This is a genomic window from Cellulomonas wangleii (genome assembly GCF_018388445.1).
Classification (GTDB): domain Bacteria; phylum Actinomycetota; class Actinomycetes; order Actinomycetales; family Cellulomonadaceae; genus Cellulomonas; species Cellulomonas wangleii.
Genome location: NZ_CP074405.1, coordinates 2,520,538 through 2,977,534, shown reverse-complemented (window position 1 = coordinate 2,977,534; position 456,997 = coordinate 2,520,538). Strand labels below are relative to the sequence as shown.

General features: G+C 74.4%; 414 protein-coding genes, 7 tRNA genes, 3 rRNA genes, 2 pseudogenes and 2 riboswitches (2 of these 428 running past the window's edge). Of the genes and pseudogenes, 277 read left to right on the top strand and 149 right to left on the bottom strand.

What is annotated here, in order from left to right; translation table 11 throughout:
• The 13 genes from nuoE to KG103_RS13630 all read left to right on the top strand — a co-directional run.
• Positions 1-237, top strand: partial view of an NADH-quinone oxidoreductase subunit NuoE gene (gene nuoE, locus KG103_RS13690; RefSeq protein WP_207339095.1) — the 3' end only. It extends 645 nt beyond the left edge of the window; only the last 237 of its 882 coding nucleotides appear in the window; its start codon lies beyond the left edge, outside the window; its stop codon occupies positions 235-237.
• On the top strand, positions 237-1,571 hold the full coding sequence (nuoF, locus tag KG103_RS13685; protein ID WP_207339094.1) for an NADH-quinone oxidoreductase subunit NuoF: 1,335 nt from the start codon (positions 237-239) through the stop codon (positions 1,569-1,571). The genes nuoE and nuoF overlap by 1 nt, the downstream gene beginning before the upstream one ends.
• On the top strand, positions 1,568-4,240 hold the full coding sequence (locus KG103_RS13680) for an NADH-quinone oxidoreductase subunit G (RefSeq protein ID WP_207339093.1): 2,673 nt from the start codon (positions 1,568-1,570) through the stop codon (positions 4,238-4,240). The genes nuoF and KG103_RS13680 overlap by 4 nt, the downstream gene beginning before the upstream one ends.
• The gene (gene nuoH / locus KG103_RS13675; RefSeq protein WP_207339092.1) at positions 4,237-5,604 is read left to right on the top strand and encodes an NADH-quinone oxidoreductase subunit NuoH; all 1,368 of its coding nucleotides are present in this window, start codon (positions 4,237-4,239) and stop codon (positions 5,602-5,604) included. Before KG103_RS13680 ends, nuoH begins: the two co-directional genes overlap by 4 nt.
• Entirely contained in the window at positions 5,597-6,409 is an 813-nt protein-coding gene (gene nuoI / locus KG103_RS13670; protein WP_372434839.1) for an NADH-quinone oxidoreductase subunit NuoI, read from the top strand. Before nuoH ends, nuoI begins: the two co-directional genes overlap by 8 nt.
• Positions 6,406-7,347 (top strand): NADH-quinone oxidoreductase subunit J, encoded by a 942-nt coding sequence (locus tag KG103_RS13665; RefSeq protein WP_249670586.1) that lies wholly within the window; start codon positions 6,406-6,408, stop codon positions 7,345-7,347. Before nuoI ends, KG103_RS13665 begins: the two co-directional genes overlap by 4 nt.
• Positions 7,344-7,643 carry an NADH-quinone oxidoreductase subunit NuoK gene (gene nuoK / locus KG103_RS13660; protein WP_089798384.1) on the top strand — a complete coding sequence of 100 codons (300 nt, stop codon included), beginning with the start codon at positions 7,344-7,346 and terminating at the stop codon, positions 7,641-7,643. Before KG103_RS13665 ends, nuoK begins: the two co-directional genes overlap by 4 nt.
• An 11-nt stretch (positions 7,644-7,654) precedes the next feature.
• Complete coding sequence (gene nuoL / locus KG103_RS13655) at positions 7,655-9,634, top strand: NADH-quinone oxidoreductase subunit L (protein ID WP_207339091.1); 1,980 nt, start codon at positions 7,655-7,657, stop codon at positions 9,632-9,634.
• 29 nt (positions 9,635-9,663) lie between these two features.
• The gene (locus KG103_RS13650) at positions 9,664-11,220 is read left to right on the top strand and encodes an NADH-quinone oxidoreductase subunit M (RefSeq protein ID WP_207339090.1); all 1,557 of its coding nucleotides are present in this window, start codon (positions 9,664-9,666) and stop codon (positions 11,218-11,220) included.
• Positions 11,217-12,935, top strand: coding sequence for an NADH-quinone oxidoreductase subunit NuoN (gene nuoN / locus KG103_RS13645; RefSeq protein WP_207339089.1), 1,719 nt, complete (start codon positions 11,217-11,219; stop codon positions 12,933-12,935). The genes KG103_RS13650 and nuoN overlap by 4 nt, the downstream gene beginning before the upstream one ends.
• 97 nt (positions 12,936-13,032) lie before the next feature.
• Positions 13,033-14,040 (top strand): polyprenyl synthetase family protein, encoded by a 1,008-nt coding sequence (locus KG103_RS13640; protein ID WP_207339088.1) that lies wholly within the window; start codon positions 13,033-13,035, stop codon positions 14,038-14,040.
• Positions 14,041-14,053: 13 nt separating this feature from the next.
• The gene (locus KG103_RS13635; RefSeq protein ID WP_207339087.1) at positions 14,054-14,821 is read left to right on the top strand and encodes a PP2C family protein-serine/threonine phosphatase; all 768 of its coding nucleotides are present in this window, start codon (positions 14,054-14,056) and stop codon (positions 14,819-14,821) included.
• Positions 14,822-14,849: 28 nt separating this feature from the next.
• Positions 14,850-16,478, top strand: coding sequence for an RDD family protein (locus tag KG103_RS13630; RefSeq protein ID WP_207339086.1), 1,629 nt, complete (start codon positions 14,850-14,852; stop codon positions 16,476-16,478).
• Positions 16,479-16,505: 27 nt separating this feature from the next.
• Here KG103_RS13630 and rarD read toward each other — a convergent pair whose 3' ends face one another.
• A complete protein-coding gene (gene rarD / locus KG103_RS13625; protein ID WP_249670585.1) occupies positions 16,506-17,444 on the bottom strand; it encodes an EamA family transporter RarD in 939 nt (312 codons plus the stop codon).
• 218 nt (positions 17,445-17,662) lie between these two features.
• Here rarD and KG103_RS13620 point away from each other — a divergent pair, with 218 nt between their 5' ends.
• On the top strand, positions 17,663-19,048 hold the full coding sequence (locus tag KG103_RS13620) for an FAD-dependent oxidoreductase (RefSeq protein WP_207339084.1): 1,386 nt from the start codon (positions 17,663-17,665) through the stop codon (positions 19,046-19,048).
• Positions 19,049-19,223: 175 nt separating this feature from the next.
• Positions 19,224-20,096: a zinc metalloprotease HtpX gene (gene htpX / locus KG103_RS13615; protein WP_207339083.1), complete on the top strand. Its 873-nt coding sequence runs from the start codon at positions 19,224-19,226 to the stop codon at positions 20,094-20,096.
• Between the two features lie 60 nt (positions 20,097-20,156).
• Here the strand turns inward: htpX and KG103_RS13610 are convergent, their stop codons facing one another.
• Positions 20,157-20,654, bottom strand: coding sequence for a YajQ family cyclic di-GMP-binding protein (locus KG103_RS13610; protein WP_207339082.1), 498 nt, complete (start codon positions 20,652-20,654; stop codon positions 20,157-20,159).
• Positions 20,655-20,879: 225 nt separating this feature from the next.
• Between KG103_RS13610 and KG103_RS13605 the strand changes: the two genes are divergently transcribed.
• A tRNA-Tyr gene (locus tag KG103_RS13605) sits at positions 20,880-20,961 on the top strand.
• A 101-nt stretch (positions 20,962-21,062) separates the two neighbouring features.
• Here the strand turns inward: KG103_RS13605 and KG103_RS13600 are convergent.
• Positions 21,063-21,479, bottom strand: a complete 417-nt coding sequence (locus KG103_RS13600; protein ID WP_207339081.1) for a hypothetical protein — start codon at positions 21,477-21,479, stop codon at positions 21,063-21,065.
• A 147-nt stretch (positions 21,480-21,626) separates the two neighbouring features.
• Here KG103_RS13600 and KG103_RS13595 point away from each other — a divergent pair.
• From KG103_RS13595 to KG103_RS13575, 5 genes are all read left to right on the top strand, one after another.
• Positions 21,627-21,699 (top strand) — tRNA-Thr (locus KG103_RS13595).
• 58 nt (positions 21,700-21,757) lie between these two features.
• Positions 21,758-21,834, top strand: a tRNA-Met gene (locus KG103_RS13590).
• 93 nt (positions 21,835-21,927) lie between these two features.
• Complete coding sequence (gene rpmG, locus KG103_RS13585; protein WP_089798398.1) at positions 21,928-22,098, top strand: 50S ribosomal protein L33; 171 nt, start codon at positions 21,928-21,930, stop codon at positions 22,096-22,098.
• A 30-nt stretch (positions 22,099-22,128) separates the two neighbouring features.
• A complete protein-coding gene (locus tag KG103_RS13580; protein ID WP_207339080.1) occupies positions 22,129-22,581 on the top strand; it encodes a MaoC family dehydratase N-terminal domain-containing protein in 453 nt (150 codons plus the stop codon).
• Positions 22,578-23,012, top strand: a complete 435-nt coding sequence (locus tag KG103_RS13575) for a MaoC/PaaZ C-terminal domain-containing protein (protein ID WP_207339079.1) — start codon at positions 22,578-22,580, stop codon at positions 23,010-23,012. The genes KG103_RS13580 and KG103_RS13575 overlap by 4 nt, the downstream gene beginning before the upstream one ends.
• Positions 23,013-23,049: 37 nt before the next feature.
• On the opposite strand, the gene KG103_RS13570 is transcribed toward KG103_RS13575, so the two are convergent.
• Positions 23,050-24,117, bottom strand: coding sequence for a LacI family DNA-binding transcriptional regulator (locus KG103_RS13570; RefSeq protein WP_243656195.1), 1,068 nt, complete (start codon positions 24,115-24,117; stop codon positions 23,050-23,052).
• Positions 24,118-24,296: 179 nt separating this feature from the next.
• Here KG103_RS13570 and KG103_RS13565 point away from each other — a divergent pair, with 179 nt between their 5' ends.
• The 3 genes from KG103_RS13565 to KG103_RS13555 are packed head-to-tail and all read left to right on the top strand — an operon-like array spanning position 24,297 to position 28,150.
• On the top strand, positions 24,297-25,748 hold the full coding sequence (locus KG103_RS13565; RefSeq protein ID WP_249670584.1) for an MFS transporter: 1,452 nt from the start codon (positions 24,297-24,299) through the stop codon (positions 25,746-25,748).
• Positions 25,745-27,001 carry an MFS transporter gene (locus KG103_RS13560; protein ID WP_207339077.1) on the top strand — a complete coding sequence of 419 codons (1,257 nt, stop codon included), beginning with the start codon at positions 25,745-25,747 and terminating at the stop codon, positions 26,999-27,001. Before KG103_RS13565 ends, KG103_RS13560 begins: the two co-directional genes overlap by 4 nt.
• Before the next feature lie 9 nt (positions 27,002-27,010).
• Positions 27,011-28,150, top strand: coding sequence for a UDP-N-acetylmuramate dehydrogenase (locus KG103_RS13555; protein ID WP_207339076.1), 1,140 nt, complete (start codon positions 27,011-27,013; stop codon positions 28,148-28,150).
• A 59-nt stretch (positions 28,151-28,209) separates the two neighbouring features.
• Here KG103_RS13555 and KG103_RS13550 read toward each other — a convergent pair whose 3' ends face one another.
• The 8 genes from KG103_RS13550 to KG103_RS13515 form a co-directional block, all read right to left on the bottom strand.
• Positions 28,210-29,241 (bottom strand): adenosine deaminase, encoded by a 1,032-nt coding sequence (locus KG103_RS13550; protein WP_207339075.1) that lies wholly within the window; start codon positions 29,239-29,241, stop codon positions 28,210-28,212.
• A gap of 62 nt (positions 29,242-29,303) precedes the next feature.
• On the bottom strand, positions 29,304-29,978 hold the full coding sequence (locus KG103_RS13545; RefSeq protein WP_207339074.1) for a response regulator transcription factor: 675 nt from the start codon (positions 29,976-29,978) through the stop codon (positions 29,304-29,306).
• Positions 29,975-31,516 (bottom strand): sensor histidine kinase, encoded by a 1,542-nt coding sequence (locus tag KG103_RS13540; RefSeq protein WP_207339073.1) that lies wholly within the window; start codon positions 31,514-31,516, stop codon positions 29,975-29,977. Before KG103_RS13540 ends, KG103_RS13545 begins: the two co-directional genes overlap by 4 nt.
• 96 nt (positions 31,517-31,612) lie before the next feature.
• Complete coding sequence (locus tag KG103_RS13535) at positions 31,613-32,242, bottom strand: response regulator (RefSeq protein ID WP_207339072.1); 630 nt, start codon at positions 32,240-32,242, stop codon at positions 31,613-31,615.
• A complete protein-coding gene (locus KG103_RS13530; protein WP_207339071.1) occupies positions 32,239-33,108 on the bottom strand; it encodes a sensor histidine kinase in 870 nt (289 codons plus the stop codon). The genes KG103_RS13535 and KG103_RS13530 overlap by 4 nt, the downstream gene beginning before the upstream one ends.
• Positions 33,109-33,563: 455 nt before the next feature.
• Positions 33,564-34,433 (bottom strand): ABC transporter permease, encoded by an 870-nt coding sequence (locus KG103_RS13525; RefSeq protein ID WP_207339070.1) that lies wholly within the window; start codon positions 34,431-34,433, stop codon positions 33,564-33,566.
• Complete coding sequence (locus KG103_RS13520; protein WP_207339069.1) at positions 34,430-35,326, bottom strand: ABC transporter ATP-binding protein; 897 nt, start codon at positions 35,324-35,326, stop codon at positions 34,430-34,432. Before KG103_RS13520 ends, KG103_RS13525 begins: the two co-directional genes overlap by 4 nt.
• An 83-nt stretch (positions 35,327-35,409) precedes the next feature.
• A complete protein-coding gene (locus KG103_RS13515) occupies positions 35,410-36,654 on the bottom strand; it encodes a pyridoxal phosphate-dependent aminotransferase (RefSeq protein WP_207339068.1) in 1,245 nt (414 codons plus the stop codon).
• Between the two features lie 280 nt (positions 36,655-36,934).
• On the opposite strand from KG103_RS13515, the gene KG103_RS13510 reads away from it, so the two are divergent.
• The 5 genes from KG103_RS13510 to rplA all read left to right on the top strand — a co-directional run bounded on the left by KG103_RS13510 (position 36,935) and on the right by rplA (position 39,719).
• Positions 36,935-37,007 (top strand) — tRNA-Trp (locus KG103_RS13510).
• A 158-nt stretch (positions 37,008-37,165) separates the two neighbouring features.
• Positions 37,166-37,447: a preprotein translocase subunit SecE gene (gene secE / locus KG103_RS13505; RefSeq protein ID WP_207339067.1), complete on the top strand. Its 282-nt coding sequence runs from the start codon at positions 37,166-37,168 to the stop codon at positions 37,445-37,447.
• 100 nt (positions 37,448-37,547) lie between these two features.
• On the top strand, positions 37,548-38,378 hold the full coding sequence (gene nusG, locus KG103_RS13500) for a transcription termination/antitermination protein NusG (RefSeq protein ID WP_207339066.1): 831 nt from the start codon (positions 37,548-37,550) through the stop codon (positions 38,376-38,378).
• Between the two features lie 83 nt (positions 38,379-38,461).
• The gene (rplK, locus tag KG103_RS13495; protein WP_089798414.1) at positions 38,462-38,893 is read left to right on the top strand and encodes a 50S ribosomal protein L11; all 432 of its coding nucleotides are present in this window, start codon (positions 38,462-38,464) and stop codon (positions 38,891-38,893) included.
• Positions 38,894-39,002: 109 nt separating this feature from the next.
• Complete coding sequence (gene rplA / locus KG103_RS13490; protein ID WP_207339065.1) at positions 39,003-39,719, top strand: 50S ribosomal protein L1; 717 nt, start codon at positions 39,003-39,005, stop codon at positions 39,717-39,719.
• Between the two features lie 161 nt (positions 39,720-39,880).
• Here rplA and KG103_RS13485 read toward each other — a convergent pair whose 3' ends face one another.
• The 3 genes from KG103_RS13485 to KG103_RS13475 form a co-directional block, all read right to left on the bottom strand.
• Positions 39,881-40,405 (bottom strand): hypothetical protein, encoded by a 525-nt coding sequence (locus tag KG103_RS13485; protein ID WP_207339064.1) that lies wholly within the window; start codon positions 40,403-40,405, stop codon positions 39,881-39,883.
• Positions 40,386-41,027 (bottom strand): RNA polymerase sigma factor, encoded by a 642-nt coding sequence (locus KG103_RS13480; RefSeq protein WP_207339063.1) that lies wholly within the window; start codon positions 41,025-41,027, stop codon positions 40,386-40,388. The genes KG103_RS13485 and KG103_RS13480 overlap by 20 nt, the downstream gene beginning before the upstream one ends.
• Before the next feature lie 73 nt (positions 41,028-41,100).
• Positions 41,101-42,546 (bottom strand): S8 family peptidase, encoded by a 1,446-nt coding sequence (locus KG103_RS13475; protein WP_207339062.1) that lies wholly within the window; start codon positions 42,544-42,546, stop codon positions 41,101-41,103.
• Positions 42,547-42,631: 85 nt separating this feature from the next.
• Here KG103_RS13475 and KG103_RS13470 point away from each other — a divergent pair, with 85 nt between their 5' ends.
• The 52 genes and pseudogenes from KG103_RS13470 to KG103_RS18895 form a co-directional block, all read left to right on the top strand.
• Positions 42,632-45,304, top strand: a complete 2,673-nt coding sequence (locus KG103_RS13470) for a CHAT domain-containing protein (RefSeq protein WP_207339061.1) — start codon at positions 42,632-42,634, stop codon at positions 45,302-45,304.
• Positions 45,305-45,594: 290 nt separating this feature from the next.
• Positions 45,595-46,122: a 50S ribosomal protein L10 gene (rplJ, locus tag KG103_RS13465; protein ID WP_089798420.1), complete on the top strand. Its 528-nt coding sequence runs from the start codon at positions 45,595-45,597 to the stop codon at positions 46,120-46,122.
• A 94-nt stretch (positions 46,123-46,216) separates the two neighbouring features.
• On the top strand, positions 46,217-46,606 hold the full coding sequence (gene rplL / locus KG103_RS13460; RefSeq protein ID WP_089798421.1) for a 50S ribosomal protein L7/L12: 390 nt from the start codon (positions 46,217-46,219) through the stop codon (positions 46,604-46,606).
• A 402-nt stretch (positions 46,607-47,008) separates the two neighbouring features.
• Positions 47,009-50,515 carry a DNA-directed RNA polymerase subunit beta gene (gene rpoB / locus KG103_RS13455; RefSeq protein ID WP_207339060.1) on the top strand — a complete coding sequence of 1,169 codons (3,507 nt, stop codon included), beginning with the start codon at positions 47,009-47,011 and terminating at the stop codon, positions 50,513-50,515.
• Between the two features lie 117 nt (positions 50,516-50,632).
• Positions 50,633-54,502 carry a DNA-directed RNA polymerase subunit beta' gene (locus KG103_RS13450; protein WP_207339059.1) on the top strand — a complete coding sequence of 1,290 codons (3,870 nt, stop codon included), beginning with the start codon at positions 50,633-50,635 and terminating at the stop codon, positions 54,500-54,502.
• A 443-nt stretch (positions 54,503-54,945) separates the two neighbouring features.
• Positions 54,946-55,314: a 30S ribosomal protein S12 gene (gene rpsL, locus KG103_RS13445; protein ID WP_013117883.1), complete on the top strand. Its 369-nt coding sequence runs from the start codon at positions 54,946-54,948 to the stop codon at positions 55,312-55,314.
• A 5-nt stretch (positions 55,315-55,319) separates the two neighbouring features.
• Complete coding sequence (gene rpsG / locus KG103_RS13440; protein WP_089798424.1) at positions 55,320-55,790, top strand: 30S ribosomal protein S7; 471 nt, start codon at positions 55,320-55,322, stop codon at positions 55,788-55,790.
• Positions 55,791-55,886: 96 nt separating this feature from the next.
• The gene (fusA, locus tag KG103_RS13435; protein ID WP_207339058.1) at positions 55,887-57,989 is read left to right on the top strand and encodes an elongation factor G; all 2,103 of its coding nucleotides are present in this window, start codon (positions 55,887-55,889) and stop codon (positions 57,987-57,989) included.
• A gap of 121 nt (positions 57,990-58,110) precedes the next feature.
• A complete protein-coding gene (gene tuf / locus KG103_RS13430; protein WP_207339057.1) occupies positions 58,111-59,304 on the top strand; it encodes an elongation factor Tu in 1,194 nt (397 codons plus the stop codon).
• A 345-nt stretch (positions 59,305-59,649) separates the two neighbouring features.
• Positions 59,650-59,958, top strand: a complete 309-nt coding sequence (gene rpsJ / locus KG103_RS13425; protein ID WP_013117879.1) for a 30S ribosomal protein S10 — start codon at positions 59,650-59,652, stop codon at positions 59,956-59,958.
• Positions 59,959-59,981: 23 nt separating this feature from the next.
• Complete coding sequence (gene rplC / locus KG103_RS13420) at positions 59,982-60,641, top strand: 50S ribosomal protein L3 (protein WP_089798427.1); 660 nt, start codon at positions 59,982-59,984, stop codon at positions 60,639-60,641.
• A gap of 5 nt (positions 60,642-60,646) precedes the next feature.
• Complete coding sequence (rplD, locus tag KG103_RS13415) at positions 60,647-61,333, top strand: 50S ribosomal protein L4 (RefSeq protein ID WP_207339056.1); 687 nt, start codon at positions 60,647-60,649, stop codon at positions 61,331-61,333.
• A complete protein-coding gene (gene rplW, locus KG103_RS13410) occupies positions 61,330-61,632 on the top strand; it encodes a 50S ribosomal protein L23 (RefSeq protein ID WP_089798428.1) in 303 nt (100 codons plus the stop codon). Before rplD ends, rplW begins: the two co-directional genes overlap by 4 nt.
• Positions 61,633-61,657: 25 nt before the next feature.
• Positions 61,658-62,494, top strand: a complete 837-nt coding sequence (rplB, locus tag KG103_RS13405) for a 50S ribosomal protein L2 (protein WP_207339055.1) — start codon at positions 61,658-61,660, stop codon at positions 62,492-62,494.
• 15 nt (positions 62,495-62,509) lie between these two features.
• Positions 62,510-62,791 carry a 30S ribosomal protein S19 gene (gene rpsS, locus KG103_RS13400; protein ID WP_207339054.1) on the top strand — a complete coding sequence of 94 codons (282 nt, stop codon included), beginning with the start codon at positions 62,510-62,512 and terminating at the stop codon, positions 62,789-62,791.
• 55 nt (positions 62,792-62,846) lie between these two features.
• The gene (gene rplV, locus KG103_RS13395) at positions 62,847-63,227 is read left to right on the top strand and encodes a 50S ribosomal protein L22 (protein ID WP_089798430.1); all 381 of its coding nucleotides are present in this window, start codon (positions 62,847-62,849) and stop codon (positions 63,225-63,227) included.
• Positions 63,227-64,066: a 30S ribosomal protein S3 gene (rpsC, locus tag KG103_RS13390; protein ID WP_207339053.1), complete on the top strand. Its 840-nt coding sequence runs from the start codon at positions 63,227-63,229 to the stop codon at positions 64,064-64,066. The genes rplV and rpsC overlap by 1 nt, the downstream gene beginning before the upstream one ends.
• Before the next feature lie 3 nt (positions 64,067-64,069).
• Positions 64,070-64,486, top strand: a complete 417-nt coding sequence (gene rplP, locus KG103_RS13385) for a 50S ribosomal protein L16 (protein WP_207339052.1) — start codon at positions 64,070-64,072, stop codon at positions 64,484-64,486.
• The gene (rpmC, locus tag KG103_RS13380; RefSeq protein ID WP_089798433.1) at positions 64,486-64,722 is read left to right on the top strand and encodes a 50S ribosomal protein L29; all 237 of its coding nucleotides are present in this window, start codon (positions 64,486-64,488) and stop codon (positions 64,720-64,722) included. The genes rplP and rpmC overlap by 1 nt, the downstream gene beginning before the upstream one ends.
• Positions 64,723-64,729: 7 nt before the next feature.
• Positions 64,730-65,020 (top strand): 30S ribosomal protein S17, encoded by a 291-nt coding sequence (rpsQ, locus tag KG103_RS13375; RefSeq protein ID WP_089798434.1) that lies wholly within the window; start codon positions 64,730-64,732, stop codon positions 65,018-65,020.
• Between the two features lie 163 nt (positions 65,021-65,183).
• Positions 65,184-65,552: a 50S ribosomal protein L14 gene (gene rplN / locus KG103_RS13370; RefSeq protein WP_013117868.1), complete on the top strand. Its 369-nt coding sequence runs from the start codon at positions 65,184-65,186 to the stop codon at positions 65,550-65,552.
• A gap of 2 nt (positions 65,553-65,554) precedes the next feature.
• Positions 65,555-65,896 (top strand): 50S ribosomal protein L24, encoded by a 342-nt coding sequence (gene rplX / locus KG103_RS13365; RefSeq protein WP_013117867.1) that lies wholly within the window; start codon positions 65,555-65,557, stop codon positions 65,894-65,896.
• The gene (gene rplE / locus KG103_RS13360) at positions 65,896-66,468 is read left to right on the top strand and encodes a 50S ribosomal protein L5 (RefSeq protein WP_089798435.1); all 573 of its coding nucleotides are present in this window, start codon (positions 65,896-65,898) and stop codon (positions 66,466-66,468) included. Before rplX ends, rplE begins: the two co-directional genes overlap by 1 nt.
• A gap of 1 nt (position 66,469) precedes the next feature.
• Entirely contained in the window at positions 66,470-66,655 is a 186-nt protein-coding gene (locus KG103_RS13355; RefSeq protein ID WP_046528982.1) for a type Z 30S ribosomal protein S14, read from the top strand.
• A 76-nt stretch (positions 66,656-66,731) separates the two neighbouring features.
• Positions 66,732-67,130: a 30S ribosomal protein S8 gene (rpsH, locus tag KG103_RS13350; protein ID WP_046528981.1), complete on the top strand. Its 399-nt coding sequence runs from the start codon at positions 66,732-66,734 to the stop codon at positions 67,128-67,130.
• Between the two features lie 25 nt (positions 67,131-67,155).
• Positions 67,156-67,695: a 50S ribosomal protein L6 gene (gene rplF, locus KG103_RS13345; RefSeq protein ID WP_207339051.1), complete on the top strand. Its 540-nt coding sequence runs from the start codon at positions 67,156-67,158 to the stop codon at positions 67,693-67,695.
• Positions 67,696-67,698: 3 nt separating this feature from the next.
• Positions 67,699-68,070, top strand: a complete 372-nt coding sequence (gene rplR / locus KG103_RS13340; RefSeq protein WP_089798437.1) for a 50S ribosomal protein L18 — start codon at positions 67,699-67,701, stop codon at positions 68,068-68,070.
• A 34-nt stretch (positions 68,071-68,104) separates the two neighbouring features.
• Complete coding sequence (gene rpsE / locus KG103_RS13335) at positions 68,105-68,749, top strand: 30S ribosomal protein S5 (RefSeq protein WP_089798438.1); 645 nt, start codon at positions 68,105-68,107, stop codon at positions 68,747-68,749.
• Positions 68,749-68,931: a 50S ribosomal protein L30 gene (gene rpmD, locus KG103_RS13330; protein ID WP_013117860.1), complete on the top strand. Its 183-nt coding sequence runs from the start codon at positions 68,749-68,751 to the stop codon at positions 68,929-68,931. The genes rpsE and rpmD overlap by 1 nt, the downstream gene beginning before the upstream one ends.
• Before the next feature lie 2 nt (positions 68,932-68,933).
• Complete coding sequence (gene rplO, locus KG103_RS13325; RefSeq protein ID WP_207339850.1) at positions 68,934-69,644, top strand: 50S ribosomal protein L15; 711 nt, start codon at positions 68,934-68,936, stop codon at positions 69,642-69,644.
• 418 nt (positions 69,645-70,062) lie between these two features.
• Entirely contained in the window at positions 70,063-71,898 is a 1,836-nt protein-coding gene (locus KG103_RS13320) for a prealbumin-like fold domain-containing protein (protein WP_207339050.1), read from the top strand.
• 118 nt (positions 71,899-72,016) lie between these two features.
• Positions 72,017-72,646 (top strand): alternate-type signal peptide domain-containing protein, encoded by a 630-nt coding sequence (locus KG103_RS13315; protein WP_207339049.1) that lies wholly within the window; start codon positions 72,017-72,019, stop codon positions 72,644-72,646.
• Positions 72,647-72,734: 88 nt separating this feature from the next.
• Entirely contained in the window at positions 72,735-73,346 is a 612-nt protein-coding gene (locus KG103_RS13310; protein WP_207339048.1) for a signal peptidase I, read from the top strand.
• Positions 73,343-73,954: a hypothetical protein gene (locus KG103_RS13305; RefSeq protein WP_207339047.1), complete on the top strand. Its 612-nt coding sequence runs from the start codon at positions 73,343-73,345 to the stop codon at positions 73,952-73,954. Before KG103_RS13310 ends, KG103_RS13305 begins: the two co-directional genes overlap by 4 nt.
• Positions 73,951-74,670, top strand: a complete 720-nt coding sequence (locus KG103_RS13300) for a SipW-dependent-type signal peptide-containing protein (RefSeq protein ID WP_207339046.1) — start codon at positions 73,951-73,953, stop codon at positions 74,668-74,670. The genes KG103_RS13305 and KG103_RS13300 overlap by 4 nt, the downstream gene beginning before the upstream one ends.
• A 29-nt stretch (positions 74,671-74,699) precedes the next feature.
• Positions 74,700-75,527, top strand: coding sequence for a hypothetical protein (locus tag KG103_RS13295; RefSeq protein WP_213319916.1), 828 nt, complete (start codon positions 74,700-74,702; stop codon positions 75,525-75,527).
• 342 nt (positions 75,528-75,869) lie between these two features.
• On the top strand, positions 75,870-78,146 hold the full coding sequence (locus KG103_RS13290) for a CshA/CshB family fibrillar adhesin-related protein (RefSeq protein ID WP_207339044.1): 2,277 nt from the start codon (positions 75,870-75,872) through the stop codon (positions 78,144-78,146).
• 104 nt (positions 78,147-78,250) lie between these two features.
• The gene (locus KG103_RS13285; RefSeq protein WP_207339043.1) at positions 78,251-78,907 is read left to right on the top strand and encodes an alternate-type signal peptide domain-containing protein; all 657 of its coding nucleotides are present in this window, start codon (positions 78,251-78,253) and stop codon (positions 78,905-78,907) included.
• Positions 78,908-78,977: 70 nt separating this feature from the next.
• Positions 78,978-79,622: a signal peptidase I gene (locus tag KG103_RS13280; protein WP_207339042.1), complete on the top strand. Its 645-nt coding sequence runs from the start codon at positions 78,978-78,980 to the stop codon at positions 79,620-79,622.
• Complete coding sequence (locus KG103_RS13275) at positions 79,619-80,272, top strand: hypothetical protein (RefSeq protein ID WP_207339041.1); 654 nt, start codon at positions 79,619-79,621, stop codon at positions 80,270-80,272. Before KG103_RS13280 ends, KG103_RS13275 begins: the two co-directional genes overlap by 4 nt.
• Positions 80,269-80,973, top strand: a complete 705-nt coding sequence (locus KG103_RS13270) for a hypothetical protein (protein ID WP_207339040.1) — start codon at positions 80,269-80,271, stop codon at positions 80,971-80,973. The genes KG103_RS13275 and KG103_RS13270 overlap by 4 nt, the downstream gene beginning before the upstream one ends.
• On the top strand, positions 80,970-81,758 hold the full coding sequence (locus KG103_RS13265) for a hypothetical protein (RefSeq protein ID WP_207339039.1): 789 nt from the start codon (positions 80,970-80,972) through the stop codon (positions 81,756-81,758). The genes KG103_RS13270 and KG103_RS13265 overlap by 4 nt, the downstream gene beginning before the upstream one ends.
• A 125-nt stretch (positions 81,759-81,883) precedes the next feature.
• A complete protein-coding gene (gene secY, locus KG103_RS13260) occupies positions 81,884-83,179 on the top strand; it encodes a preprotein translocase subunit SecY (RefSeq protein WP_207339038.1) in 1,296 nt (431 codons plus the stop codon).
• Complete coding sequence (locus KG103_RS13255; protein WP_207339037.1) at positions 83,176-83,754, top strand: adenylate kinase; 579 nt, start codon at positions 83,176-83,178, stop codon at positions 83,752-83,754. The genes secY and KG103_RS13255 overlap by 4 nt, the downstream gene beginning before the upstream one ends.
• A 10-nt stretch (positions 83,755-83,764) precedes the next feature.
• Positions 83,765-84,598, top strand: a complete 834-nt coding sequence (map, locus tag KG103_RS13250; RefSeq protein WP_207339036.1) for a type I methionyl aminopeptidase — start codon at positions 83,765-83,767, stop codon at positions 84,596-84,598.
• Between the two features lie 367 nt (positions 84,599-84,965).
• A complete protein-coding gene (infA, locus tag KG103_RS13245; RefSeq protein WP_012877432.1) occupies positions 84,966-85,187 on the top strand; it encodes a translation initiation factor IF-1 in 222 nt (73 codons plus the stop codon).
• Between the two features lie 69 nt (positions 85,188-85,256).
• Positions 85,257-85,370: a 50S ribosomal protein L36 gene (rpmJ, locus tag KG103_RS13240; RefSeq protein ID WP_013117849.1), complete on the top strand. Its 114-nt coding sequence runs from the start codon at positions 85,257-85,259 to the stop codon at positions 85,368-85,370.
• A gap of 169 nt (positions 85,371-85,539) precedes the next feature.
• Complete coding sequence (rpsM, locus tag KG103_RS13235) at positions 85,540-85,920, top strand: 30S ribosomal protein S13 (protein ID WP_089798455.1); 381 nt, start codon at positions 85,540-85,542, stop codon at positions 85,918-85,920.
• Positions 85,921-85,997: 77 nt separating this feature from the next.
• The gene (gene rpsK, locus KG103_RS13230) at positions 85,998-86,399 is read left to right on the top strand and encodes a 30S ribosomal protein S11 (protein ID WP_046528973.1); all 402 of its coding nucleotides are present in this window, start codon (positions 85,998-86,000) and stop codon (positions 86,397-86,399) included.
• Positions 86,400-86,612: 213 nt separating this feature from the next.
• Entirely contained in the window at positions 86,613-87,626 is a 1,014-nt protein-coding gene (locus tag KG103_RS13225) for a DNA-directed RNA polymerase subunit alpha (RefSeq protein WP_089798456.1), read from the top strand.
• An 80-nt stretch (positions 87,627-87,706) separates the two neighbouring features.
• A complete protein-coding gene (rplQ, locus tag KG103_RS13220; RefSeq protein WP_207339035.1) occupies positions 87,707-88,231 on the top strand; it encodes a 50S ribosomal protein L17 in 525 nt (174 codons plus the stop codon).
• A gap of 118 nt (positions 88,232-88,349) precedes the next feature.
• A pseudogene (locus KG103_RS18895) lies at positions 88,350-88,967 on the top strand (alpha/beta fold hydrolase); the annotation flags it as partial.
• A 105-nt stretch (positions 88,968-89,072) separates the two neighbouring features.
• On the opposite strand, the gene KG103_RS18890 reads toward KG103_RS18895, so the two are convergent.
• A complete protein-coding gene (locus KG103_RS18890; protein WP_207800116.1) occupies positions 89,073-89,846 on the bottom strand; it encodes an ROK family protein in 774 nt (257 codons plus the stop codon).
• Between the two features lie 34 nt (positions 89,847-89,880).
• Between KG103_RS18890 and truA the strand changes: the two genes are divergently transcribed.
• Complete coding sequence (gene truA, locus KG103_RS13210; protein ID WP_207339033.1) at positions 89,881-90,801, top strand: tRNA pseudouridine(38-40) synthase TruA; 921 nt, start codon at positions 89,881-89,883, stop codon at positions 90,799-90,801.
• A gap of 9 nt (positions 90,802-90,810) precedes the next feature.
• Here the strand turns inward: truA and KG103_RS13205 are convergent, their stop codons facing one another.
• On the bottom strand, positions 90,811-91,269 hold the full coding sequence (locus KG103_RS13205) for a DUF5709 domain-containing protein (protein ID WP_207339032.1): 459 nt from the start codon (positions 91,267-91,269) through the stop codon (positions 90,811-90,813).
• 104 nt (positions 91,270-91,373) lie between these two features.
• Between KG103_RS13205 and KG103_RS13200 the strand changes: the two genes are divergently transcribed.
• The 8 genes from KG103_RS13200 (at position 91,374) to KG103_RS13165 (ending at position 98,904) form a co-directional block, all read left to right on the top strand.
• Positions 91,374-93,050, top strand: coding sequence for an ATP-binding cassette domain-containing protein (locus KG103_RS13200; protein WP_207339031.1), 1,677 nt, complete (start codon positions 91,374-91,376; stop codon positions 93,048-93,050).
• A gap of 270 nt (positions 93,051-93,320) precedes the next feature.
• Entirely contained in the window at positions 93,321-93,764 is a 444-nt protein-coding gene (gene rplM / locus KG103_RS13195; protein ID WP_207339030.1) for a 50S ribosomal protein L13, read from the top strand.
• 43 nt (positions 93,765-93,807) lie between these two features.
• A complete protein-coding gene (rpsI, locus tag KG103_RS13190; protein ID WP_207339029.1) occupies positions 93,808-94,296 on the top strand; it encodes a 30S ribosomal protein S9 in 489 nt (162 codons plus the stop codon).
• A 175-nt stretch (positions 94,297-94,471) separates the two neighbouring features.
• Positions 94,472-95,818 (top strand): phosphoglucosamine mutase, encoded by a 1,347-nt coding sequence (gene glmM, locus KG103_RS13185; protein ID WP_207339028.1) that lies wholly within the window; start codon positions 94,472-94,474, stop codon positions 95,816-95,818.
• 31 nt (positions 95,819-95,849) lie between these two features.
• Positions 95,850-96,545, top strand: a complete 696-nt coding sequence (locus KG103_RS13180) for a peptide deformylase (protein ID WP_207339849.1) — start codon at positions 95,850-95,852, stop codon at positions 96,543-96,545.
• Positions 96,542-97,336, top strand: coding sequence for a glutamine amidotransferase (locus KG103_RS13175; protein WP_207339027.1), 795 nt, complete (start codon positions 96,542-96,544; stop codon positions 97,334-97,336). Before KG103_RS13180 ends, KG103_RS13175 begins: the two co-directional genes overlap by 4 nt.
• A gap of 93 nt (positions 97,337-97,429) precedes the next feature.
• Complete coding sequence (locus tag KG103_RS13170) at positions 97,430-98,143, top strand: DedA family protein (protein ID WP_207339026.1); 714 nt, start codon at positions 97,430-97,432, stop codon at positions 98,141-98,143.
• 215 nt (positions 98,144-98,358) lie between these two features.
• Positions 98,359-98,904, top strand: coding sequence for a hypothetical protein (locus tag KG103_RS13165; protein WP_207339025.1), 546 nt, complete (start codon positions 98,359-98,361; stop codon positions 98,902-98,904).
• 19 nt (positions 98,905-98,923) lie between these two features.
• Here KG103_RS13165 and coaA read toward each other — a convergent pair whose 3' ends face one another.
• Positions 98,924-99,889, bottom strand: a complete 966-nt coding sequence (gene coaA / locus KG103_RS13160; RefSeq protein WP_207339024.1) for a type I pantothenate kinase — start codon at positions 99,887-99,889, stop codon at positions 98,924-98,926.
• 67 nt (positions 99,890-99,956) lie between these two features.
• Between coaA and glmS the strand changes: the two genes are divergently transcribed.
• Both glmS and KG103_RS13150 read left to right on the top strand, forming a co-directional pair.
• Positions 99,957-101,813, top strand: a complete 1,857-nt coding sequence (glmS, locus tag KG103_RS13155) for a glutamine--fructose-6-phosphate transaminase (isomerizing) (RefSeq protein WP_207339023.1) — start codon at positions 99,957-99,959, stop codon at positions 101,811-101,813.
• 28 nt (positions 101,814-101,841) lie between these two features.
• Positions 101,842-102,198, top strand: coding sequence for a holo-ACP synthase (locus tag KG103_RS13150; protein ID WP_207339022.1), 357 nt, complete (start codon positions 101,842-101,844; stop codon positions 102,196-102,198).
• A 146-nt stretch (positions 102,199-102,344) separates the two neighbouring features.
• On the opposite strand, the gene KG103_RS13145 is transcribed toward KG103_RS13150, so the two are convergent.
• The 3 genes from KG103_RS13145 to KG103_RS13135 form a co-directional block, all read right to left on the bottom strand.
• Positions 102,345-103,331 (bottom strand): LLM class F420-dependent oxidoreductase, encoded by a 987-nt coding sequence (locus KG103_RS13145; RefSeq protein WP_207339021.1) that lies wholly within the window; start codon positions 103,329-103,331, stop codon positions 102,345-102,347.
• Positions 103,332-103,395: 64 nt separating this feature from the next.
• Complete coding sequence (locus tag KG103_RS13140; protein WP_207339020.1) at positions 103,396-103,839, bottom strand: SitI3 family protein; 444 nt, start codon at positions 103,837-103,839, stop codon at positions 103,396-103,398.
• Between the two features lie 49 nt (positions 103,840-103,888).
• Positions 103,889-105,370, bottom strand: a complete 1,482-nt coding sequence (locus KG103_RS13135; protein WP_207339019.1) for a CdiA C-terminal domain-containing protein — start codon at positions 105,368-105,370, stop codon at positions 103,889-103,891.
• Positions 105,371-105,507: 137 nt separating this feature from the next.
• On the opposite strand from KG103_RS13135, the gene KG103_RS13130 reads away from it, so the two are divergent.
• From KG103_RS13130 to KG103_RS13100, 7 genes are all read left to right on the top strand, one after another.
• Positions 105,508-107,004 carry an NAD(P)H-hydrate epimerase gene (locus tag KG103_RS13130; protein WP_207339018.1) on the top strand — a complete coding sequence of 499 codons (1,497 nt, stop codon included), beginning with the start codon at positions 105,508-105,510 and terminating at the stop codon, positions 107,002-107,004.
• The gene (locus KG103_RS13125) at positions 107,001-107,678 is read left to right on the top strand and encodes a nucleoside/nucleotide kinase family protein (protein ID WP_207339017.1); all 678 of its coding nucleotides are present in this window, start codon (positions 107,001-107,003) and stop codon (positions 107,676-107,678) included. Before KG103_RS13130 ends, KG103_RS13125 begins: the two co-directional genes overlap by 4 nt.
• A gap of 77 nt (positions 107,679-107,755) precedes the next feature.
• Positions 107,756-108,961 carry an alanine racemase gene (gene alr, locus KG103_RS13120; RefSeq protein ID WP_249670583.1) on the top strand — a complete coding sequence of 402 codons (1,206 nt, stop codon included), beginning with the start codon at positions 107,756-107,758 and terminating at the stop codon, positions 108,959-108,961.
• Positions 108,958-109,506 carry a tRNA (adenosine(37)-N6)-threonylcarbamoyltransferase complex ATPase subunit type 1 TsaE gene (tsaE, locus tag KG103_RS13115; RefSeq protein WP_207339016.1) on the top strand — a complete coding sequence of 183 codons (549 nt, stop codon included), beginning with the start codon at positions 108,958-108,960 and terminating at the stop codon, positions 109,504-109,506. Before alr ends, tsaE begins: the two co-directional genes overlap by 4 nt.
• Entirely contained in the window at positions 109,506-110,195 is a 690-nt protein-coding gene (gene tsaB, locus KG103_RS13110) for a tRNA (adenosine(37)-N6)-threonylcarbamoyltransferase complex dimerization subunit type 1 TsaB (RefSeq protein WP_242635220.1), read from the top strand. The genes tsaE and tsaB overlap by 1 nt, the downstream gene beginning before the upstream one ends.
• On the top strand, positions 110,192-110,683 hold the full coding sequence (gene rimI, locus KG103_RS13105; RefSeq protein ID WP_207339015.1) for a ribosomal protein S18-alanine N-acetyltransferase: 492 nt from the start codon (positions 110,192-110,194) through the stop codon (positions 110,681-110,683). Before tsaB ends, rimI begins: the two co-directional genes overlap by 4 nt.
• A complete protein-coding gene (locus KG103_RS13100; protein WP_207339014.1) occupies positions 110,680-111,561 on the top strand; it encodes a sulfurtransferase in 882 nt (293 codons plus the stop codon). The genes rimI and KG103_RS13100 overlap by 4 nt, the downstream gene beginning before the upstream one ends.
• 21 nt (positions 111,562-111,582) lie before the next feature.
• On the opposite strand, the gene KG103_RS13095 is transcribed toward KG103_RS13100, so the two are convergent.
• Positions 111,583-112,248, bottom strand: a complete 666-nt coding sequence (locus tag KG103_RS13095) for a malonic semialdehyde reductase (protein ID WP_207339013.1) — start codon at positions 112,246-112,248, stop codon at positions 111,583-111,585.
• Positions 112,249-112,295: 47 nt separating this feature from the next.
• Between KG103_RS13095 and tsaD the strand changes: the two genes are divergently transcribed.
• Positions 112,296-113,378, top strand: a complete 1,083-nt coding sequence (gene tsaD / locus KG103_RS13090) for a tRNA (adenosine(37)-N6)-threonylcarbamoyltransferase complex transferase subunit TsaD (RefSeq protein ID WP_207339012.1) — start codon at positions 112,296-112,298, stop codon at positions 113,376-113,378.
• 34 nt (positions 113,379-113,412) lie between these two features.
• Here the strand turns inward: tsaD and KG103_RS13085 are convergent, their stop codons facing one another.
• Both KG103_RS13085 and KG103_RS13080 read right to left on the bottom strand, forming a co-directional pair.
• The gene (locus KG103_RS13085; protein WP_207339011.1) at positions 113,413-113,976 is read right to left on the bottom strand and encodes a hypothetical protein; all 564 of its coding nucleotides are present in this window, start codon (positions 113,974-113,976) and stop codon (positions 113,413-113,415) included.
• Positions 113,973-114,362, bottom strand: a complete 390-nt coding sequence (locus tag KG103_RS13080) for a PadR family transcriptional regulator (RefSeq protein ID WP_207339010.1) — start codon at positions 114,360-114,362, stop codon at positions 113,973-113,975. Before KG103_RS13080 ends, KG103_RS13085 begins: the two co-directional genes overlap by 4 nt.
• A 104-nt stretch (positions 114,363-114,466) precedes the next feature.
• Between KG103_RS13080 and KG103_RS13075 the strand changes: the two genes are divergently transcribed.
• A complete protein-coding gene (locus KG103_RS13075; RefSeq protein ID WP_207339009.1) occupies positions 114,467-115,675 on the top strand; it encodes a hypothetical protein in 1,209 nt (402 codons plus the stop codon).
• 30 nt (positions 115,676-115,705) lie between these two features.
• Here the strand turns inward: KG103_RS13075 and KG103_RS13070 are convergent, their stop codons facing one another.
• Entirely contained in the window at positions 115,706-116,854 is a 1,149-nt protein-coding gene (locus tag KG103_RS13070) for a glutamate--cysteine ligase (RefSeq protein WP_207339008.1), read from the bottom strand.
• Entirely contained in the window at positions 116,854-118,056 is a 1,203-nt protein-coding gene (locus tag KG103_RS13065; RefSeq protein ID WP_207339007.1) for a class I SAM-dependent methyltransferase, read from the bottom strand. Before KG103_RS13065 ends, KG103_RS13070 begins: the two co-directional genes overlap by 1 nt.
• 263 nt (positions 118,057-118,319) lie before the next feature.
• Between KG103_RS13065 and groES the strand changes: the two genes are divergently transcribed.
• Positions 118,320-118,613, top strand: a complete 294-nt coding sequence (groES, locus tag KG103_RS13060; protein WP_207339006.1) for a co-chaperone GroES — start codon at positions 118,320-118,322, stop codon at positions 118,611-118,613.
• Positions 118,614-118,824: 211 nt separating this feature from the next.
• Here groES and KG103_RS13055 read toward each other — a convergent pair whose 3' ends face one another.
• Positions 118,825-119,121, bottom strand: a complete 297-nt coding sequence (locus tag KG103_RS13055) for a WhiB family transcriptional regulator (protein ID WP_203671336.1) — start codon at positions 119,119-119,121, stop codon at positions 118,825-118,827.
• A 258-nt stretch (positions 119,122-119,379) separates the two neighbouring features.
• On the opposite strand from KG103_RS13055, the gene KG103_RS13050 reads away from it, so the two are divergent.
• The 4 genes from KG103_RS13050 (at position 119,380) to KG103_RS13035 (ending at position 123,966) form a co-directional block, all read left to right on the top strand.
• Positions 119,380-120,357 (top strand): MerR family transcriptional regulator, encoded by a 978-nt coding sequence (locus KG103_RS13050; RefSeq protein ID WP_207339005.1) that lies wholly within the window; start codon positions 119,380-119,382, stop codon positions 120,355-120,357.
• Between the two features lie 197 nt (positions 120,358-120,554).
• Positions 120,555-121,229: a response regulator transcription factor gene (locus KG103_RS13045; RefSeq protein ID WP_207339004.1), complete on the top strand. Its 675-nt coding sequence runs from the start codon at positions 120,555-120,557 to the stop codon at positions 121,227-121,229.
• 42 nt (positions 121,230-121,271) lie between these two features.
• Positions 121,272-122,795 (top strand): IMP dehydrogenase, encoded by a 1,524-nt coding sequence (gene guaB / locus KG103_RS13040; protein ID WP_207339003.1) that lies wholly within the window; start codon positions 121,272-121,274, stop codon positions 122,793-122,795.
• Between the two features lie 46 nt (positions 122,796-122,841).
• Complete coding sequence (locus KG103_RS13035) at positions 122,842-123,966, top strand: GuaB3 family IMP dehydrogenase-related protein (RefSeq protein WP_207339002.1); 1,125 nt, start codon at positions 122,842-122,844, stop codon at positions 123,964-123,966.
• A 118-nt stretch (positions 123,967-124,084) separates the two neighbouring features.
• Here KG103_RS13035 and KG103_RS13030 read toward each other — a convergent pair whose 3' ends face one another.
• From KG103_RS13030 to KG103_RS13010, 5 genes are read right to left on the bottom strand one after another with little or no spacing between them, the layout of a single operon-like run.
• Positions 124,085-125,185, bottom strand: a complete 1,101-nt coding sequence (locus KG103_RS13030) for an alpha/beta hydrolase (RefSeq protein WP_207339001.1) — start codon at positions 125,183-125,185, stop codon at positions 124,085-124,087.
• A gap of 4 nt (positions 125,186-125,189) precedes the next feature.
• Positions 125,190-126,065 carry an ABC transporter ATP-binding protein gene (locus KG103_RS13025; protein WP_207339000.1) on the bottom strand — a complete coding sequence of 292 codons (876 nt, stop codon included), beginning with the start codon at positions 126,063-126,065 and terminating at the stop codon, positions 125,190-125,192.
• On the bottom strand, positions 126,062-127,120 hold the full coding sequence (locus tag KG103_RS13020) for a FecCD family ABC transporter permease (protein ID WP_207338999.1): 1,059 nt from the start codon (positions 127,118-127,120) through the stop codon (positions 126,062-126,064). Before KG103_RS13020 ends, KG103_RS13025 begins: the two co-directional genes overlap by 4 nt.
• Entirely contained in the window at positions 127,117-128,172 is a 1,056-nt protein-coding gene (locus tag KG103_RS13015) for a FecCD family ABC transporter permease (protein WP_207338998.1), read from the bottom strand. The genes KG103_RS13020 and KG103_RS13015 overlap by 4 nt, the downstream gene beginning before the upstream one ends.
• Positions 128,169-129,227 carry an iron-siderophore ABC transporter substrate-binding protein gene (locus tag KG103_RS13010; protein ID WP_207338997.1) on the bottom strand — a complete coding sequence of 353 codons (1,059 nt, stop codon included), beginning with the start codon at positions 129,225-129,227 and terminating at the stop codon, positions 128,169-128,171. Before KG103_RS13010 ends, KG103_RS13015 begins: the two co-directional genes overlap by 4 nt.
• Before the next feature lie 287 nt (positions 129,228-129,514).
• On the opposite strand from KG103_RS13010, the gene KG103_RS13005 reads away from it, so the two are divergent.
• The 7 genes from KG103_RS13005 to KG103_RS12975 all read left to right on the top strand — a co-directional run bounded on the left by KG103_RS13005 (position 129,515) and on the right by KG103_RS12975 (position 137,145).
• The gene (locus KG103_RS13005; protein WP_207339846.1) at positions 129,515-130,276 is read left to right on the top strand and encodes a DeoR/GlpR family DNA-binding transcription regulator; all 762 of its coding nucleotides are present in this window, start codon (positions 129,515-129,517) and stop codon (positions 130,274-130,276) included.
• The gene (gene pfkB, locus KG103_RS13000) at positions 130,273-131,220 is read left to right on the top strand and encodes a 1-phosphofructokinase (protein WP_207338996.1); all 948 of its coding nucleotides are present in this window, start codon (positions 130,273-130,275) and stop codon (positions 131,218-131,220) included. Before KG103_RS13005 ends, pfkB begins: the two co-directional genes overlap by 4 nt.
• A 1-nt stretch (position 131,221) precedes the next feature.
• Positions 131,222-131,683 (top strand): PTS sugar transporter subunit IIA, encoded by a 462-nt coding sequence (locus tag KG103_RS12995; protein ID WP_207338995.1) that lies wholly within the window; start codon positions 131,222-131,224, stop codon positions 131,681-131,683.
• Positions 131,680-133,341, top strand: coding sequence for a PTS fructose transporter subunit IIC (locus tag KG103_RS12990; RefSeq protein WP_207338994.1), 1,662 nt, complete (start codon positions 131,680-131,682; stop codon positions 133,339-133,341). The genes KG103_RS12995 and KG103_RS12990 overlap by 4 nt, the downstream gene beginning before the upstream one ends.
• A gap of 64 nt (positions 133,342-133,405) precedes the next feature.
• The gene (locus KG103_RS12985; RefSeq protein WP_207338993.1) at positions 133,406-133,705 is read left to right on the top strand and encodes an HPr family phosphocarrier protein; all 300 of its coding nucleotides are present in this window, start codon (positions 133,406-133,408) and stop codon (positions 133,703-133,705) included.
• Entirely contained in the window at positions 133,702-135,417 is a 1,716-nt protein-coding gene (gene ptsP, locus KG103_RS12980) for a phosphoenolpyruvate--protein phosphotransferase (RefSeq protein WP_207338992.1), read from the top strand. The genes KG103_RS12985 and ptsP overlap by 4 nt, the downstream gene beginning before the upstream one ends.
• 114 nt (positions 135,418-135,531) lie before the next feature.
• Positions 135,532-137,145 carry a succinic semialdehyde dehydrogenase gene (locus KG103_RS12975; RefSeq protein ID WP_207338991.1) on the top strand — a complete coding sequence of 538 codons (1,614 nt, stop codon included), beginning with the start codon at positions 135,532-135,534 and terminating at the stop codon, positions 137,143-137,145.
• A gap of 94 nt (positions 137,146-137,239) precedes the next feature.
• On the opposite strand, the gene KG103_RS12970 is transcribed toward KG103_RS12975, so the two are convergent.
• The 3 genes from KG103_RS12970 to KG103_RS12960 form a co-directional block, all read right to left on the bottom strand.
• Complete coding sequence (locus KG103_RS12970) at positions 137,240-138,460, bottom strand: acetate kinase (RefSeq protein ID WP_207338990.1); 1,221 nt, start codon at positions 138,458-138,460, stop codon at positions 137,240-137,242.
• Positions 138,457-140,577, bottom strand: coding sequence for a phosphate acetyltransferase (gene pta, locus KG103_RS12965; RefSeq protein ID WP_207339845.1), 2,121 nt, complete (start codon positions 140,575-140,577; stop codon positions 138,457-138,459). Before pta ends, KG103_RS12970 begins: the two co-directional genes overlap by 4 nt.
• Positions 140,578-140,670: 93 nt before the next feature.
• Positions 140,671-143,226, bottom strand: a complete 2,556-nt coding sequence (locus KG103_RS12960; protein WP_207801125.1) for a phosphoketolase family protein — start codon at positions 143,224-143,226, stop codon at positions 140,671-140,673.
• 224 nt (positions 143,227-143,450) lie between these two features.
• Between KG103_RS12960 and KG103_RS12955 the strand changes: the two genes are divergently transcribed.
• The gene (locus tag KG103_RS12955; RefSeq protein WP_207338989.1) at positions 143,451-144,314 is read left to right on the top strand and encodes an SURF1 family protein; all 864 of its coding nucleotides are present in this window, start codon (positions 143,451-143,453) and stop codon (positions 144,312-144,314) included.
• 71 nt (positions 144,315-144,385) lie between these two features.
• Here the strand turns inward: KG103_RS12955 and KG103_RS12950 are convergent, their stop codons facing one another.
• The 3 genes from KG103_RS12950 to KG103_RS12940 all read right to left on the bottom strand — a co-directional run bounded on the left by KG103_RS12950 (position 144,386) and on the right by KG103_RS12940 (position 148,589).
• A complete protein-coding gene (locus KG103_RS12950) occupies positions 144,386-146,122 on the bottom strand; it encodes an ABC transporter ATP-binding protein (protein ID WP_207338988.1) in 1,737 nt (578 codons plus the stop codon).
• On the bottom strand, positions 146,119-147,957 hold the full coding sequence (locus tag KG103_RS12945) for an ABC transporter ATP-binding protein (protein ID WP_207338987.1): 1,839 nt from the start codon (positions 147,955-147,957) through the stop codon (positions 146,119-146,121). Before KG103_RS12945 ends, KG103_RS12950 begins: the two co-directional genes overlap by 4 nt.
• 263 nt (positions 147,958-148,220) lie before the next feature.
• A complete protein-coding gene (locus tag KG103_RS12940) occupies positions 148,221-148,589 on the bottom strand; it encodes a DUF192 domain-containing protein (protein WP_207338986.1) in 369 nt (122 codons plus the stop codon).
• Positions 148,590-148,746: 157 nt separating this feature from the next.
• Between KG103_RS12940 and KG103_RS12935 the strand changes: the two genes are divergently transcribed.
• The 24 genes from KG103_RS12935 (at position 148,747) to KG103_RS12820 (ending at position 170,113) form a co-directional block, all read left to right on the top strand.
• Positions 148,747-149,556: a hypothetical protein gene (locus KG103_RS12935; protein WP_207338985.1), complete on the top strand. Its 810-nt coding sequence runs from the start codon at positions 148,747-148,749 to the stop codon at positions 149,554-149,556.
• Positions 149,553-150,281: a Flp pilus assembly protein CpaB gene (cpaB, locus tag KG103_RS12930; RefSeq protein WP_207338984.1), complete on the top strand. Its 729-nt coding sequence runs from the start codon at positions 149,553-149,555 to the stop codon at positions 150,279-150,281. Before KG103_RS12935 ends, cpaB begins: the two co-directional genes overlap by 4 nt.
• On the top strand, positions 150,281-151,849 hold the full coding sequence (locus KG103_RS12925; protein WP_207338983.1) for an AAA family ATPase: 1,569 nt from the start codon (positions 150,281-150,283) through the stop codon (positions 151,847-151,849). The genes cpaB and KG103_RS12925 overlap by 1 nt, the downstream gene beginning before the upstream one ends.
• The gene (locus tag KG103_RS12920) at positions 151,846-152,196 is read left to right on the top strand and encodes a hypothetical protein (RefSeq protein ID WP_207338982.1); all 351 of its coding nucleotides are present in this window, start codon (positions 151,846-151,848) and stop codon (positions 152,194-152,196) included. The genes KG103_RS12925 and KG103_RS12920 overlap by 4 nt, the downstream gene beginning before the upstream one ends.
• A complete protein-coding gene (locus KG103_RS12915) occupies positions 152,193-153,611 on the top strand; it encodes a CpaF family protein (RefSeq protein ID WP_207338981.1) in 1,419 nt (472 codons plus the stop codon). Before KG103_RS12920 ends, KG103_RS12915 begins: the two co-directional genes overlap by 4 nt.
• Positions 153,608-154,531 (top strand): type II secretion system F family protein, encoded by a 924-nt coding sequence (locus tag KG103_RS12910; RefSeq protein ID WP_207338980.1) that lies wholly within the window; start codon positions 153,608-153,610, stop codon positions 154,529-154,531. Before KG103_RS12915 ends, KG103_RS12910 begins: the two co-directional genes overlap by 4 nt.
• On the top strand, positions 154,528-155,442 hold the full coding sequence (locus KG103_RS12905; protein WP_207338979.1) for a type II secretion system F family protein: 915 nt from the start codon (positions 154,528-154,530) through the stop codon (positions 155,440-155,442). The genes KG103_RS12910 and KG103_RS12905 overlap by 4 nt, the downstream gene beginning before the upstream one ends.
• Complete coding sequence (locus KG103_RS12900) at positions 155,439-156,626, top strand: sensor histidine kinase (protein WP_207338978.1); 1,188 nt, start codon at positions 155,439-155,441, stop codon at positions 156,624-156,626. Before KG103_RS12905 ends, KG103_RS12900 begins: the two co-directional genes overlap by 4 nt.
• Positions 156,619-157,329 carry a response regulator gene (locus tag KG103_RS12895; RefSeq protein ID WP_207338977.1) on the top strand — a complete coding sequence of 237 codons (711 nt, stop codon included), beginning with the start codon at positions 156,619-156,621 and terminating at the stop codon, positions 157,327-157,329. Before KG103_RS12900 ends, KG103_RS12895 begins: the two co-directional genes overlap by 8 nt.
• 153 nt (positions 157,330-157,482) lie before the next feature.
• Positions 157,483-157,698 (top strand): hypothetical protein, encoded by a 216-nt coding sequence (locus tag KG103_RS12890; RefSeq protein ID WP_207338976.1) that lies wholly within the window; start codon positions 157,483-157,485, stop codon positions 157,696-157,698.
• A 102-nt stretch (positions 157,699-157,800) separates the two neighbouring features.
• Positions 157,801-158,550, top strand: coding sequence for a hypothetical protein (locus KG103_RS12885; protein ID WP_207338975.1), 750 nt, complete (start codon positions 157,801-157,803; stop codon positions 158,548-158,550).
• A gap of 53 nt (positions 158,551-158,603) precedes the next feature.
• The gene (locus KG103_RS12880) at positions 158,604-159,689 is read left to right on the top strand and encodes an OmpA family protein (RefSeq protein WP_207338974.1); all 1,086 of its coding nucleotides are present in this window, start codon (positions 158,604-158,606) and stop codon (positions 159,687-159,689) included.
• Positions 159,686-160,309, top strand: a complete 624-nt coding sequence (locus KG103_RS12875; RefSeq protein WP_207338973.1) for a hypothetical protein — start codon at positions 159,686-159,688, stop codon at positions 160,307-160,309. The genes KG103_RS12880 and KG103_RS12875 overlap by 4 nt, the downstream gene beginning before the upstream one ends.
• A 165-nt stretch (positions 160,310-160,474) precedes the next feature.
• Positions 160,475-161,908 carry a hypothetical protein gene (locus tag KG103_RS12870; protein ID WP_207338972.1) on the top strand — a complete coding sequence of 478 codons (1,434 nt, stop codon included), beginning with the start codon at positions 160,475-160,477 and terminating at the stop codon, positions 161,906-161,908.
• 29 nt (positions 161,909-161,937) lie between these two features.
• Positions 161,938-162,366, top strand: a complete 429-nt coding sequence (locus tag KG103_RS12865; protein ID WP_207338971.1) for a hypothetical protein — start codon at positions 161,938-161,940, stop codon at positions 162,364-162,366.
• A gap of 1 nt (position 162,367) precedes the next feature.
• Positions 162,368-162,907, top strand: coding sequence for a hypothetical protein (locus KG103_RS12860; protein WP_207338970.1), 540 nt, complete (start codon positions 162,368-162,370; stop codon positions 162,905-162,907).
• A 204-nt stretch (positions 162,908-163,111) separates the two neighbouring features.
• Positions 163,112-163,516 carry a hypothetical protein gene (locus KG103_RS12855; protein ID WP_207338969.1) on the top strand — a complete coding sequence of 135 codons (405 nt, stop codon included), beginning with the start codon at positions 163,112-163,114 and terminating at the stop codon, positions 163,514-163,516.
• On the top strand, positions 163,513-164,919 hold the full coding sequence (locus tag KG103_RS12850; RefSeq protein WP_207338968.1) for a hypothetical protein: 1,407 nt from the start codon (positions 163,513-163,515) through the stop codon (positions 164,917-164,919). The genes KG103_RS12855 and KG103_RS12850 overlap by 4 nt, the downstream gene beginning before the upstream one ends.
• Positions 164,920-164,975: 56 nt before the next feature.
• Positions 164,976-165,539, top strand: coding sequence for a hypothetical protein (locus KG103_RS12845; RefSeq protein ID WP_207338967.1), 564 nt, complete (start codon positions 164,976-164,978; stop codon positions 165,537-165,539).
• A 2-nt stretch (positions 165,540-165,541) separates the two neighbouring features.
• Complete coding sequence (locus KG103_RS12840) at positions 165,542-166,096, top strand: hypothetical protein (RefSeq protein WP_207338966.1); 555 nt, start codon at positions 165,542-165,544, stop codon at positions 166,094-166,096.
• 74 nt (positions 166,097-166,170) lie between these two features.
• The gene (gene guaA / locus KG103_RS12835) at positions 166,171-167,787 is read left to right on the top strand and encodes a glutamine-hydrolyzing GMP synthase (RefSeq protein ID WP_256439580.1); all 1,617 of its coding nucleotides are present in this window, start codon (positions 166,171-166,173) and stop codon (positions 167,785-167,787) included.
• 56 nt (positions 167,788-167,843) lie between these two features.
• Positions 167,844-168,263, top strand: a complete 420-nt coding sequence (locus KG103_RS12830) for a DUF3817 domain-containing protein (protein WP_207338965.1) — start codon at positions 167,844-167,846, stop codon at positions 168,261-168,263.
• Between the two features lie 9 nt (positions 168,264-168,272).
• Positions 168,273-169,397, top strand: coding sequence for a glycosyltransferase family 4 protein (locus tag KG103_RS12825; protein WP_207338964.1), 1,125 nt, complete (start codon positions 168,273-168,275; stop codon positions 169,395-169,397).
• A 170-nt stretch (positions 169,398-169,567) separates the two neighbouring features.
• Entirely contained in the window at positions 169,568-170,113 is a 546-nt protein-coding gene (locus KG103_RS12820) for an aromatic ring-opening dioxygenase LigA (protein ID WP_374191787.1), read from the top strand.
• A 146-nt stretch (positions 170,114-170,259) separates the two neighbouring features.
• Here KG103_RS12820 and KG103_RS12815 read toward each other — a convergent pair whose 3' ends face one another.
• Complete coding sequence (locus KG103_RS12815) at positions 170,260-170,580, bottom strand: hypothetical protein (RefSeq protein ID WP_207338963.1); 321 nt, start codon at positions 170,578-170,580, stop codon at positions 170,260-170,262.
• Complete coding sequence (locus KG103_RS12810) at positions 170,580-172,040, bottom strand: PspC domain-containing protein (RefSeq protein ID WP_207338962.1); 1,461 nt, start codon at positions 172,038-172,040, stop codon at positions 170,580-170,582. Before KG103_RS12810 ends, KG103_RS12815 begins: the two co-directional genes overlap by 1 nt.
• 148 nt (positions 172,041-172,188) lie before the next feature.
• Between KG103_RS12810 and KG103_RS12805 the strand changes: the two genes are divergently transcribed.
• Positions 172,189-173,511, top strand: coding sequence for an ATP-binding protein (locus KG103_RS12805; protein ID WP_207338961.1), 1,323 nt, complete (start codon positions 172,189-172,191; stop codon positions 173,509-173,511).
• The gene (locus KG103_RS12800; protein ID WP_207338960.1) at positions 173,508-174,161 is read left to right on the top strand and encodes a LuxR C-terminal-related transcriptional regulator; all 654 of its coding nucleotides are present in this window, start codon (positions 173,508-173,510) and stop codon (positions 174,159-174,161) included. Before KG103_RS12805 ends, KG103_RS12800 begins: the two co-directional genes overlap by 4 nt.
• A 31-nt stretch (positions 174,162-174,192) precedes the next feature.
• Here KG103_RS12800 and KG103_RS12795 read toward each other — a convergent pair whose 3' ends face one another.
• Entirely contained in the window at positions 174,193-174,810 is a 618-nt protein-coding gene (locus tag KG103_RS12795) for a hypothetical protein (protein WP_207338959.1), read from the bottom strand.
• A 123-nt stretch (positions 174,811-174,933) separates the two neighbouring features.
• On the opposite strand from KG103_RS12795, the gene KG103_RS12790 reads away from it, so the two are divergent.
• The 4 genes from KG103_RS12790 to KG103_RS12775 all read left to right on the top strand — a co-directional run bounded on the left by KG103_RS12790 (position 174,934) and on the right by KG103_RS12775 (position 180,259).
• Positions 174,934-175,281 carry a hypothetical protein gene (locus KG103_RS12790; RefSeq protein ID WP_207338958.1) on the top strand — a complete coding sequence of 116 codons (348 nt, stop codon included), beginning with the start codon at positions 174,934-174,936 and terminating at the stop codon, positions 175,279-175,281.
• Positions 175,282-175,338: 57 nt separating this feature from the next.
• On the top strand, positions 175,339-177,912 hold the full coding sequence (gene pcrA, locus KG103_RS12785) for a DNA helicase PcrA (protein WP_207338957.1): 2,574 nt from the start codon (positions 175,339-175,341) through the stop codon (positions 177,910-177,912).
• Between the two features lie 86 nt (positions 177,913-177,998).
• Positions 177,999-179,573 (top strand): OmpA family protein, encoded by a 1,575-nt coding sequence (locus tag KG103_RS12780; protein WP_207338956.1) that lies wholly within the window; start codon positions 177,999-178,001, stop codon positions 179,571-179,573.
• 185 nt (positions 179,574-179,758) lie between these two features.
• Complete coding sequence (locus tag KG103_RS12775; protein ID WP_207338955.1) at positions 179,759-180,259, top strand: YqeB family protein; 501 nt, start codon at positions 179,759-179,761, stop codon at positions 180,257-180,259.
• A 47-nt stretch (positions 180,260-180,306) separates the two neighbouring features.
• Here KG103_RS12775 and KG103_RS12770 read toward each other — a convergent pair whose 3' ends face one another.
• On the bottom strand, positions 180,307-180,975 hold the full coding sequence (locus tag KG103_RS12770) for a nucleoside/nucleotide kinase family protein (protein WP_207338954.1): 669 nt from the start codon (positions 180,973-180,975) through the stop codon (positions 180,307-180,309).
• Between the two features lie 208 nt (positions 180,976-181,183).
• On the opposite strand from KG103_RS12770, the gene sucC reads away from it, so the two are divergent.
• The 3 genes from sucC to KG103_RS12755 all read left to right on the top strand — a co-directional run bounded on the left by sucC (position 181,184) and on the right by KG103_RS12755 (position 184,829).
• Complete coding sequence (gene sucC, locus KG103_RS12765) at positions 181,184-182,365, top strand: ADP-forming succinate--CoA ligase subunit beta (protein WP_207339841.1); 1,182 nt, start codon at positions 181,184-181,186, stop codon at positions 182,363-182,365.
• A gap of 31 nt (positions 182,366-182,396) precedes the next feature.
• Positions 182,397-183,275: a succinate--CoA ligase subunit alpha gene (sucD, locus tag KG103_RS12760; RefSeq protein WP_207338953.1), complete on the top strand. Its 879-nt coding sequence runs from the start codon at positions 182,397-182,399 to the stop codon at positions 183,273-183,275.
• A gap of 279 nt (positions 183,276-183,554) precedes the next feature.
• Positions 183,555-184,829 (top strand): cell division protein PerM, encoded by a 1,275-nt coding sequence (locus KG103_RS12755; protein WP_249670582.1) that lies wholly within the window; start codon positions 183,555-183,557, stop codon positions 184,827-184,829.
• An 18-nt stretch (positions 184,830-184,847) separates the two neighbouring features.
• Here KG103_RS12755 and KG103_RS12750 read toward each other — a convergent pair whose 3' ends face one another.
• Positions 184,848-185,540 (bottom strand): hypothetical protein, encoded by a 693-nt coding sequence (locus KG103_RS12750; RefSeq protein WP_207338952.1) that lies wholly within the window; start codon positions 185,538-185,540, stop codon positions 184,848-184,850.
• 72 nt (positions 185,541-185,612) lie between these two features.
• Between KG103_RS12750 and purN the strand changes: the two genes are divergently transcribed.
• Positions 185,613-186,272, top strand: coding sequence for a phosphoribosylglycinamide formyltransferase (gene purN / locus KG103_RS12745; protein ID WP_207338951.1), 660 nt, complete (start codon positions 185,613-185,615; stop codon positions 186,270-186,272).
• A gap of 55 nt (positions 186,273-186,327) precedes the next feature.
• Positions 186,328-186,417: riboswitch (ZMP/ZTP riboswitch) on the top strand.
• Between the two features lie 52 nt (positions 186,418-186,469).
• Positions 186,470-188,104 (top strand): bifunctional phosphoribosylaminoimidazolecarboxamide formyltransferase/IMP cyclohydrolase, encoded by a 1,635-nt coding sequence (gene purH / locus KG103_RS12740; RefSeq protein WP_207338950.1) that lies wholly within the window; start codon positions 186,470-186,472, stop codon positions 188,102-188,104.
• 75 nt (positions 188,105-188,179) lie between these two features.
• On the opposite strand, the gene KG103_RS12735 is transcribed toward purH, so the two are convergent.
• Complete coding sequence (locus KG103_RS12735; RefSeq protein ID WP_207338949.1) at positions 188,180-189,454, bottom strand: NAD(P)/FAD-dependent oxidoreductase; 1,275 nt, start codon at positions 189,452-189,454, stop codon at positions 188,180-188,182.
• Between the two features lie 129 nt (positions 189,455-189,583).
• Between KG103_RS12735 and KG103_RS18885 the strand changes: the two genes are divergently transcribed.
• Entirely contained in the window at positions 189,584-190,264 is a 681-nt protein-coding gene (locus KG103_RS18885; RefSeq protein ID WP_242635223.1) for a hypothetical protein, read from the top strand.
• A gap of 138 nt (positions 190,265-190,402) precedes the next feature.
• Here KG103_RS18885 and KG103_RS12725 read toward each other — a convergent pair whose 3' ends face one another.
• Positions 190,403-191,566 carry an aquaporin gene (locus tag KG103_RS12725; protein WP_242635224.1) on the bottom strand — a complete coding sequence of 388 codons (1,164 nt, stop codon included), beginning with the start codon at positions 191,564-191,566 and terminating at the stop codon, positions 190,403-190,405.
• 245 nt (positions 191,567-191,811) lie between these two features.
• On the opposite strand from KG103_RS12725, the gene KG103_RS12720 reads away from it, so the two are divergent.
• Together KG103_RS12720 and KG103_RS12715 are read left to right on the top strand one after the other, a co-directional pair.
• On the top strand, positions 191,812-193,029 hold the full coding sequence (locus KG103_RS12720; protein WP_207338948.1) for an NADP-dependent isocitrate dehydrogenase: 1,218 nt from the start codon (positions 191,812-191,814) through the stop codon (positions 193,027-193,029).
• Positions 193,030-193,164: 135 nt separating this feature from the next.
• A complete protein-coding gene (locus KG103_RS12715; RefSeq protein ID WP_207338947.1) occupies positions 193,165-194,157 on the top strand; it encodes a malate dehydrogenase in 993 nt (330 codons plus the stop codon).
• Positions 194,158-194,244: 87 nt separating this feature from the next.
• On the opposite strand, the gene KG103_RS12710 is transcribed toward KG103_RS12715, so the two are convergent.
• The gene (locus KG103_RS12710) at positions 194,245-195,552 is read right to left on the bottom strand and encodes an alkaline phosphatase (protein ID WP_207338946.1); all 1,308 of its coding nucleotides are present in this window, start codon (positions 195,550-195,552) and stop codon (positions 194,245-194,247) included.
• A gap of 263 nt (positions 195,553-195,815) precedes the next feature.
• Between KG103_RS12710 and pulA the strand changes: the two genes are divergently transcribed.
• The 11 genes from pulA (at position 195,816) to KG103_RS12655 (ending at position 214,590) form a co-directional block, all read left to right on the top strand.
• Complete coding sequence (gene pulA / locus KG103_RS12705; RefSeq protein WP_207338945.1) at positions 195,816-201,701, top strand: pullulanase-type alpha-1,6-glucosidase; 5,886 nt, start codon at positions 195,816-195,818, stop codon at positions 201,699-201,701.
• 273 nt (positions 201,702-201,974) lie between these two features.
• Positions 201,975-203,102, top strand: a complete 1,128-nt coding sequence (gene chvE, locus KG103_RS12700) for a multiple monosaccharide ABC transporter substrate-binding protein (RefSeq protein WP_207338944.1) — start codon at positions 201,975-201,977, stop codon at positions 203,100-203,102.
• Between the two features lie 74 nt (positions 203,103-203,176).
• On the top strand, positions 203,177-204,724 hold the full coding sequence (gene mmsA, locus KG103_RS12695; RefSeq protein ID WP_207338943.1) for a multiple monosaccharide ABC transporter ATP-binding protein: 1,548 nt from the start codon (positions 203,177-203,179) through the stop codon (positions 204,722-204,724).
• Complete coding sequence (gene mmsB / locus KG103_RS12690; protein WP_207338942.1) at positions 204,721-205,959, top strand: multiple monosaccharide ABC transporter permease; 1,239 nt, start codon at positions 204,721-204,723, stop codon at positions 205,957-205,959. Before mmsA (KG103_RS12695) ends, mmsB (KG103_RS12690) begins: the two co-directional genes overlap by 4 nt.
• Before the next feature lie 47 nt (positions 205,960-206,006).
• The gene (locus KG103_RS12685; protein ID WP_207338941.1) at positions 206,007-207,233 is read left to right on the top strand and encodes an ROK family transcriptional regulator; all 1,227 of its coding nucleotides are present in this window, start codon (positions 206,007-206,009) and stop codon (positions 207,231-207,233) included.
• A gap of 65 nt (positions 207,234-207,298) precedes the next feature.
• Positions 207,299-208,081: an ATP-binding cassette domain-containing protein gene (locus KG103_RS12680; RefSeq protein WP_207338940.1), complete on the top strand. Its 783-nt coding sequence runs from the start codon at positions 207,299-207,301 to the stop codon at positions 208,079-208,081.
• Positions 208,082-208,440: 359 nt separating this feature from the next.
• A complete protein-coding gene (chvE, locus tag KG103_RS12675) occupies positions 208,441-209,598 on the top strand; it encodes a multiple monosaccharide ABC transporter substrate-binding protein (RefSeq protein WP_207338939.1) in 1,158 nt (385 codons plus the stop codon).
• Positions 209,599-209,676: 78 nt separating this feature from the next.
• Positions 209,677-211,233, top strand: a complete 1,557-nt coding sequence (gene mmsA / locus KG103_RS12670; RefSeq protein WP_207338938.1) for a multiple monosaccharide ABC transporter ATP-binding protein — start codon at positions 209,677-209,679, stop codon at positions 211,231-211,233.
• Positions 211,230-212,408, top strand: a complete 1,179-nt coding sequence (mmsB, locus tag KG103_RS12665; protein ID WP_207338937.1) for a multiple monosaccharide ABC transporter permease — start codon at positions 211,230-211,232, stop codon at positions 212,406-212,408. The genes mmsA (KG103_RS12670) and mmsB (KG103_RS12665) overlap by 4 nt, the downstream gene beginning before the upstream one ends.
• A gap of 125 nt (positions 212,409-212,533) precedes the next feature.
• Entirely contained in the window at positions 212,534-213,739 is a 1,206-nt protein-coding gene (locus tag KG103_RS12660) for an ROK family transcriptional regulator (RefSeq protein WP_207339838.1), read from the top strand.
• Between the two features lie 62 nt (positions 213,740-213,801).
• Positions 213,802-214,590 carry an ATP-binding cassette domain-containing protein gene (locus KG103_RS12655; RefSeq protein WP_249670581.1) on the top strand — a complete coding sequence of 263 codons (789 nt, stop codon included), beginning with the start codon at positions 213,802-213,804 and terminating at the stop codon, positions 214,588-214,590.
• Between the two features lie 126 nt (positions 214,591-214,716).
• Here KG103_RS12655 and KG103_RS12650 read toward each other — a convergent pair whose 3' ends face one another.
• The 3 genes from KG103_RS12650 to purU all read right to left on the bottom strand — a co-directional run bounded on the left by KG103_RS12650 (position 214,717) and on the right by purU (position 217,882).
• Complete coding sequence (locus tag KG103_RS12650; protein WP_207338935.1) at positions 214,717-215,187, bottom strand: aromatic ring-opening dioxygenase LigA; 471 nt, start codon at positions 215,185-215,187, stop codon at positions 214,717-214,719.
• A 164-nt stretch (positions 215,188-215,351) separates the two neighbouring features.
• Positions 215,352-216,803, bottom strand: coding sequence for an extracellular catalytic domain type 1 short-chain-length polyhydroxyalkanoate depolymerase (locus KG103_RS12645; protein WP_207338934.1), 1,452 nt, complete (start codon positions 216,801-216,803; stop codon positions 215,352-215,354).
• A gap of 212 nt (positions 216,804-217,015) precedes the next feature.
• On the bottom strand, positions 217,016-217,882 hold the full coding sequence (gene purU / locus KG103_RS12640; protein ID WP_249670580.1) for a formyltetrahydrofolate deformylase: 867 nt from the start codon (positions 217,880-217,882) through the stop codon (positions 217,016-217,018).
• A gap of 48 nt (positions 217,883-217,930) precedes the next feature.
• On the opposite strand from purU, the gene KG103_RS12635 reads away from it, so the two are divergent.
• From KG103_RS12635 to KG103_RS12625, 3 genes are all read left to right on the top strand, one after another.
• Positions 217,931-218,422, top strand: a complete 492-nt coding sequence (locus tag KG103_RS12635) for a GNAT family N-acetyltransferase (RefSeq protein ID WP_207338932.1) — start codon at positions 217,931-217,933, stop codon at positions 218,420-218,422.
• A 122-nt stretch (positions 218,423-218,544) separates the two neighbouring features.
• Positions 218,545-219,117: a SigE family RNA polymerase sigma factor gene (locus tag KG103_RS12630; protein ID WP_256439614.1), complete on the top strand. Its 573-nt coding sequence runs from the start codon at positions 218,545-218,547 to the stop codon at positions 219,115-219,117.
• Positions 219,114-220,124 carry a hypothetical protein gene (locus tag KG103_RS12625; protein WP_207338930.1) on the top strand — a complete coding sequence of 337 codons (1,011 nt, stop codon included), beginning with the start codon at positions 219,114-219,116 and terminating at the stop codon, positions 220,122-220,124. Before KG103_RS12630 ends, KG103_RS12625 begins: the two co-directional genes overlap by 4 nt.
• 72 nt (positions 220,125-220,196) lie before the next feature.
• Here the strand turns inward: KG103_RS12625 and KG103_RS12620 are convergent, their stop codons facing one another.
• On the bottom strand, positions 220,197-221,129 hold the full coding sequence (locus KG103_RS12620; RefSeq protein WP_207338929.1) for a DMT family transporter: 933 nt from the start codon (positions 221,127-221,129) through the stop codon (positions 220,197-220,199).
• Between the two features lie 39 nt (positions 221,130-221,168).
• On the opposite strand from KG103_RS12620, the gene KG103_RS12615 reads away from it, so the two are divergent.
• The 6 genes from KG103_RS12615 to KG103_RS12590 all read left to right on the top strand — a co-directional run bounded on the left by KG103_RS12615 (position 221,169) and on the right by KG103_RS12590 (position 227,654).
• Positions 221,169-221,705 (top strand): MarR family winged helix-turn-helix transcriptional regulator, encoded by a 537-nt coding sequence (locus KG103_RS12615; RefSeq protein ID WP_207338928.1) that lies wholly within the window; start codon positions 221,169-221,171, stop codon positions 221,703-221,705.
• A gap of 157 nt (positions 221,706-221,862) precedes the next feature.
• Entirely contained in the window at positions 221,863-223,362 is a 1,500-nt protein-coding gene (locus KG103_RS12610) for a hypothetical protein (protein WP_207338927.1), read from the top strand.
• A 439-nt stretch (positions 223,363-223,801) separates the two neighbouring features.
• Positions 223,802-223,891: riboswitch (ZMP/ZTP riboswitch) on the top strand.
• Between the two features lie 67 nt (positions 223,892-223,958).
• Positions 223,959-225,239: a serine hydroxymethyltransferase gene (glyA, locus tag KG103_RS12605; RefSeq protein ID WP_207338926.1), complete on the top strand. Its 1,281-nt coding sequence runs from the start codon at positions 223,959-223,961 to the stop codon at positions 225,237-225,239.
• 14 nt (positions 225,240-225,253) lie between these two features.
• Positions 225,254-226,135: a bifunctional methylenetetrahydrofolate dehydrogenase/methenyltetrahydrofolate cyclohydrolase gene (locus KG103_RS12600; RefSeq protein WP_207338925.1), complete on the top strand. Its 882-nt coding sequence runs from the start codon at positions 225,254-225,256 to the stop codon at positions 226,133-226,135.
• A 169-nt stretch (positions 226,136-226,304) separates the two neighbouring features.
• Positions 226,305-226,784, top strand: coding sequence for a VOC family protein (locus KG103_RS12595; RefSeq protein WP_207338924.1), 480 nt, complete (start codon positions 226,305-226,307; stop codon positions 226,782-226,784).
• Positions 226,785-226,841: 57 nt separating this feature from the next.
• Positions 226,842-227,654, top strand: a complete 813-nt coding sequence (locus tag KG103_RS12590) for an exodeoxyribonuclease III (RefSeq protein WP_207338923.1) — start codon at positions 226,842-226,844, stop codon at positions 227,652-227,654.
• 49 nt (positions 227,655-227,703) lie between these two features.
• On the opposite strand, the gene KG103_RS12585 is transcribed toward KG103_RS12590, so the two are convergent.
• From KG103_RS12585 to KG103_RS12520, 14 genes are all read right to left on the bottom strand, one after another.
• On the bottom strand, positions 227,704-228,951 hold the full coding sequence (locus KG103_RS12585) for an ABC transporter permease (protein WP_207338922.1): 1,248 nt from the start codon (positions 228,949-228,951) through the stop codon (positions 227,704-227,706).
• Complete coding sequence (locus tag KG103_RS12580) at positions 228,948-229,667, bottom strand: ABC transporter ATP-binding protein (RefSeq protein WP_207338921.1); 720 nt, start codon at positions 229,665-229,667, stop codon at positions 228,948-228,950. Before KG103_RS12580 ends, KG103_RS12585 begins: the two co-directional genes overlap by 4 nt.
• Entirely contained in the window at positions 229,664-231,283 is a 1,620-nt protein-coding gene (locus KG103_RS12575) for a hypothetical protein (protein ID WP_207338920.1), read from the bottom strand. Before KG103_RS12575 ends, KG103_RS12580 begins: the two co-directional genes overlap by 4 nt.
• Before the next feature lie 28 nt (positions 231,284-231,311).
• On the bottom strand, positions 231,312-232,298 hold the full coding sequence (locus KG103_RS12570; protein ID WP_207338919.1) for a hypothetical protein: 987 nt from the start codon (positions 232,296-232,298) through the stop codon (positions 231,312-231,314).
• 206 nt (positions 232,299-232,504) lie between these two features.
• Complete coding sequence (locus KG103_RS12565) at positions 232,505-233,713, bottom strand: ABC transporter permease (protein ID WP_207338918.1); 1,209 nt, start codon at positions 233,711-233,713, stop codon at positions 232,505-232,507.
• Positions 233,710-234,516: an ABC transporter ATP-binding protein gene (locus KG103_RS12560; RefSeq protein WP_207338917.1), complete on the bottom strand. Its 807-nt coding sequence runs from the start codon at positions 234,514-234,516 to the stop codon at positions 233,710-233,712. Before KG103_RS12560 ends, KG103_RS12565 begins: the two co-directional genes overlap by 4 nt.
• Complete coding sequence (locus KG103_RS12555; protein ID WP_207338916.1) at positions 234,513-235,535, bottom strand: efflux RND transporter periplasmic adaptor subunit; 1,023 nt, start codon at positions 235,533-235,535, stop codon at positions 234,513-234,515. The genes KG103_RS12560 and KG103_RS12555 overlap by 4 nt, the downstream gene beginning before the upstream one ends.
• Positions 235,536-235,674: 139 nt before the next feature.
• On the bottom strand, positions 235,675-236,922 hold the full coding sequence (gene galK / locus KG103_RS12550; protein WP_207338915.1) for a galactokinase: 1,248 nt from the start codon (positions 236,920-236,922) through the stop codon (positions 235,675-235,677).
• An 89-nt stretch (positions 236,923-237,011) separates the two neighbouring features.
• Positions 237,012-238,217: a galactose-1-phosphate uridylyltransferase gene (galT, locus tag KG103_RS12545; RefSeq protein WP_249670579.1), complete on the bottom strand. Its 1,206-nt coding sequence runs from the start codon at positions 238,215-238,217 to the stop codon at positions 237,012-237,014.
• Positions 238,214-239,026, bottom strand: coding sequence for a DeoR/GlpR family DNA-binding transcription regulator (locus KG103_RS12540; protein WP_207338914.1), 813 nt, complete (start codon positions 239,024-239,026; stop codon positions 238,214-238,216). Before KG103_RS12540 ends, galT begins: the two co-directional genes overlap by 4 nt.
• 102 nt (positions 239,027-239,128) lie before the next feature.
• Positions 239,129-240,562 carry an endo-1,4-beta-xylanase gene (locus KG103_RS12535; RefSeq protein WP_207338913.1) on the bottom strand — a complete coding sequence of 478 codons (1,434 nt, stop codon included), beginning with the start codon at positions 240,560-240,562 and terminating at the stop codon, positions 239,129-239,131.
• A gap of 388 nt (positions 240,563-240,950) precedes the next feature.
• Positions 240,951-242,117 carry an Mrp/NBP35 family ATP-binding protein gene (locus KG103_RS12530; RefSeq protein WP_207338912.1) on the bottom strand — a complete coding sequence of 389 codons (1,167 nt, stop codon included), beginning with the start codon at positions 242,115-242,117 and terminating at the stop codon, positions 240,951-240,953.
• Between the two features lie 53 nt (positions 242,118-242,170).
• Positions 242,171-242,713, bottom strand: coding sequence for a DUF1003 domain-containing protein (locus tag KG103_RS12525; RefSeq protein WP_207338911.1), 543 nt, complete (start codon positions 242,711-242,713; stop codon positions 242,171-242,173).
• Positions 242,706-244,016 (bottom strand): magnesium transporter MgtE N-terminal domain-containing protein, encoded by a 1,311-nt coding sequence (locus tag KG103_RS12520; RefSeq protein WP_207338910.1) that lies wholly within the window; start codon positions 244,014-244,016, stop codon positions 242,706-242,708. The genes KG103_RS12525 and KG103_RS12520 overlap by 8 nt, the downstream gene beginning before the upstream one ends.
• A gap of 100 nt (positions 244,017-244,116) precedes the next feature.
• Between KG103_RS12520 and KG103_RS12515 the strand changes: the two genes are divergently transcribed.
• Positions 244,117-244,761 (top strand): general stress protein, encoded by a 645-nt coding sequence (locus KG103_RS12515; RefSeq protein ID WP_207338909.1) that lies wholly within the window; start codon positions 244,117-244,119, stop codon positions 244,759-244,761.
• A gap of 36 nt (positions 244,762-244,797) precedes the next feature.
• Here KG103_RS12515 and KG103_RS12510 read toward each other — a convergent pair whose 3' ends face one another.
• Positions 244,798-246,351 (bottom strand): aminopeptidase P family protein, encoded by a 1,554-nt coding sequence (locus KG103_RS12510; protein ID WP_207338908.1) that lies wholly within the window; start codon positions 246,349-246,351, stop codon positions 244,798-244,800.
• A gap of 65 nt (positions 246,352-246,416) precedes the next feature.
• Between KG103_RS12510 and KG103_RS12505 the strand changes: the two genes are divergently transcribed.
• Both KG103_RS12505 and KG103_RS12500 read left to right on the top strand, forming a co-directional pair.
• Complete coding sequence (locus KG103_RS12505) at positions 246,417-247,259, top strand: PHP domain-containing protein (protein ID WP_207338907.1); 843 nt, start codon at positions 246,417-246,419, stop codon at positions 247,257-247,259.
• Entirely contained in the window at positions 247,256-247,876 is a 621-nt protein-coding gene (locus tag KG103_RS12500; RefSeq protein ID WP_207338906.1) for a MarC family protein, read from the top strand. The genes KG103_RS12505 and KG103_RS12500 overlap by 4 nt, the downstream gene beginning before the upstream one ends.
• A gap of 79 nt (positions 247,877-247,955) precedes the next feature.
• On the opposite strand, the gene KG103_RS12495 is transcribed toward KG103_RS12500, so the two are convergent.
• The gene (locus tag KG103_RS12495) at positions 247,956-249,827 is read right to left on the bottom strand and encodes a DEAD/DEAH box helicase (RefSeq protein ID WP_207338905.1); all 1,872 of its coding nucleotides are present in this window, start codon (positions 249,825-249,827) and stop codon (positions 247,956-247,958) included.
• Between the two features lie 358 nt (positions 249,828-250,185).
• On the opposite strand from KG103_RS12495, the gene KG103_RS12490 reads away from it, so the two are divergent.
• Positions 250,186-250,962, top strand: a complete 777-nt coding sequence (locus tag KG103_RS12490; protein WP_207338904.1) for a ferritin-like fold-containing protein — start codon at positions 250,186-250,188, stop codon at positions 250,960-250,962.
• 73 nt (positions 250,963-251,035) lie between these two features.
• Here the strand turns inward: KG103_RS12490 and KG103_RS12485 are convergent, their stop codons facing one another.
• The gene (locus KG103_RS12485) at positions 251,036-251,263 is read right to left on the bottom strand and encodes a DUF3107 domain-containing protein (protein WP_207338903.1); all 228 of its coding nucleotides are present in this window, start codon (positions 251,261-251,263) and stop codon (positions 251,036-251,038) included.
• Between the two features lie 51 nt (positions 251,264-251,314).
• Positions 251,315-251,983, bottom strand: a complete 669-nt coding sequence (locus KG103_RS12480; RefSeq protein ID WP_207338902.1) for a TetR/AcrR family transcriptional regulator — start codon at positions 251,981-251,983, stop codon at positions 251,315-251,317.
• Between the two features lie 119 nt (positions 251,984-252,102).
• Between KG103_RS12480 and KG103_RS12475 the strand changes: the two genes are divergently transcribed.
• Both KG103_RS12475 and KG103_RS12470 read left to right on the top strand, forming a co-directional pair.
• The gene (locus KG103_RS12475) at positions 252,103-255,330 is read left to right on the top strand and encodes an ATP-dependent helicase (RefSeq protein ID WP_207338901.1); all 3,228 of its coding nucleotides are present in this window, start codon (positions 252,103-252,105) and stop codon (positions 255,328-255,330) included.
• On the top strand, positions 255,327-258,857 hold the full coding sequence (locus KG103_RS12470; RefSeq protein ID WP_243656156.1) for an ATP-dependent helicase: 3,531 nt from the start codon (positions 255,327-255,329) through the stop codon (positions 258,855-258,857). Before KG103_RS12475 ends, KG103_RS12470 begins: the two co-directional genes overlap by 4 nt.
• Positions 258,858-258,915: 58 nt before the next feature.
• Here the strand turns inward: KG103_RS12470 and KG103_RS12465 are convergent, their stop codons facing one another.
• Positions 258,916-259,851 carry a phosphotransferase gene (locus KG103_RS12465; protein WP_207338900.1) on the bottom strand — a complete coding sequence of 312 codons (936 nt, stop codon included), beginning with the start codon at positions 259,849-259,851 and terminating at the stop codon, positions 258,916-258,918.
• A gap of 235 nt (positions 259,852-260,086) precedes the next feature.
• Here KG103_RS12465 and nudC point away from each other — a divergent pair, with 235 nt between their 5' ends.
• Positions 260,087-261,085, top strand: a complete 999-nt coding sequence (gene nudC, locus KG103_RS12460; RefSeq protein WP_207338899.1) for an NAD(+) diphosphatase — start codon at positions 260,087-260,089, stop codon at positions 261,083-261,085.
• Between the two features lie 11 nt (positions 261,086-261,096).
• Here nudC and KG103_RS12455 read toward each other — a convergent pair whose 3' ends face one another.
• Positions 261,097-261,357, bottom strand: coding sequence for a mycoredoxin (locus KG103_RS12455; protein ID WP_207338898.1), 261 nt, complete (start codon positions 261,355-261,357; stop codon positions 261,097-261,099).
• Positions 261,358-261,437: 80 nt separating this feature from the next.
• Here KG103_RS12455 and KG103_RS12450 point away from each other — a divergent pair, with 80 nt between their 5' ends.
• Positions 261,438-263,450 carry an ATP-dependent helicase gene (locus KG103_RS12450; protein ID WP_207338897.1) on the top strand — a complete coding sequence of 671 codons (2,013 nt, stop codon included), beginning with the start codon at positions 261,438-261,440 and terminating at the stop codon, positions 263,448-263,450.
• Between the two features lie 402 nt (positions 263,451-263,852).
• The gene (locus tag KG103_RS12445; RefSeq protein ID WP_307859505.1) at positions 263,853-264,194 is read left to right on the top strand and encodes a WhiB family transcriptional regulator; all 342 of its coding nucleotides are present in this window, start codon (positions 263,853-263,855) and stop codon (positions 264,192-264,194) included.
• 85 nt (positions 264,195-264,279) lie between these two features.
• Here the strand turns inward: KG103_RS12445 and KG103_RS12440 are convergent, their stop codons facing one another.
• Together KG103_RS12440 and KG103_RS12435 are read right to left on the bottom strand one after the other, a co-directional pair.
• Positions 264,280-265,344 carry a ThiF family adenylyltransferase gene (locus KG103_RS12440; RefSeq protein ID WP_207338895.1) on the bottom strand — a complete coding sequence of 355 codons (1,065 nt, stop codon included), beginning with the start codon at positions 265,342-265,344 and terminating at the stop codon, positions 264,280-264,282.
• Between the two features lie 269 nt (positions 265,345-265,613).
• The gene (locus KG103_RS12435) at positions 265,614-265,772 is read right to left on the bottom strand and encodes a DUF5679 domain-containing protein (protein WP_089798585.1); all 159 of its coding nucleotides are present in this window, start codon (positions 265,770-265,772) and stop codon (positions 265,614-265,616) included.
• A gap of 277 nt (positions 265,773-266,049) precedes the next feature.
• Here KG103_RS12435 and KG103_RS12430 point away from each other — a divergent pair, with 277 nt between their 5' ends.
• Entirely contained in the window at positions 266,050-266,613 is a 564-nt protein-coding gene (locus KG103_RS12430; protein ID WP_207800284.1) for a M48 metallopeptidase family protein, read from the top strand.
• 22 nt (positions 266,614-266,635) lie between these two features.
• Here KG103_RS12430 and KG103_RS12425 read toward each other — a convergent pair whose 3' ends face one another.
• The gene (locus tag KG103_RS12425) at positions 266,636-268,096 is read right to left on the bottom strand and encodes a zinc-dependent metalloprotease (RefSeq protein WP_207338893.1); all 1,461 of its coding nucleotides are present in this window, start codon (positions 268,094-268,096) and stop codon (positions 266,636-266,638) included.
• Positions 268,097-268,221: 125 nt separating this feature from the next.
• Between KG103_RS12425 and KG103_RS12420 the strand changes: the two genes are divergently transcribed.
• Positions 268,222-269,454: a YlbL family protein gene (locus KG103_RS12420; protein ID WP_207338892.1), complete on the top strand. Its 1,233-nt coding sequence runs from the start codon at positions 268,222-268,224 to the stop codon at positions 269,452-269,454.
• 46 nt (positions 269,455-269,500) lie between these two features.
• Here the strand turns inward: KG103_RS12420 and KG103_RS12415 are convergent, their stop codons facing one another.
• Positions 269,501-270,091, bottom strand: a complete 591-nt coding sequence (locus tag KG103_RS12415; protein WP_372434807.1) for a PPA1309 family protein — start codon at positions 270,089-270,091, stop codon at positions 269,501-269,503.
• Between the two features lie 98 nt (positions 270,092-270,189).
• Here KG103_RS12415 and KG103_RS12410 point away from each other — a divergent pair, with 98 nt between their 5' ends.
• From KG103_RS12410 to KG103_RS12395, 4 genes are all read left to right on the top strand, one after another.
• On the top strand, positions 270,190-273,192 hold the full coding sequence (locus tag KG103_RS12410) for a UPF0182 family membrane protein (RefSeq protein ID WP_207338890.1): 3,003 nt from the start codon (positions 270,190-270,192) through the stop codon (positions 273,190-273,192).
• A 130-nt stretch (positions 273,193-273,322) separates the two neighbouring features.
• Positions 273,323-274,306 carry a DMT family transporter gene (locus KG103_RS12405; protein ID WP_207338889.1) on the top strand — a complete coding sequence of 328 codons (984 nt, stop codon included), beginning with the start codon at positions 273,323-273,325 and terminating at the stop codon, positions 274,304-274,306.
• A gap of 19 nt (positions 274,307-274,325) precedes the next feature.
• A tRNA-Met gene (locus KG103_RS12400) sits at positions 274,326-274,399 on the top strand.
• 258 nt (positions 274,400-274,657) lie between these two features.
• Positions 274,658-275,188 (top strand): hypothetical protein, encoded by a 531-nt coding sequence (locus KG103_RS12395; protein WP_207338888.1) that lies wholly within the window; start codon positions 274,658-274,660, stop codon positions 275,186-275,188.
• A 70-nt stretch (positions 275,189-275,258) separates the two neighbouring features.
• Here the strand turns inward: KG103_RS12395 and KG103_RS12390 are convergent, their stop codons facing one another.
• Both KG103_RS12390 and KG103_RS12385 read right to left on the bottom strand, forming a co-directional pair.
• Positions 275,259-275,600 carry a DUF2200 domain-containing protein gene (locus tag KG103_RS12390; RefSeq protein ID WP_207338887.1) on the bottom strand — a complete coding sequence of 114 codons (342 nt, stop codon included), beginning with the start codon at positions 275,598-275,600 and terminating at the stop codon, positions 275,259-275,261.
• Positions 275,601-275,632: 32 nt separating this feature from the next.
• Positions 275,633-276,202 (bottom strand): MOSC domain-containing protein, encoded by a 570-nt coding sequence (locus KG103_RS12385; protein ID WP_207338886.1) that lies wholly within the window; start codon positions 276,200-276,202, stop codon positions 275,633-275,635.
• 114 nt (positions 276,203-276,316) lie between these two features.
• Between KG103_RS12385 and KG103_RS12380 the strand changes: the two genes are divergently transcribed.
• The gene (locus tag KG103_RS12380) at positions 276,317-277,285 is read left to right on the top strand and encodes a DUF808 domain-containing protein (protein ID WP_207338885.1); all 969 of its coding nucleotides are present in this window, start codon (positions 276,317-276,319) and stop codon (positions 277,283-277,285) included.
• A 20-nt stretch (positions 277,286-277,305) separates the two neighbouring features.
• Here KG103_RS12380 and KG103_RS12375 read toward each other — a convergent pair whose 3' ends face one another.
• Together KG103_RS12375 and KG103_RS12370 are read right to left on the bottom strand one after the other, a co-directional pair.
• Complete coding sequence (locus tag KG103_RS12375; protein ID WP_249670578.1) at positions 277,306-278,109, bottom strand: FAD-binding oxidoreductase; 804 nt, start codon at positions 278,107-278,109, stop codon at positions 277,306-277,308.
• Complete coding sequence (locus KG103_RS12370; RefSeq protein WP_249670577.1) at positions 278,106-278,738, bottom strand: sulfite oxidase-like oxidoreductase; 633 nt, start codon at positions 278,736-278,738, stop codon at positions 278,106-278,108. Before KG103_RS12370 ends, KG103_RS12375 begins: the two co-directional genes overlap by 4 nt.
• Positions 278,739-278,862: 124 nt before the next feature.
• Between KG103_RS12370 and KG103_RS12365 the strand changes: the two genes are divergently transcribed.
• A complete protein-coding gene (locus KG103_RS12365) occupies positions 278,863-279,078 on the top strand; it encodes a hypothetical protein (protein WP_207338883.1) in 216 nt (71 codons plus the stop codon).
• A gap of 11 nt (positions 279,079-279,089) precedes the next feature.
• On the opposite strand, the gene KG103_RS12360 is transcribed toward KG103_RS12365, so the two are convergent.
• Together KG103_RS12360 and KG103_RS12355 are read right to left on the bottom strand one after the other, a co-directional pair.
• Positions 279,090-279,983: an NAD(+)/NADH kinase gene (locus KG103_RS12360; protein WP_207338882.1), complete on the bottom strand. Its 894-nt coding sequence runs from the start codon at positions 279,981-279,983 to the stop codon at positions 279,090-279,092.
• A 1-nt stretch (position 279,984) separates the two neighbouring features.
• A complete protein-coding gene (locus tag KG103_RS12355) occupies positions 279,985-280,989 on the bottom strand; it encodes an SPFH domain-containing protein (protein WP_207338881.1) in 1,005 nt (334 codons plus the stop codon).
• 79 nt (positions 280,990-281,068) lie between these two features.
• Here KG103_RS12355 and KG103_RS12350 point away from each other — a divergent pair, with 79 nt between their 5' ends.
• Positions 281,069-281,770: an NUDIX hydrolase gene (locus tag KG103_RS12350; RefSeq protein WP_207338880.1), complete on the top strand. Its 702-nt coding sequence runs from the start codon at positions 281,069-281,071 to the stop codon at positions 281,768-281,770.
• A gap of 2 nt (positions 281,771-281,772) precedes the next feature.
• Here KG103_RS12350 and KG103_RS12345 read toward each other — a convergent pair whose 3' ends face one another.
• From KG103_RS12345 to KG103_RS12335, 3 genes are all read right to left on the bottom strand, one after another.
• Positions 281,773-285,228: a bifunctional proline dehydrogenase/L-glutamate gamma-semialdehyde dehydrogenase gene (locus KG103_RS12345; RefSeq protein WP_207338879.1), complete on the bottom strand. Its 3,456-nt coding sequence runs from the start codon at positions 285,226-285,228 to the stop codon at positions 281,773-281,775.
• A 113-nt stretch (positions 285,229-285,341) separates the two neighbouring features.
• A complete protein-coding gene (locus KG103_RS12340; RefSeq protein WP_207338878.1) occupies positions 285,342-285,758 on the bottom strand; it encodes a Fur family transcriptional regulator in 417 nt (138 codons plus the stop codon).
• A gap of 57 nt (positions 285,759-285,815) precedes the next feature.
• Entirely contained in the window at positions 285,816-286,538 is a 723-nt protein-coding gene (locus KG103_RS12335) for an NAD(P)-dependent oxidoreductase (RefSeq protein WP_207338877.1), read from the bottom strand.
• Positions 286,539-286,664: 126 nt separating this feature from the next.
• On the opposite strand from KG103_RS12335, the gene KG103_RS12330 reads away from it, so the two are divergent.
• Positions 286,665-287,624 (top strand): AraC family transcriptional regulator, encoded by a 960-nt coding sequence (locus tag KG103_RS12330; RefSeq protein ID WP_207338876.1) that lies wholly within the window; start codon positions 286,665-286,667, stop codon positions 287,622-287,624.
• Between the two features lie 36 nt (positions 287,625-287,660).
• On the opposite strand, the gene KG103_RS12325 is transcribed toward KG103_RS12330, so the two are convergent.
• Positions 287,661-289,226, bottom strand: coding sequence for a UxaA family hydrolase (locus KG103_RS12325; RefSeq protein WP_207338875.1), 1,566 nt, complete (start codon positions 289,224-289,226; stop codon positions 287,661-287,663).
• 354 nt (positions 289,227-289,580) lie between these two features.
• Here KG103_RS12325 and KG103_RS12320 point away from each other — a divergent pair, with 354 nt between their 5' ends.
• The 9 genes from KG103_RS12320 (at position 289,581) to rrf (ending at position 300,228) form a co-directional block, all read left to right on the top strand.
• Complete coding sequence (locus KG103_RS12320) at positions 289,581-289,967, top strand: hypothetical protein (RefSeq protein ID WP_207338874.1); 387 nt, start codon at positions 289,581-289,583, stop codon at positions 289,965-289,967.
• Positions 289,964-290,473, top strand: a complete 510-nt coding sequence (locus tag KG103_RS12315; RefSeq protein ID WP_207338873.1) for a hypothetical protein — start codon at positions 289,964-289,966, stop codon at positions 290,471-290,473. Before KG103_RS12320 ends, KG103_RS12315 begins: the two co-directional genes overlap by 4 nt.
• Before the next feature lie 39 nt (positions 290,474-290,512).
• Entirely contained in the window at positions 290,513-290,689 is a 177-nt protein-coding gene (locus KG103_RS12310) for a hypothetical protein (RefSeq protein ID WP_207338872.1), read from the top strand.
• 312 nt (positions 290,690-291,001) lie between these two features.
• Positions 291,002-293,371 carry a carbon starvation CstA family protein gene (locus KG103_RS12305; protein WP_207338871.1) on the top strand — a complete coding sequence of 790 codons (2,370 nt, stop codon included), beginning with the start codon at positions 291,002-291,004 and terminating at the stop codon, positions 293,369-293,371.
• A 1-nt stretch (position 293,372) separates the two neighbouring features.
• Positions 293,373-293,555, top strand: a complete 183-nt coding sequence (locus KG103_RS12300) for a YbdD/YjiX family protein (RefSeq protein WP_207338870.1) — start codon at positions 293,373-293,375, stop codon at positions 293,553-293,555.
• A gap of 181 nt (positions 293,556-293,736) precedes the next feature.
• Positions 293,737-294,198 carry a hypothetical protein gene (locus tag KG103_RS12295; RefSeq protein WP_207338869.1) on the top strand — a complete coding sequence of 154 codons (462 nt, stop codon included), beginning with the start codon at positions 293,737-293,739 and terminating at the stop codon, positions 294,196-294,198.
• A gap of 791 nt (positions 294,199-294,989) precedes the next feature.
• A 16S ribosomal RNA gene (locus KG103_RS12290) occupies positions 294,990-296,509 on the top strand.
• Positions 296,510-296,924: 415 nt separating this feature from the next.
• Positions 296,925-300,034, top strand: a 23S ribosomal RNA gene (locus KG103_RS12285).
• Positions 300,035-300,111: 77 nt separating this feature from the next.
• Positions 300,112-300,228, top strand: a 5S ribosomal RNA gene (gene rrf / locus KG103_RS12280).
• The 16S, 23S and 5S rRNA genes sit together here, the layout of an rRNA operon.
• Before the next feature lie 211 nt (positions 300,229-300,439).
• On the opposite strand, the gene KG103_RS12275 is transcribed toward rrf, so the two are convergent.
• From KG103_RS12275 to KG103_RS12245, 7 genes are all read right to left on the bottom strand, one after another.
• Positions 300,440-302,584: an AAA family ATPase gene (locus KG103_RS12275; RefSeq protein ID WP_207340888.1), complete on the bottom strand. Its 2,145-nt coding sequence runs from the start codon at positions 302,582-302,584 to the stop codon at positions 300,440-300,442.
• Positions 302,581-306,042: a UvrD-helicase domain-containing protein gene (locus tag KG103_RS12270; RefSeq protein ID WP_207340889.1), complete on the bottom strand. Its 3,462-nt coding sequence runs from the start codon at positions 306,040-306,042 to the stop codon at positions 302,581-302,583. Before KG103_RS12270 ends, KG103_RS12275 begins: the two co-directional genes overlap by 4 nt.
• Positions 306,039-309,488 (bottom strand): exodeoxyribonuclease V subunit gamma, encoded by a 3,450-nt coding sequence (gene recC, locus KG103_RS12265; protein ID WP_249670576.1) that lies wholly within the window; start codon positions 309,486-309,488, stop codon positions 306,039-306,041. Before recC ends, KG103_RS12270 begins: the two co-directional genes overlap by 4 nt.
• Positions 309,489-309,576: 88 nt before the next feature.
• Positions 309,577-310,383 (bottom strand): glycerophosphodiester phosphodiesterase family protein, encoded by an 807-nt coding sequence (locus KG103_RS12260; RefSeq protein WP_372434895.1) that lies wholly within the window; start codon positions 310,381-310,383, stop codon positions 309,577-309,579.
• A 128-nt stretch (positions 310,384-310,511) separates the two neighbouring features.
• A complete protein-coding gene (locus KG103_RS12255) occupies positions 310,512-311,528 on the bottom strand; it encodes a CNNM domain-containing protein (protein ID WP_207340890.1) in 1,017 nt (338 codons plus the stop codon).
• On the bottom strand, positions 311,525-312,895 hold the full coding sequence (locus KG103_RS12250; protein ID WP_207340891.1) for a hemolysin family protein: 1,371 nt from the start codon (positions 312,893-312,895) through the stop codon (positions 311,525-311,527). Before KG103_RS12250 ends, KG103_RS12255 begins: the two co-directional genes overlap by 4 nt.
• 168 nt (positions 312,896-313,063) lie before the next feature.
• Entirely contained in the window at positions 313,064-313,261 is a 198-nt protein-coding gene (locus tag KG103_RS12245) for a hypothetical protein (protein WP_207340892.1), read from the bottom strand.
• 105 nt (positions 313,262-313,366) lie between these two features.
• On the opposite strand from KG103_RS12245, the gene KG103_RS12240 reads away from it, so the two are divergent.
• The 3 genes from KG103_RS12240 (at position 313,367) to KG103_RS12230 (ending at position 314,661) form a co-directional block, all read left to right on the top strand.
• Positions 313,367-313,864: a helix-turn-helix transcriptional regulator gene (locus KG103_RS12240; protein WP_207340893.1), complete on the top strand. Its 498-nt coding sequence runs from the start codon at positions 313,367-313,369 to the stop codon at positions 313,862-313,864.
• A gap of 10 nt (positions 313,865-313,874) precedes the next feature.
• Positions 313,875-314,282, top strand: a complete 408-nt coding sequence (locus KG103_RS12235) for a VOC family protein (RefSeq protein ID WP_207340894.1) — start codon at positions 313,875-313,877, stop codon at positions 314,280-314,282.
• Between the two features lie 79 nt (positions 314,283-314,361).
• Positions 314,362-314,661, top strand: coding sequence for a hypothetical protein (locus KG103_RS12230; RefSeq protein ID WP_207340895.1), 300 nt, complete (start codon positions 314,362-314,364; stop codon positions 314,659-314,661).
• 23 nt (positions 314,662-314,684) lie between these two features.
• Here KG103_RS12230 and KG103_RS12225 read toward each other — a convergent pair whose 3' ends face one another.
• Positions 314,685-315,083 carry a MerR family transcriptional regulator gene (locus KG103_RS12225; protein ID WP_207340896.1) on the bottom strand — a complete coding sequence of 133 codons (399 nt, stop codon included), beginning with the start codon at positions 315,081-315,083 and terminating at the stop codon, positions 314,685-314,687.
• A gap of 55 nt (positions 315,084-315,138) precedes the next feature.
• On the opposite strand from KG103_RS12225, the pseudogene KG103_RS18880 reads away from it, so the two are divergent.
• A pseudogene (locus KG103_RS18880) lies at positions 315,139-316,101 on the top strand (MFS transporter); the annotation flags it as partial.
• 161 nt (positions 316,102-316,262) lie between these two features.
• Here KG103_RS18880 and KG103_RS12220 read toward each other — a convergent pair.
• The 3 genes from KG103_RS12220 to KG103_RS12210 all read right to left on the bottom strand — a co-directional run bounded on the left by KG103_RS12220 (position 316,263) and on the right by KG103_RS12210 (position 321,557).
• Positions 316,263-319,001 (bottom strand): cation-translocating P-type ATPase, encoded by a 2,739-nt coding sequence (locus tag KG103_RS12220; protein WP_207340897.1) that lies wholly within the window; start codon positions 318,999-319,001, stop codon positions 316,263-316,265.
• A 127-nt stretch (positions 319,002-319,128) separates the two neighbouring features.
• Positions 319,129-321,039 (bottom strand): DUF4914 family protein, encoded by a 1,911-nt coding sequence (locus KG103_RS12215; RefSeq protein ID WP_207340898.1) that lies wholly within the window; start codon positions 321,037-321,039, stop codon positions 319,129-319,131.
• 104 nt (positions 321,040-321,143) lie between these two features.
• Entirely contained in the window at positions 321,144-321,557 is a 414-nt protein-coding gene (locus tag KG103_RS12210; protein WP_207340899.1) for a DUF4349 domain-containing protein, read from the bottom strand.
• A 97-nt stretch (positions 321,558-321,654) separates the two neighbouring features.
• Here KG103_RS12210 and KG103_RS12205 point away from each other — a divergent pair, with 97 nt between their 5' ends.
• The 8 genes from KG103_RS12205 (at position 321,655) to KG103_RS12170 (ending at position 328,057) form a co-directional block, all read left to right on the top strand.
• A complete protein-coding gene (locus KG103_RS12205; RefSeq protein WP_207340900.1) occupies positions 321,655-321,951 on the top strand; it encodes a hypothetical protein in 297 nt (98 codons plus the stop codon).
• Between the two features lie 432 nt (positions 321,952-322,383).
• Positions 322,384-323,079 (top strand): DUF6518 family protein, encoded by a 696-nt coding sequence (locus KG103_RS12200; protein ID WP_207340901.1) that lies wholly within the window; start codon positions 322,384-322,386, stop codon positions 323,077-323,079.
• Between the two features lie 44 nt (positions 323,080-323,123).
• Positions 323,124-323,642: a methylated-DNA--[protein]-cysteine S-methyltransferase gene (locus tag KG103_RS12195; protein ID WP_207340902.1), complete on the top strand. Its 519-nt coding sequence runs from the start codon at positions 323,124-323,126 to the stop codon at positions 323,640-323,642.
• An 18-nt stretch (positions 323,643-323,660) separates the two neighbouring features.
• On the top strand, positions 323,661-324,194 hold the full coding sequence (locus KG103_RS12190) for a DUF1697 domain-containing protein (protein ID WP_207340903.1): 534 nt from the start codon (positions 323,661-323,663) through the stop codon (positions 324,192-324,194).
• 136 nt (positions 324,195-324,330) lie between these two features.
• Positions 324,331-325,527: an alcohol dehydrogenase catalytic domain-containing protein gene (locus KG103_RS12185; RefSeq protein WP_207341237.1), complete on the top strand. Its 1,197-nt coding sequence runs from the start codon at positions 324,331-324,333 to the stop codon at positions 325,525-325,527.
• Between the two features lie 28 nt (positions 325,528-325,555).
• A complete protein-coding gene (locus KG103_RS12180) occupies positions 325,556-326,590 on the top strand; it encodes an NAD-dependent epimerase/dehydratase family protein (RefSeq protein WP_207340904.1) in 1,035 nt (344 codons plus the stop codon).
• 39 nt (positions 326,591-326,629) lie between these two features.
• The gene (locus KG103_RS12175) at positions 326,630-327,154 is read left to right on the top strand and encodes a DsbA family protein (protein WP_207340905.1); all 525 of its coding nucleotides are present in this window, start codon (positions 326,630-326,632) and stop codon (positions 327,152-327,154) included.
• Between the two features lie 57 nt (positions 327,155-327,211).
• Entirely contained in the window at positions 327,212-328,057 is an 846-nt protein-coding gene (locus KG103_RS12170) for an SDR family NAD(P)-dependent oxidoreductase (RefSeq protein WP_207340906.1), read from the top strand.
• 134 nt (positions 328,058-328,191) lie between these two features.
• Here the strand turns inward: KG103_RS12170 and KG103_RS12165 are convergent, their stop codons facing one another.
• On the bottom strand, positions 328,192-328,389 hold the full coding sequence (locus KG103_RS12165; protein ID WP_242636030.1) for a Na+/H+ antiporter NhaA: 198 nt from the start codon (positions 328,387-328,389) through the stop codon (positions 328,192-328,194).
• Positions 328,390-328,489: 100 nt separating this feature from the next.
• Positions 328,490-328,936 (bottom strand): HIT family protein, encoded by a 447-nt coding sequence (locus KG103_RS12160; RefSeq protein WP_207340907.1) that lies wholly within the window; start codon positions 328,934-328,936, stop codon positions 328,490-328,492.
• Positions 328,937-329,035: 99 nt separating this feature from the next.
• On the opposite strand from KG103_RS12160, the gene KG103_RS12155 reads away from it, so the two are divergent.
• Positions 329,036-329,848: an alpha/beta hydrolase gene (locus KG103_RS12155; protein ID WP_207340908.1), complete on the top strand. Its 813-nt coding sequence runs from the start codon at positions 329,036-329,038 to the stop codon at positions 329,846-329,848.
• A 96-nt stretch (positions 329,849-329,944) separates the two neighbouring features.
• Here the strand turns inward: KG103_RS12155 and KG103_RS12150 are convergent, their stop codons facing one another.
• Positions 329,945-330,508, bottom strand: coding sequence for an NYN domain-containing protein (locus KG103_RS12150; protein WP_207340909.1), 564 nt, complete (start codon positions 330,506-330,508; stop codon positions 329,945-329,947).
• A gap of 138 nt (positions 330,509-330,646) precedes the next feature.
• On the opposite strand from KG103_RS12150, the gene KG103_RS12145 reads away from it, so the two are divergent.
• Positions 330,647-331,177, top strand: a complete 531-nt coding sequence (locus tag KG103_RS12145; RefSeq protein ID WP_207340910.1) for a MarR family winged helix-turn-helix transcriptional regulator — start codon at positions 330,647-330,649, stop codon at positions 331,175-331,177.
• Between the two features lie 99 nt (positions 331,178-331,276).
• The gene (locus KG103_RS12140; protein ID WP_207340911.1) at positions 331,277-331,807 is read left to right on the top strand and encodes a flavodoxin domain-containing protein; all 531 of its coding nucleotides are present in this window, start codon (positions 331,277-331,279) and stop codon (positions 331,805-331,807) included.
• A gap of 58 nt (positions 331,808-331,865) precedes the next feature.
• Here the strand turns inward: KG103_RS12140 and KG103_RS12135 are convergent, their stop codons facing one another.
• Entirely contained in the window at positions 331,866-332,738 is an 873-nt protein-coding gene (locus KG103_RS12135) for a serine/threonine-protein kinase (protein WP_207340912.1), read from the bottom strand.
• A 250-nt stretch (positions 332,739-332,988) separates the two neighbouring features.
• Between KG103_RS12135 and KG103_RS12130 the strand changes: the two genes are divergently transcribed.
• The 3 genes from KG103_RS12130 to KG103_RS12120 all read left to right on the top strand — a co-directional run bounded on the left by KG103_RS12130 (position 332,989) and on the right by KG103_RS12120 (position 335,413).
• A complete protein-coding gene (locus KG103_RS12130) occupies positions 332,989-334,173 on the top strand; it encodes a ferrochelatase (RefSeq protein ID WP_249670575.1) in 1,185 nt (394 codons plus the stop codon).
• A gap of 51 nt (positions 334,174-334,224) precedes the next feature.
• Positions 334,225-334,926 (top strand): hydrogen peroxide-dependent heme synthase, encoded by a 702-nt coding sequence (gene hemQ / locus KG103_RS12125; RefSeq protein WP_207379066.1) that lies wholly within the window; start codon positions 334,225-334,227, stop codon positions 334,924-334,926.
• Between the two features lie 79 nt (positions 334,927-335,005).
• A complete protein-coding gene (locus tag KG103_RS12120) occupies positions 335,006-335,413 on the top strand; it encodes an META domain-containing protein (protein WP_207340913.1) in 408 nt (135 codons plus the stop codon).
• Positions 335,414-335,474: 61 nt separating this feature from the next.
• Here the strand turns inward: KG103_RS12120 and KG103_RS12115 are convergent, their stop codons facing one another.
• The 7 genes from KG103_RS12115 to KG103_RS12085 form a co-directional block, all read right to left on the bottom strand.
• Positions 335,475-336,773: a Glu/Leu/Phe/Val family dehydrogenase gene (locus KG103_RS12115; RefSeq protein WP_372434896.1), complete on the bottom strand. Its 1,299-nt coding sequence runs from the start codon at positions 336,771-336,773 to the stop codon at positions 335,475-335,477.
• 37 nt (positions 336,774-336,810) lie between these two features.
• Complete coding sequence (locus KG103_RS12110; protein ID WP_207340914.1) at positions 336,811-337,326, bottom strand: hypothetical protein; 516 nt, start codon at positions 337,324-337,326, stop codon at positions 336,811-336,813.
• Positions 337,327-337,470: 144 nt separating this feature from the next.
• The gene (locus tag KG103_RS12105) at positions 337,471-338,514 is read right to left on the bottom strand and encodes a LacI family DNA-binding transcriptional regulator (RefSeq protein WP_207340915.1); all 1,044 of its coding nucleotides are present in this window, start codon (positions 338,512-338,514) and stop codon (positions 337,471-337,473) included.
• A gap of 145 nt (positions 338,515-338,659) precedes the next feature.
• Entirely contained in the window at positions 338,660-339,568 is a 909-nt protein-coding gene (locus KG103_RS12100) for a carbohydrate ABC transporter permease (protein ID WP_207340916.1), read from the bottom strand.
• A complete protein-coding gene (locus tag KG103_RS12095; protein WP_207340917.1) occupies positions 339,565-340,572 on the bottom strand; it encodes a carbohydrate ABC transporter permease in 1,008 nt (335 codons plus the stop codon). Before KG103_RS12095 ends, KG103_RS12100 begins: the two co-directional genes overlap by 4 nt.
• A gap of 88 nt (positions 340,573-340,660) precedes the next feature.
• A complete protein-coding gene (locus tag KG103_RS12090; RefSeq protein WP_207340918.1) occupies positions 340,661-341,962 on the bottom strand; it encodes an ABC transporter substrate-binding protein in 1,302 nt (433 codons plus the stop codon).
• A 330-nt stretch (positions 341,963-342,292) separates the two neighbouring features.
• Entirely contained in the window at positions 342,293-342,817 is a 525-nt protein-coding gene (locus tag KG103_RS12085) for a DUF2505 domain-containing protein (RefSeq protein ID WP_249670574.1), read from the bottom strand.
• A gap of 128 nt (positions 342,818-342,945) precedes the next feature.
• Here KG103_RS12085 and KG103_RS12080 point away from each other — a divergent pair, with 128 nt between their 5' ends.
• Positions 342,946-344,427 (top strand): sensor histidine kinase, encoded by a 1,482-nt coding sequence (locus KG103_RS12080; RefSeq protein WP_207340920.1) that lies wholly within the window; start codon positions 342,946-342,948, stop codon positions 344,425-344,427.
• Positions 344,428-344,656: 229 nt separating this feature from the next.
• Here KG103_RS12080 and KG103_RS12075 read toward each other — a convergent pair whose 3' ends face one another.
• The gene (locus tag KG103_RS12075) at positions 344,657-344,905 is read right to left on the bottom strand and encodes a WhiB family transcriptional regulator (protein WP_013117620.1); all 249 of its coding nucleotides are present in this window, start codon (positions 344,903-344,905) and stop codon (positions 344,657-344,659) included.
• 501 nt (positions 344,906-345,406) lie between these two features.
• On the opposite strand from KG103_RS12075, the gene KG103_RS12070 reads away from it, so the two are divergent.
• On the top strand, positions 345,407-345,859 hold the full coding sequence (locus KG103_RS12070) for a hypothetical protein (RefSeq protein ID WP_207340921.1): 453 nt from the start codon (positions 345,407-345,409) through the stop codon (positions 345,857-345,859).
• 75 nt (positions 345,860-345,934) lie between these two features.
• Here KG103_RS12070 and KG103_RS12065 read toward each other — a convergent pair whose 3' ends face one another.
• From KG103_RS12065 to KG103_RS12040, 6 genes are all read right to left on the bottom strand, one after another.
• The gene (locus KG103_RS12065; RefSeq protein WP_207340922.1) at positions 345,935-349,906 is read right to left on the bottom strand and encodes an FtsK/SpoIIIE domain-containing protein; all 3,972 of its coding nucleotides are present in this window, start codon (positions 349,904-349,906) and stop codon (positions 345,935-345,937) included.
• A 145-nt stretch (positions 349,907-350,051) separates the two neighbouring features.
• Positions 350,052-350,429: a hypothetical protein gene (locus KG103_RS12060; RefSeq protein WP_207340923.1), complete on the bottom strand. Its 378-nt coding sequence runs from the start codon at positions 350,427-350,429 to the stop codon at positions 350,052-350,054.
• 169 nt (positions 350,430-350,598) lie between these two features.
• Positions 350,599-353,154 (bottom strand): FtsX-like permease family protein, encoded by a 2,556-nt coding sequence (locus tag KG103_RS12055; RefSeq protein ID WP_207340924.1) that lies wholly within the window; start codon positions 353,152-353,154, stop codon positions 350,599-350,601.
• Positions 353,154-353,993, bottom strand: a complete 840-nt coding sequence (locus tag KG103_RS12050) for an ABC transporter ATP-binding protein (RefSeq protein WP_249670573.1) — start codon at positions 353,991-353,993, stop codon at positions 353,154-353,156. The genes KG103_RS12055 and KG103_RS12050 overlap by 1 nt, the downstream gene beginning before the upstream one ends.
• Positions 353,994-354,158: 165 nt before the next feature.
• Positions 354,159-354,893: a response regulator gene (locus KG103_RS12045; RefSeq protein ID WP_207340926.1), complete on the bottom strand. Its 735-nt coding sequence runs from the start codon at positions 354,891-354,893 to the stop codon at positions 354,159-354,161.
• Positions 354,890-356,245 carry a sensor histidine kinase gene (locus tag KG103_RS12040; protein ID WP_207340927.1) on the bottom strand — a complete coding sequence of 452 codons (1,356 nt, stop codon included), beginning with the start codon at positions 356,243-356,245 and terminating at the stop codon, positions 354,890-354,892. The genes KG103_RS12045 and KG103_RS12040 overlap by 4 nt, the downstream gene beginning before the upstream one ends.
• 188 nt (positions 356,246-356,433) lie before the next feature.
• Between KG103_RS12040 and KG103_RS12035 the strand changes: the two genes are divergently transcribed.
• Genes KG103_RS12035 through purE form a run of 5 tightly spaced genes read left to right on the top strand, consistent with a single transcriptional unit; the run spans position 356,434 to position 361,516 of the window.
• Entirely contained in the window at positions 356,434-357,168 is a 735-nt protein-coding gene (locus tag KG103_RS12035; RefSeq protein WP_207340928.1) for a response regulator transcription factor, read from the top strand.
• A 3-nt stretch (positions 357,169-357,171) separates the two neighbouring features.
• Positions 357,172-358,491 carry a sensor histidine kinase gene (locus tag KG103_RS12030; RefSeq protein WP_207340929.1) on the top strand — a complete coding sequence of 440 codons (1,320 nt, stop codon included), beginning with the start codon at positions 357,172-357,174 and terminating at the stop codon, positions 358,489-358,491.
• A 58-nt stretch (positions 358,492-358,549) separates the two neighbouring features.
• Positions 358,550-359,743, top strand: coding sequence for a mannose-6-phosphate isomerase, class I (gene manA / locus KG103_RS12025; RefSeq protein WP_207340930.1), 1,194 nt, complete (start codon positions 358,550-358,552; stop codon positions 359,741-359,743).
• 49 nt (positions 359,744-359,792) lie between these two features.
• Positions 359,793-360,983: a 5-(carboxyamino)imidazole ribonucleotide synthase gene (locus tag KG103_RS12020; RefSeq protein ID WP_207340931.1), complete on the top strand. Its 1,191-nt coding sequence runs from the start codon at positions 359,793-359,795 to the stop codon at positions 360,981-360,983.
• A complete protein-coding gene (gene purE, locus KG103_RS12015; protein WP_207340932.1) occupies positions 360,980-361,516 on the top strand; it encodes a 5-(carboxyamino)imidazole ribonucleotide mutase in 537 nt (178 codons plus the stop codon). The genes KG103_RS12020 and purE overlap by 4 nt, the downstream gene beginning before the upstream one ends.
• 117 nt (positions 361,517-361,633) lie before the next feature.
• Here purE and KG103_RS12010 read toward each other — a convergent pair whose 3' ends face one another.
• The 3 genes from KG103_RS12010 to rfbB all read right to left on the bottom strand — a co-directional run bounded on the left by KG103_RS12010 (position 361,634) and on the right by rfbB (position 365,483).
• Entirely contained in the window at positions 361,634-362,554 is a 921-nt protein-coding gene (locus tag KG103_RS12010; RefSeq protein WP_207340933.1) for an LCP family protein, read from the bottom strand.
• A gap of 594 nt (positions 362,555-363,148) precedes the next feature.
• Entirely contained in the window at positions 363,149-364,384 is a 1,236-nt protein-coding gene (locus KG103_RS12005) for an LCP family protein (protein ID WP_249670572.1), read from the bottom strand.
• A gap of 103 nt (positions 364,385-364,487) precedes the next feature.
• Entirely contained in the window at positions 364,488-365,483 is a 996-nt protein-coding gene (rfbB, locus tag KG103_RS12000) for a dTDP-glucose 4,6-dehydratase (protein WP_207340934.1), read from the bottom strand.
• A 274-nt stretch (positions 365,484-365,757) separates the two neighbouring features.
• Between rfbB and KG103_RS11995 the strand changes: the two genes are divergently transcribed.
• The 5 genes from KG103_RS11995 (at position 365,758) to KG103_RS11975 (ending at position 373,820) form a co-directional block, all read left to right on the top strand.
• Positions 365,758-367,059, top strand: a complete 1,302-nt coding sequence (locus tag KG103_RS11995; protein ID WP_207340935.1) for a class I SAM-dependent methyltransferase — start codon at positions 365,758-365,760, stop codon at positions 367,057-367,059.
• Positions 367,060-367,215: 156 nt separating this feature from the next.
• On the top strand, positions 367,216-368,445 hold the full coding sequence (locus KG103_RS11990) for an ABC transporter ATP-binding protein (RefSeq protein WP_249670571.1): 1,230 nt from the start codon (positions 367,216-367,218) through the stop codon (positions 368,443-368,445).
• Positions 368,446-368,612: 167 nt separating this feature from the next.
• Positions 368,613-371,426 (top strand): peptidoglycan recognition protein family protein, encoded by a 2,814-nt coding sequence (locus KG103_RS11985; protein ID WP_213319911.1) that lies wholly within the window; start codon positions 368,613-368,615, stop codon positions 371,424-371,426.
• Positions 371,427-371,616: 190 nt separating this feature from the next.
• Positions 371,617-372,450, top strand: coding sequence for an ABC transporter permease (locus tag KG103_RS11980; protein ID WP_207340937.1), 834 nt, complete (start codon positions 371,617-371,619; stop codon positions 372,448-372,450).
• Entirely contained in the window at positions 372,450-373,820 is a 1,371-nt protein-coding gene (locus KG103_RS11975; protein WP_207340938.1) for a glycosyltransferase family 4 protein, read from the top strand. The genes KG103_RS11980 and KG103_RS11975 overlap by 1 nt, the downstream gene beginning before the upstream one ends.
• Before the next feature lie 60 nt (positions 373,821-373,880).
• Here KG103_RS11975 and KG103_RS11970 read toward each other — a convergent pair whose 3' ends face one another.
• Together KG103_RS11970 and KG103_RS11965 are read right to left on the bottom strand one after the other, a co-directional pair.
• Positions 373,881-375,356: a glycosyltransferase gene (locus KG103_RS11970; RefSeq protein WP_207340939.1), complete on the bottom strand. Its 1,476-nt coding sequence runs from the start codon at positions 375,354-375,356 to the stop codon at positions 373,881-373,883.
• A complete protein-coding gene (locus KG103_RS11965; protein ID WP_207340940.1) occupies positions 375,353-375,697 on the bottom strand; it encodes a hypothetical protein in 345 nt (114 codons plus the stop codon). Before KG103_RS11965 ends, KG103_RS11970 begins: the two co-directional genes overlap by 4 nt.
• Positions 375,698-375,763: 66 nt before the next feature.
• Here KG103_RS11965 and KG103_RS11960 point away from each other — a divergent pair, with 66 nt between their 5' ends.
• Positions 375,764-378,301 carry a glycosyltransferase gene (locus KG103_RS11960; protein ID WP_243656427.1) on the top strand — a complete coding sequence of 846 codons (2,538 nt, stop codon included), beginning with the start codon at positions 375,764-375,766 and terminating at the stop codon, positions 378,299-378,301.
• A 22-nt stretch (positions 378,302-378,323) separates the two neighbouring features.
• Here the strand turns inward: KG103_RS11960 and KG103_RS11955 are convergent, their stop codons facing one another.
• Genes KG103_RS11955 through KG103_RS11940 form a run of 4 tightly spaced genes read right to left on the bottom strand, consistent with a single transcriptional unit; the run spans position 378,324 to position 382,882 of the window.
• Entirely contained in the window at positions 378,324-379,241 is a 918-nt protein-coding gene (locus tag KG103_RS11955; protein ID WP_207340941.1) for a glycosyltransferase family 2 protein, read from the bottom strand.
• Entirely contained in the window at positions 379,234-379,851 is a 618-nt protein-coding gene (gene rfbC / locus KG103_RS11950) for a dTDP-4-dehydrorhamnose 3,5-epimerase (RefSeq protein ID WP_207340942.1), read from the bottom strand. The genes KG103_RS11955 and rfbC overlap by 8 nt, the downstream gene beginning before the upstream one ends.
• A 59-nt stretch (positions 379,852-379,910) precedes the next feature.
• Positions 379,911-382,268, bottom strand: a complete 2,358-nt coding sequence (locus tag KG103_RS11945) for a hypothetical protein (RefSeq protein WP_207340943.1) — start codon at positions 382,266-382,268, stop codon at positions 379,911-379,913.
• Entirely contained in the window at positions 382,265-382,882 is a 618-nt protein-coding gene (locus KG103_RS11940; protein ID WP_207340944.1) for a hypothetical protein, read from the bottom strand. The genes KG103_RS11945 and KG103_RS11940 overlap by 4 nt, the downstream gene beginning before the upstream one ends.
• Positions 382,883-383,074: 192 nt before the next feature.
• Here KG103_RS11940 and rfbD point away from each other — a divergent pair, with 192 nt between their 5' ends.
• From rfbD to KG103_RS11920, 4 genes are all read left to right on the top strand, one after another.
• A complete protein-coding gene (gene rfbD / locus KG103_RS11935; protein WP_207340945.1) occupies positions 383,075-383,923 on the top strand; it encodes a dTDP-4-dehydrorhamnose reductase in 849 nt (282 codons plus the stop codon).
• A gap of 162 nt (positions 383,924-384,085) precedes the next feature.
• Complete coding sequence (locus KG103_RS11930) at positions 384,086-384,970, top strand: glycosyltransferase family 2 protein (RefSeq protein WP_207340946.1); 885 nt, start codon at positions 384,086-384,088, stop codon at positions 384,968-384,970.
• A 51-nt stretch (positions 384,971-385,021) separates the two neighbouring features.
• The gene (locus KG103_RS11925; protein ID WP_249670569.1) at positions 385,022-386,095 is read left to right on the top strand and encodes an NAD-dependent epimerase/dehydratase family protein; all 1,074 of its coding nucleotides are present in this window, start codon (positions 385,022-385,024) and stop codon (positions 386,093-386,095) included.
• Complete coding sequence (locus tag KG103_RS11920) at positions 386,088-386,972, top strand: glycosyltransferase family 2 protein (protein ID WP_207340948.1); 885 nt, start codon at positions 386,088-386,090, stop codon at positions 386,970-386,972. Before KG103_RS11925 ends, KG103_RS11920 begins: the two co-directional genes overlap by 8 nt.
• A 141-nt stretch (positions 386,973-387,113) precedes the next feature.
• Here KG103_RS11920 and KG103_RS11915 read toward each other — a convergent pair whose 3' ends face one another.
• Positions 387,114-387,521: a DUF2304 domain-containing protein gene (locus tag KG103_RS11915; protein ID WP_207340949.1), complete on the bottom strand. Its 408-nt coding sequence runs from the start codon at positions 387,519-387,521 to the stop codon at positions 387,114-387,116.
• Positions 387,518-388,252: a glycosyltransferase family 2 protein gene (locus KG103_RS11910; protein ID WP_207340950.1), complete on the bottom strand. Its 735-nt coding sequence runs from the start codon at positions 388,250-388,252 to the stop codon at positions 387,518-387,520. The genes KG103_RS11915 and KG103_RS11910 overlap by 4 nt, the downstream gene beginning before the upstream one ends.
• 107 nt (positions 388,253-388,359) lie before the next feature.
• Between KG103_RS11910 and KG103_RS11905 the strand changes: the two genes are divergently transcribed.
• Positions 388,360-390,468, top strand: a complete 2,109-nt coding sequence (locus tag KG103_RS11905) for a DUF2142 domain-containing protein (protein WP_207340951.1) — start codon at positions 388,360-388,362, stop codon at positions 390,466-390,468.
• 10 nt (positions 390,469-390,478) lie between these two features.
• Positions 390,479-392,014 (top strand): lipopolysaccharide biosynthesis protein, encoded by a 1,536-nt coding sequence (locus KG103_RS11900; RefSeq protein WP_207340952.1) that lies wholly within the window; start codon positions 390,479-390,481, stop codon positions 392,012-392,014.
• A gap of 80 nt (positions 392,015-392,094) precedes the next feature.
• Here KG103_RS11900 and rfbA read toward each other — a convergent pair whose 3' ends face one another.
• From rfbA to KG103_RS11885, 3 genes are all read right to left on the bottom strand, one after another.
• Positions 392,095-392,967, bottom strand: coding sequence for a glucose-1-phosphate thymidylyltransferase RfbA (rfbA, locus tag KG103_RS11895; RefSeq protein ID WP_207340953.1), 873 nt, complete (start codon positions 392,965-392,967; stop codon positions 392,095-392,097).
• A 48-nt stretch (positions 392,968-393,015) separates the two neighbouring features.
• Positions 393,016-394,374 (bottom strand): hypothetical protein, encoded by a 1,359-nt coding sequence (locus tag KG103_RS11890; RefSeq protein WP_207340954.1) that lies wholly within the window; start codon positions 394,372-394,374, stop codon positions 393,016-393,018.
• A gap of 220 nt (positions 394,375-394,594) precedes the next feature.
• The gene (locus KG103_RS11885; protein WP_249670568.1) at positions 394,595-395,347 is read right to left on the bottom strand and encodes a TIGR03089 family protein; all 753 of its coding nucleotides are present in this window, start codon (positions 395,345-395,347) and stop codon (positions 394,595-394,597) included.
• A 241-nt stretch (positions 395,348-395,588) separates the two neighbouring features.
• Between KG103_RS11885 and KG103_RS11880 the strand changes: the two genes are divergently transcribed.
• The 3 genes from KG103_RS11880 (at position 395,589) to KG103_RS11870 (ending at position 401,311) form a co-directional block, all read left to right on the top strand.
• A complete protein-coding gene (locus tag KG103_RS11880) occupies positions 395,589-395,918 on the top strand; it encodes a WhiB family transcriptional regulator (protein WP_307860937.1) in 330 nt (109 codons plus the stop codon).
• 84 nt (positions 395,919-396,002) lie between these two features.
• The gene (locus KG103_RS11875) at positions 396,003-399,725 is read left to right on the top strand and encodes a glycosyltransferase (protein ID WP_207340956.1); all 3,723 of its coding nucleotides are present in this window, start codon (positions 396,003-396,005) and stop codon (positions 399,723-399,725) included.
• The gene (locus tag KG103_RS11870; RefSeq protein WP_207340957.1) at positions 399,722-401,311 is read left to right on the top strand and encodes a DUF5719 family protein; all 1,590 of its coding nucleotides are present in this window, start codon (positions 399,722-399,724) and stop codon (positions 401,309-401,311) included. The genes KG103_RS11875 and KG103_RS11870 overlap by 4 nt, the downstream gene beginning before the upstream one ends.
• Before the next feature lie 96 nt (positions 401,312-401,407).
• Here the strand turns inward: KG103_RS11870 and KG103_RS11865 are convergent, their stop codons facing one another.
• Together KG103_RS11865 and KG103_RS11860 are read right to left on the bottom strand one after the other, a co-directional pair.
• On the bottom strand, positions 401,408-402,316 hold the full coding sequence (locus KG103_RS11865; protein WP_207340958.1) for a glycosyltransferase: 909 nt from the start codon (positions 402,314-402,316) through the stop codon (positions 401,408-401,410).
• A gap of 25 nt (positions 402,317-402,341) precedes the next feature.
• Positions 402,342-402,827, bottom strand: coding sequence for a metallopeptidase family protein (locus tag KG103_RS11860; protein ID WP_372434897.1), 486 nt, complete (start codon positions 402,825-402,827; stop codon positions 402,342-402,344).
• Positions 402,828-402,928: 101 nt separating this feature from the next.
• Here KG103_RS11860 and KG103_RS11855 point away from each other — a divergent pair, with 101 nt between their 5' ends.
• From KG103_RS11855 to KG103_RS11845, 3 genes are read left to right on the top strand one after another with little or no spacing between them, the layout of a single operon-like run.
• Positions 402,929-403,318: a DUF3499 domain-containing protein gene (locus KG103_RS11855; RefSeq protein ID WP_207340959.1), complete on the top strand. Its 390-nt coding sequence runs from the start codon at positions 402,929-402,931 to the stop codon at positions 403,316-403,318.
• Positions 403,315-403,569, top strand: coding sequence for a hypothetical protein (locus tag KG103_RS11850; RefSeq protein WP_207340960.1), 255 nt, complete (start codon positions 403,315-403,317; stop codon positions 403,567-403,569). The genes KG103_RS11855 and KG103_RS11850 overlap by 4 nt, the downstream gene beginning before the upstream one ends.
• 43 nt (positions 403,570-403,612) lie before the next feature.
• Entirely contained in the window at positions 403,613-403,822 is a 210-nt protein-coding gene (locus KG103_RS11845) for a Trm112 family protein (protein ID WP_207340961.1), read from the top strand.
• A 28-nt stretch (positions 403,823-403,850) separates the two neighbouring features.
• Here the strand turns inward: KG103_RS11845 and KG103_RS11840 are convergent, their stop codons facing one another.
• Positions 403,851-404,699: an RDD family protein gene (locus KG103_RS11840; protein WP_249670567.1), complete on the bottom strand. Its 849-nt coding sequence runs from the start codon at positions 404,697-404,699 to the stop codon at positions 403,851-403,853.
• A 74-nt stretch (positions 404,700-404,773) separates the two neighbouring features.
• Here KG103_RS11840 and KG103_RS11835 point away from each other — a divergent pair, with 74 nt between their 5' ends.
• Positions 404,774-405,763: a stage II sporulation protein M gene (locus KG103_RS11835; RefSeq protein ID WP_207340962.1), complete on the top strand. Its 990-nt coding sequence runs from the start codon at positions 404,774-404,776 to the stop codon at positions 405,761-405,763.
• A 4-nt stretch (positions 405,764-405,767) separates the two neighbouring features.
• On the opposite strand, the gene KG103_RS11830 is transcribed toward KG103_RS11835, so the two are convergent.
• From KG103_RS11830 to KG103_RS11805, 6 genes are read right to left on the bottom strand one after another with little or no spacing between them, the layout of a single operon-like run.
• Positions 405,768-406,937 (bottom strand): winged helix DNA-binding domain-containing protein, encoded by a 1,170-nt coding sequence (locus KG103_RS11830; protein WP_207340963.1) that lies wholly within the window; start codon positions 406,935-406,937, stop codon positions 405,768-405,770.
• A gap of 57 nt (positions 406,938-406,994) precedes the next feature.
• Positions 406,995-408,311, bottom strand: coding sequence for a DUF58 domain-containing protein (locus KG103_RS11825; protein WP_207340964.1), 1,317 nt, complete (start codon positions 408,309-408,311; stop codon positions 406,995-406,997).
• 3 nt (positions 408,312-408,314) lie between these two features.
• Positions 408,315-409,301 (bottom strand): AAA family ATPase, encoded by a 987-nt coding sequence (locus tag KG103_RS11820; RefSeq protein WP_207341245.1) that lies wholly within the window; start codon positions 409,299-409,301, stop codon positions 408,315-408,317.
• Positions 409,302-409,342: 41 nt separating this feature from the next.
• Positions 409,343-410,533: a DUF4350 domain-containing protein gene (locus KG103_RS11815; RefSeq protein WP_207340965.1), complete on the bottom strand. Its 1,191-nt coding sequence runs from the start codon at positions 410,531-410,533 to the stop codon at positions 409,343-409,345.
• On the bottom strand, positions 410,530-411,153 hold the full coding sequence (locus KG103_RS11810) for a DUF4129 domain-containing protein (RefSeq protein ID WP_207340966.1): 624 nt from the start codon (positions 411,151-411,153) through the stop codon (positions 410,530-410,532). The genes KG103_RS11815 and KG103_RS11810 overlap by 4 nt, the downstream gene beginning before the upstream one ends.
• A 22-nt stretch (positions 411,154-411,175) precedes the next feature.
• Positions 411,176-412,114, bottom strand: coding sequence for a hypothetical protein (locus KG103_RS11805; RefSeq protein ID WP_243656428.1), 939 nt, complete (start codon positions 412,112-412,114; stop codon positions 411,176-411,178).
• Between the two features lie 435 nt (positions 412,115-412,549).
• On the opposite strand from KG103_RS11805, the gene mtrA reads away from it, so the two are divergent.
• From mtrA to secA, 7 genes are all read left to right on the top strand, one after another.
• A complete protein-coding gene (mtrA, locus tag KG103_RS11800; protein WP_207340968.1) occupies positions 412,550-413,233 on the top strand; it encodes an MtrAB system response regulator MtrA in 684 nt (227 codons plus the stop codon).
• A gap of 40 nt (positions 413,234-413,273) precedes the next feature.
• Positions 413,274-415,037, top strand: coding sequence for an MtrAB system histidine kinase MtrB (mtrB, locus tag KG103_RS11795; protein ID WP_207340969.1), 1,764 nt, complete (start codon positions 413,274-413,276; stop codon positions 415,035-415,037).
• On the top strand, positions 415,034-416,731 hold the full coding sequence (locus KG103_RS11790) for an LpqB family beta-propeller domain-containing protein (protein WP_207340970.1): 1,698 nt from the start codon (positions 415,034-415,036) through the stop codon (positions 416,729-416,731). Before mtrB ends, KG103_RS11790 begins: the two co-directional genes overlap by 4 nt.
• 119 nt (positions 416,732-416,850) lie before the next feature.
• On the top strand, positions 416,851-417,684 hold the full coding sequence (locus tag KG103_RS11785; RefSeq protein ID WP_207340971.1) for a ComF family protein: 834 nt from the start codon (positions 416,851-416,853) through the stop codon (positions 417,682-417,684).
• 157 nt (positions 417,685-417,841) lie between these two features.
• The gene (hpf, locus tag KG103_RS11780; RefSeq protein ID WP_207340972.1) at positions 417,842-418,477 is read left to right on the top strand and encodes a ribosome hibernation-promoting factor, HPF/YfiA family; all 636 of its coding nucleotides are present in this window, start codon (positions 417,842-417,844) and stop codon (positions 418,475-418,477) included.
• 443 nt (positions 418,478-418,920) lie between these two features.
• Positions 418,921-420,204 carry a winged helix-turn-helix domain-containing protein gene (locus KG103_RS11775; protein WP_207340973.1) on the top strand — a complete coding sequence of 428 codons (1,284 nt, stop codon included), beginning with the start codon at positions 418,921-418,923 and terminating at the stop codon, positions 420,202-420,204.
• Positions 420,205-420,325: 121 nt separating this feature from the next.
• Positions 420,326-423,148, top strand: a complete 2,823-nt coding sequence (gene secA / locus KG103_RS11770; protein ID WP_207340974.1) for a preprotein translocase subunit SecA — start codon at positions 420,326-420,328, stop codon at positions 423,146-423,148.
• 3 nt (positions 423,149-423,151) lie between these two features.
• Here secA and KG103_RS11765 read toward each other — a convergent pair whose 3' ends face one another.
• Positions 423,152-423,808 carry an Rv3235 family protein gene (locus tag KG103_RS11765; RefSeq protein WP_207340975.1) on the bottom strand — a complete coding sequence of 219 codons (657 nt, stop codon included), beginning with the start codon at positions 423,806-423,808 and terminating at the stop codon, positions 423,152-423,154.
• On the bottom strand, positions 423,805-424,623 hold the full coding sequence (locus tag KG103_RS11760) for a LysM peptidoglycan-binding domain-containing protein (RefSeq protein ID WP_207340976.1): 819 nt from the start codon (positions 424,621-424,623) through the stop codon (positions 423,805-423,807). Before KG103_RS11760 ends, KG103_RS11765 begins: the two co-directional genes overlap by 4 nt.
• Before the next feature lie 97 nt (positions 424,624-424,720).
• Between KG103_RS11760 and KG103_RS11755 the strand changes: the two genes are divergently transcribed.
• Positions 424,721-425,272: a hypothetical protein gene (locus KG103_RS11755; protein ID WP_207340977.1), complete on the top strand. Its 552-nt coding sequence runs from the start codon at positions 424,721-424,723 to the stop codon at positions 425,270-425,272.
• Between the two features lie 88 nt (positions 425,273-425,360).
• On the opposite strand, the gene KG103_RS11750 is transcribed toward KG103_RS11755, so the two are convergent.
• The gene (locus KG103_RS11750) at positions 425,361-425,582 is read right to left on the bottom strand and encodes a helix-turn-helix domain-containing protein (protein ID WP_207340978.1); all 222 of its coding nucleotides are present in this window, start codon (positions 425,580-425,582) and stop codon (positions 425,361-425,363) included.
• Between the two features lie 133 nt (positions 425,583-425,715).
• On the opposite strand from KG103_RS11750, the gene KG103_RS11745 reads away from it, so the two are divergent.
• The 5 genes from KG103_RS11745 to KG103_RS11725 all read left to right on the top strand — a co-directional run bounded on the left by KG103_RS11745 (position 425,716) and on the right by KG103_RS11725 (position 428,545).
• The gene (locus tag KG103_RS11745; RefSeq protein ID WP_207340979.1) at positions 425,716-426,378 is read left to right on the top strand and encodes a hypothetical protein; all 663 of its coding nucleotides are present in this window, start codon (positions 425,716-425,718) and stop codon (positions 426,376-426,378) included.
• 13 nt (positions 426,379-426,391) lie between these two features.
• Positions 426,392-427,621, top strand: a complete 1,230-nt coding sequence (locus KG103_RS11740; RefSeq protein ID WP_207340980.1) for an AAA family ATPase — start codon at positions 426,392-426,394, stop codon at positions 427,619-427,621.
• A 22-nt stretch (positions 427,622-427,643) separates the two neighbouring features.
• Positions 427,644-428,102 (top strand): DUF6912 family protein, encoded by a 459-nt coding sequence (locus KG103_RS11735; protein ID WP_207340981.1) that lies wholly within the window; start codon positions 427,644-427,646, stop codon positions 428,100-428,102.
• A gap of 156 nt (positions 428,103-428,258) precedes the next feature.
• A tRNA-Gln gene (locus KG103_RS11730) sits at positions 428,259-428,330 on the top strand.
• Between the two features lie 142 nt (positions 428,331-428,472).
• Positions 428,473-428,545: transfer RNA gene (locus tag KG103_RS11725), tRNA-Glu, on the top strand.
• Positions 428,546-428,724: 179 nt separating this feature from the next.
• On the opposite strand, the gene KG103_RS11720 is transcribed toward KG103_RS11725, so the two are convergent.
• Positions 428,725-429,444, bottom strand: coding sequence for an IclR family transcriptional regulator (locus KG103_RS11720; protein WP_089799806.1), 720 nt, complete (start codon positions 429,442-429,444; stop codon positions 428,725-428,727).
• A 118-nt stretch (positions 429,445-429,562) separates the two neighbouring features.
• Between KG103_RS11720 and leuC the strand changes: the two genes are divergently transcribed.
• The 5 genes from leuC (at position 429,563) to KG103_RS11695 (ending at position 435,027) form a co-directional block, all read left to right on the top strand.
• On the top strand, positions 429,563-431,026 hold the full coding sequence (leuC, locus tag KG103_RS11715; protein WP_207340982.1) for a 3-isopropylmalate dehydratase large subunit: 1,464 nt from the start codon (positions 429,563-429,565) through the stop codon (positions 431,024-431,026).
• A 31-nt stretch (positions 431,027-431,057) separates the two neighbouring features.
• The gene (gene leuD / locus KG103_RS11710; RefSeq protein ID WP_207340983.1) at positions 431,058-431,726 is read left to right on the top strand and encodes a 3-isopropylmalate dehydratase small subunit; all 669 of its coding nucleotides are present in this window, start codon (positions 431,058-431,060) and stop codon (positions 431,724-431,726) included.
• 147 nt (positions 431,727-431,873) lie between these two features.
• Complete coding sequence (gene murA, locus KG103_RS11705) at positions 431,874-433,205, top strand: UDP-N-acetylglucosamine 1-carboxyvinyltransferase (protein ID WP_207340984.1); 1,332 nt, start codon at positions 431,874-431,876, stop codon at positions 433,203-433,205.
• A 47-nt stretch (positions 433,206-433,252) separates the two neighbouring features.
• Complete coding sequence (locus KG103_RS11700; RefSeq protein ID WP_207340985.1) at positions 433,253-433,987, top strand: lysophospholipid acyltransferase family protein; 735 nt, start codon at positions 433,253-433,255, stop codon at positions 433,985-433,987.
• Positions 433,984-435,027, top strand: a complete 1,044-nt coding sequence (locus tag KG103_RS11695; RefSeq protein WP_256439579.1) for an NAD(P)H-dependent glycerol-3-phosphate dehydrogenase — start codon at positions 433,984-433,986, stop codon at positions 435,025-435,027. Before KG103_RS11700 ends, KG103_RS11695 begins: the two co-directional genes overlap by 4 nt.
• A 7-nt stretch (positions 435,028-435,034) precedes the next feature.
• On the opposite strand, the gene KG103_RS11690 is transcribed toward KG103_RS11695, so the two are convergent.
• Positions 435,035-436,318, bottom strand: coding sequence for a trans-sulfuration enzyme family protein (locus tag KG103_RS11690; RefSeq protein ID WP_249670566.1), 1,284 nt, complete (start codon positions 436,316-436,318; stop codon positions 435,035-435,037).
• 74 nt (positions 436,319-436,392) lie between these two features.
• Here KG103_RS11690 and KG103_RS11685 point away from each other — a divergent pair, with 74 nt between their 5' ends.
• Positions 436,393-437,565, top strand: a complete 1,173-nt coding sequence (locus KG103_RS11685) for a D-alanine--D-alanine ligase family protein (protein WP_207340986.1) — start codon at positions 436,393-436,395, stop codon at positions 437,563-437,565.
• 12 nt (positions 437,566-437,577) lie between these two features.
• Here KG103_RS11685 and KG103_RS11680 read toward each other — a convergent pair whose 3' ends face one another.
• Complete coding sequence (locus tag KG103_RS11680) at positions 437,578-438,051, bottom strand: DUF3515 family protein (protein WP_207340987.1); 474 nt, start codon at positions 438,049-438,051, stop codon at positions 437,578-437,580.
• Positions 438,052-438,129: 78 nt separating this feature from the next.
• Between KG103_RS11680 and KG103_RS11675 the strand changes: the two genes are divergently transcribed.
• The gene (locus tag KG103_RS11675; protein ID WP_207340988.1) at positions 438,130-439,104 is read left to right on the top strand and encodes a thiamine-phosphate kinase; all 975 of its coding nucleotides are present in this window, start codon (positions 438,130-438,132) and stop codon (positions 439,102-439,104) included.
• A 30-nt stretch (positions 439,105-439,134) separates the two neighbouring features.
• On the opposite strand, the gene KG103_RS11670 is transcribed toward KG103_RS11675, so the two are convergent.
• Positions 439,135-439,659, bottom strand: coding sequence for a GNAT family N-acetyltransferase (locus KG103_RS11670; RefSeq protein WP_207340989.1), 525 nt, complete (start codon positions 439,657-439,659; stop codon positions 439,135-439,137).
• Between the two features lie 124 nt (positions 439,660-439,783).
• Positions 439,784-439,975 (bottom strand): 50S ribosomal protein L28, encoded by a 192-nt coding sequence (gene rpmB / locus KG103_RS11665; RefSeq protein ID WP_046528726.1) that lies wholly within the window; start codon positions 439,973-439,975, stop codon positions 439,784-439,786.
• Positions 439,976-440,379: 404 nt separating this feature from the next.
• Between rpmB and KG103_RS11660 the strand changes: the two genes are divergently transcribed.
• The 5 genes from KG103_RS11660 (at position 440,380) to rsmD (ending at position 447,075) form a co-directional block, all read left to right on the top strand.
• Entirely contained in the window at positions 440,380-441,870 is a 1,491-nt protein-coding gene (locus KG103_RS11660) for a DAK2 domain-containing protein (RefSeq protein ID WP_207340990.1), read from the top strand.
• A 1-nt stretch (position 441,871) separates the two neighbouring features.
• Entirely contained in the window at positions 441,872-444,115 is a 2,244-nt protein-coding gene (locus tag KG103_RS11655) for an ATP-dependent DNA helicase RecG (protein WP_207340991.1), read from the top strand.
• A gap of 73 nt (positions 444,116-444,188) precedes the next feature.
• Positions 444,189-444,875: an ABC transporter ATP-binding protein gene (locus KG103_RS11650; RefSeq protein WP_207340992.1), complete on the top strand. Its 687-nt coding sequence runs from the start codon at positions 444,189-444,191 to the stop codon at positions 444,873-444,875.
• Entirely contained in the window at positions 444,872-446,506 is a 1,635-nt protein-coding gene (locus tag KG103_RS11645; RefSeq protein ID WP_249670565.1) for a DUF6297 family protein, read from the top strand. Before KG103_RS11650 ends, KG103_RS11645 begins: the two co-directional genes overlap by 4 nt.
• Positions 446,503-447,075, top strand: a complete 573-nt coding sequence (gene rsmD / locus KG103_RS11640) for a 16S rRNA (guanine(966)-N(2))-methyltransferase RsmD (RefSeq protein ID WP_207340993.1) — start codon at positions 446,503-446,505, stop codon at positions 447,073-447,075. Before KG103_RS11645 ends, rsmD begins: the two co-directional genes overlap by 4 nt.
• A 186-nt stretch (positions 447,076-447,261) precedes the next feature.
• Here the strand turns inward: rsmD and KG103_RS11635 are convergent, their stop codons facing one another.
• Positions 447,262-448,236, bottom strand: coding sequence for a GlxA family transcriptional regulator (locus tag KG103_RS11635; RefSeq protein WP_207340994.1), 975 nt, complete (start codon positions 448,234-448,236; stop codon positions 447,262-447,264).
• A gap of 70 nt (positions 448,237-448,306) precedes the next feature.
• Here KG103_RS11635 and KG103_RS11630 point away from each other — a divergent pair, with 70 nt between their 5' ends.
• Positions 448,307-448,987 (top strand): HD domain-containing protein, encoded by a 681-nt coding sequence (locus KG103_RS11630; protein ID WP_207340995.1) that lies wholly within the window; start codon positions 448,307-448,309, stop codon positions 448,985-448,987.
• Between the two features lie 94 nt (positions 448,988-449,081).
• Positions 449,082-450,029: a class A beta-lactamase gene (gene bla, locus KG103_RS11625; RefSeq protein WP_243656429.1), complete on the top strand. Its 948-nt coding sequence runs from the start codon at positions 449,082-449,084 to the stop codon at positions 450,027-450,029.
• A gap of 31 nt (positions 450,030-450,060) precedes the next feature.
• Here the strand turns inward: bla and KG103_RS11620 are convergent, their stop codons facing one another.
• From KG103_RS11620 to KG103_RS11610, 3 genes are read right to left on the bottom strand one after another with little or no spacing between them, the layout of a single operon-like run.
• Complete coding sequence (locus KG103_RS11620; RefSeq protein WP_207340996.1) at positions 450,061-451,290, bottom strand: saccharopine dehydrogenase family protein; 1,230 nt, start codon at positions 451,288-451,290, stop codon at positions 450,061-450,063.
• A 4-nt stretch (positions 451,291-451,294) separates the two neighbouring features.
• Positions 451,295-451,912, bottom strand: a complete 618-nt coding sequence (locus tag KG103_RS11615; protein WP_207340997.1) for a hypothetical protein — start codon at positions 451,910-451,912, stop codon at positions 451,295-451,297.
• Between the two features lie 45 nt (positions 451,913-451,957).
• Positions 451,958-452,272: a GNAT family N-acetyltransferase gene (locus tag KG103_RS11610; protein WP_207340998.1), complete on the bottom strand. Its 315-nt coding sequence runs from the start codon at positions 452,270-452,272 to the stop codon at positions 451,958-451,960.
• Between the two features lie 272 nt (positions 452,273-452,544).
• Here KG103_RS11610 and coaD point away from each other — a divergent pair, with 272 nt between their 5' ends.
• From coaD to mutM, 6 genes are all read left to right on the top strand, one after another.
• Positions 452,545-453,051: a pantetheine-phosphate adenylyltransferase gene (gene coaD / locus KG103_RS11605; RefSeq protein WP_207340999.1), complete on the top strand. Its 507-nt coding sequence runs from the start codon at positions 452,545-452,547 to the stop codon at positions 453,049-453,051.
• Positions 453,048-453,548, top strand: coding sequence for a hypothetical protein (locus KG103_RS11600; protein ID WP_207341000.1), 501 nt, complete (start codon positions 453,048-453,050; stop codon positions 453,546-453,548). The genes coaD and KG103_RS11600 overlap by 4 nt, the downstream gene beginning before the upstream one ends.
• Positions 453,549-453,785: 237 nt before the next feature.
• The gene (locus KG103_RS11595) at positions 453,786-454,286 is read left to right on the top strand and encodes a YceD family protein (protein ID WP_207800394.1); all 501 of its coding nucleotides are present in this window, start codon (positions 453,786-453,788) and stop codon (positions 454,284-454,286) included.
• 2 nt (positions 454,287-454,288) lie between these two features.
• Positions 454,289-454,486 carry a 50S ribosomal protein L32 gene (rpmF, locus tag KG103_RS11590; protein ID WP_089799764.1) on the top strand — a complete coding sequence of 66 codons (198 nt, stop codon included), beginning with the start codon at positions 454,289-454,291 and terminating at the stop codon, positions 454,484-454,486.
• 46 nt (positions 454,487-454,532) lie between these two features.
• Positions 454,533-455,318 (top strand): ribonuclease III, encoded by a 786-nt coding sequence (gene rnc, locus KG103_RS11585; protein WP_207341002.1) that lies wholly within the window; start codon positions 454,533-454,535, stop codon positions 455,316-455,318.
• Between the two features lie 3 nt (positions 455,319-455,321).
• The gene (gene mutM / locus KG103_RS11580) at positions 455,322-456,257 is read left to right on the top strand and encodes a bifunctional DNA-formamidopyrimidine glycosylase/DNA-(apurinic or apyrimidinic site) lyase (protein WP_207341003.1); all 936 of its coding nucleotides are present in this window, start codon (positions 455,322-455,324) and stop codon (positions 456,255-456,257) included.
• Between the two features lie 6 nt (positions 456,258-456,263).
• Here mutM and KG103_RS11575 read toward each other — a convergent pair whose 3' ends face one another.
• Positions 456,264-456,997, bottom strand: partial view of an NAD(P)-dependent oxidoreductase gene (locus KG103_RS11575; RefSeq protein ID WP_249670564.1) — the 3' portion only. 211 nt of this gene lie beyond the right edge of the window; only the last 734 of its 945 coding nucleotides appear in the window; its start codon lies beyond the right edge, outside the window — the gene reads right to left on this strand; its stop codon occupies positions 456,264-456,266.

Sequence of the window (456,997 nt, the reverse complement as noted above, 5' to 3'; positions counted from 1 at the left end):
GAGGGCGTGGGCGCCGGTGAGCCGACGCTGCGCGGCACGCTGCTGGCGAAGGAGCGCGGCTGGACGGCCCCGCCGTTCGACGCGGACGAGCGCAGCGCCGCCACCGGCGCCACGCACGGCGAGCCGGACGCGGGCGAGGCGCAGTCGAGCGCCGACCGCCCGGAGACGACGCCCGCCGACGTCTCGCCGGCCGGCGAGCAGCGCAAGCAGAAGTCCGACGACGCGAAGGAGTCGTGATGACGACCCTGACCCCCGTGCTGTCCGCGCACTGGGACGCGGACCGGTCGTGGAAGCTCGAGCGCTACGAGGCCGACGGCGGCTACCGCGGTCTGCGTCGGGCGCTGGGCATGGCCCCGGCCGACGTCGTGACGACGGTGAAGGACTCGGGCCTGCGCGGCCGCGGCGGCGCCGGCTTCCCCACCGGCATGAAGTGGGGCTTCCTGCCCGCACCCGACGGCGGGCCGCGCTACCTCGTGGTCAACGCCGACGAGTCCGAGCCGGGCACCTGCAAGGACATCCCGCTGATGATGGCGAGCCCGCAGGAGCTCATCGAGGGCGTGATCATCACGTCCTACGCCATCGGGTGCCACCACGCGTTCATCTACGTGCGCGGCGAGGTCGTGCACGTGTACCGCCGCCTGCTCGAGGCCGTGCGCGAGGCGCGCGCGGCCGGCTACCTGGGCACCGACATCCTCGGGTCGGGCTTCGACCTGGAGATCACGGTCCACGCGGGTGCCGGTGCGTACATCTGCGGCGAGGAGACGGCGCTGCTCGACTCGCTCGAGGGCCTGCGCGGCCAGCCGCGCCTGAAGCCGCCGTTCCCCGCGGTCGCGGGCCTGTACGCGCGCCCCACGGTCGTCAACAACGTCGAGTCCGTGGCGTCGGTGCCGGGGATCCTCGTCGGCGGTGCCGACTGGTTCACGTCCATGGGCACCGAGCGCTCCGCGGGCCACGGCCTGTTCTCGCTGTCCGGCCACGTCACGCGGCCCGGCCAGTACGAGGCGCCGCTGGGCATCACGCTGCGCGAGCTGCTGGAGATGGCGGGCGGCGTCCGTGAGGGCCACGAGCTGAAGTTCTGGACCCCGGGCGGCTCGTCGACGCCGATCTTCACCGCGGAGCACCTCGACGTGCCGCTGGACTACGAGTCGGTCGGCAAGGCCGGCTCCATGCTCGGCACCCGCGCGCTGCAGATCTTCGACGAGACGGTCTCGGTCGTGAAGGCCGTGTCGCGCTGGATCCAGTTCTACAAGCACGAGTCCTGCGGCAAGTGCACGCCCTGCCGCGAGGGCACGTTCTGGCTCGCGCAGATCATGGGCCGCCTCGAGGCGGGCCAGGGCACGTCGGCGGACATCGACCTGCTGCTCGACCTGTGCGACAACATCCTGGGCCGCGCGTTCTGCGCGCTCGGCGACGGTGCCACCAGCCCGGTGACCAGCGCCATCCAGTACTTCCGGGAGGAGTTCGAGGCGGGCACGCACACGCCCGCCGACGTCCTCTTCCCGCCGGAGCGCGCCGCGCTCTTTGACTACACGCCGCGTCGCAGCACGCAGCTGGCGGGGGTGCACGCATGACGATCACGACCCCTCGGGGCACGCAGACGACGCCGCTGGTGCCGGCGGCACCGCCGCCCGCGCCCGCGGAGCCGTCGGACACCGTCACGTTCAGCGTCGACGGGATCGAGACGACCGTGCCGAAGGGCACGCTGGTGATCCGGGCCGCCGAGGAGCTGGGGATCCAGATCCCGCGGTTCTGCGACCACCCGCTGCTGGCGCCCGCCGGCGCCTGCCGCCAGTGCCTCGTCGAGGTGTGGGCGCCCGGGCGTGACGGCAACCTGGCGAAGATGCCCAAGCCGCAGGCGTCCTGCACGTTGCAGGCCACGCCGGGCATGCAGGTCAAGACGCAGCACACGTCGCCCGAGGCCGACAAGGCCCAGCACGGCGTCATGGAGCTGCTGCTCATCAACCACCCGCTCGACTGCCCCGTCTGCGACAAGGGCGGCGAGTGCCCCCTGCAGAACCAGGCGATGAGCAACGGCCGGGCCGCGACGCGGTTCGTCGACGTCAAGCGGACGTTCCCCAAGCCGATCGCCGTGTCGACGCAGGTGCTGCTCGACCGCGAGCGGTGCGTGCTCTGCCAGCGCTGCACCCGGTTCTCCGAGGAGATCGCCGGCGACGTCTGGATCGACCTGCAGAAGCGCGGCGCGCAGCAGCAGATCGGCACGTTCGACACCGAGGTGCTCGGGTTCGCCGGGGACACCCCGGTCGGGGCCTCCACGCTCGACACGAGCGGACGCCCGTTCGCGTCCTACTTCTCCGGCAACACCGTGCAGATCTGCCCGGTCGGCGCCCTGACGTCGGCGGCCTACCGCTTCCGCTCGCGGCCGTTCGACCTCGTGTCGGTGCCGTCGATCGCGGAGCACGACGCCAACGGCTCCGCGATCCGGGTGGACCACCGCCGCGGCGTGGTGCTGCGCCGCCTCGCCGGCGACGACCCGGCCGTGAACCAGGAGTGGATCAGCGACAAGGACCGCTTCGCGTTCCACTGGCAGTCGGCACCGGACCGCGTCACCACGCCGCTGGTGCGCCGCCGGCTCCCGGACGGGACGCGCGGCGAGCTCGAGCCGTGCTCGTGGATCGAGGCGCTGGACACCGCGGCGGCGGGCCTGCAGGCCGCGCTCGACGCGGACGGGTCCGGCGTGGCGGTGCTGCCCGGCGGTCGCCTCACGCTCGAGGACGCCTACGCGTACGCCAAGCTGGCCCGCGTGGTGCTCGGCACCAACGACATCGACCACCGTGCCCGTCCGCACTCCGCGGAGGAGGCCGAGTTCCTCGGTCACCACGTCGCCGGCCGCACGCTGCAGGTGACGTTCGGCGACCTGGTCGCGGCGCCCGCCGTGCTGTGCGTCGCGTACGAGCCCGAGGAGGAGGGCGGCATCCTCTTCCTGCGGCTGCGGTCCTCCGTGGTCGCCGGCCGCACGCGGGTGTTCTCGGTGGCCGCGCTGGCCAGCCGGGGCCTCGAGCGGCTCGACGGCACGCTGCTGGCCGCCGCTCCCGGCACCGAGCCCGAGGTGCTCGACGCGATCGCCGCGGGCGCGCACGACGCCCTGGGCGAGACCGCCGAGGCGCTCGCCGCCGACGGCGCCGTGATCCTCGTCGGGGAGCGCGCGGCCACCGTGCCGGGCGCCCTGACGGCCGTGCTGCGGCTCGCCGAGCGCACGGGGGCCCGCGTCGCGTGGATCCCGCGCCGCGCGGGGGAGCGCGCGGCGATCGAGGCGGGCACGCTGCCCACGCTGCTGCCCGGCGGTCGTCCTGTCGCCGACGCCTCCGCGCGGGTCGACCTCGCCGCGGTCTGGGGCGTCGACGACCTGCCCGCCGCCCCCGGCCGCAGCGCGGACGAGATCCTCGCCGCAGCGGCCGACGGCCACCTGGGTGCGCTCGTCGTCGGCGGGGTGGAGCCCGCCGACCACGCCGACCCGGCGCTCGCCCGCGCGGCGCTCGACGCGGTGCCCTTCCTCGTCTCGCTCGAGGTCCGGCACAGCGAGGTCACCGACCGCGCCGACGTGGTGCTGCCCGTGGCGCCGCCGGTCGAGAAGCCCGGCACGTTCGTCACCTGGGAGGGACGCCCCAGGCCGTTCGCGCAGGCGCTGACGACCACGCAGCTGTCCGACTTCCGGGTGCTGGACCGCCTCGCGGACGCGCTCGGCGCGGACCTCGGGCTGCGGTCCCTCGCGGACGTGCACGGCGAGCTCGACCAGCTCGGCGGCTGGGACGGTGCGCGTGTCGACGCCCCGTCGACCGCACCCGCCGAGCCGCCCGCGGTGCCCCCGGGCCACGCGGTGCTCGCGACGTGGCACCAGCTGCTCGACGCGGGCCGGCTGCAGGACGGCGAGCCGTACCTCGCGGGGACGGCCAAGCGGTCGGTCGCGCGCGTGTCGGCCGCCACGGCGGCGGCAGCGGGCCTGGCGGACGGTGACGAGGTCGCCGTCCGCACCGACCGCGGGACGGTCGTCGCGCCCGTGCAGGTCACGGACATGGCCGACCACGTGGTCTGGCTGCCGACCAACCCCCGGGGCGGCGCCGTGCGCGACCGGCTCGGTGCGGTCGGCGGGACCGTGGTCCGGCTCGAGCGCGTCGGACGGTCGGACCACCCCGGGATGACGGCGCACGCCGCGTCCGGGCTCACGGGCGACGCCGCGGAGGCCGTCGCCGGCGTCCGCGTGGACGAGGAGGAGCGGGCATGAGCGTGCTGCCCATGGTGCTGGCGTCGGCCGTCGGTGACGGGGCGGTCGCCCCGGTGACCGCGGACTTCAGCCAGGACGTGTTCTGGGTGTGGCTGGTCAAGGCCGTCGGGATCATCGTCTTCCTGCTGACGAGCGTCCTCATCGCCATCTGGTTCGAGCGCCGCGTCGTGGGACGCATGCAGCTGCGGCCGGGTCCGAACGTGCACGGGCCGTTCGGTCTGCTGCAGTCGCTCGCCGACGCGATGAAGCTCCTCGTCAAGGAGGACGTCACCGTCAAGGCGGCGGACAAGTTCGTCTACATCCTCGCGCCGATGATCGCGGTGCTGTGCTCGCTGCTGGTCTACGCGGTCATCCCGTTCGGGCCCGAGGTCAGCATCTTCGGCGTCGTCACCCCGCTGCAGCTGACCGACTTCTCGGTCGCCGTGCTCTACATCCTCGCCTGCGCGGCGGTCGGCGTGTACGGGATCGTGCTCGGTGGCTGGTCCTCGAACTCGACCTACCCGCTGCTCGGCGGCGTCCGCTCCACGGCCCAGGTCATCTCCTACGAGCTGGCGATGGGTCTGTCCCTGGTCAGCGTGTTCATCATGGCCGGCTCCATGTCGACGTCGCAGATCGTCGACTCCCAGACGCAGATCTGGTGGTTCCTGCCGCTCCTGCCGGCCTTCGTGATCTACGTGATCTCGATGGTGGGCGAGACCAACCGCCTGCCGTTCGACCTGCCCGAGGCCGAGGGCGAGCTGGTCGGTGGCTACACCACCGAGTACTCGTCGATGAAGTTCGCGTGGTTCTTCCTCGCCGAGTACATCAACATGCTCAACGTGTCGGCCGTGGCCACCACGCTGTTCTTCGGCGGCTGGCGCGCCCCGTGGCCGCTGTCGGCGATCAACGACGGCATGTTCAACACCGGCTGGTGGCCGTTCCTGTGGTTCGTCGCCAAGGTCTGGCTGTTCATGTTCCTGTTCGTCTGGATCCGAGGCTCCGTGCTCCGGTTCCGGTACGACCAGTTCATGAAGATCGGGTGGAAGGTGCTCATCCCGGCCGCGCTGGGCTGGGTGGTCTGCGTGACGTTCGTGCAGGCCGCCCGCCGGCTGTGGGACGTCGACCTGCGCACCCTGCTGTTCGTCCTCGCGGGCCTCGTGCTGGTGGGGCTGGTCATCTCGTTCCTGGTGCCGGAGAAGCGGCAGGAGCCGACGCCCCGGCCGACCGGCCCGCAGGAGATCGACCCCTTCGCCGACGGCTACCCGGTGCCGCCGCTGCCGGGGCAGGTGCTGCCGCCGTCCCCGCGCGCGCAGCGACGCCTGGCGGCGACCGACACCGGTGACACGTCCGGACCCGAGACCCCGTTGGAGGTGCGCGGTGGCTGAGCAGCGCAAGAAGAAGGCGGCGCCGGGCGCGGGCCGACCGGCCCGCGGTGACGCGCAGGTGCAGCCCGCCGCGCGCGGCGGCGGCGAGGTCGACCGGCCGGCCGAGGGCTACGAGTCGCTCATCGAGAAGCGCTCTGGCCTGAGTGAGGTGCTCGCACCGGTCGCCGGCTTCGGCGTCACGTTCGCGAACATGTTCAAGCCCACCGTGACCGAGCAGTACCCGCGCGAGCGGGTGCTCACCAAGCCCCGCTACCACGGGCGGCACCAGCTCAACCGGTACCCCGACGGGCTCGAGAAGTGCATCGGGTGCGAGCTGTGCGCGTGGGCGTGCCCCGCGGACGCGATCTACGTCGAGGGCGGGGACAACACCCCCGAGGCGCAGTTCTCGCCGGGGGAGCGGTACGGCCGCGTCTACCAGATCAACTACCTGCGCTGCATCTTCTGCGGCCTGTGCATCGAGGCGTGCCCGACCCGTGCGCTGACCATGACCAACGAGTACGAGCTCGCGGGCCCGACCCGCCCCGGCCTGATCTGGGAGAAGCAGGACCTGCTGGCCCCGCTGCGCTCGGGCCAGCTCGCGACGCCGCACCCGATGGTCGAGGGCACGTCGGACACCGACTACTACCGCGGCGAGGTCACCGGCGTGACCGACGAGCAGGTGGCCTGGGTCGCCGAGCACCGCCCGGACGACCCGACGTTGCCCGAGAACGCCGCGAAGGGCGCCACCGTGCCGGACCTCGGGACGACGCGCCTCGCGCAGCGTGCGATCACGGCGGCCGCGCACCGCCAGGGAGGTGCCCGGTGAGCCCGCTGTTCACCGCGCTGCCGGCAGCCGCCGGCGCGCTCACCGAGTCCGGCCAGACCAGCACCGCGGAGGCCGTGCTGTTCTGGACGCTCGGGCCCCTCATGGTGCTCGCCGCCCTGGGCCTGCTGTTCGCCCGCAAGGCCGTGCACGCGGCCCTCGCGGTCATCTTCATCATGATCTCGCTGGCGTTCATGTACGTCGCGCAGGGAGCCGAGTTCCTCGGCGTCGTCCAGGTGGTCGTCTACACGGGCGCCGTGATGATGCTCTTCCTGTTCGTGCTCATGCTGGTCGGTGTCGACCGCTCGGACTCGCTGGTCGAGACGATCCGGGGCCAGCGGTGGATCGGTGGCCTGGCAGGCCTCGGCCTGGCCGTGGTGCTCGCCGGTGTCGTCGGGCGGGCGACCTACGGTCCGCCCACCGGCCTGGCCGAGGCGAACCTGCCGTCCAACCCGCAGGCCGTCGCCCACGTGATCTTCGGGCAGCACGTGCTGGCGATGGAGGTGGTCGGGGCGCTCCTGGTGACCGCCGCGCTGGGCGCGCTGGTGCTGACGCACCGCGGGCGGCTCACGCCGAAGGTCGGGCAGCGCGAGCTGGCCGAGCGCCGGCTGCGCGCGGGGGCGCACCCCGTGTCGCTCCCGGCCCCGGGCGTCTACGCCCGGCACAACGCCATGGACGTCCCCGCGCTCGGCCCCGACGGCACGCCGCTGGAGAGCTCCGTGCCGCGCGTGCTGCGGGTCCGCGGCCAGGAGGCGGACGCCCGTGCGTACGCCGCGCGGATCGACCGGGTGCTCGCCGGCGGCTGGGCCGTCGGTGCGGGCACGTTCACGTCCGACGAGTCGTACCGCGGCGGGCCCGACGGCCCCGTCGAGGGTGCGGTGACCATCCGCGAGCCGCAGGCCCCGGCCGAGGACGCGACCCCCGAGGAGGACGGCCGGTGAGCCTGACCCACTACCTGGTCCTGGCCGCGATCCTGTTCGCGATCGGTGCGACCACGGTGCTGCTGCGCCGTAACGCGATCATCGTGTTCATGGGTGTCGAGCTCATGCTCAACTCCACGAACCTGCTGCTCGTCACGTTCTCGCGCATGCACGGCAACCTGTCCGGCCAGGTCCTCGCGTTCTTCGTGATGGTCGTCGCCGCCGCCGAGGTCGTGGTCGGCCTGGCGATCATCGTGTCCATCTTCCGGACCAGACGCTCGGCGTCCGTCGACGACGTCAACCTGCTGAAGAGCTGAGGGGCTCCGACGTGCACACCCTGATCACCCTGACCGCCCCTGCCGTCGTGCCGACGGCCGCCGGTGGCGTCTCCTCCGTCGCCTGGTCCGGCGCCCAGGCGGCCGTGTGGCTCGTGGCGCTGCCGCTGCTGTCGTCCGCGGTGCTGCTGCTGCTCGGCCGCCGCGCCGACCGGTGGGGCCACTGGCTCGGCGTGCTGGCCTCGGCCGCGTCGTTCGTCGTCGGCCTGGTCCTGCTCGTCGGCCTGCTGGGGCTGCCCGCGGACCAGCGCGTCCAGGACGTCGACCTCGGCACCTGGCTGGACGCCGGCGCGCTGAGCATCGGCGCCGGCCTGCGGGTGGACCCGCTGTCGCTGACGTTCGTGCTGCTGGTGACGTTCGTCGGCACCCTGATCCACGTGTACTCCGTGGCGTACATGGAGCACGACGCGGCCCGCCGCCGGTTCTTCGCCTACCTCAACCTCTTCGTCGCGGCCATGCTGCTGCTGGTCCTGGCGGACTCGTACGCGCTGCTGTTCGTCGGCTGGGAGGGCGTCGGTCTCGCGTCGTACCTGCTCATCGGCTTCTGGAACCACCACACGCCGTACGCGGTGGCGGCGAAGAAGGCGTTCGTGGCCAACCGCGTCGGCGACGTCGGCCTCCTGGTCGCGATGGGGCTGCTGTTCGCCACCTTCGGGAGCCTGGACTTCGCGACCGTCGACGCCGGCGTGGCCGGGGCGTCCGAGGGCACCCTGACCCTCGTGGGCCTGGCGCTGCTGCTCGCCGCGTGCGGCAAGTCGGCGCAGTTCCCGCTGCAGTCTTGGCTCGGCGACGCGATGGCCGGCCCCACCCCGGTCTCGGCGCTCATCCACGCCGCGACCATGGTGACGGCGGGTGTCTACCTCATCATCCGCTCGGGCGCGGTGTTCACCGCGGCGCCGACCGCCCAGCTCGTGGTCGCCGTCGTCGGTGCGATCACGCTGCTGTTCGGTGCGGTCGTCGGCTGCGCCAAGGACGACATCAAGAAGGCGCTCGCCGCCTCGACGATGTCCCAGATCGGCTACATGGTGCTCGCCGCAGGCCTCGGGCCCATCGGCTACGCCTTCGCGATCTTCCACCTCGTGACCCACGGCTTCTTCAAGGCCGGCATGTTCCTGGGCGCCGGGTCCGTCATGCACGGCATGGACGACCAGGTCGACATGCGGCGCTTTGGCGGCCTGGGCCGGTACATGAAGATCACGTACTTCACGTTCATGGCCGGCTGGCTGGCGATCCTCGGCATCCCGCCGTTCGCCGGGTTCTTCAGCAAGGACAAGATCATCGAGGCCGCGTTCGTCCCCGTGGACGGCGAGCCGTGGCGCGCCTGGGTGTTCGGCACCGTGGCGCTCGTGGGTGCAGGCATCACCGCGTTCTACATGTCGCGCCTGTTCTTCATGACGTTCGAGGGCCAGAGGCGCTGGAGCACCCGGCGTGACGGTTCCGAGCAGCACCCGCACGAGTCGCCCGCCCTCATGACGTGGCCGATGATCGTCCTCGCGGTCGGCTCGGTGGGTCTGGGCTGGGTGCTCAGCACGGTCGGGTTCGTCGAGTGGCTCGAGCCGTCCGTGGGGCACACCGAGCACGAGGAGCCGGTGCTCGCCGTCCCCGTGCTCATCGCCCTCACGCTGATCGCCGTCGCCCTGGGCCTCGTGCTGGCGTGGCGCCGCTACGCGGTCTCGGCCGTGCCGGTGACGCCGCCCCTGGGCACCGCGCTGACGCGCGCCGCCCGCGTGGACCTCTACCAGGACGCCGTCAACGACGCGCTGCTCGTGGAGCCCGGCCAGTACCTGACGCGGTCGCTGGTGTACGGCGACAAGGCCGTGGTCGACGGTGCGGTCACCGGCCTCGGCCGTGCCACCGTCGCCCTGGGCGACCTGGTGCGGCGCGTGCAGAACGGGTTCGCCCGCTCCTACGCGGCCGCCATGGTCGTCGGTGTGGTCGTGCTCGCGTTCGTCGTCCTCGCCGTGCGCGGCTGACCGAAGAGTCGACAGGAGAACCGGAACAGATGTCGAACCTCCCCTGGCTCACCGCGCTGGTGGTGCTGCCGCTGCTCGGAGCCGTGGCCCTGTGGCTGCTGCCCGCCGGCGCGCGACCGCGCACGCGTGCCGTCGCGCTCGGGTTCGCGCTCGCCGAGGTCCTGCTCGTCGTCGGGGCCTTCGCGGCCTTCGACACGGGCACCGCGGCGACGCACCAGCTCGTCGAGACCGCCCCGTGGATCCCGGCGCTCGGCGTGTCGTGGGCCCTCGGCGTCGACGGCGTCGGCCTGGCGCTGATCGCGATGTCCGCGGTGCTCGTGCCGCTCGTCGTGCTGGCCGCCTGGCGCGAGCAGGGCTCCGCCGACGGCCCCACCGACCGGCTGCGCCACTACCTGGCGCTCGTGCTGCTGCTCGAGGCGTTCATCGTCCTCGTGTTCGCGGCGCGCGACGTGTTCCTGTTCTACGTCGTCTTCGAGGCGATGCTCATCCCCGTCTACTTCATGATCGGGGCGTTCGGCGGCGCGCAGCGGCGCTACGCCGCGGTGAAGTTCCTGCTGTACTCGCTGGCGGGCGGGCTGATCATGCTCGTGGGCGTGATCGCGCTGTACCTGCAGGGCCCCGGCGGCCCCGAGGGCTTCCTCACCGAGAACCTGGTCGGGCTCGACCTGGACCCGACGGTCGAGAAGTGGCTCTTCCTGTCGTTCTTCCTCGCGTTCGCGATCAAGGCCCCGATGTTCCCGGTGCACACGTGGCTGCCGGACGCGGCGCAGCAGGCGCCCGCCGGCACCTCGACGCTCCTGGTCGGCGTGCTCGACAAGGTCGGCACCTTCGGGATGCTCACGCTGTGCCTGCCGCTGTTCCCGGGGGCGTCCCGCTGGGCGGCCCCCGTGATCATCGTGCTCGCGGTCGTCTCGGTGCTCTACGGCGCACTGCTGGCGATCGGGCAGAAGGACATGATGCGCCTGGTCGCGTACACCTCGGTGTCGCACTTCGGCTTCATCGTCCTGGGCATCTTCGCCTTCACCTCGACGTCGATCGCCGGCTCGTCGTTCTACATGGTCAACCACGGCCTGTCGACGGGTGCGCTGTTCCTGCTCGTGGGCTTCCTCGCGGCGCGGCGCGGCTCGCAGCAGATCGTGGACTTCGGTGGGCTGCAGAAGGTCGTCCCGGTCATGGCGGGTCTCTTCCTGGTCGTCGGCCTGTCGGCGCTGTCGCTGCCCGGGCTGTCGACCTTCGTCAGCGAGTTCCTCGTCATCGTCGGCACCTTCGCCCGGCACCCCGCTGCCGCGGTCGTCGCGACGCTCGGCGTGGTGCTCGCCGCGATCTACGTGCTCTGGCTCTACCAGCGGGTGTTCACCGGTCCGGTGCGCCCCGAGCTGGCGGACCTGCCCGACGCGTCCGGCCGCGAGCGGTGGGTCGTGGGCCCGCTGATCGCGCTCATGCTGGTCCTCGGGTTCCTGCCCGGCCCGGCGCTCGACCTGGTCCGGCCACCCGCGGTCGAGAGCGTCGCCCAGCTGGGCCTCGACGACGTCCAGCCCGCGGTGAGCACCGCGACCCCCGCCGGTACGGAAGGGAGTGACCAGTGAGCGGCTTCACCGCCCCGGAGATCGCATGGGGGCCGATGACGCCCCTGCTGGTCGTGCTGCTGGCGGCCGTCGTGGGTGTGCTCGTCGAGGCGTTCGTGCCCGCCGCGCGCCGGCGGACCGTCCAGCTCGTCCTCACGCTGGGTGCCCTGGCCGGCGCGCTGCTGGCCGTCGCCGCGCTGTGGTCCGACGTCGAGCGCACGGGCGGCACCGACGTGCTGTCCGGTTCGCTGGTGGTCGACGGCCCCACGCTCGTGCTGCAGGCGACCATCGCGCTGCTCGCCCTGCTGTCCACTCTCCTGTTCGCGGACCGGGTCGCCGGCGGCGAGGACGCGTTCGCGCCGTCCGCGGCGGCCGTGCCCGGCTCGGACTACGAGGAGCTGGCCCGGCGCAAGGGGCTGCGCCAGACCGAGGTCTACCCGCTGCTGCTGTTCGCCACCGGCGGCATGATGCTGTTCCCCGCGACCACCGACCTGCTGACGCTGTTCGTCGCGCTCGAGGTCCTGTCCCTCCCGCTGTACCTGCTGTCCGGCATGGGACGCCGCCGCCGCCTGCTGTCGCAGGAGGCGTCGATGAAGTACTTCCTGCTGGGTGCCTTCGTCTCCGCCCTCATGCTGTTCGGCATCGGCCTGCTCTACGGGTACGCCGGGTCCCTGCGGTACGCGGACATCGCGGCGGCGACGACCACGCCCAACGGGATGGAGGGGCTGCTCGTCGTGGGCGCCCTGCTGCTCCTGGCCGGGCTGTTCTTCAAGGTCGGCGCCGTGCCGTTCCACATGTGGACGCCGGACGTCTACCAGGGCGCGCCGACCCCGGTCACCGCGTTCATGGCGGCGTGCACCAAGGTCGCCGCCTTCGGGGCGCTGCTGCGGGTCGTCTACGGGATGCTCCCGACCATGGCCTGGGACCTCGAGGTGGTCCTGTGGATCGTGGCCATCGTCACCATGGTCGTGGGCACGGTCGCCGCGCTGGTCCAGACCGACGTCAAGCGGCTGCTGGCGTACTCCTCGATCGCGCACGCCGGGTTCGTCCTGACGGGCATCGTGGCGCTCGACGAGGCGGGCATCACCGCCGTGCTGTTCTACCTGCTGGCGTACGGCGCGACCACGGTCGGTGCGTTCGGCCTGGTCAGCCTGGTGCGCGAGCAGGGCACGGGGGACGACGACGGCCCGGTCGTGCTCGGGGAGGCCACGCGCCTGTCGCAGTGGGCCGGCCTGGGCCGCAGCCACCCGGTCGCGGCGGTCACCTTCACGCTGTTCCTGCTGTCGTTCGCGGGGATCCCGCTGACCGCGGGCTTCGTCGGCAAGTTCGCGGTCTTCTCCGCGGCGGTCGAGGGCGGCGCCTGGCAGCTCGCCCTGGTGGGCGTGCTGGCGTCGGCGGCGGCGGCGTTCTTCTACGTCCGGATCATCGTCCTGATGTTCTTCACGGACCCGCAGGAGGCGCCGGGCGTCGCCGGTGAGACCGCGCCCGGTCTCACGTCGGACGCGACCCCCGATGTGGCACCGGAGCCCGCGACCGCGGTCGAGCCCGTCGAGACCGTCGGCGTCCCGTCCGTGGCCGTCGCGGAGCCCGTGCGGGCCGCCCGGACGACCGTCGCCGCCGGCGAGGGTCTGACGGTCGTCGCGGTGGGGATCTGTGCCGTCCTCACGGTCGTGCTCGGGGTCGCCCCGTCGCCCGTGCTCGACGCCATCGCGTCCGTGGCGCTCCTGCTGCCGTGAGCACCCGGACGTGCGGGGTGCGGTGCGAACCGGGAGTCACCGGACATCGCGGTCGCCCGGTTCCGCCGTTGCGCCGTGGGGCGGATAGGTTCGTGCCGTGACAACCGCACTCGCCCTCCCGCTCCACGACGCCGCACTCGCCGAGCGCCTCACCGGGCGTCTCGGGCTCGTCGAGGAGCTCCTGCGCGACGCCGTCACGTACGCCGACCCGATCGCGCACGACGCCTCGAGCCACCTGGTCAACGCGGGCGGCAAGCGGCTGCGCCCGCTGCTCACCCTCCTCACGGCCGAGCTGGGCGACGGCGGTCGGCGCGAAGTGGTGGACGCGGCCGCGGTCGTCGAGCTCACGCACCTGGCGACGCTGTACCACGACGACGTCATGGACTCCGCGCCGCTGCGGCGCGGTGCGCCGTCCGCGCACGAGGTCTGGGGCAACTCCGTCGCGATCCTCACCGGCGACCTGCTGTTCGCGCGGGCGTCGTCGATCGTCTCGGGGCTCGGCCCCGAGGCCGTGCGGATCCAGGCGCAGACGTTCGAGCGGCTCTGCCTCGGCCAGCTGCACGAGACGGTCGGCCCGCGGCCCGACGAGGACCCGGTCTCCCACTACCTGCAGGTGCTGGCCGACAAGACGGCCTCGCTCATCGCGACGTCCGCCCGCTTCGGCGCGATGTTCGCCGGCTGCCGCCCGGACGCGGTGCGCACGGTCACGCAGTTCGGCGAGACCATCGGTGTCGCGTTCCAGCTGGCCGACGACGTCATCGACCTCACCTCCGACGGCACCGTGACGGGCAAGACCCCCGGCACGGACCTGCGTGAGGGCGTGCCGACCATGCCGGCCCTGCTGCTGCGCTCGCGCGCCGCCTCGGCGCCGGTCGGGTCCGCGGACCGCGACGTGCTGGCGCTGCTCGACGCGGACCTGTCGGACGACGCCGACCTCTCGGCGGCCGTCGAGGCGCTGCGGGAGCACGAGGTCGTCTCGCTGACGCGCCGCCGCGCCGTCGACCTCGCCCGCCAGGCCGTCACCGAGCTGGCCCCGCTGCCCGCCGGGCCGGTGAAGGACGCCCTGGTCGCGTTCGCCGACGCGCTCGTCGACCGGGCGTCGTGACGCGGGAGCGGTGATGGTCGGGGGCGTGCGGCTGCGGTCCGGCGTCGCCACGGACCAGGCGGCCCGGGAGACCAACGAGGACACGGCCTGGGCGGCCGACGGGCTGTTCGTCGTCGCCGACGGCATGGGCGGCCACGAGGCCGGTGAGGTCGCGTCCCGCCTCGCCGTCGAGGTGGTCGCCACCCTGGCCGGGACCGGACCCACGCTGGACGACGTCACCCACGTCGTGCGCGAGGCGCACCGCCGCGTCCGGGAGCTGCCCGCCGAGGGCGAGCGCCGGCCCGGCACGACCCTGACCGGGGTGGTCGTCACCGAGCACGCGGGGGTGCCCTGCTGGGTGGTGCTCAACGTCGGTGACTCGCGCACCTACCGCATGGTCGGGGGCATGCTCGAGCAGCTCACCCGGGACCACTCGGAGGTCGCCGAGCTGGTCGAGCAGGGCCTCGTCGCGGTGGAGGACGCACCGCGCCACCCCCGGCGCCACGTCGTGACGCGGGTGCTCGGCGGGGCGTCGTCGAACGTCGACCCCGAGCTGAGGATGTTCCCCGTGAGCGCGGGGGACCGGATGGTGGTGTGCTCCGACGGCCTGACCGACGCGCTGCCCGACGCCCGGGTGCAGGCGGTGCTGCGGGCGGAGCGTCACCCGGGAGCGGCGGCCGACCGGCTGGTGCGCGAGGCGCTCGCGGCGGGCGCGCAGGACAACGTCACCGTGGTGGTCGTGGACGCGCTCGGAGTCACCCCCTCGCCTGCCGGTGGTCGCGACCCCGGCATGGCACGATGACGGCTCACCCGACCCCCGAGGAGCGTCTGTGAGCACCCGTGCCTCGGCACCCCGCTGCGCCTCGTGCGGCATGCCGCTCGCCCCGGACGCGGAGTCCTGCGCGGTCTGCGGGGCGCGTGTCCCGCTGATCGCCCGGCCCGCCGTCGACGAGGACGGCGCCGGCGACGACGAGGTCCGCCCCGCGTCCGGTGCCGTGCCGGTCGGCGCGCTGCCGGTGCCACCGGTCGTGGACGACCGCGTGCTCACGCCGTCCGTGCCGACGGCCCCGACCGACGTCCTGACGGTCGTGGGCGTGGCGACACCCCCGGCGCAGGTGGCCGACCCCGCCGGACCCGCGACGCCTCCCCGGTACGACGCGGCAGCGGCCGCGCGCGACGTGCGCGCCGCGGGCCGCCCGCCCCGGCCCGAGGGTGACGGCGCGGTGCCGGGCGTCGGGCCGCGCGTGCTCGCGTACGCGATCGACCTGCTCCTGCTGGTCGTCGTGGCGGTCCTCATGGTGTTCGTCGTCCGCGTGACCGACGGTGCGGCCGCTCCTGCGGCGCTCCTGGTCGTGCCGCTCGTCGGTCTCGGCCAGCTTCTCGCCGAAGGCCTGCGGGGGGCCACCCTGGGCGCGTACCTCACGGGTCTGCGCACGGTCGACGCGCGCACGGGTGGCACGCCGGGTGTGCCGCGCGCGTTCGTCCGGCAGCTGGTGGTGGCACTCGGCTCGTTGGTCGCGGGCGTGGGCAACTGGGTCGTGGCCGCGTCGGCCGCGTGGGACTCCTCGCCGCAGCGCCGCGGGTGGCACGACAGGGCGTCCGGCACCGCGGTCGTCGCGGCCGGTGCACCGTCGCAGCCCTCCGCCGGTCCCGCGGCCACGCGCAGCGCGGCCACGCGCGGCGCGGCGCCGCGGGTGGCCGACGCCCGCCCCTGGACGCCGACCCCGCCGCCGGGGCGCGAGCCGGTGCCGTCGGCCGGCCCGCCCACGTCGACGTCCCCGGCGACCGAGCCGTCGACGGACGGGTTCCCCGCCGTGGGCGCCCCGCTGGAGGTGTCGTTCCGGCTGCCGCCCGTGGCACCGGCCGAGGTGCCCGTACCCCCGGCTCCCGACCTGGTGCGCCCGGCGCCCACGGCCCTGGACCCCGCCCCGGCACCGGCCGCTGCACGGCCCGACCTGCTTCCCCCGCCGCCCGAGGTCGGCCGGCGTGAGCGGGGCGGGGCGCGCGCGCCCGTGACCCCGGCTCCCGCCGCGCCGGGGCTGCCGACCGAGGACGACCTGGCCGAGCTGGAGCACACCCGCGTGCGCGACCCCGGCACGCTGCGACGTCGCACCGGCACGCTGGCCCTGCACTTCGACACCGGCGAGCGCGTGCGCGTCGTCGGCCGAGGGCTGGTGGGCCGGGGGCCGCGCGCCGAGGACGGCCAGGACATCCTGCACGTCGTCGTGCTGAGCGACGCCGCGCGCTCCCTGTCGCGGGTGCATGCCGAGTTCGGGCCGGAGCCCGGCGAGGACGAGGGTGCGGCGATCTGGGTGAGCGACCGCGGGTCCACCAACGGGACCGTCGTCGTCGATCCCGCCGGCGCGGCCCGGGTGCTGCCCGCCGGCGCCCGTGCGGTGGTCCGCGCGGGGTGGACGGTCCGGCTGGGCGACCGTGAGGCGCGGGTCGAGGACGACTGACGCCTGCTGCGCAGGACGGGCCGTCGGTCAGACGGTCGGCGGCGCGGGCGAGGGCGAGGGCGGGGTCGGCACCCCGGGTCGGCGCCGGGCGTGCCGCACACCGTCCACGGTGAGCACGATCAGCGCCACCCACACGAGCGCGAAGCCCCACCAGCGGGCAGGCGGCATCTGCTCGCCCGCCACCAGGACCCCGATCGCCAGCTGCAGCACGGGCGTCAGGTACTGCAGCAGCCCGACGGTCGACAGGGGCAGGCGCCGCGTGGCGGAGTTGAACAGCAGCAGGGGGACGGCGGTGAGGACGCCGGTGCCCATCAGCGCCAGGCCGTGCAGGCTCGGCGCGAACGTGCCCTGGCCGGCCGCGTGCAGCCACAGCAGGTAGCCGAGCGCCACGGGCACCAGGACGACGGTCTCGGCCGCCAGCCCCGGCAGCGCGCCGACGCGGGGCCCGAGGCGGCTCTTGATGAGCCCGTAGGTCCCGAAGCTCGCCGCGAGCACGAGGGCGATCCAGGGCAGTCGCCCGTACCCCACGGTGATCACCACGACGGCGGCCGCGCCGAAGGTGACGGCGGCCCACTGCACGGGGCGCAGGCGCTCACCCAGCACGACCACCGCCAGCGCGATGGTCACGAGCGGGTTGATGAAGTACCCGAGCGCCGCGTCGACGACGTGGCCCGTGGTGACGCCGTGGACGAAGACCAGCCAGTTGACGGCCAGCAGCACGGCCGCCAGCGTCAGGCGCAGGACGAGCCCGCGGTCGCGCAGGAGGGCGACGAACGCGCCCCAGGTGCGGGTGACCAGCAGCAGGACGAGGCAGAACAGCAGGGACCACACCACACGGTGGGCGATGACCTCGACGGGCCCGGCGGGGGACAGCAGCGGGAAGTACAGGGGGAGCGCGCCCCACAGGGCGTACGCCGCGACCCCCGCGGCGAGCCCGGCGCGCTGGGTGGTGGCTGGTGCGGGCACGGGGTGACTGTAGGCCTTCGGCGCGCCACGGCCTGGTGTCCGCATGGCGGGATGTCCGTATCGTGGAGTGGACGTCGAGCATCATCGGCGTCGCGTCCTAGACTTGTCGGCGCACTGCTCTCGCACCGACGGCGAGGCGTACGGCCGCAGGGGCAGCCCGCAGCGGGTCCGGACGTCCGACGTGCGAGCGCCCCCACAGCGGAAGGCAACCTGGTCACGTGAGCACCCCGACCCTACGCGTCGCGATCGTCGGCGCCGGCCCGGCCGGCATCTACGCGGCCGACATCCTGTCGAAGACCGGTCTCGACGTCAGCATCGACCTGTTCGAGCGGCTGCCCGCGCCGTTCGGCCTGGTCCGCTACGGCGTGGCGCCCGACCACCCGCGCATCAAGCAGATCATCGTCGCGCTGCACAAGGTCCTGGAGCGGGGGGACATCCGGCTGCTGGCGAACGTGGACTACGGCACGGACCTCAAGCTCGACGACCTGCGCACCTTCTACGACGCGGTCATCTTCTCCACCGGCTCGATCCGGGACGCGGCGCTGCCGATCCCCGGCATCGACCTGGACGGCTCCTACGGCGCCGCGGACTTCGTGTCCTGGTACGACGGGCACCCCGACGTCCCGCGCACGTGGCCGCTGGAGGCGCAGCACGTCGCCGTCCTCGGCGCCGGCAACGTCGCGCTCGACGTCGCACGCATCCTGGCGAAGCACGCCGACGACCTGCTGCCCACCGAGGTCCCGGCCAACGTCTACGACATCCTCAAGCAGAACCCCGTCACCGACGTGCACGTGTTCGCGCGCCGCGGGCCGGCGCAGGCCAAGTTCTCGCCGCTGGAGCTGCGCGAGCTCGGCCACGTGCCGGACGTCGACACCATCGTCTACCCCGAGGACTTCGAGTTCGACGACGGCTCGATGGCCGCCATCCACTCGAGCAACCAGACCAAGCAGGTCGTCAAGACCCTCACGGACTGGACGCTCAAGGAGCCCGAGGACCTCACCGCCTCGCGCCGCATCCACCTGCACTTCCTGCACAAGCCGGTCGAGGTGCTGGGCGAGGACGGCAAGGTGGTCGGTCTGCGGACCGAGCGCACCGCCCTGAACGGGGACGGCAACGTCACCGGCACCGGGCAGTTCCACGACTGGCCGGTCCAGGCGGTCTACCGCGCCGTCGGCTACTTCGGCTCGCCGCTGGTCGACATCCCGTTCGACGAGGTCGCGGGGGTCATCCCCAACCGCGAGGGTCGCGTCATCGACGTCGACGGTGACCAGCTGCCCGGGGTGTACGCCACGGGCTGGATCAAGCGCGGCCCCGTGGGCCTCATCGGTCACACCAAGTCGGACGCGTCCGAGACGATCCGGCACCTCGGCGAGGACGTGGCCGAGGCGGGGGAGGCCTTCTTCACGGCCACCGAGCGCGACCCGCAGGCCGTGGTGGACTTCCTCGAGCAGCGGGGCGTCGAGGCCATCCAGTGGCAGGGCTGGGAGCTGCTGGACGCGTACGAGCGGTCGCTGGGCGAGCCGCAGGGGCGCGAGCGCGTCAAGCTCGTGCCGCGCGAGCACATGGTCGCGGTGGCCCTGGGACGCGAGCTCCCGCAGGACTGAGCACGACCGCTGCCCCGGACGCCGACGCGTCCGGGGCAGCGCTGTGCCGGGGTCCTGCGCGCCGGACGGCGTCACGACGCCACGCGCCCACGCCGGGGAACGTCGGCCCGCCGCGTGGCGTTGTGACTGGTGCGGACGGACGTGGGTGCCGGACGCGGGGAGGACGAGGACGCAGATGGGTCACCGGCACTACAACGGGCTGAAGACGGCGGCGCTGTTCGGCGCTCTGTGGGCCGTGCTGCTGGGCATCGGATGGCTGCTGGGCGGCGGTCCGCAGTACCTCTGGCTGTTCACGGCGCTGGGCCTGGTGATGACCGCGTACAGCTACTGGAACTCCGACAAGATCGCGATCCGCGCCATGCGGGCGCGGCCGGTCAGCGAGATCGAGCAGCCCACGATGTACCGCATCGTCCGCGAGCTCTCGACGGCCGCCCGGCAGCCCATGCCGCGGCTGTACGTGTCGCCGACGATGGCGCCCAACGCGTTCGCGACGGGTCGCAACCCCCAGAACGCGGCGGTGTGCTGCACCGAGGGGATCCTCGCGATCCTCGACGAGCGCGAGCTGCGCGGGGTGCTCGGCCACGAGCTCATGCACGTCTACAACCGCGACATCCTCACGTCGTCGGTGGCCGCGGCGGTCGCCGGCGTCATCACGTCGCTGGCCCAGTTCGCCATGTTCTTCGGTGGCGGGGACCGGCGCGAGGGCGCCAACCCCGTCGCGGGCCTGCTGATGGTGTTCCTGGCGCCCCTGGCCGCGACCATGGTGCAGCTCGCGATCTCCCGCACCCGCGAGTACGACGCGGACGAGGACGGCGCGCGGCTCACCGGCGACCCGCTGGCCCTGGCGTCCGCGCTGCGCAAGCTCGAGGCCGGGGCCGCCGCCCGGCCGCTGCCCCAGGACCGTGAGCTGGTGGACGTCTCCCACCTCATGATCGCCAACCCGTTCCGCGGCGCCGGCGTCGGTCGCCTGTTCGCGACCCACCCGCCGATGCCGGACCGGATCGCGCGCCTGGAGGCCATGGCGGGCGGGCCCGTCACCCGCTACTGAGCACGACGCGCTGCCGCAGGCCGACCGGGCTCCCGGTCGGCCTGCGCGCTGTGCGGACCGTCAGCGGTAGTTGACGAACTGGAGCGCCGCGTCCACGTCGGCGCCCTTCAGCAGCGCGATGACGGCCTGCAGGTCGTCACGGCTCTTGGCGGAGACCCGCAGCTCGTCGCCCTGGATCTGCGTCTTGACGCCCTTGGGGCCCTCGTCGCGGACGATCTTCGCGAGCTTCTTGGCGACCTCGGTGCTCAGCCCTTCCTTGATGGACGCGGCCAGGCGGTACTCCTTGCCCGAGGGCTTGGGCTCGCCGTCGCCCGTGTCGAGCGACTTCAGCGAGATGTTGCGCTTGATCAGCTTGGTCTGGAAGACGTCCAGCACCGCCAGCACGCGCTCGGGGGAGTTGGCGACCATGAGGATGCTCTCGCCGCTCCACGCGATGGACGCCCCCACGCCCTTGAAGTCGTAGCGCTGCGCGATCTCCTTCGCGGCCTGGTTCAGCGCGTTGTCGACCTCCTGGCGGTCGACCTTGCTGACGACGTCGAACGACGACTCGCTCGCCATGCTGCTCCCTCCCGGCCCCCCGGTGGGGGTGCCTGCTGGTCCGTCCGACGAGGGCGTGGGCGGGGCACGTCCGGTGCCGTCGGACCCCTGTCGCGGGTCCGGCCACGGGCCGGTGTGCGCGAGCCCCCCTCGGACTTGCTATCCTTCCATCCGCACGCCGCTCGCGCGGACGCGCCGGCCCCGCCGTCCGTGGGGGTCGACGTGGTCGACGGGTCGGTGCTCCTTGGCGGGTTACCCGAGTGGCCAAAGGGGGCTGACTGTAAATCAGCTGGCAACGCCTACGGGGGTTCGAATCCCTCACCCGCCACGCACCGGAGGGGCCGTCCTGACCAGGACGGCCCCTCCGCCGTCCCCGGGGTCACGCCGCCCGGGCCGGTGCGCGCCGCCCCGTGAGGCGGCGCGCGGGCCTCAGCAGGTCCAGGTGCCCTGCGTGATGCTCACGGTGCTGCCCTCGTCGCGGGTGTCGAAGACGCCGGCGTCCTCCTCGGACCCGAACGCCACCCCCACGCCCACCGGCTCGCCGTAGCCCGTGACGCCGCTGAGCGCGTCCTGCGCGCCGGACTGGCAGCTCGGGGCCCAGGGCTCCACCTCGTAGCCCTCCTCGGCCAGCCGCTCGACCTCCGTCGCGAGCGCCGGGTCGTCGCCGCTCTCGGCGATCGCGGTCCAGACGACCCAGAACTCGCCGTCGGCGTCGGCGGGGGTGACGGCTGCCGGCCAGTCGGCGGTCGAGGGGTCCACGCCCTGGTCGCCGCTGCAGGCGGCCAGGAGGAGGGTGGCGGACAGGGCGGCGGCCGCGGCGAGGCGGCCGCGCGGGTGGGTGCGCATGCGCCGGATCGTGGCACGCACCCTCGGTGCGCGCGACGAACTGAAACGCTTCGGATCGCGCTCGGGCGACCGACGGAGACGTCCGGACGGGGGTGTGGCGGAGCCGATTTCCGACCACGGCGGAGCCCGTGTACTCTGGTCCGCGCTGCCCCGATAGCTCAGTCGGCAGAGCGTCTCCATGGTAAGGAGAAGGTCAAGGGTTCGATTCCCTTTCGGGGCTCTGTGGTATGTCACGGGCCGATCGTCCTCGGACGGTCGGCCCGGGACACGACCGCTGTGGCGGGATAGCTCAGGTGGTTAGAGCACACGGCTCATAATCGTGGTGTCGCGGGTTCGAATCCCGCTCCCGCTACCACGTACGGCGATCATCCGTCGCAGCAGCGCGCGTCGGCCGGCGCGCGCCAGGAGAAGAGCGCAGCCCCAGCGGGGCGCGAGAGGTGACACGAACATGGCCAGCAAGAGCGCGGACGTCCGCCCGAAGATCACGCTCGCCTGCACGGAGTGCAAGGAGCGGAACTACATCACCAAGAAGAACCGTCGGAACACGCCCGACCGGCTCGAGATGAAGAAGTACTGCCCGCGTGACAACAAGCACACGGTGCACCGCGAGACCCGCTGACGCGGTCCTCGTCACCCACTGACCGCCGACGTGCCGGTCGACACCTCCTTCGCCGGGCGGGGCTACCCGCCCGGCGACGTGTATGTGGTCTCGCGCGAGAAGCTGCGGGAGTTCGCCGAGGCGACGGGTGCCACGCACCCGGCCCACACCGACCCGGAGGCCGCACGCGCCCTGGGGTACCCGGACGTCGTGGCGCCCCCGACGTTCGCGGTCGTGGTGGCGCAGCGCGCCGAGGCGCAGTACGTGGACGACCCGGCCGCGGGCATCGACTTCAGCCGCGTGGTCCACGCCGACGAGCGCTTCACGCACCACCGCCCGATCCACGCCGGTGACCGGCTGGCGACCACGCTGCACGTCGACGCCGTCACCCAGCGTGCAGGGCTCTCGATGATCACGACGCGCTGCGAGATCGCCGACGCCGACGGGGCCCCCGTCGCCACCGTGGTGTCCACCCTCGCGGTGCGCCCCGAGGACGCCGCGTGAGCGCCCCCGCCCGCCCCGTGCTCGCCGACCTGGCGGTCGGGCAGGAGGTCGCGCGCCGCACGGTCACGGTCGACCGTGCGCGCCTCGTGCGCTACGCCGGGGCGTCCGGCGACTTCAACCCGATCCACTGGAACGAGCGCGTCGCGACGGCGGTCGGTCTGCCGGGCGTCATCGCGCACGGCATGTGGACGATGGGTGCGGCGGCGGCCGTCCTGGCCGACTGGGCGGGCGACCCGGGTGCGGTCCTGGACTACCAGGTGCGCTTCACGCGCCCCGTGGTGGTCCCGGACCCGGGCGAGGTCGCCGTCGAGGTCGTCGCGACCGTCGGCGCCCTGGACGCCGAGGCCGGGACCGTGCGCCTCGACCTCACGGTGAGCGTCGACGGTGCGCGCGTGCTCGGCCGCGCGCAGGCGGTCGTCCGGCTCGTCTGACCGGGCCGGCGGGCGGCCGGTCGGACGTCCGCGGACGTCAGGCGTCCGGCGGGACCGGTCCGGTCGTGGTGCCGACGCGCAGCTGCACGGGCAGCACGCGGGGCTCGGGCATGCGGCCCGCGAGCAGGTCCTCGACCGCCTGCCCGATCGCGGCGCCCTTCTCGGCCAGTGGCTGGGCGACGCTGGTCAGCACGTCGGGTGCCAGCCACGGCAGGTCGAGCCCGTCGAACCCGGCGACCGACACGTCCTGCGGCACCCGCAGGCCGAGCTCGCGGGCGGCGAGCACGACGCCGGAGGCCAGCAGGTCCGACTGGCAGACGACCGCCGTGGGGCGGTCCGGGCCGGACAGCAGCGCGCGCCCGGCGGCGGCACCGTTCTCGACCAGGGACGCGGGCGTCTCGTAGACGACCGTGGGGGACACCCCGGCGTCGGTGAGCCCGGAGAGCCGACGTCGGGTGATCTCCCAGGAGAGCTGGGCCAGGCGACCGGCGTCCGCGGGGCCCTCGGCGCGCTCGCGGTCGAACGGCAGCGTCACCGTGGCGATGCGGGTGTGCCCCAGGTCGAGCACGTGCCGCGCGAGCTCGGCCATGCCACCGTGGTCGTCGATGCCGACGGCGGCCACGTCGGGCTGGGGCGTGCCCTCGACCAGGACCGCGGGCGTGCCGCGCCGGCGCAGCATCTCCAGCACGGGGTCGTCGCTGGTGCCGCCCCACATCTGCACGGCGACGTCCATCGCCGCGGAGCTCAGCAGCGGGTCGACCGCGGGCTGCGACGCGTCGTCGGGGCCGGGGATGAGCAGGACGCCGAGCCCGAGGGGGCCGAGGGTGGCGGTCAGGCCGTCGAGGACCTGGACGGCGACGGGGTCGCGGAAGGCGCGGCGCAGGGCGTCGCCCATGATGACGCCGACGATGCCCGAGCGGCCGCGGCGCAGCTGGCGGCCCAGCGGGTTGGGGCCCGCGTACCCGAGCTCCTGCGCGGCCTGCAGGACCCGCGCACGAGTGGCCTCCGCGATCGGCCCGGAGCCGGAGAACGCCAGCGAGGCGGTGGAGACGGACACCCCGGCGCTCGCGGCGACGTCGGCCAGGGTGGTGCGCTGCACGGACAGGGCTGACCTCCGGGGCCGGCGAGGGGCGTGGGTGACGTTTGACGTCGCGGTCAGCGTACCCGCAGGATGGTCGCGTCCCCTCATATCGATTCGATCGCGCACCCCATCGATCGAATCGATTCGAGGCCGCAGCGGCCCGCGTCGCGCGGCCCGCAGCACCCGTACCCCGGAGCCCTCCCGTGACCCGCCCCCACCCGCCGGCCGTCGCCCGTGCCCGCCTCCTGCTCGTCGGGCTGTTCGCCGTCGCCGGCACCGCGTTCGCGAGCTGGCTGGCGCGCATCCCCACCGTGCGCGACCTGCTCGACCTCGGCACCGCGGACCTGGGGCTCCTGCTCCTGGTCGGGTCGATCGGCTCGCTGGTCACCGTCACCGTCTCCGGCATGGTGCTGCAGCGCCTCGGCACCCGCCGGGTGCTGGTCGCCTCCACGGTGCTGCTGGGCACCGCGCTGGTGCTGCTCGGCGTCGGGCCGACGGTCGGCTCGCGTGCCCTGCTCGCCGTGGGCATCTTCCTCAACGGCGTGGCCGTGGCCCTGGGCAACGTGGCCATGAACGTGGAGTCCGCCCGCGTCGAGCGCGCGCTCGGGCGCACCGTGATCCCGCAGTTCCACGCCGCGTTCTCCGTCGGTGCCGTCGTCGGGTCCGGCGCCGGTGCGCTCGCCTCCGCCGTCGGGGTCCCGGTGGGCGTCCAGCTGCCCGTCACCGCCGCCGTCGTGGTGGTGTGGCGGCTCGCGTCCCTGCGCGGCGTCGTGCTGCCGCCCTCCGAGGTCGAGGCGGGGGAGCGGGCCGGGGTCCGTCCGCTCGTACGCGCCGCCGGCTCCTCCCGCCTGCAGCACGGCGCCCGGCGGCTGGGGACGGCGCTCGACGCCTGGCGGGAGCCGCGCACGCTGCTCGTGGGCGTCGTCGTGCTGGCCGCGGCGTTCTCCGAGGGCGCTGCCAACAACTGGCTGTCCCTCGCGGTCGTCGACGGGTTCGGCCGCAGCGAGTCCGTGGGCGGTGCCGTGCTGGGCCTGTTCGTCGCGGCGATGACCGTGGTGCGGCTGGTCGGCACGCGGCTGCTCGACCGGTTCGGTCGCGTGGCCGTGCTCCGTGCGTCGGGTGCCGCGTCGGTCACCGGTCTCCTGGCGTTCGGGTTCGCCCCCACGCTCGGCCTGGCCGGGGCGGGTGTCGTGCTGTGGGGTGCGGGGGCCGCGCTGGCGGTCCCCATCGGGATCGCGGCCGCCTCCGACGAGCCCGTCCGCGCCGCCGGACGTGTCGCCGTGGTGTCCGCCTTCGCCTCCATGGCCTCCCTGGTCGCGCCGCCCGTGCTCGGCCTGGCGGCCGAGTCGGTGGGGGCACGTCGCGCGCTCGTGCTCATCGTCGTGGCCATGATCGCCAGCGTCGTGGTGGCACCGGCCGTCGCACGTCGCCCCGTCGCCGCGGTGACGCCGGGGATCCCCACCCCCCGGGCGCCCGCCGACGACGCGGTCGTCACCGGGTCGGGCACGCCGGACGTCCCCGCCCCGGCACCCGCGTCGGGCGACGACGCACCGCACCGCGCCGCGCGCGTCCGCCGGCACCGTCCGCCGCCCCGACCGCGCACGCGACGCCGTCGGACGCCGGATCGACCCCCGACACCGGGAGGAGCACGATGAGCCGCGTGGAGGACGTCCGCAGCACCCCGACCCGCGAGGTCCGGGTGGCGTCGGCGGCGGTGTTCGCCGTGTTCCTGCTCTCCGGTGTCAACTTCGCCTCGTGGGCGGCGCGGCTGCCGGCGGTGCGTGACGCGCTCGGCCTGACCCCCGAGCGCATGGGTGTGCTGCTGCTGGTCGGTGCCGCGGGGTCGCTGGTCGCGCTTCCCCTGTCGGGCCTGGTCGTGGAGCGGCTGGGTGCCCGGCGCACGGTCCTGGCCTTCGCCGTCGTCAACGGGGCCGGCTACGGCGTCGCGTCGTTCGGGGTCGCGCTCGACCTGGTGGTGCTCGTGGGTGCCGGCCTCGTGCTGGTCGGCATCGGGGCGGGGGTCTGGGACGCCGCGATGAACCTCGAGGGCGCGGTCGTCGAGCAGCGCCTGGGCCGCACCGTCATGCCGCGGTACCACGCGGGGTTCTCCTTCGGGACCATGGGCGCCGCAGGCCTGGCCGCCGTGCTGGCGGCCCTGCACGTGCCGGTGCAGGTCCACCTCCCCGTCGTCGTCGCGCTGGCCTGCGTGGCCACGGCCGTCGCGGTCCGCTCGTTCCTCGCCGAACCGGCCCACCAGCACGACCCGGCGTCGACGGAGGCCGCCGCGCCGCGCGGTGCGCGCGCCGCCGTGGGGGCGTGGCTCGAGCCGCGCACGCTGCTCATCGGCCTGGTGGTGCTGGCCGCCGCGCTCACCGAGGGGGCTGCCAACGACTGGGTCAGCCTGGCGGTGGTCGACGGGTTCGGGACCACCCACGCCACGGGCGCCGTCGGGTTCGCGCTCTTCGTCACCGCCATGACCGCCATGCGGATGTTCGGCACGGTGCTGCTCGACCGGTACGGGCGCGTCGTCGTGCTGCGCCTGTGCGCGCTCCTGGCGGGGGTCGGTCTGCTCGTCTTCGGCCTGGCCGACCAGCTCTGGCTGGCGCTCGCGGGCGTGGTGGTCTGGGGCATGGGTGCCGCCCTGGGGTTCCCCGTGGGCATGAGCGCCGCGGCGGACGACCCGGTGCGCGCCGCCCAGCGCGTCGCCGTCGTGTCGACCATCGGGTACTCCGCGTTCCTCGCCGGCCCGCCGCTGCTGGGTCTGCTCGCCGAGCACGTCGGCTACCGGCAGGCGCTGCTCGCCATCCTCGTGCCCGTCGTGCTCGGACTCGTGGTGACCGGCGCCGCACGCCCCCTGCCCGTGCGTGACGCGGCCCCCGCGGACGTGGCGGACGGTCCCGCGGACTAGCCTGGTCGCGTGGAGCTCGACACCTGCGCCCTGCCCGGCCCGCCCCCCGAGCCGGCCCACCCGGCCGTCCCGACGCACCCCGGCACCCCTGCGCTCGCGGACCTCACGACGCTGCACGTCGGCGGGCCTGCCACGCGCTACGTCGAGACCACCACCGAGGCCGAGCTCGTCGAGACGGTCCGCGCGGCCGACGCCGCCGGTGAGCCGCTGCTGGTCCTGGGCGGTGGGTCCAACGTGCTGGTGGGCGACGCGGGGTTCCCCGGGGTGGTCGTGCGCGACGTCCGCGGTGGCATCGAGGTCCCCGACGCGTCCGCGTGCGGCGGGGTGACGGTGACGGTCCCTGCGGGCACGGTGTGGGACGACGTCGTGGCCTACGCCGTCCAGCACGGGCTCGTCGGCGTCGAGGCGCTCTCCGGGATCCCGGGCTCGACGGGCGCGACCCCCGTGCAGAACGTCGGCGCGTACGGTCAGGAGGTCGCCCAGACCGTCGCCCAGGTCCGGGTGTGGGACCGCGGCCGCGGGCGCGTGCGGACCCTGCCGTTCGTCACCCTCGGGTTCGGCTACCGCACGTCGGTGCTCAAGCGCTCGATGCGCCCGGACCCGGCAGACCCGGCCGCGCCCTGGGGTCCGACGCCCCGGTACGTGGTGCTCGACGTGACCTTCCAGATGAAGGAGGGCTCGTTGTCGGCGCCCGTGGGGTACCCGGAGCTGGCGCGTGCTCTCGACATCACCGTGGGGGAGCGGGCACCGCTGGCCGACGTGCGCGCCGCCGTCCTGGCCCTGCGGGCACGCAAGGGCATGGTGCTCGACGCCTCCGACCGCGACACGTGGAGCGCGGGGTCGTTCTTCACCAACCCGGTCGTCGCGGACGCCGGCTCGCTGCCTGCCGACGCCCCGCGCTGGCCGATGCCCGACGGAGCCGTGAAGACCAGCGCCGCGTGGCTCATCGAGCACGCCGGGTTCTCGCGCGGGTACGGCGCACCCGGCCCGGCGACCCTGTCGACCAAGCACACCCTGGCGCTCACGAACCGCGGCGAGGCGCGCGCGGACGACCTCCTCGCCCTCGCGCGGACCGTGCGCGACGGCGTGCGCGACCGCTTCGGCGTGGTCCTGGAGCCCGAGCCGGTCCTGGTGGGCGTCACGCTCTGAACGCGGCGGACGGCACCGGACCGCGTCGGACCGCCGACCGCGTCGGTCCTGCGTCGGCGTCAGTCCTGCGTCGGCTCCGTCGCGAGCCAGGCGTCGACCCCGGCCAGCAGCCGGGCGCGGGTCGCCGGTGAGGCCGCGCTCGCCGTGATCGACGAGCGCGCCAGGTCCGCCAGCGCGTGGTCGTCGAACCCGTGCTCCTCGCGCGCGATGCGGTACTGGTCGCCCAGGCGCGAGCGGAAGAGCAGCGGGTCGTCGGCCCCGAGCGCGACCCGCGCGCCCGCGTCCACCAGGGTCCGCAGCGGGACGTCGGCCGCCGTGGGGTACACGCCCAGGGACACGTTCGACGCGGGGCACACCTCGAGCGCGACCTCCTCCTCGACCACCCGGGCCAGCACCCGCGGGTCCTCCGCGCTGCGCACACCGTGCCCCAGGCGGTCCGGGCGCAGGTGGTCGAGCACCTCCTCGACGTGAGCCGGGCCCAGCAGCTCCCCACCGTGCGGGACGGACCGCAGCCCCGCACGGTGCGCGATCGTGAAGGCGGGGGCGAACTGCTCGGTCTCCCCGCGGCGCTCGTCGTTCGACAGGCCGAACCCGATCACGCCACCCGCGCCGTCACCGGCGTGCCGCGCCGCCAGCCGCGCCAGCGTCCGTGCCTCCAGCGGGTGCCGCATGCGGGACGCGGCGACCACGACGCCCACCTCGACGCCGGTCGCGGCCTGCGCCGCCCGCGCCTCGTCCAGCACGATCTCCAGCGCGGGGGTGATGCCGCCGACGTACGGTGCGTACGACGTGGGGTCCACCTGGATCTCGAGCCGGCCCGAGCCCTCCGCGGCGTCGTCCGCCGCGGCCTCCGCGACGATCCGGCGCATGTCCGCCTCGGAGCGCACGCACGCACGGGCCGCGTCGTACATGCGCTGGAACCGGAACCAGCCGCGCTCGTCCGCCGGCACCACCAGCGGGTCGGCGTCGAGCAGCACGTGGGGCAGGCGGATGCCGTGCAGCTCCGCGAGCTCGGCCAGCGTCTCCACGCGCATCGACCCCGTGAAGTGCAGGTGCAGGTGTGCCTTGGGCAGCAGGCTGAGGTCGCGCATCGGGTCCAGTCTGCCAGCCGGCACGGGACCGGTCGCGCGGGCCGGTACCGGGTCGGCCGACCTCAGCCCGGTGCGTCGACCAGCCGGTAGCCCACGCCGCGGATGGTGTCGAAGTGCTCGGCACCGAGCTTGCGCCGCAGGTACCGCACGTAGACGTCGACGACGTTCGACCCGGGGTCGAAGTCGTACCCCCAGACCTCCGAGAGCAGGCGCTCGCGGGTGAGCACGTCACCCGGGTTGCGCATGAACGTCTCGGCGAGCGCGAACTCGCGGGCCGACAGGTCGACCTCGGTGTCCCCGACCCGCATCCGCCGGGTGCGCAGGTCGAGCTGCAGGCGGCCGTGGGCCAGCACGTTGCCCCGCGCCGGGGCCGCGGGCTGGCTGCGGAGCCGCAGGCGCACCCTCGCCAGGAGCTCCTCGAACCGGAACGGCTTGGCCATGTAGTCGTCCGCCCCGGACTCCAGGCCGGTGACCGTGTCGGTCACCGACGAGCGCGCGGTCAGGACGATCACGGGCACGGCGTACCCCTCGGCCCGCAGGAACCGCAGGACGTCGAAGCCGTCCATGTCACCCAGTCCCAGGTCGAGCACCAGCAGGTCCACCCCACCGGCCTCGACGTGCTCCAGCGCCGCCTCGCCCGTGAGGACGGCCGTGGCCTCGTACCCGTGGGCGCGCAGGCCCTTGGCGACGAAGGCGGCGATGCGCTCCTCGTCCTCGGCGATCAGGATGTGCGTCATCGGTGCGGCTCCACGAGCTCGAGGGACTCGGACCCGCCGTCGACGAGACCGACGGCGGGAAGGTCGAGGACGAACCCGACGCCGGGACCGGCGCCGGGGGGCGGGTGCTCCACGTAGACGCGCCCGCCGTGGGCGGCGGCGATCGCCGCGACGATGGGCAGCCCGAGCCCGGCGCCGTGCTGCACCCGGTCGGCCTGACCGCGGTGGAAGCGCTCGAAGATGCGGGCCTCCTCCTCGGGCGGCACGCCGGGACCCTCGTCGCGCACCCACACCAGCAGCCGGCCGTCCGCGACCTCGCTGCCCAGCCGGACCGTCGAGCCGGGTGCCGAGAACCGCACGGCGTTGGCCAGCAGCTGCAGCCACGCCTGCGTGACGCGCTGCGCGTCGACGTCCGCCACGACGTCCGCGCGGGCCACGACGACGAACCGCCGCTCACCCAGCCCTCGTGCCTTCTCGAGCACGTCGTCGGTGAGGCGGCCGACGTCCACCGGTGCGCGGCGCACGAAGTCGGGCCGGTCGACGGTCGCCAGCGTCACCAGGTCGTCGACCAGGCGCTGCATGCGGTCGAGCTCGTCGAGCGCGAGGGACTGCGTGGCGCGCACGTCGGACTCGTCGGCGGGGTCGAGCAGCTCGAGGTGTCCCCGGACGATCGTCAGGGGCGTCCGCAGCTCGTGCCCCACGTCGTCGAGCAGCTCGCGCTGCGACCCGAACGCGCGCTCGAGGCGCTGCAGCATCGAGTTCACGGAGGCCGCGAGGTCGGCGAGGTCGTCCTTGCCGGTGACCGTGATGCGCTCGGACAGGTCCGAGCCGGTGACCCGCCGCACCGTGTCGCGCAGCACCCGCACCGGGCGCAGCATGCGACCCACCACGAACCAGGCCACCAGCGACGTCACCGCCAGCGCCACGAGGCCGACGACGGAGTAGGTGAGGAAGATCCGCCAGACGCCCGCGGTCTGCGCCGTGCGGTCGGTGGCCACGACGAACGCACCCGTCGCCGCGGGGTCCGCGGCGAGCAGGACCGGGACGACCACGAGCCGGTACTCGGTGACCGACGTGCGCACGGTCCGGGGCGTGTCCGCGAGCGGGTCGTCGGGCGTGAGCGCCGCGAGCCACGCGAGCAGCTCCTCGTCCGTGTCGAGCCGGATCGCGCGCGTCTCGTCGGCCGGGCGCAGGTGGAACGTGCCGTCGACCACGGACAGCATGCCCTCGTGCTCGGCGGGCACCCGGGCCTCGACCGCGTCGCGCAGCAGCGACCGGACGGACGTCCACGGCACCCGGGTGCCGTCCGGCTGGGTCTCGCCCTCGGCCTGGCTCGTCCGCAGCGCGCTGACGGCCCGCGTCAGCGACTCGTCGATGCGGGCGTCGGTCGCGCGCAGCTGCAGCGCGAGCCCCGTGATCCCGGCGACCGTCATCGCGGCCGCGGTGAGCGCGACGACGGCGGTCATCAGCCGGCCGCGGACGGTGACGCGCGCACCGGTCGCCCGCAGGGCCTCCGAGGGCACGGCGAGGGTCCGCCCCGACGCCGGCCCGTTCCGCATGCGCTCAGTATGGTCGTGCGACAACCGGGGCAGAAGGGTCGTCCGGAGTCGTCCCGGCACGGCGCGTGACGACGGCTCACGGTGCGCCGGGAGGCGTCAGGGAGCGGGCAGGATGCCCCGTTCGAGGGCCACCGTGACCGCGCGCGTCCGGTCGTCGACGCCCAGCTTGGCGAACGCGCGCAGCAGGTGCGTCTTGACCGTGGCCTCGGCGATGAACAGCTCGCGGCCGACCGCGGCGTTGGACAGCCCCCGGGCGACGCCCGCCAGCACCTGCTGCTCACGCGCCGTCAGCCGCTCGGTGCGCTCGCCGCGCACCTGCCGGACGAGGCGCCCCGCGACGGACGGGGAGAGCGCGGACTCGCCCCGTGCGGCGGCACGCACGCCGGCGACGAGCTCGTCGCGCGGCGTGTCCTTGAGCAGGTACCCGGTCGCGCCCGCCTCGACGGCCCGCAGGATGTCGGTGTCCGTCTCGTACGTCGTGAGCACCAGCACGTGGACGCCGGGCAGCTCGGCGACGATCCGCGCCGTGGCCGCCACACCGTCGGTGCCGGGCATCCGCAGGTCCATGAGCACCAGGTCGGGCCGCAGCCGGTGCGCCAGCGCGAGCGCGGCGTCGCCGTCGCCCGCCTCGCCGACCACCGTGAGGTCGGGCTCGAGGTCGAGCAGGGCGGCGATGCCCGAGCGGACGACCGGGTGGTCGTCCGCGACGACGACACGGACGGTCACGGAACCACCTCAGCGTCCGTACGGAGCACCTCACGCACCTCGGGCGTCGTGGCCGCCGCGGGCGTGACGGGGACCAGCACGCGCACCCGCGTCCCGCCGTCGGGCGCGGCAGCGACGTCGAGCCGGCCGCCGGCAGCCTCGGCGCGTGCCCGCATGCCGCGCAGCCCGGTGCCCTCCGGCACGTCCGGGGGCACGCCACGTCCGTCGTCGACGACCTCGAGGACGGCCGCGCCGTCCGTCCGCGCCAGCCGCAGCTCCACCCGTGAGGCGCCCGCGTGCCGACGGACGTTCGCGAGCGACTCCTGCGCGGCGCGGAGCAGCACGACCTGGGCCTCCGGTCCGATCGCACCCCCTGCAACGTGGTGGTGCGTGTCGTCGACGACCTCGACCGCCGTCCCCGTCTCGGCGCCGAACCGCACCGCGATCCGGCGCAGCGCGCCGGTCAGGTCGCCGTCCTGCAGGTCCGGCGGTGTCCACGCGGCGACCAGGGCGCGGGCCTCGGCGAGGTTGTCGCGGGCGACGTCCTCGATGCGGGCCAGGCCGACGGCGGCCCGCCCGGCCTGCCCCCGCTCGAGCTCGACGCCCGCCGTCTGCGCGAGCATGACGACCGACGTGAACCCCTGCGCGAGCGTGTCGTGGATCTCCGCGGCGAGCCGCTCGCGCTCCGCGACGACGCCCGCCGCGTGGTGCGACGCCGCCAGGGCGTCCTGCGTCGCGCGCAGCTCGTCGAGCAGGAACGCGCGCACCTCGCTCTGCTCCGAGACCTGCGTGATCCACAGCCCCAGGACGACGGCGAACAGCAGTGCCACGGCGAACTGCGCGGCGATCTCCGCGATCCGGGGTCCCGTGGCCTCCACGCGCAGCACGGCGGCGACCGTGATCCCGGCCGTGAGTCCCCACGGACCACAGGACGCCGGCCACCCGGCGGCGGGAGAAGTACCAGATCTGGTGGAACGCCAGGAAGAGCAGTACGGAGCCGATGTCGCCGGTGGCGACCTGGACGACGATGACCACCACGAGCACGGCGAGGTACGTGTCCGCGAGCCGCGGGTCGCCGCGCTGGGCGGCCCGGCGCCCCAGGAGGACGTAGGCCAGGGCGAGCACCGCCATCGACGCCAGCGGCACGCGCGCGGCCGACGGGTCCGGTGCGCCGACCAGGACCGCGACGACGTACACCACGGTCATCCCCGCGAACACGAGGTCCCACATGCGCAGGGTGCGCTGCCAGAACCCGTGCCGCTCGACGGTGCCCGGCGTCGGCCCGGCGTCCGTGCTCATGTGCGCGACTCTGCCACGGCGTCCCCGTGCCGGTCGACGCCCCTCACCCGTCGTCCCGCCGGCGCCAGCGGAACGTCCGCACGCCCACGACCAGGCCGACGACCAGCCACGCGAGGAGCACCGCGGCCGTGGCACCGTGCTGCCACGTGCCGGACGGCTCGAGCACCGCCGCCTCGTCCGGCAGGAAGACCGACCGCATGCCCTGCGCGACCCACTTCAGCGGGAAGACCGACGCGACCTGCTGCATCCACGTCGGCAGCTCGTCGAACCGGAAGAACACCCCGCTGACGAACTGCAGCACCAGCACCACCGGGATCACCACCGGGCTCGCCGACCGCCCCGAGCGCGGCACCGAGGAGAACGCGACGCCGCAGACCGCGCCGGTGGCGGTGCCCAGCACCAGCACCCAGGCGAACGTCCACCACCGCCCGGCGTCGGTGGGCAGGGGGACGTCGAACACCACGGCGGCGACGGCGAGCAGGAGCGCTGTCTGCACGGCCGTGGAGAAGAGCACCTGCCCGGTCTTGCCGAGGAAGTACGCGGTGGCGGGCAGCGGCGTCGCGCGCAGCCGCTTGAGGGTCCCGTCGTCGCGCTCGGCGGCGATCGAGATGGCGAGGTTCTGGAAGCTCGAGAGCATGACGCCCGTGGCCACCATCCCGGGCAGGAAGTACTGCGGGAAGCGCACGCCGGAACCCGGGATCAGCTCCTCGTCGGACCCGAAGACGGTCGCGAAGATCGCGAGCATGAGGATCGGGTACGCGAACACGAACACGACGGCGTCGCGCTCGCGGAAGAAGCCGCGGACCTCGAAGACCGTGCGCGACCAGGCCAGGCGCGCGAGTCCGGGCAGCCCGGGTGCGGCGTGGGGGCGGGGCGCGACGGCGCCGTCCGGCGCGCCGGTGGTCGTCGTCATCGTGCCGCCTCCTCGTGGGGCGCGTCCGCGGTCCCGTGCTCACCGATGAGCCCGAGGTACACGTCCTCGAGCGTGGGCCGCAGCACCTGCAGGCCCGGGACCTCGCCGTCGGGACGGCCCAGACGCGACGCGAGCTGCGCGACGAGCGCGGTCGGGGTGTCCGTCGCCTCCTCGCGCGGGGCCCCGTCGACGGTCCACCGCACGCGTGCGCGTCGGGCCTGCCGTCCGCCCAGCTCCGCCGGGGCGCCCTGCGCCACGACGTGTCCCCGCGCCACGACGACGACGCGGTCGGCGAGCCGCTCGGCCTCCTCGAGGTAGTGCGTCGTCAGCAGGATCGTCGTGCCCTCGTCGCGCAGCGACTCGACCAGGTCCCAGAACTCGTGACGCGCCTGCGGGTCGAACCCCGTCGTCGGCTCGTCGAGGAACAGCAGCTCGGGGTCGCCGACGACGCCGAGCGCGACGTCCAGCCGGCGCCGCTGCCCGCCGGACAGCGCGCGGGTGCGCGTCGTGGCCTTCTCACGCAGGCCCACGGCGTCGATGACCTGCTCGGGGTCGCGCGGCGCGGGGTAGAAACCGGCCATGTGGTGCACGATCTCGCGGACCGTCGCCTCGGCGAGGTCGTGGTTGTCCTGCAGCACCACGCCGATCCGGGAGCGCCAGGCCCGCCCCGCGCGCGCGGGGTCGGCTCCCAGCACGCGCACGTGCCCTGCGTCGGCCCGCCGGAACCCCTCGAGGGTCTCGACCGTCGTCGTCTTGCCCGCGCCGTTGGGGCCCAGGACCGCCACGATCTCGCCGTGCTCCACGCGCAGGTCGAGCCCGTCGACCGCGCGCTTCTCGCCGTACCGCTTGTGCAGGCCCTCGACCAGCACGGCCGGGGCGTCCGTCGTCGCCATGGCACCAGTGTCCTGCGGGGGCCGGGCCGGTGGGGACGACCGCCCGGCCGTGCCCCGGGTCCACCGGTCGGTGGACCCGGCGCTCAGACCGCCTCGGCCAGCAGGCCCTGGACCCGCGTGACGCCCTCGACGAGGTCGTCGTCCCCCAGGGCGTACGACAGCCGCAGGTACCCGCTGGGGCCGAACGCCTCGCCCGGCACCACGGCGACCTCGACCTCGTCGAGGATCAGCGACGCGAGCTCGGCCGACGTGGTGGGCGTGACGCCGCGGATCGTGCGGCCCAGGAGGCCCTCGACCGACGGGTAGGCGTAGAACGCGCCCTGCGGCGCGGGGCACCGCACACCGTCGATCGTCGAGAGCATCTCGACCATCGTCCGGCGCCGGCGGTCGAAGGCCGCGCGCATCTGCTCGACGGCGGACAGGTCGCCGGTGAGCGCCGCGAGCGCCGCGCGCTGGGACACGTTGGCGACGTTGGACGTCAGGTGCGACTGCAGGTTGGTCGCGGCCTTGATGACGTCGGTGGGGCCGATCATCCAGCCGACGCGCCAGCCCGTCATGGCGTAGGTCTTGGCGACGCCGTTGAGGACGATCGTGGTGTCGGCGAGCTCGGGGACCGCCCGGACGATCGGCGTGAACACGGCGTCGTCGTAGGTGAGGTGCTCGTAGATCTCGTCGGTGATGACCCAGATGCCGTGCTCGAGCGCCCAGCGGCCGATCTCCGCGGTCTGCTCGGGGGAGTACACGGCGCCCGTGGGGTTGGACGGCGAGTTGAACAGCAGGGCCTTGGTGCGGGGCGTGCGCGCCGCCTCGAGCTGCTCGACGGTGACGAGGTAGCCCTGGTCGACGCCGGCCACCACCTCGACGGGCACGGCGCCCGTCAGTGCGATCGCCTCGGGGTACGTGGTCCAGTACGGGGCAGGCAGCAGCACCTCGTCGCCGGGGTCGAGGACCGCCGCGAACGCCTGGAAGACCGCCTGCTTCCCGCCGTTGGTGACCAGCACGTCCGAGGGCTTCACCTCGTAGCCCGAGTCGCGCAGCGTCTTGGCGGCGATGGCCTCGCGCAGCACGGGCAGGCCGGCTGCGGGGGAGTAGCGGTGGTTGACCGGGTCCTGCGCCGCGCGGACCGCCGCCTCGACGATGTAGTCGGGCGTCGGGAAGTCGGGCTCGCCGGCGCCGAAGCCGATCACGGGCCGGCCGGCGGCCTTGAGTGCCTTGGCCTTGGCGTCGACCGCCAGCGTCGCGGACTCCGCGATCGCGGCGATGCGCTCGGAGACCCGGGCGCGGGTGGACGTCGTCGTCGGTGCGCTGTGCTGGCTCACGGGCCCCATCCTCGCAGAGCCCGGCGGGTGCACGGCCAACGGATATCACGGGGTGGTACGCCGGTGCCCGGTGTCGTCCGTGCGGGTGACGTGCACCGGCCCGTGGGGCGTCGCCGAGCGGGGCCGGCGCGCGCGGCGCCGTCGGCGTCCCGGGACGGGTTCGACCCCGCGCCCGGCGTCGCGTACAGTGGTCCACCGGCGGTTGACGTCCGCCATGATCAAGCACGCCCGGAGCCGAGCCCCCAGCTCGGTGCACTGGTGCGCGGGGTCATGGTGACCAGGCCGTCGTAGGGCAGTGGCGCAATTGGTAGCGCAGCGGTCTCCAAAACCGCAGGTTGCAGGTTCGAGTCCTGTCTGCCCTGCGCACGCGGACCGGCCCGACCTCGGGATCCCCCGAGGTCCGGGTCGGCGTCGTGAGCAGGACCGCCGGTCGGTCCGGCGCGTCGCGTCGGTGAGCCCGTGCGTCCGCGAACCGCGGCGCCCGTCCGGGTGCCGCACGACGACGAGACAGGGGCCTGACGTGAGCGATACCGCTGCCGCCGCGGCGTCCGACGCCGAGGGCTCGGCCGCCAGCAGGAGCGAGCACGCGCCGCGTCGCGGTGAGGAGAAGCGCGGGTTCTTCGCGCGCATCGCCCTCTTCGTGCGCCAGGTCGTGGCCGAGCTCAAGAAGGTCGTCCGGCCCACGCGGCACGAGCTCGTCACCTACACGGGCGTCGTGCTCGTGTTCGTCACGGTCGTCATGCTCTTCGTCACGCTGATCGACCTGGGCATCGGGAAGCTGACGTTCTTGATCTTCGGGTGACGCCCGCCGGCCCCTGAGCCGGCGACCACCCCACCCGCGCGGGGCGAGCCGCGCACCGCCGGCGCGCACGCCGGCCCACCACGGAGAAAGCAGGTTGCACGTGTCGCAGGAGTCGCAGGAGCCCACGCCGGGCGCCGAGGCCGAGCTGGCGGACGCCCTGGCGTCGGTCGAGGCCGTCGAGGCGACCGCGGGTGACGAGGTCGACGACACGGAGGCCGGCGACGTCGCCGAGGAGACCACCGAGGACGACGCCGCCGACGCCGCCGACGACGACGCCGACGACGCCGACGACGCCGCGCCCGTCGCGGCGGACGACGAGATCGACCCCGACGAGGACCCGGTCGCCGCGTTCAAGGCCAAGCTGCGCCGGCTGCCCGGTGACTGGTACGTCATCCACTCCTACGCGGGCTACGAGAACCGGGTGAAGGCGAACCTCGAGTCGCGCACCCAGAGCCTCAACATGGAGGACTACATCCACCAGGTGGAGGTCCCCATGGAGGAGGTCGTCGAGATCAAGAACGCGCAGCGCAAGGTCGTCAAGCGCGTCCGGATCCCCGGCTACGTCCTCGTCCGCATGGACCTCACCGACGAGTCGTGGGGCGCCGTGCGCCACACGCCCGGCGTCACCGGGTTCGTCGGCCACACGCACCAGCCCGTGCCGCTGACGCTCGACGAGGTCTTCTCGATGCTCGCGCCGACCATCGAGTCCAAGATGCCCGCGCAGCAGTCGTCGAAGGCCGCCAGCACGCCGGTCGAGGTCGACTTCACGGTCGGCGAGTCCGTCACCGTCACCGACGGCGGCCCGTTCGACACGCTGCCCGCGACGATCTCCGAGATCAACCCCGAGAACCAGAAGCTCAAGGTCCTCGTCTCCCTCTTCGGCCGGGAGACCCCGGTCGAGCTGTCCTTCAGCCAGGTCTCGAAGATCTGACCTGCTGACCGCCCCGCGCCGCGGGGCTCTGCAACCGGGTCATCGCCCATGGCGTCGGCCCACGAGAAGGAACGGAAGGCATCATGCCCCCGAAGAAGAAGGTCACCGGCCTCATCAAGCTCCAGATCAACGCCGGCGCGGCGACCCCCGCGCCGCCGATCGGGCCCGCGCTCGGTCAGCACGGCGTGAACATCATGGAGTTCTGCAAGGCGTACAACGCGGCGACGGAGTCGCAGCGCGGCAACGTCATCCCCGTCGAGATCACGGTGTACGAGGACCGCTCGTTCACCTTCATCACGAAGACGCCGCCGGCCGCCGAGCTGATCAAGAAGGCCGCGGGCGTGGCCAAGGGCTCGCCGACGCCGCACACCGTCAAGGTGGCGACGCTGACGGCCGACCAGGTGCGCGAGATCGCCACCACCAAGCTCGAGGACCTCAACGCGAACGACCTGGCCGCGGCGGAGAAGATCATCGCCGGGACCGCGCGTTCCATGGGGATCAAGGTCGAGGGCTGACCCAGCCCCCGCACGACACGTCCGCCGGTGCGACCCGCACCGGCGGTCAGGTGGCAGGGCCCGTGTGCGGCCCGCATGACCACGACTGCTGACGAAGGAGAACAGGCAGATGCCCAAGCACAGCAAGGCGTACCGCGCCGCCGTCGAGAAGATCGAGGACGGCCGGATCTACGCCCCCCTGGAGGCCGTGCGCCTCGCCAAGGAGACGTCGACCACCAAGTACGACGCGACCGTCGAGGTCGCCTTCCGTCTCGGTGTCGACCCCCGCAAGGCCGACCAGATGGTCCGTGGCACGGTCAACCTGCCCCACGGCACCGGCAAGACGGCCCGCGTCATCGTGTTCGCCACCGGTGAGCGCGCCGAGCAGGCCCGCGCGGCCGGCGCCGACGAGGTCGGTGGCGACGAGCTCATCGCCAAGGTCGCGGACGGCTGGACGGACTTCGACTCCGCCGTCGCCACGCCGGACCTCATGGGCAAGGTCGGTCGCCTCGGCAAGGTCCTCGGACCCCGCGGCCTCATGCCGAACCCGAAGACCGGCACGGTGACGATGGACGTGGCCAAGGCCGTGTCCGACATCAAGGGCGGCAAGATCGAGTTCCGTGTCGACCGGCACGCGAACCTGCACTTCATCATCGGCAAGACCTCCTTCTCGGAGACCGCGCTGGTGGAGAACTACGCCGCCGCGCTCGACGAGATCCTGCGTCTGAAGCCGTCCGCGTCGAAGGGTCGCTACATCACCAAGGCGACGCTCTCGACCACGAACGGCCCCGGCATCCCGCTGGACCAGAGCAAGACGCGCAACCTCACGGAGGAGGACGCGGCCTGACGGTCGCGCCCACCGCGCGACGACGGCCCGGCACCCGCGAGGGTGCCGGGCCGTCGTGCGTCCGGGCCGGCGTCCCGTGCCCTGGCGGCAGCGCGACAGGGCCCGGTCCCCCCTGCGGACCGGGCCCTGCGCACGCACCGGCGAACCGGTGCGTCAGCCCCTCACCAGGGCAGCCATTCGGTCACGCACGTGCCGTCCGTGGTCTCGCAGACGAGGCGGACCGGCCCCTCGGTCCGGGCCTCGAGGCGGAAGTAGCCCACCTCGTCGGTCTCGACACCCCCGACGCCGCCGTCGGGTCGGCGCAGCTCGACGCGGCCGGGCCGCGCCGGGATCAGCTGACCCTCGATCAGCCCGTCGGTGAGCTCCACCTCGACCCCGACGCCGTCCCCCTCGAAGACGAGGGTCCGCGAGGGTCGGCCGGTGCGGTCGCGGACGCCCGACAGCCGGTCCTCGGCGCACGAGTCGTGGACGAGGGAGAGGAGCAGCAGGTCGGTCGCCAGCTCCTCGCGCAGCGCGAGCATGCCGCGGTGGGCGACGAACGCCGTCGACGCGGCGGAGGTGACGCGACGGAGCGTCTCCTCGGTCGCGACCGCGCGGGCGAGGTCGGCGGCGAGCACCTCGTCGTTCTCCCAGGCGTCCGCCGGTCGGGGCTGGGGGAGGCCCAGGTCATCCGAGTGCCAGGACATCGTGGCCTCCTTCACGTGCCACGACGCCGGCGGGCGTCGCGAGGTAGGTGCGGATGGCGTCCGTCCGGCGGAGCCGGGCGAGGCCGCGCTGCCGGGTCGGTCCGATCGACCCGACCGGGATGCCCAGGCGCGCGGACACGTCCTGGTAGCTGGGGGGCGGATCGGTCGACAGCATGAGCAGCAGGTCGCGCTGGTGCGCGGGCAGCTCGGCCAGGCCGGCGCGCAGGGCCGCGTGACGCTCGTCGCGCAGGAGGTCGCTGTCCGGTTCGGTGTCGTCCTGCGCGTCGAGACGCCCGGTCGTCGGGTCGACCGGGACGGACCGGCGGGAGAGGTTCGCGGTGCGGATGCACTCGTGCCGCGTCGCGGTCGCGATCCAGCCCGGCAGCGCCTCCGGCTCGCGCAGGTCACCGAGGTGCTCGAGGAGGTTGAGCCACACGGTCTGCGCGACGTCCTCGGCCTGCTGCGGGCTGAGACGGAACTGCCGGACCCGTGCCATCACGAGGTTCGCGTGCCGCCGGACGATCTCGGACCACGATCCCTCGTCGCCCACGAGGGCGCCCGCGACGAGCTGGGTCGCGGTCCGTTCGTCGTACGGTCCGCCCAGCTGTTGTCGGCTGCTCACGGCACGGCCCCCTCGCCTGTCGGATTTGTCCCGAAGGCCATCATGGCGCTCCGCGAGGCAGGTGCCCAGCACGTCAGGCTCCCGGCAGGATCTGCAGTGCCTTGCCGAAGCCGGCGACGGGCTTGCCGGCGGCGAGGAGCGCGTGGACCGCCCGGGGCCCGTCCACCCCCAGCTCGGTCATCGTCCGGGCGACCGCGCCCGACACCTGGGGTGCGGCGAACGACGTGCCGACCCAGCGCGCGAAGGAGCTGGGGCCGAAGTCCTTCGGGTCCGCGCCGAACGCCGGGTTCTGCCGTCCCTGGACGAACGTGGACAGCACGCCCTCGCCGACAGCGGAGAGGTCCACCCATGAGCCACGGCTCGACCAGGTCGTGGGGCGCAGGTCCGCGGTCAGACCGCCGACGGCGACGACCCGCCCGAACGCGGCGGGCCACGTGGGCGTGTCGTCGCCGTAGTTGCCCGCCGACGAGACGATGACGCTCTGCCAGCCCCGGTCGTCCTCGATCTCACGCACCACGTCGAGGGCCGCACCGAGCGGCAGCGACGGCTCGTCGAACAGCGTCTGCGTCCCCAGCGACAGGTTGACGACGTGCGCACCGTCGCGGACGGCCCGGATGAGCGCGCACGCGACGTCGAGCTCGCTGCCCGCGCCACCGGGCCCGACGGCCTTGTACACCCGGATCTCCGCCCCCGGTGCCACCTGGGCGACGATGCCCGCGACGAAGGTGCCGTGGCCGGCGTAGACGTCGAGGTAGCCATCGTGGGGCTCGGCGTCGAGCGGGTCGACGTTCGTCTCCGCGTCGTGGGTGGCGTCGTCGTCGGCGGCGACCCGACCCACGGCGGCGAGCCAGCCGTCCGCGCGGTCCTCCGCCGTGATCCCGGTGTCGATCACGGAGACGACGACACCGTCGCCGTGGCGGGGGCCGTCCTGCGCGTACTCCCCGAACGTCGCCACCTGCGGTGCGAAGGCCCCCGACGTGGGCTTCATGATCGGGCCCCCGCCCAGCGGGGTCACGTAGGACGGCGACACGGCGTGGCCGCGTGCCCGCAGCGAGCTCACCAGACCGCTCAGGCGGCGTGCGCGCCGTGGGTCGCGGGCGCGCAGCCGGACCACGCGTCCGGCGAGCTCGGGGTGGCCCAGGTCGACCTCCTCGACCCCGGCGGCCGTGGCCTCCGCGCGGATGTCCTGCCACGTCGAGGGCGCGACGAGGAGCTCCCCGACGACGGGGAAGACGTCCGACCCGTGGCGGTTGCGCACGACCTCCAGCTCCTCACCCCGCTGCGACCACCCGTCCTGGAGCCGCGCGACGACCGCGTCACGTCGTGCCCGCACGTCCGCGGTGCCCCCGCCCGGATCCAGGTCCGGCCTCAGCCCGGCCACGTAGTCGGGTGCCGGTCGAGCCGCCGCGCGGGAGGCGGGCGCGGCGACCCGCGCCGCCGGGCCGGTGCGGCCGGTGAGGCGGCCGTCGTACTCGTCACGGAACGGTCGACCGGCAGGTCGGTCGGGGAATCGCGTCACGTCGGGCTCCTCGTCCTCGGGGTGGGTCCAGCCCGAGGAGTGGGCGACGTGCCCCCGTGATACACCGTCGCCCTACCATCCGAGGGTGTCGCAGCAGACGCCGTCCGAGCCCGTCGGTGATGACGCGCGCGCCCGGCTGCTGCGCGACGCGCGGGCGCTGCGCTCCACGCTCGACACCGATCCGGACGCGGCTCGGGTGCAGGCGGCACGGGTCGTGGCCGGTGCACGCGCCCTCGGCGAGCCGGAGGCGCTGGCGTGGGGCCTGCGCGCGGTCGGGGTGGTCCACCGTCACGACGGCGACCCGGCGTCGGCCGAGCGCCTCCTGGGCGAGGCCGCGAGGGTCGCCCGACGTGCCCGGCTCGCGCCGGTCGAGGCGTGGGTGCTGGCCAGCCGGTCGGTCGCGCGGCTCGAGCTCGGCAGGACGGCGCAGGCGCGGGCCGACGCGCTCGCGGCGCTGTCCGTCGTCCAGCTGGTGGCCGGCGACCCGGTCCTGGAGGGGCTCGACGCACGGCTCCAGCTCCAGCTGGGCGTCATGGACCACAACGCGGGACGGCTCGTGCAGGCCGAGGAGCGCTACCGCGCCGTGGCCCGGCACGCGGTGGCCGGTGGGCCCGACGCGGTGCGGGCGGCCAACAACCTCGCGGTCGTCCTGGTCAGCAAGGCGCAGTACGCCGAGGCGGCGCGCTGGGTCCAGCTCGCCGTCGAGGGGGCCGCCCGGCTGGGCCCGGCGCTGCGGGCGTGGCCGTACCTGACGCGGGCGCTGATCGCGGTCCACACCGGCCGGCCCGCGGACGGGTTGCGCGACCTGGAGGCGGCGGCGCGCGCGTCGAGGGACGCCGGGCAGTCCCCGGTGGAGTACTACCTCGGGTACGCCGAGGCGATGCGGGAGCTGCGGCTGCTCCCCGAGGCGGCAGCGGCCGGGCGTCGCGCGATCGACGAGCTGACGGCGGCGGGCGCCGACCTGGTGGAGGTCGACGCACGGATCTCGCTGGCCGAGACGCTGCTCCTCGCCGGTGACCCGCACGGCGCGGCCGAGCACGCGCTCGCGGCAGGGGGCCGTGCGCGGCGTCAGCGGCGCCCCGGTGCCTACGACGTCGCCGTGCTCGTCGCGGTCCGGTCGCTCGCGCGGCTCGGTCGCGTCGGCGTCGCCGAGCTGGACTCGGTGCAGCGGGCCGCGACACGGCTGGCCAGGTCGGGCGAGCTGTCGGCGGCGGCGGAGGGCCACCTCGTGGGAGGACGGGTGGCTCTGGTGGTCGGCGCCCGGCGCCGTGCGGCGGCCCGGTTCGCCGCGGCGGCGCAGCTGGCGCGGGGCGGCCCGCTGTCGGTGCGTCTGCGTGGCCGGGTCGCGGCCGCGCTGGCGGCCCGCCTGCAGGGACAGGACGGCGAGCTGCTGGCGCAGTGCCGGGCGGGGCTGCGGGACCTCGCCCGTCACCGTGCGGCGCTGCCGACGATGGAGCTGCGGGCGCTCGCCTCCGGCCACGGGGCGGAGCTGGGCGAGATCGGGCTCGAGGTCGTGGTGCGCAGCGGCTCGCCGGCGGCGGTGCTGCGCTGGATGGAGCAGACCCGCGCGGCGGCACTGTGGCTGGAGGCGTCGACCGGTGAGGTCGAGTTGCCCCGGGGCGAGGTTCCCGTCCGCAGCGCGGAGGGGAACGGCCAGGCGTCCGCTCCGCAGGGGGCGCGGCGGCAGCGCACGGTCATCGTCGCGGACGACGAGGGCGCGGCCGACGTGCGGCGGTCCGCCTGGCTCGCGGACCCGGTGCGCGGTCCCGCGCGGCCCGTGCCCCGGGCCGGTGCCCTTCGCGGGGCGCTCGACGGCAGGCACCTCGTGGAGTACGGCCGCTACGCGGGCCGGCTCGTGGCCGTCGTGGTCGGCGAGGGCAGGACGCGGGTGGTCGACCTGGGCGCGGTCGAGTCGGACGTGACCGACGCCCTGCGGGCGCTGGTGTTCGCGCTGCGGAGGCTCGTCGACCCGAGCAGCGCGGCCGCGGCCGAGGCGGCGCGGACGAGCGCCGACCTGCGCCTGGTCGCGCTGCGCGCGATGCTCCTCGCCCCGTTGGCGCTGCCGCCGGACGCCGAGCTGGTGGTCGTCCCGGTGGGCCCGCTGCACGGCGTGCCCTGGTCCGCGCTGGTCGACGTGCCGGTCGCCGTCGCGCCGTCCGCGGCGGCGTGGCTGCGGACGACCGAGCGCGGCCGCGTCGCGGGGGCACCGACCGTGCTGGTCGCGGGCCCCGACCTGCGCGGGGCGCAGGACGAGGTGGAGGCGCTGCGCCGGCTGCACCGGGACGTGCGCGTGCTCGGGGCGCGGGACAGCCGCGCGGAGGACGTGGTCGCGGCGATCGCCGCGGCGGACCTGGCCCACCTCGCCTGCCACGGGTCCCTGCGCTCGGACAACCCCATGTTCTCGTCGGTCGTGCTGGCCGACGGTCCGGTCACGGTGCAGGAGCTGCACCGCGCGGGCGTGGCGCCGCGGCGGCTGGTGCTCGCGTCCTGCCACTCCGGCGCGGACGTGGCCTACGAGGGTGACGAGGTGCTCGGGCTGGTGTCGGCGATGCTCTCCCGCGGCTCCGCCGGCGTCGTCGCCTCGATCGCCGCGGTCCCGGACGTCGAGGTCGTCGACCTCATGCTGGCCCTGCACCGCCGGCTGGCGGCGGGGGAGACGATGGCGCGTGCCCTGCACGGGGCGCGGGGCGAGATCGACCGCCGGTCCCCGTCGGGCTTCGTCAACTGGTGCACCTTCACGGCGCACGGCGCCGCCTGACCCCCGGGTGCCGTCTGCCGGCGCCGCGATTTGGTCGCACCCCACCCGGTGCCGTAGTCTCGTGTGGCCCAAGACCGCCGGTCGTCGGTCCGCTCGTCGGACCGGCCGAAGCTCCGCGTGACGCGGGGGCCTGCGCAGGTGAGAGTTCAGATGCATGTGAGTGCCCGGCCGTGGCCTGAGAAGGTCCGTGCCGGCCCGCCGTGCCTTCGAGCCCCGCGCCTGCGCGGGGCTCTTGTCGTCTCACGGCAGCGAGGAAGACGACCGGTGGCACCACCATCGGAAGGAATGCCATGGCGAGGCCGGACAAGGCTGCCGCTGTCGCGGAGCTGACGGAGCGCTTCCGCGGCTCGAACGCGGCCGTGCTGACCGAGTACCGCGGGCTCACCGTCGCGCAGCTCAAGACCCTGCGCAAGGCGCTCAGCGGCAACGCGAACTACGCCGTGGTGAAGAACACGCTGACCGCGATCGCGGCCAAGGAAGCCGGCCTCGAGGGCCTCGACGACGCGCTCGAGGGCCCGTCGGCGATCGCCTTCGTCACCGGTGACCCGGTCGAGGCGGCCAAGGGACTGCGTGACTTCGCCAAGGCGAACCCTGCACTGGTCATCAAGGCGGGCGTCGTCGACGGCCGCCCCGTGACCGCTGCGGACATCACCAAGCTCGCGGACCTCGAGTCCCGCGAGGTCCTGCTGGCCAAGGCGGCCGGCGCGATGAAGGCCAAGCTCTACCAGGCCGCGTACCTGTTCACGGCTCCTGCCTCGCAGGCCGTGCGCACCGTCGAGGCCCTGCGCGCGAAGCAGGAGTCCGACGCCGCAGCCTGAGCCCGACGCTCCGGCCGCACGCTCTCGTAGCAAGCCCCAGCACCTCCCGCCGTCCGAGACCGGACGGCGGGTCCGAACGGAAGGAACCGCCACCATGGCGAAGCTCACCACCGACGAGCTCATCGACGCGTTCAAGGAGCTCACGCTCATCGAGCTGTCGGACTTCGTGAAGGCCTTCGAGGAGACCTTCGAGGTCACCGCCGCTGCCCCCGCCGCCGTGGCCGTCGCCGCGCCGGCCGGCGGTGGCGCCGACGCCCCGGCCGAGGAGGAGAAGGACTCGTTCGACGTCGTCCTCGAGGCCGCCGGTGACAAGAAGATCCAGGTCATCAAGGAGGTGCGCACGCTCACGAGCCTCGGCCTGAAGGAGGCCAAGGACCTCGTCGACGGCGCGCCGAAGCCGGTCCTGGAGGGTGTCAACAAGGAGACGGCCGAGAAGGCCAAGGCTGCCCTCGAGGGCGCCGGCGCCACGATCACCCTCAAGTGATCTGAGCCGGCCCTCGTGCCGGCGGTGCACTCCCGAGGCCCGGTCCCCGTCAGGGGGCCGGGCCTCGTGCCGTCCGTGCGGAGGGTGGCCCGGGGCCGGGCGCCCGGTCGCGGGGCGCGGGCCCTCCGTTTCCCCCGCGGGGGAGGTTGTGCCACCATGGCACGCGGCGACGACGGGGTCGCCGGTGCGGGCGGTGCGGCCCGCAGCGGGCCTGCCCGTGGGTGTGCTTGACGGCGCCCATGAAGGCGCGTACGCTAGCGCTTTGCGCTGGCCTGTGCCCGCGATCTCAGATAGCCCGACTCCGGCCCCGACGTACGTGCGCGTCGTGACCTCGTGTTGTGGCCGGTGATCGCGCCTCGCCAGGCGGCGCAGCGTGCCACGATCCGCAGGGAAGGACCCCTCTTGGCTGCCTCGCGCATCCCTTCTGCACCGTCCGCCGACGCCGTCGCGAACCGCACCGCATCCCGCCGCATCTCCTTCGCCAAGATCCACGAGCCGCTCGAGGTCCCCGACCTGCTCGGTCTGCAGACCGAGAGCTTCGACTGGCTGCTCGGCAACGAGCGCTGGCAGGCCCGCGTGGCCGCCGCCCTCGAGGCCGGCCGCACCGACGTGCCGGAGACGGCCGGGCTCGAGGAGATCTTCGAGGAGATCTCCCCGATCGAGGACTTCGGCGGGACCATGTCCCTCTCCTTCCGTGAGCACCGCTTCGAGCCGCCGAAGTACACGGCCGAGGAGTGCAAGGAGAAGGACTTCACCTTCGCCGCGCCGCTGTTCGTCACCGCCGAGTTCGTCAACTACACGACCGGCGAGATCAAGTCGCAGACCGTGTTCATGGGTGACTTCCCCCTCATGACCGAGCGCGGCACCTTCATCATCAACGGCACCGAGCGCGTCGTCGTCTCGCAGCTCGTCCGCTCCCCGGGCGTGTACTTCGAGCGCACGGCCGACAAGACGTCCGACAAGGACGTCCTCACCGCCAAGGTCATCCCGAGCCGTGGTGCGTGGCTCGAGTTCGAGATCGACAAGCGCGACAACGTCGGCGTGCGCGTGGACCGCAAGCGCAAGCAGAACGCGACGGTGCTCCTCAAGGCGCTCGGCATGACCGAGAGCGAGATCCGCGAGGAGTTCGCCGAGTACCCGGCGGTCATCGACACGCTCGAGAAGGACCACGTCCAGACCCAGGACGAGGCCCTGCTCGACCTGTACCGCAAGATCCGCCCGGGCGAGCCGCCGACGGTCGAGGCCGGCCGCGCGCTGCTCGAGAACTTCTACTTCAACCCCAAGCGCTACGACCTGGCGAAGGTCGGCCGCTACAAGGTGAACAAGAAGCTCGGCCAGGACGCCCCGCTGTCCGACTCCGTGCTGACGCTGTCCGACGTCGTGGCGACCATCAAGTACCTCGCCGCACTCCACATCGACAAGCCCACGCTGCCCGGCACGCGCAACGGGGAGTCGATCGAGATCCGCGTCGAGCCCGACGACATCGACCACTTCGGCAACCGTCGCATCCGCGCGGTCGGCGAGCTCATCCAGAACCAGGTCCGCACGGGCCTGTCCCGGATGGAGCGCGTCGTGCGCGAGCGCATGACGACGCAGGACGTCGAGGCCATCACGCCGCAGACGCTGATCAACATCCGTCCCGTCGTCGCCTCCATCAAGGAGTTCTTCGGGACCAGCCAGCTGTCGCAGTTCATGGACCAGAACAACCCGCTCGCGGGCCTGACCCACAAGCGGCGTCTGTCGGCCCTGGGCCCGGGTGGTCTGTCCCGCGACCGCGCCGGCATGGAGGTCCGTGACGTCCACACGTCGCACTACGGCCGCATGTGCCCCATCGAGACCCCCGAGGGCCCGAACATCGGCCTGATCGGCTCGCTGGCGACCTACGGGCGGATCAACCCGTTCGGCTTCGTCGAGACGCCGTACCGCCGCGTCAAGGACGGCAAGGTCTCGGACGAGGTCGACTACCTGACCGCGGACGACGAGGACCGGCACATCATCGCGCAGGCCAACGCGCCGCTGACGGCCGACGGCCAGTTCGTCGAGGACGCGGTCCTCGTGCGCACCAAGGGCGGCGAGCCCGACCTGGTGCCGCCGGCGAACGTGGACTACATGGACGTCTCGCCGCGCCAGATGGTGTCGGTCGCGACCGCGCTCATCCCGTTCCTCGAGCACGACGACGCCAACCGTGCGCTCATGGGCGCCAACATGCAGCGTCAGGCCGTGCCGCTGGTCCGCTCCGAGGCGCCGCTGGTCGGCACCGGCATGGAGCGGCGTGCGGCGGTCGACGCCGGCGACGTCGTCGTGGCGACCAAGCCCGGTGTCGTCACCGAGGTCTCCGCCGACCTGGTCACCGTCGCCAACGACGACGCGACCACGTCGACGTACCGGATCGCCAAGTTCCGTCGCTCCAACCAGGGCACCTGCTACAACCAGCGCGTGCTGGTCGAGCACGGCGCCCGCGTCGAGCCCGGCTCCGTGCTGGCCGACGGCCCGGCGACGGACGAGGGCGAGCTCGCGCTCGGACGCAACCTGCTGGTCGCGTTCATGTCGTGGGAGGGCCACAACTACGAGGACGCGATCATCCTGTCGCAGCGCCTCGTGCAGGACGACGTGCTGTCCTCGATCCACATCGAGGAGCACGAGGTCGACGCGCGCGACACCAAGCTCGGCCCCGAGGAGATCACGCGGGACATCCCGAACGTCTCCGAGGAGGTCCTGGGCGACCTCGACGAGCGCGGCATCATCCGCATCGGCGCCGAGGTCGCGGCGGGCGACATCCTCGTCGGCAAGGTCACGCCCAAGGGCGAGACCGAGCTGACCCCGGAGGAGCGCCTGCTGCGCGCGATCTTCGGCGAGAAGGCCCGCGAGGTCCGCGACACGTCGCTCAAGGTGCCCCACGGCGAGTCCGGCACGGTCATCGAGGTCCGCACGTTCAGCCGCGACGACGGCGACGAGCTGCCCGCCGGTGTCAACGAGCTGGTCCGCGTGTACATCGCCCAGCGCCGCAAGATCACGGACGGCGACAAGCTCGCCGGCCGTCATGGCAACAAGGGCGTCATCTCGAAGATCCTGCCCGTCGAGGACATGCCGTTCCTCGAGGACGGCACGGCGGTCGACGTCGTGCTCAACCCGCTCGGCGTCCCCGGACGCATGAACGTGGGTCAGGTGCTCGAGACCCACCTGGGCTGGATCGCCAAGCAGGGCTGGGACATCGAGCTGGCCGAGGGCGACCTGACGTGGAAGGAGGGCGTCCCGGCGGTCGCGCACCGCTCGGAGCCCGGCACCCCCGTCGCGACCCCCGTCTTCGACGGCGTGCCCGAGCAGACCCTCACCGGTCTGCTGAGCTCCACGACGCTGAACCGTGACGGCGAGCGCATGGTCAAGGGCGACGGCAAGGCGCGGCTGTTCGACGGCCGCTCCGGTGAGCCGTTCCCCGAGCCGGTGTCCGTCGGCTACATGTACATCCTCAAGCTGCACCACCTGGTGGACGACAAGATCCACGCCCGGTCGACCGGCCCGTACTCGATGATCACGCAGCAGCCGCTGGGTGGTAAGGCGCAGTTCGGTGGCCAGCGGTTCGGCGAGATGGAGGTGTGGGCCCTGGAGGCGTACGGCGCCGCCTACACGCTGCAGGAGCTGCTCACCATCAAGTCGGACGACGTCCCCGGCCGCGTGAAGGTCTACGAGGCGATCGTCAAGGGCGAGAACATCCCGGACTCCGGCATCCCGGAGTCGTTCAAGGTCCTGCTCAAGGAGATGCAGTCGCTCTGCCTGAACGTGGAGGTGCTGTCCTCGGACGGCGTCTCCATCGACATGAAGGAGAACGACGACGAGGTCTACCGCGCCGCGGAAGAGCTCGGCATCGACCTGTCGCGTCGCCCGAACGCGAGCAGCGTCGAAGAGATCTGACGTCGAGCCCCGGTCCGGCGCGCACATCCGTGACGCCGGACCGGGTGCCCGCACCCCTCAGCACGATTTCCGTTCCGCTGGTTCCCGAAACCGGCAAGCGAAGGAAGTAGGACCCCCTTGCTCGACGTCAACGTCTTCGACGAGCTGCGCATCGGCCTGGCCTCGGCCGACGACATCCGTGCCTGGTCGCACGGCGAGGTCAAGAAGCCCGAGACCATCAACTACCGCACCCTCAAGCCGGAGAAGGACGGGCTCTTCTGCGAGAAGATCTTCGGTCCCACCCGGGACTGGGAGTGCTACTGCGGCAAGTACAAGCGCGTGCGGTTCAAGGGCATCATCTGCGAGCGCTGCGGCGTCGAGGTGACGCGCTCGAAGGTGCGCCGTGAGCGCATGGGCCACATCGAGCTGGCAGCCCCGGTCACGCACATCTGGTTCTTCAAGGGTGTGCCCAGCCGGCTCGGCTACCTGCTCGACCTGGCGCCGAAGGACCTGGAGAAGGTCATCTACTTCGCGGCCTACATGATCACGTGGGTCGACGTGGACGGCCGCCAGGAGGACCTCCCCAACCTCCAGAACGAGATCGACCTGGAGAAGAAGGAGATCTCGGACCGGCGCGACAACGACATCAACGCCCGCGCCCAGAAGCTCGAGGCCGACCTGGCCGAGCTCGAGGCCGAGGGTGCCAAGGCCGACGCGCGCCGCAAGGTGCGCGACTCCGCCGAGCGCGAGATGGCGCAGATCCGCAAGCGTGCGGACGCCGAGCTCGACCGGCTCGAGCAGGTCTGGGACCGCTTCAAGAACCTCAAGGTCGCCGACCTCGAGGGCGACGAGATGCTGTACCGCGCCCTGCAGGACCGCTACGGCAACTACTTCGAGGGCTCGATGGGCGCCTCGGCGATCCAGAAGCGTCTCGAGGCGTTCGACCTGGTCGCGGAGGCCGAGTCGCTGCGCGAGACCATCCGCTCCGGCAAGGGCCAGCGCAAGACCCGTGCCCTCAAGCGGCTCAAGGTCGTCAACGCGTTCCTCACGACGAACAACTCGCCGACGGGCATGGTCCTCGACGCGGTCCCGGTCATCCCGCCGGACCTGCGCCCGATGGTCCAGCTCGACGGTGGCCGCTTCGCCACGTCGGACCTCAACGACCTGTACCGCCGCGTCATCAACCGGAACAACCGCCTCAAGCGGCTCCTGGACCTGGGCGCGCCGGAGATCATCGTCAACAACGAGAAGCGGATGCTCCAGGAGGCCGTGGACTCGCTGTTCGACAACGGCCGCCGCGGCCGCCCCGTCACGGGTCCCGGCAACCGTCCGCTGAAGTCGATCTCCGACATGCTCAAGGGCAAGCAGGGCCGGTTCCGCCAGAACCTGCTCGGCAAGCGCGTCGACTACTCGGGCCGTTCGGTCATCGTCGTCGGCCCGCAGCTCAAGCTGCACCAGTGCGGTCTGCCCAAGCAGATGGCGCTCGAGCTGTTCAAGCCGTTCGTGATGAAGCGCCTGGTGGACCTCAACCACGCGCAGAACATCAAGTCGGCCAAGCGCATGGTCGAGCGCGCGCGCCCGGTCGTGTGGGACGTGCTCGAGGAGGTCATCACCGAGCACCCGGTGCTGCTGAACCGTGCACCCACGCTGCACCGTCTGGGCATCCAGGCGTTCGAGCCGCAGCTGGTCGAGGGCAAGGCGATCCACCTGCACCCGCTCGTGTGCGCCGCGTTCAACGCGGACTTCGACGGTGACCAGATGGCCGTCCACCTGCCCCTGAGCGCGGAGGCGCAGGCCGAGGCCCGCATCCTCATGCTCTCGAGCAACAACATCCTCAAGCCGTCCGACGGCCGCCCGGTGACCATGCCCTCGCAGGACATGATCATCGGCCTGTTCCACCTCACCTCCGACAAGGAGGACCCGGTGGGTCAGGGCCGGTCGTTCAGCTCGGTCGCCGAGGCGATCATGGCGTTCGACCAGGGGAGCCTCGACCTCAACGCGGTCGTGAAGATCCGGTTCGACGACCTGGTCCTCGACGAGGAGCACGCGCCGGAGGGCTGGCAGGCCGGTCAGCCGCTGCTGTTCGAGACGACGCTGGGCCGTGCGCTGTTCAACGAGCTGCTGCCCGTGGACTACCCGTACGAGAACGGCGTGGTCGACAAGAAGCGCCTCTCGGCGATCGTCAACGACCTGGCCGAGCGGTACCCGAAGGTCGAGGTCGCGGCCTCGCTCGACGCGCTGAAGGAGGCCGGCTTCCGCTGGGCCACCCGCTCGGGCGTCACGATCGCGATCTCCGACGTCGCCACCCCGGCGGTCAAGCAGGAGATCCTCGACGAGCACGAGGCGCGTGCGGCGAAGGTGCAGGGCCAGTACGACAAGGGCCTGATCACCGACGACGAGCGTCGCCAGGAGCTCATCGAGATCTGGACGAACGCCACCGACAAGGTCGCCAAGGCGATGCAGGCCAACTTCCCGGCCCGCAACACCGTGTTCCGCATGGTCGGCTCGGGTGCACGAGGCAACTGGATGCAGGTCCGCCAGATCGCCGGCATGCGTGGTCTGGTGGCCAACCCGAAGGGCGAGATCATCCCGCGCCCGATCAAGGCGAACTACCGCGAGGGCCTGTCCGTCCTCGAGTACTTCATCGCGACGCACGGTGCCCGCAAGGGTCTGGCGGACACCGCTCTGCGGACCGCCGACTCGGGCTACCTCACGCGTCGTCTGGTGGACGTCTCGCAGGACGTCATCGTCCGCGAGGAGGACTGCGGCACCGAGCGCGGCCTGACCATGCCGATCGGCGTGGCGGCGGCGGACGGCACGCTGCGGCGCCACGACAAGGTCGAGACCTCCGTGTACTCGCGGACGCTCGCGACCGACATCGAGGTGGAGGGCGAGGTCATCGGCCACGCCGGTGACGACGTCGGCGACGTCCTGCTGGACCGTCTGCTCGAGACGGGTGTCACCGAGCTCAAGATCCGCTCGGTGCTCACCTGCGAGTCCCGCGTCGGCACGTGCGCCAAGTGCTACGGCCGCTCGCTGGCCACCGGCAAGCTCGTCGACATCGGTGAGGCCGTCGGCATCATCGCGGCGCAGTCGATCGGTGAGCCCGGCACCCAGCTGACGATGCGGACGTTCCACACCGGTGGTGTGGCCTCGGCCGACGACATCACGCAGGGTCTGCCGCGTGTCCAGGAGCTCTTCGAGGCCCGCACCCCCAAGGGTGAGGCGCACATCGCGGAGTTCTCGGGCCGGATCACCATCGAGGAGACCGACCGGGCGCGCGCACTCGTGCTCACCCCGGACGACGGCTCGGAGGAGATCCGCTACGCGATCACCAAGCGCTCGCGCCTGCTGGTGCAGGACGGCGACCACGTCTCGGTGGGCACGCAGCTGGTCCAGGGTGCGGTCGACCCGAAGAAGGTCCTGCGCATCCTCGGCCCGCGCGCCACGCAGAAGCACCTGGTGGACGAGGTCCAGGAGGTCTACCGCTCCCAGGGCGTGGACATCCACGACAAGCACATCGAGGTCATCGTGCGGCAGATGCTGCGGCGCGTGACGGTGCTCGACTCCGGCGAGACGGGTCTGCTGCCCGGCGAGCTGGCCGAGCGCGGTCGCTTCGAGGACTTCAACCGCAAGGCCGTCGCCGAGGGTGGTCAGCCGGCCTCGGGTCGTCCGGAGCTCATGGGCATCACGAAGGCGTCGCTCGCGACCGACTCGTGGCTGTCCGCGGCGTCCTTCCAGGAGACGACGAAGGTCCTCACCGAGGCCGCGATGTCGAGCCGGTCCGACCCGCTGCTGGGTCTGAAGGAGAACGTCATCCTCGGCAAGCTCATCCCCGCCGGCACCGGGCTTCCCCGGTACCGGAACGTGGCGGTGGAGGCGACCGAGGAGGCGAAGGCCGAGCTGTACCCGGCCTTCGGCTACGACGAGATCGACTTCCCGGCGCTGGGCCTCGGCTCCGGCGACGCGATCCCGCTCGAGGACATCGACTTCGGCGACTACCGCTGACGTCCGTCCTCGTCGTCCGTCCCCGAGGGGCCCGTCGGTTCGCCCGACGGGCCCCTCGGGCGTCCGGGCGCGACGCGGCGCGGGATCCGGCGGGTCCGACGGCCCGTCGGCGGGGCTGTGATCGGCTCCTTTGACGGCCCGTTCCGCGCCGGGTAACGTAGGAGACCGTGCCCGCGCCGTCGGGCCCTTGCGCGTGCACTCGGTCGACCGCCCCCTGCCGGGGTGGGGACGAGAGGCACCGGGTGGCTCCCCACCTCCTACCGGAACGGTCCTCAGGGACGGTCGCCGGGTAGAGGACCGGGGCGACACGCCCGGGCGCGGGGGTCGGTGCGGGAGGAAAGGCCTCCGGGGTAGTCGCGCGACGGGCGACGATCCGGGACGAGCCGGCCGTCCTGGGTGACGGGTGCCGGTCAGACCAGAGAACACCGACAGACGGAGACGTAGTGCCTACGATCCAGCAGCTGGTCCGCAAGGGCCGGCAGGCGAAGACGAACAAGTCGAAGACGCCTGCCCTCAAGGGCTCCCCCCAGCGACGCGGTGTCTGCACCCGCGTCTACACGACCACCCCGAAGAAGCCGAACTCCGCGCTCCGCAAGGTCGCGCGTGTGCGCCTCTCCTCGGGCATCGAGGTCACCGCGTACATCCCCGGCGTCGGCCACAACCTGCAGGAGCACTCGATCGTGCTCGTCCGCGGCGGTCGTGTGAAGGACCTGCCCGGTGTCCGCTACAAGATCGTGCGCGGTGCGCTCGACACCCAGGGTGTCAAGAACCGCAAGCAGGCACGCAGCCGCTACGGCGCGAAGAAGGGCTGAGACAGATGCCTCGCAAGGGTCCCGCTCCGAAGCGGCCGCTGATCGTCGACCCCGTCTACGGTTCGCCGGTGGTCACGCAGCTCATCAACAAGGTTCTCCTGGACGGCAAGAAGACCGTCGCGGAGTCCATCGTCTACGGCGCCCTCGAGGGTGTCCGTGAGAAGACGCAGTCCGACCCGGTCGTCGTGCTCAAGCGCGCGCTGGACAACGTGCGTCCCTCCATCGAGGTCAAGTCCCGCCGTGTCGGTGGCGCGACCTACCAGGTCCCGATCGAGGTCCGGCCGGTGCGGGCGACCACGCTCGCGCTGCGCTGGCTGACGGACTTCTCGCGTGCTCGTCGCGAGAAGACCATGACCGAGCGCCTCATGAACGAGATCCTCGACGCGTCCAACGGCCTGGGTGCCGCGGTCAAGCGTCGCGAGGACATGCACAAGATGGCCGAGTCCAACCGGGCGTTCGCGCACTACCGCTGGTGATCCCGGCCGCCGCTGCGGGCCGGCCCTGCTCGACAGGACCGGCCCGCGGCGGCGCGGACGGCACCGACCTCAAGCCAACCGACAAGGGGCTATCACGTGGCACTGGACGTGCTCACGGACCTGACGAAGGTCCGCAACATCGGCATCATGGCCCACATCGATGCCGGCAAGACGACGACCACCGAGCGGATCCTGTTCTACACGGGGGTCAACTACAAGATCGGTGAGACGCACGACGGCGCCTCGACGATGGACTGGATGGAGCAGGAGCAGGAGCGCGGCATCACGATCACGTCGGCCGCGACGACCTGCTACTGGAAGAACAACCAGATCAACATCATCGACACGCCCGGCCACGTCGACTTCACGGTCGAGGTCGAGCGCTCGCTGCGCGTCCTCGACGGCGCCGTCGCGGTGTTCGACGGCAAGGAGGGCGTGGAGCCCCAGTCGGAGACGGTCTGGCGCCAGGCCGACAAGTACGACGTCCCGCGCATCTGCTTCGTCAACAAGATGGACAAGCTCGGTGCGGACTTCTACTTCACGGTGAAGACCATCGTCGAGCGTCTCAAGGCCAAGCCGCTGGTCATCCAGCTGCCGATCGGCTCCGAGAACGACTTCATCGGCGTCGTCGACCTGGTCGAGATGCGCGCGCTCGTGTGGCGCGGCGAGACCGCCCTCGGTGAGAAGTACGAGATCGAGGACATCCCCGCCGACCTGCAGGAGAAGGCCGAGCAGTACCGGGCCGAGCTCATCGAGGCCGTCGCGGAGACGAACGAGGAGATGCTCGAGAAGTACCTGGGCGGCGAGGAGCTCACGCTCGAGGAGATCAAGGCCGGCATCCGCCAGCTCACGATCACCTCGGAGGCCTACCCGGTCCTGTGCGGCTCGGCGTTCAAGAACAAGGGCGTGCAGCCCATGCTCGACGCCGTCATCGACTACCTGCCCACGCCCCTGGACGTCCCGGCCGTCGCCGGTCACGACGTCAAGGACGAGGAGAAGGTCGTCGAGCGCCACCCGGACGCCACGGAGCCGTTCGCGGCCCTCGCGTTCAAGGTCGCCGCGCACCCGTTCTTCGGCAAGCTGACCTACGTCCGGGTGTACTCGGGCCGGGTCGAGCAGGGCGCCCAGGTGCTCAACTCGACCAAGGGGAAGAAGGAGCGCATCGGGAAGCTCTTCCAGATGCACTCCAACAAGGAGAACCCCGTCCCCGAGGCGCAGGCCGGGCACATCTACGCGTTCATCGGTCTGAAGGACGTCACCACCGGTGACACCCTCTGCGACCCGAGCGCGCCGGTGATCCTCGAGTCCATGACCTTCCCGGAGCCCGTCATCGACGTGGCGATCGAGCCGAAGACGAAGGGTGACCAGGAGAAGCTCTCCACGGCCATCCAGAAGCTCGCCGAGGAGGACCCGACCTTCCGCGTCCGCCTGGACGAGGAGACCGGCCAGACCGTCATCGGCGGCATGGGCGAGCTCCACCTCGACATCCTCGTCGACCGCATGCGGCGCGAGTTCAAGGTCGAGGCCAACGTCGGCAAGCCGCAGGTCGCGTACCGCGAGACCATCCGCCGTGCGGTCGAGAAGATCGACTACACGCACAAGAAGCAGACCGGTGGCTCGGGCCAGTACGCGAAGGTCCAGATGACCTTCCAGCCGCTGGACCCGGCCGAGGGCGAGCTGTACGAGTTCGAGAACAAGGTCACCGGTGGTCGCATCCCGCGGGAGTACATCCCGTCGGTCGACGCCGGTATCCAGAGCGCGATGCAGCTGGGCGTCCTCGCGGGCTACCCGCTCGTGGGCGTCAAGGCGATCCTGCTCGACGGTGCGGCGCACGACGTCGACTCCTCGGAGATGGCGTTCAAGATCGCCGGCTCGATGATCCTCAAGGAGGCGGTGCGCAAGGCGGACCCGGCCCTCCTCGAGCCGATCATGGCCGTCGAGGTGCGTACGCCCGAGGAGTACATGGGCGACGTGATCGGCGACATCAACTCCCGTCGCGGCATGATCCAGTCGATGGAGGACGCGACCGGCGTCAAGGTCGTCCGCGCCCAGGTGCCGCTCTCGGAGATGTTCGGGTACGTCGGGGACCTGCGGTCGAAGACCCAGGGTCGCGCCGTGTACTCGATGCAGTTCGACAGCTACGCCGAGGTTCCTCGGAACGTTGCCGAAGAGATCATCAAGAAGACCCGGGGCGAGTAGTCCCACAGGTCGAACCCTGCAGTTCCAGCTACACATCCGACCCGTAGGACCGCACGTCGAGCAGGTACCGTCAGGTGGCTGCCGTCGGGCAATCTCTACCAAGTCCTGAGGAGGACACCCAGTGGGCAAGGCGAAGTTCGAGCGGACGAAGCCGCACGTCAACATCGGGACCATCGGTCACGTCGACCACGGCAAGACGACGCTGACCGCCGCGATCTCGAAGGTGCTGCACGACAAGTACCCGGACCTGAACCCCTTCACGCCGTTCGACGAGATCGACAAGGCGCCGGAGGAGAAGCAGCGCGGTATCACCATCAACATCGCGCACGTCGAGTACCAGACCGAGAAGCGTCACTACGCGCACGTCGACGCCCCCGGTCACGCCGACTACATCAAGAACATGATCACGGGTGCGGCGCAGATGGACGGCGCCATCCTCGTGGTCGCGGCGACCGACGGCCCGATGGCCCAGACGCGTGAGCACGTGCTGCTCGCCCGCCAGGTCGGCGTGCCCTACCTGCTCGTGGCGCTGAACAAGGCCGACATGGTCGACGACGAGGAGATCCTCGAGCTCGTCGAGATGGAGGTCCGCGAGCTGCTGTCGTCGCAGGAGTTCGACGGCGACAACGCGCCCGTCGTGCGCGTCTCCGGCCTCAAGGCCCTCGAGGGCGACCCGCAGTGGGTCAAGTCCGTCGAGGACCTGCTGGACGCCGTGGACGAGAACGTGCCGGACCCGGTCCGCGAGATCGACAAGCCGTTCCTCATGCCCATCGAGGACGTCTTCACGATCACCGGCCGTGGCACGGTCGTCACCGGTCGCGTCGAGCGCGGTCAGCTCAAGGTGAACGAGGAGGTGGAGATCGTCGGCATCAAGGAGAAGGCGATCAAGACCACGGTCACCGGCGTCGAGATGTTCCGCAAGCTGCTCGACTACGCCGAGGCCGGCGAGAACGTCGGTCTGCTCCTGCGCGGCACGAAGCGCGAGGAGGTCGAGCGCGGCCAGGTCGTCGTCAAGCCCGGCTCGATCACGCCGCACACCGAGTTCGAGGGCCAGGTCTACATCCTGTCCAAGGACGAGGGTGGGCGTCACAACCCGTTCTACGGGAACTACCGTCCCCAGTTCTACTTCCGGACGACGGACGTCACCGGTGTCATCACGCTGCCCGAGGGCACCGAGATGGTCATGCCCGGCGACAACACGGAGATCTCCGTCACGCTGATCCAGCCCATCGCCATGGAGGAGGGCCTCGGCTTCGCCATCCGCGAGGGTGGCCGCACCGTCGGCTCGGGCCGGGTCACGAAGATCATCAAGTGATCATCGCCCCCCGGGGCTGATCCACCACGCAGGGCCCGGGAGCACCGCTCCCGGGCCCTGCGTCGTCCCCCCGGGCTCCTGACCTCACGAGTTGGCCATTCGGGCTCGGGTCTGGCAGACTTGCGGGGTTGCCCGCCGGGGTGTGCGTTCTCGCGCGCCTGCCGGCTGGGCGAACAGACGTGGCGAACGCTCGGACCTCGGGGTGACCCGGTGGGGAGCGGTCGACAACCACGGCCCCTGTCCCGGAGACGGTACGCAGCGCAGAGGCGTGTCGCGCAAGGCGACACGCCCGAGTGCGGGGGTCGGACAGGACCGGTTTTTCGAGAGAGAGAAGTAGACGACGCCATGGCGGGACAGAAGATCCGCATCCGGCTCAAGTCCTACGACCACGAGGTCATCGACAGCTCGGCGCGCAAGATCGTCGACACGGTGACTCGCGCTGGTGCGTCGGTCGTGGGTCCGGTGCCGCTGCCGACGGAGAAGAACGTCTTCTGCGTCATCCGGTCGCCCCACAAGTACAAGGACAGCCGCGAGCACTTCGAGATGCGAACGCACAAGCGGCTCATCGACATCATCGACCCCACGCCGAAGGCCGTCGACTCGCTCATGCGACTCGACCTGCCTGCGGACGTGAACATCGAGATCAAGCTCTGATCGCTGGGAAGGGACTGATCTTCATGGCTACCCAGCAGAACGCGCGCCCCGTCACGGCGCTGCTCGGCACCAAGCTCGGCATGACCCAGGTGTGGGACGAGGCAGGCCGCCTCGTGCCCGTCACGGTCCTCGCCGTGGGTACGAACGTCGTGACGCAGGTCCGCTCCGCTGAGAGCGACGGCTACACCGCGGTCCAGCTGGCCTACGGCCAGATCGACCCGCGCAAGGTCACCAAGCCGCTCAAGGGCCACTTCGAGAAGGCGGGGGTCACCCCCCGTCGGCACGTGGCCGAGATCCGCACGTCGAACGCGGCCGAGTACACCCTCGGCCAGGAGATCACCGCGGCGGCCTTCGAGGCCGGCCAGGTGGTCGACGTGACCGGTACGACCAAGGGCAAGGGCACCGCCGGTGTGATGAAGCGTCACGGCTTCTCCGGCGTCGGCGCCTCCCACGGTGCGCACCGCAACCACCGCAAGCCCGGCTCGATCGGTGGGGCATCGACCCCGTCGCGCGTCTTCAAGGGCCTGCGCATGGCCGGTCGTATGGGCGTGGACCGCCAGACGACCCAGAACCTGACCGTGCACGCGATCGACGTCGAGAGGGGTCTGCTGCTCGTCAAGGGCGCGGTTCCCGGCCCCAAGGGCGGCGTCGTGGTCGTGCGTTCCGCTGCGAAGGGTGCGTGACCTCGATGAGCGACACGCTGACCGTCGACGTCCTCGACGAGAAGGGCAAGAAGGCCGGTACGGCCGACCTGCCCGGTGACGTCTTCGACGTCACGACGAACGTCCCGCTGATCCACCAGGTCGTCGTCGCCCAGCTCGCTGCCGCGCGCCAGGGCACCCACGACACCAAGAGCCGCGGCGAGGTCCGCGGTGGTGGCAAGAAGCCGTACAAGCAGAAGGGCACCGGCCGCGCCCGTCAGGGCTCGACCCGTGCGCCGCAGTTCGCGGGTGGTGGCGTCGTCCACGGCCCGACCCCTCGCGACTACTCGCAGCGGACCCCGAAGAAGATGAAGGCCGCGGCGCTCCGCGGTGCTCTCTCGGACCGCGCGCGTGCCGGCCGCGTCCACGTCGTCACGGGCTTCGCCCCGGGCGAGGTCCCGTCGACCAAGTCCGCTCTCGCGGTCCTCGACAACCTCTCCGGTCGCAAGAACGTGCTCGTGGTCGTCGAGCGCCAGGACGAGATCACCTGGAAGTCGCTGCGGAACGTCGAGCGGGTCCACCTGCTCGTCGCCGACCAGCTCAACACCTACGACGTCCTCATCTCGGACGACGTGGTCTTCACGCAGGGTGCGCTCGACGCGTTCCTCGCAGGCCCGGTCAAGGGCGCGAAGGCTGTCGCTTCCGAGTCCGAGGCCAACGAGGAGACGAAGTGACCGCCGCCGGCAAGGACCCGCGCGACATCCTGATCGCGCCGGTCGTCTCGGAGAAGAGCTACGGCCTGCTGGACGAGGGGAAGTACACCTTCCTCGTCGACCCGCGTGCCAACAAGACCGAGATCAAGATCGCCGTCGAGCAGGTCTTCGGCGTCAAGGTCGAGTCGGTCAACACCGCGAACCGTCAGGGCAAGGCCCGCCGGACCCGCTTCGGCATCGGCCGCCGCAAGAACACGAAGCGTGCGATCGTCACCCTCCGCGAGGGCTCGATCGACATCTTCGGCGGACCGGTCGGCTGACCGAGAGCGAAGAGGACTTACTTTCATGGGAATCCGCAAGTACAAGCCGACGACGCCCGGCCGCCGCGGCTCGAGCGTCGCCGACTTCGTCGAGATCACGCGCTCGCAGCCGGAGAAGTCGCTCGTCCGTCCGCTGCACAAGACGGGTGGGCGCAACTCCACCGGTCGCATCACGACGCGTCACCAGGGCGGTGGGCACAAGCGCGCCTACCGCGTGATCGACTTCCGTCGTCACGACAAGGACGGCGTGCCGGCCAAGGTCGCGCACATCGAGTACGACCCGAACCGCACCGCGCGCATCGCGCTGCTGCACTACGCGGACGGCGAGAAGCGGTACATCCTCGCCCCCAACAAGGTGTCGCAGGGTGACATGCTCGAGGCCGGCGCGGGTGCCGACATCAAGCCCGGCAACAACCTGCCGCTGCGCAACATCCCGACCGGTACGGTCATCCACGCCATCGAGCTCAAGCCCGGTGGCGGCGCGAAGATCGCCCGTTCGGCCGGTGCGTCGGTGCAGCTCGTTGCCAAGGACGGGCCGTACGCGCAGCTGCGCATGCCGTCCGGCGAGATCCGCAACGTCGACCTGCGCTGCCGCGCCACGGTCGGCGAGGTGGGCAACGCCGAGCAGTCCAACATCAACTGGGGCAAGGCCGGCCGCATGCGGTGGAAGGGCAAGCGCCCGACCGTCCGCGGTGTCGCCATGAACCCGATCGACCACCCGCACGGTGGTGGTGAGGGCAAGACCTCCGGTGGTCGCCACCCGGTGAGCCCCTGGGGTCAGGCCGAGGGCCGCACCCGTCGTCCGAACAAGCCGAGCGACAAGCTCATCGTGCGCCGTCGGCGCACCGGCAAGAAGCGCTGATAGGAGCCCGAGAGAATGCCTCGCAGCCTCAAGAAGGGCCCGTTCGTCGACGGCCACCTGCAGAAGAAGGTCGACGCGCAGAACGAGTCCGGCACGAAGAACGTCATCAAGACGTGGTCGCGTCGTTCGATGATCACGCCCGACTTCCTCGGCCACACCTTCGCGGTCCACGACGGCCGCAAGCACACCCCGGTGTTCGTGACGGAGTCGATGGTCGGGCACAAGCTCGGCGAGTTCGCCCCCACGCGGACGTTCCGCGGCCACGAGAAGGACGACCGGAAGGGCCGTCGCCGCTGACCCCCGGGTCAGCCTGGTGACGCCCTGACGGCAGAGACAAGAGAGCAGGACAGCGATGGAAGCCAAGGCGAAGGCGCGGTTCGTCCGCGTCACGCCCCAGAAGGCCCGCCGCGTCGTGGACCTCATCCGTGGCAAGCAGGCGGCCGAGGCCGTGGCGGTGCTGAAGTTCGCGCCGCAGGCCGCGGCAGAGCCCGTCCTCAAGACGGTGCAGTCCGCGGTCGCGAATGCGGTCGAGGGGGCCAAGCGGAACAGCGAGCGGCTCGACGAGGCAGACCTCTTCATCTCGGAGGTCTTCGTCGACGAGGGCCCGACGCTCAAGCGTTTCCGTCCGCGCGCGCAGGGTCGCGCCGGCCGGATCAACAAGCGCACGAGCCACATCACGGTCGTCGTCTCGCAGCGCGAGAAGGCGACGTCCACCAAGGGAGGGACCCGCTAGTGGGACAGAAGGTCAACCCGCTCGGGTACCGCCTCGGCATCACGACCGACCACCGGTCGCGGTGGTTCGCGGACTCGACGAAGCCGGGCCAGCGGTACCGCGACTACGTGCGCGAGGACGTGCAGATCCGCAAGCTCATGAGCACGGGTCTCGAGCGCGCCGGTATCGCCAAGGTCGAGATCGAGCGCACCCGTGACCGTGTGCGCGTCGACATCCACACCGCCCGCCCGGGCATCGTCATCGGGCGTCGTGGCGCGGAGGCCGACCGCATCCGTGGCGAGCTCGAGAAGCTCACGGGCAAGCAGGTCCAGCTGAACATCCTCGAGGTCAAGAACGCCGAGATCGAGGCTCAGCTGGTCGCCCAGGGCATCGCCGAGCAGCTGGCGAGCCGCGTCTCGTTCCGCCGCGCCATGCGCAAGGGCATCCAGTCGGCCCAGCGCGCGGGTGCCAAGGGCATCCGGGTGCAGGTCTCCGGCCGCCTCGGCGGCGCGGAGATGAGCCGTACGGAGTTCTACCGCGAGGGTCGTGTGCCGCTGCACACGCTGCGCGCGAACATCGACTACGGCTTCTTCGAGGCCCGCACGACCTTCGGGCGCATCGGCGTCAAGGTCTGGGTCTACAAGGGCGACGTCACCGAGAAGGAGTGGGCCCGCGAGCAGGCTTCGCAGGCTCCGCGCCCCTCGCGTGGCGGCCCGCGCGGCGACCGTGGCGACCGTGGTGACCGTGGTCCCCGCGGTGGCGGTCGTCGTCCCGAGCGTCAGGACGCTCCTGCCGCCCCGGCCGCCGAGCAGGCGCCCGCGGAGCAGGCTGCGCCCACCGAGTCCGGAACGGAGGCCTGAGCCGTGCTGATCCCGCGCAGGCTGAAGCACCGCAAGCAGCACCACCCCGGGCGCTCCGGCGCCGCGACGGGTGGCACGACGATCTCGTTCGGTGAGTACGGCATCCAGGCTCTCGAGCCGGCGTACGTCACGAACCGGCAGATCGAGGCTGCACGTATCGCGATGACCCGCCACATCAAGCGTGGTGGGAAGGTCTGGATCAACATCTACCCGGACCGTCCCCTCACCAAGAAGCCCGCCGAGACCCGCATGGGTTCCGGCAAGGGCTCGCCGGAGTGGTGGATCTCCAACGTCAAGCCGGGTCGAGTGATGTTCGAGCTCGCCGGCGTCCCGGAGCCGCTCGCGCGTGAGGCCATGCGCCGCGCGCAGCACAAGCTCCCGATGAAGACACGTTTCATCGTGCGCGAGGGTGGTAACTGATGGCTATCGGAACCAAGGAGCTGGCTCCCAGCGAGCTGGACACCTTCGACGACGAGAAGCTGGTCGCCGAGCTGAAGAAGGCCAAGGAGGAGCTGTTCAACCTCCGCTTCCAGTCCGCGACCGGTCAGCTCGAGAGCCACGGGCGTCTCAAGGCGGTCCGTCGCGACATCGCGCGCATCTACACGATCCTGCGCGAGCGCGAGCTCGGCATCCGTACCGCCCCGAGCGCGGAGTGAGGCAGCAATGACCACGAAGCACGAGCACACCACGGCCACGGCGGACCACCGCGCGTACCGCAAGACCCGTCGCGGCTACGTCGTGTCCGACAAGATGGACAAGACCGTCGTCGTCGAGGTCGAGGACCGCGTCAAGCACCCGCTGTACGGCAAGGTCATCCGCCGCACCAGCAAGGTGAAGGTCCACGACGAGCTGAACGCCGCCGGCGTCGGCGACCTGGTCGAGATCATGGAGACCCGGCCGCTGTCCGCCACCAAGCGGTGGCGGCTGCTCGACGTCGTCGAGAAGGCCAAGTAACCCTGCCGCGGCCGCAAGGCCTCGAGCAGCACAGCACCACGACAGTTGCCCACGACGCGGGCGGGTCTCCCGCCCGCGGCGTGTGCACCACGGCAACCATCCGGATGGCCAGGCTCGCCGCCATCGCGTGAGCGAGAACCCGCCAGACGACAGGAGTAAGTAGATGATCCAGCAGGAGTCGCGACTGCGTGTCGCCGACAACACGGGTGCCAAGGAGATCCTCTGCATCCGTGTGCTCGGCGGCTCCGGCCGTCGCTACGCCGGTATCGGCGACGTCATCGTCGCCACCGTGAAGGATGCGATCCCCGGTGGCAACGTCAAGAAGGGCGACGTCGTCAAGGCCGTCATCGTCCGTACCCGCAAGGAGCGTCGGCGTCCCGACGGCTCTTACATCAAGTTCGACGAGAACGCGGCCGTGATCCTCAAGAACGACGGTGAGCCTCGTGGCACGCGCATCTTCGGCCCCGTGGGCCGTGAGCTGCGTGACAAGAAGTTCATGAAGATCATCTCGCTCGCTCCGGAGGTGATCTGACCATGGCCAAGATCAAGAAGGGCGACCTCGTCGTCGTCATCTCGGGCCGCGACAAGGGCCAGCAGGGGCGCGTCCTCGAGGTCCTCCCCGAGACGCAGCGCGTCGTCGTCGAGGGCGTCCAGCGTGTGCAGAAGCACACGAAGGCCGGCCAGACCTCGCGCGGCACCCGCACCGGTGGCATCGAGACCATCGAGGCCCCCATCCACATCAGCAACGTGATGCTGGTGGACCCGGAGACCAAGAAGGGCACCCGGGTCGGCTACCGCACCGAGCAGGTCGAGCGCGACGGACGCACGCGCACCGTGCGTGTCCGCGTCGCCAAGCGCTCCGGTAAGGACATCTGATGACCGAGACCACCATCGAGGCCCCGGCCCTGCCGCGCCTCAAGACGCGCTACAACGACGAGATCCGTTCGGCGCTCTTCGAGCAGTTCGGCCACGAGAACATCAACCAGGTCGCGCGGCTGGTCAAGGTCGTCGTCAACATGGGCGTCGGTGAGGCCGCGAAGGACTCCAAGCTCATCGAGGGCGCGATCCGCGACCTGACCCAGATCACGGGCCAGAAGCCGCAGGTCACCAAGGCACGCAAGTCCATCGCGCAGTTCAAGCTGCGCGAGGGCATGCCGATCGGCGCGCACGTCACGCTGCGCGGCGACCGTGCCTGGGAGTTCCTCGACCGCCTGCTGTCGACCGCGCTGCCGCGCATCCGCGACTTCCGCGGCCTGTCGCCGCAGCAGTTCGACGGGCACGGGAACTACACGTTCGGCCTCGTGGAGCAGTCCGTGTTCCACGAGATCGACCAGGACAAGATCGACCGTGTGCGCGGCATGGACATCACGATCGTGACCACCGCGACCACGGACGACGAGGGCCGCGCGCTCCTCAAGCTCCTCGGCTTCCCGTTCAAGGAGAACTGACATGGCGAAGACCGCCCTCATCAACAAGGCGGCCGCGAAGCCCAAGTTCGCGGTCCGCGGGTACACGCGTTGCCAGAAGTGCGGTCGCCCGCACTCGGTGTACCGCAAGTTCGGCCTGTGCCGGATCTGCGTGCGGGAGATGGCCCACCGTGGCGAGCTCCCCGGCGTGACGAAGAGCAGCTGGTAACACCCTCCTGACGTCGGTAGGTCCGCGGCCCTGTCCCAGGGCCGCGGATACCCCGGCGAGAAAGGGCTGACGCCCGATGACCATGACCGACCCGATCGCAGACTTCCTGACGCGTCTGCGCAACGCGAACTCGGCGCACCACGACACGGTGACGATCCCGTTCTCGAAGCTCAAGAGCCACATCGCCGAGATCCTGCAGGCCGAGGGTTACATCTCCGGCTGGACCGTCGAGGACGCGCCCGTGGGCAAGAACCTCACGATCACCCTGAAGTACGGCCCCAACCGCGAGCGTGCGCTCGCCGGCGTCAAGCGCGTGTCCAAGCCGGGCCTGCGCGTGTACGCCAAGTCGACCAACCTGCCGAAGGTGCTCGGCGGCCTGGGCGTGGCGATCCTGTCCACGTCCTCCGGGCTGCTGACCGACAAGCAGGCCGCCAAGAAGGGCGTGGGTGGGGAAGTCCTCGCCTACGTCTGGTAAGTCCGAGACGGAGAGGAGAACAGCCATGTCTCGAATCGGCAGGATCCCCGTCCCGGTGCCGGCAGGCGTCGATGTCGCCATCGACGACCGCCTTGTGACGGTCACGGGCCCCAAGGGCACGCTCAGCCACACGGTCGCCGCCCCCCTGGTGGTGGACCGCGACGACGCGGGCGCCCTCGTGGTGACGCGTCCCGACGACGAGCGCCTTTCGCGCTCGCTGCACGGCCTGACCCGCACGCTGCTGGCCAACCTGGTCACCGGCGTCACGGAGGGCTACATCAAGAAGCTCGAGATCGTCGGCACCGGTTACCGCGTGACGGCGAAGGGTGACAACCTCGAGTTCGCGCTCGGCTTCAGCCACCCGGTCGTCGTCGAGCCGCCGGCGGGCATCACGTTCGTCGTCGAGGCGCCGACCAAGTTCTCGGTGCAGGGCATCGACAAGCAGCAGGTGGGCGAGGTCGCCGCGAACATCCGCAAGATCCGCAAGCCCGAGCCGTACAAGGGCAAGGGTGTGCGGTACGCGGGCGAGAACGTGCGCCGCAAGGTCGGAAAGGCTGGGAAGTAACCCATGGCTATCGGCATCAAGGGCAAGGGCACGTCCATCGCCCGTCGTCGCCGCCACCTGCGCCTTCGCAAGAAGGTCGTCGGTACGGCCGCTCGTCCCCGCCTCGTCGTGACGCGCTCGGCGCGGCACATCACCGCCCAGGTCGTCGACGACGCCATCGGCAAGACCGTCGCGTCCGCGTCGACCCTCGAGGCCGACCTGCGCGCGAACGACGGCGACAAGACCGCCAAGGCGAAGAAGGTCGGCGAGCTCATCGCCGCCCGCGCCAAGGCCGTCGGCGTCGAGGCGGTCGTGTTCGACCGCGGTGGCAACAAGTACCACGGTCGCGTGGCTGCAGTTGCTGACGGCGCCCGCGAGGGTGGTCTGAACCTGTGACGACGAACTCCGCATCGAAGAAGAGGACTTTCTGATGGCTGCTCCTCAGCGCAGCAACACCGGTGCCGGTGGCACCGGCGGCGACCGCCGGGACGGCGGCCGTCGTGACGGCGGGCGGCGCGGTGACGCCGCCGAGAAGAGCGCGTTCGTCGAGCGCGTCGTGACGATCAACCGTGTCGCCAAGGTCGTCAAGGGCGGCCGCCGGTTCAGCTTCACCGCGCTCGTCGTGGTGGGCGACGGTGACGGCACGGTCGGCGTCGGCTACGGCAAGGCCAAGGAGGTGCCCGCGGCGATCGCCAAGGGTGTCGAGGAGGCGAAGAAGAACTTCTTCCGCGTCCCGCGCATCCAGGGCACCATCCCTCACCCCGTCCAGGGTGAGAAGGCCGCCGGGGTCGTCTTCCTGCGTCCCGCGTCGCCGGGTACCGGTGTGATCGCCGGTGGTCCGGTGCGTGCGGTGCTCGAGTGCGCCGGCATCCACGACGTGCTCAGCAAGTCGCTCGGCTCGTCCAACGCGATCAACATCGTGCACGCCACGGTCGAGGCCCTGCGCTCCCTCGAGGAGCCCGAGGCCGTGGCCGCCCGTCGTGGGCTGCCGCTCGACCACGTCGCGCCGCACTCGCTGCTGCGGGCGCAGGCCGAGGGCCGTGCCGCCGCGGTGGCCGCGAAGGCAGGTGCGTGATGGCGCGTCTGAAGGTGACCCAGACCCGTTCCGCCATCGGCGGGAAGCAGAACCAGCGCGACACGCTGCGCACCCTGGGCCTGAAGCGGATCGGCGACGTCGTCGTCAAGGAGGACCGTCCTGAGATCCGCGGCATGGTCAAGACGGTGACGCACCTCGTCGCGGTCGAGGAGGTCGAGTGACCATGGCCGACGACAAGAAGGCCGACGAGAAGACGACGGAGACCACCGAGGCGCCCAAGGCCGCCAAGAAGGCTCCGGCGAAGAAGGCCGCCGCGAAGACGGAGTCCGCTCCGGCTGCGGAGAAGAAGTCGACCAAGACGGCTGCTGCCGCCAAGGACGCTTCCGCAACGGCCGAGTCCTCCGCGAAGGCCGACAAGGCACCCGCGAAGAAGAAGGCCCCGACGGCTGCCGCCAAGGCCGCCGCCGAGGCCGCTGCCCAGCCCGGCGCCGGTGGCACCCTCAAGGTGCACCACCTGCGTCCGGCACCGGGCGCCAAGACCGCCAAGACCCGCGTGGGTCGTGGTGAGGCGTCCAAGGGCAAGACGGCCGGCCGCGGTACCAAGGGCACCAAGGCCCGGTACCAGGTGCCGGACCGCTTCGAGGGTGGGCAGATGCCGCTGCACATGCGGCTGCCCAAGCTCCGCGGATTCAAGAACCCGTTCCGCGTCGAGTACCAGGTCGTCAACCTGGACAAGATCTCGGCGCTGTACCCCGACGGCGGCGACGTGACGGTCGAGTCCCTCGTCGCCAAGGGCGCGGTCCGCAAGGGCCAGCCCGTCAAGGTGCTGGGTGACGGCGAGCTGACCGTCAAGGTCGCGGTGGACGTGGACAAGTGCTCCGCCTCCGCCAAGGACAAGATCGAGGCCGCCGGCGGGAGCGTCGCGCAGGGCTGACGCCCCGCCTGACGTCCGCACGGTCGGACCACACGCAGCGGGCGGTCCCGGGAGAGATCCCGGGGCCGCCCGCTTCGTCGTACCCGCCCGCTTCGTCGTACCCGCCCGCACGCCACGACGGCCGCCGCCGGCGCGCGGGCCCACGACGGAGCGTTTCGACTTTCGGTCGTCGGGGTGAAAGTTGCGGCGCCGCCTGGGTGCTGGCACCCGCCGTTGTGGGGCGATGACCCCGTCTCGTCCGGTTCGGGCGGTTCGCAGCCGTGGCACGCGTGCTGGACAAGTGTCCTACTAGGCACTCGCGGGATGTGGACGTCCGCGCGTCGGCGCTCGAGGTGAGCGCCCCGGACGTCCGCCGCGGGCCGAGGGAACGATGCGAGGGAACATGCCAGCAGGGCGCCGTGCGCGCCTGCGTCGGCGCATGGCGAGGACGGCCGCGTCGGTCGCGCTGGCCATGGTCCTCGCGCCGGCCGTCGGCGTCGTCGCGGCGTCCTCCGCTGCCGCTGCTGCCGTCACCATCGGCCCGGTCGAGGCCGATCTGAGGAGTCACCGCGGGACCGACGGCCGCGGCGCCCTCGTCCCGGCAGCGGACAACGCTGCCGCCGGCTGCATCAGGTACGCGCCGGCGCCCGGGACCCCGTCAAGGACCGAGGTGCGCGTCGGGCACGGGCGGGAGCAGGTGGACTCCCGCACGCGCGTGTTCGTGTGGGGCGCGTGGAACCACCACTCCTACCAGTGCCCCGACGCGTTGGGCACCGAGCGGAGCTGGGACGACGGCCGGGTCCTGCTGCCGACCGAGTACCGCACCAAGGGCCAGGGCACCCTGGGGTTCGCGCCCGCCACGGTCGCGTCGGTCACGACCGGCACCTCGTTCCTCGTCGGCACGCTCCGCTACGCCAACAACCCCACCCAGTCCGTCTCGTCGCACTACGAGGGCGTCCTGGGGCTGCGCCTGGGGACGCGCGGGACCCTGGAGCCGACGTACGTGCTGCGCGACACGGCGGCCGGGGACGACACCCTGACGTTCGGTGACCTGACGCGCACGTTCCCGGTGGTCCACGACGGCGTCGACCACCGCCTGACCGTGGAGGGATTCACCGTCGCAGCGGCGGGCGCCGGCTGTGGCACGGCGCCGACCGGCGCGCCCACGACCGGCGTGACCGCGCCGCACGGTGCGGTCACCACCGCGTGCCTGTGGGCGCGGCTGGACCAGGTGCGCGCCGTGACGGTCGTCCAGCAGGCCGCGGCTGTCGGCGACGCACCGGCGTCGGTGCCGCCGGGCTTCGTCGTCACCGCGGCGCGTGACGCCGACCCGGCGGTCAGGTACACGCTGTCGCCGACGGCTGTCACCGGCCCGGGGAGCAGCGCGTCGACCGCCGCGGGCACGGTCCTCGCGCGCCGCGACCGCGTCGTGCTCACCGCGGACGCGCCGCCGGCCTCGTGGGAGCTCTCCTCGATCACGTGCCGGGACGGGCGCGGCGTCGTGCTGGCGCCGGGCGCCACGGTGGGTCTGGCTGCGCGCAGCGTCGTGCTGGAGAACGTCCCCGAGGCCGCGACCGCCGCTGCCGCCCCGATCGTCTGCACCTTCGTCAGCAGCTACGTGGCACCCACGACCCTCACGCTCGTCAGTGTGACGGTGCCCGCGGGTGCGGCGCCGGGCGCGGGGGTCCCGACCGCGGGCTGGGAGTTCACGGTCGACGCACTGGGTGCGGCGCCGCTCGTCACGGGACCCGGCGGCTCCGCCGCGGCGACGGTCCCCGTGCCCGGCGCGACCCGTGTGGTCCGCGTGACGGAGGCGGTGCCCGCCGGCTACGTCGTCGACACCGTGACCTGCCGCCGCGACGACGGCGGCGCAGCGCCCGTGACCGCCACCGGGAACCCGTACGACGTCCGGATGGAGCGCGGACGCAGCCACACGTGCACCGTGGTGAACCTGCGGCCCGGTGTCGAGGTCGTCGCGCAGACGTTCCTGGCCGACGACACGGCGTTCGCGTCACCGCTCCCCACCGGCGAGCGGCGGACCGCCGGGACGCACATCGTGCGGCGGTACACGGTGCGCAACACCGGCCAGACCACGCTCGTCGACATCCGGCTGCGCGACGCCTACGCCGCCGTCACCGTCGGCGGGGCCACGACCAGGGGCGACGCCACCATCGCGTGCCCGGGCCGCACCGACATCCCCGCCGGGGCGTCCGTCACCATCCCGTCCCTGGCCCCCGGCCAGGAGATCAGCTGCCGGTCCACGGGGGTGCTGTGACGACGCGCACCGCTGACCGGCGACCAGACCGACCGACCTGATCCATCTCTCGAGGCGCCCCTCCGGACGTCTCGGACACCGCCTCCGGGCACATCTCTCCTCTCAGAAGGGCACGACCATGAACAAGAAGACCAAGGGCGTCCTCGCCGGTGTCGCCGGCATCGCGCTGCTCGCGGGCGGCACCACGTTCGCGACGTGGAGCGAGACGCTGACGCAGGACGGCGCCACCATCACCTCCGGCAAGCTCGACATCACCGGCGTCAGCACGCCGGTCTGGTACGACGTGACGGCCGGCCGGTCGGACGCCGCCGCGACCACCCCGGTGACGGGGCGTGCCGGGCACACGATCGACCTGGCGACGTGGCGCACCGTCCCGGGCGACAGCGCCGAGGCGACGTACTCCTTCGATGTGGCGCTCGAGGGCGACAACCTCGCCGCGCAGCTCGACGTCTCGAACCTCCGGGTCGTCGCCGCGAACGGCGGGACCGCGGCGTTCAAGGTCTACGACGGGAAGATGAACGAGATCACGAGCAAGGCCGTCGGCGGCAAGCTGACGTTCGTGGGCCCCGACGCCGGCGCCGACCTGCGCGGTGCGGCCGGCAACGTGGCGGTCGACAAGACGACGGCCGCCGACGTGCACGTGGTCGTGACCGTCGACTTCGCCTCGGACAAGGCGGCGGACATGTCCGCGACCGTCTACCAGCTGGGCGAGGTGGGCGTGAGTCTCACGCAGGTCGCCGGCGCCTGACGGACCACCCGGGCGGCGGCGCCTCCGCGGCGCGCCGCCCGGGTCCCCACCCGACCGACCCACCACCCCGCACCGACAGGAGGACGCCATGAACCGGCCCCGCCCCGTGCGCCGCCGCGTGCTCCCGACCGTCCTGTCGGTGCTCAGCACGGCCGTGGTCGTCGTGGTCCTCGCGTTGGCCGTGGCCCTGGCGCTGGTCCCGCGCATGCTCGACGGCGTCGCGCTCACCGTCCTCACGGGGTCGATGGCGCCGACCTACGAGCCCGGCGACGTGGTCGTCGTCCGTGGCGTGAAGGACGTGCCGGCCGAGATCGAGGTGGGCGACGTCGTGTCGTTCCAGCCCTTCCCGGAGGACCCGACACTCGTCACGCACCGCGTGGTCGCCATCCGCTCGACGTCCGACGGCCCGCGCTGGGTGACGCGCGGTGACGCCAACGCCACCGACGACGAGCCCCTGCGCCCGGAGCAGATCAAGGCCGAGGTCGTCTACCACGTGCCCGACGTCGGGCACGTCATGGTGGCCGTCGGCGCCCACCGCTCCACGGTCGTCATGGCGGGCGCCGCCGTCCTGCTGGTGTACGGGGCGTGGATGGTGCTCAGCCCCGACCGAGGGCGTCGTCCGGCGCGCGCGGACGGTGCCGCAGCCACGGACGGGACCGCGTCCGACGAGGACCGGCCCGCCGCGGAGGTCGAGGCATGAGCCGGCGCCGACTGGCCGCCGCGGCGGTGGCCGCCGTGCTCACGGCGTCCGTCATGAGCAGCGCCACCTACGCGCTGTGGTCGACCGACGCCGAGGCCTCGATCGGTGTCCTGCGCTCCGGGGACCTCGATCTCGAGCTGGTCGGCGACCTCCGGTGGGCGGAGACGTCCCCGGGTCTCGGCGGTCACGCCGTCGCGTCGGGTGCGGACGGCACCGCCGGCCACCTCGCGGTCCCCGGTGACTCCTTCACGGTCACGCAGCGCTTCCGGACGACCCTGGAGGGCGACAACCTGCACGCGCGTCTCACGGTCTCCTGGCTGCCGACGGGGCACGTCCCGGCGGGCGTCGAGGGCACGTACGTCGTGACGCCGCCGTCGGGGGCCCCCAGCGCCCCCACCCCGCTCGGCACGCCGCTGACGCTGCCGGCGGGCGCCGGCGAGAGCCTGCCCCTCGGCACGGGGGAGTGGACGCTCGTCGCGACCCTCGTGTGGAACGGCGTCGACCGGGTGGTGGCACCGTCCACCCTGACCGGCCAGCCCGCCACCTCGGTCGGCGGGACGATCCAGGTCGACCTGCGGCAGGTGCGTGGCGACGGGCTCGCGCCGTGAGCGGCCTGCGCGGCCGGCTCGTCAGCCTGCCCACCGCCGGGGTGCTGGCACTCACCGTCGTGCTCGCCGCGCTGGTGGGGGTCGTCGGCGGCGGGACCCTCGCGCTGTGGCGCGACGTCGAGACCGTCACGGCCGGCATGCCCGCCGGTGTCGTCGTGTTCGGCGTCGGGACCCCCGGTGAGCCCGGGGCGCTCGCGGACTACGCGACGGGCCCCGGCGACACGGTGGAGCTGACGTTCGGTCCCGCGCAGGCCGCGACGCTCCTGGCGACCGGGTCGGTCGCCGTCCCCGTCCAGGTCGACGCGCTCTCGCAGGGGCACCGCGGCCTGCGGTACACCGTGACGCCGCACATCACGGGCGGCATCCTCGGTGAGTCGGACGTGCGGCTCGTCAAGGTGGCCGGGCCGGCTGCCTGCACGCCCACGGTGGCCGGCCCCGAGGCCGGCGCGTCGACGCCGGTGCCGGCCGACTACAGCGACACCCGCCGGCTGACCAGCGAGTACTGGTGCCTCGTGGCGGCCTTCGACCCCGTGCAGGGCACGTACGACAGCACGGCGTCCGTCGACGCCGGCGTCGCCACCTCCGGCGGGAGCACGTCGCAGCGCGTGACCGTCGAGGACCGGTGGAGCGCGTCGGTCGGCAAGGCCCGCGTGCCGGCGGACGAGCCGACGCACCGCCTGACGTTCGCGTTCACCACGTTCCGGCCCGGCCGGTGACGCGGGCGACCCCAGCCCGCCGGGCCCTGGTGGCGGGTGTCGTCCTGGCGCTCGTCGTGCCGCCCGGCGTCGCGGTCGCGGCGTCCGGCGACGGGCTCGTGACCACGTGGGACGGGCCGACCGTCGACCTCGCCTGGGACGGCCTGCCGGCCACCGCCAGCTCCGCGACGTTCTCGGGTGCGCCGGTCGTGGTGCCCGGCGGCGTCCAGGGCAGGACGATCACCGTGACCAACGCCGGCCCGACCGACGCGGTGCTGCGTGGCTGGGTGCAGGACGTGCAGCTCCTCGACCCCGACGCCGACGCCGACGACGCGGACCTCGCCGACGGTGCGCCCGGGGCGGACTTCTACACCGACCTGACGCTCACGTGGCGCACCGCGTCGGGGGACGGGCGCTCGTCGTTCCGCCGGCTCGCGACGGCGGGTGCCACGCCCGTCGTCGACGTGCTGCTCGCGCGCGGGGCGAGCACCCAGGTCACCGTGGTGACCGCGCTCGCCACGGACGCGACGTCGGGCAACCGCGCGAACGTCCCGCCGCGGGAGGCCACGTACGAGGTCCTGCTCCGGCTCGACGGCAGCACGTGGGCCAGGGCCGGGGCCGCGTCGCGCTCCGGGTCCGCGGGGACCGACGTCGACGCCGTGACGCCGCGGGTCGACACCATCGTGACGATCGCGGAGGTCCAGGCGGCAGGAGGGGCCGGCGCGGGGCCGCTCGCCCACACGGTCCTGCACGGGCTGCGTGCCGCCCTGCTCGCGGTGGTCGGCATCGGGGTCGGGTCGCTGCTGCTGGGTGCCGCGCGGCGACGTCGTGACGCCCGGGACGCGGGCGCGTCCCGCCCCGCGCCGCCCGCGCGGTAGCCACCTCCCGTCGGGCCCCTCGACGGACGGGCCAGGGCCGCTCCACCCCGCCCGACGCAGCCGCCGGGGCACGACGCACCGTCGGTGAGGACGGCAGGAGCGCGCCCGCGGGCCGCGTCCACGCGGGGGACCAACGTCCTCGCCCACGGCCTGCTGGTCCGAACGGGCGAGGGACGGGTCCGCCGGATCGTCCCGCCACGCCGGATCTTCCGGCGAATGTCGGACTGGACGCTGGTCCATACGGGTTGCTTACCGTGATCCCGTTCCCTCTGAGGAGGGAAGGTCGCCCCCCTACCTGCCACGGGGGTGTGCGACAGGAAGGGACGCGGCAGGAGGCTCGGTATGCACAGCACCGGACGTCGGTCGACGAAGGGCGTCACGCGCGGCACCGCCGCGCGGATCCTCGCGGGGACGGTCGCGGCCGGGCTCGGACTCGCCCTCGTGCCCGTTCTGGGTGTGACGACCGCGGCCTCCGCGGACGTGCCGGCCACGGGCAGCACGACGGGCGCCGCGATCTACTCGAGCGACGCGCACAGCTCCGCGCAGTTCCCCGAGATCGCGTGGGTCTCCTGGGCGCCGGAAGGCCAGGCGATCGCGAACGGGACCAGCGTGACCAACTGGCACGCGATGGGTGACGACACGTGGCTGGAGGTCACGTGCACGCTCACGAACCTGTCGGGCGTCCCCGTGACGGCCTACAAGCCGTTCGGGAACACGTGGGTCGAGCCGGACGGGACCGTCGGGTCGTCGAAGGACGGTCTCGGCCAGCTGTACCCCGGCATGCCGCCCGCAGGCATCCGGCAGGACAAGAGCTACGAGAACTCCGAGTACCCCAACTCCACGTCCCTCACCGTCGCGTGCGACGCCGCGGTCGTCGGGTACGCCGCGAGCAACCGTGAGGGGAGTCCGATCAGGCGCACCCCCGTCGACCTGGGTGGGCTGGTGCTCGCCGACGCGGAGTCGCTCAACGTCGGGGAGAAGAACGGTGTGGTCACGGAGCACGTCGCCGCCACCGCCGCCCCGACGGGCTGGAACACCCCCTGGCGCGTCATCGACACCTACCACGGCGGGTGCTCGTACCGCACCCACACGGCGACCGCCACGGTGAGCCCGCAGGACGTGGGCAGCACGCGGCACTGGACCGCGAACCTGCACAACACCGCGGCCGCCGACCAGGGTCAGTGCCTCGAGGGCTCGTCCACCGCGGTGCTGCTGGCAGAGGGCGTCCAGACGCTCGACATCGACCTGCTCGGTCAGGGCCTCAGCGCTGTCGCGGTCGGCTACGTGCTCGGTGTGGACCACGGCGACGCGCCGGCCGACTACGGCATGGCCGGTGCCCTCGTCCGGCCTCGGTGGGAGGGTCCGCTGCTGTGGGAGGGGACGCACGACCTGGCGGGCTACACGTCGCCCGGCCAGCAGGTCATGACGCCGATCAGCACCCGCGTCGTCCCCACCGTCACGCTCGGCGCGGACGCGCGCGCCAACACGACCGTGCCGTTCAGCGCGGACGCCACGGAGGACACCCCCGACGAGGAGGCGTTCGGCGAGGGCGCCTCGCCGGCCGCGATCGCGGTGGAGCCCGTCGTGGTCACCTCGTACACGCTGGGCACGGCCCGCTGCCGGGAAGGTCAGGCCTACGTCGCGGCCTGGTTGGACTGGGACGGCAACGGCCGGTTCGATGAGGACGAGCGGTCCGACGTGGTGCCCTGCCCCGGCGGCTCGAGCGCCGGCACCGTGAACCTCACCTGGTCGTCGGTGCCCGCGGACGTCGTCGGCGGCACCTCGTACCTGCGGCTGCGGGCCGCGGCGGACACCGCCGAGCTGGGGTCCGCCACCGGGCCGTCGCTGGCCGGGGAGACCGAGGACTGGCAGGTCCAGCTGCTCGTGACGCGACTGGCGCTCGCGAAGTCCGCGGACGTGTCGCACGTGACACCCGAGACCACTGCCGTCCGCTACACGGTCACGCTGACCAACACCGGCAACGTCGCGGTCCCGGACGCGCACGTGGTCGACGACGTGAGCGACGTGCGGACGTACGGGACGGTCGCGTCGGCCACCGCCACGTCCGGTACGGCCGCGGTCGTGGGTGACCGCGTCACCTGGTCCGGGTCGCTCGCCGCGGGCGAGACGGTGACGCTCACCTACGAGCTGACCGGCCTCGACCGCATCCCCAGCACGCAGGACGAGACGATCCACAACGTCGCCCGCGCGACGACCGCGGCACCCGGCCCCGACGACCCCGTCGGCTGCGAGCCCGGGTCCGTGGACGAACGCGCCGGCCGCTGCGCGACCGTCGACCTGCCCGGCGTCGGGCTGAGCGTGGAGAAGTCCGCGGCCGCAGGCGGCACAGCCCTGGCGGACGGCGCCCGGCTGGCACCCGGGACCACCGTGACGTGGACGTACGTCGTGAGGAACACCGGCTCGCTGCCGCTGCACGACGTGAAGGTCGCCGACCTGGTGACCGAGACCCGCAACGGCTCGCCCCTCGTCACCGACCTCCGCATCCCCCTCGACTGCGGCCGGCACGGCAGCGGCACCGACGTGACGCTCACCGAGCTCGCCGTGGGCGGGAGCGTGACCTGCACCGCCGAACGGCCGGTCGTCCCGCCCCGCACCTGATCGGGCACGCACCCCGCGAGACCCGACACCCCCGACCCCGCAGCCTCCCGCCCGGGAGGTGCGGCCCCGCCCACCCCGGGCGTCTACCAGAGAGGCAGGCAACCATGAAGAACAGGACCAAGGGCGTTGTCGCCGGCGTGGCAGGCGTCGCCCTCCTGGCCGGTGGCACGACGTTCGCGCTGTGGAGCGACAGCGCAGACGTCGCCGGCGGCACGATCACGAACGGGAAGCTCGACGTGGAGGCGAGCGCCCTGGCGTGGGTCGACGCGTCGCCGGACCGCGCCGACAAGGGGCACGCGATCTCCAACCTCACGACGTGGCGGATGGTGCCCGGTGACGTCGTCGAGGGCACCTCGGAGATCGACGTCACCCTGGTCGGCGACAACCTCGTGGCCGAGCTCGGCGTCGACACCACGGCGGCGGCCAACCTGCCCACGGGCATGACGGTGACGTACGCCGTCTACGACGGCGCGACGACGACCGACCCGGTCGCCACCGGTGCCCTCGGCAAGGACTCGTCGCTGCGGTTCGCCGCCAACCGGGAGGGCCAGGCGGCCGGGAACCCGACCAACCCGGCGCCCACCATCGTCGTCGGCACCGACGGCACGGCGGAGCTGAAGGTGGTCGTCACCGCGACGTTCAGCGGCACAGTCACCGGCACGACCTCAGCCGGGGCGGCGACCGACCTGAGCAAGATCGGCGTCACGCTGACGCAGGTCCGCGAGGGCACGGACTTCACCGCGCCCACGACCGCGCCCTGACCCCCCGTGGTGGGGCGGGCCCCGCCCGCCCCACCACCTTCCGCACCCACGACCCGGAGGGAGGCCCACCGTGACCACCAGTGCCACCGCGACCCGCGTCGGCTGGGTCCGCCGCGTCCTGTCCGCGGTGGCGACGTGCGTGCTGCTCGTCGCGCTCGGGCTCGCGGTCGCGCTCGCGGTCGTGCCGCGCGCGCTCGGCGGTGCCGCCCTCACGGTGCTCACCGGCTCGATGGTCCCGACGTACCAGCCCGGCGACGTGGTCGTCGTGCGCGGCGTGAAGGACGCCGCGTCCGAGGTCCAGGTCGGCGACGTCGTGACGTTCCAGCCGGTGTCCGACGACCCGGCGCTGGTCACGCACCGGGTGGTGGGCAAGAGCTTCACCTCGGACGGCACCACGTTCGTCACCCGGGGTGACGCGAACACCGCCGACGACGACCCGCTGGTGCCCGAGCAGATCAAGGGCGTCGCGGTCTACCACGTGCCGTTCGTGGGGCACGTGTCGCTGTGGCTCGGCGGCCACCGAGGAACTCTCGTGGTCGCCGTCGCGGGAGCACTGATCACCTACTCGGTGCTCATGCTCCTGCGTCCTGAGAGGGCCCGGGCCCCGATCCCGGGGCCCGGCCCGATCGGGCGTCCCGGCGACGACCTCTCCGGCGTCGCCCGGGGCGACCGGGCCGACGCGGCCCCCGTCCCCACCCCAGGAGGTGCACCATGAGCCGACGCCGCGACGCGACGAGGCTCGCGATCACGGGGGTCGTGGTCGCGGCCCTGGCCGCCGGGTCGACCTACGCACTGTGGGGGCGTGACGGCACCGGTGCCGGCGAGCTCGTCCACAACGGTGACATCGGCGTCGAGCTCGTCGGTGACGCGGCCTGGCAGGAGACGAGCGCGGACGTGCCCGCCGCCGACCGGCGTGCCGGCACGGTCCGGAACGGCGCGATCGGTCACCTGGCGACGCCGGGGGACACCCTCGTCCTCACGCAGGGCTTCCGGCCGCGGCTCGAGGGTGACAACCTCGCCGCCCGGATGACCGTCACGTGGGCCGAGGGGTTCACCGCGCCGGCCGGTGTGACGGCGACGTACGTGGTGGTGGACCCCGAGGGGACTGCCACCACGCCGACCGCCCTGGGGACCGCCGTCGTCGTGCCGTCCGCGCCCGACAACCTGACCCCCGCGCAGGTCGACGCGTGGGACGACGCGTCGTGGCAGGTCGTGGTGACGGCGCACGTGGCGGGTGACGTCCCGCTGCTGGTGCCTGGTGCGTCCGGCACGGTCCCGGCGATCAGCCAGGCACCCACGGCCGCGCTCGGCGGCATCCGGATCGAGCTCGCGCAGGTGCGCGACGGGGAGGGGTTCACGTCATGACGGCCCACGTCCGACGCCCCGCACGCCGCCGCGCGACGGCGCTGGTCGTCCTGGCCGCGGCGCTGCTCGGCCTCGGCGTCGGCGGGACCGCCGCGCTGTGGCGCGACGCCGTCGGCGTGGACGCGCGGCTCCCGCTCGGTGGCGCCGTCTTCGGCGTCGGCGCGCCGGGCGAGGTGCGCTACGCGACGTCCGGGACCACGAGCCTGGCCCACACGTTCGGGCCCGAGGAGGCGCGGACCCTGCGCAGCGCGGGCGCCGTCGCGGTCCCCGTGCAGGTCGACTCGCTGGCGCAGGGCAACCACGGCCTGACCTACACGGTCGAGCCGTCCGTCGACGGTGGTCTGTTCGGCCTGTCCACCTGGTCGCTCACGCAGGTGGGCTCGGCGCAGGCGTGCACGACGTCGGTCACCGGGGAGTCGCCCCGCACGTCGACCCCGTGGGACGCGACCTACACCGACGCGGTCGCGCCGACGACCGAGTACTGGTGCCTCGTCGCGCGGTGGACCCCCGTCTCCGGCACGCACGAGGACACCGTGACGGCCACGGGCAGCGCCACCGTGCCCGGTGTCGGCGACCCGGTCACCGTCACCGGGAGCGACAGGTGGTCGGCGACCGTCACCGAGGACGTCGACCCCGCCGACGAGCCCGAGCACACGCTGACATTCACCTTCCGCACGTTCCGACCCGGGGAGCAGCCGTGAGACGCGCACGCACCGTCGCCGGGGCGGTCCTGGTCCCGGCCCTGGCGCTGGCCACCGTCCTCGCGGCGGGCGTCCCCGCGGCGGCGGCGCCGACCGCCGCCGCACCTGCCGCCGCGGTGCCCGCCGCGGTGGACACGCAGTGGCAGACGCCGACCGTCTCCCTGGCCTGGGACGGGTCGGCCGTCATGACCGCCGACGAGTCGTTCGTCGGCGTCCCCGTGACCGTCCCGGGCGACCGGGCGGTGCGCACCCTGCGCGTGCGCAACGACGGTCCCGCGGCGGGGACCCTGCGTGCCTGGGTCCAGCAGGTCGAGACCGCCCCGGCCGCGGTCGAGGACGCCTTTTACGACGACCTGCGACTCGACTGGTCCACGGCGTCGGGCACCGGCGCGGCCTCGTTCCGCGACCTGGCGACCGCGCAGCGCACGCAGGTCGCGCAGGTTCCCCTCGCCGTGGGGGAGAGCACCGTGATCACGGTCGGGTACACGTTCCCCGTCGAGGCGACCACCGGCAACCGGGCCGAGGTCGGTGCGCGCGAGGCGTCGTTCGTCGTCCACCTGGAGATCGGCGGCGACCTGCCCGGTCCGACGCCCGGCACGCCCCCGAGCGCGACGCCCGGTGCGCCGTCCGGCAGCGCCGTGCGCCCGCTGGCGATGACCGGGGCGGACCTGGCGCGCACCGCGCTGGTCGCGCTCGGTGCCGTCGCCACCGGCGGGCTGCTGGTCGCGGCGGTGCGTCGCCGGCGCCGGTCGGACGGGGCGTCGGGGGGCCGGGGACCCGCCTGAGGGGGCCACCCGTCCGCAGGGGGTGCGGTCCGGCGCCGTCTGCGGGGTAGTCTCTACCGGCGGTCCGTCCCGCTCTTCGACGGCGACGGGGTCTGAGGACGGCCCACACAGCAGGAGGACGACAGGTGCTAGGTGCATTCGTTCGGGCGTTCAGGACGCCCGACCTGCGGCGCAAGCTGCTCTTCACCATCGGCATGATGGTGCTCTTCCGCATCGGGTCGTTCCTGCCGACCCCTGGGGTGAGCTACCCGAACGTGCAGGCCTGCATCGAGCAGACCGCCGAGAGCGACCTGCTGGGGCTGGTGAACCTCTTCAGCGGTGGTGCGCTGCTGCAGCTCTCGGTCTTCTCGCTCGGGATCATGCCGTACATCACCGCGAGCATCATCATCCAGCTCCTGCGCGTGGTGATCCCCAAGTTCGAGGAGCTCCACAAGGAGGGCCAGTCCGGCACCGCGAAGCTCACGCAGTACACGCGGTACCTGACCATCGGGCTCGCCGTCCTGCAGTCGACGACGATCATCACGTTCGCGCGCAGCGGCAACCTGTTCCAGGGCTGCTCGCTCGAGGTCATCCCGGACGACAGCCCCATCACCCTGCTGATCATGGTCATCACCATGACGGCGGGCACCGGCCTCATCATGTGGCTCGGCGAGCTCATCACCGAGCGCGGTGTCGGCAACGGCATGTCGCTGCTCATCTTCACGTCGATCGCCGCGTCGTTCCCCGGCGCCATGTGGTCGATCGCCGGCGGCGCCGGCGGTGCGGGCAAGTTCATCGCCGTACTGGCGATCGTCGTGCTCGTCATCGGCCTGGTCGTGTTCGTCGAGCAGTCGCAGCGCCGGGTGCCCGTGCAGTACGCCAAGCGCATGGTCGGCCGCCGCATGTACGGCGGGTCGAGCACCTACATTCCGATCAAGATCAACATGGCCGGCGTCATCCCCGTGATCTTCGCGTCGTCGCTGCTCGCGGTGCCCACGCTGATCGCGCAGTTCGGTGACCCGACCGCGGGCTGGGTGCAGTGGATCAGCGTGAACCTGGCCGACCCGGGCGCGCCCCTGCACATGGGTCTCTACGTCGTCCTCATCATCTTCTTCTGCTACTTCTACACGGCGATCACGTTCAACCCGGACGAGGTCGCGGACAACATGAAGAAGTACGGCGGCTTCATCCCGGGCATCCGGGCCGGCCGCCCCACCGCCGAGTACCTCGACTACGTCATCACGCGGATCACGGCACCGGGCTCGCTCTACCTCGCCATGGTCGCCCTGATCCCCATGATCGCGTTCATCGTGCTCGGGGTCGGCTCCAACATCCCGTTCGGCGGCGCGTCCATCCTCATCGTGGTCGGCGTCGGCCTGGAGACCGTCAAGCAGATCGAGTCCCAGCTGCAGCAGCGGCACTACGAAGGGTTCTTGCGTTGAGTGCACGTCTGGTCCTGCTCGGCCCCCCCGGAGCGGGGAAGGGTACGCAGGCCGTCCGTCTGGCGGAGCGGCTGGGTGTCCCGGCCATCTCGACGGGCGACATCTTCCGGTCGAACATCAAGAACGGCACCGAGCTCGGGCGCCGGGTGCAGGACATCACGGCGTCCGGCGCGCTCGTCCCGGACGAGCTGACGAACGAGCTGGTGCGCGACCGTCTGGCCCAGGCCGACGCGGTCGACGGGTTCCTGCTGGACGGGTACCCGCGCAACGTGGCCCAGGTCGCGGCGCTGGACGAGATCCTCGCCGTGACCGGCCGCAGCATCGACCTCGCCGTCGAGCTGACCGTGGACCCCCAGGTGGTCATCGAGCGGCTGACGAACCGCGCGCAGATCGAGGGGCGTGCGGACGACACCGAGGACGTCATCCGCCACCGGCTCGGCGTCTACGCCGAGCAGACGGCCCCGATCTCGCAGGTGTACGCCGCGCGCGGCCTGCTGGTGCAGGTCGACGGTCTCGGTGAGGTCGACGACGTCACGGCCCGGCTCCTCGCGGCGCTGAGCCCCGTCCTGCCCTGAGGGCCCGGTCGTGTTCGGTCGCGAGCGCATCGAGTACAAGACGCCGGAGCAGGTCGCGGTCATGCGGCGTGCCGGCCTGGTGGTCGCGGACGCGTTGGACGCGGTGCGGGCGGCACTGGCCCCGGGTGTGACGACGGCCGAGCTGGACGCTGTCGCGGAGGACGTGATCCGGTCCGCCGGCGCCACCCCGTCCTTCCTCGGGTACCACGGGTACCCGGCGTCGCTGTGCGTCTCCGTCAACGAGGAGATCGTCCACGGCATCCCGGGCTCCCGCGTGCTGCAGCCCGGTGACGTCGTCTCCGTGGACTGCGGCGCGATCGTCGACGGCTGGCACGGCGACTCGGCGTTCTCGGCCGTGCTGGACCCCGCGGACCCCGCGGACCTCGCCCTGGTGGGCACCACCGAGGACGCGCTGTGGGCCGGCATCGCCGCCCTGGCGACGGGGGATCGGCTGGGCGCGGTCGGCGAGGCCGTCGAGGACGTCGTCGAGGCGGCCGCCGCCCGCACGGGCGCCGCGCCGTTCGGCATCGTCGAGGACTACGTCGGCCACGGCATCGGCACCGCGATGCACCAGCCGCCCGACGTCCCGAACTACCGCACCCGCGACCGCGGCGCCCGGCTGAAGCCGGGGCTGTGCGTCGCCGTCGAGCCCATGCTGGTGCGCGGCGCGGAGGCGAACCACGTGCTCGCTGACGACTGGACCGTGGTGACCGACGACGGCTCGCGCGCCGCCCACTGGGAGCACACGGTCGCGCTGCTCGAGGACGGCATCGTCGTGCTCACGGCTCGTGACGGCGGTGCGGAGCGGCTGCGGGCGCTCGGCGTGGAGGTCGCGGCGCTCTGACGCCGTCGGCGCGGGCCCGACCCGTGCGCGCGCCCGTCCGCCCACCGGCGTCGCCGCGTCGCGCCCTGCGCGACAGCCCTCCCCGGACCCGCTGCGCCGGGGCACCGTAGGGGTACGGACGACGAGCAGCTCGGCGACGTCGGCCGGCCCCGTGCCCGTGCCGGGCGCCCGCCGGTACCGACCGCCGCCGGGATGCCGTATGATCGTTCGTTGGTTGTGTGCGCCGTTCATCGGCGACCAGTCACCCCTCGCTCGTCCGCGGGACCGGTCACGGTCTGGCGGCGTCCGGCACGTCTGCCGGCCGGTGGTGCGGGGTGGGACGACCAACCTGCAGGACACGTCGAGAGCACGACAGTTAGCGGAGGACATGGCCAAGAAGGACGGCGTCATCGAGATCGAGGGCAGCGTGATCGAGGCGCTCCCCAACGCGATGTTCCGCGTGGAGCTCGCGAACGGCCACAAGGTGCTGGCCCACATCTCGGGAAAGATGCGGCAGCACTACATCCGCATCCTCCCCGAGGACCGGGTGGTCGTCGAGCTCAGCCCGTACGACCTGTCCCGCGGGCGCATCGTCTACCGCTACAAGTAACCACCCCCATCGAGACGCCGTCGGTCGGGCCCACGTGGCTCGGGACGCGGCGGCGGAGGAACGAACGCGATGAAGGTCAAGCCGAGCGTCAAGAAGATCTGCGACAAGTGCAAGGTGATCCGCCGGCACGGTCGCGTCCAGGTGATCTGCGAGAACCTGCGCCACAAGCAGCGCCAGGGCTGAGCAGCACGCACCACCGGCCCGCACGGGCCAGCAAGCGCACCGCCGCTCCGTGACGACGGCCTCCGGGCCCGGCACCACGGTGAACCCCCAGCTCGGAGGCTGGGGCCCGCAGACTCGCGGGAGGACGGTGCGGCAGACCTCCGAACGCCGTACAGGAGCCACCAGGCACATGGCACGTCTCATCGGTGTCGACCTTCCCCGCGACAAGCGGGTCGAGGTCGCTCTCACCTACATCTTCGGGGTCGGGCGCACCCGCGCGCAGCAGACCCTGGCCGCCACGGGCATCAGCCCCGACGTCCGGGTCAAGGACCTGGGCGACAGCGAGCTGGTCGCGCTCCGCGACTACCTCGAGGGAAGCTTCAAGCTCGAGGGTGACCTCCGTCGCGAGATCGCCGCCGACATCCGCCGCAAGGTCGAGATCGGCAGCTACGAGGGTCTGCGTCACCGCCGCGGCCTCCCGGTGCGTGGTCAGCGCACCAAGACCAACGCGCGTACCCGCAAGGGCCCCAAGCGCACCGTCGCCGGCAAGAAGAAGGCCGGGCGCAAGTGACGACGCGGGCCGGTCGCGCCAGTCGCTGACCGCCCGCCCGTCGGCCCACCGACCCGTAGACCTCGAGAGAAGAAGAGATGCCTCCCAAGTCCCGCACCGCCGTGCGCAAGCCGCGCCGCAAGGAGAAGAAGAACGTCTCCCACGGCCAGGCGCACATCAAGAGCACGTTCAACAACACCATCGTCTCCATCACGGACCCCTCGGGTGCCGTGATCGCCTGGGCCTCGTCCGGCCAGGTGGGCTTCAAGGGCTCGCGCAAGTCGACCCCGTTCGCCGCGCAGCTCGCCGCCGAGGCAGCCGCGCGTCGCGCCCAGGAGCACGGCATGCGCAAGGTCGACGTCTTCGTCAAGGGCCCCGGCTCGGGCCGCGAGACGGCGATCCGCTCGCTGACGGCGGCCGGCCTTGAGGTCGGCTCGATCCAGGACGTGACGCCGCAGGCCCACAACGGCTGCCGTCCGCCCAAGCGTCGCCGCGTCTGACCCGCGTACGGCCGGGACGGTGCCTCACGGTGCCGGTCCCGGCCCTCGCGTGTCCGCCGCGCTCGTCGGCCGTCACCCCGCCGGGGTGCCGGCCCGCGTGAGGCGGCGGATCGCACCCGCACTCTCGCCCGGACCTGCAGACCGAGGCACGTCCAGGCATGCAGTACCTGCGACAGCGTCATATGGCGGACGCTCGCGGAGAGGAATCACACCGTGCTGATCGCACAGCGCCCCACCCTGACCGAAGAGGTCATCTCGGAGCACCGCTCGCGGTTCTCCATCGAGCCTCTCGAGCCCGGCTTCGGCTACACCCTCGGCAACTCCCTGCGCCGGACCCTCCTGTCGTCCATCCCGGGCGCCGCCGTCACGTCCATCCGGATCGACGGCGTGCTGCACGAGTTCTCGACGATCCCGGGTGTCAAGGAGGACGTCACCGAGATCATCCTCAACATCAAGAACCTCGTCGTCTCCTCGGAGAACGACGAGCCGGTCGTGATGTACCTGCGCAAGCAGGGTGCGGGCGAGGTCTCCGCGGCGGACATCGTGCCGCCGGCCGGTGTCGAGGTCCACAACCCCGACCTGCACCTGGCCACGCTGAACGAGAAGGGCAAGCTCGAGATCGAGCTGACCGTCGAGCGCGGCCGCGGCTACGTGTCGGCGAACCAGAACAAGTCGTTCGACGCCGAGATCGGCCGCATCCCGGTCGACTCGATCTACTCGCCGGTGCTCAAGGTGACCTACAAGGTCGAGGCGACCCGTGTCGAGCAGCGCACCGACTTCGACAAGCTCATCGTCGACGTCGAGACCAAGCCGGCGATCAGCCCGCGCGACGCGCTCGCGTCGGCCGGCCGCACGCTGGTCGAGCTGTTCGGCCTGGCGCGTGAGCTCAACGTCGAGGCGGAGGGCATCGAGATCGGCCCGTCGCCGACCGACGCCGCCCTCGCCGCCGACCTGGCGCTGCCGATCGAGGACCTCCAGCTGACCATCCGGTCGTACAACTGCCTCAAGCGCGAGGGCATCCACTCCGTGGGTGAGCTCGTGGCTCGGTCCGAGGCGGACCTGCTGGACATCCGCAACTTCGGTGCGAAGTCGATCACCGAGGTCAAGGAGAAGCTCGCCGAGCTGGGCCTGACGCTCAAGGACAGCCCGCTGGACTTCGACCCCTCGGCCGCCGGTGGCTACTACGGGGACGACGAGACCGACTTCGTCGAGGACGAGCAGTACTGACGTGAGTGGTCCCGGGCCCGCGCGCTGACGCGCCGGACCCGGGGACGTCGCCCTCACCTGGAACTCAAGGAGTAGAGACCATGCCCACGCCCACCAAGGGTCCCCGGCTCGGTGGTAGCCCGGCGCACGAGCGGCTGATCCTCGCGAACCTCGCGACGGCCCTGTTCGAGCACAAGCGGATCACCACGACCGAGACGAAGGCCAAGCGGCTGCGCCCGCTCGCCGAGCGGCTCATCACGTTCGCCAAGCGCGGCGACCTGCACTCGCGTCGTCGCGTGCTGACCGTCGTGCGGGACAAGAGCGTCGTGCACACGCTGTTCACGGAGATCGCGCCCGCCGTGGCCGACCGCCAGGGCGGCTACACGCGCATCACCAAGATCGGCCCGCGCAAGGGCGACAACGCCCCCATGGCCGTCATCGAGCTCGTCCTCGAGCCGCTGTCGCCCAAGCAGGCCGTCGTCAAGGAGGCCACCAAGGCCACCGAGAAGGCCGCGCCCAAGAAGGCCGAGAAGCCGGTCGAGGACGCGCCCGTCGAGGACGCCCCGGTCGAGGACGCCCCGGTCGAGGACGCTCCCGTCGAGGACGCCCCCGCCGACAAGGCCTGACGCACCCGCACCGCCGGCAGGGCCCGGGCACCTCACGGTGCCCGGGCCCTGCTGCGTCCCGCGGAGCACCCGCACCGGCCGGCGGGAGCGGCCCCGGCCCGCGCAGTAACCTCGCAGCATGGCGGCATCCGCGCCCCCGGTGGTCCTCGTGCACGGCATGCGGGCGTCCCGCACCATGTGGCGCGCGCAGCATGACGCGCTGTCTCGCGCCGGGCACGTCGTCGTCGCGGTGGACCTGCCGGGCCACGGGGACCGGCTCGACGAGCGGTTCACGCTCGACGGGGCGGTGGCGGTCGTCCGGGACGCCGTGAGCGCCGTGGGTGGTCGTGCCCTGGTCGTCGGGCTCTCGCTCGGCGGGTACACCGCCATCGCCTACGCGGCACGGCACCCCGAGCAGGTCGCGGGGCTGGTCGCGGCAGCCTGCTGCTCGGTGCCGCGCCCGGCCGCGGTACGGGCGTGGGGGCTGGCCGCGGACGCCTTCTTCGCGCGGCTGCCCGACCACGGTGCAGCCATCAACCAGGCGCTGGTCAACCGCACCATGCCGCCGACGAGCGCGGCCGACGTCGGGGCGGGTGGGTTCGCGCTCGGCGTCGTCGGGGACGTCATGCGGGCCATGCGTGACGCCTCACCCGTCGCCGACCTGGCCGCCGTGCAGGCGCCCGTCTGGCTGGTCAACGGCCGGTACGACCACTTCCGCGGTGACGAGCGCCGGTTCCTCGCGGCGTGCCGGGACGGTCACCTGGTGATCGTGCCGGGGGCGACCCACCTCGTGAGCCTCGTGCGCCCGGTCCGGTTCACGCGCGTGCTGCTGGATGTCCTCGACGACCTCGCGGCCCGTCGTTCAGCCGTCCCGCCCGGCGAGCTCCCAGGCACGCACCCCGCCGACGATGCCCGCCTGGTTCGGCACGACGACGAGGTCGTCGCCGAGCCTGTCGAGCGTCGCGGCCGTCACGCGGCGGGCGTTGCCGCCGCCGAGGTAGACCCGGTCCCAGCGGAAGACCGGCCGGAAGCCCTCGACGACCTTGCGGACCCGGCGTGACCACAGCGCGTCGCCCAGGCGCGCGCGCTCGTGCTCGCCGATGTATGCGTCGTACGTGGTGCCCCACCGGACGGGCGCGTGCGACAGCTCCAGGTGTGGTGCCAGGCGCCCGCCGTCGAACAGCGCGGACCCCAGGCCCGTGCCGAGCGTGAGCACCAGCTCCAGCCCGGTCCCGGACACGACGCCGGCACCGTGCACCTCGGCGTCGTTCAGCACGAGCGTGGGGATGCCGAGCCGCTGCGTGAGCAGCGCCTGGACGTCGCAGCCCGACCACGCCGCGAGCAGCTCGGGCAGCACCGCGGACCGGGGGCCCGAGCGCGTCACGTAGTGCGGTGTGGCCACGACGACGCCGTGCCGGATCATCCCGGGCACCCCGACGGTCGCCCGCTGGGCCGTCGGCAGCCCGGCGGCGATGTCGCGGATCGTGTCGGCCAGCCGGTCCGGGGGCAGCGGGTAGGGCGTCGGGACCCGGACCGCGGGCACGTGCAGGGTGCCGGCGGCGTCGAGCACCGACGCCTTGATGCCGCTGCCGCCGCAGTCGACGGCGAGCGTGTACGGCTCGGGGCCCCGGGTCACCGTGCCACGGTAGCCCGCCGGTTACGGTGGGCCCGTGACCGGCGTCGACGAACCCCCCGTGCGGCTGCGTCTGGACCTGGCGTACGACGGCGCCGGGTTCGCGGGCTGGGCGCGCCAGCCCGGGCTCCGCACGGTGCAGGGGGTGCTCGAGGACGCCCTGGCGACCGTCCTGCGCAGCGGACCGCGCGGGGAGGCGCCGCCGCGCGTGACCGTCGCCGGGCGGACCGACGCCGGGGTGCACGCCCGCGGCCAGGTCGCGCACGTCGACGTCGTGGCCGGCGCCCTGGCCGCGGCGCGCGGGCGCTCGGACCGGGCGGACGTCGACGCCCTGACGACGCGCCTGGCGGGCGTGCTGCCGGCGGACCTCGTCGTGCACGCGGTGACGCGGGCGCCCGCGGGCTTCGACGCGCGCTTCTCGGCGCTGCGCCGCCGCTACGCGTACCGCGTGTGCGACGCGGACGCCCTGCGGGACCCGCTGCGTCGCGGCTGGGTGCTCTGGCACCGCCGCCCGCTGGACGTCGCGGCGATGGACGCGGCGGCGCGGACGCTGGTCGGGCGGCACGACTTCGCCGCGTACTGCAAGCCGCGGCCCGACGCCACGACCATCCGCACGCTCGAGCGCTTCGCGTGGTCGCGCCCCGCGGACGGCCCGGACGCCGGCCTGGTCGTGGCCGACGTGCAGGCCGACGCCTTCTGCCACTCCATGGTCCGGGCGCTGGTCGGCGCGAGCCTCGCCGTGGGGGAGGGGCGGCGCCCGGTGACCTGGCCCCGCGAGCTGCTGGACGGCCGCCGCCGGGAGGGCGGTGCGACCGTGGTCGCGCCGCACGGCCTGACGCTGGAGCACGTCGCCTACCCGTCGGACGACGAGCTCGCGCTGCGCGCCGCGCAGACGCGTGCGCGGCGCGCAGCGGACGACGTGGACGGCGTGCGTCCCGTGTCGGGGTGCTGCGGCTGAGACGTCGTGTCAGCGCACGTCGTCCCGGAGGTCGTCGTCGACCGTCTCGATGACGTACTCCTCCTCGATCACGTGCACCGCTGCCTCCTCGGCCGAGGCGGCGCCGCCGGAGACGCCCACGTCGACGGCGAACCCGTCCGTGCCGCCGGCGTCCACCGCGTCGTCGTCCTCGACCAGGCGACCGGCGCGCAGCTCCTCGCGGTTGGCCGGCGCGACCGGGTCCACCTCCCACACCTCGGGCTCCTCCTGCGCGACGCGCTGGTCGAGGGTCTCGCCGCGCGCCTCCTCCCAGGCGGTCTCGCCGAAGTGGGCGGACGCGGGGCGGGGGCGCTCGGGCGGGGCGACGCCCTCGTCCAGGGGGTCCTCGACGCCGCGCTCGACCAACGTGTCCTCGCCGGGCAGCTGGTTGCTGTCGCCCTCGGAGCCGAGAGCCGGGTCGGTGCTGGTGGCTGGGGTGTCCTCGCTCATGCCCCCGACCCAAGCACCGGTCAGCACCGCCCGCCACAGGACGGCGCCCGTGCGCTGCACATTGCGCTTCCTGCCGTGGCGGTCCTCCCGGGAGACTGACGCGCATGGGTCATCTCGACGTCGGTGGTGTCGGCTGGACGCTCCCCGACGGGCGGCGCCTGCTGCACGACGTGACCTTCCGGGTCGGTGAGGGCTCCCGCACGGCCCTGGTCGGACCCAACGGCGTCGGCAAGTCCACGCTGCTGCGCGTCGTCACGGGGCAGGCCACGGCGCACACGGGCTCGGTGCAGCGCAGCGGCGGCCTGGGCGTCATGCGGCAGGAGGTGGGCCGGATCGACGACGACCGCAGCGTCCGCGACCTGCTGGCGGGGCTGGCGCCGGCGGCGGTGGCGGCTGCCGCGGCCGAGCTGACGGCCGCGGAGCTGGCGATGATGGAGCGCGACGACGAGCCGACGCAGATGCGCTACGCCCAGGCGCTGGCGGACTGGGCCGACGTCGGCGGGTACGAGGCCGAGGTGGGCTGGGACCGCGTGACCGACGCGGTGCTGTCGCTGCCGTTCGAGCGCGCCCAGCACCGGGACGTGCGGACGCTGTCGGGCGGGGAGCAGAAGCGGCTCGTGCTCGAGGCGCTGCTGCGAGGGCCGGACGAGGTGCTGGTGCTCGACGAGCCGGACAACGCGCTCGACGTGCCGACCAAGCGCTGGCTGGAGGACCGGCTCGTGACGAGCGGGCGCACCGTGCTGTTCGTCAGCCACGACCGTGAGCTGCTCGCGCGGGTCGCCACGCACGTGGCCACGCTCGAGCCGACGCCGGGCGGTGCGCGGGTGTGGGTGCACGGGGGAGGGTTCGCGTCGTACGCGCAGGCCCGCGCCGACCGCCGGGCCCGGCACGAGGAGCTGCTGCGGCGCTGGGAGGAGGAGCGCGTCCAGCTCCGCGAGCTCGTGGCCTCGCTCAAGCTGAGGTCGACGTTCAACGACGGCATGGCGTCCCGCTACCACGCGGCGCAGACGCGGCTGCGCAAGTTCGAGGAGGCCGGTCCGCCGGCCGTCGTCGCGCGCGAGCAGCACGTCGCGGTCCGGCTGCGCGGCGGACGGACCGCCAAGCGGGCAGTGGTCGCGCGGGGTCTCGAGCTCAGCGGGCTCATGAAGCCGTTCGACCTGGAGGTCTGGTACGGCGAGCGGGTCGCGGTGCTGGGCTCCAACGGGTCGGGCAAGTCCCACTTCCTGCGGCTGCTCGCGGCCGGTGGCAGCGACCCCGAGCACGCCCCTGCCGGCGACGTGCCGGTCGCACCCGTCGCGCACACCGGGAGCGTCGTGCTCGGTTCACGGGTGCGGCCGGGCTGGTTCGCGCAGAACCACGCGCACCCCGAGCTCGTCGGCCGGACGCTGCTGGAGGTCCTGCACCGCGGCGACGGGCACCGCGTCGGGCTGGGCCGTGAGGCGGCGAGCCGTGCGCTGGACCGCTACGAGCTCGTCGACGCGGCCGAGCAGCGCTACGAGACGCTGTCGGGCGGGCAGCAGGCGCGGCTGCAGATCCTGCTCCTGGAGCTCGGTGGTGCGACCCTGCTGCTGCTCGACGAGCCGACGGACAACCTGGACCTGCACTCGGCCGAGGCGCTCGAGGCGGGGCTGGCGGCGTTCGAGGGCACGGTCCTGGCGGTGACGCACGACCGGTGGTTCACGCGCACGTTCGACCGCTTCCTCGTGTTCGGGGCCGACGGCTCGGTCGTCGAGACGCCGGAGCCCGTGTGGGACGCGGGACGCGTGCAGCGGGTGCGCTGAGGGCGTGGGCGTCGTCCCGGGCGTGCTCCGGGGCGGTTCCGGGGCGCCTCCAGGGAGCCCAGCGGACGCCGGTTTGGCCCTGGGTGGACCGTGCCGTAGTCTGTTGTGTCGTTGTGCGTCCCCTGTCGCGCACCGGTGGCTTCTCACCACCGGGTGCCGATGGCCGTCCTGGTGCGATCCCACTCGCCGGGCGGGATGCTCCGGCAGCCATCCTCGGCCGGTCGCCCTGCGCGCCCGGCCACGACACGTATCACGAGACAGAGGCACCCCGTGCGCACGTACACCCCGAAGCCCGGCGACGTCGAGCGGAACTGGTACGTCATCGACGCGACCGACGTCGTGCTCGGCCGCCTGGCCAGCCACGTGGCCACGCTGCTGCGCGGCAAGCACAAGGCGACCTTCGCCCCCCACGTCGACGGCGGTGACTTCGTCATCGTCATCAACGCGGAGAAGGTCGCGCTGACCGGCAACAAGCGTGAGACCAAGCTCGCGTACCGCCACTCCGGCTACCCGGGTGGCCTGCGGGCGACCCGTTACGCCGAGCTCCTCGAGAAGCACCCCGAGCGGGCGATCGAGAAGGCCGTCCGCGGCATGCTGCCCCACACGACCCTCGGTCGTGGACAGCTCAGCAAGCTCAAGGTCTACCGCGGTGCGGAGCACCCGCACGCGGCCCAGCAGCCGAAGCCGTTCGAGCTGACCCAGGTGGCGCAGTAAGCCCCCGGCTGCTGCGGCAGAGAAACTAGAACGCGAGGATCCCGTGGCTCAGACCACCGTCGAGACCGAGTACGAGGGCGACGACACGCCCACCAGCTACACCTCCGAGACCGCTGCGCCCACCGGCCGCGGACAGTCCCTCACGGCACCGGGCCAGGCGCTCGGCCGCCGCAAGGAGGCTGTCGCCCGCGTCCGTCTGGTGCCCGGCACCGGCCAGTGGAAGATCAACGGCCGTGCGCTCGAGGAGTACTTCCCCAACAAGGTGCACCAGCAGCTCGTCAACTCCCCGCTGAAGCTCGTGGACGTCGAGGGTCGTTTCGACGTCGTCGCGCGCATCACCGGTGGTGGCGTCTCCGGCCAGGCCGGCGCCCTGCGTCTGGGCATCGCCCGGGCGCTGAACGCCATCGACGAGGAGAACAACCGCCCGGCCCTGAAGAAGGCCGGCTTCCTCACGCGTGACGCGCGTGTGGTCGAGCGCAAGAAGGCGGGTCTGAAGAAGGCCCGCAAGGCGCCGCAGTACTCGAAGCGCTGACCCCAGCGCCTCGGCCCGATGGCCTCGGCGGTCGACAGACCGCCGAGGCCATCGGCATGTCGGGAAGCAGGGCAGCACCGGCGCGCAGCGTGCGGCGCCGCGGACGGATCAGTCAGGACGTCGGGCGCGGGACCCCTCGGGGGGGCCGCCGACCGGCACGCGAAGGAGTCAGGTGATGGGTCGTCTGTTCGGTACCGACGGGGTGCGTGGTCTGGCGAACCGCGATGTCACGGCGGAGGTCGCGCTCGACGCGTCCGTGGCCGCCGCGCACGTGCTCGCCACCCGGGGAGCGTTCGCCGGGCACCGGCCACGTGCCGTGGTGGGACGCGACCCGCGGGCGTCGGGGGAGTTCCTCTCGGCGGCCGTCTCCGCCGGCCTCGCGTCGGCCGGGGTCGACGTGGACGACGTGGGCGTGCTGCCCACCCCCGCCGTGGCCTACCTGACCGCGGCCCGGGGCGTCGACCTGGGCGTCGTGCTCTCGGCGTCGCACAACCCGATGCCGGACAACGGCATCAAGTTCCTCGCCCGGGGCGGCCAGAAGCTCGACGACGACGTCGAGGCGGCCATCGAGGCACGCATGGGCGAGGCGTGGGACCGGCCCACGGGGGCCGACGTCGGACGGATCCGCATCGACAACGGCCAGGCGGGTCGCGAGTACGTCGACCACCTCGTCACGACCGTCGGCACGCGGCTGGAGGGTCTGCGGATCGTCGTCGACTGCGCCAACGGCGCGGCCAGCGAGGTCGGGCCTGCCGCGCTGCGGGACGCGGGTGCGGACGTCGTCGTCATCAACGCCTCGCCGGACGGTCGCAACATCAACGAGGCGTGCGGGTCGACGCACCCCGAGCAGCTGCAGGCCGCCGTCGTCGCCGCGCACGCCGACCTGGGTGTCGCGCTCGACGGCGACGCCGACCGCTGCCTCGCGGTCGACGCACAGGGTGTGCTCGTCGACGGGGACCAGATCATGGGCGTCCTCGCCGTCGCGCTGCACGAGCGCGGCGCGCTGCCGCACGGCACCCTCGTGACGACCGTGATGAGCAACCTGGGGCTGCGGATCGCCATGCGGGCGGCGGGCATCGCGACCGTCGAGACCGGCGTGGGCGACCGGTACGTCCTCGAGGCCATGCGTGCCGGCGGCTACGGCCTGGGCGGGGAGCAGTCCGGTCACATCATCCTGGCCGCGCACGCCACGACCGGTGACGGCCTGCTCACGGCGCTGCAGCTCGCCGCGCGCGTCGTCGAGACCGGCCGTCCCCTGGCGGACCTCGCGGCGATCGTGCGGCGCCTGCCACAGATCCTCGTCAACGTGCCCGGTGTGGACCGCGCGCGCACCGACGACCCCGTGCTCGTCGACGCCGTCGCCCACGCGGAGAAGTCGCTCGGCGACTCGGGGCGGGTGCTGCTGCGCCCGTCGGGCACCGAGCCGCTGGTGCGGGTCATGGTGGAGGCGGGGACGCAGGACGAGGCGGAGCGCATCGCGCACGAGCTGGCCGACGTGGTCCGCACACGTCTGGCGCTCTGACGCAGCGGCACGACGGAAGGGGCCGACCGTGGTGGACGGACGGGACGGGGTCGTGCGGGACCTGGTGCTGCGCACGCTCGACGCGGCGCACGCCGCGGGACCGGACGCCGTCGCCCCGATCGTGCAGGCGGGTCACCCCGTGCTGCGGGCGTCGACGGTCCCCTACGACGGGCAGGTCGACGCGGCCGAGCTGACGGACCTGCTGGCGCTCATGCGCCGCACGATGCGGGCGGCGCCGGGCGTCGGGCTGGCCGCGCCGCAGATCGGCCTGCCGCTCGCGCTCGCGGTCGTCGAGGACCCCGGGGCGGGCGACGACGACGTGGCGCGCGTGCGGGAGCGCCCGCAGCTGCCGTACCGGGTGCTCGTCAACCCGTCGTACGTGCCCGCGGGCGACGACGTCGCGGCCTTCTACGAGGGCTGCCTGAGCGTCGTCGGCTACCAGGCGGTGGTCCCGCGGCCCCGCGCCGTGCACCTCACGGGGCTCGACGAGACCGGCGCGCACCTCGACGAGGTGCTCACGGGCTGGCCCGCGCGGATCGTCCAGCACGAGACCGACCACCTGCGGGGGACGCTCTACGTCGACCGGGCCCTGACCCGCTCGCTGTCCGCGACGGACGCCTGGGGCGCACACTGGGGTGCGGAGCCCGTCCCGCGCGCGGCCGCGCGGGCGCTGGGCTTCGAGCTGCCGGGCACGGCACGAGGCGGTGCCGGGGAGGAGTCGCCATGAAGCCGTTCCTGTTCCTGGGCGTGCGTCCCGAGGACGGGCCCGCGGACGACGAGTACGCGGCCGTGCTGCGGTGCACCGGCCTCGACGAGTCGACCATGCGGCGGGTCCGTCTGGAGGCGGCGCCGCTGCGCGACGTCGACCTGGACGACTGGTCCGGCATCGTGCTGGGTGGCGGGCCGTTCTGCGTCAGCGACCCGGAGCCCACCAAGTCCGCCGTGCAGCGCCGGGTCGAGGCTGACCTCGCGCGGCTGCTCGACGCGGTGGTCCCGGCGGACGTGCCGTTCCTCGGGGCCTGCTACGGCATCGGCACCCTCGGGCGTCACCAGGGCGGCGTGGTCGACGGGCAGCACGCGGAGCCGGTCGGTGCGGTCACCGTGGAGCTCACCGCGCAGGGCGTGGCGGACCCTGTCCTGGGGGCAGGACCGGCCACGTTCCAGGCGTTCGTGGGGCACAAGGAGTCGCTGAGCGTGCTGCCGCCGCACGCCGTGCTGCTCGCGACGTCGGCCGGCGCGCCGGTCCAGGCCTTCCGGGTGGGCCGCAACGTCTACGCCACCCAGTTCCATCCCGAGCTGGACGTCGCCGGGCTCGAGACCCGCGTCGACGCCTACCGGTTCGACGGGTACTTCGACCCCGAGGAGGCCGAGGACGTGGTCGCCGCCGCGCGCCGCAGCGGTGTGCACACCGTGCCGCCGGTGCTGCGGGCGTTCGTCGAACGACACGTCCGTCCACGGGACCACGGGCGCTCCCGCACCGTCATCCCCGGGAACGGGATCGGGGTCGCTCGGGGTTGATTCGGGGGGTGCCCCCATGTACGGGCCGCGGACCGGCGCCTAGCGTGGTCGTGTCGGCCTCGTCGGGGGGTGGGCACGACGAGGGGAGAGCACGTGCTCGAGCAGTGGGTGCTGGAGATGGCGGCGTCGCCGGGGGTCTTCGCGGCGTTGTTCGTGTTCGCCACCGTCGACGGCATCTTCCCTCCGATCCCCAGCGAGTCGGTCGTGATCGCGCTCTCGTCGCTGTCCACCTCGACGGGGAGTCCCGTGCTGTGGGCGGTCGTGGTGGTCGCGGCGCTCGGCGCGTTCACGGGTGACCAGCTCGCCTACCAGGTCGGCACGCGGGTCCCCGTCCGCCGGCTGCGCCTGTTCCGCGGCCGGCGCGGCCAGCGCGTCCTCGACTGGGCCGAGCACGCGCTGCGCGAGCGCGGGGCGGCGTTCATCATCGCCGCCCGCTACATCCCCGTCGGCCGGGTCGCGGTCAACATGACCGCCGGTGCCCTCGGGTTCCGCCGCCGCCGGTTCGTCCTGCTCACCGCGATCGCCGCGGTGACGTGGGCGCTCTACTCGACGCTGATCGGGATCGGCACCGGTGTGGTGCTGGGGCACTCTCCGCTGGTCGGCGTCGCCACCGGGGTGGTCGGCGGGTTCCTCATCGGCCTGGCAGTCGACCAGGTGCTGCGGCGGTGGCTGGGGATCGACACCCCGGCGGTCCCGGCGGCGTCGACCGGTGAGGACGGGGAGCCGTCACCGTCGGGGGACCCGGCCGGTCACGGTGGGGTCCGCACCGACGTGGCCGCGCACCGCAGCGAGGACACGGCCGCATGACTCGTGGTCGAGGTCACAATGACCTCGCGGAGGTGTCGGTGTGACAACGATCCGGTATCGACCGTCCGGGTGACCGCGCAGGGCCGCGTCGGGCGACCTACCGTAGGACCAGGACGACGTCGACGTCGGCCTCCCCGCGCACGCGAGGCCCCCGGCCACCACCCGGGGGTCGTCCGTCGTGCGTCCGGGGTCGGCGACCAGGCGGGAGTACGAGGGTGCGAGCAGCGGGACGAGGCGCGGCGGTAGCCGTCGCCCTCGCGCTCGGCGGCTGCGCCGGCCCCGCGCCCGCGGCTCCCGACGCGGCCACGGCCGAGGTCCGCACCGACGCCAGCTGTCTGGACGCCGGGGTGCTCGAGGCCCTGGGCCTCGAGCTCGACGCGTCACGTGCGGCCGACGCGCCGGCCCCGGCCGCCCGCGGCCTGCCGCCCGCGGACTTCGTGGCGGACACCGCGCTCGTGTGCGACCGCGGCGAGACGCTGCGCGACTCGGCGGGCCGGTGGTGGGCCGTCACCGCCACCCGGCTCGAGGGCGACCTCGACCCCCTCGTCGACCTCGTGACCCGCGCGGCCCCGGGGGAGTGCGGCACCGCCGTCGTCCCCCAGGTCTGGCTGGTCGACGCGATGGGGGCGGCCGTGCTGCTCCCCGCCGACGCGGCCTGCGAGGGTGCCGCGACCGCCGAGGCGCTCGACGCCCTCGACGTGCTCGACCGCACCGAGCACCCGGTCGCGCTCGCGCAGCCGGTCGCCGCCTCCGCCCCTTGACCGGCCCGCGCCGCGGACGTCAGATCTTGCGCAGCCGCACCCGCTGGACGGCGTGGTCCGGCCCCTTGGTCAGGACCAGCGTGGCCCGGCTGCGGGTCGGCAGGATGTTCTCCTCGAGGTTGGGCGCGTTGATGCTGTCCCAGATGCTCTCGGCGCGCGCCACCGCCTCGTCGTCGGACAGCGACGCGTAGCGGTGGAAGTACGACTCGGGCCGCGCGAACGCCGTGGCGCGCAGCGAGAGGAAGCGGTCGATGTACCACTGCTTGACGTCGGACGTGCGGGCGTCGACGTAGATGGAGAAGTCGAAGAAGTCGCTCAGCGCCAGGTTGGAGGTGCCCTCGAGCGTCGGGCGGGCGGGCTGCAGGACGTTGAGGCCCTCGACGATGAGGACGTCCGGCTGGCGCACCACGACGTGCGCACCGGGCACGATGTCGTAGGTCAGGTGGTCGTACACCGGGACGGTGACCTCGGGGCGTCCCGCCTTCACCTTCGACACGAAGCGCAGCAGGGCCCGGCGGTCGTACGACTCCGGGAACCCCTTGCGCTGCAGCAGCCCACGGCGCTCGAGCTCGGCGTTCGGGTGGAGGAACCCGTCGGTCGTCACCAGCTCCACCCGCGGGGTGGCGGGCCACCGGGCGATCAGCTCGCGCAGGAGCCGTGCGGTCGTCGACTTGCCCACGGCCACCGAGCCGGCCACGCCGATGACGAAGGGCGTGCGACCGACGTCCTCCCGCAGGAACGTGCTCGTCGCGTGGTGCAGACCGCGGGTCGCCTGGATGTACAGGTCGAGCAGACGTGACAGGGGCCGGTAGATCGCGTCGACCTCGGCCAGGTCGATCGGGTCGCCCAGACCACGCAGGCGCTCGACGTCGTCGTCGGTGAACGGCAGGGGCGTCGAGGCCGACAACCGGGTCCAGGCAGCACGGTCGAGGTCGACGTACGGGGTGGCGGGGACCAGGGACGGCACCTGACGATTGTTCCCCATGACGGGTGTTGTGCCGTCGCGCCGCGCGAGGCCGTCGGGCGGAGGTTGGCCCGTTAGGATCGGGCGCATGTGCGGAATCGTCGGGTACGTGGGCAGCGCCGGTCCGAGCGGGCGGCCGTTGGACGTGTCGCTGGAAGGGCTCCGACGGCTGGAGTACCGGGGCTACGACTCGGCGGGTGTGGCGCTGGTCGTCCCTGGCGGCGAGCTCGCGGTCGCGAAGAAGGCGGGCAAGCTCGCCAACCTCGTCGAGGAGCTCGACGCGCGCCCGCTGCCCCCGGCGACCGCGGCGATCGGCCACACCCGCTGGGCCACCCACGGCGGCCCGACCGACGTCAACGCGCACCCGCACGTGGCCGGCCGCCTCGCCCTCATCCACAACGGCATCGTGGAGAACTACGCCGTCCTCAAGGCCGAGCTGCTCGCCGAGGGTGTGGAGTTCCTGTCGGAGACCGACACGGAGGTCGTCGCGCACCTGGTGTCGCGTGCCTACGACGCGAGCAAGGACCTCACGGCGGCCCTCGCCTCCGTGGCACGGCGTCTCGAGGGCACGTTCACCCTGCTGGCCGTGCACGCCGACCTCCCCGACACGGTCGTCGGCGCCCGTCACGACTCGCCGCTGGTCGTCGGGCTCGGTGACGGCGAGAACTTCCTCGGGTCGGACGTCGCGGCGTTCATCGGCTCGACGCGGCGGGCCCTGGAGCTCGGGCAGGACCAGGTCGTGACCATCACGCCGACGTCCGTGACCGTGACCGACCTCGACGGCAGTCCCGTGCAGGCCACGCCCTACACCGTGGACTGGGACATCAGCGCCGCCGAGAAGGGCGGCTTCCGGTCCTTCATGGACAAGGAGATCCACGACCAGCCGCAGGCCGTCTCCGACACGCTGCTCGGCCGACTGGACCTGGCCGGTCGCCTGGTCCTCGACGAGATGCGGATCGACGAGACGGTGCTGCGCTCGGTCGACAAGATCGTCGTGGTCGCGTGCGGCACGGCCGCCTACGCGGGGCACGTGGCCAAGTACGCCATCGAGCACTGGTGCCGCATCCCGGTCGAGGTCGAGCTGGCGCACGAGTTCCGGTACCGCGACCCGGTGGTCGACGAGCGGACGCTCGTCGTGGCGATCTCCCAGTCCGGCGAGACCATGGACACGCTCATGGCGCTGCGGCACGCCAAGGAGCAGGGCGCCACGACGCTCGCCATCGTCAACACGCACGGGTCGACCATCCCGCGCGAGGCCGACGCGGTGCTGTACACCCACGCCGGGCCCGAGATCGCGGTCGCGTCGACCAAGGCCTTCCTCGCCCAGATCACCGCCGCCTACCTGCTCGGCCTGTACCTCGCCCAGCTGCGCGGCAACAAGTTCCCCGACGAGGTCGCGGCCACGCTCGCCGAGCTGCGGGAGATGCCGGACAAGATCCAGCAGGTGCTCGACCGCTCGGACCGGGTCCGGGAGATCGCCCGGTGGATGGCCGACACGCAGTCGGTCCTGTTCCTCGGCCGGCACGTCGGCTACCCGGTGGCGCTGGAGGGTGCGCTCAAGCTCAAGGAGCTGGCCTACATCCACGCCGAGGGGTTCGCCGCGGGCGAGCTGAAGCACGGCCCGATCGCGCTGATCGAGCCCGGGCAGCCGGTCTTCGTCGTGGTCCCCTCACCGCGCGGGCGCAACTCGCTGCACTCCAAGGTCGTCTCCAACATCCAGGAGATCCGGGCCCGCGGCGCCCGCACCCTGGTGGTCGCGGAGGACGGGGACGAGGCGGTCGTGCCGTACGCCGACGAGGTGTTCTCCGTGCCGCAGAGCTCGACCCTGCTGGCGCCGCTGCTGGCGGTCGTCCCGCTGCAGGTGTTCGCCTCCGAGCTGGCGCACGCCAAGGGCCTCGACGTGGACCAGCCGCGCAACCTGGCGAAGTCCGTCACGGTCGAGTGACGCCCGCCCAGGGTGCCGGGGGTGCCGGGTGATCGTCGGCGTCGGCATCGACGTGGTCGACGTCGCGCGGTTCATGGCGACGATCGAGCGGGTCCCGGCGCTGCGTGCCCGGCTGTTCACGCCGGACGAGCGCGACCTGCCCGACACGTCGCTGGCCGCCCGGTTCGCGGCCAAGGAGGCGATCGCGAAGGCCCTGGGCGCACCGCCGGGCATGAGGTGGCAGGACGCGACGGTGCGGCGCGTCGCGGGCGCGCAGCCGGTCGTCGAGGTCGTCGGCACCGTCCTGGCACGCGCCCAGGAGCTGGGGGTCGACCGGTTCCACCTGTCGATCTCGCACGACGCGGGCATCGCGTCGGCCGTCGTCGTCGCCGAGCGCGACGCCTGACCACCCGCCGGACGCGCGACCGTGTGCGCCCGCCGCCCTGACCGGGCCGCGCTCGCGCTGCGTGCGGGCGGGACCGACCGGGCGCAGGGCGGGCAGAGCGACGGGTCGCCCCCTCCCCGCGGGGAAGGGGCGACCCGGTACGGCGCTCAGCGCAGGCGCGGGGCGACCTCGCGTGCGAACAGCTCGATGCCGGAGCGGTCGTAGGCCGCCTCGGCGAAGTAGCAGATCGCGTACGTCATGCCCAGGCCCTGCAGCTCGCGCAGCTTCTCGACGATCTGGTCCGGCGTGCCGACGAGCGGGCCGTTGCGGAACTCCTCGGCGACCGAGGGGGCCTTCGCGGGCACCGTGTTCGCGTAGTGCTCCTCGATCCACGCGATGCGGTCGTCGACCTCGGCCTCCGTCGCGCCGATGACGACGTTGTAGTTGGCCGAGCGCGTGATCTCGTCGAAGTTGCGGCCGATCGCGTCGCAGTGGTCGCGCAGCACCTGCGACTTGTGGGCGAAGCCCGCGGGCGATCCGTCGAAGTTGGTGTACTGCGCGTGCTCGGCGGCGATGCGCAGCGTCTTCTTCTCCCCGCCCCCGGCGATCCACAGCGGCGGCCCGTCCACCTGCAGCGGCAGGGGCGAGAGCTGGGCGCCGTCCACCTGGTAGTGCTCGCCGTGCAGGGTCGCGGTGCCGTTGGTCCACATCTGCTTGAAGATCTGGACGCCCTCGTCGAGCATCGCGATGCGGGTGCCGGCGGACGGGAACCCGTACCCGTAGGCCAGCCACTCGTGCTCGTACCAGCCGGCGCCGATGCCCATCTCGACCCGGCCGCCCGAGATCACGTCGGCCGTCGTGGCCACCTTGGCCAGGTAGGCCGGGTTGCGGTACCCCATGCACGTGCACATCTGGCCGAGCCGGACGCGCGAGGTGGAGGCCGCGAACGCGTTGATGAGGCTCCAGGCCTCGTGGGTCGCCTCGCCGTTGGGCTCGGGGACCGCGTGGAAGTGGTCGTAGACCCAGATGGACTCGAAGACGTCGCCGTCGTCGGCCCACCGGGCCAGGCCGTGCATGACCTTCCAGTGGTCGCGGGCGTCGATGCCCGTGAGGTCCTGCCGCCAGCCCTGGGGGATGAAGAGTCCGAAGCGCATGGGACGCACGCTACCCGCGCGCGCCCCTCACGGCCTCGCAGCGGCAAGCGTGTGCCGCCGCTGCTCAGAGGAGCCCGGGGTCGTCCGTGCGGTCGAAGGGCACCGGCAGGGCCGCGACGACCTCCGGGTCCTGCCACTCCGGGTACCAGTCGTGCAGCGTCAGTCGGCCGCCGGAGAACCGCATCAGCACGAGCTCGTACTGGAAGACCAGGCACGCGGCCTGCGCGGTCCGTGCCGCGACGACCGCGGACACCACGGCGAGGTCCTGCCGGGCCTGTTCGTACCCGTCGGACTTTGGGTCGAGCCAGAGGCTCACCTCGACGTCGACGTGCTCACCGAGCGCCTCGTCGAGTGTGGCCTGCAACGACGGACTGGTCACGGGCTGGGCGTGACCCGTCAGGGAATCGTCGTCCGGCCCGCGCCCTCGGGCAGCGAGGCCGTCCTGCAGCGCGGCGTCCACGTCCTCCGACGTCCGGCTGGTGCGCAAGGCGAGCGAGTAGATGAACACGGATCCCCTTCGGACGGGTACGGCGCCGGGCCTGGACGTGGACGGGCGGTCAGAAGCGTAGGTGGCTGACGGCACCGTCCTCGACGACGAGCACCTCCCGTAGCCCCTCCACCGGCTCCGCGCGCAAGGCAGCGATGACCTGGGCGCGGGTCACGACAGTGTCGTCCAGGTTGAGGACGATGCGCGACGTCTGACCGGACTGGATCTTCTTGTCGATGGCGGACCGGACGTTGCGGGCCGTGGGGGTGGAGGGGGACAGTGCGTCGAAGACGCGTCCCTCGATCAGGTAGTCCGGCTTCTTCCGTCCCGGCACCACGGGGTTCTGCACCACGTCGTACCCCTCCCGGGCCAGGGTCCTCGCACTGTCGTTCTCGCGTTCGAGGCTCCGGCGTGTCGGCGGGTCGTCGCGGGGCTTGATCCGGGTGGGGCGCCCGCCGGGGACGGCTTCGGGGTCGGGCGCGCGGGACGGCAGCGTGGGGTCACTGTGGACCAGATCCAGGATCCGCCGCCGCCACGACGCGGGCATGTGCTTCACGGCCTTCTGCAGGATCTTCCCGACGACCCCGACGCCGATGAGGGACGTCAGGGCCAGCCCGAGCTCCAGCGACCCGAGCTTGACGAGGTCCTGCCCGGCGATCTTGCCCTCGCCCCAGTCGGCAGCCACGTCGAGGAAGTCCCCGACGGCGACAAGGGTGAACCCGACGCCGAGGACCTTCAGACCGAAGGAGAGCCCCGCGACCGCGCCGGCCGCACCGCCCGGCACAGCGCCGACGCCGAACCCGAAGACCGCGCCGGCGGCGGTGCCGCCCATGGCGCCGATGATCGCCAGCGCGACGGACAGCACGACCCCGACGACGACGAGGATCCACCCGACGATCCGCAGGGCGTCGGCCAGGAACCGGAAGACCGCCACGTGCCGGCCGATGAACTCGCGGACCCCTGTCAGGTGGGTGTCGATCCACGTGCCGAGGTCGGCGGTGGTGCGCTCCCACCAGTCCCCGACGGCCGCACCGGCCTCGGTGACCGCCTCCCAGGCCTCGCCGGCGGTGTCGGGGACCCAGTCGGTGCCGTCGTCGACCGCGTCGGACACGTCGTCCCACCGGTCGGAGAACCAGTCGCCGATGCCGCGGGACTCCTCGGTCTGCCGCTGGTCGGCGGCGACCTCGGCCGAGGAGGTGGCCGCCCAGGTCAGGGTCGTGCCGCCGTCACCGATGGGGGAGGAGGTGAACGGCACGGCGAGGGGTGCGGGGTCCACGTCGAGCACGGGCAGCGGGCGGCCGGTCGTCCCGTACCGCAGCTGCTCCAGCGCCCGGGCCCGGTCCAGGTGCCGGTCGACCACGGGCAGCACGTGGGTGCCGAGGCGGTCACCGGCGCCCAGCACGTCGTCGAACCCCGAGGTGCGCACTCCGAGTGCCAGCGCCCGTGACCGCAGCGACCCCCAGTCCGCGTCCAGCGACTCCCGCACCGCCGCGACGTCCGAGCGCACACCCGCGACCGCGTCCGCGCTGATCTCCACCACGCGCACCGTCACGCACCTTCCCCGCCGTGTGACTGCCGCCCCGAGAGCCCGTCGGTCCGGAAAGTACCGGTCCGTGGCGACGCGCGGAAGCCGGTGTCCGGTGGGCAGCCGTCCGGGCGCGGTTCCCGCCGGCACGGCAGGATGGTCGGGTGCTGACCTCGTGGACCGCGGACGACGTGCGTGCGGCCGAGCGACCGCTGCTCGCGTCCGGGGTGCCGCTGATGGAGCGCGCGGCGTTCGCGCTGGCGGTGCACGTGGGGCGGGAGCTGCGTGCCACGCGCGGCCGTGTCGGCGGCGCGCGGGTGACGCTGCTGGTCGGGTCCGGCAACAACGGCGGCGACACGCTGCACGCCGGGGCGCTGCTGGCGCGACGCGGTGCGCAGGTCACGGCGCTGCTCACGTCGGACCGCACCCACGCCGGCGGTCTGGACGCCCTGCGGGCCGCGCACGGACGCGTCGTCCCGACGCTCGACGACGCCGCTGCGGACGACGCCGCACAGGATCTGGCGCGCGCGGACGTGGTGCTCGACGGGCTGCTGGGCATCGGCGGGCGCGGCGGGGTGCGCGGCCCCGGCGCGCGCCTGCTGGCCCGGCTGCGGACCCTCGACGCCGACGCCCGCCCGCTGGTCGTCGCGGTCGACGTGCCCTCCGGGGTCGGCGTCGACGACGGCACCCGCACCGGTGAGGTACCGGATGTCGACCTCACGGTGACCTTCGGCGCGTGCAAGCCGGCGCTGCTGCTGCCACCCGCGGCGGATGCGGCAGGTCGCGTCGAGGTGGTCGACCTGGGGCTGACGTTGCCGCCCCGCCCCGCCGTGGCGCGGCTCGAGGCGACCGACGTCGCCGCCCTGTGGCCGTTGCCGGGCCGTGACGCGCACAAGTACGTGCGCGGCGTGCTCGGCGTGGTCGCGGGGTCGGCCCGGTACCCGGGTGCCGCGGTGTTGCAGGCGGCGGGCGCGGTCCGTGCCGGTGTCGGCATGGTGCGCTACCTCGGGTCGGCCGGACCGCAGGTGCTGGCGGCGCACCCGGAGGTCGTCGTCGGGGAGGGGCGCGTGCAGGCGTGGGTCGTCGGCTCCGGCGTCGCGCCCGACGACCCCGAGCAGCGCGCCCGCGTGCGCGACGCGCTGAGCCACGCGCTCGCGCACGACGAGCCGGCGGTGGTCGACGCGGGCGCGCTCGAGATCCTGCCCGACCGGGTGCCGCCCCACGTGGTCCTCACGCCGCACGCGGGGGAGCTCGCCGCACTGCTCGTCGCGCGTGGTGCGCACGCCACCCGCGCCGAGGTCGAGGCGGCGCCGCTGGTCCACGCGCGCCGCGCGCACGACCTGACGGGTGCGACCGTCCTGCTCAAGGGCGGCACCACGGTCGTCGTCGGGCCCCACGGCGCGGCGTACGCCCAGGCAGACGGCCCGTCGTGGCTGGCGACCGCCGGTGCCGGCGACGTCCTGGGCGGCGTGCTCGGTGCCCTGCTGGCCGGCCGTTCGGCCGACGCGATGGCTGACCCGACCCTGCCGGCGGCGCTCGCGGCCGCCGCCGCGCTCGTCCACGGGCGCGCCGCGCACCACGCCAACCCCGGGGGGCCGGTGTCCGCCGGGGACGTGGCCGACGCGCTGCCCGCCGTCGTCGCCGGGCTGCTGCGCGCATGACCGGACCCCGCGCACCGGGCCCGGCCCCCGCGGACCACGTCGTCGAGCCGCTCGCCCCGGCGCTGGAGCGGCGGCTGCGGGCGCTGCTGGGCGTCGGCGGACGGCGCGTGCTCGGCATCGCCGGTGCACCGGGCGCCGGCAAGTCCACGCTGGCGGCCCAGGTGGCCGCGACGCTCGGGGACGCCTGCGTCGTCGTGCCGATGGACGGGTTCCACCTCGCGCAGGCCGAGCTGGAGCGGATCGGCCGCGCCGACCGCAAGGGGGCGCCGGACACGTTCGACGCCGACGGCTACGTCGCGCTGCTGCGGCGGCTGCGCGTGCCCCGCCCCGGGCACGTCGTGTACGCCCCGGAGTACCGCCGGGACCTGCGCAACCCGGTGGCGGGTGCGGTCGCCGTGCCCGCCGAGGTGCCCCTGGTCGTCACCGAGGGCAACTACCTGCTGCTCGACGACCACGGGTTCGGTCCCGTCGCTGGGCTGCTGGACGAGTCGTGGTTCGTGGCGCCGCCGGACGACCTGCGCCTCGCCCGCCTCGTCGCGCGGCACGAGCGCTTCGGCAAGCCGCCCGCCGCGGCGCTGGCGTGGTCGACCGGCCCGGACGCCGCCAACGCCCGGCTGGTCGCGCCGACGGCCGCGCGCGCGGACCTCGTCGTCGGCCCGGACCTGCTGGGCTGAGCGGCCGGTCGCGCGTCCCCGGCGGGCCGGTCGGCCGTCGTCACGTGGCAGCGCACCGCGGTGAGAGACTGGCGGGCGTGAACGACTTCCCGGCACGTGCGGTGGTCGACCTGGGCGCCGTGCGTGGCAACGTCCGCGCCCTGGCGGCGCACGCACCGAGCGCGCAGGTCATGGCCGTCGTGAAGGCCGACGCGTACGGGCACGGGCTGGTGCCCGCCGCGCTCGCGGCACTCGAGGGCGGTGCCACGTGGCTCGGCACGGCGCAGGTCCCCGAGGCGCTGCACCTGCGACGGGCCGGGGTCACCGGCGCGCGGATCCTCACGTGGCTGTACGCCCCCGGTGCACCCCTGCGCGAGGCCGTCGAGGCGGACGTCGACCTGTCCGTCGCGTCGCGCTGGGCGCTGGACGAGGTCGTCGCCGCCGCCCGCACGGCGGGCCGCACCGCGCGTGTGCACCTCAAGGTCGACACGGGGCTGGGCCGCAACGGGCTCATGCCCGGCGACCTGCCCGACGTCCTCACGGCCGCGCTCGCGGCCGAGGCGGAGGGCCTGGTGCGCGTCGTCGGCGTGTGGTCGCACCTGGCGTTCGCGGACGACCCGGGCCACCCGGTGGTGCTGCAGCAGGCCGCGGTGTTCGCCGAGGCGGTCGCGCTCGTCGAGGCCGCCGGTGCGCGGCTCGAGGTCCGCCACCTGGCCAACTCGGCCGCCACGCTCACCGCACCGGCGCTGCACTGGGACCTCGTACGGCCCGGGATCGCGGTCTACGGGCTCTCGCCCGTGCCGCAGGTGGGCTCGCACGACCGGTTCGGGCTGGTGCCCGCCATGACGCTGGAGGCGCAGCTGGCGACGGTCAAGCACGTGCCCGCCGGGTCCGGGGTGTCGTACGGCCACGAGTACGTCGTGCCGCACGACACGGTGCTCGGCGTCGTGCCCCTGGGGTACGCCGACGGTCTCCCGCGGCACGCGTCGGGCAGCCGTGACCGGTGGGGCGGCCCCGTGCAGGTCGGCGGGCGTCGCCTGGGCGTCGCCGGGCGCGTGTGCATGGACCAGGTCGTCCTCGACCTCGGACCGGGCGCGCAGGAGGCCGCGGGCGACCGCGTCGTGCTGTGGGGCGACGGTCGTGACGGCGCCCCGACCGCCCAGGACTGGGCCGAGGTCGCGGGCACGATCTCCTACGAGGTGGTCACCCGCCTCGGTGCGCGCGTGCCGCGCACCTACGTCGACACCGAGCGCGGCGAGCCGGCGGTGGCCGCGCCGACCACGAGCACCGGAGGTGCCGCATGACCACGCAGGTCCGCCTGCCCGACGCCGAGGCGACGCGCGCGTGGGGCCGCGCTCTCGCGGGCGTCCTGAAGCCCGGTGACCTGCTCGTCCTCACCGGTGACCTGGGTGCCGGCAAGACGACCCTCACGCAGGGCCTCGGCGAGGGCCTGGGCGTGCGCGGGCAGGTCGCGTCGCCGACGTTCGTCATCGCGCGCGAGCACCCGCCGCTGCCGCGGCCGGACGGCACGCGGGGTCCCGCGCTCGTGCACGTCGACGCGTACCGCCTCGGGTCGCTGGACGAGGTCGAGGCGCTCGATCTCGACGCGGCGCTCGACGAGGCCGTCACGGTCGTGGAGTGGGGCGAGGGCTGGGTCGAAGGGCTGACGGACGACCGCCTCGAGCTGCGACTGGAGCGCCCGCACGGCGGTGTCGGCGACGACGTCGAGGACGCCGCCGCCGGTGAGCGGGTGCTCACCGTGCAGGGCGTGGGGGACCGGTGGGAGGGCGTCGAGCTGCCGGGTCAGGCCGCAGCGACGCCGACGGCACGCGAGCAGGGGGAGTCCTGATGCACCTGGGGATCGACACGTCGGACGAGGTCGCCGCGGCGCTCGTGCTGGATGACGTCCGCGCCGAGACGCTCTCCGACGGCGAGCCGCGCCGCCACGCCGAGCTGCTCGCGCCGCTGGTCGCCGAGCTGATCGAGCGGCAGGGGCGGTCGGTGCGGGACATCGAGAGCATCGTCGTGGGCACCGGGCCCGCGCTGTTCACGGGGCTGCGCGTGGGCCTGGTGACGGCCCGGGTCCTGGGCCTGGCGCTCGGTGTGCCCGTGCACGGTGTGCCGAGCCTGGACGCCGTGGCCGAGGCCGCGGCCCGGTTCGCCGACCTGACGGACGGCACGCCGCTGCTCGTCGTGACGGACGCGCGCCGCCGCGAGGTCTACTGGTCGCGGTACGAGGTACGTGACCGTGCCGCGGTGCCCGTCGCCGGCCCCGACGTCGCGGCACCGGCGGACGTCCCGCGGACCCCCGACGACGTCGTGCTGGGTGCGGGCCGCGACCTGTACCCGGAGGTGTTCGGCGCCCCCGACCCGCGCCTGGACGCGCGCTACCCGACGCTGCGCCACCCGAACCCCGCGCTCCTCGTGTGGATCGCGCAGCGTCGCCTCGCCGCCGGCGAGGATCTGCCCGCCGACCCGCTGTACCTGCGCCGTCCCGACGCCGTCCCCCCGACGGGGGCCAAGCGGGTCCTCGCGTGAGCGCATCCGTCGACGTGCTGGTCCGGCCGCTGGTCGCCGCCGACCTGTCCGCGCTCGACCGCATGGAGCGCACGCTGTTCGGGGTCAGCGCCTGGTCACGGCAGATGCTCGCGGACGAGCTCGTCGGGCCCGGGCGCACCTACGTGGGCGCGGAGCTGCCGGGCGGCTCGCTCGTCGGGTACGCCGGCATGTGGTTCGACGGTCGTGACGTCCAGATCATGACGGTCGCCACCGACCCGGGCTACCAGGGCCGCGGCATCGCCCGTCGCATGCTGGTCACCCTCCTGGACCGGGCGCGCGAGCTCCGTGCGGAGTCCGTGCTGCTCGAGGTGCGGGTCGACAACGCCCCCGCGATCCACCTCTACGAGAGCCTCGGGTTCACGCAGCTCGGCCGCCGCCGCGGCTACTACCAGCCGGAGAACGTCGACGCGTGGACCATGCAGCTGCTGCTGCCCCGCGGGACGGGTGCGCAGGAGGAGGAGCGATGAGCGCGGACACGGTACGCCGGCGGGTCCTCGTCGACGCGGACGAGCTGGCGCGGCTACTGGCGGACGACGAGCCGCCGGTGCTGCTCGACGTGCGCTGGGCGCTGGGACGCACGGACGGCCACGAGCGGTACCTCGAGGCGCACCTGCCCGGCGCCGTGTACGTCGACCTCGACACCGAGCTCGCCGCGCCGCCGTCCCCGGCCGCGGGGCGGCACCCGCTGCCCGACGTGGCCGACCTGGAGCGGGCGGCCCGGCGCTGGGGCGTGCGCGAGGGGTCCGCGGTCGTCGCGTACGACGACGCGGGAGGCACCTCGGTCGCCCGTGCGTGGTGGCTGCTGCGCTGGGCGGGTGTGCGCGACGTGCGGATCCTCGACGGCGGCCTGCCCGCGTGGACGGGCGCCGGCTACCGCGTGGAGCCCGGTGAGGTGACCGCGGAGCCGGGTGACGTCGTGCTGGTCCCGGGGGGCCTGGGCACCGTCGACGCCGACGGTGCGGCGGACCTCGCCGTGCACGGTCTGCTGCTGGACGCGCGCGCGGCCGAGCGCTACGCGGGGCGGGTCGAGCCCGTGGACCCGCGTGCCGGCCACGTGCCCGGGGCGGTGAGCGCGCCGACGGCCGGGAACCTCACGGCGGACGGGCGGTTCCTCGACGCCGGGGCGCTGGCGGCCCGCTTCGCGGCGCTCGGCGTGCCGGTGCCCGGGGCCCCCGCGGGCACGGGGCACCCGACGCCCGGACCGGTCGGGGTCTACTGCGGCTCGGGGGTGACGGCCGCGCACGAGGTCGCGGCGCTCGCCTCGCTGGGTGTCGACGCCGCGCTGTACCCGGGCTCGTGGTCCCAGTGGTCGCACGACCCCGCGCGGCCGGTCGCCACGGACTGACGGACCGGCCGCGCCGGCGGGTCAGACCTCGCGCGCGACGACGTCCCACCCCAGGCGCGGGGCACGCGGCCGCTCGGTGCCGGTGCCGTCGGGCCACCCGACGTTGAGGACGGACAGCGTCCGCCACGAGGTGCCGGCGAGCAGGTCGGCGTCGATGGCGGCGGCGTCGATGCCCGTCATCGGGCCGACGCCCAGCCCGGCGGCGCGCAGGCCGACGACGAGGTAGCCGGTCTGCAGCCACGCGTTCTCGCGTGCCATGCGCTCGCGCACGTCGGGCACGCCGGCGAGGCGCTCGCCCGACGTGGGGGCGTGCGGCACCAGGGTGGGGAAGTGGTGGTGGAAGTCGGTGTCCGCCGCGACGACGAGCGTGAGCGGTGCCGCGAGGACGCGCTCCCGGTTGAACTCGGCCACGTGCGCCGCGAGGCGCTCGCGGGCCTCGGGGCTGCGGACGACGAGCAGGCGCAGCGGCGTCGAGTTGTTGGCGGTGGGCCCCCAGCGGACGGCGTCGTGGACGTCGCGCACCAGGTCGTCGGGCACGGGCGCGTCGCGGAACCGGCCCACGGTGCGGGCGTCGCGGAACAGCGCGGCGACGACCGGGGGGACCGGTGCGAGGGCGTCGGGGTCCGCAGCGCCCTCGAGCGCGGTCGGGTCGAGGGTCGGGTCGTCGATGATCTCGCTGGTGGTCACGGTCCCCGCAACAGTCCATGCGGACGCATCGATACCCCGGGGCAACCATGAGATCGGCCACGTCGTCGCGCGCGCCTATCCTGGACGGCGTGACTGCACCCCTCGTCCTCGGGATCGAGACCTCCTGCGACGAGACCGGCGTCGGCCTCGTGCGCGGTTACGACCTGCTCGTCGACGCCGTGGCCAGCTCGGTGGACGAGCACGCGCGGTTCGGCGGGATCATCCCCGAGATCGCCTCACGCGCCCACCTCGAGGCGATGGTCCCCACGATCGAGCGCGCGCTCGCCACGGCGGAGGTCACGCTCGACGACGTCGACGCGATCGCGGTGACCGCGGGCCCCGGCCTCGTCGGGCCGCTGACCATCGGCGCCGCGGCAGCCAAGGCGCTCGCGGTCGGCCTGGGCAAGCCGCTGTACGGCGTCAACCACGTCATCGGGCACGCCGTGGTCGACGAGCTGGTGGACGGCGCGTTCCCCGAGCGCGTCATGGCACTGGTCGTGTCCGGCGGGCACTCGTCGCTGCTGATGATCGACGACACCGTGAACGTCACCGAGCTCGGCTCGACGCTCGACGACGCGGCGGGTGAGGCGTTCGACAAGGTCGGGCGCCTGCTCGGGCTGCCGTACCCCGGCGGTCCGCACATCGACCGCCTCGCGCGTGAGGGCGACCCGGACGCGATCCGGTTCCCCCGCGGGCTCACCGCACCCAAGGACCAGGCGAAGCACGCCACGGACTTCTCGTTCTCCGGCCTCAAGACCGCGGTCGCGCGGTGGGTCGAGGCCCGTCGCGACGCGGGTGAGGACGTCCCGCTGCCGGACGTCGCGGCGTCGTTCGCGGCCGCCGTGGCCGACGTGCTCACCGCCAAGACGATCGCCGCGTGCCGCCGCGAGGGCGTCTCGACGCTCGTGGTCGGGGGTGGGTTCTCCGCGAACTCCCAGCTGCGGGACATGGCCGCGGCCCGCTGCGCGGAGGCGGGCATCGAGCTGCGCATCCCGCCGATCCGCTACTGCACCGACAACGGCGCGATGATCGCGGCGCTCGGGTCCGCGGTCGTGCGGCGCGGGATGCCGCCGTCGCCGCTGGACCTGCCGGTGGACTCGACGATGCCGCTGACCCAGGTCCTGGTCTGACCCCACCCTGGCCGGGCGCCGCGTCCGAGGGTCGTCAGGGCCGGGGCGTCCCCCACAGCCGCCACACCCGCGCGCCCAGCGCGAACGCGATCGACCCGAGACCCAGGGCGACGGCCAGCGGCTGCCACGCCGTCGCGAACTCGACGCCCATCGCGTCGTCGGTGCTCTCCACCGTGACCGGGGCCCACAGCCACGTGAGCTCCACGGTGCCGCCGCCCATGGCAGCGACCGCCTGCGTGGCCCCCACGGCCCACGCGCAGGCCAGGTACACGGGGAACGCGGCCCCGACCAGGAAGGCCAGCACGGCGCCGTCCGTCCAGCGCGGGCGCGGCCGGTCCAGCTCGGCGAAGTACGCCGCCGCGAGGCGGGAGGGCCGGCCGAGGTCGCGCAGCGCCGCCGCCATGCCGACGCGCGACGCCTCGTCGAGCGCGGACGCGCGCAGGTCCCGGCGGATCTCGCGAGCGGCACGCCGCGGGTAGTCGTCCATCGCCTGCGCGAGGCGCCACAGCCACACCTCGAGCCGGAGCCGGTCCCGGCGCCCGACGTGCAGGCCCGGCTGTGGGGCGGGTCGCCCCGGCAGGTCGGCGGTGAGGGTCATGGGGTCCTCCTCGGGTGGTCGGCGCGGGGTGGGACGTACGGGTGGACGTCGGGCGGGGGAACGGCGTCGAGGACGCCCTCGACGGTGTGCACGAGCGTGTCCCAGGCCGCCCGCCGCTCGTCCAGGGCGGCCACGCCCGGTGCGCTCAGGCGGTAGTACTTGCGTGCGGGGCCGGACGACGACGGGACGAGCCGCGACGTCACGAGCCCGTCGTGCTCGAGCCGGCTGAGGACGGGGTAGAGCGTCCCCGTCGACAGGTCGTCCAGGCCGGCCTCGCGCAGCGCCGTGACGAGCTCGTAGCCGTAGGTCTCGTCGTGCGCCAGCGCGGCGAGGACGAGCATCGGCAGCACGCCCTTGAGCAGCTGGGGGTCGCGGGGTCGGTGCACCGCTGAACAGTAACGCCGGGTAGCCGGCTATGCAAGATAGCCGGTCCTCGCGGTGTCCGGACGGGCGGGTCAAGGCCACCCGCCCCGGTGCCGACAGCGACGGGGTGAGCGATGTGTACGCCCTCCTCGTGGTCGTCGTCGGCCTCCAGCTGGTGTGGCTGTTCGTGCGTGACCTCGGCCCGCTCGGGCGGTGGCGGCTTCGCCGCCGCATGATCCGCAGGCTGGACCCCCACCTGTCGCCGCAGGACCGGGCCGTCGCCGTGCGTCACGTGCGCGAGATCGTCCCGGTCGCGCGGGCGCCGCGCGGGTTCGCGCCCCTCCCGCAGGGAGCGGACCCCGCCGTGCCCACCGTGCCGGTCCGCGTCGCGCCGCTCGGCGACGGCCGTCCCGGGGAGGCGTTCCTCGCGCCCGGTCCCAACGACCCGCGCGCGGGCCGCCTGGGGGAGGGCGGCAACCGGACGGACGTCGTCGTCGGGCTGGGTCCCGGGCGCGCGCTGCTCGTCGCGTGCAACGGTCGCGTCGGGGCGGTCACGCGCGGGGAGGTGATGCCCGCGGCCCCCGACCGTCCGGTCATGTGCCGCGCACTCGGGGGCGACGGGACCCGCCACGTCGGTGACGTCGTGCACGCCGTGACGGCCGCCGGTCCCGCCTGGCGCACCACGTTCGTCGTGGGGAGCCGGCGCGTCACGGACACGCACGTCGACCACGACGGGTGGGCCTTCGCCATCGGGGTGATGCGCGGTGACGCGGACACGGAGCTCGACGCCGACCGCCTCGTCGACGCCGTGCTCGCGACCTGGAGATGGCTGCCCGACGACCCCGCCGCACCTGCCCGCCCCGCCCCGCCCGACATCCCCGACGACCCGTGCGTCGCGACCGTGCCCGTCGCGATCGGCGGACCCGGGGGCGTCGACGTCGCCTCGTGCCTGCTGCCGGCGGCGCCGACCGCCGTCGACGTGCCGGGGAGTGACGACACGTGGACGCACCTCTACGTGCGGCTCACGCGCGGTGCGGCGCTGGTCGTCACGTCGGCGCCGTCTGCCGACGGACGCGACGCCCGGACGGCGCTCGAGACGCCGTACGTGCACCCCTACGGGCCGTCGGTGCGCGCGGTGGGACCCGTCACGGCGCGGGCCACGCCTGCGGGTGACGTGCTGGTCCGCACGTTCGCCGTGGGGGACGGCGTGCTGCGCACCGAGGCGCGCGCCGACCGGGCGGGGCGCACCTGGACGTGGGCGCTGACGCGCACGGCGCACGACTCCGGCCCCGTGCCCGCACTCGACGGGCTCCTCGCGTCGTGGCGGTGGACCTGAGGTCGGCACCGACACCGCAGCACCCTGCGGTCAGAGCGGTCGACCCGCCGCCAGCTCCGCGACCAGTGCCCGCACCACCGGCTCGAGCTCACCGGCGTGACGCCGTGCCACCGCACGCTGCCGCTGGTACGACGCGCCGCGGCGCAGGATCGTGCGGACCTGCTCCAGCTCGGCGGCGCAGCCCAGCCGCTGCGCCACGGGCGCCAGCTCGCTGATCCACCGGCTCACCGAGTCCGTCACGAGCTCCTCGTCGCCCGCCGCGTTCGTGATGACGATCGCGTCCATGCCGTAGCGCGCCGAGCGCCACTTGTTCTCCTGCACGAACCACGGCGGCATCGTCGGCAGCGGCTCGCCCGCGTCGATCATCGACGAGAAGTGCTCGACCAGGCAGTGGGTGAGCGCGCTGATCGCCGTCACCTCGAGCAGGTTCGCGGCGCCGTCGGCGATCCGCATCTCCAGCGTCCCGAACCGCGGCGACGGGCGGATGTCCCACCGGACCTCGTCGACGCGGTCGATGACGCCGGTGTGGATCATGTCGCCCACGTACTGCTCGAGCTGCGCCCACCGCTCGAACTGCGGGGGCAGCCCCGCCGTCGGCAGCTGCTGGAAGAGCAGCGCGCGGTTCGACGCGTACCCCGTGTCCTTGCCGCCCCAGAACGGCGAGGACGCCGACAGCGACTGGATGTGCGGGAACACCGTCAGCATCGCGCGGCTCAGCGGCAGGACCTTGTCGCGGTCCTCGATGCCCACGTGCACGTGCACGCCGTAGATGAGCATCTGCCGGCCCCACCACTGGGTGCGGTCGATGAGGGTGGCGTAGCGCTCCTTGTCCGTCACGCGCTGCGTCGCCCAGTTCGCGAACGGGTGCGTCCCGGCGCCCATGAGCTCGATGCGCAGCGGGCTCGCGGCCGCGGCGACCTCGTCGAGCGCGCGCTGCAGGTCCGCGCCGGCCTCGGCGACGGTCGAGCACTTGCCGGACGACACCTCGACGGTGTTGAGCAGCAGCTCGGACGTGATGTGCGGGTGGTCGGCGCCCTCCGCGGGGCGCACGGCCTCGAAGATCGCCTGGGCCGCCTGACGCAGGTCGCCCGAGTCGGCGTCGACGAGCGCGACCTCCCACTCGATGCCGACGGTCGAGCGCTCCGACTGCGCGAAGGGCAGGGCGACGGGCGCCGCCATCAGAGCGGCTCCACGACGAGGACCCGCTGCTGCCCGGCGACGCGCGTCAGGACGATCGTGCCCTCGGCGTCGCCCCGCAGGTCGAGCTGGCGCCGCAGCGTCTCGGGCACCACGGCGGTCCCGCGCTTCTTGATGGTCAGGCGGCCGACGCCCCGCTCGCGCAGGTACGTGCGCAGGCGCTTGAGGCCGAACGGCAGGTCGTCCAGCACGCGGTACGCCGTGGCCAGCGGGTGCCACGCGGTCCGGTCGGCGAGGGCGTCGGAGGTCACGTAGGCGATGGTGGGGTCGATCAGCCGTCCCCGCACGCGGTGCGCCACCGTGCCGACCAGGCCGGCGCGGATGACGGCGCCGTCCGGCTCGTACAGGTAGCCGCCGACCGGGCCGACGGGTGGTGCGTCGTCGTCGCCGTCGGGGTCCGCGCGCAGCGTGTGCGCCGCGCCGGCCCGCAGGACGAGCGCCGAGCGCCCGGGCCCGTCGGGTGCGAGCGGTCCGAACCACAGCCCGAGCTCGACCACCTCGCCGTCGGCCGACACCCACTGCGCCTCGGCGTCCACGGGCAGGTCCCGGTGCGCCAGCCCGGGGCCGAGCTTGAGGCCGAGCGCCGGGACGGTGCCGCGCACGGCGAGCACCTCGTCGAGCGGCGGGGAGTACGCCCGGGGGTCGAAGACGCGCCGCCCGGTGCCCGTGCGGCGTGCGGGGTCGGCGTACACGCCGTCGACGCCCTCGGCCGCCAGGTCGAGCGCGAGGCCGTCGCCCAGGCGTACCTGGACCTCCGGGAACGCGCGCAGGTTCACGGTCGCCAGCGCCGCGGTCGTCTCGTCGACGTCCGTGGCCAGCACCCGCAGCCCGACGCCCGCCATGGCGAGCGCGTCGGCGCCCAGGCCGCAGGTGAGGTCGGCGACGTACGTGCAGCCCGCGTCGCGGTAGCGGCGGGCGTGGTGCGCCGCGACCTCGAGGCGGGTCGCCTGCTCCAGCCCGTGCACCGTGAACAGCATGCCGTCGGCGAACTCGCCGAGCTTGGCGCGGGCCCGCAGGCGGAGCCGCGACTGCGTGAGCGCGGCGGCCACGAGGGCGGGGTCGAGCCCGTCCTTCTGCAGGCGCTCCGCGATCGGCAGCGCGAGCCGCTCGTCGTACGGGGGCAGGGCCTGCAGCAGCGCCCAGCCGTCGGGACTGAGGAGCTTGACCAGTCCGGCGTCGTCCACGGCCCCACCTTCCCACGCCCCTCGCCGTGGGGACACCACCCGACGTCCGCGCAGCGTGCGACGACGTGCACCGTGGTCACCCGCGTGGTCGTGTCGTTGGCACTCGGGTTGACCGAGTGCTAACGCGTTCCTAGAGTGAGGAGCTGGCACTCTCCCTGGGAGGGTGCCAACCGCTCCGGTGGCCCCGGCACCCGCGACGACGGCGGCGACGGTGCGGCGCAGACCCTGCCTGAACTACTCAACATGCGAAGGGGAGGTCCGCTGTGTCGGTCTCCATCAAGCCCCTCGAGGACCGGATCGTCGTCAAGACCCTGGAGGCCGAGACGACGACCGCGTCTGGTCTCGTCATCCCGGACAGCGCCAAGGAGAAGCCCCAGGAGGGCGAGGTCCTGGCGGTGGGCCCGGGTCGTATCGACGACAACGGCAACCGCGTCCCGCTGGACGTGGCTGTCGGCGACAAGGTCATCTACTCGAAGTACGGCGGCACCGAGGTGAAGTACGACGGCGAGGAGTACCTCATCCTCTCCGCGCGCGACATCCTCGCGATCGTCGCCTGACGACAGCTCGCAGCACGCCGCCCGGACGGCCGCCCGCCACCACGGCGGGTCGTCCACGGCACGACGAAGGCCCCCTCCCGCGGGAGGGGGCCTTCGTCGTCGTTGCTCGCCGGGTCCGGGCGGGAGCGGGGCCGGACCTGCTGCGGTCGGGCCGGACGTCCGTCACCCGTCGACGCCTGTCAGCGGTGACGGGCGTCGACGGGGACGGAGGTCAGGCGGTGACGCGGCGTCCGGCGCGCTCGGCGAGGACCGCCGCGCGCTCCTCCTCGGACAGTCCGCCCCACACGCCGTAGGGCTCGCGGACCGCCAGCGACTGCTCGCGGCACTCGTTCAGCACGGGGCACGAGGCGCAGATGGCCTTGGCGGCCTCCGCGCGTCGGCGGCGGGCCGAGCCTCGCTCGCCCTCCGGGTGGAAGAACAGGTCCTGGTCGGCGTCGCGGCACGCGCCGTCGAACTGCCACTCCCACAGGTCCATCACCGGTCCGGGCAGACGCGAGATCTCGGCCATGTGCTCCTCCTTGGCTCCTGCGTTGACGTCCAGCGGCGACGCCGGGACGAAAGTCGGTGGTCGTCCGCGGTTTCCCGGGTCGACGTGCCGCAACCGTACAACCGCGCCAGAAGTTGTTCAAGACCCTTCCTCGACGCGATCTCGTGACGCGTTTCACTGGCGCGATCTGGACGTCGGTGCAGGACGTGCGTCCGCGACCCGCGGCGGGTCCGGGAGGTCGCCACCCGGATCGCGCCACGGGACTGGCACAATCGCGTCATGGTCCCCGCAGGAGAGGAGAGCGTCGGCGCACCGGCGCTCACCGTCGCCGCCGTCGCGCGCCGTCTGGGCGTGGCTCCCGCGACGCTGCGCACCTGGGACCGGCGCTACGGGCTGGGCCCCTCCGAGCACTCCGCCGGCGCGCACCGCCGCTACACCGCGCAGGACCTCGAGCGCCTGCTGGTGATGCGGCGCCTCACCATCGACGGCGTCGCCCCGGCGGAGGCGGCGCGGCTCGCGCAGGCGCCCGACACGGGGCCGCCGCCGACGGCCGCCAGCGACGACCTGACGGGCCGGCTGCCCGCGGGGGTGCCCGACGCACCACCCGCGGCCGGGGGCGTCCCCGGCCGCGCGGCGCCCGGCGCCGGCGGTGTCGTCGCGCTGGTCGACGCCGCGCTGGCGGGCCGTGCGGACCGGTGCACCGCCCTGCTGGACACCGCCGGCACCGACCTCACGGTCTGGTGGTCCGACCTGGTGCAGCCCGCCCTCGCGGCGCTGGCGCGCCGCACGGTGGTCGAGCGGCCCGGGGTCGACGCCCGCGAGACCCTGCTCGGTGCCGTGCTCGCGGCGCTGCGTGCCCGGACCGCGGCCCCGCCGCCGACCGGTGCGCCGGTCGTCCTGCTGCTGCCGGTGCCGGGGGAGGTGCGTCCGGTCCTCGCGCACGTGCTGGCCGCCGCGCTCGTCGACGGCGGCGTCGACGCGCGGCTCGTCGCCGGGCCCGTGTCCACCCGGCACGCCGGCGAGCTCGCGCTCATGACCCGGGCCCGCGCCGTGGTCACGCTCTCCGAGTCGCCCGCGCCGGACCTGTCGGTCGTGGCACGGCTGGCGGGCGAGCGCACGGACCTGCCGCAGTTCGTCATGGTGGCGGAGGGTGCCGAGGACCGGGTGCCGCTCGACCGCACCGTGCACCGCGCCCGCACCCTGCCGGGCCTGCTGCACGAGGCGCTGGCGGCCGTCGCGCAGTCGTCGGCGCCATGACCCGGTGCCGTCCGGGACGCGACGGGTGACCCGTTCGCGTGACGACATAGCACGTGGGGCCCGACAACCGGGAGAAAACGGGACGCCAGATTCTCTCCGGTGCGTCCCGGAGGCTAACGTGACCCACCGGTAACGCCGATGCAGGCATGGACCCGTGCACGCATGTGGTAACCGGGATCGGCGCGAGGAGGAACCCCATGGCTGGAGTCGTGGTCTGCCACGGCTCGGCGACCGTGCGTGAGCGGCTCGTCGTGACATCGATCGGTGTGCCGTCGCTGGCGCCCGTGCGAGCTGCCGCGTCCGCGGACGAGCTCATCGCCCTGGCGCGACGCATCGCTCCCACCGTCGTCCTGCTCGACGCGCACCTGCCCGGTGCGGGCCCCGCCGAGGCGATCCGTCGCCTGCGCTCGGTCGCGCCCTCCGCGGCGGTCGTCCTGCTGGCCGGCCCCGAGGACGGTGAGGCGCTCGACCGGGCGCTGGCGCTCGGTGCGCGGGGCTTCCTCGCGCCCGACGTGGGCCGCGCGGAGCTCGCGGCCGTCGCCGCGCACGTGCAGGCGAGCCCCGTGACGTCGGTGCCGGGCGGTCAGCAGGCGGTGCCGCACCCGGCGTCGCCCCTGCAGGAGCCGCACGCGGCGCGCAGCGACGCCGGTGTCGCCGCCCGCACCGCCGAGCCGACCCCGGTGCTGACCAAGCGCGAGATCGAGGTGCTCGTCGGCATGAGCCACGGGCGGTCGAACGCCCAGATCGGCCAGGAGCTGTTCCTGTCCGAGGACACGGTCAAGACGCACGCGCGGCGACTGTTCCGCAAGCTCGGTGCGTCGGACCGTGCGCAGGCCGTCGCGATCGGTCTGCGGCGCGGGATCATCGACTGACCGCACGTCCCCGTCGTCCCGCGGGCCACGTATCCTGACGGGATGACGGCGCCCGACTCCTCCACGTCTCCCGCGGACCCGTTCGCCCGGGTCGGACTCACGTACGACGACGTCCTGCTGCTGCCCGGTGAGACGGACGTCATCCCGTCCGAGGTCGACACGTCCTCGCGACTGACCCGCGAGATCTCGGTGCGCGTGCCGCTGGTGTCGGCGGCGATGGACACCGTCACCGAGTCCCGGATGGCCGTCGCGATGGCCCGCCAGGGCGGCGTCGGGATCCTGCACCGCAACCTCTCGATCCAGGACCAGGCGCACCAGGTGGACCTGGTCAAGCGGTCCGAGTCCGGCATGGTGTCCGACCCCGTGACGGTGGGGCCGGACGCGACGCTGGCCGAGCTCGACGCGCTGTGCGGCACCTACCGGGTGTCCGGCCTGCCCGTGGTCGACGCCGACGGGCGCCTCGTGGGCATCATCACCAACCGCGACCTGCGGTTCGTGCCGCCCGCCGAGTTCGCGACCCGTCGGGTGCGCGACGAGATGACGTCGATGCCGCTGGTGACCGCCCCGGTGGGGATCGAGCGCGCCGACGCCGCCGCCCTGCTGGCCAAGCACAAGGTCGAGAAGCTGCCGCTCGTCGACGAGCACGGCAAGCTCGCGGGCCTCATCACCGTCAAGGACTTCGTGAAGTCCGAGCAGTACCCGCACGCCACCAAGGACGCCGAGGGCCGGCTGGTCGTCGGCGCCGCGATCGGGTTCTTCGGTGACGCGTGGGAGCGGGCGACGGCACTGGTCGAGGCGGCCGTCGACGTGCTCGTGGTCGACACGGCCAACGGCCACGCCCGGCTCATGCTCGACATGGTGCGGCGCCTGAAGTCCGACCCGGCCACCCGGCACGTGCAGGTCATCGGCGGCAACGTCGCGACCCGCGCCGGCGCGCAGGCGCTGGTCGAGGCGGGCGTCGACGCCGTCAAGGTGGGCGTCGGTCCGGGGTCCATCTGCACCACCCGCGTCGTGGCGGGCGTCGGGGTGCCGCAGGTCACCGCCATCCACGACGCCTCCCAGGTGTGCCGCCCGGCGGGTGTGCCGGTCATCGGCGACGGCGGCCTGCAGTACTCCGGGGACATCGCCAAGGCGCTGGTGGCCGGGGCCGACACCGTCATGCTCGGCTCGCTGCTCGCGGGCTGCGACGAGTCGCCCGGCGACCTCGTGTTCGTCAACGGCAAGCAGTTCAAGCACTACCGCGGGATGGGCTCGCTCGGGGCCATGGCGTCGCGCGGGCGCGTGTCCTACTCCAAGGACCGGTACTTCCAGGCGGACGTCACCACCGACGAGAAGATCGTGCCCGAGGGCATCGAGGGCCAGGTGCCGTACCGCGGTCCGCTGTCGGCCGTCGCGCACCAGCTGGTCGGCGGGCTGCACCAGTCGATGTTCTACGTCGGTGCGCACACCATCCCCGAGCTGCAGCAGCGCGGGCAGTTCATCCGCATCACGCCCGCGGGGCTCAAGGAGTCGCACCCGCACGACATCCAGATGACGGTCGAGGCGCCCAACTACACGGGTCGCTGAGCGCACTGCGCGCCGGGCCACCGGCGCGCGCCGGTATTCTCGTCGGGTGACCAGCGACATCGAGATCGGGCGGGGCAAGCGGGGACGCCGGGCGTACTCCTTCGACGACATCGCGGTGGTGCCCTCGCGGCGCACCCGCGACCCGGAGGAGGTGTCGGTCGGCTGGCAGATCGACGCCTACCACTTCGACCTGCCCGTCCTCGCCGCGCCGATGGACTCCGTGATGAGCCCCGCGACGGCCGTCGCCCTCGGGCGTGCCGGCGGCCTGGGCGTCCTGGACCTCGAGGGTCTGTGGACGCGCTACGAGGACCCGTCGGGCCTGCTCGAGGAGATCGCCACGCTGGACGCCCGGCACGCGACCGCCCGCATGCAGGAGGTCTACGCCGCCCCGATCCGGCCCGAGCTGATCCGCGCCCGCCTGCAGGAGGTGCGGGACGCCGGTGTCGTCGTGGCCGGCGCGCTCAGCCCGCAGCGCACGCAGGAGCACTGGCGCACGGTCGTCGACGCGGGTGTGGACCTGTTCGTGATCCGCGGCACCACGGTGTCCGCGGAGCACGTGTCGGGTCGCGCCGAGCCGCTCAACCTCAAGCGCTTCATCTACGAGCTCGACGTCCCCGTGATCGTGGGCGGTGCGTCGACGTACACGGCGGCGCTGCACCTCATGCGCACCGGTGCGGCCGGCGTCCTCGTCGGCTTCGGTGGGGGTGCCGCGCACACCACGCGCGTGTCCCTCGGCATCCACGCGCCCATGGCGTCCGCGGTCGCGGACGTCGCCGCCGCCCGGCGCGACTACCTCGACGAGTCCGGTGGCCGGTACGTGCACGTCATCGCCGACGGCGGCGTGGGCCGCTCCGGGGACCTCGTCAAGGCGATCGCCTGCGGGGCCGACGCCGTGATGCTGGGTGCGGCCCTGGCGCGGGCGAGCGACGCCCCCGGTCGCGGCTTCCACTGGGGGCCGGAGGCGCACCACCCGCAGCTGCCCCGCGGCGAGCGCGTCGAGGTCGGCACGGTCGGCACGCTCGAGCAGATCCTGTTCGGTCCCGGCCGCACCGCCGACGGCACGCTCAACCTCATCGGCGCGCTGCGCCGCGCGATGGCCACGACCGGCTACTCCGACCTCAAGGAGTTCCAGCGCATCGAGGTCGTCGTCTCCCCGTACCAGCCGTTCTGACCTGATCGTCATGACCCGGTCGTCATGACCCGGTCGTCCTGACCCGGTCGTCGTGACCCGGGTCGTCATGACCCCGTCGTCGTGACCCGGTCGTCGTGACCCGACCTGCGCCGACGCCTCAGCGGCGTCGGCGCCGGTCCGGTCCCCGCACGTGCAGGCGCGGGCGCGACGGTGCGGGGCCGTGGGGCCGCGGCGCACGGCCGGCGGCGGCTGCCGCGTCGGTGAGCGTCACCGTGCCCGCCACCCACCGCGCCGTCGTGGCGTAGGCCTCCCGACGGACGGCCGGCGGGGACAGCACCACGTCGTGCAGGGCGTCCTCGATGCGCGCGATCGTCACGTGCCGGCCCAGGTCGGCCGCCCGGCGGGCCACGCCGTCGACGTCGAGCGCGACGTCCGCCCGCGTCATCGACGGGTCCCAGCGGGGCAGCAGCGCGCTGCGCGTCGAGAGCAGCACGAGGGCCGGCGCCGCCAGGTCCAGGCCGCGGGCGAGCCGGTCCTGCCCGGCGAGGATCGCTGCGAGCCAGCCGGAGGTGACGCGGAACCCGCGCTCCGGACGCCACGTGAGGTCGTAGTGCCACTCGCCGCCGTAGGCGTCGGACACGACGCGGGTGTAGTAGCCGCGGTCGACCACGGGCAGGCGGTGAGCGGGCCGCAGCCGCGCGTCGACCTGCAGCACGGGCTCGAGCAGCGCGCGGCCGACCTCGCGGATCTGCAGCTCGAGCCAGGGGGAGTTCAGGACGAGCGCGGCTGCCTCGCCCGGGTGGCGCGCCGCCCACAGGCTGAGGGTCAGCCCGCCCGTCGAGTGGCCCATGAGGACGAGCCGCCGCGGCCGGTCCGCCGGCACGTCCTGCGCCATCACCGCGCGCGCGGCGGCGACGTCCTCGTCGTAGGTGGCCAGGTCCGTCACGAACCCCGGGATCTGGCCCGGGCGCAGGCTGCGGCCGTAACGGCGCAGGTCGAGAGCGAAGAACCGGGCGCCCTGGGTGCCCCAGAAGTCCGCCAGCTCGGTCTGGAAGAAGTAGTCCGACCACCCGTGGACGTACAGCACGTCCAGCCCCAGGTCGGGGTCGTCCGCGGCCGGGACGTGGCGGACGAGGGTGGCGACCACGGGCCCGGCGTCGTCCGGCGGCAGCGGCAGCGTGTGCTGCTCGTAGCCGGCACCGAGCACGTCCGGGCGCCACCCGGGCGCCGGGTCCGCAGCGTCGCCGCCGGACGTCATCACCTCACGGTACGGGCTGGGCCGCCGGGCGCTCGGCGGGCGGCACGCTGGTGCCGTCCTCGGTCGGCTGTGCGGCCCGGCCCGTGCGGTGCCGGCCGAGGGGCAGCACGAGGGGGCAGCCGCTCACCGGGTCGGGCACGACGCGCGCGGCCATCCCGAAGACGTCGCGCACCATCGTCTCGGTGACCACGTCGGACGGGTCGCCCTGCGCGTACAGCCGCCCGTCGGTCATGGCGACCAGGTGGTCGGCGTAGCGGGCGGCCAGGTTCAGGTCGTGCAGCACCATGACGATGGTCGTGCCGTGGTCGCGGTTGAGGTCCACCAGCAGGTCGAGGACCTCCACCTGGTGCGCCACGTCGAGGAACGTCGTGGGCTCGTCGAGCAGCAGGATGTCGGTCTGCTGGGCGAGCGCCATGGCGATCCACACGCGCTGCCGCTGTCCGCCGGAGAGCTCGTCGACCGGCCGGTCGGCCAGGTCGAGGATGTCGGTGGCCCGCAGCGCCTCCTCGACCACGGCGTCGTCGTGCGCCGTCCACCGGCGGAACCAGCCCTGGTGCGGGTACCGGCCGCGCCCGACCAGGTCGGCGACGGCGATGCCCTCGGGGCTGACCGGCGCCTGCGGCAGCAGGCCCAGCACGGTGGCGACCTCGCGCGACGGCATGGCGTCGATGGGGGTGCCGTCGAGCAGCACGCGGCCTGCGCGGGCGCGCAGCAACCGGGCCATCGCCCGCAGCAGCGTCGACTTGCCGCAGCCGTTGGCCCCCACGATCGCCGTGACGGCGCCGGGCGGGACCTCGAGGGTCATGTCGTGCACCACGACCCGCTCGTCGTAGCCGACGGTCACGCCCTCGACCGCGAGCGTGTGGACGGGGTCCGTCACAGGGATCCTCCGGAGCGGTTGGTCCTGGCCAGCAGCCAGAGCAGGTAGGGCGCCCCGAGGACGCCGGTGACGACGCCGACGGGGAAGCGGTGCACCAGCAGGTGCTGGCCGACCAGGTCGGCGACGAGCACGAGCAGCGCGCCGACGAGCGCGGCGGGCACCAGCAGCGACCCGGTGCCGCGCACCAGGCGGTGCGCGATGGGGCCGGAGAGGAACGCGACGAAGGCGATCGGGCCGGTCGCCGCGGTGGCGACGGCGATGACGGCGACCGCCACGAGCAGCAGCGCCAGCCGCGAGCGGTCGGGGCGCACGCCGAGCCCGGCGGCCGCGTCGTCGCCCAGCTGCAGGGCGGGCAGGCGGCGGGCGAGCACCAGCAGGACGGGCACGAGGACCGCCAGCGCGCCGGCGAGCGGTGCGACACCGGGCCAGAAGGCGGAGTTCAGGGAGCCCGTGAGCCAGCGCAGCGCCTCGCTCGCGTCGTAGACGCCGGCGCGGGTCAGCGCGTACGCGATCACCGAGTCCAGCATCGCGCCGACGGCGATGCCGATCAGCACCAGCCGTGCCCCCTGGACGCCGCTGCGCCAGGACAGCGCGTAGATCGCGGCGGCCACGCCCAGGCCGGCGACCACCGCCACGACGGACAGCGTGGTGCCGGACAACCCGAACATCGTGATGGCGACGACCGCCGCGGCGCTCGACCCGGCGCTCACGCCGATGATGTCGGGGCTGGCCAGCGGGTTCCGCAGCATCGTCTGGAAGACGACGCCGCCCATGCCGAACGCGAGCCCCACGAGCACGCCGGTGAGCACGCGCGGGGCGCGCAGCACCCCGACGTTGAACGACGCGCCGGGCACCTGCTCGCCCAGGAGCACCCGCAGCACCTCACCCGGCGGGTAGGTGCGCTCGCCGACGCACAGCGCCACCACGGCGACCGCGACGACGGCGACCGCGAGGACCAGCAGCACGACCCGCCGTCGGCGCAGCCGGGCACGTCGCCCGCGGGCGACGGCCGCGCCGGCGGGCGCGGTCGTGGCGGTCGGCAGCACGGCGGTCACAGCTCGGCCACCGTGCGCCGCCGGATGATGGCGATGAACACGGGGGCTCCCAGCACGGCCGTCACGATGCCGACCTCGATCTCCTGCGGGCGGGCCACGACGCGCCCGACGACGTCGGCGGCGAGCAGCAGGGCGGCGCCGAGGGCGGCGGAGGAGGGCAGCAGCCACCGGTGGCTGGGGCCGGTGAAGGTGCGGGCGAGGTGCGGGACCACCAGGCCGACGAACCCGATGGGTCCGGCGGCCGCGACCGCGGTGCCGCACAGCAGCACGGCAGCGGCCCCGCCGACGGCCCGGACGGTACCGACGCGCCGCCCCAGGGCGACCGCGACGTCGTCGCCGAGCGCGATGGCGTCCATGCCGCGGGCGCAGCCGAGCGCCAGCACGGCACCCACCACGAGGAAGGGCATGACCTGCGCGATCTCGGGGAACGAGGCGCGGCCCAGGGAGCCGACCTGCCAGAACCGGAACGTGTCGAGGACGTCGGTGCGTGACAGCAGCACCATGGAGACGCCGGAGCCGAGCGCGGCGGTGGTGGCCGCGCCCGCCAGCGCGAGCTTGAGGGGTGTGGCGCCCTCGCGGCCGAGGGAGGCGATGGCGTACACGAGCACCGAGGAGACCGCGGCGCCGGCGAAGGCCAGCCACACGTACTGCGAGAGCGTGGACAGGCCCAGCAGCATGATGCCCAGCACGACGGCGAGCGACGCGCCCGAGCTGATGCCGAGCAGCGCGGGGTCGGCCAGCGGGTTGCGGGTCAGGCCCTGCAGCACGGCCCCGCCCACACCGAGGGCGGCCCCGACCAGCAGTCCCAGCACCGTGCGGGCGACCCGCGAGCGGACGGCCGCCTGGGCGATGTCGGACGTGTCGGGGGCGAGCACCCCGGCCACGACGTCGGACCAGCCGACCACGCGCGTCCCGAAGGCGAGGGAGGCGACGACGGCCAGCAGCACCGCCAGGACGCACAGCGCGACCCCGACGGTGCGCCGCCGGCGCAGGGCCGCCGGCCGCACCCCTGCGGGTGCGGCCGGCGTGCCCGGCGCGGCGGTCAGCGTCATCCGACGTTCTCGGCGGCGGCCTGGAACAGGTCGAGGTACGCGTCGAGCGCCCACGGCACGGACAGGATCGTCGGCCCGGAGGTGGCGGACGCGAGGGGAGCGCCGTCCGGCACGACCGCGACGGAGCCGCGCGCGACGGCGGGGATCTTGCTCAGCAGCGGGTCGGCCTGCATCGCGGCCAGCGTGGACTCGTCGCCGTACGTGATGAGGACGTCGACGTCGGACAGCGCGTCCGCCTGCTCGGCGGACAGGTCGACGAAGAACTGGTCGGTGTCGCCCGCGAGCTCGACGACCGACGGTGCGACGGTCATGCCGAGGTCCTCGACCAGCTGCACGCGCGCGTCGAGCGGCGTGTACACCCCGATGGTGCTGGGGTCGGACGGGTCGAGGTACGTGTACGCGAACGTCTTGCCCTCGACGTCGGGGCGCTCGGCCAGCGCGGCGTCGACCTGGGCGAGGACGTCGTCGACGAGCTCCTGCGCCTCGGCCTCGCGGCCCAGCGCCCGGCCGTCGATCAGGGCCATGTCCTTCCAGTTCGTGCCCCACGCGGCCTCGGGGTACGAGACGGTGGGGGCGATCTGGGACAGCGTGGTCCAGTCCTCCTCGGTCAGGCCCGAGTAGGCCGCGAGCACCACGTCCGGCTCGGTGTTGTTGACGGCCTCGAACGGGATCCCCGCGGTCTCGTCGAACAGCACGGGCAGCGCGTCGCCGGTCGCGTCGAGGGCCTCGAGGCCCTCGTACGTCCAGGGCAGGACGCCGTCGGCGTCGTCGTCGCCGTAGGACGCCTTGGCGAAGCCGACGGGGACGATGCCCAGGGCGATCGGCACGTCGTGGTTGCCCCAGTTGACGGTGGCGACGCGGGTCGGCTCGGCCTCGATCGTGGTCTCGCCGAAGGTGTTCTCGAGCGTCACGGGGAAGGTGTCGGAGCCCGACCCGGCCGCCGGGTCGGTGGCGGCGGGCTCGGGGTCGGCGGTGCTGCAGGCCGCGAGCAGGAGCGACGCGGCGGCCAGGGCGACCAGGGGTCGCAGGGCGCGGCGGGAGGGCGCAGTGCGCATGGTGTCCTTCGCTGGGGTCGCAGTCGTCGGCGCGTCCGGGACGCCCCGACGGGCCCGCGAGCGCGGGCTTCGTAGGTGAGGCTTACCTTACCGCACGCCGCGGAGGCTCGGGAGGGTGACGTGGGACACGTCGTCACGACGGGCCCGCCCGGTCGCCCGCCCGGTCGAGCGGCCTCGCAGGAGCGGACATCTGTCCAGATCCGGACATGTCCGGATGAGTTGCCCCCTCCCGCGGTCGGGGTGATGCTGAAGGAGCCGCCGTCTCGGTGGCACCGGACGGAGTCGACGTGTACGCACCGGAGCGGCACCAGCAGATCCTGACGCGTGCTCGCGCCGACGGCCGCGTCGACGTCACGCGCCTGGCCGTCGAGCTCGACGTCACCCCGGAGACCATCCGCCGCGACCTCACCGCGCTCGAGCGCCACGGCCTGGTGCGCCGCGTGCACGGTGGGGCGCTCCCTGTCGAGCGCCTCGGGTTCGAGCCCGGGCTCGTCGACCGTCAGGACCTGCTGTCGGGGGAGAAGGAGCGCATCGCCAAGGCCGCCCTCGACGAGCTGCCCGACGCCGGCGCCGTGCTGCTCGACGCCGGCACGACGACCCTCCGGCTCGCGGAGATGCTGCCCGCCGACCGCGAGCTCACCGTGGTCACCCACGCGCTGCCCGTCGCGACCGTGCTGGCGGCCCGGCCCGGTGTCGTCCTGCACCTGATCGGGGGCACGGTCCGGGGGCGCACGCTGGCCTCCGTCGGGACGTGGGCGCTGCGCGACCTCGCCGAGATCCACGTCGACGTCGCGTTCCTCGGTGCCAACGGCGTCACCGCCGAGCACGGCGTCACGACCCCCGACCTCGCCGAGGCCGCCGTCAAGCGGGCTCTCGTCGCCGCGGCCCGCCGCACCGTGGTGCTCGCCGACCACACGAAGGTCGGGCACGTCGACCTGGCACGCGTCGTCGACGTCGCCGAGGTCGACACCCTCGTCACGGACTCGGACGTCGAGCCCGAGGCGGCCGACGACATCGAGGCAGCCGGGGTGCGGGTGGTGCGCGCGTGATCGTCACCGTGACCCCCAACCCCAGCCTCGACCGGGCGCTCGACCTCGACCGCCTCGTCGTCGGCGAGGTGAACCGCGCCCACGCCACGCACGTGGACCCCGGCGGCAAGGGGCTCAACGTCGCCCGTGCGCTCGGCCGGCAGGGCGTGGACGCGCTCGCGGTGCTGCCCGTGGGCGGCGCCGACGGCGCCCAGCTCGTCGCCCTGCTCGCCGAGCACGGTGTGCCGGCCGTCCCCGTGCCCGTCGCGGGCAGCACCCGCAGCAACATCACGCTGTCCGAGGCGGACGGCGCCACCACCAAGGTCAACGCGCCCGGGCACACGCTGTCCGGCGCCGAGCTGGACGCGCTGCTCGCCGCGGTGGAGATGCAGCTGGGGGCCGCTCCCCGTGCGGTGGTGGGCGCCGGATCGCTCCCGGCGGGCGCGGGGGACTCGTTCTACGTGCGGCTCAGCGGCATGGCCGGGCGGTACGGCGTGCCCGTGGTGCTCGACACCTCGGGGGCACCGTTCGCGCGCGCCGTCCGCTCGGGCGGCCTGGCCCTGGTCAAGCCGAACGAGGACGAGCTGTCCGAGCTGGTGGGCCGCGCCCTGGGCACGGTGGGCGAGGTCGTCACCGCCGCGCGGGAGGTCATCGCGCTGGGCACGCGGGCCGTCCTGGTGAGCCTGGGCGCGCACGGTGCGCTGCTCGTCCACGCGGACCGCACCTGGTGGGCGGGGGGACCGCCTCTCGTGCCGCTGTCGACCGTCGGGGCGGGCGACGCCACGCTCGCGGGCTTCGTCGCCACGCCCGGCACGGCCGCCGCCAAGCTCCGCACCGCCGTGGCGTGGGGGCGCGCCGCGGTGCTGCTGCCCGGCACGGCGGTCCCCGTTCCCGAGCAGATCGACCTCGACGCGGTCCGCGTCGTCGAGGACCCCGACCCGGACCTGGCACTCAAGGAGCTCTGACATGGGCACGACCACCCCGCTCATCACCCCCGACCTGGTCGCGGTCGACCTGGTCGCCGCCGACCGCACGGCCGTGACGCGCCGGCTCGTCGACCTGCTCGTCGCGGCCGGTCGGGTGACGGACGCCGACGGGTTCGCGGCCGACGTCGCCGCGCGCGAGGCGCAGATGGCCACCGGCATGCCCGGTGGCATCGGCCTGCCGCACGCCCGCTCCGAGCACGTCGTCGCGCCGAGCCTCGCCGTCGGCAAGCTCGCCGAGGGCGTGGACTGGGGGGCACCCGACGGGCCCGCGCGCCTCGTCTTCCTCATCGCGGCCCCCGCGTCCGGTGACGCGGACCACCTGCAGATCCTGGCGGCGCTCGCGCGACGGCTCGTGCACGAGTCGTTCCGCACCTCGCTGCTCGAGGCGCCGGACGCCGCGACGGTGTCCGAGATCGTGACGCGAGAGGTGGTCCCCGCATGAAGATCGTCGCCGTGTCCTCGTGCCCCACGGGGATCGCCCACACGTACATGGCCGCCGAGGCCCTCGAGCAGGCGGGTCGCGCCGCCGGCCACGAGGTCCACGTCGAGACGCAGGGGTCGGCCGGCTCCACGCCGCTGGACCCGGCGATCATCGCGGAGGCGGACGGCGTCATCTACGCCGCGGACCTCGAGGTCAAGGACAAGCAGCGGTTCGCCGGCAAGCCGTTCGTCGACGTCGGGGTGCAGAAGGCGGTGCACGACGCGCCCGGTGTCCTCGCGGCGGCGGTCGCGGCGGTCGAGGCGAGCCGGGCGGGCGGTGGCGCGGGGGAGACGCCGCCGCCCGCGGGTGCGGCGACCGGCGGCGCTGCAGCCGGTGCAGCCGGAGCCGGTGCAGCCGGAGCCGGTGCAGCCGGCGGCGGCGGCGGTGCGGGCGCCTCCGGGTCCGCCACGCCGGCCCCCGGCGGCCGGCCCGCCGCGACGCCCGCTGCACGGTCCGGCGCCCGCAGCGTCGGTGCGGGAACCCGCGTGCGGCAGTGGCTCATGACGGGCGTGTCGTACATGATCCCGTTCGTCGCCGCCGGCGGGATCCTCATCGCGCTGTCCTACATGCTGGCGCAGGTCGCGTGGGGCGGTGCCGAGGGGGCCATCGAGGTCACCGCGGTGGACCAGGCCGAGGTCGTCGCCTCGTTCGACTTCGCGTCGCTGCAGGACTGGTCGGTCGTGCTGCTGGCGACCGGGCAGCTCGCCTTCGGGTTCCTCGTGCCCGTGCTGTCCGGGTACATCGCCTACGCGATCGCCGACCGCCCCGGCCTGGTGCCCGGGTTCCTCGGTGGCGCCGCCGCCGGGTTCGTCGGCGCCGGGTTCCTCGGTGGTCTGGTCACCGGCTTCCTCGCCGGTGGGGTCGCGCTCTGGATCAGCCGGTGGAAGGTGCCGCGGGGGGTGCGCGGGATCATGCCCGTCGTCGTCATCCCGCTGCTGTCGTCCGCGATCGTCGGCGTCGTCATGCTCGTGCTCATCGGGAGGCCCATCGCCGCGGCCATGGACGGGCTGTCGAGCTGGCTCGAGGGCCTGTCCGGGTCCAGCGCCGTGCTGCTGGGTCTGCTGCTCGGCGCCATGATGGGCTTCGACCTGGGCGGCCCGGTCAACAAGGTGGCCTACACGTTCGCCGTCACGGGCCTGGCGACCGAGGGGCTGGCGACCGACGCGACGCAGTACCGGATCATGGCCGCGGTCATGGGCGCCGGCATGGTCGCACCGCTCGCCCTGGCGCTGGCCAGCACGGTGCGCAAGCGGCTGTTCACGCACGCCGAGCAGGAGAACGGCAAGGCCGCGTGGCTGCTGGGCGCCTCGTTCATCTCCGAGGGGGCCATCCCGTTCGCGGCTGCCGACCCCTGGCGCGTCATCGTGTCCTCGGTCGTGGGGTCGGCCGCCACCGGCGGGATCGTCATGGCGGTCGGCTCGACGCTCGTCGCCCCGCACGGCGGCATCTGGGTCCTGCCGCTCATCGGCAACCCCGTCGGGTTCCTCCTGGCCGTCGTCGTCGGGACCCTCGTGAGCGCGCTGGTCGTCGTGGTCCTCAAGACGCTCGCGCACGACCCCGCCGTCGCGGCCGAGCGCGCCGCCGAGGAGGCGCGCGACCCCGAGCTCACCGCGACCTGAGCGGCCCACCCCAGCACCCGGCACCACCCGTCGTCACCCGACCGCCGTCGAAGGAGACCACCCCATGGCCGAGCGCACCGTCGCCGTCGCGTCCCGCGTCGGGCTGCACGCCCGCCCCGCGATGCTGTTCACGCAGGCCGTCGCCGCCGGCGGTGTGCCCGTCACCATCGCCCGGCCGGGCGGTGCGCCCGTCGACGCGTCGAGCATCCTGCTGGTGATGTCCTTGGGTGTGCCGCACGGCGAGGAGGTGACGCTCGCGGCCGAGGGGCCCGACGCGGACCGCGTCCTCGACGAGCTCGTGGCCCTGCTCGCCACGGACCTCGACGCGCCCGAGCCGACCGCGCCGTCGGGGGCGGCGTCGTGACGGGCGCACCGGTCGGCGCCCCCGCGGGCGCGCTGCACGGCGTCGGCGTGGGACGCGGGGCCGCCGTGGGGCCGGTGGCGCTCGTGCGGGCCGCACCGGCGGTGGACCCCGGTGCACCGCTCCTGGTGGACGGCGTCGAGGCCGCCCCGGCCCGGGTCCGGGAGACGGTGGAGCGCGCGTTCGACGAGGTCGCGGCAGGACTGCGCGAGCAGGCCGCCGCCGCGACGGGCACGGTCCGCGACGTCCTGGCCGCCACCGCCCAGATGGCCGACGACACGGCGCTGCGCGGTCAGGTGCTCACCCGCATCGACTCCGGGGAGCCGCCGGTCGCGGCCGTCGACGGCGTCGTCGAGACGTTCGCCGGCATGTTCGAGCAGGCGGGCGGGTACCTCGCCGAGCGGGTCACCGACCTGCGCTCCGTGCGCGACCGCGTCGTGGCCCGCACCCTCAGGCTGCCCGAGCCGGGGGTGCCGTACCTCGAGCGTCCCTCGGTGGTGGTCGCGCGGGACCTGGCCCCGGCGGACACCGCCGCGCTGGACCTCACCAAGGTCGTCGCCATCGTCACCGAGCTCGGCGGTCCCACCGGGCACACCGCGATCATCGCCGGCCAGCTGGGGCTGCCGTGCGTGGTCCGGGTCACCGGCGCCACGGGCCTGGAGGACGGGACGGTCGTGGCGGTCGACGCCGCCGCGGGCACCGTGCTCCCCGACCCCGGCGAGGACGTGCGCGCCGCCCTCGAGCGTCGCCGCGCGACCGAGGCGATGCTCGCGGACGACACCGCACCGGGGGCGACGGCCGACGGCCGCGCCGTCGGGCTGCTGGCGAACATCGGCACCGCCGCGGACGCGGAGCGTCTCGTGGCGAGCGCCGAGGGCGTGGGGCTGTTCCGCACCGAGGTGCTCTTCCTCGACCGCGCGACCGCGCCGAGCGTCGAGGAGCAGGCCGAGACCTACGCCGCCGTGCTGCGCGCGGCGGACGGCCGCAAGGTCGTCGTGCGCACCCTGGACGCCGGTGCCGACAAGCCGCTCGCGTTCGCCACGCTCCCCGACGAGGAGAACCCCGCGCTCGGGGTCCGTGGGTACCGGCTGGTGCGCGCCCACCCCGAGCTGCTCGACACCCAGCTGGCCGCGCTGGGCCGCGCCCGCGCGGCCACCGGCGCCTCGCCGTGGGTGATGGCGCCGATGGTCGCGACGCCCGACGAGGCCCGCGACTTCGCGACCCGGGCCCGCGCGGCGGGGGTGGACACCGTGGGCGTGATGGTCGAGGTGCCGGCCGCCGCGCTGCGGGCGGCGGACGTCCTCGCCGAGGTCGACTTCGTCTCCCTGGGCACCAACGACCTCGCGCAGTACGCGATGGCGACCGACAGGCTGCGCGGGGAGCTCGCCGACCTGCTCGACATGTGGCAGCCCGCCGTGCTCGACCTCGTCGCCGCGACGGCCCGCGCCGGGCGCGCCACGCGCAAGCCGGTCGGGGTGTGCGGGGAGTCCGCGGGGGACCCGCTGATGGCGCTCGTGCTCGTCGGCCTGGGCGTCACCAGCCTGTCGATGGCCCCGGGCGCGCTCCCGGCCGTCCGGTACGCGCTGCGCCGGCACACCCTGCTGACCTGCGAGGAGGTCGCCGACGCCGCGCTGGCGGCGCGCACCGCCCCGGAGGCGCGCGCCGCGGCGCTGGCCCTCGTGGACCCCGAGGTGCGCACCACTCTCGCCCTCTGACGCCCCGCTCGTCCTGCGAGGTGCCACCCGCCCGCGCGGTCGGGCGCACGTCCCGCGGGACGGCGGCGCGGCGCGTCCGGGCGGCGCTCCCGGTGCGCGGCGTAGCCTGGCGCGATGGCGCACGAGCATGCCGACCTGCACGACCCGGAGACCGACCCGCTCGCCACGTACGTGCTGGAGCCCGACGACGTGCGCCCGCTGCTGGGCCGCGTCGTCGCCGCCGCCGGCCACGCGACGGCCGCGTCCATCGCCCCGTTCACCGGCGCTCCCATCGCGGCCGTGCCGCTGACGACGCCGGCCGACCTGCCGGACGCCGCCCGCCGGGCACGTGCCGCGCAGCGGCTGTGGGCCGCCCGTCCCGTCGCGGAGCGCGCCGCCGTCCTGCTGCGGGTGCACGACCTGCTGCTGGAACGTCAGTCGGACGTGCTCGACCTGGTGCAGGTCGAGACGGGCAAGGCCCGCGGGCACGCCTGGGAGGAGCTCGGCGAGGTCGCCAACGCCGCCCGGTACTACGCGCTGCGGGCGCGCCGCCTGCTCGCGCCGCGCGCCGTGCGTGGGCTGTGGGGGCCGTTCTCGCGGGGCCGCGTGCTGCGCCACCCGCTCGGCGTCGTCGCGGTGCTCACCCCGTGGAACTACCCGCTGTCGCTCGGCCTCGGCGACGCCCTGCCCGCGCTCGTCGCGGGCAACGCGGTCCTGCTGCGGGCCGACCCGCAGACCGCGCTGACGCTGCTGTGGTGCGCCGAGCTGCTCGAGGACGCCGGTCTGCCCGCGGACCTCCTGCAGGTCGTCGTGGGCGGTCCCGACGTGGGCATGGCGCTGCTCGAGCACGTCGACCACGCCGGCTTCACGGGGTCGACCCGGTCCGGGCGCGTCGTCGCGCAGCGCGCGGGGGAGCTCGGCGTGCCGGTCACCCTGGAGCTCGGCGGCAAGAACGCGATGTACGTGGCGGAGGACGTGGACGTCGAGGCGGCCGCCGAGGGCGCCGTGCGCGCGTGCTTCGGCTCCGCCGGGCAGCTGTGCGCCTCCGTCGAGCGGATCTACGTCCGCGAGGAGGTGCGTGACGAGTTCGTCGCGGCGCTGGTCCGGCGCACGACCGCGCTGCGGCTCGGGTCCGGTCTGGACTACCGCGCCGACATGGGCTCCCTCGTCGGGCCGGCCCAGCTGGCACGGGTCGTCGAGCACGTCGAGGACGCCGTGGGGCACGGTGCCACCGTCCTGACGGGCGGGGAGCAGCGACCCGACCTCGGGCCGTACTTCTACGAGCCGACCGTGCTGACCGACGTGCCGCCCGAGGCGCGGGCCCACCGCGAGGAGACCTTCGGCCCCGTGGTCGCGGTCTACCCGGTGGCGTCCGACGACGAGGCCGTCGCCGCCATGAACGACTCCGACCTGGGGCTGGTCGCTGCCGTCTGGACCCGCTCGACGGCGCGCGGCACCGCGCTGGCCGCCCGGGTGCGGGCCGGCGCGGTGTCCGTCAACGACACCCACCAGCTGCTGTGGGGCAGCGTCGGCGCGCCGCTGGGTGGGGTCGGGGCGTCCGGCCACGGGCGGCGCCACGGCCGGGAGGGGCTGTGGGAGACCACGTGGACGCAGTCCGTCGTGGCCCAGCGCGGCGTGCACGGGTCCCGCGGGCTGGGCATGCGGCAGGTCCACGAGCTCGGGTCCGACGTGTGGCCCCGCGCGCTGACGCGGCTGCTGCGCCTCGAGCGCGCCCTGCGACTGCCCTGAACCGGGCGCGCACCGCACCCCCTGACGCACGAGAGGCCGGTCCGGCACGGGCCGGACCGACCTCTCGGTGTCCTGCGGGACGGGGGGCCGGCGCTCAGGCGCCGACGACCTCCAGGGCCTGACGGGCGATCGCCAGCTCCTCGTTGGTCGGCACCACCAGCACCGTGACCTTCGCCCCGTCGGGCGAGATCACCGTGGGCTCGCTCTTGCGGCCCTCGTTGCGCGCGAGGTCGACCTCGATGCCCAGGGCCTCCAGGCCCGCGAGGGCGCCGGCGCGCACGATGTCGTCGTTCTCGCCGATCCCGGCGGTGAAGGTGATGACGTCGAGCCGCCCCAGCACCGCGTGGTAGGCGCCGATGTACTTGCGCAGCCGGTGCAGGTACACGTCGAGCGCGCGGCGCGCACCCGCCTCGCCCTGCGCCACCAGGTCGTGCAGCGCACGGAAGTCGCTGACGCCCGACAGGCCCTTGACGCCCGAGCGCCGGTTCAGCAGGTCGTCGAGCTCGTCGATGCTCATGCCCGCGTTGCGGTACAGGTGGATGAGGATCGCCGGGTCGACGTCGCCCGAGCGGGTGCCCATGACCAGGCCCTCGAGCGGCGTCAGGCCCATCGAGGTCTCGACCGCGACACCGCCGCGCACGGCCGACGCGGACGCGCCGTTGCCCAGGTGCAGGACGATCTGGTTGAGGTCCTCCAGCGGGCGGCCCAGGATCTGCGCGACCTGCTGGGACACGTACTGGTGCGACGTGCCGTGGGCGCCGTAGCGGCGCACCCGGTAGCGGGTCGCCACGTCCTCGTCGATGGCGTACGTCGCCGCCGCCTCGGGCAGGTGACGGAAGAACGCGGTGTCGAACACCACGACGTGCGGCACGTCCGGCAGCAGGGTCTGCGCGACGCGGATGCCCGTGAGGTTCGCGGGGTTGTGCAGCGGCGCCAGGGGCGCCAGGTCCTCGATGTCCCGCTCGACCTCGGGGGTCACGAGCGCGGGACCGTCGAACAGGGCGCCGCCCTGCACCACGCGGTGCCCGACGGCCACGACGTGCGCGGACTCCAGGTCGGGCCCGAGCTCGTCGAACAGACCCAGGACGATGCGCAGCCCCTCGGCGTGGTCCGGTACCGGCAGCTCGCGCTTCGTCGTCGTCCCGTGCGCCACGTGCTTGACGGCGCCGACCGTGTCACCGATGCGCTCGACGATGCCGGACGCGATCGCCTCGCCGTCCTCCGGCGAGACCAGCTGGTACTTGATGGACGAGGAGCCCGAGTTGATGACGAGCACGCTCGCGCGGGGCTGCTCGGACGGGGTGGTGGTGCTCATCGGGCGGATCCCTCCGGGGTGGTGACGGCGCCGGCCTCGCCGGCCGAGGCGGCGGCCTGGGCCAGTGCCTGCGCCTGGATCGCGGTGATCGCGACGGTGTTGACGATGTCCTGCACGAGCGCGCCGCGCGACAGGTCGTTGACCGGCTTGCGCAGCCCCTGCAGCACGGGGCCGATGGCCACGGCGCCGGCGGAGCGCTGCACCGCCTTGTAGGTGTTGTTGCCCGTGTTGAGGTCCGGGAAGACGAACACCGTGGCCCGCCCGGCGACGGCCGAGTCGGGCATCTTCGTCTGGGCGACGGAGGCGTCGACGGCGGCGTCGTACTGGATCGGGCCCTCGACCGACAGGTCCGGGCGGCGCTCGCGGACCAGCCGCGTCGCCTCGCGCACCTTCTCGACGTCGGCACCCGAGCCGGACTCGCCGGTCGAGTACGACAGCATGGCGATGCGCGGCTCGATGCCGAACTGCGTGGCGGTCTCCGCCGAGGAGATCGCGATGTCCGCGAGCTGCTCCGCCGTCGGGTCCGGGATGACCGCGCAGTCCGCGTAGACCAGCACCCGGTCCTCGAGGCACATGAGGAAGCAGGACGAGACGCTGCCGACGCCGGGCGTCGTCTTGATGATCTCGAACGACGGCTTGATGGTGTGCGCGGTGGTGTGCACGGCGCCGGACACCATGCCGTCGGCCAGCCCGAGCTCCACCATGAGCGTGCCGAAGTACGACACCGACGACACGATCTCGCGGGCGCGCTCGACGGTCATGCCCTTGTGCTTGCGCAGCTCGGTGTAGACCTCCGCGAAGCGCTCGAGGGTCTCGCCGTTCTTCGGGTCGATGACCTGCGCGCCGTCCAGGTCCAGGCCCAGCTCGTTCGCCCGGGTCCGGATCGTGGCCTCGTCACCGAGGATCGTCAGGTCCGCGACCTGGCGCTGCAGCAGCGTGGAGGCCGCCCGCAGGATGCGGTCGTCGTTGCCCTCGGGCAGGACGATGCGCTTGCGGTCGCTGCGGGCGCGGTCCAGCAGCGCGTACTCGAACATCAGCGGGGTCACGACCTCGGGCCGCGACACGTCCAGCGCTGCGAGCAGGGCCTCGCCGTCGACGTGCTGCTCGAACAGCGCGAGGGCCGTGTCGACCTTGCGCTGCGCGTCGTGGGTGAGGCGCCCGCGGGTCGAGCCGGCCGCGCTGGCGGAGCGGAACGTCCCCAGCGACGTGGTGATGAGCGGCAGGCGCGAGCCGAGACCCTCCACCAGGCGCTGGATCGTCGGGGCAGGGTTCACGCCGCCGTTGAGGATGAGACCGGCGAGCGACGGGAAGCCGTCCGCCTGGTGGGCCATGAGCAGGCCGAGCAGGACGTCCGCGCGGTCGCCGGGGGTGATGACGACGGCGCCGTCCTGCAGCCGGTCCAGCAGGTTCTCGATCGACATGGCGCCGACCAGGACGTCGAGCACCTCGCGGCCCAGCAGCTCCTCGTCGCCCCCGGTCAGGGTGCCGCCGACGGCGTCCATGAGCTGGCGCAGCGTGGGCGCGTAGAGCAGCGGGGAGTCCGGCAGCGCCCACACGGGCACGGCGCCGTCGAGCACCTCACGGATGCGGTCCAGCGAGCCCGGCGCGCAGCGGTTGGCGATGACGGACACGACCTGCGCGTGGTCCGCCGCGATGGCCGTGGCCGCGACGTCGACGGCGTGGTGCACGTCCTCGGGGGAGCGGTGGGCGCCGTTGACGACGAGCACGACCGGGGCGCCGAGGTTCGCGGCGATGCGGGCGTTGTACGCGAGCTCGGTGGGGCCGGCCACGTCGGTGTAGTCCGTACCGACCACCACGACGGCGTCGCACCGGCGCTCGACGTCGTGGAAGCGGGACACGATGCGTGAGAGGGCCGCCTCGGGGTCGGCGATGACCTCGTCGTACGTGGCCCCCACCGCCTCGTCGTAGGCGATGTCGACACCGTCGTGCTCGAGCAGCAGCTCGAGCACGTAGTCCCGCTCCTCCGTCGACCGTGCGACGGGGCGGAACACGCCGACCCGCTGCACGGTGCGGGTCAGCAGGTCGACGAGACCGAGGGCGACGACGGACTTGCCCGTGTCCCCCTCGGCCGACATGACGTAGATCGTCCGGGCCACTGTGCTGCTCACTCCTCGTCGCCCCGGTAGGGGCTGTCTGTCGTCCGGTCGCGTCCGGGCGGGTGTGCCCGGACGCGACCACTGACGGTGGGGCTACTCGTTGTCCCCGCCGGTGTCGGCGGCGGCGGCGGGGCCGCGGGTGGGCTGCGGCCCACCCTCCTCCGTCGCGGTCTCGCCGACGTCCGGCCACACCCAGTCCCGCACCTCGGGGATGTCCTCGCCGTGCTCACGGGTGTACTGCCGGGCGCGGATCCGCGCGTCGACCATACGCTGACGCAGGCCCGCCTTGGACGCCCGCAGCCAGTGCACGTGGTCGATGACGTCGATCACCAGGTGGTACCTGTCCAGGTCGTTGAGCATCACCATGTCGAACGGCGTCGTGGTGGTGCCCTCCTCCTTGTACCCGCGCACGTGCAAGTTGTTGTGCCCGTTGCGACGGTAGGTGAGGCGGTGGATCAGCCACGGGTACCCGTGGTACGCGAACACGATCGGCCGGTCGTGCGTGAAGATCGTGTCGAACTCGGCGTCGGTCATCCCGTGCGGGTGCTCGCGGGCGTCCTGCAGCCGCATGAGGTCCACGACGTTGACGACCCGCACCTTCAGCTGCGGGATCTCGCGGCGCAGGATGTCGGCGGCGGCCAGCACCTCGAGCGTCGGGACGTCGCCCGCGCACCCCAGGACCACGTCGGGCTCCTCGTCGGGGGCCTCGGAGCCTGCCCACTCCCAGATGCCCAGCCCGCGGGTGCAGTGCGCGACCGCCTGGTCCATCGTGAGGAAGTTCGGCGCGGGCTGCTTGCCGGACACGACGACGTTCACGTACTGCTTGCTGCGCAGGCAGTGGTCGTACGTGCTCAGCAGCGTGTTGGCGTCCGGCGGCAGGTAGACCCGCACGACCTCGGCCTTCTTGTTCACCACGTGGTCGATGAACCCGGGGTCCTGGTGGCTGAAGCCGTTGTGGTCCTGCCGCCACACGTGGCTCGACAGCAGGTAGTTCAGGCTCGCGATCGGGCGTCGCCACGGGATGTCGTTGGTGACCTTGAGCCACTTCGCGTGCTGGTTGAACATCGAGTCGACGATGTGGATGAACGCCTCGTACGACGTGAACAGGCCGTGCCGCCCGGTGAGCAGGTAGCCCTCGAGCCAGCCCTGGCACTGGTGCTCCGAGAGCATCTCCATGACGCGTCCGGCACGGGCCATGTGCTCGTCGACGTCGGGCCCGTAGAACTCCGCGTTCCACTGCTTGTCCGTGGCCTCGTACACCGCCTGCAGCCGGTTGGACGCGGTCTCGTCGGGACCGAAGATCCGGAAGTTCTCGGGGTTGCGGCGGATCACCTCGGTGAGGAACTGGCCCAGCACCCGCGGTGCCTCCGCGAACGTCGCGCCCGGGGCGGGCACGTCCTGCGCGAACTGCCGGAAGTCCGGCATCCGCAGGTCGCGCAGCAGCAGGCCGCCGTTGGTGTGCGGGTTGGCGCTCATCCGCAGGTCGCCCTCCGGCGCCAGGGCCGTGACGTCCTCGTCGACGGCCCCCTGCTCGTCGAACAGCTCGTCCGGGCGGTACGAGCGCAGCCACGCCTCGAGGACCGCGAGGTGCTCGGGGGTGTCGCGGGCGTTGGCCAGCGGCACCTGGTGCGCCCGCCATGAGCCGGTGGTCTTCTTGCCGTCGATCTCCGCCGGGCCCGTCCACCCCTTGGGGGTGCGGAAGACGATCATCGGGTACAGCGGGCGGGTGAGGTCGCCCCGCGCCGCCCGCGCCTTGATCTCGGCGATCTCGTCGAGCACCTCGTCGAGCAGGACGGCGAACCGGCGGTGGACCTCCAGGACGTCCTCGTCGTCGAAGCCGGCCACGAAGACGTGCGGCTTGTGCCCGTACCCGACCATGAGGTCGTGCAGCTCCTCGTCGCTGATGCGCGCGAGGACCGTCGGGTTGGCGATCTTGTAGCCGTTGAGGTGCAGGATCGGCAGGACGATGCCGTCCTGCTGCGGGTTGACGAACTTGTTGGAGTGCCAGCTGGTGGCCAGCGGCCCCGTCTCGGCCTCGCCGTCGCCGACGACCGCGGCGACCAGCAGGTGCGGGTTGTCGAACGCGGCGCCGTACGCGTGGCTCAGCGCGTAGCCGAGCTCGCCGCCCTCGTGGATGGAGCCCGGCGTCTCGGGTGCCACGTGCGAGGGGATGCCGCCGGGGAAGGAGAACTGCCGGAACAGCCGGCGCAGGCCCTCCTCGTCGTGCGTGATGTCGGAGTAGACCTCCGAGTACGTGCCGTCCAGGTAGGCGCTGGCCACCAGGCCGGGGCCGCCGTGGCCCGGGCCGGTGATGTAGATCGTCGACTGCTCGCGCTCCGCGACGGCGCGGTTGAGGTGCGCGTACAGGAAGTTCAGGCCCGGCGTGGTGCCCCAGTGCCCGAGCAGCCGCGGCTTGACGTCGTCACGGCTGAGCGGGCGGCGCAGCAGCGGGTTGTCCAGCAGGTAGATCTGGCCCACCGACAGGTAGTTGGCGGCACGCCACCACTTCTCGATGCGTTCCAGCGTCGCGTCGTCGAGCTGTCCGGAGCCGGCCCGCCACGACGTGCGGGCCTCCGTCGCGGCGAACTTCCCCGACGCGATCGGACCTGCCTTGACGACGGACTGCGGGTCCGCGGCGGTGGATGTCATGTCCCCTCCCGAGGGAAGTACCAGTGGCCGGGCGGAGCCCAGCATTCCGTGAGGCCCGGGCGGGACCTGGGACGTCCGGCCCACCAGCGCCCGTACTCCTGATCACAGCCATACAAGCGCAGATGCGCCCGTGCCGCAGAAGCATCGGGTGACGTCCGCCACGGACCGCCGCCCGGTGGGGTGCATCGCACGGGACCGCGCGTCGGCCCGGGTACCGTGAAGGCGTGGCCGACACCCCGACCTCCGTGTGGCGCGCCGCGGTCCGGCCCCGGATGCTGGTGCTGCTGGTGGTGCTGCTGGCCGCCGCCGCCGTGTGCGCGCGGCTCGGCGTGTGGCAGCTCGAGCGTGCCGAGGTCCGCGGCGCGGCGTCCGCGGCGCGGGAGGCCGAGCGGATCGTCACCGCCGACCCGGAGCCGCTGGCCGACCTGCTGGCTCCGGGCGACACGTTCAGCGCCGACCTCGTGGCCCACAAGGTGGTCGTGACGGGCACCTACGACGACGACGACACCCTCCTGGTCACCGGCCGCGCGCACGCCGGGCGCACCGACGGGTACCTGGTGCTCACGCCGCTGCGGGTGCCGACGGACGACGGGACCGCCGTGCTGCCGGTCGTCCGGGGCTGGTCGGCGACGCCCGACGTCGCCCCCGCGCCCGCCGGCGACGTCGAGGTCGTCGGGTGGCTGCAGTACGCGGAGGAGGCCGGCGCGCCGATCGTCGACGGGCGCACCGACGCGATCAGCGCGGCCCAGCTCCTCGCCGCCTGGGGCGGACCGGTCTACACGGGCTACCTGGTGGTCCAGACCAGCGACCCCACCGACCCGGCCACGGCCGAGGGGCTCGAGGGCCTGGCGCCGCCGACGCGCGCGGGCGCCGGGCTCAACGTGCAGAACCTCGCCTACGCGGCGCAGTGGTGGATCTTCGGGCTGTTCGCCGCGGGGCTGTGGTGGCGGATGGTGCGTGACGAGGCCGCGGGGCGCCCACCGCTGCCGGGCGCGGCACCCGCCGCCGGTCCGCCCGACGACGGCGGGCGTCAGGACGACGACCGGCGGACCGCGCAGGCGCCGGTCGAGGCGCGACCCGGCGCCTGATCCCTGCCCCTGATCCCTGCCCCTGAGCGAGGAGCCGGACGCCGGGGCCCGCGCGCGGACCCCGGGCGCCCTCAGCCCTCGTGCTGCCACGACCTCCACAGCGCGGCGTACTCGCCGCCCGCCGCGACCAGCTCGTCGTGCGGGCCGATCTCGCTGATCCGGCCCGCGTCGACCACGGCCACCCGGTCGGCGTCGTGCGCCGTGTGCAGCCGGTGCGCGATCGCGACCACCGTGCGCCCGGCCAGCACCGCCGACAGCGACCGTTCCAGGTGCCGGGCGGCGCGGGGGTCGAGCAGCGACGTCGCCTCGTCGAGCACGAGCGTGTGCGGGTCGAGCAGCACGAGGCGCGCGAGCGCGAGCTGCTGCGCCTGCGCCGGGGTCAGCGCGGTGCCGCCCGACCCGACCTCGGTGGCCGCCCCCTCGGGCAGCCCTTGCACCCAGTCCCACGCGTCGACCGCGCGCAGGGCGCGCTCGAGGTCGTCGTCGTCCGCGTCGACCTTGGCCAGCCGCAGGTTCTCCGCGACGGTCCCGACGAAGACGTGGTGCTCCTGCGTCACCAGGGCGACGTGCCCCCGCAGGTCCTCGAGCGGCAGGTCGACCAGCGGGACGCCCCCGACGGTCGCGGTGCCGGCCGTGGGCGGGTGGATGCCGGCCAGCATGCGGCCGAGCGTCGACTTGCCCGCGCCCGACGGGCCCACGACCGCGAGCCGCTCACCGGGCGCCAGGTCCAGGTCGATCCCGTGCAGCACGTCGTGGCCCTCGCGGTACGCGTACCGCAGCCCGCGGGTCGCGATGCGCTCGTCGGCCGGGCGCGCGTCACCCGCCTCGCGGTCGGTCCCGACCAGCCGCACGCCCACGATGCGCGCGAGGGCGGTGGCCGCCACCTGGATCTCGTCGACCCAGAAGATCAGCTCCCACACCGGACCGGTGACCTGGTAGGCGTACAGCACGATCGTGGTGACCGCCCCGAGCGTCACGTGACCGGTCGACGCGAGGTACCCGCCCCACACCAGGACCGCGACGGGTGCCAGCACGAAGGCCAGGTCCACGCCGGGGAACAGGATGGTCCGCAGCCGCAGCGTCGCCCGCTCGGCCGCGAAGGCCTCCCGCAGGTCGTCGCGCACGCGCTCCTCGCGGGCGTCCCCCAGACCCAGGGCGTCGACGGTGCGCGCCCCTTCGACGGTCTCGGTGATGGTGCCGTTGAGCACGGCGTAGGCCGCCGACTCCCGGACGTACGCGGGGGTGGCACGGCGCAGGTACCAGCGCACCATGATCACCATCGTCGGCACGCCGACGAACAGCGCGAGCGACACGAGCGGGTCGATCACGAGGCACGCGACCACCGTGAGCGTGATCGTCACCACGGCGACGATCACCCGCGGCACCCCGAACCGCACGGCGTGCTGCAGCTTGTTGACGTCGTTGGTGGTGCGGGCCACCAGGTCCCCGGTGCCGGCGCGCTCGACCACCGACAGCGGCAGCGACGTCACGGTCTCGAGGAACTCCTCGCGCAGCTCGGCGAAGACCTGCTCGCCGAACAGCATCGAGGCGCGCTGCGCGTACCGGATGAGCCCGGTCTGGGTGAGGACGGCGACCGCCCCGACCACGACGAGCGTGTTGACGTACCGCGCGTCGGTGCCCGACGTCACGGCGTCGACGAGACGCCCGAGCAGCAGGGGCCCGGCCAGGCCGGCGACGGCGGCGAGCGTGTGCAGCGCGGCCAGGCCGCCCAGCCGGCGGCGGTGCCGGCCGAGCAGCTCGGTCGCGTACGCGCGGACGGTGGCCGCGTCGGCGACGGGCAGCTTCATGCGGCACCTCCGGTGGGCAGGTCGACGGCGGAGCGGTCCGTCGACGACGGGCCGCGGGGGTCGGTGCGGTCGAACGACTCCTCGACGGGCAGGTCGTCGTCCATGCGGCGGCCCACCACGCGGCGGTACGTCGCGGCGACCTCGGGGCCGGCCGCGCCGTCGAGCAGCGCGGCGTGGGTGCCGCGGGCGACGAGCGCGCCGTCGACGACCAGCTGCACCTCGTCCACGTGGTCGAGCACCAGGGGGCTGGCGGTGACGACGAGCGTGGTGCGCCCGCGGCGCGCGTCGGACAGCCGGGCGGCGATCCGCGCCTCGGTGTGGGCGTCGACCGCGCTGGTCGGCTCGACCAGCACGAGGATCTCGGCCTGCGTGAGCAGCGCGCGGGCGAGCGCGACGCGCTGGCGCTGACCGCCGGACAGGGACCGGCCCTTCTCCGGCAGCTCCCCGTCCAGCCCGTCGGGCACGGAGTCGAGCACGTCCTGGGCGTCGGCGAGGGCGATCGCGTCGAGCAGGTCCTCGCGCCGCGCGCCGCCGCGCACGTCCAGGCCGGCGGCCAGCGAGCCGGAGAACAGCTGCGGCATGGCCTCGGCGACCACGACGCGCCGCCGCACCTCGGCCAGCGGCAGGTCGCGCAGCGGGACCCCGCCGAGGCGCACGGGCGTCGCGGCCTCCGCGTCGTCGTCGAACCGTCCCATCCGGGTCGCGATGCGCGCGGACTCGTCCGGGTCGGCGCAGACCAGCGCGACGACCCGGCCGGCCTCGAGCGTCACGCCGCTCGCCTCGTCCACGAGCGGCGAGCCCGGCGGCGGGGGCGTGCTGACGGACGCGGGTGCCGCACCGGCGGCGGGGACGACCCGCAGCACGGTCAGCACCTTGCGGGCGGCCACGACGGCGCGCGTCGCGGACTGCAGGAACTCGGTGGCGTTCTGCACGGGCCAGCCGAGGAACGCCGCGTAGCCGTACGTGGTGACGAGCTGCCCGGGCGTGATGGTGCCCTCGAGGGCCATGTGGGCGCCCAGCCACACCAGCGCGATGACGAACATGCCGGGCAGCAGCACCTGCAGCGCGTCCAGCCACGACTGCGTGACCGCGACGTGCTCACCGCGCTCGCGCACCAGCTGCGACTGGCGGCGGTAGCGACCGGTGAACACCGACTCGCCGCCGATCCCGCGCAGCACGCGCAGCCCGGAGACGGTGTCGGAGCCGAGGGTCGTCAGGCGCCCGGAGGCCTCGCGCTGCGCGGACTGGCGACGCTGCAGCGGCTTGACCAGCAGGCCCAGGACCGCGGCGACCGTGGGCAGGCCGAGCACCACGACCAGGCCCAGCGGGACGGAGACCTGCAGCATGAGCACGGCGACGGCGGCGTACGCGGTGAGCGAGCCGATGAACCGGGCCGTGACGGCGAACAGGTCGCCGACCCGCAGCGCGTCGTTCGCGACGGCGGACACGACCTCACCCGTCGGGAGCTCCGCCGTCACGGCGTGCCCGGTGCGCGCCGTGCTCCGCCCGACGAGCTGGGACGTCGTGAACGCCGCACGCAGCCAGTTGGCGACGTCGAACCGGTGGCCCACGGCCGACGCGGCCGCGCTCAGCACGCCGAGGGCCAGCAGGGCGCCGGCGGCGCTCAGCAGGCCGGGGCCGAAGCCCTGCTCCAGGCCGTCGTCGATCGCCCGGCCGGTCAGGTAGGGCAGGAACGCCTGGCAGGCGAACTGGACCACGCCGCAGGTGACGGCCGCCAGGAGGATGCCCCACTGGCGCCGGGCCAGCCACCCGAGGTAGGCGGCGGGGCCGCGCAGCGGCGGGGTGCCGGGATCGGCGAGAGGGAGTGAGCGCACGTCCGTCAACGTACGTCGCGCCACCGACAGGCCAGAAGCGTTTTGTGCAGCCCGCGACGGTCGTTCCCGTCGCGTCCGCCGGTCCCCGTCCGCCGGTCCCGCCCGCCGCCCGCGCCGTCGGTCCCGGCGACCCGCGCGAGCGCGCCGGCGCGCAGGTCACGCGTGGGTCGACGGGCCCACGGCGGGCCCAGGCCGGGCGGGGTCGAACCGGCCCACGGGCCCTGCGTCCGGAGGGCCGTGGGCACCGAGCATGTGGGCATGCCTCAGCCCGTGCCGGTCGCCGCCGCGTCGTCGGCGTGCCGTGCGAGCGTGCTGCCGACGACGAGACCCCACGCGGCGAAGCTGCCCCGGGGTGCCTCGAGGACGTCGACGACGCCGCGCCGCGGCCGCGTCATGCCGAACGGGCGCAGCACGGTGGTCGCGACGACGCGTCCGGCGTCGTCGAGCAGGGCCACGTCGAGCGGCTGCGTCATGCCCATCCCGTGCACGCCCGCCTCGCCCACGAACCACATCGAGGCGGGCAGGGGACGGCGTCCGAGCATGCCGCGGGCGCGCCGCGCCCACGTGTCCGCGATCACCACGTCGGCCACCTCGCGGCCGTCCACGAACAGCCGAGCGCTGGAATTGGCCATTGCTTTTTCCCCACTATCATCCGTCGGGCGGGTCATCACCGGGCCATATGTCCTACGACGTGTCCGATGCATTCCTGATGCACCTTTCCCAGGTGTCGGCACCGCAGCCAGTCACAGCGTCAACGCAGGCCACGGCCCCGAGGAGATCACGGTATCCATGCAGCGCATCGTCGTGTCGGCGCTCGTGCCGCTCGTGCCGGACGCACGGGAGCTGGTCGAGAACGACGGCCTCCTGCTGGTCGACCCGCACGACCTCCCGGCACTCCGGGAACGACTCCGTCCGGGCGACGGCCACGTCCTCATTCTGGGTGAAAAGCGACACGAGGCACTCGTCCGGCGGCACGCCGCGGTGCTGTCCGACGCCGGGATGCCCGTCGCGTGGCGCGTCGCGCACCACGGTCCGGCCGCGCTCGTCCTGGTCGCCGGGCAGGTCGCGGCGGCGGGCGTGGACGCCGGCATCGCCTGCGTCGTGGCCGACCAGCTCCTCGAGCAGACGTGGAGCGGCGCCTGGACGCCGAGCGTCGCGAGGCTGGAGCACCCGCCCGTGGCGGTCGGCCAGCACCTGCGCTCGTGGCTGCCCGGGGGCGACGGCTTCGTCGTGACGTTCTCCGGCCCCGCGCCGGCGGCCCGCGCGGTGGGCCGCGCGGAACCTGCCGAGCCCGTGCTGGCCCGCGGCGAGCTGTACGGCGCCGGCCTGGGACGGGTGCCCGCGGCCGGTCTGCAGGACGCGCTCACGACGTCCGGCGCCACCGGCACGGCCGACGTCCCCGCGCTCGCGCTCGACACCGCCGGACGCACCGGGTCCGACGGGGCCGTCGAGCTGGTCGCCCTGCCCGCCGACCGGCGCCTGGAGCTGCCGGCGACCAGAGGCCGCTGCGACGTGTGCGAGGCCCTCGTCTTCTCCGACACCTGCCCGTTCTGCCACGTGCGGCCCTCTGCCGCCGACCCCCGAGGAGTCCCCGCGTGAACCCCCGCCAGCGCCGTGGCGTGCTGTTCGTCCTGCTCGCCGTCGTCCTCGCCGTCGTCGTGTTCTTCGTCGTCGCCTCCTACGTCAACAACGTCGCCAGCCAGGTCGGGTCGGTGGTGACCGTGTACCGGACGGCCGACGACATGCCGGCCTTCGCCACGATCGAGGAGTCGTCGATCGTCGCCGACGAGGTGCCGGCGCGGTGGCTGTCCGAGTCGGCCCGCCTCGACGCCGAGGACCTCGTGGGCCGCCGCATCGGGTTCAACATCGCGCAGGGCACGCTGCTGTCGGAGGACATGCTGGTGCCGCCGTCCGAGCTGTCGGCCACCGAGCGCGAGATCGCGATCCAGGTGAACCAGATCACCGGCATCGCCGACCGCGTGCGGCCCGGCGACTACGTCGACATCTACGCGGTGTTCGCCGACGTGCCCGGCCTGCCCAAGCAGGTGCGCGTGCTCGTGCAGAACGTGCGCGTGGTCTCCGTGCGCGGCAGCCAGGTGCGCCTCGACGAGGACAGCCCGACCGGTGAGGCCGCGGTCGTCCCGGTGACGCTGGCGCTCGAGCCGAACGACGCGCTCGCGGTGACGTACGCCGCCGCGTTCGCCCAGGAGGTGCGCCTCGTCGGTCTGCCGACCGGCACGGGCGAGGACCGCACCGGTGAGCAGGGTGAGTTCGACGCCGAGGACCTCGGTGGCGTCGCGGTGCCCGAGGGGAGCCAGGGCTGATGGCCGGGACAGTCGTCATCGGGTGCGCGGACCAGACGCTCGCGTACGACCTCCGCTCGCAGCTCGCGGAGGTGGCGGACGTCGAGGTGCTCGCCGTGGTCGAGTCGACCGCCGAGCTGGCTCGCGTCGTCGTGGAGCGCGACCCCAACCTCGTGCTGCTGCACGACCAGCTCGGTCCCGAGCCGGTCCACCAGGTCGTCCGCGACCTGAGCCTGCGTCGCCCGGCGAGCGTGACGCTCATCGTGTCGGGCGACTCCGACCCCGAGACGCTCGCCGAGGCCACCGACGCCGGGGCGCGCGGCCTGCTGACGTACCCGCTGTCGTTCGCCGAGGTGCAGCAGCGCATCACGAACGCGATCGACTGGTCGACGCGCCTGCAGTCCCTGCTGGTCGAGCAGACCGACAGCACCGCCGGCCACCGGGCGCTCGTGCTGGCGATCACGGGCACCAAGGGCGGTGTCGGCGCGACCACGGTCGCGACCCACCTCGCGTGGGACGTGCGCCGCGAGCTCCCGGACCACCGCGTCCTGGTCATCGACCTCGACCTGGAGAAGGGCGACGTGTCGAGCCTCATCGAGGCCCGGCACCGGGTGTCCGTCGCGGACGTCGCCAAGGTCGCCGACGACCTGTCGTTCCGTACGGTCGCCGACGCGATCCTCGAGCACGAGTCCGGCGTGCACCTGCTGCTGCCGCCGGAGGACGTGCGCGAGGCCTCGCTGGTGACCCCGGCGGCGATCCGCCAGATCATCGGGCTGGTGCGCCAGCAGTACGACCTCGTCGTCATCGACGCCGGCGCCCGGGTCACCCCGCTGCAGGCGGCGGTCGTCGAGATCGCCGACGAGGCGGTCGCGGTCGTGACGCCGGACCTGGTGAGCCTGCGCGCCCTGCGCCGCAACGTCGGCTGGTGGGACCAGCTGTCGGTCCGCAAGCCGGAGAGCACGTGGGTGCTGGTCAACCGGCACTCGCGCGCCGACGAGATCCAGCCCGACACCGTCGCGCGGCTCTCGCCCAGCCCGGTGCTCGACGTGACGCTGACGGACCGGGGACGCAAGCTCGAGCGCTCGGTCAACTCGCGCTCGCCCGAGTACGTCGAGGACGCCTCGTGGTGGCAGTCGGTGCGCGCGTTCGGACGCGCGGTGGGCGTCGGCCGCGGGCGCGCCGCAGCCTCGGCGCCGGCGGCCGGGGAGCAGGCCGCGCGCGGGCGCCGCCGTCGTACCGCCGCCTCCGACGAGGGCTCGGCCTCGATCGAGCTCGTCGGCGTGCTGCCGACGGTCGTCGTCGTGTGCGTCGTCGTGGTGCAGCTCGCGGTCGTCGGGCTGACGGCCCTGTGGACCGGCTACGGCGCGTCGGCCGCGGCCCGTGCGGCCGCGGTGCACGCCTCGTCGAGCGAGCTGCGGCAGGCGACGCAGGACGCCGTGCCGGGTGGGTACCACTCGGACCTGCGCGTGCGGCGCGACCCCACGGGGCGCGAGGTGGAGGTCAGCATGGCGGTGCCGATCCTGGCACCCGGGCTCGCGTCGACGCCGTGGCGGATCACGATCGGACGGGAAGTGGTGGTGGAACCATGACCAGGCTCGTGCGCGACCTGCGCCGCCGGGACGAGGGGACGGCGACCATCGAGGTCGTCGGCGGGCTGGTCGCGGTGGCGCTCGCGGTGGTCTGCATCATGCAGTTCGTCTGGTACGTCGTCGCGGCGGACGCCGCCGCGCAGGCCGCCCGCGACGGTGCGCGCGCGCTGAGCCTCGGTCGTCCGGTGCAGCAGGCCGTGGAGCGGTCGCTGCCCGGCACGCTCGACGCGCGCGTCACGTACCCCGCGCCCGACACGGTGAAGGTCACGCTCGACGTGCGCCGCGTCGCCGGGTTCCCGCAGATCCAGGTCGACCGCCAGGTCGCCATGCCGAGGACCGGCCGATGAGCGGCTTCTCCGACTGGGACCGCCGGTCCGACGCGAGCCCCGTCGCCGCGGGGTCGGCGTTCGCGCGCAGCGAGCTCGACGAGCAGCTCGTCTCGCAGTTCAAGCGCATGCTGCTCGACGAGGTCGACCTGCACGAGCTCGGCCGGCTCGACACCGGCCAGCGGCGCGTGCGGCTCGAGCGGGTCGTGGCGCACCTGGTGTCGACCGAGGGCGTCATCCTCACGACGCGGGAGCGCAACGCCCTGATCCGGCGGGTCGTCGACGAGTCCATCGGCCTGGGCGTCCTCGAGCCGCTGCTCGCGGACGAGACGGTGTCCGAGATCATGATCAACGGGCACGACACCATCTACGTGGAGCGGTTCGGCCAGATCGAGCGCGTGGCGACCACCTTCGCGACCGAGGAGCAGCTGCGTCAGACCATCGACCGCATCGTCTCGACGGTCAACCGGCGCGTCGACGAGTCGAGCCCGATGGTCGACGCGCGCCTGCCCGCCGACGAGCGCATGCCGCGCGGGGCGCGCGTGCACGTCGTCCTGCCGCCGCTGACGCTCAACGGTCCGACCGTCACGATCCGTCTCTTCCCGCGCTCGTACGGTCTGGACGAGCTGCTGCGCCGCGGCACGCTCGACGCCGCCAGCGCCGAGCTGCTCGCCGCGTGCGTCCGCGCGCGCGCCAACATCATCGTCTCGGGCGGTACCTCCTCGGGGAAGACGACCTTCCTCAACGCGCTGTCCGCGTTCATCCAGGGTCGCCAGCGCATCATCACGATCGAGGACGCCGCCGAGCTCTCGCTCGGGCAGGAGCACGTGGTCCGGCTCGAGACGCGACCGGCCAACGTCGAGGGCCACGGCCAGGTGACGATCCGCGACCTCGTGCGCAACGCGCTGCGCATGCGGCCCGACCGCATCATCGTCGGCGAGGTCCGCGGCGGCGAGGCGCTCGACATGCTGCAGGCGATGAACACCGGCCACGAGGGCTCGCTCGCCACCGTGCACGCCAACTCCACGGTCGACGCGCTGATCCGCCTCGAGACGCTCGCGTCGATGAGCGACGTCGACGTGCCGTTCCACGCGCTGCGCGACCAGGTGAACAACGCGATCGACATCGTCGTGCAGCTGCTGCGCGGCGCGGACGGCACGCGGCGCGTCGTCGAGATCGGGTGGGTCGCGTCGAAGCACCGCGAGGACTTCGAGGTCCAGCCGATCATGCGCTGGGACCCCGAGGCCCAGGGCCCGACGGGCACACCGGGGCGCTTCGTCCTGCACCCCATCCCGCAGCGGCTGCTCGACCGGCTGCGCATCGCCGGCGAGGCGATCGGCCGTGCCGCGGTCCCGCCGCAGGCCGTGCCGTCCGTCGCCGAGCCGCAGGACGTGCCGGCCGCCGCCGAGGCGCAGGACGAGGTGGCCGCGTCGTGACGGTCCTGCTCATCCTCGTCGGCGTCGCGGCGGCCTCGGTGCTGCTCGTCGTCGGCATCGCCGACATCTCCTTCGTGCACAGCCGGCGCCGCGCGATCGTCGAGGGTGTGGTCGACGAGAACCCCGCGTCCTGGAACGCGCGCGTCGACGCGTGGGACCGGTCGTTCGTCCAGACCCGCCCCGGGCGGTGGGTCAGCCGCCAGCTCGTCCTCGCGGGCGAGGAGCGCTCGCCCTCCCTGGTCGCCGCGGTGACGCTCGCCTCGGGTGCCGTCACGGCCTGGCTGCTGTCGGTGGCGCTCGCGCCCGCGTTCGGTGTGCTGGGCGTCGTCGCGATGGTCGTCGGCCTGCGCACGTGGCTGGGCCGCACGCGCCAGCGCCGCAACGAGCAGTTCATCTCCCAGATGCCCGAGCTCGCGCGCGTGCTGTCGAACGCGACGAGCGCCGGCCTGTCGATCGCGGCCGCGATCGGCGTCGCCGCGGGCGAGCTGACCGCCCCGGCCGGGCCCGAGCTGCGGCGCGTGGCCGACCGGCTGCGGTTCGGCGTCGCGCTGGACACCGCGATCGAGGAGCTCCAGGAGCGGCTGCCCTCGCGCGAGGTCGCGGTCCTGAGCTCGACCCTGCTCGTCTCGGCCCGCAGCGGCGGGTCCCTCGTGACCGCGCTGCGCGACATCGCCGACACGCTGGAGCAGCGCAAGGAGACGCGCCGCGAGGTGCGCACGGTGCTCGCGCAGGCCACGGCCACCGGCTACACGGTCGTCGGCATGGGCTTCGGCATCCTCGTGCTCCTCAACGTCATCCAGCCCGGCACCGTCGAGCGCATGACGCAGGAGTGGCTGGGCCGCGGTGCGCTGCTCGTGGGCGGAGGGCTGCTCGTGGGCGGCGCACTCGTGATCCGCCGGATGACGAGGTTCCCGTCATGACCGCGGGCACGGTCCTGCTCCTCAGCGGGGGACTCGCCGCGATCGCGACGGTCCTGGGCCTGCTGGGGTACCGGGCGATGCGCACGGACGCCCTGGACACGCTCGCGGTCGAGGACCTCGCGCTGCTCAAGGGCCAGCGTCGGCGGCGCGCCGAGGGCACGACGCCGCTGCAGCGCCTCGCGCGGCGGCTGGTGCCGCGTCTGCGGCGCGCACTGGGTCCCGCGCGGCTCGCGTCGCTGCAGCGACGCATCGACGAGGCCGGGCGGCCCGACGGTCTGACCGTCGACGGCTTCCTCGAGCGCGTCGCCTGGTGGCTCCTCGTGGTCACGCCCATCGCGGTGCTGTTCGTGCTCCAGGGCAACCTGCTGTGGGTGCCGCTGGCGTACGTCGCGCCGCTCGTGCTGCCGCTCAGTCAGGTCGCACGCGCCCAGCGCCTGCGTCGTGAGCAGATCGACAAGGACCTGCCGGACTTCCTGGACGTGCTCGCGGTCACGGTCATGGCCGGCGTCAGCTTCCGGCAGGCGATGGCCCGCGTCGCGGACCGGTTCTCCGGGCCCCTGGCCGAGGAGATCCAGCTGACGCTCCAGCAGGTCGCCAACGGCGCCTCGGTGCGCGACGCGCTCGACGCCTTCCGGCGACGCAGCTCGTCCGAGCCCGTCGCGCAGTTCGTCTCGGCGCTCCTGCAGTCCCAGGAGCTCGGTGCGCCGCTCGCCGCGTCCCTCAAGCAGATCGCGCTGGACATGCGCCGCGACAGCGGGCAGCGGATGCGGCAGGCCGCGGCGCGGATGGCCCCGCGCGTCACGCTGGTCACGTCGCTCGTCCTGGTGCCGGCCGCCGTCATCTTCGTGTTCGTCGGGCTGTGGATCGGTGCGGACATCGACTTCGGCTCGCTGACCGAAGGGCTGGGATGACCGGCCGCCCCGGGTTCCACCACCGGCTGGTGTCCGCGGCGATGTTCGTGCGGCTCGGTGCGATCGTCGTCGCCCTGTTCGGCATGGTCGGGCAGCAGGTCACGCCCGTGCTGCTGATCTGCGTCCTCGTGCTGGCCGGCCCGGGCTTCGCGGTGCTCGTCCACCCGCCGATGCTGGACGCGGTGACGCGGCACCCGCTCGTGCTCGTGGTGGACGTGCTCATCAACCTGGGGCTCGTGGCGGCCCTGGGCGTCGAGAGCCCGCTGGTGCTGGCCACGTTCTCCAGCGCGCTGCTCGTCGGGATGCTCACCGAGCGACGCGCCGCCGTCGCCGGTGCGCTGATCCTCGCGGCGGGGTACGTCGTGGTGCGGACGCTGGCCACGGACGGGCGGGACCAGGGCTTCATGCTCGCCCTCGGGGTCCCGACGCTGTACCTGTGCCTCGTGGGGCTCGGCGCCGCGGTCCGCCGCGCCCACGCCGAGCAGGCGTCGCTGCACGCGCAGACGCAGGCGGCGCAGCGTGCGCTCGTCGCGGCCGACGAGCGCGCCCGGCTCGCGCGGGAGATGCACGACTCCGTCGGCAAGACCCTGCACGGCATCGCGCTGGGGGCCCGCGGCCTGGTCGGCTGGGTCGACCGGGACCCCGCGCGCGCGGCCGAGCTCGCGCGCGCCCTCGGGGACGCCGCGGAGGACGCGGCACGGGAGGCGCGCGAGATCCTCGTGCGCCTGCGCGCGGACCAGCCGGACCGTCCGCTGGTCGAGGTCCTGCGGGACCGCTGCGAGGCGTGGCAGGCGGAGACGGGCATCCCCTGCGAGCTGGTCGTGCGGTTCGCCGTCGACCTGCCCACGGAGGTGCGCTACGAGGTCCTCGCGATCGTCGGGGAGGCCCTGGAGAACGTGCGTCGGCACGCCGGCGCGACGCACGTGACCGTCGAGCTCGCCGCGACCGGGGACGCCTGCCGCATCGTCGTCGCCGACGACGGCCAGGGGTTCGCCCCCCGGGTCGACGGCACGAGCCCGCACGGCCACTTCGGCCTGACAGGCATGCACGAGCGTGCGCGCGAGGCGGGGGTGCGGCTCGCCGTGTCGTCCCGGCCCGGCGCGGGCACCCGCGTGGAGATCGTCCACGCGACGTCGGGCGGGCGCGCCCCGCAGAGCGGAGGACTGGTGGAGCTCCATGGCTGAGGCGACGGGCACGCGCGACGGGACGGACACGAGCGCGCACCGCGCCGTGACGGACGTGACGGTCGTCGTCGTGGACGACAACTCCGTGATCCGGATGGGGCTCACGAGCCTCATCGACGCCTCCGACCGGCTGCGCGTCGTGGGGCAGGCCGCCGACGGCGAGGAGGCCGTGCGCGTCGTGCGGGCCACCATGCCCGACGTGGTGCTGCTCGACGTGCGGATGCCGCGCCGCGACGGCGTGCAGGTCGCCGCCGAGGTGTCCGCGTGGAGCAAGGTCCTCATGCTCACGTACTCCGACGCCCCCGAGGTGGTCCGGGCGGCCGTGGAGGCCGGGGCCAGCGGCTACCTGGTCCACGGGCAGTTCGAGGCGGGGGACCTCGAGCGCACCATCCTGTCGGTCGCGGCCGGCTCGTTCGTGCTGTCGCCGCACGCCGCGGCCGTGATGCGCGACGCGCTGCGCCCGGCGCCCGCGCCGGCACCCGTGCGTCCCGACGCCGGACTGTCGGCCCGCGAGGCGGAGGTCATGGAGCTGGTCGCGGCGGGGCAGACCAACCGGGAGATCGCGGCGACGTGCTTCCTGTCCGAGAAGACGGTGAAGAACCACATCAACCACATCTTCGCGAAGCTGGGTGTACGGACCCGGGCCGAGGCCGTCGCGGTGTGGCTCGGTGGTGCGGCGGGCCCGGTCCCGCGGGGCGGGTGAATGGGCCCTGAGTTGGGTCCACGGACCCGTCGCCCGCGTCCGGCTCGTCCGTAGTGTCGTCCTCGTCGTCAGAGGTCCACAGCGGGACGCCGCACCGGATCACCACAGGTCAGGTCAGCGGGGAGCCCGCTGCAGCAGAGTCAGGAGTCAGCCATGACGCGCATGTTCGTCAAGACGCAGGTCCGCATCCAGAAGGCTCTCGAGAACGCCGGCGGCCGTGACGCCGGCCAGGGCACCATCGAGTACATCGGCATCCTCGTGGTCGCCGGCCTCCTGCTCGTCGCCGTGATCGGCACGGTCAAGGGCTGGAACCCCAAGGGCTTCGTCGACAGCGCCATCACGGAGATCGAGGGCGTCGTCGGGGGCTGACGTCCCTCTCCGCCACGGCGCTGTGCCGGGACCCCTGCGGGTCCCGGCGCAGCGCCGTTCCGCCGTCCCCACACGCCCACCGACACGAGGAGCGAGGACACCGTGACCACCCCGCACGCGCGCCGCCGTCACGCCGACCGCGGTGCCCACGACCGCGGTGCCGCCGCTCTCGGCCTCATCGTCGGCGTCGTGCTGTGCGCCTTCGCGCTCCTCGCGTTCGTCCTGGTCCCCCTGGTCACGAGCACCGGGATGGCCGGGCGCTCGTCGTCCGCCGCCGACGCCGCCGCGCTCGCCGCGGCGCAGCGGGTGCGGGAGGCTGCCCTGGACGCCGCGCTCGTCGTGCCCGTCGGTGGGACGGTCGGCGGGACGATGGCCCCGTCGGTCGGCATCACCGACGCCCAGACGTACGCGCGACGCAACGGCTCCGAGCTGGTCGGCGCCCGCTACCACGCGGACCTGCGCGCGGACCGGGTCCGCGTCGAGGTCCGCACGCCGGACCCGGAGGGCCTGCGCGGTGGCACCTACCGGCAGGCCGAGGCCGAGGTCGGCGTCGCCCTCGACCGCTGCGAGCTGACGCGCGAGCGCGTCATCGTCGGGTACGAGCCGCCGCCCCCGCCGCCGGAGCCCACCCCCGAGCCCGAGCCCGACCCGTCGGCCACGCCCACGCCGAGCCCGACCCCTCCGCCGCCCCCGCCGCCGGTGCCGATCTTCGGGTGGGACCACACGTTCACCTGCACGTCGGGCGGCGGTGCCGTGCTCGTGAGCCTCGGCCCGGAGCGTGACGTCGCCGTCGTGCGGACCGCCATGCGGGCCTGGCTGGACGCGCGGCTGGAACCGCGCCTCGTGCGATGATCTGCGTCCCGCCGAGCCGGTCGTCACGCACCGCCACTTCCTGGAGGTCGAGCATGTCGTCAGTCCGTCGCCGCGCGAGCAGGTCGGCCCGGGTGGTCGCCGTGGTCGCGGGTGCCGTCCTCGTGGCGTCGTCGGCCGCGGCCGCGCCCGCCGCGTCGTCCCCGGCGCCGGACGGCGAGGACGTGCGCGTCGAGGGGGTGGACGTCCCCGTCCGCGGCACGTTCACGGCCCGGACCAATGCTGAGGGCACCGGCCCGCTCGTGCGCGGCGCCGTCCACGGCGTGCGGCGGGTCGACGGCGGCACGGTGCTGTACCTGTCGCTGGGGACCACGGCGTCCTCCGGGGCGTACCTGCACATGAGCTCGATCTTCCGTCCGGGGACCGGCGCCTACGAGTTCGACGCGATCAGCCAGCTCGTGCTCGTCGACCGCACCGGCGGCAAGGCCTACCTGCCGCTGGTCGCGCAGGACGCCACCTCGGTGTTCGACGACGTCAAGGCGGAGGCCGGTGAGCTGCCGGTCATCTACGCCGTGTTCCCCGAGCTGCCCGCGGGCACGGGCACTGTCGACGTGCTCGTCGGGGACCAGCGCGCCGCCGTCCTCGCCGTCCCCGTCGAGGAGGGGCTCCTCGAGCCCGTGGCCGACGAGCCGGGCCCGCGGGCGGGCACGGGCTGGCCGGCGGTGCCCGACGTGGCGGGTCTCGGGGCCGACCCCGCGCGCTCGACGTTCGACCTGGTCACGCGGACCGCGACCGCGGCGACGCAGACCGCGGAGACGTCCGAGCGCGTCGCCACGACCCTCGACGCGAACGTGCTGTTCGACAAGAGCTCGGCGGCGCTGACGCCGGCCGCGCAGGAGGTGCTCGCCCAGGTCGCGGCCGACATCGCGGCGCGCGCCACGGGCGAGGTCCAGGTCGTGGGGCACACCGACTCCGACGGGTCCACCAGCTCGAACGACGCGCTGTCGCAGGAGCGCGCGGCGGCCGTGGTCGCGGCGCTGCAGCCGGCCGCGGGCGGCAGGGTCACGTTCACGGCCGTCGGGCGCGGCGAGAACGAGCCCGTCGCACCGAACGACAGCCCGGAGAACATGCAGCTCAACCGTCGCGTCGAGGTCGTCTACGAGATCGAGGAGGGGTCGTGAGGGCCTGTCGAACGCTGGTCGTGGCCGCGGCCACCGCAGTGCTGGTCGCCGGCTGCACGGGCGGTGACGCCGACGGCGACCCCACGCCGAGCGCGTCGGCGGCCGCGACGGCGGCGGCGGACATGAGCGTCGAGGACTTCGCGGCCTCGGTCCTCGTCGACGAGGACGTCACCGACGCCGAGGCGGGCGGCGACGAGCCGCTGGCCACCCTGACGGTGCCCGTGGTCGCCTCGGCCAGCGAGCCGTACGACGTCGAGGTCACCGTGGTGTCCCTGACGGCCTCGGAGCGCGGCACCGACCTGACCTTCGCGATGCGGACCGCGGACGGCAGCGACGGCCCCCGCAGCGAGCACTACTCGTGGGGCACGAGCACGGCGAGCGACCTGCGCTCCCTGGAGCTGCGCCCCGACGAGGAGTCGTCGATCAAGCCGTACACGATCATGGACAAGCCCGACATCGAGCTGGACGCGCTGTGCGCGTGCGGGGCGTTCCCCAAGATCGTGGGCGGGACCGCGCAGGTGCGCTCGGCGCTGTTCCCGCCGGTGCCGGCCGGGGCGTCGCAGGTCGTCCTCGTCTTCCCCGGCGCCGATCCGGTCACGGTCCCGGTCACCTGGGAGTGACCCCGGGCCGGGGAGCCGCCCGCGGGACCGTGGGCCCCGCGGTGGGCCCCTGGCCCCACCACCACCCGTGAGCGGCGGCCCGCCGGTAGAACCGTGGGCCCTCGGATCGGCGGGAGCAGGACCGTAGCGTCCTGCCTGGACGGATGCTCAGGACCGGGAGGCGACGTGAGGGTGGCGGCCGTGCGGGCGCGCATGAGCGGTGACGACCGAGGGGTCAGCACGCTCGAGTACATGGGCGTGGTCGCGCTCGCGGCGATCCTCGTGGTGGCGACGGTCCTGGGGACCACGAACGTGGGTCCCTACGCCGCCGCGGCGCTGTGCCGCGTGACGGCCGCGCTCGACGGCGGGGCGGGTGGGTGCGACACCACGCCCGAGACCGACCCCGACGACGACATGGACTACCACCCGGGCGTCTGCATGCTGTCCGAGTCCAAGGAGAAGTACTCCGCCGAGGTCAAGATCTGGTTCTTCAAGCTGAGCGACAGCTCGGGCTTCATCGTCCAGGAGTACTCCGACGGCACGGTGCGCGCGACGCTGACGGACGGCGGCGGCATCGGTGCGAGCGGCAACCTCGGCTCCAAGACGTTCGACGCCGGCAAGCTCGGCGACGGTGACAACGCGGGCGCCGAGGTCAGCCTGGGCGGGAACCTGAAGTTCGAGTACGGCTCGACGTGGGAGTTCGACTCGAAGAAGCAGTGGGAGTCGATGCGTGAGCAGCTCGACGACTACCTCATCCAGCAGGAGCAGATGAAGGGTGAGGGCGCCGCGGGCATGGCGTTCTACCTGTGGCTCACGGACGGCTGGGTCGAGGCGCCCAAGGACCCCAAGATCTCGTACTCGAAGATCTCGCTCGAGGCAGCCCTCAAGGCCAGCGCCGGCACCCGCATCCCGGGGACCAGCAAGGACGACAAGGGCAACGACAAGCTCATCGACCCCAAGCTGGGTGTCAACGGGTCGGTCACGGCCGGCGGCTCGGTGATCGTCATGAACGACAAGCAGTCCGGCTCGAAGAGCTACACGTACGAGCTCAGCGGCAAGGGCACGCTCGGCGGCAGCATGATCGTCGGCCACGCCACCGGTGAGGGCTCGATCACCGGGGCGTTCACGACGACGTACGACAAGGACGGCAACCTCTCGCAGATCGCCTTCAAGTCGGCCTACGAGGTCGGCGGCACGGGCAGCCTCGGGAACAACACGTTCAAGGCCGCCAGCGGCAGCCTCGCCGAGGGTGAGACCCGCTCGGTGGTCACCACCACCAAGCTGGACGTCACCGACGCGAACCGTGCCCTGGTGCAGGGCTGGATCGACGACCACGCCGCCGGCACCACGCTCACCCTGCCCTTCTCGGCGATGATGCCGGAGAAGCCGTCGGACGACCCGTTCATGCAGCTCATGTACGAGCAGGCCAGGCTCAGCCGGGTGACGTACCACAACGTCAAGGACTCCTGGGAGTTCGGTGCCGCCGTGAAGAAGGGCTGGGAGTTCGGCTTCAACATCAGCGCCGAGGAGGCCACGGCCACCAAGACCGAGGCGCAGTTCCTCGGCGCGCCGGGCCGCGACGGTGCGCGGCAGCTGGTCGACGACGCCCTGTGCAACTGACCGGGCGGACGAGGAACGAGGTGACGACGATGCGCAGGCTCGTGTGGGCGTGGGTGGCGGGCACGGTGACGTACGTGGCGGTGCTGGTCGGTGGCGCGGTGCTGGTCGGTGTGCTGACCGCGCGCAGCGGTGAGGTCGTCACGGCATGGCCGCTGCTCGTGGTGCCCGGCGTGGTCGCCGGCGCCGTGGCCGTGCTCGTCGCGACGGCGCGGGCCGTGGTCCGGCCCCCGCGCCGGCGCGGCCTGGTCGCCGTGTCCCTGCCGGCGCTCGTCGCGTTCGGCATGTCCGTCGCGAGCTCGCTCGAGGCCGCGTCGCGCGCCGACGTGCCGCCCCTCGTCCACGCCGTCGACGTGGCGGTGCCCGTGATCGTGCTGCTCGCGACCGGTGGGGCCGGTGGTCTGCTGGCGCACGTACGCTGGACGCCGGCCAGCCGGTCGTCCTATGCGGAGGTGGTGTGACGTGTCCCGTCGTCCCGTGCCGGCACTCGTCCTCGGAGCGGTGCTCGCCGCCGGTCTGACCGGGTGCTCGGACGCCGGCGAGAGCGCCCCGACGACCCCCGAGGGCTGGCAGCGCGTCGAGTCGGGCGCCCTGTCGTTCGCCGTCCCCGAGGACTGGGTCGAGGCGGCGCAGTCCGACGACCTGTGGAGCGTGGGCTGGGCCGACAGCAGCGAGCTGGGCCCGGACTCGCTCCTGCTGGTCGGCGCGCCCGCGCTCGGCCAGGACGGTGCGCAGCGTGGCCTGGACACGTTCGTCGCGGGTGCGCAGGTCGGGGGCTGGGGCTACGGCTCGACCGGCATGTCGACGCCCGTGGACACCGCGACGCTCGAGGTGCAGCGCAACGACTTCACCTACGACGACGTGAGCGGCGTCTTCTGGGCGGCGGCGGACCCCGAGTCGGGGACGACCGTCGGGCTGCAGCTCACCGGGCGCGACCTGCCGGACGAGATCGTCGCCGGCATCGAGTCGAGCATCGCGGTGCGGGCGGGCGCCGAGGGCTGACGCCCTCCGCAGCCGAGGGCTGACGCCCTCCGCCGTCGCGTCCACCGCCGCGTCCAGGGACATCGGCCGGGTGCGCCGGTGGGCCCGACGACCCAGGCCTGCCGCGTCGGAACGGACCCCTGGCCCCACCGCCGACGGTGCGCCGCCGGTCAGACTTGCGTCGCTGCGACGCACCGACGTCGCGGATCGACCTGGAGGTGCGCGGTGACGGTGGTCCGGCTCGCGGTCATGGCCGCGGCGTACGCGGCCGGTGCGGCGGCGGTGTCCTTGGCGGCGGGGGTGATCGCGCTGTCGGGCCTCCCGACGGTGCCGGCCCTGGTGCTCAAGGCGCTGCTGGTCGCTCTCGTGCTGGTCGTCGTCACGTGGCGCGGGCTGCAGGGCGTCGACGTGACGCCGCGGGCCGCCGTCGCTGTCGCCGTCGCGGCGCTCGTCGGCTTCCTGGCCGACCCGTTCACGTGGGCGGCGCGCACGTTCGTCGGGCAGCTGGTGCTGCCGGCGGGCGTCGGGACGCTCCTGGTGGACCTGGTGGGGTGGCTGGTGGTCGTGCTGGGGACGGTGGCGACCGTGCGCGCACGGTCGCACGAGCGAGTGACGGGGTACGGGCGATGAGGCGGTGGCGGACGGCGCGCGAGCGCGCCCTGCAGGGCGACGCGGGCATCGGCACGCTGGAGTACATCGGCATCATCACGATCGCCGCGGTGCTCATCACCGCGGTGGTCCTGTCGCTGACGTCGATGCGGCCCGCCGACCAGGCGTCGGCGGCGCTCTGCCGCATCATGGAGGCCTTCGGGCAGGGTGGCGGCTGCGACCCCACCCCCGGCCGCGACGCCGAGGACTACGTCCCGCCGGAGGAGTGCGTCGTGTCCTCGCACGGCCAGGAGGACAACGCGTCCGTGACGGTCGTCGTCACGGTCGAGGGCGGTGAGCAGTGGGTCATCGAGCAGCTCGGTGACGGGACGTACCGGCTGACGCGCGCCCGGGAGGGCGGCCTCGGGATCGGCGTCGGCGTCGGGTTCGACGTGAGCGTGACGAACGACGGGCAGTCCTACGGCCTGGGCGCGACCGCCGACGCGAGCGCGGCCCTGGTCGTCGGCGGCGGCGAGTCGTACATCGTGCACTCGGCGGACGAGGCCCGGCGCGTGCTGGACCACAAGCGCAACGACGAGACCAAGGACCTGTGGTTCGGGGACGACAACCCCCTGCGCGACGGCGTCGACTGGCTCAACGAGGAGCTCGGCGGCAGCAACGAGTACGAGCAGCTCGACCCGGACGAGTGGTTCGTCGAGGGCGGTGTCGAGGGTGAGGCGTCCGCGGGCGCCAACGCGATCATCGGCTCGGCGGGCGCCGAGGCGTTCCTCGAGGCCTACGTCGGCCGCACGCACCGCAAGGACGGCACGTCGACCGACTACCTGCGTGCCGACATGGGCATCGGCGGCGGGCTGCAGGGCCACGGCGTGACCGCGTCCGGCTACGACATCTACCAGCAGTTCACGCTCGACGGCTCGATGGCCGCCGTCATGGAGGTCGACCGCGACGAGGACGGGAACCCCGTGGCGTTGCGGATCCGCAGCGTCACGATGTGGAACCCGGTCGGTGACAACAGCTACTCCGGTCCGGGAGGCATCGACGGCGACCCGAGCTACACCGAGCGGGTCGTGGAGATCCCGCTGGAGACGACCGCCGACCGCCGCCTGGCGACCCGCGTCATGCACGCCGCCGGCCTGCCGTACTACCCGGGCATCACCGACTCCGTCGACCTGCCGCAGACCCTGCTCGACAGGTTCGACCCCGTCGCGCTCGGCCGGGAGCTGGGTGAGGCGGCGGCCGACCGCGGGTACATCTACGAGCAGACGTACACGCAGTGGGAGAACGAGGACGGCGTCAACGCCCAGGGCAAGGTCGGCCTCGAGCTCGGCCTGGCCATCGAGAGCATCGAGAGCGGGCGTTCCACGACGGGCTACCGGTACTTCGACGGCACCGGCATGGTCGATCGCGCCGAGTGCGTGGTGTGATGCTCGTCGGTCACGGCGCCGGCTCGACCCGGCCCCACCATCCCCTGGAGGTCCTTGTGAAGTCCCCCCGCGTGCTCGCGCTCGCGATCCTGCCGCTCGTCCTCGCCGCGTGCGGGACGTCCGAGGCGAGCACGGGCGCACCGCTCGTCCCCGCCGACCCCCCGGCGGGGTGGGAGTCGCACGCGATGGGTCCCGTGACCCTCGCGGCCCCGGCGGACTGGGAGGAGTTCGAGACCCAGCCCGGCGACCGGGCGGACGAGGCGTTCGCGCTGCGCGCCGCCGGCGAGGGTCCCGGCACCGGGGTCCACACGTCGGTCACGTCGCAGCGGACGCGTGACGCGGCGGCTGCGATCGAGAACCTGGGCTCGGTCGGCGACGCGAGCGTCGGCGCCGAGGACGTCGAGCAGGCCGAGCTGACGTGGCCGGGCGCGGAGGCGGCCGGGTGGATCGGCTACCGGGCGACGGTCACGGTCGGCAGCGAGGACGTCGAGATGCGCTACGAGTACCTCGTGGTCGACCTCGAGGACGACGCGCAGGCGATCGTCGCGGTCGTCGCGCCGGCGGACACGTTCGACGAGTCGGGCGCGCACGACGTGCTCGCGTCCGTGACGGTCGGCTGACGGTGGCCGTCTTCACACGCCGCAACCTGCGGCGTACGGCTCACCTGTGGTCCTGGGTCGCGCTGCTCGGCGGGCCGTTCGTGCTCGTCATGGGCGTGCTGCTGGTCACCGGTACCGGGCCGGGCGCCCAGCGGCCGGTGGAGATGTGGCGCACCGGTGCCGCGGGCTCCGCGGTGGAGCTGCTGCCGTCGGGACGCGACACCGCGGTCTGGGGCCGGCCGTCGGCGGAGGGGGTCACGTGCACCACCGCCCGGTCCTCCGGGCAGGAGGTCGCGACGCTGCCCGTCGGCAGCACCGAGGGACGGCCCGCGACCGTCCGGGACGCCGGGGGGACGGGGGAGTGGACGCTGCTCGCGCTGACCGGGGGGACCGCCGCAGCGGCGGACGTCACCTGCAGCGGCGGTGACCTCACCGAGGTCGCGGTGTCGGCGGACCCGGGCGGACCGCGCAGCAGCTCCGGCTTCGGCGGGGTGCTCGTCCTCGTGGGCCCGGTGCTCCTCCTGCTCGGCTGGGTGACCCGCCGCGCGCTGCGCGCTGGGGACGGCGCGCGCGCGTGACGTCCGCCCGTGGCCGTCGTCACGACGGGTGCCGACGGCCCGGGGGGCGTGCCACCGCCGACTAGGCTGGCCTCGTGACGCAGACGCCCGAGCCCGCCACGACCCCCTCGCCCACGAGCACCTCGCCCACGACGCACCGGCCGGTCCTCGTGGTCGACTTCGGCGCCCAGTACGCGCAGCTGATCGCGCGGCGCGTGCGCGAGGCGAACGTGTACTCCGAGATCGTGCCGCACACGGCGACGGTCGAGCAGATGCTCGCCAAGGACCCGGCGGCCATCATCCTGTCCGGCGGCCCGTCGTCGGTCTACGCGACGGGGGCGCCGTTCGTCGGCCCCGAGCTGTTCGAGGCCGGCGTCCCGGTCCTGGGCATCTGCTACGGCTTCCAGGCGATGGCCCAGGCGCTGGGCGGCACGGTCGCGCAGACGGGGCAGCGCGAGTACGGCGGCACAGCGGTGGAGATCACCGAGCCGGGCACCGTGCTGGACGGCAGCCCCGAGCAGCAGACCGTGTGGATGAGCCACGGCGACGCCGTGCACGCCGCGCCGGAGGGCTTCGAGGTGCTCGCGACGAGCGCCGGCAGCCCCGTCGCGGCGTTCGAGGACCGCGAGCGGCGCCTGTACGGCGTGCAGTGGCACCCCGAGGTGAAGCACTCGCCGCTCGGGCAGAAGGCGCTGGAGAACTTCCTGTACCGCGGTGCCGGGATCACCCCCGACTGGAACCCGGGCAACGTGGTGGCCGAGCAGGTCGAGCGCATCCGCGCCCAGGTGGGCGACGCCCGGGTCATCTGCGGGCTGTCCGGCGGGGTGGACTCGTCCGTCGCGGCCGCGCTCGTGCAGCGCGCCGTGGGGGACCAGCTCACGTGCGTGTTCGTCGACCACGGGCTGCTGCGCGAGGGCGAGGCCGAGCAGGTCGAGAAGGACTTCGTCGACGCCACGGGCGTGCAGCTCAAGGTCGTCGACGCGCGCGAGCGCTTCGTCACCGCCCTCGCGGGGCACACCGACCCCGAGACCAAGCGCAAGATCATCGGCCGCGAGTTCATCCGCGTCTTCGAGGACGCGGCGCGCGAGGTCGTCGAGGACGCCGGCGCGCACGGCGAGACCGTGAAGTTCCTCGTGCAGGGCACGCTCTACCCGGACGTCGTGGAGTCCGGCGGCGGCGAGGGCGCGGCCAACATCAAGTCGCACCACAACGTCGGAGGGCTCCCGGACGACCTGCAGTTCGAGCTCGTCGAGCCGCTGCGCACGCTGTTCAAGGACGAGGTGCGCGCGGTGGGCCTGGAGCTCGGCGTGCCCGAGGGCATCGTGTGGCGCCAGCCGTTCCCCGGCCCCGGCCTGGGCATCCGGATCGTCGGCGAGGTCACCGCGGAGCGCCTGACGACGCTGCGCGCGGCCGACGCCATCGCGCGCGAGGAGCTGACGCGTGCCGGGCTGGACCGCGAGATCTGGCAGTGCCCGGTGGTGCTGCTGGCCGACGTGCGGTCCGTCGGCGTGCAGGGCGACGGTCGCACCTACGGGCACCCGGTCGTGCTGCGCCCCGTGTCGTCCGAGGACGCGATGACGGCCGACTGGACCCGCCTGCCGTACGACGTGCTGGCCACCATCTCCACGCGCATCACCAACGAGGTCCCCGAGGTCAACCGCGTCGTGCTCGACGTGACGAGCAAGCCGCCGGGCACGATCGAGTGGGAGTGAGCGGGCCGGCCGCGGACGCGGCCGCCGGCGACCCGACGGACGACGAGAGGACGAGCGTGAGCACCGGACCGACGAGCACACCGACGACCAGCCCGGGGGTGCCCGACGCCGCCGCGTGGGCGCGCAGGGCCCGCGGCTCCCTGACCCGCTACCGGGTCATGGCGTGGATCACCGGGTCGATGCTGCTGCTGCTGTGCGTCGAGATGCTGCTCAAGTACGTGTTCCAGGCCGGGGGCGTCGACGCCGAGGGCGACGCGCTGCCGGTGCTGGGCTCGTGGATCGCGTTCGCGCACGGCTGGATCTACGTGGTCTACCTCGTCACGGTGTTCGACCTGTGGTCGACGCTGCGGTGGCGGCTCGGGCGCCTGGTGTCGCTGGCCGCGGCGGGGGTCGTGCCGGTCATGTCGTTCGTCCTCGAGCGTCGCGTGCACGCCGACGCGCAGGCGCGCATCGACGCGTCCGCGCCCCAGGGCTGACGGCACGGCGTGCGGGTCGTCCACGTCTCCGACTGCTTCGCGCCCCGCACCGGGGGGATCGAGACGCAGGTCGGGGACCTCGCCCGGCACCAGGTCCGCTCGGGTGACGAGGTGCACGTCCTCACGGCGACGCTCGGCCCCGGCGGGGAGCGCGGCGGTGTGGTGGACGTCGAGGACGGGGTCCACGTGCACCGGCTGGGCGCGCGCCTGCCCTTCGACCTGCCGGTCAACCCGCTGGCGGGCCCCGGCCTGATCCGCTCGGCGCTGCGCGAGGTGCGGCCCGACGCGGTGCACGTCCACGCGGGCGTCCTGTCACCGTTCGCGTTCGACGGGGTGCGGGTGGCCACCGGCCTGGGGCTGCCCACGGCGATCACGTGGCACTGCATGCTCGACGGCGTCGCAGGGGTCGCCGGTCCGGTCGTGCGGCGCACCCGGTGGGCGCGGCTGCCCGCCGCGCTGAGCGCCGTGAGCGGGGCGGCGGCGCAGCGGGTCCGGACGATGCTCGGTTCCCGCGTCGACGTCGTGCCCAACGGCATCGACACCGGGCTGTGGGCGCCGGCCGGCCCCGCCGTCCTCGACCCCGGGGCTCCGGTGCGCCTCGTGGCCACGATGCGGCTCGCACCGCGCAAGCGCGCGGTGCCGCTCGTCGACGTCGTGGCCGGGGCCGCGCGACGGCTGCCGGCCGGTGCGGTCCGTCTGACGCTGATCGGCGACGGCCCGGCCCGCGACGCCGTGCGTGCGCGGGTGTCCGCCGCAGGGCTGGGCGACGTCGTCGACCTGCGGGGCCGCCTGGACCGGCCCGAGGTCCGCGCGACCTACGCCGACGCCGACGTCTTCCTCGCACCGGCGCGCCTGGAGGCCTTCGGCATCGCGGCGCTGGAGGCCCGCACCGCCGGGCTCGTGGTCCTGGCGCACGCCGGCACCGGGGTGGGGGAGTTCGTCACCGACGGGGTGGACGGGTTCCTCGTCGCGGACGACGAGGCGATGACCGACGCGGTCGTGCGGCTGGTGCAGGACCGCGACCTGCTGGCCGCGATGCGGCAGCGCGCCGCTGCCGAGCCGCCGCCGTTCGACTGGGACCACGTGCTGGCCGCCGCGCGCGCGCAGTACGCACGGGCTGCCCGGCTCGTCTGACCCCCCGGGATCCGTCGCGGCGTGCACGTCGCGACGTCGCAGGTCACACCGTCGCCCCGGGCCTTTGGTCCGGGTAGCCTGATCCGTTCACTCGTACGGGTGAGTACCCTAGTGCGCGGGCGGGACCAGAGTCCCACCGAGCGGGGCTCACCTGGGACGACGCTGTTCCTGTGAGCAGATGGCTCACCGGGCCGGACATCCGGTCCCGTGGGGGAACAGAGACGATCGGGGAGATCGAGATGTCCAACGCAGCAGCAGTCCAGTCGAAGCCCGCCCACATCAAGCTTCTGGCGATCATCGTCATCGTCTTCGGCGCCGTCTTCGCCGTCGCCGGCACCGGCACCTGGATCGCGGTGTCCACCAACCTGCGCGCCGAGCAGATCACCGTCTCCGAGGACGCCGCGGCGTTCGGCGGCGAGACCGTCGACACGCCGTGGGAGGCCTGGGCCCAGGCCGACATCATCAACAAGCACGCGCTCGCCGGCTCGGGCGGCAAGACCTACGCCGAGCTCGACAAGGAGGACCCGGCCCGTGCGTCCGTCATGAACGGCTCCTTCCTGCGGGCCTCGCTGTTCACCTCGGTCGTGGCCTTCGGTGTCGGCCTCCTGGTCTTCGGCCTGGGCGTCGTCTTCATCATCACCGGTGAGGCCCTGCGCCGCATCGCCGTCCGTGTCGAGGCGCCCGCCGTCGCGACGCCGGCCGTCGAGCGGGTCTGATCGACCCGCTTCCTCCACGGGTCGCGCACCGCGCGGTCCGGCGAGCGGACCGCACGGCAGACGCGAAGGGCCGGTACCCCTCAGGGGTACCAGCCCTTCGCGCGTCCCGGGACACCGCCCCCTCCAGGCCGGGCCCCGGGACGGTGCTACGGCGTGCGGCCGCGGCGCAGGCCCTGGATCACGGGTCCCACGATCAGTCCCACCCCCGCGGCGATGAGCAGCACGATCACGGCGAGCTGGACGTCGATCGTGTAGCCGGCGGCGACCAGCAGGACGCCGGCGCCGACCAGCACCACGATGAGCCCCCACACCACGCCGCCCACCCGGACCGGGGGACGGTGCCCCCGCTCCGCGTCCGGCGTCGTGCCCGGCCGGGTGGTGCCCTGTCCGTGGGTGCCCTGTCCGTTGGTGCCCTGTCCGTTGGTGCCCTGTCCCGTGGCGTCGTCGGCGGTCACGTCGTCGCTCATCATGCGTTCCCCTCGTCGATGATGCGGATCTGCCCGACCCCTCCGTCGATGTCGAGCACCAGGTCCGGCGAGCCCGCGGCCGCGTCGTCGTCCTCGTACAGGAGGTCGCCGAGCCCGACGCCGCTCTGCTCGTGCATGTCGTCGTCCATCTCCCAGCGCACCGACCCGATGGCGTGGTCGACGTGGGCCCGCACGGCGGCGTCCCGGGGCACGATCACGGTCAGCTGCCCGGTGCCCACGTTGATCGGCACCCGCAGCACCTCGTCGGGGTCGATCGGGACGGCCGTGAGGTCGATGCGGGAGCGTCCGGCGTTCAGCTCGAACCCGTTCGCCGCGACCGCCCGGCTGGTCACCGTGACGTCGCGTCCCCGGTTCTCCCAGCCGCGGGCGACGTCGGCCCAGTCGGACTGCTGCGCCAGGGCCGCAGGGACCGCCACCAGCAGGCCGACGACGGCGAGGAAGCCGATGAAGCCGCTGCTGCGGCCGCGCGCCGCCAGCGAGACGATGCCCAGCCCGGCGAGCACCAGGGCGATGCCCCCGGCGGTGAGCCAGACGGGCCCGTCGAAGGCGCCGATCCGCTCGGCCAGCAGCAGGACCCCCAGGCCGACCACGCTCAGGCCGACGACCGCGCCGACCGTCGCACCGTCCGCACCGCGCTGCGGGGGACGCGGGACGACCGGCGGACCGCCCGCGAACGGGGGGCCCGGCGGGCGGTGGCCCGCGACGGCGTACGGGGGGACGGGTGCGCACTGCGCGCCGTCCTGCGGGGAGTTCGTCGGCAGGGGTGCCGTCGAGGTCTGCGCCCACGCGGCCGCGGCCGGTGTGCCCGCTGCCGCTGTGCCGGTGGGTGTGCCGTAGGGCGCGGCGCCCGGCGGGGTGGACGGGGCTCCCGCGGGCGGGACGGGCCAGCCCGGCCGCCCGTCGCCGTGCTGCCAGGGTGCCGTGCCGCGCTGGTGGCGCTGCACCGCCGTGACCACGAGGGCTGTCAGCCCGACGACGAACGCGAGCCACACGGCACCGCCGAGCGCGCTGCCGCCGTCCCAGAACCACCACCAGCCGTCGCCGCGGGCGAAGCCGACGACGACGAACGCGAGGGCCCCGAGCAGAGCGCCGTCCGCGTCGCCGGCGCCCATCCGCTCCAGCAGGATGCGGTCGTCGCGGTCGTCCGGGAGCAGCGCCCAGGCCACCCCGTACAGGACCAGGCCCAGGCCGCCGACGAGGAACGTGACCGCGAACAGGCCGCGCACCACCAGCGGGTCGACGCCGACCCGCTCGGCCAGTCCGCCGGCGACGCCGCCGAGCCAGCGCTCGTCGGAACGGCGCAGGCCCGTGCGGCGGACCCCGGCCCAGAAGCCCTGGTGCGCGGGCGGGTGTGTCGGTCCGTGGTGCGGTCCGGTACCTGGTCCGGGCGCCGGGCCCGGCGTGCCGGCGTCGCCGCCGGCGGGAGTCTGCGTGTCCATGGCACCGAGCCTGCCGCGCCGTCCCGTGCCGCCGCATCGGGGACCGTCCCTGACCCGACCCTGGCCCGGACCCCGGATTCGTCGCGGCCACCCCTGATCCTGCGCGCGGATGGGTCCGTGAGGTGCGCGGACGTGTGACGATCGGGGCGTGACCCCTCCACCCGGCGCCCCGCCGCAGACCGCCGCGCCCGCGCGCGTCCGTCTGCCCCTGCGCCGCCCGGAGCAGGGCCGGTGGTTCGCCGGCGTCGCGACCGGGCTGGCCGCGCACCTCGACGTGCCCGTCGCGCTGGTGCGCATCACCCTCGTCGCGCTCGTCCCGGCGGCCGGTGCCGGCCTGGCGGCCTACGTCTTCTGGTGGATCACGGTGCCCGAGGGTGACCCGGCCGCGGTGGCCGCCGCGGCGCGTCCGAGCGCGCTGCAGCGCCTGGCGCGACGGCAGCCCCTGCGCTCCGACGGCCGTCGTGTGCCGTGGGCGGAGCTCGCGCTCGGCGCGCTGCTGGTCCTCGCCGCCGCCGTGATGGTGGCGATGCGGCTCGGCGCCGACATCGACGCGGCGTGGGCCCTGCCCGTGCTCGTCGTGCTGGTCGGCGTCGCGCTCGCCTGGAGCCAGCTCGACGCCGTGCAGCGGGAGCGCCCGGACGGGCGTCGGATCAGCGTGCTGCGGCTGATCGGCGGCGGGCTGCTCGCGGCGGCCGGAGTCCTGCTCGTCGCGGGGCAGGCCGTGGGGCAGGGCGTCGAGCCGGTGCTGCTGCTGCAGTCCGGCGTGGCCGCGCTCGCGGTGCTGCTGGGTGTGGGGCTGGTCATGGCGCCCTGGTGGGTGCGGCTGGTGCGCGAGCTGGGCGACGAGCGGGCCGCGCGGGCACGTGAGGCGGAGCGGGCCGACATCGCCGCGCACCTGCACGACTCGGTGCTGCAGACCCTCGCGCTCATCCGCGCGCGGGCGGACGAGCCGGCGGAGGTGGCCCGCATGGCCCGTGCGCAGGAGCGCGAGCTGCGCGAGTGGCTGTACGACGACCGTCACGAGCCCGGGACGTCGCTGGTCGGGGCGCTGCGTGCCGTCGTGGCCGAGGTCGAGGACTCGCGGTCCGGCCCGAGCGGGGAGCCCGTGGCGGTCGACGTGGTCGTCGTGGGGGACCGCGTGCCGGACCCGGACACCCTGGCGCTGCTGCAGGCCACGCGCGAGGCGCTGGTGAACGCGGTGGTGCACGGGCGGCCGCCCGTCTCGCTGTACCTCGAGGTCGGGCCGGACGCGGTCGAGGTGTTCGTGCGCGACCGCGGCGACGGCTTCGACCCGGAGGACGTCGGGGCCGACAGGTTCGGCGTCCGGGAGTCGATCATGGGGCGGGTGCGGCGCCGCGGCGGCACCGCACGCGTGACCAGCAGCCCGGCACGGGGCACCGAGGTGCACCTGTGCATGCCCGTGGGTGGCGGCGGGTCCAGCAGGGGCGAGGACGAGGAGGACGAGGCGTGAGCGAACCGGTCGACGTGGTGCTGGTCGACGACCACCACATGTTCCGTGCGGGCGTGAAGGCGTCGCTCGACGCCCGGGTGCACGTGGTGGGCGAGGCGGCCGACGTGGACTCCGCCGTGCAGGTGGTGCACGACCTGCGCCCGCCCGTGGTGCTGCTCGACGTCCACCTGCCGGGCGGCGACGGGGGTGGCGGTGCGGAGGTCGTGCGGCGGTGCGTCGACGTGCCGGGCACGCGCTTCCTCGCGCTGTCCGTGTCGGACGCGGCGGAGGACGTCGTCGCGGTCATCCGCGTGGGCGCGCGCGGCTACGTCACCAAGAACATCGACCCGCAGGCGCTGTCCGACGCGGTCGTGCGGGTGGCCGGCGGGGACGCGGTGTTCTCCCCGCGCCTGGCCGGGTTCGTGCTCGACGCCTTCGGTGCGGCGGCGGGTGACATCGCCACGGGTGACGACGAGCTCGACCGGCTCTCGGCGCGCGAGCGCGAGGTCATGCGGCTCATCGCCCGCGGGTACACGTACCGCGAGGTCGCCGGCGAGCTGTTCATCTCGGTCAAGACGGTGGAGACGCACGTCTCGGCGGTGCTGCGCAAGCTGCAGCTGTCGAACCGCAACGAGCTGACCCGGTGGGCGGCGGCGCGCCGGCTGCTCTGAGTCGCGCGCCGCCCGCCTCCCGAGGTGGACCTCAGGCGCGCCCGGCGTCGAGCCGTGCGACGACGGACGCCACGATCGCGGCCCACTCGTCGTCGGGCAGCGCCGGCAGGTGGAGCGTCCACAGCGGCATGACGAGACCGCGCAGCTGGAGCATGCCCTCGGGGCGTGCGGAGAAGAACACGTGCAGGTGCCCGTTGCCGTCACCCCAGCGCTGCACGTGCACCCGCCCGACGCCCGGCACGGCGGCCAGCGCGCGCTCCACGCGGACGATCATCCGACCGAGATCGGCGGCGGCCTCGTCGTCGAGGTCGCCCAGGTCGCCGTGCGCGCGTCGGTCGAGGATCACCGACGGGACGCTGACCGTGTCGGGTGCGCTGAGCCGCCACGCGTCGTCCGTCCAGGCGAAGCGCTCGTCGGGGCGGGCGCAGCGCGAGCAGGTCTGCGCGTCCTCGTCGTGCCGCGGCGGCTCGGGGACCACCGGGTCGTCGAGCTCGCGCAGCCACACGCCGTCCGCCTCGAACGGGAAGGTGTCCCAGGTGACGACGTCGCCGACGGGCAGGCGGCCGTCGGGACCCGCGGCGGCGCGTGCGCGGGCGACCAGGGCCGGGACGTCGAGCGCCGCGGCCGGGTGGCGTTGCAGGTCGGTCATCCGGGTTCCTCCGCGCGCGTCGGTGTGCGTGTGCGCGTGAGGCTACCGGCCGGGACGGACGCGCAGGGCGGACCCGTCCCGGGAGGTGATCTGACACGACGTCAGATCGCCTACCATGGGGCCATGGACACGGTGTACGGGATTCTTGTGGTGCTCCACCTGCTCGGGTGGGCGATGGTGTTCGGCGGCGTGCTCGCGGGGATGAAGGGCGTGACCCTGAACCCGGGCGCCTTCCACGGGGTGCTCACCGCGCTGGTCACCGGCATCCTGCTGGTCGGGCTCGCGTCGTCGGGCGTCGCGGGCCACGAGCCCGACAACGCGAAGATCGCGGTCAAGCTCGTCGTCGCGCTCGCGGTGACGGCGATGATCGTCGTCGGTCGCCGCCGCCCCGAGCTCGTCACGCGCGGGTACCTCGGGGGGATCGTGGGCCTGACGGCCCTCAACGTCGCGATCGCCGTCCTCTGGCGCTGACGCGCCCCACGTCGCGGGGCGGGGATGTCGGCGGTGGCGCCTAGGCTGGGAGGTGCCATGACGTCGTTGTTCGAGAGCCTCGCCCTGCCCGTCCCCGGAGCCCCGGCCGCGCGCGCCGCCGTCGCGCGCTCGCACGCCGGTGAGTCGTCCGGTCTGCCGCTGGTCGTCCCCCCGCGGGACGACGAGCGGGACCCCGCCGCCGAGGACGACCGGGCCCGCCTGAACGCCGCGGCGCGGCACGACGCCGCCGTCGACGAGCAGCGCGCCGCCGCGCTGCTCGACGGCCTCAACCCGCAGCAGCGCGCCGCCGTGCTGCACGCGGGTGGCCCGCTGCTCATCGTCGCCGGCGCCGGCTCGGGCAAGACGCGCGTGCTCACGCACCGCATCGCGCACCTGCTCGCGACCCACCGGGCGCGGGCGGGGGAGATCCTCGCGATCACCTTCACCAACAAGGCCGCGGCCGAGATGCGCGAGCGCGTCGAGCACCTGGTCGGGCCGTCCGCGCAGCGCATGTGGGTCTCGACGTTCCACTCGGCGTGCGTGCGGATCCTGCGTCGCGAGGCCGCGACGCTGGGGCTGCGTACGAGCTTCTCGATCTACGACCAGGCCGACTCCCAGCGCCTGCTCACGCTCGTGGCACGTGAGCTGGAGCTCGACCCGAAGAGGTACCCGGCGAAGGCGCTGGGCCACAAGATCTCCGCGCTCAAGGACGAGCTGGTCGACCCCGACGCGTTCGCCGCGAGCAACGGCGGTGGCCGCGCGGACGAGTTCGACACCGTCCTCGCGCAGGTCTACACGCGGTACCAGCAGCGGCTGCAGCAGGCCAACGCCCTGGACTTCGACGACCTCATCATGCGCACCGTGCACCTGCTGCAGGCGTTCCCGCAGGTGGCCGAGCACTACCGGCGCCGGTTCCGGCACATCCTGGTCGACGAGTACCAGGACACCAACCACGCGCAGTACGTCCTGGTGCGCGAGCTCGCGGGCGTGGGCGCGCCGGCCGAGGGCGGCGTCGAGCGCGGCGAGCTGACGGTCGTCGGCGACGCGGACCAGTCGATCTACGCGTTCCGCGGCGCCTCGATCCGCAACATCATGGAGTTCGAGGAGGACTACCCGGACGCCACGACGATCCTGCTCGAGCAGAACTACCGCTCGACGCAGACGATCCTGTCGGCCGCCAACGCGGTCATCAGCAAGAACTCCGGCCGGCAGGCCAAGCGCCTGTGGACCGACTCGGGCGCCGGGCCGCAGATCGTCGCGTACGTCGCGGACACTGAGCACGAGGAGGCGCGGTTCGTCGCCGAGGAGATCGACCGCTTGGGCGACACCGAGGGTGTGCGCCCCGGCGACGTGGCGATCTTCTACCGGGCGAACGCGCAGTCGCGTGCCCTCGAGGAGGTGCTGGTCCGCGTCGGCCTGCCGTACAAGGTCGTCGGCGGCACGCGCTTCTACGAGCGCAAGGAGATCAAGGACGCGATCGCCTACCTGCGCGCCGTGGCCAACCCCGACGACGACGTCAGCACCCGCCGCATCCTCAACGAGCCCAAGCGTGGGCTGGGGGAGCGCTCGGAGGCGATGGTCGCGGCGTTCGCCGAGCGGGAGCGCATCTCGTTCGGTGCTGCGCTGGCACGACTCGACGAGGTGCCGGGCCTGGGCACCCGCGCCCTGACCGGGCTGCGCGCGTTCGCCGCGATGCTCGACGAGCTGCGCGACCTCGCCGCGTCCGGCGCCGGCCCCGCGCAGGTGCTGGGGGCCGCGCTCGACCGCAGCGGCTACCTGACGACCCTGCGCGGCAGCGATGACCCGCAGGACGGCTCGCGCGTCGACAACCTCGCGGAGCTGCACGCCGTGGCCGCGGAGTTCGAGGAGTCCGACCCCGAGGGCGACCTCACGGACTTCCTCGAGCGCGTGTCCCTCGTGGCGGACTCCGACCAGATCCCCGTGCCGGACGGCGTCGACGACGAGGCCACCGCCGCAGCCGCGCGCGACGCCGGCGTGGTGACGCTCATGACGCTGCACACCGCCAAGGGCCTCGAGTTCCCCGTCGTCTTCCTCACCGGCATGGAGGACGGCACGTTCCCGCACATGCGGTCGCTGGCCGACCCGGACCAGCTCGCGGAGGAGCGGCGCCTGGCGTACGTCGGGCTGACGCGTGCCCGGCAGCGGCTGTACGTGTCGCGCGCCGCGGTGCGCACCGCGTGGGGCGTGCCCAACGAGTTCCCGCCCAGCCGGTTCCTCGACGACATCCCCGAGGACCTCGTCGACTGGCGGCGCCGGGAGTCCTCGACGTCGCGGCTGCGCGGCGGGTGGGGCTCGGGCTTCGGCTCCGGCGGCGGGTCGCGCGGCGCGTCCTCGTGGGGTGAGCGCGGCTCGTCGGGGTCGAGCAGCGGCCCGGTGCGCAGCGAGAAGCGCGAGCCGCTGCCCCGCACGGGTGCGTCGTTCGGCTCGGCGACGCCGCGGGCCTCCGTCCCGGACCTCGCCGTCGGCGACAAGGTCACGCACGACTCCTACGGGCTGGGCACGGTGGTCGCGCTCGAGGGCGCCGGGCAGAACGCCGTCGCGAAGATCGACTTCGGCTCGAACGGCGAGAAGCGGCTGCTGCTGCGGTACTCCCCGGTCACCAAGCTCTGACGGGTGGCCCGTGCCCGTCCCGGGCGGGCAGGTGCGCGCCGTCCGCTACCGTGTCCCGCCGGGACGCCGAGGACGGGAGCACGCGCGTGAGCAGGACCAGGACCGCTCTGGCGGTGGCCGTCGGTGCGGTGGTGGCACTGACCGCCTGCACCGGGGGAGGCGCCGTGCCGGTGCCGGCGGGGACCCCGAGCGCGACCGCCACCGCGGCTGCACCGGTCGAGCCGGTCGAGCCGGTCGTCGTCGAGACCGTGCTGGACGGTGAGACCGTCGACCTCCAGGTCGGGCCGCTGGCCGTGCACGACGACGCGGCGGTGCTCAGGCTCGCGGCGAGCGCGACGTACCCGACGCTGATGTCCGCGTTCTCCTTCGTGTTCGAGAGCATCGGCAGCCCGGGCCCCAACGGGGTCCGGGTGGTCGACCTGGACGCCGGGACCGTGACGCGGGCGCTGCGCACCGACGACGACAGGGTCGTCATGACGCGCAACGGCACCCCGGGCGGGCCCGCGACCGACGCGGCCGACGAGGCCGCCGGCGACGACGTCGTGATCCTCTACGTCGCGTTCCCCGTGCCCGACGCGGCGACGGTCGACGTGCTGCTGCCCGCCGCCGGGTGGGTCCCCGGGGTCCCGGTCGTCAGCGCCGACCACGCCGGCGTGCTCACCGTCCCGCCGTCCGAGCTGGTCGAGGGGGCTCCGGTCCAGCAGGACGCGTTCACGCTCGAGGCGTACACCGAGGTGCTGGGCGGCCAGGTGCGGTCGCGGCAGAGCACCGAGCGCCTCGAGGTCGCGGTGTCGTCAGACGTGCTCTTCGCGTTCGACTCCGACCAGCTCGCCCCCGACGCCGACGGCGTCCTGCAGGCCGCGGCCGCGCAGGTCGCGGGGCACGACGGCGGCAGGCTCACGGTCGTCGGTCACACCGACGACCAGGGCGACGAGGCGTACAACCTCGACCTCTCGCAGCGCCGCGCGGCGACGGTCGCGGCGCGCGTGGCCGGGCTCGCGGACCTGGCCGCATTCGACGTCGCCGTCGAGGGGCGGGGGGAGACGCAGCCGGCCGTGGCGGGCAGCGGTGAGGCCGAGCGTGCCCTGAACCGGCGCGTGGAGCTGGTGCTCGAGACCTCGGGCGGGCCGGAGCCGGAGGAGGTCGTCGAGGCCGTCGGGTCGCTGCCGGACCCCCAGGGCCCGGTCGCCCCTGGTCCGACCGGCGTCTCCGTGGCCGGCGACGACGCCTTCGACGTGCGGCTCGAGCAGGTCCGCCGGGTCGGGCGCTACGTCGTCGGTGGTCTCGAGGTCACGAACACCGGCGCCGCCGACCTGTCCCTGGGCTCCCTCTCGGTCGGCGCGTGGGACTCGCGCGGGTCGTTCGACCCGCAGCTGCAGACCGCACCCACCAACGTCACGCTCGTCTCCGGTGGCACGCGCCTGTACCCCGTCGACTACCGCACCGACCCGCAGGACGACGAGCGCGAGCCGTTGTCCGACCGGATCGTCAACAGCATCGACCCCGGCGAGACGCGGCTGGTCACCGTGGTCTGGCCCGACCCCGGGACCGACACCGTCACGGTCGACGTCGCCCCCCGGTTCCACGGCAGCATCGCCGGCGTGCAGGTCGCCGGCCGTGCGCCCTTCCGGCTCACCGACGTGCCCGTCGTCGACGGCTGACCGCGGACCGGCTCCGCGTCGTGCCACCCGTGCAGGGCGGGCGTACGGGTCGAGGACGAACCGCTCGCGACCGGCGTGCCCGCGACGGAGGCGCTCAGCGGCGGGGCGGTGGGTCCCGGCGACCCGGTGGGTGTCGTCCCGGACCGCCGCTCCCGACGGTCGGGTCACGCCGCTACGGTGTGCTCGTGGTCACGGAGAGCGCGAACGGCGAGACGCGGGTGGGTGGCTTCGACACCGAGGGGCGGTGGTTCGTCGCCGGGCTGCTCGCGGCCGCGGGAGCGGCGCTCGGGCTGCTGCTGCCCCTGCTCGCGGGGTGGGCGGCGGGGCTGCCGTGGGTGCCGTTCCAGGGGCCGTTGCGCCTTCTCGCCTCGTTCGACGGGAGCTGGCTCGTCTGGGGACGTCCCCTGCTCGGCGCCGTCCTCGGGCTGCTGCTCGCCGCGTGGGTCGTCACCGGCACCGCCGTGCTGGTCCTCAGCGACGCGCAGGTCGAGGTCGTGCGCCGAGGTCAGGTCGAGCGGGTCATCCGGCGCGACCAGGTCGACGGCGTCCACCGGCGCGGGTCGAAGGTCGTGGTCGAGAGCGCGCAGGGCCGCGAGCTGTTCGCCGACGACGTCGAGGGGCCGAAGGACGCGGTGCGCGCGGCCTTCGTGCGGCACGGCTACCCGTGGGAGGGTGGCGACGTCTGAGGGCGTGCCCGCAGAGGGTCGCCCGTCCGTGACGGGCGCCGTCACCGTCAGGCCCCTCGTACCACCCGCGGTCGGCTCGGGTCGGTGTGGTCGAGCACCACGTGCGCGCGCTCGACCGGGCGGCACGCCGCCAGGTAGAGCAGCTGACCTTCGCGGTACCGCGCATTCGCGGGGTGCGCGGGGTCCGGCGGGCAGCCGTCGCGCGCCGCCATGCGCGCGTACGTCGCCTCGAACGGCGCGTCGAGCCACACCCGCAGGTCCCACGCGTCCACGAGCTCGCCGCGCTGCAGGAAGACGCCGTCGACCACGGCGACCGTCGTGTCGGTGACGTCGCGCCAGGGGGTCTCGAGGGCCGTGTCGGTGACGACGTCGCGCACCGCCGTCCGGACCCGCCGCGGGCCCGTGCGGCCTGGTGCCAGCGGGTCGAGCAGCATGCGCCGAAAGGCGTCGAGGTCGTACGAGTCGAGGAAGAACCCCTCGGGACTGGTGCGTCCGCGGCGGTAGCGCTCGTCGGCCGGCCGGTGGAACCCGTCGACGGACGCCCGCAGCACCTCGCGGCCGTCCGCGCGCAGCAGGTCCGCGAGGTCGTCGGCGAACGTCGTCTTGCCCACGCCGTCCACGCCGTCCACGCCCACCCGCACCGGGCGTCCGAGGCGGTGCGCGTCCGGCACGGCCGTCGCCACGCGGTGCAGCACCCGGCTGCGCTCGTCGGTCACGGGGCGGACGGTACCGGCCGGGCGCGATGGACGGGGCGGTCGCCCGCGCGGTCCGGGATCGGGCTCGCCGCGGACGGTCCGCTGAGAAGGTGAGCCCGGCCACAGTCTCTTGATGTCGAGGGACCTCGGTCCCGGCGATAGCATGCGTCCGGGCGATGCGGCCGCACCGAGGTCGCTGCGCGCGGTCGACGAGAGGAAACCGGACCAGGTGGACCTGTTCGAGTACCAGGCACGTGACATCTTCGAGAAGCACGGCGTGCCCGTGCTCGGCGGCATCGTCGCCACGACGCCCGAGGAGGCGCGCGCGGCGGCCGAGCAGCTGCTGCCGCCCGAGGGCGGCGTGGTGGTCGTCAAGGCCCAGGTGAAGACCGGCGGGCGCGGCAAGGCGGGCGGCGTGAAGCTCGCGCGGTCGGCCGACGAGGCCGCCGAGAAGGCCGGCGAGATCCTCGGCATGGACATCAAGGGCCACACCGTGCACCGCGTGATGATCGCGGCGGGCGCGAGGATCGCCCAGGAGTTCTACTTCTCGCTGCTGCTGGACCGCGCCGAGCGCCGCTACCTGGCGATGTGCTCGGTCGAGGGCGGCATGGACATCGAGCAGCTCGCGGTCGAGCGTCCCGAGGCGCTCGCCAAGGTCGCCGTCGACCCGCGCGCCGGCATCGACCAGGCCAAGGCCGACGAGATCGTCGCCGCCGCCGGGTTCGCCCCCGAGATCGCGGGCAAGGTCGCGGACGTCCTGCAGACGCTGTGGACGGTGTACCGCGAGGAGGACGCGACGCTCGTCGAGGTCAACCCGCTGGTCCTCACCGAGGACGGCGACGTCGTCGCGCTCGACGGCAAGGTCACCCTCGACGCGAACGCGGGCTTCCGGCACCCGGACCACGCGGCGCTCGAGGACAAGGCCGCCGCGGACCCGCGTGAGGCGAAGGCCAAGGAGAAGGACCTCAACTACGTCAAGCTCGACGGCGAGGTCGGCATCATCGGCAACGGCGCGGGGCTCGTCATGAGCACCCTGGACGTCGTCGCGTACGCCGGCGAGGCGCACGGCGGGGTCAAGCCCGCCAACTTCCTCGACATCGGCGGTGGCGCCTCGGCCGAGGTCATGGCCGCGGGCCTGGACATCATCCTCACGGACCCCCAGGTCAAGTCCGTGTTCGTCAACGTCTTCGGCGGCATCACGGCGTGCGACGCGGTCGCCAACGGCATCGTCGCGGCGCTGGAGATCCTCGGGGACGAGGCGTCCAAGCCGCTGGTCGTCCGCCTGGACGGCAACAACGTGGTCGAGGGTCGTCGCATCCTCGCGGAGGCGGGCCACCCCCTGGTCACCCTGGCCGACACGATGGACGGCGGCGCCGACACGGCCGCCCGCCTGGCGCACGCCGCCGCCTGAGACCCCCGACGCAGAGAGAAGCAGACTTCACATGGCGATCTTCCTGACCGAGGACTCCAAGATCATCGTCCAGGGCATGACGGGCTCCGAGGGCCAGAAGCACACGACCCGCATGCTCGCGTCCGGCACCGACGTGGTCGGCGGGGTGAACCCCCGCAAGGCCGGCACCACGGTCACGTTCGGTGACGTCGACGTCCCGGTGTTCGGGTCCGTCGTCGAGGCCGTCGACAAGACCGGCGCCGACGTCTCCGTCATCTTCGTGCCGCCGGCGCACACCAAGGCGGCGGTCATCGAGGCCGTCGACGCCGGTGTGCCGCTCGTCGTCATCATCACCGAGGGCGTCCCGGTGGCGGACACGGCCGAGTTCTTCTCCTACGCCCAGGAGAAGGGCGTCCGGCTCATCGGACCCAACTGCCCCGGCCTCATCAGCCCCGGCAAGTCCAACGTGGGCATCATCCCCGCCGACATCACGGGCCCGGGCAAGGTCGGGCTGGTGTCGAAGTCCGGCACGCTGACCTACCAGATGATGTACGAGCTGCGGGACTTCGGGTTCTCCACCGCCATCGGCATCGGCGGCGACCCGATCATCGGCACGACGCACATCGACGCGCTCGCCGCGTTCGAGGCCGACCCCGAGACCGAGCTCATCGTCATGATCGGCGAGATCGGTGGCGACGCCGAGGAGCGGGCGGCGGCGTACATCGCCGAGCACGTCACCAAGCCCGTCGTGGGCTACGTCGCCGGCTTCACCGCGCCCGAGGGCAAGACCATGGGCCACGCCGGCGCCATCGTCTCCGGCTCGTCGGGCACGGCGCAGGCCAAGAAGGAGGCCCTCGAGGCCGCGGGCGTCAAGGTCGGGAAGACCCCGTCCGAGACGGCCGCGCTGGCGCGCGAGATCCTCAGCGCCTGACGCGACGACGTCCGTCCCCGCGGCCCCGGTCCCACGGACCGGGGCCGCGGCGCGTCCGGGAGCGGCCCGTGGGACGCGGGTCGTCGGGACGCGGGTCGGCGCGGCGACGTCCGGGGGAGCGCCGCGCAGTCGAGACGCCTCGCCGGCTCGCCGACGGTGCCGCGCCGACGGGCCGACGGCACCGCACCGGCTCGCCGACGGCACCGCACCGGCTCGTCGACGGCGACGCGCCGGGCCCGGGTCCGGCGACGCGCCGGGGGCACCCGCGACCATGGACGGGTGCCCACCCCGACCGGTCCTGTGCCCGTCACGGGTCGCGCGCGCCGCGTCCTGCAGGACGACCCGCGTCCGACCTTCTTCACGTCGGCGATCGACGGGGCGCCCCGCTGGGCGGTCGGTGCGCTGACGGCGGCGCAGGCCGCGGCGCTGTCCCTGCTGACGCTCGCCGTGCCCGCGGTCGCCGTCTTCGTGGCGACCTCCGCCGACCCTGCCAACGCCGACGTCGCCTGGACGCGCGCCGTCGCGGTCGCGACGCACCTGTGGCTCCTCGCGCACGGGGTGCCTGCGGTGCTGGACGGCGCGGTCGTGTCGGTGGTGCCGCTGGGCCTGACGATGCTCGCCCTGTTCACCTGCTACGCCTCCGCGCGGCGGTCCGGTCTCGCCACGCGCGTCGGGTTGGTCGCGTCCGTCGGCGCCTACGGTCTGCTGGCGGGCGTGGTCGGGCTCGTCTCCGGCGCGGACGCCCTCGGTGCGCTGCGCGCGGTGCTCGGCGGCCTGCTCGTCGCCGTGCCCGGCATCGGGGCGGGCCTGCTGCGGCGCCCGGAGGCACCGCCGTGGCGCACGCTGGTCGCGCCGCTGACCGAGCGGCTGACGGCCCCGGTGGTCGTGGGGCTGCGCGCAGGGCTGCTCGCCGTGGCGGCGTCCCTGACCGTGGCCGCCGTCCTGACGACGCTGTGGGTGCTCGCGGGCTATGCCACCATCGTCGACGTCGTGCGCGGGCTGTCCCTCGACGCGATCGGTGGGGTCGTCCTGGGCCTGGCCGAGCTCTCGTTCGTTCCGAACCTCGTGGTGTGGGCGCTCGCGTGGGTGGCGGGACCGGGCTTCGAGGTCGGCGCCGGGACCCGGTTCTCGCCGGGGGAGGTGGTCGGTGGACCGCTGCCGGCCCTGCCGCTGCTGGGCGCCCTGCCGGACGTGCAGGGCGGTGTGGCACTCGCTGCGCCGGCCCTGCTCCTCGGTGTCGGCGCGCTGGCGGGCCTCGCCGTGCACCGGTGGCTGGCGTCGGTGCGCGCCCGCGACGTCCTCGTCGCCGTCGGGGTCACCGCCGTGACGGTCGGCGTGCTCGTGGCGCTGCTGGTCGAGGCCGCGAGCGGTGCCGCGGGGCCGGGTCGCATGGCGCAGGTCGGCGCGCAGCCGCTGCTGGTGGGTCTGCTCGCTGCGGCGGGCTGCGGGCTGGGCGCCGCGGTGGCGGCCGTACCGAGCGACGGTGCGGTGCGCGCCGCGGTGCGCGACCGGCGCGAGCGCCGGCGGGTCGGACGCGCCCGCGCGGAGGACTGAGCGCGGACCGAGCGCGCCTCAGGGGCGCGCGCGGCCGCCGTCGACCAGGCCCGCCATCGACCCGAGCCGCTCGCTCATGTCCTCCTCCAGCTGCTGCGCGCACGCGCGCTGCGCCTGCTGCGTCAGCGCGGCGGCCTCGCACTGCTGGTAGTCGCGCGCCGCCCCCACGTACAGCAGGCTGGCGGAGCTGATGACGGTCCAGCCGAGCGCCGCGACGAGCAGCACCACCGGCAGCGCGATGACCGGCCCGCGTCCGTGGGCACCGGCCGCGCGGACGACGGCCAGGATCGCGAGCACGAGACCCGCGACCGAGGCGAGCGGTGCGGCGAGCATGCCCGGGTACGGCGAACCGGTCAGCAGCACCGCGACCAGCAGCGCAGCGGCGCTCCAGGCGGCGGTGCGCGTGGCGCGCGCCACGCCTGCGGGGTCCGGCGGGGTGCCGTGCGGAGGGGTGCCGTGCGGTGCGGTGCCGTGCGGCGGCTCGGCGGGGACGGGCGCGCCCGGGTGCGGGGCCCACGGCCCACCGGGTGCGGCGGGGTCCGGCGTCGCCGGGCCGCCCGGCAGGCCGGCTCCGTGCGCAGCCCGGGGCTGGTGCGTGGGGGCCGGCTGCCCCGCCGTCGGGTCCTGCGCCGGCTGCCCCGCCGCCGCAGGGTCCTGCGTCGCGTGGTCCGGCGTCGTCGACCGCTCCGGCGGTGCCCAGGGGTTGCCCATGCCGCCATTCTCCCGCACGTCACGGGGTGGACGTGCGTCCGGGCGCCGGTGCCGCCGGGTAGGTTGCGGCGCGTGACGTCCTCCGCGCAGCCCGGCCCCGTCCCGCCCACGCCCCCGGTCACGGCGGCACACCGCCTCGTGGTGCTCGTCTCCGGTGCCGGGTCCAACCTCGCCGCGCTCCTCGACGCGCACGCCGACCCGGCGTACGGCGCACGCGTGGTCGGCGTGGTCAGCGACCGCCCGGGCGCGGCCGCGCTCGACCGCGCCCGCGCGGCGGGGGTGCCGACCGCGGTCGTGGCGCTGCCGGACTTCCCCGACCGTGCGTCCTGGGACCGTGCGCTCACGGAGGCCGTCGCGGTGTTCACCCCGGACACGGTCGTGCTGGCCGGGTTCATGAAGCTCGTGGGGGCGGCGTTCCTCGACCGGTTCGGCGGCCGGACCGTCAACACCCACCCCGCCCTGCTGCCCGCGTTCCCCGGCGCGCACGGCGTGCGCGACGCGCTCGCGTACGGGGTGAAGATCAGCGGCTGCTCGGTGATCGTCGTGGACGACGGGGTCGACGCGGGCCCGATCGTCGCGCAGGAGGCGGTGCCGGTGGCCGACGACGACGACGAGGAGACGCTGCACGAGCGGATCAAGGTCGTCGAGCGGAGGCTCCTGGTGGACGTGGTCGGGCGCATCGCGCGCGGCGGCCTGCGCGTCGAGGGGCGCCGCGTGGTCCTGGGCGGCTGACCCGGCAGGGACGCCCACCGCGGTCGCTCCGTGTGGCCGGGGCGCCGCTAGAGTGGGCCGCGGTCGTGACTGGCGCGGGTGGAGGACCACCGGGGAGCGACCGAGCACCACCCCTGTCCGTGCACCGCCCGCCTGGGTGCCTGGGTCTTTGCTCGAGGTCCGTCCGGACCACCGACCGACCCAGGAAGGTCCCTGCCATGCCGCACGACACCACCCCCCTCGCCCCCGTCGCCGACCCGACCGCGGGGGAGACCCGCCGGCCGGTGCGCCGGGCGCTGCTGTCCGTCTACGACAAGACGGGTCTGGTCGAGCTCGCCACCGCCCTGCACGCCGCGGGCGTCGAGCTGGTGTCGACCGGGTCGACGGCGGCCACGGTCGCCGCGGCCGGCGTCCCGGTGACGCGGGTCGAGGACCTCACGGGCTTCCCCGAGTGCCTTGACGGCCGTGTCAAGACGCTGCACCCGCGCGTGCACGCCGGGATCCTCGCCGACACGCGCCGCCCGGAGCACCTCGCCCAGCTCGACGAGCTCGGCGTCGCCGCCTTCGAGCTCGTGGTGGTCAACCTGTACCCCTTCACGCAGACCGTGGCCTCCGGCGCCGGTGTCGACGAGTGCGTCGAGCAGATCGACATCGGCGGCCCCTCGATGGTGCGCGCCGCCGCGAAGAACCACCCGAGCGTCGCGGTCGTGGTCGAGCCCGCGCGCTACCCGGACGTCGTCGCCGCGGTCGCGGCCGGCGGCTTCACCCTCGCGGAGCGCACCCGCCTGGCGGCCCGGGCCTTCGTGCACACGGCGACGTACGACGTCGCGGTGGCCTCCTGGATGGGCAGCGTCGCGACGACGACCGACGAGGTCGACGGCGTCGCGACCGGGTTCCCCGCGTGGCTCGGTGCGACCTGGGACCGCGCCGACGTGCTGCGCTACGGCGAGAACCCGCACCAGCGTGCCGCGCTCTACACGACCGGCCACGGCCCCGCCGGGCTGGCCCAGGCGCGGCGGCTGCACGGCAAGGCCATGAGCTACAACAACTACGTCGACGCGGACGCGGCCTGGCGGGCCGCCCACGACCAGGGTGACGTCCCGACCGTCGCGATCGTCAAGCACGCCAACCCCTGCGGGATCGCCGTGGGCACCGACGTGGCGGACGCCCACGCCCGGGCCCACGCGTGCGACCCGGTGTCGGCGTTCGGCGGCGTCATCGCCAGCAACCGGCAGGTGACGCGGGCCGCGGCCGAGCAGATCGCGCCGGTGTTCACCGAGGTCGTCGTCGCCCCGGGCTTCGACGACGACGCCCTCGAGGTCCTCACGCGGAAGAAGAACCTGCGCCTGCTGGTGGTCGACACCCCGCCGTCGGCCGCGGTCGAGACGCGCGCCGTGTCCGGAGGGCTGCTGGTGCAGTCGGTCGACCGGGTCGACGCGCCCGGCGACGACCCGGCCGCCTGGACGCTGGCCGCCGGGGAGGCCGCCGACGAGGCCACGCTCGCGGACCTCGCGTTCGCCTGGCGCGCGGTGCGCGCGGTGAAGTCCAACGCGATCCTGCTGGCCCGCGACGGGGCGTCCGTCGGGGTCGGGATGGGGCAGGTCAACCGCGTCGACTCGTGCCGCCTGGCCGTCGAGCGCGCCAACGCCGGTGACGTCGAGCGGGCGCGGGGCGCCGTCGCGGCGTCCGACGCGTTCTTCCCGTTCGCGGACGGCCTGCAGGTGCTGCTCGACGCCGGGGTGCGCGCCGTCGTGCAGCCGGGAGGCTCCGTGCGTGACGAGGAGGTCGTCGCGGCAGCGCGGGCGGCCGGTGTGACGCTCTACCTCACGGGCACCCGGCACTTCGCCCACTGACCCGCACGGGCGCCGCTCGTCCACCGCACGGCGGGCGGGCGGCGCCGGGTCGCCCCGCCCCCGTGCGGCCGGTGGTCAGGTCGCGGGGACCGCCCGCAGCAGGGTGCGCAGGTCGTCGGGCAGCGCCGCGGCGTCGGGCAGCGCCACGCGGGGCAGGTCGTCGCGCGCCAGGAGGCGCCGGGCCGCCCCCACGTCCCGGGGTCGGTCGACCACGAGCACGCCGGTCACGGTGTCGTCGCGGTGCCACAGGGCGGTCCAGCCGTCCGCGGCGGGATCACCCAGGATCGTCACGGTGTCGTCGCCACCCGGCAGACCGAACAGGGTGAGGTCGTGCCCCAGCTGCGTCGAGAAGACGTACGGGGTCGCCTCGGGTCCCGCGACCGGGACGCCCAGCAGCCGGCGCACCAGCACGTCCGGCCCGTGCAGCGCCTCGTCCCAGTGCCCGCCGGCCACCCAGCCGTGGCGACGGGACCGGCGGACGGCGACGTCGCCCACGGCGTGCAGCCCCGGCAGCGGGCCCGACGCCCCGAGCACCCGGTACGACTCGTCGACCGGCACCGCGCCGCCCCGCAGCGGGACCGCGCCGGTGAGCCACTGCGTGGCGGGGCGCGCACCGACGGCGACCAGCACCGCGTCCGCCGGCACGTGGGTGCCGTCCGCCAGGTGCACCGACCGGTCGTCGACGCCGGCGACCTGCACACCGGTGCGCAGGTCGACGCCCGCGGCGGCGTACCACGGCACGGTCAGCCCGCCCACGTGGTCGCCGAGCGCCGCCGTGAGCGGGGCGGGTCGCGCCTCGAGCACCGTGACGGCGTGCCCCGCGGCCGCGGCCACCCCGGCCACCTCCGCGCCGATCCAGCCCGCGCCGACGACCACGAGCCGGCGCGCCGGCGCGCCGAGCGCCGTCCGCAGCGCGTCGGCGTCGGCGGCCGTGTGCAGCGTGCGGGCCCGCCACCCCGGCACGGTCACCGCGTGGGCGCCGGTCGCCAGCACCACGCACGCGGCGGCCACGTCGCCGCGGTCGGTCGTGACGACGGCGCCGCCGCCGTCCGCGGCCCGCAGGGACCGCGCGGGCCGGTCCAGGTGCACCTCGTCGGCGAGCGCGTGCAGGTCGTGGCCCAGGTCGTCGGCGAGCCACGCGGGGGTCGGTCGGTCGAGCAGGTGCTTCGACAGCGGGGGACGGTCGTAGGGCTCCACCCCCTCGGACCCCAGCACGCGGACCGTGCCGTCGTAGCCGTGCTCGCGCAGCGCGGCCACCGTCCGCAGCGCGGCCAGACCGCCCCCGACCACGAGGACGTCGGGGGGGACGGGGGCGGGGGAGCCGGGGGCGGGCTGCGGGTCGGACGTCACGGGATCACCGTAACGAGGGGCCCGCAGCGGTACGCTGGTCCACACCGCGCACGCCCGCGGGTCGCCGCCCGCGGGTCGCCGGGGCCGTGGCCCAGCCCGGCGGCGACAGACGTCGGAGGGAGCGCACGGATGTCGGGTCCCGCGCGCACCCCCGCGCCCGGCCGCTCCGAGCCGGTGTGGCCCCCGCGCCCCGTACCGCCCACGCGGCCCGTGACGCCCTCGACACGACCCGACGCACGACCCGACGCGCGGCCCGACGCGCGGGACCGCCCCGACGTCGCGGCGCCGCGCACCGGGCGCCCCGCGTCCGAGCCGGCGGTCGGCCCCCCGCTCGCGACCTCCGGCGCGGCTCCCGGCGCCGCCGTGCGCCCGGCCACCGTCCCCGCCCCGACCACGGCCCCCGCGCCGGCGCCGGCCCCCGCGCCGGTGCCGGCCGCCGCGCCGGCCGCGGCCGGGACGTCGACGGGGCCGGTGCCCGACGGGCCGCCCGAGGCGCCGGAGGTCCCGCCGGAGGAGCGTCCGCTCGATCCGCGCAGCATCGCGCGCGCGTCGCTGGCGGCGGGTCGCAACCGCTCCCTGTGGTGGACGTTGTCGGGCATCGCGGTGGCCGTCGTCGTCACCTTCCTCACCGACGCGGTGGTCGGGACGCGGGTCCTGGCGGTGCTGCTGCTGGGCTACGCGGTGGTGCGCGGTGCGGGGAAGGACGCGCCCGTCGCCGTCACGGTGCGCTCGCAGCCCGTCGACGTCGCCGTCCTGGTGAGCGGGGCGCTCGCGCTCCTGGTGCTCGCGCAGATCGTGCCGGTGCGCTGACGCGCAGCCTCGTGCCGACCGGCTGACGCGCAGCCTCGTGCCGACCCCGCGGCCTGCACCGCCGGTCGTGTCGTCCGGCGGGACGGCCGAGGCCCGGGGGCGGTGCCCCCGGGCCTCGTCCTGGTGCGCGTCGCGGGCTCAGCGCTCCGTGACCACCACGTCCTCGTCGGCGACGTAGAGCTCGTCCTCGCCGAACAGGGAGTCCTCGACGGGCTCGGCCGCGAACGCGCGGTACACGAGAGCGGCGATGGCGGCACCCAGCAGCGGCGCGACCCAGAAGAGCCAGACCTGCTCGAGTGCCCACGAGTCGGAGAAGATCGCCGTCGCCAGCGAGCGGGCGGGGTTCAGCGAGCCGTTGGTGATGGGCGTCGCGAGCAGCAGCATCACCGTCAGCGTGAGGCCGACGGCGAACGGCACGTGCTGGCGGTTGGCGCGCCGGTCGGTGGCGCCCAGGATCACGCCGACGAACACGGCGGTGGCCACGACCTCGACCAGGAGCGCGGCCACGAGGCCGAACTGCGCCCCGCCGTTCGACAGCAGGGCCAGCGGCGAGTGCTCGCCGAAGCCGTTGGCGGTGCCGCTGAAGAACGAGCGGGTGCTCGCCTCGGCGCCCTGGCTGAGCAGGGCGGGGAGCGTGTCCGGGACCGTGAGGAACAGCACCGCGGCCGCGATCGCGCCGCCGACGACCTGCGCGAGCCAGTACGGCAGCAGGTCGCGGAAGGGCGTGCGGCCGGCGAGGCAGGCGCCGAGCGTCACGGCCGGGTTGAAGTGCCCGCCCGAGACGTGACCGACGGCGACGATGCCGGCGAGGACCGCGACACCGAAGCCGAGGGCCACGCCGAGGCCGCCGCCGACGTTGCTGAACGACGCGTACAGCGCGATGCCGACGCCGGTCAGCACGAGGAAGAACGTCCCGAACGCCTCGGCGCCGAGCCGTGCGGGCAGGCCGGGCGCGGCGGCGACGACCGTCCCCGCGGGCACGACGTACTCCTCACCCGTGTCGTCGTCGTCGTCCTCGTCGTCGTCCGTGGCAGCGGGCGGCGCGGGGGACGTGGCGGGTGCGGGGGAGGTGGCGGGTGCGGGAGGCGTGGCGGGCGCCGGAGGTCCGGCGGCCGCGGCGGGCGTGGTGCCCGTCGCGGGCCGGTCGACCGGCTCGTCGACGACGACCTCCTCGACGACGACCTCCTCGACGACGACCTCCTCGACGGGCTCGTTCGCCGTCGGCTGCGGGGCGGCGTCTGCGGCCGTCGTGTCCCCGGGCTCCGGGGTGCCGTCGGGTGTCTCTGGCTTCTGCTGGGACATGTCGGTCCTGTCGTGTCAGGTGGCCGGGCCACCGGTCGGTGCCGCGATGCCGTCGGGCTGCGTCCGGTGGACGGGCGTGGCACGGGCGACACTGGGGCGAACTACGCAAGACCAGCATGCCAGCCGGGGCCGCAGGCGCGCAGGGCGGGCCGCGGGGCGGACGGCTGCCGCGCCGTCGCCGTCGAGGTCTCTCGATGTCGAGTAACCTTGCCGCCACACCCACGGCACAGGAGGCAGGCCCCCGCATGGCGAAGATCAAGGTCGTCGGTCCGGTCGTCGAGCTCGACGGCGACGAGATGACGCGCATCATCTGGCAGTTCATCAAGGACCGCCTGATCCACCCGTACCTCGACATCGACCTGCGCTACTACGACCTGTCGATCCAGAACCGGGACGCCACCGACGACCAGGTCACGATCGACGCCGCGCACGCCATCAAGGAGCACGGCGTCGGCGTCAAGTGCGCGACGATCACGCCGGACGAGGCGCGCGTCGAGGAGTTCGGCCTGAAGAAGATGTGGGTCTCGCCCAACGGCACGATCCGCAACATCCTCGGCGGCGTCGTCTTCCGCGAGCCGATCATCATCTCCAACATCCCGCGGCTGGTGCCGGGCTGGAACAAGCCGATCATCATCGGCCGTCACGCCCACGGCGACCAGTACAAGTCGACGAACTTCAAGGTTCCCGGCGCCGGGAAGATCACGATGACGTTCGAGCCGGCCGACGGCTCCGAGCCCCAGCAGTTCGAGGTCGTGACGATGCCCGAGGCGGGCGGCGTCGCGATGGGCATGTACAACTTCAACGAGTCGATCCGCGACTTCGCGCGCGCCTCGTTCTCGTACGGCCTGCAGCGCGGGTACCCGGTGTACCTCTCCACGAAGAACACGATCCTCAAGGCGTACGACGGTGCCTTCAAGGACATCTTCGCCGAGGTGTTCGAGACCGAGTACAAGGACAAGTTCGAGGCCGCGGGCCTCACGTACGAGCACCGCCTGATCGACGACATGGTCGCCGCCGCGATGAAGTGGGAGGGCGGCTACGTCTGGGCGTGCAAGAACTACGACGGCGACGTCCAGTCCGACACCGTCGCGCAGGGCTTCGGCTCGCTGGGCCTGATGACGTCGGTGCTCATGACGCCGGACGGCAAGACCGTCGAGGCCGAGGCGGCGCACGGCACCGTCACGCGCCACTACCGCCAGCACCAGGCCGGCAAGCCGACGTCGACCAACCCGATCGCGTCGATCTTCGCGTGGACCGGTGGCCTGAAGCACCGCGGCAAGCTGGACGGCACGCCCGAGGTCACGCAGTTCGCCGAGACGCTCGAGGACGTCGTCATCAAGACCGTCGAGAGCGGCAAGATGACGAAGGACCTCGCGATGCTCGTCGGCCCCGAGCAGCCGTGGCTGACGACCGAGGAGTTCCTCGCGGCGCTCGACGAGAACCTCGCCGCGCGCCTGGGCTGACGCCCGGCCGCACGCCACGACGGCGCCTTCCCCACCGGGGAGGGCGCCGTCGTGCGTGCCGCTCCGGTAGGTTCGACGCAGGCGTCGACGCCTTGGGTGTCGCGCCGCCCGTCGGCCGATCGAAGGAGCCCGTCCGTGTCCGTCTCCACGCCCGCTGTCGTCACCGTCACCGGCGCCGCCGGTCAGATCGGGTACGCCCTCGCCTTCCGCATCGCCTCGGGCCAGCTGCTCGGGCCCGACACCCCCGTGCGGCTGCGCATGCTGGAGATCCCGCCGGCGGTGAAGGCCGCCGAGGGTGTGGCGATGGAGCTCGACGACTGCGCCTTCCCCCTGCTCGACGGTATCGACATCACCGACGACGCGAAGGCTGCGTTCGACGGCGTGAACGTCGCGCTGCTGGTGGGTGCCCGTCCGCGGACCAAGGGCATGGAGCGCGGCGACCTGCTCAGCGCGAACGGCGGCATCTTCGGCCCGCAGGGTGAGGCGATCAACGCCGGTGCCGCGTCCGACGTGCGTGTCCTGGTGGTGGGCAACCCGGCCAACACCAACGCGTACATCGCGTCGTCCCACGCGCCCGACGTCCCGGCGGACCGGTTCACCGCGATGACGCGGCTCGACCACAACCGTGCCCTGGCCCAGCTGCGGCACCGCACGGGCGCGGCCATCGACGACATCGCGCGCCTCGCGATCTGGGGCAACCACTCCGCCACCCAGTACCCCGACCTCACGCACGCGACCATCGGGGGGCGTCCCGCGCTCGAGGTCGTCGGCGACGACGCGTGGGTCCGCGACACGTTCATCCCGACGGTCGCCAAGCGCGGCGCCGCGATCATCGAGGCCCGCGGCGCGTCGTCGGCGGCCTCGGCCGCGAACGCGGCGATCGACCACGTGCACACGTGGGTGCACGGCACGCCCAGCGGCGACTGGACGTCGGCGGGGGTGGTGTCCGACGGGTCGTACGGCGTGCCGGAAGGGCTGATCTCGTCGTTCCCGGTGACCGCGGCCGGCGGCGCCTACACGATCGTCCCCGACCTGGACGTCGACGCGTTCTCGCGCGAGCGGATCGACGCGTCCGTGGCGGAGCTCGTCGAGGAGCGCGAGGCGGTGCGGGCGCTCGGGCTCGTCTGACGGGCGCGCGACGGCTCGGGGACCTGCTCCCGGGGAGTCTCGACGTGGCGTGGGCTGGCCCGGCCGCCCACGCCACGTCGCGCCCGGTCAGCGGCGGCCGCGCATGGCCTCCCGGATCACGTCGAACACGTCGGTGCTGTGCTGGGACCGCGCGAGCCGGTCCGCGCCGGGGCCCTCCGCCGTCAGCGGGGTGGCGCCGCCGGTGTGGCTCCCGGTGGTCCAGTCGACCGTGAACTGCAGGTCGCTGCCCGCGATGGGGAAGGGGCCGTCCTCCAGGCTCTGGGTGACGGCGGGTTCCGTGCTCGCGGTGTCGCCGGACTCGTCCGCGGTGTCGACGTTCTCGACCGCGAGGCCGCCGGTCTCGTGGTCGCCCACGACCACCACGAGGGTGCCGGGGTTCCGCTCGGCGAACTCCCGGACGAGCGCGACGGTCTCGTCGAGCGCCTGCCCCGCCTGGATCGCCCGCGCGGCGTTGTTCGCGTGGGCCATCTCGTCGACGCCCTCCTCCTCCACCAGCAGGAAGAAGCCCTGCCGGTCGCGGGAGAGGACGTCGAGCGCCTTGGCGGTCATCGTGGCCAGGGGGACGGTGGGGGCGTACTCGTCGCCCTGCCCCTCGGGGGCCTGCTCGAACATCTCCTCGTTGGCGAACAGCCCGAGGACGCGCCCCGACCGGCTGGCGGCCAGCTCCTCGGCGTTCGTCACGTAGTCGTAGCCGACCGCCTGCGCACGGGCGACGAGGTCGCCGGCCGTGCTGCGCGACACCTCCGGGCGCGGGTCGTCCGGGTCGTCCGGGTGCGCGCCCTCGTCGCCCGCCGGGTACCACCAGTCCTCGCCGCCGCCCAGGATCACGTCGGGACGCGTGACCTCGACGTACTGCCGCGCGATCTCGCTCTGGTCGCCGCGGTCCGGGACGTGCGCCCCGAAGGCGGCGGGTGTCGCGTCGGTGACCTGGGCCGTGGTGACCAGGCCCGTGGCCTTGCGCAGCCGCTGGGCGTGCTCGAGCAGCGTGGCCACGGGCCTGCCGTCGACGTCGACCGAGACCGCGCCGTTGTACGTGCGCACCCCGGTGGCGAACGCGGTCGCGCTCGCGGCCGAGTCGGTGACGGCCTCCTCCGGGTCGGCGGAGTCCGTGCGGGTCCACCCGGCGTACCGCAGCCCGTCCATCGCGAGCTGCCCGTCCTGGCCGACCGTGGCGAGCCGGATGGCCTCGCGCGCCGCGATGCCCAGCCCGTCGCCGACCACCAGCACGACGTTGCGCGCGGTGGCGGGGCTCCCGCGCCCGCGGTCCGCGCCCTGCCCGTCGGGCTGTCCCTGCACCGACGCGCTCGCCGCGAGGCCGAGCGTCAGGGCGACCGCGCCGCCCGCCGAGAACCATGTCTGCCGGACCGTGCGCATGCTGCCGCCTCCCCCTCGTACGGGACGTCGTCGTCACCGTCGCCGGGCCCCCGCGGGCCTGTGGCGTCCACGATGCCCTCGCCGGCCGTGGTCGGCAACGGGGGCGAGGCGCGGGCCGTGCCTGTCGGGGGAGCGCTTGCCGGTCGCCCGGCTCCTCCGGTTCGACCGCTCTGCCCGAAACCCTTGCTGCAAGTTCTTGCAACGGGTTACCGTCGCTGCACATCCACCACGGCACGACGACGTGCCGCGACGAAGGAGTCTCGATGGCCGGCCGTCCCCAGCCCCGCCCACCCGCCCCACGCACGGCCCGTCGCCTCGTCGCCGCGGTGGCCGCCGCCGCCGTCGCCGCCGGCGGTGCCCTCGCGCTCACGGCGCCCGCCGCGGCCGCCGCCGGGTCCGTCGTGCTGGTCGGCAGCCTGCAGGACGAGCTCGGCTGCGCCGCCGACTGGGACCCCGCCTGCGCCGCGACCACGCTCGGCCCCACCGACGTGCCCGGACGCTTCTCCGCGACGTTCACGGTGCCCGCCGGCAGCCACGAGTGGAAGGTGGCGCTCGACGGCAGCTGGGACGCGTCGTACGGCGCCGACGGCACCGACGCGAACACCCCGCTGGTGCTCGCCGGCCCTGCCGACCTCACGTTCACCTACGACGACGCCACGCACCGCACGTCCGTGGTCGTCGAGGACCTCACGGGCGGCTACACCGACGCCGACGCCGCGCTGGTCGCCGACCCGGTCCGCGACGCCGGCGCGGGAGAGAGCTTCTACTTCGTCCTCACCGACCGGTTCGCGAACGGTGACCCGACCAACGACACGGGCGGCCTGACCGGTGACCGCCTGACCACCGGCCTCGACCCCACCGACAAGGGCTTCTACCACGGCGGCGACCTGGCGGGACTGCGCGAGCGGCTCGACTACATCGAGGGGCTGGGCACCACCGCGATCTGGCTGACGCCGTCGTTCCTCAACCGCCCGGTGCAGGGGACGGGCGCCGACGCGTCGGCCGGCTACCACGGCTACTGGATCACGGACTTCACGCGGATCGACCCGCACCTGGGCACGAACGCCGAGCTCGAGGCGCTCATCGACGACGCGCACGCGCGCGGCATCAAGGTCTACTTCGACATCATCACGAACCACACGGCCGACGTCATCGACTACGCCGAGGGCACCCAGGACTACGTCGACCAGGCGACCGAGCCGTACCGCGACGCGACGGGCGAGCCGTTCGACCCGGCGGACTTCGCGGGCACCGGCGAGTTCCCGACGCTCGACGCGGAGCGGTCGTTCCCCTACACCCCCGTGGTCGACCCGGCCGAGGCGGACCTCAAGGTCCCGGCGTGGCTCAACGACCCGACGCTCTACCACAACCGCGGGAACTCGACGTGGGAGGGGGAGTCGGTCACGCACGGGGACTTCAGCGGGCTCGACGACCTCATGACCGAGCACCCCACGGTCGTCGACGGCTTCGTCGAGGTCTACGAGGCGTGGGTCGACCTGGGCGTCGACGGCTTCCGCATCGACACGGTCAAGCACGTCGACCGTGAGTTCTGGGACGTGTTCACCACGCAGGTCGCGCAGCACGCGGCGGCGGCCGGGAACCCGGACTTCTTCATGTTCGGCGAGGTCTACGACGCCGACGCCGCGCTCACCGCGCCCTACGTGCGTGAGACCGACATGAACGCCGTCCTCGACTTCCCCTTCCAGGCGGCTGCGGCGAACTACGCCAAGGGCCTGTCCGCCGCGGGGCTGCAGGCGCTGTTCGCGAGCGACGACCGCTACACCACGCCGACGAGCAACGCGCAGGCGCTGCCCACGTTCCTCGGCAACCACGACATGGGCCGCATCGGGTACGTCGTGAAGGGCGCGGAGGACCCGCAGGCGCGCTCCGGGCTGGCGCACTCCCTGATGTACCTGACGCGCGGCCAGCCCGTCGTCTACTACGGCGACGAGCAGGGGTTCGTCGGCGACGACGGCCAGAGCGGCGGGGACAAGGCCGCCCGGCAGTCGCTCTTCGCCACGCAGGTCGACGAGTACGCCGACCAGGCGCTGCTCGACGGCACCCCCGCGGGCTCGGTCGACCGGTACGACACGGGCACGGCGCTCTACACGCACGTCGCGGCGCTGGCGGAGCTGCGGGCCGCGACGCCGGCGCTGACCACCGGGGCGCAGGTCGAGCGCTACGCGGACGGCGCGGTGTACGCCTTCTCGCGGGTGGGCGACGACGACGTCGAGCACCTGGTCGCCCTCAACAACGCCGCCGCGCCGGCGACGGTCACGCTCGACACGCTGACCCCCGGCGCGACGTTCACGCCGCTGCTCACGACGTCGGGCACGGACGCGGTCGACGGCGCGCCGGTCACCGCCGACGGTGAGGGAGCGGTCACGCTCACGGTCCCGCCGTTCGGTGCCACGGTCCTGCGGGCCGGCACGACCGTCGCCACCGGCGACGACGCGATCGCCCTGACCGTGCCCGCGCCGGGGGCGGCACTCACCGGCCTCGCGCCCGTGGCGGCCGACGTCGCCGACGACGTGGCGGCAGCCACCTCGTTCGCCTACCGGGTCGTCGGCGACGACGCCTGGACGCCGCTCGGCACCGCCGAGACCACCACGCCGCGCGTCTTCCACGACGTCGCCGACCTGGCGCCGGGCACCCTGGTGGAGTACCGCGCCGTGCGTGAGGACGCGGCCGGCGCCCGCAGCGCGGCGTCGACGTACGGCAGCGTCGGGGTCGCGGTCGACGGCGTCGAGCCGCCGGCCGGCCCCGGCGACGCGCTCGTCACGGTCCCCGGCAGCCACAACGCGGCGATGGGCTGCCCGGGCGACTGGCAGCCGGAGTGCGAGGCCGCACGCCTGACGTCGACCAACGGGCTCGTGTACTCCGGGACGTTCACCCTCCCGCCGGGCTCGTACGAGTACAAGGTCGCGGTGGGGGGCACCTGGGACGAGAACTACGGCGCGGGCGGCACCCCGGGCGGCGACAACATCACGTACGCCGTCACGGGCGACGGCCCGCAGCAGGTGACGTTCGTGTACGACGCGACCACGCACCAGGTGACGTCGTCGGCCCAGGGCGCCCTGCTCACGCTGCCGGGCTCGTACCAGAGCGAGGCGGGCTGCGCCGCCGACTGGGACCCCGCGTGCCTGGCGACCGCCCTGGTCGACGGCGACGGTGACGGCACCGCGACGCTCACGCTGCCGGACCTGGCGGCCGGCACCTACGAGGTCAAGGTCGCCCACGGTCTGTCGTGGGACGAGAACTACGGCGTCGACGGCGTCCGCGGCGGCGCGAACATCGCCTTCTCGGTGCCGGGCGGAGCGCCCGTCACCTTCACGTACGACCTGGCGACGCACGTGCTGACGGTGCAGGCCTCGGACCCGCCCCTTCCCGGCACCGGGCAGCTCGCCGCGCACTGGGTCGACGCACGCACGCTCGCCTGGCCCGCGTCGTTCGTCCCGAGCGGGACGGACCCGACGACGCTCGGCTTCACGCTGCACGGCGCGGCCGACGCGACCCTCGAGGTCGTCGACGGGCAGGTCACCGGCGGCGAGGAGGTCGCGCTCGCGGTCGTGCCCGGTGGGTTGACCGAAGCCCAGCGCGCCCGGTTCCCGGCGCTCGCCGGGTACCTCGCGCTGCGCGTCGACGCCGACCGCGCCGCGGTCGAGCGGCTGCTCACGGGTGAGCTGCTGGTGAGGCAGGCGGACGCCGACGGTGTCGCGCAGGCGATCACCGGCGTCCAGGTTCCGGGCGTGCTCGACGACCTGTACGGCAGCCGGGCGGTGAAGCGCACGCTGGGCACCACGTGGGCCAAGGGCGCGCCGTCGCTCGCGCTGTGGGCGCCCACCGCCCAGGACGTCGACCTGCTGGTGTGGCCCGCGGACCGGCGCGGCGCCGTCGACACGTCGGCCGATCCCGTGCGGACCGCCGCGAAGCGGCAGGCCGACGGCTCGTGGACCGCGGCCGGGCCGCGTGCCTGGGCCGGCGCGGCGTACCTGTGGGAGGTGACGGTCTACGCGCCCACGACGGGGGAGGTCGAGGTCAACCGGGTCACCGACCCGTACGCGGTGGCGCTGACGCCGAGCTCGACGCACGGCGTGCTCGTCGACCTCGACGACCCGCGCTACCGCCCGCGGCAGTGGGAGCGCACGCGGCTGCCGGTCGTGCGGCCGGTGGACCAGACGATCTACGAGCTGCACGTGCGCGACTTCTCGATCTCCGACGAGACGGTGCCCGAGCGGCTGCGCGGCACGTACGGCGCGTTCGCCGTGCGCAGCAGCGACGGCCGCGACTACCTGCGGCGGCTGGCCGACGCGGGGCTGACGACCGTGCACCTGCTGCCCACGTTCGACATCGCGTCGATCGAGGAGGACCGGGACGCGCAGGCGACGCCGGGCTGCGACCTCGCGGAGCTGCCGCCGGACTCGCCGCAGCAGCAGGAGTGCGTCCGCGCCGTCGCGGGCCAGGACGCGTTCAACTGGGGCTACGACTCGTGGCACTGGACCGCGCCCGAGGGCTCGTACGCGGTCGACGCCCACGGGGGTGCCCGCATCGCGGAGTTCCGGTCCATGGTCGGGGCGCTGCACGCCGACGGCCTGCAGGTGGTCCTCGACCAGGTGTTCAACCACACGGCTGCCAGCGGGCAGGACGCCAAGAGCGTGCTGGACCGCGTCGTGCCCGGGTACTACCACCGGCTGAACGCGACCGGTCAGGTGGAGACGTCGACCTGCTGCCAGAACGTGGCCACCGAGCACGCCATGGCCGAGAAGATGATGGTCGACTCGGTCGTCACGTGGGCCCGGGACCACAAGGTCGACGGCTTCCGCTTCGACCTCATGGGCCACCACTCGCGCCAGACGATGGAGAAGGTCCGTGCCGCGCTCGACCGCCTGACCCCGCGGCGTGACGGCGTCGACGGCTCCGCGGTCTACCTGTACGGCGAGGGCTGGAACTTCGGCGAGGTGGCCGACGACCGGCTGTTCGAGCAGGCCACGCAGGGGCAGCTGGGCGGGACGGGCATCGGGACGTTCTCCGACCGGCTGCGCGACGCGGTGCGCGGCGGCGGCCCGTTCGACGAGGACCCGCGGCTGCAGGGCTTCGGCTCCGGGGCGTTCACCGACCCCAACGGCGCGCCGGTCAACGGCACCGCGGACGAGCAGCTCGCGCGGGTGCAGCACCAGGCCGACCTGGTCCGGCTCGGCATGGCGGGCAACCTGCGGGACTACCGGCTGCTCGCGAGCGACGGCACGGTGCGTCGCGGCGACCAGCTCGACTACAACGGGCAGCCGGCGGGCTACGCCGACTCCCCGGAGGAGGTCGTCACGTACGTCGACGCGCACGACAACGAGACGCTGTTCGACAACCTGTACCTCAAGCTGCCGCAGGACACGCCCATGGCGGACCGGGTCCGGATGAACACGGTGTCCCTCGCCACGGCGACGCTCGCCCAGACGCCGTCGTTCTGGCACGCGGGAGCCGACCTGCTGCGCAGCAAGTCGCTGGACCGCAACTCCTACGACTCGGGTGACTGGTTCAACGAGCTCGACTGGTCGCAGCAGACCAACGGCTTCGGCCGCGGGCTGCCCCCGGCGCCGGACAACGAGGCGAAGTGGGGCTTCCAGCAGCCGCTGCTGGCGGACCCCGCGCTGGTGCCCGCACCCGGTGACATCGCCACGGCCGCGGCTGCGTCCGCCGAGCTGCTGGAGCTGCGCTCCTCGACGCGCCTGTTCCGGCTCGGGGACGCGCGGCTGATCGAGGAGAAGGTCACCTTCCCCGGGTCCGGTCCCGAGGCCGCACCGGGCGTGGTCGTCATGCACGTGGACGACCGTCGGCGCGCCGGCTCCTGGCGCCCGCCCACGGACGTGGACCCGCGGCTCGACGGACTGCTGGTCGTGGTCAACGCGTCCGACGAGCCGACCACGCAGACGGTCGAACCACTCGCCGGCCGGGGCTACGCGCTCTCGCCGGTGCAGGCGACCGGGGTCGACCCGGTGGTGCGGGGGACCACCTACGACCGGGCGACCGGGACCGTGGTGGTCCCGGCGCGGACCGTGGCCGTGCTCGTCGAGGACGCGCGCCCCGGCTCCGGCGGCGGCTGGTGGCGCGGTGCGTGCGGGGTGCTCGGACGCTGGCTGCCGGGTCTCTGCGGGTGAGGCGGCACCGGGTTGTGCCTTCAGTCCTCGAAGGCACAACCCGGTCGTTCGCCCGGCTGCTCCCGGGAGGTGCCGTTCGCCGGGTGCCACGGCTCGAGGACGATCCCGGCGTTCCGGTCAGGACACGGAATGGTCACGGGTCTTGCCGACCCCTAGCGTTCAGGTCTTGAATGCAACGCGAAGCCGTACCGGCTGACCGGCACCGTTGCCGGAGCGAGGCCCGGACCACCGGTGCCCCGACCGGCTCTGCGGCACGACGAGGGAGCGACAACGATGTCACTGGCGTGGAAGAAGAGCGCGATCGCGATGGTCGCCGCGGGTGTGCTCGTCGGGTCCATGGCGGCCTGCAGCAGCGAGCGGGACTCGGCGACCGAGAGCACCGAAGGAGGCAGCGCGGAGGACACCTTCGTCGGCATCGCGATGCCGACGAAGAGCCTGCCGCGGTGGAACCGCGACGGGGCGCACCTCGAGGGCCTGCTGGAGGAGGCGGGCTACGAGACGAGCCTGCAGTACGCCGACAACAAGGTCGACCAGCAGGTCACCCAGCTGGAGAACATGATCAACCAGGGGGCTGACTTCCTGGTCGTCGCGCCGATCGACGACACGGCGCTCGCGCCGACGCTCCAGCAGGCTGCGGACGCGGGCGTCACCGTCATCGCGTACGACCGTCTGCTGCTCGGCACGCCGAACGTCGACTACTACGCCACCTTCGACAACTACCGCGTCGGCACGATGCAGGGGGAGTTCATCGTCGAGGCGCTCGACCTCGAGAGCGGTGCGGGCCCGTTCAACCTCGAGCCGTTCGCCGGGTCGCCGGACGACAACAACGCGAAGTTCTTCTTCGCCGGGGCGTGGGACGTGCTCTCGGAGTACGTCGACAACGGCCAGCTCGTCGTGCCGTCGGGCAAGCAACCGGCGTCCAACGACGACTGGACGTCCATCGGGATCCAGGGCTGGGTCTCCGACACGGCCCAGGCCGAGATGGAGAACCGCCTGAACTCGTTCTACGCGGACGGTGCGAAGGTCGACGTCGTCCTGTCGCCCAACGACTCCCTCGCGCTCGGCATCGCCCAGGCGCTCGCGGGCGCCGGGTACGCCCCCGGCGCGGACTACCCGGTGCTCACCGGGCAGGACGCGGACGAGGCGAACGTCCTCAACATGATCGACGGCAAGCAGTCGATGTCGGTGTGGAAGGACACCCGCATGCTGGGTGACCAGGTCGCCACGATGATCCAGCAGATCCTCGACGGCGAGACCGTCGAGGTCAACGACGAGGAGACCTACGACAACGGCGAGAAGGTCGTCCCGACCTACCTCCTCGACCCGCAGGTCATCACGCCGGACAACGTCGAGGTCCTCGTCGACTCGGAGTTCTACACCGCCGACGAGCTCGGTCTGTGAGAGCGCGCCGGCCGCGCGACCCCACGGTCGCGCGGCCGGCCGCCGGACCCGGCCGGACCACCCAGCGAGGACACATGGACACCGAGCACATCCTCGAGATGCGCGGCATCACCAAGACCTTCCCGGGCGTCAAGGCCCTCTCCGACGTGAACCTGGCGGTACGCCGCGGCGAGATCCACGCGGTCTGCGGCGAGAACGGCGCCGGGAAGTCGACGCTCATGAAGGTCCTGTCGGGCATCTACCCGCACGGCACCTACGAGGGCGACATCCTGCTCGACGGGCAGGTGCAGGAGTTCCGCGGCATCCGCGACTCCGAGCGGCAGGGCGTGGTCATCATCCACCAGGAGCTCGCGCTGTCCCCGTACCTGTCGATCGCCGAGAACATCTTCCTCGGCAACGAGCGCGCGGCGCGCGGGGTCGTGGACTGGAACCGCACCAACGCCGAGGCCGCCCGGCTGCTCGAGCGCGTGGGTCTGACGGAGCGGCCCGACACGCGCGTCAGCGACATCGGGGTGGGCAAGCAGCAGCTCGTCGAGATCGCCAAGGCGCTGTCCAAGGAGGTCCGTCTGCTCATCCTCGACGAGCCGACCGCTGCCCTCAACGACGAGGACAGCGCCCACCTCCTCGGCCTCATCGAGGGGCTGCGCGGTCAGGGCATCACCTCGATCATCATCAGCCACAAGCTCAACGAGATCGAGGCGATCGCGGACACCACGACGATCCTGCGCGACGGCCGGACCGTGGAGTCCCTGGACATGCGGGGCGGCGAGCCGGTCAGCGAGGAGCGCATCATCCGCGGCATGGTGGGTCGCCCGCTCGACCACCGGTTCCCCGAGCACACGCCCCGCATCGGCGAGGAGGTGCTGCGGATCGAGGACTGGACCGTGCACCACCCGGTCGACCAGACGCGCAAGGTCGTCGACGGCGCCGGCCTCACGGTGCGCCGCGGCGAGATCGTCGGGCTCGCCGGGCTCATGGGCGCAGGACGCACCGAGCTGGCGATGAGCGTCTTCGGCCGCTCGTACGGCACGCGCATCTCCGGTCGCCTGTACAAGGACGGCCGGGAGATCACCGCGGCGAGCGTCCGGCAGGCGATCGCGCACGGCATCGCCTACGCGACCGAGGACCGCAAGCGGTTCGGCCTCAACCTCATCGACTCGGTGCAGCACAACGTCTCCGCGGCCGCTCTCGACAAGCTGTCGCGCGGGGGCGTCGTCGACCGGGAGGCCGAGGCCAGGGTCGCCGAGCAGTACCGCACGGAGCTCAACATCCGCACCCCGACGATCGCGGCGCTGGTGGGCAAGCTCTCGGGCGGCAACCAGCAGAAGGTCGTCCTGTCCAAGTGGATCTACGCCGACCCGGACGTCCTGATCCTCGACGAGCCGACGCGTGGCATCGACGTCGGGGCGAAGTACGAGATCTACACGATCATCAACAGGCTGGCGGACGAGGGCAAGGGCGTCCTGGTCATCTCCTCCGAGCTGCCCGAGCTCATCGGCGTCTGCGACCGGATCTACGCGTTCAGCCAGGGGTGCGTCACGGGCGAGGTGGCCCGGGCCGACGCGACCCAGGAGCACCTCATGCACTTCATGACGATGGACAAGGACGGGATCGCCCGATGAGCACCAGCACCGACGTCAACGTTCCCTCGCCGATGCCGCCGGACACCCCCCGGTTCTCGGTCGCCCAGCGGCTGCAGGGCCTCGGCGGCAACGCGCGGCAGTACGGCATCTTCGCCGCGCTCGTCGTCATCGTGCTGCTGTTCCAGGTGCTGACCGACGGCAAGCTGCTGCTGCCCAACAACCTCGCCGCCCTGTTCCAGCAGAACGCGCACATCATGGTGCTGGCCATCGGCATGCTCATGGTGATCGTCGCCGGTCACATCGACCTGTCGGTCGGGTCGGTCGTCGCGTTCGTGGGCGGGATCGTCGCGGTCACGATGCGCGACCCGATCGGTCTGCCGTGGATCGCGGCCGTCCTGGTGGGTCTCGCGGTCGGTGCGCTGGTGGGCGCCTGGCAGGGGTTCTGGGTCGCGTACGTCGGGATCCCCGCGTTCATCGTGACGCTCGCCGGCATGCTCGTGTTCCGCGGGCTCGCGCTGGTGATCGTCGGCGAGACCCTCGCGGGCCTGCCGCCGGCCTTCATCCGGATCTCCAAGGGGTCCTTGCCACCCGCCCTGGGGTACGCCGGCGACATGGACGTCGTCACCCTCGTGATCGGGGCGCTCGCGGTGGCCGCGATCGTGCTCACGCAGGCGCGGGCGCGTCGCGCGCTGCGCCGCCACGACCTGCACGTCGAGGCGTTCGGCCTGTTCGTCACGAAGCTCGTGATGATCGCTGCGGGCATCGGGGCCCTGACGGTCATCCTGTCGTTCTCGGCCGGCGGCACGCCCATCGTCCTGGTGATCGTCGGCGTGCTGGTCGTCGTGTACTCGTTCCTCATGGGCCGCACGGTGTTCGGTCGGCACATCTACGCCATCGGCGGCAACCGCGCGGCGGCGGCGCTGTCCGGGGTCGACACCCGCAAGGTCGACTTCTGGATCTTCGTCAACATCGGCCTGCTCGCGGGTGTCGCGGCCGTCCTGACGACCGCGCGGGCGGGCGCCGCCGTGGCGGCCGCCGGTGCGAACTTCGAGCTCGACGCGATCGCCGCCTGCTTCATCGGTGGTGCCGCCGTCACCGGCGGTGTCGGACGGATCGCCGGGGCCATCGTCGGTGCACTCATCATGGGCGTGCTCAACATGGGCCTGTCCATCCTGTCGGTCGACCCCTCGTGGCAGCAGGCGATCAAGGGGATGGTGCTGCTGCTGGCGGTGGCGTTCGACCTGATCAACAAGCGGCGCGCGGGTACGCAGTAGGGGCGCGGCAGCGCGGCGGGGGCCGTGCGCGCCGGTAGGTTGCGACGGTGAGCAGGCGAGGGGCGGCAGCGGGATCGCAGACCGCCCTGCGTGAGGCGAACAGGGCGCTGGTCGTCGGGACGGTGCAGCGGTACGGCGGGCTCACGCAGGTCGAGCTCGCCGCCGCGACCGGGCTGTCGCAGGCGACCGTGTCGAATATCGTCCGGGAGCTGCTCGCCGCGGGGCTCGTCGACACGGCCGTCACGACGCGCAGCGGCCGGCGCGCGCAGCTCGTCACGCTCGCGCGGCGCGTCGGGCTGGTCGTGGGGGTGCAGGTCGGCCACCGGCACCTGCGCGTCGCGCTCGGCGACTTCGCGCACGAGGTGGTGGCCGAGCAGGCACTGCCCCTGCCGTACGAGCACCCGTCGGACACGACGCTCGACCGGGCGGCGCTGCTGGTCATGGACCTGCTGGAGCGCATCGGCTCGGACCTCGAGGAGGTCGTGGGGATCGGCGTGGGCGTGCCCGCCCCCGTGGACACGGACACCGGCATGGTCTCGGTGCCCGGGGTGATGCCGGGCTGGGAGGGGGAGCACCTGGGCCAGGTGCTCACCAAGCGGCTGGGTCGCCCGGTGCACGTGGACAACGACGCCAACCTCGGTGCGCTCGCGGAGGCGACGCTCGGCGCGGCACGCGGCTACCGCGACGCGGTGTACGTGCGCGCGTCGTACGGCACCGGGGCGGGCATCGTCATCAACGGCCAGGTGCACCGGGGCTTCGCGGGCACCGCGGGGGAGATCGGGCACGTGCAGGTGGACCCGACGGGCCACATCTGCCGGTGCGGCTCGCGCGGCTGCCTCGACACGGTGGTGGGGGAGCCCGCACTGGTGGCGCCCCTGCGTGCGGCGCACGGCTCGCTGGCGCTGCGCGACGTCATCGCGCGGACCCGCCAGGGTGATCCCGGGTTCGTGCGCGTGGTGGCGGACGCCGGCGCCGCGATCGGGGCGGTGGTGGCCGGGCTGGGTACGGCGGTCAACCCGCAGTGCGTCGTGGTGGGTGGTGAGCTGTCGGAGACCGGCGAGGTGCTGCTGGGGCCGTTGCGCGAGTCGGTGCGCCGGCGCGTCCTTCCCAACCAGATCGCACCGCTCGAGGTGGTGCCGGCCCGGCTGGGGCAGCGCGCCGAGGTCGTCGGGGCGCTGGTGCTGGCCCTGCGCGCTGCGGACGTGCCCGTGCGGGTGACGGCGGACCTGCCCGGTGCGTCGGCCGCGGCCGACGGGCGTGCCGAACAGGGTTGACCGCGCAAGGGCTGGGGGATTCACTGCACGTGACGCGTGCGCGACGGGGAACGGGTGGGTCCAGCATGACGGACGGGACGCGGGTTCCGCTGCTCTCGATGCGCGGCATCAGCAAGCGGTTCGGTGGGGTCGAGGCGCTGGTCGGGGTGGACCTCGACGTGCACCGCCACGAGGTGGTGGCGCTGGTCGGCGACAACGGCGCCGGCAAGTCGACGCTGGCCAAGACGGTCGCGGGCGTGCTCGCGCCCGACACGGGGCTGGTCGAGATCGAGGGCGTCCCGGTGAGCATCCCCACGCCCGCGGCCGCCCACGCGCTGGGTGTGGCGACCGTCTTCCAGGACCTCGCCCTGTGCGACAACCTCGACGTCACCTCCAACCTCTTCCTCGGCCGCGAGCTGCGCGACGCCCGCGGCGTCCGCGACGACGAGCGCATGGAGCAGGTGGCCCGGCGCATCCTGCGCGACCTCACGAGTCGTGTGCCCTCGGTGCGGGTGCCGCTGGCGAACCTGTCGGCCGGGCAGCGGCAGGCGGTCGCGATCGCGCGCACGCTCATCGGCGACCCGCGCATCGTCGTGCTGGACGAGCCGACCGCCGCCTTGTCCGTGGCCCAGACCGCGGAGGTGCTGCTGCACATCGAAGGGCTGCGGGACCTCGGTCTGGGTGTGATCCTCATCAGCCACAACATGACGGACGTGCGGTCGGTCGCGGACCGCGTCGAGGTGCTGCGCCACGGTCGCAACAACGGCTCGTTCGACGCCCGCACCACCGGGTACGAGCAGATCCTCGCGGCGATCACGGGCGCGCTGCGCCCGGACGGTCCCCGACGCCCGGCCGCCGTCCGGCCCTGAGGCCCGGACGGGGTGTGCCCCGTACGCCCCGCCGCTGCCGTGCGGTGCGGGCGCACGCCGCCGCGAGGTCTCCTGCGCCGGGTGCGTCCGGTGCGCATTCGGTGGGTTGGTCGCCTTCTCGCCCACCGGTCCGGCGCACCGTCACCAAGTCGTGATGAGTTCGCAACCAAGAGACAGGCTGCGTGGGTTGACTTCGGGTTCCGAACGAAAGCAGAGTGTGGGCACTGCACGGGACGACGACGACCCTGTCCACGCCCGACGCAGCCGGAGCCTCCGGTCGGTCGCGGCGCAGCGACCGCGTTCGGACGCCCGATGAATTCGGGACCGGAACCTCTCGACGACGAGAAGGAGCGAACGAGATGCGACGCAAGATCACCATGGCGGCAGCAGCAGGCACGCTGGCGCTGAGCCTGGCCGCCTGCGGCGGCGGCGGTGCGGGGAGCACCGAGAGCACCGAGGGCGCCGGGGGCGGCGCCGAGAAGAGCGACATCACCATCGGTGTCGCCATGCCCACCGAGACCTCCGAGCGGTGGATCGCCGACGGCAACGCCGTCAAGGACGGCCTGGAGAAGCTCGGCTACAAGGTCGAGCTGCAGTACGCGGGCGACGACATCCCCACGCAGACCCAGCAGATCGACCAGATGATCACGAGCGGCGCCGACGTGCTCATCGTCGCCTCGATCGACGGCACCGCGCTCACGAGCCAGCTCGAGGCGGCCGCAGCGGCGAACATCCCGGTCATCGCCTACGACCGCCTCATCCGCGACAGCGAGAACGTCGACTTCTACGTCACGTTCGACAACTTCGCGGTCGGCGTCGCCCAGGGCACGGCGCTCCTGCGGGGCATGGGCATCGTCGACGAGGCGGGTGCCGAGGTCGCCGACGTGACCGGCCCGTTCAACATCGAGCTCTTCGCCGGCTCGCCGGACGACAACAACGCCGGGTTCTTCTTCGAGGGCGCCATGTCGGTGCTCGACCCGTACATCACCGACGGCACGCTCGTCGTGAAGTCCGGGCAGACCGACTTCGACACCGTCGCCACGCTGCGCTGGTCGCAGGAGGCCGCGCAGAAGCGCATGGAGGACCTGCTGACCTCCACGTACTCCGACGGCTCGACGCTGGCGGGCGTGCTCTCGCCGTTCGACGGCATCTCGCGCGGCATCATCACCGCCCTGCAGGGCGTCGGCCAGGGCCCGACCATCGAGGCCGGCCTGCCGATCGTGACCGGGCAGGACGCCGAGGTCGCCTCCGTCAAGCTCATCGCCGACGGCGTGCAGTCCTCGACGATCTTCAAGGACACCCGCAAGCTCGCGGAGCAGTCCATCAAGGTCACCGAGGCGTTCATCAACGGCGACGAGCCCGAGGCGAACGACACCGAGACGTACGACAACGGCAAGAAGGTCGTGCCCTCGTTCCTGCTCGACGTGGACACGGTGTTCACGGACGACATCACCCCGCTCCTGGTGGACTCGGGCTACTGGACGGCTGACGAGGTCGCGTCGGGCGTCTCCGACTGACCCGATCGCGCGGCCCGGCCGGTCAGCCGGCCGGGCCGCGCACCCCCAGCCCCATCACCACCACTGAACGGAGGGGTCATGGACCACAGCGACATCCTCGAGATGCGGTCCATCACCAAGACCTTCCCGGGGGTCAAGGCGCTGCAGGACGTCAACCTCACCGTGCGGCGCGGCGAGATCCACGCCATCTGCGGGGAGAACGGCGCCGGCAAGTCGACGCTCATGAAGGTCCTGTCCGGCGTGTACCCGCACGGCACCTACGACGGCGACATCGTCTTCGAGGGTGAGGAGGTCGAGTTCGGCTCGATCAACGACTCCGAGGGCCGCGGGATCGTCATCATCCACCAGGAGCTCGCGCTGGTGCCGTACCTGTCGGTCGCGGAGAACATCTTCCTGGGCAACGAGGTCCGGGGCAGCGGCCCGCTGATCGACTGGAACAAGGCCAACTCCGAGGCCGCGAGGCTGCTGGCCCGCGTGGGCCTCGCCGAGAACCCGACGACGCAGGTGTCGCAACTGGGTGTCGGCAAGCAGCAGCTCATCGAGATCGCGAAGGCGCTGTCGAAGCAGGTCAGGCTGCTCATCCTCGACGAGCCGACCGCCGCGCTGAACGACACGGACTCCGAGCACCTGCTCGATCTCCTGCGCCATCTCAAGGAGCAGGGCATCACGTCGATCATCATCAGCCACAAGCTGAACGAGATCGCCGAGATCGCCGACCGCACGACCATCATCCGCGACGGCCGGACCATCGAGACGATGGACATGTCCGAGCCGGGCTCGACCCAGGACCGCATCATCCGCGGCATGGTCGGCCGTGACCTGGAGCACCGGTACCCCGAGCGCACTCCCGCCATCGGCGACGAGGTGCTGCGCGTCGAGGACTGGACCGTGCGCCATCCCACGCAGTCGGACCGCGTGGTGATCGACGGCGCGTCGTTCACCGTGCGCGCCGGTGAGGTCGTCGGCATCGCCGGCCTGATGGGCGCGGGGCGCACCGAGCTCGCGATGAGCATCTTCGGCCGCTCGTACGGCCGTGGCATCACGGGGCGCATCTACAAGAACGGGCAGGAGATCTCCGTCCGCGACGTGGACTCCGCGATCTCCCACGGGCTCGCGTACGCCACCGAGGACCGCAAGCGCTACGGCCTGAACCTCATCGAGGACATCCGCCGCAACGTCTCCGCCGCCGGCATCCGCCGCCTCGCCCCCCGGGGCTGGGTCAACGGCAACGAGGAGATCAAGGTCGCGGAGGAGTACCGCGCGAGCCTCAACATCAAGGCCCCGACCGTCATGGCGCTCACCGGCAAGCTCTCCGGGGGCAACCAGCAGAAGGTCGTGCTCGCCAAGTGGCTCTACACCGAGCCCGACGTGCTGATCCTCGACGAGCCCACGCGTGGCATCGACGTCGGGGCCAAGTACGAGATCTACACGATCATCAACCGGATGGTCGCGGCGGGGAAGGCGGTCGTCGTCATCTCCTCCGAGCTGCCCGAGCTGCTCGGCATCTGCGACCGGATCTACACCCTGGCGTTCGGGCGCATCACCGGTGAGGTGCCCGTCGCGCAGGCCACCCAGGAGCGGCTGATGGAGCTCATGACCATCGAGCGCGAGACAGCAAAGGACCTTGCATCATGACGGCCATCGCCGGCTTCGGAGACATGGTGACGCGGAACCTCCGCCAGAGCGGGATCTTCATCGCGTTCGTGATCATCGTGCTGATGTTCTCGCTGATGAACTCGAACTTCCTCAGCCCGGGCAACCTGACGAACATCGTCCTGCAGTACTCCTACATCCTCATCCTGGCCATCGGCATGGTCATGGTGATCGTGCTGGGTCAGATCGACCTGTCCGTCGGGTCGGTGGTCGCGCTCACCGGCGCCGTGGCGGGCGTGCTGGTCATCCGGCACGGTGCGCCCTGGTGGATCGGCGTGCTGGCTGCGCTCGTCGTCGGCGTCCTGGTCGGCATGTGGCAGGGCTTCTGGGTGGCCTACGTCGGGATCCCCGGGTTCATCGTCACCCTGGCCGGCATGCTGCTGTTCCGCGGCATGACGTACCGGGTCCTCGACAACGTCTCGCTGTCGCCCTTCGGTGGCACGTACTACGACATCGCCAACGGGTTCTCCACGAACGGCTGGTTCGGGGGCTACGGGGTCGACGTCTTCACGCTGGTGATCTTCGCGGTGGCCGTGGCCGGGTACGCCGTCAGCCAGTGGCGCACGCGCCGCGGGCGCATCGCGTACCAGCAGGTCGTCGAGTCCATGCCGATCTTCGTCGGCAAGATCGTCGCCGTCGGCGTCGTCGTCATGTGGTTCGGGTACCAGCTCGCGCAGTACCGCGGCCTGCCGAACGTGCTGATCCTGCTCGCGGTGCTGATCATGGCGTACTCCGTCATCACGCAGCGCTCGGTCTTCGGCCGGCACGTCTACGCGATCGGTGGCAACCTCAACGCCGCGCAGCTGTCCGGCGTGAAGGTCCGCGTCGTGACCTTCTGGACCTACGTGAACATGGGTCTGCTCGCCGGTGTCGCGGGTGTCGTGTACTCCTCGCGCATGAACGGCGCGCAGCCGAGCGCGGGCAACATGTTCGAGCTCGACGCGATCGCCGCCGCGTTCATCGGCGGGGCGTCGACGACCGGTGGCGTGGGCCGCGTGACGGGCGCCATGACCGGTGCGCTGATCATGGCCGTCATGAGCAACGGCATGCAGCTGATGGGCGTGCCGCAGTCGATCCAGCAGATGGTCAAGGGCCTCGTGCTCCTCCTGGCCGTCGCCTTCGACGTCTGGAACAAGCGTCGCGCCGACGCGCGCTGACGCCACGACGGGCCCGTGCCGGCAGCGCCGGCGCGGGCCCGTCCCCATCCGTGCACCGCGGCGCGGGGTCGATCGGCCCCGTGACCGCGGTGCCGCCAGTAGGCTCGGCCGACGTGAGGGGACCGATGTCGGGATCGCAGTCGTCCCTCCGGGGCGCCAACCGCGCTCTCGTCGTCGAGACGGTCAAGCGGTACGGCGGCCTCACCCAGGTCGAGCTCACGGCCGCGACGGGCCTGTCGCCCGCCACCGTCAGCTCGATCGTCAAGGAGCTGCTGGCCGCCGGTGTGGTCGACACCCGCAGCACCATCCGCTCCGGGCGGCGCGCGCAGCTGGTCACCATAGCCCGACGCACCGGGCTGGCCGCGGGCGTCGACGTCGGTCGGCGCCACCTGCGGGTCGCGCTCGCGGACGTCACGCGCGAGATCGTCGCCGAGCAGACCCTGCCGCTGCCCGCCGAGCACCGCGCCGACACCACGCTGGACCGTGCGGCTCTGCTGGTCGTCGACCTCCTGGAGCGTCTGGGCGCCTCGCTCGACGACCTGCTGGGGCTGGGCGTCGGGCTCCCGGCGCCGGTCGAGCCCGGCACGGGTCTCGTGACGGTGCGGGGGGTGCTGCGGGGCTGGGACGAGGTCCCCGTCGTGCACGTGCTGGCCAAGCGGCTCGCCAAGCCGGTGCTGGTCGACAACGAGGCCAACCTCGGCGCGCTGGCCGAGAGCAGGTTCGGTGCCGCCCGTGGCTACCAGGACGTCGTGTACGTGTCCGTCGGCACGGGGACCGGTGCCGGCATCGTGCTGTCCGGGCACCTCCACCGGGGGTTCGGCGGCACGGCGGGGGAGATCGGGCACGTCCAGGTCGACCCGCAGGGACGCATCTGCCGGTGCGGCTCGCGCGGCTGCCTGGACACCGTGGTGGGGTACCCCGCGCTGGTCGAGCCACTGACCGAGACGCACGGCGCGCTGACCATCCGTGACGTGGTGCAGCGCGCCGCGGAGGGTGACCCGGGGTGCCGGCAGGTGGTGGCGGACGCCGGCGCGGTCATCGGTGGGGTCGTGGCGGGCATGGCCATGGTCGTCAACCCGCAGTGCGTCGTCGTGGGTGGTGAGCTCGCGCAGACCGGGGACGTGCTGGTGCAGCCGATGCGTGAGGCGATCGCGCGCCGGGTGCCGCTCAACCAGGTGGCCACGCTCGACGTCGTCCCCGGTGAGCTGGGGGTGCGGGCGTCCGTGCTCGGCGCGCTCGCGATGGCGCTCGAGGCCACGGACCAGGCCGCCGTGAGCGGTGCACCGGACATCGCCGACCACTCGGACACCCCCGCCGGAGGCGGCTCATGACGAGGTTTGACGCGCCCCTGGGCGAGGGTTTCACTGGTCCTCACGTGCGCGACGGAGGGCAGGTGGTCGGGACCGTGGGTGTCGGCAGACGGACGCCGGTGCTGTCGTTGCGTCAGGTGTCCAAGCGGTTCGGCGCGGTCGAGGCGCTGGTGGACGTGGACCTCACCGTGCACCCGCACGAGGTCGTCGCGCTGGTGGGTGACAACGGTGCCGGCAAGTCGACGCTCGCCAAGGTGGTCTCCGGGGTCGTGCAGCCCGACGCGGGCCTGATCGAGATGGGCGGGGAGCCGATCACCATCGGCTCGCCGTCCGACGCCCACCAGGCAGGTGTCGCGACGGTCTTCCAGGACTACGCGCTGTGCGAGAACCTCGACGTCACGGCCAACCTCTTCCTGGGCCGCGAGCTGCGCGAGCACTCGCTCATGCGGGACGGCGAGATGGAGCGCGTCGCCCGCGGCATCCTGCGGGACCTGACGAGCCGGATCCCGTCCGTGCGCACCCCGATCGGCCACCTGTCCGCGGGGCAGCGGCAGACGGTCGCGATCGCCCGCACCCTCATCGGCTCGCCCCGGCTGGTGATCCTCGACGAGCCGACCGCGGCGTTGTCCGTCGCGCACACGGCCGAGGTGCTCACGCACATCCAGCGCCTGCGTGAGCTGGGCCTGGGCGTCGTGCTGATCAGCCACAACCTCAACGACGTGCGCGCGGTCGCCGACCGCATCGAGGTGCTGCGCCACGGCCGCAACAACGGGTCGTTCGACGCCCGCTCGGTCACCCAGGAGGAGCTGCTCGCGGCGATCACGGGAGCCACGCAGGTCTCCCGGACGCACCCGCTCGACGCCGTGCTCTGACCTCGACGGCATGCTCTGACCTCGACGGCATGCTCTGACCAGGAGCGGCGGGGCGCGACGGCCCCGCACGACGCCTCGGACGAGGCGGGTGCGGGCGGCACCGCGCACGCCCGCACCCCGCGGCGCTCAACCGGCCGACGCGCTGCGCAGACCCAGCCCGCCCAGGACGAACCCGGTCCCGATGCCGACGAGCGCGAGCGCGACACCGAACGCGATGACCGACGTGATGAGCGAGGCGCGCAGGAACGTCCCGGTCGCGACGGCCTGGCGCTGCGGGTCCTCGCGGTCCATCTCGGCGTAGGTCAGCCCGCCGGTCATCTCGTCCAGGTCGGTGCGGATCACCTCGGCCTGGGCCCACGCCGTCCAGGGCGTCACCACGGGCGACCCCGCGAACGCCGCGGCGTTGTCGGAGACGACGATCTCCTCCTGCGCGAGGCCCTGGGCGATGCCACCCCAGGTGGCGACCCCGGCGAGGGCCATGACGATCCCGAGGGCGGTGAGGAGCGTGCCCAGCAGGCGGGTGCGGCGGGCGGCGCGGGGCGCGGGCGCCGTGGTGGCGCCGGAGGATGCGGCAGTGGGTGCGACGTCGGCGGACATGGGACTCCCCTTCGATCGGTAGCGTCGGTGCCGAGAGGCGCCGGTGCCACCCACCGTGGTGGATGAAATCTCAAGGAGATATGAGACGAAACGATTTGCGAGTCCGGCCCTGCGCGCCGCGGGCCCGGGCCGCAGCCCGGGACCCGCGGGAAACGGTGCGCGCGTCAGGCGACCGCGCAGGTCACGCCGTTGAGGGTGAACGCCGTCGGTGCCGTGTTGGTACCGGTGTGCGACCCGTTGAACCCGATCTGCACGGAGCCGCCGGGCGGGATCGACCCGTTCCAGGGGGCGTTGGTCGCCGTGACCTGGCTGCCCGTCTGGGAGACCGTGCTGCTCCACGACTGCGTCACCTGCTGCCCCGAGGGGAACGACCACCGCAGCGTCCAGCCGTCGACCGGGGTGCTCGACGTGTTGCGCACCGTGAGGTTCGCCGTGAAGCCGGTGTTCCACTGGTTGACCGCGTAGGTCACGGCGCACCCGCCCACGGCCGGGGTGGGGCCGGGCGTCGGCGTCGTGCCGGGCGAGGGGGTCGTGGTCGGCGTCGGCGTGACGGTGGGACTCGGTGTCACGGTCGGTGTCACGGTCGGCGTGGGGGTCACGCTCGGGGTGGGCGTCACGCTGGGCGTGGGCGTGGGCGTCGGCGCCGCCTGGTCCAGCCCGAAGAACGCGATCGCCGCGGCCGCGTCGACGGGCAGGTTGTGCGACGTGCCCTGCAACCGGTTGGTCTCCAGCGGGGCCTGCGTCCCGGTGCCGCCGTAACGGGCGCGGGTGCGGTTGGAGCCGATGGTCTCCGTGGACGCGGGCGTCGCGCTCACGCCCAGCACGTTCGTCCACTGCTTCACGGCCTCGGTGAAGTTCTGGAAGTTCAGGGTCTCGTCGTTCGTGCCGTGCCAGAGCTGCACGCGCGGGCGCTTGCCCGTGTACCCCGGGTAGGTCGCACGTGCGAGGTCGCCCCACTGCTGGGCGGTGAGGATCCGCCGGCCCTGCGCGCAGTCGCTGTTCCAGCCGGCCTGCGCGCTGGTGCCGGGGGCCGCGCCACCGGTCGAGAAGCACGTCGCGGGGACCCCGGCGAACGCCGACCCGGCGGCGAAGACGTCGGGGTACTCCGCCAGCAGCAGCTGGGTGGTCATGGCACCGGAGGAGACGCCCGTGACGAACACGCGCGACGTGTCGGTGGTGTACCGCTGCTGCACGTACCGGACCATCTGGACGATGCTCTGCGGGTCGCTGCCGCCGTCACGCGTCATGGCGGCCGTCGACGAGACGTCGAAGCAGTTGCCGGGCCGGTTCGTGCTCGGGTAGATCGCGATGAACCCGTGCTGGGAGGCCAGCTCGTCGAACTGCGAGCCGTTGTACATCGCCTGCGCGCTGCCCGTGCAGTAGTGCACGACGACGAGGACCCCGGGGGTCGCCGCGAGGCGGTCGGGGACGAACAGGTTCATCCGCAGCCCGCCGGGGTTGCTGCCGAACCCGGACACCTCGACGAGCGAGGCGGCCTGCGCGGGCGGGGCGGTCGCGAGCTGCGCCGCGCCGGTCAGCGCGAGTGCGAACGCGGTGCCCAGGAGCCCGGCGCGCACGGCGGTGCGGCGACCCGCGCCGCTGCGGAGTGTTCTCATCGTGTCCTCCTGGCCCGGCCGGGCGCGGCAGTGCGCGCGGCGCAGTCGACGCGACCCGGCGAACGATTGCCGGGCCGTCGAGCCGAGCATGTCCCTGCCGCGGGGCCACCGCACGCCCCGAAACGCTTCGCACGCGCCCGTCCCTCCGGGCGGACGTGGGCGAACGATCGAGCCGGCCTGCGACGCGCGCCGGCCGGGCCCCGTGGGTCGCGTCAGCGGAAGACGATGGTCCGGTTGCCGTCGAGCAGCACGCGGTGCTCGGCGTGCCACCGGACCGCCCGCGCCAGCGCCCGCCGCTCGACGTCCTGGCCCAGCGCGACGAGGTCCTGGACGGCGTGCGTGTGGTCGACGCGCTCGACGTCCTGCTCGATGATCGGTCCCTCGTCGAGGTCCCCGGTCACGTAGTGGGCGGTCGCCCCGATGAGCTTGACGCCCCGCTGGTGCGCCTGCGCGTACGGGCGCGCGCCCTTGAACGACGGCAGGAAGGAGTGGTGGATGTTGATGACGCGGCCCTGCAGGCGCCGGCACAGGTCGTCCGAGAGGATCTGCATGTACCGCGCGAGCACCACCAGCTCGACGTCGAGCTCCTCGACCAGCGCGAGCAGCTGCTCCTCGGCGGCCGCCTTGGTCGCGGCCGTCACGGGCACGTGGTGGAACGGGATGCCGTAGAAGTCCGCCATGGGCCGCAGCAGGTCGTGGTTCGAGACCACCGCGACCAGGTCGATGGGCAGTGCCTCCGACCGCTGCCGGAACGCCAGGTCGTTGAGGCAGTGGGCGGTGGTCGACACCATGACGAGCGTGCGCACGGGCCGCCCGGCGACGTCCAGCTGCCAGGCCATCTCGAACCGCGCGGCCAGCCGCGTCAGGTCCGCCCGCAGCTGGGTCACCGGCACGTCGGTCGTCACCTGGACCCGCATGAAGAACAGCCCCGACAGCGGGTCGCCGAACTGCTGCGACTCGGTGATGTTGCCCCCGTGCTCGGCCAGCAGGCCGGCGACGGCCGCGACGATGCCGGGGCGGTCGGGGCACGACAGGGTCAGGACGAGGTGCGTCGGGTCGACGGGCGAAGTGGAGGACACGAGGTCCGAGAGTAGTGCGCGGGCGCCGCGGGCTGACACCATGGCGCCATGACGGCCCTCGACATCCGCCCGGTCACCGTGGACGACGCGGGTGAGCTGCTCACGCTGCGCCGCGCCGCCTTCGTCACCGAGGCGCAGCAGTACGGCGACCCGAACATCCCGCCGCTGACGCAGACGCTCCGTGAGCTCGAGGAGGACCTGCGCGCGGACGGGGTCATCACGCTCGGCGCGTGGTGGGGCCACCGGCTCGTCGGCTCGATCCGCGTGCTGGTCGAGGGGACCAAGGCCACGCTCGGCCGGTTCGCGGTGGCGCCCGACCTGCAGGGCAAGGGCATCGGGACCGAGCTGCTCTCGGCGATCCTGCCGACGCTGCCCGACGGCATCGAGGAGGTCTGGGTCTTCACCGGCCGCGACTCCCTGCAGAACATCGCGCTCTACAACAAGGCCGGCTACGAGCACCAGCACGACCGGACGGCCGGCGACCTCACCTACGCGTACCTGCGCAAGCTCCTCGGCGACGGCGAGCCCGTCCAGGCCTGAGCCGCACCCGGAACGATCCCGATGCCCCGCGGCGCAACCTTCGTGGGGCGTCAGGCGTGTAAGGGGTGTGAGGGCGTCGAGACCGGCGTCCGTGGAGAGCGAGCCGGGAGGGCACCGTGCCGGTGGAGCAGGACGCGACCGAGTCCGTCGCGACGCTGCCGCCGGCAGGTCGCGGCCGCGACGAGGAGTTCGCCGCGTTCATGACCGTGGCCGCGCCGTCGCTCGCCCGCACGGCGTGGCTGCTCTGCGGCGACGCGCACCAGGCGGACGAGCTCGTGCAGCAGGCGCTCGTGCGTACCTACCTGGTCTGGGACCGCGCCCGTGAGCGCGAGCCCTTGGCGTATGCACGTCGCGTGCTGGCGAACCAGCGGATCTCGACGTGGCGCCGGCGCCGTCGTGAGGTGCTCCTCTCGACGGACCGGTTGCCGGAGACCGGTGTCGCCGACGCCCAGGACGTGCACGCGGACCGGGACCGGCTGGTGCGGGCGCTGGCGCTGCTCACGCCGCGGCAGCGTCGGGTCGTCGTGCTGCGACACCTCGAGGGGTTGACCGAGAAGGAGGTCGCGGACGACCTCGGCATCGCGGTGGGAACGGTGAAGTCGACCGCCTCGCGCGCGCTGCGGCAGCTGCGTGAGGCGATGGGCGAGGACGGCGGTGCCGCTCCGGCGGGCGCGCAGGACGGAGGTGTGGGGTGACCGCGGACGAGGACATCGCCCAGCAGCTGCGCGACCGGGTGGAGAGGGTCGTCCCGCAGGTCGTGGTCGACGTGCGGAACGTCGTGCCGCGAGCGCGCCGCCGCCGCGCGGTGACGTGGGGCACGAGTGCGGCGATCGTCCTGGTCGCGGTCGTCGGGACAGTCTGGGGGGCGTCGGGTGCGGGGCTGCCCCAGGTCGTCCCCGCGGTGCCGGACGGCGGGACCCCCGCACCGAGCGCGTCGCCGGACGCCGTGGGGGCGGCCGCGCTCGTCCCGCCCGCCGTCGCGACGGTCGCGGACGACGGCACGGTCACGGGCGTACCCGGCGACCCCTGGGACGGCGACGCCGCGTACTGGTACGTCCTGGCCGAGAAGCGCACGGGTGAAGAGGTCCCGCCGGGCCCGGGCTCGCGGTCGGAGCACATCGACGAGCGCATCGAGTGGTGGACGAGCCGCGAGCGTCCGGGGCTGCTGGTCATCGACGGCGACCTGGGCCGGGCCATCGGTCTGGGGCCCCTCGACGTGCTCAGCGGCACGTACCTCCTGGACGGTGTGCGGTACGACGCCCTGTCGGACCCGAGGTCGCTGCCGACCGACCCCGTCGACCTCACGCGCGCCATCGCCGACGCCCTGCCGACGGACGGACCGTCTCGTGACGACGCCCTGTTCGAGCAGGTGATCGAGGAGCTCTCCCATCGCGGCGGCCTGCTGCGCCGCGACCTGCGCGACGCGTACTGGGGGGTCGCGGCCCTCGTCCCGGGGACGACGTCGAGCACCGGCCAGGACTCGCGCGGCCGGGCAGGCGAGGTGCTGCGGCGCACCGCGGCCGACGGCACGCAGGCGTTGCTGGTCCGTGACCCCGCGACGGGTCTGCTGCTCGAGAGCCGGTCGCCGCAGTACGACGAGCGGACGCTCTTCCTCGAGCAGCGGCCGGTGGAGGGGACGCCCGTGGCGCCGTCGCTCGAGCCGCTCGGCTGCGAGTCGTGGGCGGTGTGCGCGCGGGGGTGAACCGGCGCGGTGGCGGGCGGGACCTCCGCGCCGGCGTCGGCCGGGCCGCCGGGTGGCGCACCGGCCCGTGGCTCAGCGGCCCACCGGCGTGAGCTGCGCCGGCGGTCTCACCGGGCCGTGGTCGCGGCCGGGTGCCGCGCGTCGGCCGCGCAGCCGTGCCTGGAGCGAGGGCTGACCCAGGAGCACGGCGGCGAGGACGGCCACGACGCCGAGCGTCTGCAGCCCGGTGAGGCGCTCGCCGCCGAGCGTGAGCCCGACGACGACGCCGGTGACGGGGTTGAGCAGCCCGACGAGCCCCACGGCGCTCGCGGGCAGGTGGCGCAGCGCGGTGAACCACGCGACGTAGGCCAGCGCGGTGGCGACGAGCGACAGGAACGCCAGCCCGAGCCAGCCGCGACCGTCGAGCGCCGGGGGAGCGCCCTCGACCACGACCGCGACGGGCACCAGCAGCAGCCCGCCGGCCACCAGCTGCCAGGACGTCGTCGTCAGCACGTCGACGTCGTCCTTCCACCGCGTGGCCAGGACGAACCCGACGGACGACATGACCATCGCGGCGGCGCCGGCGAGCACGCCGAGCGGGTCGATCCGCACGCTCCCGGTGACGAGCATCGCGACGACGCCGGCGAACCCGAGGCCCGCCCCGGCGAGCGACGCGACCCGCGGGCGCTGGCCGAGCAGCGGCCAGGCCACGAGCACGAGCGCGAACGGTGACACGGCCATCACCGTGGAGGCCACGGACGTGGGCAGGCGCTGGGCGGCGACGTACACGAGCACGAAGAACGCGCTCATGTTGAGCGTGCCGAGGACGAGCGACCGCCACCACCAGGCGCCGCGGGGTGCGCGGCGGGCGAGGGCGAGCAGGACCAGCCCCGCGGGCAGCGCGCGCAGCACCGAGCCCCACAACGGGTGGGTCGCGGGCAGGGTGTGCGCCGTGACGAAGTAGGCCGCGCCCCAGGTGACGGGTGCGACGGCGGCGAGCAGCGACCAGCGCCAGGTATTTTCCATGGAAGACAAAATGTCTGACGGGGAAGATATATTCCGGGGGTGGACAGGCCCGATCCCGTGCGCGGCGACGACGCACCCGACCGCCTCGACCTGATCGCTCAGGCGTGGCACCGGGAGCGCCCCGACCTCGACCTGCAGCCGCAGCAGGTGATCGGGCGCCTGCACCGCGTCGCCCGGCACCTCACGGAGGAGCTCGTCACGGTCTACGAGCGGCACGGCCTGACCGAGGGCGAGTTCGACGTCCTCGCCACGCTGCGTCGGGCCGGGGCGCCGTACGAGCGCTCGCCCGGTGACCTCGCCCTCCACACGCTGGTCACCAGCGGCGGCATGACCAAGCGCATCGACCGGCTGGAGCAGGCCGGGCTCGTCACGCGACGCGTGAGCGACAGCGACGCCCGCGCCCGCGTCGTCGCCCTCACCGCGCGGGGTCGCGAGGTCATCGACGCCGCGTTCGCCGACCACATGGCCAACGAGCGTCGACTCGTCGACGTGCTGACGCCGGCGCAGGCCCACGGGCTCGAGGACGCCCTGCGCACCTGGCTCGCGGCGCTCGAGGAGCCGCCGACCACCGCGTGAGGCGGCCGTGCACCCGACGGGTGCCGCGGCCGCCTCACGCGGTGCGGCGACCTCGCGCATGAGCCGCGCCCGCAGGCGCGGCCGCCGCCCGGGGCCCGTGCGTCACCGATGACGGTTATGCGCTCAACCGGGGGGTACGTCCTGCCGATGCCAGGGTGTGACGCGTGCCCCGGCCTCCTCGTCCCATCCCCTCGACGGGGCGGCCGGCGCCGACCGTCGGGAGCTGTCGAGCGCGTGGGCGCTCGCCGCCGAGGACGTCGACGACGTACCGCTGGCCGCGGCGCTGTGGTCGCAGGTCGACGACCCGCGCGGCACGTCCGGGCGCGCCCGTCTCGCGCTGCTCGCCGGCGACGCCGCTGGTGCGCTCGCGCTGCTCGAGACGGCCGGCGTGGCCGACGTGCCGGCGGACGGCCCCCGCAACGTCGACCACCTCGTCGTGCTCGGGTGCCGCGCGGCGCTCGGCCGCCAGGACGAGCTGTCGCGCCTCGTGGCCGCCGGCTCGACGCTCCCGGCGCAGGTGCGGCTCACCTACCTGTACGTGCTCGGTGCCGCCGCCGAGGGTGCAGGTCAGCAGGCGCTCGCGGACGACGTGTGGCTCAGCGTCGTTGCGGACCACGGCGTGCGCACGCCCCACGCCCTGAGCCGGTGCGTCGCGGCGTGGGTGCAGGGGCGTCGCGGCACCGACCCGCGCGCGCTCGTCACACGGGTGGCCCAGGGGGCGCACGAGCTGGTCGGGGCGGTCCCACGCCCCTGGGAGGACGTCGCGACGCTCGAGGCGACGACGCGCCTGCTCGTGGCGCGGGGCGACGCCGCCGGTGCGGCCCTGCTGACGGCCGCGGTCTGTCGCCTGGGTCCGAGGAGCGAGGCGCTCGACGCCCTGGAGGCCGCGCACGCGCCGCGCCGCCGGATCTCGCAGCGCGTCGTCCCGTTCCTGGTGCTCGTGGTCGCGCTCGGGCTCTCCATGGTGCTGGTCCGGCACGGGCTGCCCGGCATGATCCTCGGGGCTGCCGCGATCCGGGCGTCGCGGCGCTGGTGGCCACCGGTGCACGGCATGTCCGTGGCCGACGGCCGCGCCTGGGACGCCCTCGTCGCCCTGCGGTTCGACGAGAGGTCCGGTCAGCCGCAGGAGAACCTGACGTCGCTGCGCCTGCTCCCTTCGCTCGGCGCGGTGTGCGGCCTCGGGGTCGGCGTGCCGCTCGGTGTGTGGTGGGGCCAGTGGGCGCTCGACCCCGTGCACGGCGTCCCGGTGCAGGTCGCGGGCGTCGTGTTCGGCCTGTGCTGGCTGGTCGTCCCGTCGCTCGCGGTGTGGGCGGGGGTGCGCGCGGACCGGGAGCGTCGCCGACGTGCGGCGGCCCGCACCCGCGCCGAGGTGGACGCCGCCGAGCTCGAGCAGGCCGCGACCTGCCGGTGCTGGCAGGTCTCGGCCCTCGTGGGGCGCTTCGCCGAGCGGTACGCGACGTCCCATCTCGGCGTGGCGACCGGTGTCCTCCCGGTCGCGGGGCGGGCGGCGTCCGTCCGGGTCTGCCCGCTGTCCGGCATGCGGTGGCTGGCCACCGCCTCGCTCGGCGGTGCCGGCGTGGTGCTGCTGCGCGGGCCGGGGCCGGGCCCCGTCGCCCCGGCCGCGCCCGCCGCGCCCGGCACCGGCGGGTACATCTGACGTGCCGCCCGCACGGCTCGCACCCGCGGACGCGGGACACGAGGCGGCCGACGCCCGCCCGGGCGACGCGGACGAGTGCGTCGACCTCACCCTGAGCGGCGACCTCACGTGGACGGTGCGGCGGGGCCCTCGTCGCCTGGTGGTCCGGGGTCCGTCTGGACGACGCGTGGCTCGACGTCGAGGTCCGCACCGCGTGCAGCGACGACGTGCACGGGGTCCACGTGGCCGTGGGGGGAGGGCGGCGACGTCGGGACCGGCGAGATGCATGTCGGCCACGGCGACGGCATGCCCCTCTGGCCGTTCGCGTTCCACCCCGACGTGGGTGGCGTGGGGGGGGGGGCATCGGTGCCGGGCCGACCGTCGACCACGGGCCGCGCGGCGCGCTCGTGGGCGGCGTCCCGTGGACGCGACGCCCGCCGCGCGTGGCACGTTGCTAGGCTGTCCCGGTCGCGACTGGCGCAGCAGGTGGGTCACCACCGGGGAGCGACGCAGCAGCTGGACCAACGGGTCGGACGCCTGGGCCCTCGGTCGCCCCACACCCGACGTGTGCGGTGCGCCGGACGCCCGCACAGTTGACTGCGACAGGAGCCCTTCGTATGAGCGAGAACGTGCTCGACCAGAACATCTCCGACCTCGACCCCGAGATCGCCGCCGTCCTCGACGGTGAGCTGGCCCGCCAGCAGAACACCCTCGAGATGATCGCGTCGGAGAACTTCGTGCCGCGCGCCGTCCTGCAGGCGCAGGGCTCCGTGCTGACCAACAAGTACGCCGAGGGCTACCCGGGCCGCCGCTACTACGGCGGCTGCGAGCAGGTCGACATCGCCGAGACCATCGCGATCGACCGTGCCAAGGCCCTGTTCGGCGCCGAGCACGCCAACGTCCAGCCGCACTCGGGCGCCACGGCCAACGCCGCGGTGCTGCACGCGCTCATCAACGCCGGCGACAAGATCCTCGGCCTCGACCTGGCGCACGGCGGGCACCTCACGCACGGCATGCGCATCAACTTCTCGGGCAAGCTCTACGACGTCGCCGCGTACGGCGTCGACCCGCAGACCTTCCGGGTCGACCCCGAGGCCGTGCGCAAGGCGGCCCTCCAGCACCGGCCCGACGTGATCATCGGCGGCTGGTCGGCGTACCCGCGCCACCTCGACTTCGCCGCGTTCCGCGAGATCGCGGACGAGGTCGGCGCCAAGCTGTGGGTCGACATGGCGCACTTCGCCGGCCTGGTCGCCGCGGACGTGCACCCGTCGCCCGTGCCGTACGCGGACGTCGTGTCGTCCACCGTGCACAAGACCATCGGCGGCCCCCGCTCCGGCTTCATCCTCAGCAAGGGCGAGTACGCCAAGAAGATCGACTCCGCGGTGTTCCCGGGCCAGCAGGGCGGCCCGCTCATGCACGTGATCGCCGCCAAGGCCGTCGCGTTCAAGATCGCCGCGGGCGAGGACTTCAAGGCGCGTCAGCAGCGCACCATCGACGGCGCGCGCATCATCGCCGACCGCCTCACCGCCCCGGACGTGGCCGCGGCCGGCGTCTCTGTGCTCACCGGCGGCACCGATGTCCACCTCGTGCTCGTCGACCTGCGCCACTCCACGCTCGACGGCCAGCAGGCCGAGGACCTCCTGCACTCCGCGGGCGTCACGGTCAACCGCAACGCGGTGCCCTTCGACCCGCGCCCCCCGCGCGTCACGTCCGGCCTGCGCATCGGCACGCCCGCGCTGGCCACGCGCGGCTTCGGCGACGCGGAGTTCACCGAGGTCGCCGACATCATCGCCACCGCACTGGTCGAGGGCACGTCGGCCGACGTCGAGGCGCTGGCCGCCCGGGTGCGCAAGCTGACCGAGGCGTTCCCCCTGTACCCCGGCCTGCAGCAGTACTGAGCGGCGGCCCACCGATGACCGCTCAGAAGCTCGACGGCAGCGCCACGGCCGCCGCCATCAAGGCCGACCTCACCACCCGCGTCGCGGCGCTGGCCGCGCGCGGCGTGGTGCCCGGGCTCGGCACGCTGCTCGTCGGCGACGACCCCGCCTCGCGCTGGTACGTCAACGGCAAGCACAAGGACTGCGCCGAGGTCGGCATCGCCTCCCTGCGTGAGGAGCTGCCCGCCGACGCCACGCAGGCCGACATCGAGGCCGCCGTGCAGCGGCTGAACGACGACCCGTCCTGCACCGGGTACATCGTCCAGCTGCCGCTGCCGCAGGGCATCGACACGCACCGCGTGCTCGAGCTGGTCGACCCCGAGAAGGACGCCGACGGCCTGCACCCGATGAACCTCGGGCGGCTGGTGCTGCGGGTCAACGACGAGATCACGTCGCCGCTGCCGTGCACGCCCGCGGGCATCATCGAGCTGCTCGAGCGGCACGACGTCCCGCTGCGCGGGGCCGACGTCGTCGTCGTGGGGCGCGGCGTGACCGTGGGCCGGTCCATCGGCCTGCTGCTCACGCGGCGCGCCGTCAACGCCACGGTGACGCTCACCCACACGGGCACCGAGGACCTCGCGGAGCACACGCGCAACGCCGACGTCGTCATCGCCGCGGCGGGCGTGCCGAGCATCATCACCTCGGAGATCGTCAAGCCGGGCGCCGTCGTCGTGGACGTGGGCGTCTCGCGCGTCGAGGACCCCGAGACGGGCCGCAGCCGGATCGTCGGCGACGTCCACCCGAACGTCTGGGACGTGGCGTCCTGGGTCTCGCCCAACCCCGGCGGGGTCGGGCCGATGACCCGCGCGATGCTGCTGGCCAACGTCGTCGCCACCGCGGAGCGCCAGGCAGGCTGACGTCGTCGTCGCACGCCCACGGGCCCGGGTCGCACGTCGACCCGGGCCCGTCGGCGTCGTGGGGACCGGCCTCCCCGGACGCGGGACGCGGGCCGGCAGGTGCCGGGCGATGAGTCGGGGGGACGGCACCGGTCCGTACGGGGGTACGCGCCGACGAGAGGAGCCCGTCATGGGCATGGTCCGGTCCCACCTGTGGTTCGCCGAGCGGGGTCACGAGGCCGCGCAGTTCTACGTCTCCGTGGTACCGCGGTCGCGGATCACCCGCGTCCAGCACGCGCCGGCCGGCGTCCCCGACGTCGCCGAGGGGGAACCCTTCCTCGTCGAGCTGGAGCTCGACGGGCACGCCGTGACGATCCTCACGGCCGGTCCGCAGTTCACCCCCGACGAGGCGTTCTCGTTCGTGCTGGGCGTGGAGACCCAGGAGGAGGTCGACCACTACTGGGACGCACTCGTGGCCGGCGGCGGGGTGCACAGCCAGTGCGGCTGGCTCAAGGACCGGTACGGGGTGTCCTGGCAGGTCGTGCCCACGGCGCTCGACGAGATCATGTCGCGACCCGATGCCGCGGGCGTGGCGCGGGCCACCCAGGCGATGCTGAGGATGCAGAAGCTGGAGATCGCGCCGCTGGAGGCCGCCTACGCGCAGGGGTGACGAGCGCGACGTCGTGGTGGCGGCGGTGGTGCCGGCGGGGTGGGGCAGGATGGCTGCGTGCTCCGCGTCGCCACCGTCAACGTCAACGGCATCCGGGCCGCCTTCCGCCGCGGCATGGGGGAGTGGCTCGACGTCCGCAAGCCCGACGTCCTGCTGCTGCAGGAGGTGCGCGGCTCGGACGAGATCCTCGCCGACCACCTGCCGCCCGGTGAGTGGCACCTGGCGCACGAGGCGGGGCACGCCAAGGGACGCGCCGGGGTGGCGATCGCGTCGCGCCTGCCCATGAGCGCGGTCCGCATCGGGCTCGGGACGGGTGTCACCGGCGACGCCGGGCGGTGGGTCGAGGCCGACCTCGAGGTGCCGGCCGAGGGGGAGCACCCCGCGCGGACGCTCACGGTGGCGTCCGCCTACCTGCACTCCGCCACGGCCGGCGCGCCGTCGATGGACGAGAAGCACGCGTTCCTCGCGCACGTGACCGCGCGGCTCGAGGCGCTGGTGGCCGCCGACGGGCTCGCGGTGGTCGCGGGCGACCTCAACATCGCCCACCGCGAGGTCGACATCAAGAACTGGAAGGGCAACCTGAAGAAGGCCGGGTTCCTGCCCGAGGAGCGCGCGTACCTGGACCGGTGGTTCGACGGGCTCGGCTGGCGGGATCTGGGCCGCGACCTCGGTGGTCCCGGACCGGGGCCCTACACGTGGTGGTCCTGGCGGGGTCAGGCCTTCGACAACGACGCCGGGTGGCGCATCGACTACCAGCTGGCGACGCCCGCGCTCGCCCGGGCAGCCCGCACCGCCGTGGTGGACCGGGCGGAGACGTACGCCGCGCGGTTCAGCGACCACGCCCCGGTGGTCGTGGAGTACGACCTGTGACGACGCGCCGTGCCGACGGCGTCGTCACGGCCCGGGCCGTGCGCCCCGGTCAGACGCCCCCGCGCAGGGCCGAGATCGGCTCGATCGAGGCCGCCTTCATCGACGGGTAGAGCCCGGCCAGCAGCCCGATCAGCCCACCGGAGAGCGCCGCCACGGCGACCATCCGCAGGTCGAGGATCGGCGTCCACCGGGACGCGGCGGACACGGCGGTGACCACGGCGACGCCGAGGGCCGCGCCGACGAGGCCACCAAGCATGCCGACGACCACGGACTCGACCATGAACTGCGCGGCGATCTGGCGCCGGGTCGCGCCGAGCGCGCGCCGCAGGCCGATCTCGCCGACGCGCTCCAGCACCGACAGCAGGGTCACGTTCGCGATCCCCACCCCGCCGATGAGCAGCGCGACACCGCCGAGCGCCAGGAAGATCGCGCTGATGTCGGCCTGCACGCTGCGCTGCACGGCCGAGCCCCCGGTCGGCACGGCCACCTTCACCGCCTCGGGCGCGTCGGGGCTCAGGGCGGTCGGCAGCTGCGAGCCGACGACCGGTCCGGCACCCACCTGCAGGTGCAGGTGGAGCTCCTGCGGCACGGTCAGGCCCAGGTCGGCACGCGCGGTCCCGTTCGGCAGGATCACCGCCGACAGCAGGTCGGTGCGCCGCACCACGTCGTCGACGACGCCGATCACCTGGTACGCGCGCTCGCCGATGAAGATCGACGGCTGCCGGTCGACCCGCACGACGCCGAGACGCTCGGCGGCGTCCGCCCCGAGCACCACGACACGGTCGCCTCGTTGGTCGTGGCCGGCGTCGAAGTAGCGGCCCTGCACCACGCGCCCGTCGAGCGCGGCCAGTGCACCGGCGCTCGTGGCCATCACGGGCGTGCTCGCCGTCCGTGACGCGGACGGGTCGTGGACCGGGACGGCCGTGACCTCCAGCCCGTCGACCTCGATCTCGGACACCAGGCCGGCGGCCTCGACGCCGTTGAGGCGCTCGGCCCGCGCGGGCGCGTCCCAGGGCAGCGCGCCGAGCGCGAGCTCGTCGCCGCCGGCGGCCCTGCTGGTCGCCGCCTCCGCCGCGCCCTGCGTGGCGGCGACCGCGTCGAACTGCTTGTTGATCTGCCCGGCCGCGGTCTGCGCCAGCCCCACCGTCACCACGACGGACGCGATGCCCAGCACGGTGCCGAGGATCGTCAGCATCAGCCGGCCCGGTCGTGCGCCGATCCCGGCGGCGGCCTCCGCGAGGAGGTCACCCGCCCCGAACCGGTCCGTGCGCGGCACGTGCTGCGCGACGGCGGTCACGTGATCTCCCGCAGGTGGCCGTCGGTGATGCGCACGCGCCGCTGGGCGCGTGCGGAGACCTCGTCCTCGTGCGTGATGACCAGGAGCGTCAGGCCGTCGGCGTGCAGCTCGTCGAAGAGCTCGAGCACGGCGGCCGAGCTCTCGGAGTCGAGGTTGCCGGTCGGCTCGTCGGCCAGCAGGACGCGCGGCTGCGACACGACGGCGCGGGCGACGGCTGTGCGCTGGCGCTCCCCGCCGGACAGGACCGTGGGGCGGAAGTCGAGCCGGTGGCTCAGCCCCACGCGGTCCAGCGCCTCGGCCGCCCGGTCCCGCCGCTGGGTGCGCGGGACGCCGCTGTAGAGCGTCGCGAGCAGCACGTTCTCCAGCACCGTGGCGTGCGGCAGCAGGTGGAACGCCTGGAAGACGAACCCGATGTGCTGGGCCCGGAGGGCGGCCCGCTCCCGCTCCCCGGCCTGCGCCGTGGGGATCCCGTCGACCAGGTACTCCCCGCTCGAGGGCCGGTCCAGCAGTCCGAGGAGGTTGAGCAGCGTCGACTTCCCGGAGCCTGACGGGCCGACGACCGAGAGGTACTCCCCGGCGCGGACCTGCAGGTCAGCGGGATGCAGGGCGTTCACCGGCGGGTCGCCGGGGAACTGCCGGGCGGCCCCCCGCAGCTCCACGACCGGGGGGACCGCGTCGGTCGCACCGTCGGCGCCGAGGAGGTCGAGCACGGTCACGCGTCCTCCTCGGCGTCCGGGTCCGACCCGTCGGCCGGTGTGCCGTCGTCGGACGGTCCCTCCTGCGGGGAGATGCCGACCACGACCAGGTCACCGGCCTCGATCGGATCCTGCGACCCGGCGATCTCGACGTAGCCCGACGCGGCCAGGCCGGTCGTGACCTCGACGAGCCGGCTCCCGCCGTCCGCGACGAGCTCGAGCCGACTCTCACCGCCCGGTCCCGCGGTGAGGGCCGCCAGCGGGACGGCCAGCACCTCCCCGTCGGTCGAGCTGACCGGGATCCGCACCCGCACGTTGGTGCCCTGCACGGCGGCCAGCTGCTCGGGTGTCAGCTCACCGACGCTGAGGACGACCCGGCGGCGCTCGCCGGTCGGCGCGGTGCCGCCGCCCGAGGTCGTCTCCTCCTTGTCCGCGCCGGCCTTCGGGGCCGTGATCTCCGCGACCGTCACGGGGACGTCGGTGCCGTCGACGGCGACCGTGCCCACCGTGCCCGGCACCAGCAGCTCGGCGTCCGCGCGCGAGGCCGACGCGGTGATCTGGACCGTCGCCCCCGACAGGCTCATGAACTCGCCCTGGACGATCCCGCCCCGCTCCACCTCGACGGCGTCCACGCGCCGCGGCAGCGACGGCAGGTAGACGACCTCGGTCGCGGGCAGCGGCGTCATGGCCTCGGCCTGGGCCTTCGCCAGGGTCTCGCGCGCGGCGGTCAGCGCGTCGCGCGCGGCGCGCACCGCCTCGCGCTCGGCGGTGGTGTCCGGCCCCACGTCCGCGGCAGCGCGTGCGGCCCGGGCGGTGGCCAGGGCCGCTTCGGCCTCCACCCGTGCGGGCGGGGAGCAGTCGACGACGCTCTCGGCGTCCTCCGCCGGCGGGGCGGCGCACTGCTCGGTGAGGTACGCCAGGCGCGCCTCCGCGACCTGCACGTCCCCGTCGAGCGCCGCCACCGGCGTGCCCGCCGCTGCCCGCCCGGCGGCTGACAGCCCCGCCTCCGCGGCGCGGACCGACGCCTGCGCACCGGTGACGGCCTCCTGCGCGCCCTCCACCGCCTGCTGGACCTCCGGGCCGGCGGTGGGCGCCTCGTAGCCCACCTTCTGGTACAGCGCGCGCACGCCGGCCGCCGTCGCGGCGTCGTACGTCGCGCCGCCCGGGTCGCCGCCGTCGAGACCGACGGCGCGCAGCGCGTGCTTGAGCTGCTGCACGTCCGGCCCCGAGACGCCCGAGCGCAGGGTCCGGTACGTCGGCAGCTCCCCGGGCAGGACGATCACGGGCCGACCGACGACCTCGAGCGCGACCGAGGCAGCCTCGACCGTGGCACCGACCTCCTTGACCTGACCCGTGACGACGGCGGGTCCGCCGAGGTCGCCCGTCTCCATGGCGAGGTCGACCGGGTCGTCGTACCCCACGTCACCCCGCAGCAGGACCTCGTTGGCGATGACCCGGCTCTCGACCGGCACCGTGATGGGGCCGGCGGTCGGTGCTGCGGCGTTCGCGGCGGCCTGCCCCGGCGAGACGATCAGCCGGGACAGCAGCAGGCCGAGCGCGAGGCAGACGACGGCGACGACCGCCATGACGACGATGGTGCGCCGCCCGCCGGAGACGTGCGTGGAGACCCTGCTCATGACGTCGCCCCCCGTGCCGCTGCGGCCGTCACTCGCTCGGGGTGCTGCCACCCGTGGCGGCCTCGAGCTCCGCCCCGTACTTGTCCCAGAGCCGCTTCTCGAGCTCCAGGTTCGCGACGTCGTAGGCCTTGTCGTAGCCCGTGGAGGAGCGGCACTCGTAGTCCGCGGGCGCGAGGGTCAGCTCCTGCTCGCGCAGCTCGGCCTCGGCGGCGGGGTCGATCTCGTACGCCGCGGGGTCGAGCTCGTCGGGGTCGGCGTCGGGGTCGTACGCCGGCAGTGCCTGGTACAGGGCGTCCCACTGGTCGTAGACGCTCTGCTGCGCCTCGTCGGGGCCGGCGAAGTCGAACCCGGCCTCGGCCATGCACGCGGACCACTTCTTCTCCGCCTCGGCGAGCTCAGGGTTCGCGTCCGCGAGCCCCTCGTACTCGCGCTGCATCTCGTCCCAGAAGGACTCCAGCGCCGGGTTCGACCAGATGTCCTGGTCGTACACCTCGTGCTGGGCCTTGCCGTTGCAGCCCTGCTCCTCCCAGCCCGGCATGTTGGTGCCCTCCGGGTCCGCCGCGTAGTCGTAGTCCGCCATCGCCCCCATCAGCGCCTCGTAGTAGGCGGCCTGCTCGCTCTCGGACATCGCGGCCACGTAGTCCTCGTTGGGGTCGACCCATTCCTCGCCGCTCCCGTACAGCTCGTCGCTGAAGGTGACCCCGTACCCGTACTGCTCGGCGAACTCCTTCGTGTCCATCTCCGGCGCGTCCTCGGCCTCGCCCCCGGCCATCGGCTCGGCAGGCGCGTACTCGAAGCCCTCCTCGGCCATGCACGCCGCGACGATCTCCTCGGCCTCGCGCTGCTGCCGCTCGTAGTCCTCGCCCTCGTACGAGCCGCCGACCTTCTCGAACCACGCGCTCAGCGGTCCGGTCGCGTCGTCCGACGGGGCGTCGGACCCGCCTGCGGTGCAGCCGGCGAGGACGAGTGCCGCGACGGCGAGGCTGAGGACGGGGAGGCCGGGGGTGCGACGCATCGGCGTGCCTTTCTCGGGGGTCGATGACGAGAGTCAGGGCACTGTCGACGAGCGCCGTGGCCGACGATAGCCAGGGCGTCGTGGGCGCCGGGTCGGGCGCGAGGATGACGTGAGGACGACGTGGGGAGGACAACCCTCGAAAGGTTGGGCTACCGGGGTCTGATCCTGTGCGGGTCCTGTGACGCGTGCCCGCCCGGGCGGCCTCGTCAGTACCGGATCGCGTCGATCACCTTGACGCGGACCGCCACGGTGGCGGGCAGGAGCCCCGCCAGCGCGCCGACCCCCGTCGCGCACACCATCCCGATGACCGCCGCGGACACCGGGAACGGTGGCATGTCCTGGATCCCGCCGCCGAAGAGGAAGTCGACCGGGATGTTCTTGACCACCGCGACGGCGAGCACGACGCCGACCAGGCCGGCCACGACGGTCGCGACGACCGACTCCATGAGGACCCCGAAGAAGATCCGGCCGGACGTGGCGCCGAAGGACCGGCGGATGCCGATCTCGCGGATGCGGTGACGGACGGTGACCAGGGCGATGTTGACCAGGCCCAGCCCGCCGAGGAACAGCGCGAAGGCGCCCACCCCGAGCGCCACCCACCGTGCCGCACCGTCCAGGCCCGACGAGCCGGTCGTCCGGTTGTCGCCGATCTGCACCTCCCACCCGGGCAGCGCCGCCATGACGTCGCGCCGCAGGCGGGGCGCCAGGTCGTCGGCCGCCTCGGGCGGCACCCACACCTTCAGCGACGGGACGGTCGGCCCCCACTCGGGCTCGGCCGGCGTGTACCAGCGCGCGAGCTGGTCGTGGAGGACGTACGCCGACGGCCCCTCGCCCTGCCACGCCTTCGGCGTGACCCCCACGATCGTGGCCAGGACCGGCGACGCGTCGCCGAGCAGGACCGTCGGGCGGCTCGCCAGCCCGGAGACCCCGAGGGAGTCCAGGAACGCCTCGTTGACGACGACGACGGGGGCGAACGTCTCGACGTCGGCCTCCGTGAACCACCGGCCCTCGGCCACCCCGATGCGCTGCATGGTGCCCAGGTCGGGGTCGACGACACGTGTCTCGGTGGGCCGCGTCCCGTCGGGGAAGCGGAACGGCACCTGCGTGTACATGTCCCGGCTGGCGTAGGTGATGCCGTAGCGCTCGAGCGCCGTCGCGTAGGCCGCGTCCAGCGCCCCGGTGTCCGCCTGCAGGTCGGGGCTCATGGCCCACGCGTCGACGCTCAGCGTCACCTGCCGGCCGTTGAACCGCTCGTCCTGCTCCGTGAAGCCCTGCGCGAGCATCTGCACGGCCGCTGTCACGGCGGTGATGGCGGTGACCGCCGCGGCCACCCCGACCAGGGCGAGCAGGACGCGCATCTTGTGCAGGCGGAGCTCGTCCCAGGCCTCGACGACCGCCCCGACCAGCCCGCTCACGGGTGCACCTGCGCCGGGACGGACGGGCCGAGCTCGGGGACACCCCGCACGGCGCCGGGCAGCGCCCGCGCACCGGGCAGCGTGGGCACGTCCCCGACCCACTCGTGGCCGGCTCCGCCCAGGTCGACGGGCACGAGCACCCCCTCGGTCAGCCGGTAGTGGCGCTGCGCCCGGGCGGCGACCGCCAGGTCGTGGGTGATGGTGACCAGCGCCGCGCCCGTGATCGACGCGATCTCGTCGAGCAGGCCCATGACCTCCTGGCCGGTCTCGACGTCCAGCGCACCGGTGGGCTCGTCCGCGAGGATCACGCGGGGTCCGCGGACTAGCGCCCGCGCGATGGCGACGCGCTGCTGCTCGCCACCCGACAGCTTCTCGGGCATGGTGTCGAGCCGGTCGCCCAGCCCGACGCGGTCGAGCATCTGCGCCGCGAGCGTCCGCCGGTGCCAGAACTGCCGGCCCCGGGCGTACATCAACGGCGCGGCGACGTTCTCCAGCGCGGTGCGCCCGGCCAGCAGGTTGAACTGCTGGAACACGAACCCGAAGTCCTCGCCCCGCCGGCGCGTGCGCTCGCGGGCGGACAGCCGGCCGATGGGCGTGCCCTCGAGCAGGTACTCGCCGTCCGTCGGGGCGTCGAGCAGGCCGAGGATGTTCAGGAGGGTCGACTTGCCGGTGCCGGACCGCCCCACCACGGCGACGTGCTCGCCGGTGTCCACGCTCAGCGTCACGCCGCGCAGGATCTCCAGCAGCCGGTCGTCGGGCAGGCGGACGGACCGGGTGACCCCGGTCAGCTCCAGGAGGCTCATGCGCAGACCGCCGGGTCGAACTGCGACGGGTCGGCGCAGTCGACCTCGCCCTCGTCGGCGGGCACCGGGACGAACTGCATGACCAGGTCGCCGAGCGCCAGGCCCTCGGTGATCTGCACGACCTGGCCGTCCGTCAGGCCGAGCCCGACCTCGCGCTGCTCCGGCTCGGCGCCCTCGGCCGCGACCACCCAGACGTTGCCGCGCTGCACGGTGCCCTGCACGGCGCTGACGGGGACGACCACCGCGTCGGGGGCCGTGCCGTTGACGATCTCGAGGTCCGCCCCCAGCCCTGGGAACGCGGTCACGTCGCCCGGCAGCGAGCACGCGATGGTGCCGGAGGGGGTGGTCGTGGTCTCGGTCTCCGTGTCGCCCGGCGTCGAGGGCTGCGCGGCGGCGCCGATCCGCAGCCCGCTGCAGGTGAACGGAGCCGGCCCGCCCTTGAGGGTCACCTGCGCCTCGGCCGGTGCGCCCACCAGCCGGTACTGCTGGTCCGGCGTCAGGGTCCCGGAGACCGACAGGGTGCCGGGGGAGACCTGGCCGACCGTGTCGCCGACCGAGACGACCTGGTCCTTGAGGGTCGGCATGGCGAGCGTCCCGGCGACCGGCGCCGTGACCTGCTCGACGACCACCTTGGGCTTGCGCTCGGTCACGGTGGTCTCGCCCGTCGTGGGGTCGGTCCGGGTCAGCGGGTCCTGCGGCGTCTCCTGCCGGATCTCGAGGACGGGCGTGCCGGCTTCGACCCGCGCACCGTCGGCCACCAGCACCTTGGACACCGTGCCGGCCAGCGTCGCGCGCACGGGCACGGCCGGGTCCGCGACGACCGAGCCGCGGACGGTCACCGCGTTGGTGATCGTCGCGGTCGTCGCCTCGACGGTCGGTTCGACCACCTGTCCGGTCGGCTCGGCCCCGGACGCGTCGGTGCTGACGTCGGCACCCGCGAACGCGATGCGGACCAGCGCCACCGCGATGACGGCCCAGATGATGATGCGCAGGGTGGGAAAGACGTAGCGACGGACCACTGCGGTGAGCTCCTCACGTCGGTGCCGGGGACGGCACCACGACTGCGGGACGCCTCGACCCTGGGGAGGCTAGCGAGCAGCCCGTGGACGTCGCGTCAACCTGCGGGAGGACGTTGCGGGACGGGTCACCCGCCCGGTCTCATGCCGCGGGAGGACCCGCGACCGCGACCGCGAACGCCGGCGTGGCGAGGCCGCGCGCGGCGAACGCCGCCGCCACCGCCGTCGCGACCGCGTCCACGTCCGCGGCCCGGACCAGCGCGATCGCGGACCCGCCGAACCCGCCCCCGGTCATCCGGGCCCCGAGCGCGCCGGCGGCGAGGGTCGCGTCCACGGCCACGTCGAGCTCACGGCAGGAGACCTCGTAGTCGTCCCGCAGCGACGCGTGCGAGGCGTCCATGAGCGGCCCGACCGCCGGCACGTCGCCCGCGTCGAGCGCCTCGACGAAGGCACGTACGCGAGCGATCTCGGACGTGACGTGCCGGACGCGGCGCACGAGGACGTCGCCGTCGGCGGCGGTGGCGAGCGCGGCCAGCGCGGCACCGGTGCCCTCGGCCGCGTCGGCGACCTCCCGCAGCGACGCGACACCGAGCCGACGTGCCGCGTCCTCGCACGCGGCGCGGCGCTGCGCGTACTCCCCGTCGACGTGCGAGTGCTCCGCACGGGTGTCGACCACCAGCAGCGCCAGGCCGTGCGCGGCCAGGTCGAAGGGCACGTGCCGCACGCCGCCGTCCCGGCAGTCCAGGAGCAGCGCGTGCCCCGCGCGGGCCCGCAGCGACGCGGCCTGGTCCATGCCGCCCGTCGGTGCGCCCGCCATCTCGTTCTCGGCGCGCACGCACAGCTCGGCGACGCGGGCACGACCGGCGTCGTCACGTGCGGCGCCGTCCGCGTCGACCCCGCCGGCCAGGCCGAGGCCGTGCACCGCGTCGAGCGCGACCGCGACCGACGCCTCGAGCGCCGCCGACGACGACAGACCGGCGCCGAACGGCACGCACGAGTCGATCGCGACGTCGAACCCGCCGACGTCGTGGCCCGCCTCGCGCAGCGCCCACGCCACGCCCACGACGTACGCCGCCCATCCCCTCACCGCGCCGGGCACGGCGTGCGCCAGGCGGACCTCGCGGACCCCCGACGGCTCCTGCGCGGACACCAGGCGCACGAGGTCGTCGTCGCGCCGCGCGACCGCGGCGTACGTGCGGTGCGGCAGCGCGACGGGCAGCGCGAGGCCGGCGTTGTAGTCGGTGTGCTCACCGATGAGGTTGACGCGGCCGGGGGCGGACCAGACGCCGTCGGGCGCCGTCCCGAACGTCGCGTCGAACAGCTCCCGGGCACGCTCCTCGCCCGCCGGGCGGTCCCAGGCCGCGGTCCAGACGGTGGCGGTGTCGGTCATGGTGGTCTGCTCCGTGCTCGTGCGTGCGGGGTGCGGGGGTGCCGTGGGGGTCGAGGGGGGCGTCGCGGGCGTGCCCGCGGCCGACCGGCTCACGCGAGCTCCTGCAGGCGGCGCGCGATCCGCTCGGGCGTGGTGTCGGAGATCCACGAGGCCATCGCGGACTCCACCCCGGCCAGGTACTTGAGCTTGCCCGGCGCCCGCAGCACGGAGAAGACCTGCAGGTGCAGGCGGGACACGTCGCGCCCCTCGTGCACCGGGGCCTGGTGCCAGCCGCTGATGTAGGGCAGCGGGATCGCACCGCCGTCACCGTCGACGAAGAACTGGTCGAGCCGGCGCAGCAGGGTGAGGTAGGTGGTCGACAGGTCGGCCTTCTCGGCGTCGGTCAGCGCCGGCAGGTCCGGCACGTCGCGCCGCGGTGCGAGGTGCACCTCGACGGGCCACCGCGCGGCGTACGGGACGTACGCCACCCAGTGCTCGGACTCCAGCACCACCCGGCGGCCGTGGCGCAGCTCGGCGTCGAGGACGTCGCGCAGCAGCAGCCGACCTGTGGCCTCGTGGTGCGCCCGGGCCTGCCGCAGCATCGCCTGCGTCCGCGGGGTCACGTACGGGAACGCGTAGATCTGGCCGTGCGGGTGGTGCAGGGTGACGCCGATCTCCTTGCCGCGGTTCTCGAAGCAGAACACCTGCTCGACACCGGGCAGCGCGGACAGCTCCCGCGTGCGGTCGGTCCACGCCTCGACGACCGTGCGCATGCGCCGCGGCCCGACGGTGGCCAGGGACGCGGTCGGGTCGGACGAGAAGCAGATGACCTCGCAGCGGCCCACGCCCGCGCGACGCTGCCACAGCGGCTCGCCGTCGACGAGCTCGGTGCCGGTCTCCACCCCGGGCAGGGTCATGAGGGAGGGGAACCGGTTCTCGAACACGACGACGTCGTAGTCGGTGTCGGGGATCTCCCCGTCCTGGTAGGCCGCGCCGGGCCGCGCCGGGGCGAGGGGGTTCGCGTCCGCCGGGGGCAGGAACGTGCGGTTCATGCGGTGCGCCGCCATGGGGATCCACTCGCCGGTGAGCGGGTCCAGGCGCAGCTCGGGTCCGGTGACGGGGTGCGCGACGCCGTCGGCGTCGACGACGGGGGCGTACCGGTCCGGCAGCGGGCGCGGGTCGTCGAGCCGCCGCGTGGCAGCCCCGGAGACGTACGGCTCGGAGTCGTCGAAGTAGATGAGCTCGCGGCCGTCGGCCAGCCGGGTGGCGGTGCGGCGCACGCGGGCGGCGAGGTCGGGCTGCGGGTCGGTGCTCACTGCTGGCCTCCGGGGGTGGCGGGGGTGGCGGTCGGGGCGGCCAGCACGAGGCGGGCGACGGCGTCGGCGAGGTGGGCACGGGCGTCGGGGGCCAGTCCCGTGTCGACGACCAGGGTGTCGATCTCGTCGAGGCCGCAGATGCGCGCGAGGCCGACCGTGCCCCACTTGGTGTGGTCGGCCAGGACCGTGGTCGCCGCCGCGCAGCGCACCAGGGCGCGGTCGGTGGCTGCCTCGGCGAGGTTGGGGGTCGTGGCGCCGTCGGCGTCCAGACCGTGGACGCCGAGGAAGGCGCGGTCGACGCGTAGGTGGTGCAGGGTGGCGTCCGCGACGGGCCCGACGAGCGCGTCCGACGGGGTGCGGGTGCCGCCGGTGAGCACGACCTCGACGTCGGGGACGCCGTGCAGCGCGTCCGCGACGCGCAGGCCGTTGGTCACCACCGTGAGCGGGCGCAGCGCGGGGTCGGCCGCGATCAGCGTGGCCAGCAGCCAGGTCGTGGTGCCGGCGGACAGCGCGAGCGACTGGCCGGGTTCGACGTCGGCGAGCGCGGCGCGGGCGATCGCGGACTTCTCCGCCGAGGACCAGGTGCGCTTGGCCTCGAAGCCCGGCTCGTCGGTCGAGCGGGCGGGGGTGTCGGGGGCGACGGCGCCGCCGTGGACGCGGCGCACGAGGCCGTCGCGGGCGAGCTCGGCGATGTCGCGGCGGACCGTCATGTCGGAGACGTCCAGCGCGGTGACGAGGTCGGCGACGCGCACGGCACCGTGCGTCCGGATCTCGTCGAGGATCCGTTCCCGCCGTTGGGTGGCAAGCATGAGAACAGTATCCATCACGACCGAACAGAAACCAACATTCAGTGGGGTGCCCTGCGGTGCCGGGCCCCTGCCATCACGACGACGGGGCGGACGATCAGGTCGTCAGGAGGCCGAGCAGGCCACCGTCGGCCACGTCCAGTTGCCGCCGTGCTGCACGGTGAAGCCGAACGACACCGTCTGGCCGTCAGCCAGGGCGCCGCTGCCGCTGGGACGCATCGTCATGACGTTGCCGCTGCTGTCCCAGGTGGGCGAGCCGCTCCAGGTCGCGATGATGCGCTGCGGGGACCGGACCGTGACGGTCGAGGTCCAGCTGCTGATGTTGCCGTTGGCGCGGATGGTCACCGTGCCGTTGAACCGGTCGTTCCACTTCTGGCCCTCGGAGTACGTCGCCGTGCAGGTGCCGCTGCCCGTGGGCGGCGGCGTCGTCGTCGGGGTCGGCGTCGGGCTGGTGCTGGGGCCGGGCGTCGGGCTCGTCGAGGGGCCGGGTGTCGGGCTCGTGCTCGGGACCGGCGTGCCGCCGGCGTTGAGCGCGTTGAGCGTGCTCGTGTAGGCCGCCTTCTTGTTGCCCGAGCCGTCGAACAGCAGCGGGGTGCCCGAGGCGCGCCACGAGTCGCTGTCACGCACGCCCCACACCGTGATGCCGGTGCAGCGGGCCACGGAGAGGCAGGCCTGGACGACGCCCTGGAACTGCTGCGCCTGCGAGGAGCCGGAGCCCTCGATGTCGAGCTCGGTGATCTGCACGTCCACGCCGAGCGCGGCGAAGTTCCGCAGCGTCACGTCGTAGTTCGACGGCACCGGGTTGCCCGAGTTGAAGTGCGCCTGGAAGCCGACGCAGTCGATCGGCACGCCGCGCGCCTTGAAGTCCTTGACCATGTTGTAGACGCCCTGCGTCTTGGCGTGGGACCAGTTGTCGGTGTTGTAGTCGTTGTAGCAGAGCTTGGCGCCGGGGTCGGCCGCTCGGGCGGCGCGGAAGGCCGCCTCGATCCAGTCGTTGCCCGTGCGCTGCAGGTTGGAGTCGCGGCGGCCGCCGGAGTTCCCGTCGGCGAACGCCTCGTTCACCACGTCCCAGCTGTGGATCTTGCCGCGGTAGTACGTGGCGACCTGGGTGACGTGGTCGAGCATGGCCGTGCGCAGGCTGGGGCCCTCCATGGTCCGCATCCACTCGGGCTGCTGGGAGTGCCACGCGAGGGCGTGCCCGCGGACCTGCTTGCCGTTCTGCCGGGCCCAGTTGACGATGCGGTCGCCCGAGGACCAGTTGAACTGGCCGCGGTTGGGCTGCATCGCGTCCATCTTCATCTCGTTCTCGGCCGTGATCATGTTGAACTCACGGTTCGCGATGTTCGTGTAGGTCCCGTCGTTGAGCCGGCTGGCCGCGATCGCGGTGCCGAAGTAGCGACCCGACTCGGCTGCGGCCGCCTGGAGCGTGCTGCCCGCTGCGGCGGCCGGCACGGCCAGGGCCACGGCCAGGGTGGCCACGGCGACGGCGCTGACGGCGCTGGCGCGTCGGCGTCCATGCCGGTGACGTGTGATCGTCATCGATCCCTCCTCAGGGTGGTCTGCCGGCGAGAAGCCGGCAGCACACCGTCCTTCAGGGGAGGTTTAACGTCAATACTTTCGGAGCCGGAGCAGAGAGTTTCGAGGGGCTCCTAATCGTTTCACCACTCTCCGAGGCGATCGCGCCGCTCGCTGTTGGCGATTAGGTTGGAAACTGGCGTGACCCACGTCACGTTCGCGGTCACGGCGGCGGCGTGCTCGCGCGCCTCGGCACCGAAATTATCGGCGCGAAGGGCGGGGCCACGACGTGCCCCGGGCCCCGGCGGGGGTCCGCTCCGGCGGCGTCGGCGACTCGGCGCGACGACTCGGCGCGACGACTCGGCGCGACGACTCGGCGCGACGACTCGGCGCGACGACTCGGCGCGACGACTCAGCGCCCGACGGGCGACAGGTCCAGCGGGCGGCCCGCCAGGTTCCGCGGCCGGGACGCGAGGGTGCGGGCGACCGAGCGCAGCACCGCGGCCGCGGGGGAGTCGGGCGCCGTCAGGACGACCGGTGCCCCGCCGTCGCCGGCCTCCCGCAGCGCGACGTCCAGCGGCACCTGCCCCAGCAGCGGCACAGCAGCCCCGGTGAGCCGCGCGAGGTTGTCCGCGACCCGCTGCCCACCGCCGGCGCCGAACAGCTCCAACCGGCTGCCGTCGGGCTGCTCGAGCCAGGACATGTTCTCGACCACGCCCACGACGCGCTGGCGCGTCTGCACCGCCACGGCACCGGCGCGCTCCGCCACCTCCGCCGCCGCGACCTGCGGCGTGGTCACGACCACCAGCTCGGAGCCCGGCAGCAGCTGCGCCACGGAGATCGCGATGTCGCCCGTCCCGGGGGGCAGGTCCAGCAGCAGCACGTCCAGGTCGCCCCAGAAGACGTCCGCGAGGAACTGCTGCAGCGCCCGGTGCAGCATCGGCCCGCGCCAGACCACCGGCTGCCCGGCCGGCACGAACATGCCGATGGACACGACCTTGACGTCGTGGGCGACCGGCGGCAGCAGCATGTCGTCGACCTTCGTCGGCGGGCGGTCCACGCCGAGCATCCGCGGGATGGAGAAGCCGTAGATGTCGGCGTCGACCACGCCCACGCGCAGGCCGTCGGCGGCCATGGCGACGGCCAGGTTGGCCGTGACCGACGACTTGCCGACGCCGCCCTTGCCCGAGGCGACCGCGATGACCTTGGTCAACGACCCGGGCTGGGCGAAGGGGATCTGCGGCTCGGCGTCGGTGCCGCGCAGCATCGTGCGCAGGTCGGCGCGCTGCTCGGCCGACATCACACCCAGGTCGACGCGCACGCCGACCACCCCGTCCAGGGGTGCCACCGCGGCCGTCACGTCCCGCGTGAGCGTCTCCTTCAGCGGGCACCCGGGCGTGGTCAGGTCGAGACCGACGACGACGAACGCACCGCCCTCGCGCGGCTCGACCTCCACGGACCGCACCATCCCGAGGTCCGTGATCGGGCGACGGATCTCGGGGTCCTGCACGCCGGCCAGGGCCGTGCGGACGGCGTCGACGAGCGGGTCGGCGGGCGCGGGGTTCTCGAGGGGCGGCACCCCTCCATCGTAGGTCGCCCGCGGGGCCGCACCGCGGGCCCGACGCCCCGTGGTCAGCGGTCGGCCGTGCCGCGCCGTGCGTCGCCGTGCCGCCGGTCGTGGTGGTCGTCCGCGGCCGCGGCCTGCTCCGCCTGCAGGTCCTCCAGGAGGCCCCGCAGCTCGGAGCGGACGAAGTCGCGGGTGGCGACCTCGGACAGGGCGATGCGCAGCGACGCCATCTCGCGGGCCAGGAACTCCGTGTCGGCCAGGTTGCGCTCGGCCCGCTGCCGGTCCTGCTCCGCCGAGACGCGGTCCCGGTCCGCCTGGCGGTTCTGCGCGAGCAGGATCAGCGGGGCGGCGTACGACGCCTGCAGCGAGAGCATCAGCGTCAGGGCGGTGAAGCCGTTCTCCGACTGGTCGAACCGCAGGTGCTCCGGACCCCACGAGTTCCACGCGAGCCACACCACGCAGAACGCCGTCAGGTACAGGATGAACCGCGGCGTGCCGAGGAACCGCGCGATGGACTCCGAGACGCGGCCCGAGGCGTCCGCCTCGACCTGCCAGCGGGGCAGCAGGGAGCGGCCGCGCACCCGCGGCTGGTCGAGACGCTCAGCCACGTCCCACCGCCCTGCCGTCGCGCGTCACCGCGGTGGGCCGCGTCGGCGGCCCCACGTGCACGTCGTCGGTCTCGCGCCAGTCGTCGGGCAGCAGGTGGTCCAGCACGTCGTCGACCGACACCGCGCCCAGCAGGCGGCGCTGCTCGTCGACGACCGGCAGGGCCAGCAGGTTGTACGTCGCCAGCTGGCGCGTCACCGACAGCAGCGGCGCGTCCACCGCGACCGGTTCCAGGTCCGTGTCCACGATCTGCCCGATCGCCTCGTGCGGCGGCTCGCGCAGCATCCGCTGGAGGTGCACGACGCCGATGTAGCGGCCGGTCGGCGTCTCCAGGGGCGGGCGGGCGACGAAGACGAGCGACGCGAGGGCGGGGTTGAGGTCCTGTCGCCGCACGTGGGCCAGCGCCGCGGCGATCGACGTCTCCGGCCCCAGGATCACCGGCTCGGTGGTCATCAGACCCCCCGCGGTGTTGTCCTCGTACGCCAGCAGGCGGCGCACGTCCTTGGCCTCGGCCGGCTCCATGAGCGCCAGCAGCTCGGCCGCCTGCTCCTGGGGCAGCTCGCCCAGCAGGTCGGCGGCGTCGTCGGGCTGCATCGCCTCCAGCACGTCGGCCGCGCGCCCGCGCTCCAGCCCGCCCAGGATCGCCACCTGGTCGTCCTCGGGCAGCTCCTCGAGCACGTCCGCCAGGCGCTCGTCGTCGAGCGCCGAGGCGACCTCCAGCCGGCGCCGCACGCCCATGTCGTGCAGCACGTCCGCCAGGTCGGCGGGCTTGAGGTCCTCGTACTGGGCGAGCAGCAGCTGGGCGCCCTGCGACTCCGACGGGCGACCGAGGCCCACGACCTCCTCGATCGGCAGCAGCATCGTCTCGCCCCGCCGGCGCAGCAGGCCACCGCGCTGGTCGGTGCGCCGCACGAAGACCTTGGTGACCCACCAGTCGCCGTTGCGCTGCAGCTCCATCGCCACGTCCTCGACGCGCGCCGTGCCCGAGCCGTCGGCGAGCTCGACCGTACGGTCCAGCAGCTCGCCCACCACCAGGGTCTCGGACACGCGCTGCTCGAAGCGGCGCATGTTGACCAGCCCGGTGGAGATGACCTGGCCCGCGTCGACCGCCGTCACGCGCGTCAGCGGCAGGAAGACCCGGCGCCGGCCGGGGACCTCGACCACCAGGCCCACCGCGCGGGGTGCGCCCGTCAGGCGCACGAGCACGACGACGTCGCGCACCCGGCCGACCTCGTCGCCGATCGGGTCGAAGACGGCGGTGCCGGCGAGACGCGCGACGAACACCCGGGCGCCGACGCTGCTCACGCCGGTCAGCCTAGACGCCGACCTCCCGTCCGGCCCGCCGCCGGCCCGGCGAGCCGGACGCTCCCTGGCGGCCCCGGGGCCGGTGCGGGAGGATCAGCACATGTCGTTCCCGCAGTCCGAGCGCATCCCCACGACGCCCACCCTGCCGACGGGCGAGACCGTCGCGACCTACGGCACGTACCTGCAGGCGCAGAAGGCCGTCGAGCTGCTCGCCGAGAAGCAGTTCCCGGTGCGGGCGGTGACCATCGTCGGCACGGACCTGCGCATGGTCGAGCGCGTCATCCGTCGGCTGTCGTACCCGAGCGCGGCGCTGGGCGGGTTCCTGTCCGGTGCGTGGTTCGGCCTGTTCGTGGGGCTGATCCTCACGCTGTTCTCGACGGGCGGCGCCAGTGTCATGCTGCCGGCCGTGCTGTTCGGCGGTGCGTTCGGGCTGCTGTTCTCCGTCATCGGGTACTCGCTCACGCGCGGTCGGCGGGACTTCGCGTCCGCCAGCCAGATCGTCGCCACGTCGTACTCCGTGCTGTGCCAGGCCGAGCACGCCCACCGGGCGCGCACCCTGCTGGCGGACACCGGGGGCGTGGTCTCGGGCTGGCCCGAGCCGGTGCGTCCGCCGGCACCCCCGGTCGGGGCCCCGCCGTCCGACCCCCGGCCGGGGTACGGACCGCCCACGACCCCGCCGCCGGCGCAGCAGCCACCCGCGCCGCCCGCGCAGCCGCCCGCACCGCCGGCGCCTCCGAGCGCCTGAGCCCCGGCGGGTCACCGGGGCCCGGGCGACGCCGACTCAGCCCTCGCGGAGCGCGGCCATCCAGGCCTCGACGGCATCGGGGTCCCGCGGCAGCGCCGCCGAGAGGTTCTCGTTGCCGTCGGCCGTGACGAGGACGTCGTCCTCGATGCGCACCCCGATGCCGCGGTACTCGGCCGGCACCAGCAGGTCGTCGGACTTGAAGTACAGGCCCGGCTCGATGGTGAACACCATGCCGGGCTGCAGCACGCCGTCCAGGTAGAGCTCGGCCCGGGCCTGCGCGCAGTCGTGCACGTCGAGGCCGAGGTGGTGCGACGTGCCGTGGACCATCCAGCGGCGGTGGTGCTGGTTGTCGGGGTGGAGGGACTCCTCGGCGCTGACCGGCAGCAGCCCCCACTCCTCGAGCCTCGCGGCCAGCACGCGCATGGCCGCGTCGTGCACGTCGCGGAACCGGGCACCGGGGACCGCGGCCTCGAACCCGGCGTCGGCGGCGTCGAGCACGGCCTGGTAGACGCGGCGCTGCACCTCCGTGAACGTGCCGTCCACGGGCAGCGTGCGGGTGACGTCCGCGGTGTAGAGCGAGTCGACCTCCACGCCGGCGTCGACGAGGACCAGCTCGCCCGGGCGCACCAGGCCGTCGTTGTCGGTCCAGTGCAGCGTGGTCGCGTGGTCGCCCGCGGCGGCGATCGTCGTGTAGCCGACGTCGTTGCCCTCCTCGCGCGCGTGCCCCAGGAACGTGCCCTCGATGACGCGCTCGCCGCGACGGTGCGCGACCGCGCGCGGCAGGGCGCGCACCACCTTCTCGAAGCCCGCGATCGTCGCGTCGACCGCCAGCCGCATCTGCTCGACCTCGTACGCGTCCTTGAGGAGCCGCAGCTCCGAGAGCGCCTCCGCGAGCCGCGCGTCGGCCTCGCCCGTGGCTTCCTCGCCGCGGATCTGCGCGACGACCTCCTCGACGGCCTCGTCGGACTCGGGGACGACCAGGACCTGCACACCGCCGGCTCCCACGTCCTTCGCCAGGGCGTCGCGCAGGTCGTCGAGGTGCGCGGTCGTGATGCCGGTGGTCGTGGCGATCTCGTCGAGCGTGGGCCGTGCGCCCACCCAGAACTCGCCGTACCGGGCGTCGGAGAAGAACTCGGGGGTGTCGCGCCCGGCCAGCGGGTTCATGTAGAGCACGGCGCGGTGCGCGCTGCCGTCGTCGCCGGTGCCGTCCGGCACGGGGTGCAGCACCAGCACGGCGTCGGGCTCCTGCTCGGTGCCCAGCCCGGTGAGGTGGGCGAAGGCCGCGTGCGGGCGGAACCGGAAGTCGGTGTCGTTCGACCGCACCTTGAACGACCCGGCGGGCACCACGAGCCGCGTGCCGGGGAACTGCGCGGAGAGCGCGCTGCGCCGTGCGGCGGCCATGTCCGCGACGGGGGCGCGGGTGGCGGTCGACGCCGGACGCTCGCCCCAGCCGGACGTCACGAACTCGACGAAGCGCCGTGACTGCGGCCGGTGCGACCGGTTGGAGCCGCGCTCCTCGAGCGGCTGCTCCTCGGCGGCCGGCGTGAGCGTCTCGGAGGTGAGGTTCTCGGGATGCTGGTCGGTGCACACCCTCCCAGTCTCGCACCGCCCGCCCCCGGCGCGGTGTCCCGGGTGCGAGGGGCTAGCGTGAGCAGGTGCGCATCGACCTCCACACGCACTCCCGGGCGTCGGACGGCACGCAGACCCCCGCGGAGCTCGTCACCGCCGCTCGGGACGCAGGCCTGGACGTCGTCGCGCTCACCGACCACGACACGACGGACGGCTGGGACGAGGCGGCGGCCGCCGCGCGGGACGTCGGCGTCGCGCTCGTGCGGGGCACCGAGGTGTCGGCCCGGTCCCGTGGCGTCAGCGTGCACCTGCTGTCGTACCTCCAGGACCCGGACCGCCCCGCCCTGGCCGACGAGCTCGCGCGGGCCCGCGACTCGCGCGTGCACCGCGCGCAGCGCATCGTGGAGCGGCTGGCCCGGGACGTCCCGATCACCTGGCAGGACGTGCTGGACCAGGCGCGGGACGCCGTGGCCGTCGGCCGCCCGCACATCGCGGACGCCCTGGTCGCTCGGGGCGTCGTGCCCGACCGGGACGTCGCCTTCGCGCACCTCCTGGCGTCCGACGGTCCGTACCACGTCGACCACTACGCACCCGAGGCCCCCGACGCCGTCGCGGCGATCCGGGCGTCGGGCGGCGTCCCGGTCTTCGCGCACCCGGCCGCCGACGCCCGGGGACGCATCGTGCCCGACCGCGTGTTCGACGAGCTCGCCGAGGCGGGCCTGGCGGGCCTCGAGGTCTTCCACCGTGACCACTCGCCGGCGCAGCGCGAGCGGCTGCTCGCGATCGCCGAGCGGCTCGGGCTGCTGGTCACGGGGTCGAGCGACTACCACGGCACGGGAAAGCTCAACCGGCTGGGCGAGAACCTCACCGAGCCGCAGGTGCTGGACGAGATCGTCCGGCAGGGGACGACGGAGGTGGTGACCGCGTGAGCGGCGTGCTCGACATCCAGCTGTTCGCGTCGGTGTTCGTCACCTTGTTCGTCATCATGGACCCGCCGGGGACCGTGCCGATCTTCCTCGCGCTCACCGGGTCCATGACCCGCCAGCAGCGGACGCGGGCGGCGCGTCAGGCGATCCTCGTCGCCTTCGGTGTCATCGTCGGCTTCGCGCTGTTCGGCCAGTCGCTGCTGAACTACCTGCACGTGTCGGTCGAGGCGCTGCAGGGTGCTGGTGGCCTGCTGCTCCTGCTCGTCGCGATGGAGCTGCTGACCGGCAAGATGGACAGCAACGAGGGGTACGAGGGCACGCAGGGCAACGTCGCCCTGGTGCCGCTGGGCACGCCGCTGCTCGCCGGCCCGGGTGCGATCGTCGCGACCATGGTGTTCGTCCAGCAGTCCACCGAGCCGTCCGACTGGGCCGCGCTGGCGCTGGGCGTGGTGCTCGTGCACCTGTGCCTGTGGCTGTCCATGCGGTTCGCCGGCGTGATCCACCGGGTCCTCAAGGACTCCGGGACCATGCTCGTCAGCCGGATCGCCGGCCTGCTGCTCGCCGCGATCGCGGTGCAGCTGCTCGCGGACGCCGTGCTGACGTTCGCGCGCCAGGTCTGACGCGTCCGGGCGCGTCCGGGCCTCTCACGCGTCCGGCCCCCTCACCGCAGGGTGAGGGGGCCGGACGGACGTGCAGGGGTCAGGCGTCCGTCGGGGCCGGCGAACCGGCGTCGGACGACGCACCGGCGGACCCGCCGCGCGAGCGACGGCGACGGCGACGGCGCGGTCCGCCGGACTCGCCGGCGTCGGGGCCGGTGGCGCCGTCGGCTGCCGGGCGCGAGGGCGCGGCGTCAGCGGCGGGACGCTCCGACGTCGGCTCGGCGGTCCGCTCGCCCGTGGGTGCGCCCTCGGCACCGGTGCGGCCACGGCCGCCCCGGCGGCGACGGGAGCCGCCCTCGGCGTCGCCCTCGCCGGTCCGCTCCGCGGGCTCGCCGGTCCGCTCCGCGGGCCGGGACCCGCTGCGACCGCCGTCACGCTGGCCGTCACGGCCGCCGCCGCGCTCACCGTCACGGCCGCCCTCGCGGCGACCGGGGCGACCGTCGTCCGAGCGGGCGGGTCGTGCGCCGCCGCCGCGCTTGCCGGTCTCGCCGAGGTCCTCGAGCACCTCGGCGCCCAGGCCGGCGCGGGTCTGCTGCGACTTCGGCAGCCGGCCCGTGACGCCCTTCGGGATGTCGAGGTCCGTGTAGACGTGCTCCGACGACGAGTACGTCTCGACCGGGGTGGGGATGCCGAGGTCGAGCGACTTGTCGATGAGGCCCCAGCGCGGCAGGTCGTCCCAGTCGACGAACGTCACGGCCGTGCCCTTGTTGCCCGCGCGGCCGGTGCGGCCGGTGCGGTGCAGGTACGTCTTCTCGTCCTCGGGGCACTGGTAGTTGATGACGTGCGTGACGTCCTCGACGTCGATGCCGCGCGCGGCGACGTCGGTGGCGACGAGCACGTCGACCTTGCCGTGGCGGAACGCGCGCAGCGCCTGCTCGCGGGCGCCCTGACCGAGGTCGCCGTGGAGGGCGCCGGCGGCGAACCCGCGGTCGACGAGCTCGTCGGCGACCTTGGCGGCGGTGCGCTTGGTGCGCGCGAACACGATGGTCAGGCCGCGGCCGTTGGCCTGCAGGATCCGCGCGAGCAGCTCGACCTTGTCGAGCGCGTGCGCGCGGTACGCGACCTGCTTGATGTTCTTGACCGTCTGGCCCTCGTCGTCCGGCGCGGACGCGCGGATGTGCGTGGGCTGCGACATGTAGCGCCGCGCCATCGCGACGACGGCCCCCGGCATGGTCGCGGAGAAGAGCATGGTGTGCCGGTTGGGCGGCGTGGCGGCCAGCAGCTTCTCGACGTCGGGCAGGAAGCCCAGGTCGAGCATCTCGTCGGCCTCGTCGAGCACGACCTCCGTCGCGTGCTTCAGCCGCAGGTGGCGCTGGTTCAGCAGGTCGATCATGCGGCCGGGCGTGCCGACGACGACGTCCGCACCGCGCTGCAGGGCCTCGACCTGCGGCTCGTACGCGCGCCCGCCGTAGACCTGCACGATGCGGACCTTGCGGCCGGTGGACGCCATCGCGAGGTCGCCGGCGACCTGCACGGCGAGCTCACGGGTCGGCACGACGACGAGCGCCTGCGGCTCGCCCGGGGCGGGCAGGCGGTCGTAGCCGTCCTCACCGGGTGCGACCACGCGGTGCAGCAGCGGGACGCCGAAGCCGAGGGTCTTGCCGGTGCCGGTCTTGGCCTGGCCGATGATGTCGTGGCCGGCCAGGGCGACCGGCAGGGTCATGGCCTGGATGGGGAACGGCTGGGAGATGCCGGCGGCGGCGAGCGCCGCGACGATCTCGGGGCGCACGTCGAAGTCGGCGAACGAGGCGTCGACCGCCTGCACCGAGGCGGCGCGCCGGGACCCGGTCGGCGACTCGGTCGGCACGGCGTCGGCCGCGGTGCGGACCTCGGTCACGGCCTCGGCGGTGGTGGGGGAGTCGACGGAGGCGTCGTCGCGCTGCTCCTGGTCGACGGTCTGGTCGGTGGTCACGGGCGGCTCTTCACTGCCAGGGTGGCGGCTCACGGTGCGGGCCGGGGGGCCGGCGGCGCGTCGCGCGCTCGTCCGCCCCGGGCGACAGCGGGCTGCGCCACGCGGGTTGGCCGGCAGCCGATCGTAGAAGTCGCCCCGCGCGGCGCACCCTGCCGGCACGTCCGCGGGCGGGAGAGCCCGGCGGGCAGGCGGGCCGGTGCGCGTCGAGCGGGGAGGGTCGCGGCACGGGCCGGACCGGGAAACCGAGACGAACGGGCAACCGATGTACGGGGTTGTACACAGCCAGTCTATCGGACGTCCGTCCCGGTGCCCCGGCGGCTGCCCCGACCGGCGCGTCCGGCGGCGTTACGATCGCGGGATGACGACCAGCGCCGGCAACGCCCGTCCCCTCAGCCCCGGCAAGGCGGGCGCCGACGACCGGTCCGCCAACCGCGCCGGGAAGGACGCCGTCGCCGCGCACGCCGACGACGCCGTGGAGGTCCTGGGCCTCGTCGCGAGCCTGGAGCACCAGGCGTTCGAGCGGCTCGCCGACGACGCCCGGCAGGCGCCCGGGCCCGAGCAGGCGCTGGCCTTCTCCCGGCAGGCGGCCCGGTGCGTCGAGCGGCGGGACCGCGTCCTGGCGCGGATCGACGAGCTCGGCGGCGACGCGTCGGCGGCGTTCGGCCGGTTCGACGGGCTGCTCGACGACTTCGACGCGCGCACCCCGGCGAGCTCGTGGGCCGAGCGGCTCCTCAAGACGTACGTCGGGTACGGCGTCGCGGACGACTTCTGCCGGCTCGTGGCCCGTGGCCTGGACCCCGACTCGGCGCGGCTGGTGGCCGAGGTGCTCGACGACGCGTCACGCACCGAGCTGGCGGTGCGCGAGCTGGACGAGGCCTGCGCGGGCGACGACGTCCTGTCCTCGCGGCTGGCGCTGTGGGGGCGCCGCCTCGTCGGCGAGGCGCTCGGCGTGGTGCAGCGGCTGGCGCAGCGGCCCGAGGTCGCGCGGTCGCTCGACCGCGCGGGTACGGGTGCGGGTGCGGCTGCAGCCGCGGGCGGGACGCAGGATCGGGCGGCCCAGATCCCGGCGCCCGTGCTCAACGAGCTGACGGCCGAGCACACGCGCCGGATGTCGCGGCTGCACCTGACCGCCTGACCCGTCGCCGCGCGCGGGTGCGGGGTCCGGACGCACCCGGCGCCCGGCCGCAGCCGGGCGCCGGGTGGACGGCTCAGATCGTGCCGAAGCCCACGCGGCCCTTGGTCTCCGCGCCGATCTCGACGAAGCCGAGGACGGCGGTGGGCACGACGACGCGACGTCCGCGGACGTCCGTCAGCTCGAGCGTCGCCGCCGTGCCGTCGAGCGCGGCCCGGACGGCCGTTGCGATCTCGTCCGCCGTCTGGTCGGACTCGAGCGTCAGCTCGCGCGACAGGTGCTGCACGCCGATCGTGATCTCCACGGGCACTCCTCATCGGACGGGTCCCGGCGTCGCCGGGCGGTCGCCACGATCCTAGGCGCCCTCGTACGGGTAGTCGGGACGGACGAGACCGGCCAGCCCTCGCCACTGCAGGTCCGAGACCAGGTCGACGACCCGCTGCGCGCCGCGCCCGTCACCGTGCCGCAGCCAGTAGGTGGCCGCGCCCTGCGCGGTGGCGACCAGGGCCGCGGCGAGCACGTCGGCGTCGGCGCGGTCCCGTCCGGTCGCCGCCGCCAGCACGTCCGCGATGCGGCGGGTCGCCTCGGCCGACGCGTGCTCCACCCGGCCGCGCACCTGCGAGTCGTGGGTGACGTCGGACTCGAACAGGAGCGTGGAGGACTCGCCGGCGACCTGCACGAACTCGACGTACGCCGCGACCACGGCGGCCACGACCGCACGACCCTCGCCGCGCCCGACGGGCCCCGCCTCGATCGGCGCGACCGCCTGCTCCACGGCCGCGAGCAGCGCCGTGCCCTGCTCGTCCACGACCGCGAGGTACAGGTCCAGCTTGGACGGGAAGTGCCGGTACAGCACCGGCTTGCTCACCTCCGCCCGGTCGGCGATGTCGTCCATCGAGACGTGGTGGAAGCCCTCCGTGGCGAACAGCTCGAGCGCGATCGCGAGGAGCTGGGACCGGCGCTCGGCGCGCGCCATCCGGGGTCCGCGCGGCCGCGGCTCGGCTGAGTCCTGGGCGCTGGTCATCAGGCGATCGTAGCGACGGCGTGTTGCGTGCAGGGGTCATGGCCGCCACCCGGGAGCCCGCGTCCCGTGGTCGGCGTGCCCGGTCCCGGCTGTCGGTGGGCCGTGGTGTGATCGGGCCCGTGACGACGGCACCGACCACCCGGCTCGTGGCCGCACCCCTGGTCCGGCGCGCCGCGCTCGGCGCCGGTGCGCGCCCCGTCCTGGACGACCGCCAGCGCGAGGTGGTCGAGCGCGTGGTCGCCGGCGCCGACCGCGTGCTGCTGGTGACGGGTGCGCCGGGGACGGGTCGCACGACGCTCGCGCTGGAGGCGGCCGCCGCGGCCGTCGACGCGGGGACGGCACCGGACGACGTCCTCGTGCTGGCCGCGAGCCGCCGCGCCGCGGGCGACCTGCGCGACCGCCTCGCGGTGCGCCTGGGGCGCACCGCCGGGCGGCCGCTGGTGCAGACGCCCGCCGCGGTCGCCTTCGCCGTGCTGCGGGCGCGCGCGGGGGCCCTGGGGGAGCCCGCGCCGGTGCTGGTCTCCGGCCCGGAGCAGGACGTGGCGCTCGCCGAGCTGCTCGCGGGCCACGCGTCGGGGGAGGTGCCCGGGCCCGTGTGGCCGCCGGGCGTGCCGGAGGCCGCGCTGGGTACCCGCGCCTTCCGCGACGAGCTGCGCGACCTGCTCATGCGTGCGGCCGAGCGCGGGCTGGCACCGGGCGACCTCGCCGCGCTCGGGCGGCGCGAGGAGCGCCCGGCGTGGGTGGCGGCCGCCCGGGTCTACGAGGAGTACCTCGACGTGATGGCACTCGCCACGTCGACGCCGGACGCCGGGGAGCGCCTGGACCCCGCCGTCGTCGTCGACGCGGCGGTGGCGGCGCTGCGGCGCTGGGACGACGACGTGCCCGGGGTCCCGTGCCCGCGGCGCAGCCTGGTGGTGGTGGACGACCACCAGGAGAGCACGGCGGCCACCGCGCGGCTGCTGCGCGCGTTCGCCGACGGCGGCGCGCGCCTGCTGCTGCTGGGTGACCCGGACGTCGCGGTGCAGACCTTCCGCGGTGCGCAGCCCGCGCTCGTGGCCCGGGCCGCCGCGGCCGGGACCGGTGAGCTCGCCGCGGAGCACGTCGTGCTGCGGACGGTCTGGCGCCAGACCGCACCCCTGCGCGAGGTCACCGAGCGGATCACGCAGCGGGTCGCGGCGTCCGGCACCGTCGCCCACCGCCGGGCCGACGTGCCCGCCGACCGGGCCACCGGGCCCGAGCCGCGCGTCGCCGTGCTGCCCAGCGCGGCGCAGGAGGCGGCGTGGGTGGCGCACCGGCTGCGGCGTGCCCACCTGCAGGACAAGATCCCCTGGGACGGCATGGCCGTGCTCGCGCGGGCCGGCAGCCGCGTCACGGCGGTCCGGCGCGCGCTGGCCCAGGCGGGCGTGCCGGTCCGCGTGGTGGGCAGCGACGTGCCGCTGCGCGACGAGCCGGCGGTGCGCCCGCTGCTCGACGCGGTGCGGGTCGCGCTGCGGCCGGAGGAGCTCGACGCGGAGGTGGCCGCCCGGCTGGCGTGCTCACCGCTGGGCGGGCTCGACGCCGTCGGGCTGCGCCGTGTCCGTCGTGCGCTGCGGGCGGAGGAGCTGGCGGGCGGCGGTGGGCGGTCGAGCGACCTGCTGCTCGTGGAGGCGCTGTCCGCGCCGGACCGGGCCGCGACCCTGGAGCCGCACGTCGGGCGCCCGGTGCAGCGCCTGGCCGCGGTGCTGCAGGCGGGGCGCGACGCGGCGGCGCAGCCCGGGGCGGACGTCCAGGCCGTCCTGTGGGCGGTGTGGGACCGGGCCGGCCTGGCCGACCCCTGGCGGCGTGCCGCGCTCGCGGGCGGGTCGGGCGGGGAGCGGGCGGACCGTGACCTCGACGCGGTCCTGGCGCTGTTCCGGGCGGCCGAGACGTTCGTCGAGCGCATGCCGCAGGCGGCGCCGCTCGCGTTCGTCGACTGGGTGCTCGCGCAGGACCTGCCGGCGGACTCCCTGGCCCCCGCGTCGCGTGCGGCGGGGGTCAGCGTGCTGACCCCCGCCGGTGCGGCGGGCGGGTCGTGGGAGGTCGTCGCGGTGGTGGGCGTGCAGGAGGGCGTCTGGCCGGACCTGCGGCTGCGCGACTCCATGCTCGGGGCGCAGGCGCTCGTCGACCTCCTCGACGGACGGCAGGTGGCCGGTGCCGCGGGGCAGGAGGCCGCGCGCGAGGCGCGGGCGGCCGTCCTGGCGGACGAGCTGCGCGCGTTCGCGCTCGCCTGCTCGCGGGCCCGCACCCACCTGCTGGTCACCGCCGTCGACGACCAGGACGCGACGCCGTCGCCGTTCGTCGACCTGGTGCAGCCCGGGTCCGACGACGACGGCCCCGACCCCCGGCGGACCAGTGCGCCGGCGCCGCTCGACCTGCGCGGGCTGGTCGCGCGCCTGCGGGCGACCCTGGAGCGCACGGCGGCCCACGGGCGTCCCGACCCCGCCGCCGCCCGGACGCTGGCCCGCCTGGCGGCGCACGGCGTGCCGGGCGCGGACCCCGCGTCGTGGTTCGGGCTGCCGGAGCCGTCCAGCGACGCGCCGCTGTGGCCGGCCGACGTCAAGGTCCCCGTCTCGCCGTCACGCCTCGAGACGGCCCAGCGCTGCGCGCTGCGGTGGGCGCTCGAGACGGCCGGGGGCACTCCGGCGTCGTCCGCCCAGCAGTCGCTCGGCACCCTCGTGCACGCGATCGCCCAGGAGCACCCGACGGCCGACCTGCCGACGCTGCGCGCGGAGCTGGACCGCCGGTGGGACGAGCTGGGCCTCGGTGAGGGCTGGCCCGCGCTGGCCGCCCGGCGCCGGGCCGACGCGATGCTGGTCCGGCTCGCCGCGTACCTGCGGGACTCCGGCGAGCCCCTGCTGGTCGAGGCGCCGTTCTCGCTCGAGACCGACCGTGCCGTGGTGCGCGGGTCGGTGGACCGCGTGGAGCGCGTCGTGACCGAGGGGGACGAGGCAGGCACCGCGGTCGAGGTCGTCGACCTCAAGACGGGGTCGCGCGTCCCGACGCTCGCGCAGGCGGCGGAGCACGCGCAGCTCGGTGCCTACCAGCTCGCGGTGGACGAGGGGGCGGTGCCCGGGCTGGAGCCGGGGACCCGCAGCGTCGGTGCCCGGCTCGTGCACCTCGCACAGGGCTCGGGCGCCCCGACGCAACGACGGCAGGACGGCCTGGGTGCACCGGACGACGGGCCGGTCTGGGCTCGCGAGCTCGTCGACGAGGTCGCGGGGCGGATGGCCGCGTCGAGCTTCGAGGCCCGTGCCAACGACCTCTGCGACCGCTGCCCGGTGCGCCGCTCGTGCCCGCTGCGCGGCGAGGGCGGGCAGGTGGTGGCATGAGCGCCGACGTCGCGCCGGCGGCCACGCGCCTGTCCGCGCTGCAGATCGCCCGGCTCGTGGGGCAGCATCCCCCGACCGAGGAGCAGCGGGCCGTCATCGAGGCGCCCCTGCTCCCGTCGCTCGTCGTCGCGGGTGCCGGGTCCGGCAAGACCGAGACGATGGCGGCGCGCGTCGTGTGGCTGGTCGCCAACGGGCTGGTCGCGCCGGAGCAGGTGCTGGGCCTCACCTTCACGCGCAAGGCGGCCGGGGAGCTCTCGGAGCGGGTGCGGCGACGGCTCCGCGCCCTGGCCAGGTCGGCGGCGGCGGAGGGCGTCGAGCTGCCGACGGGCGTGGGCGTCGTCGACGAGCTCGCGCGGCCCCACGTCTCGACGTACCACGCGTACGCGGCCTCGCTCGTCTCCGACCACGCGTTGCGCCTCGGCGTCGAGCCCGGGGCACGGCTGCTGGGGGAGGCGGCGCAGTGGCAGCTCGCCTCGCAGGTGGTCGAGTCGTGGGCGGGCGACCTGGAGACGTCGGCGGCCACGTCGACGGTGGTCGAGGCCGTCCTGTCCCTGTCGGGTGCGCTCGACGAGCACCTGCTGGACCCCGCCGGTGCGCGGCAGGGGATCGAGGCGATCGTCGCGGACCTGCAGGCCACCCCGGCGGGCACGCCCCCCCGCGCGCCGTACGCCCGGGTCCGTGACCTCGTGGCGTCGCTGGGGGAGCGTGCCCGGGTGCTCGACCTGGTGGCCGACTACCGTGCCCGCAAGCGGGCCGCCGACAGCCTCGACTTCGGTGACCAGGTGGCGCTGGCCGCCCGGATCGCGCGCGACGTCCCGGAGGTCGGGGCCGGGGAGCGCGACCGGTTCCGCGTCGTGCTGCTCGACGAGTACCAGGACACGTCGTACGCGCAGCTCGTGCTGCTGCAGGCGCTGTTCTCCGGCGGTCACCCGGTCACGGCCGTCGGGGACCCGCACCAGTCCATCTACGGCTGGCGCGGTGCCAGCCCCGGGGGGCTGGCGCGGTTCCCCGCGGCGTTCCCGGTGGTGGTCACGGCACCGGACGGCACGCAGGACCGACGCCCCGCCGCCGTGGCGCAGCTGTCCACGTCGTGGCGCAACGACGTCGCCGTGCTCGACGCCGCCAACCACGTCGCCGCGCCCCTGCGCACCGGTGCGGCCCGCGTCGAGGTGCCGCGGCTCGCGCCGCGGCCCGGAGCCGGGCCCGGTGCCGTGCAGGCGGTCGTCGCGAGCACGGTCGAGGACGAGGCGGAGGCCGTGGCCGCCTGGGTCGGACGGCGGTGGCGCCCCGGCCACGCGCCGGGTGGCCGGCGGACCGCCGCGGTGCTGTGCCGCAAGCGGTCCCAGTTCGAGCCCGTCCGGCGGGCGCTGCGGGCCGCGGGGCTGCCGGTCGAGGTCGTCGGACTGGGCGGGCTGCTGGCGACGCCCGAGGTCGTCGACCTGGTCGCCGTGCTGCAGGCGGCGCACGACCCGACGCGCGGCGACGCGGTCGTGCGCCTGCTCACCGGTGCCCGCACCCGGCTCGGTGCCGCGGACCTGCACGCCCTGGGGGACTGGGCGCGGCAGGGAGCCCGGCCGGCGGGCGCGCGGGTGCCCGGGGTGCAGGCCGACGTCGTCGACGAGCGCAGCCTGGTCGACGCGGTGGACGACCCGCCCCCGCCCGGCTGGCGCAGCCCCGCGGGCCGCTCGCTCAGCGCGGAGGGGCGCCGGCGGCTCACCGAGCTCGCCGGGGTGCTGCGCGCCGTCCGCGCGCAGCAGGGGCTCTCGCTCCCCGAGCTGGTGGGGGAGGCCGAACGGCTGTTCGGCCTCGACATCGAGGTGCAGGCCCGTGCCGACGTCACACCGGGCCGGGCGCGCGCCCACCTCGACGCGTTCGCCGACGTGGCCGCGGAGTTCGCCCGCGGTGCCGACCGTCCCACGCTGGGGGCGTTCCTGGCGTGGCTCGAGGCGGCGGACGCCCGCGAGGACGGCCTCGAGCTGCCCGTCACCGAGCCGGACCCCGACGCGGTGCAGGTGATGACCGTGCACGCGGCGAAGGGCCTGGAGTGGGACGCCGTGGCCGTCGCGGGCATGGTCGACGGCGGGTTGCCCGCCACCGCGATGCTCGGCAAGGACGGGCCGAAGGACTCCGCGTGGCTCACGGGGCTGGGTGTGCTGCCGTACCCGCTGCGGGGTGACGCCGACGAGCTGCCGCTCCTGGCGTGCGCGGGCGCCGAGTCGCCCAAGGAGCTCGCCGACCGGCTGGAGCGGCTGCGGCTGGACGCCGGCGACCACCAGGTCGCCGAGGAGCGCCGTCTGGCGTACGTCGCCGTCACCCGGGCGCGTGAGGACCTGCTGCTCTCCGCGGCGTACTGGGGGGACCCGAAGGCGGCCCGGCGGCTGTCGCCGTTCCTCACGGACCTGGTCGACGCGGGACTCGTGGACGTCGTGGCCCGTGCCGACGAGCCCGAGCCGGGCGCAGCCAACCCGCGGGCGGCCCTGACGTCGGCGGCCACCTGGCCGGCCGACCCGTTCGCGGTGGACGGTGCCGCGCCCCGGCGTGACGCCGTGAGCGCGGCGGCCGACGCGGTCCGGGCCGCGCTCGCGTCGGTGGCACCGGGCCGGGGCGACGTGCCCGCACCCCGGGCGCCGGACGACGGTGTCCCCGGCGGGGGCACGGGCGACCGTGCGAGCACCGATGACGCGGCCGACGTAGCAGGGGTCGGGCGCGATGACGGCGGTGCCGAGGACTGGGACGCGCTCGCGGACCGGCTGCTCGCGGAGCAGGCGGCGCGCCGTCGCGGGGACGCCCGCGTCGCGCTGCCGGCCCACCTGTCCGCGTCGTCGCTCGTCCGCCTCGACGCCCAGCCGGAGCAGTTCGCGCTGGGGCTGCGGCGTCCGGTGCCGCGCGAGCCGTCGCCGCAGGCCCGCCGCGGCACCGCGTTCCACGCGTGGGTCGAGTCCTGGTACGGCAGGGCCACGCTCGTCGACGTCGACGACCTGCCGGGCGCCGACGACGACGTCCTGCCGGGCGACCCGGACCAGGCCGAGCTGCGCGCCGCCTTCCTGCGCACACCGTGGGCGCACCGCTCGCCGCTGGCGGTCGAGGTCGACGTCGAGACCACCGTCGGCGGCTACGTGCTGCGCTCGCGCATCGACGCGGTCTTCGCCGACCCCGACCGTCCCGACGTCCCGGGGGCCGTGGTCGTCGTCGACTGGAAGACCGGCGCACCCCCGCGCGACACCGCGGCCCGCGCCTCCCGTGACCTGCAGCTGGCCGTCTACCGGATCGCGTGGGCGCGGCTCACCGGGACCGACCCCGAGCTGGTGCGGGCGGCCTTCTGCTACGTCGGCGCCGGGGTCACCGTGGTCCCGGACCGGCTGCCCGGCCCCGACGACGTGGCGCGGCTGCTCGCCGAGGCGGCACCGGACGGTCCCGCCGGGTCGGACGGTCCCGCACGGTCGGACGGTCCCGCCGGGTCGGGCGGCGCCCGCGGGGCGGTGCGCCACGGGGCCGGCCCCGGTGCGCGCCGCGGTTCGCGGTCCTGACGGTGTCGCCGGGGCTGCGAGCGGCTCGGTGCGGCAGGCGGGCCGGTGACCCGCGGGCTCAGTACGCCCCGGCGGCCTCGTCGACGCGGGTGTGCTCCTCGAGGTCGTGCAGCATCTGCACCGCGTCGTCGACGACGTCCTTGCGGTGGGTGCGCACGCCGTGCAGCAGCCACCGCGCCAGCGCCAGCTCGCCGGCGAGCAGCGCGCGGTCGGCCAGGTGCGGGTCCGTCAGCTCGGTCCGGCGCAGCAGGTAGGCCTCGAGGATCGCGTCGACCGCGTCCTGCGGTGCGGACACGAGCAACCAGGACAGGTCGTCGGCCGGGTCCGCCACCATCGTGGAGCCCCAGTCGAGCACGCCGGCGACCGCGCCGTCGGCCACCAGGACGTGGTTGCTCGACAGGTCGCCGTGCACCACCGTCGGCCGGAACCGCCACATCGCGACGTCCTCGAGCATCTCCTCCCAGCGGCGCAGCAGCACCGGCGGGACGAGCCCCGTGCCGGCCGCCTCGTCCACCTCCGCCTGCCGCCGGTCGCGGTACCCGGCGGCGTCGTACACCGCCAGGCCCGCGTTCTCGACCACCGACGTCGGCAGCTCGTGCACCGCGGCGACGGCCCGTCCGACGGCGGCGGCGAGGCCGGGCCCGGGGCGCAGCCGCTCGAGCTCCAGCGGACGGCCCGGCACCTCCCGGTGGACGCTGGCGCGGCCACCCTCGGGCAGGTGCGCGAAGCCCGCGGGCCGCGGCACGGCGAACGGCAGGCGGCCGTCGTCGGCGTACGGGCCGAGCGCCTCGAGCAGAGCGACCTCAGCCTCGAGCGCGGCACCCGCAGCGGCGTGCTGCGGGGCGCGGACGACCCAGCGCTGGCGCACCGAGTCCACGACCACGGCGACGTCGAAGTCCGAGCCCGGGTGCAGGGGGCGCCGCACGTCGTAGGCGTCCAGACCGGGGACGGCGACGGTCGCGAGTGCGGCGAGTGCGAGCGGCGAACGGGTCACGACCGCAAGCGTAGGACGCCGCGTGGCTGCTCCCGCCCGTCCGGCACGGCGTGTTGGCGCCCGGTTCGTCCGGGCACGTCCCCGTGCGCCCGCCGGCGCCCTGCGGTGCCGCCGCTGTCCCCGGCCGCCGCTGTCGTTGCCCGCCGCTGCCGCTGCCCGCCGCTGTTGCTGCCGCCGACGGCCCGCCCGCGGACGGCCGACCGCGGCGGCCGGGTCCGGCGGCTAGCGTGGCCGGGTGATCCCTGACGTCCTCCCCGACCTTCCGCTCGCCCGGGCCTCCGTGGACCGCGCCGCCCTGCTGCGGGACCGGCAGGACGTGCTGCCCGCCGCGCTCGCGGATCCCCGCACGCGGGTGCTGGCCGTGCGCGACGGCGGGCTGCTGCTGACGGGCGCGGCCGCCGTGCGCTGGCTCACGCCCGCCGACGCCGCCCGGGTGTACGCCGCGGGCGGCCCGGGGCCCGCGGACGCGGCGGCACCCCCGATCGACCGCTGGCTGCTGCTGGGCGTCGAGGACGACGGGACGCGCGTGCTCGCCCTGCGGCTGCACGACCGCCACCCGCTGAGCACCGGAGGCGAGCCGGCGGACGTCCTGGTGCACCTGCCCGACGGTCCGGTGGCGCGTGACGGCTGGGGGTCGCTGCGGACCGTCGGGGCCTCGCTCGACGCCCACGACGCGGGTCTCGCGACGGCCGCGGTCGCCCTCGACGCCTGGCACGACCGGCACCCGCGCTGCCCGCGGTGCGGCGCGCCGACGCGGGTGGCGCAGGCGGGCTGGTCCCGCGTGTGCGACGTCGACGGCTCCGAGCACTACCCGCGCACGGACCCCGCGGTCATCATGGCGGTCGTCGACGCGGACGACCGCCTGCTGCTCGGGCACGCCGCCGCCTGGCCGGCGGGCCGCTGGTCGACGCTCGCGGGGTTCGTCGAGGCGGGGGAGTCGGCCGAGCAGGCCGTGCGGCGCGAGGTCCACGAGGAGACGGGCGTCGTCGTCGACGAGGTCGACTACGTCGGGAGCCAGCCGTGGCCGTTCCCGGCCTCGCTGATGCTCGGCTTCCGGGCACGGGCGACCAGCACGGCCGTCCGCGTCGACGGCGTCGAGATGGCCGACGCGCGCTGGTTCACACGCGACGAGCTGACCGCCGCGGTCGCGTCCGGGGACGTCCTGCTGCCGGGCGGGGCCTCCATCGCACGTGCCCTCGTCGAGCAGTGGTGGGGCGGCCCGTTCCCCGGGTGAGGCGTGGCGCCTCAGACCCCGAGGCGCTCGCGGACCTGCGCGAGGGACGGGTTGGTCGCGGCGGACCCGTCGGGGAACACGACCGTCGGCACCGTCTGGTTCCCGCCGTTGATCTCCTCCACGAACCGTGCCGCGTCCGGCTGCTGCTCGATGTCGACGACGTCGTACGCGATGCCCGCCGAGTCGAGCTGCGTGCGCAGGCGGTGGCAGTAGCCGCACCACGTGGTCGAGTACATCGTCACGGTGCCCGGTGCCGGGGTGGGGGTCGTCATGGCTCCTCGCAGTCCTCGCCGTCCGTCTCGTCCACAGATCCTCGCACGGCGTGTCGGCGGGTGCTGGGAGACTGGACCCGATGTCCGCCGACTCCCTCCTCGACGCGCTCGATCCCGAGCAGCGCGCCGTCGCGACCGCTCTGACCGGTCCCGTCTGCGTCCTCGCCGGCGCCGGTACGGGCAAGACCCGTGCGCTGACGCACCGCATCGCCTACGGCGTGCGCACCGGTGTGTACCGCCCGGCCTCGGTGCTGGCCGTCACCTTCACCGCGCGGGCGGCCGGCGAGATGCGGGTACGGCTGCGTGACCTGGGGGCGAGCGGCGTCCAGGCGCGCACGTTCCACGCAGCCGCGCTGCGCCAGCTCGGGCACTTCTGGCCCCGCGTCGTGGGGGGTGCGCCGCCGCGCCTGGTGGAGCAGAAGGCCACGCTCGTCGCCGAGGCGGGGCGTCGGGTCGGCGTGGGGGTCGATCGCATCTCGGTGCGGGACCTCGCCGCCGAGATCGAGTGGGCCAAGGTGTCGCTCGTCACCGCCGAGGACTACGAGCGCGCCGCCGCCGCCGTGCGGCGTCCCGCACCCGCAGGGCAGGACGCGCAGGCGGTCGCGCGACTGCTGACGGCCTACGAGGACGTCAAGACCGAGCGCGGCGTCATCGACTTCGAGGACGTGCTGCTGCTGCTCGCGGCGATGCTCGCGCAGCGCGGCGAGGTGGCCGACGAGGTGCGGGCGCAGTACCGGCACTTCGTCGTCGACGAGTACCAGGACGTCAGCCCGCTCCAGCAGTACCTGCTCGACCAGTGGCTGGGCGGCCGGCACGACGTGTGCGTCGTGGGGGACCCGAGCCAGACCATCTACTCGTTCGCCGGGGCGACCCCGCACCACCTGCTCACGTTCGCGGGCAAGCACCCGGGCACCCGGGTCGTACGCCTGGTGCGGGACTACCGCTCCACGCCGCAGGTCGTGGGCCTGGCCAACCGGGTGCTGACGGCCACCCGGCGGCCAGGCGACCCCGTGCCCCTGCACCTCGTGGCGCAGCAGCCCGACGGTCCGCAGGTCCGCTACACGGCGTACGACGACGACGAGGCCGAGGCGAGCGGGATCGCCGCCCGCGCGGCGCGGTTGATCGCGTCCGGCGTCCCCGCGAGCGAGATCGCGGTGCTGTACCGCACCAACGTGCAGTCGGAGGCATTCGAGCAGGCGCTGGCCGCCGCCGGCGTCGGTTACCAGGTGCGCGGTGGCGAGCGGTTCTTCGCGCGCAGGGACGTGCGGGACGCCCTGGTGCTGCTGCGGGGCGGGGCGCGGTCGGCCGACCCCGACGTGCCGCTGGGGCAGACCGTCCGGGACATCCTCACGTCCGTCGGCTGGTCCCCGCAGCCGCCCGCCGCGCGCGGTGCGGCGCGTGAGCGGTGGGACGCCATGCAGGCGCTCGTGGGTCTGGCGGACGACATGGTCGAGGCGCGCGGCGGGGCGACCCTCGCCGACCTGGTGGCCGAGCTCGACGACCGGGCCTCGGCGCAGCACGCCCCCACGGTCGACGGAGTGACCCTCGCGTCCCTGCACGCGGCCAAGGGCCTGGAGTGGGACGCGGTCTTCCTGGCGGGTCTGTCGGACGGTCTGCTCCCGATCTCGCTGGCGCAGACCGAGGTGGCCGTGTCCGAGGAGCGCCGCCTGCTCTACGTCGGCGTGACGCGTGCCCGACGGCACCTCGAGCTGTCCTACGCGGCGGCGCGCACCCCCGGGTCCCGGGCCAACCGCACCCGCTCGCGGTTCCTCGCCGGCCTGTGGCCGGGCGAGGAGCGGGACCGTGGCGCAGGACGGCGGACGTCGGCCGCCGCCGACCCCGCGGTCCTGGACCGGTTGCGGCGGTGGCGGGCCCACGTGGCCGACGAGCGCGGTGTCCCCGCGTTCCGGGTGCTCCCGGACGTCGCGCTGGAGGCGGTGGCCGCGGCCATGCCGACGGCGCAGGAGGACCTGCGGCACGTCCGTGGACTGGGGCAGACGCGGCTGCACGAGTACGGCGACGCCCTGCTCCGGGTGGTCGCCGGTGACGACCCGCAGGGTCCCGGACCAGTCGTGCGGACGAACTTCCGTTAATTGCTTGTGACGCCCGGACGGGCCGCCCTAGGGTGGTCACGTCCTTGTTCGCGGGGTGCTGCCGAAGAGGCGGGACCCGACCTGGAGAGGAGGTGGGTGCACTGATGGAGAGCAACATGATCGACATGTCGACGTTCGTCCGCGCGTACGCGCGTTCCCTCACGCCCACCGCCGGGACCTTCCAGGGGATCGCTCCGTCCGTCGCCGGGCTCGAGCGTCGTCCGCGTCCCGCGACGTCCCGCGTCGATCTGCACCCCAGGACTCCGTAGCAGCAGCCACACCAGGCAGGCCGCGGAGTCCGATCTCGGATCCGCGGCCTTTCTCGTCTCTCCGGTCTCACCGGGGCGAGCGGGCCCGATCCGGTACCCCCAGCTCACCTCGCAAGGACACCAGGAGGACATCGTGCGGCTCACCACGCTGCTCGACACCGTGAACCAGGGCGGCTCCGGCCCCTGGCCCGCCGGCAGCACCGCCACGACCGACGACCAGTTCGACCAGATGGTCGCCGACCTCATCCCGTGCCGTTCCCACGACGCCGAGCTCTGGTTCGCCGAGCGGCAGGCCGACGTCGAGCGGGCGAAGGCCCTGTGCCGCGAGTGCCCGATGATCCAGGGCTGCCTCGCGGGCGCCGTGGAACGCGCCGAGCCGTGGGGTGTGTGGGGCGGTCAGGTCTTCGTCGGCGGTGTCGTCGTGCCGACCAAGCGGGGCCGTGGCAGGCCGCGCAAGGACGCCTCGGCGGCCTGACGCGCCACGGCGCGTGACCGGCACCGGCAGGACCCACCACCACGCCGGGTCGCGCGAGCTCACCGCTCGCGCGACCCGGCGTCCGTCATGTCCCCGGCGGCGCCACGGCGCGCGACACCGGTGCGACCGGGGGAGCCAGGCACCCGCAGGCGGGGTGCGCCGACCAGCGGCGCTCCCGGTGCCGGAGGTCCGGCAGGGAGATCTCGACCGTCGTGCCCCGGAGCGCCGGTGCCGTCCCGGCCAGGAACGCCAGGACGTGCGCGGCCGCGAGCGCGGCGCACGCACCGGCGAGCACGCCTACCTCACCGGCGTCCCGTGCGCCGGTGGTGACGGCTCCCAGGACCGCCGGCCAGCCCGGATCGGCGTCCGAGCGGTGCAGGTCGAGGCACCGGAGGCACGGGTCCGTCCCGGGCCGCACCAGCGGACCGACCGAGGCGTCCGCGAGCCGCAGGACCACCGACAGGTGCGTCACCTGCTCGCCGAGGAGCCGGACCGTGCGCAGCGGGTCCGCCGCCTGCTGCTCGACGACCACGACCAGGTCCGGCTCACCGTCGGTCGTCACCCGCGTCCCGGGCGCTGCCTCCCGCAGCGCGCGGGTCGCCGCCACGACCCGGGGCGTGCCGACGTCGGCCCACCGGTGCCCGCCCGCGACCACGTCGGGGGAGCGCACGGGGGCCTCGTCGTCGAGCAGCAGCGTGCCGACGCCCGCAGCGGCGAGGTGACGTGCCACGCCCAGCCCGGTCGGGCCGAGGCCGACCACGCCGACGACCGCACCGGCCCGCCCGGTCACGACCTCGGGGCCGGCGCCGTCGGGGCGCAGCAGGGTCCACGCGGCGGCGTCCGCGGCGGCCGGCCCGTGCACGGCGCCCGTGGCGTCGGGGCGTGCCCGCGTCAGGCCGGCGTGTCGCAGGTCGTCGACCGTGGCGGCCACGGCGGCGGGGTCGGCGCCGGCGGTCCGCGCGAGGGCCGGCAGCGACGTCAGGTCGGTCGCGCCGTCGACGGCGGTCCACAGGCGCATCTCGGCGGCGCTCAGGCCCACCAGGCGCACCGCCCAGCGGGGGTCGGTGCCCACCTGGACCTCGTCGGCGGCCCGCGGCAGCACACGCAGGCCCGGACGCAGCTGGACGGGGCGGGGGACGGGACCGGTCACCGCGCCACGATGGCACCGGGCGGCGTGCCGCCGCCGGCGTCGTCCACAGGTCCGGGGGTGGCCACCGGGATCGTCCCGACCGGCGTCCCGACGACGGCCGGGTCGAGGGCGCCCGCCCGTCGCCGATGCGTCGAGCCGGGACGTGTCGAGCCCTGATGCGTCGAGCCCGGATGCGGCGAGCCCTGATGGTCGAGCCCGGACGCGACGAGGGCACCGTCGCGTGCGACGGTGCCCTCGTGGTCGTCGCGGTCGACCGCGACGGGGCGCTCTCAGGCCTTGCCGAGGATCCGGTTGAGCTTGGTGCCGCAGACGGGGCAGACGGCCTTCGCCATCCGGCGACCCGACTCGGAGACGACGACGTCGCCCTCCGTCTCCCGCTTCTCCTTGCACTTCACGCAGTAGAACTCGCCCGCCCAGGTGTCGGCCATGTGGTCCCTCCTCGTGCTCCTCACCGGGCGGTGGCATCGCGCCCGGGGCAGGGACCGTGACGGCCGCCGTGCGGTCACACAGTAGTGGCCGGTGCCCGTGGGCGGGTCGCTCAGGGCACGCGGCCTGGCGCGCACCGGGTGAAGCCGGGCGTCACGACACCGTGTGGCGGGTCGCGCGCGCTAGCGTGCGGGTGTGCCGACATCGCGCGAGGCGACGCCGCGCGATTCCGCACGCCGTGACCCCGGTGCCGCCGGACCGTCGCCCGACGCGCCGGCCCTGGGCCCCGCGGTCGAGGTGCGGCGCTCGCGCCGTCGTGCCCGGACCGTCAGCGCCTGGCGCGAGGGCGGGCGGACCATCGTCGCGATCCCCGCGCGCTTCACGCGCGCGCAGGAGCGCGAGTGGGTCGGGCGCATGGTGGACCGCCTCGCCGCCCAGGACCGCCGGCGTCGTCCGTCCGACGACCAGCTGGTCGCGCGCGCCACCGAGCTGTCCCGCCGCTACCTCGGCGGCCGTGCGGTGCCGAGCAGCGTCCGGTGGTCGTCGAACCAGGGGCGCCGCTGGGGCTCGTGCACCCCCGCGGACGGGACCATCCGGATCTCCGACCGGGTCCAGGGCATGCCGCGCTGGGTGCTGGACTACGTCCTGCTGCACGAGCTGGCGCACCTGCTGCAGCCGGGTCACGGCGAGGCGTTCTGGGCCGAGCTGATCACCTACCCGCACACCCAGCGCGCCCGCGGGTTCCTCGAGGGGTGCGCGTTCACGCGGGACGGGCACGAGCAGGGCGACGAGCCGGACGAGCCGGGCACCGACGACACCGACGCGCCCGCCGACGACCTCTGAGCCGGACGGCTCACCGGGCAGGTCAGCCTGCGGGGGTCCCAGGGGTCCCCTCGTCGCCGTCGGGCGCGGCACCGCCCGCGCCGGCCGCGTCGTCGAGGATCTGCGCCAGGGCGCGGTCGAGGTCCGCGGACTCGTCGACCGCCGCCTCGCGACGTGCGTCGTAGCCCTGGGGGTCGTCGAGGTCCGCGGGGGTCGGGACGAGGTCGGGGTGCTCCCACACGGCGTCGCGCCCGGCGGTACCGCGCGTGGCGGTCAGGTGCGCCCACACGGTCGCCGCGTCGCGCAGCCGCCGGGGCCGCAGCTCGAGGCCCACGAGGCTGGCGAACGTCTGCTCCGCGGGACCGCCGGCGGCGCGCCGACGGCGCACCATCTCCCGCAGCGGCACGGTGTGCGGCAGGTGCGGGGTCGCGGCCGTGGTCGCGACCTCGTCGACCCAGCCCTCGACGAGCGCGAGGGCGTGCTCCAGGCGGGCGAGGGCGGCCTGCTGCGCGGGCGTCGTCTGCGGGGCGAACACACCGCCCGACAACGCCTCCTGCAGCGCCGCGGGGTCGCTCGGGTCGATCGACGACACGGCGTCCTCGAGCTGGTCGACGTCGATCGCGATGCCGCGGGCGTACTCGGCGACCGCGTCGAGGAGGTGCGCGCGCAGCCAGGGGACGTGCGCGAAGAGCCGGTTCGCTGCCGCCTCGCGCAGCGCGAGGTAGAGCCGCACCTCCTCGACCGGGACGTCCAGACCCTCCGCGAAGGCGTCGACGTTGGCCGCGACCAGCGCGGGGGAGGGCCGCTCGAGCAGCGGCAGGCCGATGTCGGTGGTGCCGAAGACCTCACGCGCCAGGGTGCCCGCGGCCTGGCCGACCTGCAGGCCGAAGACCGCGGAGCCCAGACCGCGCAGCAGCTGGGCGGGGTCGGCCATGCCGGGCGGCAGCCCCGGCGGCAGGCCGCCGGGAAGACCCTCGCCGAGCTCGCCGATGGCGGGACCGAGCGCGTCGGCCAGCGCGGCCGAGAGCGACGCCGCGACCGGCTCGGTGAGCGTGCGCCACGTGGGCAGCGTCGCCTCCACCCACTCGGCGCGGCTCCAGGCGTGGGCGGTACCCGCGGCCGGCGGGAGCTCGGTCGCCGCGTCGAGCCACAGCTCGGCGACCGACAGCGCGTCGCTGACCTCCTTCACGCGGCCGGGAGACAGCGTGGGGTCACCGCCGGCCGCGGCCTGCTGGCGGGCCAGGTCGTGGGCCATCTCCCAGTTCACGGGCTCGTCGCCGGACGTCGCGAGCATGCGCTGCACCTGGCCCAGCGCCTGCTGGAGCGCGACGGGGTCGGTGGGCAGGCCGGACCCGGCCGCCAGCGCGGCGGGGTCGACACCCATCGCGCGCATCTCACGGATCGCGTCGTCCGCCGCGGGACCGAGCATCGCGCGCAGCATCTGCTCCCACTGCTGCGGACCGGTCGCGTCGGGTCCGTCGGGGGAGGGGACGTCGGGGCTCATGCGGGCCTCCTGACTGGCCGGGGAGCACCACGGTAACCGCGTGTCGGCCCACCCCGGGCGGTGGCTGCGCCCGGTTCGCTCACGGCGCACACGGCCGGTGCGGCCCGGTGCGACCGCGGTGGGGGATGATCGTGCACGTGCTCGACGAGAAGCCCACCGGCCCGGCCGACGACCCGGGACCGCGCGACCCGCAGGACGTGACCGAGGTCGCCGCGCCGCCGCACGGCACCGACTCCGCGCGCGAGGCCGGTGACCCGGCCGCGGACGGCACCGACCCCGCGGACCTCGAGCAGCTCGAGCCCGCACCCCCCTCGCCCCGCGCGATCGTGCTGTCGCTCGGCACCCTCGTCGCGGCGGTGCTGGTCGGGGTCCTGGTCGTGATCCCCGCGCCGTACGCGGTCAACGGGCCGGGGCCGACCAAGGACGTGCTCGGTGAGGTCGAGGGTGACCCGCTGATCGAGGTGTCCGGCGCCGAGACCTACCCGTCCACGGGCGAGCTGCTCCTCACCACGATCTCGGGCGTCGGGGGCCCGGGCTACCCCGCCCGGCTGCTCAACGTGCTGGGCGGCTGGATCTCGCCGGACTCCGTGGTCCGCCCGGTGGAGTCCGTGTACCCGCAGGACGTCTCGCAGGAGGAGCTCGACGAGTCGAACGCCGGTCTCATGGTGTCGTCGCAGGAGAACGCGGTCGTCGCGGCGCTCACCGAGCTCGGCTACGAGGTGCCCGCGACGCTGGTCGTCGCCGGCACCGTCGAGGGCACGGACGCCGAGGGCAAGCTCGAGGAGGGGGACGTCCTGACGGCGCTCGACGGCGAGCCGCTGCCCGACTACCAGACCCTGGTGAGCGCGCTGCAGGAGGTCGAGCCGGGCTCGACCGTGACGCTCACGGTCAACCGGCACTCGCGGACCGTCGACGTGCCCATCGTCACGGGGGAGCGCGAGGGCGGGGGTGCGCAGATCGGCGTGTTCATCGACCCGTCGTTCGACATGCCGATCGACGTCAGCATCAACATCGAGGGCATCGGCGGGCCCAGCGCGGGCACGATGTTCGCGCTCGGCCTCGTCGACCTGCTGACACCCGAGGACGAGGTCGACGGCGAGGTCGTCGCCGGCACGGGGACGATCGACGTGACCGGTGCCGTGGGACCGATCGGCGGGATCCGCCAGAAGCTGGCCGGTGCGGTCCGGGACGGCGCCACGTGGTTCCTGGCGCCGTCGGCGAACTGCGACGAGGTCGTCGGGCACGTGCCCGACGGGCTGCGCGTGGTCGAGGTGTCCACGCTGCGCGAGGCGCGCGAGGCCATGGTCGCGATCGGTGCGGGCACCGGCGACGACCTGCCCACCTGCACGGCGGACTGAGCGTCCCGGACGCCCCGGACGTCCCGGCCCGGCGGGGCCGGCGGGGTCAGGCCAGCGTCGCGCGCACGGCCTCGACGAGCCCGGGCACCAGGTCGGGCCCCTGGCCCACCGCGTCGTCGCTGTCGTGCGCGCGGGTGCGCACGGCGCACCACGCCGGTCCGTTGCGGAGCACGCCCACCGCCAGGCGGACGTCCTGCCGCTGCGGGTGCGCCAGCAGCGCCGCCAGCGCCTGGTCGGGGTCGGCCGGGAGGTCCTCCTCCACGCCCGGCGGCAGCACCACGCGCTCCACCGTGACCGCGGCACCGTCCACCGTCGGGGGCCACGTCAGGCCGCCGAGCAGCTGCTCGAGGTCCTCGGCGGCCGGCAGGCCCTCCTGCTCGATCGACGTCAGGTGCTGGTCGTCGGCGCGTGCGGCGGCGAGCACGTCGGGCGTCAGCTGGTCGGCCAGACCGGGCTCGGCGTCGAGCGCGCTCTGCGTGCGGACCAGGGCGAAGACGCGCACGGGCGCGTCCCAGCCGGCGGCGGCGACGTGGTGCTCGATCTCGCGGACGGCGTCGGCCAGCGCGCGGCGGGCGCGGGCCTCGGCCGACGTGTCGGTGGGCTGCGGCGGGGTGGGGGGCGTGCTCACGCGCCCCATCGTCCCACCCGTGTGGGAACCTGGGACGCGCCGCGCCCGTTCGCATGGTGGGCGCGCCATGCGCCCGTCGCCCGACGACCCACGAGGACCGCAACGCCGTGACCTTCGCCTCCCCACCCCGCCCTCGACCTGTCGCGCCGCGCCGCCGCGGCCCCCTGGTCCCGACACTGATCACCCTGGCCGTGCTCGCGGTGCTGCTCCTGGTGCTCGCGCAGGTGTGGACCGAGGTGCTGTGGTTCTCCCAGCTCGGGTTCGTCGAGGTCCTGCGCACCGAGTGGCTGACGCGTGCGCTGCTGTTCGTGCTCGGGTTCGCGATCATGGCCGCAGGCGTCGGCTTCTCGCTGAGCTACGCCTACCGTGCGCGTCCCGTCTACGCGCCGTCCACGCAGGAGCAGGCCAACCTCGACCAGTACCGCGAGGCCATCGAGCCGCTGCGTCGGCTGGTGCTCGTGGTCGGGCCGGTCGTGCTGGGGCTCTTCGCCGGCGGTGCCGCCTCCCAGCAGTGGAGCACCGTCCAGCTGTGGCTCAACGGCGGCGAGGTCGGCGAGGTCGATCCGCAGTGGGGCATCGACCTGGGCTTCTACCTCTTCACGCTGCCGGCGCTGCGGTTCGTCGTGTCGTTCCTCATGGCGGTGCTGGTGCTGTCCACGGTGGCGGCGGTGGCGACCCACTACCTGTACGGCGGTCTGCGGATCGGCGGCGGCGCCGGCGCGCCGCGCACCACCCGCGCCGCCCGCGTGCACCTGTCGGTGCTGGGTGCGCTGGTGCTGCTGGCCATCGCGGCGGGCTACTGGCTGGACCGGTACTCGATCCTCACCAAGCAGCAGACCGGTGAGCAGCGCTGGCAGGGCGCGGGCTTCACCGACGTCCACGCCGTGATCCCGTCCAAGGCGATCCTCGCGGTCGCCGCGGTCGTCGTGGCCGGCGCGTTCATCGCGACGGCGTTCACCGGCAACTGGCGGCTGCCGGCCATCGGGGTGGGCCTCATGGTCGTCGCGGCGGTCGTCGTCGGCGGCGTGTACCCCGCGGTCGTCCAGAGGTTCCAGGTCCAGCCGAACCAGCAGGACGCGGAGCAGGAGTACATCCAGCGCAACATCGACGCGACGCTCGCGGCCTACGACCTCGAGGACGTGGAGACCAGCGAGTACGACGCGAAGGTCACGGCGGAGCCGGGCGCGCTGCGCGAGAACGCGCAGACCACGGCGTCGATCCGTCTGCTCGACCCGAACATCGTGTCGCCGTCGTTCAAGCAGCTGCAGCAGATCCGTGGCTTCTACAACTTCCCGGACTCGCTGTCGGTGGACCGCTACACGATCGACGGCGAGAGCCGCGACACGGTCATCGCGGTCCGCGAGCTCGACCTCGAGGGGCTCAACGCCGCCCAGCGCAACTGGACCAACGACACCACGGTCTACACCCACGGGTTCGGTGTCGTCGCCGCGTACGGCAACACCCGCGGCGCCCGGGGTGCCCCGGCCTTCTGGGAGGGCGGGATCCCGTCGGTGGGGCAGCTCGGCGAGTACGAGCCGCGCATCTACTTCGGCCAGTCGTCGCCCGAGTACTCGATCGTCGGCGGGCCGGAGGACTCCGACGGCTGGGAGTTCGACTACCCGGACGACGACACGGGCACCGGCTCCGTGCCCTTCCGCTTCCCGACGCAGGACGTCTCGGCCGGTCCCACGGTCGGTGGCCTGTGGCACAAGGTGCTGTACGCGCTGAAGTTCGGCGACGAGCAGATCCTGTTCTCCGAGCGCGTGAACGAGAACTCGCAGATCCTGTACGACCGCGACCCGCGGGACCGCGTCGCCAAGGTGGCGCCGTACCTCGACCTCGACGGGCGGGTGTACCCGGCCGTGGTCGACGGGCGCGTGAAGTGGATCATCGACGGGTACACCACCTCGGACCAGTACCCCTACGCCGCGGTGCGTTCCCTCGAGGACGCGACGACGGACTCCCTGACGGAGCGCAGCAGCACCGTGCAGGCGCTGCTGCCCAAGCAGGTCAACTACATCCGCAACTCGGTGAAGGCCACGGTGGACGCGTACGACGGGTCGGTCGACCTGTACGCGTGGGACACGGAGGACCCGATCCTCAAGGCGTGGACGAAGGTGTTCCCGACGTCCCTGCAGCCGATGTCCGAGATCTCGGCGGACCTGATGAGCCACCTCCGGTACCCGGAGGACCTGTTCAAGGTCCAGCGGGCGCTGCTCGGGCAGTACCACGTGACGAGCGCGTCGGAGTTCTTCTCCGGCAACGACTTCTGGCAGAACCCCGCCGACCCGACGGTCACGAGCACGGACGTGCCCCAGCCGCCGTACTACCTCACCCTGCAGATGCCGGGCGAGGACGAGGCGTCGTTCTCGCTGATGTCGACGTTCATCCCGGGGGGTGGCAACGCCCGCAACGTCCTGACGGGGTACCTGGCGGTCGACGCCGAGGCCGGGAACACCGCGGGGCAGGTCTCGGAGACGTACGGCAAGATGCGTCTGCTCGAGCTGCCGCGTGACTCGACGGTGCCCGGTCCCGGCCAGGCGAGCGCCAACTTCACCGCCGACCCGACGGTGTCGAACGAGCTGAACATCCTGCAGCGCGGTGACTCCACGGTGCGGCGCGGCAACCTGCTGACGCTGCCGGTGGGCGGCGGTCTGCTCTACGTCCAGCCGGTGTACGTGCAGGCCGCGAGCGGCACCACGTTCCCGCTGCTGCAGCGCGTGCTGGTGTCCTTCGGCGACAAGATCGGGTTCGCCGAGACCCTCGACGGCGCGCTCGACCAGGTGTTCGGTGGCGACTCGGGGGCGGACGCCGGTGACGCCGGGGCCGAACCGGTGATCCCGCCGGACGTCGCCGACGAGGGTGAGGAGGCGGACGGGTCGACCGCGGCCCCGACGCCGGCGCCCACGTCCGAGGCGACGTCGCAGCCCGCGCCGGACGCGGACGCCCGCACGGCGCTCGACGAGGCACTGCAGCGCGCGCAGCAGGCCATCGTCGACGGGGAGGCCGCCCTGGCCGACCGCGACTTCGCGAAGTACGGCGAGGCGCAGGACCGTCTCGACCAGGCGATCGCGGACGCCATCGCCGCGGAGGAGCGTCTGGCGGGCTGACCGCCCACCGACGACGCCCGTCGCGCCCGCCGTCACCGGTGGGGGCGGCGGGCGTCGTCGTACCCGGCGTCGTCGCGCCCGGCGCTGTCGCGGCTGTCGCGATGTCGGTGGTCCCTGCGACCCTCGGACCATGACGTCGGAGAAGCGCGTGCTGGCGCAGTACCTCGCCGCGGCGCTCGTGTGGGGCTCGAGCTTCCTGTTCATGAAGGTCGCGCTGGACGGGCTGTCGCCGACGCAGGTCGCGTCGGGGCGGTTGTGGCTCGGTGCGCTCGCGATGCTCGTCGTCATGGTGGTGCTGCGTCGGCCGTGGCCGCGCGGGTGGCGCACGTGGGGCCACCTCGCCGTGCTCGGCGTCCTGCTGTGCGTGGTGCCGTTCGAGCTGTTCGCGTGGGCGGGGCAGTACCTGGCCTCCGGGCTCTCGAGCATCCTCAACGCCACGACGCCGCTCATGACGTCGCTGGCCGTGGCCGCGGTGCTGCCGGCCGAGCGGCTGACCGCGCGGCAGCGGCTCGGGCTGGCCGTCGGCGGGCTCGGGGTGGTGGTCGTCATGGCCCCGTGGACGTACGTGGGGGCCGGCGCGGTCGACGCCTCGCTGCCTGCCGTCCTCGCGTGCCTGGGCGCCACCGCGTGCTACGGCCTGGGCATGACGTACCTGCGGCGGTTCGTGATGCCGCTCGGTCTGCCGGCCGAGACCGTCGCCGCCGGGCAGATTGGTGTCGGCGCGCTGCTGGTCCTCCTCGCCGCACCGGTGGTCGCCACCGGCCCCGTGACGCTGACGTGGCCCATCGTGCTGTCGATGGTCGCTCTCGGGGCACTCGGCACCGGCATGGCCTACGTGTGGAACACCCGCGTCGTCGTCGCCTGGGGCGCGCAGCGCGCGTCCACGGTCACGTACCTGACCCCGGTCGTCGGCGTGGTGCTGGGCATCCTCGTGCTGGGGGAGCGGCTGCACTGGTACGAGCCGGTCGGCGGCCTGCTCGTGGTGCTCGGCGTCGTGGTCGCGCAGCGCGCCGCACGGCGGCCCGCAGCGGCCCGTCCCGCGCCGCCGGCAGCCCCCGTGACGGCCGTCACCACGTCTGACCAGGGATCGGATTTGGACGCCCGGCCGACCTGACGTATGGTTATCAAGCCGACGCGGGGTGGAGCAGCTCGGTAGCTCGCTGGGCTCATAACCCAGAGGTCGCAGGTTCAAATCCTGCCCCCGCTACAAGAAGACGAAGGCCCGGACCTGATGGTCCGGGCCTTCGTCGTTGGTGCGGGGCCTCGTGCGTGGCCACGGGGAGAGCACAGCGCAGATGGCCGTCGGGTGACGGCTGCGAGAATCTCTCCGAGGCATTGACGCCGACGCTGGACGAACTGCCAGGATGCTCCCTGTTCGCCCCGACGCGCCTCGCCGCACGCGGACGCCGTGACGGGGGCACCTCCCTCCCGGGGTCGGTGGTCCGGGGGTACCTGGAGGGACCGCATGAACGCGTTCGTGGGCTCGTCGCCGCCACCGGGGTTCGATCTCGTCGTCCTCTCCGTGTTCGTGGTGGGCATGGCGGTGGCCGCACTGGTGGGCGACTGGAGGTCCGGCCGTCGCCTCGTGCGGGCACGCCGGGTCGTCGGGGCCGACGGGCCGGGGTGGACGTCGACCTGGGCGCGACCCACGCCGGAGCAGGTGGAGGCCCTCGAGGCGGCGGGTTTCTGGGACGACCGGTCGCTCGTCTTCGCGTACGGCGCGCAGGGCGTGCGGCTGTGGCGACCGGAGGGTGCCCACGAGATCCTGCACATCGCGCGTGAGGACATCGCTGCCCTGCGTGCGCAGGACGTGCGGGACACGCGGCACCGGGTGCGCCCGGGGCTGACCGTCGTGCGGAAGGACGGCGTGCAGCACGAGTTCATCCTGCTCACGAGGTGGGGCCGGCCGCTGAGCCGCGCCCCCGGCAGAGGTCACGAGAAGGTGGCTGCGGACATCGGCGCCGTCCTCGGGATCCCGGCGGCGTCGCCCGCCTGACCGGTGCGTCTCCGCTGCGTCGCGGTGACCACCGTGCCCCGTCCGTGCCCCGAACTCACCTTCGGGGCGGTCAGGCGCGCAGGATCTTCTCCATCGGTCGTCCCTTCGCCAGCTCGTCGACGAGCTTGTCGAGGTACCGGATCCGGCGCATGAGGGGGTCCTCGACGTCCTGCACGCGTACGCCGCAGACCGAGCCGGTGATCAGGGACGCCGCGGGGTTCAGGTCGGCGGCGCCGAAGAAGTCCTCGAACGTCGTGCCGGCCTCGACGTGCTCGTGCAGGGTCGGCCCGTCGAACCCCGTGAGCCAGGTGATGACCTCGTCCACCTCGGCGCGCGTGCGGCCCTTGCGCTCCGCCTTGGCGACGTAGAGCGGGTAGACCGCGCCGAACGCGGTGGTGAAGATCCGGCTCACGGGTCGAGGCTAGCGTCGGCGGGTCGCGCGCGTCAGGGCAGCACCGGACGGGGCACGCGGTCACCGGCCCGCGCGGGGTCCAGCGGTACGGGGCTCACCAGCACGGCCGGCCCGCGGTGCAGCACCCCGTCGGTGAGCGGCCGGCAGCGCACGCCCCCGCGACCGCCGCGCAGGGCCGGGTGCGCCCCGGGCGCCAGCGCACGGTCCATCCACGCGCACGGGTTCGCGAACCGGCCGACGCGCAGCCGCACGGCGTCCCCGTCCGACTCCAGCACGACCTCCTGGCCGACCAGCGGGGTGAGGTGCGCGCCCCGGAGCACCACGTTGCGCCGCGCGCGCATCGGGTCGAACCGCGGCACCCCGAGCTCGGCCGACACCGCGTCGAGCGCCTCGACCGCGATCAGCGTCACCGACGCGTCCAGGTGCACGGCCCTGCCGTAGAACCGGTCCCCGACGATGCCCTTGTCGGCGACGACCCGCGCGTGCTCCGCGTCGCGCGTGGGGACGTCGGCGGCGCCGTCGCGGGGCCGGCCGAAGTACGCGTGCTCCGGCGACACGAGCAGGTGCAGGATCTCGACGTCGTACCGGTGCAGCGGGTCCACGCGACGAGTCTCACCGACGCCCCGGACGCACGCGCGCGCACGCCCGCGCGCGGCCCTACTCTGTGCGGTGGCGTGCGCACGGGCGCGCGATGACGGTACGGACGAAGGTGGCACATGGCTGGCGGTCTGGCGGCACTCCTCGACGACATCGCGGCGCTCGCGAAGCTGGCGGCCGCGTCGGTCGACGACGTGAGCGCGGCGGCGGGGCGTGCGAGCGCCAAGGCCGCCGGGGTGGTCATCGACGACACCGCGGTGACGCCGCGCTACGTGCAGGGTGTGACGGCCAACCGCGAGCTGCCGATGATCTGGAAGATCGCGAAGGGGTCGCTGCGCAACAAGCTGCTGTTCATCCTCCCGGCGGCGCTGCTGCTCAGCCAGTTCCTGCCGTGGCTGCTCACGCCCATCCTCATGGTGGGCGGCACGTACCTGGCGTTCGAGGGCACCGAGAAGCTGTGGGAGGCGGTCAGCGGCAAGCACCACGAGAAGCCGCAGGTCACGGCGCCCGAGCAGGGACCGGAGGCGGAGTCCCGGATGGTCGGCGGCGCGATCCGCACGGACTTCATCCTGTCGGCCGAGATCATGGTGATCGCGCTCAACGAGGTCGCCGACGAGGGGCTGCTGTCGCGCGCGATCATCCTCGTCGTCGTCGCGCTCGCCATCACTGCGGTCGTCTACGGCGTGGTGGCGCTGATCGTGAAGATGGACGACATCGGCCTGCGGCTCGCGCAGACGCGCAACGGCGCGTCGGCGGCGCTCGGGCGCGGGCTCGTCACCGCGATGCCGAAGGTGCTGGCGGTGCTGTCCACGGTGGGCATCGCGGCGATGCTGTGGGTCGGCGGGCACATCCTGCTGGTCGGCATCGACGAGCTCGGCTGGCACGGCCTGTACGACGTGGTGCACCACCTCGAGGAGGCCGTGCACGGCGTCGCCGGCGTCGGCGGGTTCCTCGCGTGGCTGGTCAACACCGCCGCGTCGGCGCTGCTCGGCGTGGTCGTGGGTGCGGTGGTCGTGCTCGTCATGCACCAGGTGCACAGGTGGCGGCACCGGGGCGCCGCCGCGGGCGACGCCGCAGCCGAGCACTGACGGTCCAGACCGGCGCCGGCTCAGTCGGTCGAGGGCCCGAACCGCTCGGCCCGCACCGACCGCGGGTCGTGGCCCAGCACCAGCAGCATGCGGGTCATCGCCTCGACGAACCCGGTGGGTCCGCAGACGTAGCAGACCGGCGCCAGGTCGGCCGGCCAGCCGTGCCGGGCCAGGTCGCGCAGTCCGATGCGTGCCGGTGCGCGCGGGGCGTCCGGGGGAGCGGCACGGGTGAACCACACCTCGGTGTCGACGCCGCCGAGCCCCGGCGCGGTCAGCTCGTCGAGGAACAGTGCGTCCGTGGGCATGCGCACCGAGTACAGGACGCGGACGGGCGTGCGGTCCTGCGCGGACCGTCGGGCGCGGACCATCGCGACCAGCGGTGCGACGCCCGACCCGCCGGCCAGCAGCAGCACCGGCGCACCGCCCGCGGTGCCCGGCTCCCACACGAACCATCCGCCCACCGGTCCGCGCACCTCGATCCCGGCGCCGACGGGCAGGTCGTCCACCAGGTACGGGGAGACCTCGCCGCCCGTGACGCGCTGCACCGTGATCTGCACCAGCCCCGGTCGCGCCGGGTCCGTCGGGGCGCTCACCGAGTACGCCCGCGACGCGGTGTACCCGTCGGGGGCCGTCAGGCGCAGGTCCACGTGCTGCCCGGCGCGGTGCCCGGGCCATCCCGGCACGTCGAGCACGAGGGTGCGGGCTGTCGCCGTCTCCGGCCAGGCGTCCACGACGCTCGCCACGCACCAGCCGCCGGTGCACGCGAACCGTTCACCGAGGGGTGCGGGACTGCGCGTGGTCGCGGCGGCGTCGGTCGCCGTCACGGGTCGCCCTGGTAGCGCTGCTCGCGCCAGGGGTCGCCGTAGTCGTGGTACCCGTACCGCTCCCAGAACCCGCGCTGGTCGTCGTGCAGGAGCGTGAGCGAGCAGACCCACTTGGCGGACTTCCACAGGTACAGGTGCGGCACCAGCAGCCGGGCGGGGCCGCCGTGCACGGGATCCAGCGGGCGCCCGTCGTACGTGTGCGCGATCCACGCCCGCCCGCCCAGCAGATCCGCGAGGGGCAGGTTCGTGGTGTACCCGCCGTAGCAGCCGACCAGCGCGTACTGCGCGACGGACGGCACGTCGGCCAGCAGGACGTCGAGGCCGACGCCCCGCCACCGGGTGCCGAACTTCGACCACCGGGTCACGCAGTGCAGGTCCACCACGGCGTCGTCCTGGGGCAGCGCCATGAGGTCGGCCCACGACCAGCTGAAGGTCGCGTGGTCCTCGGTGCGGACCTCGAGCCGCCAGTGCGCCGTGTCGATGTTCGGCGTCGGGCCGGCCGACAGCACGGGGAAGTCGTGCACCTCGTACTGGCCGGGCGGCAGCGCGACGCCGGACACGCGGGGACGGCCCCGGAATCCCGGGGTCAGGCCCGTCGGGTCCACGCCCGATGCGTCGCTCGGCGTCACGGGACCATGGAACACCCGCGGCTGCACCGCGCGACACCCCGGGCGGCAGCCGGTCACGGCAGCCGTGCTCCCGGTGGCCGGTGGCATAGTGGGCGTCGGACGACCGGCGCACGAACGGAGCGATGTGGCCAGGCAGCGCAAGGAACGCCTCGACGCGACGGCGTGGCTCGCGAAGCACCTCGTGGGGCCCGCCCAGGTGACCGACCCTCGCGTCCCGGGCCGCGGCACGAACGAGGCCGAGCGGGCACGCGAGGGTGAGCTGCGCGGCGGGTTCGAGCGGGTGCGCGACGCGTCGGGGCGCGTGTACCTCGTGGCACGGGACGACGTCCCCGACGCCTGAGGGCCCGGCCTTCAGGGTGCGACGAGCCGCAGCCGCCGGTCCGACAGGCCCAGCCGTACCGCCTGGCCCCAGGTCGCGGTGAGCCGGTCCGCCTCCAGCCCGTCGCCGAACAGCACCAGCGCGTCGGACTCGACGACGATCGTCAGCTCCTCGCGGGCCGCCAGGAGCCCCGCGGTGCGGCTCACGCCGGTGGTGGGCGAGGGCCACGCCTCGCGCACGAACCAGGCGAGCGTGAGCTCGGTCGGCCGGGGCAGCGGCGGGGCGTCGTCCCGTCCGCGCGCGAGCGAGGTCGCCCAGCCGGTCGCACCGGTCCCGGTGGTGACGACCACCCCCGACGACGACTGCCGCTCGTCGCCGTCGGGGGACGTCAGCCGGTACCGGGCCGACTGGTGACCGCTGTCGCCGAGGTACACCTCGTTGAGGGCGTCGAGCGACGTGCCGTCGTCGAGGGCGGCGCGCACGAGCGCCCGGTCCTCGATGCGCGCGGACCCGCGCACGACGTCCCCCAGCACGCCGGCCACCTGCGCGGCGACGTGCCGCACGAGGACCCCGGCGTTGTGCCCCGGCTCGGGGTCGACGCCGACGACCGGCTGGTCGCGCAGGTACTTCGCCGTGTTGGCGACCAGCCCGTCGGGTCCCACGACGAGGCAGACGTCCTGCGGGTCGAACGCGAACCGGTGCAGGTCGCCGCGCTCGACGTCGCCGCGCCGCCAGTCCGTCGGCACGGCTGCCCGGACGGTGCGCAGGGCGTCGGCGAGGGCGTCGTGGCGCCCCTGCACGTCGGCCAGGTCCCGCCCACGGCTGCGCAGGAAGAACTCGACCTGGCCGCGGGTGCCGTGGCGGTCCACCAGCTCCTCGAGCTCGGAGCGACGGTGGACCACCACGGCGCGGGGTGCGAGCGGCACGTCACTCACCCCGCCGGGCGGTCAGCGCGCCCAGTGCCCCGGTGAGCATGTCGGGCGTGACCGTCACCTGCCCGATCGCCGGCAGGTGCGCGGCCAGCTCGCGCAGGGCGACAGCCAGCAGGACGCCCTGCTCGACGTCGGCGAGGGCGGCCATGCGGGCGCGCTCGGCGGCGCCCTCGGCCTCGCCCTGGAGCCGGGTGGCCTCGGCCGTCGAGGTCGCGTGCAGCTGGCGGCGCTCGGCCTGGCTGCGGGCCTCGATGAGCGCGGCGGCCGCGGCCTCGTCGGCCCGGGTGCGGGCGTTGGCGCCCTCCTGCGTGACGAGGTGCTGCTCGCGGGTCGCCAGCTCGATGCGGTTGGTGAGCTCGTTCTCCGCGATGGCCCGCTCCCGCTCGACGGCCAGGGCGCGGCGCTCGAACGTCGAGCGGTCCGCCTCCGACTGTGCGGCCTCCCGCGCCGGCGTCTGCAGCGCGCGCTCCAGGTCGGCGTCGGCCCGCACCGAGCTGACGCGGGCGCCGAGGACGCGCAGGCCGGTGGCGGCCACGCGCTTGTCCGCCACGAGCGCTGCAGTGACCTGCTGACGCAGCGGGCCGGCGCCCGACGAGACGGCCTCGCGCAGCGTCGCGCCGGCGAGCGCGTCCATGACGTGGCCGGCGGCCAGCTCGCCGAGCAGCTGACCGACCTGCTGCAGCGGCTCGCCGGTCCACCGTCCGGTGGCGGGGTCGATGCTGAAGTCGAGGCGCTGGGCCACGACCTCGGGGTTCTCAAAGCGGTAGCTGACGGTGACCTGCGCGGTGACGTCCTGCAGGTCGGCGGTGCGCGCGTGCGCCACGAGCGGCAGCTCGCGGTCGTCGACGGGGACCTCCGACAGCACCGCCGTCAGGGGCCGGAACCAGAACGCCAGGCCGACGCCCGAGCGGCGCAGCGTGCCGTCCCGCAGCTGCATGACGTGGGCCGTGGGGGTCGAGCGCAGGTGCCGCACCCCGGGGTAGCGCGTGATGGTCGCCATGTCTCCTCCTTCTTTGTCGTCACAGCGACGATAAAGCAGGGTCTGGTATCTCGTCAACCTGACGAGATATGGTCGGGGCATGACGCTCCCGGGCTACGACGCCGCCTCCTACCCGCCGTTCGCGGTCACGGTCGACCTCGTCGTCCTCACGTTGCGGGGTGACGTCCTGCACGTGCTGCTCGTGGAGCGCGGCGCCGACCCGTGGCGGGGCGCCTGGGCGCTGCCCGGCGGGTTCGTGCGCCCGGACGAGGGCCTCGACGCCGCAGCCGAGCGCGAGCTGTCGGAGGAGACGGGCGTGCGCGACGTCCCCGGCCACCTCGAGCAGCTCGCGTCCTACGGCGACCCGGACCGCGACCCCCGCATGCGGGTCGTCTCGGTGGCGTACCTGGCGTTGGCGCCCGACCTGCCCGAGCCGCACGCCGGCAGCGACGCCGCGCGCGCCGCCTGGGTGCCGGTCGCCCACGCGCAGCGCCGGCCCCTCGCGTTCGACCACGCGCGCGTGCTGAGCGACGGGCTCGAGCGTGCCCGCGCCAAGCTCGAGTACAGCCCGCTCGCCGCCGCGTTCTGCGGGCCCGAGTTCACGGTCGCCGACCTGCGGCGCGTCTACGAGGCCGTGTGGGGCCGGGCGCTGGACCCGCGCAACTTCCACCGCAAGGTCACCGGCGTGCCGGGCCTGCTGGTCGACACCGGGCGAACCCGCTCCGAGGGGCGGGGCCGCCCCGCCACCCTCTACCGGCTCGGCGACGTCACCACCCTGCACCCGCCGATCACGCGGGACTGACCTCACCGCCCCAGCGGCAGGCTCCGCGACGTCAGGTCGTGCGGCGTGCCGAACCGGTGCGCCGTGACGCTGACCGCCTGCTCGCGCAGGAACGGCAGCAGCTCGACGCGACCCGCCTCGGTCACGGGGTGGTCCCACACCGCGACGTCGGGACGCCCACCGGTGGCCCGGGCGACGTCCGCCGCGGCCCCGCCGACGAGCCGGACGCGACCGCCGGGCAGCGCGCCGACGCGGGCGGACCACGCCGTGTCGTCCTCCACGTGGACGGCACCGAGCGCGGCAGCCGCGGACGCCAGGCGCGGCGGGAGGTCCGCAGGGGTCGACACGACCACCCGCGCCCCGGCCGCCGCAGCCGCCGCCAGGACCCGCACGACGTCGGCCGGGGGCGCGTCCGCGGCCTGCCGCACCAGCACCGGCTCGGGCACGGGCAGGTGGCGCAGCACGTTGCGCTCGCAGGCCAGCGCGCTGACGTCGCGCGCCGCGAACAGGTCCGACCGGGCGGCGGCGTCGCTGCGGGCCGCGCGCTCGACGCGGTCGGCGTCCGGGCTCGCCAGCTCGGCGCGGGCTGCGGCGACCAGCGCGGCCGCCGCCGCGGCCACGGGTGCCGTGCTCGTGGCGGGGGCCGAGGCCCACGACCCCAGCCCGACCAGGTAGCTCGGGCCACCGGCCTTGGTGCCGGGGCCCACGGCCGACCGCTTCCACCCGCCGAACGGCTGACGCCGCACGATCGCGCCGGTCGTCCCGCGGTTCACGTAGAGGTTGCCTGCCTGCACGCGGTCGAGCCACGTGGCGATCTCGTCGGCGTCCAGGCTGTGCAGGCCCGACGTCAGCCCGTAGTCGACGTCGTTCACCACGTCGACCGCCTCGTCGAGAGTCGCCGCGGTCATGACGCCGAGCACGGGCCCGAAGTACTCGGTGCGGTGCGTGCGCGCCCCGCGCCGCACCCCGGTGACCACGCCGGGGGTCCACAGGCGGCCGGCGTCGTCGAGCCGGCGCGCGGCCAGCGCCCACGCCTGACCCGGCTCGAGGTCCGTCAGGCCTGTGAGCAGCTTGCCGCCGGCGGGCTCGATCAGCGGGCCCAGCTGCGTGCGCGCGTCGTCCGGCGTCCCCACGACCAGCGACGACACGGCGTCGAGGAGCTGCGAGCGGAACCGTCGCGACGTCGCGACCGATCCGACCAGGACGACGAGCGAGGCCGCCGAGCACTTCTGCCCCGCGTGCCCGAACGCCGAGGCGACCACGTCGCGCACCGCCAGGTCCAGGTCGGCCGACGGCGTCACGACGATCGCGTTCTTGCCGCTGGTCTCGGCCAGCAGCGGCAGGTCGGGGCGGAACGAGCGGAAGAGCTCGGCCGTCTCGTAGGCCCCGGTGAGGACCACCCGGTCCACCGCGGGGTGCGCGACGAGCTCGCGGCCGAGGGCGTCCTCGTCGACCTGCACCAGGCGCAGCACGTCCCGCGGGACACCCGCCTCCCAGAGGGCCTCGGCGAGCACAGCCCCGCACCGCTCGGCGGGACGTGCGGGCTTGAGGACGACGGCCGAGCCGGCGGCCAGCGCCGCGAGCGTCGACCCGGCGGGGATCGCGACCGGGAAGTTCCACGGGGGAGTGACGAGCGTCAGCGCGTCGGGCACGAACGTCGCCCCGTCGACGTGGTCCAGGCCGCGGGCGAGCTCGGCGTACCAGTGCGCGAAGTCGACCGCCTCGGACACCTCGGGGTCGCCCTGGTCGATCGTCTTGCCGGCCTCGGCGGCCATGACCTCCAGCAGGTCCGCCCGGCGTGCCCCGAGGGCGTCGGCGGCGCGGTCCAGGACGGCGGCGCGCTCCGCCGCCGGTCGCGCGCCCCACGCCCGGCCCGCGTCACGCGCGTCCCGCACCAGGGCGTCCAGCGCGCGGCCGTCCGTCACCTGCGCCGCCTGCGCACCGGCGACGCCGAGCCGGGACGCCGGCACGCGCGCGAGCAGGTCGCGCACCCAGGCCCGGTTCTCGCGGACCGCGGGATCCGTGTCGGGTGTGCTGGTGAACGCGCCCGGCGCCGAGGGCGGGACGGCCGCGTGCCGGTCGGGCACGCGGTGCCGCTCGGGTACCGGTGCGGTCGCGTCGTCCAGCGCGGTCAGGAAGCGGGTGCGCTCGCGGTCGAACAGGGCCTCGTCCTGCGCGAGGTCGAAGACCGCGGACATGAAGTTGTCGCTCGACGCGCCCTCCTCGAGGCGCCGCACGAGGTACGCGATCGCGACGTCGAACTCCCGGGGCGCGACCACCGGGGTGTAGAGCAGCAGGCTGCCGACGTCGCGGCGCACCGCGGCCGCCTGCCCGGGCGCCATGCCCAGGAGCATCTCGATCTCGACGCGGTCGCGCACGCCGCGCTCACCGGCCAGGAGCCACGCGTGCGCGACGTCGAACAGGTTGTGCCCCGCCACGCCGAGGCGCACGTTCGCGACGCGCTCGGGGGTCAGGGCCCAGTCGAGCACGCGCTTGTAGTGCGCGTCGGTCTCCCGCTTGCTGCCCCACGTGGCGAGCGGGAGACCGTGCAGCTCGGCCTCGACCTGCTCCATCGGCAGGTTCGCGCCCTTGACCAGGCGCACCTTGATGCCCGCGCCGCCGCGCGCGCGGCGGGCCGCCGCCCACTCCTGCAGGCGCTGCATGGCCGGCAGGGCGTCCGGCAGGTAGGCCTGCAGGACGATCCCCGCCTCGAGGTCCGTCAGCCCCGGGCGGTCGAGCAGCCGGGTGAAGACCTCCACCGTGAGGTCGAGGTCCTTGTACTCCTCCATGTCGAGGTTCACGAACTTGCGGGTGGGGGAGGCGGCCGCCTGCTCGAACAGCGGCGTCAGGTGCGCGACGACGTCGTCGACGGCGGCGTCGAACGCCCACGGCGCGTGCGGGGCGACCACGGCGGACACCTTGACCGACACGTAGTCGACGTCGTCGCGCGCGAGCAGCCGACGCGTCCCGGCGAGCCGGCGCGCGGCCTCGCGCTGCCCGAGCACGGCCTCCCCGAGCAGGTTGACGTTGAGGCGGGTGCCGTCGGTGCGCAGCCGCGCGATCGTCGGCCCCAGGCGGCGGTCGGTCGCGTCGACGACCAGGTGCCCGACCATGTGGCGCAGCACGCGCCGCGCCACGGGGACCACGACGTGCGGCAGCGCCGGTGCGACCAGGCCGCCCACGCGCACCGCGGCCCGCAGGTGCGGGGCCAGGAAGCGTGGGGGTCGGACGGCGAGCTCGCGCAGACGGCGGGCCGCGACGGCGTGGTCCTCGGGCCGGACCACGCCGTCGACGAACCCGACCGCGAACGCCAGCCCGTCCTCGCCGCGCAGCAGCGCGGCGAGGTGGGCGGCCGCCGGGTCGACCGGGTGGTCGGCCGCCTCCCGCAGCCAGCGCCGCACGAGCGCGACCACCTGCGTGACGTGTGCGGCGGGGTCCTGGGCGGTCGTGCCGCCGGGCGAGGTGGACGTGTCGGTCATGGCGTCCTCGCTGCTGGGGTGCACCGCGCGGGTGGTGCGGCGCGTGCCGCCAGTATCCGGACGTGCGGGCCGGCAGGGGAAGCGACAGGCCGTGCGGCGGGGTGCCGCGGAGCTCAGGACCGGGGGTGGCTGCGTCCGGCGCGTGCGCAGTCGCGGCAGGTGCCGACGAAGTCGATCGAGTGCTCGACGTCGGTGAAGTCGTGCCCGGCGGCGAGGGCGTCGACGAGCTGCTCGAGCTCCGGTGCGGCGACCTCGACCGTGCGGCCGCACACGCGGCACACCAGGTGGTGGTGGTGCTCGCTGCGCGGCTCGCAGCGCAGGTAGGTGTGCTCCCCGGTGGGCTGCAGCAGCACCTCGAGGTCACCCTTCTCGGCCATCGCGTTGAGGGTGCGGTACACCGTCGCCAGGCCGATCTCCTGCCCGCGCTGCTGCAGCATCTGGTGGATCTGCTGCGCGCTGTGGAACTCGTCGACGTCCTCGAGCAGCTCCGCGATCGCGACCCGCTGCCGCGTCATCCGCTGTCCGACCATGCCCCCACCTCCCGAGCGTCCGGCCCGGGCGGCTCCTGCCTCCGGCCCGGCGTGTTCTCAACGGGACACGGTAGATGAGAATCCTTCGGGGGTGTAGCGGCGACGACGGGGACGGGTGGCGCGCGCCGGCGTCAGGTGCGAGAGCGCGACCCCGGCTCCGACGTACGCGTCGTCCTCGACGGCGTCGACCAGGAAGCGGGCGACCTGGGTGCGCGACACGGTCATGCCGCGCTGCTCACCCGTCACCGACGCGAACGCCGGACCGGGCAGGTCCGTGTCGACGAGGTTGACGGGCTGCACCTCGACCCAGTCCAGGCCGCTGGAGTGGACGACGCGCGCCTGCCGCTCGGTGTCCGCGATCTGCGGCGCGAGCAGCAGGGCGAAGACGAGGCGGGTGGCCGGCGGCAGCAGCGGACGGGTCGCCCCGACGCCGTAGGACGTCTGGACGACGAGTCGGTCCACGCCGTGCCGCCGCATGGCGTCCACCACGGTCCGGGTGCCGCGTGAGCGGACGTCCGCGGGCGTGCGGGCGGGCCCACGCAGGCGGACGCGCACAGGGCTCTCGCTGATGCCGAGCGTCACGACGACCGCGTCCTGCCCGGCGACGACGGCGTCCACGGTGGCGGCGTCGGTCGCGTCCCCGTCGACGCCTCGCACGCCCGGCCCGGCGAGGGTCGACCCGTGCCGGGACAGTGCCGTCACGGTGTGGCCGCGTGCGACGAGCTCGGCGACGGCGGCTCGTCCGGATCCGCCGGTTGCTCCGACGACGAGTACCTGCATGGTGGCCTCCAAGGTTCGTGCCGTCCGGTGCGGTCGGCTGCTGCGTCCAGGGAACCAGCGGCGGGCTGGACGGTCTATGCTCCTGAGTCGCCCGTGCATGACCGATCGTCCACGTCGGGAGATCCCGTGAGCCTCGTGATCACCCCGCCCCGCCCCGCGCCCGACGCCGTCGGTGAGGCGCTGCACCGGCTGCGGGTGGCAGGCGTCTTCTACTGCCGCACGGAGGCCGCCGGTCCGTGGGCGGTCGACATGCCGGCGTTCGGCGACTGCCTGACCTTCCACGTCGTCACGCAGGGCGAGGTCTGGGTGGACGTGGCCGGCGCACCGCCCCTGCGGCTGGGTGCCGGCGAGCTCGCGCTCGTGCCGCACGGGCGGGGGCACCTGCTCGCGAGCGACCTCGCCGCGCCCTCCCTGGGGAGGGTCGACCTGCTGCCGCAGGAGTACGTCACCGAGAGCTACTCGGTGCTGCGGCACGAGGGTCGGGGCGACCGCACGCAGCTCGTGTGCGGCGTGCTCACCGTCGACGGTCCGGCGGCGCGCCCGCTGCTCGACCTGCTGCCGGCGGTCCTGCACGTACCCGCGTCGGTCGGCGCGCCGTGGGTCGCGCGGACGCTCGAGCTCATGACCGCCGAGCTGGCGCAGCTGCGGCCCGGCGGCGAGGCGGTCCTCACGCGGCTCGCCGACGTCCTGGTCGTGCAGGCGGTCCGCGCGTGGCTCGACGCGCAGGAGCCCACCGACGGGTGGCTCGGCGCCCTGCGCGACCCGGACGTCGGCGCAGCGCTCGCGGCCGTGCACCGGGATCCCGCGCGTCCCTGGACGGTCGCGGCGCTCGCGCGGGAGGTGGCGATGTCGCGGTCGGCGTTCGCGGCGCGGTTCACGCAGGTCGTGGGCATGCCGGCGATGCAGTACGTGGCGACGTGGCGCATGCACGTGGCCGCCGACCGGCTCGCCCGCGGGGACGGGGTCGCGCAGGCGGCCGCGGCCGCCGGGTACGAGTCCGCTGCGGCGTTCAGCCGCGCGTTCACCCGCACGACGGGGCGGTCACCGGGTTCCGTGCGCCGCGACGGCGGCCGGGTGCCGCGCTGACGACCCGGGCGGTGCGGCCGTCCGGCGGGTCGCCGGTCAGGTCACGGCCCCCAGCTGCCAGGGCACGAACTCGTCGCGTCCCAGGTCGAGCTCCTCGCTGACGGTGGCGCGCCCCGACGCCACGGCGAGCACGAGGTCGAGGATCTCCTCGCCGACCTCGTCGATCGTCGCCGTGCCGGTGACGATGCGTCCGGCGTCAAGGTCCATGTCCTCCCGCATGCGCTCGTACATCTCGGTGCTGGTGGCGACCTTGACGCACGGCGCGGGCTTGGCGCCGAGCACGGACCCGCGGCCGGTCGTGAACACGACGACCGTCGCGCCCCCCGCCACGATGCCGGTGACGGAGACCGGGTCGTAGCCCGGGGTGTCCATGAAGGTGAAGCCCTTGTCGACCACGGGCTCGGCGTACTCGTACACGGCCGTGAGCTCGGCGGTGCCGCCCTTGGCGACCGCGCCGAGGGACTTCTCGAGGATCGTCGTCAGGCCGCCGGCCTTGTTGCCGGGGGACGGGTTGTTGTCCAGCGTGCCGCCGCCGCGGGTCATGTAGTCCTGCCACCAGTCGATGCGGTCGAGCAGGCGGCGGCCCACGGCCTCGCTGACGGCGCGGCGCGTGAGCAGGTGCTCGGCGCCGAAGACCTCGGGCGTCTCGGCCAGCACGCTCGTGCCGCCCTGGGCGACCAGCAGGTCCGATGCGCGTCCCAGGGCGGGGTTCGCCGTGATGCCCGAGTAGCCGTCCGACCCGCCGCAGTTGAGGCCCAGGACGAGCTCGGAGGCCGGGACCGTCTCGCGGCGGCGGCTCTCGAGGTCGTCGAGCATGGCCCGCACGACCGCGACGCCCGCACGGACCGTGGCCCGGATGCCGCCCGAGTCCTGGATGGTCAGGTGCTCGACGAGCGTGTCGGGGGACGCCGGCAGGTCCGCGAGCAGCCCCTGGACGGCGAGCATCTCGCAGCCGAGGCCCAGCACCAGCAGGCCCTGCACGTTGGGGTGCGACGCGTACCCGCGCAGCGTTCGACGTAGCACCTGCCCGCCCTCGGACTCGGGCACCAGCCCGCACCCCGAGTCGTGCGTCAGGGCGACGACGCCGTCGACGTGCGGCCACGCGTCCATCACCGGGCCGCGGAACTGGTCGGCGATCATGCGGGCGGTGGAGGCCGAGCAGTTCACGGACGTCACGATGCCGACGTAGCTGCGGGTGCCGACGCGGCCGTCGGCGCGCCGGAAGCCCTCGAACGTGCGCGTCGTGGTGGCCCGCGGGATCGTGACGCGCGCCGTGCCGAACTCGTACGCGTGGGCCACGGAGTCCATGCCGAGGTTGTGCGCGTGGACGTGGGCGCCGACCGCGACGTCGGCGGTCGTGCGACCGATGACCTGGCCGTACTTGTGCACCTGGGTGCCGGCGGGAAGGGGGCGGACCGCGAGCTTGTGGCCGCGCGGGACGTCGCTCGACGCCGTGACGACGGTGTCGCCCAGCGCCACGGAGGTGCCCGCGAGGACGTCCACGACGGTCACCGCGACGTCGTCGCCGGGAGCGAGCAGGAGGGCGGTGCGCGGCGGCGTGGACGTGGCGGCGTCGGAGCGTCCGGGGGAGGCGAGGGGCACCGGGTTCCTTGCTGTCGTCGGGCGGGAAACCGCTTACATCCTGTCATGGGGTGACGAGCCCGTCGATGGTCTCGCCGACGGCGTCCGCGCTCGGGCGGCCACTTCGTGCGATGCGCTGATGGCCTCGCTGCCGTCGCGGTCCCACCGACACCGTGCCGTGACGAACCGGTGGCGTCGGCACGGCGATGCCGTGCGCCGGCTCCCTGATCCCGGGACCGGGTGAGACGGGACGCAACGGGCAGCTGCGCCGATAGCATCCCCGCAGCGGCCGCGAGTGGTGGCCGGCGACGAGGTCCGCGAGCGGTGGAGGTGGGGTGGGTGCGCCCTCCTGTCGGGCTCGGCCGAGCCGCTGCCGTGAGCGTCGGACTGCTGGAGCTGCTCCTGGTGGTGGCAGCCCTGGGTGCCGGCACGCTCACGGAGCCGCTCCCGCTCTGCCTGCTCGCGGCGTCCGTCGCCATCGCGCTGCGGGCGGTGGTCGTCGGCTGCTACCCCCGTACCGACCGGCTCCTCGTCCGTTCGTGGCTCCGGACCTTCGGCATCGACCGCGAGAAGATCCTCGACGTCCGCGTCGTCGCGTACTCCGGCTTCGCGAACCGGTTCAGCGACTCGCGGGTCGTGTCGATGGTGTCGCTCGAGGTCGTGGGTCGTCGCCTGCCCGTCGAGCTCCGGTTCACGGCGGACACGCCGTCCCGCGTGCGTGAGCGCGCAGGGCTGCTCCGTGAGGCCGTGGTGAGGTCGTGAGCCGTCACCGCGGTTCCGGGCGTGACGCGGTGCTTGTCGACGGTGGTGCTCCCGGTCGAACCGTCGACTCGAACTCGCTCGGGTGGCCCGCGTACGCGTTCATGGTGGCCTTCTGCTGGTTGGGGTCATGGGCGTTCCTCGAGCCGCCATGGCTGTACGTGTCGGCCGTCGGCGGCACCGTCGCCGTCGGTGTCATCGCCGTGTGGCTGCGTTCTGAGCACCTCGTCATCGAGATCTCCGGTGCGACCATCACGCGTGAGGAGGGGCGCGGGCCCGAGGTCTTCGAGATGTCCGACCTCATCGGTGCGACGTTCCACTGGATCCCGTTCTACGGGTCCGTGATCGACCTCGAGTGGAGCGATGGCCGCGCCCTCGAGGTCCCGGTGGTCTGGGGAACCCGCGAGTTCCGGGCTCAGCTCGCGGCGGCGGTCCGGACGGGCAGTCCCGCGGCAGCCCTGAACGACCCGGGGTCGGCGAGAGCACTGCGGCGTGCGGGCCTCCTGTGACGGGTCGCGGGGCTGTGTGACGAGGAGGTGGCTCGACGCGTGGAGTTCGTGGTGATCGCCGCCGGCGTGGTCATGGTGGTGCTGACGCTCGTCGACGTGAGGCGACGCACCGCCGACCGCACCGTGCTGGAGGCGTGGGCGAACCCGTCAGCTCTGCGCTCGGTGTCGCTCGTCGTCTTCCTGGGACTGCTCTTGCTGTGGAGGCTCGCGGAATGACCGGCTACGGGTTCGTCGTCGGTCGACGACGGCCCCGGCCGGGACGATGTGCACACCGCGCCGGGAGGCGTCGCCGATCCGCACTCCGACCGCCCCTCGCGGGGCCGCTGACCAGCCGTGAGCGGTGCCTCAGGGCGGCAGACCTGCGCATACGCGGCACCGGGTCGACCCGCCGGTCCGCAGGCACGGGACCTGGTGCGGCGCGAGTGACGTGAGTCCCGTGCGCAATCCTCGGGCTACGTCCACGATGGTGCTGCTCAGGGCCGTCGGGCGGGCGACGACGGCCGCCTCGCTGTCACCGACGGAGTTGACATGACGACCACGCAAGAACCGCGCGTGCCCGAGTACACGCCGGAGGAACAGGCGGAGATCCTGCGTGACGACGCCGGGGTACCGGTCGGCGTCGTCGAGAAGCCGCGCTGGACGCCGATGAAGGTGGCGCTCTGGGTGGGCATCTCGCTGCTCGGGGCGTTCGGCTGGATGATGCTCGCCGTCGTGCGCGGCGAGGAGGTCAACACGATCTGGTTCGTCGTCACCGCGGTGTCGACGTACGCGATCGCGTACCGGTTCTACGCGCTGTACATCCAGAGGCGCATCATGCGGCCCGACGACCGGCGGGCGACCCCCGCCGAGCGCATCAACAACGGCCGGGACTTCGACCCCACCGACCGGCGTGTGCTCTACGGGCACCACTTCGCCGCCATCGCCGGTGCGGGACCGCTCGTCGGGCCCGTGCTCGCGGCGCAGATGGGCTACCTGCCCGGCACGCTGTGGATCATCCTCGGCGTCGTCGTCGCCGGCGCCGTGCAGGACATGCTGGTGCTCTTCTACTCGATGCGTCGCGGCGGTCGGTCGCTGGGCCAGATGGCACGCGACGAGATCGGGCGCTTCGGCGGCACGGTCGCCATCATCGTCGTGTTCGTCATGCTGATGATCGTCCTGGCCGTGCTCGCGCTGGTCTGCGTCAACGCCCTGGCCGAGTCCCCGTGGGGCGTCTTCTCGGTCGGCTGCACCATCCCGATCGCGCTGCTCATGGGCCTGTACCTGCGGTACCTGCGGCCGGGCCGCGTCACCGAGGTGTCGATCATCGGGTTCGTCGCGCTGCTGGCGGCGATCATCGGCGGACGCTACGTCGCCGAGTCCTCGTGGGGCGACTTCTTCCACCTCACCCCGACGACGCTCGTCGTGTGCATGGTCATCTACGGGTTCTTCGCCGCCGTGCTGCCCGTGTGGCTGCTGCTCACGCCGCGCGACTACCTGTCGACGTTCATGAAGGTCGGGACGATCCTCCTGCTCGCCGTCGGGATCATCGTCGTGCGGCCCATCGCGCAGATGCCCGACGTCACCGAGTTCGCGTTCAACTCGGAGGGCCCGGTGTTCGCCGGGGCGCTCTTCCCGTTCCTGTTCATCACCATCGCCTGCGGTGCCCTGTCCGGCATGCACGCGATGGTCTCCTCCGGGACCACCCCCAAGATGGTCCAGAAGGAGTCGCAGGTCCGCATGATCGGGTACGGCGGCATGCTCATGGAGTCGTTCGTCGCCATCATGGCGCTGGCCGCCGCGGTCTCCCTCAACCAGGGCATCTACTTCTCGATGAACATGTCCCCGGCGTCGATCGAGCAGACGGCCGGCGAGCAGTACTCGGCCGACGGCACGCCCGAGGAGAACGCCGCGGCCGCCATCGCGAACCTCGGCGTCTCGGACCCGGCCGGCAACCAGCCGGTGGTCACGTGGGACTCCGTCGTCGACGGTGAGGAGGTCACGCTCACCGGCGCCGCCGCCCTCGAGCAGGTCGCCGAGGACGTCGGCGAACCGTCGATCGTGTCCCGCACGGGCGGTGCACCGACGCTCGCGGTCGGCATGGCGAACATCATGCACAACGTCGTCGGCGGAAAAGCGATGATGTCGTTCTGGTACCACTTCGCCATCATGTTCGAGGCGCTGTTCATCCTGTCCGCCGTGGACGCGGTGACCCGCGTCGCGCGGTTCCAGCTGGGTGATGCCATCGGCAACCTGCTGCCGAGGTTCCGGGACCCGGGCTGGCGCCTGGGGTCGTGGCTCACGACGGGCGTCGTCGTGGCCTCGTGGGGATCGCTGCTGCTCATGGGCGTCACCGACCCCAACGGCGGCATCCGGACGCTGTTCCCGCTGTTCGGCATCGCCAACCAGCTCATCGCGGCGAGCGCGCTGACGATCGTCACGGTGATGGTCGTGAAGAAGGGCTTCGTGAAGTGGGCCTGGATCCCGTTGGTGCCGCTCGCGTTCGACACCGCGACCACGTTCACGGCGTCGTACCAGAAGATCTTCTCCAGCGACCTGGCGATCGGCTACTGGGCGCTGCACAACGCGACCAAGGACAAGATCGCGGCCGGCGGGCTCGAGGGTGACGCCCTCGCGAACGCCGAGGCCACCGTGCGCAACACCGCGATCCAGGGCACGCTGTCGATCCTGTTCGTCGTGCTCGTCGGGCTGCTCATGGCGACGGCCGTCGTGGCGGTCGTCAAGGCGCTGAAGGCCGGCGCCGGACGCGGGGACGAGGTCGGCACGAGCGAGGACCCCGACGAGCCGTCGCACTTCTACGCACCGTCCGGGCTGCTGGTGCCGACCCCGCTCGAGCGCAAGGTCGAGGCGGAGTACGCCGTGGTCGGTGACCCGAAGCTGCTGGCAGGAGGGTCGCACTGAGATGAGGAAGGTGCTCCGTGCCGTGCGGTGGTACGTGCGGGAGATGACGGGTGAGGCGGCGTACGACCGGTACGTCGCCGCGCACGCCACCCACCACGGCGACCACCCGCCGCTGACCCGCGCCCAGTGGTGGCGGGCACGCGACGACGCGCGCGAGCGTGTGGCGCACGAGAGCTGCTGCTGAGGCGAGGGGCCCGGACCCGGGGCACGTGAGTGCCACCCGGGTCCGGGCTCCCTCGCCCCGCCCGCCTGCCGCTACATCAGGACGCGCAGCGCCGGCAGCACGACGCGCTCGGTCATGTGGCCAGGGCAGGGGAGTGGCGGCAGGCTTCGAGGGTTCGACGACCTGACGTCAGGAGTGGACGGTGCCCGCACAGGGACGGGAGTTCGTGAGCGAGGAGGAGAGCGTCGCCAACGGCGTCGCCCTCTCCGCACTGGGCCTCCTGCTGGGAGTCCCGATCTGTCTGCTCACCCTCGACGGACCGTGGCGGCCGGCGTCCATCGGCGCATGCGTCGTCGGTGCCGTCGTCTACGTCGCCTTCTGTCCGGTCAGACGACACTGGATCGACGGCGACCACCTCGTGGAGCAGACTCGGCGTGGCGTGAGGGCGATGTCGATCTCGGACATCAGCGGGCTCGACTACGAGTGGGTGCCGCGGGGCGCCGACCTCGTCGAGCTGTGGGACCGGCACTCCTCCGTCGCCATGCGGATCATGGTGGTGGAGGACTCGGCCGCGCTCCGTGCCGAGCTGGGAAGACGGCTGGGCGCGCTCCCCGCGCGCTGGTCGTTCGACCGTCGCGCCATGCGCGCGCTCTCGATGAGGTGAGGCGACGGGAGCTCCGCGCGGACAGGTCTGTCGGCGACGTGCGCCGTCGCCGCGCGTGGGCGCCGCGTCGACTGCGGACGACCTCCGGCCGGGACACCACGCGAACACAGGGGTGGAGCCGACATCGACGTCGGTGTGGTCGCGCCGGCGGCAGACCGGTGGGCAGCCGGACGTCGGGGTCGCACGCGAGCCCCTGCTGCCCGGCCGCGGCGGGCGCACCGCCGCGTGCCAGCGGCGCCACGGGCGCACGCCGCGGCACCCGGAGAGAAGGGCCGGGTGCGGACGGCGGGAGGGACGGGACGTGCTCGCGGCGCCGTGGTCCGCATCACCCGTCCGGGATTTGACCGTGCGCTCGGCGCCCGCGTAACGTTCCTCTAGCCCGCCCAGCAGGGAGGAACGGACACCGAGCAGTCGTTCGGTGGTCGGTCCCCGCAGGAGCTGGGCATCCCCCGCATGGTGGTTCTCGGCGCTCAGCGCGTCGGGTAGAGTCGTGCGGCGGCGTTCGCCAGGGCCTGGATCACCACGGTGGTCAGGGGCGCGGAGAACGCCTGGTAGATTGAAGATCGAACAAAGCCTCCTGCGAAAGCGCGAAAGCGTTCACGAGGATGCGCGTCTGTTCCTTGAGAACTCAACAGTGTGCCAAGTAGTCGATGCCATGTTTGTGGTGTCGATCCTGGCTGGGTCCACCCCGTGGGTCTGGTCAGGGATGATGCCAGTTGATGCCCCTCTTTTGGGGGGTTCTTTGTGTGTCTGTTGCTCGCCGGTTTCGGTCGGTGGGTGGCTGTTTGACATTCACGGAGAGTTTGATTCTGGCTCAGGACGAACGCTGGCGGCGTGCTTAACACATGCAAGTCGAACGGTGAAGGTCAGCTTGCTGACCGGATCAGTGGCGAACGGGTGAGTAACACGTGAGCAACCTACCCTTCACTCTGGGATAAGCCTTGGAAACGAGGTCTAATACCGGATACGAGACGCACGGGCATCTGTAGCGTCTGGAAAGATTTATCGGTGGGGGATGGGCTCGCGGCCTATCAGCTTGTTGGTGGGGTAATGGCCTACCAAGGCGACGACGGGTAGCCGGCCTGAGAGGGCGACCGGCCACACTGGGACTGAGACACGGCCCAGACTCCTACGGGAGGCAGCAGTGGGGAATATTGCACAATGGGCGAAAGCCTGATGCAGCGACGCCGCGTGCGGGATGACGGCCTTCGGGTTGTAAACCGCTTTCAGCAGGGAAGAAGCGAAAGTGACGGTACCTGCAGAAGAAGCGCCGGCTAACTACGTGCCAGCAGCCGCGGTAATACGTAGGGCGCAAGCGTTGTCCGGAATTATTGGGCGTAAAGAGCTCGTAGGCGGTTTGTCGCGTCTGCTGTGAAAACCTCAGGCTCAACCTGGGGCTTGCAGTGGGTACGGGCAGACTAGAGTGCGGTAGGGGTGACTGGAATTCCTGGTGTAGCGGTGGAATGCGCAGATATCAGGAGGAACACCGATGGCGAAGGCAGGTCACTGGGCCGCAACTGACGCTGAGGAGCGAAAGCATGGGGAGCGAACAGGATTAGATACCCTGGTAGTCCATGCCGTAAACGTTGGGCACTAGGTGTGGGGTCCATTCCACGGATTCCGTGCCGCAGCAAACGCATTAAGTGCCCCGCCTGGGGAGTACGGCCGCAAGGCTAAAACTCAAAGAAATTGACGGGGGCCCGCACAAGCGGCGGAGCATGCGGATTAATTCGATGCAACGCGAAGAACCTTACCAAGGCTTGACATACACCGGAAACGTGCAGAGATGTGCGCCCCGCAAGGTCGGTGTACAGGTGGTGCATGGTTGTCGTCAGCTCGTGTCGTGAGATGTTGGGTTAAGTCCCGCAACGAGCGCAACCCTCGTCCCATGTTGCCAGCGGGTTATGCCGGGGACTCATGGGAGACTGCCGGGGTCAACTCGGAGGAAGGTGGGGATGACGTCAAATCATCATGCCCCTTATGTCTTGGGCTTCACGCATGCTACAATGGCCGGTACAAAGGGCTGCGATACCGCGAGGTGGAGCGAATCCCAAAAAGCCGGTCTCAGTTCGGATTGGGGTCTGCAACTCGACCCCATGAAGTCGGAGTCGCTAGTAATCGCAGATCAGCAACGCTGCGGTGAATACGTTCCCGGGCCTTGTACACACCGCCCGTCAAGTCATGAAAGTCGGTAACACCCGAAGCCGATGGCCCAACCTTTTGGGGGGAGTCGTCGAAGGTGGGACTGGCGATTAGGACTAAGTCGTAACAAGGTAGCCGTACCGGAAGGTGCGGCTGGATCACCTCCTTTCTAAGGAGCATCTGGCATCACGTCGTCCTGTCATGGGGTGGTGGTGGTGTCCAGGCCCACGCTCGGTCCGAACGCGGCCGGGGTGGTGCTCACGGGTGGAACATCGACTACTGGCCGGCTCGTTGGGTCGGTGGCTTTCTAGTACGCCTGCAGCTTGTCTGTGGGGAGGGAACGAAGAGCTCACCGGTTCGTCGCGGGTCGGCTTGGCACGCTGTTGGGTCCTGAGGGAACAGCCACGTGGTGGGTGTTGCCTTGGTCGGGACCGTGAGGTCCGGTCGAACCGCCGGCTCGGGTGGTGCTCGTCCCTTCGGGGGTGGGTACTGGTCGGGTGCGGTAGGCGCCGGGGTGTCTTGCGGTGGCCGGTGGTTGCTTGAGAACTGCACAGTGGACGCGAGCATCTTTGAATGATCTTTGTGGTCAAGTTTATAAGTGCACAGGGTGGATGCCTTGGCACCAGGAGCCGAAGAAGGACGTAGTAGCCTGCGATAAGCCTCGGGGAGTTGGCAAACGAACCGTGATCCGAGGATGTCCGAATGGGGAAACCCCGCACGAGTCATGTCGTGTGACCCGCACCTGAATATATAGGGTGTGTGGAGGGAACGCCGGGAAGTGAAACATCTCAGTACCGGCAGGAAGAGATATTCCGTGAGTAGTGGCGAGCGAAAGCGGATCAGGCCAAACCGAGCGCGTGTGATAGCCGGCAGGCGTTGCGCGTTCGGGGTTGTGGGACCTTTCAGTCCGGGCTGCCGCCTGGGCAGGGAGTCAGAAAGCCGCGTTATAGTCGAAGGGTCTTGAAAGGCCCGGCACAGAGGGTGTTACCCCCGTAGACGAAATGGCGTGGCCTCCCGAAGGGGATCCCAAGTAGCTCCGGGCCCGAGAAACCCGGAGTGAATCTGCACAGACCACTGTGTAAGCCTAAATACTACCTGGTGACCGATAGCGGACAAGTACCGTGAGGGAAAGGTGAAAAGTACCCCGGGAGGGGAGTGAAATAGTACCTGAAACCGTGTGCATACAATCCGTCGGAGCCTCCCTAGCAGGGGTGACGGCGTGCCTTTTGAAGAATGAGCCTGCGAGTTAGTGGTACGTGGCGAGGTTAACCCGTGTGGGGAAGCCGTAGCGAAAGCGAGTCCGAATAGGGCGACCGTAGTCGCGTGCTCTAGACCCGAAGCGAAGTGATCTAGCCATGGGCAGGGTGAAGCGCGGGTAAGACCGCGTGGAGGCCCGAACCCACCAGGGTTGAAAACCTGGGGGATGACCTGTGGTTAGGGGTGAAAGGCCAATCAAACTTCGTGATAGCTGGTTCTCCCCGAAATGCATTTAGGTGCAGCGTCACGCGTTTCTTGCCGGAGGTAGAGCTACTGGATAGCCGATGGGCCCCACAAGGTTACTGACGTTAGCCAAACTCCGAATGCCGGTAAGCCAGAGCGTGGCAGTGAGACTGCGGGGGATAAGCTCCGTAGTCGAGAGGGAAACAGCCCAGACCACCAGCTAAGGCCCCAAAGCGTGTGCTAAGTGGGAAAGGATGTGGAGTTGCACAGACAACCAGGAGGTTGGCTTAGAAGCAGCCACCCTTGAAAGAGTGCGTAATAGCTCACTGGTCAAGTGATTCCGCGCCGACAATGTAGCGGGGCTCAAGCACACCGCCGAAGCTGTGGCATTCACACATGAGACAAGCCTTCGTGGTTCAGTCGTGTGGATGGGTAGGGGAGCGTCGTGCCGGCAGTGAAGCCGCGGGGTGACCCAGCGGTGGAGCCGGCACGAGTGAGAATGCAGGCATGAGTAGCGAAAGACGGGTGAGAAACCCGTCCGCCGAATGACCAAGGGTTCCAGGGCCAGGCTAATCCGCCCTGGGTAAGTCGGGACCTAAGGCGAGGCCGACAGGCGTAGTCGATGGACAACGGGTTGATATTCCCGTACCGGCGAAGAACCGCCCATACCGAGCCCGGTGATGCTAACCGTCCGAGCCTGCCTCATCGTCCTTCGGGACACCGGGGCAGGGGAGCACGGGACCCGAACCGGTAGTAGGTAAGCGTATTAACAGGGGTGACGCAGGAAGGTAGCCCAGCGTGGCGATGGTAGTCCACGTCCAAGGTCGTAGGGTGAGGTGTAGGCAAATCCGCACCTCGTGAAGCCTGAGAGCCGACGGGTACCGCGTATGCGGGAAATGGGTGATCCTATGCTGCCAAGAAAAGCCTCGACGCGAGGTTCTAGCCGCCCGTACCCCAAACCGACTCAGGTGGTCAGGTAGAGAATACCAAGGCGATCGAGAGAATCGTGGTTAAGGAACTCGGCAAAATGCCCCCGTAACTTCGGGAGAAGGGGGGCCTCAAGCGTGAACCGGCATGCCCGGGGAAGCGTGGAGGGCCGCAGAGACCAGGGAGAAGCGACTGTTTACTAAAAACACAGGTCCGTGCGAAGTCGCAAGACGATGTATACGGACTGACGCCTGCCCGGTGCTGGAAGGTTAAGAGGACGGGTCAGCACGCAAGTGCGAAGCTCAGAATTTAAGCCCCAGTAAACGGCGGTGGTAACTATAACCATCCTAAGGTAGCGAAATTCCTTGTCGGGTAAGTTCCGACCTGCACGAATGGCGTAACGACTTCTCCGCTGTCTCAACCGCGAACTCGGCGAAATTGCACTACGAGTAAAGATGCTCGTTACGCGCAGCAGGACGGAAAGACCCCGGGACCTTTACTATAGCTTGGTATTGGTGTTCGGTGCGGCTTGTGTAGGATAGGTGGGAGACTGTGAAGCCGGCACGCCAGTGTCGGTGGAGTCAACGTTGAAATACCACTCTGGTCGCTCTGGATATCTAACCTCGGTCCGTGATCCGGATCAGGGACAGTGCCTGGTGGGTAGTTTAACTGGGGCGGTTGCCTCCTAAAATGTAACGGAGGCGCTCAAAGGTTCCCTCAGCCTGGTTGGCAATCAGGTGGCGAGTGCAAGTGCACAAGGGAGCTTGACTGTGAGACTGACAGGTCGAGCAGGGACGAAAGTCGGAACTAGTGATCCGGCGGTGGCTTGTGGAAGCGCCGTCGCTCAACGGATAAAAGGTACCCCGGGGATAACAGGCTGATCTTGCCCAAGAGTCCATATCGACGGCATGGTTTGGCACCTCGATGTCGGCTCGTCGCATCCTGGGGCTGGAGTAGGTCCCAAGGGTTGGGCTGTTCGCCCATTAAAGCGGTACGCGAGCTGGGTTTAGAACGTCGTGAGACAGTTCGGTCCCTATCCGCTGCGCGCGCAGGAAACTTGAGAAGGGCTGTCCCTAGTACGAGAGGACCGGGACGGACGAACCTCTGGTGTGCCAGTTGTTCCGCCAGGAGCACGGCTGGTTGGCTACGTTCGGAAGGGATAACCGCTGAAAGCATCTAAGCGGGAAGCCTGCTTCAAGATGAGGTTTCCATGCCCTACGGGGTGAGAGGCTCCCAGCTAGACCACTGGGTAGATAGGCCGGATGTGGAAGGCAGGACTAACGACTGCCGCAGCTGACCGGTACTAATAAGCCGACAACTTGACTAACTTCATTCATTGCTACGCGTCCACTGTGCGGTTCCCGAGAAACCAACGGTTCATTCCCGTTGACATCTCGACAGGGTTACGGCGGTCATAGCGAAGGGGAAACGCCCGGTCCCATTCCGAACCCGGAAGCTAAGCCCTTCAGCGCCGATGGTACTGCACCCGCCAGGGTGTGGGAGAGTAGGACGCCGCCGGACAATCATTCAACGAAAGGCCCACCCCGCGAGGGGTGGGCCTTTCGTTGTTCCCCCGTGCACCCGCGCATGCGCCCGCCGACTCGGTTGATCGGCGGATCACCGAGGGCACGTCTGACGTCCTGTCGGCCCGTTCGGCGGTGCGATGGGCGATCGGTGGTCGGCCGGTCTCCCCGTCGAGCCCGAGCCGTCGCGGAGGCGTGCGTCACCGGGCTCAGCGGACGAATCGCAGACCGCTCGCACGTCGTACCGGGCGCTGGACGGCTGCCCGCACGGCGTCGGTCGACCCGACGACCAGGACGTGCTCGCGCGCCCGCGTGATCGCCGTGTAGAGCAGCTCGCGCGTCAGCAGCGGCGAGGTCGCCGGCGGCAGCACCACCGTGACCTGCATGAACTGGCTGCCCTGCGCACGGTGCACCGTCATCGCGTGCACGGTCTCGACGGCGGGGAGGCGGTGGGGGCGGACGAGCCGTGGCGACCCCGGCTCGCCGAACGCCGCGACGACCCCGTCGTCGCCGTCGGCGACCACGACCCCCGTGTCGCCGTTGGACAGACCCGTGGTGCGGTCGTTGGTGGTGACGAGCAAGGGCCGCCCCGGAGGCCACGGCCCGCCCTGGAGCTCGTGCGTCGCCTCGCGGACCCACCGTTCGGCGAGGGCGGCCCACCGGGCGACGCCCGCCGGTCCGCGCCGGTGCGCGAGGAGCAGGCGGTGCGCCCCCAGCGCCTCGAGCGCGGCCTCGACGTCGCCGGCACGGGCTGCGGCGGTGATGCGGGCACCCGTCGTGCTGACGGCGCTGCGGATGGCAGGGACCTCGTCGTCGGCCGGGACCTCGGAGGCGGGCTCGACCAGCGCGGCGTGCGTGCCACCCGCGTGCAGGAGCGCGAGTGCCGTGTCGGCGTCGCCACGGCGAACGGCGTCGGCCAGCGCTCCCAGCTCATGACCGTAACGGTGCGGCACGACGAGCCGCACGACGCCCCCGTGCAGTGCCGCGGCGTCGCGCGCGTCGTCCAGACCGCCGAGCCTGCCCGTACCGGCCTCCGAGGTGTCGTCCACCGCCTCGCTGGGTCGCGGCGCGGTCGGATCTCCCCGTCGCGTCGTCGGCGGCTCGGCCCTCGTCGCGCCGGGGACGTCGTCCGGGAGGAGGGTCCTGAGGCGCGCCGGCAGCGGCCCGCGGGGGACGGGGCATGTCACCAGGTCGCCGAGCACGGCACCCACCTCGACGGACGCAAGCTGGTCGGGGTCGCCCACGAGGACGAGCCGCGCGTCGGGCCGCAGCGCGTCGAGGACGCGCGCGAGCAGCGGCAACGACACCATCGACGCCTCGTCGAGCACCACGACGTCGTGCGGGAGGCGGTGCGTGCGGTCGTGCGCGAACCGTGTGCTCGACGGACGCCACCCGAGCAGGCGGTGGATCGTCGACGCGGTGAGCGCCGCCGCCCCGCCGCCCGCCGCCGTCCCTGTGCGGGTACCCGCCGTCGTCCCTGGTGCGGCGTCCGCCGCCCTACCTGGTGCGGCGTCCGCCGGCCTACCTCGTGCGGCCTCCGCCGCCCTGTCCCGCGACGACCCGGCACCACCGCCCTCGGCCGCGAGCCGTGCCAGCTCGGCGTTCACCGCCTCCTGCAGCCGCGCGGCGGCCTTCCCGGTGGGCGCGGCGAGCGCGACCCGCAGGTCGGGGCCCGCCACGTCCCGCAGCACCGCGACCAGCCGCGCGACGGTGGTCGTCTTGCCCGTGCCCGGTCCGCCGGTGAGGACCGTGAGCCGGGACAGCGCGGCGGTCGCGGCCGCCAGTCGCTGGCGGCCGTCCTGCGGACGCGCGAAGCGCGCGTGCACCGCCGTCCGCAGCGCGGCGTCGTCGACGTCGAGCAGGCCCAGCAGCCGCGCGTCCACGTCGCGGCGCACCACCTGCTCGTCGCGCCAGTAGCGGTCGAGGTACACACGGCCGTCCACCCACCGCACCGGGCGGTCGGCGGGGCCGTCCGTCCCGTCCGCGACCATCCGGCTGGCTCGCACGGCGGCCGTCCACTCCGTGAGGTCCGGCCACGGGAGCGCGACGTCGGGCGCCGGTGCGCCGGGGTCCTCGGGCGACCCCTCGGCCGCGAGCGTCGGGGCGTCTGCCAGGTCGACGCACACCGACCCCGACCGCACGGCGCGTACGGCCAGCGCGGCGGCCAGGTGGACTGTCGCGTCGTCCTCGCCGGTCAGGTCGCCCAGCCGCTCGGCGACGCGCACGTCGGCCGACGTCAGGACGCCCGCCGTGGCGAACACCCCCAGCAACGGGCCGGCGCGCCACGGCCGGCGCGGGTCGCCGGGGTCCACGTCCGCACCCGCGACGACGTCGGTGGCCACGTCTGCGCTCATCGTCCCGTCCCCCTGCCGTCGAGCAGCGCGGAGAGTGCCACGACCAGCGCCGACGGCGGCCGCCACGACACCACACCGCACGGCGAGCCGTCCACGACCGGTGTCGCCGGCCCGCACATGCCGCGCACGAAGAGGTACGCGCCGCCGCCCAGGTGCCGGTCGGGGTCGTACCCGGGCAGCCGCCACCGCAGGAACCGGTGCAACCCGACCGTGTACAGCAGCAGCTGCAGCGGGTAGTGCGCGTCCATCATCGCCAGGGTCGTCGCCGCGGGGCGGTAGTGCCACGCGGTGAGCGGCTCGTCCGGCGGGCCCAGCCGGTTCGTCTTGTAGTCGACGACGACGTACCGGGTGTCGCCGTCGACCTCCACCCGCAGGACGGCGTCGATGCTGCCGGTCAGGTACCCCCGCAGGGCCCCGGGGCGCGTCGCGGTGTCGTCGTGCAGCGCCTGCAGCCGTCCGGCGTACGGCGCGAACGGGTCGTCCGCGGGCAGGTGGGCGCGCAGCAGCGTGGCGACGTCCGCCAACGTCGCCGGGTGCCGCCCGGACGCGTCGAGGTCGCCGCCCGCCAACGGCAGCTCGAGGTCGAGCTCGGCGAGCCGGTCGCGCGGGGCGACCTGGGCGAGCGTCCGCCCGCCGAGCAGCGGGCCGCCCGGCGTGTGCAGGGCGGGCAGCAGAGCCCCGGCCAGCACGCCCGGGTCGATACCGAGCCCGGCGACGTACCCCGCGGCCTCGACGCAGCGCGCACGCAGCTCCGCCGCGAGGTCGTCCGCCGCGGTGTCGACGTGCTCGAGCACGTGGTGCACCAGCGTGCCGAACGCCGTCCCGCCCGGCAGGTCCGCCAGCGGCGACCGCACCGCACGCAGCGCGGCCGTCAGCGCGGGTTCCGGCGTGCTGCGCCCCAGGGCCTCCGGGTCGGGCCCCTCGGTGTCCCCGGCGCGCGGCGCACGCACCGGCACCGGGCCGTCGGACTCGTCCTGGATCCCGGGGTCCTCCGGCTCGTCGGCCACGCCGACCCTGTCGGGGGCCCCGGGGCCGGCCGGGCCGGCGTCGTGCGCCGCGGCGGTCAGCCCCGAGTAGGACGTCCGGCGCCACGTCGTGTCGACCGTCCGGTGCAGGTGAGCGACGTCCAGCGGGGCCAGCGGGCCGCGTTCGGGGGCCCACCGGACCGGCGCGGGCGCCTCGTCGACGGTCTCGTGCGCGACGGTCCCGCCCGACCGGTCAGCCAGTGCCTCGAAAGCCGCGGCGGCCTGGTCGTCGCGCGGCACCGGCACCGTGTCCGGCGGCAGGCCCAGCGCGTCGCGCGCCCCGAGCACCAGGCGCCCGACGGCCCCCGACGCCGACACGGTGCTCGGTGCCCACCACACGACGACCTGGCTGCTCGCCCGCGTGAGCGCGACGTACGCCAGGCGCAGGTCCTCACCGGCCTCCTCGGCCTGGTGGCGGGCACGCGCGGCCTCGTAGCCCGGACTCCCCGGGCCGCCGACGTGCAGGCGTCGCGTGCCGTCCTCGTCGTGGTACCGCAGCACCGCCGGGGTGCGCGGGACGAAGCGGTCCCACGCGAAGGGCACCATCACGACCGGGAACTCCAGACCCTTCGCGGCGTGCACCGTGACGACCTGCACGGCGGCGGCGTCGGTCTCGAGGCGCCGGCTGCGCTCCTCGGCGTAGTCGCCGGCCGCCTCGCCGATGCGCGCCCGCAACCACTCCGTCAGCGCCGCGGCCCCGAGTCCCGCGTCGCGGGCGGCGGCGTGCAGCACCTCGCCGACGTGCCGCACGTCGGTCAGCGCGCGCTCGCCGTCGACGCGGGCGGCCAGCCGTTCGTGCAGGCCCGAGGCGGCCGCCGCCTGCAGCAGCGCCGCGACACCCTGGCCCGCGAGCACGTGGGACCAGCCGCGCAGCAGGTCCGCGAGGTCGTCGCGCTCGCGGTCCGCGGCACCCGCGAGCCGAGCAGCGTCCCACCCGACGAACGGCGTCAGTGCCGCGGCCGCGACGCGGGCCGCGTCACCCGTGGCCGCGAGCGCGCTCAGCAGCACCAGCCAGTCGCGGGCCGCCGACGTCGCGAAGACGCTCGACAGGCCCGACACCACCGCCGGCACCCCCGCCGCGACCAGGGCGTCGCGGACCGCCAGCGCGTCGGCGTTGCGACGCGCGAGCACCGCGACGTCACCGGGCAGGACGGGGCGCCACGCGTCCCCGTCGCGCAGCCTGCTGTCCCGCAGCGTCCGCACCACCTGGGCCGCGACGTCCCGGTGGATCAGCGAGCGCACGGCGTCGACCCGTGGCGCTGCGCTGCCCGCGCCCACGGCCCGCCGCGTCACCCGCCGCACGACGACCGGCGGGCCGCCCTCGAGCCGGCGTCCCTGCCGTGCGGCCTGCACCGGGTGCACCACGATCCGCGGGTCGCCCAGCGCGGCCCCGCCGAGCAGGTGGGCGAGCCCGTCGAGCACGGGCGCGTCGGCGCGCCAGCTGCGCCCCAGCGTCGAGGTCGTCGCGACGGCGCGCGCCGCCAGGTACGTGTGGACGTCCGCCCCGCGGAACGCGTAGATCGCCTGCTTGGGGTCGCCGATGAGCACGAGGGTCCGGTGGCCGTGGAACGCCGCGCGCAGGATCTCCCACTGCACCTCGTCGGTGTCCTGGAACTCGTCGACCATGACGACGCGGTACGGCGCGCGGACCCGCTCGGCCGCGGCCGCGCCGCTGACCGGGTCGGTCAGTGCGGCGTGCAGCAGCGTCAGCAGGTCGTCGTAGTCGACGACGTGCGCCGCCCGCCGCCGGCGGACCATCTCGCGCCGGACGGCACGCGCCAGGCGGTACCGGTGGTCCGGCGGGGTGCCCGGGGGAGCGTCGTCGGGGGCGAGGACGGCAGCGTGGTCGCTCACCGCGGCGCGGGCGACCTCGCGCGCCTCGGGGACGCTCAGGACGGGCCGCTCGGCGAACGCGTACGCGCCGAGGTACAGGTCGTCCACGACCTGCGCCTCCAGGTCGGCGACGTCGGGCAGCAGCGCGGCGCCGGGCTCGACGTGACCACCGCCGGTCGCGGTGCCCAGCGTGCGCAGCATCTGCTGGCAGAACCCGTGGGTCGTCGTGATGGTCGCGGCGTCAACCTCGGACAGCGCCACCGTCAGGCGGTCACGTCGGCGGGCGAGCTCGGCGTCGTCGACGTCCGCGAGGTGCCGCACGAGGACGTCGTCGCTCGCACGCGCGCCCGGCTCCCGCAGCGCCCGCTCGGTGGCGACCAGCCGGGCGCGCACGCGGTCCCGCAGCTCGCTGGTCGCCATCCTGCCGAACGTCACCAGCAGCAGCTCGGGCAGGCGGGCGTGGCCCTCCGCGACGTAGCGCGCCGTGAGGGCCGCGATGGTGAAGGTCTTGCCCGTGCCCGCGCTGGCCTCCAGCACGGTCGTGCCCGACGGCAGCGGGCCGCGCACGTCGAACACGTCGAGGCCGGTCGTGGCGGTCATACCGGCTCCCGTCCCTCGTGCGTCAGCAGGGCGTCCCACACGGTGCGCGCGAGCGCGCCCAGCAGGGTCGGCTCGTGCGGCCACGCCGCGCGGTCGGCGGGCGTGGGGTCGCCTGCCACGGCCGGCAGGGTGAACCCCTCGCCCCACGCGAGCACGTGGTACTCGTCCGTGTGCTCGAAGCGGTCCCGCAGCGTGTGCTCGGCGTCCGCGAGCGCACCGGCCGGGTCGTCGTGCCCGTGGCGGCGCTGCGCGTACGTGCCCCCGGCGGCCACGGGCAGCGGCAGCGGGGCGCGCAGCGCACGGTCGCGCACCGCGAGGAGGTCGGCGAGCAGGCGACGCGCGTCGTCCGCCGGCGGCGGGGACAGCCACGAGGTCATGGCCCGCGGGCGGCTGCCGACGGCACGGCCCACGGTCACCGCCCCGCGCACGGCCGGGGCGGCGGGATCCGCGGCGAGTGCGAGGAGCTGCACCCACGCACGCAGCCGGTGCTTGGCGCCGAGCCGCGCGTACACCGCACGCACCAGGACGTCGCCACGCACGCCGGGCACGGTCCCCACCAGGGTGCGCCCGCCGGGCAGCGGCACCGTGACGTCGACCGTCGTCGCGGGAACCGTCAGCACCGGGGCGGCGGCCTCGGCGACGGCGCTCACCCGCGTGGCGACGTCGGCCAGCGCGGCGCCGCCGAGGGTGCCCGGCGGCACCGCGCCGCGCCGCCGCTCGGCAGCCGCCGCACGGCCCAGGTCCACGCCCGACAGGACCGCCGTCAGCAGTCGGTCACCGGTGGCCCAGCCGTCGAGCGGCGCGAGCGTCAGCGGCAGGCGGTCGTCGAGGTCCTCGCTCTCGCCCGGCACCAGGACGCCCAGCCGGCGTCGCACGAACGCCTTGACGGGGTGCTCGAGCGCGGACACCAGGTCGTCGAGGTCCACGACGGGCTCCTCGAGGGGCGGCAACGGCGCCGTGAGCAGCGGAGGGCGGGGCGTGCGGGGGCCGCGGGCGACCTCGGCGGCCCGGCGGTCGACGGCGTCGAAGCTGAAAGGGCCCGGCCGGCCCAGCACACCTGCCGTGAAGTTGCGCTCGTCGACCGTCTGCAACGGGTGCTGGACGACGAACGCCTCCCGCGCGGTGCGTCCGCCGGCCGGCTCGACGGACTCGTCGACGGCGTCGAGGAGCTCGCCCACGGGCACGGCGGGCGGCCGCGGTGCGCCCGTGCGCTCGTCCGCGCCGCTGTGCACGACCACCAGGTGGTCGCCGGCGGCCATGACCGCGTCGAGGAACAGCTGGCGGTCCTCCGCGCGACGGTCGCGCTCACCGACCAGCGGGTCGCGGGCCAGCACGTCGTCGCCGTCGGGTGCGCCGCTGCGCGGGAACACGCCGTCGTCCATGCCCAGCAGGCACACCACGCGGTGCGGCACCGCACGCATAGGCTCCAGGGAGCACACCGTCAGCGCGCCGGTACGGAACCCCGCGCGCGTCGGGCGGCCCGCGAGCCGCGGCTCAAGGAGGGCGACGACGTCGCTCAGGCGCAGGGGCACGTCGGTGCCCGCGGCCGACGCACGCGCGTCCGCGAGCACGGCGCGCGCACCGACCTCCTGCCACGCGTCGGCCGGGTCGGCGGCCGCCAGCAGGACGAGCGCACGCTCGAGCGCGTCGAACCACGCGTCGGCGGGCCGCACCCCGTCGAGCTCGTCCAGCAGCGCGGTGACCCGGTCGACGAGCTCGGCGACGCGGCCGGCGAGGTCCACGTCCGTGCTGTCCACGTCGTCCAGGGGCAGGGCCGACCCGACGAACCGCTGGTCCTCCTCGGCCATCGCGACGCCCAGCAGCAGCCGGTCGGTGGCGGTGCGCCAGGTGCCCTGCGCGACCCGGCCGAGCCCGAACCGCTCCCTGCGGTCCAGGTCCTCGCCCCACCGCACCCCCGACTCGAGCGCCCACGCGCGCAGCTGCTCGACGGCCGCGTCGTCGAACCCGAAGCGGCGGCGCACGGCGGGCAGGCCGGCGAGGTCCACGACGCCCGACGCGGTGACCCGCGACCCCGCCAGCTCCAGGAGCACCGCGACCACCCGCAGCAGGGGGTTGGTGCGCGCCGGTGCGCGATCGGCCACGCGCACGCGCAGCGTGCGTCCGGGGTGGACGGGTGTGGCGTCGTGCCGGGCGGGCGGGCCGCCGCCGTCGGCGGGGGTCGCCGGGGCGCCGAACGCCGCCACGACCAGCGGCGCGAACGCCTCGACGTCCGGGCAGAGCACGACGACGTCCCGCGGCTGCAGCGTCGGGTCGTCCGCGAGCAGGCCCAGCACGACCTCGCGCAGCACCTCGACCTGACGTCCGCGGCCGTGGCAGGAGTGCACCTGCACGGTGCGGTCCTCGGGGCCGGCAGCGACGCGGGTCGTGGGGCGCTCGTCGGCGCGCAGCGCCGCCTGCAGCGCGCCGAGCACGGTCGCCGGCGGCGGCGGGGCCGGGTGGTGCGTGACGTCGGCGCCCGTGCCGGTCAGCCGGAGCCCCAGCTCGGTGGCGTCGCGGGCCGCCGACGCGAGCAGGGGGTGCACGGCGACGGTCGGCACGGCGCTGCGACGGGGGGCGACGCCCGACGCGCCCGCGGCGGACGTCGCCGCCCGCTGCCACAGGCGCGGCGAGGGGTGGGGGAGCCAGACGTGCACGTCGCGGTGCGCGGCGAGGGCGGTCAGCACGTCGACGTGGGCCTGCGGCAGCCGGGTCGGCCCGAGGACCGACAGCCGCGGGGGAAGGTCCACCACGCCCGGGTCCGCACGCAGCGTGCGCACGGCGTCGTCGAGGAGCTCGGCGGGCCCGGGGACCCCGACGGCGGCGCGCACGGCCCGCCACAGCGACGCCTGCCACACCAGGTCCGGCGGCAGGGGGGCGCCGGCGCCGTCCTCGTCCCGTCCCGCGGCCCAGGCCGCGACGAGCGAGGGCCGTTGGGCCGCGTCCGCGGCGAACGTCCCGGCGAGCCGCTGCGCGAGGCGCAGCCGCCGCCCGGCGTGCACGTCCTGGCGGTCGTCGGGGTCGACGAGGTGCCGCCGCAGCGGACGGGCCCACGGGACGTCCTGTGCGACGGCGTCGTCCACGGCGCGCAGGACGTGCCACACGAGGCGTTCGGGCTCCCACGGGTCGTCGTCGCGCGAGGTGCCGGTGGCCGCCGCGACGGCCTCGCGCACCAGGCGCGTGGGTGGCTCGAAGTCGATGCGGGCGCAGACACCGCCCTCCCCGTCCGCTCCGGCGCCCAGGCGGTGGGACAGCCGCTGCGCGACCCACCGCTCGACCCCGCGCGTGGGCACGGCCACCACCTCACGGGCGAACGGGTCGGTCCCGGGCGGCACGTCCGCCAGCACGTCGGCGAGCGCGTCGACGAGCACGTCCGCACGTTCGGCGGTGTGCACCCGCAGGGCGCGCGTCGCGGCCGTCGCGGACCGTCCGTGCCCCGTCGTCGTCACCCGAGGCACGGTAGCGAACCGCGGGGACACCGACGCTCCCGTCCACAGGCCCGCGCCCCGCACGTCCTGCAGGGCGCCGCGGGTCCCGTCAGGACCAGGTGCCGCGCGCGCGCAGCACGTCACGCAGCAGGTCGGCGCGGTCGGTGACCAGACCGTCCACACCGAGGTCCAGCAGGCGGTGCATCTCGTCCGGGTCGTTCACGGTCCACACGTGCACGGCCCGGCCGGCGGCGTGGGCCGCGGCGACGGTGCCGGCGTCGACCACCCGCAGCCGGCCCTGCGCGACCGGCACCTGGAGCGCGTCCACCTCCCGCAGCGCCTGCGCCGCGAGCCGCGTGGCGTGCGCCCGGTGCGCGAGGAGGAACCGGGCGACCTCGCCCGTCGCGGCCGACGTCGCCACCGGACGGCTCAGCCGCGCCACCGTCGCGCGCCGGCGCGCGGCGGAGAAGGACGCCACGCACACGCGGTCGTGCGACGCGGTGCGCTCGACCGCCTCCGCGACGGGCCCGACGGCGTGCTCGCTCTTGACGTCGACGTTGACCCGCAGGTCCGGCCAGGTGCCGAGCACGTCGACCAGCATCGGCACCGGGTCGACGCCACCGATGCGGGCGCGGCGGACCAGCGACCACGGCAGCTCGGACACCATGCCCTCGCCGTCCGTCGTCCGGTCCAGGGTCTCGTCGTGCAGCGCCACCGCGACACCGTCGGCCGTCGCGTGCGCGTCCGTCTCCACGTACCGGAACCCGAGGTCGACGGCCGCCCCGAACGCGGTCAGGGAGTTCTCCCGGCCGTCGAGAGCGAAGCCCCGGTGGGCGAGGGCGACGACGCCGCCGGGGTCCTGGAAGTACGGGTGGCGCACGGGCGCCTTGCCGGGGACGTCCTGGCTCGCGTGCACAGGTCCACTGTCACCCGGTGCGGGCCCGGAGGCCTGCGCGGGCACGAGGTTTTCACCCGCTGGTCGACCGCCCGACGCCTGCGGGACGCGCGCGGGCGACGGCCCGGTGGCCCGCCGCCCGCGCCCGCTCACGCGGCGGACGTGCCCGTGGCCTGCGGCAGCAGCCGCTCGACCACGTCCGCGAGCGTCACGACCAGCGTGCGCTCGCCGCCCGTGAGGACCGCCAGGTGGTGGCGGCCCTCCCGCATGCCGGCGAACGCGGTGGCCACCAGGGTGTCGCCCGGCAGCTCGTACACCGGTCGGACGAACGGCGCCGCGGCGTCCGACGGTGCGCTCGTGAGCGTGTCGCGCACGTGCACGACGCCCGTCACCGCGCCGGCGTCGCCGACGAGGATGCGCAGGTGGCCGCTGTCGAGGGACGCACGCTGCACGTCCTGGACCGTGGCCGTCGTCGGCACCGTGACCGGCACCGCGCCGGGGTCGGCGAGGTCGCGCACCGTGATGCGCTGCAGCTCCAGGGCCTGCGACAGCTGTGCGGAGAACGACGCGTCCAGCGCGCCCACGTTCGCCGAGTGCTCCACGAGGTGGCGCAGGGACGCCGGGTCGGTGACGGCGACCATCTCGTCGACCGGCTCGACGCCCACGCGCCGCAGCATGCGGTTCGCGGACTCGTTGAGCGCCCGCAGCACGGGCCGGACGGCCCACATGAACGCCCGCATCGGGATGGCGAGCAGCTGCGCGGACGCCTCGGGGTGCGCGATGGCCCACGACTTCGGGGCCATCTCGCCGACGACCAGGTGCAGGAACGTCACGATGATCAGCGCGAGCACGAAGCCCACCACGTCGGCGGGCACGGCGGGCAGGCCCCACGTCGCGAACAGCGGCGTGAGCCAGTGGTGCACGGCGGGCTTGGTGATGGCACCGAGCGCCAGCGTGCAGGCCGTGATGCCCAGCTGGGCACCGGCCAGCAGGACGGTCAGCTCGTGGGAGCTGCGCAGCGCGGCGCGGGCCGTGCGGCTCGTGGCCGCGGCGTCCTCGAAGCGGTGGCGGCGCGCGGCCAGCATGGCGAACTCGACCGCGACGAAGAACGCCGACAGGGCGATGATCGCGACGGTCGTGGCGACGACGACCCAGGGGTTGCTCATCGGTGGGCCTCCTGCTGCGTCGTGGTCTGCGCGTCGGTGGCGTCCTCGACGCTGAGGCGGACGCGTGCGGGCACGTGCCGCTCGACGTCCAGCACCTCGATGCGCAGCACCTGCGCGGGTGGCTCCTCGTCGTCCACGAGGTGGGCGGGGTCGGGTGCCAGCGGCACCTCGACGACCGTGCCCTGCGGCGGCAGGGCGCCGTACGCGTCGATGGCCAGGCCGGCGATCGTCTCGTAGTCGTCGCGCGGCAGGTCACGCCCCAGGGCGCGCTCCACCTCGTCGACGTGGACGTCGCCCGCGACGATCCAGGACCCGTCGGCCTGCTCGGTCGCGTCGGCCGCGTCGAGCGGGTCGTGCTCGTCGTGGATCTCGCCCACGAGCTCCTCGGCGACGTCCTCCATCGAGAGCGCGCCGGCGAAGCCGCCGTACTCGTCGATGACGACGGCGAGCTGGTTGTCGGACGCCAGCAGGAGGCGCACGGCGTCGGGCAGCGACATCGACTCGGGGACCAGGGTGGCGGGACGCTGCAGATCTGCCGCCGTGGCCGTCGCGTCGGTGCACCGCAGCACGTCGGGCAGGTGCACGACGCCCGTCACGGACTCCTCGTCCAGCACCGGGTAGCGCGAGTGCCCGTCGGACATGAGCTCGCGCAGCCGGGCGACCGGCGTGTCCGGGGTGACCGTGTCGACGCGTGAGCGCGGCACCATGGCGTGCTCGACGTCGCTGGCGGGGAAGTCGAGGATGCGGTCCAGCAGCACCGACAGCTCGCGCGGGAGGTCGACGGAGTCCGCGACGATGTGCTCGAGGTCGCGCGCGGTGGCGGAGTGCTCGACGTCGTGGACGGGCTCGATGCCCAGGACCTTGAGCAGCGCGTTGGACGCCGCGTCGAAGATGCGGATGAGCCAGCCGAAGGCGCGCAGGTACCAGATGGTCGACGTCGCGAGCCGCACCGCGGTGGCCTCGGGGCGGGCGATCGCGAGGTTCTTGGGGAACAGCTCGCCGACCAGCATCTGCACGAACGTCGAGAACAGCAGGGCCAGCACGGTGCCGATGGCGATGCCGACACCCGTCGGCACGTCCACCAGGCCCAGCGCCTCACCGAACGCCTCGCCGATGAGGGGCTCGGCCACGTACCCGACGAGCAGGCCCGTGACGGTGATGCCGAGCTGGGCGCCCGACAGCATGAAGGACGTGCGCCGCGTGACGTCGAGCGCCTTGCGCGCACCGACGTCACCGGCCTCCGCCCGCGCCGCCAGGCGGGAGCGGTCGACGGACATGTAGCCGAACTCCTGGGCCACGAAGTACGCGGTCGCCGCGGTGATGGCCAGCACGACGACCACGCCGAGCAGGAGACTCAGGATCCACATCGGAGCCCCACCTCCCGTCGCGTGGTCGCGTCGCAGGGGTGGGGCACGGGACTGTGCCCCGGACTGTCGGGGTCCATCGGTTCTCCAGTGTCGACTGAGGTGTCGGGGGTGCAACGGCTCCGGCGTCCGTACGGTTCCCGCCGCGTGGCGGGCGTGCGGTGACGTCCGTCACGCGCTCGCCGCCCCCGGGCGGTCCGCCGCGTACACGGCGAGCGCTCCCGGCACGATGCGGAGCCGGGCGACGGCGTCGGGCGGTAGGCGGGTGGTCTCCCCGTCGTGCGCGAGGACGACGCCGACGCCGTCCGCGCCCGCGTGGACCGTGAGGTCCGACGTCGTGCGCTGCCGCACGAGCATACGGCGACGCACGGGGGGCAGCGCCCGCAGCAGCCGCGTCCCCGGGCCGCCGGCGGACCACGTGCGCCACCCGTCGGGGGCCTGGGCATCCGGCGCCGGGCGCGGCAGGCTGTCGTCATGACGTCCGGTGACGAGGCGCGGCTGCAGGAGCTGCGGCTGCTGCGGGCGGTGCGGGACCGCATCGACCGCGACCACGCGCAGCCGCTGGACGTCGCCGCGCTCGCGCGCGGGGCGCACATGTCGGCCGGCCACCTGAGCCGGCGGTTCCGCGCCGTCTACGGCGAGTCGCCGTACAGCTACCTCATGACCCGGCGCATCGAGCGTGCCATGACGCTGCTGCGGCGCGGCGACCTGAGCGTCACCGAGGTCTGCTTCGCGGTCGGCTGCTCGTCGTTGGGGACGTTCAGCACCCGCTTCTCCGAGCTGGTGGGCATCCCGCCGTCGCAGTACCGGCGGCTCGCGGCGCGGGACGGCGCGGGGGAGGGTGCGGGGAACGGCGCGGCGGACGGCGTCGGTGACCTCGCAGGGCTGCCGAGCTGTGTCACCAAGCAGGTGATGCGGCCGCGGCGGCATCGGTCAGGATCCGAGAAGCCGACACCGGCCCCGCGCTCCTAGCGTGGACGGCATGGACCTGCTCATCCACTACACCTTCCTCCCCGCCGACGACCCCGAGGCCTCGCTCGCGTTCTACCGCGACGTGCTCGGCTTCGAGGTCCGCAACGACGTCGGCTACGGCGACATGCGCTGGATCACCGTCGGCCCGCCCGCGCAGCCGCAGACGTCGATCGTGCTGCACCCGCCGGCCGCCGACCCGGGCATCACCGACGACGAGCGGCGCACCATCGCCGAGCTCATGGCGAAGGGGGCGTACGCGTCGGTGGTCCTCGCGACGTCCGACGTGGACGCCGTGTTCGCGCGGGTGCAGGCGGGTGGTGCCGAGGTCGTCCAGGAGCCGATGGACCAGCCGTACGGGACCCGCGACTGCGCGTTCCGCGACCCGGCGGGGAACATGGTGCGCATCAACCGCCTGTGACCTGGGCGGGAGGTTCCCCCGCCGGGTGATCTCGGGCCGGGTGGCGCCGGATCGAACAGGTGTTCGATAGTCTGAGGGCATGCACGACCGCACCACCCCGCCCCGACCCCCGGCCCGCGACGTCGCCAACAGCGAGGTCCCCGACGGCATCCCGACGCGCCCGCAGGGGGACGTCGCCGTCGTGGTGCGGCTGGTCTGGTCCGACGGCTCCGAGGAGTGGCGCGCGGCGCGCGCGATCCGGTGGACGCGCACGCACGTGATGGTCGCGTGGCGCGAGCACGACACCGACCCGCGCTCGGAGCGCCACACGTGGCTGCGGGCCGGGGATGTCGCGCGCTCCGTGAGCTGGTTCGTCCCGCCGGACCGCACGCCTGCCTGACGTGCCTGGCACCCGCGGTGGCGTCAGTCGCCGGTCCGGTCGCCGGGCCCCTCGAGCAGCAGGGCGGCGTGCTCGGTCCGCACGAGGTAGTCGTGCAGCGTGCGGCGGCTGCGCGAGAGGCACGCGATGCGGGCGTCGAGGTCGTCGAGCTGGGCGAGCAGCTCGTCGGCGACGGTGCGCGGGCACGAGGGCGGCACCTCCTGCGCCGGGGCGTCCTCGAGGTCGAGGAGCAGCTTGACCAGACGCGTCGGGACGCCGGCGCGGACGAGCCCGGCGACCCGGGCCACCTGGGCGACGTCGTCCTCGCCGTAGCTGCGGTACGTGTTGTCCTCCCGCGCGGGCGCGAGAAGGTCCTGCTCCTCGTAGTAGCGCAGCAGGCGAGGTGGGACGCCCGTCCTGCGCGCGAGCTCACCGATCCGCACGGCTGCCTCCCCGGGGGTTGACCTTCACACTGATGTCAGACTTTACCGTCGTGTGATGCAGACCACACGCCCGCTCCTCGTCCTGGCCGCCGGCACGTTCGTCATGGTGACCGCGGAGATGGTGCCGATGGCGGTGCTTCCGCAGATGGGCGCGGACCTCGGTGTCGGGCCCGGCCGCATCGGGCTGCTCGTCTCGCTGTGGGCGCTCACCGTCGTCGTGCTCTCGATCCCGCTCGTGCGCCTCACCGCGCGGTGGCCACGGCGCGACGTCGTCGTCGCCGCCATGGCGGTGCTCGCGCTCTCGGGCGCGCTCACCGCACTCGCCGACGCCTACCTGCCGGTGCTCGCGGCCCGGCTGCTCGGTGCCGCGGCGTGCGGTCTGCTGTGGGCGAGCGTCGTGCCGCTCACGGCCGACCTCGTGCCCCGCGACCGGATGCCCTCCGCGATCGCGATCGTGCTCGCCGGGGCGACCGTCGGCGGCGCGCTCGGCGTGCCGCTCGCAGGGTTCGCCGCCACGACCGTCGGATGGCGCACCGCGTCCGGGGTGCTCGCCGGGCTCGCCGCCGTCGTGGCCGTCGCCACCCGGGTCGTCGTCCGCACCCCGGCGGCGACGACCGCAGGAACCGACGACGCGGAGGGCGACGGGGGTGCCCTGCTCCCGGTCGTCGTGACGCTCGTCCTCACCGCGCTCGTCCTCGTCGGCCACTACGCCGGCTACACCTTCGTGACCGCCCTCGTCGCGCCGGCCGCGGCCGCGACGCCCGGGGGCACGGTGACGCTGCTGCTCGTGCTCGGCATCGCGTCCGCCGGCGGCGTCGTGCTCGCGGGACGTGTCCCGGTGGTACGGGTCGGCGCGGCGCTCGCGGTCGCCGCGGCCGGGACGGCCCTCGGCCTCGGGCTCCTCGTCGTCGCGCAGCCGCCCGCCGCCGCGGTCCCCGTCCTCGTGCTGTGGGGCGTCGCGAGCGGCGCGCTGCCCCCGCTCACGCAGACGGACGTCATGCTCGCCGCCGGGCTGCGGTGGCGGGCGGTCGCCGGAGCGCTCGTCCCGGTCGTCCTCAACCTCGGCGTCGCCACGGGTGCCGCGGCCGGCAGTGCCGTCGTCTCGGGCCGGGGCACGGAGGGGCTGCCGCTGCCCGCCGCGCTGGTCGTCGCCGCGGCAGCCGCAGCGCTGGCCGTCGCTCACCGCACGCGCCGCGCGACCGCCTTGCCGACCTCGCACAGCAGGAAGACACCCACCGCGAACGCGGCCGTCAGGCCCCAGTCGCGCCCGCCGATCGGCGCGGACCCGAACCAGGAGTGCATGAAGGGCGCGTAGGTGAACACCACCTGCAGCACGGCGAGCGAGCCGATGGCGATCCACACGACCCGGTTGCCGGTGAGCACCCGCCACGTCAGCGACGAGCCGTTGAGGAACCGGCACGAGAAGAGGAAGGCCGTCTGCCCGAGCGCGAGCATCGTCACGGCCGACGTCTGCGCGATGCCGTCGCTCGCCCCCAGGTCCTTCTCGATCAGGTACACGGCCAGCGTCGTGCCGCCGATGAGCAGCGAGGCCCACACGACGACCACGAGCGAGGGGCGCGACAGCACCGACTCCTTCGGCGAGCGGGGTGGCCGTTCCATGATCCCGGGCTCCGCGGGCTCGTACGCCAGGGCCAGCGACAACGTGATCGCGGTGACCAGGTTGACCCACAGGATCTGCACGGGGGTCAGCGGCAGCGCCAGCCCGAACAGCACGGCGACGAGGATCACCAGCGACTGGGCGCCGTTGGTGGGCAGCAGGAAGACGACGGACTTGCGGATGTTGTCGTAGATCCGCCGCCCTTCCTCGACGGCCCGCTCGATTGTCGCGAAGTTGTCGTCCGCCAGGACGATCTCCGCGGCCTCCTTGGTCGCCTCGGTGCCCTTGATGCCCATCGCGATGCCGATGTCGGCCCGGGTCAGCGCGGGCGCGTCGTTGACCCCGTCGCCCGTCATCGCCACGACCTCGTGGTGCGACTGCAGTGCGCGCACGATCCGGATCTTGTGCTCCGGGCTGGTGCGGGCGTACACGTCGACGTCCCGGACGCGCGTGCGCAGCTGCTCCTGGCTCATCGCCTCGAGCTCGGCGCCGGTGAGCGCGGTGACCTCCTCGCCGTGCCGCACGATGCCGAGCTCGCGGGCGATCGCCACGGCCGTGCCCGCGTGGTCGCCCGTGATCATCTTCACCGCGATGCCCGCGCGGTGGCAGTCGGCGATCGCCGCGACGGCCTCGGGCCGTGGCGGGTCGACGATGCCCACGAGGCCGAGGAAGGTCAGGCCCGTGTCCACGCCGTCCAGCTCGAGCGTCGTCGTGCCGGGTGCCGCGGGGCGCTCGGCCGCGGCGAGGACCCGCAGACCCTGCCCGCCCAGCTCCTCGACGGCGTGCTCCCAGCGCTCGCGGTCCAGCGGCACCGCCGTGCCCGACGGGCCGCGCTGCGTGGTCGCGCGGTCCAGCAGCCGGTCCGGCGCGCCGACGACGTGCACGCGCCGGCTGCCGTCGGGCAGCTCGTCGAGCGTCGCGGACAGCTTGTTCGCGGACTCGAAGGGCACCACGGCGACCCGCCGGGCGTCGTCGGTGCGGGCGTCCGTCTTGAGCGCCAGCGTGCGCAGCGCTCCCTCGGTGGGCTGACCGACGATGCCCCAGCGGCCGTCGTCGTCCGCGACCACGCGGGCGTCGTTGCACAGGGCGCCCGCGCGCACCAGCGCCGCCAGGTCGGGGTGCGTGGCGATGCTCGCGGGGGACCCGTCCAGCGTCACGCCCCCGGTCGGCTCGTACCCCAGGCCCTCCACGTCGTACCGGTGCTCGGCGGTGACCACCGTGCGGGCGGTCATCTCGTTCTTCGTCAGCGTCCCGGTCTTGTCCGAGCAGATGGTGGTGACCGACCCCAGGGCCTCGACCGCCGGCAGCTTGCGGGTGATCGCGTGGCGCCGGGCCATCTGCTGCACGCCGAGCGCGAGCGTGATCGTCACCAGGGCGGGCAGGCCCTCCGGCACCGCGGCCACGGCGAACCCGATCGCCGCCGAGACGAGGTCCGGCAGGGCGAAGTCGTGGACCACGCGTCCGATCACGAGCATCGCGAACGCCATGACGAGGATCGCCCGGGACAGCAGCGTGCCCAGGCGCGTGAGCTGGCGCTTGAGCGGCGTCTGCAGGTGGTCGACGTCCGCGATCAGCGACTGGATGCGCCCGATCTCGGTCGCCGCCCCCGTCCCGGTCACGACCCCCAGGCCGGTGCCGGCCGCGACGATCGTGCCGGAGAACAGCATGCTGGCGCGGTCCCCGACGCCCGCGTCGGGCCCCACCGGGGCGACGTCCTTGGCCGCGGGCACGGACTCCCCGGTCAGGGCGGACTCGTCCACCTGCAGGTTCGTCGCCTCGACGAGGCGCACGTCGGCCGGGACCTTGTCGCCCGACCGCACGCGCACGACGTCACCGGGCACGAGCGTCTGGGAGTCCACGTCGGTCCACTGCCCGTCGCGGCGCACCGTGGCCGACAGCGACAGCATCGTGCGGATGCCGTCCAGCGCGCGCTCCGCCTGCCCCTCCTGCAGGAACCCGACCAGCGCGTTGACCACGGCGACGACCAGGATGACCGTGAAGTCGACCCAGTCGCCGAGGAACGCCTTGAGCACCGCCGCGGCGAGCAGGATGTAGATGAGGACGTCGTCGAAGTGGCGCAGGAGACGCACCAGGGCGCCCGGTCGCGGCGGCGTCGGCAGCCGGTTGGGGCCGACCCTCGCCAGCCGCGCGTCGGCCTCGGCGGACGAGAGCCCGTCGGCCGTGGTGCCGAGCCGGGCGAGCACCTCGGACGCGTCCTGCGCGTACGGGCGGTCGCCGCCCCCGTGCTCCTGGTCGGCGGCGGCGTGGTGCGGAGGGTCGTCGTGTGCCGTGCTCGTCATGCGTCACCTCGGTGTGGCAGGGCCGCGCTCCGCTCCTCGCATCGTGACACGGCGGGACGCAGGGCGACACAGCAGCGGGGCCGCACCCCGCTGGGGGGTGCGGCCCCGGTGCTCGGGGTCGGGTCGGTCAGACGTACATCGGGGTCAGCTCGTCGAACTCCTCGACGGTGCCGCCGCGCAGGACCAGCTCGATGATCCGGCGGCCCAGGGGGTCCAGGTCGTCGGTCAGGAACTGCTCGAGCTCGGCGCGGAAGAAGTCCGTGAGGATCTTCGCGCCCGTGTCGTACGCCTCGACGCCGACCTGGGACTGGTACTCGGGCTGCAGCAGCGTCGGGCGGATCTGCTGCCCGTCGAGCTTGATCTCCTTGGGCCGGTACCCGAACAGCGCGCACCGCGCGGGGGTCAGCTGGTCGCGCAGGATGCGACCGCCACCGCGGCGGGCGAGGTACTCGCGGGTGAGCCACTCGGCGGAGAACCCGACCTTGTAGGCCCCGATGTGCTGGTTGGGGGTCAGCACGTAGCGGGTGCGGTCGTTCTCGGCGATCTGGCGCAGCAGGAGGTTCGCCGCGGCCACCTTGGTGCCCGTCGAGAACGGCCAGTACGACCCGACACCCTCGGCGACCATGCCGCCGTGCTTGAGGGCCTTCTTGACGTCCTTGCTCTCGCCGATGGACGGGTTCTTGTCCCCGCGCGGGGCGATGAGGCGCCACACCCACGCCAGCGACGGCGGGATCAGGTGCATCATCCCCATGATCCCGTAGGTCGGGTTGTCCCGTGTGCACAGCGGCATCCGGACGCCGAACGTGCGGACGTCGACCTCCTTCGGCTCGCTGATGACGTTCTTGACGAATCGCCGGGGGATCACGACGCGCGGGTTCGGGCACCGCTTGCCGTTGGAGTCGAGCGTGTGCTCCCACGGCAGGGCGGTCGCGTCGGCGACGCCGTCGATCGACAGGAAGAGCAGAGGCTCGTCGGGCTGGATGACGGCCTTCTCGAACGCCGGGTCCTCGCCGTAGTGCGTGAGGTTGTCGACGCGCACGAACCAGCCGTCCTCGGCGTCGGCGACGACCAGCCGGCCGTTGCCCTTCTGCACCGACGGGTGGCACAGCGTCATGTCGTCGGTCACCGGAGCCAGCGCCGACGTCTCGCCGAGGGTGATGTGGTACGGCTCGTCGCGCACGACGTTGGTGCCGACGAGGATGCGGCCGTCGTCCTCGCGGCGGATCTCCTGGCACATCTCGGACTTGCCGCCGCCCGAGGCGCCCTCGTGCATGATGACGGTCTCGTTCTCGTACGGCGTGGTCACCCGGACGCTCGAGGCGTGCGCGGTGAGCCAGCCCTCCTGCTCGCCGATGTCGAGCAGCACCGAGAAGACGCCCTTCTTGGCGCTCGGCCCCGGGTACAGGTTGTAGGCCCACACCTCGTGCAGCGTCGTGGAGCGGTTGTGCACGACGACCTGCCGGCCGCCGAAGTGCGTGTGCCGGAACGGCGGCGCGACGTAGAGGATCGAGCGCGGCGTGAACGGGCCGATCTCGTCGAACGTCACCCAGCCCTGCAGGTCCACGAGCGTGAGGGCGAAGAACGCGCTGTTCAGCGGCACGATCGCCAGCGAGGGGTAGCCGAAGCGCGGGCCACCGGCCTTGAACGGCACGACGACGAGCTCCTGCGTGCCGAGCCACTCGAGCGTCTCGGTGCGGGTGGGGTCGAACTCCGCGTCGAAGACGTCGCGGTAGCGCGGCTTGTCGGTGGGCAGGTCGTCCGCGATCCGCATGCAGTCCGGGTCGCGCCGGCGCATGTAGTCCTCGGGGTAGTTCACGGCGACGCCGTTGCGGCAGCGGGTGACCGTCGCCTCCGGCACCATCTCGCCGTTCACGTCGTACTCGACGGTGAACACCGGGCCGCCCTCGGGGCCCAGCGCCAGCTGGTACAGCTCCTCGCGCGTCGCGGGGATCACCAGGCGCGGGCTCGCCTCCAGGGCGGCTCGCACCTCGGGTGCAAGAGACACGTCCGCCAGGGGACCGGTCACGGTGACGCTCATGGCAGCTCCTTCGCCTCGGGGACCGGGCGTGGCCGCCCATGAGGCGCTACCCGGCGGACAGCCGTCCCCGCAGATGCGGTGCCGGTCTGTCCTTTGCCAGGAGATTACGACCGTCCGACGTGACCCCGACAGGGACCTTCGGGCCTGCGGGGCGCTCGGCCGAGCGTTCCGGGTCCGTCCGGCGGCGTCGTGCCGTCGCTCGCCGACGTCGCCAGCTCCACCGTACGGCGCCGCCGCCACAGCGGCACGGCGGCGGTGGCGAGCCCCGCGACGACCAGCCAGGGCAGCAGGACGCCGACCACGACGAGGACGCCGCGGACGGTGGCCACGAAGGCGGTCCACCCGGTGTCGAGGCCGTCGAGGAACGTGGCGGGCCCTTCCTCGACGGCGGGTGCGCGCTCCGGCGCGTAGATCGACGTCCGCCGTGGACAGCGCGACCCGGTCGGCGAGCAGCGTGCGGGTGCCGGGCTCGAGCCGGAGGCCCTGCGCGCCTGCGACGGCGAGGCCGTGCACCGCACGTGCCCGGGCGTGCGGGACCCGCAGCACTGCCTGCAGCGTCACGGGGTCGGTCGCGGCGAGGTCCTCGGGGTGGGGGTAGGTCCGCAGACCGGACGCGTGCGACCGTCCCCAGGCCTCGGCGAGGCGACCACCGGTGGTGCGGCCCGCTCCCAGCGAGACCCGCTGCGTGAGCACCCCCTGGACCGCCGCCTCGAACCCGTCGGGATGGCCCGGTACACGCAGGTGCGGGCGCGCCGCCAGCAGCAGGCCCAGCGTCGGGTCGTCGCCGAGCGTGCTGTGCACCGCCGCGAGATCGTCCCCGAGGCCGAACCACCGGACGGCCAGGCGGTCGGCGGCGCCCGGCGTCGTGGGGCCGGAGTCGACCCCGACGCGGCCACGGCAAAGACCCGGTAGCGAACTGGTCGCACGTTCGAGATGCGCCGGTCACACACGGGTGCGATGCTCGGGTCAGCAGCCGATCGTGGCCCCACACCGCGAGCGGCCACCCGCAGGTACGGGGCCCTGCCCCGGACCCGCAGCAGCACCGGGTCCGGCGAGAGCCGGACCGGCCCTCCGGGGTCCGGGAGCGCGCCACGCCTCGTGCCGGCGAGACGGCTCTCCCGCCAGGTCCCGCTCCTCCCACGGGGGAGCGGGACCGGCTTGCTTCCGGGCGCGGTCGGCGCAGGTCACGGCGTGCGCGCCCCCGGGTCGCGAGGCGGCTCGCCGCCCGCTGCGGCGGGCCGACCACGCACCCGCGGTGCGGTCCCACCGGGGGAGGACCGGCCGACCACGGACCCCACCGGCAGGCGGACGCGGGACCGGCTGGAGGGCGACCAGGCTGGACCCGTGCCTGCGACCCCCACCGTGCCCGCGAAACCCCTGCCCGCACCCGCCGCGCCGACCGGGCACCACGCCCTCGAGACGGCCGCCGGCCGTGGACGTCTGCCCGGGTTCGTCGCTGTCGCGCTCGCGGTGCCCGTGGGACTCACCGCCGGTGTGCTCACGTCGTTCGGGCAGACCGTGCTGCCGGGGCCCCTCGGAGGCCTGGCGAACGCCGTCACGCCGTGGCTGGTGGTCCCCTTCGTCCTGGGGGCCCTCACCCGGCGCTGGGGGTGGGCGCTCGTCGCCGGCGTGCTCGCGTGCCTCGGTGAGGTCGCGGGGTACTACCTCACGTCCCACCTGCGGGGGTTCGGCACCAGCAGCAGCTGGGTCCTGTTCTGGCTGGTCTGCGCGCTGCCGGGTGGTGGCGTCGGCGCCGTGGCCGGGTGGTCGTGGCGGCGGGACGGGCACGACGACGGCCCGTCGACGCGGCGGGGGCGCGGGCTCGGCGGCGCGGTCCTGGTCGCCGCGTGGTGGGCCGAGGCGGTCGTGGTGTACCTCGCGCTCCTCGGGTACGTGGGCCACGCGGTCGTGTTCGTGTCAGCCGGTGTCCTCACGTTCGTCGTCCTCGGCCGGTACGGGCGGCAGCACGGCGGCATCGCGCGGTGGCTGGTGCCTGCCCTGGTGCTCGCCGGGGCCGGGTTCGCCGTGGTGTACCCGTGACGCGTCGCCGGTGCGGTGTGGGCGGTGGGGGAGATGATGGCGGGGTGAGCGTGGTGCATGCGGTGGTGCCCGCACCGTTCGGGCCGGTCGCGGTCGGTGTCGCCGACGGTGCGGTGACGGACGTCCGCTTCCCGCACGCCGACGGCTCGGCGGCGACCGCAGGGCTGGGACCTCGGGTCGACCCCGGGGACGACCCGTTGCTCGCCGAGGCCGTCCGACAGCTCACCGGCTACCTCGCCGGTGCGCGACGCGAGTTCGACCTGCCGCTGCGCTACCGCGGCAGCGCGTTCCGGCAGCGCGTCTGGGAGGGCCTGCGGTCGGTCCCGTACGGCACGACGACGACGTACGGGGCGCTCGCCACCGCGGTCGGGCTCGACCCGCGCACGGCGGCCCGGGCGGTGGGTGCCGCCAACGGGGCGAACCACCTGCCGATCGTCGTGCCGTGCCACCGCGTGATCGGGGCCGACGGCACCCTCACCGGGTTCTCCGGCGGCCTGGACCGCAAGCGCGTGCTGCTGGCCCTCGAGGCCCGCGTCGCGACGGGCACGGGCACGCTGTTCTGATCGGACGCAGGGGGAGCGATGACGGTGATGGTGGCGCTGCTGCGCGGGGTGAACGTCGGCGGTGCCACCCGGGTGCCGATGGCGGACCTGCGCCGGGTCGTGGCCGAGGCGGGCTACGGCGACGTGCGCACGTACGTGAACAGCGGGAACGTGGTGCTGAGCGCGGACGTCGACGACGCCGAGCAGGTGGCGGCCGCGCTGCGGGCGGCGTGCGCCGGCGCGTTCCCGTGCCGTCCGGACGTGGTCGTGCGCACCCGGGACGACCTGCGGGCCGTCGTCGCCGGCAACCCGTTCCTGTCCCGTGACGACGACCCGACCCACCACCACGTGGTGTTCCTGCCGGGCACGGTCCCGGCACGGGTGCCCGACGTCGAGGTCACGCCGCCCGAGGACCTCGCCGCCGTCGGCCGCGAGCTGTACCTCTACCTGCCCGACGGGATAGGCCGCAGTCGGCTGGCCGCCCGCCTCGCCCGACGCGCGGGGCCGGGAGGCACCTCCCGCAACTGGCGCACGGTGACGACGCTGGCGGCCATGGCCGCCGAGCAGGCCTGAGGGAACGTCCGGGCCGGCGAGGCGACCCTTCCGGATGCGCGCCCGGCGGTCGGGTGCCACCGTGGACGACCCATGGCGCACCGCGGCCCGCACGGGCGGCGGGGCACGGCGGACGAGCGACGGGACGGTGGTGCAGGTGCGGGCGCTGACGTGGCAGGGACGCGAGCACGTGTCGGTCGAGGACGTTCCCGACCCGCGGGTCGAGGAGCCCACCGACGCCGTGATCCGCGTGACGTCGACCGCCGTCTGCGGGTCCGACCTGCACCTGTACTCGGTGCTCGGCGCGTTCCTGCAACCCGGCGACGTGCTGGGCCACGAGGCCATGGGGATCGTCGAGGAGGTCGGACCCGAGGCGGGGCGTCGCCTGAAGGTCGGTGACCGCGTCGTCGTGCCGTTCGGGATCGCGTGCGGCACCTGCCACATGTGCGCACTGGGGCTGCAGAGCCAGTGCGAGACCACGCAGGTGCACGCCACCGGCAAGGGGGCGGCCCTGTTCGGCTACACCTCCCTGTACGGCAGCGTCCCCGGCGGGCAGGCGCAGTACCTGCGCGTGCCCCAGGCCCAGTACGGACCCGTCGTCGTCCCCGACGACGGGCGCGCCGACGAGACCTACCTCTACCTCTCCGACGTGCTGCCCACCGCGTGGCAGGCCGTCGCCTACGCCGACGTGCCACCGGGCGGGACCGTGGCCGTCGTGGGGCTCGGGCCGATCGGTCAGATGGCGGCGCGCATCGCGCTGCACCGGGGAGCCGAGCGGGTGATCGGCATCGACATCGTGGCTGAGCGGCTGCTCATGGCCTCCCGCCACGGCGTGGACGTGATCGACGCGGCACGGACGGACGACGTCGTGGAGGCCGTGCGCGAGCGCACCCACGGGCGCGGTGCCGACGCGGTCGTCGAGGCCGTCGGCATGGAGGCGCACGGCTCACCGGTGGCCGCCGCGGGGCAGCGGGCGGCGGCCTTCCTGCCCGACGCGCTGGCCCGGCCGCTCATCGAGAAGGCAGCCGTCGACCGCATGGCCGCGCTGCAGACCGCCATCGGCGTGGCGCGGCGCGGTGCGACCGTGTCGGTCGTCGGCGTGTACGGCGGGGCGCTGGACCCGTTCCCCATGATGGACGTGTTCGACCGCCAGCTGTCGTTCCGGTTCGGCCAGGCCAACGTGCGGCGGTGGTCCGACGACCTGCTGCCGCTGGTCACCGACCCGGCGGACCCCCTCGGGGTGGCCGACCTGCGCACCCACCGGGTGTCCCTCGAGCAGGGGCCGCAGGCGTACGACGTCTTCCAGCGCAAGGCGGACGGCTGCATCAAGGTCGTCCTGGACCCGTTCGCGTGAGCGTGCCGGACCGGACCGGGGGGCACGCGTGAGGGTCGTGGTGGTCGGTGCCAGCGGCAACGTGGGGACGGCCGTCCTGCGCCGGCTCGCCGCGGACACCACGGTGACGTCCGTGGTCGGCGTCGCTCGTCGTACACCGCAGGCCCGGCCGCCCGCGCCGTACGACGCCGCCACCTGGGTCGCGTGCGACATCGGGGCGCCCGAGGCCGAGGAACGGGTGGTCACGGACCTCGCCCGCACGTTCGCGGGCGCCGACGCCGTGGTGCACCTGGCGTGGGCGATCCAGCCCAGCCACGACCGCGCACGCCTGCGCTCGACCAACGTGGTGGGCACGCGCCGGGTGGTGCAGGCGGCCGTGCAGGCCGGGGTCCCGCACCTGGTCGCCGCGTCCTCCGTCGGCGCCTACTCGCCCTCGCCCGACGACACGCTGCGTGACGAGTCCTGGCCGACCGGCGGCGTGCGGTCGTCGTCCTACAGCGTCGACAAGGCCGCCGTCGAGTCCCTGCTGGACCGCACCGAGGCGCAGACGCCGCTGCGCGTGGCACGGCTGCGGCCCGCCCTGGTCTTCCAGCACGACGCGGGCCGGGAGATCACCCGCTACTTCCTCGGTCCGTTCGTGCCCGAGCGGCTGCTCGACGGGCGGGTGCCGGTGCTGCCGTGGCCCCGCGGGCTGCGCCTGCAGGCCGTCCAGGCCGACGACCTCGCCGACGCGTTCCGCGAGGCGGTGGTGCACCAGGCGCGCGGGGCCTTCAACCTGGCGGCGCCCGGCGTCCTGCGCGGGCCGGACGTGGCCGCCCTGGTCGCGCGGGCCCGGCTGCGGGAGGTTCCGGTCCGCGCGGCGCGGACCGTGCTGGCCGCCGGGTGGCACGCGCGTGCCGTACCGGTCGGCCCCGGGTGGCTCGACATGGGCATGGCAGCCCCGCTGCTGGACACGACCCGCGCCGAGCGTGAGCTCGCGTGGCGGCCGCGGTCCACCGCGGCCGAGGCCCTGCACCAGCTCGTCACGGGCATCGCGTCCGGTGCGGGGACCGCCAGCCCGCCCCTGCGGCCCCGGGGTCGCTGACGACGTGCGGCGGGGGACCTCGCACGGCACGCTGTCCGCATGACGTCTCCCGAGCCCGTCGTGGTCAGCACCGACCCGGACCGTCACGTGCTGGGGGACCCGGACGCACCCGTCACGGTGGTCGAGTACGGCGACCTCGAGTGCCCGTACTGCCGGGACGCCGAGCCCGTGCTGCGTCGGCTGGTCGAGGAGTCCGGCGGGCGCGTGCGCCTCGTGTGGCGTCACTTCCCGTTGTTCCAGGTGCACCCGCACGCCCTGGCCGCGGCGCTCGCGGCCGAGGCGGCCGGTGCCCACGGACGGTTCTGGGAGATGCAGCGGCTGCTGTTCGCCCACCAGGACGCGCTGAGCGACGAGGACCTCGGCCGGTACGCGCAGGAGGTCGGCCTCGCGCCCGACGAGCTCGTGGGACCGCCGGCGGACCGGTTCGCCCGTGCCGTGCAGGCGGACTACGAGGGGGGTATCGAGCTCGACGTCCCGGGGACGCCCACCCTGCTCATCGACGGTGTGCGGTACCGCGGCCGCGTGGAGCTGGAGGCGCTGCGTCAGGTCGTCGACGCGGTGTGAGCACCGTCGCCCACGCCGCCGGGGGCAGCCGGCCGCGCCGTGGGCCACGATGGGCGCGTGAGCGCGACGACGTCCCCTGCCCTGACCGCACCGGTCCCGCGGACCGCCCTGGTCACCGGCGCCGGCCGCGGCATCGGCCGTGAGCTCGCCCTGGCACTCGCGCGCGCGGGCTACGCGCTGGGCCTGGTGGCCCGCACCCGGGAGCGGCTCGAGGAGGTCGCGGACGAGGCGCGTGCGCTGGGCGCGCAGGTCACGGTCGCGGCGGCCGACCTGGTCGACGCCACCGCGGTGGCCGATGCGGTGGGCCGCGTCGAGACCGGCCTGGCGGGTGCGGGCGGGATCGGCCTGCTCGTCAACAACGCCGGCGTCATCGAGCGCGCCGAGCTGCCGTTCGCGGCGGACGACGTGGAGGACGTCTGGCGCGTGGTGGAGACCAACGTGCGCGGGCCGCTGCTGGTGACGCACGCCGTGCTGCCCGGGATGCTGGCCCGCGGCGCCGGGCGGGTGCTCAACGTCAACTCCGGCTCCGGGCACCGCGCCCTGCCGACGTACACCGGCTACGCGATCAGCAAGGGTGCGCTGGCGAGGTTCACCACGCAGCTGCACCGGCAGTACGCCGATGCGGGCCTGCGGGTGCTGGACCTGGCGCCGGGCGTCGTCGCGACGGACATGACCGCCGCCATGCCGGTGCACACCGGGCGGACCGACTGGACGTCGCCGCAGGACGTCGCCGACCTGGTCCTCGCCTTCGCGGCGGGCGAGCTCGACGGGCTGTCCGGGCGCTTCGTGCGCGCCGGTGCGGACACGCCCGCGTCGCTGCGCGAGCACGCCGAGCAGATCGCGGCGACGGATGCGCGGACCCTGCGGCTGTCGACCTGGGGGCCGGACGACCCGGTGACGTGACCGCCCGTCCGGGCCGGCCGCACCCGCGGCCTCAGCCGGCGGACCGCCACGGCAGGTCCGGCAGCGTCGGGGGCAGCCGCGGCGGCGTGCACAGCGGGAGCCGCTGGCGAAGAACACGGCCATCGCGAAGTCGTTCACCCAGTGCTGCAGGTCGAGCTCGATGCCGAGGTCGCCGACGACAGGCCGGCCGGGGTGTGCCACAGGGCCGTGTAGGCGTCGCGCGCGGGGGAGCTGGCCCACGCGAGGGCCGCGGCGGTCGCCGCGAGCAGCACCACGGCGCTGCCGGCCTCGGTCGCCAGGAACGTGCGGACCGTCGGCGCCAGGGCCACCATGCGCAGGTCCCGTTGCCGCTCCCGGTCGCGCAGCGCCGGGGCGGTCAGCGCGACCGCCCGGCGGGCGTCAGGTGCGGACCCGCGCGCGGCGCCGCCACGCTCAGAGCGCCGGGGACGTCAGGTCGGCGGGGACGTGGGCTCCGTGGCCGGCGGCGCGCAGCGCGTCGCGCAGGCGCTCGGCGGCCTCGTCGAGCTCGGCGGGCGGCACGTCGCTGCGGGCGTTGGCGAACGACAGGCTGCTCTCGTCCCAGGCGGGCAGCACGTGCAGGTGCAGGTGCGGGATCTCGAACCCCGCGACGAGCAGCGCCGCGCGCGGGGCGTCCCAGGCGGCCCGCTGGGCCAGTCCGACGGTCTTGGCGACCACGCTGAGGTGAGCCAGCAGGTCGTCGGGGGCGTCCGTGAGCTGCTCGACCTCCGCCCGCGGCACCACGAGCGCGTGGCCCGCGGTGATCGGTGCGATGGTGAGCAGCACCACGGCCCGGTCGTCCGCCCAGACGAAGCGCCCGGGGATCTCGCCGTCGATGATGCGCGTGAACAGCGTCGGCATGCGCCCACGCTAGCGCGCCGCGCCGCCGATCCACATCGAAACGTTTAGGCGAGGTCGCCCGTCTTGTCCTGGTCGCGGGATCCGCCTAGGAATCGCTGTGTGCGTCTGCGACCCGTCACCCCGTCCACCCGTCCGCATCCCGCCGGCTCGCGCCTCGCCGCCCTGACCGCCCTGACGGTCGCGGCGCTCGCCGCGTGCTCGACGGGCACCGAGCCACCGGTCGGCGAGGTGGGGGAGCCCGCCGCGGCCCAGACGCCGACCATGCTCGAGAGCGCCCCCGTCGTCATGGCCGCCGCCGAAGCGCCGGAGTGCCTCTCGGAGGGGGTCGCCTACGCCCGCGTCGGTCCGGAGGAGTCCGCCACCGGGGTCGCGTGGGCGGGCGCGGGCGACCGCGGCGTCCTCCTCGCCCCGCAGGTCGACGGCGACGTCTGCCAGTGGTCCGCGGAGGTCGCCCGGCTCGCCGGTGCCGGGTACCTCGTCGCGACCTACGACTGGGGTACCTCGGGCGAGGCCGGCTTCCGCTCGGCGCTCGACGTGCTGCACGCCACCGGTGCGCAGGACGTCGCGTTCGTCGGTGCGTCGGCCGGCGGCACGCTCGCCGCGGGCCTGGCCGACGACCTCGGGGCCGTCGCCGTCGTGGCGCTCAGCCCGCCCGCGCAGTACGGGGAGGTCGATGCGCGTGCCGAGGCGAACGCCTTCACCGGCCCGCTGCAGGTCTTCTCGTCGACCGACGACCCGCAGGTGCCCGCGGCCGACAGCGCCCTCGTCGTGCGCAACGACAAGACGTCGATCGTCACCGACGTCTCCGGCACCGCGCACGGCATCGAGTTCATGGCACCCGACGGGTACCACGCCGACCACGTGCGCTCGACGATCGACGAGGCCCTCACGCAGGGGTTCGGCGAGGGCTGAGCGCGCGCGGCCGCGCCGAGCGCGGCGCGCGCCGCAGCGCGAGGTCGGCCCGCAGCACGACGGCCGCGCCGGGCAACCGGCGCGGCCGTCGGACCGTCAGAGGTAGCGCAGCGGGTCGAACTCCTCGAGCGGGATGATCCGCAGCCGCGGCAGCTGCACGTTGAACGCCGCGACGTCCGTCTCGAGGTCGAACGTCTCCAGCCCGCGCACGGTCAGGCTCGCCAGGGACTGGCTCGTGAACTCACGGAACGCCAGCAGGCCCACCCGACGCTCGCCGTCCACCAGCTGTGCCAGCTCCGGGGCGAAGTCGCCGTCGTGGCTCGCGAGCATGACGTCGCCGTCGCGGTCGGCGATGGCGTCGAGCGTGCGCTTGATGCCGATGTCGACGACCTTCTCGTACGACTCGCCGGACAGCGGGATCGGCACGAAGCCGATGGCGGTGAGCGCCTGGACGAACGACATCGGCAGGTTGCCGTTGGAGGCGTTGAGGAAGAACAGCGCCTTGACGGGCTGGTCCCACGTCTGCTGCGCGAAGCTCAGGACGCGCTCCCACCGCGGCCGCTGCTCCGGCGTGGGCCGGCCACCGAGGATCGAGGACCCGAGCGTGGCGTCGATGTTCTCGCCGTCCACCAGGAGGTACGTCGTCGCGGTCTCGCTCATCGCCCCAGGGTAGACGGCCCGGGGGACGGCCCTGTGCGGCGGCCCCACGGCGCGTCCACCGCACGTGGTGACATGATCGTGCCCGCCCGGGGAGCCGACGTGGCGGGCGGTGGGCCGGGGACGGGAGGTGACGCGTCGATGTCCGACGACGACGTCGAGCGCACGACCGGCGGCAGCGCCGCCGCGAGCCGCGTGCGAGCCTCGGTCGACGCGTGGGAGGCGCTGTTCCGCGCCCAGGTGACGCTCGTGCGGCGGTTCGCCCGGGACGACGTCTGGGGCGGGCGGAGCATGCAGGAGTACGACGTGCTCCACACGCTGTCGCGAGCGCCGGGCCACGCGCTGCGCCTGCGCGAGCTCGCCCGCTCGAGCCTGCTGACGCAGCCCAGCCTCTCCCGCCTCGTCGACCGCCTCGAGTCGGAGGGGCTGGTGCGCCGGGAGCCGGTCGCCGGGGACCGGCGCGGGACCGCCGTGCACCTCACGGACGCGGGGCTTGCGCTCCAGCGCGAGATCGGACGTCGCCACGCGCGGTCCATCGACGCGCTCGTGGGCGGCGCTCTCGACACCGAGGAGCTGGCGACCCTCGAGCGGCTGTGCACCCGGCTGCGGCTCGCGCAGGACGAGCTGCCCGACCCCGGGGGCGTGACCGCCGACGGATCACCCGGCGTCTGACCGCGTCTGGGGACCTCCGGCCCAGGTGCCCGGCGCTGCTGCCAGCGACGATGGAGCACCGGAGGGCGCGAGGTCCGCCGGTGCGGCGAGGGAGGGACCATGCGGATCCTGCTGGCAGTGGCGTCCCGCCACCAGGGCACCTGGGAGATCGGTGAGGTGCTCGCGCAGCGGCTGCGCGACCACGGTCACGAGGTGGACCAGCGCGCCCCGGAGGACGTCGCGACCGTCGCGGACCACGACGCGGTGGTCCTGGGGTCCGCGGTCTACACCGCGCACTGGCTGCCGGCCGCCCGGGACCTGGCCGACCGCTGCGCCGAGGAGCTGCGCGCGCGGCCCGTCTGGACGTTCTCGTCTGGCCTGGCCACGCAGCCGGCCAACTCCGCGAACTCCCCGCTCGAGATCGCGGCGCTGCGCGAGCGGATCGGGGCGCGCACGCACCGCAGCTTCCGCGGGCGGCTCGACCGCTCGGTGCTGACGTTCACGGAGCGCGCGATCATCGCCGGCGGGCGCGCCCGCGAGGGCGACCACCGGGACATGGCAGCGGTCGCGGCCTGGGCCGACACGATCGCCGACGCGCTCGCCGCGGAGCCTGCGGCACCGCGGCGGTCCGTCGGGGCGTGCCGCGCCTGAGGTGCATCCCCGGGCCGGTCCACGGTGACCGGCCCGTCGGCGGTGTCCCCGCCGTGGTTCAGGAGACGCGCAGGGTCCGCTCGCGCTGACGTCGCAGTCCGCGCAGCTCGGCGGCCACGGCCGCCATCGTCGGGCGCTGCGAGGGGTCCTGCCGCGTCATCGCGCGCAGCAGCGCGGCGAAGTCCCGGTCCACGTCGTCCGTGATCCGGGGGCCGTGCAGCAGCCGGGCCAACGACGCGGTCAGGGGGTCGCCCGGGTACGCCCGGCGCCCGGTGAGGCACTCGAGGAGCACCAGGCCCAGCGAGTACATGTCGCTCGCCGGCCCGACCGGTCCGCCGAGCGCCTGCTCGGGGCTCTGGTAGCTGGCCGTCGCGCGGTCGTCGGGCTGCTGGGTGGGGTCCGAGGCCGCGATCCCGAAGTCCGCCAGCACGACCGGCAGGGCGGGGGCGTCGCGGCGTCCCGAGGCCGGCGTCGACGACGCGACCAGCACGTTCGACGGCTTGACGTCGCGGTGCACGACCCCGGCCCGGTGCGCGTGCGCCAGGCCCCGGGCCAGCTGGTGACCGATGTCGGCGGTGGTGGCGGCGTCGAGGGGTCCGTCGGCGACGACCTCGCGCAGCGTCCTGCCCTCCACCAGCTCCATCACGAGGAACGCGACGGGCCCCGTGCCCGGCACGACGTCCGCACCGACGTCCAGCAGGGCGACGAGCGAGGGGTGGGAGAGCTCCGCCAGGACGCGGGCCTCCTCGGCGTAGCGGCGGACCTGCGCGGGCGCGGCGTCCGCGAGCCGGAAGAGCTTGACGGCCACGGGCCGGTCGAGCCGGGTGTCGATCGCCCGGAACACCTGGGCGGACCCACCCTCTCCGAGGCGGGCACCGAGGACGTACCGGCGCGCCAGCTCGGGGGCCGCGTGCCGTCCGGCACGGGTCACAGCTCGCTCATCGCTCGGGCTCCGGTCTCACTCGGGGGTGGCACCAAGGTCGCGCCAGGACGACCGTAGAGCGCACGCCCGGCTGTCGCACGCGGAGCCACCCGACCGGGTGGCGGGCACGTCGGTGTCAGTCCCGGTCGCCGCGCGCGTGCGACGAGGTGACACCGTGTCCCGACAAGATCACGCGCAGGGCGGACGCCGCCCGCGGGGCGCGGCGGTTCCACGGTGCGATGATCGGACGGTGCCTCCCGTGACGCCCCCCACCAGCGACCTGCCCGCTGCGCCGACGGCCGAGACGGCCGGGCTGGCGCCCTACGACGCCGTCCTCCTGTCCTCCTTCGGCGGTCCGAACGGCCCCGACGACGTGCTGCCGTTCCTGCGCAACGTGACCGCCGGCAAGAACATCCCCGACGACCGGCTGGCCGAGGTCGCGGAGCACTACCACCACTTCGGTGGGCGCAGCCCCATCAACGAGCAGAACCTGGCGCTGCGGGCCGCCCTCCAGGACGAGCTGCGGCGTCGGGGTCTGGACGTGCCGGTGGTGTGGGGCAACCGCAACTGGGAGCCCTACACGAGCGACGCGCTCGCCGAGGCACTGTCGGGCGGCGCCCGCCGCGTGGTGGCCCTCGTGACGTCGGCCTACTCCTCGTACTCCGGCTGCCGGCAGTACCGCGAGAACCTCTGGACGTCGCTCGACGACGTCGCCACGCGTGCCGGTGCGCCCGCCGGGGAGCACCCGCTCGTGGTCGACAAGGTGCGCTCGTACTTCAACCACCCGGGCTTCGTCCAGGCCAACGTCGACGCGGTCGTCGAGGCGTACGAGGGCGTCGACCCGGGGACCGCGTGGCCGCGCCTGGTGTTCGTCACGCACTCGATCCCGGACACCATGGAGGAGGCCTCCGTCGTCGCCGGCGCGTCCTACCGGGAGCAGCACCTCGACGTGGCGCGCACCGTGGCGGCCGACGCGTCGCGGCGGCTCGGCCGCCCGGTGGAGTGGGACCTGGCGTACTGCTCGCGCTCCGGGCCGCCCAGCCAGCCGTGGCTCGAGCCGGACGTCAACGACCACCTGGCGGCCCTGTCGGCCGCGGGGACGACGTCGGTCGTGCTGGCGCCGATCGGGTTCGTCTCCGACCACATGGAGGTCGCGTTCGACCTGGACACGGAGGCGCTCGCGACGGCTCGCGAGCTCGGCATGAGCGCCGTGCGCGCCGACTCCGTCGGCGTCCGCGAGCCCTTCGTGCGCGGCCTGGTCGACCTGCTGCTCGAGCGCGCCGCGATCGCCCGCGCCGACGACGCCGGGCTCCCGCGCCCGGAGCAGGCGACCGCCGGCGACCTGCCGCCGTTCCGCTCGGTGTGCGCGCCCGGGTGCTGCCGGATGCGCGCCGGCGTCGACTCCGGCCGCCCGGCCGCGTGCTCGACCGACCCCTGGTCCTGACCGTCCCCGCCTGCCCAGCCCGCTGCCCACCGCCGATCCGACGGAGCCCTCGTGACCACGCCCGCTGACCCCGACGTCCTCAACTCGACCATCCGCTACACGATGTGGTCGGTGTTCGCCGCCGACGGACCTGTGCCCGCCGACGCCGCCGCGCGGGCCGACGTCGTGGCCGACGCCGAGCGCGCCGTCGCCGCGGACGAGGGTCTGGTGGTGCGCGGCTGGTACGACGTGGCAGGGCTCCGGGCCGATGCCGACCTCATGGTCTGGTGGCACGCCGAGACCGTCGAGCAGGTGCAGGGGGCGTACCACCGGCTGCGCGCGAGCGCGTTGGGTGCGCACCTGACGCCCGTGTGGTCGGTCGTGGGCCTGCACCGCCCGGCCGAGTTCAACCGGGCGCACGTGCCGGCCTTCCTGGCGGGCGAGCCCGCCGGCGACTACCTGTGCGTCTACCCGTTCGTCCGGTCGTACGAGTGGTACGTCCTGCCCGACGAGGAGCGGCGCCGCATGCTGCACGAGCACGGGGCCGCCGCTCGCGACTACGCCGACGTGCGGGCCAACACCGTCTCGTCGTTCGCGCTCGGCGACTACGAGTGGCTGCTGGCCTTCGAGGCACCCCGGCTCGACAGGATCGTCGACCTCATGCGGGACCTGCGCGCGACGCAGGCGCGGCTCCACGTGCGTGAGGAGGTCCCGTTCTACACCGGACCGCGGGTCGCGCTGACGGACTGGGTGGAGCGGCTGCCCCGGGCCTGACCCGCACGCCCGGGCCGGTGGCGGGGGACCGCGGTGGTCCAGCAGGGTGCCGTGATCGAGCAGGGTGCGATGATCAGGCATGCGCGACGACGGGCACGACCGACCGGGCACGGCCGACCCCGCGGGCTCGTCCCCGCCCGACCTGTGGCTGCACGGCACGTGGCAGGTCGTGCGTGCCGACGGTGACGCGCTCGCGGACGGGCTCCAGGGTCCGCCGTGGCTCACCTTCGACGGGGACGGCGTGGTGTTCGGCTACGCGGGCGTCAACCGGGTGCGCGGGACCTGGCGGCTCGAGGGGAGCGCGCTGACGTTCGGTCCGGTGGTCGCCACCCTCATGGCCGGACCGCCCGAGGCGGCGGTGACCGAGCGGGCGGTGCTCGGCGTCCTGCGTGACGGCGGCGTGCTCGAGCGCGCGGGGGACGCCGTCACCTTGCGGACCGCGGAGGGGCGCACGGCCGAGCTGGTCCGGGTCGCGCCGCGGAGTTGAGCGTGCGGTCCGGGACGGCCGGGCGCACGTGCGCCCAGCCTGCCCGTGCCGGGAGGGTCGGTCAGGGGTACAGGCCGCGGATCAGGTGCGCCTCGGCCACCCGCCGCACCCCGATGGTCATCGCGGCCTCGCGCAGCGTGACCGACTCGGCGCGCGCGAGCGCGGCCACCGCCTGGTGGCTCGCGAGCATGCGGTGCTCGAGCCGCTCGGCGATCTCGCCCTCGGTCCACCAGTACGCCTGGTTGGCCTGCACCCACTCGAAGTAGCTGACCACGACGCCGCCGGCGTTCGCCAGGATGTCGGGCACCACCACCACGCCGCGCTCGGCCAGCACCCGGTCGCCCTCCGTCGTCGTGGGGCCGTTCGCCGCCTCCACGACCCAGCGGGCCTTGACCCGTTCGGCCGACGTGGCGTCGATGACACCCTCGACCGCGGCGGGGACGAGCAGGTCGACGTCGAGCGCCAGCAGCTCCGTGTTGGACACCGCGTCCGCGTCGGCGAAGCCCGTGACGCGGCCCGTGCGGGCCACGTGCTCGACCAGGGCGGGGACGTCCAGGCCGTCGTCGCGCCGCACGCCCCCGTGCTGGTCGCTGACCGCGACGACGCGCGTGCCCGCCTCGTGCAGCAGCCGTGCGGCGTGCGACCCGACCTTGCCGAAGCCCTGCACCGCGGCCCGAACCTCCGACAGGTCCACGCCGTCGTCGCGCAGTGCGGCACGAGCGGTGTGCACCACGCCCTGCGAGGTCGCCGTGGGGCGCCCCAGGGAGCCGCCGACGGCCAGGGGCTTGCCCGTGGTGACCGCGGGGATCGTGAACCCCCGGTTGACCGAGTAGGTGTCCATGACCCAGGCCATCGTGCGCTCGTCGGTGCCGATGTCGGGCGCCATGATGTCCCGCTCCGGGCCGATCATCGGGCTGATCTCGCTGGTGTACCGGCGGGTGACTCGCTCCAGCTCGGCGGCCGAGTGCGCGTGCGGGTCGATCGTGACGCCGCCCTTGGCGCCGCCGTAGGGCACGTCGACGACCGCGCACTTCCACGTCATCCACATGGCGAGGGCGCGCACCTCGTCGATGTCCACGCCCGGTGCGTACCGCAGCCCGCCCTTGGCGGGCCCCCGCGAGATGTTGTGCTGCACGCGGTACCCGGTGAAGACGCGGACGTCGCCGTCGTCACTCCGCAGCGGCACGGCCACCCGCAGCTCGCGGCGCGGTGTCGAGAGGACCTCGTGCAGGCCGGCGTCGTAGCCGAGGATCTCGACGGCGCGGTCGAGCTGGTGCTGTGCGGTGGCCAGCGGCGCAGACCCGGGGTCGGGGGGAACGGTCATGCGGTCCGTGGTCGGTGCGGGGAGGGTGTCGGCCATGCCCCACACCCTGGCACGCCGTGCCGCCCCGCACCCGTCAGCACAGGCGGATGTCGGTGACCCACCGCGCGATGTTGCCGCCCAGGTGGCGGCTGTGCCGTGCGGGCACCAGGACGCACATCCCACGCGACCCGTCGGAGTACAGGGGGGCGACGAACAGGGCGCTGTGCCGGCAGTTGATGACGCGTGCGGACCACGGCGACGGGAACGCGAGGTAGTACGACGACAGGTACGAGCACCACGCCTCCTCGTCCTCGATCGTGGCCTGCGGGCGGGCGTCGCCCGTGCGGGGGAGCGGCGGCGCCTCCGCACTGCCCGCTGCACCGCCTGCCGGTGCCGATGCCGACGGCTCGGGGGCGGGTAGGCCCACAGCACCGGCGAGGGCGCCCCGCGCCCCGGCAGCAGCCGGCGTGATGGTCGCGATCAGGGCGAGGACCACGGCCGTCGTGGTCGCGGCCGTGCGTCGGCGCGCGCGGCGGCGGGTCTCCCGGGCGCGTTCGCGGCGGCTGGCCGGGCGGGTGTCGCCCGTCGTGAGCGTCGTGCTCCGGCGCATGGTGCTCCTCTCGACCTCGACAGGCGTCGTGGCGGGGACGCCGTACATCGTCGTACGGCGTCGCGACCACCCTGGCGTGGCACGAGAGGACTGTCAAGGACCGTCAGCACGCCGGTCAACGTCGGCATTGCTGCCACGGGTGCGTCAGGCCGACGCGCGGACCACCAGCTCCGGGGCGAAGATCAGCGGCTCGCCGGCGGGTGCGCCGTGGAGCTGGTCGAGCAGACGGGCACCGGCCGCCCGGGCCATCGCCACGACGGGCTGGATGACGCTCGTCAGGGGCGGCGTGGTCGACGCCGCGACCCCGAGGTTGTCGTACCCGACGACCGCGACGTCACCGGGGACCTCGCGGCCGAGCTCCGCGAGGACGCCGAGCGCACCGGTGGCCATGAGGTCGGACGCGATGAAGATGCCGTCCACGTCGGGGAAGCGCGTCAACAGGTCGCGCGCGGCGTGGGCGCCCGAGGTGATCGTGAAGTCGCCGTGCACCACGGCGGCCTGGTCGAGACCGGCCTCCGACATCGCCTGCCGCCATCCGGCGAGCCGGTCGATGCCCGCGGACATGTCCTGCGGACCGGCGATCGTCGCGATGCGCCGGCAGCCCCGGTCGATCAGGTGCTGGGTCGCCAGGCGCCCGCCCTCGGTGTTGTCCGTGTCGACGTACTGCACGTCCTCGTCCGGCGCCGACAGCGGGCGGCCGACGAAGACGTTGGGCACGTGCGAGGCCAGCAGCGCACGGTCCAGCGCGTCGTCGCGGTGGTGGGAGACGACGATGGCGCCGTCGACGTGGCCGTTGCGCAGGTAGCGGATCGTGCGCTCGCTCTCACCCGGGCGCGCGATCACCAGGACCACCTGGATGTCCGAGTCGGCGAGCGACGTGCTCAGGCCGTTCAGCGTGCCGGCGAAGAAGGGGTCGGACAGCACGCGCTCGTCCGGCTCCGGGACGACGAGCGCGATGGAGTCGGTGCGACGGGTGACGAGGGAACGCGCGGCCCGGTTGGGGGTGTACCCGAGGTCGGCGACGGCGGCCTCCACGGCGGACAGCGCCTCGGGCGAGACCCGGAGCCCACCGTTGATGGCGCGTGACGCGGTCGAGCGTGAGACCCCGGCACGTTCGGCGACCTGCTCGAGCGTCGGCGCGGCGGGGCGCAGCTGGTCGCCCTGGGTCGAGAAGTTGTCGACCACCATTGGTCATCCCCTCTGTGGCTGCACTGCGGCAGCGTCATCGTTCATGTGGCCGTCCTTCGGGAGCGCTCGCCCCGAGGTTACCTGGCGGCCGGGTCCGGCCCCGGCCGGGCAGCCGCGTGGCGGCCCGGCCGGGGACGTCGAGCGGTCAGCCCTTGACGGCACCCGCCATGATGCCTGCCACGAGCTGGCGGCCGGCGACCACGAACAGCACGAGCAGCGGGATCGTGGACAGCACGACGCCGGCCATGATCAACGACATGTCCTTGAAGTAGGACGCCTGCAGCAGCTGCAGCGCCACAGGCAGCGTCGGGTTGGTCGAGCCCAGGACGATGAACGGCCAGAAGAAGTTCGTCCAGGACCCGACGAACGCGAACAGGCCGAGCATGACGGCCGCCGGACGTGCCGCCGGCAGGGCGATGCTCCAGAACGTGCGGATCATCGACGCCCCGTCCACACGGGCCGCCTCGATGAGCTCGTACGGCAGTGCGGACTCGAGGTACTGCGTCATCCAGAACACGCCGAACGCGGTCACCAGACCGGGCACGATGACGGCGACGAGCTTGCCGATCCAGCCCAGCTCCGACATCACGATGAACAGCGGGACGATGCCGAGCTGCGTCGGCACGGCCGTCGTGGCGATGACGAACAGCAGCAGGCCGTTGCGCCCGCGGAACCGCAGCTTCGCGAACGAGAAGCCGGCCAGGGTGGAGAACAGCACCACCGACACCGACGTCGCGATCGCGACGATAAGCGAGTTGGTCAGCGCCTTCCAGAAGTTGATGTCGGCGGTGAGGACCTTGCCGGCGTTCTCCAGGAAGTTGCCCTGGGGGATCAACGACGGGATCGGGTTCTGCGCGATGGTCGACGCGTCCGAGCTGGCCAGGAGGAAGGCGTAGTACAGCGGCAGGATCGAGCCGATGATCGCCGCGCTGAGCAGCAGGTACGTGACCCAGCCCGGGCGTCGCTCGGAGCCGTAACCGCGCGTGCGCTTGGCGTACCGCGCGGCGCTCGCGCCGGCCGTCTGCCGGATGTAGGGAACCGAGGGCGCGCTCATCGCTTGACCTTCTTCCGTGCCTGCTTCGGTGTCGATTCCGAGGCGATCCGTCGGGTCAGCCAGAAGTTGAGCATGCCGACGGCCAGGATGATGAGGAACAGCACCCACGCCACCGCGGCGGCCCGGCCGAAGCTCTTCTGGTTGCCGAACCCGAGCTCGTAGATGTACATCGTGACGGTCATCCACTGGCGGCCGGGGCCGCCCTGGCCGAGCTGGTCGAACATCCGCGGCTCGTCGAAGATCTGCAGGCCACCGATCGTGGACGTGATGACCACGAAGATGATGGTGGGTCGGATCTGCGGGATCGTGATCGAGAAGAACTGGCGCAGCCGGCTCGCACCGTCGATGACGGCCGCCTCGTAGAGGTCGCGCGGCACGGCCTGCATCGCCGCGAGCAGGATGAGCGTGTTGTAGCCGGTCCAGCGGAAGTTGACCATGCTGGCGATCGCGGCGTGCGAGGGCAGCACGGAGCCGTGCCACTTGATCGGCTCGACGCCCGCGAAGCCGAGCACGGTGTTCACGAGCCCGGACTGGTCGGCGAAGAGCTTGCCGAAGATGAGCGCGACGGCGACGGGGGCCACGACGTAGGGCACGAGCACGCCCATGCGCCAGAAGGTCCGCGCGCGCAGGTTCGCGTCGAGCAGGGCCGCCACGACGACGGCCACCATCAGCTGGGGGATCGTCGACAGCAGGAAGATGCTGAAGGTGTTGCGCAGGCCCTTCCAGAAGTTCGGCTCCTGGAAGACGAAGGCGAAGTTCTCGAAGCCGACGAACTCCCCCTGGCCGCCCAGCAGGTGCCAGTCGTAGACGGACACGTAGGCGGTGTACGCGAGCGGGAACAGCCCGGTGAGGGCGAACAGCAGGAAGAACGGCGAGATGTACAGGTACGGCGAGACCTTGACGTCCCAGCGGCCCAGCGTCTGGCTGAAGCCGACGCGGCGCGGGGGCCGGGGGGAGTCGGGCAGCCGGCGCCCAGCGCGCGGCTGCTTGGTCGAGGTGGCCATGGGGGTCCTCCGGAGGCTCAGGGGCGACGCGGGCGAGGCCGGGCCGGTGGCGGTCGCCACCGACCCGGCCTCGTGCGGTCAGGTCAGGTCAGCCGAGGCCCTCGACGACCTGGACGTAGGTGTCCCACTGCGCGGTCCGGTCGGCGCCGTTGACGTCCACCTCGACGATCGCGTTCGAGATCGCGTCCTGGATCGTGAAGTACTGCGGACCCTTGAACGGCACGACGACGTCCTTCGCACGGTTGGCGAGGATCTCGCCGACCGGGGCGTTGTTGAAGAACTCGTTGGTGGCGGACTTGATCTCGTCCGAGTCGAGCGCCTCGACCTGGCTCGGGAACGTGCCCTTGTTCTGGAACGCCTCGATCTGCTGCTCCGGGGCGGTCAGCCACGCGGCGAGGTCCTTGGCCGCGTCGACGTTGGCGCCCTGCGACGGGACCGTCAGGAACGAGCCGCCCCAGTTGCCGGAGCCGCCGGGGAAGACGTCGGCGATGTCCCAGCCGGTGACACCGGCGGCGTTGCCCGCGATGACACCGAGCATCCAGCCCGGCGCCAGCATGGCGGCGAAGCCGTCCGTCTGGAAGGAGTTGGTCCAGTCGTCGCTCCACTGGGTGAAGTGGGCGGACAGGTTGTCGTCGACCGCGGCGGCCGTGACCTGGTCGTACATCTCCTTGATGCGCGGGTTCTCCAGCGCGATGACGTCACCGGTGTCGGGGTCCTCGTAGGCCGCCTCCTCCTGGTTGACCATGCCCTGGTAGACGGCCGAGGCCGAGTCGAAGAAGGGCTTGCCGGTGGCGGCGGTGTACTGCTTGCCGACCTCGAAGAAGCCGTCCCACGTGGCGTCGGCGCCACCGAACAGCGCGGCGACGGACTCGCGGTCGCTCGGCAGGCCCGCAGCCTCGAAGAGGTCGGCGCGGTAGGCGATGCCCTCCGGGCCGATGTCCGTGCCGTAGCCGATGAGCTTGCCGTCGGGCGTGGTCGCCTGCTTGACCTTCCACTCGAGCCAGCGACCCTCGACGTCGGGGGAGGCCAGGTCCTCGAAGTAGTCCGGGTACTGCATGAGCTCGGGCAGCCAGTCGACCTCGATGGCCTCGATGTCGGCGGTGCCGGAGCCGGCGGCCAGACGCGTGTTGAGGTTCTCGCGGGCCTCGTTCGAGGTGGCGGCGACCTTCTGCTCGACGGTGACGCCCGGGTTCTCCGCCTCGTAGCGGTCGAACATCTCGTCGGTGTAGCCGAACTCGTTGAACGTGGCGACCGTGAGGGTGATGTCGCCGCCGTCCGCGGTGCCCTCGTCGTCGGCTGCGTCGTTGCTCGAGGAGCAGGCCGTGGCGACGAGCGCAATGCTCGTCACACCCGCTGCGAGCGCCCACGCCTTGCGTGTGGTCTTGCGCACAATGACTCCCTTGTCAGTCGGACGGCTGCCTCGCCGTACATCTGGTACGTGCGGCCCGCCCGGACGTCACCGACCGGACAGGCACAGCTCGTTGGGCTCGTGGGCCCGGCGTGGACACGCTCCCAGCTCTTGCTCGCGGGAGCGTTCCCACGCACTGCGGACACAATCGACCCGGAGATGGTCGGGTGTCAAGGATCCGGGACGGGAGCCGGTGGGTGGTAGCGGTTCCACGCGAGCGTCGTCGCAGGTCAGGGGCGGTTCCCACGCCGTCCACGTTACCCAATCGTTACGGCTCGGAGACCTCCCCGTGGCCACCGATCGGGGGACGGGTCAGCGGGGTGCGGTCCCGCCCTGCGGCGCGTCGTCGTGCGCGCCCGCCAGCCACCGCGCGGCCACGGTCTCCTCCGTGCCGAGCGCGCCGCGCACGGCCGTGGCGGCCGCCTCCTCGACCGCGGCGGCGAACAGCGGCACGGCGGCCCGCACCTCGCCGTCGTACGTGACGCGGGCGGCGTCCGGTCCGGCGGCCACGAGCGACGTGCGGCCGGTCACGCGCACCGGTGCGCCGGCGATCTCGACGACCACCGTGCCGGAGCGCGAGCCGTCGGGTGCCGGGGCCTCCCACGCCTCGACCTGCCGGACGTCGATCCGGTCACCGACGAACGGACGCAGGTGCGGCGGGATCTGGGCGGTCGGCAGCGCCCGGCGCGAGGTCACCGTGAAGGCGGCGTCGGCGCTGCCGGTGACGTCCACCTGCTGCTCCACGGCGCCGGCGGCGCGCACCTTGGCGTGCACGTAGGCGGGGTCCGCGAGAAGCCGGGCCGCGCCGACCACGTCGGTGGGCAACTCGATCGTCACGTGCAGCTGCACCGCTGGACCCCCTCGGTGGTCGGGCTGGGGCGCGGGCGGTCGCCCGGGCCCGTGGCGGACCGGGTGCGCCGGTCCCGCCGTCGTCGAGCGTAGCCGCCGCTGCGTACCCTGGGCGGGTGTCCACGCTGAGCGACCTCGTCGCGCGCCACGGTGCGCTCGACCCCGCCGACCTCGAGTGGCTGCACCTCCTGGTCGGCGACTGGCAGGTCGTGTCCGACCTGGCGTTCGCCGACCTCGTGCTCTGGCTCCCCACCGTCGACGGCGAGTTCGTCGCCGTCGCGCAGTGCAGGCCCTCGACGGGCGCGACCGTGCACTACGACGACATCGTCGGGTCGCGGCCCCCGGAGGGGCAGGTCGCCCAGCTCCGGCGGGCGCTGGAGGAGCAGGCACCCCAGCGCTCGCGCGAGCCGCGGTGGTTCGGCTCCTACGCGGTGCGCGAGGAGGCTGTGCCGGTCGTGCGCGGCGGGCGCTCGATCGCTGTCCTGGCGCGTCAGACCAACCTCGGCGGCGCGCGCACGCCGTCGCGTCTGGAGCTCAACTACGTCGAGGCCGCGGACGACCTCGTCGCGATGATCGCCCGCGGCGAGTTCCCCGCTCACGACGCCCCCACGGGTCCGCGCCGCGGTGCGCCCCGGGTGGGCGACGGGCTGGTGCGGCTCAACGGGGAGGGCGAGGTCCTCTACGCGAGCCCGAACGCCCTGTCCTGCTTCCACCGGCTGGGGGCGCTCGGTGACCTCGTCGGGCGCTCGCTGATCGAGGTCACGTCAGACCTCATCGAGCAGAACGCGACCGTGGACGAGTCCATGCCGCTGGTGCTGATGGGCCGCGCGCCGTGGCGCGTCGACGTCGAGGCGCGCGGGGTGGCGCTGTCCCTGCGGGCCGTGCCCCTGACCGAGCGCGGCGAGCGCACCGGGGCCGTCCTGCTCTGCCGGGACGTCTCCGAGCTGCGCCGCCGTGAGAGGGAGCTGATCACCAAGGACGCGACGATCCGGGAGATCCACCACCGGGTCAAGAACAACCTGCAGACGGTCGCCGCGCTGCTGCGGCTGCAGTCGCGCCGGATGAGCTCGCCCGAGGCCCGGGAGGCACTGGGGGAGGCGATGCGTCGGGTCGCCACGATCGCCCTGGTCCACGAGACGCTGTCCCAGACGCTCGACGAGAGCGTGCCGTTCGACGACCTGGTCGGCCGGAGCCTGCGCCTCGCCGCCGACGTCGCGACCGCGGGTGCGCACGTGCGGACCACGGTGCGCGGGTCGTTCGGTGCCGTCTCGGCGGAGGACGCGACGGCGTTGGCCCTCATCCTCACCGAGCTCGTCACGAACGCCGTCGAGCACGGGCTCGCGGGGCGCGAGCAGGGGACGGTCGAGATCGTCGTCGACCGGCGGGACAACGTGCTGCGCGTCGAGGTCGTCGACGACGGCGCCGGCCTGTCCGAGGGCAAGGGCGCCGGCAGCGGACTCGGGACGCAGATCGTCTCGACGCTCGTCCGCAACGAGCTGGGGGGCTCGATCGAGTGGCGCAGCCGGGAGGGCGGCGGCACCTCCGTCGTCATCGAGGCGATGCTCCGGCAGGGGCGGGACGCGGCCACCGTCGCCTGACGTCCAGGGACCGCGGGTCGGGTGTACCGCGCTGCCCCGCTGCTGCGGTCACGACCTGCCGCCGTCGCGGTGCCGGGCGTCGCGGACGTCCGTGCCGACAGGCTCCCGTCACGACGACAGGGTCCCGGAACGACGACAGGGTCCCGGAACGACGACAGGGCCACCGTACGGTGGCCCTGTCGGGTGCTGCGGTCCGCGCTCGGCGGCGGCGGTGCGGTGCTGCGGCAGGTCAGCCGGCGCGGCGCTGGCGCGCGGTGCGGCGCTTGAGGGCGCGACGCTCGTCCTCGGACAGGCCACCCCACACGCCCGCGTCCTGACCGGTCTCGATGGCCCACTTGAGGCAGGTGTCCACGACGTCGCAGCGACGGCAGACGGCCTTCGCCTCCTCGATCTGCTGCAGCGCCGGCCCCGTGTTGCCGATGGGGAAGAAGAGCTCGGGGTCCTCGTCGAGGCAGGCTGCGCGGTGGCGCCAATCCATGGGTGTCTCCTTGGCACACGCCGGTTCACGCGCTCACGGGAGCGCGTGCGTCCAGGCATGGAGTCAGTGGGTGGGGGAACGTGCTGGATCCAGCGTCACACCCCATCCGCCGCCGCACAAGGGTTACGGCAACGTTTCATGTCGGTCACGGATGAGGCGTTGATCACACGGCGCATGCTGCGCGCGGGCGCCGCGGCCTCCTCGACCGTCGGTGCCCCGTCGACGCCTGAACAAAGGTCCAGGTCAGGCGCGCGTCGCGCCTTTCACGCCTCTGACCTGGGAGGTTGCTGTGACGTCCCCATGTCGGCGGCATCTCGGGGTCGCGGTGTGCAGGCCGATCACGCCCGGCGTGACCATGCTCACGCCCGGCGCCGGGAGCGTCGGCTTGCACCCGCGAGGTCACGGCGTGGTCAGGGCAGCGTCGTCGGTCTGGTATGGGCGCCGGGCCCAGCGGGACGCCGGGCGGCCGACGCCCTGCCCGGGGCGGCCTAGGGTCGTGGCATGTCCCGCAGACCTCCCGACCGTTCGCCGGACGACGCAGCGGCCCCGCCGCACGCACCCCGCCAGGACGCGGGAGTGCGCCCCCCGCTGCTCGCGGTGGCGTGCGTGCTCGTCCTCGGGGAGGTGCTGGCGCTCCTCGTGGCAGCCGGTGCGGGTGTCCTCGCACTGACCCGCGGGGACGACCCCGGTCCGGTCCTCTTCCTCGTCGCCCTGGCGCTCGGCGCGGCGGCCCTGCTGGCGGCCGCCGCGCGCGGGCTGTGGTCGGGCCTGCGGTGGGGGCGCGGGCCGGTCCTCACCGCCCAGATCATGGTCGTCATCACCGCGGCGACGTGGTGGGGAGCCGGCGGCGGGGCGCGGGCGCTGGTACCGCTCGTCGTGGCCCTGGTGGTCGTCGCCGGCGTGCTCGCGCCGCGCGTCGTCGCCGTGACCTCCGGGCGCCGCCCGACGGGCTGACCTGCCGGTCGGCGGACGGGCTGACGACCCGCCGGGACGCCCGCCGTGCGGCACCTGCGCCGGGCACGCCGCCCGTCACGGTGCACCGGGCCCCGGCGGCACCGCGGGCGGTTCGTGCGCGGACGGTTCGTGTACGGGCGGTTCGTGCACCTGGACGCGCAGCAGGGTCCGGTCCAGCCGCAGCACCCCGCGGCCCGGCGGGCGTCGCCACGGGTCCGTCTGCACCGCGGCACCCGGCCCGAGCAGGTCCAGCGCGGCCGGCCCGTGCGCGTCGAGCACGAGCACCTGCCGGGCGCGCAGCGCGGTGGCGACCGGACCGCGGTACGCCGTGGCGGCGTGGTCGGTCGTGGTGGCCAGCGCGACCACGCGCACGGGGTGCCGGGGGTCCAGCTGGACGCGCTCGAGCAGGTCGACGAGCCGTGGCGCCGTCCGCTCGAGCACGTCGAGGTCGTCGACGAGCAGCACGGTGGCCGGTGTCGCGGCGCGCACCTCGTCGGACGCCCCGCCCGCCGGCGCGACGGGCGGCCGCGGGGTCTCCAGGAGCTCGGTGACAGCCGTCGTGCCGGGGGCCAGGACGCCACTGCCGGTGGACCGGGCGTGGGTCGCGTCGTCGGCGCCGCCCACGAGGACCACGACCCGACCGGCGGCTTCCCAGGCCCGCGCGAGGGTACGCAGCGTCGAGGTGCGCCCGGAGCCGGGCGGGCCCGTGACGACGAGCGTCCGAGCGGGGTCCACGTCGACCGGGTCGGGTCCGTCGCCGCCGATGCCGAGCGGGATCCCCGCGGAGCCGCCGACGACGGGCACAGGTGACCGCGAGGGCAGTGCCCCGATCCGCACGGGGCCGCGGCCGCCCGGCGCGGGTCCGGCGGCCGGCCCTCCGGGCAGCACGACCTGGCAGAGGCGCGTCAGGTCGGCCGTGCACGCGACGGCCCGGCCCGGCTCCGTCCGGGGACCGGCCGGCGGTCCGGGTACGCCGGCCAGGGCGTCGAGCGTCGCGTCGGGCACCGGCAGGACCAGGCGCAGCCCGAACGCGCCGGTCAGGCGGGTGACGGCCGGGACCACCGGTCCGGCGGCCGCGACGTGCACACCCGGCGGCGGGCGCCGCAGCAGGCCCGTCAGCAGGTCGGCGCCCACCCCCCGGGCATGGGCCCCCAGCGCGTCGAGCAGCGCGTCCAGCCCGTCGACGAGGAGCAGCCGGGGCGGTGCGTCCGCCCGTGCGGCACCGGTCAGCCGCTCGAGCAGCAGCACGGTCCGGTGCACGTCGTCGACCGGGACCACGGTGCCGACGAGCCCCGCGGCGGTGGCGCGCAGGCGCTCGACGCCCCAGCCCGGCAGGCCGACGGCGTGCACGTGCATCCCCGTGCGCAGTCCCTCCGTGCCCACGCGGAGCAGCGCGGTCGACCGGCCCGAGCGGGGACCGCCGACGGCGAGTAGCGGTCCGTGGTCGGGTCGCCACCGCACGGGCTCCCGTCGTTGCTCGTCGGGGACGTCGGCCACCGCCACGAGCAGGCCGGCGATGTCGTGGCCGGGGTCGTCCACCGCGTCCGCAGGCAGCCGGTCGGGCAGCGGCGGGTGCCAGGGCACCCCCGTGCCGCGCCCGCCGCGTGCCGCCCGGTCGCACGCCGCCACCCACGCGCCGACGTCGTCGTCCGGGGGCGGGGTCACGCGCCAGGCGGTCCGGGGTCGGCCCGGAGGTGCCGCGAGCCGGACGCCCGGCCCCGTCGCGCGGCGCCGCGCGGACGCCACCTGCAGGACGGCGACCGGCCGCGCGGCGACCCGCAGCAGGGCCCGGCCCGGCACGGCGGGGTCGAGGTGGGCGGCGTCCGCGCAGCCGATCACGTCACGGGAGTCGTCCTCGCCCGCGACCCGCAGGGCGATGCGCAGACCGACGTTGGCGCGCAGGTCCGCGGGCACCGCACCCGCGGGACGCTGCGTCGCCAGCACCAGGTGCATGCCGAGCGCCCGCCCCTGCGCCGCAAGGCGTGCCAGCGCCCCGGCCGCTTCGGGCAGGTCGTCGACCAGGGCACGCAGCTCGTCGACCACGACCAGCAGGCGTGCCGGAGTCGCGCGCCGGGTGGGGCCGAGGTCGGTGAGGTCGGTGCAGCCCGCGTCCGCCAGCAGGCGCTCACGCCGCCGCAGCTCGGCCCGGAGCCACCCCAGGGTCCGGCGCGCGGCCGCGACGTCGAGGTCGTGCACGTGCCCCACGACGTGCGGCAGCCCTGCCAGCGGCCCCAGCCCCGTGCCGCCCTTGAAGTCGACCAGCAGGACGGCCAGCCGGTGCGGGGGGTGCCGGAGCGCCAGGCCCAGCACCAGCGTGGTGAGCAGCTCGGACTTCCCGGCCCCGGTGGTCCCGGCGACGAGGGCGTGCGGTCCGTCCCGCACGAGGTCGAGCAGGACGGGCCGACCTCCCGGGCCCACGCCCAGCGGGGAGGCGAGGGTGGACGCGTCCGCGGCGCGGTCCCAGGCGGTCAGGACGCGGTCGGCCCGGGCGGCGGGCACCCCGGGCAGGCAGCCGAGGGACGCCGCGACGGGCGTCGTGCGCGATGCCGCCGCGGCGCCGGCCCCGAGCTCCCAGGCCAGGGCGGCAGCAGCCCGCGCCTGGGCGTCGGCCACGTCCGGCGCGACCTGCTCGACCGGCCGTGCGGTCGTGCGTCCGGGGTGCAGCACCCTCCCCACCCACGCCGGCACCGCCGCACCGGGCGGCAGGACCAGGAGCAGGTGCGCGGCGGGCGCCGAGGCACGCCAGCCGCCCACCTCCGTGGCGTCCCCGTCGAGCACGACCACCACGTCGTGCTCGTCCGGTGCGGGCAGCTCCGTGCCGGGCTCCCACCAGCGCGTCCACCGCCAGTCCGCCGGGCGCGCGGTGCGCAGCACGAGGCGTGCGGGACCCCCGGCACCGAGCGTCCGCAGCACCAGGGCGCCGGCCGCGGCGGTGGTGGCGCCCCGCGGACCCACCAGGGCGATCGTGCGGTCCGCGGGCCACGGCGCCCCGTCGCCCGCGACGGGACCGGTGCGGTCTGCGAGCCGCGCGGCCGTCGCGACCCGCAGCGCCGCCACGTCCGTCGCAGCGGGCAGCACGGGACCCGGCGCGCCGCTCGCGGGCGTCGCGGGGCCGGTCGCACCCTCCGGTGCCGCGGTCCCGGTCGCGGTCGCGGTCCAGGTCCCGGTCCCGACACGACCGTCCGGCAGCGCCGCCCCGCCTCCGGGGTGCTGGGTGCGGGCCGTGCGGCGGTCGGCCCCGCGCGGCCCGGCCAGCCCGGCCAGCCCGGCCAGCCCGGTCACGGCGGTCAGGAGCAGCAGGGGCTGGCGCAGCGCGACCGCCAGTGCCAGCGCGACGCCCGCGGAGGCGACCGAGGTCCACGCCCACGCCGGCAGGACGACCGGGGGGCGCCGTCGGCGCGCCGACCCCTCGACCGCGGCGCCGCGCAGGACGAGCGTCGCCTCCCGTCCGCCCAGGGCGGCGGCGGGCGACCACGCGCGCCACCGGTGACCGACGGGGCGGGCACGCGCACCCGCACGGCCCGGTGCGCGCCGGGCGCGTCCGCGGCGCGTCGCCGCCCGACCGGGGGCGGGGACCGTCGTGACCGCTCCGCGTCCGCCCGGCGCCCGTACCTGCACCGCCGCACCACGGCGGCGCACCTCGAGGTGGGCGCCGGGGTCGGGTCGGCCGTCCCGTGCCGCGCCGGACGAGGCGGCGTCGAGTGCCACGACGACCCGCGCGCCGTCGGGGAGGGGCACGACGCGTCCGGTCCGAGGTCCACCGAGCAGGGCGACGTGGGCACCGGCGCGCGCCGCCGCGGCCGCGTCGTCGGGCGCTCCCGGACCGACGGTGAGGTGGGCGCCCGGCAGCAGCGGCCGTGCGCCGGCAGGGTGGTGGTCGTCCAGCAGCGCGCCCGCGACACCCAGGCGCGTGCCGGGAGCCGCCCAGCAGGGGTCACCGGTCAGCAGCGCCAGGTGTCGGCGCACCTCGCCCGCGGTGACGCCGGGCTCCACGTCCACGTCCAGGGTGCGGTCCGGGCCGGCGGAGGAGGGGACCGAGAAGCGCATCCGGTGAGCCTGCGGCCGCCGGTGCGTGGAGCCCTGGTCCGGGTGGCGCGCACGTGCGTGCGGTGCCCGCGGCCCGGGCTGGGGTCGGGTGGCGGGGGTCGCAGCGCCCGTCCGCCCGGCCGCCCGCCACGCCGCGACCGCGCGCCTACGACCCGCGCAGCAGCGTGTGCAGCCCGTTGACCAGCGCCACCGTCGCCGTCGCACCGTACGCGGCCGCACCGAGGAAGTACCCGGTCGCCTTCCAGGCCGAGCTGGTGCGGTGCTCGCCGATCCCGCGGCACACCAGCCCGCCCGCCCCCAGCACCACGACGAAGACCACGCTGGTGGCGACCCGCGAGTCGTGCTCGCGCAGGAACGTCAGCAGGACCGGCACGGCGATCATGAGGAACAGCAGGACCAGCGCCAGGATCACGACGGACCGGAGCCGGTGGCCCTTGCGGAGCTCGGGGTTGTCGAGGATCGCCTCGTCCAGGAGGCGCACGATCCACCACGTGCGCTTCGGCGGTTCCTCCGGGGTCGTCACGCGGCCCACGCTAGCGCCGGTCCCGGCGGGGCGCCGGGGGAGGCGGCGGTGCACGTGCCGGAGGGCACGGCGCCCCCGCGCCGTGCCCTCCGCCGGCGCCGGGCCCTCCGCCCCCGCCGGTCCCACCCGCCGCGCCGCCCCCTCCGGGTGGCGCGGACGTCCTCGGTGCTCAGTCCACGCCGAGCGCGGCGACGGGCGGTGTGCGCGCCGCCGCCCGGGCGGGCAGCGCCGACGCGGCCAGGCCGGCGACGACCGCGACGGCGAGCACCGCCGCGAGGTGCGCCCAGGGCACCGCCAGCCGCACGTCCCCGAAGGGGCCGAACACCGTGGCCGCACCCGCCCAGCCGTAGAGCAGGCCCAGGACGCTGCCGATGAGCGCCCCCACGCCCGCGATCAACATGCCCTCGGTGGCGAGCATCGCGCGCAGCCCTCGGCGCGAGAGCCCCACCGCGCGCAGCGTCGCGGACTCGCGACGTCGTTCGATCACGGACAGCGAGAGCGTGTTGGTCACGCCGATCAGCGCGATGACGACGGCCACGCCGAGCAGGCCGATGACGATGGCGAGCATCACGTCGATCACCTGCTCGATGCCCTGCCGGTCCGCTGCGTCGCTGATCACCACGACGGCGTCGTTCGCCATCACGTCCTGCACGTCCTGCAGGGCGGTCGTCGCGTCGGCGCCGTCGGCCAGGCGCACCAGCAGTGCCGACGTGGCGTCGGGCAGCTGCAGCGCATCGGCCGCGTCGGCGGTCAGCAGGATCATCTTCCCGTCCCGGCGCACGACGTCGATCTGCGTGGTGGGCCCGCCGGTGGCCGGGGCCCGGACCGTCAGCCGGGGCTCGTCGCCCGACCAGCCGTGCGGCGCGACGCTGCGTCCGCCCGCGATCGCGGCGGCGGCGGCGGGGTCGCGCAGCAGCAGGTCCGCGCTCGCGGGGTCGACGACCACCGCCTCCTGGCTCAGGCCGTCGGGCGACTCGAGCCCGCCGCGACGCGCCGGAACGGCTGTCGCGACCGCGTCGAGCCCCGCCACGTCGGACACGACGTCCGCGTCCAGCTGCTCCTCGCCCAGGACCATCAGGTCCACCGGGCTGCGCTCGTCCATCTCCTGCGCGAGCGCGGCCTGGGCCGACACGGCACCGGTGCTCATCATCACGACGAGCGTCACGCCGATCACCAGCGCGGTGCTGGTCGCCGCGGTGCGCCGGGGGTTGCGCACGGTGTTGGCGGCGGCGAGCCGCGCGCTCGCGCTGATCGCCGACACCGGCCGGCCGACCGCCGAGACGATCGGGGGGATCCACAGCGGGGCGCCGACGAGCAGACCCACGAACGACGTCGCACCCCCGAGCACCCCCAGGGCCAGCGGCAGCATCGCGTCGAGGCCGACACCTGCGCGTCCCATCACGACGCCGCCGACGAGGGCGCCGCTGCCGGCGAGCACCAGGAGCGCGGAGACGACGAGCCGCACCCTGCCGGGACGCGCGCGCACGGTCGGGGCGTCCGCGGGACGCAGCGCCGCCACGGGTGACACCCGTGTCGCGGCCCGGGCGGGCACGAGCGCCGCGCCGACGGTCACCGCCACGGCGACGAGCACCGGGACCAGCGTGCTGCCGAGGCTCGGCTGCACCTGCGCCGGCAGCGGCACGTCGCCCTGGACGCGCGACAGCACCACCAGCGAGCCCTGCGAGAGGGCGAGGCCGGTGAGGACGCCCGCGGTCCCGGAGACCAGGCCCAGGATGCCCGCCTCCAGCAGGACCGCGGCGCGCAGCTGGCCGCGGCGGGCGCCGACGCAGCGCAGCAGGGCGAGCATGCGGGTCCGCTGCGCGACGACGACCTGGAACGTGTTCGAGATGACCAGGGCGGCCACGAGGAGCGCCACGGCGGCGAACCCGAGCGCGACCATCGCGATGACGTCACCCCCGCCGAGGTTCTCGACGGTCCTCACCGCCGCCTCGTCGCGGGTCGCGACGCCGGCCTCCGGCACCGCACCTACCAGGGCGGCCTGCACCGTGGCGACGTCGTGGTCGGCGAGGACCAGCACCTCGGCGCCGTGCATGGCGTCGATGTCCCTGAACCCGCTCCACGTGACGACGGCGTCGGTCGTCGCGAGCGCCGCACCGCCGTACCGGGACCATGCCCCGCGCGGGTCCTCGACGAGGCCGACCACGCGCACGTCCGCGGTGCGCTCGACCTGCTCCTCGTCCAGCACGCCGGCCGCGTCGTCCACGTCCACGCCGGCCGACGCCGGCGAGTCCTCCGCAGCCGCCTCCCGCCACGTCGACACGACGGTGTCGCCGACCCCGACCCCGAGCCGCTCGGCGGTCGAGGTGGGCAGCGCGATCTCGGTGGCGGTCACCGGCGCACGGCCGCTCGCGACCTGGAGCGAGCCGAGCTCGGGCACCGAGGGCACGGGGATGACGGTCTGCGACACGCTGCGCCGGCCGCTGCGGAGGTCCGCCCAGCCGAGGAGCGCGGGGTCCGCGGCCGCCACGCCGGGCGTGCTGCGCACCCGGTCCAGCACCTCGGACAACGGCGGCTCGTCGGTCCGGTCGACGATGAGGTCGGCCGTGCCGTACGTCGCCGTGGCGGCGTCGTACGCGCCGCGGGTGATCACGTCGCCGGCCGTGAGGGCCGCGGTGACGAACGCCGACCCGAGCAGGACGGCGATGCCGGCCGCGACCAGCCGGCCCATGTTGCTGCGCATCTGCGCGAGGGTGAGTCGCAGCATCAGCGCAGCCCACCCGTCGGCAGGCGGACGACCGGCGTCGCGCCGGTCGGCGTGCCGGCGGGCGACTCCAGGACCCGCAGGCCCTCGAGCCCGGCGAGCACCGACTCCGGCGTCGGGTCGGCGATGTCGCCGGCGATCCGGCCGTCCGCGAGGAGCACCACGCGGTCCGCGTACGCAGCGGCCGTCGGGTCGTGCGTGACCATGATGATCGTGCGGCCCAGCTCACGCACCGAGCGACGCAGGAAGCTGAGCACCTCGGCCCCCGAGCGCGAGTCGAGGTTGCCGGTGGGCTCGTCGGCGAAGACGACCTCCGGCTGCGCGATCAGTGCGCGGGCGATCGCGACGCGCTGCTGCTGGCCGCCGGACAGCTCGCTCGGGCGGTGCGTCAGGCGCGGTCGCAGGCCGAGCGTGTCGACGAGCGTGTCGAACCACGCGGCGTCGGGCGTGCGACCGGCCAGGTCCAGCGGCAGCACGATGTTCTGGTCCGCCGTGAGCATCGGCAGCAGGTTGAACGACTGGAAGACGAATCCCACGCGGTCGCGGCGCAGCCGGGTCAGCGCGTCGTCGTCGAGCGAGGTGATCTCGGTGTCGCCCAGGTGCACGGTGCCCGACGTCGCGTCGTCGAGCCCGGCGAGCAGGTGCATGAGGGTGGACTTGCCGGACCCGGACGGCCCCATGATGGCCGTGAACGCGCCCGTCGCGAAGTCGACGTCGACGCCGTCGAGCGCGCGGACCGCGGCGGGTCCCGTCCCGTAGACCTTCGTCAGCGTGCGGGCGCGCGACGCCGGGGTGGCGGCGCCCGCCGCCGACGGGTCGGGGCGGGGGGCTGTGGTGTGCACGGTGGTGCTCCTGTCTCGCGGTGTGGCACCAGCCTCGCCGCGCGCACGGTGCCACCGCGTCCCGCCGTGGGCGGGTCCGGCCGACGCCGACGTCATCCCGTGGCCGCAGCAGCCCGGCGACTCGTCATCCGGCCGGGCGACGGGCGGCGCCCGGCCGCTCGGCCCTCAGGAGCCCGGACGGACCAGACCGGCCTCGTACGCCACCACGACGGCCTGCACGCGGTCGCGCGCCCCGAGCTTGGCCAGGATCCGGCCCACGTGCGTCTTCACCGTCGCCTCGGCGACGAACAGGTCCTGCCCGATCTCGGTGTTGGACCGGCCGCGGGCCATGAGGACGAGCACCTCGCGCTCGCGGTCGGTGAGCTGGGCGACCGCGCGGTGCGCGGGGTCCTCCGTGGCGGCGGGTGCGTCACCGGGCAGGGCTGTCACCAGGTGCTCGAGCAGGCGCCGGGTGCTGGACGGCGCGATCACGGCGTCGCCCTGGTGCACGGTGCGGATCGCGGCCAGCATCTCCTCGGGCGGGGCGTCCTTCAGCAGGAAGCCGCTGGCCCCCGCACGGATCGCGGCCAGCACGTACTCGTCGAGGTCGAACGTCGTCAGCACGATGACCCGGGGTGCGGGCGCGTCCGCCGTCGCGCGCGACACGATGCGCTCGGTGGCCTCGAGCCCGTCCATCGTGGGCATGCGCACGTCCATGAGGACGACGTCGACCGGGCCGGTCGCGGTGCGTGACTGCGGGTCCAGCGCCCGCACGGCCTGCGCACCGTCGCCGGCCTCGAGCACGACCTCGAGGTCGGGCTGCGAGTCGATGACCATGCGGAAACCGGCCCGCACCAGCTGCTGGTCGTCGACGAGGGCGACGCGCACGGGTGCGCCGGCGTCGGGCGTTGTCGTGGTCACGGGGTGGTTCCTCCGGCTGGGTCTTGGGTGGTGCGACGAGGCGGGGTCGTGGTGTGCGCGGCGGGGGCGGCGTCCGACCCGTCGGCGGCGTCGCGCGCCCCCGGCGTCGGCAGCGTGGCGCGCACACGGTAGCCACCCCCGGGCCGTGGCCCGGCCGTGACGGTGCCGCCGAACATCGTGGCGCGCTCCCGCATGCCCAGCAGTCCCTGGCCGAGCCCGTCGGCGTCGGCGGCGGCGCCCCGGCCGTCGTCGCTGACCTCGAGCGAGACGGCAGCGGGGTGCCACTGCAGCATGACGGTGACGCCGGGGTCGGGGCCCGCGTGCTTGAGCACGTTGGTCAGCGACTCCTGCGCGATGCGGTAGACGGTCAGGCCGGCGCCGGGCGGCAGGTGCCGCGGCGTGCCCAGGCGGACGAACGACACCCGCATGCCGCTGGCCCGCATCTGCGCCACGAGCGCCTCGACGTCCTCGACCGCGGGCTGCGGCGTCGTCGTGGCGACGGCTGCCGTGCCCGCGGGGGCGTCGCGCTCGTCGGCCGGGGGCAGGATGCCCGGCGCGGCGCCACCGGGTGCGGCGCCCGGGGTCTCGCGCAGCACGCCCAGCAGCCGGCGCATGTCGGTGAGCGCCGCACGCCCCGTCTCCGCGATCGTGCCGAGGGCGCGCGTGGCCGCCGCCGTGTCGTGCGCGGCCGCGTACCGGCCGCCGTCGGCCTGCGCGATGACCACGGACAGGCTGTGGGCGACGATGTCGTGCATCTCGCGCGCGATCCGGGCGCGTTCCGCGGCGGTGGCGATCATCGCCTGCTGGTCACGCTCCACCTCGAGCCGCTCGGTGCGGTCGACGAGCGCCTCCAGGTGCTCACGGCGGGCACGCCGCACCAGGCCGAACGCCCACGCGACCAGGAAGATGCTGGCGACGAAGACCGTGAGGAGGGCTGCTGCGGGCCGGCCGTACTGCAGGGCCAGCCAGGTACCGACGAGGAGTGCGCCCGCCATGGCGCCGGCCAGGGCGGTGCGGTGGGCCCAGCGCGGACCGTGCAGGGCGACGGAGTAGAGCGCGAACGGCACGACGGCGTCCACGGGCAGCACGGGGAACCCGGCCACGACGTGCAGCAGCGCGCACGTGTAGATCGTCGTCACCGATGCCGTCGGGTGGGTGCGCCGCCACGCGAGGGGCACGACGACGCCCACGATGCACAGGGACACGAACACCGCGTCCAGGCCCGGTGCCCGCCTGCCGAGGGCGGCGATCGACGCCGGCGCCAGCGCGAGCCCGAGCAGCACGGTGATCGTGACGTCGACACCGAGGCGGTGCGTGTCCTCCCAGCGCCACAGGCGGTCCCACCACGACATCCCCCGAGACTAGGACGCCGCCGCCGGGTCGGCGTGCACCCCGGGTCGGACCGACGGGGGGTCGGGGTCCGCCCGGGGGACCAGCGCCGTGGGCGGTGCGCCCTGCCGGATCACGATCGGGGGACCGTCCGGCGGGTCGGGACCGAGGACTGCCGCGCCCGGACGAGTCCGTGACCTAACATGGCGGAATGACCCAGGTGCTGCTGGCGGAGGACGACCCCGCGATTGCCGAGCCTTTGGCGCGGGCGCTCGGGCGTGAAGGTTACGACGTGCGCGTGCAAGGCACAGGTCAAGGCGCGATCGACGGGGCGGCGAGCGCCGATCTGGTGGTGCTCGACCTCGGCCTGCCGGACATGGACGGGCTCGACGTGGCGCGCGCGATCCGCAGCCAGGGCCTGACGACGCCGGTCCTGGTCCTCACCGCGCGCGCGGACGAGGTCGACCTGGTGGTCGGGCTCGACGCGGGCGCCGACGACTACGTGACCAAGCCCTTCCGGCTGGCCGAGCTGCTGGCCCGCGTGCGTGCCCTGTTGCGCCGCTCCGTGGGGGACCCGGCGGACGAGGACGAGCTGCACGCGCAGAACGTCCGGGTCGACGTCGCGGCGCACCGTGCGTTCCAGGGGGAGCGCGAGCTGCACCTGACCGCCAAGGAGTTCGACCTGCTGCGGGTGCTCGTCGCCGCCGCCGGCACGGTCGTGGCGCGCGAGACGCTCATGCGCGAGGTGTGGGGCTCGGACCCGAGCGGGTCCACCAAGACCCTCGACATGCACGTGTCGTGGCTGCGCCGCAAGCTCGGCGACGACGCCAACGCCCCCCGCTACATCTCGACCGTCCGGGGGATGGGCTTCCGCTTCGAGACCGGTGCCGCGGACGGCGCCGGTGTGGTCTCCGAGGCGGCGGCGGGTCCGCTCGACCGGGTCTGACACGTGCGACGTCGCGTCCTGCAGGCGACGATCGCCGCCGTGACGGTCGCCGTCGTGCTGCTCGGGTTCCCGCTCGCGTTCCTCGGCGCGCAGCTGGTGCGCGAGAACGAGCTGCGCGGCCTGGAGATCCGGGCCGAGTCCGTCGCACGCACCGTCGACTTCCGCGTCGACCAGCAGATCGCCCTCTCCGACCGGATGCTCGAGCCGTACACGGGGGGCGACGGCGAGCTCAGCGCCACGGTCGTGGTGCGTACCCCCGACGGGGAGACCTACCGGGCCGGGCCGACCGTCGACCAGCGTCGGCTGACCGTCCAGGTCACGTCGACCACGGCGGCCACCGTGCTCCTGTACGTCTCGTGGTGGGACATCTTCTGGATGTCCACCCAGGTGATCGCCCTCGTGGTCGTCGCCGCCGTCGTCGCGTTCGCGGCGGGCATCGCGATGGCGATCTGGCAGGCCAACCGCCTGGCCGCCCCCCTGGTGTACCTGGCGGCGTCCGCCGAGCAGCTCGGGTCGGGCCAGGTGCGCCCGCAGCTCGAGCCGTCCGGGGTCGAGGAGATCGACCTGGTCGCCGCCGAGCTGGCCCGCAGCGCCGACCGGATGGCCGGTCGCCTGGCGGCGGAGCGGCAGTTCGCCTCGGACGCGTCCCACCAGCTGCGCACCCCGCTGACGGCGCTGTCCATGCGCCTCGAGGAGATCATGCTCACCGCGGGGGAGCCGGAGGTCCGCGAGGAGGCCCGGATCTCGCTGGAGCAGGTGGAGCGGCTCGTGCGCGTCGTCGACGACCTGCTGGCCAGCTCGCGGCGCGCCCAGGGTGGCACGACCGAGGCCATCTCCCTGCACGAGGTCGTGCACCAGCAGGAGGAGGAGTGGTCGCCGACGTTCGCGGCGGCCGGGCGCCGCCTGGTCGTGGACGTCGACCCCGCCACGCAGGTGCTCGCGACGCCCGGCGCGCTCGCGCAGGTCCTGGCGACGCTCATCGAGAACTCGCTCAAGCACGGCGCCGGGACCACGACCGTCCGCTCCCGCGCCGGTGGGTCGTCGCGGGCGGTCGTCGTCGAGGTCGGCGACGAGGGCGAGGGCGTGCCCGACGACCTGGCCCCCCGCATCTTCGAGCGGGACGTCACCTCGGGGGCCGGTACCGGGCTGGGTCTCGCGCTCGCCCGCGACCTCGCGAACGCGGACGGCGGCCGCCTGGAGCTCGCGCAGCGCCGACCTGCGGTCTTCGCGCTGTTCCTCTCCGGTGTGCCGGCGTCCCTGCGGCCCGACGTCGTGCTGCCGCGCGGCGCGGTGGTCTCGGTGCGGCGCGAGCGGCGGTGGTGACCTCGGGCGTCGACACCCGCCGCTAGGCTTCCCCCCACATCGTCCGGAGGGGGAAGTCGTGCAGGTTCTCGAGCCCGCCGTCCAGGGCTACGCCTGGGGGTCGGCAACCGCCATCCCGCAACTCCTCCGACGGCCCGTCGACGGGTCGCCCGTCGCCGAGGCGTGGTTCGGCGCCCACTCCTCGGCCCCCTCCCGGCTCGTCGGTGCCTCCGGACCGCCCCTGCACCACGCGATCGCCGACGACCCGGTGGGCACGCTGGGCCAGGACGTCGTGTCCCGCTTCGGCGGCGGCCTGCCCTTCCTGCTCAAGCTCATCGCGGCCGCGCGGCCGCTCTCCCTGCAGGTGCACCCGAGCGTCGAGCTCGCCGAGGACGGGTACGCCCGCGAGGACGCCGCCGGCGTCCCGCTCGACCACCCGCACCGGTCGTACCGCGACCGCAACCACAAGCCCGAGCTCGTGTACGCCCTGTCGATGTTCGAGGCGCTGGTCGGGTTCCGCGCCCCGCGCCGCACGGCCGAGATCCTGCGGGGCCTCGAGCACCCGGTCGCCCGGCGGCTGCACAAGACCATCATGGCGACCCCCACGACGGCCGGGATGCAGGACGCGTTCGCCAGCCTCGTGAGCGGCGCGACCCGGCCGACCCCCGTCGAGGTCACCGCCTTCGCGGACGAGCTGCGGGAGCGCGTCGTCGCCGGCTCCCCGTCGCCGCGCACCGACGGGGCCGTCGACCGGCTGGAGCGGGCCTACCCCGGTGACCCCGGCGCCGTGACCGCCGTGCTGCTCAACCCCGTGACGCTGCGGCCCGGCGAGGCGCTCTTCGTCCCGGCGGGCGCCGTCCACTGCTACCTCGAGGGCGTCGCCGTCGAGATCATGGCGAACTCGGACAACGTGCTGCGGGCCGGGCTCACCTCGAAGCATGTCGACATCCCCGAGCTGCTGCGCGCGGTGGACTGCGTCGCCGCACCGCCCATCCGGATCGCCCCGGAGCACGTCTACGACGCGACCGACGTCTACTACGCGCCCGTCGACGACTTCGAGCTCTCCGTGACCCACGTGCCGGACGACGAGGAGTGCCGGCTGCCGGGCGCCGGGCCCCGGGTCCTGCTGTGCCTCGAGGGGCAGGTGCGGCTGCGGGCCGAGTCCGGCGCGGAGCTCGAGCTGGCGCCGGGCGGCGCGAGCTTCGTGCCCGCGGCGGACGGTGCGCTGTGCGCGACCGGTGGCGGACGCCTGGTGCAGGCCGCCGTCCCGTGACCCGGACGGCCGCGGGCGGCCCTGGACGCAGCGGCTAGGCTCCGTGCCCGTGACACCCCCCACCGTGGCCGTCGTCGGTGGCGGCCAGCTCGCCCGCATGATGGCGGCGCCCGCCGTGGCCCTCGGCCTCCACCTGCGCGTCCTCGCCGAGGCCGTGGACGGCTCGGCGGCCCAGGCCGTCGCGGACGCGCCCGTCGGGGCGGCGGCGGACGTCGACGCGGTGCTCGCGCTCGTCGAGGGCGCCGACGTCCTGACGTTCGAGCACGAGCACGTCCCGGCGGCGGTCCTGCAGGCGGTCGCGGACCGCGGGGTGCCCGTCCGCCCCGGCCCGGCGGCCCTGGTGCACGCGCAGGACAAGGCCGAGATGCGCCGGCGCCTCACCGACCTCGGTGTCCCGTGCCCCCGGTGGGCGCCCGTGGGGGACCTCACCGACCTCGAGCGGTTCCGCACCGAGCACGGTGGCCGAGCGGTCGTGAAGACGACCCGCGGCGGCTACGACGGCAAGGGCGTCCGGGTGGTCGGCCCCGGCCCGGTCCCGGCCGAGGTGGTCGGGTGGGCCGACGCGGCCGCGGCGGGGACGGGCCCGGCGCTCATCGCCGAGGAGCTCGTGCCGTTCCGTCGCGAGCTCGCGGCGCTGGTCGCCCGCACCCCCTCCGGTCGCACGGTCGTGTGGCCGGTCGTCGAGTCCGTGCAGCGTGACGGGGTCTGCGCCGAGGTGGTCGCGCCGGCGCCGGACCTCGACCCCGTGACGGCGGCCCGCGCCGAGGAGGTCGCCCGGCGCGTCGCCGAGGGCCTCGACGTCACGGGCGTGCTCGCGGTCGAGATGTTCGAGGTGCCCGCGCCGGACGGCGGCCCGCCGGACGTGCTCGTCAACGAGCTCGCCATGCGGCCGCACAACTCCGGGCACTGGACGATCGACGGGGCGGTGACCAGCCAGTTCGAGCAGCACCTGCGTGCCGTGCTCGACCTGCCGCTGGGCGACGTCGCACCGGTCGCCCGCTGGACGGTGATGGCCAACGTGCTCGGGAGCACGCTCGAGGACCTCACCGACGCGCTGCCCGACGTGCTGCGGGCGGACCCCGCGGCCAAGGTGCACCTGTACGGCAAGGCGGTCCGTCCCGGGCGCAAGCTCGGGCACGTCAACGTCAGCGGCGACGACCTCGCCGACGTCCGTGCCCGTGCCCGCGCCGCGGCGGCACGGCTGCGCGGCGAACCCGTGGAGAGCGGAGGCACGGCATGACGCAGGGACCCGTCGTCGGGATCGTCATGGGCTCGGACTCGGACTGGCCGGTCATGCAGGCGGCCGCCGATGCCCTGGCCGAGTTCGGCGTGCCGTTCGAGGTCGACGTCGTGTCGGCGCACCGGCAGCCGGACAAGATGGTCGCCTACGGCCGCGAGGCCGCGGCTCGCGGCCTGCGCGTCCTGGTCGCCGGCGCCGGCGGTGCGGCGCACCTGCCGGGCATGCTCGCCGCCGTGACGCCCCTGCCCGTCATCGGCGTGCCGGTGCCGCTGGCCCACCTCGACGGCATAGACTCGCTGCTCTCCATCGTGCAGATGCCCGCGGGCGTACCGGTCGCGACGGTCTCGGTGGGCGGGGCACGCAACGCGGGCCTGCTCGCGGTCCGGGTCCTCGCCTCCGGTGACGGCCCCGAGGCGGTGCGCCTGCGGGAGGCGATGCTGGCGTTCCAGGACGGCCTGCGCGCTCAGGCCGACGCCAAGGGCGAGCGGCTGCGCGGCGCTGCGGCCGGACGCGCCACGGGCCCGACCGCCTGAGACGGGCGCGGCGCCGGCGCAGGTGCTGCCCCGGACCGGGATCCTCCGGCCCGGGACCCTCCGCTCTGGATACTCCGGGGGCCGAGCGCCTGTGCGGGGCGACGCCGTCGCGGCCGGTCAGGAGCCGGGCAGGCCGCCGACCTGGCCGGGCGGCAGCGTCCCGTCCCGCACCGCCGCGAAGAACGGTGGGGTCGCCTCGGGGTCGAGCAGCACGGTCGACCCGATGCCACCGGGGCGGTAGTCGACGTCGACGATGGGGGGTGTGCCTGTCAGGCCACCCTCGCCGTTGGCCGCCCGGAAGGCGAGCGCGAGGCGGGCGACGTCGAGGATCCCGGCCTCCTCGTCGAACGTCACGGCGTCCGTGCCGGCCCGCACCAGCGAGACCTGTGCACCGGGGCGCAGCAGGAGCGAGCCGGGACTCACCTCGCCCATGACCGCACCGATGAGCTGACGCTGACGCTGCGCGCGTCCGATGTCGCCGGACGGGTCGGCCTTGCGCATCCGCGCGAAGGCCAGCGCGCCCGCACCGTCGACGTCGTGGCAGCCCGCCGTCCAGACCATGCCGGAGTCGGGGTCGTCGACGTCACCGTCGTAGCAGAGGTTGACGCCACCGACGGCGTCGACCAGACCGGCCACCCCGCCCATGCCGATCTCCACGTAGTGGTCGACGGTCAGACCGGTGACGGCCTCGACGCTGCTGACGAGCAGGGGAGCGCCACCGAACGTGTAGGCGGCGTTGAGCTTGCCGGGGCCGTGGCCCGGGATGTCGACGTAGGTGTCCCGGGGCAGCGAGATGAGGGCCGTCGGCCCGTCCGCCGGGTCGTGCAGCACGAGGATCGTGTCGGTCCGCTGACCCTCGGTGCCGTCCTCGGCGATCCCGCCCTCGCCGCCGCGGGCGTCCGAGCCCGCCAGGAGGTAGGTCGTGCCGGGCGTCCCCGCCGCGCCCGAGAGCGCCGCGGTGTGCTGGATGCGGCCGTTCGCCCAGACCACGAGCCCGATCGTCCACCCGAGGACGACCACCAGGACGAGCGAGACCATGGTGAGCGCCAGCCGGGACCTGCGCGAGCCGCGGCTCGTGCGAGCGCCGCTCGGGGGAGCGGGAGGCCCGCCCGCAGGAGGCGCCGTGCGCTCGACAGGGGTGCGCGCCGCCGTGGCGCGGCCCGTCGTCCGTCGGGGTGCCGCCGGACGTGGGGCCCCCGTCGGACGCACCGCCGTCGGGCGGTCGGTCGTCGGGCGGCCGGTCGTCGAACGGTCGGTCGTCGAACGGTCGGCCGTCGGGCGGGCGGACGAGCCGGGGACGTCGGTCGCCCCGGGGCGGGCGCCGTCACGCGGCACGGGGTCACGGCGCACGGGCCGGGCCGGCGCCGCGGCCGCACCGGACGGGGCGAAGGACGCGGGACGTCGTGGGGGTGCGCCGGCACCGGACGCACCGGCGGGCGTGGGGCCCGCTGCGTCGCCGGCGGGCACCGACCGTCCGCCGGACCCGCGCGCCACGACCCGTGCCGGGGGTGCCGGCCGGGGTCGCGTCGGACCCACCGGGCGGGCACCCGCGGCGTCCGGGCGGGGGCGTTCGACCTCCGGGCGGATGACGGGCGGCTGGTCGTCCTTGCGTGGTCCCACGTCGCCCACCGCTCAGCAGGTAGCCGTCGAGATGTCCGCGGGCGAGATCGCATCCGTGCCGGGGGTGGGCGGCGCCGTCGGCTCCGCCGCCACCGGCGGCTCGGCCGCGGGCGGCGGGGTGGCCGTGTCGTCGGCCGGCGCGGTCGGCTCCGGTGCCGGGTCCGGCTCCCCGAGCATGGGGACGTCGGCGGCCATGTTCGCCCAGATGGCGTCGGCCTCGGCGGTCCACTCCACGCGGTTGCGGTCGCTGCGTGCGGGCGCCCACGGGACCGTCATGAGCTTGATGCTCTCACGGTCGATGCTCCGCAGGCTGAAGGCGAGGCCGGTCAGGTCGCCGAGCGACAGGTTCGTCGTGACCGACTGCGTCGCGGCGCTGAGGAACTGCGCGAGTTGACCGGCGTCCGTGAGGACGTTCTTGGAGAGCACCTCGTTGGCCACGCTCGCGATGAGCACCTGCTGGCGCCCGGCACGGGCGGTGTCCGAGCCGTCGAACCCGGTGCCGTGGCGCGCGCGGGCGTACTGCAGCGCCACCACCCCGTCCAGGCGGTGCACGCCGGCCGTGAGGTCGAGGCCCGTGTACTTGTCCTTCACGTCCTGCGGGATGCACATGTCGACGCCGCCGATGGCGTTGATCATGTTCTGGAAGCCCGCGAAGTCGACGATCACGACGTGGTCGATGGTCAGGCCGGTGTTGGCCTGGACGGTCGACACGGTGCAGGCGGCGGCCGAGTCGATGTCCCCGCCGCGGTCCCAGCCGAGGGCGAAGGCCGAGTTGAACATGGCGTTGCGCTGCGGCTTCGTCGTCGACCCGTTGGTCAGGGCGCACTCGGGGATGTCCACGAGCGAGTCGCGCGGGATGGACACCATCTCGATGCGGCTGCGGTCGGCCGAGATGTGGACGACGATCGTGGTGTCGGACCGCATGCCCTCCTCGGCGCCACCGATCGCCTCGTTCGCCCCGTCCCGCTGGTCCGAGCCGAGGACCAGGACGTTGACGGCGCGTCCTGCGGCGGCGTCGGCCGGGTCCGGCGCGACCGACGGTGTGGGGGCGGCCACCACCAGGTCGTCGAGGTCGAGCCCGTCGACGTTCGTCGTCAGCTTCGTCGCGAAGGCGGCACCGCCGGCGACGCCGAACACGAGCACCGTCGTGGCCGCCAGGGCGACGCCGCGCAGCACCCGGTGCGAGTGCTGGGAACGGGCGTGTCGCGGGGCGCGGGCGCGCCTCTGTGCGGCGTGGCGGGAGGTCACGTGGTGATCGTAGGGGAGTGCTCGGCGGGGGTGCGGGAGCGCGGGGTTCGGGCCCGGTGGAGAATCTGTGCAGATGGCGCCACCGGGCCGGTGGACCCCGGCGTCAGCGTCCCAGGACCGCGTACTTGGCCTCGGTCGCGTCCTTCTGCGGACGCCACCACGCCTCGTTCGCGCGGTACCAGTCGATCGTCGCCGCGAGGCCGTCGCGGAACGTGGTGTACCGCGGCTCCCAGCCGAGCTCGGTGCGCAGCTTGGTCGCGTCGATGGCGTACCGCAGGTCGTGCCCGGGGCGGTCGTTCACGTGGTCGTAGGCGTCGGCCGGCTGCCCCATCAGCTCGAGGATCAGCTCGATGACGGACTTGTTGTCCTTCTCGCCGTCGGCGCCGATGAGGTAGGTCTCGCCCAGGCGCCCGGCCTCGATGATCCGCCACACGGCCGAGTTGTGGTCCTCGACGTGGATCCAGTCGCGGACGTTCTCCCCGGTGCCGTAGAGCTTGGGGCGCACGCCGTCCAGGACGTTGGTGACCTGGCGCGGGATGAACTTCTCGACGTGCTGGTACGGCCCGTAGTTGTTGGAGCAGTTCGAGATCGTCGCGCGCACGCCGAAGCTGCGGGCCCAGGCGCGCACGAGCAGGTCGGACGACGCCTTGGTCGACGAGTACGGGCTCGACGGGTTGTACGGGGTGTCCGGCGTGAACTTCGCCGGGTCGTCCAGCTCGAGGTCGCCGTAGACCTCGTCGGTGGAGACGTGGTGGAAGCGCACGTCGTGACGCCGCACCGCCTCGAGCAGCTGGTAGGTGCCGATGACGTTGGTCCGGACGAAGGGCCACGGGTCGTGCAGCGAGTTGTCGTTGTGCGACTCGGCCGCGAAGTGGACCACGAGGTCGGACTCCTTGACCAGCGCGTCGACGACGTCGGGGTCGGCGATGTCGCCCTTGGCGAGCACCACCTTGTCGGCGACCGGCTCCAGGCTGCGCTCGTCCCCCGCGTACGTGAGCGCGTCGAGCACGGTGACGTGCACGTCCGGGCGCTCGCGGACGGTCTGGTGGACGAAGTTGGAGCCGATGAAACCGGCTCCGCCGGTGACGAGCATGCGCATGGTGAGGGTTCCTCCGGGTCGGTGGTCGAGGGCAAGCGTAGTTGTTGAGGCACGCGTCCCGGTGACGATCCGGGCGGACGGGGGCCGTCGCGGCGGTGCCGGTCGGGCCGGTGCCCTGTGGACCCCCGGGTCGTCGCTGGTACCGTTTCCGGTTGCGCACGCCGGGCGCGGCCACCCGAAGCCCGACGTGCCCCCCTGCCGCCTGCAGACACCGGCGGACCCGTTCGACGAACGACGACCGGCGGACCTGCCGTCGTCGGGCCAGGAGTGAGCGATGCTCGACCGTACGACCACGGCGCGCCTGCTGTACGCCGTTTCCCGGGGCGACGCAGGGCACGCGGAGCGTCTGCTCGGTGCGGCGCCGGACCTCGACGAGGACCTGCGTTCCGTGCTCGTCGGCCTGGTGCGCGACGGGAGCACGCCCGAGCGCACGGCCCGGGCCCTCGGGGACGCGCTCAACGACGTCGGTGCGGAGAAGGACGTCGTCAACGAGTGCTACCGGGCGGCCTTCTACCTCGGTGACCGCTGGGCCGAGCTCTCCGAGAACCCGCTCTACGCGTACTTCCTCGCCAACCGCGCCGGCGGCGTGCTGCACAAGTGGCCCCACTACTTCCCGATCTACCACCGGCACCTCGAGCGGTTCCGCGGGCGGCCCGTGCGGGTCCTCGAGATCGGCGTCTACCGCGGCGGCGGGCTCGCGATGTGGCGGCAGTACTTCGGGCCCGAGGCGGTCATCGTCGGGGCCGACATCGACGAGGCCGCGGCGCGCGCCACGGCGGGACGGTTCGTGGTCGAGCTGGGCGACCAGTCGGACCCCGCCTTCCTGCGGCGGCTGCACGAGCGCCACGGGCCGTTCGACGTCGTCATCGACGACGGCGGGCACACGATGGAGCAGCAGATCGTCACGGCGCAGACGCTGTTCCCGCTGATCAACGACGGCGGCGTGCTCCTCGTCGAGGACACCCACACGTCGTACTGGCCGGCGTTCGGCGGCGGGCTGGGGGCGGAGGGCTCGTTCACGACGTGGGCGACGCGCCGCGTCGACGACCTCAACGCCCAGCACCACCGCGACCTGGACCGGACCTCGGTCTGGGCGAACGAGCTCGGGGGCATGCACTTCTACGACTCGGTCGTCGTCTTCGACCGTGAGCGCCGTTTCCGCTCGTTCGACGAGGTGGCCGGCGGGTCGTCCTACATCCTGGCCGACCAGGTGTCCGAGCGGATCGCGGTCGAGTCGGCGGCGGAGCGGGAGCGCGTGCGCGAGGAGCTGGCGGTCGTCCGGGAGCGGTCGGAGCGGCTCGAGGCGCAGCTGCGCGACGCCGGGACCGCGACGCCGGGCGCCGCGGCCGACCCGGTGCTGGAGGAGAGGCTGCTCGCGGCGCGGGCGGAGCGCAGCGACCTGCTCAGCCGGCTGGAGTCGACCGAGCGCGCCGCCGCCGAGCGGGCCGCCGCCGTCGACGTGCTCACCGACCGGCTGGCCGCCACGGAGGAGAAGCTGCGGCTGCTCGAGCGCTCGGTGTCGTGGCGCGTGACCTCCCCGCTGCGTGCCGTCCGGCGCCGGACGGGGCGCCGTTAGCCTGGGTCGGGCCGTCGTCGCGGGCGCAGAACGTACGCTGGTGCGCGGTCGTCGGCCGACGGGCGCACGGCGGGAGCCGGCGTCCGGTGCGGGCGATCCGTCCGCACGGTCGCAGACGTCGCGTCGTGGCCCGCGGGCCGACACACAGGAGGATGAGTGAGCACGCCAGCAATCGAGGTCGAGGGGGTCTCGAAGCGGTTCCGGATCTACCACGAGCGGAACCAGTCCCTGAAGTCGGCGGTCATGCGCCGCCGGCGGGCGGACTTCGAGGAGTTCTGGGCGCTCGACGACGTGTCGTTCGAGATCCCGCAGGGGACGACGTTCGGTCTGATCGGTGACAACGGGTCCGGCAAGTCGACGCTGCTCAAGACGATGGCCAAGATCCTCCACCCGGACCGCGGCAGGATCCGGCTGGACGGCCGGGTGGCCGCGCTGCTGGAGGTCGGGTCGGGGTTCCATCCCGAGCTGTCCGGCCGGGACAACGTCCGCCTCAACGGGGCGATCCTCGGGATGTCCCGCGCGGAGATCGACCGGAAGTTCGACGCCATCGTCGACTTCGCCGGCGTCGAGCAGTTCATCGACCAGCCGGTGAAGAACTACTCGTCCGGGATGTACGTCCGGCTCGGCTTCGCCATCGCGATCAACGTCGACCCCGAGATCCTGCTCGTGGACGAGGTGCTGGCCGTCGGTGACGCCGCGTTCCAGGACAAGTGCGCCGAGAAGTTCGTCGACTTCAAGCGCGAGGGACGCACGGTCGTCGTCGTGAGCCACTCCCTGCCGTCGCTGCAGAACATGTGCGACGAGGTCGCGTGGCTCTCGCACGGCAAGCTCGTGGAGTCCGGGACGGCCTCGCCGATCCTCGACCGCTACCTGGAGTCCACCCGTGCCGACGCGCACGTCGACGCCGACGGTGCCAGCCACTGGGGGAGCGGCGAGGCGACCATCGACGCCGTCGAGCTGCTCACCGACGGTGAGCGCGTGGACCGGCCGCTGCACACCGGTGACGAGGTCACGGTCCGGGTGCACTACACCGCCCGCCAGCGCGTCGAGCGTCCCGTCTTCGGGCTGGCGATCTGGTCGAAGGGCGGCGTGCACCTGTGGGCGAACAACAGCCGGGACACGGACCGCCCCGTGGAGGCCATCGAGGGGCGGGGCGTGCGTGACTGCACCGTGCCGGCCCTGGCGCTCCAGAACGGGTCGTTCCGCGTCGACGCGGCCATCACCGACCCGACGACCACGCACGTCTACGACTACCTGCGCTCGGCCGCCGAGTTCAGCGTCGCGCGGCGCCCGGCGGAGGAGATGGGCGGGTTCGTCGCGCTGAACGGCGCCTGGGCCGACCCCGTCCCGACGGCACCGTCGACGACAGGCGCCTCGCAGGCCTGACGCGGACGGGTGTGCCACCGCTCCGGCGTGCGTGCTTGACCGGCCCCCTGTCGTGCTGCTCCACTTCACGGATGCGTGCAGCGGGGGCTTCAGCAGGACACGGACGTCGGCGGACGGGCGGCGGTGCGCTCACCGCCCTGGCGGTCGGGGGGACCGCCCTGGCACTGGTGCTCGGGGGTGGTCTGCCGGCCTCGGCCGGCACCGTCGGCGGCGGCGCCGTCCCCGCCGGCCCGGCGCCGGTCGTGGAGGCGGCGGGACCCGTGACCCCGTCCGGGTCCACGGCCGCGACCGTGGCGTCACCGACGCCGGTACCCCCGTCGGACCAGCCCCCGCCCACCGGGTCCCCGACGACCGAGTCCCCGACCACCGAGCCGGGGGACGTCACGGTCGACGAGGTCGCGGTCGCCGTCGCCGGAGCCGGGCAGACGGCGCTGCCGGCGGACGCCGCGTCCGATGCGGACATCGCCACGCGCGACGACGCGGCGCAGCGTCGGATCGTCAGCGAGGTCGTCGACGTCGAGGAGTACCACGCGCTCGGTGTCACGTGGGCGCCGGACGGGCCGGCGGGGCTCGAGGTGTCGGTGCGCACCGAGACCGACGGGCAGTGGGGCGAGTGGGTCGAGCTCGAGACCGACGACGCCGCACCGGACGCCGGGACCTCCGAGGCCGCGGCCGCGCAGACCCGCGCGGGGACCGGCTCCGTGTGGATCGGTGGGGCGACCCGCGCCCAGCTGGCGTTCGACACCGAGGCGCGGCAGGCGCAGGACCTGCGCGTGGCGCTGGTGACGTCGCCCCCCGAGCCGGTGTCGACGCCGTCGACCGCCTCGCGGGCGTCGTCCACCTCCGGTGCGTCGCTCGGTTCGGGTGCGTCAGGCGCCCGGGTCCTCGGGACGAGCGTGCCGGCGTCCGGTGCCGTGACCACCGCCGCCGTGGCCGCCGCCGCCACGGCGCCGGGCATCATCTCGCGTGCCGGCTGGGGTGCCGCCCCGCAGCGCTGCGAGTTCGACGTCGCGCCGACCCTGCTCGCCGCCGTGGTCCACCACACGGCCGGCCCCAACTCCTACCGCGACGTCTCCGAGGCCGCGGCCCAGATCCGCGCCGACCAGGCGTACCACCAGAACTCCCGCGGCTGGTGCGACATCGGCTACAACTACCTCGTCGACAAGTGGGGCAACGTCTACGAGGGACGCGCCGGGTCCGGCGACCGGCCCGTCATCGGCGTCCACGCCGGCGGCTTCAACACCTCGACGGTGGGCATCTCGATGCTCGGTGACTACAGCTCGAGCACGCCGCCCGCGGCCACGCAGGAGAGCGTCGCGCGGCTCATCGCCTGGCGCATGGCCGCCTACCACCGCGACCCCACGAGCACGGTCGGGTACACGACGCTCGGTGGTGAGAACTCGAGGTACGGGGCGGGGACGACGCTCGCGCTCCCGGTGGTCGTGTCGCACCGTGACCTCGCCTACACGGCGTGCCCCGGCCAGGCCGGGTACGCGACCCTCGGTGCGATCCGTCAGCGCTCCCGCGACCTCCTCGGTGCCGGCCTGGTGAACCCCGCCCTGTCGCGCAGCACGGTCCCGTACGGGTCGGGCCTGAGCGTCGTGGGGGGCGTCGTCTCCACCGTCGACTGGACGCTCACGGTCAACGACGAGCGCAGCGGCGCGACCGTCGCGCGCAGGATCGGCAGCACCGGGCCGTCCGGCGGGGGAGCGATCATCACCTGGGACGGGCGGTCGGACGCCGGGCAGTACCTCGGGGCGGGTCGCTACCGGCTGACCGTCACCGGGACGCAGGGCGGCACCGGCGCGACGGTCGTGCCGTGGAGCTCGACGTTCACGGTCGAGGGCAGCCAGGACCCCGCACCGGTCCCGGAGGTCCCGCTGGGCTCCCGCCTGGGCTTCGTGCCGGTCGCCCCGGCCCGGCTGGTCGATACCCGGCTCACGGGAGCCTCCCTGGGTCCGCACTCCCGCATGGACCTCACCGTCGCCGGTGTGGCGGGTGTCCCGGCCGACGCGCGCGCCGTGGCCATCAACGTCACCGCCGTCCACTCGCAGACCGTGACCCACCTGAGGGTCTGGCCCGCCGGCAGCGCCATGCCCGACACGTCGACCCTCAACACGGACGAGCGGCGGACCAGCGCGTCCGGCACGTTCGTCGGGGTCGGGGGTGACGGCAAGGTGAGCATCTACAACCACAGCGGCTCGACGCACGTCATCGTCGACATCACCGGCTACTTCACCGACGGTGCGAGCGGGGCCGGGTACGTGCCGCTCGACGCCGGTGTGCGGCTGCTCGACTCCCGGAGCGACGGCGGCCGGCTGACCTCGGCGGCCACCCGGCGCGTGCAGGTGGCGGGGCGCGAGGGGATCCCGTCGGACGCGAGCGCCGTCGTCATGAACCTCACGTCCGTGGGCCCGTCGGGCGTCGGCAACGTCGTCGCCTACCCGAGCGGCGGTGCGCGGCCGACGGTGTCGAGCGTCAACCACTACGTGGGTGACAACGTCAGCAACCGCCAGGTGATCCCGCTCGGTGCCGACGGCGCGGTCGACCTGGCTCTCCAGGGCGCGGCCGCCGACGTCGTGGTCGACGTGGTCGGGTGGTTCGGCCCCGGCGGCACCACCTACTACACGCCGCAGGTGCCCGCGCGCGCCGTCGACTCCCGCGGTGAGGGTGGCCCGCTCGGTGCCGGCGCCGTCCGGACGGTCGACCTGCGTCGCGCCGGCGTACCGGACGGGGCCCGGGCGGTCGCCGCGGTGCTCACCGCGACCCAGCAGACCGAGATGACCTTCCTGACGGCGTGGCGGCCGGGGCTGCCCAGGCCCCTGGCGTCGGACCTCAACACCGGCAACGGACGGGACCAGGCCAACCTGGTCGTCCCGGCGGTCTCCGCGGACGAGAGCATCCAGGTGTACAACGACCGGGGCACCACCCAGGTGATCGTCGACGTGCAGGGCTGGTTCGAGCCCCGCCCGCCCCGCTAGCCCCGCGCCCGCCCACCCGCACGAGCCGCCCGCACGAGCCGCCCGCGGCGGTGCGGGTGGCGGTGCGGGTGGCGGTGCGGGTGGCGGTGCGCGGGTGGACCGGTCGGGCCGCGGCCGGGCGGTATCGTGGTGCGCTGCCGCCGCTCCGCAGGCGCGTGCGGCGTCCCCATCCTTCTGGCACGGAGGTTCCGTGAGTCTGATCCCCGAAGTCCTCACCTCACGAGAGCTCCTCGTGAACCTCACGCTCCGCGAGGTCAAGGGGAAGTACAAGCGGACGGCGCTCGGGCAGCTGTGGTCGCTGCTGAACCCGCTGGCGCTGATGGTCGTCTACACGCTCGTGTTCTCGGTGATCATCAGGATCGACCCCGGTCCCGGCGACCCCAGCGGCATCGACATCTTCGCCATCTGGCTCATGTGCGCGCTGCTGCCGTGGAGCTTCTTCACCAACGTGGTCAACGGCGGCATGTCGGCCCTGGTCGGCAACGAGAACCTCATCAAGAAGGTGTACTTCCCGCGCTACGTGCTGATCGTCGCCAGCGCCCTGGCCAGCACCTACACGTGGACGATCGAGATGGCGGTGCTCGCCGTCGCCATCCTCCTCGTGGGCGGCAACGTCCTGCCGTACCTGCCGCTCGTGCTCCTGGCCATGGTCGTGCTCCTCGTGTTCTCCCTCGGGGTCGCGATGGCCATGTCGGTGGCCAACGCCTACTTCCGCGACACGCAGCACCTGATGTCGATCCTCTTCATGGTGTGGTTCTACCTGACGCCGATCCTGTACCCGGTCGCGGAGGTCCAGCGCCAGTCGGACCGCGTGGGGCCGGTCCTGGGTGACGTGACGATCGTCGACATCTACCGGCTCAACCCCATGGAGGGGTTCTCCGACGTGTTCCGGTCGCTCCTCTACGACAACCGGCTGCCCGCCTGGGGCTCGGTGCTCGAGTGCGTCGCCTGGGCGGTCGCGGCGTTCGCCGTCGGTGCGTGGGTCTTCCAGCGGCACCAGCGGCGGCTGGCCGAGGTCCTCTGATGGCGGTCGACGTCCCGGTGCGGCGGGTGCTCGTCGTCACGCTCGACACGATCGCCGACCAGATGGCCGGGCCCGCGATCCGGGCGTGGGAGATCGCGCGGCACGTCGCCGCGCAGGGGCACCACGTCCGGCTGGTGACCTTCGGCAGCTGCTCGCGCGTCTCGCCGGAGTTCGAGGTCGCGCGGGTCCGCGTCGAGGACTTCCGTGCCGAGGTCGAGGCCGCGGACGTGGTGGTCCTCCAGGGCTACGTCGCCGCGACCTTCCCGTGGCTGCAGCAGGCGGACGTCGTGCTGGTGGTCGACCTGTACGACCCGTTCCACATCGAGGGGCTGGAGGTCGAGCGGCACCGGCCGCTCGCGGCCCGGGACGCCGCGATGGCGAACGCCCTGCGGGAGCTCTCGGCGCAGGTGTCGCGGGGCGACGTCTTCCTGTGCGCCTCGAGCCGGCAGCGGGACCTGTGGATCGGGCACCTGGCGGCGGCCGGCCGTGTCAACCCCTTGACCTACGACGCGGACCCCACGCTGGCGAACCTCGTGCGCGTCGTGCCGTTCGGGATCTCGCCCGAGCCGCCGGTGGCGACCCGGCACGCCATCAAGGGCACCGTCCCCGGGATCGCCGAGGACGACCTGGTGGTGCTGTGGGGCGGCGGCGTCTACAACTGGTTCGACCCGCTGACGCTCGTGCACGCGATCGACCGGCTGCGTCACGTCGTCCCGAACGTGCGGCTGTACTTCCTCGGGATGCGGCACCCCAACCCCGACGTGCCCGAGATGCGGATGGCCTCCGAGCTCCGCGCGCTGGCGCGGCGGCTCGACCTGGTCGGCACGCACGTCTTCTTCAACGAGGAGTGGGTGGCGTACGAGGAGCGGGCCGACTATCTGCTCGACGCGGACGTCGGGGTGTCCTGCCACTTCCCCGGGATCGAGACCGAGTTCTCCTTCCGCACCCGCCTGCTGGACTACCTCTGGGCGGGGCTCCCCGTCGTCGCCACCGAGGGCGACGCGTTCGCCCCGCTCATCGACGCCGAGGGGCTGGGCCGGACGGTCCCGGCGCGTGACCCGCAGGCCCTGGCGGACGCGCTGGGTGCGCTCCTGGGCGACGAGGAGACCCGTCGGACGGCGCACCAGAACGTCGTGCGGGTCCGTGAGCGGTTCGAGTGGCCCGTGGTCCTCCCACCGGTCGTCGACGTCTGCTCGCACCCGGCACGCGCCGCGGACGCGGAGCGGATGGGGCACGAGGCGGCCCCGCCGGCCGCTCGACGCGTCTGGGGTCCGGGTGACCTCGGCTCCCTCGTGCGGCACCTGCGGCACGCGGGCGTGCGTCACACCTACCGCAAGGTCCTGAACCGGCTGCGGCGACCGGTCGCCTGAGCCGCCGGTACCCGCGGCGCACCGCGTGCGCCGGCCTCTCCGGGCCGGCGCACGCGGCCGTCACCAGCCGGTGCGGTACTGCAGGTGCGGGTCGGACCGCATGACGGGGAACCACCGGGCGGCGAGCGTCCGCACCTCCCAGTCCTCGAGGCGGTGACCCCGCGTCGACGACTCGTAGTGGTGCAGCACCGCGAACGGTGCCGTCACCACCGCGCGGCCCGTCAGCCGCACCTTGTAGCAGTAGTCGACGTCGTTGAAGTTGAGCGGCAGCGCCGGGTCGAACCCGCCCACCTCGACGAAGACGTCACGCGGGGTCAGCAGGCAGGCGCCGGTCACCGCGGCCCAGTCCGTGTCGAGGACCTTCGCCCCGAACGCACCGTCGTCGTCGACCTCCGAGCCGAGCGCGTGGATCGGGAACAGCTCGTCGTCGACGGTGATGCCCACGTGCTGGACCGTGCCCTCGGCGAACAGCAGCTTGGCTCCCACCACGCCGACGGACGGGTCGGCGGCCACCGACACCATGCGCTCCAGCCAGCGGGGCTCCACGACCTCGGTGTCGTCGTTGAGCAACAGCAGGAGCTCACCGCGCGCCGCGCCCGCCCCGTGGTTGACGGACGTCGAGAAGTTGAACGCACCAGGGACCGGGGCGTGGACCAGCCGGTCCCCGAGGTCGGCGCGCAGACCCGCGACGACCGCCTCGGGCGTCCCCTCGCTGGTGACCAGCACGACCTCCCACCGGTCGTACGTCGTGCGGTCGCGCACCGAGCGCAGGCAGCGCTCCACGAGCAGCACGTCCTCGTCGCCGAGCCGTCGCCGGCCGCCCGCGGTGGGCACGACGATCGACACCAGCGGCGGCTCGGTGACGTCGAGCCACGTGCGCGTCCCGCCGGCGGGCGCGTCCTCCACGCGGCCGTGGCGTCCGGTGCGCTCGAGCCGGCCCTCGACGGCGGCCCGGTCCGCGGCGGGGTCGCGTCGCGGCGCGTGGGCGCGGGTGAGGGCGACGGCAGGGACGTGGGCGACCGCGTCCGTGAACTCGGTGACGCGCAGCACGGCGTCGTACTCCTGGGCGCCCTCGGGGCCGTCGAAGCCCCCGGCGCGCTCGAGCACCTGCGCCCGGTGGAACGCCAGGCGGCCGACGTAGGGCAGGGACTCGTCGAGGCGCGGCAGGTGGTCGGGCTTCATGCGGATGCCCGACCCGTCGGGCGACGGCCACTGCTCGTCCGTGTAGACGAGGTCGGTGGCCGGTCGCGCCGCGAGGAGCATCCGCACCGCCGCCAGGGCGCCCGGCTCGAGCTCGTCACCCGCGCCCACGACCGCCACGTAGGTGCCGCGCGCGGCGCGACGGGCCGCCTCCAGCGGCGTGAGGCCGGCCAGGGGCACGACACGCACGCGGTCGTCGGCCGGCTCCGCGTCGCCCGCGACCACGACCTCCCAGCCCTCGTCGTCCTGGCGGTGCACCGAGGCGAGCGTCCGCTCGAGCGCTGCGGCGTCGTGCCCGGCGTCGACGAGCAGGGACAGCAGGAGGGGCGCGCTCATCGGTGCAGCAGGTCGCGCACGACGCGACGCGCGCGCGACGACGCCTTCTCGGCGAGCGGGCGCCGCAGCAGGGCGATCTCTGCCCGTGCCCGTTCCAGCTGGGCCGCGAGCTCACCGGTGCGGGCCAGCTGCTCGCGCAGGAGCCCGTCCCGGACGAGCACCGCCTCGGTGAGCACGTGGCGGGCCGCCGTGGCGGCTGCCAGGCGGTCCTCCAGCGCCGCGATCGCCTCGAGCGTGGCCGTCGGGCCGTGCGTGCGCCGCAGGGTCTCGTCGTTGTCGTGGAGCATGTCGTGCCAGGCGGCGCGCACCTCGACGTGCGTGCCGGCCTCCTCGCTGTGCATGCGTGGAGGTTACTCCACCAGCCGGACCACATCGGATGACCCCTTCGGCTGACCTAGCATGGCCGCATGCGAGTGGTACTGGTGTCAGCGCACTACCCGCCGAACTTCACCAGTGGGGGAACACTCGTCCCGCAGCGGATGGCTCGCGGGCTCGTGGAGCTCGGGCACGACGTGACGGTGTACGCCGGTCACCTGGACGCGTCGGTGGAACCTCTGACGACGTGGGAGGAGACCGACCCGTACGGGGTGCGCGTGCGCTGGGTCTCGACGACCCCGTGGACGGCCTGGTCGGACGAGCGGAACTTCGACAACCCCGACGTGGCGGCCGACTTCGCGGCGTGGGTGCTCGAGGAGCGGCCCGACGTCGTGCACCTGCACTCGCTGCAGACGCTCGGCGGGGGACTGGTCCCGGCCGCGCGCGCGTCGGGCGCCGCGGTCGTGGTCACCATGCACGACTTCTGGTGGACGTGCGCACGCCAGTTCCTGGTGGACCAGGAGATGCGTCCGTGCTCCCTGGTCGTCGACTGCGGCTCGTGCGCGTGCCAGGTCGACCACGCGTGGCTGCTGCGCCGCAACCGGCGGCTCGCGGAGCAGCTGGCGGCCGCGGACCTGGTCCTGGCGCCGTCGGAGTCCGCCGCCCGGGTCATGGCGGCCAACGGCGTGGACCCCGCCCGTCTGCGGGTCGACGAGAACGGCGTGCCCGACGCACGGCCCGCCGGCGCCCCGGTCGGACGCTCCGAGCGGGCCGCGGACGGCACCGTGCGCTTCATGTTCGCGGGCGGCGAGGACCCCATGAAGGGTCTGCCGGTCCTGCTCGACGCGCTGCCCGCCGTCCGGCCCGCGGGCCGGTGGTCCGTCGACCTGTACAACGTCGAGCGGAACGTCGCCCACCCGCAGGCGCACCCGCGGCCCGCGTACGCGCCCGACGACCTCTCCGACGTGCTGGCGGCGCACGACGTGCTCGTCCTGCCGTCGGTCATGCGCGAGTCGCACTCGATCCTCACCCGCGAGGCGCTGGGTGCCGGCCTGGCCGTCATCTGCTCGGACTCCCTCGGCCCCGAGGAGGCGGTCACCGAGGGGGTCAACGGCCTCGTCGTGCCCGCGGGGGACGCCGCCGCGCTGGCGGCGGCGATGACCCGTGTGGTCGACGACCCCGCCCTGCTGGCCGGCATGCGAGCGCACGCGGTCGAGTTCCGCGCGCGCACCGTCGAGGACCAGGTCGCCGGCCTCGACGCGATGTACTCCGAGCTGCTGGGTGCGCAGGACGACGCCGCACGGCTCCGGACGTCGCAGCGGGAGCTCGAGGAGGTCGAGGACGACCTGCTGGGCCGCGTCCTGTTCGTCGTCGGCATCGGCGGTGCGCCCCTGCGGTACCGCGCCCAGCTCCCCGCCGAGGCGCTCGCGTCGCTCGGTGTCGACGCGGTCGTGCGCCACTACCGGGACCCGGAGATCCTGTCGCTCGCCGACGAGGTGGACGCTGTCGTGCTGTACCGGGTGCCGGCCACGCACGAGGTCGCCTCGTTCGTCGAGCGGGTCCGGGCGCGGGACCGCGCCGTCCCGGTGCTCTTCGACATCGACGACCTCATCGTGGACCCGGGGCTGCGCGGGCAGGTGCACGGCCTCGACGGACTGACCGCGGACGAGCTGGACCTGTGGTGGCGCGGTGTCGCGCGGTACCGCACGACGCTCGAGATGTGCGACGGGTACATCGGCAGCACCAACGAGCTCTGCGCCCGGGTGGGTGCCCTCACGGGTATGCCGACCTACCGGTTCGCCAACGGCGTCGGCGCGGTGCTCGGCCGCATCTCGGAGCGGGCGATGAGCGCGCCCCGCACGCCGGGGCCGCTGCGGATCGGGTACTTCAGCGGGACGACGACCCACGACGCGGACTGGGCGCTGGTGGAGCCGGCGGTCGCCCGCGTCCTGGCACGCCACCCCGACGTCGAGCTGTGGCTCGGCGGGCACCTGCGCACGGGGGACGCGCTGGCGGGCCTGGGGGACAGGGTCCGGCGGTTCCCGATGATGGCGTGGACCGAGCTGCCCACCCGGCTGCGCCAGCTCGACGTGAACCTCGCCCCCCTGGTGCCGGACAGCGTCTTCAACGAGGCGAAGTCGGCGATCAAGTGGCTGGAGGCGGCGCTCGTCGCGACACCGACCGTCGCGTCGCCGACCGAGCCCTTCCGCGAGGCGATCGAGGACGGGGTCACCGGCCTGCTGGCCGTGGGCGTCGACGACTGGGAGAAGGCACTCGAGGCGCTGCTCACCGACGACGCGTACCGCGAGCGGATGGGGGCCCGCGCGCGGCGTGCCGCGCTGCTGCGCTGGGCCCCGTCCCTCCAGGGACGGGTGTACCGGCGGATCCTGCGGGACGCCCTGGAGCACAACGTCGTCGCGGGCGGTCCCCGGGTCAGCGCGTGGGAGCCCGTGCTCGACCACGAGCCCTGGGAGCCGGCGGCCCACGTGTGGGTCGACGCGTACCCCCCGCGCGGCGACGAGGTGGTGCACCACCACCCGCTGCGTCTCAAGGCGATGGCCGCGCGCCGGGTCCTGGCCCAGCAGGGCGTGGGCGGCCTGGCCCGGGCCGCGTGGCGCCGGCTGCGGTGAGCCGGCGCCACGCGGCGACGCCTCAGCGCAGCGGACCCGTCCGGCCCCGCACGCCGTCGAGCGCGCCGCGCAGCATCAGCGGCACGCGCCGGCGTCGCGGTGCGACGGCGACGACGTAGTACCCGACGTACTTCAGCAGCCACCAGAGGTACCCCACGCGCCAGGCCGGGGGCAGCAGGGGCGAGCGCACCAGCAGCACCGTGTTGCGGACCATGTAGTAGTTGCGCGTCACCGACTGCACGTGCACGGTGCGGCCGCGTCCCGGCACGGTGCGCGGCGACTCCCCGAGCTCGTGCTGCAGCTCGGCACCGACGACGGCCAGCAGCTGCCAACCGGCGGCGCGGGCGCGCACGCCCCACTCCAGGTCGACGTGGTCGATGAAGAAGTCGTCGCGCATCGGCCCGACCGCGTCGAGCGCCCGCACGTCGACCAGGCACCCGGACGCGATGAGGAACGCGGCCGGCACGCGGGCGCCCTCGACGTCGGGCAGGTCCACGCGCCGCGGACCCCACCGGCGCGCCGCGTACACGAAGGGCGGCTCACCGTCCCGCGCGTCGCGTGCCACCGCCCCGACGGCCGCCACGGGACGACCGTCGTCGGCCGGGGTGGCGGAGGCCGCGAGGAGCCGGCGCACCATGTCGGGGGCGGGCACGGAGTCCTGGTCCAGCAGCAGCACGTGCGTCGCACCGAGGGCGCGTGCACGGTCGCAACCCCGGTTCTGGGCGGTGGCGATGCCGAGGTTCGTGCCGAGCTCGACCGTCTGCGCACCGACGTGCGCGGCCGCCGCGCGCACGGCTGCCAGGGTGTCGGGGCCCGAGCCGTTGTCGACCACGACCACGGCGTCCACCTGCGGCGCGGTCGCCGTGAGCAGCGCGCTCAGCGCGGCGGGGTCCGGGTGGTACGTGACGACGACCGCGACGACGTGGGCGCCCTCAGGCATCGAGGGTCGCGAGGAACGCCTGCACCTCGTCGTAGCCGGGCAGGATGCCCTGCTGCCGTGCCTCGTCGAGCGTCGGCGCCTCGGCGTCCTTCGGGGACAGCTGCGGCGTCAGCGGGCTGCCGTCGCGGCCGGTGGTCGGCCACTCGATGCCGATGGCCGGGTCCAGGGGGTGCACGCCGTGCTCGCGGCCGGGCGCGTACGGCGCCGAGCACAGGTAGACCACCGTCGAGCCGTCCTCCAGCGACATGAACGCGTGACCCAGGCCCTCGGGCAGGTAGATGACGCGGCGGTCGACGTCGTCCAGGAGGACGGTGTCCCACTGGCCGTACGTGGGGGAGCCGACGCGGATGTCGACGACCACGTCCAGGACCGCGCCCTTGACGCAGGTCACGTACTTGGCCTGCGACGGCGGCACCTCGGCGAAGTGGATGCCGCGCAGCACCCCGGCGGCCGACACGGACGCGTTCGCCTGGGCGAGGTTCAGCCGGTGTCCCACCGCCTCCTCGAAGGAGGCCTCCGTGAACCACTCGAGGAACGCGCCGCGCGCGTCCCCGTGCTGGCGGGGGGTCAGCTCCAGGGCACCGGGCACTCGCAACTCTCGGACCTGCATCACATCTCCTTGCTCGGACGGGGGCACCAGGCTACGGGAGCGCGGGGCGCCGCCGGGGCTCAGGGTGTGTCGACGGCCCGGCACGTCAGCGACGTCGGCGGGCCGCCGTGGCTGTCCAGCACGCTCACGCACACCTCGTGCCGTCCCGGGGTCGCGGGCGCCGTCACCTGGTAGCCGTGCCTGGTCCCGACCCCGAAGCCGGCGAGGTCGGGGCGCTCGCGGTCGGCCTGCACCGCCGTCACCGCGCCGTCCACCGTCAGGTGCACGGTGACGGGGCCCACGGTGTCGTGGTCGAGCGCCCAGCCCGTCGCCGTCACCGACCCGGCGGCCGTGGTCAGCGCGTCCACGAAGCCGACCGGCGGACGGCTGTCGGCGAGCACGGTGACCGTGCGGCACCCGAGCAGCGGGTTGTTGCCCGGTGTGCTGTTGATCGCGTAGAGGCAGACGTCGTGGCGCCCGGGCGGCACCGCGAGCGAGCCGACGAACCCGTGGGCCGCACCCAGCCCGAACGGGGCCACGAGGTCGGGCCGGTCACGGTCGGCCGTGAGCGCGGCGCCGGTGCCCCCGGCGTACACGTGGACGGGGATCGAGGCGGACGTGTCCGGGTCGATCGCCCAGCCCCGCACGGTCACCGAACCGGGACCGGGGGTGACGAAGTCGATGAAGCCGACCGGGTCGCGGTTGACGACGGTGACGGTGCGGCACCCCAGCGACCTGTTCGGCCCCGGCGTGGCGTTGATGGCGTAGACGCACACCTCCTGGCGTCCCGCGGCGGCGGGCAGCGTCACCGAGAACCCGTGGTCGGGCCCCTTGCCGAACCCGGCGAGGTCGGGCCGGGGGGCGTCGGCCCGCACCGCGTGGCCCGCCGAGCCCACGTACACGTGGACGTCGATGGGGGCGGAGGTGTCCGGGTCGATCGCCCAGCCCTTGACCGTGACGTCCGACGCCGACGCGGTGACCGAGTCGAGGAAGCCGGTCGGCAGGTTGTTGGTCACCGTCACGGTGCGGCACCCCAGGTCCGCGTCACGTCCCGGGGCGCTCTTGTGGGCGGTCACGCACACGCGGTGCGTCCCGACGGCGGCGGGTACGCGCACGGAGAACCCGTGGTGGGCGCCCGTGCCGAAGACGGCGTCGACGTCGGGCCGGTGCACGTCCGCGCGCGCCTCGGTCGCCACCCCGTCGACCGTCACCGTGAGCGGCACCGCGGTGCCGGTGGCGTCCGGGTCGAAGACCCAGCCCCTGGCGGTGAGCGACTCGGCGTCCGCGGACAGGTCGTCGAACATGCCCGTCAGCGGGCTCGGCACGACGACGTCGCGGCACCCGAGCTGGGTGTTCGAGGAGATCCCGTCGGAGTCGATGGCCCACACGCAGACCCGCTGCGGCCCGGGCTGGGCCCGCATGGTCGTCGAGTAGCCGTGGCGCTCGCCCTTGCCGAAGACGGCGTCGACATCCGGCCTCGGCAGGTCCGCGACGAAGGCCTGCGACGCCGGACCCACGTACATGTGCACCTGGACGGGGTCGCGCGTGTCGGGGTCGAGCGCCCACCCGGTCGCGGTGACGTCCTGCCCGTCGACCGTGACGGAGTCGAGGAAGCCGAACGGGGCCTCACCGGTGGGCGAGCCGAACCAGTCGACGAAGTAGCTGTAGAAGTTGCGGTTGCCGTACGACGAGCACGCGTCGCCGGTGCCGTAGCCCGCCGCCAGCGCGGCGGCGTTCGGCTGGTAGGGCGTGTAGTTGTACAGGCCCGCCGTCGCCTGGTTGCGGATGAGCACCGGGGACGTGCCGCACGCGGCGTTCGGGTGGTACCGGACGTTGTTGACCAGACCGGCGCGGTGGGCGTACCGGGTGGGGTTGGCGGCGTAGTTCCGGAACTGGGACGCCGCCGAGTACACCTGGTTGAAGAACCCGTAGTACTGCGTGTCACACGCCGCGGTGTCCGGGCAGCCGTACCCCATCGCCTTCTGGTACGTGGCCGGCGGGCGGCCGGCGCGGGCGGTCACCAGACCCTGCTCCTTCTGCAGCGTCACGAGCAGGACCTGCGGGTTGATGCCGCAGGCCGCGGCGACCTTGGTGATGATCGCGGCGGCGCTCTCCCCGGCGGCGCCGCTGTAGGCCGCACAGCGGGCGGTCGCCGCGCGCGACGAGGTCGACTCGGTGTAGCTGCGCAGGCACGTGCTGCCCGCCGCGGGCACGCAGTCCGCGCCCTTCTGGTCGAGGAACCGCTGCACGTCGGCCTGCGACATGCTGCCGGCGGCCCAGAAGACCTCGTCGCTGATGATGTACCCGGGGTCGAACCGCGACAGGTCCGCCGCGGCGGCCGGCGCCGCCGGCCCCACCACGACGCCTCCGACACCCACGACGGCCACCAGGGCCCCCAGGGCGACGGCCAGCAGCGCGCGCAGCACGGGCCGGCTCATGCCGGCACCTCGAGCGTGGTCGGCTCGGCAGCGCCCTCGTGCGCCCCCGACACGTACCGGAGCGTCACCGTCCACGCCCCGGCGGTCAGCTGCGCGGCGGGCACGTCGATGCTGCAGGACGTCGTCGCCACGTCGGGGACCGCCGGTGCCTCGACCACCACGTCGGCGGTGCCGGGCCGCGTGAGCGTGGCGCGGCACGTACCGCCGCTCTCGACGGTCTCGGCGTACCCGGACACCACGGCGCGGTCGCCCGCCCAGGCGGCGATGGTGAGCACGACCGGCACCGTGCCGGTGCCGGGGTCCGCCCCGGCGTCCGGGCCGTCCGCCGTGCCGTCACCCGTCCCCGCGTCGGCGCCGCCCGCCTCGGGGTCCGTGCCCGCGGGGTCGTCCGCGCCGGGGGTCGTGCCCGCAGCGGGCTCGTCGCCCGCCGACGGGGAGGCGCTGGTGGACGCCGTGGGGACCGGGGTGGCGGCGCCGTCGCCGGGGGTCCCGGTCGAGCACCCGGTGGTCGCCGCGAGCGTGCCGACGAGGAGCAGGGCGGCGAACGCGTGGGCGCGGCGGCCGGTGGCGGCCCGGCCCGGCGCCCACCCCGGTGTCGAGGGCGTGCGAGGCATGCGGCAGGTCTCCGATCGAGGGGCGCGGTCCTGCGCACGCTAACCTCTGAGCCTGAGAAGCCGGACCCGTCCTCGGGCGTGTCGCCACGGCCGCCCGGATCGTCCGCATATGTGCCGCGGCGAGCCCGGTGGTGCAGCGGGCGGTGCCACCGCGGAGCGTCCGGGAGGCGGTGGTGGAAGGGGTTGCGCAGCGTGAGGTGGCTGGTCGTCGGGGCGAACGGGATGCTGGGCACCGACCTCGTGGAGGTGGTCTCGCGCGCCGGTCACGACGTCGTCGCGTCGGACCGCGACGAGCTCGACATCACGCATCCGGAGCGCACGCCCGAGCTGTTCGACGGCGTCGACGTCGTCGTGAACTGTGCCGCGTGGACGGCCGTCGATGCCGCGGAGGAGCAGGAGGGTGCCGCGTTCACGCTCAACGGCACGGCGCCCGGGCTCCTGGCCCGCGAGTGCCGCCGTGTCGGGGCGCGGCTCGTCCAAATCTCCACGGACTACGTCTTCGCCGGCGACGCCGACCAGCCGTACGCCGAGGACGCCCCGATGCGTCCCGTGTCCGCCTACGGCCGCACCAAGGCGGCCGGCGAGTGGGCGGTCCGGGCCGAGACCCCCGACCACCTGGTGATCCGCACGGCCTGGCTCTACGGCGCCCACGGCGCGTGCTTCCCGCGCACGATCGCGCGTGCGGCGGCGGAGCGCGGCGGCCTCGACGTCATCGACGACCAGGTCGGGCAGCCGACGTGGACCGTGGACCTCGCGGGTCTCGTGCTGCGCCTCGTCGAGGCCGGGGTGCCCTCCGGCACCTACCACGGCACGTCGCAGGGCAGCACGTCGTGGTGGGGCTTCGCGCGCACCGTCGTCGGGTCCGCGGGGCTCGACCCGCAGATCGTGCGCCCCACGACCAGCGAGGCCTTCGTCCGGCCGGCGCCCCGCCCGGCGTACTCGGTGCTCGGTCACGACGCGCTGCGCCGCGTCGGCGTCGAGCCGATCGGCGACTGGGCCGAGCGCTGGGAGCAGGCCGCGGCCTCGGTGCTCGCCGGCTGAGGGCCGACCGCGGCGCGACCGCTGCTAGATTGTCCCGGTCGTCCGTCGCGGCCCGTCACCCACGACGGCACCCGCCGGTGAGCCGTCCGCACACGTGACCGGCTCCCTGCCGCGTCCGACGCGCCGGATCACCCCGCCCGGAAGAAGGTGCACACGCACGCCATGACGATCGACATCCTCCTGCCGTACTGGGGGCCGCCGGCGTACCTGTACGAGGCCGTCGACAGCGTGCGTGCGCAGACCGAGCAGGACTGGCGGCTCGTCGTCGTCGACGACTGCTACCCCGACCCGGCCGTCGCGCAGTGGTTCGCCGCCCTCGACGACCCCCGTGTCGAGTACCACCGCAACGAGACGAACCAGGGCATCACGGAGAACTACCGGCGGTGCCTGGCGCACGCCCGGGCCGACTGGGTGGTCTTCCTGGGGTGCGACGACGTGATGCACCCGAACTACCTCGCCGTGGTCGGTGACGCCGTGGCCGCCCACCCCGAGGTCGCGGTGGTCCAGCCGGGTGTCCGCGTGATCGACGCCGACGGGCGACCGGTGCGCCCGCTGGTCGACCGGGTCAAGCAGGAGGTCGTGCGACCGCGGGCGCACGGGGCCACCGTGCTGCGCGGTGAGCGCCTGGCCGCCAACCTGCTGACGGGGGACTGGCTGTACTGGCCGTCGCTGCTCATCTCGCGCCGGTCGCTCGAGATCGGGTTCCGCGAGGGATTCCCGATGATCCAGGACCTCGCGATCGTCATGGACATCGTCTTCGACGGCGGCGCGCTGCTGTACGTCCCCACGGAGTGCTTCTCCTACCGCCGCCACCGCTCGAGCGCCTCGGCGTCGGGCGCCTTCGACGGTTCGCGGTTCGTCGACGAGGCGCGCTACTTCGAGGTCGCCGCCGATCGCGCCGCCGCGCTCGGGTGGCGTCGCGCCGAGGCGGCGGCGCGGGCACGTCTGACGTCGCGCGCGCACGCCCTGACGCTCCTGCCGGGGATCGCCGCCAGCCGCAACTGGCCGGCGGCGCGCGTCCTCGCGCGGCACGCGCTCGGTCGCTGAGCGACCGGCCGGATGCGGACACCGCACGACCGAGACGAAGGTGGATCACCTGTGAGCACGAGGACCTGTCTGGTGACGGGTGGCGCCGGCTTCATCGGCTGCGCCGTGTCGAGGGGTCTGGCCGACGACTTCGACCGCGTCGTGGTGCTGGACAACCTGCACCCGCAGATCCACCCGCAGCCGCTCCGGCCCGCCGCGCTGGACGAGCGTGTCGAGCTCGTCGTGGGGGACGTCGCGTCGGCCGCCGACTGGGACGCCCTGCTGGCCGACGTGGAGCCGGACACCGTCCTGCACCTCGCGGCGGAGACGGGCACGGGGCAGTCGCTCACCGAGTCGAGCCGGCACGCCCGGACCAACGTCGTCGGCACCAGCGAGATGCTCGACGCGTTCCGCCGGTCCGGTCGGCTGCCGCGACGCATCGTGCTCACCAGCAGCCGAGCCGTGTACGGCGAGGGCGCCTGGCGCCGCCAGGACGGCACGCTGCACTACCCGGGACCCCGCCCGCAGGCGATGCTCGAGCGCGGCGAGTGGGACCATCCCGGCGCCGTGCCGGTGCCGATGGCCGCCGCGACGGTCGCCCCCGCCCCGGCGAGCGTGTACGGCGCGACCAAGCTGGCGCAGGAGCACCTCGTGACCCTGTGGGCCGACGCCCACGGGGTCGAGGCGGTCGTGCTGCGGCTGCAGAACGTGTACGGGCCGGGGCAGTCGCTCATCAACCCGTACACGGGCATCATGTCGCTGTTCTGCCGGCTGGCGCGCGAGGGTCGCTCGATCCCGCTGTACGAGGACGGGGAGGTGCGCCGGGACTTCGTCATCGTCGACGACGTCGCCGACGCCGTCCTGGCGGCGACGCGCGTGCCGGCACCCGGCCCCGAGCCCATCGACATCGGCTCGGGCTCCTGGCGGACCATCGCCCAGGCCGCCGGGATCGTCGCGCAGACCTACGGCGCGCCGGAGCCGCAGGTGACGGGGCAGTTCCGCCCCGGTGACGTGCGGCACGCCTGGGCGGACGTGAGCCGGGCGCGCGAGGTGCTGGACTGGACGCCCCGGGTCGGGGTCGACGAGGGTCTGCGGCGGCTGGCGTCGTGGATCGACGAGGTGCTGGGAGCTGATCGACGTGGCTGAGCAGGCGACGCGGGTGGTGGCCGTGATGACGGCGCACCGCCCCGACCCGCACATCGTGGAGGTCGTGCAGGCGGTGCGCGACCAGGTCGACGCGATCGTCGTCGTCGACAACACCCCCGCCGGCGTGCCCGGTGCCGACGCGTACCTCACGCCGGACGACCGGCTGACCCTGCTCGCGAACGGGCACAACGCCGGGCTCGCCGTCGCCCTGAACCGCGGGGTCGCCGCGGCGCCCGACAGCGAGTTCGTCCTGTTCATGGACCAGGACTCCGTGCTGGACGCCGGGGTCGTCGACGGGCTCGTCGCGCTCATGGACGACGATCCCCGCATCGGGCTGGCCGGGCCTGCGCCCTGGGACCCCCAGGAGGACCGGTACCTCGACCCGCGCACGCGCCTGCGCGACGACGTCGCCGACATGGCGGTGATCATCACCTCGGGCATGCTGGCGCGCCGCTCCGTCATGGAGGTCGTGGGCGGGTTCCGGGAGGACTTCTTCGTCGACTGCGTGGACCAGGAGTACTGCCTGCGCGTCCGCGCCGCCGGGCGCCGCGTCGTCCAGGACAAGCGGATCCTCATCAACCACAGCCTCGGCGGGACCCGGTGGTACGGCTGGGGACCGCTGAAGTTCCGGGCGACGCACCACGCGGCGTGGCGGATCTACTGGGTCGCCCGCAACACGATGATCATGCTGCGCGAGCACGGGCGGCGTGATCCTCGCTGGGCCGTGACCGCCGTCGCCATCCTGGTGTACTGGGCGATCACGATCGCCCTCGTCGAGCCGCCCCGGCTCGCGCGGCTGCGCACCATGCTGCGCGGCGTGCGGCACGGGATCACCGGGCGGACGGCGCCCGAGATGTTCCCCGGCCGCACCCCCTGAGTCCTGCGCCGTCCGCGGGCGAGCCCTCGGACGGCACCGGCCCCGGACGGCACCCGCGGGGGAGCGCGGTGCCCGCGTGGCACGGTCCGCGGGTCGACGACGACCTGCGGACCGACGGTGACCCGCGGACCGACCGGACGGTCAGGCGTCGGTCGCGCGGTCGTCGGCCGGGTCGACGACCGCCGCGTCCCGCTGCTGCTGCGCGAGCCGGGTCTCGACGTCCGTGAGCCGCTGGGCGAGGAGCGCCGACGACTCGGCGAGCGTGCGGGTCTCCTCCTCGAGCCCCGAGACCTCGGTGCTGAGCTGGACGGTGACCAGCAGCAGGACCCCGAGGGACGTCGCGAAGAGCAGGTTCGACGGCGTCTCGACACCGACGAGGTCCGCCAGCCCGACGGCCAGGCCGGGGAAGAGCGCGAGCACGAGGATCGCCGCCGAGACGACGAGCCAGATCCCCGCGTACTTCTCCCGGAGGCGACGGCGGCGCAGCAGCTGCACGATGAACACGAGCACGACCACCGAGAGGGCGACCGCGAACAGGTAGCCGCTCATGCGACGGCCCGCACGGGGCGCGGGGCCGGGCGCGAGAGCGCGACGGCCAGGGCCAGGCCGGCCCGCGCGAGGAACACGCCGGCCCGCCACGGGCTGTGGGACGGTGCCCCGCCGGCGCGCGGTCGCATGACCACCGGCGCCTGGCGGACGACGAGCCCCGCGCGGTGGGCGATGACGAGCGACTCGATGGTGTCCCCCAGGTACTCGGCCGGGTACTCGGCCGCGAACAGCGCGACGGCGCGCGGCCCGGACAGCTTGAACCCCGACGTGGTGTCGGTGAGGCGCGTGCCCACCAGGCGCGACAGCGTCGTGGACAGCACCCGCATGGCCCAGCGCCGCGGACCGCGGGCCTGGTAGGCGCCCGCACCGGCGAAGCGGGCCCCGATGACGACGTCGGCACGCTCCGCGACCGCGACCTCGACGAGGCGAGGGATCTCGGTCGGGTCGTGCTGACCGTCCGCGTCCACCTGGACCACGTGGCGGTAGCCGTTCGCGAGCGCGTACTTGAAGCCGGCGCGCATCGCTCCGCCGACCCCGAGGTTGATCGGCAGGTCGAGCACCGCGGCACCGGCCTCGCGTGCGACCGCGGCGGTGCGGTCCGTCGACCCGTCCGACACCACCAGCACGGCGGTCCCCGGCATCGCGTCGCGCAGCTCGCCGAGGACGGCGGGAAGGGTGATCTCCTCGTTCCACGCGGGCAGCACGACGAGAAGGTCTTCGGGCGTTGGCACGACGGGGAGTCTAGCCCGAGGCCGCCCGCTGACCGGTGTGCACCGCGCGGTGTGGGAGAATCGTGCGCCGTGCCCGCCCGACCGGGGGGCCCGGAGAGGAGCTCGCCGTGCACGAGGTCGCAGGCCGGACTGCGGACAGGGCGGACCTGGCGTCGGACGCGGACGCAGGCGCTGCCGCCGCACCCGTACCGCGACGCCGGCGGTGGTGGCCGGCCGCGCTGGGTGCGCTCCTCGTGGTCCTGGCGGGTGTCGCCGCGCTGCTGCAGCCCACCGAGGCCGTCCGCGCGGACGTGACCGAGCACATCGTCCTCACCGAGCCGCTCCCGGCGATCCTGCCCGGTGAGGAGGAGAGCTTCTCCGTCCTCGCGCAGGAGGACGGCCTCAGTCGCGTCGACGTCGTCCTCGCGACGTACCTGGACTCGATCGAGTGCACGCTCGTCGCCACGCTCGAGGAGGGGGACGAGGTCCTCGGCACCTCGGAGATCCCGTGCGACAGCCTCGTGGACAACGCGGCGAACCCGGTGGTCAGCGTCGACCCGATCGAGGACAGTGCGGGAAAGACGTACGACGTCACGCTCTCCATCACCCCCGGGAGCGTCGTCGGGCCGTCGGTGTGGGACACGCGCGGCGGGGACGCCGCGTACATCACCCGCTACGGGGAGGAGGCGCCGGCAGTCGGCCGCATCGGTCTCGTCCTGGACCGGATGGACGACTACTCCGGGCCGTGGGGCTCCCCGGTCGGCGTGGCCCTGCTGGGGCTGGCGCTCGCGGGGGCGATCGTGCTGCTCGTGCGGCGGCCGCGCTGGGGCCTGGTCGCCGTCGTGGCGCTGGTGGTGGTGAGAGGGCTGCTGTGGACCGCGCTCATCCCGCCGCTGCAGGGCATGGACGAGGGCGCGCACTTCGCCAACGTCCAGTTCATGGCCGAGGAGGGGCGCCTGCCCAACTGGGCGACGGAGGAGGTGCGGTACGGGCCCTACTCCCAGTCGCTCAAGGTGGCCTCGGAGGCCATGAACGTCTCGGCGCACCGCCCCACCGACCGGCCGGACTACGGTGACGACGCGGTCGAGGAGCTGCGCGAGCGGGACGCCGAGGTGGGCGTCGGCTCCGACGGCACCGCACCCGCCGCCTCGTACCCACCGGCGTACTACGGGCCCGCCGCGATCGCGTACGCGCTGGCCCCCGACGACACCGTCGAGCAGGTCCACGCGATCCGGCTGTGGTCCGTGGCCCTCGGTGCGCTCGCGATCGTCTTCGCCTGGTGCTTCGCCGGTGAGCTCTTCCCCGGACGGCGCGCGCCGCAGGCCCTGCTCACGGTGGCGGTCGCCCTCCAACCCATGCTCGCCCACCAGTTCGCCATCGTGAACAACGACGCCTGGGTCATCGCGTCCGGGTTCGCGGCGCTGTGGCTGGCGGCGCGGCTCGTGCGCTCCGCACGTGCCCCCTGGGTCATGTTCGGCGCCGGCGTGGCGGCCGGGTGCGGTGCGCTCGGCAAGCCCTTCGCCGCGATCGTCGTGGTGGCCGTCGCGACCGGGTGGCTGCTCGGCAAGGTGCGGCACCGGGTCCGGGACGTGCGGACGTACGTCGTCGAGCCGCTGCTGGCCCTCGTGGGCGTCGCCCTCACGTACGGCACCTGGCTCGTCGCGTCGCGGGTCCTGGGCGTCGACCCGGGGCTCGGCTTCCCGGAGACGCCCGACGACGGGGCGCGCGACCTGATCACGTACCTGGCCACGCAGTACGACCCTGCGCTGGAGGAGGCCCGCGGGCTGTGGATCCGGCAGTACTGGGGCGTCTTCGGGTGGGTCAACACCCCGCTGCCCGAGCTGATGTACACGGTGATCTTCTGGGTCTACGTGGCGGTCGCCGTCGCCCTCGTGGTCTGGGTCGTCATGGTCGTGCGCCAGCGCGGACGCCGGGACGAGGAGGCGCGCCGCCTGGACGCCTACATCCTGCTGTGCGCGGTCGCGGCGGCGAGCGCCGTGGGCGGCATGTACCTGATCGAGTACCTGTTCTTCGCCTCCTCGGGGCGCACGGACCTGCTCCAGGGCCGGTACGTCCTCCTGGCGGCGCCGGCGCTGCTCGCGCTGCCGGTCCTGCTCGCGCAGAGGTTCCGGCGTGCCGCGTCCACCGCGACCGTCGCCGCGGGCGTGCTCGTCGCCGGGGTCGCGGTGCTGCACCTGGCCTCCATCGGCGTCATCGCCGAGCACTTCTACCTGTGAGCGGGCACCGGTGAGCCAGGGGCTGCCGTCGCCGGCCGAGGGGCAGGAGCGGCCCGGGACGGCGTCCCGGCTCGGGCCGGCCCTGGTCGCCGTGGCGCGCATGGCGCCGCTGGCGGTCCAGCTGCTGGCGACGCCGTTCGTCATCGCCTCGCTGGGTGCGTCCACGTACGCGGTGTGGGCGCTCATGATCACCACGATCAACCTGCTCATGACCGCCGACCTCGGCGTCGTCAGCATCATGCAGCGGTTCCACGGGGTCGCCCGGGGCCGGGGCGACGTGCAGATGGCCGGCCGGGTCACCGCGACGGTGCTGGCGGTGCTCGGCGTCGTGCTGGTGCTCGTCACGCTGGCGGGACCCCTCGCCGCGGACGTCGTGCTCGCGGTCGTCGACGTGCCGCCGGAGCTGCGGGCCGAGGCGTACACGGCCTTCCGGCACACGGGCACGATCGCGGTGCTCCAGCTCATCGGGCTGGCGTTCAGCAGCTACCTCGCCGCGCACGAGCGGTTCGTCGCGTTCGCGGTCGTCTCGCTCGGCGCGCGGCTGGTGCTCGCGGCGGGGATCGTCGTGGCGCTGACGACCGGCGCGGGGCTGCCGGCGCTCGTCGTCGCCTCCTACGCCGACGCCGCGATGGCCGTCCTGCTGGGGGCCGTCGCGGCGGCCCGGCACCTGCGGCGGGAGGTCCGTCGGCCGGCGTACCGGGCCGAGCTGGGGGAGATGTGGTCGTACGCCTGGCGCAACCAGCTGAGCGGGCTCGGCTTCGTCGCCCAGCGCGAGCTCGACGTGCTGCTCGCCGGGGTGCTCCTGCCGACGGCCGCGATCGCGACGGTCACGGCGGCCGCGCCGCTCACGGCCGCGGTGTGCCTGGCGCCCGTCGTCCTGCTGACCCCGCTGTTCACGCGGCTCAGCGTCCTGGCGGCGGGTGACCCGCGCGATGTCGCCGCGCACGCGCACGAGGCCGAGCGGACGTGGTTCCGGCTCGCGGTGCCGTACGCCGCGCTCACGCTGGCGGTGCTCCCGCCCTTCGCGGCCGCCTGGGTCGGACCGGACGTGAGCGGCGTCGCCGGCGTCACGGCCCTGCTCGCCGCCGGGTACGTCCTGGCGCTCGCGACCTCGGTCGTCGCGCTACTCGTCCGGGCGGTCGGCGAGCCGGGCATCGAGACGGGGGCGTACGCCGCGTACGTGGTCGTGAAGATCGTCACCGGTGTCGTCGCCGCGGTGCTGCTCGGGCCGCTCGGGCTCGCGGCCACGGGCGTGGTCGCCTCACTGGCCATGGTGCTGGTGCTGCGCCGCGGCGCCCGGTCGCTCACCGGCGCGCGGGGGTCGGTGGTCGACGTGCCGTGGGCGCTGGTGTCGCTCGCGGTGGCCGGTGCCGCCGCGGTCGGTGCCTGGGGGGTGGCCTCGGCGGGTGTGCCGCGGCTCGCCCAGCTGGCGGTGTTCGCCGTGATCGCGGCGCTGGCCGCGGCCGTGCTGCTCCTCGTGGGGCGTCGCCGCGGGACCCGGACCGAGGGCGCGGCCGCGCCCTCGGAGGGCTCGCGCCGGTCCTGACGTCGCGGCGGAGCCGTGCGCTGCGCCTCGCGACCGGCGCGCGGGACCCGCGGCGCGGTTCCCCGCGCCGCGGGACCTCGTCAGTCGCGCCCGGTCTCCAGCAGCCCGAGCAGGTACGCGCCGTAGCCCGACTTGACCAGCTTCTCGGCGCGCTCGCGCAGCTCGTCGTCCGACAGGAAGCCGCGTCGCCACGCGACCTCCTCGGGGGACCCGACCTTGAGGCCCTGCCGGTGCTCGATGGTCCGCACGTAGTCCGACGCCTCGAGGAGCGAGTCGAACGTGCCGGTGTCGAGCCACGCGGTGCCGCGCGGCAGGACGCCGACCTGCAGCCGTCCCTGCTCGAGGTAGACACGGTTCACGTCGGTGATCTCGTACTCGCCGCGGGCCGAGGGCTCGAGGTCGCGCGCGATCGCGATGACGTCGTTGTCGTAGAAGTACAGGCCCGGGACGGCGTAGTTGCTCTTCGGCTGGGCGGGCTTCTCCTCGAGCGAGAGCGCGCGGCCCTCCGCGTCGAACTCGACCACGCCGTAGGCGGTGGGGTCGGCGACCCGGTAGGCGAAGACCGCCCCGCCGTCGATGTCGCCGAACCGCTGGAGCTGGGCACCGAGCCCTGCGCCGTAGAAGATGTTGTCGCCCAGCACGAGCGCGGAGCTGTCGTCCCCCACGAAGTCCGCGCCGAGGACGAACGCCTGCGCGAGCCCGTTCGGCTGCTCCTGCACCGTGTAGCTGATCGAGATGCCGAACTGCGACCCGTCGCCCAGGAGCCGCTGGAACTGCTCGGCGTCGTGGGGGGTGGTGATGACCAGCACGTCCCGGATCCCGGCGAGGATCAGCGTCGACAGCGGGTAGTAGATCATCGGCTTGTCGTACACCGGCACCAGCTGCTTGCTGACGCCGAGCGTGATCGGGTGGAGTCGCGTGCCGGAGCCGCCGGCCAGGATGATCCCTCGCATGGCTCGACAGTCTGCTGCATCGCGCCTCGGAACCGAAATGCGCGGGTTCTAGGGAGCGACGTCGGCGCAGTCCAGGCCGATCCACCAGTCCTCGGGCGCGAGCGTGACGACCACGGGCCCGATCGCGGGATCGGCCCGGCACGCCCGCTGGTCCTCGAGCACCTGCTGCGACCACGACGGACCCTCGTTGCGCGCGGTGACGGTGGGCTGCCAGCTGACGACCGCCGCCGCGACGGCCGGCGCGAGGAGGACGGCGGCCGGCACGCGCCAGGCACGGCCGCGGGGGAGCAGCGCGACCGCCAGCACCACGACGGAGGCGACCAGCATCGAGGGGACCACGGCGTACCGCACGATCGCCCAGCCGTCCCCGGGCGACAGCACCGGGGCGTTCGCGCGGACGGCGAGCACGTAGAGGACGACGGAGGCGACCGGGGCGCCGAGCGCCCACGCCCGCTGCACCGGGTCGCCGCGGCGCACCACGACGACGCAGGCGGCCGCGACGACGAGCAGGACGGGGACCACGGCGGCGGTGCCGAGCACGTCCGTCGCGACGTGCAGGCCGCGGCCCGTGCCCGTCCACAGCGTCAGCACGGCCCCGTACGCCCAGCTCGTGAGCGCCTCGCCGACGCCGGGGACGGGGGCGTCGCCGGCGTCGCGCGACGTCGTGGCGGCGGTCACGAGCTGGGCGGCGACGGCCACCAGCCAGGCGATGCGGACGGGCAGCCGGGCGCGGTCGCGCGTGCGCCACAGCAGCATCGGCGCGAAGGCCGCCGTCTGGATCTCCGTGAGGCCGGCGATCAGCGCCGCCGACGCGAGCACGACGGTGTCGACCCGGCCACGGGGGCGGGCGAGCAGGATCCACGGCGTGGCCCAGAGCATCAGCCAGTGCAGGTTCGCGAGGTTCCCGAGCACCTCGAGGGGGAGCACGGGGACGGCGACCGTGAGGGCTGCGAGCGAGATGCGGGTCCACCGGCCCTCGACGAGGTCCGCGGCGCAGCGGTGCACGAGGGCGGCGACGAGGCCGGTGATCACGCAGCAGGCGACCGTGACGGCGACCGCCCACGACTGCGGCGGCACCACGGCCACGAGCAGGTCGGCCACGGCCCGGGGCAGGGCGTGCAGGTACCCCGCGTACGGGTTGAGGACGGCGTCCGGGAACGCCTGGTCGAGGGCGTCGGTGAGCATCACCGGGCCGTCCTCGGCCCACAGCGTGTCGCGCGCCAGGGGCGCCAGGCGGAACCAGGCGACCACCGCGGCGAGCAGCGCGACGGCGGCCGTCACCGCGGCGTCGCCCCGGTGGCGTCCGGGCGCGCGGTCGCCGTCGGTCAGGTCGCCGGCCGTCGCCCCCGGTGCGGGTCGGGCCGGGATCTGCCCGCTGCCCGGCCGCGGGGTGTCTGCAGTCCTCATCCGCTCCTCCTGGCCCCCCTGCGTGACGCCGCAGCCGCCGGGCCGTCGTGTCGACGGGCTGCGGCGTGGCGGTGGCGCCGACCGGTCGCGCGACGCCCGCGGGCCCGGGTGGTGCGGGGGCCCGGTCGGTCCGTGGCCGTGGCGGGACGCCCCGTCGCATGATGCCGCACGGGGGCGTGCGGGGCAGCGGCAGCGGGCGGGTAGGTGCTCGCCGACGGCGTCACGGGTGCGAGGTGCTGCCCGCGCCCTCGTCGAGCAGGTCGTGCTCCACCCGCTCGGAGCCGACCAGCCGGTCGCGGCGCCCGGGGTCCGCCCGCAGGCGGTCGGCGAGCGGGGCGTCGACGAGCACGAGCGAGCCCGACGACGCGAGCACGGCCAGCCACCGCCGCAGCGCCCCGGTGCCGTCCGCAGCAGGCAGCAGCGTGCGGCCGCCCGGGCCGCTGGTCACGAGGTCCGCGTGCCGGACCGGCCGATCGCCGCCGACCGCGGGTGCGGCGGGGTCGACGGGGGGCACGGGGCCCGGCTGGTCGCCGTAGGTCATGACGGCCCCGGCGGCGTCGATCGCCCCCGCGGGCAGCGGGCCGGGCCACGCGCGTGCGAGCGCCGGGAGGGCCACCGCCACGAGCTCGGGCGCGCCGGCGTGCGCCTCGGGCGCGGTGGTGACGACCACGTCGGGCGTCCCGCCGCGGGTGTCGACGACGCAGGCCCCGACGCGCCACGCGGCGAGGGCCCACACGAGGGTGCGCCAGTGACCGGGCAGGTCGAGCAGGACCGTCGTGCCCGGTCCCGCGTCGAACTCCTCGACGAGCAGGTTGGTCGTCTTGTTCACCCAGTTGACGAGGACCGCCCCGGACAGCTCGACGCGCTCGCCGTCCTCCCCGTACCAGGTCAGGCGGGGGCGTCCGGGGTCGCCCAGCAGCCGGTCGAGGAGGTCGCCGACGTGGGTCGGGGGGCGGTCCGCGTTGGTGTCCACGGTGCCCAGGCTAGACATGCGTGCGCGCCACGCCGGGCGCGGTCAACTTTCACCCGGGCAAGTCGGGCATCTAGCACGGCTCCGGTTGACGGCACGGAACGACACGCGTGTAATTCAAGGACTGATCCATCCACGCGCACCACGGTCGCGGCCTCCGCGCCGCCTCCAGCCGGTGCCGGGCGCTGGTCAGCGACCGGAACGGCAGGCACGAGCACCGAGCACGACACCCGCGGAGGCACGCATGTGGCACCTGCTCGACGACGAGACCTTCCCGACGGACGCCGCCACCCCTGCACCCGTCCAGCCCGTCGCCAACGTGCTGTCCATGTTCGGCACGCCGGACGACGACGGGCCGATGGGATGGCAGGAGCGTGCGCTGTGCGCGCAGACGGACCCCGAGGCGTTCTTCCCCGAGAAGGGCGGGTCGACCCGCGAGGCGAAGAAGGTGTGCACGCAGTGCGACGTGCGCGCCGAGTGCCTCGAGTACGCGCTCGCGAACGACGAGCGCTTCGGCATCTGGGGCGGCCTGTCCGAGCGTGAGCGGCGCAAGCTGAAGCGGCGCGTGGTCTGACGGTGCCGGCGTCGGCGCTGTGCTGCGCCACGCCCGGGCGGCCTCCCGCCCGACGCGGCACCGCGACGGCATGATGGCGCGAGCATGACTGACACGCTGTCCCCTGCGGACCCCATCACCACGGCCGCGGTGCCGGTGACGACACCGGTGACCGCGGTGGTCGTGACCCGTGGCCGCACCCGCTACCTCGCGACGACGCTGCGCGCCGTCGCGACCCAGTCGCGGCGGCCCCTGCGTGTGCTGGTCGTCGACGTGGCACCCGCGGACGAGCGGGTCGGACCGGTCCTCGACGAGGCCTTCGCGGCGGTGCCCGGGCCCGCCCCCCGGCTGTCGACCGTGCGGGCGCCCCAGGCCCGGACGTTCGGCGAGGCGGTGCAGGCCGGGCTGGACGCGCTGGCGGAGGCGCTGGGGGAGCGCCCGACCACGTGGCTGTGGCTGCTGCACGACGACAGCGCGCCCGCGCCGGAGGCGCTGGCCCGGCTCGTGCGCACGGTCTCCAACGCGCCGTCCGTCGCGGTCGCCGGCTGCAAGCAGCGGACCTGGACGGACCCGGAGCGGCTGCTCGAGGTGGGTGTGCGCACGACGCGCTCCGGACGGCGGATGACCGACGTCGAGCCCGGCGAGCTGGACCAGGGCCAGCACGACGGGCGCACCGACGTGCTCGGAGTGGGCATCGCCGGCGCGCTGGTGCGTCGCGACGTCTGGGACGCGCTCGGCGGCACGGACCCGGCGCTGGACCGGTTCGGCGACGGGCTGGACCTGTCGCGGCGGGCGCGGCTCGCGGGGCACCGCGTGGTCGTCGTGCCCACCGCCGTCGTCCGGCACGCGCAGGCGTCCTACCACGGCCTGCGCCCGACGCGCGGTACGGAGTCCGACACGGCACCGGGCGAGGTCGACCTCGACGGGGACGGTGAGCCGGACAGCGCCGACCCGACGCGCTCGTTCGCGGCCCGGCGCCGGTCCCTGCTGCACCAGCGGCTCGCGAGCGCGCCGCTGCCTCTCGTCCCGCTGGTCGCCGCGATGACGCTGGCGGTGGCGGTGCTGCGCTCCCTGGGCCAGGTCGCGGCCAAGCACCCGCAGCTGGCGGTGGCGGAGCTGCGCGTCGCGATCCTGGTGCTGCTGCGCCCGGGCCCGGTGGTCCGGGCGCGCCGCCGCGCGCGCGCCTCTCGCGTGCTGCCCCGGCGGACGCTGCGCCCGCTGCAGGCGACCTGGCGCGACGTCTGGCAGCAGGCCCGCGACCGTCGGCTGGCCCGGCTGGAGGAGCGCCGGCTGGTGCGCGCGCCCAGCGAGCTGGAGCTGCGTGAGCTGGCCCTGCTGGCGACCCGCCGTCGCGTCACGCTCGCCGTGGTCGCCGTGGTGCTGGGGCTGCTCTCCGCGGCCGCCGTGGGTCGTCTGCTGAGCCCGGTGGCGGCGGGTGCACCGCTGGTCGGTGACGCCCTCGCGCGCACGACGACGGGTCCGGGTGACCTGTGGGCGGCCGCGACGTCGGGCTGGGTCGCCGCTGGCGTCGGTGCACCCGGCCCTGCCGACCCGCTGCTCGTGGTCCTCGCCGTGCTCGCGGTGCTCCTCGGTGGCGCTCCGACCGCGGGCGTCGCGGTGCTGGTGCTGGGTGCCGTCGTGCTGTCCGGCCTCGGGGCGTGGGCGGCTGCCGGCGCCGCGACCCGCTCGGTCGTCGTGCGCGCGTGGGCCGCGTTCGTCTGGGCGTCCGCGCCCGCGCTGCTGCTGGCGGTCGGGGACGGTCGGGTGGGCGCGGTCGTCGCGCACACCGCCCTGCCCTGGGTCGCCCTGGGACTCGCGCGCGCCGTCGGGGTGCAGCGCGTGGACCAGGTCCTCTCCGGCATCTCGACCGCCCGGCGGGAGGTTGACGAGCCCGACGCGGACGTCGCCGCGGACGAGCGGGCCGCTGAGGCCGCCCGCCGGGTGCTCGGTGCCGACGTCGCCCCGGTGGGCGTCCGGGCGTCCGTGGCTGCGGAGCACGGGACGACGGGTGCGGAGCACGGGCTGGCGGGTGCGGAGCACGGGACGGGGGGTGCTGAGCACGGGACGGCGGGTGCGGAGCACGCCGAGGTCGACGTCGTCACGCCTGTCCGGGGCGTCGGCGTCGTGCCGGCACCGCGGGCGCCCGGTTCCGGGGCCGTCCCGGTCGCCCGGCCGGCGACCGCCGCCGGGTCCACGGGGTCGGCGGCGCCCCCTGCCGACGAGGCAGCCGTGGTCGCCACGTTCGTCGGGGCGCCCGACCCCACGGGCTCCGTCGCCGCCGCGGCGGGTGCGGCCCTCGCGCTGGCCGTGGCCGTCGCCGCCGCGCCCGTGCTGCTCGTGCCTGCGGTGCTGCTCGTCGTGGTGGTCGCGGCCACCGTGCCGCGGGCGCGGGTCCGGGTGCTGGGGGTCCTCGTGCCGACGCTGGTGCTGCTGGCGCCGTTCCTCGTCGAGGTCGGGACCCGGGGTGCGGCGGGCGTCCGGCTGCTGCTGGCGGAGCCCGGTCCGGCGACGCCCGTCGAGCCGGCCGCGGCCTGGTCGCGCGCCCTCGGGGTCCCGGCGGACCCGGCCGTCCTGGTGCCGGCGGGTCTGCCCGACGTGCTCGCCGTCGCCTGGCCGTACCTGACGGGTGCCGTGCTGGTGCTGCTCGCGGCCGGTGCGCTGCTGCGCGGCCGCCCGGTCGCCCGCGGGGTGCGCGTGTGCTGGGCGGTGGCGGCGGTCGGGGTCGCCGCCGGCGCCGCGGTCGCCGTGCTGCCGGCCGCGGCCGGCGCCGACGCGGTGGGACCCGCGTGGACGGGCGCCACCGTGTCGTTGACGACGCTGGGGCTGCTGGGTGCGGCCGTGCTGGGCAGCGACCGGCTCACCGCGCGGCTCGCCCGGCAGTCGTTCGGGTGGCGGCAGCCCCTGGTGGCCGTCACCACCGTCGTGGCCGTCGTGGCCGTGGCGTGCGGCACCCTGGGCTGGGCGTGGACGGCGCGCACGGGCGACGCGGTCGCGCTGCGGGCGTCCGGTGAGCCGGTCGTGCCCGTCGTCGGTCAGCAGGCCGGTCGGTCCACCGCCTCCTCGCGCGTGCTGGCCCTCACCGCACGCGGGGACGGGTCCGTCGACTTCTCGCTGCTGCGGTCCGACGGCGACCAGCACGTCGACCACGCCGCCGCCGTCACCACGCGGGCGCTCACCGGGTCGCTCCGGGCGCCGGTGGTGGCCGCACCCGACGACGCGGCGGCCGAGGTCGCGGCCCTCGCCGCGCGGCTCGTGCAGGGGGCTGCGGGCGACGTCGCGCACGACGTGGGCGCGCTCGGGGTGGCCGACGTGCTGGTGCCGGCGGTCACGCAGGACGACGCGCAGAGCCGTGCCGCCCGCGCGCGGCTCGTCGGTGTGCTGGACGCGACCGCCGGGCTGGAGCGCGTGACGCACGACAGCTCGGCCACCCTGTGGCGCGTCCGTCCCGCGCAGGGTGAGGTCGTCACGTCCTGGGCGCGCCTCCTCGGCGCCGGGCAGGACGTCACGGACCCCGCGGCGGGTGCCGTCGCGGTCCCCGCCGAGGGTCGCGCGATCGGCACCACGGTGCCCGGGGGTGACGGACGGCGGGTGCTGGTGCTCGCGGAGCGCGCCGACCCGGGCTGGCACGCGTGGCTGGACGGCCGCGAGCTCCCCGCCGTCGACGCGGGCTGGCGCCAGGCCTTCGAGCTGGGCTCCGACGGCGGCGTGCTCGAGGTCCGGTACGTGAGCCCGCAGCGGGCGCCGTGGGTGGCGGCGCTGGGCCTGACCACGCTGGTCACCGTCCTGCTCGCGCTGCCGTTGCGACGACGTCGAGGGGTGCGCACGTGACCGGGACGACGACCCCGCCGCCGACGCCCGACGCCGGGGCCGGCACCCCGCCGCGGACGCGGCGCGGGCGCCTGGCGCGTGCCGCGTCGGGCCTGCTCGTGCTCGCGCTGGCCGGTGGTGCCGTGGCGGGCGCCACGCAGCTCGGTGCGGCGGACGCGCGCGCGGTCGACGCGCCCGGTGTGGAGGTCGACCCCACCCCCGTGACGCTGCAGTGCCCCGGACCGGTGGTGCTGCCGCAGCGCGGGGAGCGGGGTGACGCGGCGTTCGACCCGTCGCCGGTCCAGCCGCAGGTCGCGCTCGACGCGGTGACCGCCGCCGCCGGCGGTGCCGGGCCGCTCGCGGTCCTGCCGCTCGGCGGCACGGCGGCGACGCGCGAGGTCGCCGCGGGTGGCGGCGCCGTCCGGGTGACCGGCGGCGCGACGCCGTTCGTCGTGCGGGCGCAGCCCGGCGACACCTCGCCGGTCGTCGCCGCCACGGGGACCTCGGTCGTCTCGGACGGCGACGCCCGTGGCCTGGCCGCCGCGTCGTGCCGGGCACCCTCGAGCGGGCACTGGTTCGTGGGCGGCTCCACGGCGGTCGGCTCGACCTCGACGTTGGTGCTGAGCAACCCCGGGCTGACCGCCGCGCAGGTCGAGCTCGAGATCTTCGGGCCGCGTGGTCCGGTCGACCCGACGACCGCCCGGCACCTCGTCGCGCCCGGGGCCACCACCACGGTCGACCTCGGTGGTGCCGCTGCCGACCAGGCCGCGATCGTCGTGCACGTCACCGTCACGGGGGGGCAGGTGGCCGCGCACGTCCAGGACACCGCCGTGCGCGGGTTCACGCCCGCGGGGACCGACCTGGTCGTGGCCGGAGCCGCCCCGGCGACGCGCCAGGTGGTCACGGGCGTGGTCGCCGTGGAGTCGGCGGTCGGGTCGCCCGACGCCCCCGTCCTGCGCCTGCTGGCACCGGGGCCGGAGCAGACCGTCGCCCGGGTGACGCTGCTCGGTGGCGACGGCCCGGTGGCGCTGCCCGGCGCGGACCGGGTGACGCTCGCGGGCGGCGAGGTCACCGACGTGCCGCTGGGCGGGCTGCCGACCGGGGCGTACACCGTCGTGGTGGACGCCGAGGTCCCCGTGGTCGCCGGCGCCGTCACCTCGCGGATCGGCGCCCCGGGTGCGCTCGACGACGAGCCGCGCGTCGAACGCGCCTGGTCCGCCGCCACCGCGACCGGGGCGCACGGCGCGATCGCGCTCCCGGCGGGCGTCGGGGCGCGGGTGGTGGTGGGTGCGATCGGTCAGGACGCCGACGCGCAGGGCGAGGGCAGCGCGACGCTGCGCGTGCTCGGGGGCGACGGTCAGGTCCTGTCCGAGCACCGTGTGCGGGTGGACGCCGGGACCACCGGCGCGTGGGACGTCGCCGACCTGGCCCCCGACGCGGCGGGGGTGGAGCTGGAGCCTGTCGGCGGCGTGCCGCTCGTCTGGGCCGTCGCGCTCACCCTCGAGCAGGAGGACGGGCCGCTGGTGGCCACGCTGGACCCGGTGGGCGTCGTGGGCGCCACGGGCGCGGTCGCGGTCCGTGAGGACGCACGGCCCGCGCGCGGCTGACGGCAGGCGACGTCCGTCACAGGTGCGGGCAACCCCGCACCCGTCCCTGCACGGGCACGGGCACGGGCACCTGCGTCGGGGCGGGCCGGAGCGTGCTCAGCGTGCGGCGGACCGCAGCTGCTGCCGCTCGCGCAGCCGCAGGCCGGCGCGCAGCGCGATCCGCACCGGGGCCTGGTACCACCGGCCGTAGCGGCGCTCGAGGTACTGCAGCGCGCTCGCGTGGTGCGCGCGGATCATCGGCGCCGGGCGCTCGCGCCAGGACGTGCCGCCGACGTGCGTGACGCGCACGTCGGGGACGTAGAGGTTCTCCCACCCGGCGCGGCCCAGGCGCTCGCCCAGGTCGACGTCCTCGAAGAACATGAAGTAGGACTCGTCGAAGCCGCCCACCTGCTCGAACGCCTCGCGCCGCAGCAGCAGGCAGGCGCCCGAGAGCCACCCGGCCTCCCGCAGGTAGCCGCCGGTCGACTCCTGGCGCGCGTGGTACGCCCGGGTCCACGGGTTGTCCGGCCACAGCCGGGCGAACAGGGCGTGCCCGGCGCCCTGGCGCAGTGACGGCAGCGCCCGGGCGGACGGGTACATCGTGCCGTCGGTGTTCATGAGCATCGGACCCAGCGCGCCGGCGCTCGGCTGCTCCTCACCGGCGGCGACCAGCCGGTCGAGCGACCCCGGCGTCCACTCGATGTCGGAGTTGGCGACGACGACCCACGGCGCGTCGGCCCCTGCGGCACCCCGGTTGGCGGCCGCGCCGTACCCGAGGTTCGACCCGGGCACCAGCAGCCGGCCGCCCGCACCGGTCACCACGGACTCGGCGACCGTGTGGTCGGTGCCGTTGTCGACGACGACGAGCTCGACGGGTCCGCGCGACGCGGTCGCGAGCGTCTCGGCGAACCGAGCCAGCTCGTCACCGGGGTGGTAGACGACGCAGACCACCCGCACGCGAGGGGTGGTCGTGCCGTGGGTGGGCGCCCGCGTGCCGGCGGGCTCGGGGGAGTGGCGCGTGGTCATCGACGGTCACCTTAGTGGGCGCAGCTCAGCGCCCGTCGTCGTAGCCCGGGTCGATCTCCTCCGGGCTGCGGTCCAGCAGGTGCGCGACCTGCTCGACGACCACGTCCCGGACGAGGTCGGCGAGGTCCGCCGGGTCGGCCGCCCGCGCCTCGACGGGCCGGCGGTAGACCACCACGCGGTGCGGCAGGCCGGCGTCGGCGGGGAAGTACCGCCCCAGCGGCACACCGCCGTGCTCCCAGGGCGCAGGGTTCGACGGCGGCACGTCCTCGACCGCGAACTCCGCGCCCTCCAGCTGCCGGGCCCAGCGGCGTTCGAGGTCCTCGACGGCGTCCAGCACCAGGTCGTCGAACCGTTCGGCACGGGTGCGGTACCCCGGCGTGCTCATCGGCAGGACGGTCCCGCGCAGGCCGCGCCCGCGCCGGTCGCGCCGGCGTACGGGTGCCGCCGCGGCGGGAGCGCTCACCGCGCCGCGGCGCGGGCCGGTGGGGCGGGAGGGGCCGAGCGGTGTCACACCGTCACTGTAGCCACGGTGCCGCGGACGTCCTGCACGCTCGCCCGACACGCGGTCCGCGCGCGCCGCCGTGCAGGCCCGCCGGGGGGTACCGTCTGCACGTGAGATCCGTCCGGCAGTGCTCGCGCACGGCGTGCCCGCACGCTGCGGTCGCGACGCTCACCTACGTGTACGCCGACTCGACCGCCGTCCTCGGCCCGCTCGCGCAGCTCGCCGAGCCGCACTCCTACGACCTGTGCGTCGAGCACGCGGACCGGCTCACGGCCCCCCGTGGCTGGGAGGTCGTGCGGCTGCTGCCCGAGCTGCAGGCCGCCGCCCCGAGCCACGACGACCTGGTCGCGCTGGCCGAGGCCGTGCGCGAGGCGGGCCGGCGACGTGCGCCCGAGCCCGCGCCGGCGCTGGCGCCCGCCGCGACACCCGCCCCGGACACGTCGCGCCGGAGGGGCCACCTGCGGGTGGTGCCCGGTGCGGCGCAGGGCGAGCAGCCGTGACCCCGCCGCGCGACAGGCGCCCGCCAGCGGACGAGCCCCTGGGCTCCATCACGCGCCCGGTCGTCGACGACTCCGCGACCGCCCCGGAGTGCTACGCCTGTGCGGCCACCGACCTCACCCGGGTGCGCCTGGCGCTCCCGGACGGACGCCCCGCCGTCTTCGCGTCCTGCCCGGCGTGCGAGACCACCGCCTGGTTCGTCGTCGACGGCGACGGCACGCCCCTGCGGCCCGACGGCTCACCGCGCGCCTGAGACGCGCCGCCCGTACGACGCCCGCCCGACCCCTGGAGATGCCATGACGGCGACGCCCGGCCCCGCCACCGACCTCGAGCCCTGGGCGCGTGCGCTGCTGCGCTGCCCCGTCACCGGGGCGGAGCTCGTGGACGGCACGGACGACGACGGCGCGCCGGTGCTGGTCTCGACCGACCCGGAGCGTCCGCTCGTCTACCCCGTGGTGGACGGGATCCCGGTGCTGCTCGTGGACGAGGCGCGTCCCGCCTCCTGACCGGGTGCCGCGGGCCGTGCCCGCGCGCTCAGAGCTCAGGGTCGGGCACACCGTGCGGCAGCCGACGCAGCAGCGCCGCCTCGGCCTGCTCGCGGCGGACCCGCTGCATCTCGACGACGGTCTCGCGCCGGCCGCGCTCGGCCAGCACCGCGGACAGGAACACCTCCGGGTGCGTCCCCGGGGGCGGGGGCGGGCTCACGTACGGGCGCAGGTCGGCCGCCAGACGCGTGCCCAGCTCAGCCCGGGAGCCGGGGTGCAGCGTCGCCGCCCGTCCCAGGAACTGGCGGACCGCCAGCGCGAGGCCGTCCGGCAGCCGTGCGACGTCGGCGTGCGCTGCCCACCCCGCGAGCTGCGGGGGCATCACCGCGGCGGTCCGCACGGGGGCGGCCGTCCGTACGCGTGAGCCGTAGGTGCCCGCGAGCAGGTCACCCACGCGCTTGCCCCGTGAGTTGGCCAGCGAGCACAGGACGGCGACCGACCCGAGCGTCGCCCACAGCTCGACGACGCCGGTCAGCGCCCGGACGAACGCGTGCCGGAAGGTGATGGGGCCGCCGTCGTCGCGGACGATGCGCACGCCGGCCGCCAGCTTGCCGAGGGACCGGCCGCGACTCAGCGTCTCGATGGTGGTCGGCACGACCACGGTGACCGTCACGATCGCGACCACGGTCACGATGCGGACGTACTCGGCCGGGATCGAGATCTCGACGCCGCGCAGCAGCAGGCCGACGACCAGGGCCGCCGCGCCGAGCGCGAGGACGTCGACGAAACCCGCCAGGAGCCGGGACGCGACCGACGCGGGCCGGGTGTCGAGCACCACGCCCTCGCCGATGACGACACCGTCCTGCAGGTCGGGGTGGCGGGCGCCGGTCGTGGTCACCCGGGCAGGGTATCCGGCGACGTGCCGACCCGCGGGACGCACGTGCCGGGCGTCGGCGATGGCAGGCTGGGGGCGTGGACCTCGACGCGTACACCCGCGCCCGCACGCCGACGTGGTCGCGCCTCGACGAGCTGGCCCGTCGGCGCCGACTCACAGGGGCGGAGGCCGACGAGCTGGTCGCCCTCTACCAGGCCACCGCGACGGACCTGTCGGCGGTGCGCTCGGCCGCCCCCGACCCGGAGACCGTCACACGGCTGTCGCAGGTGCTGGCCCGGGCCCGGGCGAGGCTCGCGGGCACCCACGCGCCGTCGTGGTCGGACGTGGCGGGGTTCGTGGGGGTCCGCCTGCCGGCCGCGTTCTACCGCATCCGCTGGTGGACCGTCACCGTGATGACGGTGTTCCTGGCCGTCGCGACGGCCACGGGCGTCCTGGTCGCCACGTCGCCCGACGCGCTGACGCTCATGGGCTCGCCGGCCGAGCAGCGCCAGTACGTCGAGCAGTCGTTCGCGGAGTACTACGAACCCGGCGCCGGGTTCGCCGCGACGGTGTGGACGAACAACGCCTGGATCGCGGCGCTGTGCGTCGCCACCGGCATCACCGGCTTCTTCCCCGTGTACGTGCTGTTCTCGAACGCGGTCAACGTGGGCGCGGCGGGCGGCCTGATGGCGGCCCACGACCGGCTGGACGTGTTCCTCCAGCTCATCTCCCCGCACGGCCTGCTGGAGCTCACCGCCGTCTTCGTGGCCGGTGCGGCGGGGCTACGGATCTTCTGGACGTGGGTGGACCCGGGCCCGCGTCCCCGCGCCCGGGCGCTGGCGCAGGAGGGGCGGGCGCTGTTCACGGTCGCCCTCGGCCTCGTCGGGGTGCTCGCCGTGTCGGGTCTGGTGGAGGGGTTCGTCACGGGCTCCGCGCTGCCCTGGCCGGTGAAGGTCGCGGTGGGCGTCGTCACGCTCGCGGCCTTCTGGACGTACGTGCTCGTGCTCGGCCGGCGCGCCGTCGACGCCGGGCACACCGGAGACCTCGACGACGACCGTGCCGGGTACGCGGTGGCCACGGCAGGCTGAGTGGTCAGCGCGCGTACCGCACCGCGTGCGCGTCCGCGTCGTCGGCGAGGAACCGCACGGCGTCCTCCGCCGCGGCCACGACCTCGCGCCGCTGCGCCACCGGCAGGGGCTCCAGCGGCGTCACGGTGAGGGTCGCGGTCGTCCTGCGCGAGCGCGCCGGGCCGTCCGTGCGCGTGCGGTCGATCGCCCAGGTGGCACGGACCCGGCCGTCCACCAGCACGGCGGCCGGCGTGCGTCCGTTGGGCGTCTGCAGCCGCCGCCGGTGCGCGTCGTCGATCACCCGGGTGCGCTGGGCGTGCGCGAGCCACAGGTTGTCGTAGTCCGGCAGCAGGCGCACCGGTGCGGGCACGTCGGGGTCCGGGCGCGGGGCGTCCGGCAGGTCGAGCAGCTCGCGGGGGCGGCCCCCGGGGCGGGCGGGCACCGCGGCGACGGTCACGAGCCGGTCGCGCAGACCGTCGACGACCCGCCGCAGGCCGGTCATGCCGGACCACGCCTGCACGTCGGCCACGCTCGCCGGCCCGAACGCGGCCAGGTACCGCAGCACGACGTCCTCGGTGGCCCGGTGCAGCGCGTCCTCGTCCGCGAGGTCGGGGGCGGCGAGCGTGACGGCGGGCACCCACGCGTCGAGCGTGGTCCAGGTGGTGGCGGCCGACCGTCGCCACAGCCCGCGGGGCGTGACCTGCACCAGCGGGAGCATGGCGCGCGCGAACGCCGCGAGGTCCGCCGGGCGGGCCGTGGGCACGTCCCGGGCCAGGTACGCCGCCAGGTCGGTCGTGCGGCGGGGGGCCTCGCGCAGGTGCGCGCCCGCCGCCGCCGCGAGGTGGTCCAGGTCCACGACCGCCAGCGCGGCGCGGCGGTCGGCGTTGGCGGTGATCTCGCGGCGCATGACGGGCCGCGCGAGGGCCGCCAGCACCGGGGCGTCCGCCGCGGTGACGAGGTGCACGGTCGAGCGCATGACCGCGATCCGCAGCACCGTCCTGTCCAGCAGGGCGGCGTCCAGGTCCTGCGTCGTGAAGCCCTCGACGCGGCTCCACAGCCCCAGGAACGGGGACCACGGGTTCTGCGCCTGGAGCCCGACCAGGTGCTCGACCACCCGTGGCACGGGCTCGCGGGTGGGCGTCAGCAGGTGCTGGCGCGCCAGCAGCGCCCGGTTGAGCGCACGGTCGTCGAGCATGGCCCGACCGTAGCCGCGGGCGCCGACACCCGGCGCGCGCCCGCGGTCGGCGCAGCCCTACAGCCGTCCCGCCGCCTTGAGCGCGAGGTACGTGTCCGCGAGCCGTGGCGCGAGGTCGTCGGGCGTGGCCTCGACCACCTCGACGCCGCGCTGGCGCAGCCGCACCCCGACCGCCGCTCGTTCCAGCGAGGTGCGCTCCGCCGCGGCGGCGTCGAACACCTGGTCGACCGTGCGCCGTGCGGTGCGCAGCTCCTCCAGCTCCGGGTCCGCGACCGAGGCGAGCACCACCTGGTGGCGGCGCGTCAGGCCCCCGACGACGTCGAGCAGGCCCTGCTCGACGGCGGCAGGGTCCAGGGAGGTGAGCAGCACGACGAGCGCCCGGCGGCTCAGCCGCGCGCGCACCTGCGCCACGAGACCGGGCCAGTCGGTCTCGACGAGCGCGGGCTGCACGGTCGCCAGCGCGTCGGCGAGGGCCGGCAGCACGCGCGAGGAGTGCGTGTCGACGGCCCGTGCCCGCACGCGGCGGTCGTACGCCAGCAGCTCGACGCGGTCCCCGGCGTGCGCCGCCAGGACGCCGAGCAGCAGCGCGGCCTCCACCGACGCCTCGAGCCGGGTGGCGTCGAGCACGCGGGCGGCGCTGGTCCGCGACGTGTCCAGCACCAGCAGCACGTGCCGGTCGCGCTCGGGGCGCCACGTGCGCACCACCACCTCGCGCCGACGGGCGGTGGCGCGCCAGTCGATCGACCGCACGTCGTCACCGTCGACGTACTCGCGCAGCGAGTCGAACTCCGTGCCGGCGCCGCGCACCTGCACGGCGGCCCGTCCGTCGAGCTCCCGCAGCCGGGCGAGCCGCGAGGGCAGGTGCCGGCGTGACGCGAACTCGGGCAGCACCCGCAGCCGCCCCGGGACGTCCAGCGACACCTGACGTGCCGCCACGCCCAGCGGGCCGCACGTGCGCACGGTCACGCGGCCGGCGATCGCGTCGCCCCGCCGGGTGGGGACGAGCGTGGTCGTGACCCGGCGCCGCTCGCCCGGTGGCACGTCCACGCGGTGCCGGGGCGTGCGGGCGCCCGTCGGCGCGTCCCCGCCCGGCAGCGTCGAGGGCGGCCACGCGTCGCGCACCAGCACGTGGGCCGTGCGCCGGCCGGTGTTGCGCAGGGTCAGCTCGGAGTCGGCCGTCCCCGACAGCCGCACCGACGTGGGCAGGCGGCGGGCGACCGCCAGCTCGCGCGGCGAGGCGGCCAGGGCGACGTCGACCGCGCACAGCACGACGACGACCAGGGCCCACACGCCCACCGTGAGGGGCGCGGGCAGCAGGACGACGGGGACCAGGCCCGCCAGCGCGACCAGGACCGCGCGCGACGTCAGCGCCACGGCTCAGCGGGGGACCGGGACGGAGGCGAGCACCGTGTCGAGCACCGACTCGGTCGTCACGCCCTCGATCTCCGCCTCGGGTCGCAGCTGCACACGGTGGCGCAGCGTCGGGTGCGCGAGGGCCTGCACGTCGTCCGGGGTGACGTAGTCCCGCCCGGACAGCCACGCCCACGCCCGGGAGGCCGCGAGCAGCGCCGTGGCACCGCGCGGCGACACTCCCAGGCTCAGGGACGGGGACGTGCGGGTGGCGCGGCAGACGTCGACGACGTACCCGAGGACCTCGGGCCCGACCTGGACGCGCGCGACCTCCGCACGGGCCCGGGCGAGGTCGTCCGCGCCCGCGACCGCGCGCAGCCCGGCCGCGGCCAGGTCCCGCGGGTCGAACCCGGCGGCGTGCCGCGCCAGCACCTCGACCTCGTCGGCGCGCTCGGGCAGCGGCAGCAGCAGCTTGAGCAGGAACCGGTCGAGCTGCGCCTCGGGCAGCGGGTACGTGCCCTCGTACTCCACCGGGTTCTGCGTCGCCACGACCACGAACGGGTCCGGCAGCGCGCGCGGCACCCCGTCCACCGTCACCTGCCGCTCCTCCATGGCCTCGAGGAGCGAGGCCTGCGTCTTGGGGGGCGTGCGGTTGATCTCGTCGGCGAGCAGCAGGTTCGTGAACACCGGGCCCTCGCGGAACGAGAACTCGGCGGTGCGCGCGTCGTAGACCAGCGACCCCGTGACGTCACCGGGCATGAGGTCGGGCGTGAACTGCACCCGCTTGGTGCCCAGCGACAGGGCCCCGGACAGCGAGCGGACCAGCAGGGTCTTGGCGACGCCGGGCACCCCCTCCAGCAGGACGTGACCGCGGCACAGCAGGGCGATGATCAGCCCTGTGACGGCCGCGTCCTGCCCGACCACGGCCCGGGCGACCTCGGTGCGCACCGCCGCCAGGGAGCCGCGCAGCGCGTCCCCGGCCCCGGCGGGCGGGGTCGACGTCGTCGGGGGCACGGGGGTGGTCGGCGTGCTCGGGTGCGGCAGCGTCTCGTCGGTCACGGTCGGTGTACCTCGCTCTCCAGGTGGTGCAGGTCGTCGGCGAGCCGCAGCAGGCCCGCGTCGCCGGTGGGGGGCGGTCCGTAGACCAGGGTCTCGATGTCCCGCGCCGGTCGGCCGGTGGCGCGGGCGACGGCGTCGACGACGGCCGCCGCGTCCGCCGAGCGCGGCAGGCCGAGCCGGTGCGCGACCCGGGCGGCCGTCCCTGCCCGCAGTGCGGCGGCGGCGTGCCCGTGCGCCCGCGCGCGGCGGTACAGGCGGCCGCGCCCGCGGGTGGCCTCGGCGGACCGGACCACGACCGGCAGGGGCTCGGTCACGACGGGCCCGAGCCGCCGGGCCCGCCACACCATGGTCACGAGCAGCACGAGCACCAGCCACCAGGTGACGGGCCCGACCCACGGCACGAGGTCCGCCAGGCCGGGGTCGTCGGTGTCCTGCGCGACGGGACCCACGTCGTTCAGGCTCGGCACGTACCAGACGAGGTGGTCGTGGCGGCCGAGCACCCGCAGCACGAGGGCTGCGTTGCCCTCCTCGTCGACCACGTCGTTGCTCAGCAGCCGGAGGTCGGACAGCGCCGAGACGCGCCGACCGTCCTGCTCGAACGTCAGGTAGGCCCCGGAGCCGTCCGTGGCGGGGAAGCACACCGTGGCCCGGCCGGTGCCGTCGTGGTAGCCACCGCCTGCGACCACGCTGCCGGCCGCGACGGCGTCCGGGTCCGTGCACTCAGCCGCACGCGAACTCGCCGCGCCGGCGGAGCTGCTGGCCTCGATGTCGGGGGCCAGGGTCGACAGCGCCCACCCAGCGTCCACCAGCACGAGGTCGTCCTCGAGGGCGACGAGCGCGTCGAGCTGGTCCGCGCCGAGCAGCCCGTCGCCGATGACCACGACCGTGCTGTCACCGGTCGCGGCCGCCACGGCGTCCGCCGCCGTCGTGACGGACTCGATGGTGACGCCCTGGCGCTGCAGGACCTGGGCGACCGCACGCGCCCCCGCCGGCCCCGGGTTGTCGGGGCTGCCCGGGGCGCTGCTCTCCGGCGGGGCGGGCAGCGCGAGGACCAGCACGCCGACCACGAGCAGCGCGAGCACGACCAGCCACGGTCGCGCCGCCCGCCAGCGGTGCGCGGCGCGCGAGCGCCCGGTGGTGCCGTCGCCGACGACCTCGCCGGCCGGCGCCCACGCCGGTGCCGTCATGCGCCCACCGCCAGGGGCCGGGCGGCGCGGACCGCGGCGTCGAGCTCGCGCATCGCGGTGTCGTCCTGCGCGGCCGCCGGCCGGTCGCCGTACACGACGGCGTCGAACAGGTCACCCCCGCGGGCCAGCGCGTCGGCGTGCGGGGGCAGGGCGGCACCGGCGAGCCGGGCCGCCTCGTGCGCCGTGCGCCCGGGACGCTCGTCGAGGAGCCCGCGCTCCTCCAGGTCGCGGACGACGGCCCGGTAGCGGTCGGCGACGGCGCTCGACCAGTCGCCGGCCTGCGCGGCCGCGTCGGCGGCGTCGCGCAGCTGCGCCGCCGTGCGCCGGTCGTCGGCGTGCAGCATGCCGGCCCGGCGGCGTCGCGCGCCGGCGCGCACGGGTCCCGCGACGAGCAGTGCGACGACGACCACCACCAGCACCACGCCGACGGCGACGAGCAGCAGGGTCCGTCCGGAGAGCCCGGCCTCCGGCAGGCCGTCCAGGAGCTCGGCGAACCACCGGAGCACGCGTTCCAGCAGCGTGTCCTGGCGGTGGTACACCGGGTCCAGCAGCTCCCCGCGCACCCAGCGGCGTGCGGTGTCGGCGTCGGGCTCGACCGGCACCCCGGCGAGGACGATCACGGCACCACCCGTCCCGCGGCCGTCACGCCCCGTCCGCCGCGGCGCGCGCGAGCTCGAGGTCGAGCCCTTCGCGCCGGATGCGGACGTCGACGTAGAGCAGCGCCACGACCGCGGCCATGAACATCGTCGACAGCGTGAGACCGACGACCTGACCGAGGGCGGAGACGAGGACCGAGACGTCGTCGGACCCCGACGACATGCTCACGATGCCCGCGAACAGCCCTGCCGGCACCAGGACGAGGTACATGAGCACCGAGATCAGGAGGTTCGCGAGCAGGTAGATGCCGAGCAGGCGCCAGAAGCTGCCGCGCGTCAGGCGCCACGCCCGCACCACGGTCGGCCAGAACCGCTTGCCCTCCAGCATCAGCGCCGGCGGCACGAGCAGCGTGCGGGTCGTGGCCCACGTCCCGCCCACGACCAGCGCGAGGCCACCGACCAGCGCGACGACCACCGCGGCGCCGTCCGCGCCTGCCGTGACGAGCCCCACCACGGCACCCACGAGGGCGGCGACAGCGAGGAACGACACGAGCAGCTGCAGGAGGGCGAACCCGACGAGGGACCACACGCGCCGCGTCCGCCACACCTCGCGCACCGCGACCCGCTGCCCCAGCACCGAACGGCTGACCGACACGATGAGCAGGCCGGTGAGGATCGACGTCACGGGCAGCAGCAGCGGGGTCGTGACGACCTGCCCCCCGCTCGCGGACAGCAGCTCAGAGACCGCGGCGGAGTCGGCCGCCGAGGACCCGTCGCCCAGCGGCATGCCCCCGAGCGCGGCGCCCAGCAGGCTGCTGACGTAGAGCTGCAGCAGCGTCTGCAGGGCCACCGCGACCGTCACGACGACCGCGGACAGGCCGAACATCACCGTGGGGTTGGCGCGCACCGCCCGGACCGCGCCGTCGAGGACCTCGCCCAGCCCGAGCGGGCGCAGCGGGATGATCCCGGGTTGCAGGGCGGGCACCCGCCACGACGCCGGCCCGCCCGTCCCCGGAGGGGGAGGGGCACCCCACCCGGGGGGTGCGGTCGGCTGTCCCCAGCCCGGCGGCGGGGGCGGGTTGCCCGCGGCGGTCGGCTGGTCCCACGCCGGCGGTGCGGGCGGTTGGCCCCACGCGGGCGGCGCGGCGGATCCGTGGTCCGTCCCCGCCGGCGTCGCGTCGCCGGCGGACGCACCCGCAGGGGTACCGGCCGGGCTCGCCCATGGCGTCGCGGGGGCGCCGTCGTCGTGCGGGGAGGTCATGCGTCCGCTCCTCGTCGCGTGCGTCCGGGTCGACGAGGGGTGCCCGTCGGGGCCCCATCGTGCCACGGGGGTGGTGCGCGGCGGTCGAGGACGCACCCATCACCCGACTGCGCGCGGCGGACGCCCCCGCAGGTCGCCGACGATGAGACAATCTCCGCCATGAAGGGACGCGTCCTGGTCGTCGACGACGACACCGCACTGGCCGAGATGATCGGCATCGTGCTGCGCTCCGAGGGTTTCGAGCCGGTCTTCTGCGAGGACGGCGACGAGGCGCTCGCCGTCTTCCGGTCGACACAGCCGGACCTCGTGCTGCTCGACCTCATGCTGCCCGGCAAGGACGGCACCGAGGTGTGCCGGCAGATCCGCGCCGAGTCGGGGGTGCCGATCGTCATGCTGACGGCCAAGAGCGACACCGTCGACGTCGTCCTGGGCCTGGAGTCCGGGGCCGACGACTACATCTCCAAGCCGTTCAAGCCGAAGGAGCTGGTCGCGCGGGTGCGGGCGCGGCTGCGGCGCAGCGACGAGCCTGCGCCGGAGCACCTGGCGATCGGCGACCTCACGATCGACGTTCCCGGGCACCGGGTGGAGCGGGCGGGGCGGCCCATCTCCCTGACGCCGCTGGAGTTCGACCTGCTCGTGGCCCTCGCACGCAAGCCCTGGCAGGTGTTCACCCGTGAGGTGCTGCTCGAGCGGGTCTGGGGCTACCGGCACGCCGCCGACACCCGGCTCGTGAACGTCCATGTGCAGCGGCTGCGCTCCAAGATCGAGACGGACCCGGAACGGCCCGAGATCGTCGTGACCGTGCGGGGTGTGGGGTACAAGGCTGGTGGCGGGAGCACGTGAGCACGCGCCCTCGTCGGGCGCGCGGGCGTCGGGCGGCGGCATGGCACGGCTGACCGCCTGGGCGCGACTGGGGCGGGCGCGGTGGGGGCGGCGGGCCCGGGGCCTGGCGCGCCGCTGGCGCTCGTCGCTGCAGCTGCAGGTCCTCACCTCGACGCTCGCCATCGGTCTGGTCGCGCTCGCGGTGATCGGGGCGTACGTGAGCGAGCGGACGAGCGCGGGCCTGTTCGAGGACCGCCTGGGGCAGGTGCTCGAGGAGAGCGCGCGCAGCACGCAGCAGGTGCAGGACCAGCTGTCCGCGTCCCCGGCCAGCACGTCCCCCGAGGTCGCGCTGCTGCTCGAGGACGTCACCACCCAGCAGCGCAACGGCGGCTCCGGTGAGCGTGACGTCTTCCTGCTGCGCGCCCCGGGCCAGAACGCCTCCATCGCCGTCGGGGCGACCGCGACCGACAGCACGCTGGTGGCGCTGGTGAGCCGTGACCTCAAGCAGGCGGTGGCCGACGGTGGCCAGCACTGGCAGTCCGTGGGGATCCCGACCGCCGCCGGGAGCACCCACCCGGGCATCGTCGTCGGCCAGCAGGTCGACGTGCCGTTGGCCGGCACGTACCAGATGTTCTTCCTCTACAGCCTGCAGCCCGAGCAGGAGCGGCTCGACTTCCTGCTGGGGACGCTCGCCCTGGCCGCCGTCGCGGTCGTCGCGCTGCTCGGGGCCATGACGTGGTCCGTCACCCGCCGCACGGTCGACCCCGTGCGCCGGGCCGCCCACGTCGCCGAGCGGCTCGCCGACGGCCACCTGTCGGAGCGGATGGTCGTCCACGGGCGCGACGAGATGGCGACGCTGGCCCGCACCTTCAACGAGATGGCGGAGAGCCTGCAGGACCAGATCCACCGCATGGAGGAGCTCTCGACGCTGCAGCGGCGGTTCGTCTCCGACGTGTCGCACGAGCTGCGCACGCCCCTGACCACCATCCGGATGGCGGGCGAGCTCATCCACGGCGCACGGGACGACTTCGAGCCCTCCGTGAAGCGCTCCGCCGAGCTCCTGGCCACCCAGCTGGACCGTTTCGAGGACCTGCTGGCCGACCTGCTCGAGATCAGCCGCTTCGACGCGGGCGCCGCCGTCCTGGACGCCGAGGGCCGCGACCTGCGGGACATCGTCGTCCAGGCGGTCGACAACGCCGTCCCGCTGGCCGTGCAGCGCGGGTCCTGGCTGCGGGTCGACCTGCCGGACACGCGGGCCGACGCGGACGTCGACCCCCGGCGCGTCGAGCGGATCCTGCGCAACCTGCTGGTGAACGGCATCGAGCACGCCGACGGGTCGGCCGTCGAGGTCACGGTCGGTGTCGACGCCTCCGCCGTCGCCGTGACCGTGCGGGACCACGGCGTGGGCATGACGGCACAGGAGGCCGAGCACGTCTTCGACCGGTTCTGGCGGGCGGACCCCGCGCGGGCCCGCACCACCGGTGGCACCGGCCTCGGCCTGGCGATCTCTCTCGAGGACGCCCACCTGCACGGCGGGACGCTCGAGGCGTGGGGTCGACCGGGGCACGGGGCGTGCTTCCGGCTGACCCTGCCGCGCCGCGCCGGCATCCGGCTGACCGGCTCGCCGCTGCCCCTGCAGCCCGAGCCCGAGGCCTCGCCCGCGGTCGAGGCCGGACCGCGGCGCAGCACCGATCCGGTGGCACTTCCGGAGCTGCCGCCGATGACGGGGGAGATCGCGATCGTGAGCAACCCGACGGATCCCGTCCGGACGGACGTGCGGCTCGACGACGCCGGCGTGCCCGCCGACGTCCGGGGTGCGTCGTGAGGCGGGGCGTCGCCTCGGCCGGCAGGCACCTGGTCGTCGTGTGCGCGCACGTCCTCGCCCTCGTCGGTCTGACCGCGTGCGTCGCCATCCCCACCGAGGGCAGCGTGACGGCCGGTGACGGCGAGGTCCGTGAGCAGGACCGGGTCGTCGTGCTGGCGCAGGGTCCGCAGGCCGACGCCGACCCCGTCAGCATCGTCGAGGGGTTCCTGCTCGCGGCGGGCACGGAGGTCACGGGCGACTTCGACGTCACCCGCGAGTTCCTGTCGGCCGACGAGCGCTCGGAGTGGGACCCCGGCGCGGGCACGGTCGTGGCGAGCCAGCGCAAGGTGGAGCAGACCGGGGACGCGCAGGTCACGGTCTCGCTGACCGTGACCGCCAAGGTGGATGCGGAGGGACGGTTCGTCGAGGCGCCCGCCGACGCCGTGGAGACGCTGCGGTACGAGCTCGTGCAGGACGCGCGGGGCGACTGGCGGATCGCGCACGCCCCGGACGTCCTGGTCGTGGACTCGCGACGCTTCACGTCGCAGTTCCGCGCGACCTCCGTCTACTTCCTCACGCCCGACCGCGAGATGCTCGTGCCCGAGGTCCGCTGGTTCCGGGACCGGGACCGCAGCGTGGCCACCGCCGTGGTCCGGGCCCTGCTCGCCGGGCCCTCGCCGTGGTTGCACGACGCGGTGACGTCGGCGCTGCCGCAGGGCGCGGTCCTCAAGCCGGAGGCGGTGTCCGTGGAGCAGGGTGTCGCCGAGTTCGCGCTCGAGCCGGCGCGGGCCGTGCTCGACGCGGACCGCGGCCTGCTGCTCGCGCAGCTCGAGGCGTCGCTGCGGCCCCTCGGTGTGACGACGCTCCACGTGCGCGCCGGCGCCGCCGGTGCGCTGCTCGAGGGGACGGCGACCGACCTGCCCGTGCCCGGCTCCGACGAGCTCGAGATCCTCGTCGACGGCGGCACCCTCGCGCTCGGTGAGGGCGCGCCCGCCGCGGTGGACGGGGTGCGCGCGGTGACCGGTGAGCGCCCGAGCGCGCCCGCGCGCTCACCCGACGGCTCCCTGCGTGTGGCGCTCGCCGACCCGTCGACGCTCGTGACGGTGCCCGCGGGGGACTCCCCGCAGCGGGTCCTGCTGAGCGGCGGGTCCCTGGCAGCGCCCTCGGTGGACCGCTTCGGGTGGGTCTGGACGGCACGGAACGCCGTCCCGGGCCGGGTGGACGCCGTCCGGGCGGACGGCACGCTGGTCGAGGTGACCGCCGAGTGGCTGGAGGGTCGGACGGTGGACGCCGTGCGGGTGTCGCGGGACGGCACGCGCATCGCCATCGTGTCGCGCGGCACGGACGGGACGACGCTCGACGTGGCGGGCATCGTGCGGGACGACGCCCGCACCCCGCAGACGATCGGCAAGGCCGTGGCGGCCGGCGCCGCGCTGACGCCGACCGCGTCCGTGGTGTGGGTCGACGAGGTCACCCTCGGTGTCCTCTCGGACGGGGAGGCGGGCCCGACGCCCTACCTCGTCCCGGTGTCCGGGACCAGCTCGCCGCTGCCCGCCGTCGCGGACGCCACGTCGCTGGTGGCGGACCGTGGGCTGCGGACCGTCCACGTCGTCACGGCGGGTGGTGACCTGCTGCGCCTGCAGGGCGGGACGTGGGTCGAGGTGCCCGGTGTCACCGGCACGCTCGGGGTGACCGGCGCGGCGTTCCCCGGCTGACGACGCCGGCGGCGGGCGCCGCACGGCCGGCCGCCCACAGCCCCGCGTCCGTCACCCACCGTCCACGGCGGGTGACGCCGGCGCTGCCGGCGGCACCCGCGGCGGAGCAGGCTCCCGGGGTGTCGAGGGATCCGGAGGGCGCGGCGGTGCCGTCACGGCGCCGCCGCCTGCACGCCCTGGTGGCGGCCGCCGGCCGCGACGTCCTGGGGCTGGTCGTGCCGGTCGCGTGCGCGGGCTGCGGGCGTGTCGACGAACGGTGGTGCGGACGGTGCGCGACCACCCTCGACGGGCCTGTCCTGGGGCGTGACCGCGGTGCCGGGCGGCTCGACCTGCTGGACGGCCGCACGCTGCTCCCGGTGATGGGCCCCGGCACGTACACCGGGCCGCTGCGTCACGGCGTCGCGGCGTGGAAGGACGGCGGGCGGACCGATCTCGACCGTCCGTTCGCCGCGGCGGCCCGCCGCACGGGCGTGGCCCTGGCGCCCCGGCTCCGGCCGGTGACGGGCGGCGTGGGACCGGTGCTCGTGGTGGCGGTGCCGTCCACGGCGCAGGCGCGCCGACGCCGTGGCCGGGACCCGGTCGACGTGCTCGCCGCGGCGGTCGCGGCGGGTCTGCGGAGCGGCGGCGTCCCGGCTGTGCGGGCACGCCCGCTGCGCCGGGCGGGGGGCCCCGACCTGGCCGGCCTGGGTGCCCGCGCTCGCGGTGACGCACTGCGCGGGCGCGTCCGGGTCGGTGCCGTGGCACGCCTGCGCGGTCGCGTCGTCGTGCTCGTCGACGACGTCCTGACCACGGGCGCGACCCTCGCCGCGTGCCACGGCGCGCTCGTCGCCGCGGGTGCGCGCCCAGCGGCCGCCGGTGTCCTCGCGGCTACCCCGCAACCCGGGGGCGTGGGTGTGGCGGATGTCGCACCGCCGAGCCGCGGCGTTTCGCGTCGGGGCGCCGAGGAGGGTTAGCGTGGTGCCTGGGAACGACGCCGCGACGGCTCTCCTGCAGCAGTCCGACGGAGGGCGCGCGGTGGAGGAGGTGATGGTGCCCGCCCCGTGGAGGGGCAGCTGAAGTTCGTCCCGTCCGGGCGGGCCACGCCCGCCCCTGACCTCTCAGGAGGCCCACATGGAGATCGTGGTTGCCGGCCGGCACACCGAGGTGTCCCCGCGGTATCGCGCGCACGCCGAGTCCAAGCTCGCCAAGATCGAGCAGCTGGCCCCGCGTGCCCAGCGCGTCGACGTCCTCGTGTCGCACGAACCGAACCCGCGTCAGGCCGACTCCAGCGAGAGGGTCGAGCTGACCGTGGTCGACAAGGGGCCGGTCATCCGCGCGGAGGCGTGCGCCGACGACGCGTACGCGGCGCTCGACGTCGCGCTCGGTCGTCTGCTCGAGCGGCTGCGCCGCGCGCGCGACCGGCGCAAGGACCACCGCAACCACACTCCGCTGGCGCCCGTGGACGTGCGCCCGCCCGAGCCGGAGCCCGAGCCGCGGCCCGCTCCCGAGACGGGGGAGGACGGCGTCGTCGAGATTGCCCTCGGGGACTCCCCGGTGCTGATCCGCGAGAAGGTGCACCACGCCGAGCCGATGACGGTCGACGACGCGCTCTACGAGATGGAGCTCGTGGGGCACGACTTCTACCTCTTCGTCGACGCCGAGACCGCCCAGCCCGCCGTGGTGTACCGCCGGCGCGGCTGGAGCTACGGCGTCATCAAGCTCGACGCACCGGTGTCGATCGCAGGACCGGAGCGCGCGGCGGGCTGAGCCCGCGATGACGACGACGGGGCGGCGTGCCGACCGGCTCGCCGCCCCGTGGCGTGTCCGGCAGGGGTGCTGGAGCCGCCCGGCGTGCGCGCCGACTGCGCCCGGTCCCGGTGCCGGGCGGCGCGGTCCGTCCGGCACCGGGAGTCGGGTGGCGGCGACACCGGGAGGGGGCGTCGGCCGCAGTACGACCGTCGCCCGCAGCGGCTGCCCGCGTCAAGAGTGGCGGAGAACTTTCGGAGAACTTTCGGTGACATCCTGCTGGTGAAGCGGTTCCGGGTGGGCGGAGGCGAGCGGGAGCGCCGCACGAGGTCGCACCTACCGCCCGCCCGGTGCGGCGAAGACGCGCCGATCCGTCGGCGACGGACGTGATCCGGTGAGCGCCGTACGTCGAAAGTGTCGGGGCCTGCGCGGGTGTGTCGGAGGGCTGCGGCAGGATCGGCGCCATGGCTGCGGACGTCGACCACCTCACACGCTCGCAGGCGCGCCGCCTCGCGCTGCGCGCCTCCGGGCTGGACCGTCCGCGGGCAGCCCGGGGTGCCGTCCCCGGCGGACGGGCGCTCCAGCAGGTCGTCGGCCGGCTCGGCCTGCTCCAGGTGGACTCCGTCAACGTCCTGGCACGGGCCCACCTGGTCCCCGTCTACTCCCGGACAGGGCCCTGGGACGTGGCGGCGCTGGACCGTGCGACGAGCCGCGCGCCGCGCCGCCTCGTGGAGACGTGGGCGCACGAGGCGTCGTTGGTGCCGCCGACCACGTTCCGGGACCTGGCCTTCAAGCACGCGGCCAACCGTGCCGGGATCGAGCGGCGTGGCGACACGTTGCACGGCGTGCCCGTGGGCCGCTCGCCGGAGGTGGCGGCCGTCCGTCGCATCGTCGACGAGGTGGGCCCCGTCACGGCCCGCGAGGCGCAGGATCTCCTCGGGGGCGACGGACGTCGCTCCGGGGACTGGGGGTGGTCGTGGACGGACGCCAAGCGCGCCCTGGAGCACCTGTTCTTCGTCGGTGAGCTCACGACCTCCGGCCGCAACGCGCAGTTCGAGCGGCGCTACGCCCTGCCGGACCGCGTGCTCCCGCCCGAGGTGCTCGCAGCGCCCCCGCCGGACCCGGCGACGGCGCGCCGCGGGCTGGTCGAGGTCGCCGCGCGCGCGCACGGTGTGGCGAGCCTGCGCTGCCTGGCCGACCACTGGCGGACCGCCACCGCGCCGACGGCCGCCGCCGTCGCGGAGCTCGTCGAGGAGGGCGTGCTCGTACCCGTGGACGTCGAGGGCTGGCGCGGTCCGCTGTACCGGCACCGCGACGCGACCGTTCCCCGGCGCGCCCACGGGCGGGCGCTGCTCAGTCCCTTCGACCCCCTGGTGTGGGAGCGCACGCGCACCGAGACCCTGTTCGGGCTGCGCTACCGCCTCGAGATCTACGTCCCGGCGGCGGCGCGGGTCTGGGGGTACTACGTGCTGCCCTTCCTGCTGGGGGAGCGCCTGGTGGCGCTCGTCGACCTCAAGGCGGACCGACGCGGGGGCGTCCTGCAGGTCGCCGCGGCGCACCGGGCGCCCGGCGCGGCCGCGGACCCCGCGGCGGGCGCGCCCGGGGACGCCGAGGTGGCGCACGAGCTGGCGTGCGAGCTGCGCACGGCGGCGCAGTGGCTGGGCCTGGCCGACGTGGCGGCCGGTCCGGAGGCGGCGGGCGACCTCGTGGCGGCGCTGCGGCGCGAGCTCCCGGGGGCCGCGGCCTGAGCGGACGGCCACGCAGGTCCTGCGGCTCGCCTACGATGGTCGGGCCCGGCCGCGCGGTCGGGCGACACGCACCGCCCCGACGCTGCGAGCGGACGGGCGCCAACGACGTCGGGAGAGTTGCGTGACGGCGATCCTCGAGAAGGTCCTCCGGCTGGGCGAGGGGCGGATCCTCAAGAAGCTGTCCGGCATCGCGGCCCAGGTCAACGCGCTGGAGGACAGCTTCACGGCGTTGTCCGACGCCGAGCTGCGCGAGGAGACCGACCGCTTCCGGGCGCGCCTCGACGAGGGCGAGAAGCTCGACGACCTGCTCCCCGAGGCGTTCGCCGCGGTCCGCGAGGCGTCACGTCGCACGCTGGGTCAGCGGCACTTCGACGTCCAGCTGATGGGCGGCGCAGCCCTCCACCTCGGCAACATCGCCGAGATGAAGACCGGTGAGGGCAAGACGCTCGTCGCCACCCTGCCGGCGTACCTCAACGCGCTGTCGGGCAAGGGCGTGCACGTCGTCACCGTCAACGACTACCTGGCGGGCTACCAGGCCGACCTCATGGGCCGCGTCTACCGGTTCCTCGGCCTGACCACCGGGACGATCCTGTCGCAGCAGACGCCGGCGCAGCGCCGCGAGCAGTACGCCGCCGACATCACGTACGGCACCAACAACGAGTTCGGCTTCGACTACCTGCGCGACAACATGGCCTGGAGCGTCGACGACCTGGTGCAGCGCGGCCACCACTTCGCCATCGTCGACGAGGTCGACTCGATCCTCATCGACGAGGCGCGCACGCCGCTGATCATCTCGGGTCCCGCGTCGGGCGACACCAACCGCTGGTACGCGGAGTTCGCCAAGGTCGTGCGGCGCCTGCAGCCGGAGCGCGACTACGAGGTCGACGAGAAGAAGCGCACGGTCGGCGTCCTGGAGCCGGGCATCGCGCGCGTCGAGGACTACCTCGGCATCGACAACCTCTACGAGTCGCTGAACACGCCGCTGATCGGGTTCCTCAACAACGCCATCAAGGCCAAGGAGCTCTTCAAGCGCGACAAGGACTACGTCGTGATGAACGGCGAGGTCCTCATCGTCGACGAGCACACCGGTCGCATCCTCCCCGGACGCCGCTACAACGAGGGCATGCACCAGGCCATCGAGGCCAAGGAGGGTGTGGCGATCAAGGCGGAGAACCAGACGCTCGCCACGATCACGCTGCAGAACTACTTCCGCCTGTACGGCAAGCTCGCCGGCATGACCGGTACCGCCGAGACCGAGGCTGCCGAGTTCCAGGGCACCTACAAGCTGGGCGTCGTGCCGATCCCGACCAACCGGCCGATGCTGCGCATCGACCAGAAGGACCTCGTCTACAAGTCCGAGGAGGGCAAGTTCGACGCGGTCGTCACCGACATCGTCGAGCGGCACGCCAAGGGTCAGCCGGTCCTGGTGGGCACGACCAGCGTCGAGAAGTCGGAGCTGCTCTCGTCCAAGCTCAAGAAGCAGGGCGTGCCGCACGAGGTGCTCAACGCCAAGCAGCACGCGCGTGAGGCGTCGATCGTGGCGCAGGCCGGTCGCAAGGGTGCCGTGACGGTGGCGACCAACATGGCCGGCCGCGGCACCGACATCATGCTCGGTGGCAACGCGGAGTTCATGGCGGTCGCCGAGATGGCCGCACGCGGGCTCGACCCGGCGGAGAACGCGGACGAGTACGAGGCCGTCTGGCCCGAGGTGCTGGAGAAGGCGAAGGTCGCCGTCTCCGCCGAGCACGACGAGGTGACCGAGCTGGGTGGCCTGTACGTGCTGGGCACCGAGCGGCACGAGTCGCGCCGCATCGACAACCAGCTCCGCGGCCGGTCGGGCCGCCAGGGCGACCCGGGGGAGTCCCGGTTCTACCTGTCGATGCAGGACGACCTCATGCGCCTGTTCAACTCCGGCCTCGCCGAGTCGATGATGACGCGTGCCGGGTTCCCGGAGGACATGCCGCTGGAGTCCAAGATCGTCACCCGCGGCATCCAGTCCGCGCAGTCGCAGGTCGAGGCCCGCAACTTCGAGATCCGCAAGAACGTCCTGAAGTACGACGACGTCATGTCCCGGCAGCGTGAGGTCATCTACGACCAACGGCGCCGCGTGCTGGAGGGCGAGGACCTGCAGGAGCAGATCACGCACTTCCGCACCGACGTGCTGACGGACTACATCGCCCTGGCGACGGCCGAGGGCCGCCCGGAGGACTGGGACCTCGAGGCGCTGTGGACCGTGCTGCGCGGCGTGTACCCGATCTCGATCACGCCCGAGGAGGTCGTGGAGGAGGCCGGTGGTCCCACCCGCCTGTCCGCCGAGCTGCTGACCCGCGAGGTCCTGTCCGACGCCGAGCACGTCTACGCCGAGCGTGAGGAGAAGCTCGGCGGGGCGAACATGCGCCAGCTCGAGCGACGCGTCGTCCTCTCGGTCCTCGACCGCAAGTGGCGCGAGCACCTCTACGAGATGGACTACCTCAAGGAGGGCATCGGCCTGCGCGCGATGGCACAGCGCGACCCGCTCATCGAGTACCAGCGCGAGGGCTTCCAGCTCTTCACGGCGATGACCGACGCCATCAAGGAGGAGTCGGTCCAGTACCTCTACAACCTCGAGGTGCAGGTCACCCAGCCCACGGACGGGCCGGTCGTCAGCGCGGACTCCGCGGCCTCTGCTGCGGCCTCCGCCGGGGCCTCGGCGACAGCCGACCGCCCGGTCGTCGACGGCCCCGCGGCCGACGGCGAGCCGGCCCCCGGGGGCCTCGTCGCCAAGGGCCTCGACGGCCCCGCCGAGCGCACGCCGCTGCAGTACACGGCGCCGTCCGCGGACGGTGACGGTGCGACGGTCACGCGTGCGGACGGTGGTTCCGGTGGCGCGCGTCCCGCCGAGACGGCGTCGGGCGGGGCGAACCGCGCCGACCGTCGCAAGCAGGCCAAGCAGCGCCGGCGCTGACGCTCAGCCGATCTCCAGCGCCGTGACGCGCCACGCGCCGCGGTGGGACTCCAGCCGGAGTGCCACCGCGCGCACGCGCACGCCGTCCTCCACCACGAGGCACGCCTCGACCGTGTGGTCGTCGACCGGGCAGACCCGCACCCGGCGGGCTGCCGGACGCCGCGCGTGGGTGAGGACACCCGCACGACGCACGAGTGCGGCGCGCTGCTGCAGCGTCTCGAGCACCGTCGGCGACACCCAGCGGGCCAGCTGAGCGGCCGCCCGGCGGGCCAGCACGACCTCGACGCACGCGAGCCCGACCCCGTGCGCGAACCGTCCGGGGTCCGTCGCGGGTGCCGCGCCCCGGTCGTCCGGGAGGTCACCGGCAGGCGCCTGCTCGGCCACGGCGAGCCGGTGCAGGCGCTCCACCAGCGTGGGCGGAGGTGAGAGCTCCGCAGCGCGCCGCGCCGGCGGTGCGGGCACGGCCGGGACGAGCCTCAGGCGCGGCCGTCCCGTCGCGTGAGCGGGGCTGCCGGTGCGACCGGGTGGGTGCGGGGACGTCGGCGCCGCCGGGGCCGGCTGCGTCGCCGTCGGGTGCGCCCCGCGTCCCGCTGCGGTGATCGCGGTGAGGACGTCCTCGAACGCCGCCCCGGTGACGTCGTCGTGGTCGAGCGTGGTCATCGCGGGCTCCCGGGGGTCGGCACGGTCAGGATCTGTCCGGGTTGCAGGACGTCGGGGTCCGGGCCGATGGTCGCGGCGTTCGCCGCGTACCACCGCGGCCACTCGTCGGCGACGGCGGCGTCGGACGCGTGGGGCCCGAGCGTGCGTGCCGCGATGCCCCACAGGGTGTCACCCGCCCGGACCACGACGACCTCCTCCCGGGGCGCAGTCGTCACCGCGGCCTGCGGGTCCTCCTCGGTGACCGGCGCGGCGACCGGCGCGGCGACCTCCCGCAGCGCGGCGCTCGACGGGGACCCGGTCGTCGTCGGCGAGGGCGGCGCGGTGTCCGTCGGGCCGGACGGCGGGACGTCCGCGACGAGGTGGCCGCCGGTCGCGGTGGGCGACCACCCGAGGTCGACCGTGACCACCGGGCCGTCAGCGGGGGAGCCGGCGCCCTGGGCCCCGACCGCGCTCCCGAGGCCCACCGCCGCCGCCACCGCCACCGTCAGGACGCGGCGCACGAGCCCCGGTGCCCACCGGTGGATCACGGCCTCACCGGCCTGCCACGCGCGACCGGCGGTCCGGGCCACGGCGCACACGGCAGCGAGCAGCGCGGACACCCCGAGCCAGGCGGCAGCGAGCGCACCGCTCACCACGACGGCGGGACCGACGACCGCCTCGACGCGCCACACCTGCGTCGACCCGACCTGGGTGACGGCCCAGGCGAGGAGGAGCACGGCTGCGGACGTCGCACCGGTGCCGAGCAGGATCAGGCTCCCCGCGGCACGCCCCGGGGAGGGGCCGCGGGGCGGCGGGGGCGTCAGAGGCAACGGCACGGTTCTCCTCGTTGATGCAGTTTGATCGCGTTTGATATCGACTGGTGCGGATAGGTGTAGTCGAGAACGGCACGACTTGTCCAGTAAGGTCCGATCCGTGACCAGGGGCGACGAGGCGGCGGCCGCCGGCCGGTGGGAGCGGCTGTTCGCCGACCTGGAGGCCCAGCTCGCCGCCGGCAACGCCGCCGACGCGCGGTGGGACGTCGCGGAGCTGACCCGCGCCGAGCGTGCGCGGGTGGGGCTGGCGGACCGGCTGCGTGCGTCGACGGGGCGCCGCCTGCGGGTCGTCACGACCGACGCCGGGACCTTCGAGGGCGAGGTGGTCGACGCGGCGGCGCAGTGGCTCCTGCTCGCGCTCGGCGCCGGCCGGACCGCCCTGGTCGTCGTGGCGGCGCTGGGTGCGGTCGAAGGGCTCGGGCCGCACGTGGCGCCGCCCGCGGGCCGCAGCGAGTCGGCGCTCGGGCTCGGCCACGCGTTGCGTGCACTGGCGCGCGACCGTGCGACCGTGACCGTGCACGTCCGGGGTGCCGTGCTCGCCGGACGCCTCGAGCGCGTCGGGGCCGACCACCTGGACCTCATGCCCGCGACGGGGCCCGCACGGGCCGTCTGCGTGCCGTTCGACGTGCTGCAGGCGGTGGTGTCGCGGTGACGCGAGCCTGCGCCGTCGGCGTGGTCCCGGCGGGCGTGCGCGACGTGCGGCGATCCGGCTGCGGCGAGGCCGGGTCAGCCCCGGTGCGTCAGGCCTGCCCGTCCGACGTCGCGGGGGTGTTGCGAGCCCGGGTCTCGGCGTACATGCGCTCGATGTACCGCTCCAGCTCGGCCGACTCGACGCGCCACTGGAGCCGCCCGCCGATCTGGATCGCGGGCAGCTCGCCCGAACGCACGAGCGCGTACGCCTGCGGGGCCGAGACGTTGAGGATCTCGGAGACGTCGGCGAGCGTCAGGAACCTCGGTGCCATTCCCGCAGTCTCGCACGGCCGACCTCGCGCGGACCGTTGTCCACAGGTGCCGTCGACCCCCTGCCCGCGCCCCTGCCGGTCGGGCCACACTCGTGCAGCCCTCCCACCCCGTCACCGCTGATCAGGAGTTGCCGTGGACACCACCGTGCTCGACCTGCCCGCCCCGGCGGCGACGCGGCTGCGCCGCCCCGGGTGGCGCGACCCGAGGCTGCTCGTCGGCGTCGCGCTCATCGCGGCCTCGGTGGTGCTCGGCAGCTGGGCGGTGACCTCCGCGCAGCGGACGGTGCAGGTGTACGTCGCCCGGGACGTGCTCGTCCCGGGTGCTGCGCTGTCGTCCGCGGCCCTCGTCGTGGCGGACGTGCGGCTCGCGGACCGCGTGGACGGGTACCTGCGGGCCGATCGGCCGCTGCCGGACGGTGCCGTCGTGGTGCGGTCCGTCGGCGCCGGTGAGCTGGTGCCGCTGGGAGCCGTCGGTGCCGCTGCCGACCTGCAGGTGCGTGCGGTGCCGGTCGCCCTGGCGGGCCCGCCGCCGAGCGGCCTGGTCGCCGGGTCGCGCGTCGACCTCTGGTTCACGCCCGAGCACGGCGGGCCCGGTGCCTCCGAGGCGGGCGCGACGGAACCCGCTCCGCTGGCGACGGACCTCACCGTGGCGGAGCTGAGCGCACCGGACGGTGCGTTCGCGAGCGGCGGTGCGCGCACCGCCCACGTCCTGGTCCCCGTGGACGACCTGCCGACCGTGCTCGGCGCGCTCGCCGGCGGTGGCCGCGTCGACGTCGTCCCCGTCCCGGGCGGCTGAGGTGGGCGTCGGGGTGCTGTGCGCGGTGCAGGGTGCCGCCGAGTCGGCGGTCGTGCAGGCCGTGGAGGGGTCGGGCGGGCGGCTGTCGGTGACGCGGCGGTGCGCCGACCTCACCGAGCTGCTCGCCGCGGCGGAGGCGGGACTCGGCGGGCTGGCGGTGGTGTCCGCCGACCTGGACCGGCTCGACAGGGAGGCCGTCGCCGTGCTGCACCGGTGCGGCGTCCGCGTCGTCGGCCTGGCCGACCCGGCGCGTCCGTGGCTCGCCGAGCGGTTGACCGCGCACGGCGCCGACGTCGTCCTGGACGTGGCGGCCGACGGGGAGGTGCCGGACGTGGTGAACGAGGCGCTGGCCGTCCTCGACGACGGCCCGCCCCGGCAGGCGTTGCCCCGGTCGGCCCCGCCCACGCGCCGCGGTGCGACCGTCGCCGTCTGGGGGCCCACCGGCGCCCCCGGCCGCACGTTCGTCGCGGTCAACCTGGCCGCCGAGCTGGCAGGCCTCGGCCGGTCGACGCTGCTCGTGGACGCGGACACGTACGGCGGGGTGGTCGCGCAGGTGCTGGGGGTGCTCGACGAGGCGCCCGGCCTGGCCGCCGCGGCCCGGGCGGCCGGCCAGGGGGCGCTGGACCTCGGGACGCTCGCCCGGCTCGCGCCGGTCGTCCTGCCGGGCCTGCGCCTGCTGTCCGGCATCTCGCGCGCGGACCGCTGGCCCGAGCTGCCCGCCAGCTCCCTCGAGCCGGTGCTGTCCCAGGCGCGGGCTCTCGCCGAGGTCACGGTCCTCGACACCGGCTTCTGCCTGGAGCAGGACGAGATGCTCAGCTACGACACGCGCGCGCCGGCGCGGAACGCCGCCACGATCACCGCGCTCGAGCAGGCGGACCTCGTCGTGGTCGTCGGCGCGTCGGACCCGGTGGGGGTCCAGCGGCTCGTGCGGGCGCTGGCCGAGGCAGCGGACCGCGGCCTGGCCGGCAGGCGCCGTGTCGTCGCGAACCGCGTACGACCGACCGTGGCCGGCGCGCGTCCGGGGGAGGCGGTCGCCGCGGCGCTGGCCCGGTACGCGGGCGTCGAGGACGTGGTGCTCGTGCCGGAGGACCGTCAGGCCGCCGACACGGCGCTGCTGGAGGGGCGTGTCCTGCGGGAGGTGGCGCCCGGCTCGCCGGCGCGTCGCAGCCTGGCGGCACTGGCGGCCGAGATCGCGGCCGGCCTGCCCGCGGACGCGCCGGGCGCGCCCGTCGCGGTGGGGTGAGCCGGGACGGCACACTGGGCCCGTGCGCGTCTACCTGCCCGTGACCCTCGACGAGCTGCAGCAGCCCTCCCCGGCCCTGCCCGGACCACGAGCGGGGCATGCCGTCACCTCGGCGCTGCGCGCCCTGTGGCCGGACGAGGACGAGGAGGGGTGGGAGTACGCGGCGCAGGCCGGTGCCGGCGACGGGTCCGTCGCGTTGCTGGCCGGACGCCCGGACGCCCCGCGGCTGCGCGTCGTGGTCGCCGCCGACGTCCCCGACACCTGCGTCCGCACGCCGCAGGACGCCGCGGTGCCCTCCGCCGTGGAGGTCGTGTGCGACGTCACCCTCGCCCAGGTCGTGAGCGTGCACGTCGACGAGCCGGAGGCCGTCCCGGACGTCGCGGCCGCAGCGTCGGGGGACGAGGCGGCCCTCGAGCGCCTCGACGAGCGTGACCTGCTCTGGTACGACGTCACGGAGATCGCGGACATCCCGGTCGCCTGAGCTCCACGGCCGCCCCCGTCGCGCGACCGTGACCTGCGCCACGCAGGGCCGGTTGGACCGGCGGGCCCCGGCTCGGGTAATGTTCCCGGTCGGTGCGGGGCAGTGACCCGCGCGCCGCTGGTGCTGTGCACGGGTCATCGTCCCGGTCACAGCCCTTGGGGTATGGTGTAATTGGCAGCACGACTGATTCTGGTTCAGTTAGTCTAGGTTCGAGTCCTGGTACCCCAGCGTTGCTCATCGGGCGTCAGCCCGTTGACCAGCACGGATGCGTCCGCCTGACGGCGGGCCGCCGGACGTCGCGGATTTCGGCTCGCGGCGGACGTCGGGTACAGTATCCACTCGGCACACGGCCTACGGGTTCGTGAGCAAGGCCCCCGTTGTGTAGCGGCCTAGCACGCCGCCCTCTCACGGCGGTAGCGCCGGTTCGAATCCGGTCGGGGGTACGGTCGAAGGCCCGGTCACCACGGTGACCGGGCCTTCTTCGTGCCGTGGCGCCGTCTGGGCGCCGGGGCAGGCACGGACCGTGACGTCCGTCACCGTCGGTGCGACGAGGGAGCCCGGGGACGAGGGAGCCCGAGCCCGTCGGCGTCGCCGATCGGGCCCGGGCTCGTGGTCGGGGAGGTCAGTCGGCGGTGCGGCGCAGCACCTCGGTCAGCCGGTTGGCCGCCGAGACCACCGCGGAGGCGTGCAGCCGGCCCGGCTGCCGGGAGAGCCGCTCGAGCGGCCCGGAGACGGACACGGCGGCCACCACGCGCCCCGACGGGCCGCGGACCGGCGCGGAGACCGAGGCGACGCCGACCTCGCGCTCGGAGACCGACTGCGCCCAGCCGCGACGACGCACCCCGGACAGGATGGTGGCGGTGAACTTCGAGCCCTGCAGGCCCCGGTGCAGCCGGTCCGGCTCCTCCCACGCCAGCAGCACCTGCGCCGCGGACCCGGCCTGCATGGTCAGCGTCGCGCCCACCGGGATCGAGTCGCGCAACCCGATCGGGCGCTCGGCCGCCGCCACGCAGATCCGCTGGTCGCCCTGGCGGCGGTACAGCTGGGCGCTCTCCCCGGTGTGGTCCCGCAGCAGCGCCAGCACGGGCCCCGCGGCGGCCAGCAGCCGGTCCTCGCCGGCGGCTGTCGCCAGCTCCGACAGGCGCGGGCCGAGCACGAAGCGGCCCTGCAGGTCACGCGCCACGAGGCGGTGGTGCTCGAGCGCGACTGCAAGGCGATGGGCCGTCGGGCGGGCAAGATGGGTGGCGGCGACCAGCTGTGCGAGGGTCGCGGGTCCGGCCTCCAGGGCGCTCAGCACCGACGCGGCCTTGTCCAGGACGCCGACTCCGCTAGAGTTGTCCATAGGTCGATATTGGCGTCTCGAAGGCTGAGATGCAAGCCGGGGGCCACGAGACCCGCGGCCCAGAGCCGTCGGCCCGGTGACCCGGGAGGCCCCTGCCCGGACGAGAGGAACTGCGAACATGGCCGGCACGCTGGCGGAGAAGGTCTGGGACGCGCACGTCGTGCGCCGCGGCACGGACGGTGCCCCTGACCTGCTGTACATCGACCTGCACCTCGTGCACGAGGTCACGAGCCCGCAGGCCTTCGAGGGGCTGCGGCTCGCGGGCAGGCCGGTGCGCCGCCCGGACCTCACGCTGGCCACCGAGGACCACAACACGCCCACCCTCGACATCGACCGGCCCATCGCCGACGCGACGAGCCGGACGCAGATCGAGACGCTGCGTGCCAACGTCGCCGAGTTCGGCGTACGGATCCACTCGCTCGGCGACGCCGACCAGGGCATCGTCCACCAGGTCGGCCCGCAGCTCGGGCTGACGCAGCCGGGGCTCACGGTCGTCTGCGGCGACTCGCACACCTCGACGCACGGGGCCTTCGGCGCCCTCGCGTTCGGCATCGGCACGAGCGAGGTCGAGCACGTCCTGGCCACCCAGACGCTGCCCCTCGCCCCGTTCAAGACCATGGCGATCACCGTCAACGGCGCACTGCCGATCGGCGCCAGCGCCAAGGACATCATCCTGGCGATCATCGCCAAGATCGGCACCGGCGGCGGTCAGGGCTACGTCCTGGAGTACCGGGGCGAGGCGATCCGCAACCTCTCGATGGAGGGGCGGATGACCATCTGCAACATGTCGATCGAGGCCGGCGCGCGCGCCGGCATGATCGCGCCCGACGAGACCACCTTCGAGTACCTCAAGGGCCGTCCGCACGCGCCCGAGGGTGCCGACTGGGACGCGGCCGTCGAGTACTGGCGCACCCTGCGCACCGACGACGACGCCGTCTTCGACGCCGAGGTCGTGCTCGAGGCGGCCGACCTGGAGCCGTTCGTCACGTGGGGCACCAACCCCGGCCAGGGCCTGCCCCTGTCGGGCAACGTGCCGGTCCCGGAGCAGATCGCCGACGCCAACGAGCGTGTCGCCGCCGAGCGTGCCATCGAGTACATGGGCCTGACGCCCGGTCAGCCGCTGCGCGAGATCAAGGTGGACACCGTCTTCATCGGGTCGTGCACCAACGGGCGCATCGAGGACCTGCGCGCCGTCGCCAAGCTGGTGAAGGACCGCAAGAAGGCCGACGACGTGCGCGTCCTGGTGGTGCCCGCCTCCGCGCGCGTGCGTCTGCAGGCCGAGGCGGAGGGCCTCGACCGGATCTTCCTCGACTTCGGTGCCGAGTGGCGCAACGCCGGCTGCTCGATGTGCCTGGGCATGAACCCCGACCAGCTCGCCCCGCAGGAGCGCTCCGCGTCCACGTCCAACCGCAACTTCGAGGGCCGTCAGGGCAAGGGCGGGCGCACCCACCTGGTCTCGCCGCTCGTCGCGGCGGCCACCGCGATCCGCGGGACGCTGTCCTCGGTCGCCGACCTCGGCCCCGACGTCGAGGTCCCCGACGGCAGCCCGCTGCACACCGACGACGCGCTGCAGACCGTCTGACGCCCCCGACACCCCGACAGGCAGGCCCATCATGGAGAAGTTCACCCGGCACACCGGGGTCGGCGTCCCGCTGCGGCGCAGCAACGTCGACACCGACCAGATCATCCCCGCCGTGTACCTCAAGCGGGTCACGCGCACAGGCTTCGAGGACGCGCTGTTCGCGGCGTGGCGCGGCGACCCCGCGTTCGTGCTCAACCAGGACGCCTACCGGTCCGGCTCCGTCCTCGTCGCCGGCCCCGACTTCGGGACCGGCTCGTCGCGCGAGCACGCCGTGTGGGCGCTGAAGGACTACGGCTTCCGTGTCGTGATCTCGCCGCGGTTCGCCGACATCTTCCGCGGCAACTCCGGCAAGCAGGGCCTGCTGGCGGCCCAGGTCGCGCAGGAGGACGTGGAGCTGCTCTGGAAGGTCCTCGAGACGCGGCCCGGCACCGAGGTGACGGTCGACCTCGGGGCGCGCACGGTCGTCTGCGACGACATCGTGGTGCCGTTCCAGGTCGACGACTACACGCGCTGGCGCCTCATGGAGGGGCTGGACGACATCGGTCTGACGCTGCAGCACGCCGACGAGATCACGGCGTTCGAGCAGCGTCGCGAGTCGTGGCGCCCGGCCACGCTCCCCGCGAAGCACCTGCCGCCGGTCCCGGTGCGCCCGGCGCGGCCGGTGGTGACGCTCGACCTCGGACCGACCCGCGGCGTCTGACGACGTCCCGACCCGCCGGCTCGACGGGGGCGGGGGTGCGGCACCGGCCGTGCTCCCGCCCCGCCGCCTTGTGAGGGTTCTGCGAGAACCACGCGCAGCCGGGCCCGGATGACGCGCACATCCCGTCGGGTGGGGGACGATATGGGCATGAGCGACCTGCTGTACGTCGAGGGTGGCAACCCGTTGCGCGGCGAGATCACCGTCCGCGGAGCCAAGAACTTCGTGTCGAAGGCGATGGTGGCCGCCCTGCTGGGCGAGACGCCGAGCGAGCTGCGCAACGTCCCCCAGATCCGGGACGTCGCCGTCGTCTCGGGGCTGCTGCGGCTGCACGGTGTGACGGTCGAGATCGACGACGACGCCGGCACGATCAGCCTGGACCCGACGGACGTCGAGTCGGCGCACGTCGCCGACATCGACGCCCACGCCGGGTCCAGCCGTATCCCGATCCTGTTCTGCGGCCCCCTGCTGCACCGCCTGGGGGAGGCGTTCATCCCGGACCTGGGCGGCTGCCGCATCGGCGACCGGCCGATCAACTACCACCTCGACATCCTGCGGCAGTTCGGCGCGGTCGTGGACAAGACCGACAACGGCATCCGCATCCGTGCCCCGCACCGCCTGCAGGGCACCAAGATCGCGCTGCCGTACCCGAGCGTCGGCGCCACCGAGCAGCTGCTGCTGACGGCCGTGCGTGCCGAGGGCATCACCGAGCTGTCGAACGCCGCGATCGAGCCCGAGATCATGGACCTGATCAACGTGCTGCAGAAGATGGGCGCGATCATCTCCGTGGACACCGACCGGGTGATCCGCATCGAGGGTGTCGACCGGCTGGTCGGGTTCCGGCACACCGCCCTGTCCGACCGCATCGAGGCCGCGTCGTGGGCCTCGGCGGCGCTGGCCACCGGCGGGGACGTCTACGTCCGCGGGGCGACCCAGCCGGAGATGACGACGTTCCTCAACACCTTCCGCAAGGTCGGCGGGGAGTTCGCGATCGACGACGATGGCATCCGGTTCTTCCACCCGGGCGGCGACCTGCGGTCGATCCAGCTCGAGACGGACGTGCACCCGGGGTTCATGACGGACTGGCAGCAGCCGCTGGTCATCGCCCTGACGCAGGCGCGCGGCCTGTCGATCGTCCACGAGACGGTGTACGAGAACCGGTTCGGGTTCGTCGACGCCCTGCTGGGCATGGGCGCGACGATCCAGGTCTACAAGGAGTGCCTGGGCGGGCGGCCCTGCCGCTTCGGCCAGCGCAACTTCTACCACTCGGCCGTCATCTCCGGGCCCACGCCGCTGTCGGCGGCCGAGATCGAGGTGCCGGACCTGCGTGGCGGCTTCAGCCACCTCATCGCGGCGCTGACCGCCAAGGGCACGTCCGCGGTGCGGGGCATCAGCCTCATCGACCGCGGCTACGAGCACTTCGCCGACAAGCTCGAGGCCCTGGGCGCGACGTTCAGCCGCGAACCCGACACGCGACGCTGACGCAGCGCGGACCGCGGCACCCTGCGGCGCGGCTACGATCGGGTCCCGTGCCGTCGCCGTCGCGTTCCAACCTCGCCTACCGCAACGTCGCACGCATCGTGCGCCCGTTGATGTTCGCGACGACCCGCCCCGACTGGCACGGTGCCGAGCACCTGCCGACCGAGGGCGGGTTCGTCGCGGTCGCCAACCACATGACGGAGGCCGACCCGCTCACGTTCGCCCACTACCTGTGGGACAACGGGCACGTCCCGCGTGTGCTGGCCAAGGCCTCGCTGTTCCGGGTCCCCGTCGTGGGGGCCGTGCTGCGCGCGACGGGTCAGATCCCGGTGCACCGTGACACCGCGGCGGCGGGCGACTCGCTGCGGGCGGCCGTCGAGGCGGTGCGGCAGGGGGAGTGCGTGGCGGTGTTCCCCGAGGGCACCCTCACGCGTGACCCCGACCTGTGGCCGATGGCCGGACGGACGGGCGCCGCGCGCCTCGCGCTGACGACGCGGGCGCCCGTCGTGCCCGTCGCGCAGTGGGGTCCGCAGGACCTCCTCGCGCGGTACGGCAAGGTCCCGCACCCCGTGCCGCGCAAGAAGGTCACGATCGTCGCCGGGCCCCCCGTCGAGCTGTCCGACCTCTACGACCGGCCGCAGGACACCGCGACGCTGCGTGAGGCGACCGAGCGCATCATGACGGCCATCACCGTGCTGCTCGAGGGGATCCGCGGGGAGCACGCGCCGGCGGAGCGGTGCGACGTGCGCCGGCGACGCACGGCCGAGGACGGGACGGCACCGTGACGCGGCCGACCGGTCCGCTGCGGGCCGCCGTCCTCGGGTCGGGGAGCTGGGGCACGACCTTCGCCGCCGTCATGGCCGACGCAGGGTGCGACGTCACCGTCTGGGGGCGCGACGCGGCCACGGTGGACGAGATCGCACGCGACCGCCGCAACTCCCGGTACCTGCCGGGCGTGGAGCTGCCCGCCGCGGTCACCGCGACGCAGGACGCACGCGCGGCGGTGGCCGACGCCGACGTGGTGGCGGTCGCCGTGCCGTCGCAGCGCGCCCGTGCCGTGCTCGCGCCCCTGGCCGACGCGGTGCCCGGCCATACCGTGCTGGTGTCGCTCATGAAGGGCGTCGAGCTGGAGACCGACCAGCGGATGAGCGAGGTCGTCGCGGAGTGCCTGGGCATCGCCGCCGACCGTGTCGCGGTGCTGTCCGGGCCGAACCTCGCGCGGGAGATCGCCCTGCGCCAGCCGACGGCCACCGTCGTGGCGTCCACGAGCCCCGACACGGCTGCCCTCGTGGCGCGGGCGTGCGCGTCGTCCTACTTCCGCCCGTACACCAACCCCGACGTCGTGGGGGTCGAGCTGTGCGGCGCGGTGAAGAACGTCATCGCGCTGGCCGTCGGCATCTCGCAGGGGCGGGGCATGGGCTTCAACACCATGGCCACGGTCATCACGAGGGGCCTGGTCGAGATCACCCGCCTGGGGCTGGCGCTCGGTGCCGACGCCGAGACGTTCCCCGGCCTGGCGGGGATGGGTGACCTCATGGCGACCTGCGCGTCCCCGGACTCGCGCAACCACACGCTGGGCGTGCACATCGGGCGGGGGATGCGCCTCGACGAGGCGGTCGTCGCCACGGGTGGGACGGCCGAGGGTGTGAAGTCCTGCCGCTCGGTGCTGGAGCTCGCCACGTCCCTCGGCGTGGAGATGCCCATCACGTCGGCCGTCGTGCAGGTGCTGCACGAGAACCTGCCCGTCGACGAGCTGGCCGGGCTGCTGCTCGCACGCCCGCACAAGGCCGAGGGCGTCCGACCCGACGCGACCCGCGTGCCCTGACGGGACGTCAGCCGGCTCCGCCCGGCTGCGGTGCCGCTGTGCCCGTGCGCGTGGCCGCGCTGCGGGTCCGCGCTGCCGCGGCCAGCGCGGCGTCGAGGTCCGCCCACAGGTCCTCGACGTCCTCGATCCCGACCGACAGCCGGACCAGGTCGTCCGGCACCGTGGGCGACTCGGTGGCGAAGCGGCGGCGGCGCTCCAGCGTCGACTCCACCCCACCCAGGCTGGTGGCCGGCACCCACAGCCGTACCGCCGCGACCAGGGCGTCGGCGCCGTCGGCGCCGCCGACGGGACGCACACCGAGGATCGCCCCGAACCCGTCCATCTGCGCGGCCGCGCGCAGGTGGCCCGGATCGTCGGGCAGGCCCGGGTAGCGCACCTCGACGACGTGCGCGTGCGCGGCGAGCCGCCGCGCCAGCTCGGCCGCGTTCTGCTGGGCGCGCTCGACGCGCAGCGCGAGCGTGCGCAGGCCGCGCAGCGCCAGCCACACCTCGAACGGGCCCGCGATCGCGCCGCGCGTGGTGCGGTGGGCAACCAGGCGGGCGTGCAGCTCCGGGTCGTCGGTGACGGTGGCGCCCAGCACGACGTCGGAGTGGCCCGCGAGGTACTTGGTGACCGAGTGCACGACGACGTCCGCGCCGTGCGCCAGCGGGCGCTGCAGCAGGGGGGTGGCGAAGGTGCTGTCGACGGCCACGAGCGCCCCGACCTCGTGCGCTGCCGCCACCAGCGCCGGCAGGTCCGCGACCTCGAGCATGGGGTTGGTGGGCGACTCGAGCCACAGCAGGTCGGCGGGACCGTCCGCACCGCCCCGTACGGCGGCGACCACCGCGTCCGTGTCGGCCACGTCGACGGGCTCCACCCGCAGCAGGCCGCGCCCGGCGAGCTCGCCCAGCAGCACGAGCGTCACCTGGTACGCGTGGCGCGGCACCACCACGCGCCCGCCCACCGGCACGAGCGAGAGGGCGGCGTCGACGGCCGCCATGCCGGACGCGTACACAGTGGCGGGCGGGCCCGTGACCGCGCGCCCCGTCGCCGGGTGGTCGGTGCGCTCGAGCACCGCCAGCGCCTCCTCGAACGGCTCCCACGCCGGGGTGCCGATGCGGCCGTACACGTGCTCGCCCGCGGCGGGCGCGCCCTGCGAGACGAACGTCGAGGTGAGCACCACCGCCGGGTTGAGCGCCGCACCGGGCGTGCGTGCAGGGCGGCCGGCGCTGACCGCGAGGGTGCGCGGCGAGGGGGCCGCGGGGCGGCCGTCGGGTCGCGGGGCGGGGGCGTCGGGCACCGGCGTGGTCACCGGGGCAGGCTACGCCCGGCGGGGGTGCCGCGCGGGTCCCCGACCGCAGCGCGGGAGGGTAGGGTCGGTGCGCGATGGACGCCACCGAGATGCCCCTGCCCGACGACGGCACCCGCAGCGGTGGTGACGCTCCCGCGGGCGGTCGCCGCCCGCGGGTCATGGTGCTCTTCGGAGGTCGCTCCGGTGAGCACGCCATCAGCTGTGCGACGGCCGGTGGCGTCCTGCGCGCCATCGACCGCACCCGCTACGACGTGGTCGCCGTCGGCATCACGCGCACCGGCCAGTGGGTCCTGGCCGACGACGACCCCGAGCGCTGGGCGATCCGCGACGGGCACCTGCCGGAGGTCGAGGACACGGCGACGCGCGTGCTGCTGCCGCAGGGGACGGGCGAGCACGACGTGCAGGTCGTCCGCGACGGGCGCCTCGACGCCCCGCTCGGTGCCGTCGACGTCGTCTTCCCGCTGCTGCACGGCCCGTTCGGTGAGGACGGCACGCTGCAGGGCCTGCTGGAGCTGGCCGACCTGCGGTACGTCGGCTCCGGCGTCCTCGCGTCGGCCGTGGGCATGGACAAGCACATGATGAAGCTCGTGCTGGCCGGCTCCGGCCTGACCGTCGGCCCGTTCCGCGTGCTCCCGGGCGGGCGGCCGGCCGACGACGCGCTCCTCGCGTCGTGGGTCGAGGAGCTCGGCCTGCCGTTGTTCGTCAAGCCCGCACGCGCGGGGTCGAGCCTGGGGATCTCCCGGGTCGACGACGCCGCGGACCTCGCCGCGGCCGTCGCCGCCGCGCGCGAGCACGACCCGAAGGTCATCGTCGAGGCCGGTCTCGCCGGCCGCGAGATCGAGTGCGGCGTGCTCGGCGGCCGCGGCGGCGCCGCGCCCCGCGCGTCCCTTCCCGGGGAGATCGTCGTCACCGACGCCCGCCACAGCTTCTACGACTTCGAGGCCAAGTACCTCGACGAGGCGGGCGTGACGCTGTCCTGCCCCGCCGACCTCGACCCCGACGTCGTCGCCCGGGTGCAGGACGCCGCGGTGCGGGCCTTCGAGGCCGTGGGCTGCGAGGGCCTCGCGCGCGTCGACGTGTTCGTGACCCCCGACGGCGAGGTCGTGGTCAACGAGATCAACACCATGCCCGGCTTCACGCCGTACTCGATGTACCCGCGGATGTGGCAGGTCACGGGCCTGGAGTACGCGGACCTCGTCGACGAGCTGGTCGGCCTCGCGCTCGAGCGGCCCACCGGCCTGCGCTGAGCGCGACGCCCGTCACAGGCAGCTGCGCTGCTGCTCCGTGAGGGCGACCGCCGGTCCGAGCAGGTCGACGAACGACGTCGAGTGGGTCGTCGCGACGGCCTCGGGCACCAGGAGCTCGACCGCCGGCACGCGGCCGTACGTCGTGAAGGTCCAGTCGCCGTCGTCCTCGACGACCACCCAGTCGATCGTCGGGCCCTGCGGTGTGGTGACCGACCGGCACTGGTCGGTGGTGGGGCCCGGCGGCTCGACGCCGCACCGCAGCACGAGGGCCGCACCGGGCTCGCCCCACGCCGTGGTGGCCTGGGCGTCGGTGTCGAGGCGGTCCAGGCCGTCGCCGAGCGAGTCGGGCAGCGCCAGCACGACCGAGGCGCACACGGGGTCGGTGGCGTGCGGCGCGACCGTCACGGGCACGGTCGGGGCGCAGGCCGTCAGGAGGAGGAGCGCGCCGGTCGCGGCGAGGGCGGCGGCGGTGGGACGGTGGTGCACGCCGCCACGCTACCCGGCGCGCGGCGGTGCCCACGCCCGCGGGCCCGCGCACCGCGGCGCAGCGTCTAGCGTGGTCCCGTGCCCCGGGATCCTGCCGTCGTGTCCGACCTCGCCGAGCAGGACCTGCTGGACCTGATCCTCCCGCACCTGCCCGTGGGCTCGGGCACGCTGGTCCCGCCCGGGGACGACGCGGCCGTGGTCGCGGCCCCGGACGGCCGCTACGTCGTGACCTGCGACGTGCTGGTCGAGGACGTGCACTTCCGCCGCCGCTGGTCGAGCGGGCAGGACGTCGGTCGACGGGCAGCCATGCAGAACCTCGCCGACGTGGCCGCCATGGGCGCGCGGTCCGTCGCCCTCGTCGTCGGGCTGGTGGTGCCGGGCGAGACGCCCGTCGCGTGGGTCGAGGACCTCGCCCGCGGGCTCGGGGACGCGTGCCGCCCGCTCGACGTCGGCGTCGTGGGCGGCGACCTGTCGTCCGGGCCGGCGCTCATGGTGTCGGTCACGGCGCACGGGGACCTCGAGGGGCGCGTGCCGGTGCGGCGCGGGGGCGCGCGGCCCGGTGACGTGATCGCCCACGCGGGACGCCGGGGGTGGTCCGCGGCCGGTCTCGGTCTGCTGACGGCGGGGCGCGAGGACACCGACCCCGGTCTGGTGGCCGCCTACCGCTCGCCCGAACCGGTCCTGGCCGCGGGGCCGGCGGCGGCCCGCGCGGGGGCCACGGCCATGCTCGACGTGTCCGACGGGCTGCTCGTCGACGCCGGGCGCCTCGCCCGGGCGAGCGGGGTGACGCTCGCGCTCGACGCCCCCGGTGACGCGTTCGCCGACGACGTCGCGCGCCTCGCGCCCGCGGCCGCGCTGCTGGGCGCGGACCCGCTCGACTGGGTGCTGGCCGGGGGTGAGGACCACGGTCTGCTCGCGACGTTCCCGCCGGGCGCGGTGCTGCCGCCGCCGTTCCGTGCGGTCGGCGTCGTGCGCGAGCGGGGGACCGAGGCCGTGCTCGTGGCGGGTGCGGCGCCGACGGTCGCCCCGGGGTGGGACCACTTCGGTCGGTGACGCACCCGGCCGTGGCGCACCGCGTGCGGGTCAGCCGCGGCGGTACCGCACCTCGAGCAGGTCGGCGCCGCCGATGGTCTCGAGGCGCTCGACGCCGTCCGGTGAGAACCCGTGGCGCCGGTAGAAGTGCCGGGCGCGGGTGTTGTCGGCGAGCACCCACAGCGCCATCGGCGTCCGCTCACCCACCTCGGCGAGCACGGTGCGGATCAGGTCCCGTGCGACGCCGTGCCCCCACGTGCCGGGGTCCAGGTAGATCGAGTAGATCTCGCGCTCCCCGCGTCGGGCGTCCTCGTCACGGCTCGGGCCGTACGTCGCGAAGCCGAGCAGGTGCCCGTCGGACTCCGCGACGAGCGTGCGCACGTGGTCGGCCGGCCCGTCGGCGAGCATCCGGGCCCACCGCTCCCTGCGGCTGTCGGGGTCGAGCGAGCGCAGGTGCTCCGCCGGGACGATGCCGGCGTACGCCTCCTGCCACGAGCGCACGTGCACGGCGGCGATCTCCGCCGCGTCGTCGGTGGTCGCGGGACGGATGGTGACCTCGTCGATGTGCTCGACCATGCCGACACCCTGCCACAGGTCCCGGGCAGCACGAAGGCCCGCGAGCTGATGCTCGCGGGCCCTCGGCGTGTCGTTCGTGTGTCCGCGCCGTGCGTCCCGTCGGGTCGCCGGGCGGTGCAGCGGCTCAGACGGCGCGCTGGACCTTGCCGGCCTTGAGGCACGAGGTGCACACGTTGAGGCGCTTCGGGGTCCCGGCGACGACGACGCGCACGCGCTGGATGTTCGGGTTCCAACGCCGCTTCGTACGCACGTGGGAGTGCGAGATGCTGTGCCCGAAGCTCGGGCGCTTGGCGCAGACGTCGCAGTTGGCAGCCACGGTCTTCTCCTGGTTCTGTCCTGTCGCGGGCCGACGGGCGACCCGGGGTCGTGCACGTCCCGCGCTCCCGCGCATCGGCCGGGCCCGCGGGCCCGGGACCGCACGGCGGTGCGTCGGAAGGTCTGTGGGGGTGCCGGACGGTGGTCCGGGCAACCGGGCAAGACTAGCCCATCGTCGGGGCAGCACCCAAATGTGGGCGGCGTGCGGCACAGTGGGCGCCGACGGTCCCGCGGGGTGCCAGTCGATACCGTCGGTCGCCGATGCCGTCGGTCGTCGATGCCGTCGTTCGTCGACTCCGTCGTTCGTCGATACCGTCGATGGTCGACCGCCGTCGGTCGTCGACCCACCGTCGGCTGCCGCAGCACGTCACCCGCGCCGGACCGGCGCAGCGAGCGGAGAGGGAGATGCGCGTGGAGGTCGCGGCGCGACAGGTCGTGCTCGACGGCGACGCCGTGCGCGCGTGGGCGGCCGGGGCGCTCACCGCGTGCCGGGCCGCGCGGGAGCTCATCGACGCCGTCAACGTGTTCCCCGTCCCTGACGCGGACACCGGCTCGAACGTCACGCTGACCGTCGCGGGCGGCGCGGCGGCCGTCGCAGCGGACGGGGGGCTCGACGGACCGACAGAGCTCCTGGCGACCTTCGCCCACGGTGCTGCCAGGGCCGCGCGCGGCAACTCCGGGATCATCCTGAGCCAGTGGCTCGTCGGCCTGTCGGCGGGCCTGGCGGACGGTTCGCCGACGGACCGGGACGGCACGGCGGCTCTCGTCAGCGGCCTCGAGCGGGCCGCCCGCGCCGCACGGGCCGCGGTGCCGGACCCCCAGGAGGGCACGGTCCTCACGATCGCCCGCGAGGTCGCGACGCACGCGCGGCACGGCATGCGGCGCACCGAGGGCTCGCCCGCCGACGTCCTGGCGGCTGCGACGGACGCCGCCCGCGCCGACCTGGACCGGCTCAGCGCGAGCCACGACGTCCTGCGTGCGGCGCACGTGGTCGACGCGGGGGCGTGCGCGCTGCTCGTCGTGCTCGACGCGCTCGTGCACACCCTGCGCACCGGTGGGCGGGCCCTGCAGGAGGCCGACCTCGACCTGACGTGGCTGCCCCGGGCAGGACCGGACGTCGTCGCGGGGTGCGCGCCGGCGTCGGGCGGCGCGTACGAGGTGATGATGCTGGTCCGGGCCACGTGGCCGGGAGTCACCGACCTCGCCGTCGCGCTGCAGGGCGTCGGGGAGGCCGTCGCCGTCGTCGACGCCGGGGCATCGCGGCACGCGCACGTGCACTGCGACGACCCGGCAGCGGCGATCGCGCTGGTGCCCGACGCCGCGCGGGAGCAGGTCGTGGTGCGGCGGGTCGACGAGCCGACGCCGGCCGATCGCGGGCTCGTCGTGCTCACGCCGTCGCCCGGGTTGTCGGCCTGGTACGCGACGTGCGGCGCGGTGACGCTCGTGGGCCCCGACCCCGACGTCGAGCAGGTCGCCCGTGCGGCCGTCGACACGCGCGCCGGGCGGGTCGTCGTGGTCGGCGCGGGCGTCGCGCCGGTGGCCGCTGCTCCCGCCGATCCGCGCTTCGACCTGCTGGCGACGACGGGGGACGGCCCCGCGGTCGTCGCGTGCCTCGCCCTCGTCGCGGACCCGCAGGTCACGCCCGAGGCGGGAAGCGACGCCCTGCGACGTCTGCGTGCCGGCACCCCGACCGGCGCTGACGAGGTGCCGGCGGTCGTGGCAGCCCTGCTCGCGGACGCGCGCGGCGCGCAGGGGGTCACGCTCGTGCACGGCGTCGACGTCGACCGAGCGGCGGTACGCGCCGCGGCGGACGTGCTGCGTGCGGCGCACCCTCAGCTGGAGGTGGTCGTCGCCGGCCCGGCCGCCGGTGCCGCGTGGTGGGTGGGGGTCGACTGACGTGCTCGCCGCCGACCCGCTCACCGTCCCCCTGACGCGTCTGAACGCCCGCACCGCGAAGGCGCTGGGCAAGCTCGGGCTCGTGACCTCCGGCGACCTGCTGCGGCACTACCCGCGCAGGTACGCCGAGCCGGGCACGCTGACCGACATGGCGAGCCTGCGCGTGGGCGAGCACGTGACGGTCGTGGCGGAGGTCGTCCGGACCTCCTTGCGCCCGACGGCGCAGGGTCGCGGTCTCCTGCAGTCGACCATCACCGACGGGCACAGCCGCATCGAGCTCACGTTCTTCGCGTCGCACGTCAAGAAGCTCGAGTGGCGCCAGGGCCAGCTGCGCCCCGGTCGGCGCGGCCTGTTCACCGGCGAGGTGTCGCTCTACCGCGACACCCTGCAGCTCATGCACCCGGAGTGCCGGCTGTTCGGCGCCGACGACGACGCGCACGAGGAGGACGAGGCGCTGGTCGAGGCCGGTCGCCCGATCCCGGTGTACCCGGCGGTCGCGGGCTTCGAGTCGTGGAAGGTCGCCCAGGCCGTGCGCACGGTGCTCGACCCCCTGCGCGAGGATGACGTGCCGGACCCCGTCCCGCCGCAGCTGCGGGAACGCGACGCGCTGCCGACGCTGGTCGAGGCGCTGCGCCTGGTGCACCTGCCGCAGGACGAGTCGGACTGGCAGCGCGGTCGCGCCCGGCTGCGCTACGAGGAGGCCCTCGTGCTGCAGGCCGAGCTCGCGCGCCGCCGGGCCCGCGTCGCACGCGAGGAGGCGGTGGCCCGTCCGGCCCGGGAGGGTGGGCTGCTCGAGGCGTTCGACGCGCGCCTGCCGTTCACCCTGACGGCCGGGCAGCGAGCGGTCGGTGAGGAGATCGCCGGTGAGCTCGCCGCCCCGCGTCCCATGCAGCGCCTGCTGCAGGGCGAGGTCGGCTCGGGCAAGACCGTGGTCGCGCTCCGCGCGATGCTGCAGGTCGTCGACGCCGGCGGGCAGGCGGCGCTGCTCGCGCCCACGGAGGTCCTGGCGGCGCAGCACGCGCGCACGCTGCGCGGGCTGCTGGGCGACCTCGCCGAGGGCGGGTTCCTCGGTGGAGCGGCCCTGGCCACGCGTGTGGCGCTGCTGACGGGCTCGCTGCCGACGGCGGCGCGGCGCAGCGCGATGCTCGACGCCGCGAGCGGGGCCGCCGGCATCGTGGTGGGCACCCACGCGCTGCTGTCGCAGGACGTGCAGTTCGCGGACCTGGGCCTGGTGGTCGTCGACGAGCAGCACCGGTTCGGGGTCGAGCAGCGCGACGCGCTGCGGGCGAAGGCCGGCCGCACGCCCCACACGCTGGTGATGACGGCGACGCCCATCCCGCGGACGGTGGCCATGACCGTCTTCGGCGACCTCGAGACGTCGGTGCTCAGCGAGGTGCCCGCCGGGCGGCAGGGCATCACGACGCACGTCGTGCCCGCGGACAACCCGCGCTGGACCGACCGGACCTGGCAGCGCGTGCGGGAGGAGGTCGACGGTGGTGGCCGCGCGTACGTCGTGTGCCCCCGCATCGACGGCGACGCGGTGGCGGGCGACGCGGCCGACGAGGACGGCAGCGACCTCGTGCTGGACGCCGGCCCGACCGTCGGGGCACCTGACGCCGGGGTGCGCCGCCCGCTGCGGGCGGTGCTCGACGTCGCCGAGGAGCTGCGTGCCCGCCCCGACCTCGCCGGTGTCGGGGTCGGCGTCCTGCACGGCCGGCTCACCCCCGAGGAGAAGGACAGGGCGTTCGCGGCGTTCGCGACGGGCGAGGCGCCCGTGCTCGTGTCCACGACGGTCGTCGAGGTCGGTGTCGACGTCCCCGACGCCACGGTCATGGTCGTGCTCGACGCCGACCGGTTCGGCATCTCGCAGCTGCACCAGCTGCGGGGCCGGGTCGGGCGGGGGACCCGCCCGGGCCTCTGCCTGCTGGTCAGCGCGGCGCAGCCGGGGACGGACGCCCACACACGTCTCGAGACGCTCGCGGCGACGACGGACGGCTTCGAGCTCGCCGCGCTCGACCTCGAGCTGCGGCACGAGGGCGACGTGCTGGGCGCCGCCCAGCACGGGCGCGGCAGCTCGCTGCGGCTGCTGCGAGTCACCCGGGACGCCGACGTCATCGCGCGGGCCCGCACCGACGCGCGCGCGCTCGTCGAGCAGGACGGTGACCTCGACGCGTGGCCGGCGCTGCGGGCCGCCATCGAGGCGTCGCTGGCGGGGGAGCGCGAGGAGTTCCTCGATCGGACGTGACCGTCGGCCCACGACCCGGTCCACCGGTCCGTCGCCGGGCCGGACGGCCGCGGTTGCTGACTACCCTGGCCGCATGGCTCCCGTGGTGCACGCTCGTGACTTGCAGGTCGGCTACGGCGAGGCACCCGTGTGCGCCCCCGTCACCTTCACGCTCGAGGAGGGTGCCGCGGTCGCGCTCGTCGGGGCCAACGGGTCCGGCAAGTCCACGGTCCTCAAGACCGTCCTCGGGCTGCTCGACCCGCTGGGCGGGGACGTCCAGGTCCTCGGTCGCCCGGTCGACGAGCGTGAGACGTCGTTCCGGCGCGAGGTGTCCAGCGTGCTCGACGACGACGCGTACTTCCCCGCCCTGACCGTGGCGGAGCACCTGTACCTCACCGCGCGCGGCCACGGCGTCCTCGGGGCGAAGGCGGAGGTCGCGGCGCTCCTCGAGGAGTTCGGCCTCGCGGACCACGCGCGCGCCACGCCCGTCTCGCTGTCCTCGGGTCAGCGCCGCCGTCTCCTGCTGGCCGCGGGCTTCGCCCGGCCCCGGTCCCTGCTGGTGCTCGACGAGCCCGAGCAGAGGCTCGACCAGCGCATGCGCGCGCGCCTCGCGGACCTCCTCCGGGCGGAGCGGGACGCCGGCGGTGCCGTGCTCATCGCGACGCACGACCCCGACCTCGTCGCCGCGGTCTGCACCCGGGCCGTGCACGTCTCCGACGAGGCGTCGCTGGTCCTGGAGCCCGCCGAGGCGGCCGACCGGATCGCCCGGGTCGCGTTGTGACCGACGTCGACGCCCGCGCGGACGACCCGCGCGACGTGCGCGACGACCCGCGGGTCGGGGACTTCGAGCTGGGGGAGGTGCCCTCCGCGCGGGAGATCCGCCGGTTCACTGCCAGGGCCGCGCGGGCCCGAGCCGGCGTGGGTGCCGGATCCCTGCTGACGGAGCTGTACACCGTGGCGGTGAGCGTCGCGCTCTCGGTGCTCATCGTGCTGGGGATCGTCCAGCAGCTCGGTGACGCGCTGCCCCCGGCGCCGCCGACGGCCGAGCCGGGCGGGCTCAGCCTGCCGGTGCTCGTCGCGACGATCCTGCTGGCGGCCGTCGGTGCGCTCCTGTCCACGGCCGGACGTCTCGGGCCCGTCGGCGCCGAGGGGGCGCAGGCCGCGTGGTGGCTCCCGCTGCCGGTGGACCGGCGTGGCCTCCTGCGCCCTGCCGCCACCCGCGTCCCGCTCGTGGCGGCCCTCGCCGGGGGCATGGTCGTGGTGGTGCTCGAGGCCGGCCTGCTGGAGCGCCGGGGCGCGGAGCTGGTCCGCGCCGGCGTGCTCGGCGCGGCGGTCGCCGCCCTCGTCGTGCTCGCCGCCGCGGTCGCGCAGTCCCGCGGCGTGCCGCGGCGCCGGACCGCGCTGGTCGGCGACCTCCTCCTCGTCGCCGCACCCGTGCTCGCGGCCCTGGTGGTCCTGAGCGGACGCACACCCAGCTCCCTGCCGTCGGTGACGTGGGCGGCCGTCGCGGTGGTGGTCGTCGTGGCGGGCGCGCTGGCCGCACTCGTGGACCGCCGCCTCGGCGCGCTGCCGGGCCGCACGCTGCGCGAGGGCGGCTCCGTCGCCACCCACGCCGTCGGGGCGGTCGTGTCGCTCGACTCGCGCGAGCTGGGGCGCGCGTTGTCCGGTGGTGTGGCGGCACCCTCTCGTCGCCGGACGTCCCGGTTGTCGACCGTCCGCGGGCCGATGACCGCGCTGGTGACGGCCGACCTGGTCGTCCTGCGCCGGTCGTTGCGGCACGTGGTGCAGATCGTCGTGGCGACGGGCCTGCCCGTGCTGGCCACGGTGGTGCCGCAGCTCGCCGGCCCCGTCGGCATCCTGGTGACGGTGCTGCTGGGGGGCTGGATGATGTCGAGCGCGAGCGCCGAGGGCTCGCGGTGGGCCGAGATGGCGCCCGTGATCGACCGTCTCCTGCCGCTCGGCGACCGCACCGTGCGGCGGCTGCGCATGGTCGTCCCCGGTCTGGTCGCCCTCGTGTGGTCGGTCGTCGTGTTCACCGCGGTCGGCCGCTGGGCGGGCGCGACGCTGGACTGGCTCCTGCTCGGGGTCGGCGCAGCGCCGGTGTGGGCTGCGGCCGCCGTCCGGGCCGCCTACCGCCCCTCCCCGCGCTGGGACAAGCCGCTGATCTCGACGCCCGCCGGCGCGCTGCCCATGGGGGTGATGCAGGTGATCGCCCGCGGGCCGGACCTCGTGGCCTTCTGCCTGCTTCCCGTGTGGGTCGCGATCGCGCTCGGCACGGTGACGACGATCATGGTGACCGGGCAGGTCTGGATGTCGGCCATCGCGGTGATGATCGCGTCGTCGACGGCGGAGAAGGGCTGGATGGAGCGCATGCTCGAGGAGCAGGACCAGCGCAAGGCCGGTGCGCCGTGACGCGGATCGTCGCGGGCAGCGCGGGCGGGCGCACGCTCGCGGTACCCGCCTCGGGGACACGCCCGACGAGCGAGCGGGTGCGCGAGGCGCTGTTCTCGCGGTTGGAGCACCTCGACGCCGTCGACGGTGCGCGCGTGCTCGACCTGTTCGCCGGCTCCGGCGCCCTCGGCCTGGAGGCCGTCAGCCGGGGGGCGGCCCACGCCGTGCTCGTCGACGCCGCGCGTGGGGCCGTCGACGTGTGCCGCCGCAACGCCCGCACGCTCGGGCTCGCCGACCGCGTCGACGTGGTCGCCGACAAGGTCGACCGGTACCTCGCGCGCGTCGCCCCGGTGGGATCGCCGGATGTCGAGGCCTTCGACCTGGTGCTGGTCGACCCGCCCTACGACCTGCCCGACGACGCCCTCGCCACGGCCGTCGCCGGCGCGGCGCGCTGCACCGCACCGGGAGGCGTGGTCGTCGTCGAGCGCTCGTCGCGCGCCGCGGCGCCGACGTGGCCGTCGCCGCTCGTCGAGCTCGCCGACCGGCGCTACGGCGAGACCCGGGTGTGGTTCGCGGAGCACCCCGTCTGAGGGCGTGCACCGTCCTGCCGCTCACTCCACGGTGACCGTGACCACCGCGATGTTGTCGCGCGCGTCACCCGCCTGGTGAAGCGGTCCGTGTCCGCACGCCGCAGCGCTCGTGGAGCGCGCGCAGGACGTCGCGCGGGGCGTCGTGCTCCACGGACGCCGCCCGTACCGTGCGCCGGGCGAGCGCCGTCACGGCGGCGGCCCCGGCGCCCTTGCCGGCGTGCCGAAGGCGCTCCGGTACGCGGACGGCGTCGTGCCCAGGTGCCGACGGGTGTGCAGGCGCAGGTTGTCGCCCGTGCCGAGCCCTGTGCGCCGGGCGACCTCCTCGACCGGCATCGTCGGGTCGGCCTCGAGCAGCTCGCGCGCGCGGTGGACCCGCTGCTCGCTGAGCCAGCGGAGCGGTGAGGTCCCCGTCTCGTCGCGCCAGCGCCGCTGGAGGGTGCGCGTCGAGACGTGGGCGTGGTGGGCGAGGGCGTCCAGGGTCATCGCCTCGCCCAGGTGCTCGAGCGCCCAGGCCCGGGTGTCGGCGAGCGAGCCCCCGGCGACGTCGGGCACGGGTGCCGCGACGAACTGCGCCTGACCTCCCTCCCGGTGGGCGGCGACGACGAGCCGCCGTGCGACCTCGCGTGCCGCCCGGGCGCCGTGGTCACGGCGCACGACGTGCAGGCACAGGTCGATCCCGGCCGCCATGCCGGCCGACGTGAGCACGTCGCCCTCGTCGACGAACAGCACGTCGCGCTCGACGACGACGGTCGGGTGGCGTGCCACGAGCTCGTCCGTGTGCCGCCAGTGCGTCGTCGCGCGGCGACCGTCGAGCACCCCTGCGGCCGCGAGGGCGAACGCGCCGGTGCAGATGGACACGAGGCGGACGCCGCGGTCGTGCGCCGCGCGCAGCAGCTCGAGGGCCGGGCCCGGAGGCGGCGCCCAGGTGGGCCAGAAGCCGGGGACGACGACGGTCCGTGCCTCAGCGAACGCCTCGGGCCCGGCGTGCGGGGTGACTCCGTAGCCGGAGCTCGTGGTCACCGGCGCGCCGTCCGCGGTCACGAGTCGCACGGAGTACGGCGCGTCGGTCCCGGCGAAGACCTCGAGCGGGATCGTCATGTCGAACGCGACCACGCCGGGCAGGGCGAGGACCGCGACGCGGTGGGGCTGCGGCTGGTCCATGGCGGGATCCTACGGAAGGCCGGCGTTCACGACACTGGTCCACGGTGCGCGACGGCGCCACGATCGAGCCATGACGACGCCCGCCGCACTCCCACCGGCCCTGGACGACCTGCTCGACGGGGGCCGTCTGGTGCTCCCGCCCGGCGACGTCCCGCGCGCGGCGCTCGCGCTCGCGCGGGACCTCGAGCCCGACTACCTCCTGCACCACAGCGTGCGCAGCTGGGTCCTCGCACGGGTCGCGGCCGCAGAGCGCGGGTGGCGGCCGGCCGACTTCGACGACGTGGCGCTGTTCGTCGCGTGCGTGCTGCACGACACCGGGCTGCACCTGGCCTCACGCGGTGACCGGCGCTTCGAGGTCGAGGGTGCCGACCTGGCGCGGTCGTTCGTGATCTCCCAGGGCCTGCCGACGAGCACGGCCGACACGGTGTGGGACGCGGTCGCCCTGCACACGTCGGTCGGGATCGCCGAGCACAAGCAGGCCGAGGTCGCGCTCGCGCGCGCGGGCATCGCCATGGACTTCGGGTCCGGCGCGGACGCCGTGCCGGACACCCTGGCAGCGGTGCTCACGACGGAGCTGCCTCGCCTCGACCTGACGCGCCGGATCGTCGACGCGATCGTCGAGCACGCCGCCGGCAGCGACGTGCGCGCTCCTGCGGCGAGCCTGCCGGGCCTGCTCGTGCGTGAGAGGCGCGAGCCGCCGCACGTCACGTCGATGGAGCGCGCGGCCGCGGCGGGGCGCTGGGGCGTCTGACGTCCGAGGAGGTGGTGCTCGGCAGTTGTTCGGCCGTCGCACGGGACCCGAGCCCGCACGGCGGATGTCCGTGCCCTGTCGCAGCATGGTCGTCATGCCCAGCACGTCGACCATGAACCGTGTCCTCGTCGTCCTCGTCGCCGCGGGTGTCGCCGTCACCGCAGGGTGCGGTGCCGCGCCGCGGGAGGCGCCGACGGCGGTCCCCACCGCGAGCAGCGCCCCGGCCCCGACGACCACGCGGTCGCCGACCGCCACGCAGCTGCCGCTCGCACTCGAGGAGCTCGAGGCCCGCTACGACGCCCGCCTCGGCGTGCACGCCGTCGACACCGGCACCGGTGCCGCGGTCGCGTGGCGCCCCGACGAGCGGTTCGCGTACGCGTCGACGATCAAGGCCCTCGCGGCCGGCGCGGTCCTCGACCTCGTCGGCGTGGACGGGCTCGCCCGCGAGGTCCCGGTCCGGGCCGAGGACATCGTGACCTACTCGCCGGTGACGGAGACGCGCGTCGGGGGCACGATGACGCTCGCCGAGGTGGCGGAGGCGGCCGTGACGCGCAGCGACAACACCGCCGGCAACCTGCTCTTCGAGGTGCTGGGCGGCCCTGCGGCGCTCGACGAGGCGCTCGCGGTCCTCGGCGACGACGTCACCGTCGTCGCCCGCACCGAACCCGACCTCAACGAGGCCACGCCGGGTGACGAGCGCGACACCACGACGCCGCGGGTGCTGGCCGCGGACCTGCGCGAGTACGTCCTCGGAACGACGCTCACGGACGACGAGCGGGCCGTCCTCACCGCCTGGCTCACCGGGACGCAGACCGGCGACACCCTGGTGCGCGCCCTGCTGCCTGCCGACTGGGTGGTCGGCGACAAGTCCGGCACCGGGGGCTTCGGCACCCGGAACGACGTCGCGGTCGTGTGGCCGACGGACGGTGCACCGATCGTGGTCGCCGTCATGTCCGACCGTGCGGAGCGCGACGCCGAGCCCGACGACGCCGTCGTCGCCGAGGCGGCGGCAGCCGCGGTCGCGGCCCTCGGGCGGTCCTGACGTCGCGCCTCGTCCGGCTGTCGCCGAACGCTCAGCGCACGGACGCCACGTACCGGTGGTCGGCTGCCCGTAGCCGCTCGACCAGCACGTCGCCGACGGCCGTCGCGGGCGTGAGCGACCCGGCACGGTCCGGGAGCCGGTCGCCGTCCAGCGCCAGGGCGAGCGCCGCCTCCCCGAGCATCACGGCCGTCGCGGAGTAGCCGGGGTCACCCCGGCCGGCGGCCAGCGCGCGGTAGTGCTGACCGGTCGTCGTCACCGCGTGGAGGTCCATGCGGAACCACCCGGCGCGCCGGGTCTCCGCGTCCGGGCCCGTGCCCGGGGCCGGCAGCACCCGGTCGAGCAGCGCACGCGTCGGTGGCGCCGCCAGCGCCGCGAGCGCGAGCGGCAGCCCGACCGTCAGCCCGGCGGCCCTCGCCGCCCCGCGCAGCCCGGAGCCGGTCGCCGCCACCTCCTGGTAGCGCAGCTCGCGGCCGTACGCCCAGCCTTGCAGCGCGTTCGACCGCCGCACCACGCGCGTGTTGAACGACCCCATCGGCGACGTCGCGACCCAGCGGCCGTCGACCGTGCGCCCGGGCGCCGGGGTGTCCGAGGGCTGCGGCACGTCCGGCTCGGCGGTGCGGTCGGGACTCAGGGAGAACGGGTCGGCGAGCAGGCGGCGGACTGCCGGGTCCCGTCCGGCCAGCTCGGCGATGCCGCGCGCCGACGCGACGGTGCCGCCGCTGACACCGCCGCGCGCGCTCGCGACCAGGCGGACGCGCCCCAGCGAGCCGGCGCCGTCGGCGGCGACGCGCCGGTGCAGCACCAGGACGGCGAGGTCGGACGGGACGGCGTCGTACCCGCACGCGTGGACGAGGCGCGCTCCGGTCGCCCGGGCGACCTCGTCGTGCGCGTCGGCGGCCTGCCGGACGAACGGCACCTCGCCGGTCAGGTCGGCGTAGTGGGTGCCGGCGCGGGCGCACGCCTCGACGACCGGAAGCCCGTGCTGCAGGTACGGCCCCACGGTGCTGACCAGGACGCGCGTCGACGCGGCCAGCGCGCGCAGGGACGGCGCGTCGTCGGTGTCCGCGACGAGGACCGGCCACGCGTGGGCGCGCTCGGGAAGCGCCGCCCGCGTCCGTACCAACCTCTCGTGGGACCGTCCTGCCAGCGCGATGCGGGTCCCGGCAGGGGCCTGCCGCGCGAGGTGCTCGCACAGGAGCGTCCCGACGAACCCGGTCGCCCCGAGGACGACGACGTCGTGCTCGCGTGCGGTGCCGACCATCCGGTCAGCGTGTCGCCGCCCGCGGGGGAGTGCAACCGCGGGCGTCGCCGACGGTCGTGACGAAGCGGTCCAGCACGGCGACCCAGCGGTCGCGGGCCTCGTCCTTCGCCGCGGGCGTGGGCAGGCCGGTCTGCGTCGCGACGAGCGTGGCCGTGGCGCCACCGCGTGGCTCGCTCGTCACGGCGACGGGCCACCCCTCGCGCGAGCGGGCGCGCCAGGTGATCCGCCGTTCGGTGCCGCTGACGCGCGGCTCGCCGACGACGCAGTCGCGGACCTCGTCGTCCTCGGTGGCGAAACGCGTCCACGCCGCCATGAGGTCGGTCATGTCCCACGGCGTCGCTCGGCTCACGCTGGTCTGGAACGTGCCGTCCGACCGCTGCCCGGGCAGCCGCCGGCCGATGTGCTGCTCGTACGCGACGGTCACGGACCGGGCCCACCACGCGGCGGAGGGCGTCGTGCCCTCCATCTCGGCGGTCACGCGTCCGGCGATCGTGCCGTGGTCCGGCCGCGCGGCACCCCACGACCCCAGGAGCCCGAGCCACGCGTCCCAGGTCCGGCCCGTCGCGCGTTCGAGCTGCTCGATCCGGCGGTTCGCCGTCGTGGTCCCTCCTGCGTCGAGCATGCGCTCTGCACGCGGGGCGACCCGGTCCGGCGGGGCGGTGCCTGCTCAGCCGTGCAGGACGGTGAGCACGGGCCCGTCGTCGCCGAGCACGTGCGTGCCGGCCGTCGAGAAGCCGTGCCGCTCGTAGAACGGCAGGTTGCGTGGATCGGTCGTGCCGAGCCACGGCGTGCCGGTGACGTCGCGCAGGGCGCCGATGCCGTGGTCGAGCAGCTCGCCACCCCGACCGCGCGACTGGTGCGCCGGGTGCACCGCGAGGTAGTTGAGGTAGGGGCCGGGGGTCGTCGGGGCGAGGGCGCCCGCACCACCCAGCGCGCCGAGCACCTGCGTCGCCCTGCGCGCGCCGACGAGGGCGCGCAGCACGCCGGCGGACGTCGTCGACCGCCAGGACGTCGACCCGACCGGCCGCCAGGTAGCGCTCGAGGGACGGGCCGAGCCAGGCCGCGCACGCCTCGGTACGGGTCTCGTCGTCCGGCAGCACCCAGCGCATCAGCGGGTTGTCGTCGTAGGCCAGCGCGCACACCGTGCGCAGGACCGGCAGGTCGGCGTACGTCGCGGTGCGGACGTGGCTCACGGAGGAACGCTAGCGCGTCGCCGTCGGGTCCGTCGGGGGCCGGTGACGTAGGTTGGCGTCCGTGAGAACCGCCGTCTGCCCCGGGTCGTTCGACCCGATCACGCTGGGTCACGTGGACGTCGTCCGGCGCGCCCGGTCGATGTTCGACGAGGTCGTGGTGGCGGTGGCGCACAACGCCTCGAAGCGGTCGCTGCTGCCGCCCGACGAACGGGTCCGGCTGGCGGCGGACGCGCTGGCGGGGTGGGAGGGCGTGCGGGTCGTGTCGACGGACGGGCTGCTCGTCGACCTCGTGCGGGACGTCGGGGCGTGCGCGGTCGTCAAGGGCCTGCGCAGCGGCGCGGACCTCGACGCGGAGCTCGCGATGGCACTGATGAACCGGCACCTGTCCGGCGTGGAGACGGTCTTCGTCCTGGGCGACCCGGCGCGTGCGCACATCGCGTCGTCCCTGGTCAAGGACGTGGCACGGCACGGCGGGCCGATCGACGACATGGTGACGCCCGAGGTGGCGGCAGCGGTGCGACAGGCACTGGCACCGTCCCCGGGCGTCGGGGGAGAGGACGGACGATGACCGAGCACGTGGACGACGGCGTGGAGCGGACGGAAGGTGTCGGCGGTGTGCTCGACGCGCTCGAGGACGCGGTGACGCAGGCACGGGCGATGCCGATGTCCTCGTCCGTCCTGGTGAACCGGGCGGAGATCCTGGAGCTGGTCGACCAGGTGCGCGCGGCGCTGCCGTCCCAGCTGCACCAGGCGGACGAGGTCCTGGCCGACGCGGACGCCGCGCGCGCCGCGGCGCAGGCGGAGGCCGACGCGCTCCTGGCCCGTGCTCGCAGCCGTGCGGCCGCGCTCGTGGAGCAGGAGAGCATCGTGACGGCGGCCCAGTCGCGGGCTGCCGAGATCCTCGCCGAGGCGCAGGAGACGGCCGAGGCGCTGCGCCGTGACGCGGACGACTACTGCGACCGTCGGCTCGCGGACTTCGAGATCGACCTGGGCAAGGTGCTGTCGCAGGTGCAGGCAGGACGCGCGAAGCTCGCGGGCCGGCTGGTCCCGGGCGAGAACGCGTAGCGGCTGCGGCCACGGCGGGCGACACCGGTTTGGGACAGCGCACCACGTGCCGTAGAGTTCTCGGTTGGTCCTGCCGGTCGTGGCGTGGGCCGAGCCGTCATTGCCGCAACTAGGTGCCGCGCGCCCGCGCACGGTGCCGCCTGGAAACGAGGGGACCGGACCGTGCGCCCATCCCACCTCGATCCCAGCTCGCCGTTCGTGCTCGAGACACACGAGCTCGGACGACGTCCGGGATCGATGCGGACGGTGCAGCGGACGGTCGCGGCACCTGACGAGCTCGGCAGCGGCATGATCGGCATCCCTGCCGGGAGCGACCTGGAGCTGGATCTTCGGCTCGAGGCGGTCATGGAAGGGGTCCTGGTCTCCGGATCGATCCGCGGCGAAGCCGTCGGGGAGTGCGTGAGGTGCCTGGAGCAGGTGGTCGAGCCAGTCGACGCGCCGCTGCAGGAGCTGTACGTGTACCCCGAGCGTGCCGACGCCGCGGCGGCGAGCGGTGACGAGGACGAGGACGTGCGTGAGCTGGAGGGCGACCTGGTCGACCTCGAGCCCGCGCTGCGTGACGCGGTCGTGCCCGCGCTGCCCTTCCGGCCCCTGTGCCGGGTGGACTGCCCGGGCCTGTGCTCCGAGTGCGGGGCGCGGCTCGCCGACGACCCGGACCACGCGCATGAGACGATCGACCCCCGGTGGGCGGCCCTCGGCGGCCTGCAGGGCACAGACGACGAGAAGAGAGAGAGCTGACCGTGGCGGTTCCGAAGCGCAAGATGTCGCGCAGCAACACCCGTGCGCGTCGGTCGCAGTGGAAGACCACTGCCACGACGCTCACCACCTGCCCCCAGTGCAAGTCGCAGACGCGCCCGCACATCGCGTGCCCGTCGTGCGGTGCGTACAACGGCCGTCGCTACGTCGAGGCCGTGCGCAGCGAGCACGAGGCCGTCTGACCGACACGGCCACGATGACCGGCACACCCGTCGACACCGACGTCGCGTGAGCACGGCAGCGCAGTCGCTCCTCGAGAAGCTCGGGGTCCACCTGGACCCCGAGCTTCTCGTGCTCGCCCTGACGCACCGCTCGTTCGCCCACGAGGCCGGCGGCATCCCCACCAACGAGCGCCTGGAGTTCCTGGGCGACACCGTGCTGGGGCTCGTCGTCACCGAGCACCTGTACCGGGCCCACCCCTCGCACTCCGAGGGCGACCTGGCCAAGATGCGCGCGGCCACCGTGTCGCAGCGCGCCCTCGCTCGGGTCGCCCGCACCCTCGACCTCGGCGACTACGTGCTGCTGGGCAAGGGCGAGCTCGCCACCGGCGGCAAGGACAAGGACTCGATCCTGTCCGACACGCTCGAGGCGATCTTCGGCGCGGTCTACCTCTCCCACGGCCTCGAGCCGGCGCGCGAGCTGGTCGACCGCCTGGTGAGCCCGACCCTGGCGGCAGCAGCCGACCTGGGCGCCGGCCTCGACTGGAAGACCTCCCTGCAGGAGCTGTCCGCCGCGCTCGGGCTCGGTGCCCCGTACTACGAGGTCACGGGCGAGGGCCCCGACCACGCCCGGACGTTCACGGCCCGGGCGGTCGTGGGCGGCGAGGTCCGCGGGAGCGGCACCGGACCGGCCAAGAAGGTCGCGGAGCAGGAGGCCGCCGCAGCGGCGTGGACCACCCTGAGCGCGCTGCGCGACGCCGCAGCGTCCGACGGCGCGACGGCCGACGCCGCGACGGCCGAGGACGTGACCGCCGACGACGTGACCGCCGACGACGTGGCCGCCGACCCGCGCTGACGCGTGCCCGAGCTCCCCGAGGTCGAGACCGTCCGTGACGGGCTCGAGCGGCACGTGCTCGGCCGCACCGTCGTCGGTGTCGAGGTGCGGCGGGACTACTCCGTGCGCCGGCACGACGGCGGCCCGGTCGACCTCGCCGCGCGCCTGACGGGACGACGCCTGGAGGCCGCGGTGCGGCGCGGCAAGTTCCTGTGGCTGCTCCTCGACACCGGGGCGCGGCAGGGTGACGACGGCCTGCTGGCGCACCTCGGGATGAGCGGGCAGCTGCTGGTGCGTGGGCCCGGCCCCGCGGCTGCGCCCGGCCCGGCGGGCTGGGTCGACCACCCGCACCTGCGCGTGCGGTTCGCCCTCGACGACGGGTCCGCCCTGGACTTCGTGGACCAGCGCACGTTCGGGCACCTGTCGGTGCCGGACCTGGTCCCCACCGCGGACGGGGCGCCCGGTGGGCGCGGCTCGCCGCGCGCCGTCGTGCCGGCGCCCGTCGCGCACATCGCCCGCGACCTGCTGGACCCCGCGCTGGACCGCCCGGCCCTCGTCGACGCCGTGCGGTCCCGGCGCACGGAGCTCAAGCGCGCGCTGCTCGACCAGACGCTCGTGTCGGGCATCGGCAACATCTACGCGGACGAGGCGCTCTGGCGCGCGCGGCTGCACGGCGCCCGTCCCACGGCGACGCTGCGGCGCGCCGAGGTGACGCGCGTCCTGGACGCCGCCGCGGAGGTCATGTCCGAGGCGCTGGCCCAGGGCGGGACGAGCTTCGACGCGCTGTACGTGAACGTGAACGGGGCGTCGGGCTACTTCGACCGGTCCCTGGCCGTCTACGGCCAGGAGGGCCGCCCGTGCCCGCGGTGCGGCACGCCCGTGCGGCGCGACGCCTTCGCCAACCGCTCGTCGTTCAGCTGCCCGCGCTGCCAGCCGCGGCCCCGGCGCCCACGCGTCTGACGCCGCTCAGCGCGGCACGACGTTGCGCAGGGGGCGGCCGGCCAGGAAGAGGTCGACGTTCTGCGCCACCAGGTCCTGCCAGCCGACCGGGCGCCCGCCGGCCGCGTGCGGGCTGATCAGCACGTCCGGCTCGTCCCACAGCGGTGAGTCCGCCGGCAGCGGCTCGGTGGCGAGCACGTCGAGCGCCGCGCCCGCGACGGTGCCCGCGCGGACCGCGGCGAGCAGCGCGTCCTCGTCGAGCGTGGAGCCGCGGCCCGCGTTGACGACCCACGCGCGGGACGGCAGCAGCCCCAGCACCCGCGCGTCGATCGCACGGTGGGTCGCGTCGAGCGCCGGGAGCAGGCCGATGAGCACGTCGGTCGTCGGCAGGATCCCCGGCAGGTCGGCGGGCGTCACCACGCGCACCCCGTGGCGCACCCCCGCCGTGGTCGCCACGCCCGTCACGCGGGCCCCCAGACCCGTCAGGAGGGGCGCCAGCCGCGCCGCGATCGAGCCGAAACCCCAGACGGTGACGTGCGCGTCCGTCAGGGTGCGCACCCGCCCGGGGTCGTGCAGGGGCTGCAGGCCGCCGAGCTCGGCGGCCCAGCGGTGCGCCGCCTGCGCCCGGACCATGCCGGGAACGCTGCGCAGGCAGGCCAGCGTCAGCGCCAGGACGTGCTCCGTGACGGTCGCGTCGTGCAGGCCGCGTCCGTTGGTGATGACGGCCTCGGGGGCGAACCCCGCGGCGAGGACGGCGTCGG

What these genes read in the sequence shown, in the direction of transcription:
- KG103_RS13085 (WP_207339011.1), bottom strand. Translation starts at nt 113,976, where the DNA reads ATGACCCTCACCGCCGACCTGCCGGGGCGACCCGCCCCACAGCCGGGC.
- rpsS (WP_207339054.1), top strand. Translation starts at nt 62,510, where the DNA reads ATGCCTCGCAGCCTCAAGAAGGGCCCGTTCGTCGACGGCCACCTGCAG.
- KG103_RS12355 (WP_207338881.1), bottom strand. Translation starts at nt 280,989, where the DNA reads ATGGCGACCATCACGCGCTACCCCGGGGTGCGGCACCTGCGCTCGACC.
- KG103_RS11965 (WP_207340940.1), bottom strand. Translation starts at nt 375,697, where the DNA reads ATGCACAGCGAGGAGGCCGGCACGCACGTCGAGGTGCGCGCCGCCTGG.
- KG103_RS12815 (WP_207338963.1), bottom strand. Translation starts at nt 170,580, where the DNA reads ATGAGCGACGACGTGACCGCCGACGACGCCACGGGACAGGGCACCAAC.
- KG103_RS11930 (WP_207340946.1), top strand. Translation starts at nt 384,086, where the DNA reads ATGACGATCGACATCCTCCTGCCGTACTGGGGGCCGCCGGCGTACCTG.
- mmsB (WP_207338937.1), top strand. Translation starts at nt 211,230, where the DNA reads ATGACGGCCATCGCCGGCTTCGGAGACATGGTGACGCGGAACCTCCGC.
- KG103_RS12900 (WP_207338978.1), top strand. Translation starts at nt 155,439, where the DNA reads ATGACCGGCCGCCCCGGGTTCCACCACCGGCTGGTGTCCGCGGCGATG.
- KG103_RS12070 (WP_207340921.1), top strand. Translation starts at nt 345,407, where the DNA reads ATGTCCCGCAGACCTCCCGACCGTTCGCCGGACGACGCAGCGGCCCCG.
- tsaD (WP_207339012.1), top strand. Translation starts at nt 112,296, where the DNA reads ATGAGATCGGCCACGTCGTCGCGCGCGCCTATCCTGGACGGCGTGACT.
- KG103_RS12220 (WP_207340897.1), bottom strand. Translation starts at nt 319,001, where the DNA reads ATGACGAGCACGGCACACGACGACCCTCCGCACCACGCCGCCGCCGAC.
- KG103_RS12960 (WP_207801125.1), bottom strand. Translation starts at nt 143,226, where the DNA reads ATGACATCCACCGCCGCGGACCCGCAGTCCGTCGTCAAGGCAGGTCCG.
- rplR (WP_089798437.1), top strand. Translation starts at nt 67,699, where the DNA reads ATGGCTATCGGCATCAAGGGCAAGGGCACGTCCATCGCCCGTCGTCGC.
- KG103_RS11650 (WP_207340992.1), top strand. Translation starts at nt 444,189, where the DNA reads ATGGCTCCCGTGGTGCACGCTCGTGACTTGCAGGTCGGCTACGGCGAG.
- KG103_RS12035 (WP_207340928.1), top strand. Translation starts at nt 356,434, where the DNA reads ATGACCCAGGTGCTGCTGGCGGAGGACGACCCCGCGATTGCCGAGCCT.
- KG103_RS13355 (WP_046528982.1), top strand. Translation starts at nt 66,470, where the DNA reads ATGGCGAAGACCGCCCTCATCAACAAGGCGGCCGCGAAGCCCAAGTTC.
- KG103_RS13030 (WP_207339001.1), bottom strand. Translation starts at nt 125,185, where the DNA reads ATGACGTCCGGCGGCGACGCTGCGGACCCGGCGCCCGGGTGGCGCCCG.
- pulA (WP_207338945.1), top strand. Translation starts at nt 195,816, where the DNA reads ATGGCCGGCCGTCCCCAGCCCCGCCCACCCGCCCCACGCACGGCCCGT.
- KG103_RS12215 (WP_207340898.1), bottom strand. Translation starts at nt 321,039, where the DNA reads ATGAGCGTCACCGTGACCGGTCCCCTGGCGGACGTGTCTCTTGCACCC.
- KG103_RS11815 (WP_207340965.1), bottom strand. Translation starts at nt 410,533, where the DNA reads ATGACGGCACCGGCGTGGGCGCCGGCCGGCGAGGTCGTCGGCGACGGC.
- rplO (WP_207339850.1), top strand. Translation starts at nt 68,934, where the DNA reads ATGGCCGACGACAAGAAGGCCGACGAGAAGACGACGGAGACCACCGAG.
- KG103_RS11890 (WP_207340954.1), bottom strand. Translation starts at nt 394,374, where the DNA reads ATGAGGACTGCAGACACCCCGCGGCCGGGCAGCGGGCAGATCCCGGCC.
- rfbC (WP_207340942.1), bottom strand. Translation starts at nt 379,851, where the DNA reads ATGCAGGTCCGAGAGTTGCGAGTGCCCGGTGCCCTGGAGCTGACCCCC.
- KG103_RS12915 (WP_207338981.1), top strand. Translation starts at nt 152,193, where the DNA reads ATGAGCGGCTTCTCCGACTGGGACCGCCGGTCCGACGCGAGCCCCGTC.
- KG103_RS12935 (WP_207338985.1), top strand. Translation starts at nt 148,747, where the DNA reads ATGCAGCGCATCGTCGTGTCGGCGCTCGTGCCGCTCGTGCCGGACGCA.
- KG103_RS12985 (WP_207338993.1), top strand. Translation starts at nt 133,406, where the DNA reads ATGGCCGAGCGCACCGTCGCCGTCGCGTCCCGCGTCGGGCTGCACGCC.
- mtrB (WP_207340969.1), top strand. Translation starts at nt 413,274, where the DNA reads ATGGCACGGCTGACCGCCTGGGCGCGACTGGGGCGGGCGCGGTGGGGG.
- KG103_RS12595 (WP_207338924.1), top strand. Translation starts at nt 226,305, where the DNA reads ATGGGCATGGTCCGGTCCCACCTGTGGTTCGCCGAGCGGGGTCACGAG.
- KG103_RS11970 (WP_207340939.1), bottom strand. Translation starts at nt 375,356, where the DNA reads ATGAGCGCGCCCCTCCTGCTGTCCCTGCTCGTCGACGCCGGGCACGAC.
- KG103_RS12380 (WP_207338885.1), top strand. Translation starts at nt 276,317, where the DNA reads ATGGCTGGCGGTCTGGCGGCACTCCTCGACGACATCGCGGCGCTCGCG.
- rplN (WP_013117868.1), top strand. Translation starts at nt 65,184, where the DNA reads ATGATCCAGCAGGAGTCGCGACTGCGTGTCGCCGACAACACGGGTGCC.
- leuD (WP_207340983.1), top strand. Translation starts at nt 431,058, where the DNA reads ATGGAGAAGTTCACCCGGCACACCGGGGTCGGCGTCCCGCTGCGGCGC.
- KG103_RS12425 (WP_207338893.1), bottom strand. Translation starts at nt 268,096, where the DNA reads ATGAGCCCCGACGTCCCCTCCCCCGACGGACCCGACGCGACCGGTCCG.
- KG103_RS12230 (WP_207340895.1), top strand. Translation starts at nt 314,362, where the DNA reads ATGCACGACCGCACCACCCCGCCCCGACCCCCGGCCCGCGACGTCGCC.
- KG103_RS13145 (WP_207339021.1), bottom strand. Translation starts at nt 103,331, where the DNA reads ATGCGCTTCGGACTCTTCATCCCCCAGGGCTGGCGGCAGGACCTCACG.
- KG103_RS13045 (WP_207339004.1), top strand. Translation starts at nt 120,555, where the DNA reads ATGGCTGGAGTCGTGGTCTGCCACGGCTCGGCGACCGTGCGTGAGCGG.
- KG103_RS13100 (WP_207339014.1), top strand. Translation starts at nt 110,680, where the DNA reads ATGAGCGCGGACACGGTACGCCGGCGGGTCCTCGTCGACGCGGACGAG.
- KG103_RS12515 (WP_207338909.1), top strand. Translation starts at nt 244,117, where the DNA reads ATGTCGTTCCCGCAGTCCGAGCGCATCCCCACGACGCCCACCCTGCCG.
- KG103_RS12720 (WP_207338948.1), top strand. Translation starts at nt 191,812, where the DNA reads ATGGCGAAGATCAAGGTCGTCGGTCCGGTCGTCGAGCTCGACGGCGAC.
- KG103_RS11685 (WP_207340986.1), top strand. Translation starts at nt 436,393, where the DNA reads ATGGACGCCACCGAGATGCCCCTGCCCGACGACGGCACCCGCAGCGGT.
- purE (WP_207340932.1), top strand. Translation starts at nt 360,980, where the DNA reads ATGACGCAGGGACCCGTCGTCGGGATCGTCATGGGCTCGGACTCGGAC.
- KG103_RS11975 (WP_207340938.1), top strand. Translation starts at nt 372,450, where the DNA reads ATGGCGGTCGACGTCCCGGTGCGGCGGGTGCTCGTCGTCACGCTCGAC.
- KG103_RS12450 (WP_207338897.1), top strand. Translation starts at nt 261,438, where the DNA reads ATGTCCGCCGACTCCCTCCTCGACGCGCTCGATCCCGAGCAGCGCGCC.
- glmS (WP_207339023.1), top strand. Translation starts at nt 99,957, where the DNA reads ATGTGCGGAATCGTCGGGTACGTGGGCAGCGCCGGTCCGAGCGGGCGG.
- rplB (WP_207339055.1), top strand. Translation starts at nt 61,658, where the DNA reads ATGGGAATCCGCAAGTACAAGCCGACGACGCCCGGCCGCCGCGGCTCG.
- rpsH (WP_046528981.1), top strand. Translation starts at nt 66,732, where the DNA reads ATGACCATGACCGACCCGATCGCAGACTTCCTGACGCGTCTGCGCAAC.
- sucD (WP_207338953.1), top strand. Translation starts at nt 182,397, where the DNA reads ATGGCGATCTTCCTGACCGAGGACTCCAAGATCATCGTCCAGGGCATG.
- KG103_RS11635 (WP_207340994.1), bottom strand. Translation starts at nt 448,236, where the DNA reads ATGGACCAGCCGCAGCCCCACCGCGTCGCGGTCCTCGCCCTGCCCGGC.
- KG103_RS18885 (WP_242635223.1), top strand. Translation starts at nt 189,584, where the DNA reads ATGTCGGGTCCCGCGCGCACCCCCGCGCCCGGCCGCTCCGAGCCGGTG.
- guaB (WP_207339003.1), top strand. Translation starts at nt 121,272, where the DNA reads ATGACGGCGCCCGACTCCTCCACGTCTCCCGCGGACCCGTTCGCCCGG.
- KG103_RS12120 (WP_207340913.1), top strand. Translation starts at nt 335,006, where the DNA reads ATGCGCGACGACGGGCACGACCGACCGGGCACGGCCGACCCCGCGGGC.
- mmsA (WP_207338938.1), top strand. Translation starts at nt 209,677, where the DNA reads ATGGACCACAGCGACATCCTCGAGATGCGGTCCATCACCAAGACCTTC.
- KG103_RS11955 (WP_207340941.1), bottom strand. Translation starts at nt 379,241, where the DNA reads ATGCCTGAGGGCGCCCACGTCGTCGCGGTCGTCGTCACGTACCACCCG.
- KG103_RS11845 (WP_207340961.1), top strand. Translation starts at nt 403,613, where the DNA reads ATGACGGCGACGCCCGGCCCCGCCACCGACCTCGAGCCCTGGGCGCGT.
- KG103_RS13125 (WP_207339017.1), top strand. Translation starts at nt 107,001, where the DNA reads ATGACCGGACCCCGCGCACCGGGCCCGGCCCCCGCGGACCACGTCGTC.
- mmsA (WP_207338943.1), top strand. Translation starts at nt 203,177, where the DNA reads ATGGACACCGAGCACATCCTCGAGATGCGCGGCATCACCAAGACCTTC.
- KG103_RS12950 (WP_207338988.1), bottom strand. Translation starts at nt 146,122, where the DNA reads ATGAAGCTGCCCGTCGCCGACGCGGCCACCGTCCGCGCGTACGCGACC.
- rplD (WP_207339056.1), top strand. Translation starts at nt 60,647, where the DNA reads ATGAGCGACACGCTGACCGTCGACGTCCTCGACGAGAAGGGCAAGAAG.
- rpsG (WP_089798424.1), top strand. Translation starts at nt 55,320, where the DNA reads ATGCCTCGCAAGGGTCCCGCTCCGAAGCGGCCGCTGATCGTCGACCCC.
- tsaE (WP_207339016.1), top strand. Translation starts at nt 108,958, where the DNA reads ATGACCACGCAGGTCCGCCTGCCCGACGCCGAGGCGACGCGCGCGTGG.
- KG103_RS11940 (WP_207340944.1), bottom strand. Translation starts at nt 382,882, where the DNA reads ATGCCTCGCACGCCCTCGACACCGGGGTGGGCGCCGGGCCGGGCCGCC.
- chvE (WP_207338939.1), top strand. Translation starts at nt 208,441, where the DNA reads ATGCGACGCAAGATCACCATGGCGGCAGCAGCAGGCACGCTGGCGCTG.
- rplV (WP_089798430.1), top strand. Translation starts at nt 62,847, where the DNA reads ATGGAAGCCAAGGCGAAGGCGCGGTTCGTCCGCGTCACGCCCCAGAAG.
- leuC (WP_207340982.1), top strand. Translation starts at nt 429,563, where the DNA reads ATGGCCGGCACGCTGGCGGAGAAGGTCTGGGACGCGCACGTCGTGCGC.
- KG103_RS12415 (WP_372434807.1), bottom strand. Translation starts at nt 270,091, where the DNA reads ATGGGGCGCGTGAGCACGCCCCCCACCCCGCCGCAGCCCACCGACACG.
- rfbA (WP_207340953.1), bottom strand. Translation starts at nt 392,967, where the DNA reads ATGCGAGGGATCATCCTGGCCGGCGGCTCCGGCACGCGACTCCACCCG.
- KG103_RS13320 (WP_207339050.1), top strand. Translation starts at nt 70,063, where the DNA reads ATGGCGAGGACGGCCGCGTCGGTCGCGCTGGCCATGGTCCTCGCGCCG.
- KG103_RS12925 (WP_207338983.1), top strand. Translation starts at nt 150,281, where the DNA reads ATGGCCGGGACAGTCGTCATCGGGTGCGCGGACCAGACGCTCGCGTAC.
- KG103_RS12405 (WP_207338889.1), top strand. Translation starts at nt 273,323, where the DNA reads ATGACGTCGGAGAAGCGCGTGCTGGCGCAGTACCTCGCCGCGGCGCTC.
- KG103_RS13560 (WP_207339077.1), top strand. Translation starts at nt 25,745, where the DNA reads ATGAGCCGCGTGGAGGACGTCCGCAGCACCCCGACCCGCGAGGTCCGG.
- hpf (WP_207340972.1), top strand. Translation starts at nt 417,842, where the DNA reads ATGGAGATCGTGGTTGCCGGCCGGCACACCGAGGTGTCCCCGCGGTAT.
- coaA (WP_207339024.1), bottom strand. Translation starts at nt 99,889, where the DNA reads ATGGGGAACAATCGTCAGGTGCCGTCCCTGGTCCCCGCCACCCCGTAC.
- KG103_RS11765 (WP_207340975.1), bottom strand. Translation starts at nt 423,808, where the DNA reads ATGACCACGCTCGACCACGACGACGTCACCGGGGCGGCGTTCGAGGAC.
- KG103_RS12420 (WP_207338892.1), top strand. Translation starts at nt 268,222, where the DNA reads ATGATCGTGCACGTGCTCGACGAGAAGCCCACCGGCCCGGCCGACGAC.
- KG103_RS12190 (WP_207340903.1), top strand. Translation starts at nt 323,661, where the DNA reads ATGACGGTGATGGTGGCGCTGCTGCGCGGGGTGAACGTCGGCGGTGCC.
- KG103_RS12240 (WP_207340893.1), top strand. Translation starts at nt 313,367, where the DNA reads ATGACGTCCGGTGACGAGGCGCGGCTGCAGGAGCTGCGGCTGCTGCGG.
- KG103_RS13680 (WP_207339093.1), top strand. Translation starts at nt 1,568, where the DNA reads ATGACGATCACGACCCCTCGGGGCACGCAGACGACGCCGCTGGTGCCG.
- KG103_RS11880 (WP_307860937.1), top strand. Translation starts at nt 395,589, where the DNA reads ATGTGGCACCTGCTCGACGACGAGACCTTCCCGACGGACGCCGCCACC.
- purH (WP_207338950.1), top strand. Translation starts at nt 186,470, where the DNA reads ATGCCGCACGACACCACCCCCCTCGCCCCCGTCGCCGACCCGACCGCG.
- KG103_RS13290 (WP_207339044.1), top strand. Translation starts at nt 75,870, where the DNA reads ATGCACAGCACCGGACGTCGGTCGACGAAGGGCGTCACGCGCGGCACC.
- KG103_RS11865 (WP_207340958.1), bottom strand. Translation starts at nt 402,316, where the DNA reads ATGACCACGCGCCACTCCCCCGAGCCCGCCGGCACGCGGGCGCCCACC.
- rplA (WP_207339065.1), top strand. Translation starts at nt 39,003, where the DNA reads ATGCCCAAGCACAGCAAGGCGTACCGCGCCGCCGTCGAGAAGATCGAG.
- KG103_RS12620 (WP_207338929.1), bottom strand. Translation starts at nt 221,129, where the DNA reads ATGGAAAATACCTGGCGCTGGTCGCTGCTCGCCGCCGTCGCACCCGTC.
- KG103_RS13200 (WP_207339031.1), top strand. Translation starts at nt 91,374, where the DNA reads ATGGGTCATCTCGACGTCGGTGGTGTCGGCTGGACGCTCCCCGACGGG.
- KG103_RS12810 (WP_207338962.1), bottom strand. Translation starts at nt 172,040, where the DNA reads ATGGACACGCAGACTCCCGCCGGCGGCGACGCCGGCACGCCGGGCCCG.
- tsaB (WP_242635220.1), top strand. Translation starts at nt 109,506, where the DNA reads ATGCACCTGGGGATCGACACGTCGGACGAGGTCGCCGCGGCGCTCGTG.
- mmsB (WP_207338942.1), top strand. Translation starts at nt 204,721, where the DNA reads ATGAGCACCAGCACCGACGTCAACGTTCCCTCGCCGATGCCGCCGGAC.
- KG103_RS11750 (WP_207340978.1), bottom strand. Translation starts at nt 425,582, where the DNA reads ATGGCACCGAGGTTCCTGACGCTCGCCGACGTCTCCGAGATCCTCAAC.
- KG103_RS12880 (WP_207338974.1), top strand. Translation starts at nt 158,604, where the DNA reads ATGTCGTCAGTCCGTCGCCGCGCGAGCAGGTCGGCCCGGGTGGTCGCC.
- KG103_RS12750 (WP_207338952.1), bottom strand. Translation starts at nt 185,540, where the DNA reads ATGGGCAACCCCTGGGCACCGCCGGAGCGGTCGACGACGCCGGACCAC.
- KG103_RS12540 (WP_207338914.1), bottom strand. Translation starts at nt 239,026, where the DNA reads ATGCTTGCCACCCAACGGCGGGAACGGATCCTCGACGAGATCCGGACG.
- KG103_RS13015 (WP_207338998.1), bottom strand. Translation starts at nt 128,172, where the DNA reads ATGACGCTGACCGCCGCGCCGGGCACGCCGGCCGCACCCGCAGGGGTG.
- KG103_RS13485 (WP_207339064.1), bottom strand. Translation starts at nt 40,405, where the DNA reads ATGTCCTGGCACTCGGATGACCTGGGCCTCCCCCAGCCCCGACCGGCG.
- htpX (WP_207339083.1), top strand. Translation starts at nt 19,224, where the DNA reads ATGGGTCACCGGCACTACAACGGGCTGAAGACGGCGGCGCTGTTCGGC.
- rpmD (WP_013117860.1), top strand. Translation starts at nt 68,749, where the DNA reads ATGGCGCGTCTGAAGGTGACCCAGACCCGTTCCGCCATCGGCGGGAAG.
- KG103_RS12660 (WP_207339838.1), top strand. Translation starts at nt 212,534, where the DNA reads ATGTCGGGATCGCAGTCGTCCCTCCGGGGCGCCAACCGCGCTCTCGTC.
- rpsQ (WP_089798434.1), top strand. Translation starts at nt 64,730, where the DNA reads ATGACCACGAAGCACGAGCACACCACGGCCACGGCGGACCACCGCGCG.
- KG103_RS13520 (WP_207339069.1), bottom strand. Translation starts at nt 35,326, where the DNA reads ATGGCGACGACGGACGCCCCGGCCGTGCTGGTCGAGGGCCTGCACAAG.
- KG103_RS12160 (WP_207340907.1), bottom strand. Translation starts at nt 328,936, where the DNA reads ATGCCGACGCTGTTCACGCGCATCATCGACGGCGAGATCCCCGGGCGC.
- KG103_RS12140 (WP_207340911.1), top strand. Translation starts at nt 331,277, where the DNA reads ATGCGGATCCTGCTGGCAGTGGCGTCCCGCCACCAGGGCACCTGGGAG.
- KG103_RS12305 (WP_207338871.1), top strand. Translation starts at nt 291,002, where the DNA reads ATGACGACCACGCAAGAACCGCGCGTGCCCGAGTACACGCCGGAGGAA.
- KG103_RS12600 (WP_207338925.1), top strand. Translation starts at nt 225,254, where the DNA reads ATGACCGCTCAGAAGCTCGACGGCAGCGCCACGGCCGCCGCCATCAAG.
- KG103_RS12145 (WP_207340910.1), top strand. Translation starts at nt 330,647, where the DNA reads ATGTCCGACGACGACGTCGAGCGCACGACCGGCGGCAGCGCCGCCGCG.
- KG103_RS12055 (WP_207340924.1), bottom strand. Translation starts at nt 353,154, where the DNA reads ATGCTGCGACTCACCCTCGCGCAGATGCGCAGCAACATGGGCCGGCTG.
- KG103_RS12920 (WP_207338982.1), top strand. Translation starts at nt 151,846, where the DNA reads ATGACCAGGCTCGTGCGCGACCTGCGCCGCCGGGACGAGGGGACGGCG.
- KG103_RS12890 (WP_207338976.1), top strand. Translation starts at nt 157,483, where the DNA reads ATGACGCGCATGTTCGTCAAGACGCAGGTCCGCATCCAGAAGGCTCTC.
- KG103_RS12235 (WP_207340894.1), top strand. Translation starts at nt 313,875, where the DNA reads ATGGACCTGCTCATCCACTACACCTTCCTCCCCGCCGACGACCCCGAG.
- KG103_RS13635 (WP_207339087.1), top strand. Translation starts at nt 14,054, where the DNA reads ATGGTCGGGGGCGTGCGGCTGCGGTCCGGCGTCGCCACGGACCAGGCG.
- KG103_RS13070 (WP_207339008.1), bottom strand. Translation starts at nt 116,854, where the DNA reads ATGGCGGCGCCCGTCGCCCTGCCCTTCGCGCAGTCGGAGCGCTCGACC.
- KG103_RS12165 (WP_242636030.1), bottom strand. Translation starts at nt 328,389, where the DNA reads ATGGTGGCCCTGGCGCCGACGGTCCGCACGTTCCTGGCGACCGAGGCC.
- KG103_RS11915 (WP_207340949.1), bottom strand. Translation starts at nt 387,521, where the DNA reads ATGAGCGGCTACCTGTTCGCGGTCGCCCTCTCGGTGGTCGTGCTCGTG.
- KG103_RS13600 (WP_207339081.1), bottom strand. Translation starts at nt 21,479, where the DNA reads ATGCGCACCCACCCGCGCGGCCGCCTCGCCGCGGCCGCCGCCCTGTCC.
- KG103_RS13285 (WP_207339043.1), top strand. Translation starts at nt 78,251, where the DNA reads ATGAAGAACAGGACCAAGGGCGTTGTCGCCGGCGTGGCAGGCGTCGCC.
- KG103_RS12575 (WP_207338920.1), bottom strand. Translation starts at nt 231,283, where the DNA reads ATGAGCAGGGTCTCCACGCACGTCTCCGGCGGGCGGCGCACCATCGTC.
- KG103_RS13540 (WP_207339073.1), bottom strand. Translation starts at nt 31,516, where the DNA reads ATGCGGAACGGGCCGGCGTCGGGGCGGACCCTCGCCGTGCCCTCGGAG.
- KG103_RS11595 (WP_207800394.1), top strand. Translation starts at nt 453,786, where the DNA reads ATGCGGACGGTGCAGCGGACGGTCGCGGCACCTGACGAGCTCGGCAGC.
- KG103_RS11775 (WP_207340973.1), top strand. Translation starts at nt 418,921, where the DNA reads ATGGCTGCGGACGTCGACCACCTCACACGCTCGCAGGCGCGCCGCCTC.
- rplE (WP_089798435.1), top strand. Translation starts at nt 65,896, where the DNA reads ATGACCGAGACCACCATCGAGGCCCCGGCCCTGCCGCGCCTCAAGACG.
- infA (WP_012877432.1), top strand. Translation starts at nt 84,966, where the DNA reads ATGGCCAAGAAGGACGGCGTCATCGAGATCGAGGGCAGCGTGATCGAG.
- murA (WP_207340984.1), top strand. Translation starts at nt 431,874, where the DNA reads ATGAGCGACCTGCTGTACGTCGAGGGTGGCAACCCGTTGCGCGGCGAG.
- KG103_RS12350 (WP_207338880.1), top strand. Translation starts at nt 281,069, where the DNA reads ATGACGCTCCCGGGCTACGACGCCGCCTCCTACCCGCCGTTCGCGGTC.
- mtrA (WP_207340968.1), top strand. Translation starts at nt 412,550, where the DNA reads ATGAAGGGACGCGTCCTGGTCGTCGACGACGACACCGCACTGGCCGAG.
- KG103_RS13050 (WP_207339005.1), top strand. Translation starts at nt 119,380, where the DNA reads ATGGTCCCCGCAGGAGAGGAGAGCGTCGGCGCACCGGCGCTCACCGTC.
- rpmJ (WP_013117849.1), top strand. Translation starts at nt 85,257, where the DNA reads ATGAAGGTCAAGCCGAGCGTCAAGAAGATCTGCGACAAGTGCAAGGTG.
- KG103_RS11720 (WP_089799806.1), bottom strand. Translation starts at nt 429,444, where the DNA reads ATGGACAACTCTAGCGGAGTCGGCGTCCTGGACAAGGCCGCGTCGGTG.
- KG103_RS12995 (WP_207338995.1), top strand. Translation starts at nt 131,222, where the DNA reads ATGGGCACGACCACCCCGCTCATCACCCCCGACCTGGTCGCGGTCGAC.
- KG103_RS12115 (WP_372434896.1), bottom strand. Translation starts at nt 336,773, where the DNA reads ATGGCCGACACCCTCCCCGCACCGACCACGGACCGCATGACCGTTCCC.
- KG103_RS12065 (WP_207340922.1), bottom strand. Translation starts at nt 349,906, where the DNA reads ATGCGCTTCTCGGTCCCCTCCTCCGCCGGCCCGGACCGCACCCTGGAC.
- KG103_RS12150 (WP_207340909.1), bottom strand. Translation starts at nt 330,508, where the DNA reads ATGAGCGAGACCGCGACGACGTACCTCCTGGTGGACGGCGAGAACATC.
- KG103_RS12790 (WP_207338958.1), top strand. Translation starts at nt 174,934, where the DNA reads ATGGACACGGTGTACGGGATTCTTGTGGTGCTCCACCTGCTCGGGTGG.
- nuoF (WP_207339094.1), top strand. Translation starts at nt 237, where the DNA reads ATGACGACCCTGACCCCCGTGCTGTCCGCGCACTGGGACGCGGACCGG.
- KG103_RS12970 (WP_207338990.1), bottom strand. Translation starts at nt 138,460, where the DNA reads ATGAGCACCACCACCCCGTCCGAGCAGCCCCGCGCGAGCGTGCTCGTC.
- bla (WP_243656429.1), top strand. Translation starts at nt 449,082, where the DNA reads ATGCCCAGCACGTCGACCATGAACCGTGTCCTCGTCGTCCTCGTCGCC.
- KG103_RS13275 (WP_207339041.1), top strand. Translation starts at nt 79,619, where the DNA reads ATGAGCCGACGCCGCGACGCGACGAGGCTCGCGATCACGGGGGTCGTG.
- chvE (WP_207338944.1), top strand. Translation starts at nt 201,975, where the DNA reads ATGTCACTGGCGTGGAAGAAGAGCGCGATCGCGATGGTCGCCGCGGGT.
- KG103_RS12795 (WP_207338959.1), bottom strand. Translation starts at nt 174,810, where the DNA reads ATGACCGACCTGCAACGCCACCCGGCCGCGGCGCTCGACGTCCCGGCC.
- KG103_RS12635 (WP_207338932.1), top strand. Translation starts at nt 217,931, where the DNA reads ATGACGGCCCTCGACATCCGCCCGGTCACCGTGGACGACGCGGGTGAG.
- KG103_RS13550 (WP_207339075.1), bottom strand. Translation starts at nt 29,241, where the DNA reads ATGCGCGACCTCAGCCTGCTGCCCAAGGCACACCTGCACCTGCACTTC.
- KG103_RS12110 (WP_207340914.1), bottom strand. Translation starts at nt 337,326, where the DNA reads ATGCGCCGGAGCACGACGCTCACGACGGGCGACACCCGCCCGGCCAGC.
- KG103_RS11960 (WP_243656427.1), top strand. Translation starts at nt 375,764, where the DNA reads ATGCGAGTGGTACTGGTGTCAGCGCACTACCCGCCGAACTTCACCAGT.
- KG103_RS12895 (WP_207338977.1), top strand. Translation starts at nt 156,619, where the DNA reads ATGGCTGAGGCGACGGGCACGCGCGACGGGACGGACACGAGCGCGCAC.
- KG103_RS12010 (WP_207340933.1), bottom strand. Translation starts at nt 362,554, where the DNA reads ATGGTCTCGCTCGTCCTGGTGGTCGTCCTCGGGTGGACGATCGGGCTC.
- KG103_RS12435 (WP_089798585.1), bottom strand. Translation starts at nt 265,772, where the DNA reads ATGGCCGACACCTGGGCGGGCGAGTTCTACTGCGTGAAGTGCAAGGAG.
- KG103_RS11830 (WP_207340963.1), bottom strand. Translation starts at nt 406,937, where the DNA reads ATGCTCGACGACCGTGCGCTCAACCGGGCGCTGCTGGCGCGCCAGCAC.
- rpsM (WP_089798455.1), top strand. Translation starts at nt 85,540, where the DNA reads ATGGCACGTCTCATCGGTGTCGACCTTCCCCGCGACAAGCGGGTCGAG.
- rplQ (WP_207339035.1), top strand. Translation starts at nt 87,707, where the DNA reads ATGCCCACGCCCACCAAGGGTCCCCGGCTCGGTGGTAGCCCGGCGCAC.
- KG103_RS11995 (WP_207340935.1), top strand. Translation starts at nt 365,758, where the DNA reads ATGCTCGACCGTACGACCACGGCGCGCCTGCTGTACGCCGTTTCCCGG.
- KG103_RS11875 (WP_207340956.1), top strand. Translation starts at nt 396,003, where the DNA reads ATGACTGACACGCTGTCCCCTGCGGACCCCATCACCACGGCCGCGGTG.
- KG103_RS13305 (WP_207339047.1), top strand. Translation starts at nt 73,343, where the DNA reads ATGAGCCGGCGCCGACTGGCCGCCGCGGCGGTGGCCGCCGTGCTCACG.
- rpsK (WP_046528973.1), top strand. Translation starts at nt 85,998, where the DNA reads ATGCCTCCCAAGTCCCGCACCGCCGTGCGCAAGCCGCGCCGCAAGGAG.
- KG103_RS13310 (WP_207339048.1), top strand. Translation starts at nt 72,735, where the DNA reads ATGAACCGGCCCCGCCCCGTGCGCCGCCGCGTGCTCCCGACCGTCCTG.
- KG103_RS12335 (WP_207338877.1), bottom strand. Translation starts at nt 286,538, where the DNA reads ATGCAGGTACTCGTCGTCGGAGCAACCGGCGGATCCGGACGAGCCGCC.
- KG103_RS12270 (WP_207340889.1), bottom strand. Translation starts at nt 306,042, where the DNA reads ATGACCGCCACGACCGGCCTCGACGTGTTCGACGTGCGCGGCCCGCTG.
- KG103_RS12345 (WP_207338879.1), bottom strand. Translation starts at nt 285,228, where the DNA reads ATGACCGACACGTCCACCTCGCCCGGCGGCACGACCGCCCAGGACCCC.
- rplK (WP_089798414.1), top strand. Translation starts at nt 38,462, where the DNA reads ATGCCCCCGAAGAAGAAGGTCACCGGCCTCATCAAGCTCCAGATCAAC.
- rpsJ (WP_013117879.1), top strand. Translation starts at nt 59,650, where the DNA reads ATGGCGGGACAGAAGATCCGCATCCGGCTCAAGTCCTACGACCACGAG.
- KG103_RS12255 (WP_207340890.1), bottom strand. Translation starts at nt 311,528, where the DNA reads ATGAGCAACCCCTGGGTCGTCGTCGCCACGACCGTCGCGATCATCGCC.
- KG103_RS12100 (WP_207340916.1), bottom strand. Translation starts at nt 339,568, where the DNA reads ATGAGCGCGCCCTCGGTTCCCTACATCCGGCAGACGGCCGGCGCGAGC.
- KG103_RS13205 (WP_207339032.1), bottom strand. Translation starts at nt 91,269, where the DNA reads ATGAGCGAGGACACCCCAGCCACCAGCACCGACCCGGCTCTCGGCTCC.
- KG103_RS12095 (WP_207340917.1), bottom strand. Translation starts at nt 340,572, where the DNA reads ATGGCCACCTCGACCAAGCAGCCGCGCGCTGGGCGCCGGCTGCCCGAC.
- KG103_RS12250 (WP_207340891.1), bottom strand. Translation starts at nt 312,895, where the DNA reads ATGTGGATCCTGAGTCTCCTGCTCGGCGTGGTCGTCGTGCTGGCCATC.
- KG103_RS11670 (WP_207340989.1), bottom strand. Translation starts at nt 439,659, where the DNA reads ATGGTCGAGCACATCGACGAGGTCACCATCCGTCCCGCGACCACCGAC.
- KG103_RS12535 (WP_207338913.1), bottom strand. Translation starts at nt 240,562, where the DNA reads ATGACGATCACACGTCACCGGCATGGACGCCGACGCGCCAGCGCCGTC.
- KG103_RS12940 (WP_207338986.1), bottom strand. Translation starts at nt 148,589, where the DNA reads ATGGCCAATTCCAGCGCTCGGCTGTTCGTGGACGGCCGCGAGGTGGCC.
- KG103_RS13010 (WP_207338997.1), bottom strand. Translation starts at nt 129,227, where the DNA reads ATGCGCACTGCGCCCTCCCGCCGCGCCCTGCGACCCCTGGTCGCCCTG.
- KG103_RS12105 (WP_207340915.1), bottom strand. Translation starts at nt 338,514, where the DNA reads ATGGTGGTCGACAACTTCTCGACCCAGGGCGACCAGCTGCGCCCCGCC.
- KG103_RS12850 (WP_207338968.1), top strand. Translation starts at nt 163,513, where the DNA reads ATGAGGCGGTGGCGGACGGCGCGCGAGCGCGCCCTGCAGGGCGACGCG.
- nuoH (WP_207339092.1), top strand. Translation starts at nt 4,237, where the DNA reads ATGAGCGTGCTGCCCATGGTGCTGGCGTCGGCCGTCGGTGACGGGGCG.
- KG103_RS12645 (WP_207338934.1), bottom strand. Translation starts at nt 216,803, where the DNA reads ATGAGAACACTCCGCAGCGGCGCGGGTCGCCGCACCGCCGTGCGCGCC.
- KG103_RS12040 (WP_207340927.1), bottom strand. Translation starts at nt 356,245, where the DNA reads ATGTCGTGGTGGGACCGCCTGTGGCGCTGGGAGGACACGCACCGCCTC.
- glmM (WP_207339028.1), top strand. Translation starts at nt 94,472, where the DNA reads ATGGGTCGTCTGTTCGGTACCGACGGGGTGCGTGGTCTGGCGAACCGC.
- KG103_RS13270 (WP_207339040.1), top strand. Translation starts at nt 80,269, where the DNA reads ATGACGGCCCACGTCCGACGCCCCGCACGCCGCCGCGCGACGGCGCTG.
- KG103_RS12300 (WP_207338870.1), top strand. Translation starts at nt 293,373, where the DNA reads ATGAGGAAGGTGCTCCGTGCCGTGCGGTGGTACGTGCGGGAGATGACG.
- KG103_RS13175 (WP_207339027.1), top strand. Translation starts at nt 96,542, where the DNA reads ATGAAGCCGTTCCTGTTCCTGGGCGTGCGTCCCGAGGACGGGCCCGCG.
- KG103_RS12275 (WP_207340888.1), bottom strand. Translation starts at nt 302,584, where the DNA reads ATGAGCGCAGACGTGGCCACCGACGTCGTCGCGGGTGCGGACGTGGAC.
- KG103_RS13650 (WP_207339090.1), top strand. Translation starts at nt 9,664, where the DNA reads ATGTCGAACCTCCCCTGGCTCACCGCGCTGGTGGTGCTGCCGCTGCTC.
- galK (WP_207338915.1), bottom strand. Translation starts at nt 236,922, where the DNA reads ATGACCGACACCGCCACCGTCTGGACCGCGGCCTGGGACCGCCCGGCG.
- KG103_RS12710 (WP_207338946.1), bottom strand. Translation starts at nt 195,552, where the DNA reads ATGCGCACGGTCCGGCAGACATGGTTCTCGGCGGGCGGCGCGGTCGCC.
- KG103_RS12680 (WP_207338940.1), top strand. Translation starts at nt 207,299, where the DNA reads ATGACGGACGGGACGCGGGTTCCGCTGCTCTCGATGCGCGGCATCAGC.
- KG103_RS12395 (WP_207338888.1), top strand. Translation starts at nt 274,658, where the DNA reads ATGAACGCGTTCGTGGGCTCGTCGCCGCCACCGGGGTTCGATCTCGTC.
- KG103_RS12990 (WP_207338994.1), top strand. Translation starts at nt 131,680, where the DNA reads ATGAAGATCGTCGCCGTGTCCTCGTGCCCCACGGGGATCGCCCACACG.
- KG103_RS12725 (WP_242635224.1), bottom strand. Translation starts at nt 191,566, where the DNA reads ATGTCCCAGCAGAAGCCAGAGACACCCGACGGCACCCCGGAGCCCGGG.
- KG103_RS13055 (WP_203671336.1), bottom strand. Translation starts at nt 119,121, where the DNA reads ATGGCCGAGATCTCGCGTCTGCCCGGACCGGTGATGGACCTGTGGGAG.
- KG103_RS11620 (WP_207340996.1), bottom strand. Translation starts at nt 451,290, where the DNA reads ATGGTCGGCACCGCACGCGAGCACGACGTCGTCGTCCTCGGGGCGACC.
- KG103_RS13525 (WP_207339070.1), bottom strand. Translation starts at nt 34,433, where the DNA reads ATGACGACGACCACCGGCGCGCCGGACGGCGCCGTCGCGCCCCGCCCC.
- KG103_RS11630 (WP_207340995.1), top strand. Translation starts at nt 448,307, where the DNA reads ATGACGACGCCCGCCGCACTCCCACCGGCCCTGGACGACCTGCTCGAC.
- KG103_RS13515 (WP_207339068.1), bottom strand. Translation starts at nt 36,654, where the DNA reads ATGGGGCCCGTGAGCCAGCACAGCGCACCGACGACGACGTCCACCCGC.
- KG103_RS12570 (WP_207338919.1), bottom strand. Translation starts at nt 232,298, where the DNA reads ATGCGTCGCACCCCCGGCCTCCCCGTCCTCAGCCTCGCCGTCGCGGCA.
- glyA (WP_207338926.1), top strand. Translation starts at nt 223,959, where the DNA reads ATGAGCGAGAACGTGCTCGACCAGAACATCTCCGACCTCGACCCCGAG.
- KG103_RS13545 (WP_207339074.1), bottom strand. Translation starts at nt 29,978, where the DNA reads ATGACGCACATCCTGATCGCCGAGGACGAGGAGCGCATCGCCGCCTTC.
- KG103_RS11615 (WP_207340997.1), bottom strand. Translation starts at nt 451,912, where the DNA reads ATGCTCGACGCAGGAGGGACCACGACGGCGAACCGCCGGATCGAGCAG.
- KG103_RS13315 (WP_207339049.1), top strand. Translation starts at nt 72,017, where the DNA reads ATGAACAAGAAGACCAAGGGCGTCCTCGCCGGTGTCGCCGGCATCGCG.
- rplJ (WP_089798420.1), top strand. Translation starts at nt 45,595, where the DNA reads ATGGCGAGGCCGGACAAGGCTGCCGCTGTCGCGGAGCTGACGGAGCGC.
- KG103_RS11945 (WP_207340943.1), bottom strand. Translation starts at nt 382,268, where the DNA reads ATGAGCCGGCCCGTGCTGCGCGCGCTGCTGGCCGTCGCCCTGGGGGCC.
- rfbB (WP_207340934.1), bottom strand. Translation starts at nt 365,483, where the DNA reads ATGCGCATGCTCGTCACCGGCGGAGCCGGTTTCATCGGCTCCAACTTC.
- KG103_RS13610 (WP_207339082.1), bottom strand. Translation starts at nt 20,654, where the DNA reads ATGGCGAGCGAGTCGTCGTTCGACGTCGTCAGCAAGGTCGACCGCCAG.
- KG103_RS12470 (WP_243656156.1), top strand. Translation starts at nt 255,327, where the DNA reads ATGAGCGCCGACGTCGCGCCGGCGGCCACGCGCCTGTCCGCGCTGCAG.
- KG103_RS12340 (WP_207338878.1), bottom strand. Translation starts at nt 285,758, where the DNA reads ATGGTCGGACAGCGGATGACGCGGCAGCGGGTCGCGATCGCGGAGCTG.
- KG103_RS12560 (WP_207338917.1), bottom strand. Translation starts at nt 234,516, where the DNA reads ATGAGCCTCCTGGAGCTGACCGGGGTCACCCGGTCCGTCCGCCTGCCC.
- KG103_RS12975 (WP_207338991.1), top strand. Translation starts at nt 135,532, where the DNA reads ATGGCGCACGAGCATGCCGACCTGCACGACCCGGAGACCGACCCGCTC.
- KG103_RS12075 (WP_013117620.1), bottom strand. Translation starts at nt 344,905, where the DNA reads ATGGATTGGCGCCACCGCGCAGCCTGCCTCGACGAGGACCCCGAGCTC.
- KG103_RS12490 (WP_207338904.1), top strand. Translation starts at nt 250,186, where the DNA reads ATGACGACCAGCGCCGGCAACGCCCGTCCCCTCAGCCCCGGCAAGGCG.
- KG103_RS11660 (WP_207340990.1), top strand. Translation starts at nt 440,380, where the DNA reads ATGCGCGTGGAGGTCGCGGCGCGACAGGTCGTGCTCGACGGCGACGCC.
- KG103_RS12455 (WP_207338898.1), bottom strand. Translation starts at nt 261,357, where the DNA reads ATGACGACCCCCACCCCGGCACCGGGCACCGTGACGATGTACTCGACC.
- rplX (WP_013117867.1), top strand. Translation starts at nt 65,555, where the DNA reads ATGGCCAAGATCAAGAAGGGCGACCTCGTCGTCGTCATCTCGGGCCGC.
- pcrA (WP_207338957.1), top strand. Translation starts at nt 175,339, where the DNA reads ATGACGTCGTTGTTCGAGAGCCTCGCCCTGCCCGTCCCCGGAGCCCCG.
- rpsE (WP_089798438.1), top strand. Translation starts at nt 68,105, where the DNA reads ATGGCTGCTCCTCAGCGCAGCAACACCGGTGCCGGTGGCACCGGCGGC.
- KG103_RS12905 (WP_207338979.1), top strand. Translation starts at nt 154,528, where the DNA reads ATGACCGCGGGCACGGTCCTGCTCCTCAGCGGGGGACTCGCCGCGATC.
- rplF (WP_207339051.1), top strand. Translation starts at nt 67,156, where the DNA reads ATGTCTCGAATCGGCAGGATCCCCGTCCCGGTGCCGGCAGGCGTCGAT.
- KG103_RS12175 (WP_207340905.1), top strand. Translation starts at nt 326,630, where the DNA reads ATGACGTCTCCCGAGCCCGTCGTGGTCAGCACCGACCCGGACCGTCAC.
- rplC (WP_089798427.1), top strand. Translation starts at nt 59,982, where the DNA reads ATGGCTACCCAGCAGAACGCGCGCCCCGTCACGGCGCTGCTCGGCACC.
- rpmG (WP_089798398.1), top strand. Translation starts at nt 21,928, where the DNA reads ATGGCCAGCAAGAGCGCGGACGTCCGCCCGAAGATCACGCTCGCCTGC.
- rpmC (WP_089798433.1), top strand. Translation starts at nt 64,486, where the DNA reads ATGGCTATCGGAACCAAGGAGCTGGCTCCCAGCGAGCTGGACACCTTC.
- KG103_RS11600 (WP_207341000.1), top strand. Translation starts at nt 453,048, where the DNA reads ATGACCGAGCACGTGGACGACGGCGTGGAGCGGACGGAAGGTGTCGGC.
- KG103_RS12865 (WP_207338971.1), top strand. Translation starts at nt 161,938, where the DNA reads ATGCGCAGGCTCGTGTGGGCGTGGGTGGCGGGCACGGTGACGTACGTG.
- KG103_RS12650 (WP_207338935.1), bottom strand. Translation starts at nt 215,187, where the DNA reads ATGTCCGCCGACGTCGCACCCACTGCCGCATCCTCCGGCGCCACCACG.
- KG103_RS12480 (WP_207338902.1), bottom strand. Translation starts at nt 251,983, where the DNA reads ATGACCAGCGCCCAGGACTCAGCCGAGCCGCGGCCGCGCGGACCCCGG.
- rplL (WP_089798421.1), top strand. Translation starts at nt 46,217, where the DNA reads ATGGCGAAGCTCACCACCGACGAGCTCATCGACGCGTTCAAGGAGCTC.